Here is a 360,959-nt window from a genome sequence, read left to right as displayed (position 1 = left end):
CATCAGGTCCGCTCGACTTGCATGTATTAGGCACGCCGCCAGCGTTCGTCCTGAGCCAGGATCAAACTCTCCAATAAAGTGTTTGACTTGCTCATTTCTTAACTGACGAGAATTTGTTCAATTCTCTATTTCAACTCCCCACCAAAGTGGTTCGTTTTACTCACTCGTTGTTCAGTTTTCAAAGATCAACTTCTTCGTTTGTCGCCAACAGTTTATCTCGTTAGCAACTCTTATATCTTATCACATCCGCTCGATCATTGCAAGCTTTTTTTGAATTTAATTTTTCAAATTCATTTTGGCTTGTTGTCCCAAGCGTTTGTTTCGACCGTATTTCTTGGCCGGAAATATAATATACCATGTGCAGATCCTGAATGCAAGTCTTTTTTAAAAGTTTTTTCATAGAATGCTCTCTATCTAATAGAATGCTCTTGATGACACGTCTACTCGGTGACAGAACCTTTCTATAATAATATGACTAACTTAACCCTAGCTTCCCCAACATCCTGTTATTTTAGCAATTACCCATACCTGCATTGGCAGACATAAAAAGTGAAGGCTCCGGATAGAACCCGAAGCCTTCACTTATTTATTCATTTATATAGTAGTATTCCGAAACTACTCGGCACCGAGGAAAGCGTATCGGATCAGGATGATCACAAACAAGATCCACATCAGCCAATGCACCTTAGTATCTGTGCGTCCGATCAACTTGCCGAATACTGCAAGGATGACATAAGCAATGATACCAGCAGAGATGCCGTTAGCGATACCGCCAGTGAATGGCATCAGGATGATGGTCAAGAATGCCGGGAATGCCTGCATGAAATCATCCCACTCGATATCCCGAACCTGACTCATCATCAGCACACCGACAATTACGAGTGCCGGCGCGGTAGCAGCCGAAGGAACAACCAGAGCAATCGGAGCCAAGAACAATGCCAGTATAAAGAGTACGCCAGTAGTAACAGCGGTCAAGCCTGTACGTCCACCCTCGGCGACACCCGAAGTACTTTCTACGAAAGCTGTGATCGTACTTGTTCCAAGGAATGCGCCTGCGCTTACGCCGCCGGCATCCACGAGCATCGCTTTACCAAGCTTCTTCTCGCCTTCCTCTTTGTTCTTGAGGAGTCCCGCACGACCTGCGGTACCAACCAATGTACCGAACGTATCGAATAGTTCAACGAATGTAAAGATGAAAATAACTTCGATAAGACCAATGCCAAGCGCGCCCTTCAAGTCCATCTGTCCGACAGCCAGATTATCAAATGAAGGAATCCAGCTTGCAGTGCTTAGACCTGACAGATCGGTTACTCCCATCGGAATACCAATCAGCGTCGTGAGCACGATACCAATAAGCAGAGCGCCTTTCAGTTTCAGGACCATCAGGATGGCGATCAGGAACAGCCCGATGATCGCAAGCAGCGTATCCTTGTTCTCAACGAAATTCCCAAGGCCAAGATTGAAGGCACCGCCTGGTACCGGATGAGTAATATCCGTTCCCGGGTTAATGGAAGCCGTCACAATGTTGCCCAGCTTAAGACCTACGATGGTAATGAACAAACCGATACCGACGGTAATAGCAATCTTTAAGTTGTTCGGAACTGCAGTCAGCAGCATTTGGCGGACTTTGGTTACCGTGAGAATGATGAAGACAATACCCGAGATGAATACTGCACCGAGTGCGGCCTGCCAAGTAATCGCACCGTTCGAGCTTAATACAACCGTCATGAAATACGCGTTCAAACCCATACCTGGTGCCAACGCAACCGGAATGTTAACGAAGAAGCCCATGGCCATCGTCACGAGACCGGCACCTACTGCAGTAGCGAAAAATACGCCTTCCTGCGGAATACCTGCGCCATCAGGTCCCAGGAACAGATTGTTGACCAGCAGGATGTAAGCCATGGTCATAAAGGTCGTCAAGCCTGCGATAATCTCGGTTCTTACATTTGTTCCGTGTTCCTTTAGTTTAAAGAAACGCTCCATTGTAGAGATATCCCCCTTAAAATTAATGACCGGCAACATACAAAAAAGACCCTAAGGATAAATCCCCAGGGCCGTCGCTTGAAAAAAGAGCCGCAAAACAATCATTCGCATGCTGCAGGGCAGCATCCTTATCGAATAACCGGCTGCTGCTTAATGGAACGCTGCTCCATCTTGCTGGCCGATATCTCGAATGCTGGACGAGTCCGCATCATTATATTGCCGCTCTTCTTTTCGTAGCGAGATCATTACGGTGACCTGTAGAGACTCCCGGGCCCATTCCCGGGATTATACGAAAAAGCTCGTTATTTGTAGTTGTCATGTCAGTTTCTACACATATTCTAGGACGAGAAGCCCAACCTTGTCAATAACAAAAACGAATATTGCACCTGTCAATTTAAAGAAACGTTCGGGATTTGATATTCCACAACCTATTCATTCTAGGACAACCGAACTACATACGACAAAATACACCCCCGGAACAGGGGACAATGTGCACATAACCACTCAAATCCGCTCGCGAGGTACATTCGATTTCAATTTTCAAATCTTAGCTGTCCTTACGATCCCCACCTAGCCCTCTCATTTCACTCGATGACAGCAGACGCGATTGAAACCGGATGGTTTCCACACGCAGGATGAAACAGGGGTCACTGTGCTCCTTAGGAGAAACTTATAGCTATTTTACCGACAGCATGGTGGGTCTCACTTAATGCGTGGGCATCGGAGAGCCCTTTTTGCGAAAAAGGAAACGTAGCTCCAACTATGGATCTTACTTTTTTTTGCTCCAACAGGGCGGCTATTTCCTGAAGCTGCTGACCATTGGGATCCAGCCATATATTTTTGGCGGTTACGTCGTATTGTCTTACCAACTCTTCATCAAAATCGCTGACAATGGATATGATTCGCCCGGTATGTTTCTTCAGCACTTTAAAGCTGTTCTTCTGAACGTCACCGCCCATCGTATCGAACACGACATCCACATCCGATAAAACATCTTCAAAAGGGGTCGTCCGATAATCAATAATCTGGTCAGCTCCGAGTGAAGCCAGCAGCTCATGATTACGCTCACTGGCTGTCGTAATCACATAGGCGCCCGCTTGTTTGGCAAACTGGATTGCGAACATGCCAACGCCACCTGCGCCTGCGTGAATCAATACCTTCTCTCCATGGGTCAGTTCACCATGTGTAAACAGCGCCTGCCAAGCCGTCAGTCCTGCGAGCGGAACGGATGCGGCTTCCTCCCATGAGATAGCAGCAGGCTTACGCGCCAGCAGGTGATCATCCACCAAAGTATATTCGGCATATGTGCCAAAACGGGTCGTTTCCGGACGGGCAAACACTTCGTCTCCCACCTTCCAATCCGTTACCTCGTCCCCAATTTCCGAAATCGTCCCGGCAACATCCCAGCCCAAAATAATCGGAAACTCCCAATCCATCATTTGTTTTAAATAGCCTTCACGGAGCTTCCAGTCTATTGGATTTATCGAGGTGGCGGCCACCTTAACTAAGACCTGATGCGCTTCCGGTGAAGGGGTAGGTACTTCTCTTTCCTGTAGTTCTTCCTTGCCCCCATAACGATCAATGACGATAGCTTTCATTCTTTTTCCTCCTCACGGGTTTAGGTCTTGGTTCAGCCTCCCTTAACGCTCGCACCTGACTTTTGCACCCTAACGTATTATTTATCTTAATTCACAAAAGATGCATGCAATAAAACCAATGGCATTTACCCGTCCAGAGGAGAACGGTTTTGGTCGTACAAGCACACATAAAAAAACCTTCAATTCCACAGGTGTGGATTTGAAGGTTTTTGGGTTTAGTACAGCTGTATAAAAACTATTCCCACTCGATCGTTGCTGGCGGTTTGGAAGTCACGTCATACACGATACGGTTGACGTTCTCGACTTCGTTCACGATACGAACGGAGATTTTCTCCAGCACATCCCATGGGATACGTGCCCAGTCCGCTGTCATGCCGTCAATGGAGGTTACGGCACGGATGCCTACGGTGTAGGAATACGTACGTGCATCACCCATGACGCCGACACTCTTCATGTTCGGAAGCGCCGTGAAATACTGCCAGATCTCGCGATCCAATCCCGCTTTCGCGATCTCTTCACGCAGGATGTAGTCGGAATCACGAACGATTTGCAGCTTGTCCTCCGTTACTTCACCCAGTACGCGGATCGCAAGACCTGGGCCAGGGAAAGGCTGACGGTGAACGATCTCATCCGGTAAGCCCAGCTCCTCGCCGACTTTACGAACCTCATCCTTAAAGAGAGCTTTCAACGGCTCGATCAGCGTGAATTTCATGTCTTCTGGAAGCCCGCCGACATTGTGGTGGGATTTGATCGTATGCGCCGTGTCCGTACCGCTCTCCACGATATCGGTATACAGCGTGCCTTGAGCCAAGAATGCAAAATCATCAAACTTGCTGGACTCCTCATCGAATACGTAGATGAACTCGTTGCCGATGATTTTCCGTTTTTTCTCCGGATCGTCTACGCCTTTCAGCTTGGACATGAAACGTTCCTGAGCGTCAATCTTAACGACCTTCATATCAAACTTGCCGACGAAGGTTTCCATAACGCTCTCAGCTTCGCCCTTGCGCAGCAGTCCATGATCGATGAACATGCATGTCAGCTGATCGCCGATTGCCTTGTGGATCAGCATGGCCACAACGGAGGAATCCACGCCGCCGCTCAGCGCGCACAGCACTTTTTGCTCGCCAACGACTTCACGGATTTCACGGACCTGGTCCTCGATAAAAGTCTCCATGCTCCAGTTGCCTTCGCATTCGCACACTTCATACAAGAAATTCTTGATCATTTCATTGCCATGGACGGAGTGACGAACTTCCGGATGGAACTGCACGGCGTACAGCTTCTTATCCTCGTTACTCATTGCGGCGATCGGAGCGGATTCCGTTCCTGCATCCAGCTTAAAGCCGGAAGGCAGCGATACCACGTGATCACCATGACTCATCCATACCGTTTGTTTTTGCTCAATCCCTTTGACAAGCGTCGAGTTCGGAGCAAACTCCAATTCGGCTTTGCCGTATTCACGTTTCGAAGCACGTTCTACTTTTCCGTCCAGCTGTTGAGCCATCAGCTGCATGCCGTAGCAAATGCCGAAGATCGGCAGTCCCAGGTCATAAATGGCGGGGTCCACATGAGGTGCATTCTCGGAATACACGCTGGAAGGACCTCCTGAGAAAACAATGCCGCGCGGGGAAAGTTCTTTAATTTTCTGAGCGGACGTGTTGTATGGCAGAAGCTCACTATAAACGCCGAGATCGCGAATGCGTCGTGCTATAAGTTGGTTGTACTGTCCACCGAAGTCTAAAACGACGATGATTTCATTAGGCTTATTCATTACCGGGCCTCCCTTGATTAATGAAATTAATTATACGCAACCCTAATTCATACCGTCAAGAAAGAGGGCCTTTTGTTTTCATGCCAGTTTTTTGACAATTCGAATACATTGGCGTAAAAAGAGTACTTTTTCGGTACGGGACCACGGTTCGTCATCGTATGCCGCCCGCTCCCAGCGCTGCGCAAACTGCTCCAGCTCCGCCCTGAATTCGGCATCGGCAATCGACAAGGCATTGACGTATTGACGCATGGTCTGCCCTTTTTCCAAATCTCCAAACCTTCGCTGGAGCTTGTCCCAAACCCATACCGAGATCGATACGAGTCCCTCCCGCCCGCTGACCGCTATCGTTCTGGCCATCCTCAGAAAGGCCAAACTTTGGCGCACTGTCGGAATTCGATAGACAACCGCCACCAGGATGGGAAGAACCAATAGTAGAACGCCCCCAAACATCACAGGACCGATGGCGGTTATCAGAAAGAGTACTTTAACGGCTCCGTAAATCATGGAGTTCCACAGGCTGTTCCAGTACTTAAGCCCGGCAGAACCGGAATCACCAACCAGTGGAGGCGTGGACATCTGCTCGATGCTAAAGCCCGGGGTCGGATCGAACAGCACCCAGCCTTGTCCCGGAAAAAAAACCTCAACCCATGCATGCGCATTCTTTTGGGCTACCTCATAACGGTCAACCGTACCTGCCACCCGCTCACCCGGTGCAAATCCGGTCACGTAGCGTGCCGGGATGCCTTCGGATCGGAGCAGCACGGTCATCGTCGTAGCAAAATGAACGCAGTATCCTTCCTTCGTATCAAACAAAAAATAATCGGTAAAATCCCTGCCTTCCGGAGGCACGGACGTTTGCAGGGAATAGGTATAGTTCTGCTCCAAATAGGATTCGATAGCTTTCACCTTTTCATACCTGTTCTCAGCGTCCCATGTGATCTCCCTTGCTAAATCGCTCACCCTGAGGGGCAGTTGCTCGGGAAGCTGCAGATACATTTCCTTCATATATTCGGGATCGTTGTTGGTCGCACTGCGAAGCGATTGCTCCTCAGGCTGACTATATAAAGTTTCTATGGTATAACCGGATACCGCCCTTTCGCCCTGCAAGGATACCGTTTCGGACAGCCTGTCAACGGCGAGCCTCGGTGTACCTCTCTCTTTGGAGAAATGGATCTCCTTTACGCTGGTAATAATGCCTCCTGACAGCACGGACTGGATCGGAGTATCTTGTTCAAAAGTCAGTGTCTGAACAAGCTTGTCCCCGGAAGGACGCTCCCAATAGGGCAGGATGCCGCTCAGGTCCTCGGACAGCTTCACGGGTTTGCGGATTGAAGGATCCGCCTCCCACTTCCGTCCATCATACCGATTATACGTGTCTCCTCGCCAATAAGTCGGTTCAGGCGACTGCGCGGTAAAATACAACGCATCACTCAGCGTTAACGGACCTCCCAAATCTTTTCCTTGGGAAGCATATCCGGCAACCTGGGAGGCAGGAATCGACGGTTCCCTGTTTCCCCAGACAAGGTCTCCCCATCCCGTCAGACGTGCCGCCATTTCGGACACCGTTAATCCCACACCGGCCGACGGCTCGCTAATAGCTCCTCCCACTCGGGTAATACCGGCGATCAGACCGGAAGTAAGCAGCACCACCAGACTCCAGCGAAGCACAGGCAGCCCGGACAAGCGGCCGGATCGAACAGGCTCAGGGATGTCCAATTCAAAAGAGGTTCCCTCCACAGTTTCCTGCTTCAGCTTTAGGATCAACATCATGCCCTGGGCCAGCAAAATGTACAGCACCGCACGCAGCATATCGCCATAGATGCTTTCTTCCATGGCCGATTCCAGCACCGCCAAATAAACCAGCGTCGAGCCGCCAAACAGCCACACGGTTCGGCGATACAAAGCCAGCATATGGACCGCGGATACCATGATTGCCCAGCCGACAAGCAGGATGATCGTTCTCGTCTCCTGGCTTAAGGCAGTAAACTCCCACGCATTTCCGAATGCCGAAACGTCACCCGGAAGTGTCTCCGAAGCATAATCGGACAGCCATGCCAGCGGATGGTTATATTCAAACAACCGGGCACACAGCCAGACCACCAGAACGGCGTTCAGCGGCAGCCATACCCAGCCCCGCAGCGTAAACAATCCTTGGAGCAGCAAGAATAAAGCCCAGATGAATAAGGTTTGCAGCATAAGATGGCTGCCCATGTCACCTGCATCCCGAAGCGGCAATAGCCACTCTGACAGCAGTCCCATAACCGGCAGCGTAATCAATATACGATGAAGAAGTGTTCCGTGCGTCAATCGGGAGACGAAAATAGAGGGTACATTCCAGGCTCCGGATATTCCGGCCTTACGATGGCCTCCATCCCTAACGGGCGAGCTTCCCGGTCCGCTCATGGTCGGCACCTCCTATCTTCATTGGCTTCCTCTCTGTCCACTTTTCATGCAAGTAAACCAGCCTTCCGCCTTTGTTGAAAAACTCCCGTGCCCACTCAGGCAACGCCTGATTCTCTAATGGACTCACCTCTAAGCCTGAGTTGCCAGCCGATTTCAAACGCGTTACACTTTGCGTACAGAAGATGGTAACCTTTCTGCTGCCCTCATTCAGCAGGTGGATTGCTGCGACAGCCGCTCCCTCATGAAAAACGCCCGTAATAATCGCCCAATCCTTATTCTTTTGCGAGGGAGAAAGAGACTTCTCGAAGCTTCGGTCCCTTACAGGACCGTTCCCGGTTAGCTGAACGGAGGCAAACGGAACTAACGTGTCCTGCTGCCCCTTGAACACGTCCTTGTATTCGTTTCGCCGATCTATCCCAGCCCCATCGATATATAGTTGATAGGGAACTTTGTAGCGGATGAGCCGGGATACAAATCCTGCTGCCGCAGATACCGCGTCTTCAAATGCATCCTCCGGTTTCAAGGCGCCAAGACCTGCATACCCTTGGAGCGATGTATCCAGCACAACCCCCTGCCTTGATCCATACCCCTCATGCGGCATGAAGGATTGCAGGCGTCCCAGCTTCGCGGAATTCTTCCAATGAATCCGGTTCATGGGATCACCGGGAACATAGTCGCGCACGCCCGATCCTCTCATTTCATTCCAAACATGGAAGCGTACCCGTTCATCTTCGAAGTCCATATCGCTTCCATGCATGGGCACTTGGGCCTCCGGCCACTCGGCGGGTCTTGGCAGCACAATTATGCCGCCAGTATCGCTTTGCACGCTCCGGCTTGTTCTGAACCAGCCGAACATATCGCCCCATTCCACCTCGCTATAGATCGAAGACCAGACTCCGCGGGGAACCTGGTTCAGTCTGTAGGTATACTCGAGCCTTCGCTTCATGGCGGGGAACAGCAGCTTACGGTATTCCCTGATGCCGATCCGGTCGGTTATGATAAGCCACGGCACGGGCAGAAGAGAACGATAGGTTACTTGAACCGTCATCTGAGCAGAATCTCCCGCCTGTATGCATGAAGGGGAGCTTGTATGCGAAATGGTGATTCGTGTTGGGCCCAGCAAACTCGTCAAAGCTCCGCCAAGCAATAGAATGGTGCTTGCCCACCATACAAGACGCAGCGATTCACCGCCTAACCAAACATAAAGACCCAAAGAAACGGACCAGATGGCCACTCCTCTCGACCATTCCAGCAGACGGCGTTTCATGACGGATTCCCCTTCCGGCTTCGCTGGCGCGGCAGATCAAACCTCGTAATGATGGACTCCACCATTTCATAAGGAGTTATGCCGGCAGCGCGTGCCTCATGAGACAGATGAAGCCGGTGGGTGAGGACAGGAACGGCAACACGCAGGCAGTCATCAGGGATGACATACATTCGTCCTGTCAAAAAGGCGGCCGCTTGTGAAGCGCGGAGCCACGCCAATGTCCCTCTCGGACTAATCCCTAAGGACACACCCTGCTGTTTTCGGGATGCATCGGCCACACTGACCATGTAACGTTTGATGGTGTCATCCACAAATACACGGGAAACCATCTGCTGCATTCGTATGAGTTCGGATCCCATCATGAGGGGCTTCAGATCGTCCAGTCTGGAACTGCCCATCCCCCGCTCCAGCAGCTCCAATTCACCTTCCATATTGGGATAACCCAGCGATAATCTCATCAAAAAGCGGTCCAGCTGCGCCTCCGGCAGGCGGCTTGTGCCTTCATATTCGTACGGATTTTGCGTTGCCAGCAGGAAGAACGGGGCAGGCAGCGGATACGTATGGCCGTCCACGGTGACGCGCCCCTCTTCCATCGCCTCCAGCAGCGCGGATTGCGCCCGCGGTGATGCCCGGTTGATCTCATCGGCCAACACAATATTGGACATCACGGGTCCTGGCCTGAATACGAATTCTCCCGTATGCGGATAATAGACCGACGCCCCTGTAATATCCCCTGGCATCAAGTCATACGTAAACTGAATGCGGCTGAAATCGCAGCCAATTAACGAGGCCACCGACTTCACCAGCATGGTCTTCCCGACTCCTGGCACATCCTCCAGCAGCACATGTCCTCCGGCCAGCAAGGCAATCATCGTTAACGAGATTTGCTCCTCATGTCCGACAATGACACTCCCGATCCGTTTGGTAACTCTCCCCAGAAGCTCGGGTGCCCACTCCGGGTGGTTCGCTTCTTCAGCATGAACGGATGAACTAAACAAGAACATCAACCCCCAACCTATATTCATAGATTATTAGATAGCGGTAACTTGGAATCTTGAATCTATGAATAGGTTTTCCAAGAAAGCAAGAAGATAGACGTCATTTACTAGAAAAGCATTGGCCTGTCCTGCATGATTTATAGCGTACGGTCCGCCTGGCCTAATCCGGCATCTACACAGAAAAGGCCAGCCCGTTACTCACGGCTGGCCTCCAAACTCATTCATAATTTTCATTCAGGCTTTCATCGTTCAAGTCCGATCATCGTATTAACCATTCACAGCCTTAATCATTCCAATTCCAGATCCGGTCAAGGATCACAGCCGCCTGAGCACGCGTAAAGTATGCTTTCGGCTCGATTTTGCCGTTCATTCCGTTCACGATGTCCGAACCTGCAAGCGCTGCTGCACTCGATTTAGCATACTCGGCGACCTGATCCCCATCAGCAAAAGAATCCAGTGACCTCTGTCCTTCCAGCTTCTTGCCGGCTGCCTCCAGAGCACGCTGCGTCGTTACCATCATGTCCTGGCGTTTCATTGGCGTGTCCGGCAAGAAACGGTTTCCTCCGACACCTTGAACGAGCCCAAGCTCTGCGGCGATCTGCACGTCTTCGTAATAATATGCCGAAGGCAAAACATCTCCGAACGCTGCCCGGCCTTCGCCAGAGCCTTCCAGCTCCAACGCGCGTACGAGCATAACGAGGAATTCGGCTCGAGTAATCGGTTTCAACGGATTGAATCTTGTTTCGGTCTCACCTTGAACGATCCCGCGAGATGCCATCGTTTCGATTGCATCGATCGCCCACGGCACATGCTTCAGGTCATGAAACGTCTTGAATGCGGAGGCGACTGCAAACGTGCCGCCATGCGGCAGCGCAGCACGAACGATCCCACCTGCGGAGTTATACCGGCTGGTGGAAAGCGGAACCCCGCGCCCGTTAGAGTCGATATGCCAAACCATGATATGATTCGGTCGTGCAAGCTCTTCCTCGGTGGGGGAATAAGGCATCGACCAGATGAGACGATGCTTGCCCTGTTTCCAGGACAAAGCCCGCTCGCCAGCAAGAACCTCTGCCCGGAACACCGGACGATCGCCGATCTTCTCGCGAAGGGCCGCATCCAGATTGCCGCCCGATGATTTCTCCAGACGCAGCGTTACGGTTTCCGTATCCGTTACACCGGTCCCCTGAATCAACACGCTTGGCATTTCCAGCGTACCGAACTCCGTTTGGACTAGGAGAACTGCCTGCGGATTCTCCAGCAGCCACTTACCCGGCAGCAGAATGTCATAGGACTGGGCTCCTTTCTGCGCCGGAACGTTAACAAGCGCCCGCTTCGTTCCGGTAGTTCCAGCCACTGCCTTTTCCATTGCCTGCTGAAGCACTCGGCTCGAGACTCCAACTATAATCCGCCCGTCATGGTTCCGGATTTCGAGTGAAGATGTGCTTGGTGCTGGACTCGGACTGCTTCCGCCACCGCCCGCAGTTCCGCCGCTTCCACCGTTACCGCCGTTACCGCCCCCACTATGTTCTCCGCCGTCTCCATCTCCTCCACCGGGAGCGGAGCTCTTCGTAAATTCCAGCACGCCGAATCGGGTCGTGTTCTGATAGGATTGGCCGGTCGGATCAGACCATATGGCCACACTGTCTCTTGTACCTTGGCCGTCTTCATCGTTGTTCACCTGAAAATCGAACCCGATCACCGTCCCTTTCTCAGGTTTGATCTTATCCAAGCGGATCGCTGCTTCAACGACATATCCGCCCTCGATAACCTTCGCAGCGGAAACGAAATTATCCTCGCCCGCATGACCGCCGAAGGAACGCGCATTGTTGAAGTTCATCCGGTACTGTCCATCATCTTCTTGGTAAACATCCGTCTTTCCATTATTCTGATCCACAAAAATCTCTACCGAATCCTGCTCCCATACGTTGGGACTCGCATCCGATAACAAGCTGTCGTTAATGATGGCATAAACGTACAGGTGATTCTCATCCCATAGCGTCCGGAATGTGGCGGTCGCGCCGCTGTTTCCCTCGACCCACACGTCGGTTGCCAGTTCCCCGGCATCCTTCCAGATACCGTCGAGTTCGCCGTCTACCGTTGGGGTGCCATAGCCGGCCTGGGCCGATTTCGGCGCAGCAGAGAGCGTTAGAATGCCGAGTCCCTCCTGATCGCTGTCCTGGGCATGCCTTGGATCGCTCCAGGACACCACCGCTCCGTTCTTGCCATGCTCGGAGCCGTCATCCGAACCGGAATCCGTTACTCGGACATCGAAATAAATCTCGTCGCCAAGCGCTCCTGCTCCGTTTAACTGGAGGAGGGCTTCCCCTGCGTAACCTGCAACGGTCTCGACCGTATTGGCGGCTCCACGCTGAATCTCGGCTTTTTGCACAGCACCGTTCACTACAGCGAATATTTCGGCCTGATCTCCGGGAGATATCGAGCCGTCCGACACGTCAACCTTGACGTAGACATGGTCCCTGTCCCATAGCGTCTTAAATTCGGCAGATAGCGAGCCAAGCTGCTCCGTCTTAAATGACGGAACCAGATTCCAGGCGAAATCCGGTTGTCCGTCAATAACCGCCTTCCCCTCCACGGCCATTCCGGTCTTTCTTACTATCGTTAGCCTGGAAGGATCGACCATCCCCCAATAGGCTGGCTTGGCCTGATACTGCTTGTCAAAAGGAAACGGGGCATCCTGTCGTCCCGTACCCGCGGGACGGTCATGCAGCCAGGTATGGTCGTCTGCGATCCCCCAAAGGGTGACATTGCTGATCCAGCCCCCTTCCACGCCTGCATCGGCGCCCATTTGATCCAGCCGCTTCAATTCTTCAAACAGCTCTTTGTACCGATAGCCTTGCTTATCGAGCAATTCCTGGGGAACGGTCTGGTAGGTGTCGGTATTGTTCGTGTACACCGAAACGTCCAGCTCGGTAAGCTGATTATCAAAGCCGGCCTCGCCAAACATCCGGATGGAATCCGAGATTTGCTGGATGGACGGCCCACTGATATTGATGTGCGTTTGATGGCCCACGCCATCGATTGGAACGCCTTCCGCCTTCAGCTGTTTTACAAGATTCAGCAGATAATCGCGTTTCTTCGGGTTGTGCGTGCTGTAATCGTTGATGTAGAGCTTGGCCTCGGGTCCGGCTGCATCTCGTGCCGCATGAAAGGCGGTCCGGATATAGTCGAGCCCCGTTATCCGGTACCACTGGCTGTCCCGCATGCCGTCCGGACGCCCTTCGTCAATGACCTCATTCACGACGTCCCAATCGCGGGCATCTCCCTTGTAGCGGCCGACCACCTCATGGATATAAGCTTCCAGCCTCTGAAGGACGAGCGCTTTATTCTCCGGCGTGGCTTCGAGATATTGGCCCTGATCATCCTTCAGCATCCATTCGGCGCCTTGCTGATGCCACAGCAGCGTATGGAACCGGAGGTTCATGCCATGATCCCTGGCATAATCCCTGATGAGATCCGCGTTGGTAAAGTTATAGGTTCCCTCTCTCGGACTGAGAGATTCCGGCTTCATCACGTTCTCGGCAACAAGCGAGTTGTAATGGTAATCCAGAAGCTCCTTGTGCACGCCGGACAGATGCTTGGGCTCCACGGCTGCCCCGATCTCGAAATAATCCGCATACACATCCTTCAGCGCGGGAATATCCGTCTGAATCGAGCCCGGCAGTGCGAGCTTAATGTCATCGATATAGAAATTGGAAAGATCCGAGGTTTCCATATACAGCTTCAATGTTTCCATATCCGAAGTGAAGCCAAAGGTTCCTTTCAGCTCCACCCACTCCGTGCCGCTCGCGGAGGCTGAGGCAACGGTCGTATAGGACGTTTCTGCTGCGCCCGCTGCTTTGTTCTCCATCGAAAGGGATATTTTGACCGGAGCGGCAGGCGCCTGCTCAAGCCTCGCATAGGCTGAGATCGTATACGTTTTTTGGCTCACCATGATGTCTTTAACGTCTTGGCTGGGCCCGTTCCAACTGTTCGTCCGATCATGGACCTTTAAGCCGTAGCCGCCGCTATGGGCTGCTTCTGGGACAGCTTCTACGGTCTCCGAATCGCGTGGTCCCCAATCCATCGTCGTTCCGTCTTCAAAATCCCATACGACCGTATGCTCTCCCGGCGTCCCATCGCCCGGGTCCGTTGCCGGCTCAATCAGCCGGACTTTGAATTCGTCCATATAATAAGCGGCGTCCGGACTGCTCGGGCTCTGCAAATACACCTGCAGGGCCGAAGCATTAGCATCGTATTTATAACGGCCTTTTACCTCCACCCATCCGTCGGCGGTTACATCAACCGGGCTGCTGAAGTTCACATATTCCGGCTCGGCTCCCGTTTGCTGGATCGCAAGCTGAAGCTTTTGAGACCCTGGGGTGCCTTCCTTCAGATGGACATAAGCGGAAATTTCATAGGTAGCCCCCTTGTCCAGACGATTCGTGGCGGATAGATTAAACCCCGGGCCGTTCCAGTTCGCCGTCCTTCCCTCCGTCAGCAGGCTCCCCGTCCCTTCATATGCATAGGTAGCCGAGGTCACCGTCTCCGTCCCCCGTTTGAACCACCCCTCCGTCCCGCCATCGAAATGCTGGTGAATCACAAGATCCTGATCAGCGGGCGTTTGAGCCGGATCAACCGCCGCTGCGCTCCGGCTGGGCGGAATGAGCAGCAGGGACGCGATCAGCATCAGGCTGATCCTCCTAATGATTGTTCTCTTAGACACGAAATGCTTGCCTCCTCATTAGTTGCATTTATGGTCTGTCATATAGCGAAACCTGGATTATTCCTTGACGCTGCCCACGTTCAATCCGACTACGAAATATTTCTGCATGAACGGATAAACCAGCAGAATCGGAACCGATGCCACGACCGTTACGGCAGCGCGAATCGAAATCGGCGTTACCATGTTCACCGCAGCGTCCTGCGTCATCCCGGCTCCTGCAGCCACTGCCGGGTTGCTGTTCGCGTTCATACTGGATGACAGCAGCTTCATCAGCTCATACTGCAAAGTGCTCAGCTCTTGGCGGGAGGAGGTATAGATGAATGCATCGAACCAGGAGTTCCAAGCCCCCACGGCCACGAACAGCGCAATGGTTGCCAGCACCGGCTTACACAGCGGGAAGATGATCCGGATGAAGATTTTAAAATCTCCGGCTCCGTCAATTCTTGCCGATTCGACCAAGCTTTCCGGAATCGTTCCGATATACGTCCGGATAACGATCATATTGAATGCGCTGATCATCGACGGGATCACATATACCCAGAACGAATTCAGCAGGTGCAAGTCCTTCATCAGAAAATATCCAGGAATCAAGCCGGCGTTAAAGTACATCGTCAGAATAAAGATCAATGTAATCGGCTTGCGGAATACATATTCCCGACGGCTCAGCGTATACGCCAGCATCGTGGTCAAGACCAGATTCAGCAACGTTGAAAGCACCGTTCGTGCCACGGAAATCCAGAACGCGTCATATATCGTTCCCGAAGCAAATACCGCCTTGTAGTTCTGCCAGGTAAATTCCCTCGGCCAGAGATAGATTCCGCCCCGGATCGTATCATTCCCCGCATTCAGGGAAACGACGATCGTGTTCAGAAACGGATATAATGTGACAACGACAAGACCAATCATAAACAAGGTATTGAATGTATTAAAAAGGATCGGCTCTACTCTTTTTTTTCTGACGGATTTAGGCGCTGCGGCAGCAGTTGCTGGCCCAGGGCTGATTGTTTGATTTGCCATTATAGCAGCCTCTCTTCCCCTAGCCGTTTCGCGACTCCGTTTGCAATCAATAACAGCGTCACACTAACGACCGTTTTAAATATACCGGCAGCCGTTGCTAATGAGTAATTGCCTTGGGCAAGCCCGTACTTCAGCACGAAAATGTCAATCGTTTGCGACCAGTCGACAACAAGACCGTTGCCCAGCAAGTATTGAACCTCGAAGCCTGCTTCCAGAATGTGACCGACCTGCATGATCAACAGAATAATGATCGTTGGCTTAATGCCCGGCAAAGTAACATGGAACATTTTCCGATAGCGGCTTGCCCCGTCCATATCGGCAGCCTCATAAAGCGCCGGGTCGATGGATGCCATCGCAGCCAAATATATAATCGTATTCCAGCCGACTTCTTTCCAAACATGCGACGCTCCGACGATTCCCCAGAAGTATTTGCCTTCACTGAGCCATTGGATCGGCTCCTTGATGAGATGCAGCTTCATAAGGACATCATTGATGATTCCGTCCGAAGCCAAGCTCGTCGCCACAATCCCGGTTACGATGATCCAGGATAGAAAGTGCGGAAGATAGGAGATCGTCTGTACGGTTCTTTTCCAAAATACTTTCTTGATTTCATTCAGTAACAATGCAAGGATAATTGCAGTCGTAAAGCCGAGAATCATATTGATAACACTCATTGCGAGCGTATTGCGAAGCACTTGCAGGAAACTTTCATCCTTAAAAAGAAATTCAAAATGTTTAAATCCTACCCACGTCTGTTCACTAAAGTCTCTAGCCGGCTTGTAGTTCTGGAAAGCCATGGTCCATCCCCAAATAGGAACGTAGGCAAACAAGATGATGTAAGCCATCAGAGGCACCGACATATAGATCAACTGTCTCTGTTCTTTGAGTACGGCCCAGGTGATTTTCTTGTTTGTCTTAGGCTTCCGGACGGCAGAGTCTTTGACAAAGGTCTCTTCCATAAGTTTGTTCTCCCCAAAACCCCGTATTTCGTAAACAAGGAAGGCATGAAGCCTTCCCGTTTCCGATTCATGTACCTTCCGTTGCCTTACTTAACAGACCAAGTGTCTCTTCTCCATTGCAGCACTTCATTAATCCGATCTTCATAAGCCTTGATGTTGAGCTTGCGGATATCAGTGACGTACTCATCCCAGACGCTGTCGAATTCTTCCGGTTTAGCAAGAATGGCTTTTGGTAAGTACTTCGTGGACAACTCATTTTGCTTCGTATTCACGATTTTCGCTTCAGATCCGTCTACCAGGTCGACAGACCATGCCGGGTAAGCGATGTCGTTCTCGGGAGCCGGACTGAAGAAGTCGACATAGCTGTTGAATCCATATTGGGCGAGGAAGTTCTTGTCATACTCTTTCATGCCTGCCAGAATTTCTTCAGGCTGGGCAGCCGCATCTGTAGCGTTGCCGTCCGAGAATAAACCTTCCATTTTTGGGGCTTGGCCGTAGAAGGAATCGGCTTTATTCGCGAGCTTCCAGGTTGCATCGGTAAACTGATCGCGCTGCTCTTGCGTTTTCATGAATCGGCCATCTTTGACGATGTAATCTTCCCCTTCGATCCCCCAGGCCAAGATTTTTTGCCAATCTTCTTGAATCAGCGTATCCAATAGTTTAATAATTCTGATAGCCTGCTCTTCGGATGCATTGACCGTAATCCCGAATCCGTTATTGAGGTTTAGAGCCGGACGATCTTTGTAATGATCCCGGATGCCTTCATCAAATACAAGCGGAAGACCAACATATGTTCTTTCATCTTTCTTCTGGGTAATCAGCGCGTTTTCTGCGCTTTGGAAGTTCCAGTGCTGGTCAAACATACCAAGAACTGCGCCGCTGGAGATTTTCGCCATATACTGGTCGAAGTTTTGAGTGAACGTTTCTTTGTCGATGATGCCCAGGGCATTCATCTCGTTCAGCTTTTTATAATAGCGTTTGGCATAGTCCTTATCGGCAAAAATTTCCGCCTTGCCATCTTTAACGACCACACCGCCATCGTTCGGATGACCGATCAAATGCTGAGGAGCATTGAACAGCCCCCAGTTTTTCCAGTCATAGTTCAGAATTTCAAAGCCGATCGTCGGCGTACCGTCGATGGTCGGATGCTTTTCCTTGTATTGTTTAATCAAGTCAAAATATTGATCCAAGGTTTTAACCTCTGGATATCCCGCCTCTGCCAACACGTCCTTCTGAATCCAGAAAGCCGGGCCCGAATACCAAGACGAGCTAACGTCCGCATTCGTTACACCGTAGTTTGGAAGATTGTAAATATGACCGTCATTCGGGTCTTTCATCATGTTCCAGTACTTCTCATAATGCTTCTTCAAGTTTGGCGCATGTTCTTCAATCAAATCCTCGAGCGGGATAAAGGCACCGGCAGCTGTCAGCTTTTGATTCGCTGTCATCATGTCCGGATAATCGCCGCCTGCAATCATAACGCCGAGCTTCTGGTCAATATCGCCTGCCAGGAACTCGAATTTGAAGGATGCTCCTGTCTTTTCCCTGATTAATTTATAAATCTTGTTGTCAGGTGTTGGTTGCTGGTCGGGCTGACCGATAAAAACACTCACCTCAAATGGTTCGATCTTATCCCCGTCCGTCCCGGGTGTTGTTTGTTCTGCGGAGTCCTTTGCTTCCGGCTGGGCCCCGCTATTCCCGTTTCCGCCCCCGCAGCCCGTAAGGACGATGCAAAGCGACAACAGCAACACCGTGCTGAGCCGAAGCCATGATTTTGTCTTACCCCCCATAAAAGCACCTCCGTCATAATGTGGTTACACCGTTGGTCGATACGCCTCTTCATGTAACCTTCCTTTATTGTAAAAGCGCTTTCAAATGCGGACTATACTATAATTAAAGCATTAACCTTAAAAACTTTAGAACATCCTCTTCTTGAACTCATTCGGTGCCATGCCCCATCTTTTTTCGAAATGCTTAAGGAATTGGTTGTAGTGGGCGTAGCCGACCCTTTCGGCGATTTCGCTGTTCTTCAGCTTGTTCTGCTTCAACAGCGTGGCCGCTTCCTCAATCCGCAAATTATGTATGAGTTCGTTGAAGCCAATCCCATTCTTACGCATCAGCAGCTGGCCGAGATAGACGGGATGCAGATAAAAAAGCTCCGCCAATCGCTTAATGGTCAGATTCTCGCGGTAGTGCTGCCGAATATAATCGTTAATCTCCTGGATTACGCCTTGCGAATGCCGGGCCTGTTCCTTGAGAAGAAGCTCGATGCACTCTTCCCCGAAGCGCAGCAGCTCTCCCATCAAGTCGTTCAAATGGAAGGTTCCGTCCGTTAATCCAGCTGCATTGGATTTGGCTGCCAGGATTCGAGCTTCCGCACCTTCCGCCTCCCTCACCAAATCCATGATTTTATACAAAACATGGATCACCATTTTCTTCACGATCCCCGGCGCGATTCGCTGCTCCGCAAACCTGGACGCAGCCAATCCGGCAGCCTCGCGGTATCCCTTCTTGTCGAGGAGTTCCACGGACCTGATGACATCATCCATCAGGTTCGTGGGGTAACGATAATGAAACGGCCGATCCCGTACCTCTTCATATGAAATTATCCCGCCGTACGCCGGATCGTAAAATTGATGCTCGATGGCTTCCCTGGCGGTTTCGTAGCAGCGACGGATATGCACCAGAGACTGCTGGCCTTCTCCTACAGCCATAAACAGCCGCTGTCCTGCATAATGGCGGACCAGCTCGCGGATCGTGCCTGAGGGTACGATCCCGTTGTCAGGGGAATAACCGTACACCAAACCAAGCCGGTTCGATTCCAGATCGATGACATACTCCGAATTCGCGTGGGCGGACAAGCGGGCGACGGTTTCCCTGACGTCAGGAAACAAGGCAGACTCTGCTTGGATCAGACATACGTTCCACTCTTGATGGGCGGAGGATAAAACCTGAAGCCTCGACAGGCGGCTAGCCCTAAGCGGCATCTCCAGAAGCGTTTGCATGATCAGCGAAGCATCCTCTTCCCTCTTAGCAATCGCGCTCAGGCTCAATCTGCGATGCTCCTGCATCAGCTCAGTATGAATCTTGCCGAGCTCCTCCTCGGCTTCCTCTGCAATAATAGGCTTCAGCATGTAGTGATGGATGCCGTGCCGCAATGCTTTCCTTGCATATTCAAATTCACTGTAGCCGCTCATGATGGCAAATTTCACACCGCTATCCCGGTGATGCTCCTGCCAGGTTTCAATCATATGAAGCCCGTCCATTAGCGGCATGTTTACATCGGTAATGACCAAATCCGGCGCAAGCCCATGAATCATCTTCAAGCCTTCCACTCCGTTACCCGCGGTTCCGCAGACGCTAAAACCCAAGCGTTCCCAATCGATCCACAGCGCCAGCCCTTCCAGCGCACCCGGTTCGTCATCGATCAACAGCACTTTGAATGGCATGGTTCTCCCCCTCTCCGCCTTCATGCTCCCGAGACTCCAACAGCCGGATCGGAATCTCGAATGAAACGGTTGTCCCTTGATTCGGGGTGCTGGCAATGTTGAAAATGACATGATCGTCGTAGTACAGCTCCAGCCGCCGATATACGTTTCGAATGCCGAAGCTGTTGCCCGAGAACTGCTCGTTGCGAACCGAGAGAATAATGTCCCGTAGCTTGCTTTGCTCAATGCCCTTACCGCTATCCGTAATGACGATGCGAAGATACTCACGGGCAACCGAAGCGCTTATAGTCACCAGACCCGCTCCATCCATCGCCTGCAGGCCATATTTGCATGCATTCTCAACGAGCGGCTGAATGCTCATTTTCGGAATTTTATAATGAAGCGCTTCCATATCGATGTTGAATTGATATTCGAATTTATCCCGAAAGCGGAATTTTTCGATTTTGAGATACATTTCGATAAATCTGATTTCCTCCTCCACGGAGACCAAATCCTCTCTCCAGCTCAGCAGTCTGCGAAGCAGCTTGGACAAACTTTTGATAATATCCGTCACATCCGTGTATCGGTTCTTCGTGCAGACCACCAATATCGCATTCAGGGTATTGAACAAGAAATGGGGATTCATTTGGCTCTGCAAAAAGTTCAATTCAGCCCGAACCCGCTCCATCTCCAGGCTTTTCTTCTGAATCTCCAGCTTGTACACATTGTTGATCAGGGAGTTCATCTTCGCTGTCATCTGATTGAAATTCCGGATGAGTCCGCCGATTTCGTCCCGGCCTTCGTCCAGTTCAATCAGGTCGAATTTCTCGTTGCTCACCTTCTGCATATGACGGGACAAACGCTTCACCCGGTAATTGTAGGACCGGAGCATAACGGTAATAAAGATCGCCGCAACCAGCGTAACAACCGCTGCCAATACAACGGTAAACAGCTGCATATCCAGCATTGCGCTCGTAATCCGGCTCCCCCGGTTGATGCCGATCAGCTTCCACCCCTTCACGTACCTGGCCGTTCCGATCGAGAACACATGCCGATCCTCTTCATCGTATTGCTCTAGATCAAGCTTCGAATATGCGCTGTATTTCCCTCTTTCATAACCGCTGCTGGCCGACATAATAATCTCATTGTTCTCGTTCACCAAATACATATCCAGGTAATCGCGTTCCCGTACAATGACGTCATAGATCTTGCTCAGGTCGATGTCGATGCGAAGCAGCTTCTCATAAGTGGAATAGCTATCAAAATAATCCATCTTCTCAATGACGCTTAAATACGGAACCGTCGAAGCCGAATTGCTTGCCTCCGTAGCCCTGTATGCCGCCACCAGCACCGGATGGGCCGAGCTCTTCCACAACGCATACCAGTCGCTCTCGAGCACATTATCGTTGATCACATGATAATTGCCACCGGACACAATGGTGGAATTTTCGGTGAAGATGCTAATCCGCTGAATCTGGTTGTTAACCGGTATGTAGCTCGTTACCCGATTCCGGAGCTGCTCATCAAAGGTTTCGTAGAAGTCCAGCTGGGACTCATACTCGCGATCGAGCATTTCGTAAAGGGTCTTATCCGTACTCAGCGCATGACTTACAGCCACCCCGCCGTCGATGAAATTATGAATATCCTTCCTAGCCCGCTCCATCGAGATATCGAGGTTCTGCTCCTCTCTCTCCCGGATCAGCTCCGACATCCGATCCATAAAGATGAGGTTGACCACCAGAATAGGCAGCAGTACACCAATGACAAAAATAAGAAAAAATTTAGTTTTCAACGGAATATCGTTCACGAAATTCCCCAGCCTGAACATTCTCTTCATGAAGGCACCCTCCCGGTTTAGCGCTGCTTGCTTTCAACATGATTCTTGTAATTCGAGGGCAGAATCCCGGTTGTCAACTTAAACTTATGGATAAAATAGTCCGCGTTCGGGAACCCGACATGGAGCGCAATCTCGGAAACCTTCATTCCGCTCCGTTTCAGCAGCAGCTTGGCCTCCTCGATCCGCTTGTCATTCAGGTATTCCTTGAACGGCTTGCCAGCATGCTTCTTGAACAGCTGCCCCAAATAGGTGGCGTTCATATGGAAATGTCGTGCCAAATCCTGAAGCTGAAGCCTGCTCCGGTACTCCCGGTCGACATACTGAATCACTTGAAAAATGGTGTTGTGCTCGTTAAGCTTGCTTAACTCTTCCAGCTGCGAAGCGGCCTCAAACGCGAGCAACCGCATATAATTCTTCAACGGCGCTTTATGGCAAGCATCACTCAGATGACCAAGCTTCCTTTGCAGCCGGTTCATGAATAGATCCGGATCTCCATTCATTTCCGCGATTCTTCGACACAGCTTCAATTCCAGATCGGCCACATCGGCTTGAAAAGCCCTCAGGTGGAGGAGATGATCGGGCATGGCCGCAAAAATCCGCGCCAAGCATGACTCGATGGACGCATGCTCCCCCGCCATAATCATGGAAAGCAATTCGTCCATCCATCCGCAGGGAAGTCCCCGGAGCCGCTCGGCTCCTCTCGGTTCTTGGCAACAAAACACGCCGCTTCGGCCTTGGCTTCGCTTATCGTCGCGCACCTCCGAGCTTTGCCTGTAAAGCTTTCCGATCGCCTGGATTCCCTCCCCTGTGCCGCTTAACGCTACGATAACCGGCCCTTCAAGCTCCCGGGCCAGAGCAGACTGCAACTGCAGCGCAGTCTCCATGACCTCATCCGGAGTCGAATGCTCTACATGCAGCACCACTCCGATGCTCCCGCTATTGTCCTGGAAGCATCCCAGTAAGCTCGGGGGCCCGTAATCGGCCATCCATTCGATCCAATCCACTCCCGTTTCAGTAATCCCTATTTCAATCAATAGACACTGCAGCAGCGGCTCGCCCTGGATTTGCATCGCTTTGCTGGCTTGCTCGGCCAAATCAGGGCTCAACTCGTCACGAATGAGCCGGTTCAACAAATGATGGACGGCAAGGCCCGCTTTCTTCCGGTAGCTGCGTTCAGCGTCTCGTTCGTCCTGGATCTCATGGCTGAGCTTGGCAAGCACAGCCTCGATCTCCTCGTCATCAATCGGCTTCAGCAAATACTCGGCGACCCGTTGGCGCATGGCTTGATGCGCGTACCCAAAATCATCATATCCGCTCAAAATAACGAATTTCGGAGGGAGAGGCAGTATCCGTTTGCTGTGCTCAATCAATTCCAGGCCGTTCAGGACTGGCATGTGGATATCCGTCATCACCAGCTCGGGCTTCAACTGTTCCATTAACTTTAGCGCTTCCGGAGCGCTCAGAGCTTCTCCGCATATTTGAAATCCAAACCGGTTCCAATCGATCATGGTTCGAAGTCCTTCCAGAACCCATGGTTCATCGTCCACCAGAAGTACATTGAACAATACCCTCGTCCCCCTTCATGATATGTTAGATGTAAGCGCACTCATTTTACCTCATACTACCATACTAGTATATCTGTGAGAATATACCGCGGCTTCTCTGCTTTATATTGGTATCCTGGTCAGAACACAAATAACCCGTAAGCGGGGTTCCTATACAAGAACTCCGCTTACGGGCTGCTTAAGCTCGCCTACCCCTTAATTCCGGATAAAGTAACGCCTTCAATAATATATTTCTGCCCGATGATATACACAATGAGAACCGGGACGAGCGCAATGGAGGCCCCCGCCATCATCAGTGTCCAATCCGTTGAATACATGCCCCGGTATAAATTCAGCATCATCGGCACGGTAAACTTATCCGTGCTGCTGAGAAATATCAGCGGGTTAAAGAAGTTGTTCCACATCCCGAGAAAGGTAAAAATCCCGAGTGCCGATAAAGCCGGTTTGATTAGAGGAAGCATGATGCGGGCGTAGATCGTCCAGCGATTCGCGCCGTCCACGATGGCGGCCTCTTCCATTTCCTTCGGAATGCCTCTGAAGAATTGCCGGAGCAGAAACACCCCGAAGGCATTCAGCAGCGCAGAAGGGACGATAATCGCCAGATGCGTATCCAGCCATCCGATATTTTTCATGATCAAATAAAGCGGAATAATGGTCACTTGTCCCGGCACCATCATGGTTGCCAGAAACAGAATGAACAGCGGCTCCCGGAACGGGAACGTGATTTTGGCAAAAGCATAAGCCGCCATGGAGCAGGTAACCAGCTGTGAAACCACGACGATTATATTGATGTAGAAGCTGTTGAAATACGCGCGCCCGAACGGCAGCGCCGTCAGCGAATCCTTATAATTGGACCAGATGAACGGGTCCGGAATCCACTTGGGCGGCACGACGAATACTTGCGACAAATCCTTGAGCGAGCTTAGCACCATCCACACGAACGGCAGGGCCATCATGCAGGCGCCTAGGATCAGCACGATATGCAGCACCACGGTGGACATCCTCAATCCCCGATGTAACATTCATTTTCCCTCCTTCCTAAAGGTTCGACCATCAGTCTTCGTAATGCACCCACCGCTTGGACATTTTCATCTGGAACAGGGTAAGCGACAGAATCATCACGAACAGGATGACCGCCGATGCCGTGCTCTTGCCAAAGGTAAAGTCCGCAAAGGCGGTCTCATAGATGTGATAGACAAGTGTATAACTGGCCTTCGCCGGCCCGCCGGAGGTCATGACAAACGACTGGTCGAACACCTGAAAGGAACCGATAATGGACATGATCGTTACGAAAAAGGTCGTCGGGGACAGCAGCGGTATCGTAATATGGATCAGCTGCTGCCATTTGCCGGCGCCGTCAATCTCGGCTGCCTCGTAATAACTTCTCGATATGCCCTGAAGCCCGGCAAGGAACAGCACCATGTTGCCTCCCAGCCCCATCCAGACGCTCAGCAGGGCAATCGAAGGCATCACGTACCTGGAATCCGTCAGCCAGGAGGGGCCCGTTATCCCGAACCACTGCTGCAGGTACATGTTAATAAGGCCGAAGTCGGCGTTGAACAGCCACATAAACACAACGGCGACGGCAACGGACATCGTAATGTTCGGCATGAAGTAGATCAGCCGGTACAGAATCTTCCCGCGAACCCGGTTCAAGCCTACCGCTACCAGCATGGCGAGAACGATGCCTGTCGGTACCGACAGAATCGTGTAATACACCGTGTTCACCAGTGCGATGTGGAACTCCTCATCCTGAAGCTGGGACACGAAATTTTGGAGACCGATAAACTTCTTGGCTCCCATGCCGTCCCAGTTCATCATGCTGATGACAAAAGCCGAGATGAGAGGGACCAATGAAAAAGCGATCAAGCCGATCATCTGGGGGAAGATAAAAAAGTAGCCCCATAAACCGTCGGACGTCTTGCTCTTTAAGGTCGTTCTCCTCTCCGGAATCCGCTCCGGAGAAGGAGCGGCTCCGGAGCTTCCTGCAGGCTGCGTGTTCATTTCATCTCACCGTTCCTCCCCAGAGCTGGATCAATTCTTGCCGCTCTTGTAATCCTGAATTTTCTTGTTGGCCATATCCTGAATATCCTTCAACGAGCTTTCCAGATCCTGATCTTTCAGCCACAACGCCTCGAACTTGGACGTAATATCCTGGCTAAGCCCGGGAATACCGGCCTCGAACGGAGTCAGGGAATACCCGATCTCACGCGCGTCCAGGAATAACTGGGCATGCTCCGGCAGATTGCCTTCCAGCACCACTTCATCCGTTCCCTGTACCGACGGGACAGCATTGCCGCCGCCCTGCAGGCGGAAACGTTGACCCTCTTTGCTTACGTACTCGGAGAAGAAGGTGTATGCCGCTTCCTTATTCTTCGATGCCTTGTTCATCACCATGTATGCGGTCGGGATACCGGCCGGCTCGATTTTATTGCCGGTATTGGTTGGCCATGTGACCACGTCATATTCAAGTCCTTGATTCTTCTTGAACAGCGGCAGGTACCAGCGGCCTGCAGCAACGAATCCAACCTGGTTGGACATAAACATGGCATCCCCGCCCTGCCCTTTGGGAAGCGTGCCGGAGAAGGTGATGTTTTTGGATTTCACGTTGTCGTACAGGAAGCGGAACGCCTCCATCGCCTTCGGATCCGAAGCCGCTACGAAGTTCCCTTCGTCGTCGTATACTCGGCCGCCGTTGGAAGTAACCCAGCTGTGATAGCTGTTCCAGGAGTTATCCAGCACGTAGCCGTACTTTTTGCTGTCCCGGATCTTGTCCGACATTTCCTTGAATTTGTCCCAGGTCCACTGTCCGTTCGCCTGAAGATCGGCCGGCATCTCGGTGATCCCTGCTTCCTTCAGCACCTTCTTGTTGTACCACAGCACCATCGGGTTACAGTCCACCGGCACCCCGAAGGTCTGACCATCCCGAACGGCTGCGCCCCACAAGCCTTCAAAATAATCCTCCTTCTTGATCACGCTTTCCGGTGCGTCCATATACGGCGTTAAATTCTCAATGCTCTGATTCTCGATCAGTTTCACGACCAGGGCGTCCCCCGCATAGAAGATATCCGGGGCGGTCCCTCCTGTTAATTGGGTTAATATTTTCTGATCATACTCGCCCGGAATCGGAATAAATTCGACCTCAATGTCCGAGTGCTTCTTATTAAAGTCCTTCGTGAGCTCCTGAAAGCGGGTAAGCTCGCCGGGATTTCCCCAGGTCGCCCATTTGATCTTGACCTTCTCACCGCTTCCGGACTCCCCACCTTCTGATGTTCCACCGCCTCCACACGCTTGGAGTATGGATGATAGTAGAAGAATGATTGCAAGCAATGACCCTCTCACCTGTTTCCTTGTCATTTCATTTCCTCCATTCAAACCAGATTTGGACTCGCTGGCAAGCTCTTGTAAACGCTTTAATTATAAAATTTTGACAAAAAGCTTTTGAACGGATTTTGTTCCGAAAAAGTGGATTCTTTTCCGATCCTATGAAATTCCCATTATTTTCGATGCTGTCCCTGGTATTCCGCGGGCGTCATGCCTACCATCTTCTTGAACAGTTTGCTGAAGTATTTCACGTCATTAAATCCCGAGCGATCCGCCACTTCATACACGCGCAGCGATGTGGTGGAGAGCAGCTCCTTGGCCCGTTTCAGCCGCAGATCAATCACATAGTCAATGAAGTTGTGTCCGGTGACGCGCTTAAACATTTCGCTAAAATAGTTGCGGCTTACGGCCACTTCGTCCGCCACCTCCTGCAAGGAGATCGGCTCGGCAAAGCGCGCCTTAATATATTGAACGGCCTGCAACACGATCCGCTCATGCAGCGTGGATTCCGGTAAAGGGTGCCGCATAGCCTCCTCACGCAAGGTATGGAAGCCTTGGAGCACCAGCTCCTTCACTTCCTCCACCGAACGAAGCTTGCCCACTTCCCCGATCTGCGGAAGCGGCGGGCCGCCGGGAAGATGAAACATTGCGAGCAAGCTCAGAAGTTCCTCTGCTTCCCGGAGGACCTCCTGCTTTTTCATCCGTCCGGGCTGCCAGCGCTGCATGACTGACTGCAGCCTCTCTTCAGTTTTGACCATGTTTCCAACCGCCAGGGCGGCTCTAAGGGAATGCATCTCGGAAGCAGACGTCTTCTGGGCCAAATCGGCATCGGTAAGAGGGAGCTCCTCTGCCCGAAGAATCTGTTGATCTCGATGGAAGAATAGGCCCTCCAGGCTCTCGCTAGCTTCTCGAAACGCTTCCTGCAGCTTATCCATACCGTTATATCTCCTGCTGAGCCCCATGGTGCATCGGATCGGCAGACGGATAGCCGCTTCGTGCTCTAAAACCTGCCGATTTGCTTCGTCCCCTAACGGCAAGCATACAGCGATCCGATCCGTCTCCAGCCGAACGGCCAGCGCCTCCGGCACCTGGTCATATAGCTGCTCCATCAATCGCTCGATCTCGTCATGCCAATCCTTGTGCTGCACCCCGGCCGTGCCAGCCCCTGGATCAGAATCAAGCTGGAGCACGGCCAGCATATAATCGCCGTTAAGATTTCGTGCTTCCAGGCTGGCGATTGCGCCCGGCTCTCCGGAAAGCGCCTGAAAGAGCGTTTTCTCGGCGGCCTTCTTCTTATTCAGCCGCTGCTGCTGCTCATGCTCGGTCAGAATCCGCTGCATCTGCTTCTCCTCTTCCAGCTTCAGACGCATGTGATCAAGCACGGCAGCCAGAGAGTCCGCATCGAGCGTCGGCTTGAGAATGTAATCGGAAGCGCCAAGCCTGATGCCCTCGCGCACGTATTCGAAATCGCTATGACAGCTGAGCAGCAGTACCTTTACCCAAGGACAAAGCTCCCTTGTCCGACGGGTCAGTTCCAACCCGTCCATGACCGGCATCGCGATATCCGTGATCAGAATGTCCAAATCCCCGTTTACGATCCACTTCATGGCCCGCTGTCCATTCGAGGCCTCGCCCACAAGCCGGTAACCGTATTTCTCCCAGTCGAAGGTCGAGCGCAGCCCCGTACGCGCGATCGCTTCGTCATCCACGAGCAGCACTCTGTACATAATCGTCCCCCCTTTGTCTCGCAAACGTGATTGTGACCCGCGTTCCTCCGTCTTCCGGGCTTTCCACCCATACCCCATATCTGCTGCCGTAATACAGCTGAACCGTTTGGTGAACATGACGCAGGCCGATATGGGTCATGCCATGCTTGGAGTGATCCTGCTCATAGGACAGCAGTCCTTTTATTCGTTCAGGCTTAATGCCGATTCCATTGTCCTCGATCCGCACCATGACATCCTGCTGCTGCGATGTTATCCGGATCTGAATGACGCCCCTTTCATCAAGCGGGGCAATTCCGTGAAAGATCGCATTCTCCACGATCGGCTGCAGCAGCATCCGGGGAACATAAAGGCCCTCCATCTCCTCAGGGCAATCGATCCTTAACTCGATTTGGTGGTCATAGCGGTAATTCTGAATGATCATATATTTGCGAAGCAGCTCCAGTTCATCGCCAAGGCGTATGAACACCCCATTGCGCTCCAGGCTCCCCTCCAGCAGATGAACAAGGGCCGTAACCGATTGATCCACGTCATTCGTCCGGTTCAGCTTGGCCATCCAGCGGATCGAGTTCAGCGTATTGTAGAGAAAATGGGGATTGATCTGATACCGCAGCGCGCGGATTTCAGCTTTTTTCTTCTCGGACTCCTCCGCGGCGATGCGCCGGATCAGGAGGTCGATCTGCTCTATCATTTTGTTGAAGCTTCTGCCCAACTGACCGATCTCGCTGGGTCCTACATTCTTGCTGCGGACCGATAAATCGCCTGCCTCGCTTCTGCGCATCAAGCGGCTCAGGTGAACGAGCGGATTGCCGATTCTCCGCGTCATGAAATAACCCATGCCGATCGCTGCCAGAATCGATCCGAATACAATCCAGACCGTGAAGCTCCGGATGCTGGCGGAATCGGCCGTCAGTTCCTTCAGCGGCACCATGCCTACCACATGCCAGCCGTTGTTCAGGCGCGAGGGGATCATCAGCGTTTTGTTGTTGTTCAAGTTATATTCCGTCAAATCCGAGGGCAGCTTGATCCGGGACTGCCTCCCGTACATCGAAGGATCCGGATGATAGAAGTAACGATTCTCGTCATTGGCCACGTACATATACCCCGTGTCTCCGAACTGGACGTGGTTTAATTCATCGATCAGGACATCCCCCATAATCTCGATAAACATGACCCCGACAATCTCCCCTGTATCCCAGCTCCGAATCGCCCGACCTAGTCCGAAGACCGGAAATCCCATTCCCGTTTGCTTCAGGTAGGAGGTATCCGACAAGCCGAACCATACCGCCTGTCCGTTCGCCTCCAGTATCGATCGATACCATGGAGAATCCCACTGGTCCGGGATGGACATCAAGGAATCGGCACTGAGGACCGAATTGTTCCGCTGCACGTCAAACACGTACACGTCCAATATCTCCGGCGAGTTAATCATGATGGAGGTCAGCAGGTCCTTCCCCTCCTTCACCTTCAACGTCAGGTCATACTTACTGATATCCTGATCCTCTAGTATGCCGTGAACCACCTTACTGTTCAGCACCATCATCGAGGAGTCGTCCAGCTTCTTGAAGAACATGTTTAGCTTGTCACTGACTTGGGTGATGGTGAGGGAAGCCACTTTACTAACCTGTTCCTCCACGATCGAGGCCGATTTGTTATACGACAGGAACCCCATAATGAGAACCGGGAGTGTTGTGCCGATGAAAAAAAACAAAAACAGTTGAGTGACAATGGAATGAAGACGATGATATCCCCGCATACAAGCTCCCTCCGTTTCATAAGATGAAAACTGCGAACCTTTTACGATAGCGCTTACATAACTGTTTGACCTTCTTTCTTCTTCCTTTTCACCTTCTGCCTTTCCCTTACCTCCTTCTCTAACATCCCGCTCCGGAGCACCATGAAGATCCTGCTGTATCCCTCGCTCCCGGGTGTAATCATCGTATTATGTTTTCAAGTCGATGTCCCTAAGTCCATCTGCTTATGTTTGGGCTGCGCAAATAAAAAAAGATGGACCCGAAAATCTCGGGTCCATCTCTTTATATGTGGATATAATGCCGCCTTCTAGGCTTAGTAAGCCAGTGTAAACAAACCGTTGATGTGGGACAGGTAACGCATGTTACTTGCTTCTTTCATCAAGGTTGCAGGCAGACCTTTCAATTGGGTCTTGTTAGCGCCAATGGTACCGATGGCATCTTTACGTCCCAAGCTGCCGAGCGTACCGGAGAATACCGGTGTGAACGAAGCTGGTGCGCCGCCGTTCAATTGAGCGAAGATGTTGTAGCCGATCAGCTCGCCCATTTGCCATGCGAGCTGTGCCGTTGGCGGGTATGGACGACCTTCAGGTCCCATAACCACCGCGCTGTCGCCTGCAACGTATACATCAGGGTGGGATGCGGATTGCAGGAATTCGTTAACAACCGCACGTCCGCGATTGACTTCGATGCCGCAGTTAGCCACAACGGAGTTGCCCTGTACGCCGCCAGTCCATACCAATGTGCTGGTTTCGATCGTGCTTCCGTCTTTCAGTTCAACGGTTGTACCGTCCATTTTGGTAATCGGCAATCCGGTCAGGAAGTTCACGCCGCGTTTCTGCAGGCTTGTTGTCGCGCGGTCAACCAATTCAGCAGGGAAGCCCGGCAGAATCGAAGGAGCTGCTTCAACACAATAAAGCGTGATTTCTTGTGGGTCAATACCGTATTTGCGAGCCAGCTCGCTTCTCATATCGGCATATTCACCAACAAGCTCAACTCCAGTCAAGCCGCCGCCGCCAACCACGATGGTAGCGTCCGCTTTGTTTTTCGTTTTGCTGTATTCCGCAATGCGGGACTCCACATGAGCACGCAGACGATTAGCATCGTTCACGGACTTCAGAATGAAGCTGTTCTCTTGCAGTCCCGGAATGCCGAAGAATGCCGTTTCGCTGCCCAGTGCGATAACCAGGGCATCATAGGTGAAGTTTCCGCCGTCATCGAGGGAAACCGAACGCTCATCCGGCTTGATTTCCTTAACGTTGCCGATGCGCAGGTCAACGTTCGCGCCGCGCAGAAGCTTGTCGAGCGGCAAAGCTACTGCTTTCTCTGCGATGTTGCCTGCTGCCAGACGGTGCAATTCCGTAATGATCTGATGGGTTGGGAAACGGTTGATCAGCGTGATTTTTGCAGCAGCACCAAAATGCTCGCGTGCAGAAAGCGCACTAAGCAAGCCGCCATAGCCTCCGCCCAAAATTAAAATATGTTTAGACATGACCATCCTCCGTTCTTCGTATGATTATGGATTAACGCTTGTTTTGTTGGTCGCGCTCGTTAAGAACGTCCAAAAAAGCCTGAGCATAGCGAAGACCCTTTTGAACCTGAGGATCTTTCAGCATTTTCATCAGACCAAATACGCCGATCTGAGCTTGGTCGCCTTGAGCGTGTACACGGTCTCCGGCTTCGATGGCTGCAGATGCAACGCTTTTTGCTGCTGTCGTGATTGGCTTCGCGAATCCGCTAAGGGAAGCCATGGTGTCTTCCGCAAGCACGGGATCCGTAGCTACGGATTTACCGAAGTCATAAGCTTTAGTCATGACGGTCAGCATTTCCGTAAGTTTTGGAAGATTGTCCACGAGAGTTGTGAGGGATTCCTGAACCTCGGGCTTGAGCAGTTGTTCGAGCAGCACATCAGGACGGCTGGACGCCGCAGCTTCTTGGTTTCCTACAACATTTTCCGGAGTTTGGGACGGCTGTGGAGAAGATGTTTCTGTCATAAAGAATTGCCTCCTTTTCTTTAAGTGAATTCCCAAGATGAACTTGGCGACGATCGAACCGGCTAGCTTTAATTTTGGGATAACCGGTATCTATTATGCATCACTTACAAAAGTGCGAACTTATGGGTGACTCACTATCGCCAAAAATAAAGCAGGGGGAAACTTCCCCCTCCTTTATTCGGAAACAATCTTAGGGATTGTGATAAATATCTCTAAGTACTAGTCTATAACTTGTGAAGCATAATTACAAACATAAAATGCAATTTTCGACTACAAAGTTAGAACGCGATACTCGCTTTCTTCATATGTAACTCTTGTAACAGGGCGGCCGGAAAAGTCAAGCGCTTCCCGAAGCGGAATCCAAGCGGTACCGCCGATTAAATGAACATCCGAAGACACCGGTTTGCCCCCTGTTTGCATAGGGAATAACAAACCACCCACCGGGTCAGCTTCCCAGCGATTCCCTGCAAGCGTCACCTGCACCGTCTTGTTGTGAGACTTCCAGGTCACGCTTCCGCCGAGCCGCTCCACCAGGGAACGCAGCGGTACCATCAACCGGCCGTCCACCATTTTGTATTCACCTGCCGCGAATGCAGTCTCCATTCCTCCAAATTCCACAGCAAGCGTTCTCCCGGTCTCAAATAGCGCGGCATTGGCTGTGACATGTTCGCGAATCCACTGCTTTGAAGGCTGCGAAGCCTTACGAGCACTCGGCTGGGCACGAAATTGAACAGGCTGGATCTCCGGAGACAATACGTCAAAGGCATAACCTTGCTTTTTATAATAGGAAATAATCTCCGGCAGGGCCTTGACGCTCTCAGCATGCCCTTTACCGTCATGAAGAAGCACGATCGCCTCATTGCCATTCACTTTCGTGGTTGCCCCTTTGACGATGTCTTTAACCGGAACGCCTCGATACTTGGAATCGCCGCTGTCGACGTTCCAATCGAATACATGATATCCCCCCTGCTTCATGTATTGAAAATAGGCTTCATCAAAATGTCCGGCCGTCCCCCCGGGAGCTCTGACCAGCTGCGGCCGTTCACCCGTAATTAAACGAATGATTTCCTCCGTTTTCTTAATCTGCCCCCAGAAATCCTGAAAATGCCCGTAGAGCTCGTCATAACGATGATCATATGTATGATTCCCAATCACATGGCCTTCCTCATAGATGCGGTTGATAATTTCGGGACGGGTCTCCGCCTCCTTGCCCAGTACAAAAAATGTGCCTTTAATTCCTTCGCGCTTCAAAATATCCAGAACATCCAGCGTCAGATCCGATGGCCCGTCGTCAAATGTCAGGTATACCGTTTTGTCACTTTGTTTCTTATATTGAACAGGTGCGGCGTTCACGGCCGGTGTATTCTTGAATGCAGTCGTGACGATTGGCAGGCTGGCCTCTTCGGGCTTAACCTGTACATCCTGCCGAGTTACTGTCATTGGCGCCGATGCCAGAGGAGCCTGTTCCACATATATGTCTATCGGCCGCTGGACCTCAAGCCCCATACCGATCATGATCAGCAATGCCAACACGCCGAAAAATACCGCAATTGATGTTACCCGCACCATATTTTTCATTATCAACTCTACCTCCATCGTTTCTATGAGTTCGGCTTCCTGATAGATTATATGGAGGACGTTTCAAAAAAAGACTAGGATTTGATATTTTACAACCGGAAGGGATGATAGAACATCCGGGCAAACAAGAAAATGGTACGTTCGTGCGAGTCTTCTCCGTTTCTTCCGGCAATGTCGTATCCGCCCTCCTTGAGAGCAACGGAACCTTCTTGGGGCAATGCCGTGAACGCGCTAAAAGCCCTTGTGACTGGGCCCTGGAATCGACGGGGACCAGGCGAATGACGGCAACAGGGCATGGTACTCCCAAACAGCTCGATTCTCCTGGATTAGCGGTATTTGATGATATTCGAGGACTGTGGTTCCGCTATTCCTTTGTTTTCTGCCCTTTAATGGAGGTATGAGGACATGAGATCCACTATTGCAAGATATTGCGGGCTAAATTCGTGATTTTGGGTGCATTAACGGATCCTCTGTCCGGATGGCCTACCAAATGGATCGGTTATCGGTAAATAGCGGATCGAGTGTCCAAATGGGCTCAAAAACAGCTCGTTTTTACAGCATACAGAGGATCCTATGTCTGCCGGCCCGAAACAGCTCGTTTTCGGTAAAACAGCCAAACGCGGGCGAGCCGCTGCGAGAACCGGTGGCCCCCTACTCTCCCTTCGCCGACCTATACCTCTGGTCTTATTTATTTAAAAAAAGGTCCCTTATCATGCCTGTTCAGGCATGCTGAGGGACCGTTCTTCATATAGCTATGACAGCACGGCTGCGAGAACCGCTTCGACATGACCTTTTACTTTCACTTTCCGCCACTCGGCGGCCAGCTTTCCCTGCTCATCAATTAGGAAGGTCGAGCGTACAATACCCATATACTCGCGGCCGAACATCTTCTTCATCTGCCACACGTCAAACATTTCGCTTACCTTATGCTCCTCATCAGACAAGAGCAAGTAGGGCAGGCTATGCTTATCGATGAATTTGGCATGGGAGTTCAGAGGATCCGGGCTAATCCCGATCACGACTGCCCCTGCCTGCTCCAAGCTTCCATAATGGTCCCGGAAGCTGCAAGCCTCTTCCGTGCAGGTTGGGGTCATATTTTTCGGATAGAAGAACAGCACGACTTTACGTCCACGAAAATCGCTTAAAGCTACCTTCTCCCCGTTCGAAGCCGGAAGTGAAAAATCCGGCACCTGGCTTCCAACTGTCAACTGCGTTTGATCTGCGATAAGTCTCAACTCCTAAAATACGGACTTTAGTCCCGAAAATTGATTGTCTTTTCGAAAAAAATTATAATAGAATGAATGTCGAATGTTCAAATGTTCTATCGAATTCATTCATCAGCGTAATCCGAAAGGAAGAACACAATGACCAAAAAAACAAAGAAGACGATTATATGGAGTGTCAGCCTCATCCTTGCCGCTATTATTGGTTATGGCATTTATTATGCGGCATCGTTCTACGACGGCTTGCAAAGTCTTCAGAAATCAGGTGAATCCTCCCCTTTTCGTGAAATCGAAAAAGTAGATGCCAAAGTTCCGGCACCACCCGAGTGGGAAGGAACGGAGACGGTTAACATTCTGCTGATGGGCGTGGATGCGCGCGGTTTTGAGGAAGGCGAAATTCCTCGATCCGACAGTATGCTTGTTGCCTCGATTGATCCCGTGAAGAAGAAAATGCACTTATTCTCTATTTTGCGCGATACTTACGTAGAAATACCCGGATATGACCGAAACCGAATCAATACGGCCATTACACACGGCCCGAATACGGCCATGAAGGCTGTTGGCGATCTGCTGGGCATTCCGGTTCAATACTACGTCTATACGGATTTCCAGGGTTTCATGAAGCTGGTTGATTCCGTTGGCGGAGTTGATTTCTATGTTGAGAAGGACATGAATTATTCCAGTAAAGCAGACAAAAACGAATACGACATCGAACTGAAGCAAGGCATGCAGCATCTGGATGGCAATGCGGCGCTGCAATATGTCCGGTTCCGCTATGATGCGATGGGCGACTTTACCCGCACCGAGCGTCAGCGCGAGCTCTTGAAGGCCGTAGCCAAAAAAATGCAGACCACCACTTCCATCATGAAGCTTCCGGACATTCTGAAGTCCGTCAGCCCGTATATCGATACCAATCTCGATGTTGAGGATATGTGGAAGCTTGCGAACGTTGCCTACAAGAGTAAAATGAGCGGCAGCGAACAGGTGCCTCCGATGAAGCTCCTGAAGGAAGAACATATCGGCGGGGCAGCCGTTCTAACGGTCGGCAATTCGGATACGCTGAAACAGTATATCCAGGACATCTTAAATCCGCCTACGCCTGATCCTGAGACAGAAGGCAGCCAAGGTACGGACAGCAATTCTGAAACCACTGGTTCTGAGAATGACGATTCTGAGAATGGTCATTCGGATAGCTCTACTGTTCCATCTGCAACAACGGATCGTAACTAATACACTTACAGCAAGCAGGACAGGAGCTATGTCATTTTAGCTGCCTGTCCTGCTTCATGAAGAAAGGAAGTTAATGATAATGACAACATCAAGAAACCGTTCAGAAACTCTATATCAAGAAGCGCTGCAGCATATCGTAGGCGGCGTAAACAGCCCCTCCCGTTCGTTCAAAGCCGTAGGCGGCGGTGCCCCCGTTTTCATGAAACGCGCGAATGGAGCTCACTTCTGGGACGAGGACGGCAATCGCTACATCGATTATTTGGCAGCCTATGGCCCGATCATAACCGGACATGCCCATCCGCATATTACGGCCGCAATCACGGCAGCAGCTCAAAACGGCACCCTCTACGGGGCGCCTACGGAGCTTGAGATCACCTTGGCCAAAATGCTGAAGGCTGCCATCCCGTCCATGGACAAGGTGCGTTTCGTCAATTCCGGCACCGAGGCGGTCATGACCACGATCCGGGTCGCCCGCGCCTACACCAAGCGCAACAAAATCATCAAGTTCGCCGGCTGCTACCATGGCCATTCCGATCTTGTCCTCGTGGCAGCAGGCTCCGGTCCTTCCACGCTCGGCATTCCGGACAGCGCCGGGATCCCGGCCAGCATTGCAACGGAAGTCATTACCGTTCCGTTCAACGATCTGGAAGGCTTGCGGGCTGCCCTCGACGCGTGGGGCGATGATGTGGCTGCCGTTATGGTGGAACCGATCGTTGGCAACTTCGGCATGGTGATGCCGAAGCCGGGATTTCTCGAAGGCTTATGCCAGATGACGCACGACAACGGCTCGCTGGTCATCTATGACGAAGTAATCAGCGCTTTCCGCTTCCACTACGGATCTACCCAAACTTATGCGGGTCTGGACAATCACGAGGCGATTCAGCCGGATCTTACGGCGCTTGGCAAAATCATCGGCGGCGGTCTGCCTATCGGCGCCTATGGCGGCCGTAAACACGTGATGGAACAGGTCGCACCGCTCGGTCCTGCTTATCAGGCAGGAACCATGGCGGGTAATCCAGCCTCCATCGCCGCCGGAATCGCTTGCTTGGAGGTTCTGCAGGGTGAAGGCGTATATGAAGAAATGGAGCGCTTGACCAACAAGCTGACGGAAGGCTTGCAGGCATCCGCCGACCGCCACGGCATTCCGCTCACAATCAACCGCATCCGGGGCTCCTTCTCCACTCACTTCTGCGATCACCCGGTCACGAATTATGACGAAGCGCAGGACACCGACGGCGAAGCCTTCGCCGCATTCTTCCGCCATATGCTGGACCGCGGCGTAAACCTGGCTCCTTCCAAGTACGAGGCCTGGTTTATGACCACTGCCCATACGGATGCCGACATTGAGGCTACGCTTGAGGCTGCGGAGGAATCTTTTAAGGCCATGAAGAATTAATATAGATAAATGCATAACCCGCGAAAGGAGAACTCCTCATGAAAAAGCGGTTGAACAAGTTATAACATGCTCCAGATCCATGCCATGCTTCAACGGTCCGGATCCGTGGACCTCCAGACCTGTCCGATTCAAATCATGAGTCATCTAAATATGAATGCGGAGGCTGGATAACATGAGAAGCGAGCAAGAAATGATGGATTTGGTATTGGGCTACGCAGCCCGCGACGAACGGGTTCGGGCCGTGACCCTGGAGGGCTCCCGAACGAATCCCAACGTGCCGAAGGATATTTTCCAGGATTACGATATCAGCTTTCACGTAACGGACATGGACAGCTTTATTCAGGATCCGAACTGGATCGACGTCTTCGGCGAACGAATTATACTGCAGACGCCCGAAAACATGGCCATGTTTCCTCCGGATCTTGGAGGCTGGTTCTCGTACCTGATGCTATTTACCGACGGCAACCGGATTGACATGACCCTGATTCCCATTGAGGAGAAGGAGAAATACTGCAGGGAAGACAAACTGATCCAGATCTTAATGGATAAAGATCAGGCCTTTCCCAATATTCCTGCTCCCTCCGACGCGGATTTCTGGGTAAAGTGCCCGTCGGCAGCCTTTTTCGAGGATTGCTGCAATGAATTCTGGTGGGTATCCACGTATGTAGCCAAGGGCTTGTGGCGGGAAGAAATACTGTATGCCCAAGACCACTTTCACAACATCATGCGTCCGATGCTGATGAAAATGCTGGGGTGGCAGGTAGGTACCCAGACCGGTTTCTCGCTCAGCATAGGCAAGAACGGCAAGTACTTGAAAAACTACCTGTCATCGGACAGCTGGAACGAGCTGATGTCCACCTACCCTCGCGGAACCTACGAAGAGGTGTGGGAGGCGCTGTTTACGATGGGAGCGCTGTTCCGCAGAACCGCGCTTTATGTCGCTGAACAGCTGGGCTTCGAATACGATATGGGGCAGGATCAGCGCGTTACCTCCTTCCTGCAGCATGTCCGGCAGCTGCCGGCGGATGCCAAGGCGATCTATTAAGATTGCGGGAAGCTGCGGTTCCCTTGATTCCAAATATCGAACCCAAGCAGCCGGGCTCAAAGCGGATTAACCACTGGTCCCAGTGAAGCCACGATTGCTAAGAATATGAATCAGCAAAGAGAGACGCCGCTCCGGCGTCTCTCTTTATTGTGCTGCAGACATCTCCAAAATCCCATCCGCGGACAGCCGCTCCTTTACTTCAACCCGATCTTGGCGACTGCGCTCTCCTGCAAACAAAATTTATTGAATCCATTTGTCACATTTGTGCTTTGCCCAAACGTAATACAAATTGTAAAGGGGTGAAACCACTTGGATGAACCAGCATTCCATCAGATCGTTGCTGATGTTTTGAAGGGAGAGATCGACAAATATGAGCTGATCATGAACCGCTGCCACAAAGCCATCTTCAACTATTGCTATCACATGCTTGGCGACTATGCCGAAGCCGAAGATTGCACCCAGGAAGCTTTTTTGAAAGCTTATCGCAATCTATCTAAATTCGAACCGGACAAGCCTTTCGAAGCCTGGCTGTACCGCATCGCCTCCAACCAGTGCATCGACTACCTCCGCAAGCGAAAGCTATCCCGATTCCTCCCCTTTCTGTATCAGAAGGATCAGGATAACCGGCATGTCGATCAGGTCATCGAGCACAAATACTACAATCCGTCCGTGCTCCGGGCGCTGGCCAGGCTGACCGCCGAGGAACGAAGCCTGCTCATCCTGCGCTGCGTCGAGGACAAGAGCTATCATGAGATCAGCCTTATTTTGCAACAAAGCACGACCTATCTTAGGAAAAAATTTCAGCGAGCCGCAGCCAAGTTCCGCAAACATTATGCCATGGCCGAGGGGGAAGAAACGAATGAGCATGGACAACGACCAGGACCTGAAACCACTCTTTCAGAGGGTTGAGCCGATCGGGACAGCCCTCCAGGAACGCGTCATGAACCAAATTCGGGAAAAACAACTTAAAAGGGAGCGATTTTTTGTGAAATACAAAGTTAGCATTCTCTTAATGGCCGGCATGCTGCTTACCGCATCGACCGGATTTGCGGCCGTACAGTACCATTCCTTAACCAACAGCAAAGGGGAAGTTCTTTATGAGGAGAAATCGGACGCTCAGGCGCCTTCACCAAAAAACTATTCAAAAAAGGAACTGAACCGCATACATCTCATGAACACCATCTGGGACGAACAGATCAAGCCGGGCGAAGCCGCCATCATTTCCGTCGTACCGGATAATCCAAAGCATGTCATCGACATCAAATCCACTCCGCATGCCGTCAAGGATTTCGCCAAGCTGCAAAGCATGGTGAACGTGCCCGGTTTGCCGCTGGCCAAGGAACTGTCCGGTTCGGGCACATATACGTTCAAAAACGCCAGTGTGCACATGGAACGCGAGACTGATGTGACCCCGCTGACCGAACAGGAAAAAGCCGACATCGCCAAAAAGCTGCTTGAAAAAGCCAAAGCCTCCGGGAAGGACTACGCCCTGATGCCGGTGAAGTTCACCGATCAATTCTGGCTTTCGACGGTATATTATGCCAGCGGCAATAAAAAAGTCTCCCTTACCATTCTGAATAACGGGGACCACGGAAGCGTGACCTCCTACTGGGACGAGAGCACGGGCATGACCAGCCGGAAAATCGAGATCAACGGGCAGGACGTGCTGCAAAAAACGTGGAGCGGCGGAAACTCGGCGCAGCTGGCGCAGCTGGACTGGGTCTATGAAGAACCAACCACCGGACATCACTACATGCTTTCGCTCAACTCTACCACGGGTGACATCGCTGCCGAAGAGCTGATCCGCATTGCCAAGACAATAATTCCGAAGACGGATTCCAAGTAAGCAGCGTGATGTCACTTGGCTTAGGGCTGTCATAATAGCAATCATTATAACAATATAAAAAGTCGCCTGTGGCAGTCTCGGGATCCGGACACGAATCAGGCGGCCGTGTTTAAGAAGGGCTGACCTTTCGCCCGGCTTGAGCAACTAGTTCCAAGGATATGAGAAAGCAAAGAGAGACGCCGCTCCGGCATCTCTCTTTACTGTGCTGCAGAATTCTCCCCAATCCCATCCGGGGCAGCCGCTCCCTTACTTCTGTTCGATCTTATCGAAGAAATTCTCCTGAACCAGCTTGGCTGTTTCGTCCAGCTGTTTCTTGGAATCCGTGCCTTCCTTCGAGAACGATTCCTGTACAACGTTGGACATCGCCGCATAATAATCCTGCGTACCGAATTGCGCTTCCGGTTTGCCTTCCAACAGGCTGAAGAGCTGCGGATCATATTTGTAGACGTTATCGTACTTATCGTAGATGGCTTTCACCTTCGCGGCATACTCGGAATCATCGCTGAAATATTCCAGCGGCGTCGGTACAAAGTATTTGCCTTCGGCTTTGCGGGCATTAATCGTATCTTCCACCGATTTCAGCGCATCATCCGTAAAATAATCAAACGTGATGTAACGGAAAGCCATTTCCTGCTCTTCCTTCGTGGCATTCGGGTTGATGACCAAGTAATTTCCGCCCAAAATGCCGTGATGCGCTCCGCCTTTCTCCATGGCAGGCATCGGATATGCCAGCACATCCTCAGGCTTCATGCCGCCCTCATTCAATGCCGGCTGGATCACGTCAAATGCGCCCGCAATGACCATCGCCGTACGTCCCTGCTGGAACGAGCTGACGGCATCGCCCCAACCGAGAGCCCAGTCCTGCGGAATGGCGTTCGCTTCCCATCTCAGCTTCTTGTAGAAGTCCAGCGCCTTCACGCCGGCTTCCGAGTTAAACACGGCCTTCACTTTGCCGCCCTCGTTCACTTCGATATCCCCGCCGGCTTCGAACAGGAAGTTGGTCCAGTTCCATCCCGCTTCGTTACCTTTGCCCATCGGCGCGATGCCGGATATGCCGGCCTTCGGATCTGCGGCCCCTTTCGCCGTGTTGTACATGTCGTCCCAAGTCCAATCCATCGGCGGAACCGGTACGCCCTTCGCATCCAGCAGCTTCTTGTTCACGATCGTTGACGTGATATACCCGTTCTGCGTAACGCCATACACTTTGCCGTCCACGATGAATTGATCCTGCAGCACGGGATTCATGTCGTCCTTGTACTCCCACTCGTTCCAGAACTCCGTGATGTCCGCCACCCAGCCCCGCTCCACGAGCAGCTGTGCCTCCGTGGCCCAAGTGTTATAAAAAGTCGGAGCTTCGTTCGAAGCCATCTTCACCCCAATTTCGTTGACGCTGTACTGCCAGTCGTCCTTCACGATGGTCACGTTCGGATATTTCGCCTGGAAACGGGCAATTTTATCATCCTCCTGCTGACGCAGCGTTGTGTCATCCGGCAGCGGATAGTGGATCTTGATCGTTATCTTTTGATCCGCGATATCCTGTTTCGGTTCCTCTGTTTGCGTCGTGGTCGTCCCGCCCGAATTGGCGGTCCCTCCGTCTTTATTGCCGGCCTCCGGCGCTGCTTTGCCACCGCCGCACGCGGCGAGCAAGGAGCTGAACAGCATAAGGCAGATCAGTAGTGCTGAGAACTTGCGCATGGATACTCCCCTTTTCCTTATTGAATTGATAATGTCCTTTCTTATCTCCATCATAGAATCGAAACCCTTAAAGGACGATGTGCATTCATATGACGATCATGTGCAGGGCTACGATGGTGTACACGCTGCCCTACCCTTTAACAGCCGAGAGACTGACGCTGCGCATAATGAACTTCTGGAATACCAGAAATACGAAGATCGGCGGCACCATGACCATGAACAGGATCGCAAATTTTATGCTGCTGTCCAGGCTCCTTGCGTTGATGACATACTTGTAGATGGCCGTGGCCAGCGTGTACTTGTCCTGCGTCTGCATGACCAGCGACGGCCAGAACCAGTCATTCCATGCCGTGGAGAAGATAAAAATCGCCAGCGTTGCAAAGATCGGGACGGACAGCGGCACGGCAATTCGCAGGAAGCTGCTCAACTCCGAAGCGCCATCGATGCGTGCCGCCTCGAAGATCTCCGGATGAATGCCATCGAAGAAGTTTTTGATCAGCAGGAAGAAGTACGCATTCGCTCCGGCCGGCAGCCAGAAGGCCCAGTAGGAATTCAGCAGCCCCAGCTCCTTCAAATTGACGAAGTTCGGAATCATGTAACTCGACGCCGGAATAAACAAGGTCATGAGAATGAAGAAATAGATGACGCGGTGATAGGGAACCCGGATACGGGAAATGCTGAATGCCGCCAAGCCCAGTACCAGAATTGTAACCAGCAGATTGCCGCCAAAAATAAGCAGCGTATTCTTCAGAAACATCGGCAGATCGATGTATTCCCACCCCTTCGGGAAGTTATTCCAATGCCATTCCGACGGGAAAAAGCGCGGCGGAAACGTGTTGATCTCCTGATTGCTCTTCAGCCCGTTAAACATCGTCATGCCGATCGGGTACAGCATCGTAAAGACCATCACCGCGATGCACAGCACCATAAATCCGTATATCGCCTTGTTCCACGGTTTTCTCAAATCCGAAGCGGACAGTATGCCTCTCTCTTTCATCCTAGTACTCCTCCCTGTTCATCTTGAATTGCAGAATGCCCAGCAAACTCAGCACCAGAAACATCAAGATGCCCATGGCGGTTCCTGCCCCGTAATCCAGCTGGTTAAACGCGTATTTTACGGTTAGAAGCGCATAGGTGAGCGTGGCCTTGTTCGGTCCGCCATCCAGCATCGCCAGCTGCGACTGATACGCCTGCGAAGTGCCGATTAGCTGCAGAATCAGCATGAGCATAATCAAATTGCGCATCGAGGGGAGCGTAATGTATTTAATCCGGGCCCATACGCCCGCACCGTCGATCTCGGCGGCTTCATACCAATCCTTCGGTATGCTGAGCACGCCGGCCAGATAGATCAGCATCGCCGAGCCGAATTGCTGCCATGTCTCCATCACGACCAGCGACACCATGGAGAAACGGCTATCCGAAATAAAGGATACCGGTTCTGCCCCAAAGAAGCCGAACAGGGCGTTGATCGGTCCTACCGGGTCATACATCCACCTCCACATGCCGTAAAGCACGACGCCAGGTACGACAAACGGTAGATACGCCGCAATCCGGGCAAAGCCCTGGAACAGCTTCAGCTCCGAGATGGCGATAGAGGCCGCGATAGGCACCCAGAAGCCGATGACCAGCGTTAACAGCATGAAATATAGTGTATTTCGAACGGAAAGCAGCAGATCGGGATTGCTGAGAACCTTGGCATAATTATCGAACCCGACGAAGGTGTTGCCTTTGACGAAATCGATATGAAAAAAGCTGTAAAAGATCCCTTTCAAGATCGGCACCCACAAAAAGACGATAAAGATCGCAATCGCCGGAACGAGGAACATATACCCCCATATGTACTTCTTCCACAGCGGCTTGCGCTTGTGCTCCTGCCGGGTGCGATGACCGGGCTCTATTCGAGCCTGGCCTTGCGGCATGGCCGTTTCTTCCATCTGACTCCCTCATTCCTTAATTAAATGTCCAGCTTTAATTTTAAAAAGGCAGGGAGTCTTCGAACATGTCTAAAACTATGTGAAGTATAGCCGTTCTTACTTCTTTAGCTCGCTGGGACTGACGCCGTAGTATTTTTTGAAGATTTTGCTGAAATGCTCCGGGGATTCATAGCCGACTCGCTCCGCGATTTCGTAGCGGCGGAGATCCGTGCTCAGGATCAGGGACCTGCTCTCCTCCATCCGCAGCTTCACGACATACTCCCACAGGCTGCTGCCGGTATATTTTTTGAACAGATAACTCAAATAGTTCGGGCTCACGTGATTGTTCTTGGCTATCTCGTGAATCGTCAATCCCTTCTGGCGGTAGTGCTCCTCGATATATTCCCTCGTATTCTCCACGATCCGATTGCCCTGGCTCGAGAGCACCTCGTGCGACGTTTCCTGGGCATAGTTGTGCCAATTGAAATCCCCGTAATAAAACACGTGGAAGTCCTGCAGCTGCTCGCTCCACAGCATCGCTTTGTCCGCCTGACGGCTGAGCACACTCAAAAATTCAGGCCCCCTCAATATTTGGCTGATCCCAACGGTACAGCTTCGTTTCAGGTACAGCTCCACATGATGGTGCAGGCTCCGGCCGATCATCTCCAGATGGTGGATCTTGCCGCTCGCATTCTCCTCCATCTCCTGCTCGCTCCATTGGAGGATGATGTTGATGTCCCGCTCCGGCGAAAAGAATACGAAGGCGTGCGGCTCCTGCTCCAGCAGCTCCTTGGCGATATTCAGCGCGGCATATTGAATCAGGCTTATATCTTTCCTGGAAAAAGAAGCGCTGCTGTCTTCCCTTAATCCCAGCTTCATCTTGATTACCGCAAAATATGGACCGATCAAGCCCAGCTCCGAATCGTCTAGGCCGGCCAGTTGCGGCTGATCCCGCTCCGTGTAGAGCCGTTGATTCAGCCGCTCTATTCGTTCGGACGGAGTCTCCTCCATCCGAAAATGCTCGTTATCGGCCATGAGAAATGGCTCTATCTGAGGAGCCGGTCGATCCATCTTGAGCAGGACGCTGCGAACCGAATCCAGAAACTGCTCGCTGTTCAGCGGTTTGATCAAATAATCCTTGGCTCCGAGCTGGAGCGCCCGCTGCGCATATTGAAATGTTTCATGGGCTGAAATAATGATCGTCTGAACCCAAGGCTTCACGATCTTGGCCTGCTGCATCAGCTCAATGCCGTTCATCTCGCCCATCTGGATATCGGTGACCAGCAGGTCGATATCTCCCATCCGTATGTAATCCAGCGCTTCCTGCCCGCTGTAGGCCGTAGCAATCCCATCGATGGCCAGGCCCGAGGACGTTAACAGCCCTGCCAGGCCCTTGCAGATCAAAGGCTCGTCATCTACCACCAAAATGTTATACATCAGGAAACCTCCTGTCCGGTTGCGGTAATGGTTGTTTCTTCTATTCGGGGAATCGTGATCGTCACGCGGGTTCCCCCTTCTTCTCTTGGTTTATATTGCAGACCGCAGCCGCTTCCAAAATGCAGCTGGAGCCGCTCCTGGATATTGCGGATGCCGTAGCCCAGCGAAGGGTCCGGCGCTTCATCATGGAGCAGCCTGTGGATGGACTCGTAGTTTACGGGGCGGAAACCGTTATCTTCAATGACGATCCGGCATTGTCCCTCTTCCAGATGGCCTGAAATCCGGATGATTCCGTCCTCGCCCATATTTTTAATGCCATGAATGATCGCGTTCTCCAGCAGCGGCTGCAGCGTAATCTTCGGCACTTGGTTCACCAGCAAGGACTCGGGCACTTCCCAGTGAACGGTAAACTGATAATCGTAACGGTTCAGCTGCAGATTGATATAAGCCCCCGCATGCTCAAGCTCTTCCCCAAGCGTGATGAGATCCCGCCCCCGGCTGAGACTGATCTTCATCAATTTGGACAAATCCTTGATCATCTCGGCGGACTCGGTATTGCCCTCCATTGTGCTCTTCCAATAGATGCTTTCCAAGGTGTTATACAGCAAATGGGGGTTAATCTGCTGATACAGCAGCTGCAGCTGCGCTTCCTTCTGCTTCAGATCCATACGGTATTTGTAATGGATCAGATCATTCAATCGGCGGGCCATGTCATAGATCGTGGAGATGAGGACACTGACTTCATCTTTTCTGCGCCTGTAGGGGGTTTCCGGCACGACGTTCCCCGGTTCATACCTTCTTACAAAATGCGCCAGCTTCTGGAGCGGCGTCATCAGCGACTGCCAGAAATAAAAAACGATAATGAGACCCACGGCAAAGTAAGCGATGGAGATGACCTGGATAACACGCTTCATCTCGCTTTGCTGGGCGAGCAGCGTTTTGACGGGCACCTTGTAGACCAGCTTCTGATTGAGCACGTAGTTATAATCAATGACATAGATAAAATCCGACGTGATCACGTCCATGACGCCGATCGTGGATTGACCCGGATCCGCTTCAGGGGGCAATTCCAGCCTTCCTGCCAGGCCTTGTACCGACGAAGTCAGGATATGGTCGTTCCCATCCGTAAAATACAGCTCCCCATCCGGAATCGAAACCGTCGATAACGATTCGCCGATTCGCGCGTCTAAATTCGTGACCACCAGAACGCCGATGGTTCCGCCCTTATAAATATTGTTCACGGCCCTTACATAACTTAAGGTCTCTTGATCCTGGCGCCCTTGTACCGGCGGCGACAGATTCGCCATTCGCTTGAGATACCCGTTCCCTTTCATCGCCACGGCTTCATCGAACCATTCCGGCTTCTCCTTCTCGTCGGAGAAAAAATATACCCCCGCTTTTCGGCGGTCAGGGTAATAGGGAGCAAAGAAATAGCTGTTGTCCGGGTCATACACATAGAGCGAGTAATAAACCGGTTCGCGTTCATCCGTCTCTTGGGAGAAGGACAGCAGCATCTTTTCCAGGCGCTCGTAGTTTTTGACGCGCGCGAGAACGGTGTCTTCGGCAAAGGGATCCAGCTGCTGGATCTGCGAATTTTGGATGACCGTGGAGGTCACTTTGTTAACGGTTTCAATATCACGGTTAATCAGCTTAAAGTTTTGCTTGTTCAGTTCGATATAAGCATTGGTCACATGGCGCTTCAGGATTTGACCGGCCATGGAATTCCCGTAGGCGTTCAGCGCAAACAACGGAATGACCAGCACCAGGAACAGCAGAATCATCTGCTGCTTGATATTCATGCGGCCCAGCGGATTTTTCAAGCGGTTCTTCATCGGTCCTTGCACCTCCGGCTTTCTCAAGCATAGCAACAATCCAGCGGCATCAGCGTAGTCATTTCTACGGAAATGATGCGTATTTTTACGATCAGGCAGAAAGTCCTAAATGGATGTATTAGCCTTACGACAGGCGATTTCCTGCAAAAGCGGCGGGCGTGTCTGGCGGGAGTCGATCGATCGAGGAGTGAGGAAGTACTGATCTGACAAGTCTTCACGATATGCTACCCCCAAAATGGAATAACACCCGCATGCGCGATCCTCATCGGATTGAACATGTGGGTGTTATGTGCCGATTCTACTTTAGAACGGAAAGAACAGCGGCAGTACCGCCATCATGACCAGGCCGATCACCAGTTGAAGCGGCAATCCGACCTTCACATAATGGCTGAATTTATAACGGCCTGCCGACATAACGAGTGCGTTCGGCGGCGTGGAGAACGGTGACGCAAAGCACATACTCGCTCCGATGGAGACGGCGAACAGAAACGGATACGGACTGGCTCCCATCTGGATCGCAGCCGATAGCGCAATTGGCGCGAATAATACGGCGCAAGCCGTATTGCTGATAAACAGGGTCAGTAGCGAAGTGGTGAAATACACCCCTGCCAGCAGGGCAAGCGATCCATAGCTGCCCAGCGAATGGACCAGCATATCCGAGATCAGCGTGGCGGCTCCCGTTTTCTCGATGGCAATGGACATCGGAATCATGCCGCCAATGAGCACGATGCTCTCCCAGTTGACCGTCTTGTAGGCCTCCTCCATGTTACGCACGCATCCGAACACCACCATCAACACCGCGGCAATCATCACGGAGGCCACCGCCGGAATCCATTCGGTCACCAGCAGGATCACCATCAAGAGCATAATCCCGGCCGCAATCGGCGCTTTGTGGTCCATCGTCACTTTGCGCGACTCCTCCACGGGCTGCCCCACCACCACGACATCCGTTTGCTCGGCCGCCAGAAGGGCTATATCCTTCCATGTTCCCTGAACGAGCAGCGCGTCGCCAAAGCGCATTTTCTCTTCCTTCAGATGATGCAGAAGATACTGTTCTTTTCGCTGAATCCCCAAAATGTTCACCCGATATTTCTCGCGGAAACCCGAGTGCTTGACGAGCCGGCCAATCAGGCGCGAGGACGGCGTCAGCATCACCTCGGCAATGCCGACGTCACTCGTGGCGTACTGCGACTCCTCCGTACGTTTTCGATGCTCGGGTACACGCTGGTCCAGCATGACAAGCCCATACGTCTCCGCAAACTCCGATGCCCGCTCGAACGGGCCGTTTACATACAGAATATCGTCTTCCTCAATCATGGTCTCGGGACCGGCGATTTCCTGGTTAATCGTTTTGAAGAATTGATTCTTGGCCGACATTTTACGGCGGATTTCAATGACGTTCACTTCGAACTTCGCCGGAATGTCCAGCTCCCGCAATGTTTTGGATCGAATGGAGGAATCGGCACTAACCTGAATCCGATACAGGTTCTGGGTCAGCCGATACTGTTTGGCCAGCTCTCGAAGCGAGCGCCCGCCCTGTTTACCTGCACCCCCTTCTTCATTGCTGGGAAGAAAACGGCGAAGGAACAATATCGCGAGGATCCCCGTTGCCAAACAGACAAAACCGATCGGCAGAAATGCAAAAAACGACAGCCGCTTATATCCTGCGTTGATCAGCGTCTCCTGAATCACGAGGTTCGGCGGTGTGCCGATTAACGTGAGCATGCCCCCCAAGCTGCTAGCAAAAGCAAGAGGCATCAGCAGCCGCCCCGGATTAATCTCGGCGCTGAACGCCAGACTGACAACAATGGGCAGCATGACCGCTACCGTGCCGGTATTGCTGACGAATCCGCCAATAAGCGACGTTACCAGCATGATCATAATCAAGAGCCGGGTCTCGCTTCCCCCTCCAAGCTTCAGCAGCTTTCCGCTTGCCATCTTGGCCAGCCCGGTCTGAAAAATCCCCCCGCCCACAACAAACAAACCGATCATCATGATGACAACCGAATTGGAAAAGCCCGAAAGGGCTTCAGCCGGACTTAAAATGTCCGTTAACATAAGTACCATCAACACGCCGATCGCGACCAAATCCGACCGCACTTTTCCCGACATGAACAATGCGGATGCCACGGCCAAAACAGACAACGTAACGATCATCGGTCCATTCATTCCTTGTTCCCCCTATCATGCCCTATCTATGTTTCTTCCAAGATTCGACATTCGGCAACCCTTTCCCTACCGCTTTCACGCATCTGCACTTTCCATATGTCAGGAAAGGGGTTCAAAATCTGATCTGATGTCAAACCATCCATGAAAGGAAATGATGTCGTATTGTACCATCTGCCTGGAGTTACTTATGTTAAAAACATCACAAAACCGCTAATGACAAAAAAAGCTGCATCGACTCCTTCCAGCCGATGCAGCTTGCTTATGGGATTACAAATTAATGAATGCGGTACGCAATTTGGTGCTGTATTGAACATCAAAACCAAGACCGGATGCAATCACCGCGAGCGGGACGTAGGTTTTATCTTCTTTTCCTACTTTTTGCAGGAAAGCCGGCGTATCGATCGGTATAGCCGTTCCGTTAACTTGAACGGTTTTGGCACCGATCTTCACTACCACCGTCTGATCTCCAAACGTAATCGTTGCACTGGACGTTTTATTTTCCCATGTGGTCGTCGCCCCCACTGCATCTACGATATCCTGTATCGCTACGTAATTCAGATTATCGCGAAGAATCGGCTTATACGGCGTGTTCAGTTCCTGCCCCTTCACGATGATGCGCATCGGCTGCCCCTGTTCTTGAACAGCGGAATTCTTGTAGCTGCCCCAGATCGTCTCTGCGAACACACCGGCCATCGTCTCATATCCATATTGGTTCGGATGAATATCGTCTTTCAGGATATGGGTCATCGTCAGCTCGGAGCCCACGAACTTCTTCGCCACATGGGCTACCTTAATATTCACGCCCTGAGTGGCAAAACTGTCAGCTACGCCTTCCACCAGCTTCGTAAACTCTCCGGATGCTGCAAGCAGTTTAGCATATGCGATCTCGTCAGCGACTTTGGGCACTGGATTATACTGGTCCGCCACCACAATTGCGGCATCCGGATTGATGGCGCGCAAGTTGGTAATGACGGATGAGACATTATCGGTATAGATCTTGAACAGTTCCTGCATCTTTGTTTTCAACTGTTCATCGCTTAATGTTTCCACTGTACTGACCAGACTCATCATGTCATTGCCGCCGATCGTAATGGTTATCAGATCCGCACCCGCGATAATCGGCTTGGCTTTCGCTGCGTCAGCGCCAATCTGCTTCGTGCGTGGATCGATGCCGCTTAGCCCAGGCTGCAGCTCTTCCGCCGTAATTGCGCGTTCATCCAAGACGGCCTTGACGTAATGGTTCAGCCCATCGGTTTTCAGTCCGCCGATCCCCAGATTCGTTACCTCGGTCCGGCCGTGGAACAAACCTTGCTCATACAGCCGGTCAACAAAACCGTAAGGCTTGCTGTTCAGATCCATTCCCGGCTCATACCCGACAGTCAACGAGTCCCCCAGCGCTACAATATGATATGTATCCTTGGCTGTAACCTCATCGGCATAAGCCGGCGAAACGCTCGGTCCAACCAGTGCCACCGCGAGCGTCAAGGTGCCGGTTACTGCCGCCAGCCCCTTCTTCCATTGTTTGAACATGCCTTCACTCCCTCAACGTCAATATCTTAGTACAGCCTTATTTTACCACCAGCAACCTATGAATGGTACTGAACTCAACCAGGACGATAAGGTTTCATGAGAAGATAAGCGAATAAATAACCGAGGGATATAGCTCCAAACCAAGCAAATATCCCAGGCGTGGCTGCCAGATACAGGCTTGGCAATATCGACCATCCAAAAGCAACCAGCAGCAGCAATCGGTAGGAATAAATCACCCCGAGCATCGCCAAGCTGGCTGGAAGAAACAGCATAATGAACATAGTTAAGGCTGGTTTCCAGCTGGTCTCATCGGAGTAAGGGTTGAAGAAGATAAGGATGCACCATAGCATCATGGAGGCTGCCCCGGATGCGCCTCCCAGAACATGACTTATTTGAATCCGAACTCGCACCGAATTCCCCCCTATGTGGTCAAGGTCAACCATAGTCACACCAACTTGAGCCAGCCTAGAACTGTGTTATCTGGCCAGCCATCATAAAAAATTGGACAGCACGCTCTATGCTGTCCATTCCTGGTTCGGGCCTTTAACGAACAGAGATGTCCCGCTTCGTAAACATCCCATTCCTTAAAGCGCTATCAAGCTTCTTCACCTGAATCCTCAGGCTTATCCTTCTTAACTGCCTTATCCATATACTTGTCATAGCGATCATCCACTTCCTTCGCCATGCTGCGGTACTTCTGCGTCTCTTCCACAATAGGATCGAGCTGCGTCTGAATCCGGATCTCGTATTTCGGAGAGAGAAGCCTGCGCTCCTCCTTCTCCCGATCCTTCTTCTGCATTTCACCGTCCGTTAACATCTCGCTGAGCTGGCGCTCCAAATCCTGATCCGACTTCTCATTCATCGTAAGCACACTCCTTTATCAAGCGGTTGTAAGTGACCTGCATTTCTCTGTCGTCCCTGGCCGTTTAGCGAACCAAAGCTTCGCCAGCGTCTTTTAGTGTATCCAGAAAACGCTGATGAATCAGCCCGTTGGTTGCCGCCAAATGACGCACCGACAGATCATATGGCTTTCCTTCCGTATCGGTTACTTTACCGCCGGATTCCTGAACCAATAGTGCGCCTGCAGCAACATCCCAAGCGCTCAAGCCGTGCTCCCAGTATCCGCTGAGGCGGCCGGCAGCCACATAAGCAAGATGAAGGGCAGCGGATCCGCCTGCTCTTACATTGCGGACCATCGGCAACAGCGCCTGCAGCTCCGCCATATTCAGCGGCAGGTTGACCGTGCTGTCCAGCGGGAAGCCCGTGGCCAGCAAGCTGTCCGACAATTGATCTTCCTTGGAAACATAGGTAGGGTTGCCGTGAACGTAGGCTCCTTTTCCTTTTTCCGCAACAAACAACTCGTCCCGGGAAGGGTCGTAAATAACGCCGACAATGACTTCTCCATGATGAGCCAGTGCAATCGACACGGAGTAAAACGGAAATCCATGAACATAGTTCGTCGTTCCGTCCACAGGGTCAATAATCCAGAGATACTCTTCGTCCTTGGCGTCCCCGAGTGCCTTATTGTAGGCATCACTACCCGGGGCAACCCCTTCTTCTCCGAGGATCGCATGATCCGGAAAGTGCGTCAAAATCAGCTTGCGGATCATCTGCTCCGCGCCTTTGTCCACCTCGGTTACGATATCCTGTGCCGAAGACTTGGTGCTCAACTGCTTGACGGTACCGAGTTTGCTCTTAATCCACTCTCCCGCTTTGGCGGCGCAATTAATCGCAACGGCGGTGTAGCTCTTACTGCTGACAACATAAGGAATCTTTTCATTCTCGTTCAAAGCACTCACTCTACTTTCTATATAAATCTAGTGATTTTTGACAATCCCTACATCCTATTCAGTCATGGCGGTAATCGAAAGGGCAATCAAGGGAAAATTCCGCCTATTTCAATAAAAGTCCGTCCTATGCTGTGCACCTGAATGCTTGGCGAGAACGAACTTTTTTATCCGATGTCATGTGTTAAGGGGAATCTCTGTTTGGATACTTCCAACGTAACCCAAAATCCATCAACTTGCAAGTGTTAACAATCTCATCTTACCCGGTTATGGGTTTACTTCGATGGAAGCACCGTCGAGAATGGTTACGCCCTCTTCCGTATAATCTCCCAAATCCTTCATCAGATCAAACAAGGCGCCGTCCTTCATCTTCGCTTCAATCATGACGTCCACCTTCGACGTAGCCCCCGCAATATTCCGTAAAAACGCCAGCAATGGCACGACATCCACCCCATCCGCATGGCTGCGGATATCGGCAGGGCTCTTGGGACTGGATACGTGAATCTTGGGCGGGAGCGGCTGCGCCCGGTCCGAATCGGCCTGCGCAAGCGGCGTCTCCCAGGTGCGAAGGATATCCGGCCACAGCTCCCAGGGAGCCTCGCCATCGTTATTGACCCACTGGTGATGAATGTCCAGTACCATCGGCAGCCCGGTCTGCTTGCATACGGCCAACGTTTCCTGGGCGGTAAAGGTTTTATCGTCATTTTCAAGGGTCAATCGTTCCTTGATGTGCGGCGCAAGCTCATGAAAATGTTCAACGAATCGCGCCGCTGCCGAGGGCTTGTCCCCATAAGCTCCCCCGATGTGGATGTTGTTCTTCATCGAAGCAGGCAGCTCCATCGCCCGCAGCATATGGACGTGCGACTCCAGATCACGGATCGAATTGGCCAGCACTTCGGGACGCGGCGTGCTCAGCACCGTGAAATGATCCGGATGAAAGGAGACCCGCATCCCGTGCTTTTTCACGAATTCCCCAATGGCCTGAAAGCCTTCCCGCAAAGCCGGGAACGGATTCCAATCCTGCATATCATGATGCGTGGCCAGCGGAATCAGCTTGGACGAGAAGCGGTACACCTTGATATCGTGAGCCGCATTATGCTTTAGAAGCCGAAGGGTATTATGTAGATTCTCATTCGCGATCCGCTCCAGTTTGTGTAAGCCGGCCTCACGGTCATTCAGCTTCATAAAACTCTTCATGGTCATCGTCTTGGAAGGAGAAGCATTCTGCACAACCGTGGACATGGCTACATAACCGAAACGGACAATCATGCATGATCTCCAAAGAACATTTCGTGAGCCAGCGCTGTTTGTACGCGTGCTTCCTCATCCGTCAATTTGCGGATCAGCTGCAGTTCGACCGAAGTAACCTCGCGGCCCTGGAAGTTAATCTCCGATACGCATGCAGTGATCAGGACGATGGCCACCGCCTGGTTATCCGGCGTATAAGCAATAACCTTCTGTCCTGTCGGAAATACCCGAAGCCCGTCCTTCAGCATTTTACCGCGGCCGTATTCCAGCAGCTCATAGAGCTCCTGCTCACTCTTAAACTTACAAACGGAATTGAACTCGGTTTGAAATCCCATAATACGTATCTTCCTTTCATCCCATAATATTAGACTCAAGGGGAGCCGTATTAAATAGCGCGGACTCCCCCTGGTGTTTCATATCCTATTGTGACGGCTTACGCCTGGTTCTCATAAATCAGGGATTGCTTGCGGTTGTACCGCTCAAGGCCCAGCTCGATCATCCGGTCAAGCAGCTCGCGGTAGGACACGCCCGTTTCCCGCCACAAGAGCGGGTACATGCTGAACGGTGTAAAGCCCGGCATCGTGTTCACTTCATTGATCAGAATCGCGCCGTCCGAGCGGCGGACAAAGAAGTCGGCCCGAGTAATGCCGCCGCCTTCAATCGCTTTGAACGCGGTAATGGCGAGGTCGCGCAGACGATCAGCCGTATCCGGCTCGATTTCGGCCGGAATTTGCATCTGTGATTGTCCATCCGTATATTTGGCCGCATAGTCGTAGTATTCACTGGAAGAGACAATTTCACCCGGAACGGATGCCATCGGCTCATCATTGCCGAGCACGCTGACCTCCACTTCGCGCGCATCCACGAACTCTTCTACGATGATCTTGTCATCGAACCGGAGCGCGGATTCAATCGCCGCCTTAAGCTGCTCCCGGTTCTTAGCCTTGGATATCCCGACGCTTGAACCCAGGTTAGCCGGCTTGACGAAGCTCGGGTAACCGAGTTTGTCCTCGATATCCTTCAGCACTTCATGCTGGCTCCGCTCCCACTGGGTACGATTGAAATAACAGTACTCACATTGCGGCAGCCCTGCTTGTGCGAAGAGCTTCTTCATGACGACTTTATCCATCCCCGCCGCCGACGCAAGCACACCGGTTCCCACATAAGGAATGTCCGCCATTTCGAACAGTCCCTGAATCGTTCCGTCCTCACCGAACGTCCCGTGAAGCAGCGGGAACATAATATCCACCGCCTGACTCTCTTGGCCATACAATCTGCTGAACACGGCGTTCAGCGCGGTTTGCGTGCCTTCCCCTTCAGCCAGCTTCAATTCTTCCAGCTGGGCAAAAGGAGCCGACAGCTTGCTGCCGATTCTCCAGCTACCCTGCTTGGAAATATAAAACGGAACAATCTCATATTTATCAAAATCAAAAGCGTTCATGACCGCGAATGCCGTGGATAACGACACCTCATGCTCGCCGGATTTCCCCCCGTATACTAAACCTACCGTCAATTTATCCTGTCCCATGTTAACCTCTCTCTTGTCCGTATTGCAGCACGACATGCTGTCATCTTAAAAATAATCGGGGATATGGTAAAACCGGTATTCGGTGTTATCATTCCAAGCGTAGGAATCCCGGTAGTCCCAATAGCGATGACGGCTGGACACCGTATGTGCATTAACGAGCGGCTTACCGCCCGCGTCAAACGCCGTCACGATGGTGCTGTGCTGAAACGCGCCGTCACCATCCCAGTCGTATACGATGACATCCCCCAGCATCAGCTGCTCGGGACGCTCCACCCGCTCGGCCCGCAGCCCCGAGGTACTGGCGTTCAAATAATGCGCAAAGCTGTTCGATACCGCCCAGCTGTAGCTCCACCATTCCCGTTGGTTTACGTACCCCTTGTACCACCATCCCGTTTCTCTTTTACCAGTATAGTGGATTGGGGCTTTGCCTGCAAAGAGGCACTGGGAGATATAATTCGTGCAATCCACGTCAAATTCCTCAAACTCCGGATTCCCGGAATCCCACCAACGGTCGGCATATGCAGCTGCGGCTTCACGCTCGTAACGGCCGGACCGCGGGCTGCTGCCAGCGGCGTATACGCGGCCGTTCATAAAGGGAATGGACGGCTCTCTTCCAGCCCCATCCGCGCCTGCTGCCGGAACATCGGCTCTTTGCAGGGGATGGCGTTCATCCTGCAGACGTTCGATGCCTACGATCAACCAGGCATCCCCGTCCCGGATCAGCGTCAGCCGCTCTTTAAAAACCGTATCCTCCCGGTGCGTCATCCCTCTTTTTTCATAATAAAATACGCTGTGAAGCCGCACGTCCGCGACCACATCATCCTCCGTCTCCCTCAGAATGCGCAGGAGGCGGGCACGAGTCTCGCTCTTAAGCGGCGTAACCTCCCGCTGCGCATACCACGACTGCAGCCGAAACTGCCTTTCTCCTCTCTCTACCAGGAAATTCAGATCCGCTACAATCTGTTCTTTCAGGCCTGAAGAATAGTCCACGCGATTTTGGTTATATTGATTTACGTAAATATATAGAGCTTGCTTCCAAGGCTTCTCTGCTTGCTTCAGACTGTTCATCTACTCTCCTCCTCTAACCTTGCCTTTCACGCTGTTCCCTATCACAACTATATGAAGAAAATGTTCGGGCTATGTACTTCGGTCAAGAGAATACAGAAACACCGGGATCACAGCGACTGTATTCGGGTAAAAAACAGGCTTGTTTTCACCTTTTTGAAATACGTTTCTTCTATAAAAAATGCTTTACGCAGCGAGTTGAAAACGGTATACTTAAAGTAGTTAATTTATGAAATTAGGTTTCACCTAGTGAAACGAAAGAGGATTTATCTCAAACTGTCTTTATTCGATTTATGAAATGACTTAAGGAGGTTCATCAATGCCAGCAAAGGATCAATTCTCCATCTCCCGCAACCTGGAGGTGGGCGGTAAAAGTTACCGTTATTTCAGCCTGCAGGCTCTCGAAGAGCAAGGATACGGAAGTGTATCCAAGCTTCCTTTCTCCATTCGGGTGCTGCTGGAAGCAGCCGTGCGTCAGTTCGACGGACGTGCAATTACCGAAGATCATGTAAAACTCTTGTCCAAGTGGAATGAAGGACGCGACAACAACAAGGAAATTCCGTTCATTCCTGCCCGTATCGTATTGCAGGACTTCACCGGTGTTCCGGTTGTCGTAGACCTTGCAGCTATGCGCGACACCGTTAAAAAATCCGGCGGCGACCCTAAACAGATCAACCCTCTCGTTCCGGTTGACCTCGTTATCGACCACTCCGTCATGGTTGACGCTTTTGGTACCGATCAAGCTCTGGAAACGAATATGAAGCTTGAATTTGAGCGTAACGAAGAGCGTTACCGCTTCCTCCGCTGGGCTCAAACGGCATTCAACAACTTCCGCGCAGTTCCTCCTGGAACGGGGATCGTTCACCAGGTTAACCTGGAATACCTTGCTTCCGTAGCGGCTACGAAGACGGTTGACGGCGAAACGCTGGTCTTCCCTGATTCCCTCGTAGGTACGGACTCCCATACAACCATGATCAACGGTCTTGGCGTTGTGGGCTGGGGCGTAGGCGGTATCGAGGCGGAAGCCGGCATGCTCGGCCAACCGCTGTATTTTGTAACGCCTGAAGTTATCGGCTTCAAGCTGACAGGCAGCCTGGCCGAAGGCGCAACAGCGACTGACCTTGCCCTCACGGTAACCGAGCTTCTCCGCAAGAAAGGCGTTGTAGGTAAATTCGTAGAATTTTACGGCCCTGGTCTCGCGAACATCAGTCTGGCTGACCGCGCAACGGTAGCCAACATGGCTCCGGAATACGGCGCTACCATCGGCTTCTTCCCGGTTGATAGCGAAACCCTGGCTTATCTCCGTAATACGGGCCGTACCGATGAGCAGGTTGAGCTCGTGGAGAGCTACTATAAAGCGCAAAACATGTTCCGTACGGCAGATACGCCGGACCCTGAGTTCTCCGATGTGATCGAATTGGATCTCGCTTCGGTTGTACCGAGCTTGGCTGGACCGAAACGTCCGCAAGACCGTATCGAGCTTACCAACATGAAACAAAACTTTAACGATATCATCCGTACGCCAATCGACAAAGGCGGATACGGCCTCAGCGATGAGAAAATTGCGGAAACCGTTAAAGTCAATCATAAAGACGGCTCTACCAGTGAAATGGGAACGGGTGCGGTTGTTATCGCAGCCATCACCAGCTGTACGAACACGTCCAACCCAAGCGTTATGCTCGGTGCAGGTCTCCTGGCGAAGAAAGCCGTTGAACGCGGCCTGACGAAGCCTGGCTATGTGAAGAGCAGCTTGACCCCAGGTTCCCTTGTCGTAACCGACTACCTCGAGAAGTCCGGTCTCTTGCACTACCTTGAAGCTCTCGGCTTCTATGTTGCAGGCTATGGCTGCGCAACTTGTATCGGTAACTCCGGTCCATTGCCGGATGAAGTGAGCGAAGCGATTGCCGACAACGACATGACGGTAGCCGCCGTATTGTCGGGTAACCGTAACTTTGAAGGCCGCGTGCATGCTCAAGTCAAAGCCAACTACCTGGCTTCGCCGCCATTGGTTGTTGCTTACGCTCTGGCAGGCACAGTGAACATCGACCTGCAGAACGAACCGATCGGCTACGATCCGAACAATGAGCCTGTCTATCTGAAAGACATCTGGCCAACGAGTGCGGAAATCCGCGAAGCGATCGGTCAAGCCGTTAGCCCTGACGCTTTCCGTGAGAAATACGAGAATGTGTTTACCGCCAATGAGCGTTGGAACAAGATTCCTGTTCCTGAAGGCGAGCTGTACGAGTGGGACGATCAATCCACTTACATCCAGAACCCGCCATTCTTTGAAGGTCTGGGCAACGGCCTGAACGACATCCAGGACATCAAGGAAGCGCGCGTGCTTGCTCTCTTGGGCGATTCCGTTACAACGGACCATATCTCCCCAGCGGGTAACATTGCAGTGAACAGCCCAGCCGGCAAATATCTGAGCGACCGCAACGTTGAACGCAAAGACTTCAACTCCTACGGCTCCCGCCGTGGTAACCACGAAGTCATGATGCGCGGTACCTTCGCTAACATCCGGATCCGTAACCAGGTAGCTCCGGGTACGGAAGGCGGCGTTACGACTTACCTGCCAACGGAAGAAGTGATGTCCATCTATGATGCTTCGATGAATTATCAAGCAGGCGGACAGAACCTCGTCGTTATCGCCGGTAAAGAATACGGTACAGGAAGCTCCCGTGACTGGGCGGCAAAAGGTACGTATCTCCTCGGCGTCAAAGCCGTGCTGGCTGAAAGCTTCGAGCGTATTCACCGCTCCAACCTTGTGGGCATGGGCGTTCTTCCGCTCCAGTTCCAGGAAGGTCATGGCTGGAAGAGCCTTGGTCTGAACGGCCGCGAGACATTCGATATCCTGGGCCTCAGCAACGATGTGAAGCCAGGCCAGGAATTGACTGTTGTCGTTACGCGTGAAGACGGAACCCAATTCGAGTTCCAAGCTATCGCCCGCCTCGACAGCATGGTGGACGTGGACTACTACCACAATGGAGGTATCCTCCAAACGGTACTGCGTCAAATGATCGCATCGAACCAATAAGACACACCCTATAGGCGCTTTAGCCTTAGGAACAAATCCCCATCATCCGCTTATGGATGATGGGGATTTTGTTATTTTTCGGTACTTTTTTCCTGAATATTGGATTTTCCGTTTCGGACGATGCCAATAAGGTTAATTGGTAAAAAACATTTCCGGAAATCCATACCCAGGAGGAAAGTATCTATGATCAAAATACATACGATGGCTTCGTTCCAATATCAATACCACCGGCCGCAGCCGGTGGCAGCGCCTAAGAAAGAGGAAACGACGGATAAAGCCCTCACCTTTCAAGAGATCCTTAATCAGAAAATGAAGGAAAAGAACGTGAAGCTGACTTAAGCTGCCCTTGCCTGTACATAGCGATGCCGTCACGGCAAAAGGACCGTCCCTACGATCACCAAGATCATGGGTCCGGTCTTTTTGCTCGTTATCGAACACTCGTCCCCGCATAAAAATGACCGGGCAGCTGTATCACATGGGGCCGCCCGGTCATTCAATAACTTATAGTGATGCTGTCCGCACTCTCGCAATAGAATGAATTAAATCATCATTCCCATTTCCCGTGCCGCCTCCATCAGGATTGGCGCATGTTCGCGAAGCGTTTCCGCTGACAGGCGGGTGACTGGCCCTGACATCGACAGTGCTGCCGCCACTTGACCATTCCGGTCAAAGATGGGTACCGATACCGCAGCGGCTCCAGGCTCGCGCTCTTCGATGCTGATCGCGTATCCCTTCTCCAGTATTTCGGCCAGCTGCTGCCGGTAAACGATCCGGTCGACAGATTCCGGCCAATCCGGCGCATTCAGCAGCTCCTCCTGATCGGCCGGTGGCGCAAAGGCCACCAGTACCTTGCTGGAAGCGCCAACCGACAACGGAAGTCGCACTCCGACCTGGGCGACCCGCCGAATGCCCTGGTTGCTCTGAACCGCTTGAATCCGAAGACGATCCGAACCGTCTCTTAAATACAAGCTCACCGTTTCCCCAAGCCGATCCCGTAAGGCCTCCATTGCGGGCAGAAGGCGTATCGCCGGGTCGTCGCTTTGAGACAGATGCATGGACAGCTCCCATATCTTCAAGCCGAGCCGATATTTCTCCGTCTCTTTGTTACGCACAACGAATCCTTTGTCTTCCAGCGTTGTTAGCAGCCGATGAACGGTACTTTTATGTAATCCGATAAGGGTAGAAATCTCTGTGAGGGCAAGTTCACTGTCTTTCGTAAAACACATCAATATATCAAGCGCCCGCTCTACAGCACGCACCGTCAATTTACGGTCTTCCATCCCGACCAGCTCCTCTCCTGTTTCATTCTATGAAACCTGGTTACAAGAATTATATGAGAATTCTTCTCAAAAGTAAACCATGGAGACAGGGACTTTACAGTTGTCTTACAATCTATGGATTTGCATTGACTTTATAGGCATCCGGGCATACGATTATTATAATTTCAACTCTTTCATGTTAACGAAACATATCCAGACTATATGGTAAGGAGGGGCCACTTATGAGCACAACAACTGGTAGTAATGCCCCACTCTCCCAATTAAATGACACGCCAGCCGAGCTGTCGACGGGCTTGGTTCGTTTAAAGCATATTATATTAGCGTTGTTATTATCTGTCGTTTTTTTCCTTGTTTTCTGTTTTATTGCGCTTCATGCCTATATTGCATGGGTTTTGTCGAATCCGACGGTTGCTCCGCTGTACTCCAATCCCAAGCTTGCTAAAGATATGAATTACGAGAATATCACGTTCCACTCCATTGACGGCAAACGAAATATAAATGGATGGTATATCCCGGCCGAGAACTCCTCCAAAACCATCGTGCTCAGCCATGGATACGGCGCTAACCGGGAGGAAACCTGGGTACCGATGTACGATATCGCCCATTACGCGCACAACATGAATTTTAATGTGCTGATGTTTGATTACGGTTTTGCCTCACAGACCAGCAAGGAAGTGGCAACCGGGGGTAAGGAAGAGAAACGCCAGCTTCTCGGGGCCATTGAGCATGTGAAGCAGCGCGGCGCGAAGCAAATTGTCGTCTGGGGCTTCTCCATGGGTGCCGGTACGGCGCTGCAGGCAGGGCTTGAGACCAAGGATGTAGATGCCATGATTCTGGACAGCTCCTTTTTATTGGAGCCGGACACGCTTTACCACAACATTCACAACCAGATCAATCTTCCTCGTCATCCGTCCCTGGAGATTCTGGAGCTGCTCTTCCCGGTGCTCAATGGTACCAGCCTGGATCAGATCCCATACAATGAGGTGAAGAAGCACGATTATCCGTTCCCGACCTTGTTCATCCACGGAACGAAAGACGACAAGGCACCTTACCCGATCGCCGAGAAGATTGCTTCCAACCAAACCCATACGGATTCGGATTCCTGGATTGTAGAGGATGCGCATCATGAGCTTATCTTCCGTGAACACCCTAAAGAATATCTGCGCAGAGTATCCACCTTTCTAGGAAAACTCGAAACACCGGATGGATCCTGATGCTTTATTGATCATACGACCCACTTCCCCCTGCTGCTTGGATGCGGCGGGGGTATTTTTATTTCCCCCTCATAATACAGGCCGTCACGTGAATATAGTGTGTTTAGTGAACCTGATACTGGAGGGAACGGACATGTTATTTATTTACGGAGCAAAGCTCCCGGTACGATTACTCGAAGAGATTCGCTATTGGAAGCATCAGGAAAGGAAGCATACTGGCCTTATCAAAGCCGTTGTGCCGGAGCTGGAGCCGGACTATGTCAAAACGCTGGATCAATGGGCCGTGGTATTCTCCGACACGGAAAAAGCAGCAGACGAACTTCTGCGCCACATTCTCCGTTATGACGGGCCTCCTTCGCCGCAGGTGCTGGCCCAGGTCGAACAGCTGCTGCGCGCTTCCTGCGAGCAATCCAGAGAGTTCATCCGCCAACTGCATGGCTTGAAGGAGCATAGTGAGGCTGTTCGGAAAGTGCCGCTTGCCAGCACGGTGCTGCACCATGTGATTCGGGAGTCCGAATACTTCCTGAACGCGCTGGAGACGCTCAACTCCGCTGGAGCGCTGGAGAGATTTATGGATGTGGAGATGCCGGTGCAATCCATGACGCTTCACGAGGCCTCCTCCCCACCGCCATCTCGCTCTGAGGCTGATCTGTCCATTCAAGGCATGGGAGACAGCGGCAAGGCCGTACCGATTGGCGGACATCGCCTTCCTCCGCTGCCTTACGCATATAATGCGCTGGAGCCTCATATCGACGAGAAAACCATGCGGATTCATCACGATATCCATCACCAAAGCTACGTCGACGGTTTAAACAAAGCAGAGAAAAAACTGGAGGCGGCCAGAAAAAGCGGCGATTTCGAGCTGGTGAAGCATTGGGAACGCGAGCTGGCTTTTCACGGTGCCGGCCACTATTTGCACACGATCTTCTGGGACATTATGAACCCGCAGGGCGGTGGGGAACCGGGCGGGGAGCTTGCCCAGCAGATCAAGAAGGATTTCGGAAGCTTCGATCGCTTTAAAAAGCACTTCTCGGAAGCGGCAGACAAAGTGGAAGGCGGCGGCTGGGCGATCCTCGTCTGGAGTCCGCGCAGCCATCGACTGGAAATTCTACAAGCCGAGAAGCATCAGAACCTCTCCCAGTGGGACGTCGTACCTCTTCTGGCACTGGATGTATGGGAGCACGCCTACTACCTCAAACATCAAAGTAAACGCAAGGATTACATCAAGGATTGGTGGAACGTGGTCTACTGGCCGGCGGTTGCGGAGCGTTTCAAGCATGCCAGTGAGCTGAAATGGAAGCCTTTTTAATTCAAAGCCTTGCTGGGTTGCTTCACATTGGTTAATATTGGGTATGTTGTCTATAGCCCTCCTTACTTCATTATGGAGTTTAAGGAGGGCTTATCCTTATTCAAAGGGGTGATTCTCTGTACACTGGAGCACATTGGATAAAGGGGTCGGGATTGCTTACCTTACTCATCCTTTTTTTTGTATCCGTAGGATGCGGCCATCCGTCTTCCATCAACAATAACAATCGCCATGGCAATGAATCCATCGTTGCAGCAAGCAATGCTGCAATTCAATACTTTAAGGAAACGTACGATATGGAGGTCCAAATAACGAGCCAAAATAAATTACCTACATATGTCGCCGATGAAATTGATGTTGGAGGTTTTGTCATAGGGCATCCCGATCAGACTTTCAATTTATCTGTAAACTACAAGACCCTTGAAACCGGGCACTTGGTCATGAGTCCAGAATTGGACAAGATTATTAAAACTAAGGAATAATCCGAGCCTATTGTTAGGTCTTTTTTACTACATATCTGGTTATTTATTCGGTTGAACGCTACCATATGCTGGATTATGATATGACAGTAAGCTTGGTGCGCCACATCTACATTGCCTAAGGCGAAACGAAGAGAAACGATGCGTTCCAAACCAGTACTGCAAGATGCAGCATGCCTGTAAGAGCAGAACATCACCACTGAAGGGATGGGTCAGTGTGAACAGTAGTTTCAAATCACGTGTTTTCATTTTTGCTTTTGTGCTTATCATTTTAATTGTTGGAGGATGCCAGCCAGTGAACAATAACCAAGCCAATACAGACGACAGCTCGGACGAAGTCATAACGAAGGCTAAGACCACAGCCGTTGAGCATTTTAAAGAGAAATACAACTTGGATGTCGAGATTACCAAAGAAGAGATGATGCCTTCTATTGTAGCGGACAAGGTCAACCTTGAAGGGTTTGTAGTAGATCATCCGGAACAAACCTTTAAAATATCCGTCGATTTCAACACAGGCGAGACATCTAATTTCGTAATGAACCCGGAGCTCAGAAAAGCGATTAAGGGCGAGTGATGGGTTGTGCTGCCTTTTGGCTGTAACTAAAGGTTCTGATCCTGCTGAGTCATGTTAAGGAGGAGTATATTTGAGTTCACCGCAAGTGGATGACGAGACGTACCGATTGATGTCAGAAGCGGCTTATCTCGATCTGAAAAAAGAAGATACCGTTGAGGACTTGCCTGGGTGGGAGGTCCTTGAGGACTATAAGAGCAACAGCATATCTGGTTTTGATGCGGTAACTTTTTACAACAAGGAAACGAATCAGGCCGTTATCGCATACCGGGGCACCGAGGCAGGCAAAGACTTATCCCATGCTCTCCCCGATTATTTGGCCGATGCGGACATTGGCATTGAAGAGATCAAAAGAAAAATCCCGGAATTTCGGCCACCTTGGGCGAACCATGTAGACAAAGTCAAAGAAGCCACGGGGATTAACGATGTCACGGATTGGTTCGGTGAACAATCGCGGCAGATCGATAAAAAAACGGATATATTGGGAACCAACCAGTTGTATCAAGCCGAGGATTATGCGCTGGAAATGAAGGAGAAATACAAGGGTGTTGATTTCACCCTCACGGGTCACTCCCTAGGGGGAGCCAACGCGCAATATGCTGCCGCCTATACGGGCATGTCGGCTGTCACCTTCAGCGCTCCGTCGGTCATCGGAAGCCTCTCCCCTGAAGCCAGAAGAAAGGCAGAGAACGGGGAATTCGATTCCCAAATCATTAATTTCGCCCATCCAGGCGACATTATTGCCAGCGGCGCGCTCGGCGGCTTCGATGGCCACGTCGGTTCTACCTATTACATAGACTCCAGTTATAAAGACGCCAATGATGGTCTCAGTATAAAAGAAAAAATTGATAATACACTGGGCGGCCCCAATTATCATCAGCTTGACCGCTATCGATTCGAGGATGGCTACGTTTCGAACCGTCTTTATAACGGTGCTACCGATAAAGCTGTGGATTCGCCTAGAATCCCTGCTCACAGCAATCTCTTGTTTGGTCTTGGCGGGCCGCTGAGCAATTTGGGCTTAGGTTTGGGCGGCTCACTGGGAGCCCTGGGCGGCTCCGCAGGAGGCTCCTCCGGTACCATCCAGGTAACCCCTGCCGAGCTGCGAAGCGTAGCCGAGAAATGGAGAGCACACGCCCATCAAAGTGATGCCGAAATCCAAGGAATCCGGCAGCGTCTCTCCAAATACATGTTCTCCAGCCACAGCAGACGTCTGCAGCCGATTGTCCAGCAGCTGGATACATCTATCATGTCGATGAGTCAATGGCATCTGCAACATACCACCGACATCGTTCAGTATATTAAATTCAAAGCGGATTTATTTGAACGGACAGACAACAGCGGGTAAACATCAATACGACAACTACCGGGAGGGATGGAGATGAGTCGAGAGATTCTGCTGGAGCTGGATGATTTGCTTCAGGCCGAACGCGAGCTGTCAGGACTGCTGGCAGCCATTCGGGCCGACGAACAGGAGGCACGGGTCATGTACGCCCGTCTGCAGGATTGGAAGGGACAATCCGCCAATGTGCTGCGCGATCAGATTGAAACCTTCTTCATGGAGATGTCCCGCCGCATCCGGGATATCGAGGAGCAAAAACACGCACTCATCCAATATGTGCAGTATATGAAACAAGTGGATGGGGCCTCTTGAGAAGCCCTTGCATCGATTAACATAGAAGCTCATATTCGTTGCTGAGCACAAAAAACAGGCTTCGCCCCCGTGGGCGAAGCCTGTTTCAATGGTCTGGATCCTGCTTAGTCTTTAATCAAAGACAGAAATTCTGAACGCTGTGCAGAATCACTCTGGAAGGTACCGCGTACAGCTGACGTGACCGTTTTGCTGCCCGGCTTCTTCACACCGCGCGCGCACATGCACAGATGCTCGCCTTCCACAACGACCATCACGCCGTTTGGCTGCAGCGCCTCCACCATAATGTCCGCGATTTGCGAGGTGATGCGCTCCTGCACCTGAAGACGGCGGGTAACCGCCTCAACCAGACGCGCCAGCTTGCTCAAGCCGGCGATTTTGCCGCTAGGGACATAACCGATATGGACTTTGCCAAAGAACGGCGCCATATGATGCTCGCACTGGCTGTAATATACGATATCCTTCACGATAACCAATTCCTCATGATTCTCGTCAAAGGTAACCCCGAGGACATCCTTGGGATCCACTTCGTATCCCGCAAAGATCTCCTCATACATCCGCGTTACACGGGCCGGTGTCTCAAGGAGTCCCTCACGCTGGGGATCTTCACCGATCAGTTTCAATATTTGCTCAACATGATACTCGATCTGCTCCCGGTTATCGCCTACTTTATTGTTCACATAATCCTTTACACCCGCCACAGTACATCCCCCTTTTTCGTTCCATAGAAAAAGCAAACGGTTAACTTATAGCCGCTGTTAGCGGCCTTTTTAAATAGAAATGCCCCTCCGTCATTTCATTTAGACGGGAGCGGGCTTTTTTTCATTATGATTTGCGTTTACGGCCTTGCCCTTTACCCGGCATAGGCTGATTTTTCATCATTTGCTGTGCGCGCTGCATTTGCTTGCTGTTCATGTTATAGCCCATTTGTTTTGCCATCTTCTGCAGCATTTGCGGATCGTTCTGCATCTTCTCCAATTGCTTGCGGAGATAGAATACGCCGATAAAAAATCCGCCAACCAGACCCACGATCAATGTAATAATCGGAATAACTATATCCATCACTTGACCACCTTCTACTATACTAATATTTACCATTTAATGGCGCATATACGAACCTATCATAGCATGTCCTTTTCGCCACAGCAAATGAAAATAACGGATACATGGCAGCAAGCGGCCCTAGTCATGCATATTGTATCCTTTACGACCCTTTTCGACCTGGCATAGCTCCTTCAATTGTTAACAGAGTGCGTTTGATCTCCGGCCCGCCGGCATATCCGATGAGAGCTCCGTCAGCACCTACCACACGATGGCATGGCACGATGATCGGGACCGGGTTCTTGTTGTTCGCTCCGCCTACGGCACGAACCGCTTTAGGACGCCCGATGGATTCGGCCACATCCTTATAGGAACACACCGTTCCATAAGGAATGGACTTCAGCGCTTCCCACACCTGCAATTGGAACGAAGTTCCGCGCATGTCCAGCTGTACGTCGAACGACTTTAGCTCCCCTGCAAAATACTGCTTCAACTGCGTGATCGCAGGAGCTAATCTTGCCTCGTCACGCTGGTAGCCGCCGTTACCGGCCCAGGTCCGTGACCACTGCTGGATGACCGCTTCCTTCACATAGAAGCTGCCAAATTCAATAAGACATAATCCCTTCTCCGTTGCGCAGACCGTCAGCGGTCCAATCGGAGATTGAAGTTCATCGTAATACAGCATTTCCGGTCCTCCTTCAGGGATGGCCATCGGCTCAACTCCCTGAATAACAGGACTCTCCTGTTCCGGCTTGTCCCCATTAGAGGAACCCGCAGCAGGAGTGCCAGCGGAAGAAGCATCAGCCGCAGCTCCGGCAGGCGCTTCTTTCTCACTCGGTGTATTCAGTTTATTCAAGGCTTGCTGCAGCATATCTCGTACTTGGGAATCCCCTTCTGATTTCATGCTTTTCTCTAAGTTGTTCAACGCTTCTTCGCCTCCAATGCGGCCCAGAGCCCATGCAGCGGTTCCCCGCAGCTCCGGGCGCGGGTCTTTCAGCAGTACCTCGCTCAGCTTCGGTACGGCTGAAATATCTTTAAAGTTGCCAAGCGCGATGACAGCATTGCGCTGAATCGGCTTTCGGCCGCGCCAAGCGGCCGAAGTATCTCCAAATGCCTCCTTGAATTCCCGGTTGGTCATATCAAGGATGGGCAGGAGCAGCGGCTTGGCTTTTTCAGGATCGGGCTTAAAGTCCTCTTGATGAGTCCAATTCTTGCCCCGGTTCTTCGGACAAACAATTTGACAGGTATCACAGCCGTACAGCCGGTTACCGATCTTGCGCATGGCTTCTTCGTCCAGAAACCCTTTGGTCTGGGTTAGAAAAGAAACGCAGCGCTGGGCATTCAGCTGCCCGGGACCGACAAGCGCGCCGGTTGGGCAAGCGTCAATGCACTTGGTGCACTCCCCGCAGTCCTCGGTTACCGGCGTATCCGGCGGAAACGGGATATTGGTCACCATTTCGCCGAGGAATATCCAGGAACCGAACTTCGGAGAGATGATGGCGCAGTTCTTAGCGCTAAAGCCAATCCCCGCTCGCTGCGAAACCGCCCGGTCAACAAGCGCGCCCGTGTCCACCATACTTTCAAGCTTCGCATCCGGCACGCGTTCTTTAATGTATTCCTCCAGGCGGCTCATGGCCTCCCGGAGAACCTGATGATAATCCCTTCCCCATGCAGACCGCGCCATAATCCCCCTGTACTTGCCAGGCTCTGATTTAGGCGGGTTCTCCATCTTGGAGTGGTACGTTATGGCGATGGAAATCAGGGACTTCGGCTTCGTACCGGAAAGGGCCGGAGTAACCCGCTTATCCAGATCGGACTCCTCAAAGCCCGACTCATACCCTTTATCCCGATGGTTTTGCAATATTCCCTTCAAGGATTCGAACGGCTCCGCCGAAGCAAAGCCGATATCATCAATGCCAAGCTCCGGTGCAACGGTCTTAAGCTCCTGCTTAAGCTCCTCCCATACCGAAGGCGGAGGAGCATACGAGCCGAGTGTGTAGGTCATTCTCCAGCGCCTCCTTTCCTGGGATGATGTTCTGTCTTTTCAGCTACAGCTTTTTGATCTCGGACAACGGCCAGAAAATAAATTCAGCCCTGCCCACGATGTCGCTTTCCTTCACGCTGCCGAACATGCGGCTGTCCTTGCTCTTTCCAAGATGGCGGTTATCTCCCATAACGAAGTAGCGGCCCTCTTCCAGGGTTATAGGCTCAAAGCCCGGGTCCTCGATCGGGACATCCGTATATCCTTCCTGCTGTGCAACTCCGTTTACGTACAGCTTCTGGTCCTTTACCTCAATGGTGTCCCCAGGTACGCCAACGACACGCTTTACAAGAAACTCCTTCTTATCCGGGCCATCACTCGGGTCCTTAAGCACAATGACATCGCCATGGCTCGGTTCGGCAAAGCGATATACCACTTTATTAATAAATAGCCGCTCCGATGCTACCAGTGTCGGCTGCATAGATTCACCTTTAACCATAGAAAGGTTGAACACAAACATATTTAGAAGCACCATAATAACAAATGCAATCGCAATCGTCTTTACCCAATCCCAAAGCTCGGCAGCCCAGCTGTTCTTCTTGCCAGGTTGATTCTGAGGTCCGTTGTTCTCGCCATGCTCAGTTGAATCCGGAGAAATCACTTGTCCCATGCTACACCTACTTTACTTCGATTTCGCCTTCGGGTACCAAAGGCGGCACCTTCAAAAAGGTACATTAATAGAAAAGCATATCTCCCACCCATTTGCAACGGCTGAAAGATATGCTTCATATCGAAAAAATGTCGTTTCTTATCTCTGTCGAAGCTTAAGGCCGCCGTTTGCGTCGCTCGTATGTACCGCTCTCGTCATGACTACTATTGACCAAGGATACTGAGCTTCTGGAACGACCGCAGGATTTGGCTGGCACCGTATCCCATAGCTTCATAAAATGGCATGGCTGCGGCGTTGTGCTCGTCTCCGGCTACCATGATCCGACTGACTTTCCGTGATTGAAAACGCTGTTCCATTGCCGAAATCAATGCTTTGCCAATCCCTTTTCTGCGGTAGTCGGGATGAATGGCAATGCGGTAATAACAACCATGATTGCGTTCGATCGTACCGATTAAGGCACCAACGATTTCACCGTTTTCTTCAGCCACCATAATCAGATCGGAGTCCCAAGCAAGCTGTCTGGAGAAGGGCTCCATCGTGTTTTCGTAGCATTCTTCCGATAAAGCAATCTGCAGAAGCTCGGTTACGGGGTTACAGTCACTCAACTGAAAGGAACGAACATGCATTTCAAAATCTCCCTTTTCGTTAGCATGATGCGGTTTACCCGGTTTACAAAAATCTAGTATTCCGTTAACGCAAACCTGACATTTATGTTACTACAAAAAACCCGAAAATCCTCTTTCCTTGTCCATTAAACCACATCTTTCTCGTAAATTCACGAGTTTTCTTCTGAAAGCGCTTTATATGAAGCGTTTTCATCTTTTTAGCTGGATAATATTCCATATTTTTGTTGAATAACAGGTTTGTTTCCTGCTGTTAAACCATTAGCTCACTGTTAAAATTACACCCATGAATTTCCAAGCCTTTTCTTTCTGATTGAGATCTATATTTTAATAAAATAACCGGACTTTCCCAGTCCTATCGTTGATATAGGCAAGTAAAAAAACAACAGCGTTCTCTAGGCTATGTGCCTTTGAGCAACGCTGTGTTTACGTTCATCATATTTACTGGAGAACGACGGTGTCGCCCACTTTCAGTCCTGACACAACCTCGACTTTATCCAGCGTCTGCAAGCCGGTCTCGATATCCTGCCGTTCAATCTGGCCGCCTCCCTTGTCCACCATGACGTAGGAGGTGCCTCCGTCCGTCATAACGGCAAGTTTAGGAACCACAACCGCCTTATCCTTTCGTTTGGTTACAATGTCTCCGTTTAGCGTCAGCCCGCCGATCAAACGATCTTCCTTCGGCAGCGAGATGATTACCTTAAACTGTGGTGTCTGGGAGGTTTGCTTCTCCTGAGCCGTCGTCTCGGCAAATTTGGCCACTTCCAGCACCTTTCCCTTCAGCTTTAGATCCTTGATGGACGGCAGCTTTACTTCAACCGCCATGTCCTGCTTAATGCTGAATATATCGTTTTCCCCGACATATGCCACTAATCGAAGAGAATCCAGGTCGACGATTTTGCCGATATACTGGTTCGCCGTCACCGATTGCGGCCGCTGCTGCGTCGGATCGAACAGAAACAGGCCTGTTGCAGGTGATAGGTATGTAGCTTTCTTCAGCCTGTCATTCAAGTCGGCCAGCGTCTGGCGTTCAATATCGTTGGTAACCTCGTCCAGCTGACTGCTCAGCCGAGCATTTTCCTGGTCTGCGAGCATTTTAAGGCGCTCGGCCTCCGTTGCTAACGCCGGGGCGTTATCGAGGTCCTGATTTAACGTGAACTCCTTCAGCTCCTGCTCCAGCTTCCGCTTCTGCAGCTCGGCTTCCTTCTGCTGAAGCTGCTGGCGAATGGCCGTTTGCTCCAATTTAAAAAGCGCATCGCCTTTCTTGATCTGCTGGCCGTTCTCTACGTTCCAAGACTCCACTTTCGCTTCAAAAGGTGCGTACACATTGGTCTCCCGCCCGTATTCGGACGTTCCCTTGACCTGCACGGTCGAAACGATGCTTTCCTCGATTACGGGAAATGAGATGACCTGCGGCTCTTCCATCATGGGAATCTCGGGTTCTTTCGGTTTCACCTGTCCATATCCCCAATATCCCACCAAGCCCAGCACGGCAACGATAACCGTCCATTTTATGATTTTTTTTATCATACCGATTTAGCTTCCTTTCCGAAACTCATTATCCTAATCCCGCTTGATGGCCAGAAGTGCGTTCGTTCTTGCTGCACTGATCGCCGGATAGATCCCCGAGAAGATTCCGGTCATCACGGCGAATGCAATGCCGATCGGCAGCGTCTCCAGCGTAACCGCAATTTGCAGCCCAGACATGCCCGCCGAAGCCATAATGAATGAATTTAGTCCCTTGATGATCAAAAATGCGAATACGATGCCAAGCAATCCGCCAAGCAAACCGAGCAGGCTGGCTTCTACGATGAACATGTTGCGGATTTGCGGCATATTCGCCCCCAGAACCTTCATGATGCCGATTTGTCTGCGGCGCTGATGCGTAGACATCGTCATCGCTACGATGATCGATATCGAGGCCAATAACAGGATAAATACGCCGATGCCGAGAGCGATCGCTTTGAATGTATCCAATTGGGAAGCGACCTGGTCACGCATAGCCAAATTGTCGCTCGCATTCAGCGCAAGCTTTGAGATCAAATCCTCGAGCGGTTTAATATGCTGCAGATCATCCACTTTGACGGTTAGATTATCGTATACCCGCTGTTTGGAAGCTGTCCCATTTTGCAGTTTCAAACTGTTTGTTAGCCATTCCGCCGTATCAAAGGAAATATAGGCCTGACGATCGTAGATCGCAAACTGGGCATCTCTTCCCGTAGGCACGTCCAGCACGCCTCCAACATAAAGCGCCGGGCTAAGCTGCTTCTTGTCACCGTCCATCTGCTCCAGCTGAATATTTTTCCCGTTCATTTCCGATACGGTGCTCTCATACATCTGATATTCTTCCCATATCTTCGGATTGTTGGGATCGCTATTGATCATATTCATTAATCTTTCGCTCGTCTCTGCATCCTTCCATCCGGTTGTTGCTCCGTAATTGAGCACCATAGCACCGATCTGATCAAGCGGGCCGCCTTCCTTGAACCTGTTACCCTGCTCTTTGAGCTTTGACAGGTCCACGGCCACAACGTTGAAGCCGTCGTTGATCAGGTTGTCGGACGAAATGGCTCTAAAATACCCGAGCTGCTTGGTGGCTATAACGGATTTGACATGATCAAAGCCCTGAATCACCTGAACCTTATCATCCGTAAGCAATCCCCGGTCAGCTCCGACCGTGGGGCCGCTGCCTTCACCTTGCCCGCTTGAGCCCTGCGGAGTCACCGTAATTTCGTCAAGCTTCATGCCGCCTATAATTTCCGTCTCCAAATAATTCTGGGCGCCGTTGCCAATGCTGATCGCTACGATAATAGCCGCGCATCCAATCGAAATACCGGTCATGCACAGGGCTGTCACCACTTTACGGCGTTTGATCTGTCCCCATGCCAGCCGTATGCTGTCTAAAATTATCAGCTGACCTCACCTGCCTCCTCCGCATGAACCGGGACCCCAGACAGGGACGAAGGGGCGTTTGGCCCCCGTTGCCCTGCTGCTGGCGTTGTATAGTCCTCCGGCTGAACCAAATAACCGTCACGGAGCATAATCGTTTTTTTCATTTGAGCAGCGACTTCCATCTCATGGGTAACGATGACAAACGTTGTTTTCATGGACTCGTTCAGCGCCATCATAATTCGGATAATTTCCTCTTCCGTCTTGGTGTCCAGGTTCCCCGTCGGCTCGTCCGCAAAAATTACGGAAGGCTCGGTAATCAACGAGCGCGCAATACTGACGCGCTGCTGCTGCCCGCCTGACAGCTGGGACGGGTACAACGAAGCCTTATCGCCGATTCCCGTCATCTCCAGCAGCTCCATCGCTTTCTTGCGGCGCTTGGACGGAGAAACGGATTGAAAGACCAGGGGAAGCTCCACGTTCTCCCGAACCGTGAGCGTCGGGATCAGCTCATAGGCCTGAAAAATAAACCCGATATGCTTGCGCCGGAAGACAGCAAGCTTGTTTTCCCCGTATTTGACAATATCCTGATCGGCAATATAAATATGGCCTTCCGTCGGCTTCATCAGTCCTGCCATTAAGTTGAGCAGCGTGGATTTGCCCGACCCGGAACTGCCGAGCAGGGCAATCATCTCTCCCTTCTGGACTTCGAACTGGATATTATGGAGCACCTTTAACACTTCGTTACCGTTCTTAAAGCTGTGCGATACATTTTCCAAACGCAACATGTTCGCTATTCCTTTCCGGTTCTTAATTTAACTCTCCTCGTCAGGAACTGCAGTAGGCGTGAATATCAGATTGTAGCTTTGGCTGCCGAGCGTGATCCGCTCATTCTGGAATTCGTCCACCAGGGTTAAGTTAAACCAACCGCCGCGAAGTTTTTTGTATTGCTCATCCGACAGCTCCATCGACACCGACCGGGTGCCCGGCACCTGGATATCGGTACCTGGCGTGAGCGTACGCTCCTGTGTCTGTCCGAGGCTGTCTTTGATGATTAGAATCAGCTTGTGGCCGGAGTCCGCCGCAACGATGCTCTCGCTGCGTTTTACATCAAACGTGATATTCAGCGGAATGGAAGAACTGCCCTCCTGCAGATGTCCTACCGCTTTCGTAACCGAAACGTGGTAAGGATACCAATCGAGGTTCGTCAGTCCGGAGCTTACGGCAGGTCTGATCGGATTCAGCATCAATTTTTTCACGCCCATGACACCGGTAGCGTCTTTCCCCGTCTCCGCAAGCTTGCCTCCGGTCATTGCCGTACCCAGAGCAAGCCCCAATTCGCTTGCAGCCCCCTTCGGCACTCTGGCCCAAAAGACGATCGACTGCTTGGATCCCGGCTGAAGCGAGGCTTCCGGCTGAATGGTTTCCGCTTCGTAGATCTTGCCATCCGTGCTTTGGAAATACCCCTTCAGCACTGCTGCTTGAACGCGGCGCTGTTCATTGCTGGTCAGCAAGAACTCGGAATAGACAATATCGGAGTCCACGCCTTCATAGATGACCGTCCGCCGTTCCTGCGCCTCTGCGCGCTTACCAATCGCGGTAACCGTATACGGCTTCCCTTTCTCCAAGGTGCTGATCGACTGCGTCATGCCGGACGTGGTCATGGTAAGGAACGACGTTTTGGCTGTATCCTGCTGCGAGAACAGCTCGAAGCGGAGCGAACGGATATCCTTGGTATAAGGGATTCGCGCCATGACATATACCTCGGTTGATGAGCCCGGGGGAATCAGGGAACCCTGCTCCTCCGCAATAACCTCCGAACCGGCCAGCGTCGTTTTTTCGTCCGCTGTGACGTTTACTTTAAGCTCAGGCAGCGGCAGCGATTTGGATTCCTGGGTATTCCGCAGACGCAGCTTCGCAACGATCAGATCCTGATCCTGCCATGGCAGACGCTGCATGGATTCCAGCGTGTACGCAAATCCTTTGGCCGTCTGCGCGTCGTACTCAACGCCGATCGATGATTTGCGTTCCGTTTGGTAAGGGATGGCAAAATATGCAATCGGCAGGGTGAATGACTCCTGGACCTCGGTGGTCGTCTCACTGCCCGGTTCACCCGAGCCCGCCGGCGGATTGGATGAGCTGACAGGGCCAGATGCCCCGATCATTTGCAGCTTCAACCGGTCCTGCTTTAGATCAAGCGGAAGCGTGATTTCCATCACCATCGTTTTCTCTTCCCCGGGACGGAGTGTCAAACCCGCCTTGTTATCCGGAGCGTAGGGATGGAAGGAGCCTTCGGATGCTTTAATCGCATACTCGTAGGCCGGAACCTCCACCGATTTTTTCCCTTTGTTCTTGAAGGCCATCTCGATACTCCATATGCCCTGTCCCCCGGCGGCGCGCAGCGAAGCCTGGCGGATTCTGGCATCGACCGGAATGCCCTTGATGGTCAACTTCTTGGCCGCGCCAGCCGCGACATCCCACTTTGGAGCTGTTGCCGCAGGCAGCTTGAAGGATGCGACCGGCAACGACAGCTTCAGCGTTTCATCGTTTTCGGTCCACAAGAAACGCAAACCGGTCGTTTTAAGATAGGAGGGAACTTCCGTTATGTAATAAACCAGTTTCTTTTCTTTCGGCTGAACAGGCACACCCTCGGCCCCTGCCTCATGACGCAGAAGGAATGAACTGCCGCTTCCCGTCACCAAATACGGTTCGAACCCGCGGTCATTCCATACCTTTCCGCCATGGTTCGTCATATACATCCCGACTTTGGCGATGACTTTCCCGTCGTACTTGATGATCTCCAGTGATTCAGCCTGTACGGTAACCGGACTGCCGCCCAGTTGCAGCTTGGAGCTCGAACCGGATGGTACGGCGGCTGAATAGTTGGCCGGCATCCTGTACGTTCCGACACGCTGCAGGTAGCCTTTGACCTGCGGATTCCATACGTCCATCACCAGCTTCATGCCGGACAAGGAGCTGCTATCGGTCTTCGCATAGTAGGTTACACTCAGGCTTTGCCCAGGTTCTACCTTCTTCTTGGTTAGATCCTTGGAAATGGGATTGGCTGCCGTCACCGAACCGCCGGGAAGCACCACCTTGGGAAAATAAGATACCAGGCGCGCTGCGCTTTTCCCTCCGTTTTTATAAGTCAGTGTAAATACCGCCACATTCGTGCCGGTTTGCTGCCATACGTCGGCATGGTCAAGCTTTGCCGTGACGTTGTTGCCAAGTTTCACGCTCCAGGCGAGCGCTGCACCCTTCTGCGCAGTCGACTTCGTGATTTGCGATGGCTGCGTCTTAGATGCTGCAGCTTCCACTTGCGGTGCCGCAGCCAGAATGGCAGCCATCAGAATGGCAGTCACTCTGAGCTTTGTACTATTCATGTTATGTACCGACCCCTTTCTACCTCGACATACCCTTCTATATCGACGTTTAATCATAGATTTGTTCAAGACAATATATATAACGACAAATTTCAAAGAAAAGTTTTCCATTAATATTCAATGCGCTGAAACAACGTTCCATCGTGCAAAAAATTAGCCCTCTGTCGACTTTTCAAACATAAAAGTTGATTTAATCACCCAAAACGGTTTAATATATGTAGTGTAGCCGGATTACATATTACGTTTCTCCGGGATGATAAAGACTTCCTGATGAAGGAAGACCCTTTCATCATAACCAAAAACTAAATTTACAGGAGGTTTTTACTATGGCATTTCAATTACCAGCACTTCCTTACGCAAACGACGCGCTCGAGCCTCATATCGACGCACAAACGATGGAGATCCACCATGATCGCCACCATAATACCTACGTAACCAACTTGAACGCTGCTCTTGAGAACGCTCCTGAGCTTCAAGGCAAATCCCTTGAGGATCTGATCGCTAACCTTGACGCTGTACCGGAAAGCATCCGCACAGCGGTTCGCAACAACGGCGGCGGCCATGCTAACCACTCCCTGTTCTGGGAAGTTATCGGACCAAACGGCGGCGGACAACCGACTGGCGCATTGGCTGATGCCATCAACAGCGAGCTCGGCGGCTTCGATAAATTCAAAGAAGATTTCGCAAAAGCGGCTACAACCCGTTTTGGCAGCGGCTGGGCTTGGCTCATTGTTAAAGATGGCAAACTGGCAGTAACCAGCACACCAAACCAAGACAGCCCGATCATGGAAGGTCAAACTCCTCTCCTCGGCCTGGACGTTTGGGAGCATGCTTACTACCTGAAGTATCAAAACAAACGCCCTGATTACATTTCTGCATTCTGGAATGTAGTAAACTGGGAAGAAGTCGGCAAACGTTACGATAACGCGAAATAATATCGCTTAACTAAAAACCGATATCATACCAAAAAGGCTGCTTTCCGCTGTAGACCCTGTCTACCGCGAAAGCAGCCTTTTTATATCAATATCATGCTGTTACGTGTTATTTACCGCTGGTGGAGGGGTAGCTTCATAATAGCGGACCTTGGACGGCGTATAGATGACCGCGAGCAGGATGACCGAGATCAGGACGGCTGCACCTGCACCGATCAGGCATACGGTCTGCAGCGGCCAGGCAGCGGCGACAAAACCAAGCAGAAGCGTTAACAGAATCTGCAGCATCCCTTCCAACAAGCGGGTCACGCTCGTAAAACGCCCCATCAGATCAATAGGCACGTGATTTTGAAAAAAAGTGGTATATCCCGCATTCGCATACGAAGTAAAGAAACCAAACACGATAAAGCCGATAACTGCCGTCAGGAGGCCGGATGCGGCATAGAAGATCATATATCCGGCACTCGACAGCAGCACACCAGCCCCGATAAACATGCGCAATGACAGCCATTTGACTGTTAGAGACGCAGCCGCTGAGCCAGCCAGATACCCCGCTCCGGCTACGCTGACGAGTAGTCCGTAATCCTCGTCTCCGAGGAACAGCACCTGTTTAATAAAGGTAGCCTCTTGGGAATCGAGCGCGAAGCCGAGCAGCATGGCAGATTGAAACAACAGGTATACGAGCATAAAATACTTCGCCGCTTTCCCAAAATGAATAACCGCTGCCCAATCCCGAAGGAGCATCTTCATCGTGATGGCATCACGTCCATTGCCCGCGTTCTCCTCTCCATCCACATCGGGAAGGAAGTAAATGACAAGCGCGCAGATGAAGAATGATACGGCATTGATGAAGATACTAACCCGAATGTCCGTATAAGCGATCAAAAGGCCGGATATGGCGGGTCCAAGCAGCACCGCTCCGGATGTTGTAAAGCTGGACCATGCGTTGAACCGCTTTCGTTCCTCTCCCGGTATCAGCTTCGTTATATAAGTCATGGACGTAGGCCCGAAGAAAGCGCCCGCTACGTTAATCAGAAACATGATGCAATAGATACCCCAAACCGATGAAATAAAGGGGATCATGGCAATCAAAATCCCCCGAATCACATCGGTGGTGACCATAAGCCTGCGCTTATTCGCCCGGTCAATCATACTGCCCGCCCAGGAGTTGATAAACAGGGTTGCGAGCGGTCGGATGATAAATAATCCAGCCACCGCCGCAGGAGAACCTGTCATGTGCAGCACAAGCAAATTGATGGCAACCAGATAGATCCAGTTTCCCAGATTGGAGACCCCGATGCCAAAAATGTAAAGAAGCGCATTCTTCCAGGTATGCAAAAGCTCCACTACTCCTTACGAGCCGTTTTATTATGATATCCCCATTCCAAGGGTATTTTCGGCTTCAAGATGAGAAATACGAGTTCAAAATCCGAATGAACACATTCGGAAATGCGTAGCGTTCCATGTCATGCACGTGAATCCAGCGAAAGTTCTCTTCGCCTGTCTCATAAGCCGCTGCACTCTCTGCTGCTTGCAGGGCTGCCGGCGGAACCTCGTGCCACTTACAGCGGTACACGTCCATATTCCATTGAATATGGCTAAAGGTATGCTCAGCGTCCATCACATGGCCGATCGGCAGAACCGGAACCCCTTCTTCCAGTAGGGCATCCCTCAAGCGGTTCATCGTTGTCTCCTCGGACATCGTGGCCGGTACGCCGCTCCCTTCGGTCGATACAATTACATGCGGCAGCTCCCACATCCCTGCCAATAAACCGGTAGATGGACGCTTACGGATCAGAATCTTCCCTTCGTGCACGCCGGTGCCCTCTACAATCGCCGTAAGGCGGTATTCAGGGCGCGGCGGCTTGGCCTTCGTCTTAATAGGAAGGGACTCCTCTTTGCCCTCAAACCGCGCTGTACAATGCTCCATCACCGGACATACCAGACATTTAGGAGACTTCGGCGTACAGATCAACGCCCCCAGTTCCATCAGCGCCTGAGTGAAATCCGATGCTCGCCCGTCCGGAACCAGCATCAGCACCAGATCCTCCATCTTGGTCCGGGTTTTCACCTTCATAATATCTTCTTCAATCAAAAAAAAGCGGGACAGCACACGCATGACGTTACCGTCCACTGCTGCGGCAGGAATGTTAAATGCGATGCTGCGAATGGCACCCGAGGTATATGGACCAATGCCTTTAAGTCCCGACACTTCTTCTTTGCCGCTCGGCATAACGCCACCATACTGCTCTGTCACCTGCCTGGCGGCAGCCTGAAGGTTGCGTGCCCGGGAATAATAGCCGAGGCCCTCCCAGCATTTCAGTACATCGTCCTCCGGCGCATCCGCAAGCGACTGAATCGTTGGAAACCGTTCGATAAACCGGTGGAAGTAAGGAATTACCGTGTCCACCCGGGTCTGCTGCAGCATGATCTCAGATACCCATATATAGTAGGGATCGCGGTGCCTGCGCCAAGGCAAATCCCTTTTGTTGATCTCATACCAATCCAGCAGCTCGTGGCTGAAGTATTGTTTGTGTTCCTTATTATACATCTATAAGTAATCTCCTTCGTTAACCTTACTTTATCTTCTCAACCACGGCAAAAGCGGAAGCCAGCGTGGCCTGATGCGAAATCGTCAAATGAATCGCATAATGGGCGGACTCCTCCATTCCAAGGCGGTCCCAGGCTTCCCGGGATAAACGTGCCTCAGGCCTGCCAAGAGCACCCGGCAGCACTTCGATGTCACGAAACCCGATTACACCCCCGATTCCGGAGCCAAAGGCTTTGGATATCGCCTCTTTGGCAGCAAAGCGCCCGGCAACAAACTCCGTGCGTTTCGCCCCCTTGCCTGCGGCAATGACCTGCTCGCCCTGCGTAAGCACGCGCTGCATGAACCTCTCTCCATGCGGGCCTGTCATTAACATCTCCATTCGCTTCATGTCCAGCACGTCATGTCCGATTCCGTAGATCACAATCGTCCGCTCTCCTTCATGGATCCAGTCTTCCTGTCCAAAAAAATAAACTCCTACTTATTGTATCAGTCGATGTACCTCAACGCGAGACCAACGGTGTTACAACAAAATGAATTAAATAAAATTGTTGTGTTTCAAATTTTATCCATATAGACTGTACAAAATAGCATGATGTGAGGGGGAAGCATATTATGGGCTCATTGATTTATCACGTTGCCGTTTCGCTTGACTATTTTATCGCAGATCAAGCCATGATGGATGGGAGGATCGACCGCACTCTCTTTTTATTCGATGGGGAGCATGTTCCGGACTTCTTGGCAGAGATTCAGGAGTTTGAGGCTGTGCTGATGGGCGGTAAAACCTATGAGTTTGGATTTAAGATGGGGGCTAAGCCGGGTGAACCTGGTTACAAAGGACTCAAACATTATATATTCTCACGGTCATTAGAATTCGAATCCAATGATGAAGTTGAGTTAGTCAAGGAGGACGCCATCCCATACATCCATAATCTCAAACAACGGACAGACGGTAAGCTCTGGCTGTGCGGCGGGGGGGAATTGGCAGGAAGCCTGCTTCAGCATCAACTGATCGATCAGCTTGTATTAAAGGTCAACCCGGTAATCGTTGGCGACGGCGTTCCGTTGTTCGGCAGTGTCAAACCCCGGCTAAGACTCGAACTGGTCGATATGAAGCAATATGCCAACGGCGTTCTCAAACCGACCTACAACATCATGTATACCTAACCTAGTGCCTCGCTAAATAAATAGCCTTCCGGAGGGTATTTCTCCGGAAGGCTATTTGCTGGGTATTCGTATGTTAGATGCCTGGAATCGTATTGCGCTTGTGCGCGGTTTTGTTGTAATAGCTCTCGAGCTTCTGCTGAACATCAGGGTTGATCGTCTTGCCTTCCAGATAATCGCTGTTATCCTCGTAGCTGATTCCGAGCTCTTTCTCGTCTGTCTGACCTTCCCAAAGGCCGGCAGAAGGCGCTTTGTCCAGAATCGATTGCGGAACCCCCAAATAGGATGCGAGCATACGAACCTGACGCTTGTTCAGGGAACTCAGCGGCGTAATGTCCACTGCTCCATCGCCCCACTTGGTATAGAAGCCGGTAATCGCCTCGGAAGCATGATCCGTGCCGACAACGATCAAATTCTGTTCGAATGCCAGCGCATATTGTACCACCATACGCACCCTTGCTTTCACATTACCTTTGCCGGGAATGCTCATATGTTTATGGACGCCGATATTCTTCAGGCCATGCTCTACCTCCAGTGCAACCTCGTTCACGGCTTCCTCGATATTGGTCTCGACGGTATATTTCAAATCGAAGGCCTTCGCCGTGGCGTAGCTGTCGGAAATATCAGCCTGCTCGCCGTATGGCTGGAACACCCCTAGTGTCTTGTATTCCTTACCGGTCTCCTCCGTAAGCTCGTCAGTAGCCCGTTTGCACAGACCGGCAGCCACCGCCGAATCAATCCCGCCGCTAATGGCGATCAGCAATCCGGAAGTACCCGAGTTCTTCACATAGGTTTTCAGAAAATCAACGCGCTTGCGCACCTCTTCCTCCACATTAATGGTAGGTTTGACACCCAGTTCGGCGATAATTTGTTCTTGTAGGCTCATGATAGATGACTCCTTTCAGTATGTTCTCTCTTTTATGAAGTGCTTCTATAACAAAAGCCCCGCGGCTTCGGAATATGCCGAATGCTTCGGGGCCTATGTAACTGCCGAATTACTGGCAGTAGCGATTGAATGCGTCGGTCAAATCCGCCGCGATTTCTTCTGCAGAACGATTCTCCACTTGATGGCGCTCAATAAAATGCACCAATTCTCCGTCCTTCAACAGCGCAATCGATGGGGAGGATGGAGGATACGGAGCAAAATACTCGCGGGCTTTCGCCGTTGCTTCCTTATCCTGTCCTGCGAACACGGTATACAAATGATCCGGCTTCACCTGGTTCTCAAGCGCTATAGCTACACCAGGACGTGCTTGCCCAGCTGCGCATCCGCATACGGAGTTTACAACGACCAGCGTTGTGCCTTTCGCTGCCGGAAGCACTTCCTCCACCTCTTCAGGTGTTGTCAGCTCCTTGATTCCCAAGCTAGTCAGCTCATCCCGCATCGGTTGAACCATATCGCGCATATATCGGTCAAAAGACATACCCATAACTGCTTCACTCCTTATATAAACAAGATTGTTCGAATTATAACAGCTCATCGATATCTATATTATACAATCCTAAAGATTGAAAGCAAGAAAATACAAAACGAGCAGCATCACAAAATAGGATACCGCCCGTCTTTCATTGTTTCATTCTTTGAACTAGGTAGCAGGATAGTTTACCCCATCTTTTTTCTTGTCAACGATGGGCTCGCCACGGCGCTCTTTGTTTTCACGCTCCTGCTGCTCCTGTTGTTTGGAATCATTTTTACTCATCCGAATCCCTCCTTTACCCTAAGCTCTACCTTAGAATGCCTAATTACCAATCCGTTTATTCGGAAGCGGCAGCACTCTCGGTTTCCGGTAAGCTTTGCGGGAACGAGCGGACAGGAAAGGAAATAATGAAAACCGTTCCTTCCCCTAGCCGCGACTTCACATCAATGGTCCCGTGATGACGCTGTACAATGCTCATGCACAGGGCAAGTCCCAGCCCCGTTCCCTTGCTCTTCGTCGTAAAGAAAGGCTCAAACAAACGCTCCAGCTCATTCTCGGAGATGCCAATCCCGGTATCCGCAACATAAAGCTGGACCTGATCCCCTTCGAGCCGGGTTTCGATCGTCAACGTCCCCTTGTCGTCCATAGCCTCCATCCCGTTTCGGCACAGGTTCAGAATCAGCTGTTTCATCTCCTTGGCATTCAGATGCAGATGGGGAATTTCGGTTCCGAGTTTCAGCTCAATGCTCTGGCCGCGCAAATTCGCGTCAGCCCACAAGAGGGGACTGAGCTCATGTATAATGTCATGCAGGTGACACTCTTCTTTTTCTGCAACCCGGTTTTGGGCGAGGGATAAAAAATCGCTGATGATACCGTTAGCCCGATCGAGCTCCTCCATGACAATCCGGTAATAATGGTCCAGCGTATCCGGACTCTTCTCCTGCATCAGCTGCAAGAATCCACGCACGACAGCCATCGGATTGCGAATTTCATGGGTAATGCTTGCCGCCATTTGGCCAACCAAACTTAAACGCTCTACATTAATAAATTCCGTCCGAAGCCGCTCCAGCTCCGTAATATCTTCCATAATACCTACCGCACCCAAGATGTCGCCGTTCTCGTTATGTATAAGCGGATAAATGCCCGTGGAATACACCCTGGTAGCGCTTCGCATAATCTCACCGGTGCTTTCGATTCCATCTATCGCTCTATGAAACCGACTGCGCAGATGTTCTTTTTGAATCATGCCATCCAATAAGTCAAACAACGGTCTGCCGATAACATCCTTGGTCGACAGATTGGGAAACACGTTTCGAAAGCTGCGGATAAGCGGTTGATTAAAGGCGATGATATTGCCGCTTCGATCTACCGCGACCATCCCTAAAGGAATCATCTCCATCATTTTGGTTAACGATGACCACTCTCTGTTCTTCACATCATATTGGCCCGCGCCCAGACGCTCATTGGTTAATTCGATCCAATACACAATCATTCCAGAATAAAAAATGCCGATCAGCATATACAAAATGGTCACCAATATCGTATCCGGATTCAGAGCATCATTCTTAACCTTACCTTCAATCGCGTGGGAGGCTACAATAATCAGCATGGCCGGAATAAGCGCGCTCCACAGCCAACAAATCTTCTCGGTCATGGAGCCTTTCCTGAAATTAGAGGTGATCCAAGGTAATAGCGAATATCCCAGAACCAGCATATTCAGAATGAGGCCGATCGTGGACCAACCATTAATCAGCCCTTGGCTTGTGATATACACAGCTGCAAGAAATAGCCCTGAACGACGACCTCCATATAATATGCCTAAAAATAACGGAATTACGCCAAGGTTGATCGGTACGTAATAATCGTTCATGGCCGAGATCAAGACACATAATACAGTGCTGATTCCGCATGCAATGACAATATGTTTGCGAAATCGAAGCAGATCATCCGGATTCTTCTTGTTCAGGCACTTTAGATGTCTGTCGAGGAGAAGCGGCAGATGAAAGATGAGTGTACCAGACAGCAAAACTTGCAGCAAAATATCTTTCCATAGGCTCAGCACAGTGATCGATCACCTCAATTGGACGACGCATCTAATATTTCTGATTAAAGCATAGGCGACATCATATTACAATATCTTGTAATTTCTCTTTCGAAGCCCGGGTAAACTACATCCTATGTCCTATTCATGAGGTTTGGGATAATTCGCAAAAATCCTATATAATAAGATTCATCTATTAATTGATATACCCCCAAAGGAGCTATGAGCAAACATGCTTGAATATGATATTATTGTCGTCGGCGGCGGACCTTCCGGATTGATGTCCTGTGTTGCGGCAGGGGAAAGAGGAGCTTCCGTTCTGCTGATTGACAAAGGAGATAAACTAGGCCGTAAACTTGGCATATCGGGCGGCGGAAGATGCAATGTGACGAATGCCAAAGAACAGGATGAATTGATTGCCAACATCCCGGGAAACGGCCGTTTTCTATATAGTGCTTTTCAGCATTGGAACAATAAGGATATCATGTCTTTTTTCGAGGGCCTTGGCATTCGCCTCAAAGAAGAAGACAATGGGCGCATGTTTCCTGTGACGGATAAAGCCTCCAGTGTCGTGAATGCCTTGATTGGCAAAGTGAAGGAGCTCGGCACCGACATCCGGACAAACAGTCCGGTGAAAAGAGTTCTTTATGAGAACGGCCGGACGGCCGGGATCGAACTGAAATCCGGGGAAGTGATCAAGTCTTCCTGCGTGATCATTGCAACCGGCGGACAGTCTGTGCCGCAAACCGGTTCGACGGGGGACGGGTATCCTTGGGCTGAGGCGGCAGGACATACGATCACGGAGCTGTATCCAACCGAAGTGCCTATCGTCTCCACCGAGCCTTTTATTGCCTCTAAAGAGCTGCAAGGTTTGTCACTGCGGGATGTGGAGCTCTCCGTCTGGAATCCGAAAGGAAAAAAAGTGATTGCCCACCGGGGAGATATGCTGTTCACCCATTTCGGGGTGTCCGGGCCGATCGCGCTGCGCTGCAGTCAGTTCATCCGCCAGGTGCAGCGGAAGTTTGATATCGTGAATGTGGACATGGCCATCGATATGTTCCCCGATCGCTCTCAAGCTGAGCTTGAGGCCGATCTCAAAGGACGGCTGGAGGATGAGCCGAGAAAAAGCATCAAAAACGTGCTCAAGGGCATGCTGCCGGAACGAATGATCCCCCTGCTGCTATCCAAGTCCTCCATCGACAGCGACATGATCTGCAGCGGTATCTCCAAAACGGCGCTGACAACCTTTATCTCGATTCTAAAAAAGTTCTCGTTCCGCGCGTCGGGCACCCGTTCGCTGAAGGAGGCCTTCGTGACAGGCGGCGGCGTCAGCCTCAAGGAAATCCAGCCCAAAAGCATGGAATCCAAGCTGATGCCCGGCCTCTTCTTCTGCGGTGAAATTCTGGATATTCACGGATACACCGGCGGTTACAATATTACGGCCGCCTTTGCAACCGGTTATACGGCAGGCAAGCATGCTGCCGAAGCAGCAGCGGTAAACAAATCATAAAAAACGTCGATCGACGTTCTTTCACAGATGACAGACCGCGGTTAGATGAGGTTTTTCTTGCGATATCAGGAAGTCACTAGCTTCGAAGTTTATACTTTCTGATATCTTGAATAAAAGCGCGCTGTATGCCCCATCCCTTGGAGCATTCCAGCGCGCTTTTTATTATTCTTGCGGGTGTCTCTCCTCTTTGTAGACCGGCCAAGACATAAGCGATGGCGCTACCATGACTGCCAGCACAGTCAGTGCAAGCACGGCGAGCCATCCCATCCCCCCTTGCAAAAGCGTTAGCCCAGCCACGAGCGAATAAAGAAATGCGGGAAGAGCGAGCAAGGTTCGGACCGCGAGGACACCAGCCGAACGATGCTGCTGATTCGTAAACGGGAGCACCTGCATAAACTCGGCTTTGGCGAACACCGCCCATCTTGTATTCAGCCAATACGACATCATCAATACCAGAGCAAGGTATACGATGATTTTGATGATCGGCGGCGGCAGCCAGACAGCCGGAATGCCGACCAGCGTAATCTGAATGTACAATAACAAGCTCTCCGGGTGGCGCAAAATCGCCTTTAACCCCGCATCGGCCAGCCTCTTCTCCACTGTACCTTTGAACAATCGGCCGGACTTGCGCATAAACCAGGTCTTGCTTCGTACACTTGGTGGTTTGCCGACGGCTTGAACGAGCAGCTTCTCCGTCAACTGGACCCTTGTCTTCGCATCCTCACGCGCATCTGCGATGAAGGTTCCTTGCATGGCAAGCCGCTTGCGGCTAAGAAGAAACAGCACCATAAGCAGAATCAAGGCAGCTGCCCACAATACAGCATAGGACTCAAGCCAAAATGTAACAAGCAGCGCTAACAGTCCGAATGAGAGCCAGCGTACGAGATAAGTCATTCCATGTTTCCGCCAGCCTTTATAGCTGGAGCGAATCATAGCGGTTAATAAATTCGCGCACCAGGCGCATAGAGCCGTCATCATCAGCAAGGTCACCAGGGCAATGCCGGTTATCTCATGTTCCCTGACCAGAATTGGCAGCGCAAGCACTGTAACGACCAATCCCTTGATCGCTGAGACCGTATGACTGTATGCCATGCCCCTGATCATTAACCCCTTCATCCAGCCTCGCTGCTGGCGAAGAAACAATACGTCAGCCTCTTCCAGGAACAGCAGCACTCTGCCTGAGAACATAAAGAGCAGAAGGCCTGCCACCGCCTGCAGCGGAAAGAACTGGGCCCATCCGGGAAGCGGGCTCGTCCATAACTCGCGGTAGAGCCCGCCTCCCAGCAGCAGACCCGGAACAATGATATACAGCATTACGATCCAGTCGACCACGGTTGCCAGATTGTCGCGTTGATTCTTCCAATGAGCGGTCACCCTTCGCCAAAAGAGGGCGCCCGGATGGCTAAAATGATAGGATCGATCCATGTCCATTCCCTCCCTCATGTCAGCGCATCGAAACAATCAAACAACGATGCGCCGGGAAGATCAGCGGCCTGGCGGATTTGATCCAACGTGCCCTCCGAGGCAATCCGGCCTGCGGATATGAGCACAAAGCGATCGCAAATTTTCTCTGCAGTATCCAGCACATGGGTGGACATCAATACGCCGGCTCCACGACTTCTCTCCTCAAGCAGCAGATTCAAGAAATCTCGGGTGGCTCGGGGATCCAATCCAATAAACGGTTCATCTACAATATAGACGTCCGGCTTAGAGAGAAATCCGATCATCAGCATCATCTTCTGCTTCATTCCTTTGGAGAAGCCTCCCGGCAATTCATTGCGCACCGGCTCCATTCCAAACTGACGGAGAAGCTGATCGGCCTGTCTCTCGAAATGTTCATCATCCATTCCAAATGCAGCCGCCGCCAAATCCAAATGCTCCCACAGCGTCAAATCCTCATAAAACACCGGCTGCTCGGGAACGTAAGCATATCGGGGAGGCTGACCTGCGATAAAGACGTCAGCTTTACTATCTTTAAGCAGCCCCAGCACCGTCTTAATGGTTGTGCTCTTTCCGGCTCCATTCGGACCGATCAACCCCAGCAGTTCGCCGGGTGCCACTTGAAACGATATATCCCGTATGCGCGGGCGGCCTGGTTCGTAACCCGCCTGCTGAATATCCACCTTCAGTACCGGTTCGGTACCCCATTCATTCTCTTGAATCTTATGCATCCTAACACCCCATCCGTTAATCCTTATCTCAGTATTACGCAGATGGACAAAGATTCGTTGCATTTAGCAAAACATTCATTTAAATCCCTCTGATTCCGGCTTATCGAGCTGGAGGTGTAGTTGATACGAGCGGAGAATGAAAATGTTTCGGCCGGATTGTGACAAATCACATGTTGAATTTACTCATTTCAGCGTAATCTTAGATTTGAAGTAATTCAGGACATGAGTCCATATCAAAGGCGGGAGAATGTATGAAGGTGTCACATGAACGCGATACACAGCTTGCTATGCACCTGTATCGGGTGTTTGCCAAGTCATTCAAGAGCGTCAACGAACATGTCGTGAATAACAGTAAAATCGAAGGCTTTAATCCAACTTCATTTGCCGTAATGGAAGTACTGTTCTATAAAGGCCGCCAGCCCATCCAGCAGATCGGGGCACAGCTGCTCCTGCAGAGCGGAAACGTAACCTATGTAGTTGATAAGCTCGTTGAAAAAGGTTATGTGCGCCGCAAACCCTGTCCCGAGGACAGAAGAGTCATTTACGCCGAGCTGACTCCGCCCGGAGAGCAATTAATGCAGAAGCTATACCCCCTGCATGAACGTCACATCGAGCATGCCCTGGGTGGATTGGATGAGGAAGAGAAACATCAACTCATTGGGCTTCTGAGTAAAATGGGGAAACATGCGGAACAGGTACAAATCGTGCGCCAGCAGGGCTGAAAAAACAAAGAGAAGAACCCTTCCTCCTTCTCGGAAACAGGGTTCTTCTAGCTCAATGTACTGGTTAGAAACGCTCAGTCTTTAAAGCCTTCCAAGGCAATAGTCGGTTTCCCGTCCGCCTGCCAGGCTCCCTTGTTGTATCCCGCATTGTATCCCGGCGCTGCTTCAGGCTCCCAGTAGAACACACCCAGCCCCGTACCTCCCGCTAAGCCTCTCACCTTGGTCTTAATGCTCTGGATAAAGCTCTTGGCTGCCTCCGGTTGATTGTAATCCATGCCGATTTCGCTGATCATGATGCTTTTTCCATATCTGGCGGTCATGTCTTTGGCATTGGCAATCGTTTGATCGACCTTCGAAGTCCAATCGCCTGCTTCCGGGTACAGCGACATGCCGATAATATCAAAGTTCGCGCCGTTGCTGATCAAGCCACCAATGTTCCACTTGAACAATTCATTGTCGTAGCCATTCGATAAATGAACGATCGTCTTGGTCTGGCTGCTGACGGACTTCACTGCATTATGCCCCGTATTGACGAGCCAGGCGTAATTCTTCATGTTCGCCGAAGCTTTGCCGTCCTCCCACAGCATCCCGTTGTTGGTTTCGTTGCCGACCTGTACCCAATCCGGCGTCACGCCCTTATTCTTCATGGTGTTCATCACATAGACGGTATGGGAATAGACCGCATCCATCAGCTGCTGAAAGGTAAAATTACGCCAGGCATAGGGCTTGTTCTGCTGTCCCGGGTCCGCCCAGGAATCGCTGTAATGCAGCGTAAGCATAATGCTCATGCCTTTATTCTTGGCACGCTGGGCCAGCTCGGCGGCTTTTTCCGCATTCAGATAGCCGTTCATGTAATCATTCATATTGGGATTTACCCAGACTCGAATCCTGGCGGAATTGATCTGGTAATCATTCTTCAGAATGTCCAGAATATCGCGCTGAACCCCTGTCTTGTCCTTCCACTTATATCCTTGAGCTTCCATACCGGGAACCCAGCTGATGTCCGCTCCTTTTGCAAAAGCAGGCGCCGCCTCGGCTGAGCCGTTACCCGTAAAGCCAAACGATAACGCAAGCATCGATACGCATAGAAACATCCTGAACCAAACTCCTTTCGCAACTTCAGTCATCATGATACCTCCTTGGTTTTCGTTCACTGCGCAAGTGACATCCCTATTGTAAGCGCTCTCCAAATGAAGCCACAGGGCATAATACCAACATTTCCGGTCCTTTTCCAAGCAAAATGAACCCCGTGCGCAAGGGGGTGAAATGTCAGATCCGGTGCGGATAAGACGATCCTATGGTATAGACAAAAGAACTGCGCGGTATATGAAGAAAGGACAGACACCGTACGAAGGCACCTGTCCCTGGAGGAGGCATGTTGTGAAACGAATCGGAGCATCGAAAGCTAAGACGGCTTACGCACTCCCGCCTTTCATGATCACCTTCACTCCATAAGGAGCCAACACAAGTTCAGCCCCTATGGCTTCGCCTGAGATAAAATCGCTGTACCGGGTTCCGTCCAGCGTGACACGCTTCGCTTCGCCAGAGAAATTCATCACGAAAATGTAGTCCGACTCTCCATCCGTACGAATGGATGTGCTAACGCCTGGAGGCAGCTCCACCGGCAGCGCCCGGCGGACACCAGTCTGTTCAACGAGTTTCCTGTAAAAATCGGAATGAAACGGCTCCTTGTTCCGGGAGGCAATATAATAGGCCCGGCCCTTCCCCAGCTGATTGACCGTCAAAGCAGGCCGTCCCGCATAAAAATCGGATGAGTAAACGGCCAGTGCCTCCGCCGTCTCCAGATGAATGAGGTCGCAGAGCTCAATGGCTTCATAAGCTTTGGCCAAGCCAAGCCCCCCTCCGTCATTCGTTACGATCCCATTGACATCGTGATCATGGAGAGCATCGATTTCCTCCGACCATACGCCGAGCGTCTTACGGAGGGGCCCCGGAAATCCGCCAAGGAAGCAAAGGTCAAACTCGTCGACGATTCCCGACCAATACGTTGCAACAAACGTGCCGCCCGCTTCCACAAATTGTTGAATCCGCTCGCCCACGCCTGGGCGTACCATATACAGCATGGGCGCTACCAAAAGTTTATATCTGGAGAAGTCCTGCTCCATATCGATGACGTCGATCGGGACTCCCAACTCCCATAAAGCCCGGTAATGATCTTGCACGGTCTCCTCATACTTGATTCCCTTGTTCCGCGGACCCTGGGCATCGTTGATGGCCCAGCGGTTCTCCCAGTCAAAAATGACCGCCGCTTCCGCCGGAATGCCTGTCCCTACAACGGCATCCATCTTCTTGAGATAGTCCCCGACCTTGGCCACATCGCTGAACACCCGGGTGTGTTCATGACCGACATGATCGACGACGGCGCCATGCAGCTTCTCGCTCGATCCCCTGCTCTTGCGCCATTGAAAATATTGCACCGTATCCGAACCATGGGCAACGGCTTGCATGGAAGACAGCAAATGCATACCCGGACGCTTCAACTTGCTCACCGGCTGCCAGTTGGTCAGACTTGGCGTGCTCTCCATCAGCATCCAAGGCTGTCCGCCTTTGATCGAACGAATGATATCATGCATCATGGCAACGCGGGCTGCCTGCACAGCATCATCCCCGCCCTGGTCATGCCAGGTCGGATAGCTGTCCCAGGATATCACGTCCAGCAGATCGGCAAACTTCCAGTAATTCAGTCCTTCAAAATATTCCATCAGATTCATCGTAACCGTAAGGGATGGATTGACCCTGCGGAGGGGTTCCATTTCATGCCGGATGAAATCCGCCGTCTGATCGGTTACAAACCGTCTCCAATCCAGGTTCATTCCATGGACCTGCGTCTCTCCGTGTGGTGCCGGGGATTCAACCTGGCTCCATGTCGTAATCGTGTGACTCCAGAATGCGGTCCACCAGGCATGGTTCAGCTCATCCAGCGTGGCGTACTTCGCCTGCAGCCAAGACCGGAATGCGTCCTGACAGTAGTCGCAATGGCAATCGCCGCCAAACTCGTTCGAGATATGCCAGCCGATCACGGCTGGATGGTTGCCGTACCGCTCCGCAAGCTTCCTGTTGATCGTATGGACCTTCTCCCGATAGACCGGCGAAGTATAACAGTGGTTATGCCGGAAGCCGTGCAGGTTACGGACCCGTCTCTCGCTTACGCGCAGCACCTCGGGATACTTCTCCGACATCCAGGCCGGTCTTGCGCCGCTTGGCGTAGCCAAAAAGGCATAAATTCCATTGGCGGCAAAGCGGTCCAATACGCCGTCAAGCCAATCAAACGTGAATACCCCTTCCTCGGGCTCCAATGAAACCCATGAAAAAATGCCGATGGACATCACATTGCAATTCGCCAGCTTCATCAGCCGGATGTCTTCTTCGAGGACTTCGGGATAACGGAGCCATTGCTCCGGATTATAATCGGCGCCATGCAGCATGTGCGGAACGCGCGAGCTAATCGGATTAAACGTTCGTTTCATAGTAGGTTAAACCTCCTGTTTCCTGTTATGTTTGCATCTCTTATTCTTTGACAGAGCCCAGCGTCATCCCTTTAACGAAAAAACGCTGCAAAAAAGGATAGACCAGCAGGATGGGCGCCGCGCCGATAAAGATCTGTGCGGCATTCACCGTCGTCTGGGACAACAGCTCCATCTCTTTCGGGCTCATGCTCATCGAGCTCATGTCTCGCTGGATAATAACCGTCTGCAGGAAGGTCGCCAGCGGGAAGTCCTTGGCATTGTTCAGATACAGCAGCCCGTCAAACCATGAGTTCCAATGGAACACCATGCTGAACAGCGCAATCGTGGCAATCGAGGGCAGCGAGATCGGCAAATAAATCTTAAACAGCGTTTTGAAATGGCCGGCTCCATCGATGAAAGCCGCTTCCTCCAGTTCTTTCGGAATCCCCCTGAAGAAGTTCAGCATCAGGATCACCAGAAAGGTATTCACCGTGCCGGGAATGACCAGCACCCAGAAGGAGTTGATCAAGCCCAGCTTCTGAATCACGATATAGAATGGCACCAGGCCGCCATTAAACACCATGCTGAACACAAACAGCCAGGAATAAATACTGCGGCTGCGGAAGACGCGGTTCTCCTTGGACAGCGGGTACGCGGCCAGGAACGTTACGGCAAGCGTTAGAGCCGTTCCTAATACGGTACGCGCAATGGAGATCCAGATCGAGTGCAAAAACGCCGGGTTATTAATCGTTTTCTTGTAAGCCTCCAGCGAAAAATCGACCGGCCATAATCCCACCAGACTGGCGTCGGCAGCGGCTTTGGAGCTGAACGAAATCGCCAGCACATGAAGCAGCGGAATGATGCAGAGAATGGCCAGCGCGACAAGCAAGCAGGTATTAAACACGTTAAATATGCGGTATTCCATCGTTTTATGGTACATGGCTCTCCCTCTTTCGCTCTGCTAGAATATACGGTAGCCCGCCCACTTGTAGGCCAGCCGATAGGATACGAGAATAAGGGCCATACTGATCACCGATTTAAACAAGCCGATGGCCGTTCCAAACCCCATCTCGCCATTCAGGATTGCTGTACGGTATACAAAGGTATCGATAATATCGCCTTTCTCGTATACCAGCGGATTGTACAGGTTGAAGATTTGGTCAAACCCGGCATTCAGGATGTTGCCAAGCGCCAATGTTCCGACAACGATCGTGATGGGAATCATGGCAGGGATCGTGATATGAAGCGTTTGCTTCAGGCGTCCCGCTCCATCCATCTCCGCAGCTTCGTACAAGGTCGGGCTGACACCGGCCAGCGCAGCCAGGAATACAATCGTATTGTAGCCAAACTCCTTCCATACGTCAGACACGATCACCGTGAACCGGAACCAGTTATTGTCTCCGAGAAAAAAGATCGGATCGATGCCGACGGCCGCCAGAATCCGATTGGCAAAGCCGTCCACGGCGAGCATTTCGATCAAAATTCCGCCCAGAATGACCCAGGACAAAAAGTGGGGCAAATACACCATCGTCTGGATGCTCCGCTGAAGCGCCGTTTTTCGGATTTCATTCAGCAGGATGGCAAACACGAACGGAATCAGTAGATTGAACACGATTTTCATCACCGCGATGACCAAGGTGTTCCATATGACCTGCATGCTGTCCTGCCTTTCAAATAAATAACGGAAATTGTCCAAGCCCACCCATGCGGAGCCGCCAACGCCCTCCCACGGCTTATAGTCCTGAAAAGCCATAATGATGCCGCCCATCGGCAAATAACTGAATAAGAACAGACAGATAAGGGCCGGCAGCAGCATGACGTGGAAAGGCCATGTTTTTTTCATCCTCTTCATCCAAGATCCTCCCGTTAAATCAATCTACCTCTTGATTATAGGACCCGTCCCACGGGACGCAGTAGCCCACAAAACCAATATTCATGGCACGATAGCAATCAATTTGCGGCGGCTCCAATTGCACAAAAAGGACGGCCTTTGGCAGGCCGCCCTTCATTAATCGGTAACCATAACTATTTCACGCTTTGATACCATTCGTTAACCTCTTTGGTGATCTGTTCACCGCCTCCGGCTTTCCACGTCTCTACAAATTTATCAAACGATTCAACCGGCTGCTTGCCGTAAATGATCTCGTTCAGGGTTTGATTCTCGATCTTCAGCAGATAATCCCACTTCGATTTCATGGTGGCGGTAACCGGTCCCGTAAACATGTTCTTCTTGGAGATCTCCTCTTGGGAGAGGAGCACCTCGGCAGCGGCCGGCGTATCCTTGCCATAGTTGACCGCGACATCTTTTTCGAGACGGCTCTCCGGCTTTTCCCCTTTTGCCAGCTTCAGCAGCGCTTTCATCTGCTCGTCCGGAATCCGGGCGCCGTCGCGGACCAGCAAATAACGGACGACATTGACATAACCGCCTTCGATTTGATCGTTCGGAACCATTTCGCCATTGGCATCGAGCTCGAAGTCATAACCTTCAAACAGTCCATTTGCAAATTCGCCGCCTTCCTTGGACACGGCAAAGTTATCAAACAGGTAGTTCTGATACGTGAAGAAAGCTTCAGGATGCTCCATGTCTTTATGGATCAGGGTAACGCCATTTGTATACTGCGTTCCATGCCGCATCGCAGTGCCATCAGGACCAGCCGGAATTTGCACAGGCTTCCAGACGGCTTCCGGCGCATTCTTCACGGTATCGATCAGCGGCCAGCCGCTCATCCAATAGGGCCCCGGAATGATCCCGGCCGTTCCGGCTACAGCCGGCTCGGCAGTCTTATTCTCATCCCACAGTGCGGCTTCCTTCGGAATATACCCTTTATTCATCCACTCGTTCAGCTTCGCCAAGCCTTCCTTCATGCCAGGATGAACCGAGCCATATTCCAGGCTTCCGTCCTCAGCCACGTTCCACTGCTGCGGCAGCGTTCCGTAAGCGCCGAATATCCAGGACGGATCGCCCATCCAGGTGCTCATGGACGTTTTGAAGCCAATGCTGAGCGGGGTGACTTTGTCCGGGGCTAGACCGGACGGGTTCTGGTTCTTGAAGGCCTCCATCACCTGCTCAAGCTCATCCATCGTCTTCGGTGCGCTCATCCCCAGCTTGTCCAGCCAATCCTGCCGGATCCATAATACATAGTCGTGATTATAGGCAAAATCCAGTACCGGAAGCCCCATTCGCTTACCGTCCCGGCTGTACTGATTCCACACATTGGAATCCAGATTCATCGCGTTCTTCCACGTTTCCGATGCATACTGGTCAAACAGCGTGCCTACCTCGGCAAACATGCCGGAATCGATTAAATCCTGGGCCAGCTGCTGATTTTCGGTACCGAGCGTGACGATATCCGGCATCTCCTGTCCGGAGGACATAGCCAGACGCAGCTTGGTTGCAAAAGCGCCGTTGGTATCCGTAATGGACCACAGCGATTTGATGTTGATGCCGAACTTCTCCTTGGCCCACTTCGTAGCCACGTTGTTCTCGATCGTTTCCCCATTCTTGAATTGCAGCGTTGGATCGACGCCCCACACCGTCGTAATCGTAACTTCCGGATCGTATTTGTCTTTGTAGACGTTTTCAGTTTTGGATTCGGCTGGCTGCTGTGCCGCTTCCGGCTTCGGCTCGCTCCCGGAGCATCCGGCCAAGGATCCGGCCAACAGCAAGGACGCAGCCAGGATCGGGAACCATTTCTTTCTTCTAGCGTTCATATCTAAATCCCCCTTCTACCACCTTATGGATTACATGTTTAATTATAGAGGGGCCGGCAGCCGCATCCTATGTCACGAATCGAAGATTTCTGCACCTTTAGCAACATCCTTGGTCTCTGTATTCGTTCGGCGTCATCCCGTAGTGCTTCCGGAACATCTTGCTAAAATACTGCGGGTTCTGGTAGCCAAGCTCAGCGGTAATTTCATAAATCTTCTTGTTTGTATGCTTCAGCAGGTATAACGCCCGCTCCATTCGCTTGCGGATGATATAATCGCCAAGTCCCTCTCCGGTTTCACTCTTATAAATCTTGGATAAATACACCGGATGCAGGAATACCCGGTCCGCAATCGTCTTGACGGACAGGTCATGACCCGAATCGGCAGTCACCATCTCCTGAACCTGTTTGATGATATGGCTTTTGCTCGTTATCTCCTGCTCGGAGGAGATATCATGAAGTTTGTTCAGCATATCAAGCGACCAGGAACGCAGCTTCGCAGCCGACTGAACCACCTGCTGAATATACAGGGGATCCCAGCCGGCCTGGTCCAGCTGATGAACGTAATGGCCCTGCTTATGAGCCAGGTACATAAAGGCATTCGCAACCGATAAAAACATTTCATACAACGCCGTCTGCCCAATGAATGCGGTTTCAAGCTCTGCAAAAACTTGTTCTATTTTGTCCCGGGCGGCATCCCACTGCCTTGTCTCCAGCAGATGCAGCAGACTGGGCGGTTTGGCAAAAGCCTGGGTAACGTCCCATACAGGCTCGCGCAGCCGGCCATCATGGTCTTCAGTAAACCGGATGGCTTCATGATCTCCGTTTCCCCAGAGGTAAAGCGAGCTTAATCCCGACCGGTAAACGGATGCCAATTCCTCCGGAAAATCAAAGGAGGCCGATACGAGAACAGAAATGCTCCCCTTCAGATAGCTGTCCACATCCTGTTGAAACTGGTATACATACTGTTTCAATGCGCGGGAATCCGCAAATGGATTCATTTCCTCTGCCTTGTACTCGCTCTTGGACTGAGCCAACAGAATCAAGCCGTTATGCGGCGTTTTGCTGGACCACACATGGAGCAGCTCGGCAAATACCTCCTCCGCAATATTACCGATGGCATATTCCATCAGGCCGACCGAATGGTCGTCCATCCTTGTAAATTTCTGCCCGAGCTGGATCAGCAGCATGACCGTCCGCCGGTCTGTTCGTAGCGGGATCTCGTATTCATGCAGCTTGTGTTCGAGCGAAGGGCGCGGTATCTCGCGTCCAAGCAAGAGATCATGCATGAGGCTGTTTCGCAGAATGCCGAGATCCGATTTGCGGCTGTACATCAACTGATGGTACTGCCCAAGCTCCTTCCGCTCCTCCTTGATTGACGCCAAGGCGGAGCTCACGCTGCGTATGAATTCATCATCGTCCACCGGCTTCAAAATGTAATCGGATGCCTGCAGCCGAATCGCCTGCTTGGCATATTCAAAATCCGAATAACCCGTAAGTAAAATGCAGCGGATATGCGTCCAGCGCTCGGTTATGGTCTCCATCAGCTCAAGGCCGGTCATGACCGGCATCCGAACATCCGTGACCACCACATCGATGTCCTCCTCCTCCAGCAGGTCGATCGCCTCCAAGGCGGAAGAAGCCTGATACACTTCTTCAATATCCAGCTCACGCCATGGTATCGTCTGATATAAACTTTCCGTGACATAACTCTCGTCATCAACCAATAAGATATTCATTCATTCCCTGCCCCCTGCCCTGACTTTGATTGATTCCTTCCAAGCGATCCGGCAGCGGCCAATAGAGCACAGCCCGTACGCCGCCCTGCGGAGATGCCGCAAACCGCAGGCCCGCCTCTTCGCCATAACGCAGCCGCATGCGCTGGTGAACATTCCAGACGCCGCATCCCATCTCCTGATCCATCGGCTTGTTCAACCGAGCCTCCAGCTCGGCCAGCTTCTGCCCGTTCATACCTATTCCGTTATCATCCACTTGGATGCAGGCCATGCCGTCCAAAATTCGGAAGGTTATCCTGATTTCACCGTCGCCCGAGTGAGGTTCAATGCCATGGAGGACGGCATTCTCCACGAGGGGCTGGATGACCAGCGGCGGGATCTCCATGCCTTCGGCTTCCTCCGTCAAATCGAGATAATATTTAAGACGCCTCATCCGCATCTGCTGAATTTCCAAATAATGCGTAACGAACTCCATCTCATCGGGCAAGGGAACCAGTTCCCGTTCCTGACGCGTGGTATAGCGGAAATACCGGGACAAGCTGTGCGACATCGCCACGACGGCTTCGTATTTCCGAAGCTTCGCCATACTGGTGATAAACGAGAAGCAATTGTAGAAGAAATGGGGATTGATCTGGGACTGCAGCTGCTTCAGCTTCGCTTCCCTGACATGGATCTTCTCCATGTATACATGCTCGAACAGCTCCTGGATCTGCTCCACCATCGAGTTGAATCTCGTAGCCAGAAAACTGAACTCGTTTCGGCCCGATACCTTCATCCTCACCGCGTAATCCCCGGCCTGCAGCCTGCGGAACACATAAACCAGCTGCTTGATCGGAACCTGAACCTGGGAGTACAGCAGGTATGCAGCGAGGCAGCTCATCAAGAGCAATGCGGCGATCGATATATAAAAGAGCCTGTTGGACGTATGGATCGGCTTCATAATGTCCGATAGCGGAATATAGTCTATCAAATACCATCCGGTCGTTTCCGATAATACGATGCTGACCGAATAGGTTTTGCCGCCCACTTCCTTCACGCGGTTCTCCACGTCTTGGAGCGGCTCCCGACCCAGCTCCGCAATCATATGGTTAATCAGTTCCTGGTCCGCGGTACGGTTGTAAATAACGCCGGTATCCGGTTTATAGTAGAACGGATCGCTCCTTCCGTCGCTTTTAAAGCGGTCCAGCATATCCTGAATGTTGGTGCTGTCGAATTCCACCTTGATCACGGTATTTGACTTGCCTGTATGATGCTGGGTGGAATACGGTGCCACCGAATACCAGACAAACAGGAAACGCCGATCGCTCCCCTCATCATAAGGAGTGACCTGCCAGCCCGGCTTCACGTCCTCCGCAAGCTCCTTTGGCGAGTAAAACCCGGCATCGCTTTCGGTGACCACCCGCCCAAGGGACGGGGAATAAATGGCCAGGTGGCTGCGCCAGTTCGAAGAGCTCTCCTGTATGCTCAGCTTCGTCTGAATCTGCTTCACCAGGTTAATCGCGTCCAGGTTCAGATATTTATCCTGCAAATAAATATCCCGAAAGCTTGAAATGTCCGGGTCATGCAGCAGCAAATTCGGCCACGATGCCAAAATATCGATATTGGTATTCACCTGATTCTGAAAGAAGACGAGCTGGTTCGTATTCGATCGGCTGAGCTCCTTGCTGAGCACGTTCGTCGTGGTTTGGTTGGAATAGAAATAGAGGCCGACAATCGGAATCAACATCAGGAAAATAAACAGCATGATTTTTCGGAACAGATTAAATTTGGACATACGTCGGCAGCCCCTTGGGTTATGTAGTATGAGAAGTTCATTTATAGAGTGAAATATGTTTATTATATCGGAGTTCACCCTGCGCCGTGTAGGGCATATTAGCAAGATTTCAGACACTTTCGAAGGGGATTGTTGCGAAATAGAGAAAACAGGATCCCGGCCTCAAAGAGAGCGGGATCCTGTTAAATATGCTATGAAAAAATATATGCCTTACATGAGTCCATCCATCAATGGCCTGACGGCTGTGTCTCTTCCGTTCCCGTCTCGGGTTCAGGAGGCGCATTGCGGAAGGCGGCCACGATCAGCATACAGATCACCGCCATCACGGCCATCACCACAAACAAGGAATTCAGGCTGCCCTCCAGTATCCCGCTCAGCAGGCTGCCTGACCCTTCCGGCAGTTCAGCCATGCCATGCGGAGAGAGCAGCTTATTAATATCGTCGCTGGTAATGCCTGCGGCATCCGGCTCCGCCGCAAGTCTGCCCGCAATTCCCGCATTGACCCATAATCCGAACACCGCTACGCCCACGGTCTGACCGAACGTGCGGATGAAGGAGTTCAGCGCCGTGGAAGCTCCCCGGACCTCATAACCCACCGAGGATTGCGCGATGATCTGAAACAAGGTGGAGATATATCCAAAGCCGACCCCATAAATGAACGTAAAGACCAGCAGCACGCCCAGCGCCGTATCCTTATGCATGAACGCCAATCCCACCGCTCCGATGATTAGAAATACGACGCCGATAATCGCCGTTTTCCGGGAACCGGATTTAATGATCAGGCGCCCGCTGATAATCGAACCGATCAGCCATCCGATCGACATCGGGGCTAATGTCAGGCCCGACAAGGTCGCGTTGCCGCCCCGAACCCCTTGAATCCACAGTGGCAAATACGTGGTCAGCCCGATAATAAGCGCGCTTACCAGAATATTGGCTACCGTCGATACCGTAATATCCCGGATCTTGAACAGATGGAGCGGCAGCATCGGCTCCTTCACTCTGCTCTCCACCACCAGAAACGCAGCGAGCAGCACCACGGAACCGATCATCAAACCGAGCATGAACGGAGAAGTCCAGGAATAGCTCTCTCCGCCGCCTACCGCGAGCGCAAACAGCAGCGCCGTCATTCCCACGGTAAACAGGGCCGCTCCCCCGTAATCGATCGATACTTCGCGGGTGGTGCGCTCCTCTTTGAAATAACGGAAAATCAGCCATATCGATAACAGCGCAAACGGTACATTAAAAACAAAGATCCAGTGCCAGGACAGGTAATCCACGAAATACCCGCCAAGCAGCGGTCCGATCAGAGAGGAGATTCCCCATACGGAGCTGATCATCCCCTGAATCTTCCCTCGTTCCTCCAGATTGTAAATGTCTCCGACAATCGTAAAGGTCACCGGAATAACCGCACCGGCCCCAATTCCTTGGATTGCCCTGAATATGATCAGCTGCGTCATGTTCTGCGACAGGCCGCACAGCAATGAGCCTACGAGAAAGATCAGCGAGCCGTATAAAAATACGGGCTTGCGTCCATATAAATCGCTTATTTTACCGAAGATCGGCGTTGTTACCGCCATCGTCAGCAGGTAGGCCGTAAAAATCCAGCTCATGAGGCTTACGCTGCCGAAACTGCTGATAATGGCCGGTCCCGCCGGGCCGACTACCGTTCCTTCGATCGCAGCCATGAAGGTGGATAACAAAATACCGACCAGGATATAACTGCGTTTGTCTTGTTTTAATACACCCACGTTCCTTCGTCCCCTTTACTCTAGACAGCCCCGGCATGATTCCAGTCCCTGCTGTATCAGGTTTCCGATATATGTCCTTCTGATAAGGATAAAAACCGGGGCCAACAGCATAAAAGCGCCTCCCGATACCAGGAGCGCTTTCACATCATGTAACATTTCTATTATAAGGGTTACAACGAAGGTTGCACAGTCATTTTCCCGCTTCGCAGATGAATAGAGGAAGTGGCATGTCTCTTCATGAGCTCGGGATCGTGCGTAATCATCAATATGGTCGAACCTTCCCCAATGACAAAACGGCACAGCTCGATCACCTTATCGATGGCGGCATAGTCCATCCCCGACGTCGGTTCGTCCAGGATGTACAGCGCTCTTTGCAGCATCAATTGGCTGATGATGCTCAGAAGGCGCTTCTCCCCCTGACTGAGCAGGTAGGGAGACATTTGAAGCCGACCCGTAAGCCCCGCTTTCTCCAAAAGAAACCTAGCGCGCTGCTGCTGGCCAGCAGACAGCTCCGGACGCTTCTTCACGGACACCCCTCCATGAAGACTGTAAATCAGCTCCTCCCACACATTCGGGGCGGTAAACATATATTCCGGCTGCTGGAACACATAGCCGATCATCTCGGCTCTGCGGTAAACGGCCATTCCCTTCGTATCTTCCCCTTGCCAGCGTATGCTGCCTGCCGGAGCCGGCAGCAGGCCCATGATCAGGCGGCTGAGGGTCGTTTTGCCGGACCCGTTCTCCCCGGTCAGCAGCACCCAGTCGCCGGGATCAATCTTCGCATCGATATCGCGCAGCGCCTCCCGGCCGCCGGGATACGCAAACGTCAGCGAATCGATATGGAGCAGCGGGGAGACGGCAGACAGCCGCGCGCCTTCCGCATGGGTTACCGCCGCAGGCAGGGAACATGCGGGGATCTGCACTTCAGCACGGGATACCGATGCAGGCAGGGAACCTGCGGGGTTCGACGCTTCCGCACGGGATACCGATGCTGGCAGGGAGCCTGCGAGGATCGGCATTTCCGCGTGGGGTTCAGCCGAATGCGGGGAAGTTGCCGCCGGGACAGGCTTGTCCCCGGCGGCGACACCCGCTGCCTCGCCTGCAGGCCGAGGCAGCAAGCCCAGCTGCACCAGCTGCTTCCCGCAGCGGTGCAGCAGCTCCTCCGGCGGCCCGTCGAGCACGACGGCCCCGCCGTCCAGGACGATGACGCGCCCTGCGGCGCGCGCGACATCGTCAAAGCGGCCGGACGCGGTGATCAGCGTCCGGCCCTCCGCCTGCAGCTTGCGGCACAGCTGCAGGAAGTTCGCCTGCGCCGCGGCATCCAGGCTGGCGCAGGCGTCGTCAAAGACGAAGAGCCGCGGGCGCAGCGCCAGCACCGCGGCAATGGCCGTGCGCTGCCGTTGTCCGCCGGACAGGCTGCGCACCGGATCCTTCCGGCGCTCCAGCAGCTCGACCGCCGTAAGGGACTGCACCACCCGCTCCTCAATCTCAGCGGGTGAAACCCGCATATTTTCAGGACCGAAGGCCGCCTCGTCCTCTACGATGCCCTGAACGAGCTGTGCATCCGGATCCTGAAACAATACCCCTATCGCCTCGGCCACCTCGGCAATCGGCGCCGTGGCGGGATCGAAACCATTAAGCAGCACTTCCCCGGTTCTTGTGCCTCCGCCGCTCCGCGGAAGAAGACCGCACAGCAGCTGGCACAGCGTTGACTTCCCGCTCCCGCTTGCCCCGAGGACCGCGACCCACCCGTTCTGCTCGATCTCCAGATGGAGATCCTGTATAACCGGGCGCTCTTCTCCATCGTAAAGAAATCCGAGGTCCCGGCATGTTACCGTTGATCCCGACATGGAACTATCCCTTTACGGCGACGGCAAACCGGCGAAGCAGGCCTGTCTTCACTAACGCCTCTCCTAACACTTTCGTTAACAGACCGCAGAGGAGCACGCCGCTCAGAATGCGCACGACCAGCGCAATACCAAGCACTTCAAGCGGCCAAGACGTATATCCGAACATGTTGGCCGCGAACAGAAACCACAGCGGTACCATCGCGCCGCCAACCAGCATGAGCACGCCGGCACTCCACTTTTTGTGGCGGTAGATGGCAAAAATCGTCTCGGCCACGATCATATAACAGCCTGCGGCCACAAAACACGAAGCGATGCCGTATACCGTACCCGTCAGAGCTTGAATCGTGCCGCCAATCGCAAAGGTGACAACCGCCGTCCCCGGTTTACGAATGATGTAATAGGCCAAGAGCCCATACACCATATAGATGCCTGTGGTCGTCGAAGTTGCGATGGGCCCGCCAAGACTGCTCAGCAGTTTGTTAACCGGCCCTATGTACACCGTTAGAACGGCATTGACGGCAGCGAGCATCGCCATCAGGATAATTTCCTGGGTCGTAAAAGCAAACCATTTTTTTGAAGATGATGATGAATTCAAATGTAGTCCTCCTTAATTCCAGCCATGATTGGCTGTTCTAGCACTTTCGGATGCTTCATTTCATATTTTGCATGCTTCCTCCCCAACCGTCAACCTAATTTTTAATATAAAAGGTTAACAATTTAAACAATCCACCACACAAAAACCGTTGCTAACACATACATGACAGCCGATATGACCGCCCATAAAGGAATGTTAACCTCCGTACGGTACGTTCGTTCCGGATACGCGCCAAAGCCTTTGGACTCCATGGCACCCGCCGTTTGCTGCACGCGCCGCAGCGCATTGAGCAGAACAGCCGAGACAAACTTCAAGCCATAGCTGATTCGGTTACCTAGGCCCCTTGGTGGCCGATGGCCCCTTACCTGCTGGGCAGCCAAAATATGGGTTCCCTCTTCCTCCAACAGCGGGATAAAGGTTAGCGCAGCGGATATGCCAAACGCAAACCGGTAAGGGATTCGAAGACGTCTGGTCAATTCGGCTACCAGTTCTCTCGGATCTGTCGTCAAAATATAAGCCATCGAGGTTAGAAACAAGGTAAACATCCGGAGCGTCATGGCACCCGCAGCGTTAAGCGCCTCCTCTGTTAAGGAGATGGGTCCCCACTGCAGCCATATGGTCTCTCCCTTGACCGTCAGGCTGGTCAGAATGAAATAGGGTACAGCAACGATCGCAATCAGCCGGATCCCTCCCAGCAGCCGCTTGCCTGACACCTGGCCTGCAAATCGGGCTTGTCCGATGCATAACAGAAGGAATAACGCCTGCTGCCAGGCCTGATCAAGCAGCATGGCTATCACAGCGGTGCAAAGTAATATCACCAGCTTGCTTAATGGATCATATCGATGAAGAAGCGTGTTACCCTTCTCATATTGAATCAGCATATTACAACTCCTGCCTTTCTATCTGCCTTGCCCAATCTTTTCTTAACCGTGAAAAAACGACGGCATCCACATAACCGCTTGGCGTATGGCGATAATCTCTTAAGACGCCTTCGCGCGTATAGCCGATCCTCGTAAACCAACGGCATGCCCGTTCATTTCTCGGATCAACAAAAGCTTCAATCCGGTTCAGTCCCATGGAAGTGTACCCAAATGCCGCAACCATTTCGGCTGCCTCCGACATGAAGCCCTGCCCCCATAAAGCGCTTGTGAGCTCACAGCCGAATTCGCCTTTGAACGCGCCATCCAGCTGCCAAATATTAAACCCGCAGCTGCCGATCAATTGGCCTGTGTCGATGGCTTCGATGCCCCAGCGGATGGCCTCGTCCTGCTCGGCAAGCAGATGCAGCCAATGAATCAAAGCCTTTGCGTCCTCAGCCGAGTGCATGGCGGGCAAATCCAGAAAAGCGGTCGTATTCGGATCGGACCAGCAGCGGAACATCGCTTCCGCATCATCCGTCTCCATCCTGCGCAGCCGTATTCGCCGGCCATTCATTTCCGGAATGATTCCCTTGCAGACATACATGGTTTTTGCACCTCCTTGCAAAAAATCCGACTTGTATCGACTGTTTCCGGTGATACTATGTCGTGTATAAAAGAGTATAGCGAATATTTAACCCGTGTCCTGGTCATCCTTCAGTATCTCTAGAAGCTGGATGTATCTATATTGATGGATTCGGAAGGCTTCCGTCAATATGCATGTTACAGCCCCGTTGAACAGTACCGAAGAAGGAGGAAAGTCATCTGAGTATGAATATCGCGATTATCTTGCTGTTCACCGTCGTTATCATTCCCGCTGCCATTACGCAAATCGGATATCTGCAGATTACAAGGATGAGAGTAAAGAACGATCTCAGGCTGTTCACCGTGCTGGAAAAAGCCGGACTGTACAGCAGAGAGCAATATGAGTCGCTTCAGAAGAACGAAGTGGTCATCACAAGTTTTGACGGTTTAAAGCTGTGCGGCGCAGCCATTGAGAACAATCCCGGCTCCAAGCATTGGATGCTTCTCGCACACGGCTATACCGGATCCCGAGCCGTATCCACCCAATTCATCGATTTGTTCACAGAAGAGGGCTACAATGTCCTTCTTATCGACCAACGCCGGCATGGGCGAAGCGAAGGACGTTATACCACGTACGGCTATTATGAGAAACACGATGTGCAAGCGTGGGTTCGCTGGCTTATTCGGCAGTATGGACAGGATGTGGCCATCGGGCTTCATGGTCAATCGCTGGGAGGCGGGACCGTGCTTGAATATTTGTCCATTGCCGAGCCGCAGGTCAAGCTTGTCATTGCCGATTGTCCGTATTCCGATTTGACGGATTTAATGCGGCATCAGCTTACACGCATTAACAAAATCCCTTCGGTGCCGTTCCTGTCTTGGGTCAATGCCAGAATACGGCGCAAAGCCGGGTTCAGCCTCGATCAAGTCAGTCCGATCCGTGCTGTTCGGAACAGTACACTGCCGGTTATGTTTATTCATGGTACCAAGGATAATTACGTGCCTACCCGAATGAGCATCGAGATGTTTGAGGCCAAACCGGAACCGAAAAAACTTCTTCTTATCGAAGGCGCTATCCATGCAAACGCTTATCACGTTGATCCCAAGCAATATCGGGAAAGCGTGCACTCTTTCCTTCGTGAACATATAGATCAACCCGTAAGAGCACCGCAGGTGGACGCTGAACGAGTATCACAGCCGGATACGGAAGCTGCGCCTGCCCCGCATTCTTTCCAGTTGGAGTTGGACGGCTCACTTGAAACGATATAGACCGGAGTTTGATACTTCATATCTCTTCAAAAAAGCCCCCGCCTGCACGCGTAAGAACCAGCGTGAGTCGGGGGCTTCTTCTAATGTTATACCTATTATCTACCTACGCCATGGAGTCTGCCTTCTTCGGATTCACCGGTTTAAGCACTTCATCACAAAGCTCCTTAAGCCTGCTCTGGATTTCCTTGAATTCCTCGATCCCGGCTCCCGTGAGACTGTATCCTTCCCCGTGCGCCGTCAGGAAGTTCTCCTCGGTCAAGCGTTCGAGCTCATGCTTAACCTCCCGGTCGCCAACCTTATATCCATGGCGCTCCAACTCGGGCTGCATCTCGCTGATCGTTAGGTCCCGCTCATGGGCGTGATAGAGCATATGAATACCGATAAACAAATTCTGTACGTCTGCCCGCATTAAGGTCTCTCCCTCCATCTGATTAAAATTAATACCTGGTCATGTCATACATTACCCTTGCGCCTGGAAGAGGAATCAGCCGGATCCTCTTGATGCTTCTCTTCTCCGTGGCTTGTCCCTTGACGAATATCATATACTTATACTAAGGTCATTAAACCAACGCGAATAAAGGAAGGACGGAAATCCACATGTTTCAAAACACACCCTATGAAGGCACCCGGAGCGAGCAATACGTACAGGTCCTGAACCAATTAAAAGCACTTATACACGATGAGCCCAATGCCATTGCCAATTTGTCCAATGCCTCTGCGCTCCTCAAGCAGTTTCTATCGGATACGAACTGGGTCGGCTTCTATCTCTATGATGGTAAAGAACTGGTGCTTGGACCGTTCCAAGGTCTGCCCGCTTGCATTCGGATTCCGATGAATCGTGGCGTTTGCGGCACGGCTGCGGCTGAACAGACGACACTGCTTGTTCCCGATGTACATGAATTCCCCGGGCACATTGCCTGTGATGCAGCTTCGAACAGCGAAATTGTCGTTCCGATAATGGTGGACGGGGCATTGTATGGCGTTCTCGATATCGATAGTCCGCTAAAGAACCGTTTCGACCAGGAGGACCAGGCTTTTCTGGAGGAGTTTGTCCATATATTGGAGGGCCAGCTCACTTTATAATCAGGATGTTTTCACGTATTCTTCCGTACACTAACCAAGGATTTGAAACCACAATTCTTAGGAGGAATACACGCTATGTATCAAATGAATAACAATAACTCGCAAATTTCGCAGCAAATTCGTCAGTGCGAGCAAATTCTTCAGCAGTTAACCCAACAAACGCAGCAGGCTTCGGCTATGTACCAGCAGTTGATGCAGCAGGAGCAGCAAAATACAGCCCGCCTGGAGGAGCTCGCTCAGCGAGAGCGCCAAGCGGCACAGATGATCCAGTCTGCCCTTCAAGGCCATCAACAAGCGATGCAGCAGTATCAGCAAATCTCCCAAATCGTTAGGCAAGTCGAGAATTCCGTGCAAGCTCACAACCAAACACAGCACATTCAGCCTTCGTTTGGCCAACAGGGTTTTCCTAACACACATCAAGGCCAAGGCTTCCAATAAGCATAAGAATGTTAAAAGGGGTATCTCATAGGTCGATAAGACCTGCGAGATACCCCTTCCATCGTTATTTACTTCGTATCTTCACTTACGCTGAATTCGATCTCGGCTTGTATCTTATACCTCTTCGGCTCTTCCCCATTCGAACCGCCCGGGTCCGCCCCGTGCGACTGTAAATCAATCACGAAATCCGCAGATCCGTAGACGACGTAGTGCCCGCCCGGAAAACCATCCTTCAGCGAATGGATGAAATCCTTGTACCTTTTGTCGTCCCTGCTATCGTAACCGCCGCCGATTTTGTAATATTCCCGCAGTGGCTCGCCCTTTTTCAGCTTGGTGGTGATATAAGGCTCATTCATGGCGTAACTGATGTTGTAGTCCCTTGTGAGCTCTTTCATCGGGAAATAAAAGGCGGAAGCCGCATGGCCGATCGTAATCTCATCCTTTTCGCCGATATATTCCAGCTCCCCGTATACTTGAACCTGATCTCCCCGTTCATACTTCTCTTTCTCGCTAACGAGTCGATACACGAAGTCGCCGTCGGTCATTTCCGCCTGACTTCCCCTGGCAGCTTTATTCAATGTAGGATCAGACGGAGCCGCCCCCTGCGTCTCCTGCTTCACACAACCTGTTAGCATAATAAGCAACAAGATAAACCCGATATAAAGGTATCTTTTCATCTTTACTTTCACCTCAACTTCCAGACGGATGATCTGAAGGCAATGTTGCATAGAAATGCAAAAAAGCCGCATCCAACCCCCCTCAAATTTGCGAAGTTTTGGATCGACTTATACTCAAACTGTACTATATAATGGCAGCCTGAATTATGATGGCCGCAGGATACATTGAATTTTCAAGACTCGTAAATGTTCTTTACCCGTCCCACCTGGCCATCTTGAAGTCGTACTTTAATGCCTTGCGGATGGTTCGGGGAATTGGTCAGAATATCTTTAACAACGCCACGGGTTAATTTGCCCGTTCGCTGATCCTGCTTCAATACGATATCAACCTCAAGTCCCGGTTTGATATTGGAACGCTGTCCACCATTCATCGTCGTCCCTCCTGTCCATTTCTTGATGCTGTCCGTTCTCTATTGTCCACCTTACTAAAAATCAAAGGCGAAAAGCAAATCCCAAATAACAAAGGACTGCCCGTTAAAGATCGTTCAGATCGATTCGGACAGTCCTTCTATCTCATACTAAGTATGAATATATACTTAATGAAAAAATGACACAGATACGTTACAGGACGCTTCCGCCATGCACGAAGCGATTTTTCCAGGAATCACCGAAGGTGCCTACCAGGACACCACCGGATTGTTTCGAATACGTATGCAGCAGTTTATTATCTCCCAGATAAATAGCTACATGCGTGATCCGCTGTTTGGACTTGTCCAATCCGGCATAGGCGGATGCCGATGAACCTCTGTAACTCATAAAGAATACCAGATCCCCGCGTTTTAATTGATTCACGTTATATACAGCAGTTCCTTTGTCCTTGATGTACTGCCCTTGCTTGCGGGAATCGCTTGGCAGCGTAATGTTAGCGCCGTCCATAAATGCGCGGCGGACAAAGGCCGAGCAGTCAAAGGTTTTCGTTGAATTGCGGTTAGAACCGAATTCATATGGCGTGCCCAAATACTTCATGCCTGCACTGATTACTTTTTCAACGCTTGCGCTTGCAGAAGGCGCAGTGCTTCCCGAATTGCCGGAATTACTGCCGGAATTGTTAGAAGAGCCGTTACTTTGGTTAATATATTTAGAGGAAGCATATCCTTTCTTACCCTCCGAAGTTTTAATCTTATACCACCCTGAGCTGCTGCCCAGAATTTGAACGCTGTCACCTTTATACACACGATCCAAGACTTTACCCGAAGTCGAAGGCTGATTGCGCATATACACATTCGAGCTTGCTACACCTTTGGTTACTGACTGCACGCTGGCAGCAGCCACTTCATTCACAGACCCATATCCGTAAGAACCAAGAACAGCTGCTGATAGAAGCGCTCCGGCCATCAATTGTTTAAAGCTTTTTTTCGAGAAAATAATGATCTCCCCCATCTCGTTAGATTGTGGAATGACGAAATTGTCATTTTCGTGATCCCGCAATCATTATAGACAGGCTATGTCTTGGGACGCATGCTACCATCCTCACAAAAACGTATGCCAACTATTGGTAAAGAGGGGGACTTTAGTCTCTTTTTATACTTTAATTTAGTATAAATAGATTATTTTAGAAATAATACATGCCAAAATAACCCAACCATCCCGGTATAACGAACTCCGGAATTCTCTGTTGGGTCTTTCTACTTACCATATATACGTATTTTTTGTTGTTATTGTTGCATGAGAGAATATATTTGAATCACTCCGACAGCTAAAAAAGCCTGTCCAGACGGGCATCCCCATCTGACAGACTCTAGTTTATCGTACATCCTAAATTTCATTCCACTACAATTTTGTAAACATTTAACCTTATGGCCTCTTGGAATAGAGCGGATACCCAGGGTTTTCCGGTACGTCAATCAGGATGACCCTGACATTCTCTTGCGCCTTAAGGCTCAGCGTCTCGCCATGCTTCGTATCCATTACCATAAAGTCCCGCTGACGAAATTGGAGGCTTTCCTCTTCGGCACAAAAGCTGCCCGCTCCCCTCACGGCAAGCACAGCCGCTCTCCTGCCGGACTTCAATTCATACTGAGCTTCGTTCCCGGCCAGAATCTGAATATCCAGCATCCTCACATCAACGGATAAATCAGTTGGCGCAGAACCGCCAATCATCGTTTTAACCAGCCCACCCTGTATGCGGGTTACCGGAAAGGAATCCGGTCGATACTGACGACAGGCAGGATTCTGTTTCAATGAATCGCGAAGATACGGCTCGAACCAAATCTGAAATCCTTCTGCATCCGGCCCAGTGAGACGTTCCTCGTGCGTTAGTCCGGAACCCGCCCTCATCAATTGCAGGCCTCCAGCCCCCAACTCATTGTGCGTACCATGCGAATCCTTATGAACGCCCTTCCCCTGAATCATATAAGTTACGATTTCAAAACCCTGATGGGGATGAGGCGCGATATAACCTTCGACGGGCGAACGAAACCAGGACCAATAGAAAAGCGGTCCCACCCGGGTCACGGCAGACCCTTCTCCGGAGAAACCGATCGGCTTCTGCTCCGTTATCCTTCCTCCATCGAGAGAGCCCTTGCTCTGATCCTCGGGTGGATATACATTTCCTATCATGTCCAGTCTCCTCCTTTCACCCATCCATGATGACCTTGAACAGGTGCTGCATTGATTGTCTCGGCTTTAAGATAGTATCCACGATAACAGAATATATATCAACATCCTTAAATTCCCTTATTGAGGATGCATATTTGCGAATCACTTTTCAGTTTATTTTCAGTTTATGTTCAGTTTTCATTCAGCTGGAGCACGTATGATAAAGTTGAAGGAATGAGATAAGGGGAGTTTTGTGTTATGGAATCAATGCATCGTATTCGCATTTTGCTCGTGGATGACGAGCCGCATATCCTGCAGTTTCTGGAGCTTGGTCTCCATAATGAAGGGTTTGTGGTGCGGACGGCCCCCGATGGGGAATCTGCAATAATGGAAGCAAGCCGCTTCGAGCCGCATATCATCGTTCTCGATGTGATGATGCCGGGAATGGACGGACTTGCGGCATGCCGGCGCTTGAAGGAGGAGGGCCGGGATGTCGCGATCATCATGCTTACCGCAAAGGACGAGATTGATGACCGTGTGAAGGGCCTCATGATCGGCGCGGATGATTACATGGCCAAGCCCTTCAGTTTCGAAGAGCTGCTTGCCCGAATTCAAGCAAGGCTGCGCAATCAGTTCCCGAGCCTGCTGGGTGAACTCCAGCTTGGCCCATTCACCATCGATGACCGCAAGAAAGAAATTGCATACCAAGGGGAGGCACTTGAGCTGTCCCCCACGGAGTATAAGCTGCTTAAATTGCTTGTGACCAAACACGGCAGCGTTTTGAGTAAACCAAACATTTTGAATATTGTGTGGGATTATGACTTTGGCGGAGAGGACAACATCGTGGAGGTTTATATCCGATCCCTGCGCGAGAAGCTCGGCGATAAGGAACACCGGGTCATTCGCACGCTTCGCGGAGCCGGCTACCGGGTTGATTTGCCATGAGTTTGCGAATACGTTCATCCGGACCTACGTCTCTACGTACGCAGCTCCTGTCACGATCCCTCATCGTCTTGGCGCTTCTGCTCGTGCTGATCGGCGCATTGCAATATGTGTTAATGAAAAATGCCCTGTTCCGCAATCAAGCCGAGGCTCTTTCCCTTCAGGCTCGCTCTATCCCCGTGGAGATATGGGAGCCTGATCGGGAGCCGCGTAACCGGTCTGCAGGGCGAAATAACGAAGCCCTTCCGGAAAATCCGCGTCAGGGAGACAGACCTATGTTTTTTCTGCCAAACATGTCGCTTGCCAAGATAGAAGTTGACGGAGGGTATACCGACCTCGCCGCTGGCAATAGCCTGTCCGCACCACAGCTGACAGCAGAGGTTTATTCAGCGATTCTGGAAAAATTCCAGGGACGTCAGCCTATTTCGTATGTAGTGATCGACAATGCCGAAGGCATCGAGCAGATCATTGTCTTTCGTCCTTACGGCAACCCAAACAGCCCCTCAGGTGTGCTGCAGCTTGGATTGGATACGCAGCCGCTGCATGCCGTTCTATTGCGGCAGCTGCTGATTTTTGCCGTACTGGCTTTACTTGCCATGGCTGCGGGGATTGCATTGTACCTGCCTTTGCTGCGCCGGACGCTCCACCCGCTGAACCAAATGGTCAAAACGGTCGAACGCACGGATGCCGGAAACTTGGCGGAGCGATTTCCTGCCGTGCAGGGTCAACGGGAGATTGACCGCTTGGCCGAATCGTTTAACGGCATGCTGGAACGGCTCGAGGATGCGTTTGAAGCCGAACGCGAAGCCAAAGAGCAGATGAGGAGGTTTATTGCCGATGCTTCGCATGAGCTGCGAACGCCGCTGACTTCGATTCACGGTTTTCTGGAGGTGCTGGGCCGCGGCGCCGCCGACAACCCGGAGCAGCTGCATGCTGCACTATCCAGCATGCACGGGGAATCCAAGCGCATGAAGAAATTGGTCGAGGATTTGCTTCTGTTAGCCAAGCTTGATCGCAAGCCGGAGCTCCATCTGCAGGAAACCCGGCTGGATCAACTGCTGCTTGAAATGGAGCCTCATCTCAGGATGCTTGCCCAAGGCAGGAGTGTAGCGATTCAAACGATACCGTTGCTGTGCCGGTGTGATCCCGATAAGATCAAACAGGTCATCTACAACCTCTTTCATAATGCGGTACAGCATACTGACTCTACCACAGGGCAGATTACCGTATCGGCTAATAAAACCAAGGACCAGGTCGTATTGCTGGTTGCCGATAACGGAGCCGGGATTCCGAAGGAGCATCTCCCCCATCTGTTCGAGCGCTTCTACCGTATCGACGAATCCCGGACCAGACAGTATGGTGGTGCGGGTCTTGGATTGTCCATTACCCAATCCATCATTTCCGCGCATGGGGGGCAGATGAACGTGGACAGCAAGGTCAACCAAGGAACGGTTTTTCGTGCCGAGTGGCCGGGCATCAGTCCCTAGCCTGTAATCCCCTTCATGCACCGTTCGTTCACGAAGCGGCGGTCTGTAGGAAATTTTTCGTTTCAGCAGCGATTTCCGTTGTCTTTGCTAACATATTTTTTCCTTAAATCTTTACAATTTGGTACAATACAGTCGGTACTAGAATGTCGAATGAAGGGACTATGATCGATATGTTCAAAATCTTTATTGTCGAAGACGATACCGGACTGGTTAACCTGCTGAAAGAGTATCTTCATAAATTCGGTTACATGACGCAGTCCGTTCATGACTTCGAGACGGTACGCGATCAATTTGAATCGTATGGCCCCCACCTTGTGCTTCTGGATATCAATCTGCCAAAATACGACGGCTATTATTGGTGCCGGCAGTTCCGCAGCCTCTCCACCTGCCCGATTATCTTCATCTCCGCCCGTGACGGGAAAATGGATCAGGTGATGGCCTTGGAAAACGGCGCCGACGATTATATAACCAAACCTTTTGACTACGAGATTGCCATGGCCAAAATCAAGAGTCAGCTCCGGCGTGCCTACGGCTCCTATGCTGTCGCACAGAATGAGCGGGTTCTGAGCGTCGCCGGGCTTACGCTCGACGTTGAGCGTCTCTCCCTGTCGCTTGAGCAGACCCAGACGGAAATCAGCCATACCGAAGCCAAAATATTGGACGAGTTAATGAAGAAGCCCGAGCAGATCGTCAGCAGAGACCGGCTTCTCGAGAAAATATGGGATGATCAGGCCTTTGTGGACGATAATACGCTGAACGTATACATCACCCGCGTCCGCAAGAAACTCGCTGCCCTCGGAATCGAGGATGGCCTTCAAACCGTGCGCGGTCGCGGCTATCGACTGGTACCGAACTGGAGGGACGAAGCATGAAGCTATTCCTGCAAGAACAGCGTCCCTTAATAATGGTATACATTGCCCAGCTTATGTTGATAACGCTCATTTACAGACTGGATGGTTATCGCAATTTGACGGTCAGTCTGTACGCGGGCATCATCAGCTTACTGCTGCTTCTCGGCTATCTGGCCTTTCGCTTTATTGCCAACCGTTCGTTCTATAAACGATTAGAGCAGCCACTCCCGGGAGAATCCCTCACCGGCGAATCCTCGGCAGAATCCTCTCACACTCCGCTCGCTGAAGCGCTTCATCAGCTGCTAAAAACCCAGTTCCGGCATTACACCACGGATCTGCATAACTATAAACATAAAATTGAAGGACATCTTCAGTTCATCAACCAATGGGCCCACCAGATGAAAACGCCGATTTCGGTCATTCACCTGATTCTTCAGGATGACGATGATCCCCGTTTCGCCGCGATCGGCGACGAGCTGGACCGACTCAAAAAAGGGCTTGATCTGGTGCTGTATACCGCAAGGCTTGATACGTTCGAGCATGATTTTCACGTGGAAAACCTGCCGCTTCAACGAATCGTCCGTCATGTCACTTCCGAGCAAAAGCGTTTGTTTATCCGGCGGAGAATTTACCCGTCCATCCGGATCGATTCCGGACTAACGGTGGCCACGGACGAGAAATGGCTCTCTTTTGTACTGACGCAGCTGCTGACCAATGCGGTTCGGTATACACTGAAGGAACAAGGCACCCTCTTTTTTAACGGCTACACCCGGGAGAATCAAGTTGTGCTTGAGATCCGGGACGAAGGCATCGGCATTCCCCAAAGCGACCTGCCGCGGGTATTCGACCCCTACTTCACCGGAGAGAACGGTCGCAGGTTCCAAGAATCGACAGGCATGGGGCTGTTTCTTGTCAAACAAATATGCGATAAGCTTGGACATGCCTTCGAGATCGAATCCAAAGTGGATGAAGGAACGACGGTCCGTATCATTTTCATGGATTCTTCAGGCCACATTGCTCAATAGCTTCATGGCAAGCAGAGCCTCTGCTTAGTGCCCATTCGGATACTATGGCAGTGGCAGTCCCTGATCTAACATCTAACTTACGGCCGTTCAAGAAACCTTACAAGGTTGTAAGGTAACTGTAAGTTACGAATATGGCATGGAGGCGACCGAATCTTTTACAATGAGATCATCGTTATAGAGGAGTGAAGATATGCTCATCCTGAGCGTCAAGCATCTATCCAAAATCTACGAGGGTAAAGTGGCGTTTCAAGCGTTGAACAATATTCACTTCAACGTCGCCAAAGGAGAGTTCGTCGGTATTATGGGTCCATCCGGCAGCGGAAAAACCACGCTCCTCAATCTGATTGCAACCATTGATCAGCCCACGGCCGGGGAAGTGATCATCAATGGGCGCAATCCTCATCTTCTCAGCAGAAGCGACACCGCTCTGTTTCGGCGCAGGGAGCTGGGCTTCGTCTTCCAGCACTTCAACCTGCTGGATACGCTCACCGTTGAGGAAAATATCGTTCTACCGTTAACGCTGGAAGGCATGCCGCTGGACGATATGGGCAGCCGGCTGAGCCGGATCGCGGATCGACTCGACATCGGTTCCATTCTGCATAAGCATACCTATGAGATTTCCGGCGGACAAATGCAGCGCACTGCCATTGCCAGGGCGCTCATTCAGGAGCCCTCCCTGATTCTCGCTGACGAGCCCACCGGCAACCTGGACTCCAAAGCCTCCAAAGAGGTGATGCAGACGCTTTCCGCATCGAGTAAAGAAGCTTCCGCAACGATTCTCATGGTCACTCATGATCCGGTGGCAGCCAGCTACTGTGACCGCGTCTTGTTCATCAAGGACGGACAACTATATAATGAAATGTATTGCGGTGACAACCGCCAAGCCTTTTTCCAGAAAATCATCGACATGCTGGCTTTACTGGGAGGAGGCAGTCATGACCTTTCGACAATTCGCTTTTAGGAATGTCCTGAGGAATAAGCGGACCTATGCAGCCTATTTCTTAAGCAGCGCATTCTCCGTCATGATATTCTTTGTGTGCGCGCTGTTCCTGTTCCATCCTTCGATAGCGGGCGAGATGTTCTATCCGGTTGTTATCCAAGCGATGCTCGGCGCCGAGCTGATCATGTATGTATTCTCGTTTTTCTTCGTGCTGTATTCCGTCGGGGCCTTTCTAAAGACGCGCAAGCGCGAGTTCGGCATTCTGTTCATGCATGGCATGACGGATCGCCAGTTTAACAAGATGGTATTTCTCGAAAATATGATCATCGGCGTAAGCGCCATTGCAACGGGCATCCTTTTCTGCGTCATTACAGGCAAGCTGTTTCTGATGGCTGGTTCGGCCTTTCTTGGAATCCCACCCCTGCCGTTTCGACTGCCCCTGCGTGCGCTTGGACTGACGGTCGCAAGTTACGTGCTGCTGTTTATCATTATCTCGCTGTGCACATCCTGGCTGCTGCGTCCTAAAGCGTTGATCGATCTGTTTCAGTCCGGACAGCGGCCGAAAACCGCGCCCAGGACATCGCCCTGGTTATCCATATTGGCAGCCGTGCTGCTGGTGGTCAGCTACAGCTTGGCGGCCACAACAAGCGCGTCAACCCTCGCGCTGCGCATGTTTCCGGTTACCTTCATGACGATGATCGGCACCTATCTGTTGTATACGCAGTTAGGCGTTGCTCTTGTGCGAAGGCTGAAACAGAGCCGCCGGTTAGCCTGGAGACGGACCAAGCTGATCTCGCTATCCAGCCTGCATTACCGGCTTAGGGATCATGCACAGATGTTCTCGATGGTAACCATCGTGCTGGCTGTTTCCTTTTGCTCGGTAGGCGTATTTGCCTCCATCCCGGTGCTCACGAAGCAATTCAATGAGGATTTCCCTGCTGCCATCGGCTATCTTGCCAAAACGGGAGACACTTCTGAGAAGCAGCATTTACATGAAATTCGACAGGAGCTTGAATCGAAAAAAATACCGTTTGAAACGCTATCGTTTCGCGTGAAATATACGGAAGCCCAGCCGGCTTCCGCGCAGGTCGGGCAGTTGCAAAATCCGTTGGCACTGATCTCCTTCTCCGACTATAAGGCGGTGGTGCTGATGGCGGGGCTGCCATTTGATGAACAGCCGCTGAGCGGTGAGGATGCTCTTGTTCTCATTGCCTCGCAAAATGACAGAGCTTATATTCGCCATCGGGAGCACGCTTCATACCGGATCCATGATTCCGAAATCCTCCTGCATGAAACCGGTTATTCCGATCATGTCGGCGTACCGGAATATTTGCTGCCGGAAATGGACAACGATTCCCGTTTCGGCGGGCTTGTGGTCAGTGACGAAGCCTTCGCCGCCATCACGAATCCGGTCCGGCTAGAGCGGTACACCGGCTTCTATGTGGATGACTTCACGAAGACTGAGGGCATCGTCCCTCATCTGGCCCCACGCGGGGCGGTGCGTTATGAGATGGACCGGACCTTTGCGCTGGCGGTCAGCGGCACGCTGTTTGCCCTCCGGGATAGCCTGTACAATATGCTGCTCTTCGCGGCACTGCTTGTGGGTACGGTGTTTTTTATCGCGGCGGGAAGCTTCCTGTACTTCCGCCTCTATGCCGATCTGGATTATGACCGCAGGCATTATGCCACGATATCCCGGCTTGGCATGACCGATAAGGAGTTCCGGCGGATCGTCACCGGACAGCTGGCGCTGCTGTTTTTTGTACCGATCGGCCTTGCGATTGTGCACAGCATCTTTGCTTTTGTCGCGCTGCAGAGCTACTTCTATTTATCCATTGCGGCAGAAATGGGCATCGTGCTGATCAGCTTCCTGATGATGCAGGTTATGTATTTCTTTTTCATCCGCAGTCAGTATTTGCGCAAGCTGAAGCAGACCCTTATATAAAGGATGTAAGCAGCATTCTTACTTTGAAAGAGGTGTAACTTTTGGAAAACTGGATTACGGATATTATGGAGCAGTTCGGCTATATCGGCATCCTGCTGATGATTGCCCTGGAGAACGTGTTTCCTCCAATCCCCTCCGAGGTCATTCTTACCTTCGGCGGATTCATGACCACCTACACGAAATTGACGGTACCAGGCGTAATTATTGCAGCTACGATCGGATCTGTAGTCGGCGCTGTTATTCTGTACGGGATTGGTCGCCTGCTCGATGTCGAGCGGCTTGAAAAAATCGTGGATCGTTGGGGGCATATCCTCCGCGTTAAAAAAGAAGACATCCGCAAGGCGGATGCGTGGTTTGATAAATACGGCTACTGGACCGTGCTGTTCTGCCGCATGATTCCGCTGATCCGAAGCCTGATCTCCATCCCGGCGGGGATGTCCAACATGAAGTTCGGCATGTTCCTCCTCTTCACGACAATCGGTACACTGATCTGGAACATTATTCTGGTATGCGTGGGAGCCGCCGTCGGTGATTCATGGGAAAAAATCGTGGCTTTCATGGACGTCTATTCCAATATCGCTTATGCTGTAATAGCTGTGGCCGTGATTGCGTTTCTGTTCCTTTTCTTCCGCAAGCGGAGAAAATCAGCTTAAAATCGGGTGCCCGCTGAAAAGTTGAAGATTGGATCACGCACTTCATGCCATTCATCATTCATATCATTACATTTAATATTTTTTGTAAGGGAGAGACTATAGGTCATGGATTTTTTAACTATCCTCAAAGCAATTATTCTAGGAATCGTCGAGGGACTGACCGAGTTCGCTCCTGTATCCTCTACCGGTCATATGATCATCGTTGATGATATGTGGCTGAAATCCGAGGAGTTTCTGACGAAATACGTAGCCAACACCTTCAAGGTTGTCATTCAGCTTGGCTCCATTCTCGCCGTCCTCGTTGTGTTTAAGGACCGCTTCCTGGATCTCTTGGGACTCAAACGCAAAAAGCCTGAAGCCGGCGTACCGGCGGGTACAGGCAGATTGAAGCTCAGCCAGGTTATCGTTGGTTTGATTCCGGCCGGTGTTCTGGGCGTCTTGTTCGAAGACCTGATTGACGAGCATTTATTTTCCACCGAAACGGTACTTATCGGACTTGTGATCGGAGCCATCTTCATGATCGTCGCCGATAAAGTCAGCTCGAAAAAAGAGCCGAAAGTGGTCACTGTCGACCAAATTACGTACAGACAGGCATTCAGCGTCGGACTGATTCAGTGTCTGTCGCTCTGGCCGGGCTTCTCCCGCTCCGGCTCCACCATCTCCGGAGGCGTCATGCTCGGTATGAGTCACCGCGCGGCGGCAGACTTCACCTTCATTATGGCTGTGCCGATCATGTTCGGAGCCAGCTTACTGTCGCTGCTAAAAAACTGGGAATACTTCACGCTGGAGGCTCTTCCGTTCTTCATCGCCGGTTTCGTGGCAGCCTTCGTCTTCGCCTTGATCTCCATCCGCTTCTTCCTGAAGCTGATTAACCGGATCAAGCTGGTGCCGTTTGCGATCTATCGGATCGTGCTCGCTGCTATTATTGCGTTGGTGCTTTATCTGTAAAACCGCTCGTTCATGTATAATGAATGCACAAGATTGGAAATAGGCGGGGCTGTCCTTAAGTCATCTTCAATGACTTTTGGGACAGCCCCGCCTTTTATTAAGGGTGCGCGGATAGCTTTCGTACAACTGTATCTCTTTTGTTATAGAATTTCGTTTACCGCGTTCGAGAACCACTTCGTGATGATTTGCGGCCTTGTTATGGCGCTGCCTACAACCACACAATAAGCTCCCATTTCGATCGCTTTTGCAGCCTGCTCCGGTGTGTTGAAGTTGCCTTCTGCAATGACTGGCTTCTTACACTGCTTAATCAGTTCTTCCAGCACGGTGAACTTCTCCACATGCTGAGACTGCGGTGTATAACCAATAAGTGTCGTTCCAATGTAGTGGAACCCCAATCGATCCGCTCGTAACCCCTCTTCCGTTGTGGAGATATCCGCCATGAACTTCTGCGAAGGATATTTTGTAAAGATCGATTGCAGGAATGCCTCATCCTGATCCATCGTTGCTTGTACAGCAATAATCTCAACCCCCGTACCAACAAGCGCATCCACTTCGGTCATGGTCGCTGTAATGAACGATTGCATGCCCGGATAGTCTTTTTTGATAATGCCAATAATGGGCAGCTCAACTTGCTTCTTTATTTCCTCAATGTCTTCAACGCTATTAGCACGGATCCCCACCGCACCGGATTCGGCTGCCGCAATGGCCATACGTCCCATAATAAACGAACTATGCAACGGTTCGCCTGGCAAAGCCTGACATGATACAATTAATCCTCGTTTCACAATATGTTCCCTCCATGCCATATCCTCTTTTATTCTTCTCCAATAGCCTCATTTATCTTTTGTTTAATTAAGTCGGCTTTTGCGCCAAATACAGCCTGAATCCCGCCTTTTACTTCCAATACTGCAGTAGCACCCAGTTCTTTAATTGTATCCTTATCTACTTTCGATACATCTTTGACTGCAACACGAAGTCTTGTAATACATGCATCGACATCTTCCAGGTTCTCCTTGCCACCAAGCGCATTCAGCACTTTCATCGCGGTCTCTCCAATGCTGTCCTTGGTTTCAACCGATACGCTCTCCCCATCACTTTCACGTCCAGGTGTCGCCACATTGAATTTCGTAATTAAGAAGCGGAACACAAGGTAATAGATGATAGCCCAGAAGAGCCCCACAATAATGACATAGATCCAATTCGTTTTGGCATTCCCCTGCAGAACCCCAAAGAGCATGAAGTCGATGGCCCCGCCAGAGAAGGTATTCCCGATACGAACGGATAACATATCCGCGATCATAAAGGATAGACCATCTAGAGCCGCATGAATCACGTATAACCAAGGAGCGACGAACAAGAACATAAACTCAATCGGCTCCGTAATCCCTGTCAGGAACGATGTCAGCGCTGCACTAAAGAACAAACCAAACACAAGCTTGCGACGGTGCTTCGGAACGCAATGATACATCGCTAGACATGCCGCAGGAAGACCAAACATCATCGTAGCAAAACGTCCTGCAAAAAAACGGGTTCCTTCGGAGAACATTCCAACATGATTCGGATCAGCCAGTTCGGCAAAAAAGATTTTCTGCGCACCCACCACTTGCTGACCTGCAACCGTGGCGACACCGCCCAGCTCTGTGAACCAGAACATCGGATAAATCATATGGTGTAGACCGACAGCACCTGTAAGACAAAGCAAGAATCCGTATAAATAGGTACCGAAATATCCCATTCCGGCTATAGCAGTCCCTGCCGCTACCAGCCAGCCTTGAAATGTGGGCCAGATTAAGAAGAAGATCCCGCCTACAAAAATAGCACTAAACGATGAGACGATCGGAATAAACCGCGAGCCTCCAAAAAATCCAAGAAAGGAAGGTAATTGAATCCCCCGGTATCGATTGTTCAAATAAGTAACCAGGATACCAATGACAATAGCCCCTACAACTCCGGTGTCAATGGATTCAACGCTTGGATTAAATACAGTGATCATTGCACCAATCGATGCATTCATAACCAGGAACGAGACGGCTGCCGCCAGGGCAGCAGTACCTTTATCTTTTTTCGCTAACCCCACGGCAAGACCAATACACATGATTAGCGCTAAGTTGGCAAACACAACATTGCCGGCTGCCGACATAATTTGAAAAACAGCTTGTAAAAACCGCGTGTTCAGAATCGGATAGGCAGCAATCGTATTCGCATTCGATAAGGCTCCCCCAATTCCAAGCAGCAAACCCGCAGCAGGCAGGATTGCAATCGGTAACATAAATGACTTACCAAGCTTTTGCAACTGTTTAAACATGGATTTTCCTCCTATTGGATCAATCATTGTATTCCATCGCGATATGTCAATTCTACATCATGAAATTATTTTAGTAAATATAATTTTACTGAAATAATTTTATTAATTGGTAATTAATCTACGACACTTAGTATGAACAATGACAATAAAAAAACCTGTGCCCCTCCAGTAGACGAAAAATACGTCAACTTTTGAGGTTCACAGGTACAATGAAAGCTTGTTATTAATCCATTCGATTATGCTCAAGAATCGTATTAACTGTAATTTGCATCCGACTATTTAAATCCGGATCCGCGAGTAAAATCATGCATAAAATATCTATCGCATACATGACGGAAAATTGACTATTTACAAACCTTTTTTTATCAACAAACAATGTATTGGAGACCAAAATAAAAGAGTCCACTTGTTGCGCCAGGGTACTTTCGGAGAAGCTGGTCAGACAGATGACTTTACACCCATTATTCTTTGCAATTCTGGTTGCGTCGACAATGACAGACGTTTCCCCTGAACTGGAAATCGCAATAACGAAATCATTCTCATTCAATATCGAACTATTGATCAGCATTAAATGAGAATCCGTAATACTCTGCACATTGAAGCCCATACGCAGCAAACGAAGCATCATTTCCTTCGCTGAAAGTCCCGAGCTCCCGATTCCGTATATGTAAATTCGTGCTGCGCTCTTAATCGCTTCAGCAAGTCGATGCAAATATGTAATGTCCAGTAATTGATTCGAACGCTCGATGACCGTCTGATAGAATTTAGATACTTGAATGAGAATATTGTCCTCCGCCGAAGGGGCCGCTGCAGTACGAAGCCTGCCCAACTGAACCTTCAATTCGGCAAAATTATTGCAACCAATCTTCTTGCAAAAATGCGTGATTGTCCCATTCGAGACACCAACATGGTTCGCTAGGACAGATATATTCATGTTATTAATTGATTGACCTTCTTGAAGAATATAATTCGCTACCAACTGTTCTTTCTTCGAGAAACTCGGATATAACTGCTGAATAACCATATAAATATCCATTGAATCCACCACCGCCATTTGGGAATTATAACAAAAAAAGCATATGGATTCAATATTATGGCTATGGGCGTGAATGCTAGTGCCCATCCTGAATCCTAGTTCGTAAAAACGGTATGCAGAGAATGATATCGACTACTACAGTTGCTCCTTTGAATAATACCGTACCTTCTTACCATGACTGCTGGCGTATTCGATCTCGGCCCGAGTGCTGTCTCCAATATAGCCATTCACATCGATTACAAAGATCTCGTCCGACATATCGATTTTGCGGAAGTGCAGCTCTTTAAGCTTGCATTCCTGCTCCTCCGTGATCTCGATCCCGTCGCTCTGCTCAAAAAAACCGACACTAAGAACGATATGTCCGCTTAACGTAAGCGCAGCCTCGACTTCCCGAAACTGTGCTTTAAACTTGGTCGATCCGCATAGCGTTATTACCTGCATAGTACACCTTCCTTTTGGCAAATAGATGCTCGTTTTCTTCAAAATATCGTGGACAAGAAAAGATGCGGATGATAAGAGTTGCTTCTAATGCGCTAAAGCTATCTATGATTGTCATAATAATAGAGTAATTACTCAAGACCATCATAGGAGTAAATATGATGCAACGCAACCATTCATCCATGAAGAAAAAAGAAGAAGCCCTCCGATAAGGAGGGACTTCTGCCTAATGGTTGTATGGGGAATCCCCTATCCATCGACGACCTAAGATTCATTCATTTCCGTGGCAGCGTGAACCCCCTCCACCTCACTCTTCAAACGATAAATTGGTAGGCTCCTCCAGCAGCTCATAGTGAAGATCGAGGTTCGTCGTCGGTACGCTAAGATCCACCTCTTCAAAACGGAGGCTGTCCAGCCACACCTTGCCTGCCCCCATCAGCAGAACACCGATCGAGATCGTCGCGCTCTCCTCTGGTACGTCAAGCACGATGGCGTAGTGATTCCAGTGCGTACTACCCATAATGCGCCGATCGTTCATATTATCGAACTGAAGCACGTCTTCCGCACGGTTATCAACGCGCATCCACAGCCCGCAGTATTCTTTGACGTTCTCGGTTTTGACAAATCCGGAGAACCGCATCCGCTTGCCCGCATACTTATCGGCTTTGAACTGCTGCATCATGGTCGCAAAAGCGCCCGCATCCATGGGGGTAAGGGCTTTAAGGTAACCGGAAGTGCTTCCTTGGTGGACGGTGGAACGGTCAACGCCGATTTCATAATCATGCGGGTGGCTTCCGCTCAGAAACCAGCCTTTTAATTCGGGTTGAGATTGCTGCTGCATATGATCCTCTCCTTTATATTGGCTTGAGTGATGAGCGTGAACCGCAAAGATTTTCCGGTAACGCCCCGGCGGCATGCCGTATAATTTTTTGAATGCTCTCGTAAACGACTCCTGACTTTCGAAGTGGCAGTGCAGGGAAATGTCGATAATCGCAGCCTCGGTGTGCAGCAGAAGCTGTGCTGCATAACAGAGTCTTCGTTTTCTAAGGTAATCCGCGATGTTCATACCGACCTCCTTCCGAAACAAGCGGTGGAAGTGATATGGCGAAAAACCGGCATGGGCTGCAATCTCCGCGAGGGTCAGCTGCTCCTCCAGATGCTGCTCCATGTATGCTATGCTATTTTGGATGATTCGCTGGGTACTCAAGGTCAGGCCCTCCTTTGTTATTAAGAATACCAAATGGAAGAAGGACGTTTTTGATCTTTTTTGCCAACATCAAAAAGCCCCTTCGATTACTAAGATCGAGGAGGCTTTTGCTATGACATGATTCTCATTATGGATCCCGGGAAAGGCTTCCTGCGTGTCGTCGACGGTGACACGTATCCGAGCGTGTATCTGCTGTACGGCTAAAGCCGGAAAAATCGCATTTACCCCAGCGGTTTCAGCTGAACGGTACGCTTGGTGCTAGCGGATTCATACGCTGCAATGGCTACACGGGCAGAATAGTAGCCGTCTTCCCCTGTTATTTCGACCGGCTTGCCGTCGCGGATGCTGTCGATAAAGCTGTTGACAAGACCTGCATCCATATCATCGCCCCAGAAGCTCCACGCAGCTTTACCAGTTACATCGCTGTAGACATCGTTCTTCTGCGCAAAAGAATCAATGTTCAGCACGCCCTTGGTGCCGATGATCTCAAGCGTTACATCTCCCCAGGTCGGGAAGGTGCGATTGCGGGACCAGCTTGGGTCCAGTACAGCAACAACGCCATTCGCGAATTTGACATGGACCATGCCGGCATCGTCAATCTCCGTGTCATTGAAGAGTGTTTCCGCATGGGCGTACACTTCCTCTGCCTTGCTGCCGGTAAACCAGTGCATCAGGTCCATTACATGGACGGTATGGTCCAATACGGCTCCGCCGCCCGATTTCTCCCGTTCGATAAACCAGCCGCCAGGCATGCTTCCCCGGTTGGTTCCCTTCATGGCCAAAATCTCACCGATTTGTCCCGCGTCAATCGCTTCCTTCGCCTGACGCACGGAGGTGATATAACGGCAAGGAAAAGCCGTCATGAGCTGAACGCCATGATCCTTGCACACTTGAATCATCTCCAGCATCTCGGACTCGGACAAGCCTAACGGCTTCTCGCACAGCACATGCTTACCCGCCGCAGCGGCAAGCTTGGTAAATTCCGCATGTCGTGCATTTTCCGAACAGATGACAACCGCATCCAGTTCCTGTGCCAGCAATTCATTATAGTCTGCATAATACGGGATTCCCCGGTCCACCGAGTAAGGACGCACGCGCTCCGCGTTCTCATCCGCGACTCCGACCACCTCGACATCCTCCCGCTTCAGCATGCCTAAGAGATAACTCGCCGCATGCATATGGGCAAAGCTAATAAAGCCTACTTTAACTTTTTTCATGAAATCGTCCCTCCGATCATCGCGGGCTGTCCAGTCTGAGCCGATTGCTCCGCTGCCTGAGCGATTTCAACGGCATAACAAGCATCCTTGATACTGACGAGCGGCTCGCTGCCGTTCCGGATGCACTCGATAAAATGCTGCACCTCGTAATAATATGGGTCATACAAGCTTGGGCTTGAAGGAACCTGTACGGCTGCTCCCTCTCCTGCCTCCGCATTCACCAATTTAATATCCAGAGACTGCACCTGATTGCTATCAAATCTTATGATTCCTTGGTTTCCCGAAATTTCGAACTGCGTCGTAAACGGTCCAGGATACCCCCAATAGCCGGTTAGACTCGCGATTGCTTTATTTTTAAAATGAAGCGTAAGCTGAGCATACTCCATCTCAGGCTCATCCCGCTTAACGGTGGAAGCATATACCGACTCTACTTCCCCGAACAGCCAGCAGGCAAAATCGATATCGTGAATCAAGAGGTCCATGATAACACCGCCGCTCTTGCCCGGATCGTTATACCATCCATCCATGCCCTGCGGATACGAACCGTACCGCTTAAAGTGAGCCATCTTTGGTGTTCCGATGCTCCCGGAGTTGGCCTGCCGATAGGCATCATGATAGTTCGGGAAGAATCGAACGACATGTCCGATAAACAAGCGGACTCCATGCTTTTCGCAGGCTGCCCTCATTTCCAGTGCATCCTCCAGGGTCAATGCAGCCGGTTTTTCGCAGATGACGTGCAGTCCTCTTTCAGCTAACTTCAGCACAAACGGTTTATGGAGATAGGTGGGCAGACACACCGCAACCGTTTCCAAATCTTTTTGTTCAAACAGCGACTCTACATCCGTGTATGCCTTCGCCCCAGTCAAAGCTGCTGCCCGCTCAGCCCGCCCGGCGTTAATATCAACCACGCCTGTCACCGTTACTCCCGGCATTTTCGCCAAATTGTGCGCATAGGCTGTCCCCATCGTTCCGCAGCCCAAAATCGCTATGTTCATGCTTCTCCCTCCAGTATACCTATAATGACTTGAACCAAAAGGTGATACCGTATTCGTTTCGTTGTCCACGAATACGCCCCCCCCTGTTACATTCTTCATGTGACATGACATTCCTGCCTCTATTTCGCATGATTCGTGCTTTTTTGAACTTATGCCGCTAACTTGGTAAAGTGTATATAGAGAGTAGTAAAAATCTTCTATATGACGGTTCAGCCATTTATGAATAACATTCGAATAGGGTCGACAGGAAAGATCCACAGAGAGAAAGGGTGTAGAGTGAACATGTCAGAACTTGTCGTTCAAACGAAAGCCGGGCGTATTCAAGGCAGTTCGGAAAACGGAGCACGCGTATGGAAGGGAATTCCTTATGCGAAGCCCCCGGTTGGCCCGCTTCGATTCCGTGCTCCTGTGCCCCCCGATCCATGGGACGGGATAAAGGATGCCACTGCCTTCAGCCCCATGTGCCTTCAACCGCTTGAATCCACCTCAAGCATGCTAGGCGGAGGAGTGACCAAAACAGTGTCCGAGGATTGCCTCTATCTCAATGTGTGGTCACCCCTGAACACGCCAGCGGAGCCGCTGCCGGTCATGGTATGGATTCACGGGGGTACTTTCGTCACAGGCGCCGGCAGCTTGCCAAGCTATAACGGCACGCCTTTCGTACTCCGGGGCGACGTGATTGTGGTAACAATCAATTACCGGCTGGGTCCGCTCGGCTTTCTCCATCTCTCCCCATACGGCGAAGCCTATTCCTCCAATACTGGTTTATTGGACCAAATAGCGGCCCTACAATGGGTGCGGGATCATATTGCGGGCTTCGGCGGCGACCCCGAACGGGTTACCGTATTCGGAGAATCGGCCGGCAGCATGAGCATCGCGGCCTTACTTGCAATGCCGGCAGCCAAAGGGTTGTTTCACCGGGCCATCATGCAAAGCGGCGCTGCCCAAGTCATGGCTCCGGAACAGGCAAAGATGGTAACGGCTGGTTTGCTTAAAGAGCTGGACATCTCGCCTGACAAGGTCCATGAGCTTGAAACGCTCACAGGTGAGTTAATATTCGAAGCCGGGGAACGATTGAAGAAACGATTTGGCCCCGGCGTCAGCATGATCTTCCAGCCGGTGCTGGAACCGGGCACTTTGCCTCATGATCCGCTGCAGGCTGTTCAATCGGGATGGGCCAAGGACGTGCCGATCCTGATCGGCACAAATCTCGATGAAGGCGCCTTGTTCTTCCGGCCGGACATGCCGCTTGTGAAGGAAGACGATCTTGTACGCACCATTGAAATGATGACCGGTATCCAGGATGCCGCGCCTATCACCAAGGAATACCCGTACAGCATCGACGGACATGCCCAGATTATGACTGACCTGTATTTCTGGCGTTCGGCCCTTCAATTCGCTTCCGCTCAGAGCAAGCACGCGCCGGTGTGGATGTACCGGTTCGATTGGACGCTGCCGAATCATCCGGTTCTCGGCAAAGCGATGCATGCCCTGGAAATACCGTTTGTATTTAACACGCTGGCGCTGTTTCAGAACATCGGTGTTCAAGTCGATGGTGCCACGCAAGCCCTGTCCGACCGGATGCAGGATGCTTGGATATCATTTGCGCGGAGTGGCTCGCCGGATACCGAGGCGATGCCGTGGCCAGCTTATGATCCAGCATCGCGTTCAACGATGATATTCAACAACGACAGCAGGATCACCGAGGACCCGGATGCGGAGAAACGGAACATGCTGCAATTATAAAATGAACAAGCCATAAGCAAGGGCCCTTTTGCGGAGGGGATCCTTATAACAGCAAAAAAGCTGTATCTCCTGGCATGACATCATGGATATCATGCCGGAATACAGCTTTTTGTTAATTTTAGCAGGCCGCACATGCACATACACGACTAACCTCTGGCGTACCTCTATCCTACAGCATCCGATTCAGGCTCCGTCCGTCGACGGAAACTTGGATGGGACCGAGCCGCTCCTTATTTCACAGCTCCCTGCGTAATGCCATTGATGATCCACTTCTGCGCGAACAGATAAATGATGATCATCGGCAGCATTGCCATCAGATATGAAGCAAAGGCCAGATTGAAATCTGTATTGAATTGCCCCTGGAAAATATACTGCACAAGCGGCAGCGTGTAGGAATCCGTATCGCTGATAATGATGAGCGGCAGCAGGAAGTCATTGTAAGTCGAGAGGCAGATCAGAATGCCTACCGTCGCATTGATCGGTGCCATAATCGGGAATATGATTCTCCAAAAGGTTCCCCAAGTCGACGTACCGTCCACCCGAGCCGCTTCCTCCAGCGCTATCGGAATGGATTTAATATAACCAACATACACAAATACGTTAAATGCCAAAGCATACACGGTATGCAGGATGGTAAGCCCGACCAGGTTCGTCATATTGAAACCGGCTGTCAGCTTCACCAGCGGCAGCATAATAATCGGGAACGGAATGAACATAGCGCTGATGAAATAGAAGTATAAACCCTTGAAGAACTTTCGGTTCATATTGCGGGCAATGGCATAAGCGACAAGCGAATTGGTCAGCAGGGTGAGTACCACCGTTGCCGTCGTTACCATCGCACTATTGCCCAGCGCGTTGAAGAAATTCGTCATTTTTATGGCATGCGTAAAATTCTCGTAATGAAGCTCCTTTGGCAGTCCGAACACGGAAGCCAGCATGTCCTCCGGCGTTTTGAGCGCAATCGTGATTGTCATATACAGCGGGAACAGGATCAGTATCGTCCCCAATGTGATGAGAATCATCACCGTCCAGTTGGTTTTCGTCCGCATTACATGTCCCCCTCTCTTCTCTGCAGGAACCGAATCTGCACAATCGATATCGTGGCAATCAGGATGAAGTAGATCACGGAGTTCGCGGATTGATAGGCAAACTCCCCTCCCTCGAAGCCGCCGGTGTAAATCAGATGGGAGATGGACTGCGTCGCCCGACCTGGACCGCCGTTGGTAAGAGCGACGATCTGGTCAAAGACCATCAGGGAATTCTTCATCGCAAGCACCATGTTGATCGTAAAGAATGGCGCGATCAGCGGAAACGTTATTTTCCAAAATTCCTGCCAACGGTTCGCCCCATCGAGGTTGGACGCCTCGTACAGTGTTTGAGGGATAGTCTGGAGCCCCGCGAGATACAGGATCGTGTTATAAGCTATGCCCTGCCATACCGCTACCACCACGATCCCGATCCAGGCATGCTGTTCACTGCCCAGAATATTGGTGGACAGCCATTCGATCCCCAGATTTTGGCCCCAGATCGTGAACACATTCGAGAACAGATAGTTGAATATGTAACCAATGATCAGCACACTCAGAATATTCGGAAGAAAGTAGATGCCTCTGAAGAAATTCCTCGCTTTGATTCTGGCATTCAGCCCCATGGCAATCAGCAGACTGAAGATGTTGATCAGGATGGTTACCACGACCGCGAATTTGAATGTGAACCAATACGCATTGCCCACGTTACCGTCCTTGAACAGATTGACATAATTCTTGAATCCGATGAAATCGAAGTTATCGCCGAATCCATTCCAGTTCGTGAAGGAGTAATACACCCCCTGCAAGGCCGGCAGTGTCAGAAATACGAAGAACAGCACGACCGCTGGCACGGTCATCAAATAATAAGGCATAAGACGCTTGTTCATGTTGGGTCCTCCTCAATGCTCATGGATATCGTGTCACAGCGTTGGTCGCTCCGTTAGCGTCTGTCCGCTACCTTGTCCCATTCGGTGTCCAGCTTCTTTAGATACCCGTCAATATCCCTATTCTGGAGGAAAGATTGGATCACCGAGTTCAGCTGCACAGCAGCAGGAATATAGTGATCAGCAAAGTCGATGACTTGGCCCCGCTCCAGATAAGGCAGCAGCTCTGCAACGGCAGGATCATCCTGCGTCACGCCCTCAACGGTCGAGAACAGCGTTTGCTCCGTAATGTATTGCTTGCTATTCTCAGGCTCCAGCAGAAACTGAATGAAACGTTGAGCCTCCTCTTTATGCTTCGAATCCTCGGAAATAGCCAGCAGAGTATCCACGCCTGAAATCAGTTTATTCTCCTCCGGATGATCGCCGGTTGGCAGCGGAAAGAAGCCGATCGACGCATCCGGATTGGCCTTCCGGATTTCCGGAATTGCCCAGGTTCCCTGGATATACATGGCCGATTCGCCCCTCGCAAACCCCCGGTTGCCGTCTGCGTAGTTCTTGCCAAAGTTATCCCCATGACCATAGTCCATCAACGCGAGCTGCTTCTCCGCAATCTCTCGATACTTCTCAGCAAACGTTACCGTGCCTTCCCGCCGATCCATATAAAATTCAATGCCTTCCAGATTGGATGCCAATGCGTTAAACGGCAGCACCGTCTGCCAATCGTCTTTATACGTGAAATAAAACGGGATTATCCCCGCATCCTTGGCCTTCTGCGCCGTAGCTAACAGCTCGTCCCAGGTCTTGGGAACGCTGAGTCCCAATTCTTTAAAAATTTCCGTGTTGTACATCACGCCGTTAGCGTTCGTTGAATAAGGAATGCCCGTAACCTCGTCCATCCCCGCTACGTCTTTCAGCATCTGAACATAGGTCTCATCCACCTGACTCAGCAGTGGGTTATTCGTCAAATCCATAAATATGCCGCTTTGCGCCAGCAATGAATACGTATCTGTTGCACCCATGCCGATAATGTCAGGAATATCATTCTTGACAACTCTTGTCTTGAGTACGGTCTCCGCATCCGGCGGATTTACCTGAACAACCTTGATCTCGGATTGGGATTGATTAAATTTCTCAATTAGTGCGTCAAAGGAGCCCTTAGCCTCGGGCTTATTCTGAAAAAATTCAATCTGCACGCGTCCCGATTCCTCTTTTGCACCGCACGCGGCCAGCATCAATACCATCACCAAACACGCCGCGATCCTTGTACCAAGCTTCATGGTCTGCCCCCCGTTTCATATCCTGATGTAGTTTTGGTCAAAGTCCATGTCTATTTACTACCCTTTTTGCTTGGTTGGTAAACCTCCCGGACGCCGAGGCGACGCCCTCTTCACTTTATTGGACAAAACAAAAAAGCCAACAAATCAGGCTCTTCAACCTGATCTGCTGGCAGGGATTGGCTATCTGTTCATAGCCTGATTCAACCTACTCCAACCATTTTTTATGAATGTCCGCAAACTTGCCTTGCAGCTTCATTTCGTCAATCCACATTTCCAGATAGCTTGCATATTCAAAGTCGCCGCGAGGAATCATGTAGCCTTTTTCACTGTTCGTGAACGGCTTATCCGTCAATGCAGCATACAGTCTGGAATCTGCTTTTGCATACGTAATCGCTTCGATCGTATCGGTAATCATCACATCATACGTACCGTCCGCTACCAAATGCGGGATATCCAGATTATTTGGAACGACAGTCACATTAGCTTTCGTCAGATGCTCGCGTACGAACACCTCGTTCGTTCCGCCCGGATTCACGCCAATGCGAACCGAAGGTTTGTTAATGTCTTCAATCGTCAGGTATTTGTCCTTGTCTTCAGCACGAATCAATGGGGCTTTACCGAAGGAAATGTACCCTTGGGATACATAAGCCGTTTTTTGTCTTGCCGTGTTGCGGGTAACGCCGCCCACTGCAATGTCGAATTTATCAGCCTGCAGGTCCTTCATCATGTTGGACCATGTGGTGTTGACGTAACGAACTTCCACGCCTAGATCTTTACCGAGCTCTTCCATAGCGTCAACGTCATAACCTTCATACTCTTTTGTAGCAGGATTCAAATATGTAAACGGTTTGTAATCCCCTGTCATACCAACCCGGATGTAGCCTCTTTCGATAATTTCGTCGAGCTGGGAAGCCGATTGTTTCTTTAGTTGTCCGGGTGCATTGGTCGAAGCCGATTTAGCGGATACCTCCGGTGATGTGAGTACTTCGTTTGCAGCAAAACCCGTTGCCACCAATGATAAGCTGACTACCCCTGCTAGTAATACCTTTTTCCAATTCTTAGCCATGTCTTCGTTTCCTCCAGTTTTCATCTAGTTGTACATCCTGATGCCCCTTGGTTGGCAGCGGCATCGATCTGCCTGAAACACTCTGGTCATCCTCTTGCTGGTACTTTCCGTGACTTACTGCCTTGCACGTTACGATTTGAGCCTCTTTTCTTCCAGGCATCCCCCCTCTCAAGTACCCATACGTGCGGTCCATAAGAACGGAATGTTAAAGCCTGAATTTGGCAAGCTCTTTGCTAAGCTCCTGAGCGACTGTCTCCAGATGTTTAACGGAGTTCGAAATTTCCTTGATGGTTGAGATTTGATCTTCCACAGCGGCAGACACATTTTGGGCGTCGCTTGAAGTCAGATCTGCGATGGATTTCAGCTCTTCCACCGAAGCGCTGACCTGTTCCGATCCCGCCGACATTTCCTCGGAAGCTGCCGATACCTCCAGAATGTGGTCAGCCACGTTGCGTGTCGCACTCAAAATGTTATCGAATTTCTCGCGCACCTCTTCAATCAGCGCAATTCCATCCTGTACATCCTTCCGGCTTACGTCCATCACCTGTACGGCGTTAATTGTGTCCTCGCGGATTTCCGTAATCAGCTTCGCGATCTGATCGGTCGATACCTCGGACTGTCCAGCCAGTTTCTTGACTTCCTCAGCCACGACTGCAAAGCCGCGTCCATGCTCGCCTGCTCTGGCTGCTTCAATCGAAGCATTCAAGGACAGCAAGCGAATCCGGGAGGTCACTTCCGTGATGAAGCTCAGAATCTGCTCGATTTCGGAAGAACGCTCATTCAAGCGCTCAATTGCCGTGCCGACCTTGGTCGTACCCGCGCCGATGTTGCCGATCTGCTTCACGGCTTGTTCAACGACAACCGATCCGGTCTCCGCTTGACTTGCTGCCTCTTGTGCAGCTTCGGATACCATGGAGGACGTTTCGGCTATTTTGACGATCCCGCTAGCCATGTCACTCATCGATACGGCGATTTCGTTGGAGCTTGAGGCGTGAGCATTCGCGCCGCTGGCAATTTGACGAATGGAGGCGCCGATACGATCCACGCTGTCCATAGCCGTCTCCACCCCGCTCGAAACGGTCTCCGTTACCGACATAACTTGTCGAGAAGAATCGTTCACACCGAGGACCAGATGCTTCAGATGTGATACCGTCTGGTTAAAATCGCCGGAAAGGACGGCAACTTCATCCTTGCCGCTAACCTGAATGGTCTTGGTCAAATCGCCTGCCGCAACTTCCTTAACTGCCGTGTTGAGCCTGCGGATCGGCCGGACGATCTGTGCCGTGAACCAGACCGCTGCACCGGCGGAAACGACCAGCGCGGCAACCGAAATAATGACTAACGTAACCGACATCTCCGTGATCGGAGCATTCAGCTCCTTGGTCGGTGCCGTTACGAATATGCCCCAATTCAAATTGGATGGAGCGAAAGCCGCCGTGTATTCGACGTTATCCAGAACATATTCGAATTCCCCCATCTCTCCTTGACGCACCTTGTCAAAAGCTTGGGATAATTCCGTGCTCTCCACGTCTTCGACCTTCTTTTGAAGGACGAAATCCTCTGATGGATGCCACATGAACGTTCCCGCTTTGCTTAGAAGAAATGCGTATCCGGTATCTCCGAAGGTTTGGGAGGATACTTTTTTCTGCACCTCGTTGATCGGAAGCGTAGAGCCCATATAACCGTACTGTTTTCCATCCTTCATTAACGGAATGATCATCGTTACGATGTTGTTGCCCGTACGCTTGGAAAGCACCGGCTCCGATACAACCAGCTTGCCTTCGCCCTTCCCGGCCTCCTGGTAGTGAACGCGATCGGATACATCGGTCACTTCACCCAGAAAGTTAATGACATTCTTCCCGCTCAAATCGTACGAGAAGAAAAAGGTTTCAAATTCCGGGTTCACTTCCTGCGCCGCTTGTATCAATTGCAAGTCTTGCGCTTTATTCCCCGTGACGAATTTCCCCACGCTTTCAACCTTGGCAATTTCCACGTCAAGAAATTGGTCGATCTGAAGCGCAAGCTTCTCCGCGCTAAGCTGCGCTTCTTTGTCCAGGCTCTCCTGAAGCAATACGGAGGACCGGTTGTAAGTTACGGCAAAGACGGATCCAAGACTGACGAGCAAGAGCAAACAAATCATTGTAATCATTTTTTGCTTGAGACTCTTTAGCATGCTGTAAACCCTCCCCAAAAATAGTGCCTGGGTCCTATCCGATCATTCGTCCAAAATTTTTGCAAGTGCTCTTTTTTCTGTAAGGACTTTCTCTCTACAAACAAAAATGAACAAATTACGTCGAAAAATCATGGTATAAAATGGTGAAATAAGACTCCACTTTATTAGTTATCGGTAGGGTATGTTCGTTTTTTGAGAGGTTAATGAGACATTTTACACAATTCGACATTAACGTAAGAAAGCGAAAATCCATGAGTCTATCTAGTTCAAAAGATTTAAATATATATAAATACTTTCATACATCTTTAGTCCCTGCCAACAGATTGCAGGAATTCTTGAGTTTATATGAATCGGATGAATAGAAGCACGGCTGATAAAAGCAAATAAGGCTGTCCCCTATCAAGCAGAATAATCCGCTTTTAAGGAACAGCCTTGTTTCATTGCATGTGGATTCTTAATGTACGAACAGATATCCTTGTTCATTGTAAGCATGGAGCAGCGTGTACCGGCTGTTTCGAACCTTGTGAGCCTCACCCAGGCTGCGCTTCAACAATTCGCTCTTGATCGGAAGCTCCGACACCCCAGCAGGTCCGCCGACCGTTCGCATCATATCAGCCAGCTCTGCCGGTTCCGGGATTTGCGCTATATGGGACCGGATTTCATTCCAGTGCAACGTGATCCGAAGTGCAGCGTCATCCGCACCCTGGGAGGCGCCTCTGTTCAACTCAAGCCCCTGTTCCCCGAGACGGTGATACAGCTTCGAGATTTCCACGCAAGCGGCACCTACCTTGGCACCGTGCAGCAGCTGCTTCTCCCCCAGCCGGATAAACTCCATCTCCCAATAGTGGGACAGATGATGCTCCGAGCCTGAAGCCGGATGGGATTGACCGAACAGCAGCATGGCTAAGCCGGATTCGACGAGCGCACCCATTAAGATGCGCACCCCCTCCTCGGTTCGCTCCGCAATCTGTTCCATCCCTTTCACGCACTGGTTAAGCGCAGATCGCGTAATATCCGCCGAAATTTGCAAATAGGGTTCATCGGCCACCAGGCTTCCGAATTTCCAGTCGAACAGGGATGTATACTTACCCAGCATATCCCCGAACCCGGCTGCGGTAAGCTGTGGAGGAGCCGACATGAGAATATCGACGTCCGCAAAAATCGCGCTCGGTCCAATGGCCGGAATCGTCTTTTTCTCCCCTCGTATAATGATGGGTGCTCCCTTGGAATTAAATCCATCCACCGAAGCGGCCGTGGGTATGGAGATGAACGGAATACCCGCGGTATAGGCAGCATACCGGCTAATATCGTGAATCGTTCCCCCGCCTACCGCCAGCACCGCCTTCGCCCCGCTTTGCTGGATATCCAGTATGACCTGAATCAGGGAAATCTCATCCGCAATAACATCTCCCTTCCGGTCCGGGTGAAGGCTGGTGACTTGGACCTGAATCGAGGATTTCGTGAGCAGGCTCGCAAGCGGCTGGCCCGCTACGTCATAGGTATTCCCGTCGACGACCATCACCACCGAGGTCCACCGTTTCGTCTCAAGGTAACCCGCGACCTCGCGCAGAGCTCCGGACTGGATCTGAACCAGCTCCACTTCATCCAGATTCGAAAGCTGCCTAGGAGGTGAGTCCGCAGCCAAACTTCGGACTTTCGATAAAATGGAGGTCATATCGGCGTGCCCTTCTTTCCGATCACAGCCATCGCCGGCAGCGGGTCATTGCAGGTCATGCCGGTAACCCCGCATTCCAGCGAATAGCGGACACCCTCCTCATCATCCGGACAATAGCTCCAGACCAGCAGCCCCTGCTCCTGAAACCGGGCAACGAGCTCCGGCGTAAGCAGCGACATCTCCACACCGATTGCCCACATCTTGGAGTAGGTTCCATCCTCGCCGAGGACAAATCGGGACATTTTCTCGCCAGGAAAACCCTGGGTCTTCAGACCATGCGTATCATGAATATGGGTCAGAACTTCTGCATCGAAGCAGGTGAATACACAGCGCGGCAGGTACCCGTATCGGTTCAGCACATCAATCGCCAGGTCTGCGGCCTCTATAGCATCAGGGCTTGGCTTAATCTCCACGTTGCACAGAACATCAGGATATTCCCGGAGCAGTTCGCATAGCTCCGCAAGCGTCGGGATCTTCAATCCCTCAAACTCCCTAGCGAACCAGCCGCCCGCATCGAGGGATTTCAGCTCTGCAAGCGTATAATCCCTCACCTCGCCGGCGCCGCTCGTCGTGCGCTGAACCGTTGCATCATGGATAACCACTACTTCCTTATCCAGCGTCAGCCGAAGATCAAACTCCAGCATATCTACCCCTAACTCCAGCGCCTTGCGAAAGGCCAGCAGCGTATTTTCCGGATAAGCTGATTTATACCCGCGATGTGCAGCCACCATCGTACAGGATGGTTCCCGTAGTCGTTCGATCATATGTCCTGCCACTCCTTTACCAGTTGTTATTGGGCCAAAATCCGTTCCGTCTCTTTCTTGAAGGTATCCAGCGTAGCCGGAATATCCTTGCTGTCGTACATGATCGCTTCCATGGCTGAGAAGAACTCATGCATAATCTCCGGCCATGCCACATCCTTATTGGTATCGGTCGCAAATTCCAGCTGATCATAGGCGACTTTGCGGTTCGGTTCCTTGGCCCACAGCTCTTGGATCTTCTCCGACTCCACCATCTTCTTCGTGAAAGGCAGATAACCGGATTGCAAAATAAATTCAAGGCCGCCTTCCTCTTCCATCTCCATCCACCGGATGAACTCCCATGCCGCTTCCTTGTTCTTGGAAGAGGACAGCATCGTCACATTCGCGCCTCCGGTCGGATTCGCATATACTTCGTCCTTAGGCAGGAATGCCGTCACGTAATCGAAATCCACCGCGCTGGACAGCCCGCCAATCGATCCCGTCGATTGATACATCATTCCGACCTTGCCTTCCACAAACATGCTGTTCACAATGTTGCCGGAATCCTGAGCCGGCGGATAATACAAGGCGCCTGTGCTTTGCAAGTCTTTAAGGTAAGTGAACATCTTGGCGCCTGCGCCGTTATCCCCGAAGCCGATCGACGTATTATCTTCGTTGAAGAAAGTGCCGCCCGCCTGCGAGATCATGGCAATCGGATACCAAGTGTCATAAGGCATCGTAACGCCGTAGCGCTTATACTCGCTGCCTTCCTTAACCACCAGCGCATTGGCGACCTCCTTCAGCTCCTCCCATGTGGTCGGAATTTGAAGACCCTGCTCATCCAGCAATGTTTTGTTCACATGCAGAATCGGGGTGGAACGGTTCAGCGGCAGCGATACCAATTGATCATTGAAGGTGGAGTGTCCCATCAGTCCCGGCGTAAAATCATCGACGCTGATGCCTGAGCCTTCTAGATAAGGCGTCAGATCTTCAAGCACTTCCGAATCGGCGAACATCTGAACGTAGGCTCGCTCCAGCATACTGACGTCCGGACCGGTATCGGATGCTATCGCTTGCTGCAGCTTGGTTACCGTCTCGTCATAACTTCCCTGGAAGGTGCCTATCACTTCGATGTCCTCATGGGATGCGTTAAAACGCTGGATGAGCGCGTCCATGTATTCCCCGTTCTTACCGCCCAGCGAGTGCCAGAACTGTACCGTGGTTTTCCCTTTGTCTCCGGACGAGGCTTCGGTTCCCCCGCTGCCTGGGGCTACGCCTGGATCGCTGGAAGTTCCCCCGCCACCGCATGCGGCAAGCAAACTGAACAGCATGATGACGGATAGCAGTGTATACCATTTGGATTTCATATGACTCATTCCTCCATTAATTATTCGATTATGAATTGCTGAACCCTGTCATTTCCTGTAATTATTTAATGCCTGAATAAACAAAAGCCTTCACGATGTGTTTCGAGCAGAATATATACACAAGCAGGATCGGCACCACCAGAATCACATTCCCGGCCATAATGATATGCCAGTTGCTGATGCCCTCAGTCTCCCTTAGCATGGCGATCCCCAGGGTCAGCGGCCGGACAGCAGCAGAATCGGTCATGACGAGCGGCCAGAAATAGTCATTCCAGTGGCTGACAAAGCTGAACAGCGCAATGGTAGCCAGTGCCGGCTTCGACATGGGAATCATGATTTTTCGAATGATTTTGAATTCACTCGCATTATCAAGGCGGGCCGCTTCAATGATTTCCTCCGGAATCTGCATGAAATATTGCCGCAGCAGGAAAATGCCGAAGGCATTCGAGATGAACGGGATAATCTGCGGCAGCAGGGTTTTGACCAATCCCCAATCGGCCATCATCAGATAGACCGGAATGAACGTCACCTGGCCCGGGATCATGAAGGCCAGGAGGATCATGCCGAACAGCAGCGTTTTTCCCGGAAACTTATACTTGGCAAATGCATACGCGGCCGGGATCATGATCAGGAACTGCAGAACGATAATGGATCCCGTGACAACAACCGAGTTCCTGAAATAGGTCAGAAAAGGACCTGCCTGCATCGCCTCCGCGAAGTTGCCCCACTGCGGTGAGGCTGGAATCCACGTTGGCGGAAACGTCATCGTTTCCCGGAATGTCTGGAGCGAGGTGGAGATCATCCACAGAAACGGGAAGATAAATATCATGAGCACCGCGGCTTTCAGCAAATAACCTAGCATTGTCCATACGATTTTTAAGTCAAAGGTCTTCAAACTGTGCCTCCTTTCTGCATGGCCAAAGCCTTATTGATAATGGACCTTCTTGGACAGCAGCCGGAAATAGATGAACGTGAGCAAACCGATAATGGCCATAAGCACAACGCCTGTCGCGGCCGAATAACCGATATTGGTCGTTCGGAAGCCGTATATGTAATACACAAGCGTCGTCGTTGCATTATTCGGTCCTCCGCCTGTCATCACCTGAACGGTATCGAATACTTTGAAGGAACCGATCGTCATGATGATCAGGATAAAAAACAGCTGCGGCGAAATCATCGGCAATGTGATTTTATAAAACACCTTGAACCTGCTGGCATTATCCAGCGCCGCCGCTTCATAAATGCTTGGCGATATGCTCTGCAGGGCTGCCACGATAATCAGGGTGTAATAGCCGATAGCCTGCCAGACCGATACGATAATGACGGATATCAATGCGGTCTTGGAGCTCTGCAGCCATGCGGACGGCGGGAGTCCCACCAGCTTGAAGAGATAGTTGAGAAGTCCTTGATTCGGCTCCATCAGCCACAGCCAGACCAGCGAGATCGACACGATCGAAACGACGTGCGGCGTAAAAATTCCGGCCTGAACGACCGAATTGAAACGCCCCTTCTTGTTAAGCCATACCGCAATCAGCAAGGATAGCAGCATGGTTAGAATTACGACGCCGACTGTATAGATGGACGTGTTCCAGAGCGCTTTGTAGAAATCCCCGCGACCCAGAATCTGGGTGAAATTGTCCAGTCCGACAAACTTGCTCTTGTCCTTGTTCATCAGATTGTATTTGAACAGGCTTAAGTAAATCAGATAACCTACCGGATACATCACAAACAGTATGATACCGGCCATGGCCGGCGCGATCAGCACATAGGGCCTGATCCCTTCCCAGATCCGCTTCTTATCCATGAGCCAGCCCTCTCAGCCGCTCCATGAACTCCCTATAGCGGACGTCCTGCGCTTCGATCCGGTTCTCATCCGCTCCGAAGAAAAACAATTTATCCGCCGGTACGCCGAGATATACCTCCTGATCGACATGGAACTGGTCATCCTGACACTTCACCATGAATGCCTGGCCCTCCGTTGTCCTCACCTGATAAATCGTCTCGGAACCCAGCATTTCGCGCGTGATGACCTCCCCCTTGGTCGTATAATGAAACGACTCCGGTTCTGTGCCGATCACGACGCTCTCCGGACGGAATCCGAATGTCGTGCGATCGTCCCCAAGCGGCGCAATATTCATGGGGGGAACCCCGATAAACTGGGCCGCAAACAGGTTGCTGGGCTCCCGGTACACCACTTCAGGCGGCGCTTCCTGCTGAATGACGCCTTTGTTCATAAGCACGATGGTGTCTGCCATCGACATGGCCTCGATTTGGTCATGGGTCACATAAACAAAGGTCGTTCCCAGCTTCTTGTGCAGCTCAATCAGCTCGATCCGCATCTGAACCCTGAGCTTGGCATCCAGATTGGACAACGGCTCATCCATCAGGAAAACGGACGGATTCTTAACCATCGCCCGGGCCAAAGCCACCCGCTGCCGTTGTCCGCCGGACAAGGTGGATGGCTTGCGATCCAAGTAATCGTTCAGTCCAACGGTTGCCCCTATGGTCTCCACCAAACGTGTACGCTCGGCTTTGGGAACCTTGTTGTTCACGAGACCAAACTCGATATTCTCGCGGACCGACATGGTCGGGTAGATCGCGTAATTCTGGAATACCATGGCCACGCCGCGTTTACCCGGCGCAATGCGCGTAACATCCTTGCCATCGATTAGTACGGAACCGGAGGTTTGAGGGTCAATGCCCGCGATCATCCTTAGGAGCGTTGTTTTTCCGCAGCCTGACGGACCGACCAGCACGGTGAATTTTCCGTCCTCGATGGTAAGGTCCAGGTCCTGTATGACGGTTTGACGATCAAACGACTTGCTTACTTTCACAAATTCAATGGATGCCAAGAGCGATCCCCCTCACGAAAGTGTAATGATTCTGTCATGACAAGCGAATAATAAATGAATCCATAAAAATGAAATCCCTTACATGCATCTGATAATAAGTACGCATCAAATGCACATGTAATGATCACTTTTGTTCATTTTTATTTAATTCGATTGTAGATGTGCAATATTAGGAGAGTGTTAGACCTTCGTACGGATTTTGTAAATTCGCTTCGCATCAAGGGATTTAACATGGCATTAACATAATGGGAGTACACTAGATAGACATGGAATTCTTAAGCATAAAAGAGCAAAAGTGCGCATTGTATGTACAAACGTACCTGCACAGCCCATGGTCTATTTAGGAAGGGAGAAATTATCGATTGCTAGCACATGAACGAAAGAAAAGGATTATTGATTACGTAAGGCAATACCGAACAGCAACGGTTGCTGCGCTGGCATCTGAATTCGGTGTTCACACGGCAACCATCCGCCGCGATCTGGCGGAGATCGAACAGGAAGGCGCTTTAAAGCGAACGCATGGCGGGGTCATCATGGAGCAATGGACGCATAACGAGCCGTCCTTTAATGAGCGAACCAACTTTCATCGGGACGAGAAAATACGCATCGGTCAGCTCGCGGCTTCACTCGTGGAAGACGGGGAGAACATCATCATTGATTCGGGAACAACCACCCTTCATATTGCAACGCATCTTGTGCACCGCTCGGACATTACGGTCATTACGAACGATATGAACGTCGCCGTCGAACTTCGCGATGCTCCGGGCATCAAAGTCATCCTGACCGGCGGGGAGCTGTACCCCTCGAGTTACATGCTAAACGGCATGTTTACCGACCATGTTCTGAAATCCCTGCATGTCGAGAAAGCATTCATCGGTACCCCTGCCCTGCATCCTCAACATGGCCTCATGCACCCGGAAGCGCTGCTCGTCCCAGCCAAGCAGAACATGATTCAGGCCGCCGGTGAAATTGTCGTTGTCACCGACCACAGCAAGATCGGCAAGCTGTCTCTGCACACGGTCGCCCCTAACAGCGCGATACATACCCTTGTCACCGGCACTGAAGCTTCCGACTCGGATATCAAGCCGTTCCAGGAACGGGGCATTACCGTGTACAGGGTTTGAGCCTTGCACAATTTGCGTACCTTGCATACACCTTTGCGTACCTTGCACACCTTGCATACCTTGCACACCTTGCATACCTTGCATACCTTGCGTACCTTGGCATACTTTTCATAAATGCATACCTTGGCGTACCTCGGCATATCTGAATATCCTTCCTGCAGAAAACACAAAAGGCACCCCTAGGGGTGCCTGATCAAGCTGCTGCTTGCCAGCAGCTTGTTTATTTATATTCCACTGTTATGTTTACCATCCATTACTCGCTCTTTTTTCGCGATCCCCCCGCTTAGACCAAAAGCAATAAACAGAAAATTCACTGAACGCCCAAAAATACGATCGCCATATCATTCAATATGTCCAAAACTCAACGGTCGACAGTCAATCCAAGCATGCCCCGGACCACGCACCGTGCGCTCAGGGAGCAGTGCGGACGATGTACTTGTTCTTTGGTATAAGAAATTCCTAACGGACTCAGAATACCTTATTTCATAGAAAACACCCCTTTAAGTAACTTTAGCGGACCCAGCGGACCTTATTTGCGGTTTTAGTCGATATTTGCTCCCGTATTTCTCATAATAGCGGATCTGGAGTCCGGAATATTGTGAAAAATCGGGTTATGATCTTAAATAACGGAACTGGGGTCCGTTAAAGTTGACGAAAGCCTTGAAATCCTCGAATGAAGAACATCGACAGTCAGTGAACCCGCAACATTTCGACCGGAAATTCAAGGAGCCACCAGGGACAATGCGTAGCCGACGGAAGCTATTTCCTCTACGTTTATTAATGGAAGTAACAAAAGGAAATTCCCCTCACTCTCTCATTCCCTGCCCGGCTGCTTAAAAAAAAGATCCGGCAGTCATAAGACGCCGGATCTCTCACCTATCGATTAAGGAATGACCTTCCAAACTTCGGCAGATCCAGGAGTTTCGCCTTGAGTCCACCATCTTGCTTCATAGTTCACGCCGTTGTGGCTGACTTTGCTGCCACCTAAATACACGGCTGTTGCGCTCCATGCCGGATAGGTCGCTGCGCTTCCGGATGTTGATACGGTAAGCGGAGCGGATGCGGATGATTTGCTGCCCGTACTGCTTACGGCGACCACAGTATACGTATAGGACGTTCCTTCGGCTAACCCCGTATTGGTATAGGAGGTTGTAGTGGAAGTACCTACAAGGGATCCGTCACGGTAGATTTCGTAACTGGAAGCACCTGTGGAAGCTGCCCATGCCAAGGAAACACTGTTGTTGGTTTGGGCTGGGGAAGTAAGTCCTGTCGGTGCCGGTACGCCTGGGTTCGGCGTTCCACCACCGCCAAAGTCCACATCGATAACGTTATAGAAAGCGTTAGCCGTGTCAGCTACTTCCCATACCGCCAGAATGACATGGTAACCGGACTTTGCAGGAACGTTACAAGTGGATGCATAGTTTGTCGGAGGTTTTACACCGCCGTAGTTAATGGAGCAGAAAGGCGTCAGATCAAACGAAGCTCTGCTGAGCGGAGCATTTTGATTCCAGCCGTCTTTTGTAATGTAGTATTTCCAGCTTGCCGTCGCATGGTTGGCTGTCAAATGCCATTGGAACGTTGTGGTTCCCGGGGAAATGCTTACTTTGCTCCAGCGAGTTGCGGATTGCTCGTCAAGTTTAGGGAACACGCCGCCTGCACTGGCGATTTTGCCATCGGCAGGGCCTGCGTTCGGCCAGCCTTTAGGAGCTTCCAAGCTTTGAGGCTCATACACGACTGCGCCGCAATCGGTATTTTGCCCCTGCTTACACAGAATGGCGCGGCTGCCTGGGGAATCGACATATCCGTGGGCAGAAGCTTTATCAGCAAATAATACCATGAACAAGGTCATCAACAACATCGTGGAACCGGCAATGATCAGATTCTTGAGCCAAGTTTTGTTCGGCAAACTTAAAGTCATACAATTAATCCTCCTTTAATATAAAAGATAATAAATAAAGCGTTTACACAACCTCCGGCTGCTCGGCCCACCTCCCTTTCTTTGATACAGTAGTCACCCTCTTAATTTGACTGATAACTTGACTAAACTTGGAAATCTTCCACAACCATCGTCCAAGCTTTACCAGTACTATAATTATTTTAAAGCATCTGGAAGCCCTATCCCATAACACTAATCAACGATTTGTTACACATTTCAATGAAATTGGATAAATATGTAACCTGAAATGTTATGAAAACACACGGAAATTGCAGAAAAAAATCACAAAAAAAGCATGCCTCCCCCTGGGAACCATGCTTTCATTCCATGCTGTTCTTTCCGTTTTGACCGCGCAGCAACTCCTATTCCACGCCGTCCTTAAAGTGCTTCTGATAATGCTTATCCCCTTTATGCTCCAAGTCCTCGATCGTAAGCTCCAGCGTATGAATGATCTGCTCCTTGACCTGATTCAACGTGTCAAAATACACGTTCTCCTCCGATCCTACAATGCGTGTGCCGCTGAGTGCCTGAACGGCCTGGTAGATCCGGTGCTGTTCGGCCAAATCGTCAACGGCTTTCAACGTATGCTTCATCTGAAGGAACAGATCCCTATGATGCTGGGTCGTCAAACGCTTTTCAAGTTCCTCGATTCTGGCATTCATGGCGCTCCCTCCTTCACAATAAACTGCTTTTGATTATATTTCCCTGACATTTTGCATTTCCAAAAAATCCTTCTTATATATATCACGGTTTCTTTATACTGAAACAGGAAATTGACCACTGCTCAGCGAACTATGATAACGTTAACATTTTGCATAGTTACATACACTGAGAATGTCGAAATCGATCAAACATTTGGAGGTAACAATGGAAAACAACGGACTCGGAGGAAAGAGCATTATCCTCAGACTAGAAATGAATACACAAGAAATCAAATTCGGTCAGGTAGCATCCGCCATCTTTGAAGCCGGGGGAGACATGGTCGCCATCGACGTCATTCAGGCGAGCGGCCACATTACCGTACGCGATATTACCATTACGGTCACGGACAGCGTCGATATCGGAAAAATTACAGATGCCGTGAAAAATCTGAAAGGCGTCCGGCTCGTCAACGTTTCGGATCGTACTTTCCTGCTGCATCTCGGCGGCAAGATCGAAACCCAGCCCAAAATTCCGATCCAAAACCGCGATGATCTGTCGCGCGTCTATACGCCAGATGTTGCCCGGGTGTGTGCAGCCATTCAGGAGGACCCGAAAAAAGCCTTTACGCTCACGATCAAAAGAAATACGGTGGCCGTCATCTCGGATGGAAGCGCCGTGCTCGGTTTGGGCAATATCGGCCCTTATGCGGCCATGCCGGTGATGGAAGGAAAATCGATGCTCTTCAAACAATTTGCAGGTGTAGACTCCTTCCCGATCTGCCTGGATACCCAGGATACGGAAGAGATCATTTCTTGCATCAAAGCCATGGCACCGGCTTTTGGCGGCATTAACCTGGAGGATATCTCCTCCCCGCGCTGCTTCGAGATCGAACAACGACTGCGGGATGAGCTGGATATCCCCGTGTTCCACGATGACCAGCACGGCACAGCGGTCGTTCTGTATGCGGCACTGATCAATGCCCTGAAAATTGTCGGAAAATCAATTGATAAAGTCAGGATCGTTGTGTGCGGAATCGGCGCTGCGGGCGTGGCATGCAGCAAAATCCTCCTGTCGGCCGGTGTCAAGGACATCATTGGCGTAGACCGCGAGGGTGCGCTGGTTGCTGGAAAAGAGTACAGTAATAGTATGTGGCAATGGTACGCAGAGCATACGAATCCGAATAAAGTTGAAGGTTCCCTGCGCGAAGTGATCCAAGGTGCCGACGTGTTTATCGGCCTATCCGCCGGCGGCCTGCTTCGCCGCGAAGACGTACAAGCCATGGCTAAGGATCCGATCGTGTTCGCAATGGCAAACCCTACGCCGGAGATTAAACCGGAAGAAGTCGAGGATATTGTAGGCGTCATTGCAACCGGACGTTCGGATTATCCGAACCAAATTAACAACGTCCTCTGCTTCCCGGGTATTTTCCGTGCAGCCCTGGATTGCAGAGCAACCACGATTAATGAGGAGATGAAGCTGGCTGCAGCCGAAGCCATCGCGTCCGCCGTATCGGATGAGGAACGCAACCCGTCGTATATTATTCCAAGCGTATTTAACCAGAACGTCGTGAAAGCCATTCGCGAGCTTGTCGTGAAAGCGGCGATCAAAACCGGCGTTGCCCGGAGAATCCCGCGTGAATAAGCAATCCCTCATTCGGAAGTTCAATAAGCAGGCAGCGATATATGAAAGGAATACCAGACAGCGCAGGCTCGGTGAATGGAGACAGCGGCTGCTTCAGGATGTAGAGGGTAGCGTGCTTGAAGTAGCTGTCGGCGCCGGCGCGAACTTCCCCTTCTATCATCGTGACAAGGTGAACGTAACGGCTGTCGATTTCAGTCCCGAGATGTTAAGCCGTGCACGGCGGATGGCCTCCGAACTTGGCATTCGGGCCCATTTCCTGGAACGGGATATCGAGACGCTGGAGCTGCCGGAACGTTCCTATGATTGTGTTGTATCTACCCTGTCACTATGCGGCTATGAGGATCCGGTCAAAGCTCTGAATAAAATCAATCGCTGGGCCAAACCCGGCGGCCGCGTTTATTTACTGGAGCATGGCATGAGCACGAACCGGCTCCTTGGTTCTATTCAGCATCTGATCAACCCGGCAGCACGGCGGATATCCGGCTGTCATTATAACAGGGACATGATCCAGATTGCGAAAGCCTCGGAACTGAACATCGTAAAGACAGAACGCTATTGGAACGGCATCGTTCATCTGATCTGGGCGCAAGCAACCTGATCCATTCATTCATTTTGACCTGTCGGCATAAATTTTAACGTAGCTCTTATTAATTGATCTGGAGGAACTTGTTATGAACACAAGGCCTGATTCTAATGAATACTTGCCCCTCGCCGAAAAATACGTCTCTCTTGTCCCCGAAGGTCCTATTGCCGAAGTTTTGCAGCGGCAGCATGATGAAACGTTACGATCGCTCAGCGATCTGACGGAAAATCAAGCGAATGTTCGCTATGCCGAAGGGAAATGGAGTCTAAAACAGGTGGTCGGACATATCGCCGATGTAGAGCGCTTATGGAACTACCGCATTCTCTACATCGCGCGTGGAGATGCCCGTGAATTCTCGGGGTACGACCGGGAGATTTTTGTCCAGAATTCTCCCTTCAGCCATCTTCCGTTACGGGAAGCCCTCAAGGATTATGCTGCCGTCCGGCAGTCTACCATTACGCTGGTTGGAAGTTTGACGGAGGAAGCGCTGCTTCGCCAGGGCACGTTCAACAATTACCCGCTCTCCGCCCGGGCAGCCGCCTATGTCATTGCCGGTCATGAGCTTCATCACCTGAATATTCTACGGGATAAATATTTAACGTAGTTTATGAAGGGGCATCCTTACACGGCATTTGGCCTGGAGGGATGCCCCTTGGCATGCTGCCGATTCACATCGTCTGTCTTCACCTCCCCAAATTTAAAAAAGGCCTCAGCTGAGGCCTTTTTTCCTGCTATATTATGTAATGGTTTAGCAGAGCCTGCCTGCCTTAACTCCAATTCCATACCTCGATGCGGCCCAAACGGAATCCCCAGAATTCCGACTCCTCCTTCAGCTTCTCCAGCTCACGCACAGGTCCCGTAACGGTCGCGCCGTAAACTTGAACCCCATTTTTCTTTAGGTAAGCCAGCCGCTGTTTATCTTCATCAACACCGTTATATTTGATATTGTCCGTCATCCATTCAACGTCGGCGATCAGTTGCTGCACATGATCCGTGATCCCGGCATCCAATGAGAAGTAAGTATGCCAGGCAGAAAGAAAGTGGTTATCGCTAAACTGAACCTTGGGCCTCAATGTAAAATGGGGGATTGTGTGACCAGCACTGCTAGAGCTGTAATTACCCGGCTTAAATGCCTTGAGTTCACCTGCATATACAGCCATATTAGCTACTCTAACATCGTAGTCCGACAAGAGCTTTAAGACCTGCTCCGGCGACTTCAACGTTCGAAGCGAGAAAAATATTTCCGCCACGTTGCCGTCCTCAAGCTTTTCTAACTGATTCATTGCACCATTCTGATGAAGGGAGTCTGTAATCTTCCCACCCTCCAGCAGGGCAGAGTGCAGGTAAAAGGGATTTCTTTCATCCCCGTTCAGATACGGCCCCAGTTCTTCAATGGAATAGGTCAATTCTCCCCATAACCTCTTCTTCGCGTGAAGCTCTCCAACGATTACCTGCCATTCCCCCACATCCCTGTACACTTTCAGCGTTTTCTTCTGGGTGAGGAAGGGCGTCACTTCTACCGAATACAAGCCGCGCTTATCTACCATAAGTCCACTCTCATGCAATTCAACCGTTGTCATGACAGACCTTAAGAATTTATCGTTCAGGCCGGATTCTTCATGGTAGATGTAGACGGCTGCATAATACACGCCATAAATAAGAAACGCAGCTAACAAAGCATTTATAAGCTGCTTCACCCTTATCTGCCAGGTTATCCGATTCATCACTTCCGTATCCATCTCCTCTCTACCTTCTCATGTAGACAACGGTTTAATCGCGCTAATGTTACGGTAAAATAAGAAAAATCGCTACAGCAGCTAAAAACAAGCAGCTACCGTAACGATTCCATATGACGAATATTGTATATTATTTCCCTTCAGTGAATGGGGCGTTCTGTCCGTCCCAGCACTCCACATCATCAAGCCCTTTGATGCTATCCTTGGTGAAGACAGGATTCAGGCCTGCCCGCTTCTGCTTCATGTAATCTTGAAGCGCGGCAAAGGCCGTACGGGATAGCAGCGTGATAGCCACAAGATTCACAATCACCATCAATCCCATGAACAGGTCAGCCAAATCCCACACCAGCTTCACGCTGGTAACAGAACCGAAGATAACCATGGCCAGCACAGAAGCCCGATAAACCCATATCCATGCCCGATTCGACTTCAAAAACTCGATATTGGTTTCCCCGTAATAATAATTGCCGATCAGCGTGCTGAACGCAAACAGGAAGACCATCACCGCCAGGAAGTCGGACGCCCATGCCCCCATCTCCATTCCCAGCGCGGCCTGCGTCAGGGCGATTCCATCAAGTCCGGTCTGCTGATAGGCACCGGTAAACAGAATGATGAAAGCGGTGCTTGTACATATGACTAGCGTATCGATCAATACGCCCAGCGCCTGCACCAGTCCTTGCTTGGCTGGATGGCTTGTCGTTGCGGTAGCCGCAGCGTTAGGCGCGCTCCCCATGCCGGCTTCGTTGGAGAACAGCCCTCTTTTGATCCCGTTCATGAGAGCGGCACCGATCGACCCGCCAACAACCTGCTCATAACCGAACGCGCTTTTGACGATAAGCACAAAAACTTCCGGCAGCTTGGTGATGTTCGCCAATACGATAAACAACGCGGCACCGACATACAGGACAGCCAATACCACAACGATCAGCTCCGACATTTTGGCAATCCGCTTCACGCCGCCAAAGATGATAACCGCGAAGATAACCGCCATAATAATGCCGATGGTTAATCGGTCGGTTCCGAATGAATTCTCAAAGGCAATCGTAATCGTATTGGATTGGACCGCATTAAAGACAAGACCGAAGGACAAAGTGATCAGGATCGCAAACAACACGCCCATCCACCGCTTCTTTAATCCTTGCTGCATGTAATAAGCGGGACCGCCGCGATAACCACCCGCCCCATCTTTTACTTTATAGATCTGGGCCAGCGTACTCTCGATAAAACTGGACGCCGAACCGATAAGCGCAATAATCCACATCCAAAATACGGCCCCCGGCCCCCCAAGCGAGATAGCCAGGGCAACGCCTGTAATGTTCCCGGTTCCGACGCGGGCCGCCATGCTGATGGCAAATGCCTGAAAGGGCGAAATGCTTCCCTTCGCTTTACTCTTGGGTTCGCGGATGACCCGGAACATCTCGCCGATCAGGCGAAACTGCAGAAACTTGGTCCCCACCGTGAAATACAGGCCAACGGCAATCAGCAATACGATGAGCAGCTTAGACCATAAAAAATCATTAAAGATATTCACTACATGCTGTACAATTTGATCCATATTCTACCCTCGCTATATAAGTCATCACCCATGGTGTAGGTTTTGTGTACAATAGTCCACGTTTCATCTAACCATTACTTCCCCTTCCAATACAAGAGGTTAATTGTGGAAAATGCTTCAACTAACCTGGGCGGTTACCTCATTTCTTATTCGCGGCGATCCTTTGTTGATCTCAAGGCGGGATTTTCGGACATTCATAATTAAAAAAGACCCTCTCCTCTGCGTGTTAAAGCGCAGGGAAAGGGTCCTGTCATCATGTCAGGCTGCCTACCCTACCAGCCTGTTTATGATGAAGAGTTCATGCCCGTATAGACCAGAATCGCATCGCGGAGGAATACCGCCGTTCCAGGCTGCTTCTCATCGTAATGAGCGGTAAAGCGCTCATCGTCAACATACATCTGGGCGAGGCCTGCGTGAGCCTCTTTGCTGTAATCGTTCCAATAATAAGTGAGCCAGCGCTTGTGAAGATCAGCCGCCTTCTGGGCCAGCTCACTGGCAGGATCGCCTTGCTTAAACGCTTCGGCCAGCGTCTCGTACAGCTCATCAGCCAGACGCGTTACTTCCTCATGCTGTTCTTGCGTCATATTTTTCAGCTGGGCATTGGATTTATTTACAATCTCATCGCCATACTTCTCGCGAATTTCCTTACCGTATTTCTTCTCATTATCATCAATCAGCTTCTGCTTGAATCCTTCAAATTTCTCTTGGTCACTCATGGTTATTCTCCCTTCGGCGGAGGCGATCGTGTTCTCCACATTGGTAATCAGCAAATCCAATTGCCTTCTTTTGTCTAGGAGCTGGGCATGGTGTTCTTGGAGCGCCTTGGTCCGGTTGAAGGATGGTGAGGTCATAATCTCTTTGATATCGTCCAATTGAAGTCCGAGCTCCCGGTAAAACAAAATCTGCTGCAATTGATTGACCTCCTCCTGCCCATAGATCCGATATCCCGACGAGTTGATTCTGGCCGGCTTCAGAATACCAATTTCATCGTAATAACGGAGCGTCCGGGTACTTATTCCTGCCAGCCTTCCAAGCTTCTGCACCGTGTATTCCATGGTTTCTCACCTCCTGACAACATCAATGTACACCTTTACGTAACGTTAAGGTCAACACACTGTGAAAAAAAATTATAAACTTCTTAAATAAAAAAGAAACTGAATGTATTCTTAACAGAATATCATCCAGTCTCCCCAACGATCTACTTCAGTATGTTACTCCGCGTCTGCGTCCGCTTCCGTGTCTGCCGCAGGATCTGCTGCTTCATCAGCGTTCGTATGCTTCTCGTTCACCCACTGCTTCAACGGCTCGGTCATTTGATCCTTCAGCTTCTGAATCAATTGATCCTCCGTAATTCCCTTCGCGGCCGCGATCTCAGCTAGCGACTGTCCTTCCTTCATTTCTGCCTTCAATTCGTCCTCAGACAATCCAAGCAGAGCTGCAAGTTCCTCCGGATTACCGAATTTGCCGAAGCCTCGGCCGCCTTTGCCATGACCTTTTCCAAAACCGGCTTCGCTGCTCTCCACGATTTGAGTAAGGTGGTCGCTCAGCCCTTCTTTCCACGCGGCTGCTTCGGTTTCCGTAATGCTGCCTTCACTCAGGCGCTCATCGATCTTGGCGGTTTCCAGCTCGATCAGCTTCTGCACAAACACGGATTGGGTCATTCCTTTGCCTTCAGCAATTTCGACAAATGTGCTGCCCGCTTCAAGCGCCGTCCGAATCTCGGACTCCGTGAGCCCAAGGACCTCGGCCGTCTCCTTGACGATGTTGCCGCCGCGAGGACCGCCACCCTTACGTTCCATCCACTTTCCATCTCGGTTCTTTACTGCATCTGCAGCCGATTGATCTGTCCCCGTCTGACTATCCTGTGATACCGAGGCGGAAGCGTCTGTGCTCGTCGCGGCAAAAGCCTTGCTCTGAAGATACCCGGCTCCCCCCAGCACAATCGCTGCTGCCATACTGCTCACTAATACTTTTTTACTTATCGGATTCATGGTCATCTCTCCTTTTAGGTTCATGGTTTGTCTTACAATTTGAAGTATAGAGAGGGAATCTGAAAGTAAACTTAGGAGAACGTTATGCCAGGCTTAGGCTCAGCTGAAGGTTTGCTGAATGTGGCGGTATGCCAATGGGCTTCAGCACATCATAAAAAGCAACTATCGAAAAGACAACGTTGGGTAGGAGGCCAGCTTGCGAACCGTCAGCCACAAGGATAAGAGGAGAAGCAGCTCGAATACGTTCGTCGCAGCCGAACTTTCGATCGGAATCGGAATGGCGCTCCCGGCAGCCATCAGCACCGTACCGATAAACAACAGCGGCGTCTTTCTCCTTCGCCATACGATAACGCCTGCCATCAGCAGAGGGATCAGGATCAGAATGACCATGAGCGGCGGCCCCCCGGATTCGGTCGGAACATAACGAAGCGCTCCGTATTCCATGGAAGGCTGGAGCTTAAGCGGCAGCGTCTCCGTCATCACCTCAAGCGCGATTAGAGCTGCAGTGAGAAGCCAGGCTCCCCATGCGGCGGCCAGCTTGCTGGCCCAAGGGCTTCCTGCCTTGCGGATCAGATCGAACGACACGAGCACAAGCAGCGGCGTTGCCAACGCATGCACCCAGAAACGCGTAACGTTCAGCCCCTCCAGCAGATCTCCCTCCCCGATGTACTTCCCGATGCCGATCACGCCGTTATCCCAGACCAGTCCGGCCGTCACGACCAGCAGCAAACACTGAAGACCCGGCGAAGAATCACGCTTCAACAGCACACACCCATACAGAAGCAGCGCAGCATATACAACGGCCAAGCCCAAATACAGTAAAGAATCCATGGTCATATCTCCCTTCATCTTAACTCCTGACGACCGGATCTTGATTGATCCCTGTTGCAGCACGTAATGATAGGTTTTATACCCGTTAACCCGCCATCCTAACCCAACTGTATGTATATGAAGCAGGAGGGACTACCGATGTGGACATTTTTAATGGAGTCACAAAGAGAGAGCCTCTATCCAGTGCAAAAAAACCGCAGGAGACATCACTCTCCAGCGGTTTCTATCCGTAGATCCTTCGCGATTGCATATGCAGTCAGTCCATACTTTCATCTACCGATCAAGCGTCTTACTTCCCCTTCTCCTCTGCTTCCGAAATAGCCCGGTTGGCCAGATTCGTCAGCACGACATCGTCCATGGGCGGATTATGAAGACCCGCCCGGACATCCCTGTACATTCGTTCCAACGGAAGCTGCCGGGAGAGACTCAATCCTCCAACGATCCGCATCGCATGATCGACAATCCGGAGCGCTGCATTGGTCACAACATATTTGGCAAGACCCAGCTCAGGCTTAAGCGCACCGCGGTTCTCCACTTCCTTGTCCCAGCGGTCGGCGGTTTGATATAAATAACTACGGGCTGTAAGCAGGTCCACTTCGATTTCGGCGATATGTCTTTGGATATTCGGCAATTCGGCAATGGGGATCGTCAAGGAGTTCGGTTTATGATGACGGGCAAAATCGATGGCAAAATTACGCGCGGCATAAGCAATCCCCATATAACATGCCGGTATGTGAAGCAGAATGCCTTCGGTTGGCACGGGAAACTCAGGTTTCTCATAATCGAGTCCCCGAATCACTTCCGCATCCGGCACGAAGACGTCCTCCAGAATCATGTCATGGCTTCCCGTAGCGCGCATGCCCATCGTATTCCAGGTTTCCTCGACCTTGACCCCGGGTCCACTTCGAACGAGGAATGCACCGACCTTCTCGCTAAGCTCGATACCGGCCGTAACCACAAACTGCTTCAAGATCGGGCTTAACGTGCTGAAGGTTTTGCGTCCGGTAATGCGCCAGCCGCCCGACACTCGTCGTGCCGTGGTCTCCGGCCTTCCACCCCGGCTTGGACTTCCTGTCGCAGGCTCGCTCGCCAGTTCATTAATGAGCACGCCTTCAGCTACAACGTCCTTGCACAGCCTCTTGAATAAAGGCTCCGGCCAAGCCCCGGATAGGCGCAGCTGGAGTATTTGCCCGATATGCCAACCGACCGCCAGCGCCGTAGAGCCGTCGCCTCTGGCGAGTCGTTCCTGGGCAAGCACCATTTCGTATACAGAGGCTTCTTCGCCTCCATAGGATGCCGGGACGGTCAGCTTCAGATAACCCGACTCCTTCAGATCATCAAAATTTTCGAACGGAAACGAACCCTCCAAATCGTGCCGTGGAGCTCTTTCCGCGAATTTCGTCCCAAGCTTCTCGGACCGAGCTGCGATCATGGCTTCGCGTTCATTACGTATGAATGGATCTGTGGAACCGGATCGATTCAAGTTCGTCCCCTCCTTGCTAACCCTTGTATTCCGATGGATATATACTTAAAATTGTAGCAACCCTATTTGGGGGTGTCAATGAAGGAGATCACCGATCGCCGCTCCCCCTTTAATTCGGATATATCCAGTGTATGAATTTCGAATCCTCATGACTCTTCTGAAATCCCAGTTTAAGCAAAATATGCTGGGAAGCCGCATTTCCGGGTTCGCATCTAGCGATGATGGATTTGACGTCCGGCTGCCCCGAAACCCAATCCAATAGTTTCTGCGCCGCTTCATGACAGTAACCTTGCCGCTGATGGCTTGGATTGGTCGCAAAGCCGATTTCGATTCTGCCCTCCGGATCAGGATCTCCCAAGAATCCGATGCCGCCGACAATATCGCGCGTGGCCTTGTCTACCATAATCCATGAATCAAAACCCCGCGTACCCTTATTCTTGACCAACAACTCCCGGAAAAAAGGCAATGCCTCATAAAAGTCGGTGCCCGGCCATTCGCCGTTACTGTGGTATCCTAAATCCTCGAATGCCTTCGGATCCCGGCGCGATGCCGCGTCAATCAAATCCAAATCCAATGTTCTAAGCAGCAACCGTTTTGTTTCCAGTTCCATGATGTGTTCACCTGTCCTTCTTCAGATTTATTTTTATTAGAAAACATAAAAAGACGGAAAATGAACTTGAGTCTTTCTCCGCCTTTTGCATGAAGTCTATATGCTAATTGCATCCATAAGAAAAACATCAATCGACGCACTTCACAGATGACAGACCGCGTTTAGATGAGGTTTTTCTTGCGATTATCGAATGGTTCAGCTTCGCTGAAAACTTACAAATTCAATAATCCAATAAAAAAATCCGCGCTGCAAAAGCAACGCGGATTCAAGACGCAAATAGGATAGTCTACCCAAGGCTTCCTTGATCTCCGCAGTTCTTAACTCCTCCATATCCGGCCGAAGAATGCACCATGAACTAAACCTAGCCAATGGCGGCTATGTCAGGCGCTCTTCAGAACCTATAGGTTCAAACAAAGTTAAGAACAACAAATCTCTCCTTAAAGTAGGTTTTACATATTGTACCTATTATCAGATGAGCGCGTCAAGCTGTAAAACTGGTCATAAGTCTACATCGCGTTCTCCTTCAGAAATGAAGTGATGGCTTCATTCAATTCATCGGGATTATCCATATTCGTTGCATGGTGAGCGTTCCGGATGATTCTTAATCGCGAATCCGCCAATCTCTCCTGCATGTACGCCTGCTGCCTTCGGATCATTGTGTCGCTCTCTCCCTGTAGAAGCAAGGTTGGACAATCGATCTTATGCAGATCCTGCGTGCTGTCCATCCGGGTCACCGCATCCCATATCCGAACCCAGTTGGAATGCGGGATGGAACGAAAGGCTTTCTCTATATAATCTTGATTCCTCTTGTTGTACTTGGATAGCATTTTCGCTTGCCATTTTCCCGATAAGGACATCGGCATCAAGTAACTTGACCAGCGATTCAGCGGCACGAACATTCGCTCATACCAATTGAACGCATTCGTGAACGGCGTGCCGATCAGTACCAGGGCTGCAACCTTCTCAGGATAGCGAACGGCCGTCTGCAGCGAAATATGCCCGCCCAGGGACAGCCCGCAAAGAATCGCTTTTTCAATGTCCAGTCCGCTTAGCAGATCCGCCAAATCCCTGCTGAAATCCTCCGAATCCACCTTTCCGTCCGGCAAGGAAGAGGAACCATGTCCCCGGATATCCCATACCAAGGTCTGATACTGACGTGAGAAATAATCGACTTGCGGCCGCCATTGTTCATGATTCCATGAGGCACCATGCGTAAAAACAAGCGGCTTTCCTTCTCCCTTTACTTCATAGTACAGATCGACTTCCCTTCCTTTGAAAATCGGCATATAACCATCCTCCTTGCTATATTTAAAAAGATTGCGTACCGACATTCCGTAACGGAGCAAATATCACCTGAAAGCACTCATCAAACAGTTCCTCCAACGTTCGGTTTGACTCTTTAATCCAGATCATCATAGCCCCGATGATGGCAGCTTGCAGTACCCGGCTAACCATAGCCACGTCGCATTCTGCGATTTCTTTGTTCGTGATCGCCTGGCTCAGCATCTGCCGGGTAAACGCATCAATCAGCTGCAGTCGATACCGGGTTTTCTCCAACAAATCGGGGTCGTTCGTCCCTTCTAAATAGAAGGAAGTATGGTTCGCCAATTCAACAGGATCTTTCATATGGGAAACCGCATGCTTAAATACGGCCTTTAGTGCATCAAGTCTCGATTGATCGGATAGGTCAGCCTCCTGGAAGGCATGTCTGGTTAGTTCAATAACATAATCGCTATAGGCCAGAAACAAATTCTTCTTCGAACCGAATCGCTTCATTAAGGCTGCCGGTGAAATATTCACTTCATGTGTGATGTCGGTTAATGCTGCTTGTCCGTATCCTTTTTTGGACAGTGCCCGGTAGACACCGTAGAAGATAGCCTCATCTTGAAATTCACGAGGTCTTACCATGCGTAATCTCCTCTCCATAGTTAGTGAATGGTCATTTACTAACTATTGTTTCATAAACTTTCTCGAGTGTAAACCGTGAAATGCCTGGAGATGAACTCGCACATCAACATACGGCCTGCAGCCAAAAAAACTCAGTCCCCCTCCGCTGACCACTCTGGTGAGTAAATCAAGCTGTCTTTTTTAATAGAAAAACGCAACTTCTTTATACTCTTGGAGCGAATTAACCTCTATACTGACAGTAGAAGGAAACCATAATCTAGGAGGAGCTGAGCACATTGCGTACCAAATTCATTTACCAGGCACCTGCAAACGGTTATCCCGAATGGAATAATAATCCTAATATTTTCCAGCTGAACCGTCACAAAGCCCATGCATACATGATGACGTTCCCGTCGGAGTCTGAGGCGCTGAACCGTGCCCACTCCATGTCCCCCTGGTATCAGTCATTGAACGGGATGTGGAAGTTTGCGTTTGCCGAAACCCCTGACAAGCGCATCCAGAATTTCTATGAGATCGATTATGATTCCGGCAGCTGGGCCGACATGCCCGTCCCTTCCCATTGGCAGCTTCAAGGGTATGACTATCCTCAATATACAAATGTTAGATACCCCTGGTCCGAATCGGAGCCTGAATTGAAAGCCCCCTTCGCGCCAACGCGATACAATCCCGTAGGCTCCTACATCCGTGAATTTACGGTGCCGGACACTTGGAAGGAACAGCCCGTGTATATTAGCTTCCAAGGTGTTGAATCCGCTTTCTATGTATGGGTGAACGGCGAGATGGTCGGATACAGCGAAGATACGTTTACGCCGGCCGAGTTCGATATTACGCCCTATCTGATCGATGGCGAGAATAAATTGGCTGTAGAAGTGTATCGCTGGTGTGACGCCAGTTGGCTGGAGGATCAGGATTTCTGGAGGCTTAGCGGGATTTTCCGCGAGGTCTACCTCTATTCCGCCCCGGCCATCCATATCTCCGATTTCTTCGTGCGGCCGATTCTTGATGACGAATACCGGGATGCCGAGCTCGAGATCGATGCAACCGTTATGAATTACTTTAATGAAACCATCGATAAGGACAAGCTTCAGCTTGAGGCGCTTCTATACGACCAGGACCGTCAGCTGGTTCGGAAACAAACGCTCGCCATAGCGGATTACATTCTGGAGGAGAGTACCTTCACCCTGAGCATGAACGTCCCCGAACCAAGAAAATGGAGCTCGGAATCGCCTTATCTGTATACCGTCGTTTTGGCATTAAAGGATACGGACGGAGCATGCCTTGGAGCCGTAAGCTGCCGCACCGGCTTCCGCCGCTTCGAGCTGAAGGACGGATTGATGCGGATTAATGGTCAGCGCATTCTGTTCAAAGGCGTGAACCGGCATGAATTCTCCCCGGATACCGGACGGGCGCTTAGCCGCGAAGACATGATCACCGATATTGAGCTGATGAAGACGCATAACATTAATGCGGTACGGACCTCCCATTACCCGAATCAATCCGCATGGTATGATCTCTGCGATGAATATGGCTTATACGTGATCGATGAGACGAATCTGGAGACGCACGGAACATGGGAGTATGGGCAGCAGGAACTGAAAGAAACGGTCCCCGGCAGCAAGCTCGAGTGGCGCGACAATGTTTTGGATCGCTGCAATTCGATGTTTCAACGAGACAAGAACCACCCCTCCGTCATCATCTGGTCGCTTGGCAATGAATCCTTTGGAGGCGACAACTTCATTGCGATGCACGATTTCCTGAAGGAGGCCGATCCATCGCGGCTCGTTCACTATGAAGGGATCTTTCATTACAGGGCGTCCGAGGCGGCTAGCGATATGGAATCCACCATGTATGCAAAACCTCAGGAAGTGGAGAAGTATGCAACCAGCAACCCGAGCAAGCCTTACATCATTTGCGAATACAGTCACGCCATGGGCAATTCCTGCGGCGGTCTTCACCTGTATTGGGAGCTGTTTGAGAAGTATGACATTTTACAGGGAGCATTTATATGGGACTGGATTGACCAAGCGATCCGTACCCAAACGGCCGACGGTATCGAATATTTAGCGTATGGCGGGGATTTCAACGAAAAGCCGCATGACGGCAATTTCAGCGGAAACGGCCTGATCTTCGCGGACCGCAGCAAAACCCCCAAGCTGGACGAAGTGAAAAAATGCTACCAGAACGTCAAGTTCGAATGTTTGGACATTGCTGCTGGTCGGATTCGGGTCAGCAACCGTTTCTTATTCACCAATCTCGATCAGTATCTTGTGAGATGGAACATTCAGCTGAACGGAGAAGAAAGCCAATCCGGCACGCTCCAGCTCTCGCTCCAGCCCGGTGACCATACCGAAATCGAGATTCCGTATTCCCCTATAGAGGACGGTGGAAAGGAAGCGGTGCTCACCGTCTCCCTGGTTCGTAGGGAGAGCGCAAAGTGGGCACCCGCAGGACATGAAGAGGCTTGGGAACAGTTTGAGCTAACGCCCTATATAGCGAATAAATCGGAAACGGACGCTCTTTCAAACGCGAAGACTCTGGAAGTTACCGAATCGGATGAAGAGCTTCTCATCGCGGGTTCAGCCGTTTCGTTACGCTTCCACCTGGGCACCGGCGATCTGACATCTTACGCGCGATCCGGCAAGGAGTACCTGCTGGCACCGGCCAGACCAAATTTCTGGCGAGCCGTGACTGATAACGATCTGGGCAACCGGCTCCCTGAACGCTGCGGCGTGTGGAGAACGGCCCACGACCGGCGGAAACTGCTGTCCCTGCGCTGGCATACGGAAGGTCCTGCCGTCGTGGTCTCCAGTCACTACCAGATCGAGACGACTCCTATATCCGGACTGACCTTGGAGTATCGAATCTTCCCGGATGGAACCATCCGCGTGCAAGAAACCTTTGTCCCGGGCAGCGGTCTGCCTGACATTCCGGAAATCGGCATGCTGTTCTTGCTGGATGAAGGCCTCGATATACTCAGCTGGTACGGCCGGGGGCCACATGATAATTATTGGGACCGAAAGACGGGAGCCAAAATCGGTCGATACACGGGAAGAGTCGCCGATCAGTTCGTTCCTTATTTGAGACCTCAAGAATGCGGAAACAAAACGGATGTCCGCTTCGCGAGCCTCACCGAAAGTAGCAGCGGGGAAGGTCTGCGGTTCGAAAGCTCCTCCCTCATGGAGTTGTGCGCCCTGCCGTGGACGCCGGAGGAACTCGAGGGCAGCGACCATGCGTACAAGCTCCCGCCAAGCGATAAAACCGTCCTGCGCATAAACTACAAACAAATGGGCGTAGGCGGCGACGACAGCTGGGGAGCGCCAATCCATGAAGAATTCATGCTGCCTGCGAACCGTACGTACAGCTTCGGCTTTACGATGGGGGTAGCACGCTGAACCTAATCAATAAGAAAAAATACAAAAAAGAGCAGCTTCGTATTGAAGCTGCTCTTTTCATGATTCCGCAAGAACATGTCCTCTCACCACCGAACGGGTAGCAAAAGGCATTATCTCTTAGAACGTCCCCGATGCTATTCGCCATCGCTTAGGCCTGTGCACCCTGCAGCTCGCGGCGATCCGATTCGTCCCGGATGTCTCCCACGATTTCCTCCAGAATATCCTCCATCGTCACCAGACCAATCGCTTCGCCGGATTCGTTCGTGACGACGGCCATATGAACACGGATTTGCTGCATCTTAATCAGGACATCCTTAATCGAAGACGACTCCGGAAAACGCGGCATGTCATGAATAAAGTCATTCACGCTGCAGTTTCTCCCGGCCGCTATGCCCGTCAGCATCTCTTTCGTATGGATAAACCCGATGAAATCCTCCGCGGGTCCCGCTTCCGTCACCGGATAACGGGTGTAGTCGTAATCGCCGAGAACTTCCAGGATATTGGCAAGGGGCCACCCTCGTTCTACCGTGACGATGCGATCTCTCGGGACCATGATTTCCCGCAAAGTGCGCTCTTCAAAAGCAAATATATTGGTCAAATACCCCATCTCGGTCTGGTTAATTTCGCCGCTCTCGTAGCTCTGATCCACGATCCACTTCAATTCCTCTTCGGAATGGACCGTTTCATGCCCTGCCGGCTTTACACCGAATACTCGAAGCAGAAGACGCGAGGCTCCATTCAGTGCATAGATGAACGGATACATGATCTTCCCGAACCAATACAGGGGAGATGCCAGCAGCAGCGTCATTTTCTCAGCAAATTGGATCGCCAATGTCTTTGGTGCCAGTTCCCCGATGACGACGTGCAGGAATGTAATGATCCCAAGAGCAATGGCATAAGAAAGTACCGTTGCAGCGGCCGCCGGCACGTCGAATCGTTCAAACAGCGGATGGAGCATCCTTTCGACGGTCGGCTCGCCCAGCGCGCCCAGCACGAGGGCCGTAATCGTAATTCCAAGCTGGCAGGCGGACAAGTAGTAATCCAGCTCATGGGCTACCTTTCTGGCCGTAACCGCCCGTTTATTCCCTTCTGCGATCAATTGATCGATCCGGGACAGCCGCACCTTCAAGATGGCGAATTCGGCGCCAACGAAAAATGCAGTCAGTCCTATGAACACGGCAACCAAAAATAAGTTTAACGCGATTATTCCGTCCAATAATTTCCCTCTTGCGAGGGATTCACCTCCAAAAAAGTTATGGTCTGAATGTACAGGAGATCATGCCCGCCCTGGATCATCCGTGTCTGAGAATGACGTGTTTGATCTGAAAATTATCCGTTTCCGCTACGGCCCATATATGCTCGCCATGCTGAATCTCATCGCCGTCTTGAGCTGTTGTGCCTTTCTGGTACTGTATCCAGCCGCCGATCGTATCCATCTCCTCGTTATCCTCGAATACCAAGCCGAAGCGCTTCTCAAGCTCCTCCAAGAGAACCCGTCCGCTAATCAGGTATTCGCGTTCCCCAATCTTCCGGATATCCGCTACTTCATCTTCGTCGAATTCGTCGCGAATTTCTCCTACGATCTCTTCCAGCACATCCTCCAGGGTCAGAATCCCGGCCGTACCGCCGTATTCATCAATCACCAGAGCCATATGCATCTGCTCCTGCTGCATTTTTAACATGGCATCCTGGATCGGTGTATTTTCAAGCACGACCGGGAGGTCCCGAACGAATTCCTCCAGCCTGCGTTCTCGTCCGGCCACGATGTGGGGCAGCATCTTTTTCACGTTGACGACGCCAACCACCCGGTCCTTGCTCCCATCCTCGATGACAGGGTACCTCGTATAGTTGTGCTCATCCAGAATACGGACGATGTCCGGGTATTTCATTCCTTTATCCAGAGTGATCAGATCCGTTCTCGGTACCATAATGTCTTTGGCCACCCGCTCATCAAACGAAAACACGTTTTCCATGTAAGCCAGCTTGGTCCCATTGATCTCGCCGCCCTGAAAGCTCTGCGCCATGACGATGCGCAGTTCCTCTTCCGAATAAGCCTGCTCATGCGGCGCAGGTTTCACGCCGAACGAACGAAGCAGCACGCGCGAGGCCCCATTCAACGCCCAAATGAACGGATACATCAACTTTCCGAACCAATACAGCGGGGCTGCAAGGAGCAGCGTCGTCTTTTCCGAGAATTGAATAGCCAAGGTCTTGGGCGCCATCTCCCCCACCACGACATGCAAAAATGTAACGAGAATGAACGCAATGGCGTAAGAGGCAATCGAGGCCGTTGAAGCCGATACGTCAAACCAATCGAATACGGGGTACATGAAACGTTCAACAGCCGGCTTGCCGATGGCCCCAAGCCCCAGCGCCGTCACCGTAATGCCGAGCTGGCAGGCCGAGAGATAGTAATCGAGATCGCCGGCTACCTTTTTGGCAACAACCGCCTTCTTGTTTCCTTCCACAATCAATTGATCGATCCGCGACATGCGGATTTTAACAACGGCGAACTCGGACGCCACGAAAAAAGCGGTCAACGCAATCAGTATGGCAAGAATGATTAAATTAGTGATGGTAATTATGTCCAATAATTTCCCTCTTCAGAGGGATTCACCTCCAGATTGAATTAAATGCCCTATGTTTGGGCATCAGAACAGGTCATCTCTATATACGATATTTCCATAAAAAAAGAGGTAGTTCGCAGATGAGAGTATTACAGCCTAATTCCGCATTTGGATCCATTTGCAATAACGCCTTCCCAATGAACTCCCTCCTCTCCTGGAATCTATTTTTCATATTTATGAAAAAAGTATATCATAACGGATGCCAAACCATCCAGTTGCACGTTATGGTTTGGGAGCGGATTTCAATACGAATTCACATAATTCTCACTTGTTTGATGAGGTATATTCTTTTTATATGTTAAATCTGTCCTGTTATGTATTAAAATGCTCACAATATCGGTGCTTATCCAAACAAACCAAAAGGTCGCCGTCTTGAAGGATATGCGCATGCGGATTTAACATACTATAAAAAAACGCAGGATCATGGCTGGACCCTGCGGTTTTCTTATCGTACCTCGTAATCAATGGAGATCAACGGTTTTGTTAATATCCGAGTCGCCCTCCGGCTCTTGGCCCACCATTTTCTTGAAGAAGGCTTTTACCGTTTTGGTTTTGTTTCCGGTTTCCCAATACTCTGCGGTGTCCGTATCCACCTTGATCAGAATAATGTTAGGATCGTCGTAGGACGTCTGCAGAAACTTCTCATATGCCGCGTTCCAGAGCGCCTTTTTCCGTTCTAGGTCGTCCACGGCTTGGGCCGTTCCCCGAATCGATACATAGGATTTGCCGACATAAGCGATATTGACGTTGGGATTAGCCATAATTTCTTGATATTTGCTGGTGTCCCTTTTCGTCAAAAACCACAAATCGCCGTCGAATTCGATATCCTGCGTTTGCATCGGTCTGGAGTTAATCCCGCCCTCCGATATCGTGGAGAACATCGCCGTTTCAATATCCTTGATAATATCCTTCACGGTCTCGACCGCTTCCCGGTTCACTACGGTTCCGTTTGACATCTCAATCACCCCATCCTTGTATTTAATCTCTAATTACACTTCCCATAAATAAGTTAAACGATGAATCCTTTATAACTCCGTTTTCCTTTGCTGAGTCATCCATTATGATTAGACAAAGTTTTAACCGTCGCTTGCACCAAAAAAAGCCGGAAGCTGCCAGCGCAGCCCGACTTTTTTGCGGATCGATTCATTTAGAAGCTTGCTTCATTCCTTTGTACCTTGCGCCAAACTATGAGCGCGCTTTGAATTCAAGCGCGTAAACAGATGAAGGTCGTAACAGGTGCCCCCGCTGCCATGCCTCTGCAGGCACTTTACTTTCCTGGCACACGATATAATCCGGCTGGAACACGGAGTTCACATCATCGTAAGAATTGCCGGTGATTTCATAAAGGGTCGTTTCCCCGGAAGCCTCGAAGGCCTGCAAATCCAGTACGGCTGTTACCTCCTCCAGGCTGCGGTTAACGATAAATACGGTGACTTGGCTGCCGTCGTCATTCGTCCCGGCTACAATGTCCAGTTCCGGAAGCGCATCAAGCTCCATAGGCGTCTCCTTGTTTGATGCCACGGAGAAAGTGCCGCATTCCGCTTGGACGGGGAGAAGACGACGGACGTCGCGATTCGCGTAAAGCTTTAACACTTCATAGGTCGGCGTCCCGTATATCGTGAGCGGAAGCCCGCTCCATCCGGGCTCCTTGCCGCAATACTGATCCGCGTAGTAGTCCCCGACCCGTATGCATCCTCCGAGCCAGCCATTCACAAGATCGGAGAAACTGCCGATATGCACCATGTCGCTGCAGCGAATCATTTCGTTCAGGTTGGCGGCATTGGCCACCGCGGCACCTAATGTATGCTCGTTCGGCAGCCCTTTTCGCACCGTATTCGGATAGTACATCGTGTTGTATTCGGTGATCGCCAGCTTCACGTGACTATGCTTCGACTGGGATCGGATCAACTCCGTTGTCTTCCGGATATGGTGCCGGGTCCACTCGGGATAAGAGGCAATCGCTTTATAACGTTCCTCTGCCGGCGTATCCCGGTTCATGCCGAAGGGGCCGTAGCCGTGATATATATGCAGCGTCAAGTAGTCCATATACTCGCCTGCCAGATCCAGCACGGCCTTGTTCCATTCCTGCTCGTAATGCCCGCAGGCCAGCAGCACGATGGAAGCGTCCGCCTCCTTCATGGCCTTGGCAAACGATATGGTCCGCTTCGCAAACTGTTCTGCCGTACAAGTGCCGACCTGCCATTGGCCCCATACCTCATTGCCGATCTCCCAATACTTGACGTTGTATGGCTCAGGGAAACCGTTTCGGGCACGTAAAGCGCCCATGGGTGTATCCACGCTCCCATTGCAGTATTCGATCCACTGCGCAGCTTCTTCAGGGGTACCCGATCCATCGTTCACGCAAATCAGGGGCTCCACCTGCAGCTCGCGGCAAAAGCGGATGAATTCGTCCGTGCCGAAATATTTGCTGGTCCATCCTCCCCAGGCTTCGTTGTACATGACCGGTCTCTCCAGAACCGGACCGATGCCATGCTCCCAGTGGTAAGCGCTGATGTAATTGCCCGCGAGCCTCATCATGCCCGCATTCAGCCCTCTCGTCATCTCGATCACTTCACGCTTCACCATCGCGATGCTATCGATCGGCAGCAGGGACGCGTGATCGATCCAGAGCATGCCGGTGGAAACGTGATCGATCCACCTTGGATGCTCGGCCGGAACATACACCCGGATCTCGGCATCACTGCAAGCGCGTGTGATCGACAGCTCACCCACGTATTCATGCCAGTTGTGGCTGCCGAGCTCCACGCGAAGCTGTCCAAGCGTTTCTTCCGTACGCCGGTCCACGGCTTCGACCATCGCGTATTGAAGCTCGATGGAAGCGCGGGCAACAAGCCGGACCGTATACTTCATCGGACCCTTTAATGCCGCTTTCTGCGCAATGCCGGCATAGGCTTCGTCATCGCTCAGGATCCGGATGCGCTGGGCGCGTCCCGAATGCCGGGGCGCCGGGGCTTCCATGGCGTACCCGGTGTTGCGCCCGTTGGTATAGGCGCGCCAGCTTCCCGACACCGGCGTCTTAGTCTCCGCCTCGCTTTCAAAATCCATGTCTCTCAGTGGAAACGCAAGCATCGCCTCCATATGATCCCGAATATCCTCCACAAAATGACCGAACAGGTAAGGATTGATTGTATGCTCGCTCTTGCGGCTGCAATCAATGGTAATCGCTGCGTTCTTATTCAACATATAACCTCCCCAAGCAATTTTAGGCTGGCCCGTGCGATCGGTATCAGAAATTAACCTTTAATCGAGCCAATCATGACGCCTTTAACGAAATGCCGCTGCACGAACGGATACATCAGCAGTACAGGTAAACTGGAGACGATAATGACCGCGTATTTGATGCTTTCGGCAAGCAGGATGCTTTCTTCCAGTCCCACGCTGCCGTCCACGGCATCTGATTGGCTAATCAGCAAAATTTCGCGCAGCACCAGCTGAAGCGGATGCAAATTCTCGTTACGAATATAGATGAGCGCATTAAAGAATGAATTCCAGTGGCCGACCGCATAAAACAACACCATCACCGCCAGGATCGGCTTGGATAGAGGGAGAATGATACTGAAAAGCAGCCTCCAGTTGGAACAGCCGTCGATATGGGCGGCCTCCTGCAGCTCCCAGGGAATGCTCGATTGGAAATAGGTCCTCATCACGATCAGATTGTAAGTGGCAATCGCGCCGGGAACAATCAGCGCCCACATCGAATCGACCATTCCCAAATCCTTGACCAGCAGATATGTTGGAATCAACCCTCCACTGAAGAACATCGTCAGCGTGATAAACACCATGATCGCATTTCGCCCCGGAAGGTCAGGCCTTGATAGCGGGTAGGCCGCCAAAATCGTCATGATGATATTGATCACTGTGCCGACGACCGTATAGATAATCGTGTTGCGATATCCCGTCCAAATCTTTTCGTTTTGCAAAATATTGGTGTAGGCATCCAGCGTTACGCCTTTCGGCAGCAGCCATACTTCGCCGTTCAATACCCTGGTCGGATCACTGAACGAAGCGCTGACAATAAAGATCAACGGGTACAGCACAATGACGATAATGATCGCGGCGATCACGTAGATGATGACATCGAATACCCGTTCATTCGCGGCCTCTTTTACTGTCGACGGCTTGGACATGGCGCGTCCCCCCTTTACCATAAGCTTGTCTCTGACGTCTTGCGCGCAATCCGGTTTACGAACAGCAGCAGGAACAGATTGATGACCAAATTAAACAGTCCGATCGCTGCCGTGTAACTGTATTCTCCCTTTAAAATGCCTGTCGTGTAGACAAACGTGGAGATGACGTCGCTTGATTCCAGATTCAGGTTGTTCTGCATCAACAATATTTTTTCAAAGCCAATGTTCATGAAATGACCGATATCCAAAATGAGCAAAATGATAACTACAGGCGCGATTCCTGGCAAAGAGATGTGCCAGATGCGCCGGAGCCTCGATGCTCCGTCCATCTTGGCCGCCTCGTAGAGCTGCGGGTTCACCCCGCTCAGCGCCGCAATATAGATAATGGATTGCCACCCCATGTTCTGCCAGATGTTAGAGCCGATAAAGATGGTCTTGAACCAGCCGGCTTCCTCAAGAAAACGGATCGGCGTACCGCCGACGGCCTCGATTAACAGATTGATCGGACCGCTATTGGGCGAAAGGAACACGTTTAGAATGCCAACGATCACGACCACCGAAATAAAATGCGGTATGTACGTAATGTTCTGCAGCCATTTGCTGAAGGTCTTGCTGCGTATTTCATTGATGATCAACGCCAGCAGGATCGGAATCGGGAAGGCAATCAACAAGGAAAACAAATTGATGGACAGCGTATTCCACAGCAGCCGCCAGAAATAATACGAATCAAAGAAGCGTTCGAAATGCCCGAAGCCCTCCCAGCTGCTGCCGAGGATACCTTTTGCCGGATTGAAATTTTTAAACGCGATTTGCAGCCCGTATAGCGGACCATAGTGAAAGACCAGATACCAGACGACCGGCAGAAGCAGCGTGAGATACAGGTCATATCGCTTGGCCATTTGCCTTAATAGGCGGGAACCCCGCCTCGAATCGCTTCGAGGCAGAGCCATCGATGAATCGGCTTTGACACGCTTCATGGGCATCCTCTCCTTATCTATGATGTAGCAGCATTATTTCTGCATTTTGTCATAGGCATCCTGATACAATTTCTCCAGCTCGCCGATTTTCATCTTCTGGAGCGTGGATTGGAATTCTCCCCACTTGTCGAAGCTAAGCGCGCCAACAATGAATTTCGTGCTTTGCTCTTCGTAGTATTTGTCGATATCGTTGCGAAGAATGTTGACCTGCTGCGCGGTTTGCTCGTCAAACATCGGAGCCGCATAACGAACCTTCGGCATGAACGGATCCAGCTGCTGCTGCGCCTCCTGTACCTGCGGCGGATTGATGAACGAGGCAACCTGTTCGCTGATGAGATGAGGTGCCCCTCCTCCCGCATAAGGCGTGATTTTGGCCTGATTGGTAATATCCTTCAGGAAATCCTCCGTGTAGTACGGACTTCCGTCCTTGAGCTCGTAGTGCTCCCCTTCCCTGCCGAACCTCAGAAGTGTCGAACCTTCGTCACTATAGAAATAATCGATCCAGCGCATCGTGACTTCCGGGTATTTATTAATGGACGTAATCGCAAAAGCTCCAAAATCCCGCGCAATCGGCAAAGCCTGGCTTTGCATCCGATCTCCGCCCGGGCCAGCCGGAGGCGCGATTCCGGTATACTGGTCCTGGATCGACAAGAAGTTATTGTTGGTCTGGTCAAAGAAGAATCCCGTATTTCCCGAGCCCTGCTTGGCCAAATATTGCGCTTCGGTGTGGGAGAAGATTTCGGGATCCAGAAGCTTCTCCTTGTAAAGCTTGTTTAAGTACATGAGCATCTCTTTATTCTTGTCGCTCCCCATCCAGATGCTTACTTTGTCGTTGTCGATGTTGATGTTATATCCGAGCTGCGTATCCAGTCCGAATGAACCGCTCATCGCAGCCACGATCGCCAATCCGACACGGGCCGTCATCGGAATTTCATCCTGCTTCCCGTTGCCCTTCGGGTCACCATCGCGGAAGGCAATCAGCACATCATACAGTTCGTCCGTCGTCTCCGGCACCTCCAGATTCAGCTTCTCCAGCCACATCTGGTTGATCCATTTCTTATCCGTCCGCGCCGCACCAAGCGTTACAATGCCAGGAATCGCATAGATATGCCCCTCCGGAGTCGTGATGCCCGCGCGAATTTCCGGATATTCCTCCATCAATTTTTTCAGGTTCGGCGCATATTCATCGATAAGGCCTTCCAGCGGAATCAGCTGTCCTGCCGATCCGTAACGAACGGCCTCAAGCGGCGACAGACCGGAGCGGAACAAGGCATCAGGCAGCTCATTGGAGGCGAACAACAGGTTTTTCTTCTCCTGGAAGCCGTCCGTCGGCGCTTCGATGAACTCGACCTTCACATTGCTCAGTTTCTCGTAATCCTGGAACACCGGCATCTCCTTGAACGGACCGTTCACGGGCGCAATCCGGGTGAACATCTTGAGATCTACGGTCTGATCTACGATTGGAAACCCTGTAGTATGAACGACATTCTCTGTACCTTCGGGTGCAGCTTCTTTCTTCGAACCTCCATCGGAACTGCATCCGGCCAGCATCAAGCTGGAAGCGATCATCGTGATGACCGCATTTCTTCCCCAGCGTTTACGCATAAATAAGCGCCCCCCATATCTCTTCATTCACCAGGCGTCACTTGTAAGCGTTTACCACCTGGTTTGTGATTATTATAATTCACCCTTTAAGACGGCCCATTACAAAAATATGACCTTTTACTCCACATATTTTACGAACTGTGAAGGGAAGCTTCGCTGCATGCTTCACCTGCCGATCCGAATACTGGGGTTTTTGCCTAGCCTCTTCCCAAACGGTTCAAATACTCTTGCGGGGTTACCCCCGTTATTTCCTTGAATACTTTAAAAAAATAGTTATGGGTCGTGAAACCCACTTGATTGCTGATTTCCTTGATCGAGTATTTGCCGCTTTCCAGCAGCTTCCGCCCTGCGTCGATCCGAACCTGATTCAGATACTCCGAGAACGTCCGCTGCGTCTCTTCCTTGAAAATCCTGCTTAAATAAGAAGAGTTCAGGCCGATGGCACCCGCGGCCAGCTCCAGCGTGACATAACCCGGATACCTCTCCAGAATAAAATGAACGGCCTGCGTGACATGCCGTGAATACGGTCCCGCCGCACGGTGCTGCTTCAGTAGGCCAAGCAAACCCGCATAGTAGAATTGCAGCCATTGCACCAGCTCCTCGACACTGCCGATTCTTCCGAGCTCGCTTCTTGAAGGAAGCTTCTCCTTCACGGCTTCCACAGATGGCATCCATGTCTTCCATGCCTTATCCCCGGTTAACATAAGCTCGCTGACGATCATCTGGATTGCATACGAATGGACCGGCAGATGGCGGATCGAAGCAAAGATGGAGGAGATTAACCCGTGCACGTCATCGATATCCAGCCTTTCAATTGAAAGCAGAAGCTGCTTGTGTTCCTCGATCGTCAAAGATACACGCTGATCGTTTCCGCTAGCAAGTCCCCCGGCCCGGCCCGGCATCCTTGAAACCGTATTGCTTCCGGACGGCTCCATGGTGGAAGCGTCGAGCACCCGCTCAGCGGAGCTATAACTGGAGCCGAGTTGTGACAAGCTGGTGCATACATGTCCGACGGAGACCACGCATTTTAAATTAAGGAAAAGCTCGAGCGCATGTTGAAGCTTCCTCATCCGTCCGGCGATCTCGTTCTTTATGGCATGTTCGCTCCGCTCCTTGAACGCGAACACGACAACAAACCGCCCATCCTCCACGTAAGCCGCCGTCCGCTCCTGAATATCCCCCAAGCTCTGCTGCATCATATCGACCGCCTGCTGAACCAGGCGGTTCGTTTGCACGTCGCTGTATGACTCCGTCAGCAGCAGGAACGGAACAATCTGCACGGCGGCTGCCGCATAGCTTAACGCGTGGGTGTACAGGCTGTTTTTTTGTGAGAAAGCCTTAACCTCCGTGGTTGCATCCTTCCGTCCGCTAACCAGGTACACGATATAATCGCGGATCAGCGCGGGATTCAGCCTTTCGGCCACGGCCTCATGAGTTTTGCGTTCTTCCAGCCGATCCTGCTGCCGTATTTCCAGAACTGCTTTGTTTAACAAGGCAACCAGCGCTGCACCGTCCAGCCGATGCTTCAACAGATAATCGATGGAGCCGTTCTTCAGGCACTCCCTGACGTAATCATAATCATCATAGCTGCTGAGCATAATCGTCTGAATGAACGGAAACCGTTCCTGGATCGCCCGATTGAGCTCTACGCCGTTCATTTCGGGCATATTTACGTCAATGATCGCAATATGCGGAGGAGACTGCTCAATCATGGCCAAGGCCATCAATCCATTATGCGCTTGGCCGCATAATTCGAATCCATGCTCATTCCAGTCCAATAACGTGCGCAGATCATGCCGTACCAATGGCTCATCATCAACGAGCAGCACTTGAAACATGGCTTTATATCACCTCTTGTCGGGATTTATCCGCACTGGATTTGTCCGCACTCTCCATTTTTTTCGGCAGCCGGACCTCGGCCTTCGTATATAGCCCCGGCTCACTGTACAGCTTGACGCCGTACGAATCGCCGTACATATGAACGATCCGCTCATGCACACTCCGCACGCCCATACCGCTAAAACGGGAGGTTTCCCCCTTCTTGCCCGTCTCGCCCAGCAGGCGCGCCCTTTGCCCTTCCGTTATGCCCTTGCCATTGTCGATCACTTCAATCTTCAGGTCGCTGCCCTCATCGCATACGCGTATCAGCACGAGCCCTTCCTGCTCCATCGCGCCGATACCATGAATGACGGCATTCTCCACAAGGGGCTGCAGCATCAGCTTCAGCACCCGGCATTCCAGCAAAGCATCGTCCTCAACCTGGGTGACCATCCGGATCGGCTCCATATACCTGTACTTCACGATCGAGATATAACGTTCAACATAATCCAGTTCCTCCCTCACCGTCAGAAATTCGCTCGAATTGCCCAGAACGCCGCGCATGAGCTCAATCAGCGATCCGGACACCTCTTCGATATTCGGCACGCCGTTCATCTTGGCCAAATACTTAATGGTGTTAAGCGAGTTGTATAAAAAATGCGGATGAATTTGCGCCTGTAGTGCCGTCAATTCGGCCTCCCGCTTCTCCTTCTCGCTGACCCGAATCCCTTCGAGCAGTCGCTTCAATTCCTCCACCATGCTGACAAAGACGCGGTATAGCTGTCCGGTCTCGTCCTCGCTGGTTATCTCCTTTCTCGGAAACGTCAGATTCCCTTCCTTCACGAACATCATTAAGGATTTCAACCTCCGGATGTTGAGGGTAATTCGGGAAGATACCTGCAGCGAACCGATCAGGACTACAATGAAGACGATAACCGATACCTCCGCCAACAGTTTACGGAGTTTTGTTGATTCGCTAAGCAGCGAATCCATCGGTATCAAAGCCAGGGTGGTCCAGCCCGTATAACCGGATTGGCGGCTGACTACGATATAGTCTCTGCCGTCAATGGCTTGCTTGACGGCGTCCCCATCCCCTGCGAGTTCCCCATGAATGTTGAGGATCTTCTCGAACGAAGGGGAAAAGGACGGCGCCGATTCAGCCTCATAGACAAACCCGCCCTGCTTGTCCAGCACGTAGATCATGCTATCGGTGGTCGGCTTCACGCCGTATGTTTTTTGGATGAAATCATAATTCAAATCCACCATGACAACCCCGATCGGTTCACGGTTATATCGAATCTCCCGCCCGACCGTGATGGCATCGGACACCCCGGTTTGCTTGAAGTACGCGTGACGCGATCCATTTTGGAGCATATAATCCATCATTCCGGTCCCCAAGACCGTCTTATCCAGCCACGGACCACCTGAGAAAAACACCTTGCCGTTTAAACCGACTACGGCAATCCGAGAAATGTAAGGCTTGTAATCGATCAGAACGGATAGAAACTCATCGATCCGTTTCTGCTCTTGAAACCATTCATAACTAATTTCTTCATGAGGGCTCAGCAGGGTGTCGATTACCGTGTTTTTGTTGGTCACCACGACGGTGTTCAGCCGGTCGATCTCTTCCAGCATCATATTCAGCGATTCATCCGCCTGCCTGATGCTGTCCGAAACCGAGGTGATCGCATTTTGCATGATCGTCTCGCGCATGCTCATATACACGATGACCGTAATGGAGACGATGGACACAAGCGTTACCGCACTGAACGCAATAAAGATTTTCCCCTGAATACTTCGCCTCGGTGATATCCACCTTTGAATCGTAGAGAATTTCATGGCGCCTCTCCTTTTTCCAGATCAGAAGAACCAGATCGTAAACGTTTACAAAAAAGCAAATGCCGTCCGTACGGTCAGCATCGAGCTCCGCGCATCGTTATGGGAGGCACCTTATAATAGATCTTGAAAGCCCTGGTGAACGAATATAAATTCGGATAGCCGAGAGACAAGGCAATTTCGGTAATTGTTGCGTCTGTTTCTTGTAACAACCGTTTCGCCTTTTCCATTCGAATGCGCTGAAGGTATTTTAACGGTGGCATTCCTACCTGATGGGTGAACATGTTGGAGAAGTATGACCGATGCACCCCCGCGAATTCGGCAACCTGCTGTACGGATATCCCCTCGGTGGCATGCAGCTCCATATAATCCAAACACTCGTGAATCCATCCCGCAAGTTCCGTCGGCTGCGCGGAGGCCATATCCGGGACCATGCCGGCGAGCAGTCCATAAATCAAGCCGTGCAGTTCCAGCGATACCGCCGGTTTCCAGCGCTCGGCTCCGGCCAGGGCATCAATCACGCGTTCGGAGGATTCCTTGACCTTGGAGGATATCATTTGTTTGCCGAACGGGTTGTCCGGAAATAAGCCAGCCAGCTCCAGCAATGGCTTGACCCTGTTCCCGTCCACTGCTAACCAGCTCATCTGAAGTGAGGTATCCGCAGGCAGCATGTGATAATAATAGGTCCGGCCCGGAAACAGGCAGAACAGATCATTCTTTTGCAGATCCACTCGTTTGCCGTCGAACTCCAGCCGCACCATGCCTTCATGTACAAAATGCAGGCTGTAACACTCGATTCGTTTCGGTCCGACCCTGTAATTGGGCTTGGCTATGCTTCGTCCCGCCCGGACAGGCCAGATCTGTTCCTCTTTATCCAAATATCCAGGCGTGTAATAGATGAACTCCGCATACTCATATTCATATTCCTGCATGATGGCTCCCTCCTCTTTTCTTCATTTTTCTATCCAGAATAACAAAATGACAACAAAAATATAACACCCCGCTATTTTTATAACCTGATATTTTCAATATCATCATACTAGGAGGCGATTACACTTGTCGAGAAGACCTAACATTTTGCTAATCACAAGCGATCAGCAGCATTGGAATACCATCGGAGCATTTCAGCCTGAAATCTCTACGCCCAACCTGGACCGCCTTGCGCGTCAAGGAACGACGTTCGATCGGGCGTATTGCCCCAATCCCACCTGTACGCCGAGCCGGGCTTCCATCATTACGGGGCAGTACCCAAGTCAGCATGGAGCATGGACCCTGGGGACAAAGCTGCTGGAAGACCGCCATACCGTAGGAGAGAGCTTCCAAGACGCAGGCTATCGAACCGCACTGGTGGGAAAAGCGCACTTCCAGCCGTTAAAATCCACGGAAGATTACCCATCCGTAGAGGCCTACCCGATTCTTCAGGATTTGGAGTATTGGCGGAATTTTAACGGACCTTTTTACGGATTCGATCACGTCGAGCTGGCCCGAAACCATACGAATGAGGCCCATGTCGGACAACATTATGCCCTATGGCTGGAGGAGCAAGGGTGTGCCAATTGGCGGGAGTACTTCCTGCCCCCTACGGGAACTATGGATCCTACCCAAACGTACACCTGGCCCATACCGGAACAATACCACTACAATACCTGGATCGCCGAGCGAACCAACTCTCTGTTGGAGCAATATAAAAAGGCGGATGACCCCTTCTTTATGTGGGCGAGCTTCTTCGACCCGCACCCGGAATACCTGGTTCCGGAACCATGGGATTCGATGTATGATCCGGAAAAACTCACGATCCCATCCTTAACGCCTGGTGAGCATGACCGCAATCCGCCGCACTTCCGCTTGACGCAGGAAGAGAATCCGGATTTTTCGCATCTCGCTGAAACCGGGTTCGGCATTCACGGCTACCGTTCCCATCATTATTACGAATACGGCTCGAAATCCAAGTTAACGGAGTATGACAAGAAGAAGCTGGTCGCCGTGTATTATGGCATGATCAGCATGATGGATAAATATATCGGCAGCATTCTCGATAAACTGGATGAACTGGGGCTGTCCGAGGATACGATCGTTGTTTTCACCACCGATCACGGACATTTCTTCGGCCAGCACGGCCTTCAAGCGAAGGGCGGGTTCCATTACGAGGATTTAATCAAGCTTCCATTCATTGCACGATACCCGGGCCGGGTGCCTGCCGGGAAGAGGTCCAATGCGATGCAATCTCTGGTTGACCTGGCCCCTACCTTCCTATCCTTCTGCAACATACCGATTCCGCACGGGATGACGGGCATCGACCAAAAGGAAGCATGGCTCGGCAGCGTGGATGCCGCGCGGCAGCACGCCCTCTGCGAATTCCGGCATGAGCCTTCGACGATTCATCAAAAAACGTACATCGAGCAGCGCTATAAGATCACTGTTTATTACAATCAAACCTACGGCGAGCTCTTTGACCTAGAAGCGGATCCCGGCGAACTGCGCAATTTATGGGATGAACCAGGGTACGAGCAGCTAAAGGCGGAGCTTCTGCTCAAATACATCTGGGCCGAGCTTGGCAAGGAGCCGATGCCGATGCCGAGAATTCATCACGCCTGATGAAAAGGACAACCGCATATTTTAGCAGTCTGAAAAAAAGATTGACGCTGCTGGCCCGGCTATTTTGGACCTTCTGCTGCATCGGACCCTCCACCTTCGGGGGCGGGTATGCAATGCTGCCTATTATTGAGCGCGAAGTGGTGAGCAAGAAAAAGTGGGTAAACGAGGAGGAAATCGGTGAGCTTATCTCGCTTGCCGGTTCCGCTCCCGGCGGCGTCGGCGTGAATGCGGCCGCGATGATCGGCCACCGGCAAGCCGGTATTGCCGGGGCTGTTTCGGCTGTGCTTGGCGTGACATGCCCCACGTTTTTGATCGTGATTCTGATCAGCGTAGGCGCCGTTTTTTTTCGGGATCAACCCAAGGTAGAAGCCGCTTTAAAGGGGATGCATGGCGCCATTATTGCGTTAATCGTCTTCGCTGCTTTCCGGATGGCCAAACATGCCGTCTTCGATGCGACAACAACGATCACCGCGCTTGTCACCATATCGGTGATGCTGTTTACAGGCGTGCACCCTCTCTATCTCATTGCTCTAAGCTTACTGTGCGGAATGGCCGTCATTCCGATCAAAAAACGGCTGGGTTTTCAAGCGAATACGGAAAAGAAGGCTGCGTCCAACAGCCGCCCGGAATTGGAATATTACATTTGAGAGAAACGAATCGGGGCGATAGGAAATGTATTGGGACTTGTTCATAATGTTCATAAGTGTAGGCCTTGTGTCCTTTGGCGGCGGTTATGCGGTAATCCCGGTCATTCAGAAGGAGGTAACGGAAAAAGGGCTGCTGACTGCCGCAGAATTCCAGCAAACCGTGGCGCTGGCCGGGATGGCGCCCGGTTCGATCGCCACCAATGCCGCTACGCTGATTGGCTATCAGTCAGCCGGCTATATCGGAGCCGCCGTCTCCACCGCGGGCATCATCCTGCCGTCGCTGGTCGTCATCGTGCTGCTATCCGCCCTCTTCTACCGCATGCGGAGCAATCCATGGGTCCAATCTTCTCTATACGGTCTGCGTCCCGTAACGACAGGACTCATTGTATATGCAGCTATTCACTTTGGGTATCCCGATGAGGGGGAAGGGCTCCTACAGGGCCTGATTCCTACGCTGCTCATTTGCGGAGCCTGTTTATTTCTCTTGCTGAAATATAAACTCCACCCCCTGTTGATTCTCCTCATGGCCGGTGCTGCAGGTATTGTTTTATTCTAATAAGTTGGATGGCTGTCAGCCGTATGTGATGGATTGGACAAGGCTGGCTTTCCAAAGCACGAATAAGAAGCCGGAACCTTCATGGTCCGGCTTGTTTTGGTTTCCTTTTCTATGGTGCCGTCTGTTCCGAAATCCGCCTGGCCATCCACTCGTTTAACCCGGGCACTATGGGACACAATCAGTTTCGGATCAAAATCGGCAGCCCGGCGTATCCCCATCCAGGTTATTCGTTGACGAATTTCGTTCCGGCTATGTTCTTACCGCGGGCCAGCCATACCTTAAAGCCGGGGTTCTTATCCGGATAGACCAGCGCTTCCGTCGAGAAATACCGCATGGTGTACCCGCAGCGACGGTACGGGCTTGTATTCGGCTCCGCGCCATGAATGATCCGCGAATCGTGAAGCGAGCACTCTCCCGCTTCCAACTCAAAGTAAACCGCTTGAGACTCATCGATGGAACCGCTCTTGATTTGGGTGTCGAACAAATTGCTCGCCCGGTCCACTTCCTCATAATCCGAGAAACCACTATCGTGCGTACCCGGAATGACCCGCATGCATCCGTTATCCTTCCAGCTGCGGTCGATCGCCAGCCATACGGTGATAATCTTGTCGAAGCTGCTTAATCTGCCGTTCCAGTAGGCCGAATCTTCATGCCATGGCGTTGCACGTCCCACATACGGATCTTTACAGATAAAGTGGCTGGACCACAACCCGATATTCGGGCCGATGATCGGTTCAACCAGATCCAGTACCTCATCGGATAACAGAAAGTCGAGCAGCCTTTCGTCACGGAAATGCGGCGTATCCAGCTCGTCGGATAATTTGCTGCCCTTCTCCTCCAGCTGCTCTTCAAAGATAGATGTCAGAACCTGCATTTTTTCGGCACTAAAGAGCGGCTTCTTGTACAGGTAGTACCCATGTTCCTTATAAAACTCAACCTCCTGCTTCGAAAGGGCTTGCGTTGTCATCATCATAACCTCCAGTCAATTAAGGATTTCGTTAACTGTGGTCATTATATCCCGGAGGGTCAGGGCCATACTGCGCATTCGTTAGGATAAATGCTGCATATCTTCGGCTTTCTCTGCCTTGTTGCGGTACTGGCGGGGGGACATTCCCTTTCGCTGACGAAACACCCTTTCAAAATGCCCCAATGTATTAAAGCCGGAAGCATAACAAATTTCGGTAACGGGCAGCGAGGATGCCTGAAGCAGCGATTCGGCGAATTGCATTCTGACGTTTTGCAGATAACGTTGAAAAGACTGCCCCACGGATTTGGAGAAGCACTCGCTGAAATAAGTAGCCGAGTATTGGGCCTGGCTAGCTGCATCTTCCAATCTCAAATCCTCACGGAAATGATGATGAATATAGATTAGGGCCCTTTGCAGGTTTAAGTTGAGCTGCCGATCTCTCGTCCCGTTCGCGGGCAGGAGGCGATTTGCGGCGCTGCCACGATACAAATCCACCAACAGCCGCTGAAGCGTAGCCCGGATCGCGATCTCGCTGCCTTCCCGCCAGACTCCGTTCTCCTCCTTCATCCGTTCATAGTCGGCGAACACCCCCGGGAGCCGCTTCTCATCAAGCTGTGCTTGCAGCAGAAGTTTCCCGCCGAATAACCAATGGTAGACGTTATCATCCATCATAGCTTCGGTGAAAATGAGATTATATATTTCAAGTGGTTCCTCTTCCAAGGAAACCAGCTCATGAAAATCGGCTGGCGTCAGCAAGAAGATGGTCCCGGAAGAGAGCGGATACGAAGAGCCGTTGAGTCTATGCTCCCCTTTTCCGGAGACCACATAACTCAGCTCGTAAAATTCATGCCAGTGCAGTTGGATTCTCCCCGGATGAACGCCGTGAAATACTTGAACAGGCGCGTGGGGCTGTAATCGGTACTCTTCATTGGTTAGCCTGGGAGGCTGCTTGGTTTCCACTTGAGACGCTCCTTTTCGCTTTCGAATTCACATTAACTTCCTCATTGATAAGCCGAACAGGCTAGAATCCGCTCCGAGCGATGTCCTGCCGGTGCGATTCGGCCAGCCGAGCAAAGTACCGAATGGCAAAATCCCGAAACAGCACCGCCGTATGCATGAGGTATCGGTCCTTGGGCCAAGACAAGGAGATGGAGCGTTTGCACCAGCTTTCTTCGAGCCGGAGCTGGACGACATCAGGTCCGGTTGACCCGCCCCATGTCACCACCGGCAGGAAGGCGACGCCCTGACCCGCTCGAATGAGACCGCGGACGGTGGCGGGGTCGTCGCTCTCGAATCGGATGCGGGGAGTAAACCCGGCAAGGCGGCAGAACGCATCGGTTGTTTCCCGCAGCGATTTACCCGGAGGCAGGGTAATGAAGCTCTCTTCCTTGAGCTCCTGCAAGCTGACATGGTTCCGATCCGCGAGCGGGTGCTCGGCGGGAACGGCAACCACGATCTCCTCTTCGAGCAAGCAGACCGACGCTGTTCCCTTTGGTGGTGTTGCGCCATCGGATAGGCACAGATCGAAGCTCGGCATGCCTTCGAATGACGAAACATGCTGCTGCAATTGAAACTCTGCATGCGGCCATTCTTTGCGGAAATCGGCCAATAGATCCGGCAGTAAATGCGAGGAGACGCGAACATCAAGCGTGATAACGGCGGAGACGCAGCCATTAGCATCCTGCAGCTGCAGCTTTCCGTCTTCCAGTGCTTGCAGCGCGATATCCACTTGGCGAAGAAACAGCTTGCCGTGCTCGTTCAGCCGTATAGATTTACGTTCCCGTTCGAACAGCTTGGTTCCCAGCTCGGCTTCAAGCGACGCGATCATTTTGCTTAATGCCGGCTGTGATATATGCAGGCTATGGGCTGCCTTTGTCATATGCTGCATTCGGGCGGCAGTCTGAAAATACTTTAATTGCAACAGTTCCATACTGATCCCCACTTTCTACAATACATAACTCCCAAGTTATAATTAATATAATCTAATATATATTAGGGCTCATTAAACAAACAAGATATAATAATCTCATCTTGTAAGGATAGGAGACGATCGACTTGATCGTACAGACATTATCAGGAACAGTTGAAGGCGAAAATTCAAACGGTGCGTATGTATTCCGGGGCATCCCCTATGCGGCCCCGCCAGTCGGCAAGCGCAGATTCAAGCCTCCGGTCCCTCCGCAACCCTGGCCGGGCGTGAGGCCGTGCAGCCAATCCGGCCCAATCGCACCGCAGAAGCATAATCCGCAAGGCTTCATGCCGGAGCTTGTACAGTCCGAAGATTGCCTAAACTTGAATGTGTGGACACCAGGCGCAGGCGATAAGTTAAAGCCTGTCATGGTCTATATCCATGGCGGGGGATTCATATCGGGCAATGGAGCGGAGTGCGACGGATTTCGCTATGCAGCCGAGGATGAAATCGTCTACGTATCGATCAATTATAGGCTCGGCGCATTAGGTTTCTTGTATTTGGTAGACCTGCTGGGCAAAGAATATGCAACCTCCGGTAACAATGGCATGCTGGATATCGCGGCCGCCCTCCAATGGGTTCAGTTGAATATTACCGCTTTTGGCGGCGACCCGTCGCGCGTAACCGTCATCGGTAATTCTGCCGGGGCCAAATGCACGGCCGCACTTTACGTGATGGAAGCGGCACAGGGCTTATTTCACCGGGCTATAGCCCAAAGCGGCGCAACGCAGTCGATACGGGATTGCCAAACCGCCAATGTCACGACTCTCCGGCTGCTAGAAGAGCTGGGATTATCTCCAGCGCAGGCGCATCAACTGCTTGAACTTCCTGCGGAGAAAATAATCGAAGCGCAGTCAACGATCGGTTCCGATACCTCGCGCAGCCTGCATATGTTCGGCCCGGTATCCGATGGCCATGTTATCCCCGTAGATCCCCTGGCGAGCCTAACCGGCAGCATCGGTATGCCGCCGCTGCTGATCGGCACGAATGAGGATGAAGCAGCCATCTTCATTCAGGATGATCCCGTGCTTCAATCACCGGCCTTCGAGACGCTCGAACGATTCTTCGGAGCGAATGCCGCTGTCGTGTGGGATGCCTATGGTCGTTATAACCAATCGATGTCATCGAGTGATGCTTGGAACAAAGCGTTAACCGAGCATCTATATACGATTGGAGCGATGCAGTTCGCAGAAGCCGTGGCATCGTCCGGAACATTGGTGTGGATGTATCGGCTTCAATGCGGCGGCACACTCGGCGCGATACACGGTTATGAAGGCAGTCTCATCCATGCGGCGTTAATCCGCAATCCCATGTCCGAAATACCCAGCAACGAGGATCCATATGCTGTAGCAGCTGAGAGTTATGCACTGGCAACCGCCATGCGGGAAGCATGGGTTGCCTTTATACAAAGCGGAGATCCGAATATCCATGCGCTGCCGGCTTGGCCCGTCTATGGAAGCGGGCACGCCACCATGGTTCTGGACAAGATTTGCTGCGTTCGCGATGACCTGCCGGTTCCGGCCGGGATCGGCGTTCCTCATCAGGTTTGGAGGATAGTCTGATGCAGTTGGTCGATATCGCCCTCGTTATGGTGCTGCTCGGACTCCTTCTCGGTTTTGTAGGTGCAGGCGGCTCAGGTTTCATTATATCAATCCTAACCGTCGTATTCGGTTATCCCATTCATACCGCGCTGGGTACGGCACTGGCGGCGATGTTCTTCTCGTCGCTTTCCGGTTCTGTCAGCCATTACCGGGAAGGGAACATGGCACTGAAGACGGGGGCCGTCGTCGGCTTGGCCGGTGCGGCAGGGGCATGGGTCAGCTCGGGCTGGTCCTCGCTTATTCCCGAGGATAAGCTGGGCTTCATGACATCCGGTATGCTGTTCGCCTCTGGACTAGCCTTATGGTTCAGGATGCTGTACGTTTCACGTCGGTCGGAGGCTTCCGGGGACTCTGTGCCACCCGGCGGCACCCATGACTTCCGATACTGGCTGCAGGCGCTGTTAATCGGACTCATAACCGGCTCCTTATCGGGGCTGTTCGGAATCGGCTCCACCCCTTTCATCCAGTTAGGGCTTATGCTGATCCTCGGCATGTCGATGCGTGTTGCCGCCGGCACGACCATGCTGGTCATTATGCCAATCGCTCTGGCAGGAGGAGCCGGGTACTTCTCGATCGGGTACCTGGATGTTCAACTGCTCGCCGCTGTTGTGATCGGTACGATGTCCGGCTCGTATGTGGGGGCAAAGTTTACGAAGCGGGTACCCGTTGTCTGGCTGAAAACCTGCATGGTCCTCACCCCCATGATGGGTGCCGCCATTCTATTGCTGTAGAGTTTGCCCAACCCGTCAGGGAGTGGAATGAACAAACATGATCTCTAAGTGAATCGCCGCGCAATCTCCCAATCATGACCTGACGCAGCGTTTCCAGCGAACACATTCGTTTTATCCGTCTTCGCCGATCATTTGCAGCTCAATTTGTTTCATCTCATAAAAATATCCCTGCTGCTCTATCAGCTCTGAATACGTGCCCGCTTCAATAACCCTGCCTTGGTCCATGACCAGAATCCGGTCCATCTCTTCCAAGCCGGTCAGCCGATGGCAAATGAGAACAAGCGTATCGTTAACCGCTTGCGCCAGCAGCTGCCGAAAAACACGCTGCTCCGTAACGTAATCCAGCGAAGACGTCGGTTCGTCCAGCAGCCATAACCGTCCTTCTCGGAGCATCGCCCGGGCCAAGGCTAAGCGCTGCTTCTCTCCCTCCGACAAGTTCTCCCCCTTTTCATACACCCTATCGTCCAGGGACTTGTTCGGCAGCTGCACTTTATCCAGTATATCCGACAACGCTTGATCAGAATGAGGTTCCTCGTTCAGCAGCAGGTTGTCCCGAATGGTGCCCCGAAAGAAATGACTGTGCTGCAGCACAACCTTTGAGGCTTGCCAAATGCTCGTTTCATTCAGTTCCATAACCGACGTATCATTTAAACGAATCTGGCCGTCTGTCGGCGTGCGCAGCTTGAGCAGCAATTCGATGAGGGTGGTTTTCCCTGATCCGCTCGGACCGACAATGGCGGTTTTAGATCCCGGCGGTAAGTAGAGGGAAATGTCTTTCAGCGCTGGGCGCCATTCATCTTCATATTGAAAGGAAACGCCGCTCAGCTTAATGGAAACGGCTTTCTCGATAGGCAGGACGCCACTTGGCTGCGGCGGCTGCTTATCTAGGGCATGAACCGTTTCCGCAAGCCGAGCTGCCGCATGTTCGCTATCCAGCTTATAAGCAGGCAGTGTGGCCATTGGCGCAGCTTCTTCAAACACCGTAAGCGAAGCCATGACCAGCATGGCTAGAAATACGCCGGCAAGCGAGCCATCCATAATTAAATAGGCGCCAAGAATCAGTACGCCCCACGAAATCAGATACGTTACAAAAACATGCATCGATTGCCCGCGCAGCAAATGCCGGGCTGCCGCTTGCTGTTCCGCTGCCAATGCGGCGGAGGTACGCTGCAGTTGCCGCTCCCACTTATTCAATTGCCCGTATACTTTCAAATCGCGGAATCCGTATAGCAGCTCGGTCACTTCTGTGGAAAGCGCCGCTCATTCTTGGCGCACGCGGCCATGTATCCTTCTCTGTCCAAGGAGAACAAGTCCGGGAACCACAAAAGCCGTTGCTAGCATCCCCAGCACAAACAAACAAGCAATCCAGAATGAAAAGACAGAAGTAAACAAAACCGTAGCCAGAAACACCATAACAACAATGACAGGCGGATAGGCGACGCGCAGAAAGTAATGCTGTAAACTCTCCACATCCCCAACGATCCGTGCGAGCAGCTCTCCGCTCCGCTTTTTACCCAATATCCCGGGCGTCAAAGGAACCAGCTTGGCAAAAAAGGATGTCCGCAAACGGCTGAGCAGAGAGAATGTCGCCCGATGGGAATACAAGCGTTCCGCGTAGCGGCTTGCCGCCCGCAGCAGACCCAGTATTTTTACCAGGGACGTCAGCACAATCAAGGTATAAAGCGGCGGAGCAAATACAGTCTGGGAGATCACATACCCGCTTGCGGCAAAAAGGCATACACCTGCGATGCCGGCAACGAATCCTCCGAGGATGGCGATGGCAATATCCTTCCGTTCCTGAATCATCGCCTTGGTTAAAATAGCCAGCTCATTCATGCGAGTCCCCCTTTCCGCTGCGCATCCACCAGGTCAGCATATTGGGGCAGACGCGCTAGCAGCTCATCATGGCGCCCGCTGTCCAGCAGCGCTCCGTTGTCCATAAACAATATCCGATCGGCATGCCGTATCGTGTACAAGCGGTGCGCCACAGTAATCATGGTCGCCTTGCTTGCAAGCTCGGCAATGGACCGCTGCAGAACACGTTCGGTGTGCAGGTCCAATCCGACGGTGGGCTCATCAAACAATATAACAGAAGGCCGCTTCAAAAAAGCACGGGCCAGCGCCAGCCTTTGCTTCTCTCCGCCTGACAATCCCCGGCCTCCTTCGCCGACAATGGTGTCATAGCCCTGCTCCAACGCGGCTGCAACCGCAGCAAGTCCGGCGGCCTCCGCCGCCTGCACGACTTCTTCCCTGGTGACGTCCCTGCCCGCGCCAATCGCAATATTGTCGGCAAACGTGCCGGCAAAAATATACGGATGCTGGGTAATGTAGCTGACATGTTCAAACCATGAAGCCTCATCGTATTTTGTGAGCGGACGTCCGTTCACCAGCACTTCTCCCGACGTTGGCGCAAGCAGCCCGGCAAAGAGATGCAGCAAGGTGGTTTTGCCGGATCCGCTTTTACCGACGATGGCGATTTGCTCCCCTGGCCCAAACGACATGGAGCCGGCAGCAAGCTCGAATGAATCCGTCCCAAACCGAAACCGGACATCCCTCAGTTCGATGGTTGGCGGCATCCGAATCAAACCCAAATCGGCTGTCCCAGGCTTATCCGCCATATCTATCGGATCGGCCTGGTGTGTTCTGTCCTTTTTCCCGACCTCCTCTTTCCCATCTGTCACTGCTCCTGCTTCCCTTGTTTCCGTAAGCAACTCCTCTACTTTTCGGACAGCCCCCATGCTGGTACGACCGCTGTGAAAGGCAGTTCCGGTGTTTTTTAACAGGCTGTAAAACTCGGGCACCAGCAGCAGGATCAAAAAGGCGGTATGGAAGGAAAGCGACTTGAAAACCAGCAGCTGCAGTGCCAGCTCAAGCGCGACAACGCCAATGCTAAGCATGACGATGGATTCCAGCATGAAGGTGTTGGTAAACGCAATCCGTAAAATGCCCATCGTTGCATCCCGGTAGCCAAGGCTGCTGCGTTCAATTTCCTGCTGCTGATGATTCGTCCGTCCAAACAGCTTGAGCGAAACCAGCCCTTGAAGAGAGTCGAGAAACGTACCGGAAAACTCGGCCAGCTGTGTGAATTTCTCCTCTGATTTGTTCTTCGTTTTCAGACCCACAAGCACCATAAATATCGGGATAAAGGGCGCGGTCACCAGCATAATCAAGCCGGAATTCATATGTTCCGTAAAAACAATGACCAGAATCAGGACAGGAATGATGGCGGCTTCTATCATACGCGGCATATATTGGCTGAAATAACTGTCCGCCTCGTCCACGGCATCCAGTGCTACACTGACTTTTCCGCCCGTTTGTCCACGAAGCATTGAAGCTACGGAAGCGTTAGCCAGCTTTTGCAGCACTGCTGCTCGCATCTCCGTCTTGGCGCTGGCAGCCATGTGCAAGCCGATGATCCCGTTTCCATAAGACAGCAGCGTCCTTGCAGCCATCACGGCCAGCAATGCGCCAAGTATGACAGCTACCGACGAAAAGGAAGCCCGCTGCACAAAAATCCGCTGAACCGCTTCGGCGAGCAGTGCGGCCTGGCCTGTCATGGCTGCACCGAGCGCAAGCGACATGAACCCCAAGAGTATCAACCGTTTCCTTTGTGCGGACATTTGCTGGGACAACAGACTGGTTTTCCCCTTCAAATAAACTCCCCTCCCTTATACTAAACCGATGCAAGTACCTTTACATGAAGATACCCGAGCCCCGATTATTTTTTGCCTTTTACATAATCCGCATCAAACAGAAATAGCCTGAAGACCAGCATAAGGGACGGTATCAGCAGGCATAGGCCGCCGATAAAGGCTGCCACAAGCGCAGCGCCCATCGACTCATGCGTGGCCCCGCTCTGAATGGTAATGTACGGATCCAGAATATAAGGATACTGCCCGATGCCGTATGCAAAAAATGCACAGAAAAATTGCAGCATGACACAAATAAAAGCCAGTCCGTAGCGGCGTCCTTTGTACAGCAGCCATATGGCTGACATGAAAAAACCAACGGAAAGCGCCAACAGCCACCATAAATCCATCATGTTTTGAAAATGCCGCTCATTATGCTGACTGAGGAAAATAAATGCCGTGAGCGCGGCAATAATGGTGGGCGTACTCCAAAACAAGGCATATGTGCGCAACAGCTTTAGCGCTGGCTGATCGTCCGCCCGGGAGGCGTAGAAGGCCAGGAACGATCCGCTTATAAACAGCACCGATACGATGGCCAATGCAACGATGCTCCACGACAACGGACTGGTTATGAGCGTCCCATATTCCAAAGAAACAGACCCCCCTCTATCCACAATAAAACCGCCTTCGGAAAGCGTTAATGCGACCGACAAGGAAGCCGGAATCAGCAAACCTGTGGCCCCGTATAAAAACAGATACACAATGTTTTCTTTGGAGCCGTAATTTTCAAACGCATAAAAGGAGCCGCGGATTGCCAGCAGAATAATGGCGATGCTTCCCGGTATAAGCAGCGCAGAGCCATAATAATAGGCCGTGTCCGGGAAAAACCCGACGATGCCGATAAAGAAAAAGACAAAAAACACATTGGTAATTTCCCAGACCGGCGATAAATAACGGGATATCAATCGATTGATCAGGTGGTCCTGCTTCGTCAAACGGGCATAGAAGGCAAAAAAACCAGCGCCGAAATCAATGGAGGCTATAATTAAATAGCCGTATAAAAACAGCCAAAGGACGGAGATGCCTATCAACTCGTAATCGATCATACTGGCTCACCCTTTCCCGTGGAGCGTTTCTCTTTCACAATCTCGTCCAGCTCGGCTTCCGCCGGTTTATTACGGAACAACCGTCTCAGTACAAAGACACACATGGTCCCCAGCACAATATACAGCAGCAGGAAGAGGAAAAAGAGAATCCTCACATTCGGTGAAGTCGTAGCTGCCTCCTCTACGCGCATATATCCGCGGATTATCCACGGCTGCCGCCCGAGCTCCGCATAGAACCAGCCCATTTCAACGCCCAAAAATGCAAGTGGCGCACTAAAAACAATGGCCCGAAGCAGCCACTTGTTGAGCTCATTGCGTCTCTTCCAGAACAAAAACAGGAAATACAGGACCGCAACGGCCAACAGAACAAAACCGATCCCGGCCATGAAATCAAACAAATAGTGGACAAGCAGCGGCGGCCTTTCATCCAGCGGAAACTCCTCCAGCCCTTTTACCTCGGCATCAAAGTCTCCAAAGGCCAGGAAGCTGAGCGCTTTCGGAATGTGAATGGCTCCCATGACCTTCTGCTCCGCATTAAGCCAGCCCAGTAATATCAGATCTGCACCGCTTTCCGTTTCAAAATGCCATTCTGCGGCGGCCAGCTTCTCCGGTTGATGCTCTGCCAGAAACTTGGCCGACATATCCCCGGCTAAGGTTGTCAGCACGCTGAACACCAGAACAACCCCCATCATAAGTTTCAATGCTTTTTTGTAATATGCCGAGGCCCCTTTTCTCAGAATAACGTAGGCTGCGATACCCGCCAGCAGGGCAGCGCCCGTTAAATAGGCCGAGGTTAGTACATGGAATACTTTTGAAGGCGTCGCCGTATTCATCATCGCTTGCAGCGGGTTAACCGCCGTAAAGTGGCCTGCCTCCATGACAAAGCCTCCAGGCTGATTCATGAATCCGTTCACCGTCGTAATAAAAATTGCGGACATGCCTGCCCCGGCAACAATCGGAATCGTCAGCAGCCAATGAGTATACGGATTGCGGAACCGATTCCAGGTGTACATATAAATCCCCAGGAATATGGCTTCAAAAAAGAATGCAAAAACCTCCATAAATAACGGGAGCGCGATGACATTCCCCGCCACTTGCATAAAGTTCGGCCATACAAGCGCAAGCAGCAGGGAAATCGCTGTTCCAGTCACTACGCCAACCGCCACCGAAATAACGAATCCTCGTGTCCACCTTTTGGCCATGAGCATGTAATGAGGATCTTTCTTACGTATACCAACGAATTCGGCAATGGCAATCATTAACGGAACACCGACGCCGACCGTGGCAAAAATGACGTGAAACGCCAAGGTTAGCCCCGTCAGCCATTTGCTCCACAGCACCGTATCTATAACCACGAGATCCTGCCTCCTTTCAAACCCTGTTCATTCGTTTATCGGGATTAATCCTAATAAGTACATACCCGATATTTAAACGTTATTATAACGAAGGAATATCTCAAATGAATCACGAAAGCCTCTCGTTCAATAAACAATCGAATCTTTCCGACAACTCGGTGAAAATCAAGAAAATCACTCTATCGAGTCATTGTTCTATTAACCGATGTATGGTATTTGAAGCTGCTGGGGCGAAAGCGGGCCTACGGCTTGCGAATGCATTATGGTTTGTAATCAACCATTCATGCTCATCTGTTTATACAGTCCATAGAAAAAGAAAAGTCCCCGTTAATTCGGGGACCAGGCACTCTAAGTTATTCCTATATAAAAATGTATTTCTGTTTATTCAGACGTACCTTGCACAGGTCTAACCGTAGATTCTCTCACGATGAGCTCAGGGTCAATTCGAACATTGCCCCCGCGTTTCATCGTTCCATCCATGCGCTTCAGCAGCATATCCGCTGCCGCAAGCCCAATCCGGTCAGCAGGCTGCCGGACCGTTGTCAAATGGGGGCGCAGCTTGGATGAGATATACTGATCATCATAGCCGACAATGGCTACCTGTTCCGGAACCCGGATGCCTTCTTCCAAAAGAGCGTTCAGGACCCCGAGCGCGATATTGTCATCGCCTGCGAATACGGCGGCAGGAAGCCGTCCCTCCCGCAGCCATTTGCGGCAGACATCATAGCCAAAGTCGATTTCGAAATCGCCCGTAATCATTTCGAACGGCGCCAGGCGCTTTTCCTCAAGCGCCTGCAGAAAGCCGCTGCGACGCTCCCTCGTGCTGCGGAACATATCCTGGCCGCTGATATGCGCAATGGAGGTATGGCCGAGATCGAGCAGGTGCTTCGTTGCGGTATAGCCGCCTTTGTAGTTGTCTATGGTGACAGAATAGGCGTCATTATCCGGCTTCTGGTTGTCTATCAGGACATAAGGGATATTTCGGCGTTTCATTTCCACGATATAGTTGTCTTCTTCTAGCGGCGAGAGCAGAATCAGTCCGTCCACGCGGTCTTCCTGAATCAGATAATGGGCCTCGTCGGAGCCTATACCCATAGAGACCGAAATGGCCAGGAAATAACCGTGCAGTGCCAGCACCTCATTCAGCTCCTTGACCACAGCGTCGAAGAAAGAGTCCTGAAGGGTAGTTACGATCAACCCAACGATTCCTGTCTTACCGCGTGCTAAACTCCGGGCAGCTGCATTGGGACGGTAATCAAGCTCCTTGATGGCTTCCAGAACCTTTAGTCTGTTCTTCTCTCGAACGGATTCGGCACCGTTTAAGACACGTGAAACCGTCACGACGGACAGTCCTGATTTTTTGGCTACGTCAAATATACTAACCTTCATTGTTTATACTCCTTGCGGCATATTTTCCGTACGTTTACATTAACTTAACACTAGTATACATGTACGGAGCCTGGCCGCGAAGCTAATTTAACAAAAGCACCGCCCCTTTCGGGACGGTGCGATAGTTTGCATTAACGTTTGATAATTTCCATGACTTTTTTCTGAATCGTTGGCATCACACTTCTTGACAGCCCTATCCACAACCCTGCGGCTATCTATTTGCGAACGACAGTATAGCCTTTATCCTGCAGCAGCTTCACGATGCCATGCTCGCCCAGATAATGGGCTGACCCAACCACAATGAAATACTCTTCGTTTTTGCCATTTTTCAAATATCCGTCGATTTTGTCCGCCATGCCGATGTTACGATCGATCAGCATCGCTTTGTTATACTCCTCGTCACCCGATATGCTGTTGGTGAACTCGAGCAGCTGCTCGTCATTGCCCGTTTTCCACATTTCCGCCATCTGGTTCACGCTCTCATCCAGCACGTCGAAGTTATCGAGGGCGATCTTAAGGTTTTTCTCCTGTAGCTCCTTGGAGAAGCTATTAAACATGCCCAGCTGAGATCCATAAGTCTCCAGTTCCAGAATCGGCACTTTTCGTTCAATGGCCTTCTGGATGAAATACAGGTCGATTCCAGCTGATGCGTCGTACCCGGCTTTCACGGATTTCAGACTACTAATCGTGGTTTCGGCAACCCAAGGCTTGAATGCATCAAGTGCGTTCGGCTGCATGCCACTTTGCTTCAGAATTTCCCCAAGCTTGGCATAGGTCTCACTGGATACATGGTCCTTCAAGGTTGTCCCATCCTGATACATTCCCAGATCCATGATCAGCTTCTGCTGCTCCTCATCAGCCGCTTTGCTGATATCAATCTCGACGCCCAGATAATCAGCCTCGGCAAATGCTTCTTCAAACTCCGGACGCAGCGGGTAGAAGCTGTCATCCGCGATGTGCATGGAGCCTACCAGATAAACGGTATTCCCATTGCTCTCCACTTCCCACATGAAGCCGCGGCCACCTGTTTGAGCGACCTCCGTTTCTTTGGAAACCAACACAACGGTGCGTGTTTTCGCATCCCAGCTAACCTTATAACCCGCAGCGTCCCCAACAACCCGAATTGGCGCATACGTCACGCCATTGATTCGTTTCAGTTTGCTTTTCAGCGTAATGGTTTTGCCGTCCACAACCACATGGATCGTGTCATCTGCAGCATCCGTCAGTTTCACATCCATCGCCTGGAGCGTTGTTCTGAGCGGAACGAGCGTTGTGCCCTTATCAATAACCGGTGTGCCAAGCGAGTACTTAACCACTTCGTTATCCACTTTTACTGCTGGCTGCTGTGGAGCAGCCATGGCAGGCACTGCCGAAGCAAGCAAACCTACCGAAATCGTGAGGGACAAAATCACTTTTTTCCAATTTTTCATTTATGTAATCTCCTTTATGTTGGTGTAATCGGATGCGATTCAGAATAGCCGTGCACCATGCTATTTATTTATGGGGTTATGTTCGCCATACCGCTGTCAGTATGGCGCCCCCCATATCTTCTACTTCTTTGCTCCAGCAGCCCATAAGCCTGCTACAGCGATCACGGCAACTGCTCCCATTAATCCTTCTTGCATGGCATCCTTTAGCGCAGAACCTTCCGTGTTGAACATGAAGCCGAACAAAATCACGACTGCAGCAGCGCTTAAAAACATTAATAATTTCGAGCTAGTACTTTTGGTCATTTTAACAACCTCGCTATTAAGGATCAGTATCAGATTTAAAGACATCCATTAAAATTGAAAATTACTTGTACAGTTCGTGCTTACATCTTATAAGCCTTCATCGCTTTTCTAAGCTCCTTAAATGTAGGGCGCTTGCCGTACATCAGGACGCCGGTACGATAGATTTTCGCTGCCAGCCAGCCGAAAATGAGAATGGCTACGACCAAGATCGCCAGCGAGAGAAGAATTTCCCATACTGGGATATCACCAAGTCCGATGCGAACCAGAATCGTGGTCGGCGAGATGAACGGGATGTAGGTAGACACCTTCATCAGCATCGAGTTCGGCGCACTCAGGCTAAAGATTGCGATATAGAACGCCACCAGCGACAGCATCGTAATCGGCATAACGGCTTGACCCAAATCCTCGGTACGACTGACAATCGAACCAATGGCCGCGTAGAGCATCGCATACAAGAAATAGCCAAGGATGTAGAAGATCAAACCAAACACCAGAAGCATCGGATCGATCGCCGTTAGGTCGAGATTCATATCCTTCAATGTATCCATATTGTGCGGGAGCATCAAGTTCACGGCAGCCACAACTCCAAATGCCGCGATCTGTGACAGTCCCAGCAGGAACATGCCGATAACCTTACCAAACATTTGGCTCAGCGGAGATACGCTTGTAATCAAGATCTCCATAATGCGGGAGCTCTTCTCTGTCGTGACTTCAGATGCGATCATATTCCCCGTACCCATCAAAGTGAAGAAGAACAGAATAATCAGTGCATACACGACAATGTAGTTAATAACCTCGGAGGCCCCTTCCTTCTCTCCGGAAGCTCCGCCTGCGTTACCTGTTTCTGTAGGGTCGATACCCCGAGCGTCGATTTGAACCGGCGTATTCAGCTCATTGATCTGCGTCTCGGACAAATCCAATCCGCTTACGATGCTGCGAGTCTTCGCCACTTGCAGGGCTGCTTGCAGATTGGATTGCAGTTCCGGGCTCATGGCTTCGTCTTCAGAGGTGTAAACCACGGTCGGGAACGTATTCCCTTCTTGCGCTTCAAACTTCAAATAACCTTCGATTACGCCAGCTTCAATGTCCTTGTTCAGAGCTGCTTCATCTGCCGTTTCGTATTTGACGAATTCATAGGAGGTCGACGGCAGGTTACTCCAGGTAGTCTCCAGTTGTTCGGCGAGCGTCTGCTCCTGTCCATAAACCAGACCGATGCGGGTGGTTTCTTCGGACCCCGCCTTATCTCCCGTAAACATTTGAATCAGAAAAGGAAGATTGATCCCAATCGTAATAATGAGTGCAAAAATCAAGGTTGAAACAAGAAAGGACTTCGTTCTTACTTTATTCATGAACGTAAATCGGATAACGGTCCACATATTATTCATTGGATTCACCTACCGCCTTTATGAAGATTTGATTGAGTGTCGGCTCCTTCACTTCAAACCGATGGATCGTGCTTTGCGACATGGCCGTATTCAAAATGTTTTGGGCTGCATCAATCTGGCTGATCCGGATGGAGTAGCCGTCCTCTGTCCGCTCCACAGCTGTTACGCCGGCCAGAGCTTCAAGACCCCTAACTTCACCGGACGTACCGAGCACCACTTCTTCTCGAGGATACTTGGATTTGATATCCTTCAGGTTCCCCTTCACTACCGTATTGGAGCGATGCAGAATCGTAATGTTCTTACACAACTCCTCGACATGTTCCATCCGGTGGGTGGAGAACAGAATGCTCGTGCCTTTGTCGCGTAGTTCTTTTACCGTTGATTTCAGAAGTTCGACGTTCACCGGATCCAGACCGCTGAAGGCTTCGTCCAAAATCAGAATTTGCGGGTCATGAACAACCGCTGCGATAAATCCCATTTTTTGCTGGTTACCCTTGGACAGTTCTTCAATCTTCTTATCGTAATAGTCAGGTACTTCAAACCGTTCCAGCCAATATTTCAGACTCTTATCCGCGTCCTTCGCGGACATGCCCCGCAGCTGTGCCAAGTAGGAAATCTGCTCGCTGACTTTCACTTTCGGGTATAACCCGCGCTCCTCCGGCAAGTAACCCATAATATGTCGCAGTTCCTTGTTATACGGCTTTCCGTTATACAGAATCGTCCCGTCATCCGGGTAGATCAACCCAAGCACCATCCGCATGGTGGTTGTTTTGCCGGCGCCGTTCGCGCCAAGCAGTCCGTAGATTTCACCTTCCTCAACCTGAAGCGAAATCCGGTTTACTGCCGTTTTGTCCGCATAAATCTTAACTACATTGTCTAATTGCAAGCGTTGCATATCGTAAAATCCCCTCTCTATCCTAGTTCTGCACGTTGGCAGGAATGTTGCCGTCAATCCATAATCGAAGCACTTCATCCAGCTCCAGGGAACGGGTCTGAATGAACGGTATGCCTGCAGACTGCAGGATCTTCTCCACTTCCAAGCATTCCGTCGTTATAAAAGAAATCGTAGTCGTTGTCTCTTGTTTGTAACTCAGAATACCCGGCAGCTCCTCGACAATGGAGGCATCCCCTTGGATCCAGCACTCCTTCCAGTTATCCAGCAGCGAGTCCTTCTCCACCATGCCCAGGAGCTTCCCATGATGGATGAGAATGACGTAGTCCGCCAGACGCCGGATTTCATCCACCACATGGGTTGAGAGCACGATCGTTGTGTCCATGGACTTCATCACTTTGTGCAGCTGATCGATCATCAGCTTCCAAGCGAATGGATCCAGGCCAGAGGAAGGCTCATCCAGCAGCAAAAACTTGGGCCTTGGCGCAAGTGCAGCGGCGATCTCGAACTTGCGTCGTTCCCCTTTGGACATCTTGCGAAGTTTTACGCCCCGCGGGACATCGAACCGGGATAGCAGCTCATCGAAAAAGTAACCGTCCCAACTGTCATACCAGGATGCGCGAAAGCTTGCCGCTTCATCCACCGTCATATGCTGTTCCTCTACGCTCAGCTGTTCGGGCACGAATCCCATTTGTTTTCGAATGGAGATCGGAAGCTCTCTGGGGTAAGATTCACCGAACCAGATGATTTCCCCTTCGTCCGGAAACACGGTCTGCATCATCATGTTCAGCAGCGTGCTTTTTCCCGAGCCATTAGGTCCCACCAGGGCAACAATATATCCTTGAGGGATCGAGAATTGTATCGGACCGATGGTTTTTGTTCTCCGTCGTTTAATGACATTACGAAATTCAATGATATGTGGTTCCATGGCGTGTTAACGACCTCCTTTTGCATCGAATATTTCCCGGATCACTTCCATGAACAGTTCCTTCAATTCATCCTCGTTAAACTGAACGGCAAGCCCTTTTTCTACTGCTATTTTTAACGCCTCTATAACCGCATCGCGTTTATACTGTTCACGGGCCTGATCCCCGACGCCGGCCACAAAGGTTCCCGTACCTTGCCTCGTTCGCAGCAATCCTTCATTCTCAAGATCCTGATACACCCTGCGTACCGTAATGACACTGCAGTTCAGATTCCCGGCAAATTCCCTAATGGACGGCAATAGCGTTCCCTCCTCAATCTGACCGCTAATGATTAGCGAGCGCAGCTGTGATTCAATCTGGTGATATAAAGGCTCTGCGCTATTTTCATTAATCTGAATCGGAATTCGCACCTTTTACCACCTCGCTTTTCTCTTGTACATCAACCCGTTTCATTGCAATGCCATACGGATTCATCATCATACCCTTCATGATAAATCCCTGGTCTGCTGCCGGGCGTAGGTGAATTTGCTCATAAGCAGCATAGCCCCCAATCCCACAATCAGCGATCCCCACATCACCGGAGATAACAGGCCCCATTTCATGGCGGCTTTCGCTACGAATTCGAATATGCTGTAACCCAGCAAACTGAGCAGAACGGCCGATCCGGCGGTAAGCACCATCACCAGAAGGGAGTTTCTGAAGTATGCCTTGCCGCTGCACATATTTTCCCAGTAAATATAGGGTCCCGTTATTAAAAATCCGATTCCGATCCAAGTCAATACAAATGCGATGTAGCTCGGGATGTCAATTGCGTCCCTAATATGGTTACCTATTGCATACACGATTCCAAATAACACGATGCCGTTTATGGTAAAAGCGATCAGCGAGTTCATAAGCCGGCTTACGAAGATGGCCGAGGCCGGAACCGGTATACTCCGGTAAAAATACAGCATTCGGGTGTACGAATCCTCGTTCAGATAACGGAAAGACCTTCTGCTGAAGAGGAACCCCAACAACGGAGCGTAGAACACCAACATAAAATCAGTAAATGGATTGATGTACTCATCCAAATGTTCAAACTGATTGTCTATGATAACGCTGGTGGCAAATCCCATATACACCATGAACAGCATAGTCCATAAAATTTGCAGCTTGTCGCTTGCGAAGTCTTTCTTGACGATCTTCAGCGCATTATGGATAACTTGTTGCAACGCGTCTCACCCTTTCATTTCTACATATCATCATTTCGTTATAATCCGAGTATAGGCTTCACTGTGCTTAGTGTGATTACTGTGCTCACTGTGTATATCTTTATACACAGTATATAGTGTGTATATAAACAGTGTCAATAGTAGTTTTAAAAAAACACCCGTCAGAGGTTTCCTGCCGGGTGTCACGTCCCCCTGCTGCGGCTCATTCAAAAGCTTCCCTGCACAAGGGGAGTGTAGCCGCGGAGGAGACCTGGCGTTCGCATTTGAAACCGGGAAACATCCAACTCATCTAATCCCAGTTTCCTGGTTTCAACAGCGACCGGAGCGGATACACTCCCCCCACATCCCTCACACAAAATACCCGGCAGAGATGTCTGTCGGATGTTCATTACCCCATGGCGGCTCATTCAAAAGCTTCCCTGCACAAGGGGAGTGTAGCCGCGGAGGAGACCTGGCGTTCGCCTTTGAAACCGGGAAACATCCACCTCGTCTAATCCCAGTTTCCTGGTTTCAACAGCGACCGGAGCGGATACACTCCCCACCCACATCCCCCACACAAAACAACCGGCAGAGATGCCTATCGGATGTTCACTACCCCATGGCGGCTCATGCAAGAGCTTCCCTGCACAAGGGGAGTGTAACCGCGGAGGAGACCTGGCGTTCGCCTTTGAAACCGGGAAACATCCATCTCGTCTAATCCTAGTTTCCTGGTTTCAACAGCGACCGGAGCTGATACACTCCCCACCTCTGCCCTCACAAATGAGCCGCCCTGTCCAATAAAAAAACACCCGCCAGATTCCTCTGACGGGTGTTCTCCCACGCTTACATTCCAAATATCACTTTCCATACAGGCTGGGTATGCCCGCCCGGATATAACAGGTACAGCAAGGTATACACGGCTACGCCGGTAATGGCGGTAAAGAACCAGATGATTGACGTGACTCTGCCCCATTTGCGGTGCTTGGAATACTTCTCCTTGAAGCCGAGGGTCAATGTCGTAATCCCGAACACCGCTGCTACGGTAGCCAGCACAATGTGGAAGATCAGGAATACCTGATAGTACGGTTGCAGATCATCAGGACCACCCCATGACGTATTCCCGATGAATACGGTGCGCGAGGAATAGATGATAAAGAAGATGACGGCTGCGACGGCCGCCCAGATCATCACTTTCTTGTGGGCTTCGCGCTTCCCCTTAATGATTAGACCCCAGCCAATCGCTACCAACACGGCGCTGATGACAATAAACGTTGTACTGACCGTGGGAAATATAAAAAACCAATCCATATGGATCCCCCTTCAATAATCCCCTTACGCCTGATTGAGCTTGCCGGGAGGAATCTCGCCAGGCAAAGGATCGTCTTCCTGATTTTCTCGTTTGTACCAATGAAAGAACACATAAGCTAGCATCGAGGCAAAAATAATCTCTTGGAAAAACTTCATGATGATCCCACCGACCCGCTGGTCAATCGCAGGCTCCAGATAACCGAAGAACTCAGGTCCGCCAAATTGGCTAAGCAATGCCGAGGTATCGCCAGCTACGCAGTATCCCATTGCCTTCGCCCATACCACCGGATCGCTGTACGTTGCGTACATCGGCTCGCTCGAGAATATAATGAGCGCACACGCCGGAGTTAACAATACCATGTTGAGAAAGATGTATCCCATTTTCAAAAGACCTGAGGACTTGTCCTTCTCCGGAATCGGGTTAATGATAGCCCACCACATCAACAGTGAGGCGATGAACAGGATCAAATAGTACAAACGGTGCACCCAGAAGTTCAACATGACAAAGTCATGGATAACCGGGATGTGATAAAAAGAAAACAAGCCATTAAACAGAACCGCTGCAACGATCGGACGCGCAAGAAAACCGAGCTTCTTAAACGGGTTGACCTTATCGAAGGCACGCCACATCCAGACAGGAATACCCAGAATCAAGAGCGGCATCGCCATTAAATAGGACATGGCCATACTGACCATATGAAACGAGAACATCGTATGCCCCAGCAGTTCAATAGGTCCACCCTGCGCAAGATAGAACGTAAGCATACCGCCTACAAACAGTGTTTTCCTTCCTGCGGAAACTGGAGCACTCCCTTCGAATCTACTGCTCAGCGGCCCGGTCAACAGGAAGTAGCCTGCTGTTACGAGCAGCATAAATGCCAGGAACAAGGGACTCCATTTATCTGCAAAACTAAAATATTCTAAGCCCAGCATGCAAAAACCTCCCCTTAAAGGGTTAAATTCTGTCGAAATTGTGACACCTTCCTACGATTTAAAAAAAGAGGGGGCTGAAGAGCCCACCTCTTTTTCATTTTACCACCAAACCCAGAACAGTGCCATGACAATACAGGTACTAGCTACGAAGAAGCCGCCAATCATAAACAGGATTGGCATTAGATGCCCTTTGTCCTTCAAGTGCATCCAGTAACCCATTTGCACGAACACCTGCAACACAGCCATAACCAGCAAAATGATAATTGTAAATGCTGTGTTGATGCCACCGGCTGCGACAGCCGCAAAAGCAATCGCAGTCAGAACGATCGAGAAAATAAAGACAACAATGTGTTTCTCAGGGCCTTCCACACGATGGCGGTGTTTTACTGTAGGCCCCTCATTAGATTGTTGATTCGCAGTCATTCCTTAGCCCACCTTTCCAAGAAGGTATACGACCGAGAAGATGAACACCCATACAACGTCGATAAAGTGCCAGTACATGGCAGAAACATATACCTTAGGTGCTGTAACTACGGTTAACCCTTTTCTGTACAGCTGAGCGATCAACAGGCTGATCCACACAACCCCGAAAGCGACGTGGGCACCGTGGAAGCCAACCAGCGTATAGAATGCAGACGAGAATGCACTCGTCTTCATGTTAAACGATTCATGCACAACATATTCATAGAACTCATAAATTTCAAGGCCAAGGAACCCAAGACCTAGAACAACGGTTACGATCAGCCACAACTTCAGCTTCTCGATATTGTGACGGTGGAGCGCTTGAATAGCGAACACACTGGTCAAGGAACTGACAAGCAATATCAACGTTGCCGCTGCCGTAATCGGCAGCGAGAACAGCTCTGCTGCTGTTGGGCCTTCGTTGTTCTGTCCGCGAAGCGCCAGGAACGTTGCAAACAACGTACCGAAGAGCACGGCCTCTCCACCGAGGAAGAGCCAGAAACCAAGAACCTTATTACGGCCTTCGAGTGTTGCCTTCTCCGGCTCGTGAGGAAGTTCGCCGTTTACATGTTCAGCGTGACTCATGCTTTACCCTCCCCTTCCAGTTCTTCAACTTCGATGTGATATCCATGATCATCGTACAGGGAACGAGCGATCATTGCCGCGAACGTAATCAGAAGACCAACAATCAGAACGATATATTTATTGAAGATTAAGCTCATGAACGAATTTGAGAAGTCCTCCGTGCTAAACATGAAACCAAGACCCGCGATAAACAGACCCAGGGACATCACAAACGGAAGGATACTTGGCGAAGGCATGTGGATCGGACCAACCGGTTCGGATGGTGTCATCTCTTTATTGCCTGCCATCTTCTCTTTCCAATAAGCGTCAATGCCGCGAACAAGCGGAATTTGCTTAAAGTTGTACTCTGGCGGTGGAGAAGGAATACTCCACTCGAGCGTACGGCCATCTTCCCATGGATCGGCCGGAGCACCAACCGGTTTTCTCGAAGTGATCACAACGTTTGCCAAGAAGGCCAGAACGCCGATCCCCATCAAGATTGCGCCGATGGTACTGATAAAGTTAAGCTCGTCAAAATTCTGATTCGGCAGATAGGAGACAATCCGCCGCTGCATACCGAGCAATCCAAGGAAATGCTGTACGAAGAATGTCAGATGGAAGCCGATTGCGAACAACCAGAACGTCCATTTGCCAAGCGTTTCGTTCAGTACGCGACCGAACATTTTCGGCCACCAGTAATGCAAACCGGAAAACAAACCGAATACCAGACCACCAACGATAACATAGTGGAAGTGAGCTACAACAAAGTACGTATCATGGAACTGGAAGTCTGCAGGAGCAGATGCCAGCATGACGCCGGTAACCCCACCCATAACGAAGGTCGGTACGAAACCGATCGCGAACAGGTTTGCACTGGTAAAGCGGATTTGACCGCCCCACATCGTAAAGAGCCAGTTAAAGATTTTGATACCGGTAGGAACGGCAATCAACATCGTTGCGATGGAGAAGAGCGCATTCGCTACAGGACCAAGACCTGTCGTAAACATATGGTGAGCCCAAACCATGAAGCCCAAGAAGGCGATCAGGATGGTTGCAAATACCATGGAGCTGTATCCGAACAAACGTTTACGGGAGAATGTCGGAATAACTTCTGAAATAATACCGAATGCCGGCAAAATCAGAATGTAAACTTCAGGGTGACCAAAGATCCAGAAAATATGCTGCCACAATACGGGGCTACCGCCAGCCGCAACATCAAAGAAATTGGCACCGAGCAAACGGTCAAAGCTAAGCAATACGAGACCTACCGTAATTGCAGGGAATGCGAACAGGATCATGGCCGATGTAATGAAAGCCGTCCATGTAAACATTGGCATTCTCATGAAGGACATTCCAGGTGCACGCATCGTTATGATGGTAGCCAGGAAGTTGATACCACCGATCAACGTACCCAGGCCTGCAATCTGAAGACCTATGGTATAAAAGTCTACACCGTGCGTGGACGAGTAGTCATTTGTGGAAAGCGGTGTATAGGATGTCCAGCCCGCATCAGGCGCGCCGCCCATAATCCAGCTAAGATTGAGCAAAAGTCCACCGAACAAAAACGTCCAAAATCCTAGCGAGTTCAAAAATGGAAATGCGACGTCACGCGCACCGATCTGAAGCGGAATAACCGCGTTCATCAAGGCGAAGATAACTGGCATAACGCCAAGGAAAATCATTGTCGTTCCGTGCATTGTAATCAATTCGTTAAATACTTGAGCCGATACCAGATCGTTCATCGGCTTGATCAGCTGCAAGCGAATCAGAATCGCTTCAATACCGCCAATCCCGAAGAAGAAGCCGCCCGCTATCAGGTATAATATCCCGATTTTCTTGTGGTCAACGGTTGTAAGCCAATCCATTAACCCCGTGTAGCGTTTGACGCTATGGCTTTGAGCATGAGCGTGAGCCAAGGTTTGTACCCCCTTTTAAAGTTCTTGCTGCTGTATTAATAATCCAACTTATAATTGGCCAAGTAATCGGCGATCTGCTCGATTTCTTCGTCACTGAAGCCGAGATCCTTCGGATTAGGCATCGTGTTGCCAGGTTTTACAGCCTGAGGCTCCATCAGCCATTCCACCAGGTTGTCTTTTGTCGGCTTCGTGCCTGGTTTGCCGCTTATGTCGTTCAGCAAGATACTCGCAATCGTCTCACGTGATCCAATGCCGGTCAGGTTAGGACCCATGGCTCCGCCTTGGTCGCCCACAGCGTGGCAAGAAAGACAGTTGGTCTTGAATTTCTCGGCGAGTGCCGCATCGGCAGGAAGCACAGCAGGTTCTTTAAATGCCGCAACCCATTTGTCAAATGTCGCATCGTCAACCGCTTTCACCCGGAATTCCATGAAACCGTGAGAAGGACCGCACAACTCTGCGCATTTACCAATGTATGTATCTGCTTTGTCAGCAACCAGAGTCATGTAGTTAACGCTGCCTTCTGTGTTTGTATCCATCTTGCCGCCGAGCGATGGTACCCAGAAGGAGTGAAGCACATCATTCGTTTTTAATTGGAAAGCAATTTTCTTGCCTACAGGAATAACCAGCTCTTGAGCGGTTCTTACGCCGTAGTCTGGATAATTAAACTCCCACCAGAACTGATGAGAAGTAACTTCCACCTTAACTGCATCTGGATTGTTCCAGTCGTTCTCTCCGTAAGCAAATACCTTTTGAATAGTAGGAACTGCAAGCACGAGTACCAAGAGCAGCGGAATCGCCGTCCAAATAATCTCCAGCTTATGGTTACCTTCTACTTGCTCAGGAATTTCATCTTGTCCCTTCTTTCGACGGAATTTAACAAGCACGTATGCGGCGATTCCAAATACCACAACCATTACGACGATCATAATCGAAATGGAGAGCTTAATTAAATCCAGTTGACCTTGTGCTACCGGACCTTGTGGTCTTAAGACCGACAAATCCTCTCGGCCGCAGCCGGATAACACCAAAGCAAACATGGCCAACAAAGGAAGAAGACGCTTTACAGCCTGCCACCGTTTCATCATTGATCTACCCCACTTTTCCGATTTTCGTAGACTACCATCCGGCGCAAACAGCGGTAATCTACCTGCACAATCACGGATGAAGTAATCCTGTCAATTAAAGCAATCACTTATTAAATATAAGTTCATGGGTTGCTTTTGTCAATCATTCACAGGGAGTTCACAAATTGTTCGAAAAGTCGTCAAAGTCGCGCCATTACTGATTTTGCAATCGCTTTCAAACCGTATTCACCATCCCGCGACCCATCATTCGACATTCTTCACACCCTGTCAGGGACAGCCTTCATAGCTATATATACAGTCATTTCCGCCTTTTTGAATCTATATGCAGCCGCCCCTCATTTATCTGAACACACATGACATAAGGAGGTCTCCTTCAAAAAGCCCTGATGCCTCGCGAAGAAAACCTCCTATTATTATGGTATATTTTTCGGCATCTTAATCCGTCAAGATAACAGCTTCTCCACGCGTAATAGCAATCGTATGCTCATACTGGACGCCAACCGATCCGTCCGCACTGGAAATGGTCCAGCCGTCATCCCCCCAGAACACGGCACCCGAGGGGCCCAGAGTAAAAACGGGTTCGATGGTAATGACCATTCCCTCTTTGAGTTTAAGTCCCCTTCCTGGAATGCCATAGTTCGGGACATCAGGCGGCTCGTGGATAGCGCGGCCGATGCCATGACCGACAAGCGACTTGACAATCCCGTAGCCTTCCCTTTCGGCAACCTGCTCAATGGCATAACCTACGTCGCCCAAGGTTGCGCCGTGCCGAGCAGCCTCGATCCCTTTAAACAGCGCTTCATGGGTATGCTGCATCAGCTGGTTTACTTCCCTTGAAACCTGTTCTACCGCATAGGTCCAGCCAGAATCCGCCAGCCACCCGTTCTTATTTACCACCATATCAATGGTCACAACATCCCCGGATTGCAGCGGCTGCTGATCAGGGAATCCATGGCACACCACCTCATTGACCGAAGCACAAGTGGCGTATGGAAATCCTTTATATCCTTTTTGCTCGGGCAAAGCCCCATTCTTCTCCAAAAATCTCTCGACCCTGGCATCGATCTCGCTCGTTGTGATTCCCGGTTTGATGACCTTCGCTATTTCACGGTGACACGCAGCCAATATACGTCCCGCCTCGCGGATATATCCGATTTCTTCCTTCCGTCTGAGCTGAGTCCTCACATTTGTCCACTCCTTTATATCCTTATCGGATCGATTGCTAACAATATATGTAGGTACAGATGCAAAATTCCCCCAGGAAATAGACTTTCCGAGGAGATGAGTCTGTTCACTTAACCGGGACTGGCAAACGCAAAAAAACCGCTTTCGGGACATTTGCCCCAAAAACGGTTTAACCATAAACTCTAAATGGTTCATATCATTAGTCATTAACAAGGTGAAGATGCGATGCGTGTTGGTTATTTCTATAGACCAGGTGCTATTACAGGTTACGAAACGGAGGAATTCAGCTTGCCAAGTTCATGCTCAACAACAAGTGTAAGCTCTTCTTCATAGCCCCCCATAATATGGTACTTCCGGACATACTCCTTTACAAATTTTTTCGGATCTTTAGGCCGGAAAATTCGTGTCATTTCCCGCAGACTTTCCTTAACCTCATTGTGACCTTTCGTTGCCATGATGGATCCCTCCCAAAACGTGTGGAATAAAATTACTCCGTTTAAAGAGAATGCCGAAAAGATCTACCTCATTAAGTTGAAGCCATATTGCAGTTCTTACGGTGACCATTAGGTTGATATTCAGCAACTTACCAATGCACCTGACACTATACATACCCTAACAGCATGCAACTGAATCATTAATATATTATATCATATTCTTCTGTTTGTTTCATCTTTCCCAAAAAATGTTTTTTGGTACTATGTTTTTTCACCAGGTCATCCTTTATCCCCGGAATTGGTTAAGATACATTCAAACGAACCTCCCGCGACTCCAGAAGTCAGCGAATATCACAAATGGATACGCAGAATATCATATTCTAGATACAAGGAGGCCTATAGCTCATGCCAAACTCACAGTCTATCCTGCATTCCCCTGTCGATTTAGGATCACCTATTCCTGCCGCTGAGCCCCATGAGGCAGGGCTGCACCTCGATTCGCTTGATCAGGTCGACCTGATCATTCAGAAACAATATCCGAAAATGCGCAGCTTTCTCCTGCTGCATGCCGGCAAACTCATCTACGAACGCTATTACAATGGTCATGGCGTTTCCTCGCTGAACGATCTCAGGTCCGCCACCAAGAGTTTTACGTCAGCGTTATGCGGCATCGCCCACTCACACGGCGAATTACCTGATTTGAATTCCTCTGTAATGGATATCTTCCATCGATATGTTCCTGAACGAGCCCATCCGCTATTACACAAGGTTTCCCTTCATCATCTGCTGACAATGACCTCAGGCTTTGCGTGGCAAACCGGTAAAAAGCTAGGGGAGCCGCTCATTCACCGATTCCACCGCAACCGGAAATGGACGAGCTTCGCGCTATCCCTCCCTGTCATGGAACAGGAAATGGGCCTCTTTCAATATCGGAGCACGGATTCCCATCTGCTCTCCGTTGCCATTAGCGAGGCTACGGGAATGGATGCTTACGCCTATGCCAGACAATATTTATTCGAGCCGCTCGGCATTCGCCATGCCGCCTGGTCCCCAAGTCCCGAGGGCCACAGCATGGGTCACGTCGGCCTCTATCTCACCTCCCGCGACATGGCCAAATTCGGTCTTTGCTGCCTGAATGGGGGACGATGGCAAGGCACCACACTCATCCCGGAATCATGGCTTAAGCAAGCCCTCGCTCCGCAGGTCAAAGGTTATCCCGCCTTTGGAGATTACGGATTTCAGTGGTGGACCGGCATTCAGAACGGGACTCCCTTCGCGCTTGCACACGGCCATGGAGGACAGCAAATCTACCTTTTTCCCCAATTGGATACGGTTGTCGTATTTACTGCCGACAGCAAGGTCAGCCGCTGGAAGAACCCACGATCTCTGCTGGAGCGCTATATTCTTGATGACTTAAAGTCAAAACCTGCTGCATCACCTTCAGGCAGCTGACAGATCATCCTTTGGCCGCCCCTACTACACTTAGGAGCATTCGGTTCTTTCCCGAAACCGTAATCTGACTTACTTACAAATTTCAGCGGATAGTACCTCCTCTTTCTGGTTACTTTATGCGATATGAATCATTTCTAAAATCAAGCCTGAGAGGAGCATGCGACATGTCCGGAAAAGACAAGGATCTCCACCCTATTTCGCGAGAAGAGGTTGAAGTAGACGGAACATACACGAATGAATGGGGACGGGAGGAATATTTAAAACGCGGCGAGGAATTTCCGTTCGATCCGCAGAAGGGCTCCACAGAGTGGCGGCTGGCGGAGTATGATTTTGAAAACCACCATCGAGGCATGACAGACGAGCGCCTGGTTCCAAAAGAGAAAGGTCCTGATAAACAAGTTAATGCCGAATCACCGCTGCGCCATGATGTGCATGTAGACTAAAGCCTTTGTATATCGGCAGTGAAGAGATGATTCATCAGATCTGCTTATAAAAAAGGGTGATAAGACATGCGAAAATCGAAACGGCTTCTGCTATGGCTGATCCCGATCACCGTCGTAGGGGCCTTATGGCTTGCTGCTAATATTGTGGAGCCGGAATACGCCTATATACCGCCTGCACATAAATTGGAGAATACTACGCAAATCCAAGCCCAGCAAACGGGTTTCATCCGCCAATATGATATCTGGGGCAAGACGCTTACGGTTCCCGGTACCGCCCTGAAGGATCAGGACCCCCGCTTAACAGCCGCCCATGGCGCCGTTGAGGTGACAAAAGAACTGCTTGCCCTAGGGCGTCGCACACTGTATGAGGAGTCTTTTGGCAATGAAGTATTCTTAACTGATATTGTGGGAATCATCGGCGGGCCGATGAAACTGAATAAAATTACAAAAGCCCTCGCCGAGTTAAAAGGACGGGGAACAACCAATTTGCGCGTAGAACTCGATCAGGATGTAACGATCGGAGGCAGGACCTACCGCAAGGGGGATAAGATTGATACCGGCTTTGACGTAGCCAAAGGCGCCTATGCCCCCGTTGGCGTCACATTTAAATATGCCGAAGGCAAAGCTCGCATCGGCGTTAGCTGCATGGCCTGCCATGCGACCGTCAACCGTGAAACGGGAATGATCGTCGAGGGCGCGCCCAACTCCGATCTGAACCTCGGTTTGATGCTGGCACTGGCCCCGAATAGCGCGGCATATTTTACCCATACGGACATTACCAGCCTGGTGGATTATGTAAAGAACGAGCAGCGCACGATTGTAAACTCCAAAGGAAAAACCGAAGCGCTGCCGGATCCCGCCCTGCTGGAAAAAGCCGTTGACGAAAATCTGATCAAATGGATGCCCGGCACGTTTGATACAACCGTGGATCTGGTCAGTGACCTGACCCAAATTCCCGATATGTTTACGAAAGGCGATCATCCATACAGCTGGAGCGGCTTCGCTGCCGCGGGTCCCTTCAAGGGACTTAGCACCTTCAGCAACAATGTTCACGCCCAGAACACGGATACCTTGAGTCAAACCGAGGTTAGTGAACCGATGTGGGGGATCGACAAAGAGATTTATGTGGGCACCGTTTTGCAAAATGCAGCCCATCGCAAGTTTCGCTATGATCCGGGCAGCGGACTGAAGCCCACCGAATTTTTTAACCGGCTGGATCCCAATCCCGGAACTCCCGGCGTGAATGAGGTTGTTAAGATTCCGAATTTCCCGAAGGTTTCAGCCATCGCACCGAACGGGCTGTACATCAGCTCGCCGGGCTTCAAAGCCGGGGAGCAGGTGAACGCCATGTCCGCCTATCAGAATACGATCCGTCCGCCAGAAACGGATACCAAGGATATTTCCGACGCCAAGACGATCAACCTCGGAGCGGAAGTATTCAAAAAAGCGCAATGCATCACTTGCCACGCTGGTGACTTCTATACGAATAACCGCGTTTTGCGCGCGGCTGAAATCGGTACCGAGCCCGCAAGGGCAAAGGCTTTTCAGCGCACGCAGAATGCTTTTGGCAATGCGGAGTTCTACCCGCCCGACACGCCTGTCCCAATCCCTCCAGGTGCCAAAATAACCAAAATCTCGCTGGATAATATCGACCCGGAGCAGATCAAGTTGGGCTTCGGCCATACATCGGGCGGCGGTTATAAGGTCAAAGGGTTGATCGGTCTTCGCTGGTCCGCACCGTATTTGCACGACGGCGGCGTAGCGGTCGGGCCTAAGCTGACGCAAACCGGCGTATCGCAGACCCTTATGAAAGGGATTCACCCTGACCCTTACAACAGCCTGAAAGCCCTGATAGACCGTAAGTTGAGACTGCAGGTCATCGAGGCGAATCGCAAGGATTCAAGACTGAGAGACACCCATGTCACCGGTCAGGGACATGAGTTTTGGGTGGACGAAAGCAGCGGGTTCACACAGGAGCAGCAGGATGCTCTCGTGAAATATCTGCTGCAATTGAAAATGAAATAGTTCGGGATTTAACCATCATACTTTGTCCCATCGGCTCATAAGGTAAGGTATAAAGCTTGCCCTACCCCAGAACCGGTCTAAGACAAGGAGTTGATGAGATGTCCCCTTTCAAATCGTCCACAGGACTTCCCGAGAATCTGGCGGCTACGCTGTGCTATTTTTTTCCCATGGTCGGAGGAATTCTGTTTCTTTCATTAGAAAAGAGAAGCCGCTACGTCATATTCCACGCGCTGCAGTCCTTGCTGGCCTTCGGCATCCTGGCCGTCGCTCACCTGCTGTCGAGCGCGGTGCCCATCATCGGCCTTCTGGCCTCCGCCCTTCTGGCGCTGGTCGGCGTCTTGATGTGGCTGGTGCTTATGGCAAACGCCATTCAGGGAAAATGGTTCAAGCTGCCCTGGATCGGCAATATTGCAGAGAAACAAATGCAGCGCGTCTAACGCTTATACATCAAGTAAAACGGCTGCCTCCATTCTACTCTGGAGGCAGCCGTTTTTGGTTGGACCGAGCGGGACCAATATCAAAGGAAAACCATCTATCGATGTCCTGTCTGCAGAAGCCAGACCGCTAGTTAAGGAAGTTTTTCTTACGAGATAAGGAGCGTTAGCCTCTGAAATTGTTGCTTTCTTATCAACTAAAAAAACAGCCGGAAGTCATCCGGCTGCTTACAGTGGGCATTGGTTATGCAGCATGCCCTTCTGCGGTATCACCTTGCTCTGTATGAGTGGGCTTCGTATATTTCAAGCCGTTAAAGATCAGGTTCAGCACAATCGCGGTCAAGCTGCCAGCCACGATGCCGTTATCGGCAAGAATGCGCAGGTTGTCAGGCAGACTTGCGAACAGACCCGGTACGGTTGTCACGCCAAGGCCCATGCCGACGGAACACGCAATAATGAACAGGTTCTCATGACGGTTAAGGTCTACTTGATCTCCTAACATCCGAATACCGGAAGATACAACCATGCCGAACAGGGCTACCATGGCCCCACCGAGAACCGAAGTCGGTACAAGCTGCGTCATGGCGGCAATCTTCGGAACGAATCCGATCAATACAAGCAAACCGCCTGCGACTACGATGACGTCGCGCGTCTTTACGCGGCTCATCTGAATCAAACCAACGTTTTGAGAGTAAGTGGTGTAAGGGAACGAGTTGAAAATACCGCCGACAACAATCGCAAGACCTTCCGCACGGTAACCGCGGGACAGATCCTTGGAGGTAATGTCGCGATCCACGATTTTGCCAAGCGCCATAAATACGCCCGTCGATTCGGCAACGCTGACAATCGCCACCAGAATCATTGTCATGATCGGAACGATCTTAAACTCCGGCGTGCCAAAAAAGAATGGCTGCGGAGCACGGAACCAGCCGGCTTCGCGGAGCGGGGTTAAATCCACTCCACCGTAGAATGCGGCTACCACGGTGCCTAGAATAAGACCCAGAAGAACCGATATCGAACGCAAGAAACCTTTGGCAAACCGATTCATGATAATAATGAAGGCTAGAACGCCGAAGCCAAGGGAAATGTTCAACGCGCTGCCAAACTCATCCCCTGCACTTTGCCCACCACCAAGGTCAGTTAAAGCTACGGGAATCAGCGTCAGACCGATAATCGTAACAACGCTCCCTGTAACGACAGGCGGGAATACCTTAATTAGCTTACCGAATAAACCGGAGAACAGAATGACAAATAAACCGGAAGCGATAATCGCTCCATAAATAGCTGACATGCCGTGCTGCTGTCCGATAATGATCATCGGACCTACCGCTTGGAACGCGCAGCCGAGCATGACCGGCAGGCCGATGCCGAAGTACTTGTTGCCGAATACCTGCAGCAAGGTAGCGACCCCGCATGCAAGCAGGTCGATGGCGATGAGATACGTCAGCTGCTCCGTCGTTAAACCGAGTGCACCACCGACGATAAGCGGTACGATGATAGCCCCTGCGTACATTGCCAATACATGCTGCAAACCCAGTGAAAAGGTTTTGCCCGGACTCCGATTTTTATCGAAAATCGGTTCTTGCACCGCTTGTTTCTGTTGTTCCATGGCTTCTTGATTCCCCCCAATAAATTGTTAACTTTCGTTCTATGCGAATGTCACTACGCCATCTTCAAGTGATGCAATCCGTACGAGCGATTCTACCCGATAACCCGCTTCGGCCAGCAAGCGTCCTCCCGGTTGAAACGCCTTTTCAATAACGATCCCGATGCCTACCACCTCTGCACCCGCCTGCTCGACGATTCGGGCAAGCCCGAATGCCGCCTCGCCGTTGGCAAGGAAATCATCCACAATCAGCACTTTATCGCCGGGCTTGATGAATTTCTTCGCGACCGTAATCTCGTTCGTCTCCTGCTTGGTGAAGGAGTACACCTTCTCCACAAATATATCCTCACGGAGCGTCAGCGACTTCTGCTTCCGTGCAAAGATGAGAGGCACTTCCATCTCAAGGGCGGTCATAATGCCGGGCGCGATGCCGGAGGATTCAATGGTCAATACACGATTCACGTTCGCTTCCTTAAACAGTCGCGTAAATTCCTTACCTACCTCTTTCATCAATACCGGATCCATCTGGTGGTTCAGGAATGAATCCACCTTCAGTACCTGTCCGCTTAATACAATGCCTTCCTCTTTCACCTTGTTCTGCAGTAATTGCATGATGCTCCCCCTTAAAATTTGTTCACATTCCAAGCAAAAAAGCCCACTTCCTCCTTCACCGAATCGCCGGGAAAGAAACAAGTGGGCGTAAGCAGCAAAAACGCACCGTTAGCCAACCGGTCAATCGACCTGGCTTGTCCGCTGCTGCTATAACCCGTAGTCCAATCATTTCCGGTGATCGGGTAGAGACATGCAGGCCAATTCCTGCACCTATACGAGAAAATGTATGATATCCGAATTTCTTAGAATGCTTACGATAAATGTTATATTTCCGAATGAATGAAGTATAACGCATTCCCCATGAAAAAATAAAGTGAAAATTTACGGAAATAATAAACTGCTGGTCAATTAAAACGAATAAGAGGCCGCCCCATAAGTTTTATGGGACAGCCTTTCTAGAGCATTAACTTGTAGGTATAACTTCAATTATCCATTCCAGAGGATCACCAATGGACTGGGGTACATCGCCGCTTACATCAACGAGCTGGATTCGTAGCGTATACGTTCCGACATGAGCTTGCTGCCAGCGGAACAAGATATCACTCCCATTCCCTTCCAGATCCATGTCCCCGACCGTTAAACCTGCGTTCGCCCGGTATACCCCTTCACTATCGGGAGCGACGATCTCATACCCGGGTTCCGTCAAGGTGGTTACAGATTCATGCGGCTTCATCCGGAATCCGAGTACGCCCAGACTTACCGGCTGGCCATTATCATCGAGTATCGTCAATTCATAGCCTACCTTGGTGTCCTCGCTCAGTCCGTACGCTTTGGAATAAAAGCCCCAATACATATCAATGGCTGCCGAAAACGGGCCTTCGCCAATGAATTCGAATTGCGAGAAAGGGCTGACCTGGATGGAACGGACACTTTCTCCAAGCACAGTCAATTGGCCTTCTTTGACCTCAAGCAGTTCGATCTTCTCCGTATAACTTCCGGAATCCAGCAGTTCGGCATAGAACTCCAGCGGAGTATCCGGTGAAGCCATCTCGCTTAACTTAAAGCCGGTACCTTCAACTGACTGCAGCATAAAGCTTCCCTCTGCATTGGATTCCACCGTCTGCTCGCCATGACGGACAGGGAGTCCAACAACCGGACTTCCATCCCTTGTCAGCGTCACCCTGACTTGAACTTCCAGATCATCGGCAAAGCCTTTCGTTTCAAAATGAATGGATCCAAAATAATTGTCTGGACGTGCCGATAGTTCACCGCTCATATCATCGCTATATATGACCTTTACAGAACGATCAGGTAACGGCGGCTCCGGCTTGGGTGGTTCTGTCACCGGAGGCTCCGTCACTGGGGGCTCAGTCACAGGCGGACTGGTTACAGGCGGCGATACGCCGCCTCCTGATCCCGTGCCACCGCCCGGACTAACCGGCGTCGGCTGCTGAGCGCCTTTCTCCTGCTCTGCCGCTTTCTTGCCCTGGAGAAACCGTTCCTTCTCCTCTGCGCTTAAAGATTGAAGAAGCTGCTCTTCGGCCTTCTTTTTCATTTCTTCCTGTGCTTTCCTGTTAGCTTCATCCTGCTGTTTCTTCTGCTGCTCGAGCTTAGCCAGCATATCGCCGAGATGCTGCTGCAACTGCTCCATCCGATCCTGCTGCTGCTCGAGCTTCTTTCTTTCCTCGTCCTGTTGGCGCTTCAGTGCTTCCAAGCGCACCTGCTCCAGTGCAGGGTCGAGTCCAGCTGTTTTATCCAAGTCTTTCACTTGGCCAAGATCAAGTTTCTTGCCCGAATCCGTGTTTGCTTCTTTAATCAGTTTATCCAGTTCCTCTTTGCTTACTTTTTTCTTATCCAGGGTCTCTTTGACGATGTTTCCGATGAGGTTATCCAAATTATCTGCGACTTTTGACAAATCATCCGGAGATTTAATATTCAAGTCCTGGGTGCCGTTTCCGCTTTGTCCGGACTGTAACTCTTGCCGCATCTTCTTGAGGAGCTCCTCGTTCTCCCGGTCGATGTCGTTCTTATTCTTAATTAGCTGCGCAATGACTTCCGGCGAGGCATTCCCTATCAAATCCTCAATATCGATAAATTGTACAGGGGACCGTCCCTCTTGCGAACCGCCTATCGAAATTTGCTGCGTTGGACTAATGGTTATTGGGCCTGATGGCTGCATGGAACCGTCTTTGCCTGTCGGCGTCACTGTACTCGTGACTTTCCCGCTAGCCGTTGCTACGGTTGTCGCTCCCGTTAATGGATTAACCGTGATTATAAAGTGCGTGCCTCGCACGCTATTCGTCACATAACCGGACCGTACTTCGAAACGATCCGTCGACCGGGTCAAGTCGGTGACATCATAATAAGCTTGCCCGGCCTCTAAATTCAGTCGAGTCACGTTGGAGATGCCAACCTTGCGAAGCTGCTCGGCAGCCAATCTCGTGTTATTGCCTAATGTGATGACATCGCCGGTATCCAAAAGCCGTAGCCTCGCGCCTCCTATGCCAGAGCCGGTAACAATTTCATCGCCTTCACCCAGGATCATTCCCTTGTAGGCATCTACCTGCGCATACCCGCCGTAACGGATCTTGGCCGAACCGGTGATTTCCACGATCTGCATGCGTCGGGGCGTAACGTTCGAAGTGCTGAAGCTAACGTCCCCCTGCTTTATTTCTCGTTCAGCCAAATCCCGGATGATAACCAGCTTGTCACCGACGTTCCACTGCACATCTTTCCCCAGCAGTTCTGCCACCGTTCGAAGCGGAGCCATCATCTGGTCATTCGCAATATACGGCTTAATTCCAGCCTCTACCTGGTAACCTCTTCTCCTGCCTGTTTCCGGGTCATATATTGACCTCCGGCTTGCAGCGTGATCACATCTTCGCCTCGAGCCAATGTTAATTCCTTATTCTTGGCATGATAGCTCATACGATACCCGAGCAGCTTGCCTATCGTTATGACGGGCACCACCATCTGCCCCTGTTGAATAACAGACAAGTCACCCAGTACGGTTACCTGATCTCCATAAGCAGCCGTGATCCCTTTTCCTGCTTGCCATGCTTCGGGAGCTTTGTATCCGGACCATACCCGGACAGCCCCGTTGCGTTGATCCGCAATAAATAGTGCCCCGTCGCCCGCAGCCAACGAAATATCGGCTGGTGAACGGAACCGGGTTTCACTTTCAATTCCATCCACGTAGCCACCGATCCCGCCTGTCAGTGTGGATACATACTCCCCTTTCAATTGACGAACAGCATGATTATGGGAATCTGCAATGAGAAGCCCATCGTCCGCACTCCATGTCAATCCCCGGGGCGAGTTGAAGCGTGCTCCATTCGAGGCTCCATCCTGATAACCCGGATCGCCGTATAAAGCGTCCTTATCGTAGTAGCTGGATGATGGTCCGCTGCCTGCAGCCGTTGATACGGTCCCCTTCCCAAAATCGATGTAGCGAATGACGTGATTGCCCGAGTCGCTGACATACAAATTGCCTTTACCATCAAGCGCTAGCCCTGCCGGCTCATTAAATCGCGCTTCCGCAAGCGAACCGTTCTTATAGTCTCCCGCCAACGCGACGACACCAGCCCGGATTTGGACAGCACGCGTGGATGGGGCCCCAATCGTCGTCACTTCCCCGTCTGGCGAAATCCGCCGGATGACGTGGTTTAAGGTATCCGCCACATACAGAATGCCATCCTTGGTAACGGCGATATCCTGCGGCTCATGGAACAGGGCATCTTTAGACTTACCGTCTTTAAGACCCATAAGACCGCTGCCCGCTAAGGTAGTCACTTCGCCATCTTGATCGATTTTACGAATCGCATGATTGCCTGAATCGGCTATGTACAATTGTCTGTTTCCATCCACCGCAATCCCGGACGGCCGGTTAAAAAAAGCACGCTCTCCCTGTCCGTCCAGCAGACCGCCGATCGGGAGTCCTCCGCCGTCCCGCTTGTAGGATAAGGATGCCCCTGCAAGAATGGTGCTCTCCCCGTCCTTTATCCTGCGAATGACATGATTCTCCGTATCGGATACAACAACGGAGCCATCCGGCAGCCAAGCTACGCTCCCTGGTTGCCGCAGTCCTTCTGCAGCCAGTGACGAAGATAGGCCAGCCACATGATCGGGCCCTCCTGCAACCGTAACCGATTGACCTAAAGGCATCCCGTTGCTGTTCTTAAACCCCTCCTTAACCACGATGGGTGCCGCGGATACCATCTCAATTGCCCCGGTTCCCGCTAATCCGCTTCCAACTAGGGCAGCGGCTACGGCCAATATTCCAAGCTTCCTGCACGGAATCGATCGCAACCCGTTTACCTCCCTACACTCAATGTGTATATCTAGCAAAGATCATACAATAATCCGATCCTTTCTGGATACAATATTTTCCCCAAATACCTGACATGAAAAAAAGCCACCTCACAGGTGGCTCATCCCTCAATATCATCTATTGAAATGTAACATGGATCTGGACAATTTCAGAGCGGGAACCCAGACGAATCGGAGGTCCCCAGAAGCCGTAACCCGAGGACACGATGGAATGCATCCGGCCTTTTTGCAGGTACCCCCAATCATTCTCGAACATGGCCTGCGTAATCAGATGCGCCGGGAATACCTGCCCGCGGTGCGTGTGCCCAGAAACGATAAGGTCTACGCCCTGCTGCTGTGCTTCCTCCAGGGCATTCGGCTGATGATCGAGCACAAAGATCGGCTTGGATAGATCGGCCCCATCCATGAGCGTGGACAACTCGGCCCGCTCCTGATCCTGTTTATCCCGTCTGCCAACCAGCGTCAGGCCCTCGACCGTCAATTTCTCATCATACAGCACGGTCATGCCGCTATGTTCAAGAGCCTCAATCAGATCCGGCATTTCGCCTTCGAATCGGTCATGATTGCCAAGCGAGGCATACACACCATACCTTGCCTGGATACCGGTCAGGATCTGATCGATCCCTTGGCTAAGATAGGCATCCAGATCGTCATCGATGATATCGCCAGGGAACAATACCAGATCCGGCTTTAAATCATTAATCTCCTTCACCAAACGCACAGCGTGGGCTTTACCTGACAGGACGCCGAAGTGCATATCGGACGCCATGACAATATTCAGCTCCTCAAGTGTGCCGGCGTCCTTGTCCACGTGAATATCATATGCGCGAACCGTTGGACTATAAGCATTAAAAGAACCGAAGCCGATCACAACGACCAATAGCACCAACACGATAAATCCTGCCGCCTTCTTCAGGCCCTCTCTTCGCAATGCCGTCAATCTTAGCAGCCACAGCATGATGTGCATCAACGGGAGCAGGATGATCAGGACATAGAAAATAGCCATCCAATACGATCCTATCACGCTCAGCACTGTGAGGTTACCGAAGAACCGTCCTGAAACAAACGATGTCGATACTACGGTCAGCACGACTATGTATATCCATTTGAGCACAATGGACGGACCCGGTTTCATCCAGCTCCATACGCTTCGGCCAATATAATAAACCAGCAAGCCGTAAATCAATAATGCTGCGATTCCTGCAAAAATAAACATCTCCATCCCCTTCCGTACATCCATTATAACAAGCGGGTTTTGCAAATCCCAGCGGATGTCAGCGGAAGGCAGATGGGTTTATTCGTTACAAGCCCGTGCGTTGTTTAGGCAGCAGCTCGTTCAGCAGCGATTTCAGATTGCGGTCTTCCGTATATTTTTCTTGACCCATATCGAGTTCGTTCACACGTATATAAGTATAACTTTCCGCGGGATTCTCCGGTTTAAATAGAAGTTCATCATGCGAGTCAGGTACCACCTTATACTCCATTTCATGAAACATATCGAGCAGCTGCTGACCTGTAGGATTCTCTCCTTTATCAACAAAAATCAATCCTCGGAGCTTCTTGGGTCCTTCCTTATGTCCCACTGTAAAATGAACGATGCATTCCATGCTCATTCATCCCCCTTCTCTTGGTTGTCATGATTGCGATTAAAGACCGCTTCTTTTATCCTCTTGCCAGCTACAACTTTCATTCCCGCCTGCCTGCGGATCTTAAGCAAATAAACGCCAAGATAAATCCCGGCGTTCCTTATCTTTATGTTTATTACATTGTACGATGAACCATGATGCCTAACTGTGATAAAAGTCACTTCTGGAAAGGCCTCCTCAGGCGCCAGTCGGAACCCTATGCCGTATTTCGATTGCTATCGCCGTCTATTGGGTCAGAATCTGCTTCATACTCCGCGCCCGATTTCGATCCCGCGGTCTGGTCATCCTGTGCTTCGGCGTCGGCTTCCGCATTAAGATACTGGCTCTGAATCAGACCAAAGTGCTCTCCATAACGGGCTTCCAGCTGCTCACCCATATCCTGTTCAAGCTGGAACAATACCATCTCCTGTGTAAAATGGTGCAGCAGCAGCTCCGCCATTACCGGATGCTCCGTGATGACCGCCCCTGTATCATATTCCCCGCCGCGCATCCCTAGTATGCACCACTGCCGGTCCACAACAAAGGAGAATTTCCGGCCGCCTCCCCGGCGCTCCGCAAGTCCGTTCCACCCAGACCACGCCAGCGTTCTTGAGAGACCCTGGTCCGGGCCGTCACAAGCCCACAGCACCTTGACTCCCCTAGCCTCCGCCTCAGCCAGCGGTTCACGCAGAAGCGAAGCTTCTTCACGCCAGACGTCAACCACGATCTCCTGTTTCGCTCGCTTCAATTCCCGGACGAGCACATCAAGCACCGCCTGATCTCCCTCCATACTGAGGAAGGGAGCGGCCGTGCCGCTTCCTCGCGGCAAGCTCTTCTCAACAAAAGCGAGTGATGCCTCCACACGGCCGGATATCATCCGCGTCAATTCCTCCGGTTTCAGCGAACGGTAACGGACGGGTTCCCCGTCCATTCGCTCAAGTGCCCCTTGCCGCTCCAAACGCTGCATGGCAGCATAGACATTAGAACGCGAAGCTCCAAGTCGTTTTGCCACTTCATAACCACCCGCCGGCCCATACTCGGCAAGGTCTACCATAATTTTCGATTCAATCTCCGTAAATCCCAAATTCCGCAAATGATGCAGCAATTGTTCCATAATATTAGTCCTCCCAAGATGCTCGAACGCTTGCTCTATCATTCACACTGTCTTATTAACACTCGCGCAAGGGCATGATCGTCCGAATCCCTATATCTTAAATCTGTTCAGCTCCACAGCGCGGACACCATTTCGAGCCTTTTGGCAAGTCGACACTGCAAATCTGGCACTTCACCATATCGCGCGTCGCCTCATCATCACCAACATAGTCCTGACTTTGGTTATTCTCCTGCCAGAAACGAATGCGGCGGTCCAGTTCCAGCTGCCGCTCCCGCTCCCGCTCAAGTTCTTCCCAGTGACGGCGCTCCTTCTCCTGCTCTTCCTGCTCGATACGCAGCTGTTCCGGATCAACCTCAGGTTCGGAGAGATCCATCTCCTCGTGCTGCCGTTCCGGCTCCGGCTCGTACATGTCCGGCTCGTATGGATCCGGATTCGAACGGTAGTCGTAGGTAGGAAATTCATCCTGTTCCTGTTGTTCTTCAGCCGCTGCATATTCATGTTTATCAAACACGATCTTACGTTCAGGCTCCCTTGGTTCATCCGATGCTGACTTCTCAGGGTGTATCAAATTAGCAAGCTTGTTTCCGCAGTACGGGCAGAAATTCGCATCCAACGCGACAACCCGTCCGCAATCACAGACCCGCTCATTCTTGAGGACCGCAATGCGGTTCCGAATCGCTTCCATTTGCTCCTGCAATCCATCGCAGGTTTGCGCAAGCTCAACCATTTCTTTTTCTGCCATCGTCATGTCCTGCAGACGGTAGCCCTCATAGAACACTTTACCCATCTGTAAGTAATATGAGTTCTTCTGCTGTTCGATTTCGGAAATTTGGCTGTTGAGTTTATTCACTTCCACTACGTGCTGCGCCTTTTCCGTTGCGCGGTTGGCCCCATCCTTAAGCTTTTGTAAAATATTCATTTATGAATCCTCCTCTTTCTCATATCCCGATTGACCGGCAGGCCGCCGGCACATTGTCATATCACTTCATTAAGGTTATTAACGATTTTTAACTAGCCATAAACCGGCCATCCCATATTTTTAACGTTCGCATACTACTCGATGTGATGATCCATGCTCCTCATCGTCCAGTATACTGCCGCCATGGTGATTCTATCATACCAAATTCCTTGCCCCATGTGAAAAAGGAAGCCCCTTCCAACTGCACGGCTGATTCATCCCGGCCCCGAACGTGTATATGATTAGAAAACTGGACAGTGCAATGCCGGATACTGTCCGCTACAGCCGCATCCTATACCGTGCAGCCCTTAGCTGCCGAAGACTGGAGGGATTTAATATGACAAACGATAAAAAGACGTATTATGTTTCAGTCAATCACAACCTGATCCAGGATGTGCCGAACGATACGAACGAATATGTCGTATATATGGATGATAAAGAGGTCTCAAAGCTGAGGGGGCTGCTCTATGAAGTCAGCAGCAGCGATCGGTATGCGTTTAAACGCACATTCGTCCCTTATAAGTCGGCAGATCATGACGATGCTGCCGAGCAATACGATGAACGAACGATCAACCTCTACCACTTTCTCCATGAACATGGGGATGAACGCACCCGCAAAACCATTGAGGACATGAACATCATCGGTAAGCTGACCGACACCGGCTACGATGATCCCGGTTATGAGGACTCGCCATTAAATAAGTAAAGATCGACGTACCTTCTCGGAAGACAGACCGCATTTAGCGGAAGTTTTTCTTGCTAGATCAAGGCCTCTGAAGTGTATGCTTTCTTATCTCTTAAAATACGAATGAATCCCGGAGCCAAGCCGCCCCGGGATTCATTCGTATAACAAGAACATCGCCCGGTCTTGCGCAGGTCCTGTTCTACTTTATAGATTCGCAAGCCGGGGTACAAGGATAAAAAGTCCCGTTTATCCCACGACTATTAGCACAGCTTACAGTTTAATGTTCGCCTCATCGAAGTATTCCTCCAGCGTCAAGCCGCTGTCGGCAATATCCGGCGCAAGATCCTTGCCTACATAACGGATATGCCACGGCTCGTATACATAGCCGGTAATATCCTCGGCCCCTTCCGGATAACGAATGATAAAGCCGAATTCCGGCGCGCGTTGCGCCAGCCACTGCCCTTCCTCCGTATGCCCGAACGCTTCCTCCAGCGCATTGCCTGCGCTAGGACTGGACACGTCTATCGTAAGGCCTGTCTGATGCTCACTCGTACCCGGCACCGCGCTTACACGATTAGCCTCGGCTTCCCCTTTGGTACGAACATTGTTCTCGTATATCGTTTTTTGACGGGCATAAGAACGGTATCCCGACACGGCCCGGAGCTCGATGCCGTCTGCTTGGGCCGCAGCGAACAATTCCTCGAGCGCGTCTGCCGCTTCTTTTCTCAGGTGCCGTTTTTCGTGCGGCTCATCAAAAGAAAATGGAACATCCGGCTCCACGAGGTCACTTGGTTCATATCCATCCGGCAAGCTGCGCTGCTTATTCACAACCACCGTCATCGCCTCTGCATTGGTTACAACCTGCTTGCCGCCGCTTTCCTGGATCGTGGCCTGAAGGGCATTCTCGCTCCGCTTCGCCATGACCGGATCCGCCTGCTGATCCTCAGCCCCAGTCTCTTCATTGCCCGCGCCGGCCTCAGGAAGCGTGTTTCCTTCCTGGCCTTCAGCCGGCGACTGCAATTCCTGACCCTGTTCCTTGCCGGAACCCGCATCATCCGATTGACAGCCTGCCAGAATGGCTCCTGCTAACAGCAAGGATGACAGCATTGCGCTTGTAAATCGTGTTCGTTTTCCCGAAAATGCATTCATCTATGGCTTCTTCCTTTCCCACGGTTTGTCCTGCCCCCATTGTACCTTATTCAGAATGAGCAGAACAAACGAGGCGCCTGTCGAAACATCCCGGATAATCTCCGTTTACGTCAAATATCCGGCAGATTGCCCCGATTTATGGCGCCGCATCTATCAAATTCAATACAATTCTGTGATGGATTGGTAAGCCTTACGGCGACTTCAAGCTGCGGCGCTTCTGCTCGGCTTGCTTGGCCGCGCCGCGGGCAATCACGCTGAGCGCTTTGGACGCGCCGCGAACGCCTGGCAGTAAGCTTGTCCAGTCGCCGACTGGGCCCAGCTGATCTGCCGGAGGCGGCGGTGACAGCTGCACCGCCAGCTCGCTAAGCTGCGGGCCTGGCCGGTGCAATCGGCCCTCGGCCGCCGCTTCGGCCACCCATTCGCCCGGAGAAGGGCCGGACGGCCCCTTCTCCTTCGCGCGGGCGGCCTGCTCTGCGGCAGAGCCGCCTGCCTGCGGCGGAGCTGCTTTGGCCCAGGCGCCAAAAACGCCGGCCAGCAGCGCTTCCCGCGGCAGCCCCAGCAGCGTCAGCTGCTGGAGCGGCTCAGCCGCAAGCCGCAGGGCTGCGGCAGCCAGCAAGGCTGCGGCGTGCCCGCAGGCCGCTTGGCCGCAGGTGCAGCGGGCAGCGGCGGCCGCCTCTTCGCCCTGCAGGGGGGACGGCGCCAGCTCGGCCAGCCAAGGGGCGTCCTGCCCTGCAAGCAGGCGGTACAGCGCCTGCGGGTCTTCCTCCAGATTAGCCAGCACGGCCTCGCGGGCAGCAGGGCTTAGCGTTTTTACCTGAACGCTGACCTCATAGGTCCCAGAAGATTCGGGCCCTCCATCCACTTTCCCTTTTAACCATCCGGGTTCGAACACCAACCCGATCCGTTCGGCCGATTCCGCAGATTCCATAACCCACACCTCCTTGGCGTCCATTTTTGTATGCCTTTTACGCTGCTTCACGCGCCGTACGCAATCCGGTTACATCCAGTCCTGCTCTTGCAGCTCGATCAACTGGCGAAGCTCACCGTCCGACATTTCCGTCAGCCATGTTTCGCCCGACCCGACCACCTGCTCGGACAACGCCTTCTTCTGTTCAATCAGCTCGTCAATCCGTTCCTCCAGTGTTCCTTGAGAAATCAGCTTGTGTACCTGAACATTGCGATGCTGGCCGATCCGGAATACACGGTCCGTCGCCTGGTTCTCAACCGCCGGGTTCCACCAACGGTCATAGTGAAGCACATGGTTCGCACGGGTCAAATTCAGACCTACGCCCCCGGCTTTTAACGACAGAACAAAAAACTCGGTTCCCTCGCCTGCCTGGAACGCCCGTACCATCTCATCCCGCTCCCGTTTGGGCACCCCGCCATGAAGGAAATACGGCTCCTTCCCGTATTTACGCCCAAGCATGCTTACCAGCAATTCACCCATGCCTACATACTGGGTAAAAATCAGTGCGGATTCTCCAACATCCGCGATGCTGTCGAGAATTTCAAGCATGCGCTCCATTTTGCCCGAGGACTCCGCACGCACCGCACGTCCTTCGTCGCGTCGAAGCAACTGCGGATGATCGCATATCTGCTTCAGCTTGGTGAGGGATGAAAGCACAAGTCCCTTGCGCGCCATGCCCGTCCGGCTTTCGATCTGTCCCATCATCTCATCGACAACCGCTTGGTACATCGCACCTTGAACCTCGGTGAGCGGGCAATACGATTTCAATTCCAGTTTCTCCGGCAGATCCTTGCGGATATCCGGATCGCTCTTGAGTCTGCGCAGCATGAACGGAGATACGAGCTTATGAAGCTCGCGGAATCTCTCCTGCTGCCCCTCTCCCGGCGCATATCGCTGACGGAACGTGTTAAAGGAGCCGAGATATCCCGGATTAAGAAAATGAAAGATCGACCACAGCTCCGCCAACCGGTTCTCCACCGGTGTTCCGGTCATGGCAATACGGTGAGGCGCGGATAATTTCATGACGCTCTGCGCCTGCTTCGTACGGTAATTCTTAATATATTGCGCTTCGTCGAGCACCACACTCGACCACTGGATAGCGGATAAATCACCGCCGTCTCTTCCCGCCAAATGATAAGTGGTCAGCACGATATCATGATTGACTGCTTCCTGCAGGAAGTCTTCTCCACGCAGACGTCGAACGCCATGGTGCACATGCAAGGTCAGATCCGGTGCAAATCGCTGAATTTCCCTCTGCCAGTTACCCAGAAGCGAAGTCGGGCAAATAATCAGCACCGGACCGCGAGCCGATTCCGTATTGAGACGCTCCAGCAGACAGGTAATAACCTGTACCGTTTTTCCAAGTCCCATATCGTCGGCAAGGCAAACACCAAATCCCAAATCGCGCATCACGCTAAGCCACTGGTACCCCCGTTCCTGATACGGTCTCAGTTCGCCGTGAAGCGAGGAGGGAATCGGGCGAGACGGCAGCTTGCGGGCCGTTTCGCCATCCAGTAAGGAGGATAGCAGACCGGTTGTCTCCACTTCCTCGATAAAGAGACCTTTCCACATCCGTTCTCCATCCATATCCGCGCTAAGATGCATCCATTCCGCTAGCTCCATCTCGCCCTTCTCATGGCGCTTCATGAACCGCAGCACTTGGTTGATCTCCTTCAGATCCACCTCAACCCATTCCCCGCGGAACTGGACATAGGGCAGATTCTGTTCGGCCAGAAACTTCAATTCTTCGCGCGTCAGGGATTGGCCTCCCATCGCTGCGGAGATTTGAAAGCTGACCAGATGCTCCATGCCTAGCACCGGCAGAGGATGCGCTTCGCCGGATGGTCTTGCATCCGGCATCATTTTGAGAGATAAGCCGACGCGGCGGCGCCCTTCCCGGCTCCATCGTGAAGGCATTTGAACCGTGACTCCGCTTGCCGTTAATTTCGGAACCGATTCCTTCATAAACGTGGACAAGCGGTCAAGCGACAGCGACACGCTCTCGGGAGCACGTCCGTACAAGCCAGCGGACAGCTCCGGTGCCAGCTCTGCCGCTTCTCCCAGCTTCATTAACAGCTGCAGCTGAACCCTAGAATACATCCGTCCACGGATCAGCTGATCGGATTCCGGATTACCCCAAATGCTGCGGACGGGCATCGATAAGCCCTCATCCTCCTGACCGCGTGCCCAGAAGGACACCTTCCAGTCCTTCCGGCTCTCATCCAGGGGCGGCTCAAGCCGCAACCCAAGTCCAATGGTCCCGTTCTCGGGAGGCTGATCCTCCCCGCTGTCATATGGAAACGCCGTCCCTCCAACACGTTCAACGGCTTCCTCCAGCTCGCTCACTTCCTCAGCCGTCCCCTGAATGGGAATGTCACGACTGACGGTCAACAGGCTGTTCCACCACAGCTCGGCAAGCGGAGATTGTCCCCGCCGGTAGTTCGCCAGATAGGCCCGCAGCTTATCCTCCGATTCGCGGACAGCCGCCCGGACTTGGCTGTCGATCACGCCGCACAGAAAAGAATACAGCACAATAGCCCCTGCTTCCTCACGGGTAGAAGGATCGAATCCGGCAAGGGCTGCCGGCGGTCCAATCGCAATGGGCGGGATATTCGCTGCCAGCTGCAGAAAGCGCGCGCCATCCTCGGCAGACAGCTGCGGCTTCCATACCGCCTTTATATTTTGCATCGTTGTCCGACGCCTGCCTACGGAAGGCACCTCGGCCGTCCCTGGTGCAAACTTCCCTTGCAGGAGCAGCTCCAATGCGAATCTGCTCGCTTGTACCCAATATTCCATTTCTTCACCAACGCTTAGACCCTGAGTCTGGTAATACTCAGGATCCAGCGAGGTTAGCAATTGAAATGCGTCTCCCGGTGTCAGAGCAAGCCCTTCCATCGTCCGTCCGCCAAGTGTCTTCCGTTCCGGACGCCGTGCGCTTTTCGATCCGAGAACTTTGGCCGGATATCGGAGCTCGGCAAGCCGGAGGGAAGCGTTAGCGAAGGGACGGATTCCATCCGGTCTGCGAAAGGTACGGACCACGCGGCTCCAAGCATCCACTCTCGGTTCCGAAACCTCACCGGAAAAACAAAAGAATACGTCACCTAACCATACGCCATAGAGCGGTTGATTCATCGTTGTCTCCCGTCTTTTCCTGCTTTATAGATATTATTACTATCTTATACGATAGCTTCAACATTTCAAAACGATGCGAAATCGTTCCCACGCCAAAATAACGTCAACCTTTATCATACCATGTATTTACTATTTCGTAGTGATCTATGTATTGCAGAATTCTCCTATATAGGTTAATAAAATTTCCGTGATCTTATGCAATCTCCGGTTCCGCCAGCAAGAAAATCCCAATTTTTTTCGTTTTTATGCGACCCTAATGCCGATCGACCGTATGTAGATCATACAATTAGAGTTCGGGAGGGTATTTCATTATGAGTTTTGTTGGCGTTGGTATTATCGGGATTTTGACATTATTACTGGGATTATTCTTCTTCCTTCTTCACATTGCCGTCTGCGTATGGGGTTATAATGACGCCAGGCGAAAAGGCCGCAGCCCCGAATTTGCGATCCTGGTTGTGCTGGGCTTGTTGTTCTTCCCTGTTGTTGGTCTCATTATTTATTTGCTAATTCGAAATAATTATTAGTCATAAGCATGCTCCGCTGCTTCTTCCCCTTGACCACGGGGCATGCTTATCAACGATAGAGACGGTGCCACAAAGCTAAAGTATGTGATTACCACGAAACAAAAAGGTCGAAGCACAGCGCTCTAAATGAGTCTGTCTTCGACCTTTAATAATGCATGAATGAAAATCGGAACTGTGTTGATGTGTCGATATCCCCTTGAGGACAGCGTATTTACTTTACGTCAATGGATCATTTCGATGGCATAGCGCTGCTATAACCGCTACCCTCGTGATTACTTCGCTTTCAAGCTTTCCCATGATTTCTGAATGCCTTCGAACAATTGGTTCTTGTCCACATTGCCTGCCACATAACCTTGCATCTGGCTGCCGAATTCATTCATGCCGCCGTCAGGGAATTTGTTGAACTCCCAGCTGAGCGCTTTGTTCTCTTTGCTGTATTTCATGACATCGTTCCCCAGATCGCCAAGCGTCTCGCTGTTTGCTTCGATGCTGGTCAGTGCCGGGATGAACTTGAACTCTTCCGTAATGTAACGTTTACCGGTCTCCGAAGTGACGAGCCAGTTCAGGAATTCCTTCGCTTCATCCTTCACCTGCGATTTGTTGTTCACGACCCAGTTGTTTGGCACGCCGATCGGAAGCTTGTCATTCTCTTCGGCATTGTCATTGATCGGCATCGGCAGAAGGCCGATGTTCAGATCCGGATTGATGCCGTCGATCTGTACTTGCGTCCAGTTCCCGTTCTGGGTCATGGCCGCTTCACCGCTGGCAAAGGTCGTGATTTCCGTGTTGTAATCCGTCGTCAGCGGGTTCTTCTGGCCGTATTGGACGGTGAGGTCGAACAGTCTCATCCATTCGTCGAATTTCGCGTTGCCAACCAGCTTCTCCGTGCCTTCATTCATTCCTTTAACGAATGCATTCGGATCTTCCTGATGGGCGAACGGAATGTTCAGCAAATGGTTGGCCAAAATCCAGGTCTCTTGGTATCCGTTCACGAATGGCGTAATACCGGCGGCTTGCAGTTTTTTGGCTGCTTCCTCAAGCTCTGTGAGCGTCTTAGGAAGCTCGGTGATTCCCGCTTTTTCAAACAAATCTTTATTATAAATAAATCCATAACCCTCGATCGTCATCGGTTGCCCGTACAGTTTACCGTCTTTGGTCATAGGCTCTTTGGCAACGTCAACAACATCCTTCACCCATGGCTGGTCTGAGAGATCCTCAACATTCTCGAACCAGGTTTCAAGATCGCGGTATCCGCCAACGTTGAAAATATCCGGCTCGTCGCCGGAAGCGAACTTCGCTTTCAGCGCCGCGCCATAATCCGAGCCGCCGCCAACCGTTTGAATGTCCAGCTTAATGCCGGGATGCTCTTTTTCGTATTCAGCTTTCAGTTTATTCAGAGCCTCGGCGATTTCGACTTTAAATTGAAAAATCTTAATCGTTTTCGTTCCGCCTTCGCCACCACCATCAGCGCCTTGATTGTCCTCATTCTTGCCGCCGCAGGCTGCAAGCAGCGTAGAGAAAGCCAGAACCATGACCAGGAGCAGCTTACCGTATTTCTTCATTGTGAATCCTCCCTTTTTTTCTTCTATAAGGATCGTGTACTGCATTTGTTGATAGCGTTTACTTTTCCAGTATAATCAACCTTTTTTCGTTAAATCAGGGATTATATTGATCTGTGAGGGGGAAGGAATTGACCGATTGGCGGCTATCCCTTCACCGCTCCTTGCGTAATGCCCTCAATGATGTATTTCTGCATGGCCAGGAAGAAAATAATGACCGGCATGATCCCCAGCACCAGCGCCGGCAGAGCCAAATCCCACTGCTTGGTATATTGCCCAAAAAAGGCGAAGGTAGCAATCGGAATGGTCCGAAGCTCTGCGGACTGCAGGATCAGGGATGGCAGCAGGTAGTCATTCCATATCCATAGGGTGTTCAGGATGATGACCGTAACGAACATCGGCTTCATCAGCGGGAATACCACCCGGAAGAATACGCCGTATCCGCTGGATCCATCCACGGTTGCGGCTTCTTCGATCTCCATCGGGATCGATTTCACGAAGCCATGGAACAGAAATACGCTTAGCGGAACTCCGAAGCCCAGGTAACAGATAATGAGCCCGTACAAGCTGTTGTTAATGCCCATCGTTGCCGTCACTTTCACGAGCGGAATCATGATCGATTGAAACGGAATGACCATCGCCGCCACAAACAGCGCAAACATGATCTGGTTAAAGCGCGTGTTCCGACGAACCATCTGATACGCGGTCATCGCACTTAACATCGCCAGCAGCAGATTGCTGGCTACCGTAACGACCAGCGAGTTCCAGAACGCCTGCGGGAAATTGGTGATCTCCCACGCCCGTGAATAGTTGCTCCATTCAAGGGTGGTCGGAAGTCCTGCCGAGTCCGTCAACAGATCGCCGAAGGTTTTGACAGAGTTCACGAACAGGAAGTAGAACGGAACCAGGAAGAGCAGGGCTACGACGACCATAATGATCTCGGTAACCATGGTGTTCAGCCGGTATTTTTTCGTGGTCTCCATTACGCTTCAACCTCCTTGCTCTTCGTGAATCGAACTTGCAGACTTGTTATGATGGCAACCACGATGAAGAAGATGACCGCTTTCGCCGTTCCGAGCCCGAGACGGTTATTCGTATAAGCCTCGTTGTAAATATTCATGGCCACCGACTCCGTGGAGCCGAACGGTCCGCCTTTAGTTAAGGACAGGTTCAAGTCGAACATTTTGAAGGACCAGGAAATCGCCAGGAACAAACATACCGTAACCGCTGGCATAACGAGCGGTATAATGATAGACCGCAGTACCTGCCCTCTGCTCGCGCCGTCGATTTCGGCTGCCTCCAGAATATCCTTCGGCACGTTGTTGAGCGAGGAGATGTAGATGACCATCAGGTAACCTGCCGTCTGCCATACGAAAACGATTACAATTGCCCAAAAGGCAGTTCCCTTCGTACCGAGCCACGGCAGATTGAAAAATCCGAGGTTGGTGGCATTACCGATCGCTGCAAACCCTTTGACAAAAATAAACTGCCAGATAAAACCGAGCAGCAGGCCGCCGATGACGTTAGGCATGAAGAAAATCGTCCGGAGCACGTTCCGTGTCTTAAGCGGCTTGGTCAGGAAGTACGCCAGTAAAAATCCGAGCAGATTCGTAAGGATGACGCCAAGCACCGTAAACCGGGTTGTGAACCAGAAGGCATCACGGAATTTATCATCATTGGTAAAAATGGTAACAAAATTATCAAAGCCGACAAAGTCGATTTTGCTTGACACGCCATTCCAGTTCGTGAAGGAATAATAAAGACCCAGAAGGAACGGAATGATCATGATCAGGATGAAAAAAATAGTGGAAGGTCCCACGAAAAGAAACTGCTGCAGCAGCGCCGAAGATTTTTTTCGATTCATCCCTTGATCTCCCCTTTTCGTTTAAGTTGTTGTATGATGTACAGCCATTATGCGGTAACCTGTAAACAATAAACACGGAGAATCATGAACCGTTAGGTGTAAAATATTGACCATACGCGATGCCCAATCCATAACTCAGGGGGTGATCCTATATGAAATACCGCAGCATCCAGACCCGGCTGATCACATTCATGCTCGCTGTCACAACCATTCCGCTCCTGCTCTCGCTGTTCATTACGTTTACGCATACCCGCGAGTCCGTGAAGGAGCAGACGGTGGATGAAAATATACGATTGATTTATCAGGGAGCCACCAATCTGATGAACTATTTGCGCGGCATCGACCGCGCCTCCCTGTCCGTATATTCCGATCCCCATTTTCTGCGCAATCTTGCCTTAGATCCCGATAATCACCGGGTTGTAGCCGAGCTGTATACAACCTTGCAGGCCATTCAAACGGGCACGCAGGACGTGCATCAAATTTATCTGCATAATAATTTAACGGGACAGTCCACCCAGATATCTAGTAATCTCCCTCGTAGGGAATTCCGTCAGGAGCCCTACCGTAAAATAGAAGAATTCGGCCCGGGCAATACGGCCATCGAGCCCGTCCATCAGGTGCACAGTTACGGGTTCCCTCCGCGGCCTGCGGACATTTTGAATTTTGAAGTTTTCACCTTCTATCGATCCATCACCAATGTGCCGTCACCCGACCAATATGCCCTTATGGCGATCGATGTGAAACTTGACAGTATTTTGGCCATTTGCGATCAACTGTATGCTAAAGGGGAAGAACAGCTATACTTGATTGATGACGAGGGAAGCATCATCTACGGTCCGGATCCGCAGCAGAGAGGGCAAAGTTTGGACGACCCTGTGCTCATGGGCGAAATCGCTCAAGCGGATAATGGATATTATGACGGCGAAGACGCGATGATCGTCTACGAGAAGCTCGATTTGCCTTACGCTCCTTGGACGCTTGTCAAACAAATCCCGCATCAAACGTTGTACAAACATTCGACAGAACTCACGAGCATTAACGCGATTATTGCGATATTAGCACTGTTCGTTGTCATATTCGGCACGCTATGGATATCCATTCGGATTACAAGACCCATTAAACAACTCACAAGCTATATGAATCAGGTGAAAACCGGGCGGCTTGACGTGGATATTGACGTTACAAGCCCGGACGAGATCGGGATTCTCTCCCGCCGCTTCCGAACGATGATGGACACCATCAACAACCTGATCCTGCGTGAGTACCGGCTGGAAATCGCCAATAAGACCAATCAGCTGAAGGCACTCCAGGCGCAGATTGATCCGCATTTCCTGTACAATTCGCTCCAGTCGATCGGTACCCTGGCCCTGCAGCATAATGTGCCGCGAATCTATTCCCTGCTCTCATCGCTGGCGAATATGATGCGCTACAATATGCGCAACAGCGAGGGCAAAGTGACCCTGCAGGATGAGATCAATCATGTGCGGCTGTATCTTGAGCTGCAGAAGCAGCGGTTCCGTGACCAGCTGGACATCACATGGGATTTGGATCCCGAGAGCCTTACGACTCCGGTTCCAAAGATGATCCTGCAGCCGATTGTTGAGAATTATTTTAAGCATGGCATGAATACGCACGCCGGCGTCGGCCATATATCCATATCTTCCCGCATCTCGGAAGATCGCCGCTTGATCGTCATCGTTGAAAATAACGGGTCCTCCATCGAAGAGGCCGAGCTCGCCTTGATTCGCAGCAAGCTTGCGACCGCTTACGGCCACCCTGACCGGAACGATGCCGGCAATGAATCGATTGGGCTCTTAAATGTATTGATGCGATTGAACTTATACTCCGACAACAAGGCCGGATTAACGATAGAGAATGTAGTACCACACGGCGTCAAGGTCACGCTCGATATCAACGCATGGGAGAGTGAACAGTAGAATGAGAGTATTGATCGTAGATGACGAACAGCATGTGCGGGAGGCTATAGGGCTTCTGGCAGACTGGGAGCAGCATGGCGTCACGGAAATTGATCAGGCCGCTGACGGGGAGGAAGCGGTCCGCTTAATCGAGGAGAACAAACCGCAAATTGTCATGACCGACATGCGAATGCCCCGCAAAAACGGACTGGAGCTGCTTACCTGGCTCCATACTACGAAACCGGATATTAAAGTGCTCGTCATTAGCGGATATGATGATTTTGAATATGTGCGTCATACGATCCGTTCGGGAGGCATTGACTATATTCTCAAGCCCGTTGAACCGGACAGCTTGAACGAAGCGCTGGCCAAAGCGGTTCAAACCTGGCAGCTCGAGGAAGAGAAGCGGCAGCAGATTACTAACCAGAATATCGAAATGAATCAGATGACCCCTTTCTATATGGACCGCCTGCTCTCGGATCTGGTTAACGGCTACGGCAACAGGGACAGCGTGGTTTCTCAATTGCGGAACCGGATGACGCTGCCGGTAACCGGCATGATCTATAACGTTGCCGTCCTACGCGATGATCAATTTGACGAAGCTTTGCTGTCCAAATTCCGCAACAGGCGCCATCTGCTATCCTTCACGCTCATCAATATTTGCAATGAACTGTTGATGGATCAGGGGGTTGCCTTTCGACATATCGACAAGCCCGGTGAAATCATGATCCTCTGTTGGAATCCGCGGCTTCCCTTTAACGACGTACTGGATCGAATCAATGACGGGTTCTTCTCCACCCTTCGGAGGCGAAGCCATTTCGGTGCCGCCAGAGCAGACGCCTTTCCCGAAGATTTGCCGAAGGCTTATCTAAATGCCGCCCAAGCTTTGTGCAGCCGCAATCTATTAACCGGCAAATCCCGTATCCATCGCGAACGCGCCGTTGAAAGCGATGGCTCGCGCACCCTGCGGCTCTCCTCCTACGAGGAGAAATTCAAACTGGCTGCGCTTAGCAGGAGCAAGGAGCGCATTGAGGCAGCCACGGAAGAATGGCTGCAAGATGTGAGAGAGAGGGATCTCGTATCGCCGGAGCATCTGGCGAGATGGAATTCGGAGTGGGACTGGATCCAGTATCATTGGACGGAAAATGAAGTGAAAAGCACGCAGGAGCCCATCGAAGACGCTGAAATCTCGCAGGACCTCCCCTCCCCGCTTCCTTACAGCGAGGAGGGAATGATCTGCTGGGATCGCTGGCGCGAACAGATCAGCGGAAGGCTGTATGCAGCATCCCGGGTTCTTACCCAGATTCATTCCAAGGACAGTCACATCATTCATGATATTGCCCACTATTTGGAGCAGCACTATCATGAGGAGATTTCCCTTCAGCAAATTGCGGGGAAGTTCTTTCTTAGCAGGGAGTACATTTCGCGAAAATTCAAGCAGGAATTCGGTGTAACGCTATCGGATTTTCTCGGGCGGATTCGTATCGACAAAGCCAAAACGCTGCTGCTCAATCCCCAGATCCGGATCGCCCAAATCGCGGAGATGGTTGGTTACCAGGATGAGAAGTATTTCAGCAAAGTGTTCAAAAAAATGGAGGGTTTAACGCCCAACGAATACCGCAAGAAACCTATGAGTTAAGTGAAGGGGCGGTGCCCTTTTCTTGGCTGCTGGCTCGATATTCATTCTTTTGGGTATATTCTATATATTCCAGACTGATATCAGGAGGAGATTATATTGTACCGCAACAACCCGTACCGCTGGTGGAATCTGCTGTTTTTCGCCGGTGTAATTGCCGTGAATGTGTTATCAGGCATGCTGCCGCTTGGCGGCAGAACAACCGGGGAGATATCAGATATGTATTATACAGCGATCACTCCCGCAGGATATGCCTTTTCCATATGGTCCGTCATCTATGTGCTGCTGTTCTTTTTTGTCATCTATCAGCTGCGTCGTGACACCGGAAACCGCGATTCGGTAAAATCCATCGGTCCATGGTTTATCCTCAGCTGCGTATTCAATATGGCATGGCTTATTTTGTGGCACTATTTGTATATTGAATGGTCTGTCGTGGTGATGTTCCTGCTGCTGTTAACCCTATGGGTTCTATACGTACGCACGCATACAATCGACTATCCAACGTCAGGGGAAAAGTTCTGTCTGAAATTTCCGTTCAGCCTATATATCGGCTGGGTATGTCCTGCCTTTATCGTCAACGTCGGAATCGTGTTTCAGAAGAATGACTGGAGCCTCTTCGGCCTGCGCGAAACCACTTTGGGGATTGTGCTGCTCTGCATCGGTACATTACTCGCCATATGGATCGGCCAGCGTTACCGGGACAGCATCGTGCCGCTGGTCTTCACCTGGGCTTACATCGCCATCGCGGCCGAGCATCGGGAAACCGACAGCATCTTAATGACCGCCTTTGTACTCTCTATCGTCCTGTTTGTATATGCCATATGGCTCTTCTTTACGCGCAATCGGAGAAGATCTCGATATTAAACCGAGCCTTAACGAAAAGCTTCCCTTGCTCGTCTATGTGATTAGTTCGCACCCTTTTCAATATCGCTAAAAATCAATAGAGCATAAAAAAAAGGGAGCTTTGCCTGCATTGGCAAAGCTCCCTTTCACATATGATCATATCGCTTATGGCTTAACGGCGATGACTTCAATCTCAACCAGTCCGTCCTTCGGCAAACGAGCAACCTCAACGGCGCTGCGAGCAGGGTAAGGCTCGGAGAAGAAGCTGCCGTACACTTCGTTAACCGCTGCAAAATCATTCATATCCTTCAAGAATACGGTAGTTTTCACCACATGGTCGAGGCTTGTCCCGGCTGCTTCAAGGATCGCCTTCACGTTGCTAAGAGACAGCTTCGCCTGCTCCTGAACTCCCTCGCCGAATTCACCCGTTTCCGGATTCAGGCCGAGCTGGCCTGAGGTATAGACGAATCCGTTGATTTCTACAGCTTGGCTGTAAGGTCCGATAGCTCCCGGTGCTTTGTTGGTCGATATGATATGTTTACTCATGGTTTGTCACCCTTTCTATGTATTCCTATCTGTGTACATTGTAATCTGCCACGGGTGCTCTGGCAAATTTATTCAGCGGCCTCGCCGAGAACATGAATGACTTCATTGGTGTATACATGGCGGCCTTTCATATCCGTTAAGCCGATATTCACCATCGACTTGGCTACTTTCCGCGCGGGTATGGCCCGATATGGAGCCAGCTTCGGACCTTTGAATGCAAAGTCGAGGGAAGTCATGAGAACCGATGCCACCCGCTCTCCAAACCGCCGCTCGGGCCGCTCGCCCAGCAATAATGACGGTCTGAACAGATGCAGCCCCCGAAAACCAATCCCGGCCAGCTTTTCTTCAACCTCACCCTTGGTGCGAAGATAGAAATTACGAACCTTCGGATTAGCGCCTGCGGAGCTGACCGCCATAAATTGTCTCACCCCGTGCCGCTTAGCCAACTCCGCTGTCTTGATGACATAATCCACATCCACTTTACGGAACTGCTGCTGGGACCCTGCTTTCCTGATCGTGGTTCCCAGGCAGCAATACACGCTGTGGACGCCTGAGAAAGCTTCGCTGTATCGATCCAGTTGATCCCATTCTACCAAGATGGGCTTCAACTGGGGATGCGTAATATCAGGCAGACTTCGTACCAGCACGCGAACCTCTTCAAGCTCCTCGCGTCCCAGCAGTTCTTCGGTTACCATACGCCCCACAAGCCCTGTGGCCCCGACTACAAGTGCAACCATTCCCACCTCGCCCCCTCCCTCCGTTCATGATATAAAATATGAATGACATGAAAGGCCTCTGCCCCCGCTCTTCTATGCAGCACGAAGCACTCTCCGCCCTAAATGGGATGATCAAACTTCCTTTTGACCTCATTCTACACCGCATCAGACCCAAGTCAATATGACTTTTTAAATATAAAACTCACATGAAATTCTCATGGCTCAGTGCCCGGACATCCAAGCTTAAAAAGGCAAAAAAAGAGCGCAAATCAGGCTCGATTTGCACTCTTTCTCCAAGCGGTTATGAAGCTGGTCAGCGGTTTCCACTCCCTGCGGAGCCAGCCGGAGGATTCGGCAGCTTCCTCCGCCATAAGCCCCGCGGTGGACGATGCCGCCTGCTGACTGTCTGTGACAGGGAGAACTTCCTCATTCATCATCTCATAGTATCCCAAATGATAGGTGCTGACCATGTCTCCGTGTAAGGTAAACACCTTGCCGTCACGAATATCGATCACCTTGCCGGTCACAACCCGGGATTCCAACATGATTCGTTCTGCCTCCCTTATCGTCCTTTAGACTAGTCGCGGTATCTTGCACTCCAATCGGTATATTCACGCTCCGCCGCATCCTTCGTATGTCCGTAACGTTCCTGCAGCTTGCCAACCAATTTATCCTTCTGGCCGTCGATCACATCGAGATCGTCATCCGTCAATTTGCCCCATTGCTTCTTCGCTTCACCCTTCATCTGTTTCCATTTCCCTTTAAATACGTTGCTATCCATAAATATCAGCTCCTCTTAGAGTAATGAATGATGAAATGTAGAATTGCCTGTACTTGTGTATACCCCTCAGGAGTTTCTCTGAATCCTGGCAAAGGATGTCATCGCTAAGTTTCAGTCCTTGCATTGACCTCAAAGTCCAAGCATTCAAAAAAGCTGTCTCCATGGGCTACAGCAGCTCCACGGGACAGCTTCATTTGTACATACATATCCAATCTCATAGTGCTGAGGGCTGGATGAAACGGCCCTGATCACCCTTTCAGTTTGATGACCGCTCCCTCCCTTTCCCTCTCCTTGCCCTTTTCCTCTTCCTTATCTTCCCCAACCAAGTCTCTGGCGGAAGCTTTGAATTCAGACAATGTGCGGCCCACCGCCCGGCCAAGCTCCGGCAGCTTGGAAGGACCGAACAGAATGAGCACAACAATCAGGATCATCATCAATCCGACAAAGCCAACATTTTGAAACATGGAACCCAACTCCTTTAATATGTGATGGTGACCGTTCTTTTGTGAAAGCCAGCGGCTATTCGATCAGCCGACTACGTGGAACAAGAACAATTTACTTTTTCTTATCCTTGCCAGGGTATACGGCTACGGCTTCAATCTCAATCAACCAATCGGCATTCACGAGGCTCGCTACCCCCACGGTAGAACGCGCAGGCTTCACGGGATTCTCCTTCGTATTGAAAAACTGGGCGTATGCGTCAAACCAGCCGGTATAATCAAAAGCTCCGTTCTTGGCTGCATCCGGGGTTAAGTACACTCTCAAATAGACGACATCCTTCATCGTCAACCCCTGCTCCTTCAGTTGTTTCTCGATTTCCTTCAGGATGCCGATCCCTTGGGTTTTGGTATCGCCATAGCGCTCATAAACCGTCTTGCCATCCTTGTTCAGCAAGGGCGGAACCGTCCCGCTTGTATAAAGATAGGAAGCCCCTTCGGGTATGATAACGCCGCTGGAAATAGAGGATGTAGGACTGCCGTAAAATTTCGGGGCGGGCGAAGCTTTGGTCGGCTTCTTATAGGCGGAGGAGCTGTCGGCATGCGCGGCGGTTACACTCACCGCACTGATCAGCATGGTCAGCGCCAGGATCGTCTTCAGTTGATTTTTCATGGAATCGTCTCCCTTCGTTTTACGCTTTCATTACGCGTTGATGGATGTCGGTTACGACCTCGCGGGCGGACTCAATGGCCCCTGCTTGCCAAGCCGTGATGTAGCTGATGTGCTCCCCTGCCAAGTAAATACGGTTATCCGGCTTGCAGAGGGTAGGGTAGTAGGTTTTCCTGTCGTTGGCGGAATAGGATACCCAGCCGCCTTCCTGGTATTTAGTCCTTTTCCAGTCGATGGAAAAGGATGCCTCGAACTCCTTCGGATACTGTGGATGGATCTTGGCGCCTTGCGTCAGCGCAAGGCGCTCGCGCTCGGCATACGACATGGCTCCGAGTTTATCGGCAGTGCCCCCGTATGCGTAGTAGCCGAGCAGAATCCCCTTCTTTCCAAAATAGTCTGTCGGAGGGTAGTAGATTTGCGTAATGTCCATATTCGTCAAGCTGCTGCCGCCATATAAATATTCGTCTTCTTCCCAAAAACGCCGTTTGAACTGCAGGCCGATTTTACCTGCAGAGGCGTAACCGACGCTGCTGATCGCTTTGGACATCTCAGGCGAGAAATCGGCCGGAATCTTCTTCAGCACCGTCAGCGGTATGGTGCAGATACAGTAATCGCCGCGGATTTCTTGCTCTCTGGCGGAATGGCCGTCCGTGTACACGATCCTCACACCGGAAGAGGACTGGCGAATTTCCTTCACCTCTGCCCGGTACTTGATCCGGTTGCCGATTCTTTTCTCAAATGCCTTGATGATGGCGTCCATGCCGCCTACGGGATGAAACATCATCATCTGCTGGTCGTAACCGTACTCGTTGCTGAAATATTTGCCGAAGCCGGAATTGATGATCGCCTTCAAATCGAATGGATCCCGGAGCACACCGGCATCCAGGCGGCTTCCCGGCTCATCCTTATACCCGCCGCGCTCGGAACCCTTGTAAAACAGATCCGGATTCAGATCTCCTTCGATCTTCAGATAATCCACCAGCTTCAGCTTCTCTTCCGCTGTCAGCGGCAGATCCAGCGCATTTTGATTCACGGCTTTGGCGAGCATCTCGGCCACGTAACCGCGTACGTCGGCTTTGGCTGCACGCTTGGGGACACGCTGCCCGGATAAAGCCCCCACGTTCTCGTTATAGTAGTAGCCGCTCTCATTCACATTGTTGAATGGCTCGATGGCTACGCCAAACTTCTTGCAATAATCCAGCGTGACGTGAAACTGCGGAATCCGCATCGGGCCTGCATTGAAGTACAGCCCGTTATCAAAGCGGGAGGTCTGACGGCCAAATCCGATCTCCGCAACGGAGGTTCCTTTGCGGATCGTCCAGTTGCGCCCGCCGGCAAAGCTTTTGGCTTCCAATATCGTGCAGTCGTAACCTGCCAGACCGAGCTCATACGCTGCCGTCAAACCCGCGATTCCTGCGCCGAGAATAACAATCTTCTTGCCGCCGCGGCCGCTTAGATTCAGGTCATTTTTTCCGGGAGGCGTATATTCCGCTGCTTTCAACGTTTCCGGCGTAAGGAGCCCCATCGTACCCATCAAGCTGAAGACGGCGACAGATCCACCCACCTTGCCAACAGTCGTCAGAAATTGCCTCCGGGTCATCTCTTTTGGTTGTTCTTTTGTAGCCACCCTCGTTCACTCCTTCGCTAGTTTGTGATTGGATTCATGAGCCGATCTTAGCAGAGAAAATAAGGTTTGGCTTAAATTTTGTTAGGTTTTCTTACACTGTTTTTTTATTTTTGAAAAATGATTGCTTTTTCACCTTCTTTTTCATAAAATCATGTCATAAATCCTTCCAAACAAAATGGAATCGCCAGAATTATTGCCGTTTTATCTTCTTCGATTTTAATCTCAAGCCAGGAACAATAGCTTAGGGTTAACAATACTTACATAGGAGGTAAAGATTATGGAGAGTAAGGTGATGAGTATTGGGGTTGTTTGCGAACTGACCGGCTTGACGGAACGGCAAATTCGGTATTACGAGGAACGAAAGCTTATATTTCCGGAGCGTACGAAGGGAGGAAATCGTCGATATTCTTTTGAGGATGTGAAAAGCATCCAGGAAATCCATCAAAAAATGCAGGAGGGATTTAATACATTTGAACTGAAGGAATTGAACAAAACGAAAAAACAGCGCTGCACGCCCATCTTCCGATGATGACCGAAGGAGTGACGAAACCTATGGAGTTCAAGAGTACCATGACGCTGCTCGAGCACATCGCCGAACTAAGAAAACGGATCCTACTGGTAGCTGCCGTCTTCATCCTGAGCATGGCTGCAGGCCTCATTGCCGCCCCTCATGTGTTATCCATGTTAAAGCATCACTCACCGGCCTTTCAGGTAACCTGGAACGTGTTCTCGCCTTGGGACGGACTGCGCATCTATATGAGCATAAGCATCGTATTATCGCTGCTTCCTACCCTGCCGTTTGCCCTTTATCAAATATGGCTGTTTGTCAATCAGGGACTGAACAACCGCGAGCAGAGAGCGGCCCTACGGTTTATCCCATTCTCCGCGTTATGTTTTCTAATAGGGGTTGCCTTTGCGTACTTTGTCGTTTTTCCAATGAGTCTTGCATTTACGACAGGAATCAACAGTCAGATGGACCTTGTCGAAACGTACGGCGTTGCCCAGTACTTCGGATTCATGTTCAATATCATCATCCCGCTCTCCCTTGCCTTCGAGCTGCCCGTTGTCGTCCTGTTTCTGACGCGAATAGGAATATTAAGCCCGGCTATCCTGCATACGATGAGGCGCTATGCCTACGTCGTTCTGGTGATCATTGCGGCGCTGATCTCGCCGCCCGATCTCGTATCTCACCTGATGGTTGCCATCCCGCTCATCGCCCTGTATGAGATCAGCACATGGCTGGCAAGCTGGATGCATCGCAAACAGAAGCATGTGAACCATGAAGAAAGCACGGAAATCGATACGGTTCACCAGATGATCTAATTTCCGTATTCACTCCTAGCCGACTCTCGGAGCAGCACGAGTATAAATTTAATTGGCTGCCCTAGGGGCAGTGATATTTTAACGACAGGCGCACAAAAAAGAGGCCGTTTACCTGCACAGGTACGGTCTCCTTCTCATTCCTATCCATAGAATCAGCGCGATTCCCTGCTTACTACCTACTAGCGGATCGTAATGACCTTCTTCTCCGCTTTCATATATTTAACGAATATGCCCGCATAATCGGGATCCCACTGGGTTCCCCTGCCGGCTTCCAGTATGTTCAAGGCATCCGCTGATTTCATGCCGCTGCGGTACGGCCTGTCCGACGTCATGGCATCATAGGCATCGGCCACGGCAATAATCCGTCCAAACAACGGAATCTCCTTCCCCTTCAACCCGTCAGGGTACCCGCCTCCATCATAGCGCTCATGATGGGACCGTACCCCTTCCAGATAAGGAGCCATGGCATCGGCAGGCTCGATCTGCAGCAGAATGTTCTCTCCTTGAGCCGGGTGGGCCTTTACCTGATCGAACTCCTCTGCCGTCAGTTTCCCTTCCTTCAGCAAAATATTGTCCCGAACCCCGATCTTGCCGATATCATGCAGCAATGCCGTCTTGTGCAACAAATCTACCTGCTCTTCGCTGAGTCCCGCCAGACGGCCAATTAACACCGAATACTCCGCTACCCGAAGCGAATGTCCGGCCGTGTAAGGATCTCTGGCATCCAGCGCCGCTGCCAGGGCGGCAAAATAACTGTCCAGCAGCTTGCGGTTTCGCTCCTCGCGCACCTGCAACCCGCGAACCATCATATTGAAACCCGCGATCAGATTGGAAAATTCATCAGAATAGAGATTGGAGGTCTGAATCAGACGCCCCTCCTTAATCTCATTCATCGCCCGGTAAAGCTGCCGGATCGGCCGCTGTAAATCCTGGGTCAAGAGCCAGGCGCCGATATAAGCAAAACCGACGCCAAGCAGCAATATAAATCCCGCCCAGCCCCAGTACTGCTGAGCTACGATCTGACTGAGCCCCTCCAGACGAATCTGGACCGCCAGACTAAACAGAAACAGCGGAAAAGTGCCGATTAGCATCGAGCTGAGCAAAAATTTTGTCCGAATCGCCATGAATACATGGCCCTCAAGGGAGAAGTCCACGCCATAACGAGATAACGCCTGCCGCCGAATCTCCTTGATCAAAGGGCGAATGGCGGCTATCGTCAGAAAAAATTCGATCATGGCATGACAGCTGGCTAGCAGGACCGCCCCCAGGCAAGCCAGCCATATATAGAACGGCGGAAAATTCAGTTTGCCCTGCTCCATCATCCAAACCGTCAGCAGAATGGCCGGGAGCGACAAGCCGAGCAGATGAGGTCCGAATATACGGTATACCGCCAAACGCGGCATACGGTGTATGCTCAAATATGCTTTTTCCAACGTTTCCAAATCCGTATGGCCTTCATGAAACCCCGCGTGAATCGGTCGTAAATGCCGAAGAAAGACGGTCAGCTCGGACGCAATCATCACCATGAATGAAATGGTCAGTATGACCACAAGGCGCGCGCCTTCCTCAATAGGAATTTCCAGAGTCGTTACCATTAATACGCCACCCACAACAAGCACAGCTGCAATGGACCCGATCATATAGTTCCGGATTAGCTGTTTAAGAAAAGACTTATACAGTTGCATCGTTCGCCTACTTTCATTAACAGATAATAAACATCGGCAAGGCAGGTGTGAATCCGAACGTATTCGACATGATGCTACAACTTAAGATCCCAACAGCAGAATTTGCAAGAAAAAACTGTTAATATGAATATCGTTGGATTTCCAGAAAAAATCAAGCGTTTTTGCATAACATTCTAATATACATTTGAATATCTTTGCTTATTACGAGTACCTGTGCTATAATAAGTAATTGTTACATGAAGTTTAACCCCGTTAGTTCCTCGAAACATGGTTATTTACATCTCTGTTGAAGTGCAAATTCCTATTTTATGACCCTAAGAGTAAGAGTTTTATGGAACGGATTTCTGATTCACACTGGCGCGGTCATCGGAGCCGCAAGGACGAAAGAGAGGCAGGGCTTTTGTCGTTTTAGAAGCAAAGATTCTTGAAGAAACTTCAAATACGGAACCGACTGTACAGCCGTTACCGGCCGTCAGGGGTTAAATTTTATATGTGCTTTCTAGCGCTCAATCAAGGACTCGGCCTTTGGCCGGGTCCTTTTCCATCTTACGCTGCCCTTTCGTTTGTCGAATCCCAAAAGACCAGTGACAGTCGCCTAAACGGATGCATATGATACCGAAGACGATGAGTATTCGGAAGGAGCGTGTTGTTTTGAAGAAAAAGAAGAAAAGCCCATCATCTTCCTCTTCCCAGCCCTACAGGGTAGATCCCACTACGAGGGAACTCGATCTGCTCGAGCGAAATAAAGGACGCAGCCCAAAAAAAGATAAAGATGCCCACATTCTTTCAGCAGCAACCATTATGGATCTGGATGAGGATCTTATCGGCATCATGGAAATAAAACAAGAAGAAAAAGAAAACAAAGAAAATACCCCATTATCGATATCTGACGAAGCTTCCAGCTTACCAACAGAAGAGGCTGTAGCCGCTGACACCCCGACCGTGCCTACCGATCCCCCCTCCCTTCCCGAGATGGAGATCGAGCATGTGCAGTTGATCTTGGAAAAGGAAATGCCTGAACTTAAGGGCGCATTCATATATACAGAGGACATAGGGGAATATGCGGTAACCGAAAGCCGGATCGCTTCGAGAGCGGTCACAGCATCCAAGCTGTCGCGTGGTGCCGTCGGGCCTGAAGCCATACAAGACTACAGCATCACCAGTCTGCACCTTGCCGACGAAGCCGTGACCTCAGGAAAAATCGCGCCATTATCGGTCACGGGTGAACATCTAATGGATGGCATCTTATCTACGCGCAAGTTTCGAGACGGTTCCGTGAATGCCAGCAAGATCAAGGATGGCAGTATAACCTCGCAGAAGCTGGCAGACCACGCCGTAGTTAGCGACAAAATCGCGGATGGGGCTATTACCGCACGTCATCTTCAACAGCTTCTCGTGACAACCGACCTGCTTGAAGACCAAGCGGTTCAAGGAGACAAAATCGCATCCAGCGCCGTAGAAACCCGACATCTCGCTAATGAGAGCGTCCATAGCTCCAAGCTTGCAGAGGATGCAGTCACTTCGACCAAAATCCGTGAAGGTGCCGTAACAGGGAAAAAAATCGCCGATGATGCCATTTCAGCGTCCCACATAAAACCGCAAAGCATCGAAAGCAAGCATTTGGCAAGCGAAGCTGTAACTGCAGAGCATATTGCTGCCGGCAGCATCGGGTCAGGCCTAATTGCAGATGGTGCCATCAATGCCGGACATATTGAGGATGGCTCGCTCAGCGCCCGCCATTTAGCGGACGGAGCCATAGGATCAGAGCAAATCCGGCCTGGCTCTATCGGTTCCGATCAGATCAGCATCAATGCAGTATCCGCCCGCCATCTGGCTGATTCCAGTGTCACAAGCTCCAAGCTTGCCGATCAATCCGTCCATACGGTGAAGCTGGTGGAACAGGCGGTGACGGCTTCGAAAATCGCGGATCAGAGCATACTTCCTAACAAAATTGCCAATGAAGCCGTCCAAACGCGCCATCTGGCTAAGGATACGGTGGAATCAGACCAAATTGCATCGGATGCCATTCAAACCCGGCATCTCGCTGCGGATGTAGTAAACGCCGAGCACATTGCCGAGGGCAGCATCATATCTAAGCATTTCGCGCCTCAAAGCGTCATAGGGAGCGCCATTCATCCCAAAACGATAGCGGAGCAGCATCTGGCTGACGGAGCGATCGGAAAACAGCATCTTCAGCCCGCATCCGTCGGAGAAGAGACGCTGGCCCCTGAGAGCGTGACAAGCCAAAAGCTTGCGCTTGGATCGGTTGGCGGAGCCATTATTGCTAAGCATGGCGTAACCTCCGGCAATATTGCCAGTGAGGCCATTCAGCAGCAGCATCTGTCAGGGGGCAGTGTAGGCGCCGAAGCTCTGCAAAACGGTGCGGTTCGCGAGCAGCATCTGGCCGATGGCTCTATTGCCAGCCGTCATCTGCAGAAGGGAAGCGTACGGACTCAAGCGCTCGCCCAGGGTGCGGTAACGACAGATAAAATTGCCGCAGGCAGCATCGTGGAGTCCTCGATCGGCGATGGGGTTATTGCGCCTCGACATCTGGGGGACCATGCCGTAACCTCACCGAAGCTGTCTCCGGAAAGCGTGACCACGGATAAACTGACAGACCTTGCCGTAACTTCTAATAAACTGGCTGAGAGCAGTGTCTCTGCTGGCAAAATAGCTCCAAAGGCCGTTCAATCCACTCATCTCTCTCCGAGTGCGGTGACTTCCGAAGCAATTCAGAACAAGGCCGTTACTTCGGAAAAAATCGCTCCGCAAGCTGTAGAGGGCGCACATCTGGGACTGGAATCCATCCTGGGCAAACATATCGTGCAGGAAGCCATTCATGGTTATCACTTGAAGAAAAAATCCATCATGTTAAGCCATTTGGCCGATGAAAGCCGCTCGGCGGAAGCGTTGTTTGCCGACGGCAGCATACCGGGCGTAAAAATCGGGTCACAATCGATTACGGAAGCCCATCTCTCGCCTTCGTCGGTCTCGGGAGCCGCGCTGCAGGCGAACGCCGTGAGTGGTGACAAGATCAAGCCTCTCTCCATTTCAGCAGTGCATCTGCAAGAAGCAAGCGTCCAGTCTGACCATCTGGGCGTGGATATTGTGAGGTCACAGCATATGGATGAAGGATCGGTGACTGGCCGCCATCTTGCTTCCGGCTCTGTCAATGCCCGGCACATTCAAGCCGAAAGCATAGAGTCCGCACATATCACGAACGACGCTGTCCTTCCTGAGCATATCGCCGGAGAGTCGATCCAGAGCGGACATCTTGCCGAAGGCGCTGTGAGCTCCAAGCATATTGAATTATTCTCGATTCAAAGCCATCACCTGGCGCCGTACTCGATCAACGCTGCGCATCTTGGAAATCAGTCTGTCGGTCATGTCCACCTGCAGCCGGACAGCGTTGGCGTCGATCAATTGCAGCCGGGGGCCGTAAAATCGAGGCAGCTGGCGGAGGGTGCCGTTCTTCCCCATCACCTGCAAATTTCCAGCATCGGTTCGCAGCATATCGAAGCCGGCGCAATCACAACGGAACTTGTGCAGGACGGTGGAATTACAGGCAGCAAGATTGCTGACGCTTCCATCACTAGCAAGCACATTGCTGACGGCTCCCTGACTGGAGCGCAAATTGCCGACGGGGCCATCGGATGCCGCCATCTCGGGCCGGATGCCTTCAACAACTTCACGTTAGCCGAAGGATCGGTTACTGGCAGTAAGATTGCTGAGGCTTCTATCACTAGCACGCACATTGCTGACGGCTCCCTGACTGGAGCGCAGATTGCCGACGGAGCCATCGGCAGCAGGCATCTCGGACCGGATGCCTTCAATAACTTCACGTTGGCCGAAGGCTCAGTTGACGGCAGCAAGATTGCTGAGGCTTCCATCACTAGCGCGCACATTGCTGACGGCTCCGTCACTGGAGCGCAGATTGCCGACGGAACCATCGGCAGTAAGCATCTCGGGCCGGATGCCTTCAATAACTTCACGTTGGCCGAAGGATCGGTAACTGGCAGCAAAATTGCTGAGGCTTCCATCACTAGCGCGCACATTGCTGACGGCTCCGTCACTGGAGCACAGATTGCCGACGGAACCATCGGCAGTAAGCATCTCGGGCCGGATGCCTTCAATAACTTCACGTTGGCCGAAGGATCGGTAACTGGCAGCAAAATTGCTGAGGCTTCCATCACTAGCGCGCACATTGCTGACGGCTCCGTCACTGGAGCACAGATTGCCGACGGAACCATCGGCAGTAAGCATCTTGGACCGGATGCCTTCAATAACTTCACGTTGGCCGAAGGCTCAGTTGACGGCAGCAAGATTGCTGAGGCTTCCATCACTAGCGCGCACATTGCTGACGGATCGCTGACGGGCGCGCAAATTGCCGACGGAACCATCGGCTGCCGGCATCTCGGACCGGATGCCTTCAATAACTTCACGTTGGCCGAAGGCTCAGTTGACGGCAGCAAGATTGCTGAGGCTTCCATCACTAGCGCGCACATTGCTGACGGCTCCGTCACTGGAGCGCAGATTGCCGACGGGGCCATCGGCAGCAGGCACCTCGGACCGGATGCCTTCAATAACTTCACGTTGGCCGAAGGATCCATTGATAGCGATAAGCTTGCAAACGGCGCCGTCACAAGCGCCCATCTGGCCGACGGAGCCGTTACCGGACAACAATTGGCTAAAGGCGCCGTAACGGCAGAACATTTAAGCTTTGCGCCAATACGCAGCGCAGCCGGCCAGCCGAAGCTGCAGCAATTCGGCATGACGCCTTTTGTATTTGGAGCTGAAGCCTTGACCGAGGTGACCGTCCAATTCGAGGAGGCTTTTGCTGGGATCAACTATATCATTGTAGGAATGAGCAACAATCCTGGCTTCCAGATTTCCTTGAAATCCCAGCGGGAGGATGCCGCCGTCCTTGAAGTAAGCCGCCAGCCTAACTGCAATCTCGCCTATGGTTTCATGTCCTGGATTGCAATCGGCCCTTCACGATAACGCCATAGCAATCCAAATAAAAGAGGCCCTCCCCTGATAACAGGGGAGGGTCTCTTTCAGACTACCGGCTGACTATTGAAATGGCGAATCTCATCATGGTGTACTTACCCTAACTGGCGTTTAAATTGTTTACTGGCGAAGAAGTAAGCGATGACCATGATGCCGACGCACCAGCCAAGCGCAACCCAGATCCCGTTCCCAACAGACCCTTCATACAAGAGGGAACGAATCGTATTCACGATCGATGTCACGGGTTGGTTCTCAGCGAACGCCCGAACAATTTTAGGCATGGTTTCGGTGGGAACAAAGGCCGAACTGATAAACGGAAGGAAAATCAGTGGGTACGAGTAGGCTGTCGCCCCTTCCATAGACTTCGCTGTCAATCCAGGGATGACCGCCAGCCATGTCAGCGCCAGCGTAAACAGCCCTAGTATCCCGGCTACCGCGAGCCAATCCAGGATACTCGCGCTTGAACGGAAGCCCATCAGCAGCGCGACGAGGAAAACCACCACGACAGTAAGCGCATTAGAAACCAGCGAAGTCAACACGTGAGCCCACAATATCGAAGAGCGCTTGATGGGCATGGTAACGAAACGCGCCATCAACCCGCTTTTTATATCCGTAAACAGCCGCAGTGAAGTGTAAGCGACGCCGGATGCGACAGCCATCAGCAGGATTCCCGGCAATAAATAATTGACGTAGTTGTCCGTACCTGTCTCTATGGCACCGCCAAATACATAGACAAACAGCAGCATCATCATAATCGGCGTAATCGCCACCGTGATAATCGTATCCGGGCTGCGCAAGATGTTGCGCATTAAACGCCCTAGTAATGTCCCTGTTTTGTTTTTCATTTACATCGCCTCCTTGTTGCCGATGATCGCGAGGAAAATTTCCTCCAATGTCGGCTGCTTCTCAATGTACTCCACTTTCGCCGGCGGGAACATCGCTTTGAGTTCGGCAAGCGTACCGGTCGTGATGATTTTTCCGCTATGCAGGATGGCGATACGGTCCGCCAGCTGCTCAGCTTCCTCCAGGTACTGGGTCGTCAGCAAGATGGTCGTGCCGCCGCCGGCAAGCTCCTTGACGGTATCCCAAACTTCAATTCGCGCTTCGGGGTCAAGCCCTGTCGTCGGTTCGTCGAGAAAAATGACGGCTGGCGTCCCGATCAAGCTCATGGCGATGTCAATCCGGCGCTTCATCCCGCCGGAATACTGGTCTGCCCGGCGATTAGCCGCATCGGTCAGGCTGAATCTTGCAAGCAGATTGTCGGCAACTTGAGCAGGATTGGAAACTCCCCGCAACTTGGCGATCATCATCAGGTTTTCCCGCCCGGTGAGCATGCCGTCCAAAGCTGCAAACTGCCCTGTCAGACTGATGCTCTGGCGGACATGATCCGGTTGACGCTGGACGTCAAAGCCGCAAATACCTACTTCCCCGCCATCGGGCTTCATCAGCGTCGAGAGGATATTGACTGTCGTTGTCTTGCCCGCTCCATTGGAGCCCAGCAGTGCGAAAATTTCGCCGCGCCGCACCTCAAAATCTACCCCCTTTAAGACTTCTTTGTCTTTAAAGGATTTTTTTAACCCTTTTACAGAAATCGCTGCATTTCTCATATTTTATCCTCCTTATAATAAGCGCCTTGCTGAGCTGGATTGCCTACACTCATCTATTTAGTAAGACTGATAATCCGTATGACTTACTACCGGGTCAAAAATTAACTGAATAGCGAAGGCGGTAATTCACATTTGATAACCAGCTAATCAGTCGTATTATCTATTGGAGTTATTTTTTTCCCAATCGGTTCAAGATATCCTGATTCAAATCTTGCCGATACTTGGCTACATAGGTTTTAGCGTTTGCCACTAGTTCGTCGGCAAAGGACGCCACGTCTTCACCAGTGATCTCCAGCACTTGTCTGCCATCGGCCGCACCAGCTTCGAACAACTCGATTAATTCATACTGCATGTGCAGCATATCCATCCCGTTGCCCGTTGAGAAATTCCACATGTAGTTTTGAATTTTCTTAAATACAAACTGGTAGTCCTCTGGCAGGGCTTCAACCCGTGCCATCATCATTTTGTACTCCTTTTTCTCACCAATCATTTTTTTGAACATTTCCATCATATTATTTTTTCCTCCTTTTATATAAAGCTGAACAAGGCACCACACAATATCGGACGGAATATCTTATGAAGCTAATTTGACTTCAAGACGTTGATTTTGGATGATAAGAAATCCCATTTTTCCCAAAACAATTCAAGCTCCTGACGGCCAGCCTCATTAAGTGAGTAAAACTTGCGCGGCGGCCCCATGTCTGACGGTTTCTTTTCAATGTTCACCAGCTTTTTCTTTTCTAACCGCACGAGTATGGTGTAGACCGTCCCTTCCACGACTTCGGTAAAGCCAAGCTCGTTCAGACGGCGGGTAATCTCATAGCCATAGGTTTCACGGCGGCTGATGATTTCCAGCACGCAGCCTTCCAGCGAACCCTTCAGCATTTCAGTTAAATTTTCCATATTCGAAAGCCTCCTTTATTTCGTCCCTCCCCTATTCAGTATTACCTATATTCAGTATAACATAGTACTAAGGGAAATTTTTACTTAATAGCATTTGGAAAACATGCTATTAAGTATTACTTATTACATGTACATTGTAATACTAAGTAGTAGGGGATGTCAACAATTTCTTTAAAATATTTTTGCAACCTCATTGCTCAGTGTGTCGGTATTCAGTGTGACCTACTACAGGTATATCGTAATACGTAGTAGATGGATTGTCAACCGGATTTTCGAAATATTTTCAAAACCAGTATTGCCCCGCGATTATTAAGGTTTCACGTTCAGTAAACCGTATTGATGATGCTTGCTGTAGCTTGTGTCCGGATCCATTTATGCATGCAAAAAAAGACGAGCCTTAAGCTCGCCTTTTTTTAATGATTATTCGATGCCGATCCGTCCTTGTTCTAGCCCCTCCCCTGACTCCGGCAATCTCGTTCGTATCCGTAATGCGTAGCATCCCGAGATGAACAGCACCGTGGCAGCGATGATATACGTAGCCCGAACGCCAAATTCATCGGTTATGAACCCAAACAACAGGGTGGATAAGCCGAATACCAGCGAAACTAGCGCGCTTTGGGCAGCGTACACTTTCGGCAATACATGGACAGATATGCCCCGCTGCAGTGTAGTCTGAAGCGAGACTGCCTTAAGCTGTTCAAAAACGCCGAAGCCTGCCGAGAACACCAGGGCCAGCCAAGGCACCGAGGTCAATCCAAAACCGAACGTCATGATACTGATGCCGAAGGAAGAGCAGATGACGAACTTGCGGATGTTGCGGTCGATCAGCCCTGCGCCTCTCATGCCAAACAGTCCGCCCAGCATAAGTCCCAGGAAAAAGCTTGCGTTGATATATCCCCACCATGCCTCTTCCCTTTGCAGCACATCGGCTACATACACGTAGATGGTCGCCGCGATCCAAATCACGCCCGCCATCGTCTCCAATACATAAATCACATGAATCGCCCGAATAGAAGGCTGTTTCCAAATGAGTGTCCAGCCTTCCTGAATGGAACGCCAATTCGAAACGCGCGCCTTCTCTTTCTGTTCCGGAGAGGATTCATGCCGATCCTCGATCATCTTCATGCAGACAGCGGCTGCCAGGGCCAGGGCAAAGGTCAGCCATATCACGTTGCTTCCGCCCAAGGCTGCGACCAGCAGTCCCCCAACGGCCCAGCCTCCCAGTTGGATCAACTGATCCACGATGGCAACAAAGCTGTTCGCTTTCGTCAGCTCAGCGGCATCCACCAGACGCGGCAGCATGGCATGACTTGCAGGTGCAGCCCAGCCATCGAGCAGAGAGATGAGGAATACGAATCCGAGGATTGCATAGACCGTCGCCTCCTGCTCTCTCAGCACATAGCAGGTTACCAACAACAGAAACAGCATGGCCGTTTTTCCGATCTGAGACGAAGCAAGCAGTGACTTGAGGCTGTATTTATCCATCAATACGGGTGCAAAGCTCCCGCTTATAAACCGTGCCATCGTCGTGAGAAAGGGTACCATGGCCATCAGCATGGCAGATCCTGTAATCTTATGGATCATAGCCATCAGACCGACAATGTAAAATAAATCGCCGCTATTGGCGAGCGCCTGACCGATCCAGAGATATTGAAAAGATTTCCTTTCCATCTTTCTACCCCAATTCTGTATTTAGTTGTATGGGTTAGGGTAGAAAAACCTACATGTTCTGGCCTCCGTACATTTTATATGGTTAATATAGTAACACCGTTAAGGACTTCTGTTAAGTTCATGGACTTTTTTTATCCCCGGTTAAAACTATTTGGCCTCCTCCACGGTCTAATGATCAGTCAAGCGCACTCAAGTACTTGAGCATGATCCAATCCGGCCAATGAATGAATAGATGAAACGAATTCGTGCCATGACAATATTACTAGTGCTAGTAGTTAGGGGTGAGTGAACTGAGAGCGAAAGAGTCGAAGCAGCAACAGTTCAGCGAAAATATGGAGAAATGCAAAAACAAGTTATACCGGGTAGCCTATTGCTATGTCAAAAATGAACAGGAGGCACTGGATATCGTCTCCGAGGCAACCTATAAGGGATATCTCGCTTACGAGCGGATGAACACGCCGCAGTATTTTGATTCCTGGATGACCCGGATCGTTATTAACGCTGCCATTGACCATCTCGGTCGCAAGAAGCGGGTTACTTATATGGAAGATCAGACGCAGGACTATGCAGCCGCAGAGCATGCCGTACCGCTGGAAGAGAAGATGGATCTGTACGATGCGCTGGACAGACTGCTGCCGGAGGAGAAAACCTACATGATTTTGAAGTTTTTTGAAGACCTGCGCTTTCGAGAAATGGCGGATGTGTTATCCGTATCCGAAAGTACCGTCAAGACCAGGTTTTATCGTATTATCGGAAAACTAAAATCATATCTAATCGAGGGAGAGGTCGATAGCCTATGACAGGAAAAGAACGCTACGAACACATTGAAATCCCCGCCCAGCTAACCGGCGTTATCGATGCTGCACAGAAAAAGGCGGCTGCCCGCAAACGCTCCATACGCTTGACGAGATACTCTTCCGTTGTTGCAGCTGCCGTTGCCCTGCTATTCGTGGTCAACATCCCGACGGTGGCCAACGCCTTATCCAAAGTTCCTGTGGTGGGCAGCATCGTTCAGGTTCTGCAGTTCGGGGGCGGAGGCGAGCGGACCGACGGCGTTACCGTGGGCACGGAAGCTTCCGAAGACGTATTAAAAATTCAATTTGACCAGGAAGGCAAGTCCGTTTCCAGTGTCCCGGCCTACACGGTGGATCATCGGGATGCGCCAAACCGTCTGATCTTCACGTTTAACGGAGTACGAAATTTTGATTATGAAACCCTCAAGAAAGACATGCTGGCTCTGCCGCTGGTGAAGGATGTCTATGAGAATGTGATTCTGGACGACTCGGCCATGCGTTTTGTCGTTGAACTGAAGGATGGCGTGAAGCATACCGTATCCGAATATAAAGACCCCGGCTATATTGAGCTGAAGCTCACTTCGACCGGAGAGCCGGTCACCCCGCGCGAGGTCTTCTATATCCGCAGTGAAGCCATGCCGCAGGGGGAATCCCTCGCCATCCTTGAAGAGATTTATATGGAAGACGACGTGACCTTCATTAAGACGGCCAGCAACGACTTCCTCGCGGTCATCGGCGGGTTCGATACCCGCGAGGAAGCCGAGCAGAAGCTCGGCGAAATTTCGGCCCGCGACAGCTACGGCGATGATCTGCGCATCGACAGCTGGATGAGTAATGAACGCCCGAACTAACCGGTAACGCGAAAAAAAGCACCGCTCCGACAAGTGTTGGAGCGGTGCTTTTTGATGATGGTCCATTACGCTGCATTGGCGCGTTTGTTACACGACAGCTCCCGAAGCGACTCTCCAGGCCGCGAACCACCTTAAACGTTTGGATGAGGATAGATCATGACTTTTACGCTGGTGTCCTTGTGCGTGCGAGCAAGCTCTACGGCTTCCTCGATCTGATCCAAGGAAAATTGGTGGGTGATGATATCGCGTATGCGGCTGGCCTTGTTTTGCAGCATCTGAATAGCCGCCGGGTACGTGTTTGCGTAGCGGAACACGCCATATACATCCAGCTCGGCGTCAACCAAAGCGCCAATATCCACCGGGATCGCATCCTTTGTGGGCAGACCTACAAACACGATCCGGCCTCCCCGGTTCACATAACCAATCGAATCCGCGATGGCCCCGGCGTTGCCCGACGTTTCAATAATAAGATCAATGCCATTGCCGTCCGTCAGTTCGTTCAATCGCTGCGAAACGGATTCGCCCATCGGATTGATCACGCCGGAGGCTCCCATCTGCAGGGCCAGATTACGCCGGTATTCCACGACGTCGCTGCCATATACCTGAGAGGCTCCGGACATTTTGGCCGCCTCCATGGCAAGCAAGCCAATCGGCCCCAGTCCGAGCACGAGCACCCGGTCCTCTGGCCGGATACGCCCGCGTCGTACGGCATGGAGTCCTACGGACAGCGGTTCAAGCAAAGCGCCTTCCTCAAAGGACATTTCGTCCGGCAGCCGGAACAGGAAGTCGCTTCGCACCGCAACGTATTCGGCCCAAGCCCCGTCAACCGGCGGGGTCGCCATAAATACAACATCCGGACACAGGTTGTAACGTCCGCTTTTACAATAAGAGCAGCGCCCGCACGTTACGCCCGGTTCCACGGCCACGCGGTCACCAACGGAGACATTTCTTACCTTCTCCCCCGTTCTTACTACAACGCCGGCAAGCTCATGTCCCAGAATCAACGGTTCCTTCACTTCATACCTGCCAATCCGTCCATGCTCATAGTAATGCACATCCGAGCCGCATATGCCGATGCAGTACACCTGAATCAAGGCCTCATCCGGCTTCGGCTCCGGAATGGGAACCTGCTTCACCCCAATGGATAACGGGCGTTCAAGAACGGCGGCAGACATCATATTGAATTGTGGCAAGCTGCATTCACCTCTCATCTCAAGAAATCGCTTACCCACTTAGTTTACACGATAAACTATCGCTTCATAAGGGTGCAGAGCGAATTCGTCGAAGCTTCGGTCCGAGCGCTCGTAATTCGAGAGTACAACTTCCGGTTGATGCTCACGCCATTCCGCCGGGAATTGAAAATCCGGTGTTCCGCTATAGAAGTTGAGAACAATCAAGTACGTCTCGTTCCCGAGCGATCTGGAATAGGCGAAAATTTCTGAATGCTCTTTAAGCACGGCTTCATATTTTCCGTAAACCAGCGCCTCACTGGATTTGCGCAGTCGGATCAAGGCTTTATAGTAATTCAGTATGGAATCGGGATCGGTTAGCTGCTGCTCTACGTTGATTTCATGATAATTCGGATTGCAGCGGATCCACGGGACAACCGTTGAGAAGCCGCCATAAAGCGTGTCATCCCACTGCATCGGCGTTCTTGCATTGTCCCTAGCCCGGTACGCGATTCTACGCATCGTCTCGGACACGTCTTTTCCGTCCAGAAGCCGCTCGCGATAATAATTGTAGATCTCCACATCCCGATAATCGCTCAGCTCCGCAAACTCGACATTCGTCATTCCGATTTCCTGCCCCTGATAAATAAACGGCGTCCCCTGCATCAGCATAAAAAAAGTAGCCAGCATCTTGGACGATTCCTTATGATAATGGACCGGATCGCCAAAACGGGATACGGACCGCGGCTGATCGTGGTTCTCCATATAGAGGGCATTCCAGCCCACGCCTTCAAGGCCCGTCTGCCATTTATGCATGATCTGCTTCAATTCGGCCAAGTCCCAGACCGCATAATCCCAGCGTCCTTCCAGTCCGAAATCAAGATTGACATGCTCAAATTGAAAAATCATATTCAGTGACCCGTTCTCTTCCCCGATCCAGCGGTCTGCTTCCGCTATCGGAATGCCGCTCGCTTCGCCAACCGTCATAATGTCATAATGAGCGAACGCCTCGCGTTTGAATTGCTGAAGAAATTCATGGATGCCCGCGATATTCCGATGTCCGGGATTCGAGTCGACATAACGAAGGTGATTCGGATTCGGCATATCCGGCAAACCCGGAAGCTTCTTAATATGGGTAATCGCATCCACGCGGAAACCGTCAATCCCTTTATCCAGCCACCAACGGATCATTTTGACCAGATCATCCCTGACCGCCGGATTCTCCATGTTTAAATCAGGCTGCTTCTTGGAATAGAGGTGGAGATAATATTGATCCGTCAACTCGTCATATTCCCAAGCGGAGCCGGTGAAGACGGATTCCCAATTGTTCGGCTCGGCTCCCTCCCTCGCATTCCGCCAGATATAGTAATCCCGCTTCGGATTGGTCCTTGAGGAACGGGATTCAATAAACCACGGATGTTCATCCGAGGTATGATTGAGCACCAGATCCATAATGAGCCGCATGCCGCGGTTATGGATTTCGGCCAGCAGCTGATCGAAGTCGGCCATGGACCCGAACTCCGTCATAATATCCTGATAATCGCTGATATCGTAACCGTTGTCGTTATTGGACGAACGATAGATGGGGCATACCCATATAACATCAATCCCGAGATCCTTCAAATAATCCAGGCGGGATATAACCCCTTGCAGATCCCCGATGCCGTCTTCATTCGAATCCATAAAGCTGCGCGGATAGATTTCGTAAGCAACGGCTTCTTTCCACCATACTTTCTGCATTGTCGTATCCCCCGTTTACAATAAAGATGCTGCTTATTTAGAAATGCAGACCGGGTCGTTACACGTACATCATTAACCAACTTGGTCTGTCGCAGCATACAGTATTGCCGTTTAAGCGATCTTATAAGCCTAACAACCATAGAATAGCCATGCCGCGGGGATATGCGGCATGGCCATTGGCAAGTCTATTATGAAACTACGAAAAGCGAATTTCTCCCTGCTCCCATGTTACATACTGCATGGGTTCGGTCAGACTCCGGTCAGGACCGGCCTTCACTTCCTTGATTTCCCGCTAACCTCGTACATACTTCGCAGTCAGCGATTGTTCCGCCGTGATCAGTTCAGCAGGCGTTCCTTCGAACATGACCCTGCCCCCCCTGCTGCCGCCCTCGGGTCCGAGATCAATGATCCAGTCCGCCTGACGGATCACATCCAGATTGTGCTCGATCACGATCACCGTGCTGCCATTATCAACGAGCCGATTCATCATGTCCAGCAAATGCCCGACATCCGACATATGCAGCCCGGTCGTCGGCTCGTCCATCACGTAGATCTTTCCCTGCTTATGCAGCTCGCTGGCCAGCTTGATGCGCTGGCTTTCGCCCCCGGACAGAGTGCTTAGCGGCTGGCCGAGGGTCAGATAGTGCAGGCCCACATCGTGCAAAGCCTCCAGCCGCCGCCTGATTTCTTTTTTCTCGAAAAAATCGAGCGCCTGCAGCACGCTCATATCCAGCACATCGGTAATCATTTTTCCATGGAGCTTATACTGCAGAACATCATCCTTAAAGCGCCTGCCGTCACAGGTGTCGCACGGAGACTTGATGCCTTCCATGAACGCCAGGTCCGTATAGATGAAACCAAGCCCGTGGCAGTCGGGGCAGGCCCCTTTGGAATTAAAGCTGAACAGGGATGGACTCTGATCGTTAGCCTTGGCGAATAAACTCCGGATGTCATCCATGATGCCCGTATAGGTAGCAGGATTCGAACGGATCGAGGTGCTGACGGCGGACTGGTCGATGACGACAGCCTCGGGATGCTGGGACAGGAAGGCATGATGAATCAGCGAGCTCTTGCCTGACCCCGCTACGCCCGTGACCACGGTCAACACGCCTTCCGGGATATCCACCGTCACATTGTTCAGATTATGATGATTGGCATTGGCAATCCGCATCTGTCCTGTCGGTACCCGGAACTGTTCTTTCATCGGCATGAAACGTTTCATATACTGCCCGGTTAACGTAGAATCTTGGCTGCATAGCTGCTCAACCGTGCCCTCGAAGACAATTTCCCCTCCCCGGGTACCGGCATTCGGCCCCACGTCCACCACATGGTCGGCAATTTCAATCACGTCACGGTCATGCTCCACGACCAGGACCGTGTTGCCCTTGTCGCGAAGCTTCCTGAGCATGTCGTTCAGCCGGTGAACATCCCGTGGATGCAAACCCACGCTAGGCTCATCAAAAACATACATCATATCCGTCAGGCTGCTGCCCAGATGCCTAACCATCTTCACCCGCTGCGACTCGCCCCCGGAGAGCGTGGTCGTCTCCCGATTCAGCGTCAAGTAATCCAGCCCCATATCCATCAAGTGCTGCAGCCGCTCGGCCAAACTGACCACCATACTGGCAGCCACGGGCTCTTTGATATTCAGGATGACCTCTCTTAACTCCCCGATCTCCATGGCCGCACAATCAGCGATATTATAGCCGTTGATCCTGCAGCTTAATGCCGCTTGACTGAGCCGCGTCCCCTTGCATAACGGGCAAGTGCCATGCGTAATAAAATTTTTGACGTGATTCAAGGTGCGTTCCGATAATTCACTGCTGTCTCTCTGAATATAAAGCCGGTTAAACTTCAACACGAGACCTTCGAAGTCGGACTGTACCGGTCCTCCCTTGGACGGGAACGTCACCTTCCCCTCCTTGCCGTACAGGAAAAGATCCCATTCCGCTTCGGAATAGTCGGCCAGCTTCTTTTCGTTATCAAAGAACCCGGACATGGTGTAATTCTTCATATACCAGCTATCTACTGAGAAAATAGGGAATTGGACCGCCCCCTCATTCAAAGATTTGCTTGTATCCAGCAGTTTATTAAGATCCAGCTCGACCTTCCTGCCGATTCCCTGACATTCCGGACACATGCCTTGCGGATCATTAAAAGAAAAGACGTTGGAATATCCCACAAATGGCTTTCCCACCCTGGAAAACAACAGACGGAGTATGGCGTACAGATCCGTAATCGTCCCTAGCGTGGATCGCGAATTGCCCCCCAGACGCTTCTGGTCGATGACGATGGCCGTCGACAAGTTCTCGATCGAATCGACGTCCGGCTGACTGTGCCGTGGAAGTCGGTTACGGACAAAAGCGGTAAACGTCTCATTCAGCAACCGCTGAGCTTCCGAGCTGATGGTATCGAACACGATGGACGATTTGCCCGACCCGGATACGCCGGTAAAGACCGTAATTTTTCGTTTAGGAATTTGCAGCGTCACATTCTTCAGGTTATTCTCTCTGGCTCCACGAATGTTGATATATTCTTGCACCATGGCCGTTCCTCCCTTGTGACTTGTAGTGTTCTTATTATAAAAGGGCAATCATGACATGTACTGTCATAATGGACGAAGGCTTTATTAAGTTATTCCCGTAACCGCGAAATATCAGGAAGGTTGTTGCCGCATTAATGCTATACTTAGTTTATAATGAGTCAGGAGAAAGAAAATGTTACTCCCTCCCATTTTTGATTCCAGTTTGCCAACAAGCATCCTGTCCCTTACAATTTACGGAACATCATCGTTTCTTAGAATTCATGATTAACAGGAGAGTAATGACGATATGAGCAAAAAAATAGTCGCCATCGATATGGATGATACCATCTGCCATCTCATACCCAAGGCCATTCATTATCACAATCTTGAGTACAAGGATCCTCAGCTGACGCTGGATCAGATTACCGATTATAACCTGCACCAAATCTGGCATCCTGAATGCTCGGAGGAGTTTTTCTTCGGAAAGCCGGGTTTATATGAAGAACTTGAACTATTTGATGAATATACGATTGACGAAGTCCACAGAATGACGCATGATTATGACGTCATTGTTGTTACCGCAGCCCGCCCCTCCTCGGTGCCCGAGAAATGGAGATGGCTGCAGCGGCATATGCCTTTTATTCCGTTCGAGAATTTTTTCGTGGCCAAACGCAAGGATTTAGTGGAATTTGATCTTCTGATTGACGATGGTCCCCATAATGCGATTGCCGCCAGAAAAGCCGGAAAACAAACCATTCTGATTCCGCGTCCGTGGAACGCGCATATTCAGCATGAATTTATTCTGAAGGATTCCTGGAAGGGAATGAACGAGCTAGTAGACCGCATTTTATCTGATTCTAACCATCAAGGGGATATGAAATAAATGAATACAGACCGCAATAGCCGGTACCTATCGCAAGACATCCATTTTTTCGCGGCCGCCTTATCGGAAACCGTGGTTTCCGTATGGGAAGAGGATCCCGCAAGCGTGTACGTGGAGATCGAGCGAGGTTACATTGAATGCTACACACCGGATGTCGTCCGCATCCGCAACGAAGAGACAGGTTATCTGACGCACTACAGCCGTGACACCGCTATGTTTCAACGGATGTAAACCGATAAAGGCCGCTTCCCTTGCCGGGAGGCGGCTCTTTAATTGCTCTGATTACCTTTTAGCTGACAGGACAAGAATCAGGGTTGCGAGCGGACCTAACAACAGGGATAGCAGAAACCAGTTTAATCCCGTTCTATTTTTCCCTTGAGCCAATCCCGCATTGATTAATGCCAGCGTTCCCCACCCGACGTAAAATTCATTATTCATCATATCTCCTCCGATACCGTGCTCTTTATATGCTTATTACGTTTTGACATCTGGATCGTTGCAGGGTATACAAAAAAAGAGCAAGGAAAGCTCCCTGCCCGGGGAATATGAACGTGAATAGCAGCAGCCTCAAAAAACTCTTTCTTTAGCCGCGAAGGCCAAAACTTTCATCTGAGTGGACTTTCGATTCTTTAAGCTTGCTCCAGTTCCCTTAACAGCTGAAATATCTGTCCCCGATGGTGGGACTCATGCTCAATCAGATGATAGATGACCCATTCGGGCGTCACATCGTACGGCTCCAGTTGTCTGGGTCTTCTCCAGTCCGAAAGGTCCATGCCTCGGAAATGGGCAACCAGTTCCTGACGAACCATTTGCATACGGTGGAGATGCTCAACGAGCGGCTGATCCGGCACTTCAGAAAGACGGTTATCTGCGGTACGGTGATCCCAGGGAAAGCTGGCCTTTATTTTCGGATCCCAATCGGATTCAAGCACCTCAGCGTATAGCCAATCCGCTTCAATGAAAGCAATATGGTACAACAGCGAACCGATCGACTGCCGACCGTCCACCCTATGGTTCAACTGCTCATACCGAATCCCTTCCAGCCGTTTCAATATCGTTCGCCGCACATCCTCAAGTCCCCATATCCAGCGGCCGATCTCCGGCTCAAACCCAGGCAGTGCCTCAACCGTCAACGTTTTCCTCTGCAAATCTTCACGCTCCCTTAAATCATCTTATGGACTTAAGAGTAACAGACTCAAGCGGCAGACTGCCAGGTAAAGTTCGGTTTAGGCAAAAATCATCCCGGACCATTCAGCCGTTCTTACTTCTTTCTAGTCGCAATCGCCTCTGCCGTTTGTTTAACGGCCTGATGGCCGAATACCGCAAACGCCCCTGCGAGTATGCCTTGAATGATATTTTCCACGCTCCAGCCGATCAGGCCGGTTGTGAACAAAATCGATACGACCATAACCAAATATACAATGCTCCAATTCGGAACCTTGGGCGTTTGCTTCAGCACATATCCGATTACCCAACAGGCAGCAACGACCATGAAGAGCCGCGGGTCGATCAATTGAAAAATGACGCTCCATTCCATGGTAAACCCACCCTTTCCATTCATCTTCTACATCCTATTCCTCGAGCCTATCGATCGGCTTGTATTTATATCCTTATTCTCGCAAGTAAAATAATAGAATATGCGAAACGGAATTTACGATAGGTTTGACGATATGCAGACGCAGCAACGAATTACGTTGCTCCCCGGTGGTGGAAATACGCAGTGAGTATCCATCATGAATGGCGGTGACATTTAAGGCTGCTGCCTCCCCGCTTCAATAATTCCGATGATCCAGTCGGTCAGCCGCCGATCCTTCTCTTCTTGACTGCAATCAGAGGGAAAGACTAGGTAGTGCTGATCCTCAGGAATCCGGGGCACCCCCTTCTTAAGAGAAGCTTCTTCTGAATCCTCTTCGTACTGCAAGAAGCGCAGATCCCTTCCATCCAGTGTCTGATAGGCATAACAGCTGTACTCGTGCCCATCAATAACGGTCCTGTGATGTCCTTGTACCCTGGGATTGCACAACACATGCGTGCCCTTCAGCTTGTTTAGCGAGTAAAGAAAGCCTTGCAGCCTGGCTTCCGTGACGTGGTAATCATCCAAGTAATAGCGCTGCGAGACTCTGGCAGCATTCGTGTCGATGATCTGGTAGTTTAGAATAAACGCAGCCCCTGTGTGCAGCACCGGATCAAAGTAATCCTTCTGAATCCAGCCCTTATGGCGGGACAGGCGATCAGACACAAGGTAATCGATATTGCTATGGTCCAGGTTATAACCGAACGTTACCAAGAATTTGCGATTCTTCATATAGATCTCTCCCTTATACATCTGAATATGGATCCATTATTTCCCATTAATATTATACAATCATGACCACCCGTCCAACGGGTGGTTTGCTCTCGGGGTATAACCCCTTGTTGCCAAACTGCGCCTAAAGACGCTAGCCTGACCATAACTCTGTTCAGGCTCATTGTTATTTGTCACTTTCACTTACCAGTTAAACTGGTTTATTTCTTTTTGCCCCTGTTGCTGCTGAATGGATCTTCGTACTCTTTTACACTCAACTTATCCATGGCTTGATCATGTGCCTCTTGTTCACGAATGTACTTCGCTACTGTTGCTTCATTCAAACCTACTGTACTCACATAATATCCTTCTGCCCAAAATTTTCGATTCCCGTATTTATATTTTAGTTGTGCATGCTTCTCGAAGATCATTAACGAACTTTTCCCCTTTAGATATCCCATGAATGATGACACTGAAATTTTCGGTGGGATAGCCACCAACATATGGACATGATCGGGCATCATGTGACCTTCTATAATTTCTACTCCTTTGTACTTACATAAGCGTTTGAAAATTTCTATTAAGTCTCTTCTTACTTGATTATAGATCTCTTTCCGTCTATACTTCGGGGTAAATACAATGTGGTATTTGCACATCCACTTTGTGTGAGCTAGGCTGTAGCTCTTGGTTGCCATTTGAAACCATTCCTTTCTTTGAGCCTGAACATCTCAATTTTATTGGAATGGTCTCAGTGGTCAAACCCTCAATCCCTCCACCCGCATAGCGGGTGGTTTTTTGTTTCGCGCGTTTCACGCACTCAACTGGCTAAAGCCATAAAAAAAGGCAGCCTCCACACCAACGGAAGCTGCCCTGCTCTAAACCTATCTAAACCTGTCGAAACCTGTTCTTACATCCCCAATTCCAAACCAAACTTGATGTTATACCTTACTAACTTCAGCTTCATCCTCTGCGGGGGCCTGAGCCTCGACAGCGGACTGCTCGCCCTGCCATAACAGCTGCATCTCTTCACTCGTGGCGAGCAGCTCCGTCAAGCTGCCCTCCGCTTCGATCCGCCCATCCTTCATGACGATGATATGATCGGCTTTCGAAAGGGCTGCCCTCCGATGCGATACCGCGATGCAAGTGACGCCCTGCTCCTTGAACAACCCATCCCATACCTGCTGCTCCGTCTCCACGTCCAACGCGCTGGACAGATCATCAAAAATGAATAAATCCGCGCCCGTGATCAGCATGCGTGCCGTAGCCGCCCGCTGGATTTGTCCCCCCGACAGCATAACGCCCCTCGGACCGACAAACGTCTCCAGTCCCTGATCCAGATTCTCGATATCCTTCTCCATGACGGCCAGCCGAACAGCCCGTTCCAGAGTTTCCTCGGTCCGCTCTTTCTTCCCTTGCACGATGTTCTCTCTCAAGGGATCGCTAAACAGCCTTGGAACCTGCGGAGTATAGGCCGCCCGAGGAGGCATAAGGAAGGTTGCCGGATCCACCTCTTCCCCGTTCCAGCGAATCGTTCCTTCCTGTTTTGGCAGCAGTCCCAGCAATGTCCGGACAAGCGTCGATTTCCCCGCCCCGATTCGTCCGGTCACCACCAGAAACTTGCCGCGCTCCAGGCGAAAATTAATATCCGATATACCGTTATCCGAATTCGGATAATGGTACGATAAATTCTTGACTTCCAGCTCCTTCAGCATTTCTCCCGGTTCTCTGTGAATGACGGGCAGTTCCGGCGGCTCTTCGTTCAGATACGTTTCCCGTGCCTCAATGATCCGGTCTTCCTCACCAGGGCGAAACAGAGACCGCATCCGGTCAAAGGAAACCTTCAGCCGCTTGTGCTGGAATACCATATAACCGAATAAGGAAATGCTGAAGCCGATATTGGCCAGGTAAGACGTGAACAAAGCAAAGTCCCCGACGGTAAAACGCCCGGCCTGCATTTCAGCAGCGCACATCAACAGAATCAATCCCGTACAGATGCTAAGCACATGCTGATTCAAGGATCGCATCCATTGTTTGAACAGATTATCCTTCAGCGCTGCCTGCCGGCGGTCTTCGTTCAGCTTCATGAAGCGCTCATGCACATGATCCTCCGCCTGCCCGAGCTTCAAGGCTTGAACCGCACCGAAGGTTTCCGCGATAAAGCTGGTAATGCGCCCTGTAGCTTCCCGGTTCTTTAGGCCGTAACGACGCGCGCGGTTGCCGGACAGATTGTTCAGGAGCGTGACCACCACGAGCGGCAGCACGGCCACCAGCATGATCTTCCAGTTAATGCTCGCCATAATGACAACGGATACGAGGGCAAAAACGAGACGTCCCCAGAAATCCACCCAGGATTCAACGTATTCCACAACTTCATCCACGTCATCGCGGAAGCGGCTCATCGCCTCCCCTGGAGAAGCTGGCAAATTACGCCCCGGCCAGCGCATAATCCCGGCCAGCATGTTCGTTCGCAGAATGGCCTGAATGTGGTAAATATACGTTACCCATTGATAGAAGGCCGCAAAGAACGTCCCTACCCGCGCTACCCTTACAACGGCAATAAAGATCAAGGGCACCGCCAGCCATACATAATCCGTGGAACTGGCCGTCGCCCGGTCAAAAAACCACTGCATCCCCAGTCCGATCAATAGTGGCAAGGAATGAAATATGCACCACAGCAGACCGTTGATTAAAAATAATGAAGGCCTGAATCGAAAGAGGCGCCCTATAAAACCCGTGATGGTCATGCCAGTTCCTCCTCTCTGCCTGTGCTCAGCAGTCTGGCATAATGTGATGCCGGATCTAACGCAAGAGCTTCCCGTTCGCCGAATTCCATAATTCGCCCGTCACCCAGCACCATAATTTTATCCACCTGCTCCAGCGTAGCCAGCCGGTGCGCGATGATGATGCCCGTACAGCTGCTCATCAGCTGATCCACGGCTACCTGCAGCATCGTTTCCGTTGCGGCATCCAGGCGTGAAGACGGTTCATCCAGAATCACCAAGCTTGGTTGCGTCAAAAATACCCGGGTTAAAGCGAACAGCTGCGCTTCTCCCGCGGACAGCGAAGCTCCGCCTGCTGTCAGATGCGTATCCAGGCCTTCCGGCTGTGCATCGATCCATTGCCGAAGCCCCAAACGCTCCGTCGTTTCCAGAATGAATGCATCCGACACGCCGTGATCAAACAACGTCAGGTTGTCACGCAGCGAGCCATCGAACAGCTGCACATCCTGTGTGACCATACCCACCCGGCGGTAAAGCGCGGGCAGCTTTAGCTTCGTGATATCGGTCCCCCCAACGCGGATCACGCCGCTGTCGATGTTATACAGTCGAAGCAGAATACGGCTGAGACTCGACTTTCCGCTGCCGGTACGACCGATAATGCCCAGGCGTTCACCTGGTTTGACTTCAAAGTTGATGTCCTTTAACACCGGTTTATCTTCGTTATAACTGAAGCTGACGCCCTCAAATTCCAAACCGAGTGCCCCTTCCGGAAGCTCTTCTTGCTCTCCGTCCACAATCTCGCTCTTATTGGACAACAACTCTCTGGAACGCAGCATGCCGGATTTTGCCTTTTGGAACTCCTGCACCTGGTCACCCAGCATCTCGATCGGATCATTCAGCATCTGCGTATATTGGTAGATTAAGAACAGGGTCCCCAGCGTAATTTCACCGATCAGATAATAGCGAACCCCTAGTAACAGGACAGCGGTAACCGCAAGGGCAAACAGAATCACCGTGGTATTCCAAGGGACAACGCGGAGCATCCAGGCTTTTCTTCCTTTCAGAAAAACGGTGCGCATCATCCGGTGAAACCGATTCATCACATACGGCACATTGCCGTTCGCCTGTACATCCTCAATGCCGGCGATGCGTTCCTCAATTAACCCGAACAGCGAAGCGCTGGCTTCACGTTCATTCTTCGAAGAATTGACGCCCATATTCCGGATGAACACCATGAACAAAATGGACAGCAGCGTAAACACCGTCATGACGATCGCGATCGGCAGATTGACCGTAAACATAAATCCTAGTATGCCAGCTAGCAGCACAAAACTTCCGATAACCTGCACGATGAACATCGCGAAGAAGTTCGAAATATTCGTCACGTCGCCGTCCACCCGCTCGATCATCTCGCCGGGCGTTTTGACATTATGAAATCGCATATCCAGCCGCAAGCAATGCTTCAAAAGATCGCCGCGAAGCCGGTTTGTCGCGCGCCATGAAATATCGTTCCCCATATAGCTGACAGCCACGGTTATCAGCTGGTTAAAAACAGCCACGACCAGAAACAATCCCGCCAGCTGAATCAGCGCGGCTATAACTCCTCCTTCGGCTGCCGTGTCAATAAACCGTTTGACAATTTGCGGATTCAAGAGCTGCAAGCCCGTCGACGTCAGCAGCAACACGAGCAGCAGTATTAGCCGTCCTTTTACCGGTTTCAAATACCGCAGCAGCCAAGACATGGAAACCTTTTCTTGTTTGGGCATAGTGCCCACCCCCATATGCAAGCAAGTATGTACGGACCTCCATACCCCATAAAGCAAGGTGTGGCGGCAGTAAATCATTACCAGTCTACATGATATCGACCGTCATTCCTAGGTAAAGAATAATTATAAATATGTAATAAACCTTCTCCCTTTATATAAAAATAGCAAGTCAATACCTGCTTCAAAAAAAAGCGAATCCGATAATTCAGCATACTCGTATATGTATAATAGAGTGACGTGCAACTTTTTGGAGGTGGGCATAATGAATACTGGGATCAGTGGATTAGACGGACTGGATGAAGAGAAGCTATCAGAAATTCGCGAAAATGCCGCAAGGCTCTCGGACATGAAACAAGAAGTGCCCGTGGAAGAATTGTTCTCGGAATCATTTATTCAAAGACATACCAAGTTTTCTTCAATCGGTCACTTGCTGAAAGCCGCAGGTTATGAGGGAAGCACAGATGAAGAGTTTGACGAATTCATACAAGGACATACGATTAACCCGTTTATCGTTGAGCATACCCCATTTCGCAGCTGGCAGGATTTCCAGGAATTAGCCGTATCGGCTTATATCACGAAATGGCTGGGATTGTAAATAGTCATCCAAAAGCCTGGACTTTACCTCAGATGAGGGAAGACAACCAAAGAAGCCCCTCTAACCGATGTTAGAAGGGCTTCTGATATATTTTTTAAGGGGTGCTTATATCATAAGCTCCGAATATTAATGGAAGCTTAAATTAGGATTAAAGGGACATAAATTGTTCGATGGGGCACAAATAGCACTGCTCTTTTGCACACCCCCAACAGGTGGAGGTTTGCATATCATGGAAGAGAACCATACTTCCTATCTCCAAATAATCAGGTATTTATTCGGTCGTAACTGTAGCCGTCTTGGTCTTATTATCCCAGCTCACTTTGGCCCCTAATGCTTCACCGATGGCCCGAAGCGGCACATAGGTCACGCCATTCTCAAGCTTGCCATCCGCGATCTGCTTTCCGTTGACGACGACATGTACCTTATCCTCCACTGTACCAGCCCCCTCTTTCTTCTGAAGCCCCAAATATTTAGCAATGCCATTTACATGCCCGATCGCAATAGAATCTATTACATCCTGCCGTTTAAGCTTGGCTGCATCTGCCGCGACATCGATAAACAAGTTTTCGGTTAAGACAGCAGGCATTTTAGATTCACGGACCATATGCAAGTTAGCGGCCTTCTGACCCCGATCGATGACTCCGAAGGATTTAATGGCATTCATGACCTCCGTATGCATAACGTTCTGCAATTTTACCGAACCGGAGCTTGCCGAGGTATATCGATATGACTCAAAGCCCCCTGCACCTCCACCCGCGTTACAATGGATGCTAACTAGGATATCTGCGCCAGCAGCGTTTGCCTTATGAGTCCGTTCAGCCAATTCAAGGAACACATCTGAAGACCGGGAGAGTAGTACTTGGACATCGCCATAATCAGCTTCCAATCGTTTCTTCACAGCAAGAGACACCGCTAACACGACGTCTTTCTCCTGCAGGCCATTTCCGGTTGCTCCGGAATCCTTCCCGCCATGCCCTGCGTCAATCCAAACCTTTTTCACGATCATTCACCGCCTTTGTAGGTTGTTGAATAGCCCGGTGATCCATTACAGCGAAGGCAACTGCAGCAATTCCTTCCACCAATGCTTCCACGCTTATATTAGGCAAGCAACTGTAAGTCCTACTGCAAGGACGAGTATAATATATAAGATACTCCAATCTGGTACATTCGGTGTTTGCTTAAGCCTATATTGGATGGCCTAGATACAGTCTCTATGTTCGTCGATGCCATTCATATCAGGCTTGATCTATTAGTATTCAGAAATCCGACGAAATAGCAATCCGGATGAACTGGAGCTCTGGTGGAATTATCCACCTTTTTAGCTTGTAATATGTATTACTCGGATTAACTATTTTCATTGAGCTTTTGGTGAGGAGCTGGTTAATATATCTGGATTTGTACTTATCGTGTTTGCTGTCGTTTTTTTGGTACGTGGTGTATTGAGAATACGCAAACCTACATGGGGTTCCTTATATAGAATCTGGAAAGTAAAGTATGATTCTGAGCCAAGTTCGGACTACATTCAACATATTAAATCCAGCGGGCTTCTTCTGCTGGTTCTCGGATCCATTTTATTCGTGGCAGGAATTCTGATTGTTCTGCTATGATCCCTCTTTCCAAGCATAATAACGAGCCCACACACACCTTCTCGCCTTTTTCAATGGTTATACATCCTATCAACGGAAAAGCGGCAGATAGTCAATTCCATTTCATTCTCAAGTTGCAGCTCTATGGATAGTGGTGAACCTCTGTTAAGGTTCACCACTGCATTACAGACTTTTTATGCGTGATTCTTCTTATGCTTTTTACACTTTACGATGATTTTTTGTCCAGGTTTGAGGACGATAACTTTAACCTTATGATGATGTTTTTTCATAAGAAATCCTCCCTTCACAGAAGATATTGCATTATATGCAGCGTCTGCGAGAATGAATTGGACTACTAATCTATGAAATGAAACCATGAAACAATCGACAAAAGAACCCTCTCTCTGATTGCACTGTGTTATGGAAAAGGCATCCAGATTTCTGGATGCCTTCAAATATAATCCTGGAACATTCAATTCACGTAAGCGGGGTCCTTATACAAGGTATTTACTTAAAATCCCCATGTACGCAGTATAATTACAAGTAGAATAAAGAGAACGAGAATAACACCAATACTACTTCCATACCCAGAACCTTCGTATCCACTCATTTTTCCCTACCCCTTCCTAATTGGAATAATACATAGTATGTAAGGGCGTCTGATAACGCAAAGGCAAGAGGTAATAGTCAAGGACATATTTTATAAAAGCAAGAACTATCGAAGATGCGATTACTGTTTAGCCCAGTTCATATCCATATTTCCACTATAACGATAAGGATATGGAATCTTAACATCTACAGTGGTATAACCTTCAAAAAATGATAGTGCTGGCCATTTCTGAGGCTGCTTTTCTGTCTTTTTTGAGATACTTCCTTCGTTGCTCAGTAACGAATAATAATATCTGTAAAGGGCACCATAATTCTGGTACCTGTCCCGATAGAAATCAACATAATTACGGAAAGGAGTTCAAATCATGAAGAAAATCCTCGCCACATTTTTAGCCGGTATAAGTATTGCTTTGATTCTTGCGGTTCCTGCTTTTGCAGAAAACAACAACATGAATTCAAACGATATGAGAACCAATAACGTGAACACAAACGGCTATAACACCAATGCTGTAGGCAATGACAACGATACTGACTGGGGTTGGCTCGGTTTACTCGGTCTTGCTGGCCTCGTAGGTCTGAGACGTCGCAATCCGGAACGTCATTAAAGAGAACGTTGAAGCAATATAATAAAATCCTGCTCATTCGAGCGGGATTTTATCATTCTTTCACCAATCTCAGAGTCCATCTTGGTCAAGATCGGTCCTTTGAGTCAACACACTTTGCAGCAGCAGGGTTCCCTTTCGCGAGTCCCGCTCCTTGACTTTTGGTGTACTTTGACTTGATGAAAAATTTAGCTGAGACCCTTAGATATAACAAAAAACTGCCTGTCAATAAGCCAGCAGGATCTTATATTCTATTAGTACTCTAGCTTTCATTTTAGTTTTGTTATCCCAGCCACGTTGACTCCGAGCACCTCGCCAGCAGCCCGGAGAGGTACATAAATCACTCCGTCTGCTAACTTACCGTCTGGAATCCCCATTTTTTCAGATAACATCTACTCGTGTTCAAATGAACCATAGTAAATTTTACCTGACTTTGATATACTGACTTCATTACTTTAGTCATGGGTGCGTGATCAATCAAATGTGGGATAAAGAACTAAAAATAGCCATTCAGAAGAAGCATATCGTGACGATATACCTCATCAATGGCGAAGTATTACAAGGCATACCAGATGCTTGTACAGATCGCTTGGAGATGCGGAGTGCTTATGGGCCAGTCTGGGTTCCATTAGAGGAAATAAAGCATGTGAGTCGATTAATCCGACTAGACGACAAAAGGAACCTGCTGGCATAGACAGAGGTTCCTTTTGTCGTGTCATTTTCTTTCTGGCTTTCTATAGCAAACTTCTTTCGCCCTCACCACTCACCTAATTCAAGTTCACTATGACACCAATCCATTTCTCATTTTGATGATTCACGTACACTATAACCATCCATAGGGAAGTGTCACTGTTGAGTTGGCCTAAACCCAAACAATGTAGAAGGAAGACGATTGTTGGTTGTTCTTCAAAGTGAAAAGGAAAAGTCTTCATCAGACTAAAGGGTAGAAAAATGGTAGAAGAACGGGTTAAACAACAAAAATGGCGCGATTCCGAAAACTCAGAAAACCGCGCCGTTATTGACTTTATAAAGATGCTGGTGAAGGGAATTGAACCCCCGACCTACGCATTACGAGTGCGTTGCTCTACCCCTGAGCTACACCAGCACATGTGATTCGATGTTATTCCTCACGAAACAACAAAAATTATTATAATACTTCAGCAGCAAAATGCAAGCCCAATTCTTACGGAAATATCCCCCGAAACTGGCGGCATTACCCGCCTAATTTCTCCTGCACGGACTGGATCTTCTGTTTGCTTGAGGAAACTTGATCCCTGCGGTCGTCGATCTTCACGGAAGTCGATACGCGCTGCGCACCGGACAGAAAAGGCGCTTCATGCAAAGCCTCAATCGCCCGCCAGATCATGTTAAGCTCTCCCTCAATGATGGTGCTCATTGAAGTCAGCTCATAGGATATTCCATCCTGTTGTTTCAATACACGCTGCATCTCAGCAACATAAGAGCTCAAACTCGTTGTTGCGGTTCCGATTGGAATCACCGTTACCTCCGCTATTGCCATCTTAAAAACCTCCCTCGTTCCCATCCCAATTATATGGTATGCTCTAAATTTCCGAATACTGTTATCATAACAATTCTGGCCCTCCATATCAAAGTCCGTCTGCCTTTAGCTTCACACAAGATATGGTGTACCTTCCTCGTTTCGTCCATACGAATATATCCTATTTTGTCAAAACGATAATATACGTGGTATCTGCGCAGAAAAGGTCGCATTTGGTCACAATTCCGGAAATGTTATGGCCTTTTGGCAGTTTCTTAACTGGCACAATGACCGCTCGTTTGCTATAATTCATTTTGCGTTCAATTTTAAGAATATGGTTTACAAACACAATATATTGGGTTAAATTAGATTAACAACAACCAAATATAGTGTGTATAGGTGCCGGATCAACCTATAAGGCAGTCCGGCTTAATAGGGAAGCATGGTGTAAATCCATCACGGTCCCGCCACTGTAAGGGCTCTAAGGCTGTTTATGATCTATCAGCCGTCCACATCCGACATATGCCACCGAGGAACCGGAGCAATGTTTCGGGAAAGGCAATGCCGAGGGAAGAAGCTCAAGTCAGGAGACCTGCCTATATGCAGTAGACACCAACCTACGGGGTTTTAGGTAAGTGTTCGTTAAACTTGCGTCTGTACATAACATCATGCCCGTTCATGGGCTTATGGCAAACGTCATTTTCGAATCACAGCGCACGGACATTTTCAAGCCTGCCCGCGGGTTTCAGAAAATGTTTTTTTGATGTCCTTTTTCATATTTCCCCCGAAGAAAGCGAGGAATTTATTCATGCCCCAGCTCGTAGTTAAACCGAACAACCGTCAGCTCGCCTTTGATGAAATTCGCCTCTCCGTCTATGCCGATCGGACTCTGAAAGGATTGGACATGCTCGATAAAGAACGCCTGCTTCGCGGCGTCAATGCCAAATTGCGCGGCGAGCAAGTTACCGGCGAAGAAATCAGCAACGCCTTCACGATGTCCGCCCTTGAGCTTGTCACCAAAGAGGAACCGAATTGGAAGTTTGCAGCTGCGCGTTCGTTTCTGACCTCTTTATATAAAAAAGCGGCCACCAACCGCCGATACAAAGCCTACCCGGAAGAACCATACGGTGCCTTCTATCCGCTCATTACGGAACTTGTACAAAAAGGCATCTATCGCGAGGATCTTCTGACCAGCTATACCAAAGAACAAATCGAAGAACTCGGCGAGTGCATCGATCCAAGCCGTGATCTGCTGTTTGATTACATCGGTCTGTTGACGCTGGCTGAGCGTTACCTGGCAAACGATTTTGATGGTCGCGTTATGGAACTTCCGCAAGAACGTTACATGGTCATCGCGATGTTCCTCATGCATAACGAGCCTGCCGACAAGCGTCTCGACCTTGTCAAAGAAGCCTACTGGGCCATGAGTAACCTGTACATGACGGCGGCTACGCCGACAATGTCCAATGCAGGCAAAAAGGTAGCCGGCCAGCTTTCCAGCTGCTTCATCGATACCGTGGACGACTCCCTGGAGGGGATCTTCGATTCCAATACGGATATCGCCCGTCTCAGCAAAATGGGCGGCGGCATCGGGGTATACCTCGGTAAAGTCCGTGCACGCGGCTCTGACATCCGCGGTCACAAGAATACCAGCTCCGGCGTTATCCCTTGGATTCGCCAGTTGAACAACACCGCTGTTAGCGTTGACCAATTGGGAACCCGTAAAGGTGCCATCGCGGTTTATCTGGATGTGTTCCACAAAGACATTCTGTCCTTCCTGGATCTGAAGCTGAACAACGGTGACGAGCGTATGAGAGCACATGACGTGTTCCATGGCGTATGTCTGCCTGACTTGTTCATGGAGGCTGTAGAAGCACGTGAAGAGTGGAGCTTGTTCTGTCCGCACGAAGTGAAGAAAATCATGGGCTGGAAAGACGAGAATGGCCGTCCGCTGGGCCTGGAAGACTTCTATGATCAAGGACAAGGCGAAGGCGAATTCCGTCAAAAGTATGCTGAAGCTGTAGCAAACCCGCTGCTGCCACGCATTACGGTACAAGCCATCGACATTATGAAGCGCATCATGAAATCCCAGCTTGAAACGGGTACACCGTACATGTTCTACCGCGACACGGTCAACCGTGCGAACCCGAACTCTGCGCATGGCATGATCTACTCTTCCAACCTGTGCACGGAGATCATGCAGAACCAATCTCCGACAGTCGTTGAGCAAGAGGAGCTGGTTACGAAAGATGGACAAACCCGGATCGTTATTTCCAAAATCCCTGGCGATTTCGTTGTCTGCAACCTGAACTCCATCCACTTGGCTCGTGCTGTACCTGCCGGTGTGCTGGAGCGTCTCGTTCCAATCCAGGTTCGCATGCTGGATAACGTCATCGACATTAACAATATTGAAGTTCTGCAAGCGCAATATACCAACAGTCAATATCGTGCGGTCGGTCTCGGCACCTTCGGTCTGCACCACTTGCTGGCGCTGGAAGGCATTCGCTGGGAATCCGACGAAGCCGTTGCCTATAATGACAACCTGTATGAACACATCAACTACCTGCTCGTTAAATCCAGCATGGAGCTGGCCAAGGAAAAAGGCCATTATCCGAAATTCAAAGGCTCCGACTGGGAGAGCGGCGAGTACTTCACGTTCCGCGGTTACACCGACGGCGAGCATGAAGGCAAGTTCGTAACCACCGAACAATGGCGCGAATTGCAGCAAGAAGTACAAGCGAACGGTGTCCGTAACGCATGGCTGTTTGCCATCGCACCGAACGGCTCCACCTCGATCATCGCGGGTTCCACGGCGAGCATCGATCCATTGTACGAACTTCTTTCTTATGAAGAAAAAACCACCTATAAAGTGGCTAACCCGGCTCCGGATCTGTCCGAAAAAACGATCTGGTACTATAAAACGGCTTTCTTGATCGACCAGCATTGGTCCATCAAAATGGCTGCCGCCCGTCAGCGTCACGTTGACCAGGCGCAAAGCTTTAACCTGTATGTCCGCCCTGATATCCGTGCTTCGGAATTCCTGGAGCTGCACCTGCATGCTTGGAAAGCCGGTATCAAGTCCACGTACTATGTACGCAGCCGTGCGCTGACGATAGAAGAGTGCGAGTCGTGCGCAAGCTAAGAGTTTAGTCTAACCTTTTTCGAACCCACCCAAACCCTCCCTTCCAAGGGAGGGCCCCAAGGGCGCTGCCCTCTGGACACCCGTAAGGGGTTCAAGGTGTGAATGAGACGCTTCTACGTTACTTTGGTGGCTAGGAGCGCTTTCTCCCTACGGGAACGCTGGAATATTGTGCGAAGCTAATGAGTTACTTCGTGCGATTTTTTGAGTTACTGCCTGCGTGGATCGCTCTCCCTTTGGGAATCACTTTTCATGTGGTGCGAGGCTAATAAGTTACTTCGTGCGGTTTTTGAGTTACTGCCTGCTGGGATCGCTCTCCCTTTGGGAATCGCTTCTCATGTGGTGCGAAGCTAATGAGCTACTTCGTGCGATTTGTTGAGTTACTGCCTGCGTGGATCGCTCTCCCTTTGGGAATCGCTTCTCATGCGGTGCAAACAAGCATCGAACAGCTGCATGCGGGTGTTCCCGCACAGCAGAAGTGGATAAGCTTTCTAAATAGAAGACTACAAGGGTAAGGGTATCCAATCGGAAGAGTTTACGTCCGCCTTTGGGAGCCCTTTGCAACCTTAAAAATATATTCAAGGCAAAGGGCGGACAACAAGCGGCTCGAGATGGATACCCGTCCCGGTGCGATACCCGTCCCGTGAATATGCGGACCAGTATCCCTCAGCTTCGCCTAAGCGCCGCCCTACTATGATATACAAGGAGAGAAAATCGGCATGCAAATGCAAAAGATATTTAACACCGAAGCACCCAACCGCTCCACGCGTGTTATTGAAGGTGAATGCTCCGGGATCCTGAACTGGAACGACATTCGGATGCCTCATATGTACAAGCTGTACAAGGTCCTGCTGCTGAACCACTGGATCGCAGACGAGATTCCGATGTCCAAGGATGCGCAGCAGTTCCCGCGCCTGGACCCTGAAGAGCAGCGCACCTTCAAGATCAACATCTCCCTGCTGGCAGTATTGGATTCCATGCAGACGATGTTTGTGAGCGACGTGAAGCGATACTTCACGGATTCATCGCTCGAAGCCATCTCGGCCATCATCGGTCAGCAAGAGGTGGTTCACAACCAATCCTATTCCTATGTGCTCTCTTCCATCGTTTCGGATCAGGAACAGAAGGAAATCTTCGAGTACTGGAAGCATGATCCGGTTCTGCTAGAGCGCAATCAGTTCATTTCGGACATCTATCAAAACTTCCGTGACAATCCGTCGCCGCAGTCCTTCTTCGAAGCCATGGTGGCGGACCTGATCCTGGAAGGCATCTTCTTCTACAGCACGTTTGCCTTCTTCTACAACCTGGCTCGTGACCAGAAGATGATGGCAACCAGCCAGATGATTTCCTATATTCAGCGTGATGAGAACCAGCACTGCTACTTCTTCGCCGAAGTGTTCAAGCAGCTGCTCAAGGATTTCCCTGAGCTGAACACGAAAGAGAACATCGACTACCTGTACCGCACCATCGATCGTGCGGTTGAGCTTGAGACCAACTGGGCTCACTACACACTCAGCAATGTGCGCGGCATCGATCTGAACGAATTGGGCGATTACATCAAGTACATCGCGAACCGTCGTATCACCATGATGGGTCTGGAAAAAGCTTATGAAGGCGTGGACGTTAACTGCATGCCATGGATCAAGCCTTTCTCCGATGAAGCCCTCAACGCGACGAAGACCGACTTTTTCGAAGCCAAATCCCGAAACTACGGCAAAGTTGGCGACGACAACGGGTTTGACGATCTATAAGCTCCTCTCCATATCACAAACCTCCGTAATCCCTTAACAGGAATCCACGGAGGTTTTTTTGTAACTGCATATGATCGGCCGCAGTCCAAGTCTACAGCTCTTACTTACGGTTCATCAATGCTATCCCTTTGCTGCCCATACCTCGATCTCCACCAGAATGGACGGCATCGCCAATGCCGGCACGTAGGCCATCGTCATGGCCGGCGCCTTCCCTCCGTGGAATTTCTCCCATACCTGATGGAAATGATCCCAGTCGACCTCCTGAGCTGCCCAAATGTTGATTTTGACGATATGATCCGCCGATATCGCTTCCGCAGCCAACAACCTCTCAATATTCGCCAAGGTGTTCTCCACCTGCTGCTTCATATCGTCCGGCAGATTCCCCTCACTGTCGGTTCCCACCTGACCGGAGAAGACCAGCAGCTCGCTCCCTCTCGGAACCTTGGTTATATGGGTATAAGGCCCGACCGGCGGGGCAATAACAGGTGGATTGTACCGCTGAATTGAAGACGGCTGCTGCTCATCGGCTTCATTCAAAATAGCCAGTGTCTGATGGTCTTCCCACGTTCCGTTGATTTTCACGTTTTTTCGGGCAATCCCTTCTTTATGGAATCCGGCTTTCAAAAGCACTTGGATCGAGGGCCGGTTGTGCGGCATCACGCCCGCCTCAATCCGGTGAAACTTTAATTCCTGAAAGGCAAACTTCACGACCAATTGAACCGCTTCGGTCATATAACCCTTTCCGTTATGGTCTTGGTCCAAAAAATAACCGATCCAGCAGCTCTGCAGATCCCCCCGCACCACTTCGGTAAGCATAATCTCCCCGATGATCACTCCGGTGTCCCGCAGCCCAATCACATAGACATACCCTTGATCTGCCTTGCTGGCTTCCATGGCCTTTCGGATCCGCTCAAGCTGTCCCTGATGGGTGTAGAAGCTCTCTTCCCTTAAGCCCGTGAACCGCTGGAAAAAATCCCGGTTATCCTTCTCGAGCTTCAAAAGTGCGTCCACATTCGATTCCTCTACCGACTTCACATAAATCTGTTTCCCTTGCATGAACATACGTATCCCTCTCCTCTGTTTGAATCATTAGAAACACAAAAAAAACACCACAGCGCACCTGTGGTGTACATGCCTATCTATGCAACCACAAGCAAGCGACCTGTGGTGTTTAATTCCACTGCATCCTCATTCGGTCATCGAATGGAAGGATCCTTGATCGCCCGAATATCCGATTTTGGACACACTTCTCCCAAGATCGGACGGATCAAAGAAAACAGCGGTGGAGTATCCCATGCCTTTTGCCAAAGACGCCAATGATCTTTTTTTCATGTGGATCCTCCTCCCTTCTGCTTCGCGCGGTTCATCTATGCCAAACATCTATGTTCATACAAAGTCTCTGCCTTAAGCTCGAGTCGCAACGTTAGCTTTCCATCATCTAATTAACCATAGGATATATGATTAGGCATAAATGGTCAAATCCGCTAAACTGACTCACATGACCGTTCCCTTCGGATTGCCTTGGGACGGTCCTCTACCCTGCTTCAGATGCTTCAGCTGAGCTACAATGATGACACTGATCACGACCAGCAGAAACCACGAGCTGATTTTGCCGATATGCACAAGGCTCCATGTGCGCTCCTGACCCGGATAAGTCCAGGCCCCAAGAAACGTAGAAATGTTCTCAGCGATCCAGATAAAAAAGCCAATCAGCAGAAACGACAGCACCAGCGGCATCCGCAGCGTTTTTCCGTCCACGTCAAAATACACCATGGTTCTGCCGAACACCACGAATAACAATGCCGTGAGAAGCCAGCGTGCATCCCACACATAGTGATGGGTAAAGAAGTTGGCATAGATCGCTGCGCTGATCAGCACGGTCAGCACAGGCAGCGGCCAGCCCGTTATACGCAAATGCATTCGGCGCCATGCCTGGCATATATAACTGGCCACACTGGCGTACATAAAGCCGCTGTACAGCGGGACGCCGCCGATTTTGCTCCAGCCTTCCTCCGGGTAAGACCACGAGCCCATATGCACTTTATACAGCTCCAGCATCAAACCGATGACGTGAAAGACGCAGATGACCTTCAGCTCATCCCATGTCTCCAGCTTGCTCACCAGCATCCCGATTTGCGCCAGCACACATATGAGAAGGATGAGATCATACCGCGCCAAGCCGGGAATCTCAACCACCTTGGTCAGTCCCAGCGCACCGAAGATCATAACCGGAAATATGCAGGACAACGCCTGCTGATAACCGAAAATCCACAGCTTCCGTATAAATTCCATAAGCTCCTCCTACCACCTGCACATTCGTAATTCGTATACTTCACCCTACCACAGACCGCGATTTCAATAAAAGAACAGCGTTGTCATAATTCGTGCAATCCATTGACGGGTGTAATGCAAAAAAAGAGAGCAGCCCTTCAGCTGCCCTCTTACCCGTTAACGTCCTATTTGCCCATGCTTGAGGTTATCCTTGACGCCAACGATGCAGCTCAACATACCCCATTCAATCGCTTGATACCTTTCGAGTTTCCCTATCTTACGCCAGGCTTCAACGGCCCGCAGGATTATCTTCTCCACTTGGCCGATGAACGCCCGGTCAGAGCGCAACAGGGTGAGCCGTTTTTTTCTTTTTGACCCGTAACAAAAATGTAAGAGGTATGGCAATAACAGCCACCATCGTTCCGATCATAAACACGTCATCAATGCCCATCGTTGTCGCCGCACGCTGGGTCGAAGCCCCCGCACCCATGTAGTAGGACGTTCTGGATACCACCAGTGCGCTGAATATGCCGATCGATAACGAAGCGAGCCCTTGGCGCGCCCAGTTCGTGATGGACGATGCGTGGCCTGAATATTCGCTGGACACCGCGCTCATCGCTGCGTTCGTTAACGGCATATTGCATAAAGCAATGCCGAGGCAGCGAACCAGCTGCAGCAAGGAAATGTACAGAACCGAGGTATGGATGCCGATTCCGCTGAAAGCGAGCGTGGCGGCCACAATGATGAGAACTCCCGTGATCACCAGCCGGAATGGACCGATCCGATCGTAAAATTTGCCGATAATCGGCGAAGCAGCGGCCATGACAACCGCGCCCGGCAGCATGATAAGTCCGGTATCCATCGGAGACAGCTTCAGCACGGTCTGTAAATAGAGCGGCACCAGCAAGGTTCCCGTATACAGCGATATCGTCACGATGCAGTTCAGGATCAAGCTGTACCGAAATCGGGGGAATTTGAATACTTTAAGCTGCAATAACGGGGATGAAACCCGCAGCTCCCACTTAATGAAGAACAGCAGCAGTAAAATTCCGGAGATGAGCAGGGACAGGGTCTTCCAGGATCCCCAGCCCCAGTCGTTGCCGTGGCTGAAGGAGAGCAGCAAAAGAGAACTGCCCGCCACCACCGTCAAGAATCCGAGGAAATCGAACCTCTTCTTCCCGGTCAGTCGATAAAAAGGAATGAATTTGCTTACGATGACCATCGAGATCAGACCGATCGGAATATTTAGAATGAAAATCGATTTCCATCCAAAATATTGCACCAGCCATCCGCCAAGTGTCGGCCCGATCACCGGTGCCAGCATAGAGGCCAGGCTCCATAGTCCCATGGCGTAGGCTTGCCGCTCCCGGGGGAATACCTGGTAGATGATGGTCATCGTAATCGGGATAATCATCCCGCCGAACACGCCTTGCGTAATCCGGAAAGCAATCAAAGTCTCGATGTTCCAGGCTACAACGCATAATAGCGACGAAAGCGTAAAGCCCAACAAGGCCAGGACAAACAGCCTCTTATAACTAAGCTGGTCCCCCATGTAACCTACGATGGGAGCCACAATGCCCGTTGCCAGCAAATAACCGGCCATCAGCCATTGAGTTGTGCTCAGCGTGGCATCGAACTGCTCCATGACAACGGGAAAAGCCACGTTGATGGTCGTAATGCTGAGCACCGCCAGAAAATTACCGAAAAAGATAGCGCTCATTATAAGCCAAAATGAAGATTTATCTTGTGTATTCACATGAAGCCTCCTAAACAAAGTAACCCCGCCCGGATCTGGTTAACAGAGCTGGAGGCGGGATTCAAAGAGTTTGGTCTTTGGTGTTATGGAAATAATTTCTTGCCAAGCAATCGCAGTAAAATATACAGGTTATCCGCCTCGTCCTCATCCAGCTGCTTGAAGGATTCCATGACGGCATAATCTCCTTCGCTGCGGGCATCGAGCACAAGCTGCCGGCCTTCTGCCGTAAGATTGACATAGTGGCTGCGTCCATCACTGGGATTTGGCGTTCGAACCACCAGCCCCCGCTGTCCCAGAGCGTCCACTAAATACGTGATCGTTGCAGCCTTAAGCTCCATATGCTCAGCCAACCGATTCGGAAGCAGCGGACCCTGCTGCTCGATCAAACTTAAGATCTTATACTGATTCATCGTTAAATCGTTCTTTCTCAAGTGACTCAAAAAAGATACGACCCGATGGCTCGTCATTTTATCCGATAACTCACGATACATCTCCATGAGTCTCTCGACGCTTGCTTCTCTTCCGTTCTCCAGAGTTTCTCACCTCGCTACTTATTTTAGTTCAATGATTCTAACTTGTAAACACCATTTTCATGATTATAATTCTATTTTATCCCATTTATTGAGGTACAACTAACTAATTACTTAAATTATTCGAAGTTTATTTCAGGATTTCGAATATCCATGATTCTTAACATTAGAAATATCTACGGATGGAAAACTCCTAATCATTCCCCTGACTCGAAACGCTCGGTACGATAAAGGCTCCTACATAAAAAGGACTCGCAAGATCTATGCGATCTTACAAGTCCTTATCTTTCCCGTTTATTCCTCATCGTCTGCAAACAATTCGTGCAGCATCGCTTCCCGGCGATTCACGAATTCCTTCGTAATCATATAATGATCCGTTTCCTCCAAGCTCGACTCTTCTACCCCTTCGGAAGTCAGCTTGTAGATGATGGAATCGGGATAAGCCATAACAATTGGCGAATGGGTGGAAATAATAAACTGCGAGTCTTCCTGGACCAGGTCATGGATGCGTCTGAGCAGCGCCATTTGGCGAAATGGCGACAAGGCCGCTTCCGGCTCGTCCATGATGTACAAGCCATTCCCCCAGAATCGGTGCAAAAAGGTAGCAAAAAACGATTCTCCATGCGACTGCTGGTGAAGCGATTTGCCGCCGTAGGAATCATAAAGTCCCGGTCGCTCCCGTTCCAATGCATCTACCTCGCTGGCGACGTTATAATAGCTCTCCGCCCGAAAGAAAAAACCATCCCGCGGTTTGCGTACGCCTCGAACGGTTCGTATGTATTCATGAAGCTTGGAATGCGTCTCCTCGGTTGAGAACGAGAAGTTCATCGTTCCTCCTTCCGGATTAAACCCAAGGGCTGTGGCAATCGCCTCCAGCAGCGTAGATTTGCCCATGCCGTTCTCGCCTACGATATAAGTAACCTTGGGATGAAAATGAAGACCGTCCAAAGCCGCAACGGCCGGCAAATTAAAAGGATATTCATGAAATGAAGGGATGCGATCCCTCATTAACACAACGCTTCGTAGATAGGCAAGCATAGCAGCGTTATCCAAGCGCTTTCCCTCCTCGATTGTGAAACCTATAATTACTACTCTACTATATATCATTCCGGCGATGGTTCCAATTCAGGACCATCACTCGATATTTCCGAGTATAAACATGGGACATTTCCCTGAAGGGTGAATACGAACATCCTTTTTCACGCCATAACAGGAGGTTTTTCCTCGAGATGTTGATGCCTCGTCGATACTCAATAAAAATGCGCCATCACAGGGCTCGCCGGCACCTGGTATGACGCATTTTTATTATACGATATCGAATGTTGTTATTCTGATATGCTACTCGCTTACGATAAACTGATAGAGCTCCTCAACCTTCTCTTCCGTCAAATCGCCGCTGTTATCAAACACCTTAATGGACGTCTGCGGAATGTCCCAGTTCACTTCCGGCACGAAATCGACGCGCTTCTTGAAGTCGTCCCAATGATCCAGCTTCCACTGATCCCGCTCGGTCTGTCTGTCAATGATGCGCTCCTTCTGCAAATCCATATCTTTAAGCGCAACCACGATGACCTTCACGTCAACGTCGCTCTTCGTTAACCCTGCCGATGCAATGACTTCTTCAATCCATTCGCGGTTCTTGAGCTCGGCGGTAAACGGAGAAATCATAAAAACATTTTGTCCGGCACCCAGGTTCTCGATGCAAATATCCTTGGTCGTATCATATTCCAGATCGCGCAGGTTCTCTTTATAAAAGGAAGAGTCGCGGTCATTCGGATCCAGTCCGTTACTTTCCAGGAACTTCTCAACAAAGCGTCCCCCCACCGTATCACGGTCGAGAAATGCAGCCGGTATACGGACTGCAAGCTTCTTGGCTACGGTTGTCTTGCCTGTACCGGCCACGCCGACAAAAAACACTAGCTTTTGCAAATGGTATCCCTCCATATGATCTCTATCGCTATTATATCCCTGCCGTCCACTCATGCCATCCTTATGCGCGTTCTGTCCGGTAACGGGTTTCTTCAATTAATTCCTCCATCGCGGAGGTCAAGCGTTCCTGAAGCACGTCCGCTACATCAAATCCGCCATCCTCGGTACGTGCCACCTGGGCGTCCACCGCGTACACGCCGCCAAGAATATGACGGGCCCCGATCGAAGAAAGCACGGGCTTGAGCGAATAATCAATCGCCAGCAGATGTGCGAGACTGCCGCCGATAAACATCGGAAGCACGATTTTGCCGGCCAAGCCTTTTTGCGGAATCAGGTCTAAAAAGGTCTTCAGAACACCGGTAAACGAAGCTTTATAAACCGGACTTGCCACTATCACGGCATCGGCCTCGGCCACAAGCCCGTTCGCTTTGACAATATGCTCACTCTCAAACTTGGTATGAATCAAATCCTCAGGCGGCAGGGCGGCCACGTCGATCCGGCTAACCTCGAAATTCGCATCAGTCAATGCCTGCTCCGCATACTCCATAACCGCATTCAACCGGGATCCGGCTGTAGGACTCCCGTTAATAATAACAGCTTTCGCCATAATCATTCACCTCGGCTTATCTTATAGTGTCGCCATCTCATCCATTCATAAGATCGCTATGTAAGGTCATCTCGAACGTCAACCCATATAAATCAGAGCAAACTTGTCAGAATTAGTATCATCGTATCAATGTGTCCGCGCTTTTGTCAATGCAGCAGCTCCGGCAATTGAATCATGGCGATTCGCCAACCATTACACTTCGCTCCTCCAGCGGGGTTGGGGAAGATTTTTTACTGAGTAGCCCGAAAGAAATCGTAAAAAAATCGGTATTCCGCGCGTTTGCGCACGACCTTTCTCCTATTCTGTTTATAAACGGCACCCTCGACTGGGCGAATGCATAGAGATAAAGCATCGGCGTTCAACGAAAACACTCTGTATATCAAAGGAGGAAGGAAATGAATCCCCAGCAGCCCATTCCATACGTAGGCTCCAAAACCGAATGCAAGGAACAGCCCATCGCGTTCCCTCCCCAGCATCAAAACTGCCAGCCCGGTCTTGAAAGCCTCATGTCACCGCGTCCGATCAGCGAGGATCCCGCCTACCAGGGCAGCGGTAAACTGGATGGCAAAATCGCCATTGTAACCGGAGGGGACAGCGGCATCGGCAAAGCGGCGGCCATTGCTTTTGCCAAGGAAGGTGCCGATCTGGTCATCCCATACTTATATGAAACTTCGGATGCGGAAGTGACGAAGCAGCGGATTGAGTCGCTCGGCAGACGCTGCCTCTTAATGAAGATCGATCTGCGGTATAAAAAGAACTGCGAAGCCGTAGTAAACGAGACGATAGCCCACTTCGGCAAGCTGGATGTGCTTGTAAACAACCATGCCGTCCAGTATGTTCAGCGCAGCATCTTGGACATCACGGAGGAACAGCTGCATCATACCTATCAAACGAACATCTTTCCCTTTTTCTTCATGATCCAAGCTGCGCTGCCCCACATGAAATCCGGGGCGTCGATCATCAACACGGCCTCCATTACCGCCTATCAAGGATTTAAGGAGCTCATCGACTATTCTTCTACTAAAGGCGCCATCGTTTCCCTTACCCGATCCCTTGCCCTTTCGCTCGTCGATCAAGGCATCCGCGTCAATTCCGTCGCTCCCGGCTCGGTCTGGACGCCGCTCATCCCATCCAGCTTCCCAGCCGATGAGGTCGCCGTGTTCGGAACGGATTCACCGATGAAGCGGGCGGCACAACCCTATGAGCTGGCACCTGCCTATGTTTACTTGGCGTCGTCCATCTGTTCCTCTTTTGTCACGGGTCAGGCTATTCACGTCAACGGGGGACAGATGGTAACCAGTTAACAGCGGTGCTTTAAGCGTTCGAGAAGCTATGAATAACAAGCAGAGGGTGTGTACCATGAACACGGGAATTCCTAAACGGTCCGGCCGGATGGACATGGGATTTTATGCATTAAACAAGCTGGCCAGCGCCGGCATCGTTGTGCTGCTGCTGAGCCTGCTCGATTGGGTGTGGCCTCCCGCCGCTGATCGAGCTTCGGAATGGTTAGGCCTTTATCTGCCGCAAGAGCACTGGGTATACGGTTACGCGCTGACTGCATCCCTTGCGGCAGATGCCATACTCTCGTTCTTGCCTTCCCTGCATAAGGCTAAACAAGCCGCTGTGTACGGAGCGGTCGGTTTTCTGTTCTTCGCCCTATTTACAGGCGGAAATCCGGAGCAGCTCTGGCTGCGCGCGGCAGCGGGAGCTGTAACACTGCTCATCTTCTTGTGGGGGAAGCATAAGTTCTCCAGTAATTCTATGGCCACCCCGTTCTTTGCCTTGGTCGTTCCCCCGTTGTGCTGGGTGATCTGATTCAAGCTGCGACTATAGCTTTCATCCATGAAAAAAAGGCCCTTCGATGAGGGCCTTTCTCTTCGTGTCAAAGTGCTTCGATGACATCCCCGGCGATAACAGAGGCGGGATGTCCCCGGTGCCGCGCGGCCCGCTCGCCGGCACGACCGTGCAGCCACACGCCAAGCGCGGCTGCAGACGGACCGGCATATCCTTGCGCCAGCAGGCTGGCAATGATGCCGGTCAGCACGTCCCCGGTGCCTCCGGTCGCCATGCCGGAGGTGCCGGTTGTGTTGATGTAGGCTTGCCCGTCCGGCGAAGCCACGACGGTGTGTGCCCCCTTGAGCACGAGGGTAACCCCGTGCCCGGTCGCGAACGATGCGGCGGCACCGATCCGGTCCCGCTGCAGCTCGGCGGTCGGGATGCCCAGCAGCCGGGACATCTCCCCCGGATGCGGGGTCAGCACGGTTTCTGCACCGCGCGGCTTCCAGGTTCCGAAATCACCGGCCGCGGACAGTATATTCAGCGCATCGGCATCCACGACCAGCGGTCCTTCCCATTCTTCCCACAAACGGCGAAGCCATCTGGCATCTCCTTCAAAACGGCCAAGTCCCGGACCTACGGCCAGCACATCGCGGGTTTTGGCGAGCTCCAGCACCTGCTTCGCGGAGGCTTCATCCCAGTAGCCTCCGCTCTCTTCGTCTGTGGCGGGAGCGAGCATCACCTCGGGCGCGGCTCCGCTCAGCGGCAGCACCAGGCTTGCAGGGAGCGCCCAGGTCACCAGGCCGCAGCCCGCACGAAGTGCTGCCCGGGAAGCGAGCAGGCCTGCACCGCTCATCGTGCGGCTGCCCCCTACGGTCAGCACGTGACCGTAGGTGCCCTTATGTCCATCCGGCGAGCGGTAGCAGGCCACGTCCACACCCAGCTCGGTCCGAAGGACATGCGGGGTGAGCAGATGCGTGCTGACGCCGTGCTCCTGGCACAGCAATGCCGGGATGCCGATGGAGCGGACCACCACCCGGCCGGCCGCCTCGGCGCCGGGGTACTGCACCAGGCCTCGCTTCAGGAATGCGAGGCATACCGTCACCGCGGCCGAGATGCACGGCTCGTGCCGCGCGCCGGTATCGGCGTCCAGTCCGCTCGGAATATCCGCGGACACAATCGGCAGGCCGCTGTCATTGGCGGCCTGGATCAGCGCGGCGTAAGCGCCGCGGGGCGCGCCCGCCGCGCCCGTGCCGAGCAGCGCGTCCACGATGCCGGTGTACGCGCCGTAGTCCACGGCATCACGGCCGTGGACCAGAGCCGGGATGCCAAGCGCTGCCGCGGCATCCCGCTGCACCGCCGCCTCGCCGGTTAACGCGGACGGCGAGGCGGCGTAGAGCAGCGTGACGCTTATGCCAGCGTCACGCAAATGCCGGGCGGCGACCGCCCCGTCGCCGCCGTTATTGCCCTTGCCCACCAGAATGAGCCAGTGCTCCTGCGCCGCAAGCGCGGTGGGCAATCGAGCATCTCCGTCGATGACAGGCGACGGACGGCTCATCTCCAGAGCCAGGTCATCCCCGGCGATAATAGCCTCCGCCGCTGCCGATTGCTCCGGTAAGGATAGCCGCTGTTCACCCCGCCCGTCCTCATACATGAAGGACCGAGCCTTTCCTGCTATCCCAGCAGCGGCTCCGTAATGAGAACGGCTCACTCTATCACGCTCCAGACACAGCTTCAGGACTTCCTCGGCAATCGCCTTACCTGCATTCTCCATCAGAGCTATGGCCGGAATGCCGATTTGATGAATCGTATGGTTGTCGAGTGCCCTCATCTGTCCAGACGTCACAACATACATCCAAGCTCTCCCCTTTGCTTCGATATATCCTACGCAAACGCATTGGCGACTCAGGATGCCTGTCTATTAATAAGCAACGGTAAAACGGGACTGAATAAACTGCGGATCATCCAGCTCATCGATCACCGCTACCGCGAAATCTTCAACCGAGATTCGGCTGCTTCCGCTCTCGTCCGTCACCAGGCGATCCATGCCGATCCGGAACTGTCCGGTACGTTTCCCCGGCTCAATGATCGCCGCCGGACTGACATACGTCCATTCCAGATCGCTTTCCTTATAAAGATCGTAAGCATCCGCGTGCGCACGGGCAAGCGGTCTGATCTCTTCCGGAAATTCCGGGGTTTCCATAAGCGGTACGCCGCTATCGGCGATCAGGCTGCCTGCGCCGCCAACGATCAACAGGCGGGTTACGCCGCCACGTCTCGTTCCCTCCATAATCGTGCGTGCGGCTGCAACGAGTTCCTCTTCCCGGCCGAACTTCGGGCCGAAAGCGCTAATGACAGCATCATGCCCTTGAATCGCCTCTTCTAATGATGAAGGATCCATTACATCCGATTTGACTTTCTTTAATCGCTCATGCTCTGCATCCAATCGATCCGGATTACGCAAAATCGCAGTAACTTCGTGCCCCCGTCGCAGCGCTTCCTCCGTAATTCGTCTTCCGATCGTTCCGCTTGCTCCAATTAATGCTACCTTCATGTTCATCGCTCCTTCGCTTAGAAATTATACTACATCACCCCTGGTGATGAATGGCTCTTCTTGAATCTTAAGTAGTATTATAAACACCTGGTGCCGTCTATAGCCGTTCCGGGCTGTCACACCTCCTATTTACTTATCCCCATGCAGACCTCTACAAACTCCACTCGTTCATTTTTCCTCAAAATAATAGATCTTTAGACCTATGTATCACAATATCACTTTCGCCGATAGAGTACATAAGTGCATATTTACGAATATATATATATCTTGAATAATGACTTAAATCGCAATACTAATGTTGTGTGTTTGTTGGAATTTGTCGTTTTCCTATGAGCTAATCGTATTGTAAAGGAGATTATCCATATTATGAAAAAAAAATACGTCCGCTGGCTGGCCCTCTGTCTCGCAGGCAGTCTGCTGCTGCTAAGCAGCTTGTCCCTTCAGCCTGATGCCGCTACGGCCGAACCCCGCCAGAAGGCAACCTGGTTCTGGGATACGCCGCAGATTCAAGATTCGGCTGACGACATTCTTGATTTTGCCGCCAATCAAGGAGTCAATGTGCTCTATCTGCAGATGAACCGCGATGTTCGGCCCGAATATTACCGCAGCTTTATCCGCCAAGCAGGCAAACAGGGGATCGCGGTTCATGTCCTTGGCGGCGCGCCTAACTGGGCGCTTGAAACGGAGCGTCACCGATTGGAGACTTTCATTCAATGGACCGCTGAATATCAGGCTTCCGCTGCACCGAATGAGCGCTTCACCGGCATTCATGTCGATATCGAGCCGCATGTGCTGCCCGAGTGGAAAACAAACCAGGCCACCGTGGTAAAGCAATGGCAGGCGAGCGTCCGTTATCTGGTTGATGAAGCGCGGAAGCTGAATCTGCCTATCGGTTCCGACATGACATTCTGGCTGCACGGCTACCAGCTGCCGGACCAGTCGATGTCAATCAGCCGGTGGATGATCCAGCAGTTCGACCAGGTCGTCATTATGGCCTATCGTGATCAGGCAGATACCATTTATAAAGTCGCTGCTGCCGAGCTTAAGGAAGCCGATGAGCTCGGCAAGGAAGCCCTGATTGCCGTAGAGACCAAATCGAGTAATGAGGGAGCTTACATTACCTTTTTTGAGGAAGGCACGTCCTATATGGAGGAACAGTTATCCAAGTTATGTATCAAAGCGGAGAAGCACCCTTCGTTCTCCGGGTTCGCCATTCACGACTATAGATACTGGAAAGCATTGCATGACTCCGATCGATAACATCGCGATTATTTCATAATAGGAATAAAAAAGATGGCGTTTCAAGAGGGTGTTTTCCTCTGGCGCCATCTTTATATTTTTAGATGAAAGAACTTCTCCTCTCCATCGGGTAAAAAGCCTGATTGCTTTCAAACCGTCAACATGAGAAGCAGTACATAACCGACCGTCAATTTCGCGCGTTGAAGCGGCGCTTTTTTCACCTGCACTTCCATCCCCCGGCCCCTCCTTCTCTTCGATGTCTTATTCATATACTATATGCGGCTCGGCCCCTTATGTTCCCTTGAGGAAACATTGTTTACCGATAGAAAAACCGATCAGGCATGTAAACATAGAATCATATAAACAAAAGAATGCGATTAAGCTTCCTGCATAGGAAGCAGCACCCGGGCAGCTTGCAGCTCATTCAAGATCAGTGTAGTGCTTCAAGACGTCCTGCAAATATTGTTCTGCTTCCATTACAAGCTGACGCTCTCCAGCGTTCCATCGATCCCGATTTCGATCGACTGCTAAGAAGGCAGCATGAATCCGTTCGTCGCCATGTGTCACACGTTGAACCATCCGTTGCCATTCTTCGGCTAAGGTTCTGGCTAAACGGGACTCGATGGGAACGTTTGAGGCCTTATAAGCTGCAGCTTGCAACGATATTTTTCTGAACGTGTTGTAAAAATCCAATGCCGCCTGCTCAGAGTTAAATACTGTTCGAAATAGTCGCGAGTCTTCCTCCGAAAATTCGTATTCTTTCCAAGCCGACATATCGACCTCATTCAATGAACGCATGAGATGGGCTAACAGCTCCCAGGGTACGGTGTAACCTTCTTTCATCATTTCCTTAGCGACATGCAATCCGTCAAGCTTGGCTTGGATACTCTCTTTCTGTGAATAGAGGACCGATGCCTGATAATCTAGAATGTTCTCGATATCCTGCTCCTCGGTGCCCACGATCAATTGTTCTTTGATCTTTTTTAAAGAGAAACCGATGGCTCTATAGAACATAATCTGTTCAAGTACATACAGCTGTTTATCATAATATACTCTATGCCCCAGCTCATCTCGTTCCGCCTTAAGAATCGTAATACTGAATGGTTCGCGGAGTTATTCCCGACAATTGACTGAGTTCTTTTACGGAATATTTTTTTCCCATGAACCCATCCCTTCCCGTCCCTTACTCGATTTTGGCTAAAAAAGCTTCTATTGTTTCCAGTAACTCTTCAGGGTATTCCCCGTTAATTGCGTGCGAGGCATCTTCAAATACGACCATCTCGCTATTAGGGTCTTTCAGGGAATCCTTCCCCGTTTGATACGACTTATCAGCATGGTGCATCGTCGATTGTCCAGCTAAAATACCGAGCACCGGCATCGTCAGCTCAGCTAATCGTTCCGGCTTGATGGCTTCCGGCATAGGCAGCTTGCTCTTGAATGTCCGCATACCGGTTTCGATTAATTTGGCGGTCGGGTCGCTGTCATCAACTTCAGCCCCGCCGGATATATAGCTGAGCATTTTCTCCCGGATCGGTTTGGGCACCATGGGCACGGACGCCGGAATGGACACCAGTATCATTTTCAATGGAATGGGGCCAAACACATAGACAGGGTCCAGCAATATGAGTGAGTGAATCTTCTCAGGATGCTTGAGCGCCACATTCGCCGCACTCCACCCGCCGAACGAAAGCCCTAATAGGTGGATCTCTGATTCCGGCAGCTGATCCAGCACTTGCGCTAACCATGCTGCTTGGTCCGCAGCGGTTTCAATCCGTCTGGTTTCTGTGCTTAAACCCGGCTCTCCTATCAAATCAAGGGTGTATACAGGCCTGTGTTCTAGAAAGCCGCTTAGATTGGTCTCCCACATCGGTGTAGCAGATCCTTTACCGGGGAGCAGCAGCAGGGGTGTTTTATGCGGTGTATCGCTCCCCTGGAACTTGTAGAGCTGTACCATGCCAAAATCGGTATGAACCTTAATCGATTCAACCGGTTCTGGTAAGTGACTCATCGCCTCACCATAAGCTGCCGCATATTCCTTCTGCCCATCCTCTGTAACAAAACCGCTTAACGACCCGTCATCTCTAAATAGGAAGCCGATTACCGTCAGTATAGCTAGTATCGCAATGAGAATACTACCCAAGATTACCCATCTTTTTTTTCGTTTCACTTCAATCCCCTCCTAAGGTGACTATAGGATATGACGTAACGTTATACGCAACCCCCTATGCTCTCCATAGCTGCCTGTTACCGAATCAGCTTGAAATCCCTCCCTTGTTGTGCAATAGTGAAAGGTAGAATATTGAAGGAGGGATCCGCTTGTCCCTTACGGAATGGATGAATGATATCTTTGGCTCACTCGACACGCTTGTGGCTGTGCTTCTTGCCACTGCGGTATTTACGGGCCTGTACATATACAGTGCATCCCGGCTATTGGGTGCACGCAAGGATTCACTCGCCCGCATTCGTCAGTCCTTGACGATTTACACCAGACTGGCCGGGCCTCTGGGGACCCTTATCAATCGACCGACCCGAACGGCCGTCCCCGAGGATCTGCTTATCCGGCTTCTGCAGGAATGCAAATCCGCTGACCTGTTGACTCGGGAGCTCCACGAACAGATTGATACCTTTCTAAGCGATCGTGATGAATCCAGATTGACAACTCTTCACAAGCTGCTGGACCGCGAGATCAACAGGCTTATGAAGGAGCGCGACGAGCTGGTTGGACGGCTCGAGAAACCAGGTTGGGGTATGGGATTATGGCTGCTCTTGAAACCTGCAATACCTGCCCTTTCACTAGGTGCTGCAATCCTATGGACGACGATTCTCGTTCAAGAACTACGGCAATCCTCTGCCTGGACAAACCCCGAGGTATGGTGTCTATGGCTCTCCAACATGATTGCCACGATTTCTTTCTACCGATTGTTGATGGACTCCAGAAGAAGAACGCATGGCATTATCTATACCGTGCTGCATCTGCTGATTGTAGCTTCAGCCCTATTTAATCTGATCTGGAACGAGGCCTCACCTTACGTTTTGGCTACCCAATGCTTGCTGTATCTGGCGGGTTTCCGGGTTACGGCCACTCGCCAGCGGCGTGAGCGGCCCTATGCCGGACACCCGGAGCTAATGGAACAATTTCTTCATCCTGCGGGAGATCACGACCCTCTTAGTGAAACGGCAAATTTTAGTGAACCGGAGATTAGCAGCAGTCCTCTGCGGTCCAGATAAGACAACAGCGACATGAGTATTACGAAAAACAACCCGTGCCGAAATTCATCGGCCGGGCTGTTTTTTTATTTTCGCAATCCTATGGGGCAGGCACATATTATCCGATATCACGCTCTTCCATACCGCATTCCTTGTTCCTACAAAAAAGAAAAGAACTTCCGCATAAATGCTGAAGCGCACTCCCTTAGAATACATCGCTAACACTCTAGGGTGTTTATCCAAAGTCTACTGGATAAGGTGCACTTCATGGCATCGATGGAAGTTCTTATCTCAATACTCGACAACCTCGCGGGATCATCTTGCGCTCGTTCTTCGTTGTTGGCCGGATGCCCGGGACGTCTTGACCGCTCCGGAGGCCGTATTCTCGAAACGCTTGCGCTCCGTTCGTTCCATCTGAACGATCTGACCCTCATGCACTACAATTTGCAGCGAACCGAATTCCATGTCGTTCAGCAGGCTTGCTATGCGTTCGAGCCACATCTCATCCACTTTTAAAGGTTTAGCCATGGATACGCCTCCTCACCGGGCAAAGCCCCAATCTATTTACTCATCCCCACAAGTCGAAGTGGCCATCTGCCTGCACGCGCTTATTATTCATTCTTTTCCAACCTACATAGTATGAATTAACATTAGCATGGGTTGGAAACGACTGTCAATGGTCATTTTTTCGCGTAAACCAATTTTTCAGCAGCAGGGTTACGACGGCTAATAACAACAATAATGAGGCCACCGCAAACGATGCCGAAAACTGATACTCGTTGTACAAAATTTCGACGTGAAGGGGCAGCGTATTCGTCTCACCGCGGATATGACCGGATACAACGGACACGGCCCCAAACTCGCCCATGGCTCTGGCGTTGCACAGAATGATGCCGTACAATAGCCCCCACTTGATATTAGGCAGGGTAACCCTCCAGAATATTTGCCAGCCCTTGGCGCCCAGCGTTACGGCCGCTTCCTCTTCCTTCGTCCCTTGGTCTTCCATCAGCGGGATCAATTCCTTGACCACAAAGGGAAACGTGACAAATAATGTAGCCAGAACAATGCCGGGCACGGCAAAGATAATCTTGATATCATGGCTTTCAAGCCAAGGGCCAAACCATCCCTGCCGACCGAAGATCAGCACAAAGATTAAGCCTCCGATGACCGGCGATACCGCAAACGGCAGATCGAGCAGCGTAATCAACAGATTTTTGCCTTTAAAACGGAACTTCGTTATGGTCCATGCCGCGATGACACCGAACATCGAATTCAGCGGTACCGTAATGGCCGCTACCAGTAAAGTCAGCTGAAGCGCGGATAGGGCATCTGGATCGGATAAGGCTGCTATATAGACGTCCCATCCCTTCTTCAGCGCTTCGGTCATCACCGTAATCAGAGGCAGCACAATAAGCCACAACAGAACAAGCCCAGCCAAACTTATGAATGTCCATTTCACCCACGGCTTCTCCGCTGCAGCCGGAGAGGACGGCGTGTTTCGTCTCGCTGCAGAAACAGCAGCAGGTACAGTTCCAGCCATGGTATCCCCTCCTTAACGCGCGGTTTTCCGCGTCCAATGTTGTAAGATATTGATGCCGAGCAGCAGTGCAAAAGAGATGAGCAGCAATATTAAGGCAACCGCCGTCGCGCCGGCGTAATCAAATTGCTCCAGCTTTGTCATGATCAGCAGCGGCGCAATCTCCGTCTTCATCGGCATATTCCCCGATATGAAAACCACGGAGCCGTATTCTCCGATTCCCCGGGCAAAAGCGAGCGCAAATCCGGTCAACAGCGGAGGAATCAGGGTTGGCAGAATGATGGTGCTAAACGTTCGCCATCGGCCTGCCCCCAGCGTGGCAGCCGCCTCTTCCGTATCCCGCTCCGCGTCCTCCAGCACCGGCTGTACCGTCCGCACAACAAACGGTATGCCGATGAACATGAGAGCAAGCGTAATGCCTAAGGGAGAGAATGCCGCCTTGATCCCTAGCGGCTCCAGCAGCGATCCGATCCAGCCATTAGCGGAATAGATCGCGGTTAAAGCCACCCCCGCCACGGCCGTTGGCAGGGCGAAAGGCAAATCGATCAGCGCATCCCACAATTTTTTACCAGGGAAATCATACCGCACCAGCACCCAAGCCAGCAGCAGTCCCAATATCGTATCCGCGAATGCGGCCAGCGCCGCTGTCGTCAGACTAACCCGGTAGGAGGCCAGCACCCTCGGATCGGTTGCAACCGACCAGAACTTCTCCCACGTTAGTCCGGTTTGATTGAGCAGCAGCGCGGACAGCGGGACGAGCACAACCAAACTCATGTAAAGAACGGTCAGTCCCATGCCGATTCCAAAACCAGGGAGCACCCTGCGATGATTTCTGCCTTGCTTCTGTACGCGGAGTACAGCCATGTCCACTCATCCTTTCCTGCCTTCGGCGGTTATGCCGATCAGCTTCCTGGCACGTAAATCTGATTAAAGATGCCGCCGTCATTGAAATGCTTCGTTTGCGTCTCTTCCCATGTTCCAAACACATCCTTGAGCGTAAACAATTCGATGGCCGGGAATTTCTCCTTGTATTTGTCAGCCACGCTGGCAAGCGTCGGACGGTAGTAATTCTCCGCCGCAATCGTCTGTCCCTCTTCACTGTATAGATATTGCAGGTACGCTTCCGCTACCTCACGGGTCCCTCGCTTGTCGACGTTCTTATCCACGACGGCCACCGGCGGTTCCGCCAAAATGCTGACCGACGGGTTCACGATTTCGAATTTGTCCGGTCCCAGCTCGTTAATCGAGAGATACGCTTCATTTTCCCAAGCCAGCAGCACATCCCCGATTCCACGTTCTACAAAAGTGGTTGTTGCACCACGTGCGCCGCTGTCCAGCACCGGCACGTGGGTGAACAGCTCTTTCACGAATTCCTGTGCCTTCGCTTCATCGTTATGGTTAACCTTGAGTGCATAGCCCCATGCCGCCAGGTAGTTCCACCGTGCGCCGCCGGAGGTCTGCGGGTTCGGTGTGATAACCTCTACCCCCTCCTTGATCAGATCCGGCCAATCCTTAATGCCTTTCGGGTTGCCTTTGCGGACGAGGAAAACGATCGTCGAGGTGTAAGGCGCACTGTTATGCTCGAACTTGCTCTCCCAGCCCTCATTGATCAATCCGGCCTGACGGATTGCATCGATATCGTATCCGAGGGCCAGTGTCACCACATCCGCCTCCAAACCGTCGATTACCGAACGGCTTTGCTTGCCTGAACCCCCGTGCGATTGCTTAAATGTTACCTTCTGGCCTTGTTCTTTCTCCCAATGCGCCGCGAATGCTTTATTGTACTGGTCATATAACTCGCGGGTCGGATCGTAAGAAACATTGAGAAGTTCCACGCTCGGCTTGCTTGAACCCGAAGCAGGCGCTTCTCCATTGGCGGTTGCGACTGTCTCTGTTTTCTCTGCACCGCAAGCCGTAAGCGCCGCCGTCAACATCATGGTTAATCCGATGAGAACCCCTTGCTTCAACACCTTTTTCATATGGATCACTCCCCCTGGTATTCTCTACTAAACAGGCCGTATGGCAAAAAAAAGACGGAGGAAGGCTCATCAGAACAGAGTCAAGCCGGTTTGCTACCGTGCCTGCTCTTGATCCTTGAGCGTTCCTCCGTCGATACGGTGAGAACGAAATATTATAATTCCTACCTGTTTAGTATGTTACGTTGCTATTGTAATAAGTCCATCCTCTGCTGTCAAACCTTTTTTTCAAATAATTACAAGTTTGGGACCCCCCGGTCCATAGTACCATTTTTGGCCCGCGAACGCAGTCACTGCGCGGTTTTCCATTTACTGAGGGTTGTATGAACCCGCTTCCATCCTTATAATTCAACCCCAAAGGAGATGATCACCATAAGAAAGCCAACCAGGAAAATAATTTCTGCTCTTTTCCTAAGTATTCTTCTGTTCATGCCTGCATTCGCCCAAACGACGGAGGCAGCTCCGCTGTTAAAGCCGGGCAGTGAAAACGGGGATGTCTGGGAACTTCAATATCGCCTGAAAACGCTGGACTTCTACACGCAGCCGCTGGATGGCAAATATGGCGCAAACACGAAAACAGCTGTTACCCGTTTCCAAAAAGAATACGGTGTGCCAGCCGATGGAGTTACCGGCGCGCAAACCTGGAGACAGCTGAAAAAATATACGTTAAATCAATCCGAAATGGATGTCATGGCCAGAGTCATTTACAGTGAAGCCCGCGGTGAGCCTTACAAAGGACAAGTTGCCGTCGGGGCTGTTGTCATGAACCGCATTCAATCCAGCGAATTTCCGAATGATATTCGGGGCGTCGTCTTTCAAAAAGGGGCCTTTACAGCCGTAGACGATGGACAATACTGGCTCCCCCCGAACCGGACCGCCTATCTGGCCGCATTGGATGCCGTTCGCGGCTGGGATCCGACTTATGAATCCCTTTATTATTTCAATCCCAAAACAGCGACCAGCAAATGGATCTGGTCCAGACCGCAAGTGCTGCAGATCGGCAATCATATCTTTGCGCATTAATTATTCATCGAATGAATCTTTAAACCCATGAATTCCTATGATTTCCTATGACCTTGCTTAGCCTGTTTGCTCCCTTTGCGGAGGTTTGTGCATTGCTACGGGCGAAGAACACCAAAAAAAGAAGCAGCTCACGTCCCATTTCCGGGTTCGGGCTGCTTCTTCTTTATATAAGTTAACGTTTATTCGCCTTTGCCTTCTCTACAGGACAGATACATACCGGGCGCGTAACTTCTAGTGTATAACCCGTAGAGACCAGGTTACCCGTGTCCGGATCGATCCGATAACTTGCGATCAAACCATTGTCCTGATTCGCCGTCAGCAGAAAGCCCTCTGGCAGTATATTGAAGTGGCGCGGCGTTTTACCGCCGGAAGACACCCAGTTAACTGCGCGGAGCGTACCGGTCTCCTGGTCGATCACATATTGAACGATGCTGTCATGGCCCCGGTTGGAGGCGTACAGATAACGGCCGCAAGGAGATACCAGCAGGTGGGCCGATGTGTTGTTATCCAACACTACATCCTCTGGCAGCGTCGATATATGCTGTAATATTTTCAAATCCCCAAATGTCCCGTCGTTTGCGTATGCCGTTACCGTGCTGTTCAGCTCGTTCGCGCCATACACCCACTTGCCTGATGGATGAAAGGACACATGCCTTGGGCCCGAGCCTGGCGGAAGACTGATCTCGCGTTGGGTAACCAGCTTGCCTTCCTCCAGCCGATACAGGTTCACATCATCCATGCCCAGGTCACTGACCACGATATACTTGTTGACGGGGTCTTCAAATATCGAATGCGGATGCGCTTCCGATTGACGGTCATCGCGAAGACCGCGTCCGCTGTGCTTGATCTTGGAGACCAGCTCTCCGATCTGACCGTCTTCTTCTAATGCCAGCACCGAGATTTGTCCATCGCTGTACCCTGTCGTAAGCAGATACTTCCCGTCCGATGTCCGGGATACATGACACGCACCGGATGAGCCGGTAGACTGAACATTCAGCAGCGTTAATTCACCGGTTACCAGATTGGCTGAATAAGCCGACACATCGCTTTCGCCCTTCTCACTGGCTGCATACAGTACGGAGATGGAATCATCGAAATCCAGATAGGTAGGGTTTTCAATACCAGCCGTACCGCCTAAGAGACGAAGCTCGCCTGTACCCCGGTCCATCGCCCCCCAATGAATGCGATTCTCTTCCTCCGAACCGTAGGTTCCTATGTAAAATATCAGTTCCTGTCCTGCTGTCATGTGATCCACTCCTTTGTCTAATGAATGTTCCGGTGACCCGGTCTGATCCTTATTATGTATTACCCATAAGGGCTTCGTGCTTACCGCCTTTTTTCAATTCGAACCGGCAAGCCGCCGCCACGTTGCTCTACCCCTTATTACTCACGAAGAAATCTATTGCTAGCATTGGTTTTATCATGTACGATTACCACAATTACCCCTCTATTCTATCATTCGTTGAAGGAGATGACAGCCAATTGAAGAAAAAAATAAGCCTACTGGCATTCGCTTTTCTGTTCCTGTTCGCCAGCGCGACGCAAGCCGCTCCGGCAAAGATTCAAGGGAATATCCGAGTCTACCTCGATAACCAGGAAATCAAATTTCAGGCAGCCCCTATTATGAAAAATGGAGTTACCTTCGTGCAATTCCGCCCTCTGTTTCAGGCCCTGGATTATACAGTCAATTGGAACAGCGGAAATAAACAGATAACGGGTACATACCTCGATCAGAAGCTGCAGATGACCATCGGGCAGAAGACCGCTTATGTCAATGGCGCAAAAACCACGCTTCAGATCGCCCCATTCACGCAAGGCGGCAACACGCTGGTTCCCCTTCGTTTCGTAGCGGAAGCCACCGGACTGCCCTTGAAGTGGGACTTCAAGTCACGTACCATCAAGATCGACCGGGAGGGTGCAATCGACAAAGCCACCGACGAGGTGAAGAAGCTTTATCATACGATTGAAGAAGCTGGTAATGCCAAGAAACTGGATGCTGTCATGAGCGCCTTCCATCCAAAATCCCCTGTTTTTGCAGAAATCCAAGAACATTATCAGAACCAATTCAAGAACGATCTGCATGTATCCGCTGACGTATGGGAAGTAACGGTAGCCGGAACGTCGATCCATGCCTACACCAGTGTGACCCTCGACCGCACCAGCGGGCCTTTTGCTTGGGATGCTACGCTCCATTACGAGAATCTCTTGAAGAAGGACGCGTCGGGAGCATGGAAAATCTATGATCTGAGCCATTACGAGACGGAATATCTAGTCGGAGATGAACTGCTGGAAGCTCATCCGGAAGTGCCGGAAGCGGAACAAAAAGCCATCGTGGCGACCATTGACACCCAGTCCAAGGGCTTCAATGATGAGAATGGTCCGCTGCTCATGTCGGTTATTCATCCGGAATCGGTCTTCCACGAAATGTTCCGAACCAGCATTGCGGAAGGCATCTTCGATGAGGTGAATTTCAACCTTAAATCAGTTGAGCTCCGAACGGTCTTCTTCCAAGGGGAAGACGCCGTCGTCTACGCTGAAGAAACCGATGATGCCGGCGGTGAAATCATCCATTCGACCTCCCTCTACTGGCTCAAGAAAACCGAAGGCAAATGGCTGATCTATGATGTGCTGGAGCTGGAATAGGTCAGTGGCATAATGAGAACGTAAAACATTAACCGTGAATTCCCCGACGAGGGGCACGGTTTTCTTTTTGTATCGTCCATGTAAAGTCGTGCGATTGATATTCGCCCCCCCGGGGGGTTCTAACTTAGTTCTTTATTAAATCTTCCTCCCTCTTGGTCTACTTCACCATAGGTGACATATATCATAATAGTAATCCTTGAAGGAGGGGTTTTATGGGTGTCAAATTAATCAAGATCTCTGCTGTTTATTTCGTGCTCGGGGTACTGCTGGGCATGTACATGTCGATCACCCACAGCTACGATTACGCCTCAGTTCATGCACACGTTAACCTTCTGGGCTGGGCATCCCTGGCTCTTGCAGGTGTTATTTATGTTCAGTTCCCCGCAGCTGGGGAATCCACCGCAGGTAAAGTTCATTTTTGGCTGCACAATATCGGTCTGCCTGTCATGATGATTGGTCTTGCACTGCTGGTTAGCGGCATGGAATCGGTAGAGCCGGTCATTGCGGTTGGAGGGGTTCTGGTAACGCTGGGCATTCTCGCTTTTCTCTATAATGTGCTAACCCATGTTAAAAGCACGCGGTAGAAGGCAACGCTGATTTCTAGCTCGGGTCCTCAAGGAATCGTCTCATTAGCGGTTCCTTTTTTATGCGCCTCTTTCATGGGGAGATGGGTCATAGTTACCGACTATTGGGTATAAGTAGATACCTTTCTCTTCGAAGGAGGCAACATAGATATGGAAACGAACTCAGCTATAGAAGTCCAATTTCACTGCCGTCAGTGTCAGGCGGATATCGGGGTTACGTTCAAATCAGAACAGTTCACCACGGTACTCTGCCCGCAGTGCGATTACAGCTATTCACTCATGAGACCAACCATTGGTGAAGAGATCCTGCTGGATTGGGAAAAAGAAGCCGCATTCCAAAAAATCCGCGCAGACCAAACCGAGCATGACAAAATGGAGCTCATGCTCCTCGTCATTAAAGTTGTCGAGCTGCTAACCTGGCGGGATGAGGGGAATGGCCATATCCGCGCCATCGAAACCCTCCGTGAATGGCTCCTGCTTAACGGTGTGCCCAAAGCTCTAATCGAACTCCTGGATGCCAAGGGACACGAAGGCAGCTCCCCTACCGAACACAAGGAATAGCGCCATCAAGCCCATGATTCAAAATATCATAAATGAAAAAGAGAAACCGTCCTCCGGCCATCTGGTCGGGGGCGGTTCCTTTTTCGTGTCCTTAATTCGGGAGCATAACATAAAGAATGAACGCTCTATTACTTTACATATGTTGGAACTTTGTTGATTAACTATACGTATTATCTCTAAAGAAAGGAGCTGATCTACGCATGTTCATCAACTTCATATCCACAGCGTTCATGGGCATCGCATTCATTGCGACTGGCATACATGCCATCAGAAATCCGCATTCATGGTGGTTTAGAAGAACGCGAGATGATATTGAACTCAGCGATTTGAGAATATGGTATCTAAAATTCGCCGGCAAAGTGGCCATCGCATTCGGCGTTGTGGTTATCCTGATGAGCTTTCAGCATCTCTAAGTTTATTGAATCGGCACCTCGAATGCCTGCTCCATGACACCAGGATAACTGCTTAACGTAAATGTCAGCGGCTGAGGGTAAACCCCGGGCTTAAGGTGAATATACTGCGTAATGAGGCTTACCTCAGAATCCGATGAGGATTGGGACGAGGCAATGAGCCCCCCTGCATCCTCGTTGATCCTATGCTTTTTCCCTTCTCCATCCACAAACTCCGGTTCAATCGACACGCTGCCCATATGCCGGTCAGCCTGTTCTTCGTATTCAACTGTCAGCGTATGCCCCGTGTACTCTCCGAACCGAAGATCGCCGTCCGGTGAACGAATGACCTCCTTCTTATCCGTATCCACCACGAGTTTCATCTTCGAGGGGTCCACTGCCTGAAATCCGCTCGCTTTCAGCGTGATCGATTCCGGCTTCTCCAATATATTGCTGTCGAAGAAGTAAGTCATGTCTCCACCGCCTGCACCGGGCAAAAATGCGGAATCGCTGTTCAATCTGATCTTCTCGCCGTTAACCACGGCTTCCAAATACACATCCCATAAACCGGATACCTTCATCGTATTGCTGGATGGGATGTTTGCTTTCACGACGATACCGGCTGGAGACAACACGGCTTCTTTCAAATAGAACCGCTGACTCTCAATCTGCAGCATTTTGTTGAGTGGAATCGTGCTAATATACTTCCGGACTGTCTCCATATCAACGGATACGTTAACATCGATCACCTGCTCGTTCTCTGCCGAAGATTCATAAGCCGTATTTGTCGAGTAGGGAGCGATCTTAAAAGATAACGTCAGTTCCTCAGGTATAGAGTGATTCTCGGCCATATGAATATACGATCGGGAATGGAACAGCTTGTCGGCGCCGGGCTTAATCTCGTTTCCACCCGACGACCCAATACTATAAGGCAGCGGTTCGCTGGATCCCCGGCGCTTCATCTCCAGCCCCTTTACATCTGCGGGATTCTCCGCACGGTTTTGGATCGTATAGAACACCTCCATCTGCTGGGAGCCTACAAGTATCCCGTTGACCGTTACCGTATAATCCCCTCTGGTCGCTGATTGATCCACCAGTTGAATCATGCCGTGTTTGTTGGCTGAATTCAGCGTAATATCTTCTCCGAAATCAAACCCGGTCAATGACGGATACGGCCCTTGAGCCGCCATTTGCTCCTTGGGATTTACCAGCCCTTCGTTCCCGATCCAGACGACGAACAGCAGCGCAGCCGCAACGGTTACAAACATGGCAGAGACGTTAGCCATTCGGGCCCGGCTCCGATGCGTGCGCCGTCCTCTTCGCATCCCGCCTCGCACCGCCGCGTCCAATGCTTCATCGGATACAACCGCTGCGCTGATCTCCGCGTCCCTGTTCATCTCCTTGAGCATTCGCTCTTCCTTCTCAAACATGGAATATGGCACCTCCTGGCTCGATTTTTTGCCGCAGCAGCTTTAATCCTTGATGCAGCCGGGTTTTGACCGTACCCTCCGGAACATCGAGAATATTGGCGATATCGCTGATTGTCATGTCCTGATAGTATTTCAAAATCAGCACATGGCGGTATTTGGGCTTCATCCGGCTGAGCGCACGCTCCAGATCCAGCTTGCTGTCACTGACCATCTCGGCAGCCGTCTCCTGGCTGCGCACTTCTTCAACCGGAACCACGCGTTTTTTTCGTTTATGCTCATCCATGCAGCAGTTAATCAGGATCCGAATGAGCCAAGGGACAAACGCCTCCGGATGCTTCAGCTTCCGGCACTTCACCCAAGCCCTGCACACCGTCTCCTGCAATACCTCCAGTGCGTCACTCTCGTTATGCAAATAACTGTACGCAATTCCATATAGGCGCCTTCGGTGCTCTGTCACGAGTGCATAGAACGCTTCCTCGTCTCCTCTGCATGCAGCAGCCGCAAGCTCATTATGATCTATCATCCGATTACCCTTCCCCTTGTCCGACCTGCCTCGCTTGTTTACATCACTGTATATAAGACTGCAAAGTGATTCAAACGGTTTTTTTATTTTTCGAGTTCTCCTTATACAAACAAAAAAGCCCGCCCGGTTAGGCAGACTTGTACGTATCTCTTGATTAACTTCGTTTTCTGCGTCCTTTAAAGAAATAATGGTATCCAAGATAGCCGATGCCGCATAACAGCAGCATAAGCGCAGAAATCCAGATGACAGGAAGCAGATATGGCGTGTGCTGACTGGCTACATACAGAAGTACCGCGGAGAAGGCATACATCACCATCAGAAGTACGATGCGTTTGAAAATATCCATGTCGTCCGCCCCTCACCCTTCATCTCAATAATCTACATTTTTTTCCGTATATCTATCTTTATGGTAACGCAAAACGATGAAAATTGCACTCAAAATTTGGTAAATATATAAAAATTTTAGGGGTAAAAAGAGCCTATTCATGAAAATGTTAAAATTTAGGCTTGATAAAACTAATGTAATTAGTTATTATACTAACATAATTAGTTTTTAGTGAAAGGGGAATAATATTTATGTTACAAACAACGATTGAGCACGTGACTCAAATTTCTTTTCTTCCTCGCCTTTTCCCGATAAATGTCTATCTTGTAGAAGAAAGCGACGGCATTACGCTGATTGATGCTGGTATGTCATTTTCCCAAAAGGGAATCCTGCAAGCAGCAGCCGCTATAGGCAAGCCCATCACCCGGATCGTGCTGACCCATGCCCACGGCGACCATGTCGGGGCGCTCGACGGGTTAAAGAAAGAGCTTCCGAATGCATCGGTCTACATCTCGCGGCGTGATGCGCTGCTGTTGAAAGGAAACGCCGGGCTTCAGCCTGGAGAGTTGCAAACTCCAATTCGCGGAGATATCCCCAAGAACATAACTACCGTTCCGGACGTGCTTCTGGGTGACGGGGATTCCGTTGGTTCGCTCAAGGCGATCTCCACTCCCGGACACACGCCGGGGCATATGGCATTTCTCGATGAGCGCAGCGGTATACTGATTGCCGGCGATGCTTGGCAGACACGGGGCGGATTAGCCGTATCCGGTGTGCTCAAGCCCTGGTTTCCCTTCCCTGCCATGGCGACCTGGAGTAAGGAGCTTGCCTTGGAAAGCGCCAAAGTGCTGATCGCACGAAAGCCCGCCGTTCTGGCCGTCGGCCACGGCCGGATGCTAAAGAATCCTGTCGCTGCCATGCAGAAGGCCGTTACGCATGCGGAATCTACAATTAGGAGGAGTGCAAAATGAGTCCGAGACCCGGAATCGACCGGCTTCAACTGCTTCAAACCGCTGCCGAACTGGCGGATCAGGATGGACTTCATGCCGTGACCTTGGCCGCGCTTGCAGGTAAGCTGGGCGTTCGGTCGCCTTCCCTGTATAACCACGTAGACGGACTGCCGGGTCTGCATGCCGCCCTGATGCTGTATGGCCTCCAGACATTGCATGATCGGCTGCTGAAGGCTGTCGCCGGTCGCTCTGGCGAAGATGCGCTGCGTTATGCATGCCTTACCTACGTCGATTTTGCCAGATCTCACCCCGGATTATACGAAGCCGCATTGCAGCCTCTCCGTCCGGAACAACAGGAGGCGCAGCAAGTAGGCAATCAGATTGTCGAGCTTCTGCTCCAAATCTTGGCTCCCTACCAGCTCAGTGAGCAGGAGGCGCTGCATGCCGTGCGGACCCTTCGCAGCCTGTGCCATGGCTTCTCATCTCTGGAACGCGGGGGTCAATTCGCTATGGATCTGAATGTAGATGAAAGCCTGGATTTCATGATCCGGATTTTCATCGATGGACTCCAACCTTAAAGACAGCCGCCGCCAACCGCGCTGATCCTCCCGCACCTGCCTGATTTTGCCTGGCATCAGAATGTGCTATAATCAAAAGGCAGCACATTTCATGTCATTTTATTTATGGAAAGAGGTTCTGAATTGTGGTTAATTTCGATTCCCCAATTCTTCAGATAGGCTCTACGATCGCGATGCTGGTTATGGCACTGACCGTTATTTTCATTCGGATGAAAGCGAGCAACCGCCCCGTCACCGTCAAGAAGATCATCATCCCTCCCGTCGCGATGAGCACCGGGTTTCTGATGTTCGTTGAGCCGCAGGTACGCATCCCTATATGGTGGGCGGGAATTGCCTTTCTGGTAGGCTGGTTTATCTTCTCCTATCCACTGATTCGAAGCACCAAATTCGAGAAGGTCGATGGCCAGATCTTCATGCAGAAATCGAAAAGCTTTGTTTACATTCTGCTCGGCCTGCTGGCAGTCCGGCTCCTGCTCCACGGATACATTGAGCAGCATATTTCCATCCCGCAGACCGCGGCGCTGTTCTTCATGCTGGCTTACGGCATGATTGTCCACTGGCGTATCTCGATGTATCGCCAGTATCAGCAATTTACGACACCAGGAGCGGCTATATAGCGGACATGTTCCATCGTTAACTATATAAGTTGAACTAAAGATTCTTAGCCTAAGCATCACTACGAATGCGGATTATTCTTCCGATCGCTGTTGCCCCCAGATTTCTTCGATACATTCATATCATGGTTAAAATCCGGGGGCAAAGGCCGACCACTTCGTTTCTACACAATAATTCCTCCTTCTCCGTTGAAGTTCTTCTTTTCTTTAGTTCAATCTATATAGTCATTAAACTTAATAAGCACAAAAAAGAGTGCCGATGATCACGCAAGCCGGAAGGCTATAACCCTTCCGCTCGCAAAGCTTCCGTATGAGGAGGCTTTCGAAGCGCGTGAATCCGACACTCTTTTGTTATCTATATCAAAAGGCTAACTCTGCTCCTCGCTTACCTTCACCAGCTGTTTCCCGAGATTCTCCCCGGAGAAGAGCCCCAGAAACGCCTCAATGGTCTTCTCGAAACCATCGACGATATGTTCGGCATACTGAATGTTGCCATCCCTCAGCCATTCGGCCAGCTCATGCAATGCCTCATTGTACCGACTGGCATAGTCGCCGACCAGGAAGCCCTTCATCAGTGCCGTATTGGTCAACAGCAGGCTCTGAATTCTCGGGCCCGTATCGGGCTTCTCCAGGTTATAGAGTGCGATCTGGCCGCAAATCGGGATCCGTGCATTTTTGTTGATCAGACGCAGCACCGCATCCGAAATCTCACCGCCGACATTGTCAAAATAGACGTCCACCCCATTCGGGCAAGCTTCCGCTAAAGACGATGCCAAATCTTCGGTCTGGTAATTGATCGCTGCATCAAACCCCAGCTTCTCCGTCAGGTAATTGGTTTTCTCGTCAGAACCGGCAATACCGATCACCCGGGTCCCTTTGATCTTGGCAATCTGCCCGACAATCATGCCAACGGCGCCTGCGGCACCCGATATCACTACCGTCTCGCCTTCCTTCGGCTGACCGATATCCAGCAGTCCGAAATAGGCCGTCAAACCGGTCATCCCCAGCACGCCCAAGGCGGTCGACACAGGCGCCAGATCCGGGTTGACCTTACGCAGTGTTCCTGTCCGCACGGCGGCAAAGCGCTGCCAGCCCCATGTTCCTGCAACATAATCGCCTGCCCGATAGGTCGGATCCGTCGATTCCATGACCTGCCCTACTGCGCCTCCAGCGATAACCTGTCCTACTTCGTAGGGTTTCGCATAACTCTTGGCATCGCTCATTCTGCCCCGCATATACGGATCCACCGACAAGTATACGGTCCGTACCAGAACTTCTCCGGCTTGCGGAACGGGCAAAGGCTGCTCCTCCAATATAAAATCCGACTCCTCCGGCATGCCTTGCGGCCTTTTGGCTAGTATAATTTGTTCGTTTACAGACATCTGAGTACCCTCCTTTAAAAAAACCGTCATCCTATCTTTACCCATTTTGTCCGTTTACAAATTTCCTAGCCCTAAGTCTAGCCCCTTAACAAGCGGCGCTCTCGCGTTCGGTGCCTAATCCTTTATCTGCTCTTAACGAGCAAATTAACGGCATCCTGCACAAGCTTCTCCGTATCCTCACCATTCTCTTCGGCCTTCCGTACACTATCCACCAGATTGGAGCTGACGACAACGCCAATGGTTCGGTCGATCGCCGTACGCGAAGCGGATAATTGGGTGATGACCTCCCTGCAGTCCTTGTTCTCCTCCATCATCTTCAAGATGCCGCGAAGCTGTCCTTCAATCCGCTTGATCCGGTTTTTCATCTGATCGTCGTATTGCATATGACTGTCCTCCTATATATCGTATCTGTCACTGTCAGGCTTGTCCTTATCCCTGTATTATACAACAAATGCCCACTCTTTCCTTGCGACCTGTACCGCCCGGCGGTATTCCGCTCGAAAATCCGCATCCTGTCTCCCTCGTTGCAGGCCAGGATCAGCGACTTCGACTTGGGGCTTGAATACGCTCAGAGCGCGTGGTATATTTTTAATCAGCTAATGAATTCATAAGCAACCAGATCCAAACCTCATAATTTAAAGGCAATGTTATCTTACAAAGGTACAACCTCGGCTATTCATAGTCCTGGCTGTGCCTTTTTTTAATTTACCTATTTAAGGAGGAATTATCGATGTTCTTGGAAGCCATCTATCACCGTCCGCGCAAAAACTGGTCCTACGCTTATAACGGCACGACCATCCATCTCAGAATCCGCACCAAAAAAGACGACCTTACCGAAGTGTACGCCCTCGCAGGCGACAAGTACCTGTGGGATCAAACGATGGAGTATATTCCGATGACCAAGCTGTCTTCGGATGAAATGTTCGATTATTGGGAGTGCGAGGCAACCCCTCCGTACCGCCGTTTGAAATACGGCTTCCTGCTCCAGCAGGGCGACGAGAAGCGCTGGATGACCGAATACGATTTCCTGACAGAGCCGCCGGCCAATCCGGACCGCCTGTTCGAATACCCGTTCATCAATCCGGATGACGTTTTCCACCCGCCGGCATGGGTCAAGGACGCGATCTTCTATCAAATCTTCCCGGAACGCTTCGCGAATGGAGATACAAGCAATGACCCGGATGGCACTTTGCCTTGGGGCAGTGCCGAACCGACGCCGAAGAACTTCTTCGGCGGTGACCTTCAGGGGGTTATCGACCATCTTGACCATTTAAGCGAGCTCGGCGTCAACGCGATTTACTTTACGCCGCTGTTCACGGCAACAACAAACCATAAATACGATACTGAAGACTATATGGAAATCGACCCGCAGTTCGGCGACAAGGACACGCTGAAGAAACTGGTCGATCTGTGCCACGCGCGCGGAATCCGCGTCTTGCTGGATGCGGTCTTCAATCATTCCGGCAGAACGTTTGCCCCGTTCGTTGACGTGCAGAAGAACGGTTTGAACTCCAAATATAAGGATTGGTTCTACGTTCGCTCCCTGCCGCTGGAAGTGGTGGATGGCATTCCGACTTACGATACGTTTGCTTTCGAGCCGCTGATGCCGAAGCTGAACACGGAGAATCCGGAAGTCCGGGCTTATCTGCTCAAGGCTGCCGAGTACTGGATCAAGGAAACGGGCATCGACGGCTGGCGTCTGGATGTAGCCAACGAGGTGGGACACAGCTTCTGGCGCGAATTCCGTCAAGTCGTGAAAAAAGCCAACCCGGATGCTTACATCCTTGGCGAAGTGTGGCATGAATCCTCCATCTGGCTGGAAGGCGACCAGTTTGACGCCGTGATGAACTACCCGTTCACGAATGCCGTACTGGACTTCTTTATCAACCGTACCGCCGATGCCGAGAAGTTCTCGTTCATGCTCGGCAAGCAGCTTGCCGGCTATCCGAGACAAGCCAGCGAAGTGATGTTCAACCTGCTGGACAGCCATGACACCGCAAGACTGTTAACGCAGGCGAACGGCGACAAACGCCTGATGAAACTGGCCGCGATGTTCCAGTTTACGTATTTCGGCACGCCTTGCATCTATTACGGCGACGAAATCGGGATGGACGGCGGACACGATCCGGGCTGCCGCAAATGCATGGAATGGGACGAGTCCAAGCATGACAAGGACCTGTTCCATTTCTACCAAACGCTCATTAAGCTCCGCAAAGAGCATTCCGCTCTCCGCACGGGAACCTTCAAATTTTTGAAGGCCGAGAAGAATGGCGGCAAAATCGCTTACCTGCGTGAGGACGACAACGAAACGATCCTCATTGCCGTCAACAACGACAAGGCGGGCAACACGATAACCGTCCCTGTGCAGGACCAGCAATGGACGAACCTGTGGAACGGCGAAGGCCTTAGCGCTAAGCAGGGTCAGCTGACCGTGAAGCTGCCTGCTTACGGCTTTGCGATTTTGAAAGCCGGGCAATAAAAACACTAAACTCCCTTTGAATGCCATCGAGCCCGAGTATGCGGGCCGGCAGTCGAAGGGAGTTTTTTATCCGAGCAAAAATTGGTCGGCCAAAGTAAAGAGCAGAATCGTCAAGCTAATCACCTGATTCAGGTTGTAGGAGGCGAGGTGCATCCGTCTGCGGCTGGAAGGCTTGATGATGCGATGCTCCACGGCAAGCAGCATCACCGAAACGGCAATTCCCGCCAAGTAGAGCCAGCCTAAGCCTTGGATAAAGTAAAGGGAAAACAGCAGGATGACCATAAACCCGTGCAGCACCCTAGAAATGAGTAGCCCGCCTTCCAAACCAAACGCGCGGGGAATGCTCCACAAGCCTGTGCTGCGATCGAATTCGATATCCTGCGTGGCGTAGATGATATCGAAGCCTGCAATCCACAGCATGACGACGGTACCGATGATAAACGGAATGAAAGCGAATTGCCCCGTTACGGCAAACCATGCCCCGATCGGAGCCGAAGCGATCGTAAAGCCCAGGTACAGATGGCACAGCCAGGTGAAGCGCTTCGTGTACGAGTACGTGCAGATCAGCACGATCGCTGCCGGTGAGAGTCCCAAGCAGAGCGGGTTCAGCATCCCTGCCGCGAGAATAAAGATGGCAAAGTTAACGACCACAAATACGTACACTTCGCGAGGCAGCAGGAGTTTTCTTGGCATATGGCGGTTCGCCGTCCGCGGGTTAGCGGCATCAAACTTCAAATCGGCGATGCGGTTGAAGGCATTGGCCCCATTGCGTGCGGCAACCAGCGCAATCAACGACCACAGCATGACATGCCATGACGGTACGCCGTCCGCGGCCCAGATCATGGAAATGATGGCGAAGGGCAGCGAGAACAGCGTGTGGGAGAACATCACCAGTTCTCCGAACATTTTGGTCTTATGAACGACTTTATACATCATCTGCATCCGAATCCAACCTCATTCGTTTACGAATTGGGATAACCCAGCCAGCACCTTGTCCAGCGCGCTGAGCATGGCCTCGATATCTTCCTCCGGAATCATCATGGCCGGCTGGAAAGCCAGCACGTTTCGGCCCACCCCATTTTTGCCGATAATAAATCCTTCTTCCTTCATGCGCTCCAGAATGATATCCGTCCATGCTGCGCTTTCCTCTTCGGTCGCTCCATGGATTTCGGCCCCGGCCATAAAGCCCTTGCCTCGGACATCGGCGATTATCTTATATCGGCCTTGCAGTTCCCCTAAACCTTCGATGAGCCGCCCGCCAACGCGCCGGGAACGCTCAACCAGGCCCTGCTGTTCGATGTAATCCAAGACGGCAAGCGCCGTGACGGATGATACCGGGTTGCCGCCAAAGGTCGAGGCGGAAGGCCGATCCAGACTGGCGGCGATCTCGTCCGTCGTGGAAAAGGCGCCGATCGGCACGCCATTGCCTAGTGCCTTGGCCATGGTAAGAATATCAGGCACGATGCCGTAATGCTCGATCGCGAACATGCGTCCCGTGCGGCCGCAGCCCGTCTGAATTTCGTCGGCAATCAGGAGAATGCCATGCTCCTCCAGCATCGCCTTCAGCTCACGGAAATACCAATCCGGCGGCACGATCATTCCCCCGTTGCCTTGGATCGGTTCCACGATCATGGCTGCGAAGGTATCTCCCTTCGCAGCGAGCACACTCGCCAACGCATCCAGGGAACGGCGAGCGGCAGCATCCTGATCCATGGCAGGATCATAGGGACGCGGAATAAACGTAGCCACTTCCTGGTCCAGGAAATCATCGGCACGCCACATCGGGATGCCGGTCACGTTCATGGTCAGGAAGGTGCGGCCATGAAGGCCGTATTCCAGCGCCAGAAAATGGCGGCGTTTCGTGTGCAGACGGGCGACAAGCAGCGCGCCTTCATTCGCTTCGGAGCCGCTGTTTACAAAGAACGTTCGCTTTAGGTTGCCAGGCAAAACGCCGTTTGCCAACCGCTCCGCCAAATCTGCCATCGGCTGGGTAAGGTAAATGGTTGACGTATGCTGCAGCATCTGCAGCTGTTCGACCGTTCTTGCCGTAATGGCTTCATTGCAGTGGCCGCAGGCGACAACCGACACCCCCGTAAAGAAGTCGACATACGCTTTGCCATCATGCCCGTAAAGTTTATGCATCTTGCCGCTGATGATCTGGGGCGGCTCTTTATAGAAATTGGCCGTGCAAGGGTAGCCGTATTCCCGACGCTTTGTCACGATAGCTTCCGGACCGATATACGTCTGATCTGCATGCCTCATGGATATTCACCTCTTTGAATTGTTCTCTTGTTCCCCATGTTCCGGGAAGATATGTCAAACGAATGACTTATGTCGGGTTAATCCTCATACTCCGTTTTGAAGCTCATCTCATACTTCCGTCAGCTCAAGCTGCATGGCATGGCCGAATTGGAGCGAACCCAGTGTATAACCGGCATAGATCGGTGTCATGTCTTGATACAACCTGCCGCATGAGTCCAGGTTCAGGGCAGCTTGACGATATATCCGAACCAGGCCGCGAAGCTGCTCCGTCGTATACGTCTTCCCTTCAATGCGGAAGTGATTCACGCCCGCTTCGTGCAGCTCCTTCAAGAACGGCATGAAGCAAAGCTCTTTTGCCAGTGCCAAGTGGTTACGCCCTGCGGCATCCCGGTATACAGGGTTCTCCCCTTTATCCGTAAGCAGTACGAGATGTAGGTTATCCACGAACCGGTTATCCTCTTCAGCTATGGGCTCAAACTCTGCCGCATTGGCGTACAGGTCATGCTCCAGATACATGACGATGGGCGATCCGTGGACGATGACCTCGAGGGGAATCTCCGGATGACGCAGCAATTTCGTCAAATCATGGAGCTGAAGCTCAAGGGACGGAATGATTCTGGATATGCCAAAATGCTTCTGATAAAACGAAGCCGCCATATGGTTGTATATATTCAGGCTGAAATCGGCAATCATCGGCAGCCCTAGGGATTGAAACTTGTGCATAGCACCGATATTGGAGGCAAGCAAGCCATCCAGGCCGTAAAACTTATGCTTTTTACCCTCGGCGAGGAAATGATGGTACTGCTCCATATGCAGCTCATTCATCATGCGCGGCATGCCAAGAATCATTTCGGCATTCCCTTTATCCGCCGTCAAAGCTTCGATATCCTCACGGCCGAAAGGACGATCCGGCTGGAACACGTCGCCTGTCAGATAGATGACGTCCGCCCCTTCTTCTATTGCCGCTCGGGCCTGCTCCACCGAGTTGACATGCACCGTAATTTGCGGAATCGACGTGCCCGGCTGCTCCCGCTTCGCATGACGAAGCGATTCCTTCACCTGGAGCACCCGCTCCTCCTTCATCTCGCGTTCCGCGGTAGGCGTGCTGAACACCTTCCCCGTACTGTAAAACTTGCCTGTTCCCTCATAACGGCGATTGATGAACGCTAGTCCCGGCTTGTCAAAGGCATAAGCGGTCGTGAAATCGCGCTTCCGGTTTTTATGCAGCGTATCCGCCCCGTCTTCGCGGTTAAAGCCCAGCGGATCCGCAATGTAACGATCAATGGCATCTCCGTAAGAATTAACGACCATCAGCAAAAATTCGATGTCTCTCATGCGTCCTTCAATTTTAAAGCTGGTAATGCCGGACTTGATCAGCTCCGGAATATGCTCGTACATATACATATCTTTCGCCGCTAGCGGGTACTCGGTAGGATAGAGGTAGCCGTCTTTTTTCACCCGATAATCCCAGCGGCAGGGCTTCATGCATCGTCCCCGATTGGAGCTGTTGCCAAACAGCATGGAACTGTACAGGCAGTTAGCGCCGTGAACGGTGCACATATCGCCGTGCACAAAATACTCGAACTCCATTCCGCTCCTAGTGTGCAGCACCTCCGCCGTCTTCAGGTCCATCTCCCGGGAAGCCACGATGCGGGAAACGCCCAATGCCTTGACGGCTTCAATCATCTCCAGATTGTGCACATTCATCATGACCGAGGAGTGAACCGGAATATGGGTATAGTTCATCTCCTGAATCAGAGGAAATACGGCCAGATCCTGTGCGATAATGGCATCTGGACCAATCTCGTTCAAAAAGGCGAAATAACGCTTCGCTTCCTCCAGATCCTCCTCATCCATCAGGTTGTTCACTGTAATGTAGGCACGTTTACCACGCTCATGGGCCAACTGGACGGCTTCCTTGACTTCCTCATAACTTAAGTTATAGCCCTTGCGCATCATGCGCATGTTCAAGGATGGTCCCCCGAAATATACGGCATCGCAGTTTGCGTCAATGACGGTTTTGAATATCTCGAATGTTCCGGCAGGAGCCAACAGTTCCACTTCTTTACCGTTAAAATAACGAGCCATCGTCCGTTCCTCCTCATCCGCAAAGTTATTTTTTTCGATTGTAACATAATTCACAATCAATATTAGTGAATTAATTCACAGTAAAATTCACAATGCGCTTCCAGCTCCGAGAAGCAACTTATGATCCGATTCTGTATTAATATTGACCAATCATTCATTCAATACTAAAATAAATCTCATCAAGCGCTGTAAATGATTGGAGATTGATTAGGTATTCTTTCGTGAAGGAATGAAGATTTTATGCCACGCTCACCCAGCGAGAACGAACGCATACGCCAGATGGCGAAAGAGAAGATTTTAGAAGCCGCCATGGATTTGTTTATCCATCAGGGCTACCATGCCACTTCCATTAGTGATGTAGCCAAGCAAGCCGGCATTTCCAAAGGGCTGCTCTATAACTATTTTTCAGGCAAGGAAGGACTGCTTGCCGCTATGGTCGAGGAGCGAATCGCAGGCGTTGCCGAAGTCATAGAGAATGCCGCTTCGCTCCAAGCACCTGCAGATCAGCTGAAATATATTTTGGAGCAAGCCATCGACAACGTCGATCGGCAGCCGGAAGTATTCCGTTTTTACTTGCATCTTCAAACCCAGCCCGAAGCGGATCAAGAGCTGTTTCCCTACAGCAAGCGTCTTGTGGAAGAGGCTGCACGGCAATTTGAGATTCAGTGCCGCATATTCGAAAGCCTCGGGGTTCCCGAGCCGCGCAAGCGCTCCTTGTACTTTTCTTCTACCCTGCAGGGCATCATGCTGATGATATCCACCTATCCCCAGCACTTCCCCATTGAAGAAGTGAAGGAGCAGATGCTGAAGGAGTTTTGCCCGTAACGAAAAAAGAGCCGAGGTTTACCTGTGCTTCAGGTTTCCTCGGCTCTTTGCTGTACGAAACTTGATCTTCGCACGCTTAAAGGGGATTGATCTTTAGTTATTTTGAATCACGCCATCAACGGGAAACATCTATGGAAGGTCTCACTTTCTAGATCATGCCCCTCGCCTAGCCAAAAGAATGCACTTGTTCACCTCTTTATTAAGGGCATCCTCATCACATCGATCAATGGACATGATGCGCATGATCAGCTCACTTTTTTCTGCTTTTTCTCTTCCTTCATGTCCTTAATCAGTTATGCTATGAATAACAGGATCGAAACGTACGTGAGGAGGAAAAAAACGATGGCTATCCACTGGCTGGAACCGGATATCGCCGAATGCACCCGAAGAGGAATCGCCTACTTTACGTCGGAGCTGGAGATGGCGAATGGCCTGCCCTGCAAAATGTACCGCATTACCGAAAAGTTCGGGAGTTTGTCCGATCATATGCACGATTATCTGCAGATCTGGTATGTCAGCAAAGGCGAATTCATCCATACGCTCTATGGTCAAAAATACCGGATGGTCCAGGGCAATATATTCGTGCTCCCTCCTTACAGCGTTCATCGCGTGGAGATGGTTCCCGGGAAAGAACTGGAGGTGCTCGGGTGCGAATTCATGCCGGCCTTCATTAACGAACGATTGGAGGGTATGCCGGCTGAGCCGCAGCTGTTCGACCTTTCCTTCATCAAGCCTTTTGTCACGACCGAAGACCGGGTCCCGCTCAAAATCACCTTGACCGGCGGCAGCGACCTCGCCGTAAAGGAACTCCTAACCGAAATGCTGGCCGAGTTCGGAGGCCGGGGTCCATTCTTCGATATTCTGCTGAAGGCAAATCTGCTGAAGCTGCTGGCAATCGTAAACCGCGAGCATGCCGAGCAAGGCAAGCATACAGCGGTAACCGCGGGCAGCGCCCCGTACCGGGAGCCCATATTGGAATCCGTTCAATATATTCACGACCATTACGACCAGCCTCTATGGCTGGAGGATCTCTGTGCGCGGACGATGATGTCCCGAACGAGCTTCTGCCGGCGGTTCAAGGAGGTGACCGGCTGGACCTTCAGCCAGTACTTGGCCAACTATCGGATACGGATGGCTATGCGACTGCTGACGGAGCCCGAGCTGACGGTAACCGATGTATGCTTCAAGGTCGGGTTTAACGAGCTACCCTACTTCTGCCGCATTTTCAAGAAATACACGGGAACGACCCCTGCCTACTATAAAAAGAACGCTTTTAAAACCGTGGACTAACACCCCGGTACGATAATCCAATAAATAAACACGATAGTGAAATCGAAGCGATCGCTCACATGCTATACTCGGGGCAAGCAATAACGAAGAATCAAGCGACAGGCTTATGTCATCACAGCATCATCAATCCACGATTTTGGAGGAGAACCGATGAACAAAATTACAATTGCCGTGATTGGCTGCGGCACGATTGCGAACAGTGCCCATATCCCCGCCTACATGGCCAACGAAGATGCCGAGATCAAATATTTCTGCGATATCGTGAAGGATCGGGCCGACGCCGCCGTCGCCAAATACGAATGCGGCCAAGCCATCGAAGATTACAACCAGATCCTGAACGACCCTGAGGTCGACGCGGTATCGATCTGTACGCCGAATGACGTTCATGCTTCCATCGCCATCGATTGCTTGCGGGCAGGAAAGCATGTATTATGCGAAAAACCGGCAGCCCGCACCTACGCAGAAGCGCTGGAAATGCAGAAGGTTCAGCACGAAACGGGCAAAACGCTCAATATCGGAGTGGTCAACCGTTACAATGAAAGCGTAAACAGAATCAGAAAAATGATCCAAAACGGCGATCTCGGCGAGCTGTATCACGTATATGCCAGCTTCCGTTCGCACCGCTCGATCCCGGGTCTCGGCGGCGCCTTCACGACCAAAGCCATTGCCGGCGGCGGCGCGCTTATCGATTGGGGCGTTCACTTCCTCGATGTCGTGATGTACTGTACGGGCGATCCGAAGCCGAAGACCGTCTCCGGCCAGGCTTACTGCAAGCTGGGCAAAGACATGGAGAATTACACCTTCCTCAAAATGTGGGCAGGTCCGCCGAAATATGACGGCACGTATGACGTCGACGATTTTGTCACGGCCCTCGTCCGCACGGAAGGCCCGACCATTTCCCTGAACGGCGCATGGGCGCAAAATATCGGCGCCGAAGAGATGTTCATCGACTTCCTCGGCGACAAAGGCGGCATCCGGCTGAAATACGGCGCGGACTTCACCTTCTACACCACGGAGGACGGCGCATTGATCGAAACCACGCCGAAATTCAATCTCGGCAGCATGTTCCAGAATGAGATCGACGGGTTCATCCGCTGCATTCAAACCGGGGAGAAGCAGCCTTCGCATATCGATACGGTCATCCTCTCCTCCCAGATCATCCAGGCGATTTACGACTCGTCCGACCAAGGCGCGGAGGTTTCGCTGCAGCCCGTTGCCCAGAACAGCCTATAACCTATAGTTCGAACGCCAGGGAGGCCCTTTTATCATGAAAAAAATCGGATTCATCGACCTGCATCTGGACCAATTCCATGCGAACAAATATCCCGGGTGGATTGAGCAGGCATCGAAACATGCCATGAAGGTCGTGTACGCCTACGGCAAAAGAGACAAAGAGAACGGGCTTACGAACGCTGCCTGGAGCAAGGAGTATGGAATTGAGCTGCTGCCCACGATCGAAGAGGTGGTGGAGCGCAGCGATTACCTGATCGTGCTGTCCCCGGATAACCCGGAATTCCATGAGGAGCTGTCCCAGCTGCCTCTGCAATCCGGCAAGCCGACCTATATCGATAAAACCTTCGCGCCTGACCGCGAAACGGCCATCCGCCTGTTCGACCTGGCCGCAAAGCACGGAACGCCGATGTATTCGACGTCCGCCCTGCGTTTTGCCAGCGAATACCGCGAGCTGGACCGAAGCGATATTCAAACGATCAGCAGCTGGGGACCGGGCGCCTTCGCCAATTATTCGATCCATCAAATCGAGCCGATCGTCAGCCTGATGGGGACCAGCCCGAAGCGGGTGATGTATATCGGAACGCCTGACTCCCCTGCCCTGCTGATCGATTTCGGAGACGGGCGACAAGCCACCGTGAATCATCTTGGGGATAATTGTCCTTTTACCTTGGGGATAAAGAATGGCGACGGGGGCTTCAAGCAGGTCACCGCGAATTCGAATTTCTTCGCCTTGTTCATCGAGAATCTGGTGAATTTCTTCGAAACGGGCGAGCCTGCCGTCAACCCGGCAGAAACGGTCGCCGTCATCACGATGATCGAGTATGGATTGAAGGCCGCTGACACCCCTTATGAGTGGGTGGACTTGCCTCAATAGCGAAATCAAGAGTTCGTTACACATTAGGAAAACAAAAAAGAGCTGCCCCAACAGGCCAAAAGGGCCTGGGGCAGCTCTTTGTCATGCATTAACCGGTTTTTCCGGTTCTGAATGCTTACACCTCTTTCCGCTGAAAATAGATGAAGCCTGCAAGAAAGAACAGTAGAAACCCGCCAACCACGACGGTCATGAGGCTTTCGAACGGCAGGTTGAATGCGCCGAAATCGGCTTGACCCGCCGGCATCATCGCCAGAAACGGCTGCGTCCACGGATAGTATGGGGCATACGTCTGCGAGTTGGCTACCAGCATGTTCGGTATGGTAAAAACAACGTTCAATGCCAGCGGAGCGGCAAAACTGCTCCAGGCCGTGGAGACTCCAAGCTGCAGCGCGGCAAGCGGCAAGCAAGCAACCCAACCGCCAAGCAGGCAACGCAGCAGCATTTCCCACGGAATCGGAGCATCCACCTTGTGGATCAAACCGGCTCCCAGCACGGCTCCCATGAACAGTAACTGGACGACGGCCAGCAGCATGGCTACCACCGAGAACTTCGCAAAATAGACGGTGCCGCGTGAAACCGGCAGGACAAGCAGCTGCTTCCATCCCCCGCCCGAATGCTCATACCGACACACCATGGCACTAAAAATCCCCGTCAGAATCGGGAGCAGCAGCATCGCATGCAGGATGATCATAATGCTGATCAAATACTCCCATGGCGCAAGCTCCTCAGGCTTTCCATTTAATATGCCAAGCAGCATGACCAGAATCGCACACAAGAAGATTTGCGGCCATAGCTTCGATTTCGACAGTTTTAGCCACTCTGCGGACACCGCTCTTCTATAGGATGTCATCTTAGTCCACATCCTTTCGGTTAAAATGAATCAGGCCAACGCACGTTATGACCGCGCCCAGCAGCAAACCCGCTGCGATGACCTTGACTTCGCCCGGCCCCATATAAGCCAGCAGCGGCCACTTTAGCGGCATCCAATCGGGGAATTGCAGGGCAAACATCGATACGACAGAGGCGGTAATCCCAATTCCGACCGCAATCCCCTGGTTCTTGAGTGTCAATGAGAGCCACAGCTGAAAAGCCAGCATGGGAAGTGCCGCAAATAGCTGTACAAAGCCAATGCGCAGCAGATCCATATACGGCATTTGCTCTGCCCCCATCCCCAGTATGATGCCGAGCACGGCGGTACTGATCGACAGAAGGAGACAGGATACGCAGAGAATGAGGAAGGCCTGTACGAACTTGGCGCTGAATACCGCCGTTCTGGATATAGGCAATGCCAGCAGCTGTTTCCACGAGCTCAGCTGATGCTCCACGTTGGCCATTAGCGAGCAGACCAGTGTGATTCCAAGAAAGAGGGCAATCGGTACAAAAAACAGCACGTTCTCCAGCAGCCCGCCCCAAGGATCTGCCGCGTAGGATTTCATCAGGTAATCATAGCGAAGTCCGAAGTTCAGCCCTTGCATCGCTGCCAGCCCGATGGGACCGAGCGCAGCGAGAAACCAAATGCCCTTGCCCCGGATTTTCAGCCAATCGGCGGAAAGCGCACGGAACATCATACCCGGCTTCCCTCCCCTACGATCTGCATGAAAATATCCTCGAGCGACCTCCGCTGCTCTTCCACCCGGTACACCGCGTGCTGATTCTCCACGAGCCGCTTCACGAGCAGCGCAATCTTCGCGTCCTGCATGCTTTCCAGCTCCAGCATCTGATTACGCAGGACTCCTTCGCAGCCCAGGTCCAGTGCCAAGCCGAGTGCTAACTCCGGCTCGGATACCGATAAACGGAAACCGCTGGAAGCCGTGGATACCAGATTATCGATCGTATCCTGGAACACCATCCTTCCTTCACGGATAATGCCGACTTTGTCCGCCATCTGCTCGACCTCGCCCAGCAGGTGACTGGATACCAGCACGGTAATGCCGTATTGGCGCGGCATATTCTTGATCAGCTCCCGGATTTCATGTATGCCGGACGGATCCAGGCCGTTGGTCGGCTCATCCAGAATGAGCAGCTCCGGATTGTTCAGCAGGGCAGCCGCGATGCCAAGACGCTGCTTCATCCCAAGCGAGTATCCCTTGACCGGGCGCTTGGCCTCCTTCGTCAAGGAGACGATCTCCAGCACTTCCGAGATGCGGGACTTCGGCCCGCCGGTGATCCGGCGAATCGCTTCCAGATTCTCAACGGCCGTCAAATGGCCGTAATACGAAGGATACTCCACGAGTGATCCGGTCCGGCGCAAAATGTCCATTTTTTCACTTTTCAAATCCTTGCCGAACAAATGAATCGCGCCGCGAGTCGGTTGAATGAGTCCGAGCAGCATGCGGATGGTCGTTGTTTTCCCGGCGCCGTTCGGTCCAAGGAAGCCATAAATGTCGCCGCGTGCGATCTCCAGGTTCAAATCTACGACTGCTGCTCGCTTTTTGTATATTTTATATAAGCCTTTCGTTTGAATGACGAGTTCCGTCACGTTCATCACCTCAGGTAATATCCTACCTGTCCAAGGTTAAATGCCGGTCGGCCTCAAGTTTAAATTTACTTTAAAAAAGCTGGCAGGCTATCCAAACGGTTTCGGAGTGTCTGCCACCATCGTGGGAATTTTCGTGGATCTCTGTCGCTGGAGCTTCGTGCAGATAGGAATGACTTCGTGAAAAGAGCTAGAGTAGCTTCGCGCAGCTGAGGCCGCTCCAGTGCCGGATCGTTCTTCCGATCGCTGTTAAAACCGGGAAACTGGAATTTGTTCAGCGGTGGTTTCCCGGTTTTAAAGGCGAACGCTTCGCTTCTCCAGCAACGATTCCGTCCCCTCCGCTGGTGTACACGTAGAAGTTCACCGTTTAAACTTGAGAGTACAATCATCGTACCTTAAACCAAAAATGCCTACCCCGTCACTTTTTAAATCACATAGGGTCGACAGCCATTCCAAGAATGCCTCGGAACACGCACGCTTATGTATATTCCGCAACCAAAAAAGGAACCAGCAAATTCCGGTTCCTTCTCGTATATATCCAACGATTTGAAATAACTTTCTAAGAACAGCCTTGGGTGGTTTAAAACCTCCACATATTAATGCTTATAACTGAGAGGTTACTGAATTGCGTATACCTTCCGCTAGAAACTATCTCGCTCTTCGTCAGCATGCACTCCCTGATTCATCACCGCTTCCAGATGCTGATCCTCGTTCCCTCATCCGAGCTTACCACATGGCATCCAAGTCCCATTTCCCTTGTCAGGTGATCCACGATGGCCAGGCCGATGCCTGTGCCCTTGTTGCCGGAATCGCTTTCGATTCCAGGTCCGTGATCCGAAATGACAAGCACGCCCTCAAGCCCTTCTCTCTCCTCGGTATGTATTCCGATGTATTGCCCGGATTTCGCGTGGCGGACGACATTTTGAAACAGATTATCAAGAAGTCGGCGGAACCACAGCACATCCACGTTCCAGCTCAGCGGCTCGTCGCGCACCTGGATCTCGGGTTCGATTCCTGCCTTCTCCCACACGGGGTACCAGGCCGCTGCGCTTTCCTTGACGATTCGCAGAACGTCGGTTGGCTCCATGCTCAGCTGCACTCTGCCGCTGGTGAGCAGGTTGTAGGACAACAGGTTGTCGATCAGGCCGCCTAAATCCGCGATTTTCGATTCAATGAGTGACAGCGATTCTTTCCCCTTCGGGCTCAGCGGCTCCCGCTCCATAGAGAAAATATGGCTTCGAATCACCGTCAGGGGGGTTCTCAGATCATGAGACAGATTGGCGATCAGGGATTTGCGCAGCTCTTCTTCCTCGCGCTGGCGGCGCTGCCCCTCTTCCAACTGGATGACCATATCGTTATAGCCCTCTTCCAGCTGCCCAATCTCGTCATACTTGGTTAACGTAACCGGCTGGGGTATGCCCGTCACCGTATGGGACGACTTCATAGCAGTACGAAGCCGCAGCAACCGCTTGCGAATACGCACGAAGAACAGCCAGGAGACCAGAATGAACAGGCCGGACATCGAAGCTGTGAACACCCCGTACATCGCTGTTTCGCTCGCAATGGGCTGCTGGACATTCAGGTATTTTCTCGGCAGCTGCATGACCATGAATCCTTCTCCCGATCCCTCTCCCCCGATAAAAGCCACGGAAGTGAACGGGTCGCTATCCCTGGAGTTTTTCATAAATTGCACGGTATAGAGCGCGCTCCATACCTCGGGCAGGTTAGACTGCATCGGCAGCTGCAGCCTGGTCTCATTGCCGCCATCCACCCAAAACATAGAGATCTCCGGATACTCCTGCCGTATCGAATTCAGCTTCTGCTCAATGACCTCCGACGAAGCTCCGCTTAATCCGGCTGCTTCCTCGTGCCACATTCTCTCTAACGCGGCACCGCTGGTATATTTCCCTGCAGGGGTCGGCGGACGGTCCGAGAAGGTATCGTTCACGAACCAGTAAAAAATCGACGCTAACGGAAACATGATCGGCATGAAGATCATCGCCATCAAAATCAACAGCAAATACCGGTTGGTCAGCGAATTGCGGAACCTGCCCTGCTTCTTTCTCCATCTCATGCTCTCACCCGATAACCAAGCCCTCGGACCGTCTCAATAATCTCCGGGTTGGCGGGATCCCGCTCCAGCTTCTCGCGCAGATACCGGATATGGACCATCAGCGTCTTGTCCCCTTCGATATATGACTCTCCCCAGACCGACTCATATATTTGCTCCTTGGTCATGACACGCCCCTGGTGCTGGAGCAGGTACATGAAAATTTGATGCTGTTTACCGGTCAGCAGCGTCTCCTCGCCGGTATCCTCGTTCACGATCCGATTCTCGGCTTCGTATACCGATAAGTGCTTCACTCTCATGGGCTCCGCGGATTTGACGACGGATCGACGCAGAAGCACCTCGAGACGGGCAGCCAGCTCGTCCGGGTGGAAAGGCTTCGTCAAGTAATCATCGGCGAACTCAAGCCCCTGCAGCTTATCGTCAATGGAGGTTCGAGCCGATAGCATCAGGATGGGAAGTCCGGGATACGCCTTTTTGAGACGCTGCCCGACTGTAAAGCCGTCTAGTCCCGGAAGCATAACATCCAGAACAACGACCGCACACGAAGCTGCTTCCCCTACGGCCTTCTCTCCGCTGAGCAGCCACCGCACCTCATACCCCTTGTCCTTGAGAAACTCACTGACCCACCCGCCGATCTCCCGGTCATCCTCGATATATAGAATGCATGCGCTCATGGCAAATCTTCCTTTCCATACGAACCTTCGTATCTCCCCAAGAGGGGTTATTCTATAGCTTTAAGTCAAAGAAGGCTCTTGTAAGCTTTTATGTATACCGTAATTCATCTTTTGTCATTGTAACACGGGATCCCCGATGTTCATGCATCCGATTTGTTAACCTGCAGTGCTCCCTCACTGGGCCTTTCGAAGCTTACTCAACCTTCATATCATGCCATCCGTCCTCCGTCAGACTGCCGCCCGGGCAGCCTATCCCTCCGACTCTCCGTAATGCAAGCTCAGCTGCCTTGCCTTTTCCCTCAGCATATTAACGATCTCCGGAGGTTCAATGACTTTCGCTTCCGTACCCAGACTCAGGAAGATTTGAGCGACATATTCAAGATCATTGCCATCAATGGTTGTATCCACAATGCCCCGGTGCTCGTCATGCATGGCTACCTCGTTCTCCAGCCACGGAATGCTCTCGCACTGTCTCGCCCCTTCCCTAGTCAGCTCTGCATACAATCGAACCGGCTCCCGAATGGGGTAATCCTCGAGCCATTCTTGCATGCTAATGTCCGCCTCATAGGTGTTATCGGTCAGGGCTAAGGATTCCATTCGGTCCATGCGGAACAGGCGCACCCCTTCCTTCCCATGCTCCGCCGCGGGCATATACCATAAACCATCCTGGGCATAAACGCCGATCGGCAGCACTTCCCGGTCGCCCGTGCCCGATTTGGAACGATAGCTGATCCGTATAGCCCGCTGATGAAGAGCGGCTTCAATGACGTCTTTTAGATAAGGGGACCCTGCGGTTCTGCTTGGACTCCAGAACGTCAGCACCGATTCCAGGCGGCTGATCATCATTTTGGTATCCTCCGGAAATCCGGACAGCAGCTTGCGGGAGGCAGAGCCGATATTCAGCTCAAACGGCAACGAGGTATAACGCTTCAAGGCTTGAAAAGCAAAAAATATAGCAAACACTTCATCTTCATCGAACAGGATCGGCGGAAGAACGAGGCTCTTCAATGTACGGTATCCCCCGTGCCGCCCTTGCTCCGTATATAAGGGAACGCCCATGTCGCTGATCTCGGTTAGATACCGGTGCGCCGTGCGAACGGAAACGCCGAATTCATCGGCCACTTCCTGAGCGGTAAAGCTCCTTTTGGCATTGACATACATGATGACATCCATAAGCTGTTTCGCTTTTGACATAATACCCACCTCACACGTTATAACTAGACAATAATTGTCATGTTTATAAGATATGCTATTGCTGTGTCCAGGTCAAAACGATACAAGAAAGGAGCCCTCATGATGTGCAACCCTATGGAACAGGCCATCAAGGTTAATGGTGCCCGCAACAAAAACCTGCGTAACGTGAGCCTCTCGATCCCCAAAAAACAAATCACGGTGTTCACCGGTGTGTCCGGTTCCGGCAAATCCGCCATGGTCTTCGATACGATTGCCGCGGAATCCCAGCGTCAGCTGAATGAGACGTATTCCAGCTTTATCCGCCATCGCCTCCCCCATTACGGACAGCCGGAGGTGGATTCGGTTGAAAACCTGTCGGTGGCCATCGTCGTCAATCAGAAAAGAATCGGCGGCAATGCCCGTTCAACCGTGGGAACCATCACCGATATCCATTCCTTGCTACGCTTGTTATTCTCCCGAATAGGCCGGCCCTTTGTCGGATATTCGGACGTCTTTTCCTTTAACAACCCTCAAGGCATGTGCCCCCATTGTGAGGGACTGGGCAAAGTGAACAGCTTTCGGATCGAGAACTTGATCGACAAGGAGAAATCGCTGAACGAAGGCCCCATCCGGTTCCCGACATTCCGCCCGGGGGAGTTCCGCTGGAAGCGTTATGTCGCCACAGGCCTGTTTGATAATGATAAGAAACTGAAGGATTACACCGAGGAAGAATGGGACACGCTGCTGTACAAAACCGGTTTTAAACCACCCAACCCAACGGAGGAATGGCCGCCCACCTCGTATTATGAAGGCATTATTCCCCGGTTGGAGCGGACGTTCCTGAGCAAGGATTCACGGGATGCGAGGACGTACAGGGAAGCTATTGATCAAGTGGTGGCTGAGACTGCCTGCCCGTTATGCCATGGCGGGAGACTGAATCAGGAGGTGCTCTCCTGCAAAATCAACGGCACATCCATCGCCGACTGTGCACGGATGCAGGTCAATGAGCTGATCGCTTTTTTGCAGACGATCGAGGATCCTGCGGCAGCAACCGTCGTGGGAAACTGCATCACTCGGCTGGAGCAGCTGCTTCTGGTCGGGATCGGTTACCTGACGATGGACCGGGAAACCGCAAGACTGTCCGGAGGCGAGTCCCAGCGCATCAAAATGGTGCGCCAGCTGGGGAGCAGCTTGACGGATTTAACGTATATTTTTGACGAGCCCAGCATTGGCCTGCATCCGCACGATGTGCATAACATGAACCGCCTGCTGCAACAGCTTCGGGATAAGGGAAATACAGTCATCATCGTGGAGCATGATCCGGACGTCATCCGGATTGCCGATCATATTGTAGATATGGGGCCGCGAGCAGGCAGCGCCGGCGGTACGATCGTGTATGAGGGGGACCCGGAAGGGTTGCGGCACGCCAACACCCTGACAGGTAAATATCTCAGTCGACGCGCCCGCTTAAAGTCCGCGGTCCGGGAGCCGGCCGGATGGCTGCGCATCAAAGACGCCTCCCTTCACAATCTGAAGCAGGTATCCGTGAGCATTCCGGCCGGGGTGCTGACCGTGGTAACAGGCGTTGCCGGGTCAGGCAAAAGCACGCTCATTAACCAGGTGCTGCCGAACGTTTATCCGGAGGCCATCATTATCAATCAGGACATGATCCAGGCATCCAACCGCTCCAATATCGCGACGTTTACCGGCATTTTTGATGCCATCCGCAAGCTGTTCGCCGATGAGAATCGGGTAAGTCCATCCCTGTTCAGCTTTAATGCCAAGGGGGCTTGTCCGGTGTGTAACGGCTCCGGCACGATTACGATGGATCTGGCTTTTATGGACAGCCTGGTTACGGTTTGCGAAGCCTGCCAGGGCCGCCGCTTTCATGATGACGTTCTGCGCTATCAACTTCGCGGTAGAAACATCAGTGACGTGCTCGCCATGACCACCGACGAAGCGCTGGATTATTTCACGGAGCAAGGTATCGTGGTCGCCCTTCAGCGCATTCAGCATGTTGGACTGGGTTATTTGACGCTCGGCCAGCCCTTAAGCACGCTATCGGGAGGGGAACGGCAGCGGGTGAAGCTGGCGGCAGAGCTCGATAAGCAAGGTGAAATTTATGTGCTCGATGAACCTTCGACTGGCCTTCACCTGTCCGACTGTGAGCGGCTTATGTCCATCATCAACCGACTTGTCGCTCAGAACAGCACGGTCATTGTGATTGAGCATAACCTGGATATCATCAGCCAAGCGGATTGGATCATTGACATGGGGCCCGGCGCGGGACATGACGGCGGGAATGTCCTGTTCTCCGGCAAACCGGCCGATCTGCTGAAGAACCCGCATTCCCTAACAGCCAGATATTTACGGCAGTTTCAAGGCTAGACATGTTAGGCCTTTTTTGGCTCATGCGAAGGCATCCTAACGGCAAAAAGACCGCGAGCCCCCTCCTTCCAAGGGGGCTCGCGGTCTTTTTGTGTTCCACTGTAGTAGACAAGCTGATACCTACCTACTCCAATATGACGGTTGTATAAGGAGGCAGTGTTAAGCCTTTGCCGTCTAATGCCGCTCTATCATCCGTTGTTTTCGACAAGGATTGGAACGGCGATTCCCCGCTCTTTGCTGCCAAATCGACCGTCTGCTCTTCGCTTGACAGGTTATGGACAACAAGGGCTTTGTTGTCTTGGGAACGGCGGATATAAGCCATCACCTGCCCATTACCGGAAGCAAAGGATTCAATCGTTCCGCTGTTCAGCGCAGGCATATCATTCCGCCAACGGATCAACGTGCGGTAACGGGACAGCAGAGAATCCGGGTCTTCCGTCTGCTGTTCCACGCCCTGCACCTGATCGCCGCGGTTATGCTTAAGCGGCTCCCAGGTCGTCTGCCCCTTATCGCTGCCCGTATTGGACCAGATCATCGGCTCGCGGATTTGTTCGTCCGGCTTCGCTCCCTTCATCCCGATCTCTTCTCCGTAATAAATAAACGGATTGCCCGGCATGGTCAGCAGAATGCCGGCGGCCATCTTGGCGTGGTTCTCATCGTCCTTCAGCTGGGACATGACACGGTTCATGTCATGATTCGTCAAGAATGCGGCATCCGTAAACTTGCCGCCCGATACTTGGCTGAACAAACCATACATCCGCTCCAGGGTGAAGGCCAGATTGTTATCCTTTTCATTCATCGCGGCACCGATGATGCTCTCGCCCAGGCTAAAGTTGAACCCGGAATCAAACGCGTTATCCAGATACGGCGCAATGACCGCAGCGGAATTATCCCAAATCTCCCCGACAATATAAGCGTCCGGATTCACCTCATTCATGCTGGCGCGGAATTCCTGCCACCATGCTGTATTCTTAGCCGTTGTCGCTTCGCCTTTATCGGACATCAGATCCTCATAAATATGTTTGGCTGCATCGATCCGGAATCCGTCGACACCGAGCTCCAGCCAGAACTTCCCGATATCCTTCATCTCTTCGCGGACCTTGGGATGATCAAAGTTCAGGTCCGGCATCCCGCCCCAGAACGTGCCCATGTAATGGGCCCCGTTGATCTCATGCCATGGCGAGTCGCTGCCTGCGGCGCTGGCTCCTGAAGGAGTCCTCCCTTGATCCTCGGCCCATATGTACCAATCGCGGGTTGCCGAAGCCTTGTCTTTCGCAGCCTGCTGGAACCAGGCATGCTCCGTGCTTGTGTGATTGACTACCAAATCCATAATAATCTTGATTCCGCGCTTATCCGCTTCGGCAAGCAGCGTCTTAAAGTCATCAAGGGTTCCATAGTCCGGGTGGATGGAACGATAGTCGGTCACATCATAGCCGTGATAGCTCGGCGAAGGATTAATCGGCATCAGCCAAATCCCCGTCACGCCAAGATCCTCTGAAGTTTCCGGATTTCCGTCATTCAGATAATCCAGCTTCTCAATGACGCCTTGTAAGTCACCGATCCCATCCCCATCGGAATCATAGAATGAGCGTACAAAGATCTCATAATAGACGTCGGAGGGCTGCTCATCCACCTCCGCTGTCTCCATTGCTTCGGGCGCTTTCGGATCCGGCTGTTTTGTTTCCGGGGCTGCCGGCGGCTTAGCCTCCTCTTGCGATGGAGCCGCTGTGCCGCTGCAGCCTGCCAGCAGACTTCCCGTAAGCGCAAAGACAACGAGCCATATAGGCAGAGCCCTGCGTTTTCCCCATGTAGAACGTATCACGTTGTTTACCTCCTGTTCGTTGCAGCAGCTGAAATTCATCCAGTTGCTGCACTTATCTATTCAAATGGATCTCTACAGCTATCTCAGAATAGCGCAAACGTTTGTATTCGATTTCATGATTTCTTTCCAGTAAAACGGTTACATTTTGTGGTTCAACTTAACATTCATCTTCTTCCGTTGATGACGGCTCGTTTTTATCCATCCATATCATAACTTACTTCTCGGTTTTGTTAAATCGTTTGCACAATGTCGTTTTAAGTTGTTTTCCGGGCTTTTCTGACTATAATACCGCACTTTCTCCCGTTTTCTAACCCTTGCTTCTTTTTTGATGTATTTGTGAAATATTTGCGCTGGACTGACTTGGATACGTATTTACAAGCCTATCGATTAACGTTAATATAGCAGTGTGAAACCGTTTAACAAACCGGATCAATATGGCTTTAAATCAATAGGTATCATGTATACTCAGGGCCTGACAGACCCACAATTAAATAAAGAAGAACGGTCCGCGATTAGCGGAAGTTACTCTTCTGAAATTAGAGAGAACTCCAGTAGTCGCTTTCTTATTTTCAAAAAAACGCAAACGGTTCCACTGGAGGTCCTATTATGTCTGTAACGATTAAAGATGTCGCAAAACGAGCGGGCGTATCCCCCTCCACCGTCTCAAGGGTCCTTTCCAATCATCCTAGGATCAGCCGCGAAACCTCGCGGAAGGTGAAAGAGATCATGGAGGAAATGGGCTACCATCCCAATATTATGGCTAAGAGCCTGGTTTCCAAAACGACGGAAAGCATATGCGTGATTCTGCCGAAACCTGCGGAAGAATTGTTCCTCAACTTATTCTTCATGGAACTGATCCGCGGGATCGTCACCCAAGCGAACCGCTCCGGATACGACGTCGTTCTCAGTTCGGGCGGCAACGAGAAGGAAGAAGTCGAGGCCGTATCCCGGCTGCTTAACGGTCGCCGCGTCGACGGCGCCATTTTGCTGTACTCCAGGCAGGACGATCAGGTGGTCGATTTTCTCAAGTCCAACAACTATCCGTTCGTGCTTGTCGGCCGGAGCGAGAAATACCCGGATCTGTTATCCGTCGATACCGATAATGTGCAGGCTGCCTATGATGCAACCAAGCATCTGATCTCCCTTGGACATCAACGGATCGGCTTTGTCAGCGGCCCGCCTAACCTGATCGTCTCTCAGGACAGGATGAAAGGCTATGGCAAAGCGCTTGCCGATGCCGGTCTGGAGATGAGAAAAGAATGGATTGTCGAAGGCGAGTTCCTTCAGGAGAGCGGCTATCGCGCCATGTCCTTTTTCATGAACTTGCCTGAACGTCCGACGGCGCTTGTTATTGTTGACGATATTGTATCCTTCGGCGTGCTGAGAGGACTGCACGAGCTGGGGTATAAGGTTCCCGAAGATGTGTCCATTATCAGTTTCAATAACATCTCATTGACCGAACTATCGACCCCGCCGCTGAGCAGTGTGGACATCGGTATTTACAACCTGGGTTACACCGCTTCGCAAGCGCTGATCCAGACCATTCGTAACGATGACAACACGATACTACCGCACCGCTATATCATTCCGCACCGGTTGATGATCCGCGAATCCTCGATGTTTTCGCTGCCGAAATCATAAGGTTTGGATAAGCATGGCGGAATACACGAAGTATTATCAAAATAAAGAAGCATCGTGGTGCTTCCTTTATTTTTGCAGCTTGGTTCAAACGTTTGCACTAATTCATTAAGGAGGATGATCATGTCAAACCTAACCGCTTGTTTATTTGATCTTGACGGCGTGCTGGTGGATACCGCCAAGTATCACTACATTGCCTGGAAGCGTCTTGCCGGAGAGCTGGGCTTTGAATTTACGGAGCAGGACAATGAACGCCTGAAGGGGGTAAGCCGCATGGCTTCCCTCGATATTCTGCTTGAGGTTGGCGGAATCACGCTCGATGAAGACGCGAAGCTGGCGCTAGCCGAGAAGAAGAATGCTTGGTATGTCGAGTATATTTCCAACATGGACGAATCCGAGATTTTGCCTGGAGCCCGCGAATTTATCCAAGCGCTGAAGGACCGCGGCATCAAGGTTGCGCTGGGCTCCGCCAGCAAGAACGCGATGCTGATCCTCAACAATACCGGCCTGACTCCCTACTTCGACGCTATCATCGATGGAACGAAGACTGCCCAAGCGAAACCGGATCCCGAGGTATTTACGCTGGGAGCCCGAGAGCTTGGCGCCCGGCCTGACGACTGCGTCGTATTCGAGGATGCAGAGGCCGGCATCGAAGCCGCCATCCGCGCGGGAATGCGGAGCGTCGGCATCGGATCGCCTGAAACCTTGGGGCGCGCCAACATCGTTCTTCCCTCCCTGGAAGGATTTACGGTGGATCGTCTGCTGGAGTTGTAAGCGAATTGCGACACATGCTTACGGCATCCGGTAGTTTCATCCCATATAGATCTGCAACCATTTTTCCTAAAAACAAAGGAGCCGATGATTGTGAAACAATATTTAAAGCTTGATGAATGGTCAATTATTGAGGAGGGCTTTGATCCTCACACGCATGAGATCTCGGAGAGTATCTTCAGTATCGGTAACGGATTTATGGGCCAGCGCGCCAACTTCGAGGAATCCTACAGCGGTTCCTCCCTGCAAGGCAGTTATATGGCCGGCGTGTATTATCCGGATAAAACCCGTGTAGGCTGGTGGAAGAACGGTTATCCCGAATATTTTGCCAAAGTGCTGAACAGCACCAACTGGATTGGCATCGGCATTGAAATCGACGGGACGCCGCTTGATCTGGCCAAATGCACGGTGAAGGATTTTGTGCGCGAGCTGAATATGAAAGAAGGCTTCCTCTCCCGCAGCTTTATCGCCGTCATGGAAAACGGCAAGGAGCTCAAGGTTGAAGCTGTCCGTTTTGTCAGCATTGTTCGCCACGAGATCGGCGCCATTCGATATGCCGTAACTCCGCTTAATTTTGCTGGAGAGCTTACGGTCACGCCTTATCTCGATGGCGATGTGAAGAACAAAGACTCCAACTATGACGAGAAGTTCTGGCTGGAGGTATTCAAGGAAGCTGCGCAAGGCTCGGGCGCATTGACCGTAAAGACCAAGAAACTCGATTTTCATGTGACCTCCGTCATGTCATATAGCATTCTTAAGAACGGCGCGAAGCTGGATCTCCAAGCCGAACTGGTGGAAAAAGAGAAGTATGCGGCCAACCGCGTAAATGTATCTGTGTCCGAAGGTGAAGCCATCACCATCTATAAATATGTAGCCAACGTCACATCCCGCAATCATGGATTCGGCGAATTGGTGGATGCTGCACGTGCTGTGCTGGAGCCGGCGGTCGAAACCGGATTTGAGCTGCTGCTGAAGGAGCAGGCCGATGCGTGGGGCGACAAATGGAAGGAAAGCGATATCGTCATTGAAGGCGATGTGGCGGCCCAGCAAGCGATCCGCTTCAACATCTTCCAGCTGAACCAAACCTACAGCGGCGAAGACGACCGTCTGAACATCGGGCCGAAGGGCTTCACCGGGGAAAAATACGGCGGCAGCACCTACTGGGATACCGAGGCTTATTGCCTGCCGTTCTACCTGAGCACCGCGGACGCCAGCATTTCGCGCAACCTGCTGATCTATCGTTATAAACACCTGGAAAAAGCGAAGGAAAACGCCAAGAAGCTCGGCTTTACCAAAGGCGCCCTCTACCCTATGGTGACGATGAACGGCGAGGAATGCCATAACGAGTGGGAAATTACGTTTGAAGAAATCCACCGTAACGGCGCGATTGCCTATGCCATCTATAACTATGTAAATTATACCGGCGACTTCTCTTACCTCGGCCAATACGGTCTGGAAGTGCTCGTGGAAATTTCCCGCTTCTGGGAAGAGCGCGTGAATTACGTGCCGGCGAAGGATCAGTATATGATGCTGGGCGTTACCGGTCCGAACGAGTACGAGAACAACGTGAACAACAACTGGTACACCAACCGGATTGCCAGTTGGACGATGGAATACACACTCGACGTGCTCGAATATTTGAAAGAAAACGAGAATGCCCGCTATGCCGAGCTTACGGCGAAGCTGGGGCTGCAGGATGTCGAAACGACCAAATGGCAGGATATCATCAGCAAAATGTACTACCCGGTCGATGAGGAGCTCGGCGTATTCCTGCAGCAGGACGGATTCCTCAACAAGGAGCTTGTTCCGGTGAAGGAATTGGACCCTGTCCACTTGCCCCTGAATCAGAACTGGTCCTGGGACCGCATTCTGCGCTCGGTGTACATTAAACAGGCTGACGTGCTGCAAGGATTGTTCTTCCTTGGCGACCAGTACGATTTGGCTACGAAAAAACGCAACTTCGACTTTTATGAACCATTCACGGTGCATGAGTCCTCCCTATCGCCTTGCGTACACTCCATTCTCGCGTGCGAGCTTGGGTACCAGGAGAAGGCGTACGAGATGTACCTCCGTACAGCTCGCCTGGATCTGGACAACTACAACAACGATACCGAGGACGGCTGTCATACAACCAGCATGGCTGGAACCTGGATGTCCGTTGTGCATGGCTTCGGCGGCTTGCGCGTGAAGGACGGCGTATTGCATTTGAATCCATTCATTCCAGGTCACTGGTCTTCCTTCTCCTTCAAGGTGATGTTCCGCGGTTCCCGCCTGAAGGTCAACGTCAAAGGCAAGGAAACCATCATCGTCAACGAAACGGATACGCCGGCTGTCCTGAACGTGAATGGCAAGGAGTACAGCATCGACGGATTTGGACAGGTCCAAGCCGCAAGATAACAGGCATACATCTACAAAAACTACCGAGTTATATAAAAAACAAGAGCCCTGGTGGTCATAGCCCCGTCAAGTAGACAATAAAAAAAGAGAAATTTTATTAAGCGGCGTCTTTCTCCCGAAACTCAATTGGGGAGAGGTCGCCCAGTTTGTTTTGGAAACGTTCCTTGTTGTAAAACAAAATGTACTCCGTGATTTGGCTCCTGGCTTGCTCCAGATTCTGAGGCTTCTCCAAATACAACTTCTCCGTCTTTAAGTGGGAGAAGAACGACTCAATACAAGCATTGTCATAGCAGTTCCCACGCCTGGAATGGCTTCCTGTTAGCTTCTTCTCTTCAAGCAACTGGGCATAGCTTTGTGTTGTATATTGAAACCCTTGGTCCGAATGGAGCAAGGTAGGTCCACATTTCAGTTTCTTCACCGTGTCTGTAACGAGTTTTAAGTCATTTCGTTCGGAGAGTTCCCAGGCCACAATCTCGTTGTTATACAGATCCATCACCACCGAGAGATAAGCAAACTCATGTCCAATCCGGACATACGTAATATCCGTCACCAGCTTCTGCTCAGGAGCCGTAGCCCTAAATTCTCGATTCAAGACATTACGAAACAGGACTGACGGTTTCCGGCCAGCAAAGGGACGCTTCTTGCGAATCACGGAGCGAATATGAAGTTCTCTCATCAAGCGACGCACCTTTTTGTGATTCACCACCAAGCCTTCTTTTCCTAAAGCAGTTCGCATACGTTTGTAACCGAAATAAGGACGAAGCCGATGAATGCCCAAAATGTGTGCTTTCAGATCCGCATCCCGGTCTGCTCGTTTCTCTCTAAGGATAGCGTTCTTTTTCCATTTGTAGTAACCTGCACGTGAAATTTCAGCGATCCTACACAGCCAAACCACGGGAGCCCATTTGCTTATTTCTTGAATGGACTGGCACCGGGCTTCGAAATCCAGCTTCCCTCCCCGTGTAAGTTCGGATTGAGCTTTTTTAGATAATCTACCTGCGCTTTCAGATAAGCATTTTCTTCTTCTGCACTGCTAAAATGCTTCTTCGTCCAGCGTCCCCGGTAATCCTCAAAACTCTCTCCGTTCTGGCTTTTACGTACCCATGTGATAATCTGGCTCTCACTTTTAATTCCAAACTTCTCCATAATCCGGCTGTACGCCCAACCTTCTTCCACTCGCAAACGAACGGCCTCTTTCTTCGTTTCTTCACTATATCGATTAAAAGTTTGACCTTTCTTCGCTGGCATAACAAAAATCCCCTCCGGTATCCAGTGTTTGAGTTCATTGTAACATGTCCTCTTTTTTCACTGTCTACCATCAGGGGATAATACCACTGGAGAACATTCCAGGGCTCTTGTTTTTACAGAAAACGGGCTCCTTCAGGCAGCATTGCTCCTTCTTAAAGGGCCCGTTTTCATCCACGCCAAGCATCTATATTGTCTGAACTCAGCCAAAGGCTGCGACAATCAGATGCAAAGCTCCGCATCCCGATGGCGGGGGGAATTGCCAATTATGTATGTTATGAATAGATCAGTTGAGAATGAGGATCACGCGGAGGGCGTTCGGCTGGCTTCCCAAACAAATACCCCTGCGAGAGCTCGATCCCGATATCTCGGCAAAAATGAAACTCCTCCCGTCTCTCAATGCCTTCAGCCAGCACCATGGCCCCAAAATCATGAGCCTTGTTCGTGATCATTTTGAGTTGCTCCTGCTGCGCGGGATTACGATCGCAATGGTCGATCAGACTCCGGTCGATCTTTACATAATCCGGCTTAAGCTTAATCATCTGCTCCAATGTGGAATAACCTGCACCGACGTCATCCATGGCTACCGAGATTCCATGACTGCGATACACCTCGAAAATCGATTGCAAATGCTCGACATCATCAATCTTCTCGGTTTCCACAACCTCAAATACGAAATCCCTCGGATCCAGATGGAGCCTGTCTATGGTATGAAAGGTGTGGCTTAGACACATCTGCGCATCATATATAGAGGATGGCAGGAAGTTCACGAATCGCTTCACGCCGATAGGAAGCCACTCGGCACTGGTCTCAATGGCACTGGTTCGTGCCGCCCGGTCCAGGAATGCATGCAATCCGGTTTTACGGGCTGTCTCAAACAGCTCATACGGCTGGAACCTGACTCCCCACTCTACCGGACGAAGGAGAAACTCGTAGGCAACGATCTGTTCGGATGAATCCACGATGGGCTGCATAAAGCTCGTAAACTGCTTATGTAAAATGATACTTACCATATCGTAATGCTCCATCTGCAGTTCGAACTTCTGCATAGGGGTCCACGAATGCCGGATTTGCGGAGCTTCTCCGCCGGTAACACAGAAGGACAGCTCTTGACGAATCTTCAGCGGAAGGGGCTGCAGACACTTCATCATGGAGATCAGGTCCGCACGTACCTTGTAGTTTACAGCACAACCCTCATTGTTCTCTTGTACCGCGTAGCCGTTCACTGCCAGCAACTGAATAAGCTCTCCACTTGCAGGCTTCATATGAATGGTCCCCTGGTCCTCAATCGGTTCAAAGGTGCTGCAATTGTCGCAAATCATGTTCGTCCTCCTTGGCAAGCTAGCTCTCACTATGCTTCTTATCGGCATTTTGAATATGATTTCTTTGCATTTTATGGATTTTATATCGAAGTTATGACCTATTTTAAGAGAAATGCGCAAGATTCGTACAATGATTACGCCAAATTCTACAAAAATCGACTTATATTGCTTTTAACAACGTATTGTCAATACGATGGTCATACTTGATCTACTCAACCTTTTGATCCAAAAGCTGCAGCAGCATCGTCCGCTCCACATCAAAATGCCAAGGGGCGTTCCGTTCCTTCGCCGCATACATCGCGGCATCGGCGCGGCCAATCAGCTCCTGATCATTTCTGGCATGATCCGGATAAACTGCAATGCCGATACTCGGCGTGGTTCGGACTTCATGCCCTTCCAATTCGTACGGCTCGCTAAGCATCGTCCAAATCTCCTCCGCCATCCAGATCAGCTCCTGATCCTCACCAGCCGGATGGATCATAACGGTGAATTCGTCTCCTCCTAAACGAGAAACCAAAACTCCCTTGGATTCAAGAGATTGAAGCCGATCTGCAACCTTTCGTATCAACAAATCGCCGGTACGGTGGCCGTATCGGTCATTGACTCGTTTGAAACGATTCATATCCATATACAATAAGCCTACACGGGAACCTGCGCGGTCCGCCTCCTTCAGCGAGCTCGCCAGCCTTGCATTAAAATAACGGCGATTATACAGCCCCGTCAGATCATCACGATGTGCCAGGGCTTCACTCTGCATCAGACTCTCATGCAGTCGGTCAAACAAGCGATCGTTCTCGAACTGGATTAAAATCTGCCTGAACAGAATCAGGATCACGCACAGGGAAAGGCCGGTAAACAGTCCAGTCCACCCTCCAAACCGCTGCGCCATAAGGGCAAACATCCCGCCAAGCACGCTGTAGGGAAGCAGGTACCTTACGATCAGGCTTCCGACTGAACGCGGCTCCCGCTCGCCAACGGATGGTTTACGGGAATTAGGAGCGGACTGCCCACCTGCGAAACTAATGATTAATACCGATATCGTATAGAGTGGATACAGATAGGAACGAACCTCGATACCCATCAGATCAACGAGATAGATGTACAGGACATCTCCGGCAATATAAGCGCTTCCGCCAAGACATAACAGAATGGCCGCCCTTTTCCCTAACAGTCCGGTATTAAAATACAACACCAGCGTAAAAAAAATAAGTACTATTGCGCACAGGGGATACAGCATGTCCACCCAAAGGTTTCCCCATACTGCCTCATGGGCCAGCCCCTGAAGCTCAGGCTTGATGAAATATTCCCACCCTACTGTCATGACGGCTATGCCAACAATCACGATATCCAGCATAAACCGGAGTCCCCGAAACAATCCTTGAACATGCCGGAATAAATAAATGAGAGAACTTGCGAACAAAATGAGTTCAAGTCCCCAGAATAAGTGGGTTAGGATCGGCGAGAAAGCGCTCTCTTTTCCAAACCAAACATAACAAGCGTGAATGATTCGTGCCGCTGCATCCCCCATTAATCCGAGACTCACAATAAGCCAAAATCTGCGAAGATGAACCTCATAACGCCGACTAATCCGCATTAAATAAACGGAGGCGGCTGCAGGAGGAATAATGACTAGAACACGCTGAAGCGATAAAGCCTCAGGCATCCACAGAGCAATCATGATCTGAATGAATGCATATATCATGGCGAGTCGAATCCACAGATGATCTGCTGGAGTTGGACTCATAAGCATTCCTCCTCGGCCAAAAGGTAAGCTGGATCACTTTCATATGTTAGGTCTTTTGAATTAATCTTTCTATTTCTCATGATACTTTTTACCCATCCAAAAGTAAAGATGAGGAAATGAAAGAAAAATCATCTTTATCAGCCCCTGCATGAACACAACTCCCACTTGACGTATAGGGATTATGTGATAACATTTCAGTCATATCTCATATAGATCGGAAAGGGTGTTGAACCATGTCACAGAAACGCTTAGATCATGTCGGTATTGTTGTCCGGGACCTAGAAGCTACAATCGCCTTCTATACATCCGTAGTCGGACTAGAACTAAAGAATCGCCTGACCCATACGAATGGCGTCATCCAGCTGGCGTTCCTCGGGTTTAATGGCAGCAACGAGACGGAAGTCGAGCTTATTCAGGGATACAGCGACACGCTGCCAGCCGAGGGCACCGTTCATCATTTTGCAGTCAGCACGGACAACATTGAAGAGGAATATGCCCGGGTTCAAGGACTTGACGTTCCTCACTTGGACGAGGAAATCGTGACGCTCCCGAATGGTTTCCGTTATTTCTTCGTACATGGTCCCGAAGGGGAATGGATTGAGTTCTTCCAGCGCTAACCTCTACGTAGAAGCCTTATTCAAATACTTTATCTCGTGAAAGGTTCATAGGATCAATTAATGTTTCCCCTTGCATAAGTGTTCTAAGCAAAGACCTGCCCCGTTCGTACCTCTTCGAACTAGACAGGTCTGGTGTGTTAGGACTATAATAGCGGATGTAATGATCGAAACTTCATAAATACCGGGGGAGCTGGGATATGGCCGGCTGAGAGTGTATCCGATATGATACTGACCCTTACACCTGATCTGGGTAATGCCAGCGTAGGAAGCCCATGTTTGCGGCAGCTATTTATTTGCCGTGGTATACACTTACGCCGTCATGCGTCCTGATATCATCAGGGCGTTTTTTTTGTGGAGTTGCGAGGTAATAGAAAGAGAACTTAAAGGAGAGAAGAAACGATGAAGAAGGGAAGATGGATTCCGCTGCTTCTCGCTTGCGTCCTGCTTATGTTCGCGTCCGGATGCGGTACAAGCGAACAGAACAAGAAGACAGGTGCCGAAGGTGAAGGCAGTCAGACTTCCGGGAAACTCCGTGACGTGCAGCTGATGCTCGATTGGTCCGCCAATACGAATCACACCGGCCTGTATGCAGCGAAGGAGCTTGGGTATTATGAGGAAGAAGGGCTTAATGTCCAGATCGTCCAGCCGGGAGCAGGCGGAACGGATACGCTGGTCGCATCCGGAAACGTGCCGTTTGGCATCAGTTATCAGGAAGGCGTAACGCTGGCCAGAACGCAAGGATTGCCGCTCGTTTCCATTGCAGCAATCATTCAGCATAATACGTCCGGCTTTGCCGCCCCCAAGGACAAAGGCATCGTGAAGGCAGGCGATTTTGAAGGAAAATCCTATGGCGGCTGGGGCTCACCTGTGGAGGAAGCCGTCATGAAATCCATCATGGAGATCGATGGCGCCGATGTCAGCAAGGTGAATATGGTCAATATGGGCGATGCCGATTATTTTACGGCCGTCAAACGCGACATTGATTTTGCCTGGATCTTCTATGCTTGGACGGGGATTGAAGCCGAGCTTCGCAATGAGCCGCTTGACATGATTTATGTGAAGGACTACTCCGAGCAGCTTGATTATTACACACCGGTAATCGTGACGAACGAGAAGCTGATCCAGGAGGACCCTGAGCTTATCAAAGCGTTCATGCGGGCGACTTCAAAAGGATACGACTATGCGATTCAACATCCTGAAGATGCGGCAGCTCTGCTTACGAAGGCGGTTCCTGACTTGGATGCCGAACTGGTTCTCGCCAGCCAGAAATGGCTGAGCCCCCGTTATCAGGATGATGCATCCCGCTGGGGCGAGCAGAAAGCCGAAGTATGGTCAGGATATGCCGACTGGATGTTTGAGCGCAAGCTGCTGGAGAAGGAACTTGATGCGGACCGCGCATTCACCAATGATTTTTTACCGGAGCAGCCATAAGGTTATTTCTATTTAAAAAGAAGAGAGACGGCCTTTGCAGCAGGCTGCTCTCTTCCATCAATATAGCTTGCACGAAAGGATGAGTTTACATGGCGAATACACTTTTGAGCATTCAAGTGATACCGAGAACGCCAAACGGGGCCGACAGCATCCCTTATGTAGATGAAGCGATTAAGGTCATTCAGGAATCAGGCGTGAAATACGAGGTTCATGCACTCGAAACGACCATGGAAGGTGAGCTCGCCGAACTGCTCAAAATCGTGGAGCGCATGCATGAAGCGCTGGTGAATGCGGGAAGTCCCAGCATCATATCCCAAGTCAAAATCGCCCATCACCCCAGCGGCATCAGCATGGATAAGCTGACTGAGAAATACCGTCCATGAGAAGCTGGTGGAGTTCGGTTTGGCCGCCCGTTGTGGCGGTCCTCTTCTTTTTGGTGGTATGGCAGGCCGCAGTATCCATATTCGACATTGAACCTTTTATTCTGCCTGCGCCGACGGCCATCGGGCATGAGGCCGTTACCGGAGCTTCCGGTCTCTTCCAGCATACAGCGGCCACCCTGCAATTAACCCTGGTCGGATTTATGATCGGTACGGCGATCGGTCTAGTCATCTCGCTGGCACTGCACATGGTGCCTTTTCTCAAAACCGCTCTTTATCCGCTTCTTATTCTTAGCCAGAATGTGCCGACAATCGCCCTAGCCCCGCTTCTCATGATTTGGTTCGGCTTCGGCATGCTGCCCAAGGTTATCGTGATTACGCTGGTCTGCTTCTTCCCCGTTGCTGTTGCGGCCCTGGACGGACTGGCCCGTACTGACCGAACCATGATGAATTACATGCAGATGGCGGGGGCTACCTCATGGCAAATTTTCAGCAAGCTGGAGCTGCCGCATGCCCTTCCCTCCATCTTCTCCGGGATTCGAATTGCGGCTACCTATTCGGTCATGGGTGCGGTTATCGGGGAATGGATCGGCTCGGACCGGGGAATCGGCTACTACATGATGCTGCAAAAATCCGGCTATCGCACGGATCGGGTGTTTGTTGCCATCCTGGTCATCGTCCTGCTCAGCCTGCTGATGGTGCTGCTGATCACTCTGCTGGAGAAGCGGCTCATCCGCTGGAATCGAAAAGGTTGAGTCCCCGTGAATAGATGTTTCGAATCTTATATGATAGGAGGCCATTTGTCGATATGACACATCAAGTACCCCTGACGGTCCAGGACGGAGCTGACCCGTCGGCTGCGCCGGTCTCAACCTCACCTGCCCTCGAGGTTCGCAGCCTTCGAAAAACCTTCCGCGACCGGCGCAGCGAAGTGCATGTGCTGGATGGCCTTTCGCTTCAAGTACAGCCCGGGGAATTCGTCTCCTTGATCGGTCCTTCAGGCAGCGGAAAGAGCACCCTCTTCCATATCATTGGGGGGTTAACAGCTCCGGATGCGGGCTCTGTCCTCATGGATGGTAAGGACGTTACCGGGGAAAAAGGCCGCATCGCCTATATGCCTCAACAGCCGGCCCTGTTCCCTTGGCGTACGGTGGAGGACAATGTGCTCCTTCCCGAAGAGCTGCGAGGCACCTCGAAAGCCACTGCCAGGGAACATGCCCGCAGCTGGATGGAACGTGCCGGACTCAGCGGCTTCGAAAAGGCATATCCGCACACCCTCTCTGGAGGAATGCAGCAGCGGGCAGCTTTTCTGCGCGCACTGATGAGTCCGCAGGAAGTTATGTGCCTGGACGAACCGTTCAGTGCATTGGATGCGTTAACGCGCAGTGATATGCAGCGCTGGCTGCTCGATATCTGGGAGGATACGCGCCGTTCGGTGCTGATGATTACCCACCATATCGAGGAGGCGCTGCTCCTCTCGGACAGCATCTATATCCTGTCAGCACGGCCCGGAACCATCTTGAAACGGGTAGAAGTCCCTTTCTCCCGTCCGCGCCCCGAAAACATCCTGATGGATCCGTCCTTCATCGCATTAAAAACCGAAATTTCCGCCATCATGCGGGAAGAACAGCACAAGCGCTGACCGGTGAAGGCCAGCGCAATACATACATCCATGATGGGCAAAGCGTTTCGTGGAAGCTTGCAAGCGAGGTGATATAACGATGAAGTCATTCATGCAGAGTGAAGCGAATTTCCCCCTGATCGACACACATATTCATCTGGACAGTTATGCGTTATCCGATCAACAAGCGATTCTCGCGGATATCCGCCATCATGAGGTTCAATCCGTCATCTCTGTCTCCATGCATCTGACTTCCTGCAAGCGAAACCTGGAGCTGGCCCGGCAGTACGGACCGATGGTGCGGCCGGCTTTCGGTTATCATCCGGAGCAGCCCCTCCCTTCCTCTGACGAAACCGAAGAGCTGCTGGATTGGATGGCAGAGCATGCCGATGAGATGGTTGCCGTAGGAGAGGTGGGTCTCCCCTATTACGCCAGGCTGGAGGCTGAATCGGAAGGCCGACCCTGGGATAACCGCCCTTACGCCTATCTGTTGGAGCAATTTATAGCTTTTGCTAAGAAGCATCATAAACCGGTGATTCTGCACGCTGTATATGAAGATGCGGATATCGCATGTGATTTGCTCGAAAAATACGGCATCACTCGTGCCCATTTTCATTGGTTTAAGGGCTCCCGTGACACCTTACAGCGGATGGCAAATAACGGATACTATATTTCCTTTACGCCCGACATCCTCTATGAGGAAGAAATTCGTGCTATGGCAAGTAGGTATCCGGATCATCTCGTCATGACCGAAACCGATGGACCTTGGCCGTTCGAAGGTCCATTCACCGGACAAATGACCCATCCTCGGTTGACGGCTTCTGTGGCTTCGGCATGGGCTGAGCTTAAGGGGCTGTCCATACTTGAAGCCCGCAGGATTTTATATGAGAACGCCGCGAGACTTTACCGTCTATAAAAAAGAATCTTCATGCAGTTCAAGTCGGTTGCTTAGGCAATCGGCTTGTTCTCTTTAAGAAGAAATCGGTTATATTGATTAATCAACTCATCAAGCACGATCGATTGTCTGAGGACTTTAGGATGATTAAAATCACGATACCGCTGCTTCATCTTATGAAGCTTATGCCGTTCTTGCTCGATACTAAACTTTATGCCTTCCTTCGTTTCCATGACTTTATATCCTCCCCTCATGTAATATTTTATGCTTTAATGTAAAATTATAGGATGTTCAATATTAGACATCAGAAATATGACATGGAGGGGCTTATTTCTGTTATTCACACCAAAGAACCACAATGCCAACCGAAGCATTGTGGTTCTTTGGTTCCATTATTTAACGTACTTAATTAGCGTACTTATTTAACATACTTCTCCTGATATGCCTTTGACATCTCGTCTGTAATTTCCTTCATCTTCGGATCACTCTTGATTGTTTCGATCAGTTTATCGTACGATTCAACCGGTTCTTTGCCCGTGATGACCATGACCCGCATATCCTCCACTTTCTTGGAAAGCTCGGGATAGTATTTGTTGTAGGCTTCCGAATACAGCTCTCCCGAAGGATTCGGAACCTTGACCGTCTTGCGCTCCGTGACGATCTCTACGTTCCGCTCATATACTTCATCCGGCATCCCTACCGCACTGATAGCCATATCGTCGCTGACGAGGTGAATCATATTGTTCAAGTTGCCGTCACCCGTCTTATCCACGGCGGCCTGCGGCGTTGCAACCTTCTTCCCGTTCTCTACATTGTAATGGACCCCTTCGATTCCGTAGGTCAACATTTCATTGCCTTCCTGACTATAACCATAGTCGAAAAACTCGAGGATTTTCTTCACTTTCGCCTCCGGCACTTTCTTCGGAATCAGGTATACTCCATAATATGGCGATCCTGAAGGCGTATACTTCACCCCGTTTGCATTCTCCAAATAAGCAAGCGGCATCAGATCCGCCTTGGGATCAACGCCCTTCACGGCTTCGCCGGTCACCCAGGCATGGTTCATGGACATGCCCCCTACCCCTGCCTTGGCGCTTCGCATCGTATCCATTACCTGCGAGAACTTCATGATAGCGAAGTCTTTGGGGAACAAGCCCTCATCATATGCTTTTTTGATCCACAGCATGGCCTCCCTAGACTCATCCGACGTCATAATCGGAGTCAGGGTATTATCGGGTTGAAGCTTCCAGGACCCTTGCGTTTCATTAAATATATTATAAATATAGGCGAGTGCGCTCGGATTAGCGGCATACGGGATCTCATCGGCCTGTCCATTACCATTCGGATCCTTTTCCTTAAAAGCCTTTAACACGTTATGGAACTCATCCAGCGTTTTGGGCGTTTCCAGCTGAAGGGCATCCAGCCAGTCCTTGCGGATCATCGGGAACACTCCGCCGCCATAGCTAGGATAATAACGAGGAATGACGATGTTCTTGCCATCCACCTTGGTGATTTCCCACATTTCCTTCAATTCTTCGCGGTTCAAATTCGGATAGTCTTTAAGAAACGGTGTCAGATCCCAGAAAACCCCCTGCTTCAGCATTTTCTGCAGCTGTGGGTTCTGCAGCGTCTCCACGAAAGTAACCTCTGGAAGATCGCCGGATGCAAGCATGACATTGATCTTCTCTTCGGCCGTGGACGGCGACAGCCACGTAATATTCAGCTTGGTATTGGTGCGTTTCTCGAGCTCTTTCCATAGTGCATTGGTGTTGTCTATGAATTCGGTGGCATAATTCAGGGTCTGTATCGTAATGCTTGTAGGTTCACTGCTGTCTGTTCCGCCTCCGTTGTCGCTCGGTGCACTTCCGTTACGGCTGCCGCATGCGCTAAGCAAGAGCGAGCTTGCCAAGAGCAGCACCCCCGACATTTTTAAAAATGACTTGCCCGGCTTGGTTTCCATTCTTTTCATCATTAGACCTCCCTTATAATGATACCTCTCTCCTGACTGATCATGATGTCAGATAAACCGTATATCGATTCATTCCTTGACAGAGCCTACCATCGCTCCTTTGGCGAAGTGCTTCTGCAGGAATGGATACACTAACATGATCGGCACGGTTGCAATAACGACCGCCGCCATCTTCAACGTTTCCGTTGGAACGGGACGATTCACTTGGAAGGCGAATCCGCCGCCGCTTCCGGATCCCATCGTCGTTGGATCCACAAGCATATTTTGCAGCAATACTTGCAGCGGCCACATCTTCTGGTCGTTAATAAACATCAATGCGTTGAAATACGTATTCCAATAACCAACCGCAAAGAACAATCCGAAAGCGACCAGCGCCGGCAGCGACAGAGGCAAAATAATTCTCCAGAATACGCCGATATCATTCGAACCGTCAATCATCGCGGCTTCCTCCAGACTTTCCGGAATGCTGTCGAAGAATCCCTTCATGAGCAGCACATACCATGCGCTGGTCAAGCTGGGCAGGATAAGCGACCAGATGCTGTCAATGAGTCCCACATTACGAACCACCAAATACAGCGGCACCAATCCCGGCGTGAAGAGAAAGGTGATTAGGATCATAATCATAATTGCCTTGCGAAACCGCAGGCGTTTGCGGGACACCGCATAAGCCAAGCCCCCGGTAACAAGCAGACTGAGCAGCGTGCCGACCGTAGCCAGGAACACACTCACGGAAATCGAGGTGACAAACAGTCCGTTGGAGAGTAAATGCTTATAAGCATCCAGCGTCCAAACCCGCGGCCACAATATCAGGCTTCGTTGATAATACTCCACCGGATCGGTAAACGACAAAATAACGGTATAATAAATCGGAAATATCGTTGCCAAACCGATGATCAGCAGCAGTCCGTTATTCACAAGACCGAACAGCCTGGTTTTCCATCCCTTCTCATGCATGCTTTACTCCTCCTTGTCTTCACCCATCCTTTAGTACAAGCTTTCTTGACCGTAACGCCTCGCCAACCGGTTGGCCGTAACCACCAGAATGACGCCGACAATCGATTTGAACAGTCCGATAGCCGTACTGTAACTGAACTCTCCCTGCCGAATCCCCACCCGGTATACATAGGTATCGAACACTTCAGCTACATTGGTAACAGGTGCATTCATCATCAGATATATCTGTTCGAACCCCGTGTCCAGAATCGTTCCCAGACGGAGGATCAACAGAATCAGGATCACGTTGCGCATCGCGGGCAGGGTAATATGCCACATCCGTCTCATACGGCCCGCGCCGTCCATGACGGCTGCTTCATATAACTGCGGGTCCACTCCGGCGATGGCCGCGAGAAAGATGATGGTTCCCCACCCGACTTCCTTCCAGATGGATTGTCCCGTCAGCATCCCCCAGAAGTAGTTGGGGTTGGAGAGAATATCGATCGTCTCCCAATCCATCGAGATGAGCCACTTATTAAACAAGCCCTCCGATTGCGAGAACATGAGGTACGTAAGGCCATAGATCAATACCCAGGATAAAAAATGGGGGATATACACCAGGGATTGAATGGTCCTCTTATAGAAGGAATTTCGCACTTCATTCAGCATCAAAGCTAAAATGATCGGTGCCGGGAAAAAGAAAATCAAGCTCAGAAAGCTGATCGCCAGCGTATTGCGCAGCAGCATCCAGAAATCATCGTTGGAGAAGAACCGAGTGAAATGCTCGAATCCTACCCAAGGGCTTCCGAGCACTCCAAAGTATGGAGAATACTCCTGGAAGGCAATCACGAGATTCGTAATCGGAATATATTTGAAAATGATAAAAAAGATCAGACCCGGCAAGGCCAGCACGTACAAATACTTGTCGCGCACAACATCCGACCATATCCTCCCCCACTTCGTTTTGGATTTCACGGGAATGGGGGGGCTCCCGCTTCCTTTTGCCGACTGAACGGTTTCTTGTGCTTTCATCGATACTCCCTCACTTTCAGCCTTGTCATCTCGTTCAACATACCGTTCACGGAATGTAGTCCTAATGTAAACGGTTGCAGGATTCCCTGCAATTCCACTTTTTTTCCACAGGCTTCAATCCCCCTCCCATTCGATGCACGGCACAGGGAAAGCTCGGTCTCTACGGCATTGTGGAACCTTTCGTTTCCTTGTATTGCACTTTTTTTCCACGGTAAATGAACGTCCGATTCGGTTAATCGGTAACGTTGACTCGAACTCGATTAGGAAGATATGATCTTTTCAACTCATCCACTCATTCGCTATGATAGTATGTAATCATTTTACCGGCTCGCTTCGATCAAGCCTTTGATTTGTCTATGCCAACAGGGGGTTAAAGTAATGAGGCAACAGAATCATGAATCCGTTTTCAAAGGTGTTATGTATTGGAGAAGCATCGCGCTTGCCGTTTTGTTAACATGCCTCCCCATCTCGGCCATAACGGCCGTCTACCTTTATGTGGGCAACCAGCATATGATTAACCAATATCAGCAGCGGAACGAAGAAGCCCTGGTTGACGCTGCGAGACAAGTAGACGAGCAATTCACACAGTTAGTCCACTACGCCCTCAATATGGTGGTGAAGCCCCATTTCAAGCCTTCGTTGTCTGATATGGACTTTGTATCGAATATCGAGGAGACGAATGAGCTGTTCAATACACTGAACCTGGTGGAGAATGCCGATCCGCTGGTGGATCAGGTCTATCTCTATATCAAAAAGCAAAATAAAATCATGGAGCCTGATCTCGGCCTGCGAACGCTGGATCAGGAACAGGATGCGTTAAACTTCAACAGGCTCATGGAAGGAGATACGGACATGTTTTGGGTCCATGACCTGGAGCGGCCTTTTAACAAGGATAAATCCTCTCACGCGCTCGTCATGCGACTTCCCTTCAACGGTCATACGCCCTACGGCGCGATTGTCATCTATATTGATCCGTCGAAGCTGCACGTCATTCGCAATAGCGAGAATCTCTCGTTCCTACTGGACGACCATGGCCACGTCATCGGAGAGTCGGGCATGAGCCGCAGCATGCCGAAGGCGATGAGCGCGATTCAGGAACAGCTGAGGCTACCGGAGAATGCCCGGAGTGCGAATCATCTGCGGTTGAAGGTTCCAGTCGACCAGGATGTGTTGCTGGTGAATACCGTTCAATTCGAAAAAATGCAGCAAAGTTGGACCTATGTCTCCGGCACGCCGCAATCGAAAATCATTGCTCCAACGAAGCCGTATACTCATATCATCCTGATTTGCTTTGCTTTTGCGCTTGCGGCATCACTGGCTGTAAGCTGGTTTGCCTCTAAGAGCATGTATCGTCCTATCAGCAAGATGCTGAATATGATTGGCGGCGATCAGGCCAAACCGAGCTCGAGATACAATGAGCTTGATTATATTGAACACGAGTGGAAGCAGTACCGGTTCTCGCACGATACGCTTCAGAGCCAATGGAATCGGTCCCTGCCCGCGATCAGGGAGGCTTATATCAATCAATTCTTGAGCGGACAAGCCGCCCACCTGACGGAGTCCGAATATGTGCTCAAGCTGCAAGAGATGGATCTTGACATTACCCATAAACAGTTCTCGGCCATCGTGCTTCAGCAGCACACTCACGGGGAGGATCGGACGCCTCTGACAGAAAACGATCAGCATCTTCTCACGTATGCCGCTCTGAACGTGATCCAGGAGCTGGCAGAGGACAAAAGCGCATATATGCATCCCATTAACTTCTTCGACGGCTCCTTCGGCGTCATCTTGATCGTTCCGGCTTCCCATAAAGCCGATGAACAATCGCGTTTGATGAAGGAGCTGTGCGATCAGATCATGCGGGCGTTGCGCGATACGCTCCGCATGTCGGCAACCATCGTATTGGGCGGGCCAAGCTCAACCTGGACCGATGTTCCCCATATTCTCGAACAGGCCAAGCGGGCGCTGCATTACCGGTCCTTCGACGCAGGCAGTCAGCTGCTGGAAGCGGAAACCGTGCTTTCCCAGAAAAACGACTGGATCGATTTTCCGCTGGAATTGGAGCAGGATTTCATTCATACCTTGAATCTTGGGCTTCAGGGGGATGCGCTGCGTTCCCTAAGCCGTTTCGTAACGGCGCTTCAGGCCGGGGGAGGCTCGGAGTGGCATGTCCACCATGGCCTCATGCGATTAATCACAAGCGTTCACCGGTCTATGCTGCAGGCTGGCTTAAATCCATATCAGGTGTACAATTTCTCCAATCTGCAGGAAGAGCTGTCCCTGCTTCGGGATCCGAAGGCCTGCGTGACCTGGTTTCAGAAAGAAATTATCGAACCCTACCTCGATCAGTTAACAAAGAACTTCAACAGCTCCATGAAATCGCTGGTCGAAAACGTGCTGGAGCAAATCGAGCAAAACGGGATGCAGGATTTGTCCCTGGATGCCATGGCCATGGAAGCCGGCGTCAGTGTATCCCAGCTGAGCAAAGCGTTTAAGCAGATGACGGGCACGAATTATATAGACTATCTGACAACCGTGCGCATGAACCGCTGTAAAGAATTGCTGCTGACCACCGATCTTCGCATTCATGAGATTGCGGAGGCCGCCGGATATCAGCCTCCCTACTTCAATCGTATGTTCAAGAAGCTTGAAGGGATTACGCCCGGACAATACCGTCAGCAGGGCATCGGCAAATAAATCGGCATGTCATCCTGATCAGCAACCTCCATATAAAAGGAGACCGCTGAAAAAAAGGGCTGTCCCTTGGTCGTATTTCATGACCTTTTGGGACAGCCCCTTTTTTATGTGTTATGACTTACGTTCAAGCATCGTACATGGCGGCACGATTAGCGCCGACGAGTCATCCAAGCATGCTCCGAACAACGCATCGTGCGACAGGGAGCAGTGCGCACGATGTACAAAATAGTTGCACATTTTTGCGGACTCAGCGGACCTTATTTTGATCAAAAGCACCATTTCTCGATTGGTGGCGGACAAGAAATCCGTTATTCACCGAATAAGGCTCTCATGTTTCGGATTATACGCTACTTAACGGAACGTGTGTCCGAAAGATCCTGCAAAAACGAGCCCATAGCGCAAATAACGGATCTGAGGTCCGATACTGCTACTGCCGTGCTGCAACTCGTTCCAGCTTGCGGCTTGTAAGCTAAGGTTAAACTTGCGGTGCACTGCTCGCCTCCTACGCCACCAACCCCACATCAGTCAGGCTTTGTTCCGAGGCTGGCTGATGCGGGATGGGGTCCGAGGTCGGTCGGGCTTGGTTCCGAACTAGGCTTGGGTTCATGCCAGGCCTAGTTTCGGGGCCGGCCTAGTTCCGTGGCCGAGCTTAGTTCCTAGAGACGCGCCCTCCGGAGTATTCCCCACGAGAGCAGCCGTATCAGCATGATGATCGGGATCTGCAGGTTCGCAGCACGTACCTCGAGAGCGCTGTACCCCGCTTTCTCTATTCATGTCTAACGCCCCATGAACCCCTTCCCCTTCAGGAAGTCCTTCATGTGCAGCCTTACTGGCTCTGCCAGGCGTTTAGCCATAAGCGCCGACCACGGCGTGTTGTTTTTGCCATGGGTACGCAGAGACAAGTATTCGGAAGAGGTTCGATCGTAGTTCTTCACTTCTTCTATAGTCGCACGATTGTAGCTGTCGTGGTGCAGAACAGCCTCCACCGGAAGCCGAGGACGAAGCCCCGGCTCCTGATCCGGGTAACCCAGGCACATGCCAAATACCGGATAGACCAGCTCCGGCAGTTCCAAAGTCTCGGAGAACTCAGCAATGGAGTTGCGGACCCCGCCTATATACACGATGCCAAGACCAAGTGATTCCGCGGCGATCGCGGCATTCTGCGCAGCCAAAGCGGCATCCACCGTCGCCACGATGAAATTCTCGGTCGAATCCTCATACGTCTCTTGATCAACCACGTGCGCCTCTGCGCTTTTTTTCAAACGATACAGATCCGCGCACCACACCAGAAATACCGGGCATTCCACAATATACGCCTGATTTCCCGCTAAAGCGGCCAACCGCTGCTTCTTCTCTCGAGAGGTAACGGCAATCACGCTGTATGCCTGGACATTGCTTGAGGTTGATGCCATCTGACCTGCTGCCACAACGGCCTTAAGCTGCTCCTCTGACACGGGCCGATCCGAATATTTACGAATCGATCGATGGTTCATCAGAAGCGATATGGTATCATTCATCGGGGTATCCACTCCTTAGACTGAAAGCATTGTTCCATCTATTATGAAACTTCGGCTTGGGCAGTGCAAGTTCACGCGATAGGTGACACCGCGCAAAAAAGCCGGCTTGCTGTCGATCGCCTACAGCAGCCGGCTCCTATTTTAGCCAAAGCTCATGGCCTTGGATTATTCCAGGGAATGTATCGTTATGACACGATATCGTAGCCTTGCTCTTCAATCGCTTCTTTTAATGCTTCAAGGCTGACCTTGTTTTCGTCGTATTCGATAGCCACTGTATTGGATGCAAGATCGACTTTACCGGAAGCTCCCGCATTCTTCAGTGCGCCTTCCACCGAGTTCACGCAATGGTTGCAAGACATGCCTTCCACTGTCAATGTCACTTGTTTCATGCTGTCGTCCTCCTGTCATATAATGTTGTACCATTCAACCTTACTATACCCCCCATAAGTATGTAAAGCTCAAGAATTTGCTTCTTTCTGCAACAGAAACACGAAAAAAGTAGGAAGATTTATCCTTTTAATCTGTTATAATGTACATAATTCATTAGATTCATACAGGAAGGGACAAGCTTTTTATCAGACTTCCTAAATTTCTCCATAAAATTTGATTTTTGTTGCAGGAATTACCAATTCGCTGTCGAACTATCTTAATAACAGAGATAATGAACTATGAAAGTAGGAATTCTATCATGGTATTTGACGGCATTATACTCGGGTTAATTGTCGGGCTGATACGCGGCGGACTCCGTCATGGACTGCAGCAATTCAGTAAGATTCGTCTGAAGGGCGGCTTAATCTTCCCCATACTCCTGATTGTGCAGCTGCTCATATTCCGCTTTCAAGTGAACTCTGATTGGTTGGCAGCTGCAAGCGGCTACGTCTTTATGTTCATCTACGTTGCCGGCATGATCTTTCTCTGGATGAACCGGGATCAGAAAGGTTTTGGCAGCATCTTGGCAGGTGTCTTTCTGAATTTCCTTGTCATGGCAGTGAACGGTGGCAGAATGCCCGTTTCCATGAGCGCAGCCTCCGTGCTGGATCCCATTTATGTGGACATGCTAATGGATGCCACAGCTACTACCAAGCACTATCTAATGGACGCCTCTACCCGCCTGTCTCTTCTTGGTGACATCATTCCATTATCTCCACCTTATCCAAGAACGCAGGTAATCAGTATCGGAGATATTATCATGAATATCGGTATATTCTTCTACATTGTCCATCTTATGACTTCCGGGAAGAATACCAATGTTCAAACCTTAATACGCAAATCCGATACGACTGAACATGCTGAACCGCAGAATTAATCATACATCATACCACCTGGAAAGGAGGGAGAACTATGAAGAAAACTGATAAAATCAAGTATTCCCGTATCGTGTTGAATGCGATCATCGTTGCTTCCGTTGTTGTCGCTCTGACTTCCGGATACAGATTGGGATAACATAAACACCTAAAAAAAACAGGCTGGAATGCTCAGCCTGTTTTTTTACATCTTTTTCGTTGTTTTGCGACGCAATATATCTTAAAATGTGGAGAATACACCATGCTTTTTAATTGAGGAGAAACCGTTATGTCCATATTCAAGCGTCCTAAGATTTCCAGGGAACTTCCGGGACAGCTGTACTTTGTGTTCATTTCACTTATGGGCTGTATAACCTTTCTACTAGTACATCAAGGAGAATTTTTATACTACTCTCCTTCACAGTGGGTATGGGTTTACGCAATGTTAGGCGCCGCCCTAATATTAAATTACTTCACCTTCCAGCTGCCGCCTGAGGGTAATTTGCAATCTATGGATTCTTCCGTTTATTTAGCTTGCATATTTATATATGGCGCCCCTTTTGCTCTATCGGTCATCCTATTTAATACTCTAGCAACAGCACTCTATGACAGAAAGATCCCTTTTTGGAAGCATTTCGTTAATTTCTCCATATACACACTCATGATTGTTGGTTCCTCGTTTGTTTTTAAGGCAGCAGGAGGACAATCGGGTCCCATCATCAATGATCATTTTGGGGCTTACCTTGGCGCCCTGCTCGTCTATTTCATTATTAACGTTTTTCTGCTTGGATTTTATTATTACTTGTTATACCGGGGATCTTTATACGACATTCTGAAGTCCTTCATTAAGGACACCCTGCTCGTTTATTTGAGTACGCTCATACTGTCGCTGGTCCTCTCCGTTCTTATCGTACATAACGGCGTATTCGGCCTCACCTTATTCATTGGCCTGAGTGTGATGCTCTCTTATTCCTTTAAACAGCTGTTCACGATGTATAACGAAGTACAGGAAAAAGCAATCAAGGATCAACGGACGAGCCTGTATAATCACAGTTATTTTGAAAGTTTACTGGAGGACGAGATCAAGAAAGCCAAGGCCAATGAGACGCCATTGTCGCTGGCCATGATCGATATCGATGATTTCAAGAAATACAACGATCAATTCGGTCACCTGAAAGGGGATATGCTGCTCGGATTTCTCGGCAATTACCTCAAGGTGGAATCCGAAACGGCTGAAGTGGTGGCCTCTCGTTTCGGCGGTGAGGAATTCACGATTCTAATGCCGGGCTACGATGACAATAAAGCACGTTCCTTCATTAACAGGCTCCGCAAAAAATTGAATGATACCTATTTTGACGGCGTTGAGATATTCCCATCCGGGTGTCTCTCCTTCTCTGCCGGCGTTGCGTCCTATCGGATTGACATCCATGACAAGTCACAGCTCGTCGAGCTTGCCGATCAGGCGCTGTACTATGCCAAGAAGCAGGGCAAGAATAATGTGCACGTATACGGGAGCGGCGCCGAAAAAGAATCCGAGATCGACTTCGCGGAGGACGTCCGCGATATCGAGCAGCAGCTGAAGCTGTTCTTGTATAAAGATGTGGATACGTTCAAACACTCCAACCGGGTATTCCGCTATGCCATGGACATCAGCGAAGTACTCGGGCTTGATAGTGTGGAACGACGCAATTTCGTACTCGGTGCACTCATTCACGATATCGGCAAGCTTGAGATTCCTTGGGGGATCTTGAACAAACGGGACAAGCTCACGGCCGGTGAATGGGAAACCGTCAAACGGCATGTCAGCTGGGGTAAGCGCATCGCGGAAACGAACGAGAAATTCAAGGAACTGGTTCCTTACATTGAATTACACCATGAAAGATATGATGGCGGGGGATATCCGCACGGATTCAAGGGCAGCCAAATCCCCAAACTGTGCCGGATGCTGACCATTATCGATTCCTTTGACGCGATGACAACGGAACGACCTTACCAGAAAACGAAAACCTTCGAGGAGGGAATTGAGGAATTGCTCCGCTGCTCAGGCACGCAATTCGATCCGGAGCTTGTTGAGCTGTTTATTCGTTATTTAAGACTCAAAGCAGAAGCGCAGCAGCAGCCTGCAGCCGGTTCGGAGACGTCTTAAAGAGACCGATGCCCCTCCTATTATCATCTCTTCATGTTTGATACTTCCCCAAATAAGGTATAAAGGTAGTATCACAACGATAAATGAGGTGAGAAACGGTGACTGACAAGAAAAAGGATCTCCCGCTTCACAACGGTCCCGGCAACATGGATCACCCTGAACAATACCCGACGGAACAAGAAAGCCTGTTCGATAAACATGAGAGCGAACAGCATGTGGACCCGATTCCGATGGAAGACGCCAGACTGGAGCGCCAGGAAGAGAAGCAGCGGGACGGGACGTCAAAGAAGCGTTCATCCAGTAATGATAAGTATCACAGCGGCTTTTAAAAGAGGGACTGACCTTATCACTGCAGCGTAACTTGAACTTATCGGCTCCGTTTTGGCGGAGCCTTTTTATTTCACCGTTTTTTCTTTAATATAGAAGAGGATGAATGCGGATTTAAACCTAGAGATTATATAAAGAGTGGAGTGGACCCTTTGTTTTCCATATGGACGTTAAACCGTGTGCAGCGAAGGATGCTGTTGATACTGATTGCAGCGGTTCTAGTTATGTCATGTCTGCTGGTTCTTACCGGTCTTCATGAACGTTCCCCGAGCATAAGCAGCGTGATCGAAGAACGATATATCCAAAGTGCGGCCATGATCAGCCACCCCGGTGGAGACCTGGAAGACCATGCTTCCAGCGTCATGCCCGGTGTGCCGCTTATGATTGCCGGACTTACCGCCTTATTCGGAAGCATGGATGCCGCCCTGATTGCCTACCAGCTCCTCCAATGCGTCTTCCATGCATTTTCCGTATACTTGGTTTTCGTACTGTCTCGCTACATGTTTAATACGCGAATCGCTTTTCTGTCATGCATGATCTACGCGCTGTTCTGGCCGGCCTACGGCGCAGTCCGGCTGATCCTGCCGGATACGACCATGCAGACCTTAATGCTTCTTCTGGTCTGCGCCGTCATCGGAGCGCTTGAATTGAAGCAGGCTGGCTGGTACGCAGCTGCCGGCGCGCTTACAGCGCTAATGGCTTGTTACAACCTTCAAGCGCTGCTGTATCCTGTATTGTTCATTGCCTTTTGGATCAAGTACCGCAGTCCGGTCAAAATCGTAACCGGCGGGCTCCTGCTTATTAGCGCAGGTTATTTGCTCATCTTATCTCCATGGTGGCTGAACATCCCGCTTTTCAATCGTTTGATGTATATGTCCGGTCCGTGGAACCTTGCCTCGCTGTGGCTGGAATCGAGGTACATCGAAGGCAACCCTTTGGTCCATCTCTTCCGGAGCATCTATGCCGGCCGCACCTCCAAATATGCGGCTGCGATCGGAAACGAGGAGGCCAGAAAGGTCGTGCAATCCGCATTGGATGCCGTCCGTCTCCTCATGCTGTTTGCCGGGACTGCCGGCGTCATCTGGTCGGTTTGGAAATACCATCTGAAACGGCAGCTCCCGGTGCTGCTGACGCTGCTGTATTTTATTGCCGCCGAATGGCTGGTTCCGAGCCTGGACGGCACCGGATTTCCTTATTCGGTCTTCCTGCTCCTCTACGCGGCATTTCTCGCGGACAAAGCGATTATCTATGCGCATAAGACCCGCCTGCTTCGTAAGTAAGTTTCAACGGAAGCCTGTCGCTCCATCATCATGTAACTTTTGCGCCTGAAAGCACTTATTATCTTGTGCCTTCAGGCGTTTTTTTCGCGTTATTCTAGAACCTTTCAGGCTGATGAAACGTCTATATTATATCTTCATTTTCATATATCCCTGTCAAGAGAGGTGTCAGGAATGAAAATAAACCGTAAATATATCGCCATTCTCAGTATCGCTGTGGCCAGCGTTCTGACGGTAAGCATCATATTCTTCTTCACGGATGCTTCGAATCGCTCGGGCCAGCATCATCGTTTGAACGACAACATGAACGGACAGGCGCTGGTTCAAGTCGGCTCCACCTACATCACGCATACCCATTTAACTGCCTATAAGAATAGCCTCGCGCATAGCACCGCGCCCCTCCCTGATGACGCTACGCTCCTTAAAGAAATGGCAACGCAGGAATTGATGCTTCAATTGGCCAACGAACAAGGCGTTGCGGCGAGTCTGGAGGATGGTATTGAAAGGGCCAAGGAGCTTCGGAAGACGCTCGAAACCCAGCCGCGGCAGGTGCAAGAACAGCAATTGCGCATACTGGATACGATGGGCATTAGCGAAGATCAATACTGGGAAGACTACTCCCCGCCGGAATATCGGGATATGCTATCGATCGAGCGATTAGTGAATAAACTGACGACGGATATCAAGTCTACCCAGCCTGACGTCATAACCAGCACGCAGCAGCTGAAGGATAAATTGCTAAACACTGCATTGAATGAACAGCGAATTATCGTGTTGGATCCGAATATTCAATTGAGGTAACGCTGCATGGTATATAATGAGGTGCGACAGCCAGCAATACAACCCCCTTACAGTCCTACATCACCTTATATACGTTTGAAGCCCGCTCATCTGGCGGGCTTTTGCTTTTTGTGACTAAGGTGTTACATCGCAGCTTCGTTTCTTTATTGCCGAAAGTGTAACTTTTTGCTCTGGTTAAACGTGTGTTTACTTAGAGGGGAGGACATGAAACTGAACAGTCTTGAATCGGTTTATCAATATTACGTAAAGGATGTTTATCGTTACTTGTACTCCCTCTCATCTGATCACCATGCGGCCGAAGACCTGGTACAGGAAACCTTTTACCGCGCTTACCTATTTCTTGAGAATTGGAAGGATGAACGAATCAAGCCATGGTTATTTCGGGTCGCCCATAACGCTTATGTCGATTATCAGCGCAAGGCCAGCCGCAGCATCGTGAAGGACGCTGTTTTTTTCGATCAGCTGATCGACCACCATACCCCGGAGAACATCCTGCTCCAGCAAGAAGCCCAAAGAGAAATTGGGCAAATGTTAACCGATATTCCGGAAAAGCAGCGACAAGCGGTGCTTCTGGTGGATTTTCATCAATTCACATACCAGGAGGCGGCGGATATTATGGGTATCACCTTATCCCATATCAAGATTACGTTATTTCGGGCCAGGCAGCGGCTGCGGGAAATGAAACGAAAGGATGGGTCGTTATGAGCGAAGAATTCAAACAACGGCTGAAGGATTATGCAGACGGCAAACTGACTGATGAGGAAAAAATCGAAATTGAGCGGGAAATGGAGAAGCTGGAGGAATACCAGGCTTACGTGAACGAGATGTTGGATAACGAGCGTTCGAGCGATGTCATCCCCCCGCATGCCAATAACGATCCAACCAGCCTCTCGCCAAAAAAAGAAAAGCGAATCGTGCGCAGGGGCAAATGGAAAGCCCGAATCTCGAATGCGCTGACAGTGATATCGGCAATTCTGGCTATAACGATCCTTAGCTCAATTGGTACAGCGTTATTCTACGGTGTCGGCGACCCGAGCCGAAACGATAAATACCAGGATGCCATCGCCTCCGCTATCTCGATCTCCCAACCTAACATCGAGGTTCCACTAAGCAGTCAGGGCAAAGTCTTCTTTATGCAGGAGGTGTATGGGGATATAGACAAGAAAGTGGGGAAAGAACGAGTGACCGTCGGCGAATATACCGTGAACTTCCTGTTCGGGCTGCCGTCCGTCGACATGGACTGGAACGAACGCAGTAGTCCATCACGGGTTTTCTACCGACCCGACAGCCCAGCGAAGGCGTCTTCAGTCGACCAAGACGAAGCTCCCCAGGAACAGTCAAAAGAACAGAACACCAGTCCCTCCTCCGCCAAGAGCGGTGACTGGTCCAGGCTTGGAAAGCTCCCCGAAGGTACCGTGGCCGAGGCTTATGTATCGTTTAACCGCTTCTTCTCGACCGACGAGCTGCTGAAGCAGTTCGAGAACCGGAACATGGAGCCTGTCTGGTTTGCCGTGGATACCGGGCCGAATGACCGATTCGGCGATCATGATGGAATCATCACCGATCCTGTCGGCTTCCCGTCTCATCCCGTCTGGCACCATGACGATTTGACGGTAACCTCCTATCAGGAAGAAAAACGCGGCTGGTTCGGCAAAATCGTGTCCAGCGGCGGACATTACCCTTCCATAGACACCTACGGGGACGGGGAACTGCGGAATGAACACTTCATCAAATCGCTGCGTCTTCTGCAGCAGTACGAGCTCATTGCGAATCGGGTGGCTCCGTTCATAGACGTGGACGCTTCCTTAGCTTATGTGGAACAAAACGGCGTTCGCCTCTATGGCGCTGTCATAACCGGGCCCGTCAAGGAACTGCTGACCCTGCGCGAGGTACCCTGGGTGCATGACCTGCGAGTCGGGGAAGTGCGGTTGTGGAACTGGACCGAGTGATGATCTTTTAGCGAAATTCGTTTGCTTCTACAAGCGTGCTGACTTTGAATAAGGGTGCCCAGCCATCCAAGCATACCCCGGATTACACACCATGCCACATGGAGTATTACACACGATGTACAATATCACATAGGGGCAACAAATCTCCCGGACTTCCTACATTCGAGTCCGGGTGTTTGTTATTCATATAAATGATTCAGGTCATGAATGATCCGCGCTGCTAGCGCCTGCCTCATTTGACCATGGCTCCATTTGCCGCTTCCTCTCCCGCTCCTCCCGTATTTGACGATCTCGCTCCATCGCCTCAGCAATATAGTCTCGGGGCTTCAGCTTGCCGTTGATGTTCAGCAAAATGCCAATCATGATGAGCTGCAGAATCGCAATAACGACCAGCATGAGATTCCTCCTCGAACATGGCCTCTTCCTTAGAACATTCCTTAAATAATATAACGCTCCTCCCGGATGTGAAGTTGGTTCATATCAGCAATTGTGCTGTCAGATGCTTTCCAGATATATTTAGTGAGACGGTCTCTATACGAATAAAGGATCTCAAGATTAATAAGGATTTAGAATTGAAAGGGAGAATGCTATGTTCATAAATCGTATATATCAATCAAGAGAAAGCCTTATTCGAAAATTCAAAGTTATAGATGCTGGTGCCGAAGCCAGCTTTAATTTGAACAACGAGGTTTTATATATAACTATAAAATCGCATACAAATGATGAACTATTGCTACATTTCAGAGATTTTAAAAGAAAAGAGGATGCCCCACCGATTTCTTTAGCGAGCGAATCCTTTTATTTGATTTTGGATAAGGTTAGAACATCAAGCAATGGAGAGAAGTATATGCAACCTATTTTAGATTTATTGGATTCTATTCTTGCGCTTATTATTTTTGTTCCAGAGATTAGATACAACGAGATAGACCAGAACACGCTAAATATAGTTACCAAGGAGTTTCTTCCGGAACTAACTTATGAAATCGATAGAATAGAGTATAGGTTACTACATTCAACAAGTAACTTAGTGTAGTTGTAATATGGACTATCCAAAACTATTAAATGAAATGGGGTAACGTGATCAGTCTATCAAGCACCCGCCTCACGTCTCTTATCCATATCCTGCGCTTTGCCAGACTTCCGAGAATCCGGTAAACTGGTAGGACGATAATCGAAATACGAAATGATTGGTGAAATTCATGACATCCATACCCTTCTATAAACGCCCGTACGGCGGTGAGCGTCAGGATATTCCGTTTGCCAAGCTGGCTTCCTTCGAGAACAGCCAGGACCTGATCCGCGATGACGCCCCGGATGCGGCTTTTTTTCGCGGCTTGGAATCACAAGGGCTGCTGCTGAACCGCGCCCAAATCCAAGCTGTTCGACATACGCAAGGACCGCTGCTTACGCTTGCAGGCGCCGGCTCCGGGAAGACCTCCGTGCTGGTCAGCCGGACAGGCTACCTCATTGCGGCCAAGAAGATCGATCCGTCTTCCATCCTGCTTGTCACCTTCTCATCCAAAGCGGCAGCCGAGATGAAGGAACGCATCATGGCGCTTCCCGGGTTACGGGCTAGCGAAACCGCCAAAGTAACGGCAAGAACCTTCCATTCCTTCTTCTTATACTTGCTGCGAACCCGCGGCTACAGGCAGGAAATCCTGAGCAACTCCAGGCATCAGCAATTTATTATGAAGCGCATCCTGCGAGAAATGGGCTTACAGGACAGCTACGAAGCCGAGACTCTGCTATCGCTCTGGTCTGCCCATCGAATGAGTATGACCGGACTTGACGAGCTGCCTGTCAAAACACCTGCGGAAGTCGAGCAAAGGCAAATTTTCGCCCGTTATGAAGCGTGGAAGGAAGACCACGGCCAGATGGATTTCGATGATATTCTGGTTTTGTCCTACCGTCTACTGTCGCAGGATCCCGGATTGCTGGCTTCCCTTCAAAGGCGGTACCGTTATGTGATGGTCGACGAGTTTCAAGATACCGGACTGCTGCCCTATGAGCTGCTGAAGAAGATGGTCGCCCCGCATCGCAACCTGATGGTTGTCGGTGACGATGACCAGACCATATACGGCTTCAATGGCGCGCGTAACGAATTCATTCTGGAATTCGACCAGACGTTTCCCGGGGCCAAGGTGGTGACGCTGGATATCAACTATCGATCCCTCTCGTCGATCGTCGGGCTGGGAAATGAAATTATCCGTGTCAATGAACGCCGCCGTCCCAAGCAGCTGCGCTCTACCCGCAAGAGCAGCAGCGTACCGCTGTATCTTCGTCCAGGCGATCCCGACCAAGAAGCGGAGCTGCTGCTGACCCATATTACCGAACAGGTCCGGGAGCACGGAAAACAGTACCGCGATCATGCGATTCTATACCGAACCGCAAACAACAGCCGGGCGATCTTCGAACAGCTCGTAATGCGGGAAATTCCGTTCATTCATTACGAGAACGGGGATCTGTTCTACGAGCAGTGGATCGTCAAACCGCTCATGGACCATCTGCGGCTGTCGCTGGACCGGCGCAATTTCACGGCGATGGAGGGCATGCTTCATACGCTGTACATGAACCGGGACAAAGGGATGGCTTTCATCCGGCAGCAGGATGCTCCGCGTCCCAAGAAGGGGCCTCTATCGCATCTTCTATCCTTTCCCGGCCTGAAGGACTTCCAGATCGAGAATATTAGGGATCGCACTAAGCTCATTAAGAGTCTGAAGGCGATGGAGCCCCTTCAAGCCGTACAGGAAATGAGGCGGCAATTCTACGACAAATTTCTGGAGGCAGACGAACGTCAGGAGATCACCCTCCATAAGGAATTCATACAGGAAGGACTGGATGAATTGGAGGCCTCGGCGAAGCGTTTTGGCGATATCGCTGAGTTCGTTGAATTTGTCGATCGGCTGATCGTCATTCATAAGGAAATGGCCGCCATGAAACGGGAAGAGCAGGCCGATGCCGTCCGCTTAATGACGATCCATAAATCCAAAGGGCTGGAGTTTCCC

Annotated in this window: 316 protein-coding genes, 1 tRNA gene, 1 rRNA gene, 1 pseudogene and 4 riboswitches (2 of these 323 only partly in view); of the genes and pseudogenes, 99 read left to right on the top strand and 220 right to left on the bottom strand. The window is 51.0% G+C overall.

Going from position 1 to position 360,959, the window contains the following annotated elements; translation table 11 throughout:
* The 22 genes from AC0VZ8_RS04585 to AC0VZ8_RS04480 form a co-directional block, all read right to left on the bottom strand.
* Window positions 1–77: ribosomal RNA gene (locus AC0VZ8_RS04585) — 16S ribosomal RNA — on the bottom strand (it extends 1,478 nt beyond the left edge of the window).
* A 538-nt stretch (window positions 78–615) separates the two neighbouring features.
* Window positions 616–1,986, bottom strand: coding sequence for an NCS2 family permease (locus AC0VZ8_RS04580; protein ID WP_071220837.1), 1,371 nt, complete (start codon window positions 1,984–1,986; stop codon window positions 616–618).
* 214 nt (window positions 1,987–2,200) lie between these two features.
* A riboswitch (purine riboswitch) is annotated at window positions 2,201–2,299 on the bottom strand.
* Window positions 2,300–2,645: 346 nt separating this feature from the next.
* Complete coding sequence (locus tag AC0VZ8_RS04575; protein ID WP_260069450.1) at window positions 2,646–3,584, bottom strand: NADP-dependent oxidoreductase; 939 nt, start codon at window positions 3,582–3,584, stop codon at window positions 2,646–2,648.
* Between the two features lie 235 nt (window positions 3,585–3,819).
* Entirely contained in the window at window positions 3,820–5,358 is a 1,539-nt protein-coding gene (gene guaA / locus AC0VZ8_RS04570) for a glutamine-hydrolyzing GMP synthase (RefSeq protein ID WP_071220839.1), read from the bottom strand.
* Window positions 5,359–5,436: 78 nt separating this feature from the next.
* Window positions 5,437–7,761, bottom strand: a complete 2,325-nt coding sequence (locus tag AC0VZ8_RS04565; protein ID WP_475486159.1) for a transglutaminase TgpA family protein — start codon at window positions 7,759–7,761, stop codon at window positions 5,437–5,439.
* Window positions 7,733–9,028, bottom strand: a complete 1,296-nt coding sequence (locus AC0VZ8_RS04560) for a DUF58 domain-containing protein (RefSeq protein ID WP_475486158.1) — start codon at window positions 9,026–9,028, stop codon at window positions 7,733–7,735. The genes AC0VZ8_RS04565 and AC0VZ8_RS04560 overlap by 29 nt, the downstream gene beginning before the upstream one ends.
* On the bottom strand, window positions 9,025–10,032 hold the full coding sequence (locus AC0VZ8_RS04555; protein ID WP_071220842.1) for an AAA family ATPase: 1,008 nt from the start codon (window positions 10,030–10,032) through the stop codon (window positions 9,025–9,027). Before AC0VZ8_RS04555 ends, AC0VZ8_RS04560 begins: the two co-directional genes overlap by 4 nt.
* 277 nt (window positions 10,033–10,309) lie before the next feature.
* Window positions 10,310–14,749, bottom strand: a complete 4,440-nt coding sequence (locus AC0VZ8_RS04550; RefSeq protein WP_475486157.1) for an endo-1,4-beta-xylanase — start codon at window positions 14,747–14,749, stop codon at window positions 10,310–10,312.
* 57 nt (window positions 14,750–14,806) lie between these two features.
* Entirely contained in the window at window positions 14,807–15,766 is a 960-nt protein-coding gene (locus tag AC0VZ8_RS04545; protein ID WP_007127858.1) for a carbohydrate ABC transporter permease, read from the bottom strand.
* Complete coding sequence (locus AC0VZ8_RS04540; protein ID WP_475486156.1) at window positions 15,766–16,725, bottom strand: ABC transporter permease; 960 nt, start codon at window positions 16,723–16,725, stop codon at window positions 15,766–15,768. The genes AC0VZ8_RS04545 and AC0VZ8_RS04540 overlap by 1 nt, the downstream gene beginning before the upstream one ends.
* Before the next feature lie 86 nt (window positions 16,726–16,811).
* Complete coding sequence (locus AC0VZ8_RS04535; RefSeq protein WP_475486155.1) at window positions 16,812–18,515, bottom strand: extracellular solute-binding protein; 1,704 nt, start codon at window positions 18,513–18,515, stop codon at window positions 16,812–16,814.
* A gap of 126 nt (window positions 18,516–18,641) precedes the next feature.
* Window positions 18,642–20,174, bottom strand: a complete 1,533-nt coding sequence (locus tag AC0VZ8_RS04530) for a response regulator (RefSeq protein ID WP_475486154.1) — start codon at window positions 20,172–20,174, stop codon at window positions 18,642–18,644.
* A complete protein-coding gene (locus AC0VZ8_RS04525) occupies window positions 20,146–21,990 on the bottom strand; it encodes a sensor histidine kinase (protein WP_475486153.1) in 1,845 nt (614 codons plus the stop codon). Before AC0VZ8_RS04525 ends, AC0VZ8_RS04530 begins: the two co-directional genes overlap by 29 nt.
* Window positions 21,991–22,007: 17 nt before the next feature.
* The gene (locus AC0VZ8_RS04520; RefSeq protein WP_475486152.1) at window positions 22,008–23,555 is read right to left on the bottom strand and encodes a helix-turn-helix domain-containing protein; all 1,548 of its coding nucleotides are present in this window, start codon (window positions 23,553–23,555) and stop codon (window positions 22,008–22,010) included.
* A gap of 188 nt (window positions 23,556–23,743) precedes the next feature.
* Window positions 23,744–24,577 carry a carbohydrate ABC transporter permease gene (locus tag AC0VZ8_RS04515; RefSeq protein WP_071220849.1) on the bottom strand — a complete coding sequence of 278 codons (834 nt, stop codon included), beginning with the start codon at window positions 24,575–24,577 and terminating at the stop codon, window positions 23,744–23,746.
* 31 nt (window positions 24,578–24,608) lie between these two features.
* The gene (locus AC0VZ8_RS04510) at window positions 24,609–25,559 is read right to left on the bottom strand and encodes a carbohydrate ABC transporter permease (RefSeq protein ID WP_113059341.1); all 951 of its coding nucleotides are present in this window, start codon (window positions 25,557–25,559) and stop codon (window positions 24,609–24,611) included.
* 30 nt (window positions 25,560–25,589) lie between these two features.
* On the bottom strand, window positions 25,590–26,912 hold the full coding sequence (locus AC0VZ8_RS04505) for an ABC transporter substrate-binding protein (protein ID WP_071220850.1): 1,323 nt from the start codon (window positions 26,910–26,912) through the stop codon (window positions 25,590–25,592).
* 140 nt (window positions 26,913–27,052) lie between these two features.
* Window positions 27,053–28,606 carry a response regulator gene (locus AC0VZ8_RS04500; RefSeq protein ID WP_475486151.1) on the bottom strand — a complete coding sequence of 518 codons (1,554 nt, stop codon included), beginning with the start codon at window positions 28,604–28,606 and terminating at the stop codon, window positions 27,053–27,055.
* The gene (locus AC0VZ8_RS04495) at window positions 28,581–30,359 is read right to left on the bottom strand and encodes a histidine kinase (protein ID WP_475486150.1); all 1,779 of its coding nucleotides are present in this window, start codon (window positions 30,357–30,359) and stop codon (window positions 28,581–28,583) included. The genes AC0VZ8_RS04500 and AC0VZ8_RS04495 overlap by 26 nt, the downstream gene beginning before the upstream one ends.
* Before the next feature lie 311 nt (window positions 30,360–30,670).
* A complete protein-coding gene (locus AC0VZ8_RS04490; protein ID WP_071220853.1) occupies window positions 30,671–31,846 on the bottom strand; it encodes an NAD(P)/FAD-dependent oxidoreductase in 1,176 nt (391 codons plus the stop codon).
* A 31-nt stretch (window positions 31,847–31,877) separates the two neighbouring features.
* Entirely contained in the window at window positions 31,878–32,348 is a 471-nt protein-coding gene (locus tag AC0VZ8_RS04485; protein WP_475486149.1) for a DUF1641 domain-containing protein, read from the bottom strand.
* 270 nt (window positions 32,349–32,618) lie between these two features.
* The gene (locus tag AC0VZ8_RS04480) at window positions 32,619–33,926 is read right to left on the bottom strand and encodes a polysaccharide deacetylase family protein (protein ID WP_475486148.1); all 1,308 of its coding nucleotides are present in this window, start codon (window positions 33,924–33,926) and stop codon (window positions 32,619–32,621) included.
* 104 nt (window positions 33,927–34,030) lie between these two features.
* On the opposite strand from AC0VZ8_RS04480, the gene AC0VZ8_RS04475 reads away from it, so the two are divergent.
* Entirely contained in the window at window positions 34,031–34,327 is a 297-nt protein-coding gene (locus tag AC0VZ8_RS04475) for a hypothetical protein (RefSeq protein ID WP_475486147.1), read from the top strand.
* A gap of 351 nt (window positions 34,328–34,678) precedes the next feature.
* Here AC0VZ8_RS04475 and bcp read toward each other — a convergent pair whose 3' ends face one another.
* Window positions 34,679–35,161: a thioredoxin-dependent thiol peroxidase gene (gene bcp / locus AC0VZ8_RS04470; RefSeq protein WP_475486146.1), complete on the bottom strand. Its 483-nt coding sequence runs from the start codon at window positions 35,159–35,161 to the stop codon at window positions 34,679–34,681.
* A 129-nt stretch (window positions 35,162–35,290) separates the two neighbouring features.
* Here bcp and AC0VZ8_RS04465 point away from each other — a divergent pair, with 129 nt between their 5' ends.
* From AC0VZ8_RS04465 to AC0VZ8_RS04445, 5 genes are all read left to right on the top strand, one after another.
* Window positions 35,291–36,379, top strand: coding sequence for an LCP family protein (locus AC0VZ8_RS04465; protein WP_194540927.1), 1,089 nt, complete (start codon window positions 35,291–35,293; stop codon window positions 36,377–36,379).
* 79 nt (window positions 36,380–36,458) lie between these two features.
* The gene (locus AC0VZ8_RS04460) at window positions 36,459–37,775 is read left to right on the top strand and encodes a glutamate-1-semialdehyde 2,1-aminomutase (protein ID WP_475486145.1); all 1,317 of its coding nucleotides are present in this window, start codon (window positions 36,459–36,461) and stop codon (window positions 37,773–37,775) included.
* 172 nt (window positions 37,776–37,947) lie between these two features.
* Window positions 37,948–38,820: an aminoglycoside 6-adenylyltransferase gene (locus tag AC0VZ8_RS04455; protein WP_071220858.1), complete on the top strand. Its 873-nt coding sequence runs from the start codon at window positions 37,948–37,950 to the stop codon at window positions 38,818–38,820.
* Between the two features lie 309 nt (window positions 38,821–39,129).
* Entirely contained in the window at window positions 39,130–39,729 is a 600-nt protein-coding gene (locus tag AC0VZ8_RS04450; RefSeq protein ID WP_071220859.1) for an RNA polymerase sigma factor, read from the top strand.
* The gene (locus AC0VZ8_RS04445; protein WP_475486144.1) at window positions 39,680–40,666 is read left to right on the top strand and encodes a DUF4367 domain-containing protein; all 987 of its coding nucleotides are present in this window, start codon (window positions 39,680–39,682) and stop codon (window positions 40,664–40,666) included. Before AC0VZ8_RS04450 ends, AC0VZ8_RS04445 begins: the two co-directional genes overlap by 50 nt.
* Before the next feature lie 246 nt (window positions 40,667–40,912).
* Here the strand turns inward: AC0VZ8_RS04445 and AC0VZ8_RS04440 are convergent, their stop codons facing one another.
* From AC0VZ8_RS04440 to AC0VZ8_RS04375, 14 genes are all read right to left on the bottom strand, one after another.
* Window positions 40,913–42,361, bottom strand: a complete 1,449-nt coding sequence (locus AC0VZ8_RS04440; protein WP_475486143.1) for an ABC transporter substrate-binding protein — start codon at window positions 42,359–42,361, stop codon at window positions 40,913–40,915.
* Between the two features lie 130 nt (window positions 42,362–42,491).
* Window positions 42,492–43,358 (bottom strand): carbohydrate ABC transporter permease, encoded by an 867-nt coding sequence (locus AC0VZ8_RS04435; RefSeq protein ID WP_475486142.1) that lies wholly within the window; start codon window positions 43,356–43,358, stop codon window positions 42,492–42,494.
* A 1-nt stretch (window position 43,359) separates the two neighbouring features.
* Window positions 43,360–44,295: a carbohydrate ABC transporter permease gene (locus tag AC0VZ8_RS04430; RefSeq protein WP_071220863.1), complete on the bottom strand. Its 936-nt coding sequence runs from the start codon at window positions 44,293–44,295 to the stop codon at window positions 43,360–43,362.
* A 96-nt stretch (window positions 44,296–44,391) separates the two neighbouring features.
* Entirely contained in the window at window positions 44,392–45,711 is a 1,320-nt protein-coding gene (locus tag AC0VZ8_RS04425) for a response regulator (RefSeq protein WP_475486141.1), read from the bottom strand.
* Window positions 45,711–47,543, bottom strand: a complete 1,833-nt coding sequence (locus AC0VZ8_RS04420; RefSeq protein WP_475486140.1) for a cache domain-containing sensor histidine kinase — start codon at window positions 47,541–47,543, stop codon at window positions 45,711–45,713. The genes AC0VZ8_RS04425 and AC0VZ8_RS04420 overlap by 1 nt, the downstream gene beginning before the upstream one ends.
* Window positions 47,544–47,846: 303 nt before the next feature.
* Window positions 47,847–49,712: an SLC13 family permease gene (locus tag AC0VZ8_RS04415; RefSeq protein WP_475486139.1), complete on the bottom strand. Its 1,866-nt coding sequence runs from the start codon at window positions 49,710–49,712 to the stop codon at window positions 47,847–47,849.
* A gap of 267 nt (window positions 49,713–49,979) precedes the next feature.
* Complete coding sequence (locus AC0VZ8_RS04410; RefSeq protein WP_475486138.1) at window positions 49,980–51,242, bottom strand: SGNH/GDSL hydrolase family protein; 1,263 nt, start codon at window positions 51,240–51,242, stop codon at window positions 49,980–49,982.
* Window positions 51,243–51,316: 74 nt separating this feature from the next.
* A complete protein-coding gene (locus AC0VZ8_RS04405) occupies window positions 51,317–51,652 on the bottom strand; it encodes a hypothetical protein (RefSeq protein ID WP_475486137.1) in 336 nt (111 codons plus the stop codon).
* Between the two features lie 185 nt (window positions 51,653–51,837).
* On the bottom strand, window positions 51,838–52,104 hold the full coding sequence (locus AC0VZ8_RS04400; RefSeq protein WP_071220868.1) for a hypothetical protein: 267 nt from the start codon (window positions 52,102–52,104) through the stop codon (window positions 51,838–51,840).
* A gap of 64 nt (window positions 52,105–52,168) precedes the next feature.
* Complete coding sequence (locus AC0VZ8_RS04395; protein WP_260069315.1) at window positions 52,169–53,032, bottom strand: inositol monophosphatase family protein; 864 nt, start codon at window positions 53,030–53,032, stop codon at window positions 52,169–52,171.
* Between the two features lie 264 nt (window positions 53,033–53,296).
* Entirely contained in the window at window positions 53,297–54,298 is a 1,002-nt protein-coding gene (uvsE, locus tag AC0VZ8_RS04390; RefSeq protein WP_475486136.1) for a UV DNA damage repair endonuclease UvsE, read from the bottom strand.
* Window positions 54,295–54,612 carry a hypothetical protein gene (locus AC0VZ8_RS04385; RefSeq protein WP_006208215.1) on the bottom strand — a complete coding sequence of 106 codons (318 nt, stop codon included), beginning with the start codon at window positions 54,610–54,612 and terminating at the stop codon, window positions 54,295–54,297. Before AC0VZ8_RS04385 ends, uvsE begins: the two co-directional genes overlap by 4 nt.
* Before the next feature lie 98 nt (window positions 54,613–54,710).
* Window positions 54,711–55,805 carry a D-alanine--D-alanine ligase gene (locus AC0VZ8_RS04380; protein ID WP_071220871.1) on the bottom strand — a complete coding sequence of 365 codons (1,095 nt, stop codon included), beginning with the start codon at window positions 55,803–55,805 and terminating at the stop codon, window positions 54,711–54,713.
* A gap of 45 nt (window positions 55,806–55,850) precedes the next feature.
* Entirely contained in the window at window positions 55,851–56,873 is a 1,023-nt protein-coding gene (locus AC0VZ8_RS04375) for an amidase domain-containing protein (RefSeq protein ID WP_475486135.1), read from the bottom strand.
* Window positions 56,874–57,189: 316 nt separating this feature from the next.
* Here AC0VZ8_RS04375 and acnA point away from each other — a divergent pair, with 316 nt between their 5' ends.
* A complete protein-coding gene (gene acnA, locus AC0VZ8_RS04370; protein WP_071220873.1) occupies window positions 57,190–59,907 on the top strand; it encodes an aconitate hydratase AcnA in 2,718 nt (905 codons plus the stop codon).
* 183 nt (window positions 59,908–60,090) lie between these two features.
* Entirely contained in the window at window positions 60,091–60,246 is a 156-nt protein-coding gene (locus AC0VZ8_RS04365) for a hypothetical protein (RefSeq protein ID WP_201259390.1), read from the top strand.
* A gap of 200 nt (window positions 60,247–60,446) precedes the next feature.
* Here AC0VZ8_RS04365 and AC0VZ8_RS04360 read toward each other — a convergent pair whose 3' ends face one another.
* Window positions 60,447–61,187: an IclR family transcriptional regulator gene (locus tag AC0VZ8_RS04360; protein ID WP_071220874.1), complete on the bottom strand. Its 741-nt coding sequence runs from the start codon at window positions 61,185–61,187 to the stop codon at window positions 60,447–60,449.
* 221 nt (window positions 61,188–61,408) lie between these two features.
* On the opposite strand from AC0VZ8_RS04360, the gene AC0VZ8_RS04355 reads away from it, so the two are divergent.
* The 6 genes from AC0VZ8_RS04355 (at window position 61,409) to AC0VZ8_RS04330 (ending at window position 66,411) form a co-directional block, all read left to right on the top strand.
* Window positions 61,409–62,401: an alpha/beta hydrolase gene (locus tag AC0VZ8_RS04355; protein ID WP_475486134.1), complete on the top strand. Its 993-nt coding sequence runs from the start codon at window positions 61,409–61,411 to the stop codon at window positions 62,399–62,401.
* A gap of 133 nt (window positions 62,402–62,534) precedes the next feature.
* Entirely contained in the window at window positions 62,535–63,710 is a 1,176-nt protein-coding gene (locus AC0VZ8_RS04350) for a Fe-Mn family superoxide dismutase (protein ID WP_475486133.1), read from the top strand.
* Between the two features lie 152 nt (window positions 63,711–63,862).
* Entirely contained in the window at window positions 63,863–64,189 is a 327-nt protein-coding gene (locus tag AC0VZ8_RS04345; protein ID WP_201259391.1) for a hypothetical protein, read from the top strand.
* 292 nt (window positions 64,190–64,481) lie between these two features.
* On the top strand, window positions 64,482–64,760 hold the full coding sequence (locus AC0VZ8_RS04340; RefSeq protein ID WP_071220877.1) for a hypothetical protein: 279 nt from the start codon (window positions 64,482–64,484) through the stop codon (window positions 64,758–64,760).
* Window positions 64,761–64,830: 70 nt separating this feature from the next.
* Window positions 64,831–66,105, top strand: a complete 1,275-nt coding sequence (locus tag AC0VZ8_RS04335; protein WP_475486132.1) for a Tle-like phospholipase domain-containing protein — start codon at window positions 64,831–64,833, stop codon at window positions 66,103–66,105.
* A 33-nt stretch (window positions 66,106–66,138) separates the two neighbouring features.
* Window positions 66,139–66,411 carry a hypothetical protein gene (locus tag AC0VZ8_RS04330; protein ID WP_076325903.1) on the top strand — a complete coding sequence of 91 codons (273 nt, stop codon included), beginning with the start codon at window positions 66,139–66,141 and terminating at the stop codon, window positions 66,409–66,411.
* Window positions 66,412–66,515: 104 nt separating this feature from the next.
* Here the strand turns inward: AC0VZ8_RS04330 and folE are convergent, their stop codons facing one another.
* The 9 genes from folE to AC0VZ8_RS04285 form a co-directional block, all read right to left on the bottom strand.
* Window positions 66,516–67,109: a GTP cyclohydrolase I FolE gene (gene folE / locus AC0VZ8_RS04325; protein WP_071220880.1), complete on the bottom strand. Its 594-nt coding sequence runs from the start codon at window positions 67,107–67,109 to the stop codon at window positions 66,516–66,518.
* Window positions 67,110–67,233: 124 nt separating this feature from the next.
* Window positions 67,234–67,470 (bottom strand): YneF family protein, encoded by a 237-nt coding sequence (locus AC0VZ8_RS04320; protein ID WP_009594912.1) that lies wholly within the window; start codon window positions 67,468–67,470, stop codon window positions 67,234–67,236.
* Window positions 67,471–67,612: 142 nt separating this feature from the next.
* Window positions 67,613–69,454, bottom strand: a complete 1,842-nt coding sequence (gene queG / locus AC0VZ8_RS04315) for a tRNA epoxyqueuosine(34) reductase QueG (RefSeq protein WP_475486131.1) — start codon at window positions 69,452–69,454, stop codon at window positions 67,613–67,615.
* A gap of 43 nt (window positions 69,455–69,497) precedes the next feature.
* Window positions 69,498–70,100: a signal peptidase I gene (gene lepB, locus AC0VZ8_RS04310; RefSeq protein ID WP_071220882.1), complete on the bottom strand. Its 603-nt coding sequence runs from the start codon at window positions 70,098–70,100 to the stop codon at window positions 69,498–69,500.
* Between the two features lie 203 nt (window positions 70,101–70,303).
* Complete coding sequence (locus tag AC0VZ8_RS04305) at window positions 70,304–70,726, bottom strand: GNAT family N-acetyltransferase (protein WP_012819018.1); 423 nt, start codon at window positions 70,724–70,726, stop codon at window positions 70,304–70,306.
* A 438-nt stretch (window positions 70,727–71,164) separates the two neighbouring features.
* Window positions 71,165–72,253, bottom strand: coding sequence for an efflux RND transporter periplasmic adaptor subunit (locus AC0VZ8_RS04300; RefSeq protein ID WP_475486130.1), 1,089 nt, complete (start codon window positions 72,251–72,253; stop codon window positions 71,165–71,167).
* 33 nt (window positions 72,254–72,286) lie between these two features.
* Window positions 72,287–73,564, bottom strand: a complete 1,278-nt coding sequence (locus tag AC0VZ8_RS04295; protein WP_475486129.1) for an ABC transporter permease — start codon at window positions 73,562–73,564, stop codon at window positions 72,287–72,289.
* 68 nt (window positions 73,565–73,632) lie between these two features.
* Window positions 73,633–74,400: an ABC transporter ATP-binding protein gene (locus tag AC0VZ8_RS04290; protein ID WP_339295561.1), complete on the bottom strand. Its 768-nt coding sequence runs from the start codon at window positions 74,398–74,400 to the stop codon at window positions 73,633–73,635.
* 27 nt (window positions 74,401–74,427) lie between these two features.
* Window positions 74,428–76,995, bottom strand: coding sequence for a hypothetical protein (locus AC0VZ8_RS04285; protein ID WP_475486128.1), 2,568 nt, complete (start codon window positions 76,993–76,995; stop codon window positions 74,428–74,430).
* A gap of 326 nt (window positions 76,996–77,321) precedes the next feature.
* On the opposite strand from AC0VZ8_RS04285, the gene AC0VZ8_RS04280 reads away from it, so the two are divergent.
* Window positions 77,322–77,930: a superoxide dismutase gene (locus AC0VZ8_RS04280; RefSeq protein WP_260069325.1), complete on the top strand. Its 609-nt coding sequence runs from the start codon at window positions 77,322–77,324 to the stop codon at window positions 77,928–77,930.
* Window positions 77,931–78,029: 99 nt separating this feature from the next.
* On the opposite strand, the gene AC0VZ8_RS04275 is transcribed toward AC0VZ8_RS04280, so the two are convergent.
* The 3 genes from AC0VZ8_RS04275 to acpS form a co-directional block, all read right to left on the bottom strand.
* Window positions 78,030–79,265 carry an MFS transporter gene (locus AC0VZ8_RS04275; protein WP_260069326.1) on the bottom strand — a complete coding sequence of 412 codons (1,236 nt, stop codon included), beginning with the start codon at window positions 79,263–79,265 and terminating at the stop codon, window positions 78,030–78,032.
* Window positions 79,266–79,329: 64 nt separating this feature from the next.
* Complete coding sequence (mutY, locus tag AC0VZ8_RS04270; RefSeq protein ID WP_475486127.1) at window positions 79,330–80,478, bottom strand: A/G-specific adenine glycosylase; 1,149 nt, start codon at window positions 80,476–80,478, stop codon at window positions 79,330–79,332.
* Window positions 80,479–80,503: 25 nt separating this feature from the next.
* A complete protein-coding gene (gene acpS / locus AC0VZ8_RS04265; RefSeq protein WP_260069328.1) occupies window positions 80,504–80,899 on the bottom strand; it encodes a holo-ACP synthase in 396 nt (131 codons plus the stop codon).
* Between the two features lie 191 nt (window positions 80,900–81,090).
* Between acpS and AC0VZ8_RS04260 the strand changes: the two genes are divergently transcribed.
* Complete coding sequence (locus AC0VZ8_RS04260; RefSeq protein WP_194540896.1) at window positions 81,091–81,642, top strand: dihydrofolate reductase family protein; 552 nt, start codon at window positions 81,091–81,093, stop codon at window positions 81,640–81,642.
* Window positions 81,643–81,715: 73 nt separating this feature from the next.
* On the opposite strand, the gene nadE is transcribed toward AC0VZ8_RS04260, so the two are convergent.
* From nadE to AC0VZ8_RS04245, 3 genes are all read right to left on the bottom strand, one after another.
* Complete coding sequence (gene nadE, locus AC0VZ8_RS04255) at window positions 81,716–82,525, bottom strand: ammonia-dependent NAD(+) synthetase (protein ID WP_071220892.1); 810 nt, start codon at window positions 82,523–82,525, stop codon at window positions 81,716–81,718.
* Between the two features lie 109 nt (window positions 82,526–82,634).
* Window positions 82,635–83,069 carry a BrxA/BrxB family bacilliredoxin gene (locus tag AC0VZ8_RS04250; RefSeq protein ID WP_071220893.1) on the bottom strand — a complete coding sequence of 145 codons (435 nt, stop codon included), beginning with the start codon at window positions 83,067–83,069 and terminating at the stop codon, window positions 82,635–82,637.
* A gap of 325 nt (window positions 83,070–83,394) precedes the next feature.
* Window positions 83,395–85,119, bottom strand: coding sequence for a two-component system sensor histidine kinase NtrB (locus AC0VZ8_RS04245; RefSeq protein WP_475486126.1), 1,725 nt, complete (start codon window positions 85,117–85,119; stop codon window positions 83,395–83,397).
* 211 nt (window positions 85,120–85,330) lie between these two features.
* On the opposite strand from AC0VZ8_RS04245, the gene AC0VZ8_RS04240 reads away from it, so the two are divergent.
* On the top strand, window positions 85,331–86,608 hold the full coding sequence (locus AC0VZ8_RS04240) for a BaiN/RdsA family NAD(P)/FAD-dependent oxidoreductase (RefSeq protein ID WP_475486125.1): 1,278 nt from the start codon (window positions 85,331–85,333) through the stop codon (window positions 86,606–86,608).
* Between the two features lie 162 nt (window positions 86,609–86,770).
* On the opposite strand, the gene AC0VZ8_RS04235 is transcribed toward AC0VZ8_RS04240, so the two are convergent.
* Complete coding sequence (locus tag AC0VZ8_RS04235; RefSeq protein ID WP_475486124.1) at window positions 86,771–88,033, bottom strand: ABC transporter permease; 1,263 nt, start codon at window positions 88,031–88,033, stop codon at window positions 86,771–86,773.
* A gap of 14 nt (window positions 88,034–88,047) precedes the next feature.
* Window positions 88,048–88,779 carry an ABC transporter ATP-binding protein gene (locus tag AC0VZ8_RS04230; RefSeq protein ID WP_194540891.1) on the bottom strand — a complete coding sequence of 244 codons (732 nt, stop codon included), beginning with the start codon at window positions 88,777–88,779 and terminating at the stop codon, window positions 88,048–88,050.
* 251 nt (window positions 88,780–89,030) lie between these two features.
* Here AC0VZ8_RS04230 and AC0VZ8_RS04225 point away from each other — a divergent pair, with 251 nt between their 5' ends.
* On the top strand, window positions 89,031–89,501 hold the full coding sequence (locus AC0VZ8_RS04225) for a MarR family winged helix-turn-helix transcriptional regulator (protein WP_475486123.1): 471 nt from the start codon (window positions 89,031–89,033) through the stop codon (window positions 89,499–89,501).
* Window positions 89,502–89,575: 74 nt separating this feature from the next.
* On the opposite strand, the gene AC0VZ8_RS04220 is transcribed toward AC0VZ8_RS04225, so the two are convergent.
* The 12 genes from AC0VZ8_RS04220 to AC0VZ8_RS04165 all read right to left on the bottom strand — a co-directional run bounded on the left by AC0VZ8_RS04220 (window position 89,576) and on the right by AC0VZ8_RS04165 (window position 105,842).
* Window positions 89,576–90,595: a glycoside hydrolase family 53 protein gene (locus AC0VZ8_RS04220; protein WP_475487637.1), complete on the bottom strand. Its 1,020-nt coding sequence runs from the start codon at window positions 90,593–90,595 to the stop codon at window positions 89,576–89,578.
* Between the two features lie 321 nt (window positions 90,596–90,916).
* A complete protein-coding gene (locus AC0VZ8_RS04215) occupies window positions 90,917–92,989 on the bottom strand; it encodes a beta-galactosidase (protein ID WP_475486122.1) in 2,073 nt (690 codons plus the stop codon).
* Window positions 92,990–93,029: 40 nt separating this feature from the next.
* Window positions 93,030–93,908 carry a carbohydrate ABC transporter permease gene (locus AC0VZ8_RS04210; RefSeq protein ID WP_113058259.1) on the bottom strand — a complete coding sequence of 293 codons (879 nt, stop codon included), beginning with the start codon at window positions 93,906–93,908 and terminating at the stop codon, window positions 93,030–93,032.
* A 21-nt stretch (window positions 93,909–93,929) separates the two neighbouring features.
* Window positions 93,930–94,820: an ABC transporter permease gene (locus AC0VZ8_RS04205; RefSeq protein WP_113058258.1), complete on the bottom strand. Its 891-nt coding sequence runs from the start codon at window positions 94,818–94,820 to the stop codon at window positions 93,930–93,932.
* A 173-nt stretch (window positions 94,821–94,993) separates the two neighbouring features.
* Entirely contained in the window at window positions 94,994–96,679 is a 1,686-nt protein-coding gene (locus AC0VZ8_RS04200) for an extracellular solute-binding protein (RefSeq protein WP_475486121.1), read from the bottom strand.
* Between the two features lie 97 nt (window positions 96,680–96,776).
* The gene (locus tag AC0VZ8_RS04195) at window positions 96,777–98,414 is read right to left on the bottom strand and encodes a response regulator (RefSeq protein WP_475486120.1); all 1,638 of its coding nucleotides are present in this window, start codon (window positions 98,412–98,414) and stop codon (window positions 96,777–96,779) included.
* A complete protein-coding gene (locus AC0VZ8_RS04190; RefSeq protein ID WP_475486119.1) occupies window positions 98,395–100,185 on the bottom strand; it encodes a sensor histidine kinase in 1,791 nt (596 codons plus the stop codon). The genes AC0VZ8_RS04195 and AC0VZ8_RS04190 overlap by 20 nt, the downstream gene beginning before the upstream one ends.
* A gap of 227 nt (window positions 100,186–100,412) precedes the next feature.
* Window positions 100,413–101,933: an MDR family MFS transporter gene (locus tag AC0VZ8_RS04185; RefSeq protein ID WP_071221895.1), complete on the bottom strand. Its 1,521-nt coding sequence runs from the start codon at window positions 101,931–101,933 to the stop codon at window positions 100,413–100,415.
* 170 nt (window positions 101,934–102,103) lie between these two features.
* The gene (locus tag AC0VZ8_RS04180; RefSeq protein WP_475486118.1) at window positions 102,104–103,783 is read right to left on the bottom strand and encodes an ABC transporter ATP-binding protein; all 1,680 of its coding nucleotides are present in this window, start codon (window positions 103,781–103,783) and stop codon (window positions 102,104–102,106) included.
* Between the two features lie 4 nt (window positions 103,784–103,787).
* On the bottom strand, window positions 103,788–104,378 hold the full coding sequence (locus tag AC0VZ8_RS04175) for an ECF transporter S component (protein ID WP_397376776.1): 591 nt from the start codon (window positions 104,376–104,378) through the stop codon (window positions 103,788–103,790).
* Between the two features lie 122 nt (window positions 104,379–104,500).
* A complete protein-coding gene (locus AC0VZ8_RS04170; RefSeq protein ID WP_475486117.1) occupies window positions 104,501–105,259 on the bottom strand; it encodes an energy-coupling factor transporter transmembrane component T family protein in 759 nt (252 codons plus the stop codon).
* Window position 105,260: 1 nt separating this feature from the next.
* Window positions 105,261–105,842 (bottom strand): GNAT family N-acetyltransferase, encoded by a 582-nt coding sequence (locus AC0VZ8_RS04165; protein WP_475486116.1) that lies wholly within the window; start codon window positions 105,840–105,842, stop codon window positions 105,261–105,263.
* 224 nt (window positions 105,843–106,066) lie between these two features.
* On the opposite strand from AC0VZ8_RS04165, the gene AC0VZ8_RS04160 reads away from it, so the two are divergent.
* Window positions 106,067–107,089, top strand: a complete 1,023-nt coding sequence (locus tag AC0VZ8_RS04160) for an alpha/beta hydrolase (protein WP_260068393.1) — start codon at window positions 106,067–106,069, stop codon at window positions 107,087–107,089.
* 103 nt (window positions 107,090–107,192) lie between these two features.
* Here AC0VZ8_RS04160 and AC0VZ8_RS04155 read toward each other — a convergent pair whose 3' ends face one another.
* The gene (locus AC0VZ8_RS04155; RefSeq protein ID WP_071221900.1) at window positions 107,193–107,498 is read right to left on the bottom strand and encodes a hypothetical protein; all 306 of its coding nucleotides are present in this window, start codon (window positions 107,496–107,498) and stop codon (window positions 107,193–107,195) included.
* 188 nt (window positions 107,499–107,686) lie between these two features.
* On the opposite strand from AC0VZ8_RS04155, the gene AC0VZ8_RS04150 reads away from it, so the two are divergent.
* Window positions 107,687–108,172 (top strand): GAF domain-containing protein, encoded by a 486-nt coding sequence (locus AC0VZ8_RS04150; protein ID WP_260068395.1) that lies wholly within the window; start codon window positions 107,687–107,689, stop codon window positions 108,170–108,172.
* A 75-nt stretch (window positions 108,173–108,247) separates the two neighbouring features.
* On the top strand, window positions 108,248–108,610 hold the full coding sequence (locus AC0VZ8_RS04145) for an AMP-dependent synthetase and ligase (RefSeq protein WP_071221902.1): 363 nt from the start codon (window positions 108,248–108,250) through the stop codon (window positions 108,608–108,610).
* 68 nt (window positions 108,611–108,678) lie between these two features.
* Here the strand turns inward: AC0VZ8_RS04145 and AC0VZ8_RS04140 are convergent, their stop codons facing one another.
* The 4 genes from AC0VZ8_RS04140 to AC0VZ8_RS04125 form a co-directional block, all read right to left on the bottom strand.
* A complete protein-coding gene (locus AC0VZ8_RS04140; RefSeq protein ID WP_475486115.1) occupies window positions 108,679–109,287 on the bottom strand; it encodes a hypothetical protein in 609 nt (202 codons plus the stop codon).
* A gap of 173 nt (window positions 109,288–109,460) precedes the next feature.
* Window positions 109,461–109,658, bottom strand: a complete 198-nt coding sequence (locus tag AC0VZ8_RS04135; protein ID WP_475486114.1) for a YwbE family protein — start codon at window positions 109,656–109,658, stop codon at window positions 109,461–109,463.
* Window positions 109,659–109,848: 190 nt separating this feature from the next.
* The gene (locus AC0VZ8_RS04130) at window positions 109,849–110,667 is read right to left on the bottom strand and encodes a C40 family peptidase (RefSeq protein WP_475487636.1); all 819 of its coding nucleotides are present in this window, start codon (window positions 110,665–110,667) and stop codon (window positions 109,849–109,851) included.
* Between the two features lie 414 nt (window positions 110,668–111,081).
* Window positions 111,082–111,846, bottom strand: a complete 765-nt coding sequence (locus tag AC0VZ8_RS04125; RefSeq protein ID WP_071221904.1) for a pirin family protein — start codon at window positions 111,844–111,846, stop codon at window positions 111,082–111,084.
* Between the two features lie 237 nt (window positions 111,847–112,083).
* On the opposite strand from AC0VZ8_RS04125, the gene AC0VZ8_RS04120 reads away from it, so the two are divergent.
* The 8 genes from AC0VZ8_RS04120 (at window position 112,084) to AC0VZ8_RS04085 (ending at window position 120,616) form a co-directional block, all read left to right on the top strand.
* Entirely contained in the window at window positions 112,084–112,770 is a 687-nt protein-coding gene (locus tag AC0VZ8_RS04120; protein WP_071221905.1) for a response regulator transcription factor, read from the top strand.
* Window positions 112,767–114,254 carry a sensor histidine kinase gene (locus AC0VZ8_RS04115; protein ID WP_475486113.1) on the top strand — a complete coding sequence of 496 codons (1,488 nt, stop codon included), beginning with the start codon at window positions 112,767–112,769 and terminating at the stop codon, window positions 114,252–114,254. The genes AC0VZ8_RS04120 and AC0VZ8_RS04115 overlap by 4 nt, the downstream gene beginning before the upstream one ends.
* Window positions 114,255–114,424: 170 nt before the next feature.
* The gene (locus AC0VZ8_RS04110; protein ID WP_475486112.1) at window positions 114,425–115,126 is read left to right on the top strand and encodes a response regulator transcription factor; all 702 of its coding nucleotides are present in this window, start codon (window positions 114,425–114,427) and stop codon (window positions 115,124–115,126) included.
* Entirely contained in the window at window positions 115,123–116,130 is a 1,008-nt protein-coding gene (locus AC0VZ8_RS04105) for a HAMP domain-containing histidine kinase (RefSeq protein WP_475486111.1), read from the top strand. The genes AC0VZ8_RS04110 and AC0VZ8_RS04105 overlap by 4 nt, the downstream gene beginning before the upstream one ends.
* A gap of 190 nt (window positions 116,131–116,320) precedes the next feature.
* Complete coding sequence (locus AC0VZ8_RS04100) at window positions 116,321–117,091, top strand: ABC transporter ATP-binding protein (protein WP_475486110.1); 771 nt, start codon at window positions 116,321–116,323, stop codon at window positions 117,089–117,091.
* On the top strand, window positions 117,066–119,015 hold the full coding sequence (locus AC0VZ8_RS04095) for an ABC transporter permease (RefSeq protein ID WP_475486109.1): 1,950 nt from the start codon (window positions 117,066–117,068) through the stop codon (window positions 119,013–119,015). The genes AC0VZ8_RS04100 and AC0VZ8_RS04095 overlap by 26 nt, the downstream gene beginning before the upstream one ends.
* 41 nt (window positions 119,016–119,056) lie before the next feature.
* The gene (locus tag AC0VZ8_RS04090; protein ID WP_475486108.1) at window positions 119,057–119,668 is read left to right on the top strand and encodes a DedA family protein; all 612 of its coding nucleotides are present in this window, start codon (window positions 119,057–119,059) and stop codon (window positions 119,666–119,668) included.
* Between the two features lie 105 nt (window positions 119,669–119,773).
* Window positions 119,774–120,616, top strand: a complete 843-nt coding sequence (locus tag AC0VZ8_RS04085; RefSeq protein ID WP_216532568.1) for an undecaprenyl-diphosphate phosphatase — start codon at window positions 119,774–119,776, stop codon at window positions 120,614–120,616.
* Window positions 120,617–120,756: 140 nt separating this feature from the next.
* Here the strand turns inward: AC0VZ8_RS04085 and AC0VZ8_RS04080 are convergent, their stop codons facing one another.
* From AC0VZ8_RS04080 to AC0VZ8_RS04050, 7 genes are all read right to left on the bottom strand, one after another.
* Window positions 120,757–121,401, bottom strand: a complete 645-nt coding sequence (locus tag AC0VZ8_RS04080; protein ID WP_397376777.1) for an N-acetylmannosamine-6-phosphate 2-epimerase — start codon at window positions 121,399–121,401, stop codon at window positions 120,757–120,759.
* Between the two features lie 29 nt (window positions 121,402–121,430).
* The gene (locus tag AC0VZ8_RS04075; protein WP_475486107.1) at window positions 121,431–122,921 is read right to left on the bottom strand and encodes a PTS transporter subunit EIIC; all 1,491 of its coding nucleotides are present in this window, start codon (window positions 122,919–122,921) and stop codon (window positions 121,431–121,433) included.
* Between the two features lie 223 nt (window positions 122,922–123,144).
* Window positions 123,145–123,957, bottom strand: a complete 813-nt coding sequence (locus AC0VZ8_RS04070; protein WP_475486106.1) for a MurR/RpiR family transcriptional regulator — start codon at window positions 123,955–123,957, stop codon at window positions 123,145–123,147.
* 135 nt (window positions 123,958–124,092) lie between these two features.
* Window positions 124,093–124,398 carry a hypothetical protein gene (locus AC0VZ8_RS04065; RefSeq protein ID WP_475486105.1) on the bottom strand — a complete coding sequence of 102 codons (306 nt, stop codon included), beginning with the start codon at window positions 124,396–124,398 and terminating at the stop codon, window positions 124,093–124,095.
* A gap of 304 nt (window positions 124,399–124,702) precedes the next feature.
* Complete coding sequence (locus AC0VZ8_RS04060; RefSeq protein ID WP_475486104.1) at window positions 124,703–125,602, bottom strand: helix-turn-helix domain-containing protein; 900 nt, start codon at window positions 125,600–125,602, stop codon at window positions 124,703–124,705.
* Between the two features lie 221 nt (window positions 125,603–125,823).
* Entirely contained in the window at window positions 125,824–126,819 is a 996-nt protein-coding gene (locus AC0VZ8_RS04055) for a Gfo/Idh/MocA family protein (RefSeq protein WP_260068403.1), read from the bottom strand.
* Entirely contained in the window at window positions 126,816–127,814 is a 999-nt protein-coding gene (locus AC0VZ8_RS04050; RefSeq protein ID WP_260068404.1) for a Gfo/Idh/MocA family protein, read from the bottom strand. Before AC0VZ8_RS04050 ends, AC0VZ8_RS04055 begins: the two co-directional genes overlap by 4 nt.
* Before the next feature lie 282 nt (window positions 127,815–128,096).
* Here AC0VZ8_RS04050 and AC0VZ8_RS04045 point away from each other — a divergent pair, with 282 nt between their 5' ends.
* Window positions 128,097–129,560, top strand: coding sequence for a carboxylesterase/lipase family protein (locus tag AC0VZ8_RS04045; RefSeq protein ID WP_260068405.1), 1,464 nt, complete (start codon window positions 128,097–128,099; stop codon window positions 129,558–129,560).
* A gap of 230 nt (window positions 129,561–129,790) precedes the next feature.
* On the opposite strand, the gene AC0VZ8_RS04040 is transcribed toward AC0VZ8_RS04045, so the two are convergent.
* The 11 genes from AC0VZ8_RS04040 to AC0VZ8_RS03990 all read right to left on the bottom strand — a co-directional run bounded on the left by AC0VZ8_RS04040 (window position 129,791) and on the right by AC0VZ8_RS03990 (window position 142,622).
* Window positions 129,791–130,609: a carbohydrate ABC transporter permease gene (locus AC0VZ8_RS04040; RefSeq protein WP_475486103.1), complete on the bottom strand. Its 819-nt coding sequence runs from the start codon at window positions 130,607–130,609 to the stop codon at window positions 129,791–129,793.
* Window positions 130,609–131,475 carry a carbohydrate ABC transporter permease gene (locus AC0VZ8_RS04035; RefSeq protein WP_475486102.1) on the bottom strand — a complete coding sequence of 289 codons (867 nt, stop codon included), beginning with the start codon at window positions 131,473–131,475 and terminating at the stop codon, window positions 130,609–130,611. The genes AC0VZ8_RS04040 and AC0VZ8_RS04035 overlap by 1 nt, the downstream gene beginning before the upstream one ends.
* A 53-nt stretch (window positions 131,476–131,528) precedes the next feature.
* A complete protein-coding gene (locus AC0VZ8_RS04030; protein WP_260068407.1) occupies window positions 131,529–132,749 on the bottom strand; it encodes an ABC transporter substrate-binding protein in 1,221 nt (406 codons plus the stop codon).
* 205 nt (window positions 132,750–132,954) lie between these two features.
* Entirely contained in the window at window positions 132,955–133,815 is an 861-nt protein-coding gene (locus AC0VZ8_RS04025) for a transporter substrate-binding domain-containing protein (RefSeq protein WP_071221923.1), read from the bottom strand.
* Window positions 133,816–134,020: 205 nt separating this feature from the next.
* Window positions 134,021–135,988, bottom strand: a complete 1,968-nt coding sequence (locus tag AC0VZ8_RS04020; RefSeq protein WP_071221924.1) for a methyl-accepting chemotaxis protein — start codon at window positions 135,986–135,988, stop codon at window positions 134,021–134,023.
* Between the two features lie 454 nt (window positions 135,989–136,442).
* Window positions 136,443–137,663 carry a sn-glycerol-1-phosphate dehydrogenase gene (locus AC0VZ8_RS04015; protein ID WP_475486101.1) on the bottom strand — a complete coding sequence of 407 codons (1,221 nt, stop codon included), beginning with the start codon at window positions 137,661–137,663 and terminating at the stop codon, window positions 136,443–136,445.
* Entirely contained in the window at window positions 137,660–138,427 is a 768-nt protein-coding gene (locus AC0VZ8_RS04010; RefSeq protein ID WP_475486100.1) for a glycerophosphodiester phosphodiesterase family protein, read from the bottom strand. Before AC0VZ8_RS04010 ends, AC0VZ8_RS04015 begins: the two co-directional genes overlap by 4 nt.
* A gap of 26 nt (window positions 138,428–138,453) precedes the next feature.
* Window positions 138,454–139,770, bottom strand: coding sequence for an ABC transporter substrate-binding protein (locus AC0VZ8_RS04005; protein ID WP_475486099.1), 1,317 nt, complete (start codon window positions 139,768–139,770; stop codon window positions 138,454–138,456).
* 61 nt (window positions 139,771–139,831) lie between these two features.
* Entirely contained in the window at window positions 139,832–140,665 is an 834-nt protein-coding gene (locus AC0VZ8_RS04000; RefSeq protein ID WP_260068411.1) for a carbohydrate ABC transporter permease, read from the bottom strand.
* A 30-nt stretch (window positions 140,666–140,695) separates the two neighbouring features.
* Window positions 140,696–141,574, bottom strand: a complete 879-nt coding sequence (locus tag AC0VZ8_RS03995) for a carbohydrate ABC transporter permease (RefSeq protein ID WP_071221929.1) — start codon at window positions 141,572–141,574, stop codon at window positions 140,696–140,698.
* Window positions 141,567–142,622, bottom strand: coding sequence for an ABC transporter ATP-binding protein (locus AC0VZ8_RS03990; protein WP_475486098.1), 1,056 nt, complete (start codon window positions 142,620–142,622; stop codon window positions 141,567–141,569). Before AC0VZ8_RS03990 ends, AC0VZ8_RS03995 begins: the two co-directional genes overlap by 8 nt.
* 362 nt (window positions 142,623–142,984) lie before the next feature.
* Between AC0VZ8_RS03990 and AC0VZ8_RS03985 the strand changes: the two genes are divergently transcribed.
* On the top strand, window positions 142,985–143,746 hold the full coding sequence (locus tag AC0VZ8_RS03985; RefSeq protein WP_071221931.1) for a DeoR/GlpR family DNA-binding transcription regulator: 762 nt from the start codon (window positions 142,985–142,987) through the stop codon (window positions 143,744–143,746).
* An 883-nt stretch (window positions 143,747–144,629) separates the two neighbouring features.
* Here AC0VZ8_RS03985 and AC0VZ8_RS03980 read toward each other — a convergent pair.
* Both AC0VZ8_RS03980 and AC0VZ8_RS03975 read right to left on the bottom strand, forming a co-directional pair.
* A complete protein-coding gene (locus AC0VZ8_RS03980; RefSeq protein WP_071221932.1) occupies window positions 144,630–145,664 on the bottom strand; it encodes a lytic polysaccharide monooxygenase in 1,035 nt (344 codons plus the stop codon).
* Between the two features lie 380 nt (window positions 145,665–146,044).
* Window positions 146,045–146,344: a hypothetical protein gene (locus AC0VZ8_RS03975; protein WP_071221933.1), complete on the bottom strand. Its 300-nt coding sequence runs from the start codon at window positions 146,342–146,344 to the stop codon at window positions 146,045–146,047.
* Between the two features lie 205 nt (window positions 146,345–146,549).
* Here AC0VZ8_RS03975 and AC0VZ8_RS03970 point away from each other — a divergent pair, with 205 nt between their 5' ends.
* The 3 genes from AC0VZ8_RS03970 to AC0VZ8_RS03960 all read left to right on the top strand — a co-directional run bounded on the left by AC0VZ8_RS03970 (window position 146,550) and on the right by AC0VZ8_RS03960 (window position 149,152).
* Window positions 146,550–147,965: an NAD-dependent malic enzyme gene (locus AC0VZ8_RS03970; RefSeq protein ID WP_071221934.1), complete on the top strand. Its 1,416-nt coding sequence runs from the start codon at window positions 146,550–146,552 to the stop codon at window positions 147,963–147,965.
* Window positions 147,958–148,563: a class I SAM-dependent methyltransferase gene (locus tag AC0VZ8_RS03965; RefSeq protein ID WP_475486097.1), complete on the top strand. Its 606-nt coding sequence runs from the start codon at window positions 147,958–147,960 to the stop codon at window positions 148,561–148,563. Before AC0VZ8_RS03970 ends, AC0VZ8_RS03965 begins: the two co-directional genes overlap by 8 nt.
* Before the next feature lie 73 nt (window positions 148,564–148,636).
* Window positions 148,637–149,152, top strand: coding sequence for a DinB family protein (locus tag AC0VZ8_RS03960; RefSeq protein WP_260068415.1), 516 nt, complete (start codon window positions 148,637–148,639; stop codon window positions 149,150–149,152).
* A gap of 163 nt (window positions 149,153–149,315) precedes the next feature.
* On the opposite strand, the gene AC0VZ8_RS03955 is transcribed toward AC0VZ8_RS03960, so the two are convergent.
* From AC0VZ8_RS03955 to AC0VZ8_RS03915, 9 genes are all read right to left on the bottom strand, one after another.
* Window positions 149,316–150,272 (bottom strand): anti-sigma factor C-terminal domain-containing protein, encoded by a 957-nt coding sequence (locus tag AC0VZ8_RS03955; RefSeq protein ID WP_260068487.1) that lies wholly within the window; start codon window positions 150,270–150,272, stop codon window positions 149,316–149,318.
* A 142-nt stretch (window positions 150,273–150,414) separates the two neighbouring features.
* A complete protein-coding gene (locus tag AC0VZ8_RS03950) occupies window positions 150,415–151,839 on the bottom strand; it encodes an alanine/glycine:cation symporter family protein (protein ID WP_260068416.1) in 1,425 nt (474 codons plus the stop codon).
* 284 nt (window positions 151,840–152,123) lie between these two features.
* The gene (locus AC0VZ8_RS03945) at window positions 152,124–152,894 is read right to left on the bottom strand and encodes a MerR family transcriptional regulator (protein ID WP_071221938.1); all 771 of its coding nucleotides are present in this window, start codon (window positions 152,892–152,894) and stop codon (window positions 152,124–152,126) included.
* Between the two features lie 156 nt (window positions 152,895–153,050).
* Window positions 153,051–153,830 carry a hypothetical protein gene (locus AC0VZ8_RS03940; RefSeq protein ID WP_475486096.1) on the bottom strand — a complete coding sequence of 260 codons (780 nt, stop codon included), beginning with the start codon at window positions 153,828–153,830 and terminating at the stop codon, window positions 153,051–153,053.
* 162 nt (window positions 153,831–153,992) lie between these two features.
* Window positions 153,993–154,661 carry a hypothetical protein gene (locus AC0VZ8_RS03935; RefSeq protein ID WP_475486095.1) on the bottom strand — a complete coding sequence of 223 codons (669 nt, stop codon included), beginning with the start codon at window positions 154,659–154,661 and terminating at the stop codon, window positions 153,993–153,995.
* Window positions 154,662–154,950: 289 nt separating this feature from the next.
* The gene (locus tag AC0VZ8_RS03930) at window positions 154,951–156,144 is read right to left on the bottom strand and encodes an acyl-CoA dehydrogenase family protein (RefSeq protein ID WP_475486094.1); all 1,194 of its coding nucleotides are present in this window, start codon (window positions 156,142–156,144) and stop codon (window positions 154,951–154,953) included.
* A gap of 109 nt (window positions 156,145–156,253) precedes the next feature.
* Window positions 156,254–156,757: a GNAT family N-acetyltransferase gene (locus AC0VZ8_RS03925; protein ID WP_475487635.1), complete on the bottom strand. Its 504-nt coding sequence runs from the start codon at window positions 156,755–156,757 to the stop codon at window positions 156,254–156,256.
* A gap of 503 nt (window positions 156,758–157,260) precedes the next feature.
* The gene (locus tag AC0VZ8_RS03920; protein ID WP_475486093.1) at window positions 157,261–158,040 is read right to left on the bottom strand and encodes an alpha/beta fold hydrolase; all 780 of its coding nucleotides are present in this window, start codon (window positions 158,038–158,040) and stop codon (window positions 157,261–157,263) included.
* 22 nt (window positions 158,041–158,062) lie between these two features.
* Window positions 158,063–158,662: a TetR/AcrR family transcriptional regulator gene (locus AC0VZ8_RS03915; protein ID WP_475486092.1), complete on the bottom strand. Its 600-nt coding sequence runs from the start codon at window positions 158,660–158,662 to the stop codon at window positions 158,063–158,065.
* Between the two features lie 275 nt (window positions 158,663–158,937).
* On the opposite strand from AC0VZ8_RS03915, the gene lacZ reads away from it, so the two are divergent.
* On the top strand, window positions 158,938–162,054 hold the full coding sequence (lacZ, locus tag AC0VZ8_RS03910; RefSeq protein ID WP_475486091.1) for a beta-galactosidase, LacZ type: 3,117 nt from the start codon (window positions 158,938–158,940) through the stop codon (window positions 162,052–162,054).
* A 148-nt stretch (window positions 162,055–162,202) separates the two neighbouring features.
* Here the strand turns inward: lacZ and AC0VZ8_RS03905 are convergent, their stop codons facing one another.
* The 10 genes from AC0VZ8_RS03905 to AC0VZ8_RS03860 form a co-directional block, all read right to left on the bottom strand.
* Window positions 162,203–163,270 carry a hemolysin family protein gene (locus AC0VZ8_RS03905; RefSeq protein ID WP_475486090.1) on the bottom strand — a complete coding sequence of 356 codons (1,068 nt, stop codon included), beginning with the start codon at window positions 163,268–163,270 and terminating at the stop codon, window positions 162,203–162,205.
* A gap of 76 nt (window positions 163,271–163,346) precedes the next feature.
* Entirely contained in the window at window positions 163,347–164,645 is a 1,299-nt protein-coding gene (locus AC0VZ8_RS03900; RefSeq protein ID WP_260068424.1) for a hemolysin family protein, read from the bottom strand.
* A gap of 497 nt (window positions 164,646–165,142) precedes the next feature.
* Entirely contained in the window at window positions 165,143–165,637 is a 495-nt protein-coding gene (locus AC0VZ8_RS03895; RefSeq protein WP_339224308.1) for a pyridoxamine 5'-phosphate oxidase family protein, read from the bottom strand.
* A gap of 229 nt (window positions 165,638–165,866) precedes the next feature.
* On the bottom strand, window positions 165,867–167,882 hold the full coding sequence (locus AC0VZ8_RS03890; protein ID WP_475487634.1) for an alpha-L-arabinofuranosidase C-terminal domain-containing protein: 2,016 nt from the start codon (window positions 167,880–167,882) through the stop codon (window positions 165,867–165,869).
* A 53-nt stretch (window positions 167,883–167,935) separates the two neighbouring features.
* Window positions 167,936–168,829 carry a carbohydrate ABC transporter permease gene (locus tag AC0VZ8_RS03885; protein WP_071221947.1) on the bottom strand — a complete coding sequence of 298 codons (894 nt, stop codon included), beginning with the start codon at window positions 168,827–168,829 and terminating at the stop codon, window positions 167,936–167,938.
* A gap of 14 nt (window positions 168,830–168,843) precedes the next feature.
* Window positions 168,844–169,806 (bottom strand): ABC transporter permease, encoded by a 963-nt coding sequence (locus AC0VZ8_RS03880; protein WP_475486089.1) that lies wholly within the window; start codon window positions 169,804–169,806, stop codon window positions 168,844–168,846.
* A 33-nt stretch (window positions 169,807–169,839) separates the two neighbouring features.
* A complete protein-coding gene (locus AC0VZ8_RS03875; protein WP_475486088.1) occupies window positions 169,840–171,411 on the bottom strand; it encodes an extracellular solute-binding protein in 1,572 nt (523 codons plus the stop codon).
* 197 nt (window positions 171,412–171,608) lie between these two features.
* On the bottom strand, window positions 171,609–173,249 hold the full coding sequence (locus AC0VZ8_RS03870; protein WP_475486087.1) for a response regulator: 1,641 nt from the start codon (window positions 173,247–173,249) through the stop codon (window positions 171,609–171,611).
* A gap of 4 nt (window positions 173,250–173,253) precedes the next feature.
* Window positions 173,254–175,068 carry a sensor histidine kinase gene (locus AC0VZ8_RS03865; protein ID WP_475486086.1) on the bottom strand — a complete coding sequence of 605 codons (1,815 nt, stop codon included), beginning with the start codon at window positions 175,066–175,068 and terminating at the stop codon, window positions 173,254–173,256.
* A 74-nt stretch (window positions 175,069–175,142) separates the two neighbouring features.
* Window positions 175,143–175,997 (bottom strand): AraC family transcriptional regulator, encoded by an 855-nt coding sequence (locus AC0VZ8_RS03860; protein WP_071221952.1) that lies wholly within the window; start codon window positions 175,995–175,997, stop codon window positions 175,143–175,145.
* 124 nt (window positions 175,998–176,121) lie between these two features.
* Between AC0VZ8_RS03860 and AC0VZ8_RS03855 the strand changes: the two genes are divergently transcribed.
* The 3 genes from AC0VZ8_RS03855 to AC0VZ8_RS03845 are packed head-to-tail and all read left to right on the top strand — an operon-like array spanning window position 176,122 to window position 178,863.
* Complete coding sequence (locus AC0VZ8_RS03855) at window positions 176,122–177,660, top strand: sulfatase family protein (RefSeq protein WP_475486085.1); 1,539 nt, start codon at window positions 176,122–176,124, stop codon at window positions 177,658–177,660.
* Window positions 177,660–178,307: a chromate transporter gene (locus tag AC0VZ8_RS03850; RefSeq protein ID WP_475486084.1), complete on the top strand. Its 648-nt coding sequence runs from the start codon at window positions 177,660–177,662 to the stop codon at window positions 178,305–178,307. Before AC0VZ8_RS03855 ends, AC0VZ8_RS03850 begins: the two co-directional genes overlap by 1 nt.
* A gap of 25 nt (window positions 178,308–178,332) precedes the next feature.
* Window positions 178,333–178,863, top strand: a complete 531-nt coding sequence (locus AC0VZ8_RS03845) for a chromate transporter (RefSeq protein ID WP_194540830.1) — start codon at window positions 178,333–178,335, stop codon at window positions 178,861–178,863.
* On the opposite strand, the gene AC0VZ8_RS03840 is transcribed toward AC0VZ8_RS03845, so the two are convergent.
* The 4 genes from AC0VZ8_RS03840 to AC0VZ8_RS03825 all read right to left on the bottom strand — a co-directional run bounded on the left by AC0VZ8_RS03840 (window position 178,860) and on the right by AC0VZ8_RS03825 (window position 181,760).
* A complete protein-coding gene (locus AC0VZ8_RS03840) occupies window positions 178,860–179,081 on the bottom strand; it encodes a hypothetical protein (RefSeq protein WP_475486083.1) in 222 nt (73 codons plus the stop codon). The genes AC0VZ8_RS03845 and AC0VZ8_RS03840 overlap by 4 nt on opposite strands.
* A 5-nt stretch (window positions 179,082–179,086) precedes the next feature.
* Complete coding sequence (locus tag AC0VZ8_RS03835; protein WP_071221957.1) at window positions 179,087–179,833, bottom strand: phytanoyl-CoA dioxygenase family protein; 747 nt, start codon at window positions 179,831–179,833, stop codon at window positions 179,087–179,089.
* A 78-nt stretch (window positions 179,834–179,911) separates the two neighbouring features.
* Window positions 179,912–180,790: a helix-turn-helix transcriptional regulator gene (locus tag AC0VZ8_RS03830; RefSeq protein WP_071221958.1), complete on the bottom strand. Its 879-nt coding sequence runs from the start codon at window positions 180,788–180,790 to the stop codon at window positions 179,912–179,914.
* Window positions 180,791–180,851: 61 nt separating this feature from the next.
* Entirely contained in the window at window positions 180,852–181,760 is a 909-nt protein-coding gene (locus tag AC0VZ8_RS03825; protein ID WP_475486082.1) for a LysR family transcriptional regulator, read from the bottom strand.
* A 125-nt stretch (window positions 181,761–181,885) separates the two neighbouring features.
* Between AC0VZ8_RS03825 and AC0VZ8_RS03820 the strand changes: the two genes are divergently transcribed.
* Together AC0VZ8_RS03820 and AC0VZ8_RS03815 are read left to right on the top strand one after the other, a co-directional pair.
* Window positions 181,886–183,361 (top strand): carboxylesterase/lipase family protein, encoded by a 1,476-nt coding sequence (locus AC0VZ8_RS03820; protein WP_475486081.1) that lies wholly within the window; start codon window positions 181,886–181,888, stop codon window positions 183,359–183,361.
* Window positions 183,361–184,131: a sulfite exporter TauE/SafE family protein gene (locus AC0VZ8_RS03815; protein WP_071221960.1), complete on the top strand. Its 771-nt coding sequence runs from the start codon at window positions 183,361–183,363 to the stop codon at window positions 184,129–184,131. The genes AC0VZ8_RS03820 and AC0VZ8_RS03815 overlap by 1 nt, the downstream gene beginning before the upstream one ends.
* A 111-nt stretch (window positions 184,132–184,242) precedes the next feature.
* On the opposite strand, the pseudogene cydC reads toward AC0VZ8_RS03815, so the two are convergent.
* The 20 genes and pseudogenes from cydC to AC0VZ8_RS03715 all read right to left on the bottom strand — a co-directional run bounded on the left by cydC (window position 184,243) and on the right by AC0VZ8_RS03715 (window position 205,644).
* Window positions 184,243–185,967 (bottom strand): annotated as a pseudogene (cydC, locus tag AC0VZ8_RS03810) (thiol reductant ABC exporter subunit CydC).
* Window positions 185,964–187,784 (bottom strand): thiol reductant ABC exporter subunit CydD, encoded by a 1,821-nt coding sequence (cydD, locus tag AC0VZ8_RS03805; protein WP_475486080.1) that lies wholly within the window; start codon window positions 187,782–187,784, stop codon window positions 185,964–185,966. Before cydD ends, cydC begins: the two are co-directional and overlap by 4 nt.
* Window positions 187,785–187,849: 65 nt before the next feature.
* Complete coding sequence (locus tag AC0VZ8_RS03800; RefSeq protein ID WP_475486079.1) at window positions 187,850–188,866, bottom strand: cytochrome d ubiquinol oxidase subunit II; 1,017 nt, start codon at window positions 188,864–188,866, stop codon at window positions 187,850–187,852.
* Window positions 188,863–190,221 (bottom strand): cytochrome ubiquinol oxidase subunit I, encoded by a 1,359-nt coding sequence (locus AC0VZ8_RS03795; protein ID WP_475486078.1) that lies wholly within the window; start codon window positions 190,219–190,221, stop codon window positions 188,863–188,865. The genes AC0VZ8_RS03800 and AC0VZ8_RS03795 overlap by 4 nt, the downstream gene beginning before the upstream one ends.
* 381 nt (window positions 190,222–190,602) lie before the next feature.
* A complete protein-coding gene (locus AC0VZ8_RS03790; protein ID WP_071221965.1) occupies window positions 190,603–191,610 on the bottom strand; it encodes a LacI family DNA-binding transcriptional regulator in 1,008 nt (335 codons plus the stop codon).
* Window positions 191,611–191,825: 215 nt separating this feature from the next.
* A complete protein-coding gene (locus AC0VZ8_RS03785; protein ID WP_071221966.1) occupies window positions 191,826–193,040 on the bottom strand; it encodes a TraB/GumN family protein in 1,215 nt (404 codons plus the stop codon).
* Window positions 193,041–193,160: 120 nt separating this feature from the next.
* Window positions 193,161–193,343 carry a hypothetical protein gene (locus AC0VZ8_RS03780; RefSeq protein WP_071221967.1) on the bottom strand — a complete coding sequence of 61 codons (183 nt, stop codon included), beginning with the start codon at window positions 193,341–193,343 and terminating at the stop codon, window positions 193,161–193,163.
* A gap of 80 nt (window positions 193,344–193,423) precedes the next feature.
* Entirely contained in the window at window positions 193,424–194,728 is a 1,305-nt protein-coding gene (locus AC0VZ8_RS03775; RefSeq protein WP_071222054.1) for an ABC transporter permease, read from the bottom strand.
* The gene (locus AC0VZ8_RS03770) at window positions 194,721–195,623 is read right to left on the bottom strand and encodes an ABC transporter ATP-binding protein (protein ID WP_475486077.1); all 903 of its coding nucleotides are present in this window, start codon (window positions 195,621–195,623) and stop codon (window positions 194,721–194,723) included. The genes AC0VZ8_RS03775 and AC0VZ8_RS03770 overlap by 8 nt, the downstream gene beginning before the upstream one ends.
* A 22-nt stretch (window positions 195,624–195,645) precedes the next feature.
* Window positions 195,646–196,548 (bottom strand): ABC transporter ATP-binding protein, encoded by a 903-nt coding sequence (locus AC0VZ8_RS03765; protein WP_071222056.1) that lies wholly within the window; start codon window positions 196,546–196,548, stop codon window positions 195,646–195,648.
* 6 nt (window positions 196,549–196,554) lie between these two features.
* Entirely contained in the window at window positions 196,555–196,956 is a 402-nt protein-coding gene (locus AC0VZ8_RS03760; RefSeq protein ID WP_475486076.1) for a GntR family transcriptional regulator, read from the bottom strand.
* A 75-nt stretch (window positions 196,957–197,031) separates the two neighbouring features.
* The gene (locus tag AC0VZ8_RS03755; protein ID WP_260068448.1) at window positions 197,032–197,757 is read right to left on the bottom strand and encodes a hypothetical protein; all 726 of its coding nucleotides are present in this window, start codon (window positions 197,755–197,757) and stop codon (window positions 197,032–197,034) included.
* Window positions 197,758–198,579: 822 nt separating this feature from the next.
* Window positions 198,580–199,044, bottom strand: coding sequence for a DUF420 domain-containing protein (locus AC0VZ8_RS03750; RefSeq protein ID WP_071222059.1), 465 nt, complete (start codon window positions 199,042–199,044; stop codon window positions 198,580–198,582).
* 24 nt (window positions 199,045–199,068) lie between these two features.
* Entirely contained in the window at window positions 199,069–199,977 is a 909-nt protein-coding gene (ctaG, locus tag AC0VZ8_RS03745; RefSeq protein WP_071222060.1) for a cytochrome c oxidase assembly factor CtaG, read from the bottom strand.
* A 99-nt stretch (window positions 199,978–200,076) separates the two neighbouring features.
* A complete protein-coding gene (locus AC0VZ8_RS03740) occupies window positions 200,077–200,400 on the bottom strand; it encodes a cytochrome C oxidase subunit IV family protein (protein WP_071222061.1) in 324 nt (107 codons plus the stop codon).
* A 3-nt stretch (window positions 200,401–200,403) separates the two neighbouring features.
* Complete coding sequence (locus AC0VZ8_RS03735) at window positions 200,404–201,024, bottom strand: cytochrome (ubi)quinol oxidase subunit III (protein WP_009590523.1); 621 nt, start codon at window positions 201,022–201,024, stop codon at window positions 200,404–200,406.
* Window positions 201,021–202,868, bottom strand: coding sequence for a cytochrome c oxidase subunit I (gene ctaD / locus AC0VZ8_RS03730; protein ID WP_397376779.1), 1,848 nt, complete (start codon window positions 202,866–202,868; stop codon window positions 201,021–201,023). Before ctaD ends, AC0VZ8_RS03735 begins: the two co-directional genes overlap by 4 nt.
* Before the next feature lie 86 nt (window positions 202,869–202,954).
* Complete coding sequence (coxB, locus tag AC0VZ8_RS03725; RefSeq protein ID WP_475486075.1) at window positions 202,955–204,004, bottom strand: cytochrome c oxidase subunit II; 1,050 nt, start codon at window positions 204,002–204,004, stop codon at window positions 202,955–202,957.
* Between the two features lie 435 nt (window positions 204,005–204,439).
* Complete coding sequence (gene map / locus AC0VZ8_RS03720; protein ID WP_260068451.1) at window positions 204,440–205,189, bottom strand: type I methionyl aminopeptidase; 750 nt, start codon at window positions 205,187–205,189, stop codon at window positions 204,440–204,442.
* Window positions 205,190–205,455: 266 nt separating this feature from the next.
* Window positions 205,456–205,644 carry a hypothetical protein gene (locus AC0VZ8_RS03715; RefSeq protein WP_006208082.1) on the bottom strand — a complete coding sequence of 63 codons (189 nt, stop codon included), beginning with the start codon at window positions 205,642–205,644 and terminating at the stop codon, window positions 205,456–205,458.
* 384 nt (window positions 205,645–206,028) lie between these two features.
* On the opposite strand from AC0VZ8_RS03715, the gene AC0VZ8_RS03710 reads away from it, so the two are divergent.
* The 4 genes from AC0VZ8_RS03710 to AC0VZ8_RS03695 all read left to right on the top strand — a co-directional run bounded on the left by AC0VZ8_RS03710 (window position 206,029) and on the right by AC0VZ8_RS03695 (window position 209,980).
* Entirely contained in the window at window positions 206,029–207,075 is a 1,047-nt protein-coding gene (locus AC0VZ8_RS03710) for a serine hydrolase domain-containing protein (RefSeq protein ID WP_260068452.1), read from the top strand.
* A 164-nt stretch (window positions 207,076–207,239) separates the two neighbouring features.
* Window positions 207,240–207,518 carry a transposase gene (locus tag AC0VZ8_RS03705; RefSeq protein WP_071222066.1) on the top strand — a complete coding sequence of 93 codons (279 nt, stop codon included), beginning with the start codon at window positions 207,240–207,242 and terminating at the stop codon, window positions 207,516–207,518.
* Between the two features lie 66 nt (window positions 207,519–207,584).
* A complete protein-coding gene (locus AC0VZ8_RS03700) occupies window positions 207,585–209,543 on the top strand; it encodes an electron transport protein (protein WP_475486074.1) in 1,959 nt (652 codons plus the stop codon).
* Window positions 209,544–209,641: 98 nt separating this feature from the next.
* Complete coding sequence (locus AC0VZ8_RS03695; RefSeq protein WP_071222068.1) at window positions 209,642–209,980, top strand: DUF4870 domain-containing protein; 339 nt, start codon at window positions 209,642–209,644, stop codon at window positions 209,978–209,980.
* 241 nt (window positions 209,981–210,221) lie between these two features.
* Here the strand turns inward: AC0VZ8_RS03695 and AC0VZ8_RS03690 are convergent, their stop codons facing one another.
* The 9 genes from AC0VZ8_RS03690 to AC0VZ8_RS03650 form a co-directional block, all read right to left on the bottom strand.
* Window positions 210,222–211,586, bottom strand: coding sequence for a nucleobase:cation symporter-2 family protein (locus AC0VZ8_RS03690; RefSeq protein ID WP_475486073.1), 1,365 nt, complete (start codon window positions 211,584–211,586; stop codon window positions 210,222–210,224).
* A 39-nt stretch (window positions 211,587–211,625) separates the two neighbouring features.
* Window positions 211,626–212,195: a xanthine phosphoribosyltransferase gene (locus AC0VZ8_RS03685; RefSeq protein WP_071222070.1), complete on the bottom strand. Its 570-nt coding sequence runs from the start codon at window positions 212,193–212,195 to the stop codon at window positions 211,626–211,628.
* 137 nt (window positions 212,196–212,332) lie between these two features.
* Window positions 212,333–212,433, bottom strand: a riboswitch (purine riboswitch).
* Between the two features lie 165 nt (window positions 212,434–212,598).
* Entirely contained in the window at window positions 212,599–214,908 is a 2,310-nt protein-coding gene (locus tag AC0VZ8_RS03680) for a FecR family protein (RefSeq protein WP_475486072.1), read from the bottom strand.
* 35 nt (window positions 214,909–214,943) lie between these two features.
* Window positions 214,944–216,443, bottom strand: a complete 1,500-nt coding sequence (locus AC0VZ8_RS03675; protein WP_475486071.1) for a stalk domain-containing protein — start codon at window positions 216,441–216,443, stop codon at window positions 214,944–214,946.
* 139 nt (window positions 216,444–216,582) lie between these two features.
* Window positions 216,583–217,680, bottom strand: coding sequence for a metallophosphoesterase (locus AC0VZ8_RS03670; protein ID WP_475486070.1), 1,098 nt, complete (start codon window positions 217,678–217,680; stop codon window positions 216,583–216,585).
* A gap of 85 nt (window positions 217,681–217,765) precedes the next feature.
* Window positions 217,766–218,071, bottom strand: coding sequence for a hypothetical protein (locus tag AC0VZ8_RS03665; protein WP_201259421.1), 306 nt, complete (start codon window positions 218,069–218,071; stop codon window positions 217,766–217,768).
* Window positions 218,072–218,073: 2 nt separating this feature from the next.
* Window positions 218,074–218,271 (bottom strand): hypothetical protein, encoded by a 198-nt coding sequence (locus AC0VZ8_RS03660; RefSeq protein ID WP_260068458.1) that lies wholly within the window; start codon window positions 218,269–218,271, stop codon window positions 218,074–218,076.
* Window positions 218,272–218,306: 35 nt separating this feature from the next.
* Window positions 218,307–219,203, bottom strand: coding sequence for a TrmB family transcriptional regulator (locus tag AC0VZ8_RS03655; protein ID WP_071222075.1), 897 nt, complete (start codon window positions 219,201–219,203; stop codon window positions 218,307–218,309).
* A gap of 97 nt (window positions 219,204–219,300) precedes the next feature.
* Window positions 219,301–220,122, bottom strand: a complete 822-nt coding sequence (locus tag AC0VZ8_RS03650) for a zinc ribbon domain-containing protein (RefSeq protein ID WP_475486069.1) — start codon at window positions 220,120–220,122, stop codon at window positions 219,301–219,303.
* 376 nt (window positions 220,123–220,498) lie between these two features.
* Between AC0VZ8_RS03650 and AC0VZ8_RS03645 the strand changes: the two genes are divergently transcribed.
* Window positions 220,499–220,867 (top strand): hypothetical protein, encoded by a 369-nt coding sequence (locus AC0VZ8_RS03645; RefSeq protein ID WP_071222077.1) that lies wholly within the window; start codon window positions 220,499–220,501, stop codon window positions 220,865–220,867.
* A 249-nt stretch (window positions 220,868–221,116) separates the two neighbouring features.
* On the opposite strand, the gene AC0VZ8_RS03640 is transcribed toward AC0VZ8_RS03645, so the two are convergent.
* From AC0VZ8_RS03640 to AC0VZ8_RS03630, 3 genes are all read right to left on the bottom strand, one after another.
* Window positions 221,117–221,995 (bottom strand): M15 family metallopeptidase, encoded by an 879-nt coding sequence (locus AC0VZ8_RS03640; RefSeq protein ID WP_071222078.1) that lies wholly within the window; start codon window positions 221,993–221,995, stop codon window positions 221,117–221,119.
* Window positions 221,996–222,185: 190 nt separating this feature from the next.
* A complete protein-coding gene (locus AC0VZ8_RS03635; protein ID WP_475486068.1) occupies window positions 222,186–222,923 on the bottom strand; it encodes a hypothetical protein in 738 nt (245 codons plus the stop codon).
* A gap of 69 nt (window positions 222,924–222,992) precedes the next feature.
* Entirely contained in the window at window positions 222,993–226,094 is a 3,102-nt protein-coding gene (locus AC0VZ8_RS03630) for a DEAD/DEAH box helicase (protein ID WP_475486067.1), read from the bottom strand.
* A 311-nt stretch (window positions 226,095–226,405) separates the two neighbouring features.
* Here AC0VZ8_RS03630 and AC0VZ8_RS03625 point away from each other — a divergent pair, with 311 nt between their 5' ends.
* A complete protein-coding gene (locus AC0VZ8_RS03625; protein ID WP_475486066.1) occupies window positions 226,406–226,618 on the top strand; it encodes a hypothetical protein in 213 nt (70 codons plus the stop codon).
* 272 nt (window positions 226,619–226,890) lie between these two features.
* Here AC0VZ8_RS03625 and AC0VZ8_RS03620 read toward each other — a convergent pair whose 3' ends face one another.
* The 3 genes from AC0VZ8_RS03620 to AC0VZ8_RS03610 all read right to left on the bottom strand — a co-directional run bounded on the left by AC0VZ8_RS03620 (window position 226,891) and on the right by AC0VZ8_RS03610 (window position 230,041).
* Window positions 226,891–228,180 (bottom strand): ABC transporter substrate-binding protein, encoded by a 1,290-nt coding sequence (locus AC0VZ8_RS03620; RefSeq protein ID WP_475486065.1) that lies wholly within the window; start codon window positions 228,178–228,180, stop codon window positions 226,891–226,893.
* Window positions 228,181–228,323: 143 nt separating this feature from the next.
* On the bottom strand, window positions 228,324–229,160 hold the full coding sequence (locus AC0VZ8_RS03615; protein WP_071222083.1) for a carbohydrate ABC transporter permease: 837 nt from the start codon (window positions 229,158–229,160) through the stop codon (window positions 228,324–228,326).
* Window positions 229,160–230,041 (bottom strand): carbohydrate ABC transporter permease, encoded by an 882-nt coding sequence (locus AC0VZ8_RS03610; protein ID WP_071222084.1) that lies wholly within the window; start codon window positions 230,039–230,041, stop codon window positions 229,160–229,162. The genes AC0VZ8_RS03615 and AC0VZ8_RS03610 overlap by 1 nt, the downstream gene beginning before the upstream one ends.
* Window positions 230,042–230,193: 152 nt before the next feature.
* Between AC0VZ8_RS03610 and AC0VZ8_RS03605 the strand changes: the two genes are divergently transcribed.
* The 3 genes from AC0VZ8_RS03605 to AC0VZ8_RS03595 all read left to right on the top strand — a co-directional run bounded on the left by AC0VZ8_RS03605 (window position 230,194) and on the right by AC0VZ8_RS03595 (window position 234,457).
* Complete coding sequence (locus AC0VZ8_RS03605) at window positions 230,194–231,978, top strand: cache domain-containing sensor histidine kinase (RefSeq protein ID WP_475486064.1); 1,785 nt, start codon at window positions 230,194–230,196, stop codon at window positions 231,976–231,978.
* 1 nt (window position 231,979) lies between these two features.
* Window positions 231,980–233,596 (top strand): response regulator, encoded by a 1,617-nt coding sequence (locus AC0VZ8_RS03600; protein ID WP_260068463.1) that lies wholly within the window; start codon window positions 231,980–231,982, stop codon window positions 233,594–233,596.
* Between the two features lie 96 nt (window positions 233,597–233,692).
* Window positions 233,693–234,457 (top strand): tryptophan-rich sensory protein, encoded by a 765-nt coding sequence (locus tag AC0VZ8_RS03595; protein ID WP_071222087.1) that lies wholly within the window; start codon window positions 233,693–233,695, stop codon window positions 234,455–234,457.
* A gap of 144 nt (window positions 234,458–234,601) precedes the next feature.
* Here the strand turns inward: AC0VZ8_RS03595 and AC0VZ8_RS03590 are convergent, their stop codons facing one another.
* The 7 genes from AC0VZ8_RS03590 to AC0VZ8_RS03560 all read right to left on the bottom strand — a co-directional run bounded on the left by AC0VZ8_RS03590 (window position 234,602) and on the right by AC0VZ8_RS03560 (window position 239,213).
* Window positions 234,602–234,982, bottom strand: coding sequence for a RidA family protein (locus tag AC0VZ8_RS03590; RefSeq protein WP_071222088.1), 381 nt, complete (start codon window positions 234,980–234,982; stop codon window positions 234,602–234,604).
* Between the two features lie 68 nt (window positions 234,983–235,050).
* The gene (locus AC0VZ8_RS03585) at window positions 235,051–235,725 is read right to left on the bottom strand and encodes an NAD(P)H-binding protein (protein ID WP_071222089.1); all 675 of its coding nucleotides are present in this window, start codon (window positions 235,723–235,725) and stop codon (window positions 235,051–235,053) included.
* A gap of 242 nt (window positions 235,726–235,967) precedes the next feature.
* On the bottom strand, window positions 235,968–236,243 hold the full coding sequence (locus AC0VZ8_RS03580) for a hypothetical protein (protein WP_260068466.1): 276 nt from the start codon (window positions 236,241–236,243) through the stop codon (window positions 235,968–235,970).
* A 32-nt stretch (window positions 236,244–236,275) separates the two neighbouring features.
* Window positions 236,276–236,479 carry a CsbD family protein gene (locus tag AC0VZ8_RS03575; RefSeq protein WP_071222090.1) on the bottom strand — a complete coding sequence of 68 codons (204 nt, stop codon included), beginning with the start codon at window positions 236,477–236,479 and terminating at the stop codon, window positions 236,276–236,278.
* A gap of 248 nt (window positions 236,480–236,727) precedes the next feature.
* Window positions 236,728–236,943 carry a twin-arginine translocase TatA/TatE family subunit gene (locus tag AC0VZ8_RS03570; protein ID WP_071222091.1) on the bottom strand — a complete coding sequence of 72 codons (216 nt, stop codon included), beginning with the start codon at window positions 236,941–236,943 and terminating at the stop codon, window positions 236,728–236,730.
* A gap of 91 nt (window positions 236,944–237,034) precedes the next feature.
* A complete protein-coding gene (locus AC0VZ8_RS03565) occupies window positions 237,035–237,589 on the bottom strand; it encodes a RidA family protein (RefSeq protein ID WP_475486063.1) in 555 nt (184 codons plus the stop codon).
* Between the two features lie 19 nt (window positions 237,590–237,608).
* The gene (locus AC0VZ8_RS03560; RefSeq protein ID WP_260068468.1) at window positions 237,609–239,213 is read right to left on the bottom strand and encodes a flavin monoamine oxidase family protein; all 1,605 of its coding nucleotides are present in this window, start codon (window positions 239,211–239,213) and stop codon (window positions 237,609–237,611) included.
* 277 nt (window positions 239,214–239,490) lie between these two features.
* Between AC0VZ8_RS03560 and AC0VZ8_RS03555 the strand changes: the two genes are divergently transcribed.
* Both AC0VZ8_RS03555 and tatC read left to right on the top strand, forming a co-directional pair.
* On the top strand, window positions 239,491–239,742 hold the full coding sequence (locus AC0VZ8_RS03555) for a MerR family transcriptional regulator (protein WP_071222093.1): 252 nt from the start codon (window positions 239,491–239,493) through the stop codon (window positions 239,740–239,742).
* Window positions 239,743–239,765: 23 nt separating this feature from the next.
* Complete coding sequence (gene tatC, locus AC0VZ8_RS03550) at window positions 239,766–240,536, top strand: twin-arginine translocase subunit TatC (protein ID WP_071222094.1); 771 nt, start codon at window positions 239,766–239,768, stop codon at window positions 240,534–240,536.
* A gap of 179 nt (window positions 240,537–240,715) precedes the next feature.
* Here the strand turns inward: tatC and AC0VZ8_RS03545 are convergent, their stop codons facing one another.
* On the bottom strand, window positions 240,716–242,221 hold the full coding sequence (locus tag AC0VZ8_RS03545; RefSeq protein WP_475486062.1) for an HD-GYP domain-containing protein: 1,506 nt from the start codon (window positions 242,219–242,221) through the stop codon (window positions 240,716–240,718).
* Between the two features lie 651 nt (window positions 242,222–242,872).
* Between AC0VZ8_RS03545 and AC0VZ8_RS03540 the strand changes: the two genes are divergently transcribed.
* Entirely contained in the window at window positions 242,873–247,222 is a 4,350-nt protein-coding gene (locus tag AC0VZ8_RS03540; RefSeq protein WP_475486061.1) for a WIAG-tail domain, read from the top strand.
* 104 nt (window positions 247,223–247,326) lie between these two features.
* Here the strand turns inward: AC0VZ8_RS03540 and AC0VZ8_RS03535 are convergent, their stop codons facing one another.
* The 5 genes from AC0VZ8_RS03535 to AC0VZ8_RS03515 form a co-directional block, all read right to left on the bottom strand.
* Window positions 247,327–248,076, bottom strand: a complete 750-nt coding sequence (locus AC0VZ8_RS03535; protein WP_071222096.1) for an ABC transporter permease — start codon at window positions 248,074–248,076, stop codon at window positions 247,327–247,329.
* Window positions 248,077–248,838 carry an ABC transporter ATP-binding protein gene (locus tag AC0VZ8_RS03530; RefSeq protein ID WP_071222097.1) on the bottom strand — a complete coding sequence of 254 codons (762 nt, stop codon included), beginning with the start codon at window positions 248,836–248,838 and terminating at the stop codon, window positions 248,077–248,079. It lies immediately after the preceding gene.
* 169 nt (window positions 248,839–249,007) lie between these two features.
* Complete coding sequence (locus AC0VZ8_RS03525) at window positions 249,008–249,349, bottom strand: DUF1048 domain-containing protein (protein WP_071222098.1); 342 nt, start codon at window positions 249,347–249,349, stop codon at window positions 249,008–249,010.
* A gap of 71 nt (window positions 249,350–249,420) precedes the next feature.
* Complete coding sequence (locus tag AC0VZ8_RS03520; RefSeq protein ID WP_071222099.1) at window positions 249,421–249,741, bottom strand: PadR family transcriptional regulator; 321 nt, start codon at window positions 249,739–249,741, stop codon at window positions 249,421–249,423.
* A 420-nt stretch (window positions 249,742–250,161) separates the two neighbouring features.
* A complete protein-coding gene (locus AC0VZ8_RS03515; RefSeq protein WP_475486060.1) occupies window positions 250,162–251,412 on the bottom strand; it encodes an MFS transporter in 1,251 nt (416 codons plus the stop codon).
* Between the two features lie 281 nt (window positions 251,413–251,693).
* Here AC0VZ8_RS03515 and AC0VZ8_RS03510 point away from each other — a divergent pair, with 281 nt between their 5' ends.
* Window positions 251,694–252,212, top strand: a complete 519-nt coding sequence (locus AC0VZ8_RS03510) for a sigma-70 family RNA polymerase sigma factor (protein ID WP_071222101.1) — start codon at window positions 251,694–251,696, stop codon at window positions 252,210–252,212.
* Window positions 252,209–253,057 carry a hypothetical protein gene (locus tag AC0VZ8_RS03505; protein ID WP_475486059.1) on the top strand — a complete coding sequence of 283 codons (849 nt, stop codon included), beginning with the start codon at window positions 252,209–252,211 and terminating at the stop codon, window positions 253,055–253,057. Before AC0VZ8_RS03510 ends, AC0VZ8_RS03505 begins: the two co-directional genes overlap by 4 nt.
* A 131-nt stretch (window positions 253,058–253,188) precedes the next feature.
* Here the strand turns inward: AC0VZ8_RS03505 and AC0VZ8_RS03500 are convergent, their stop codons facing one another.
* The 3 genes from AC0VZ8_RS03500 to AC0VZ8_RS03490 all read right to left on the bottom strand — a co-directional run bounded on the left by AC0VZ8_RS03500 (window position 253,189) and on the right by AC0VZ8_RS03490 (window position 258,511).
* On the bottom strand, window positions 253,189–254,250 hold the full coding sequence (locus AC0VZ8_RS03500; RefSeq protein ID WP_475486058.1) for an NAD(P)-dependent alcohol dehydrogenase: 1,062 nt from the start codon (window positions 254,248–254,250) through the stop codon (window positions 253,189–253,191).
* Between the two features lie 39 nt (window positions 254,251–254,289).
* Entirely contained in the window at window positions 254,290–255,966 is a 1,677-nt protein-coding gene (locus AC0VZ8_RS03495; RefSeq protein ID WP_475486057.1) for a glycoside hydrolase family 13 protein, read from the bottom strand.
* Window positions 255,967–256,258: 292 nt separating this feature from the next.
* Window positions 256,259–258,511: an ATP-binding cassette domain-containing protein gene (locus tag AC0VZ8_RS03490; RefSeq protein WP_475486056.1), complete on the bottom strand. Its 2,253-nt coding sequence runs from the start codon at window positions 258,509–258,511 to the stop codon at window positions 256,259–256,261.
* 286 nt (window positions 258,512–258,797) lie between these two features.
* Here AC0VZ8_RS03490 and AC0VZ8_RS03485 point away from each other — a divergent pair, with 286 nt between their 5' ends.
* The gene (locus AC0VZ8_RS03485) at window positions 258,798–259,373 is read left to right on the top strand and encodes a 5' nucleotidase, NT5C type (RefSeq protein WP_260068476.1); all 576 of its coding nucleotides are present in this window, start codon (window positions 258,798–258,800) and stop codon (window positions 259,371–259,373) included.
* Window positions 259,374–259,604, top strand: coding sequence for a hypothetical protein (locus AC0VZ8_RS03480; protein WP_071222107.1), 231 nt, complete (start codon window positions 259,374–259,376; stop codon window positions 259,602–259,604).
* A gap of 51 nt (window positions 259,605–259,655) precedes the next feature.
* Here AC0VZ8_RS03480 and AC0VZ8_RS03475 read toward each other — a convergent pair whose 3' ends face one another.
* The 7 genes from AC0VZ8_RS03475 to AC0VZ8_RS03445 all read right to left on the bottom strand — a co-directional run bounded on the left by AC0VZ8_RS03475 (window position 259,656) and on the right by AC0VZ8_RS03445 (window position 266,143).
* Window positions 259,656–259,814, bottom strand: a complete 159-nt coding sequence (locus tag AC0VZ8_RS03475) for a hypothetical protein (protein ID WP_155087117.1) — start codon at window positions 259,812–259,814, stop codon at window positions 259,656–259,658.
* 188 nt (window positions 259,815–260,002) lie between these two features.
* On the bottom strand, window positions 260,003–260,521 hold the full coding sequence (locus AC0VZ8_RS03470) for a DinB family protein (RefSeq protein WP_475486055.1): 519 nt from the start codon (window positions 260,519–260,521) through the stop codon (window positions 260,003–260,005).
* Between the two features lie 113 nt (window positions 260,522–260,634).
* A complete protein-coding gene (locus AC0VZ8_RS03465) occupies window positions 260,635–260,934 on the bottom strand; it encodes a phage holin family protein (RefSeq protein ID WP_071222109.1) in 300 nt (99 codons plus the stop codon).
* Window positions 260,935–261,123: 189 nt separating this feature from the next.
* Window positions 261,124–261,678, bottom strand: a complete 555-nt coding sequence (locus tag AC0VZ8_RS03460; protein WP_475486054.1) for a hypothetical protein — start codon at window positions 261,676–261,678, stop codon at window positions 261,124–261,126.
* A gap of 200 nt (window positions 261,679–261,878) precedes the next feature.
* Window positions 261,879–262,352 (bottom strand): IS200/IS605 family transposase, encoded by a 474-nt coding sequence (gene tnpA, locus AC0VZ8_RS03455; RefSeq protein WP_071218155.1) that lies wholly within the window; start codon window positions 262,350–262,352, stop codon window positions 261,879–261,881.
* 243 nt (window positions 262,353–262,595) lie between these two features.
* On the bottom strand, window positions 262,596–264,401 hold the full coding sequence (locus AC0VZ8_RS03450) for an ABC transporter ATP-binding protein (protein WP_475486053.1): 1,806 nt from the start codon (window positions 264,399–264,401) through the stop codon (window positions 262,596–262,598).
* A complete protein-coding gene (locus AC0VZ8_RS03445; RefSeq protein ID WP_475486052.1) occupies window positions 264,398–266,143 on the bottom strand; it encodes an ABC transporter ATP-binding protein in 1,746 nt (581 codons plus the stop codon). Before AC0VZ8_RS03445 ends, AC0VZ8_RS03450 begins: the two co-directional genes overlap by 4 nt.
* 262 nt (window positions 266,144–266,405) lie before the next feature.
* Between AC0VZ8_RS03445 and AC0VZ8_RS03440 the strand changes: the two genes are divergently transcribed.
* Window positions 266,406–266,738 (top strand): hypothetical protein, encoded by a 333-nt coding sequence (locus AC0VZ8_RS03440; protein WP_071222114.1) that lies wholly within the window; start codon window positions 266,406–266,408, stop codon window positions 266,736–266,738.
* Between the two features lie 271 nt (window positions 266,739–267,009).
* Here the strand turns inward: AC0VZ8_RS03440 and AC0VZ8_RS03435 are convergent, their stop codons facing one another.
* On the bottom strand, window positions 267,010–267,738 hold the full coding sequence (locus AC0VZ8_RS03435) for an N-acetylmuramoyl-L-alanine amidase (RefSeq protein ID WP_071222317.1): 729 nt from the start codon (window positions 267,736–267,738) through the stop codon (window positions 267,010–267,012).
* 406 nt (window positions 267,739–268,144) lie between these two features.
* On the opposite strand from AC0VZ8_RS03435, the gene AC0VZ8_RS03430 reads away from it, so the two are divergent.
* Window positions 268,145–268,345 carry a DUF6199 family natural product biosynthesis protein gene (locus AC0VZ8_RS03430; RefSeq protein WP_475486051.1) on the top strand — a complete coding sequence of 67 codons (201 nt, stop codon included), beginning with the start codon at window positions 268,145–268,147 and terminating at the stop codon, window positions 268,343–268,345.
* 490 nt (window positions 268,346–268,835) lie between these two features.
* On the opposite strand, the gene AC0VZ8_RS03425 is transcribed toward AC0VZ8_RS03430, so the two are convergent.
* Complete coding sequence (locus AC0VZ8_RS03425; protein ID WP_074961926.1) at window positions 268,836–268,934, bottom strand: YjcZ family sporulation protein; 99 nt, start codon at window positions 268,932–268,934, stop codon at window positions 268,836–268,838.
* Between the two features lie 364 nt (window positions 268,935–269,298).
* On the opposite strand from AC0VZ8_RS03425, the gene AC0VZ8_RS03420 reads away from it, so the two are divergent.
* Window positions 269,299–269,538, top strand: coding sequence for a WGxxGxxG family protein (locus AC0VZ8_RS03420; RefSeq protein ID WP_216532661.1), 240 nt, complete (start codon window positions 269,299–269,301; stop codon window positions 269,536–269,538).
* A 1,030-nt stretch (window positions 269,539–270,568) separates the two neighbouring features.
* Here the strand turns inward: AC0VZ8_RS03420 and AC0VZ8_RS03415 are convergent.
* A tRNA-Thr gene (locus AC0VZ8_RS03415) sits at window positions 270,569–270,640 on the bottom strand.
* 108 nt (window positions 270,641–270,748) lie between these two features.
* On the bottom strand, window positions 270,749–271,054 hold the full coding sequence (locus AC0VZ8_RS03410) for an MTH1187 family thiamine-binding protein (protein WP_071222119.1): 306 nt from the start codon (window positions 271,052–271,054) through the stop codon (window positions 270,749–270,751).
* Between the two features lie 359 nt (window positions 271,055–271,413).
* A riboswitch (cobalamin riboswitch) is annotated at window positions 271,414–271,647 on the top strand.
* Window positions 271,648–271,841: 194 nt separating this feature from the next.
* Between AC0VZ8_RS03410 and AC0VZ8_RS03405 the strand changes: the two genes are divergently transcribed.
* Window positions 271,842–274,175, top strand: a complete 2,334-nt coding sequence (locus tag AC0VZ8_RS03405) for a ribonucleoside-diphosphate reductase subunit alpha (RefSeq protein ID WP_071222121.1) — start codon at window positions 271,842–271,844, stop codon at window positions 274,173–274,175.
* A gap of 716 nt (window positions 274,176–274,891) precedes the next feature.
* A complete protein-coding gene (locus AC0VZ8_RS03400) occupies window positions 274,892–275,923 on the top strand; it encodes a ribonucleotide-diphosphate reductase subunit beta (protein ID WP_071222122.1) in 1,032 nt (343 codons plus the stop codon).
* A 120-nt stretch (window positions 275,924–276,043) separates the two neighbouring features.
* Here AC0VZ8_RS03400 and AC0VZ8_RS03395 read toward each other — a convergent pair whose 3' ends face one another.
* The 8 genes from AC0VZ8_RS03395 to ssuE all read right to left on the bottom strand — a co-directional run bounded on the left by AC0VZ8_RS03395 (window position 276,044) and on the right by ssuE (window position 283,016).
* On the bottom strand, window positions 276,044–276,985 hold the full coding sequence (locus AC0VZ8_RS03395; protein ID WP_475486050.1) for a GNAT family N-acetyltransferase: 942 nt from the start codon (window positions 276,983–276,985) through the stop codon (window positions 276,044–276,046).
* A gap of 126 nt (window positions 276,986–277,111) precedes the next feature.
* The gene (locus tag AC0VZ8_RS03390) at window positions 277,112–277,255 is read right to left on the bottom strand and encodes a hypothetical protein (RefSeq protein WP_260068482.1); all 144 of its coding nucleotides are present in this window, start codon (window positions 277,253–277,255) and stop codon (window positions 277,112–277,114) included.
* Between the two features lie 162 nt (window positions 277,256–277,417).
* Window positions 277,418–278,215 (bottom strand): DUF817 domain-containing protein, encoded by a 798-nt coding sequence (locus AC0VZ8_RS03385; protein ID WP_071222126.1) that lies wholly within the window; start codon window positions 278,213–278,215, stop codon window positions 277,418–277,420.
* A 316-nt stretch (window positions 278,216–278,531) separates the two neighbouring features.
* Window positions 278,532–279,950, bottom strand: a complete 1,419-nt coding sequence (locus tag AC0VZ8_RS03380; RefSeq protein WP_475486049.1) for an MDR family MFS transporter — start codon at window positions 279,948–279,950, stop codon at window positions 278,532–278,534.
* Window positions 279,951–280,033: 83 nt separating this feature from the next.
* Entirely contained in the window at window positions 280,034–280,441 is a 408-nt protein-coding gene (locus tag AC0VZ8_RS03375; protein WP_235613203.1) for a MarR family winged helix-turn-helix transcriptional regulator, read from the bottom strand.
* A gap of 333 nt (window positions 280,442–280,774) precedes the next feature.
* Entirely contained in the window at window positions 280,775–281,533 is a 759-nt protein-coding gene (locus AC0VZ8_RS03370; protein WP_201259422.1) for an AAA family ATPase, read from the bottom strand.
* A 285-nt stretch (window positions 281,534–281,818) separates the two neighbouring features.
* Window positions 281,819–282,409 (bottom strand): P-loop nucleotide/nucleoside kinase family protein, encoded by a 591-nt coding sequence (locus AC0VZ8_RS03365; RefSeq protein ID WP_071222319.1) that lies wholly within the window; start codon window positions 282,407–282,409, stop codon window positions 281,819–281,821.
* A gap of 61 nt (window positions 282,410–282,470) precedes the next feature.
* Window positions 282,471–283,016: an NADPH-dependent FMN reductase gene (gene ssuE / locus AC0VZ8_RS03360; RefSeq protein WP_071222129.1), complete on the bottom strand. Its 546-nt coding sequence runs from the start codon at window positions 283,014–283,016 to the stop codon at window positions 282,471–282,473.
* A gap of 395 nt (window positions 283,017–283,411) precedes the next feature.
* On the opposite strand from ssuE, the gene AC0VZ8_RS03355 reads away from it, so the two are divergent.
* A complete protein-coding gene (locus tag AC0VZ8_RS03355; RefSeq protein WP_475486048.1) occupies window positions 283,412–284,320 on the top strand; it encodes an SDR family oxidoreductase in 909 nt (302 codons plus the stop codon).
* Window positions 284,321–284,375: 55 nt separating this feature from the next.
* Window positions 284,376–284,831 carry a hypothetical protein gene (locus tag AC0VZ8_RS03350; RefSeq protein ID WP_475486047.1) on the top strand — a complete coding sequence of 152 codons (456 nt, stop codon included), beginning with the start codon at window positions 284,376–284,378 and terminating at the stop codon, window positions 284,829–284,831.
* A gap of 67 nt (window positions 284,832–284,898) precedes the next feature.
* Here AC0VZ8_RS03350 and AC0VZ8_RS03345 read toward each other — a convergent pair whose 3' ends face one another.
* Window positions 284,899–286,647 (bottom strand): NAD(P)H-hydrate dehydratase, encoded by a 1,749-nt coding sequence (locus AC0VZ8_RS03345; protein WP_475486046.1) that lies wholly within the window; start codon window positions 286,645–286,647, stop codon window positions 284,899–284,901.
* A gap of 66 nt (window positions 286,648–286,713) precedes the next feature.
* The gene (locus tag AC0VZ8_RS03340) at window positions 286,714–287,346 is read right to left on the bottom strand and encodes an NAD(P)-dependent oxidoreductase (protein WP_071222135.1); all 633 of its coding nucleotides are present in this window, start codon (window positions 287,344–287,346) and stop codon (window positions 286,714–286,716) included.
* 366 nt (window positions 287,347–287,712) lie between these two features.
* Between AC0VZ8_RS03340 and AC0VZ8_RS03335 the strand changes: the two genes are divergently transcribed.
* Entirely contained in the window at window positions 287,713–288,606 is an 894-nt protein-coding gene (locus AC0VZ8_RS03335) for a hypothetical protein (protein WP_071222136.1), read from the top strand.
* A 399-nt stretch (window positions 288,607–289,005) separates the two neighbouring features.
* On the opposite strand, the gene AC0VZ8_RS03330 is transcribed toward AC0VZ8_RS03335, so the two are convergent.
* From AC0VZ8_RS03330 to AC0VZ8_RS03320, 3 genes are all read right to left on the bottom strand, one after another.
* A complete protein-coding gene (locus AC0VZ8_RS03330; RefSeq protein WP_475486045.1) occupies window positions 289,006–289,599 on the bottom strand; it encodes a MerR family transcriptional regulator in 594 nt (197 codons plus the stop codon).
* 67 nt (window positions 289,600–289,666) lie between these two features.
* On the bottom strand, window positions 289,667–289,747 hold the full coding sequence (locus tag AC0VZ8_RS03325) for a MerR family DNA-binding transcriptional regulator (protein ID WP_475487633.1): 81 nt from the start codon (window positions 289,745–289,747) through the stop codon (window positions 289,667–289,669).
* 21 nt (window positions 289,748–289,768) lie between these two features.
* The gene (locus tag AC0VZ8_RS03320; RefSeq protein WP_475486044.1) at window positions 289,769–290,752 is read right to left on the bottom strand and encodes an alpha/beta fold hydrolase; all 984 of its coding nucleotides are present in this window, start codon (window positions 290,750–290,752) and stop codon (window positions 289,769–289,771) included.
* A 149-nt stretch (window positions 290,753–290,901) separates the two neighbouring features.
* Here AC0VZ8_RS03320 and AC0VZ8_RS03315 point away from each other — a divergent pair, with 149 nt between their 5' ends.
* Window positions 290,902–291,813: a hypothetical protein gene (locus AC0VZ8_RS03315; RefSeq protein ID WP_071222141.1), complete on the top strand. Its 912-nt coding sequence runs from the start codon at window positions 290,902–290,904 to the stop codon at window positions 291,811–291,813.
* Window positions 291,814–292,107: 294 nt separating this feature from the next.
* Here AC0VZ8_RS03315 and AC0VZ8_RS03310 read toward each other — a convergent pair whose 3' ends face one another.
* The 4 genes from AC0VZ8_RS03310 to AC0VZ8_RS03295 all read right to left on the bottom strand — a co-directional run bounded on the left by AC0VZ8_RS03310 (window position 292,108) and on the right by AC0VZ8_RS03295 (window position 295,308).
* Window positions 292,108–292,320 (bottom strand): YezD family protein, encoded by a 213-nt coding sequence (locus AC0VZ8_RS03310; protein ID WP_071222142.1) that lies wholly within the window; start codon window positions 292,318–292,320, stop codon window positions 292,108–292,110.
* Between the two features lie 145 nt (window positions 292,321–292,465).
* On the bottom strand, window positions 292,466–293,332 hold the full coding sequence (gene cysW, locus AC0VZ8_RS03305) for a sulfate ABC transporter permease subunit CysW (RefSeq protein WP_260066423.1): 867 nt from the start codon (window positions 293,330–293,332) through the stop codon (window positions 292,466–292,468).
* Window positions 293,333–293,344: 12 nt separating this feature from the next.
* Window positions 293,345–294,193 carry a sulfate ABC transporter permease subunit CysT gene (gene cysT, locus AC0VZ8_RS03300; protein WP_113060891.1) on the bottom strand — a complete coding sequence of 283 codons (849 nt, stop codon included), beginning with the start codon at window positions 294,191–294,193 and terminating at the stop codon, window positions 293,345–293,347.
* 38 nt (window positions 294,194–294,231) lie between these two features.
* Entirely contained in the window at window positions 294,232–295,308 is a 1,077-nt protein-coding gene (locus AC0VZ8_RS03295; protein WP_071222147.1) for a sulfate ABC transporter substrate-binding protein, read from the bottom strand.
* Window positions 295,309–295,668: 360 nt separating this feature from the next.
* On the opposite strand from AC0VZ8_RS03295, the gene sleB reads away from it, so the two are divergent.
* Window positions 295,669–296,328 carry a spore cortex-lytic enzyme gene (gene sleB / locus AC0VZ8_RS03290; protein WP_071222149.1) on the top strand — a complete coding sequence of 220 codons (660 nt, stop codon included), beginning with the start codon at window positions 295,669–295,671 and terminating at the stop codon, window positions 296,326–296,328.
* A 172-nt stretch (window positions 296,329–296,500) separates the two neighbouring features.
* Here sleB and AC0VZ8_RS03285 read toward each other — a convergent pair whose 3' ends face one another.
* Window positions 296,501–297,574 (bottom strand): lactonase family protein, encoded by a 1,074-nt coding sequence (locus tag AC0VZ8_RS03285; RefSeq protein ID WP_071222151.1) that lies wholly within the window; start codon window positions 297,572–297,574, stop codon window positions 296,501–296,503.
* Window positions 297,575–297,810: 236 nt separating this feature from the next.
* On the opposite strand from AC0VZ8_RS03285, the gene AC0VZ8_RS03280 reads away from it, so the two are divergent.
* The 4 genes from AC0VZ8_RS03280 (at window position 297,811) to AC0VZ8_RS03265 (ending at window position 300,529) form a co-directional block, all read left to right on the top strand.
* Window positions 297,811–298,971, top strand: coding sequence for a stalk domain-containing protein (locus AC0VZ8_RS03280; RefSeq protein WP_475486043.1), 1,161 nt, complete (start codon window positions 297,811–297,813; stop codon window positions 298,969–298,971).
* Window positions 298,972–299,183: 212 nt separating this feature from the next.
* On the top strand, window positions 299,184–299,555 hold the full coding sequence (locus tag AC0VZ8_RS03275) for a cytochrome-c oxidase (protein ID WP_475486042.1): 372 nt from the start codon (window positions 299,184–299,186) through the stop codon (window positions 299,553–299,555).
* A 150-nt stretch (window positions 299,556–299,705) separates the two neighbouring features.
* A complete protein-coding gene (locus AC0VZ8_RS03270) occupies window positions 299,706–300,116 on the top strand; it encodes a hypothetical protein (RefSeq protein ID WP_260066436.1) in 411 nt (136 codons plus the stop codon).
* A 200-nt stretch (window positions 300,117–300,316) separates the two neighbouring features.
* A complete protein-coding gene (locus AC0VZ8_RS03265) occupies window positions 300,317–300,529 on the top strand; it encodes a DUF6199 family natural product biosynthesis protein (protein WP_260066438.1) in 213 nt (70 codons plus the stop codon).
* A 2-nt stretch (window positions 300,530–300,531) separates the two neighbouring features.
* Here the strand turns inward: AC0VZ8_RS03265 and AC0VZ8_RS03260 are convergent, their stop codons facing one another.
* From AC0VZ8_RS03260 to AC0VZ8_RS03250, 3 genes are all read right to left on the bottom strand, one after another.
* Window positions 300,532–301,935, bottom strand: a complete 1,404-nt coding sequence (locus AC0VZ8_RS03260; protein ID WP_475486041.1) for a DUF4179 domain-containing protein — start codon at window positions 301,933–301,935, stop codon at window positions 300,532–300,534.
* The gene (locus AC0VZ8_RS03255) at window positions 301,928–302,458 is read right to left on the bottom strand and encodes a sigma-70 family RNA polymerase sigma factor (RefSeq protein ID WP_260066441.1); all 531 of its coding nucleotides are present in this window, start codon (window positions 302,456–302,458) and stop codon (window positions 301,928–301,930) included. The genes AC0VZ8_RS03260 and AC0VZ8_RS03255 overlap by 8 nt, the downstream gene beginning before the upstream one ends.
* A 154-nt stretch (window positions 302,459–302,612) precedes the next feature.
* A complete protein-coding gene (locus AC0VZ8_RS03250) occupies window positions 302,613–302,804 on the bottom strand; it encodes a hypothetical protein (protein ID WP_071222164.1) in 192 nt (63 codons plus the stop codon).
* Window positions 302,805–303,034: 230 nt separating this feature from the next.
* On the opposite strand from AC0VZ8_RS03250, the gene AC0VZ8_RS03245 reads away from it, so the two are divergent.
* The 3 genes from AC0VZ8_RS03245 to AC0VZ8_RS03235 all read left to right on the top strand — a co-directional run bounded on the left by AC0VZ8_RS03245 (window position 303,035) and on the right by AC0VZ8_RS03235 (window position 304,928).
* Window positions 303,035–303,754 carry an MBL fold metallo-hydrolase gene (locus AC0VZ8_RS03245; RefSeq protein ID WP_475486040.1) on the top strand — a complete coding sequence of 240 codons (720 nt, stop codon included), beginning with the start codon at window positions 303,035–303,037 and terminating at the stop codon, window positions 303,752–303,754.
* Window positions 303,751–304,311, top strand: a complete 561-nt coding sequence (locus AC0VZ8_RS03240; RefSeq protein WP_475486039.1) for a TetR/AcrR family transcriptional regulator — start codon at window positions 303,751–303,753, stop codon at window positions 304,309–304,311. Before AC0VZ8_RS03245 ends, AC0VZ8_RS03240 begins: the two co-directional genes overlap by 4 nt.
* A 125-nt stretch (window positions 304,312–304,436) precedes the next feature.
* On the top strand, window positions 304,437–304,928 hold the full coding sequence (locus AC0VZ8_RS03235) for a cytochrome c biogenesis protein CcdC (RefSeq protein WP_071222169.1): 492 nt from the start codon (window positions 304,437–304,439) through the stop codon (window positions 304,926–304,928).
* A gap of 365 nt (window positions 304,929–305,293) precedes the next feature.
* Here AC0VZ8_RS03235 and AC0VZ8_RS03230 read toward each other — a convergent pair whose 3' ends face one another.
* Together AC0VZ8_RS03230 and AC0VZ8_RS03225 are read right to left on the bottom strand one after the other, a co-directional pair.
* The gene (locus tag AC0VZ8_RS03230; RefSeq protein ID WP_475486038.1) at window positions 305,294–306,307 is read right to left on the bottom strand and encodes an NADP-dependent oxidoreductase; all 1,014 of its coding nucleotides are present in this window, start codon (window positions 306,305–306,307) and stop codon (window positions 305,294–305,296) included.
* A 122-nt stretch (window positions 306,308–306,429) separates the two neighbouring features.
* Entirely contained in the window at window positions 306,430–306,690 is a 261-nt protein-coding gene (locus tag AC0VZ8_RS03225) for a metal-sensitive transcriptional regulator (protein ID WP_475486037.1), read from the bottom strand.
* 347 nt (window positions 306,691–307,037) lie between these two features.
* Here AC0VZ8_RS03225 and AC0VZ8_RS03220 point away from each other — a divergent pair, with 347 nt between their 5' ends.
* Complete coding sequence (locus AC0VZ8_RS03220; RefSeq protein WP_426202577.1) at window positions 307,038–308,786, top strand: alpha-glycosidase; 1,749 nt, start codon at window positions 307,038–307,040, stop codon at window positions 308,784–308,786.
* Between the two features lie 66 nt (window positions 308,787–308,852).
* On the opposite strand, the gene AC0VZ8_RS03215 is transcribed toward AC0VZ8_RS03220, so the two are convergent.
* From AC0VZ8_RS03215 to AC0VZ8_RS03205, 3 genes are all read right to left on the bottom strand, one after another.
* Window positions 308,853–309,728, bottom strand: coding sequence for a UbiA-like polyprenyltransferase (locus AC0VZ8_RS03215; protein ID WP_475486036.1), 876 nt, complete (start codon window positions 309,726–309,728; stop codon window positions 308,853–308,855).
* A 12-nt stretch (window positions 309,729–309,740) separates the two neighbouring features.
* Window positions 309,741–311,048, bottom strand: coding sequence for an aspartate aminotransferase family protein (locus AC0VZ8_RS03210; RefSeq protein ID WP_475486035.1), 1,308 nt, complete (start codon window positions 311,046–311,048; stop codon window positions 309,741–309,743).
* A 108-nt stretch (window positions 311,049–311,156) separates the two neighbouring features.
* Window positions 311,157–313,136, bottom strand: a complete 1,980-nt coding sequence (locus AC0VZ8_RS03205) for a peptidase U32 family protein (RefSeq protein WP_475486034.1) — start codon at window positions 313,134–313,136, stop codon at window positions 311,157–311,159.
* A gap of 240 nt (window positions 313,137–313,376) precedes the next feature.
* Between AC0VZ8_RS03205 and AC0VZ8_RS03200 the strand changes: the two genes are divergently transcribed.
* The 4 genes from AC0VZ8_RS03200 (at window position 313,377) to AC0VZ8_RS03185 (ending at window position 317,358) form a co-directional block, all read left to right on the top strand.
* Window positions 313,377–313,961 (top strand): TetR/AcrR family transcriptional regulator, encoded by a 585-nt coding sequence (locus tag AC0VZ8_RS03200; protein WP_071222179.1) that lies wholly within the window; start codon window positions 313,377–313,379, stop codon window positions 313,959–313,961.
* A 342-nt stretch (window positions 313,962–314,303) separates the two neighbouring features.
* Window positions 314,304–315,251 (top strand): helix-turn-helix domain-containing protein, encoded by a 948-nt coding sequence (locus tag AC0VZ8_RS03195; RefSeq protein ID WP_475486033.1) that lies wholly within the window; start codon window positions 314,304–314,306, stop codon window positions 315,249–315,251.
* A gap of 150 nt (window positions 315,252–315,401) precedes the next feature.
* On the top strand, window positions 315,402–316,484 hold the full coding sequence (locus tag AC0VZ8_RS03190) for a Gfo/Idh/MocA family protein (protein ID WP_071222181.1): 1,083 nt from the start codon (window positions 315,402–315,404) through the stop codon (window positions 316,482–316,484).
* Window positions 316,485–316,518: 34 nt separating this feature from the next.
* Complete coding sequence (locus tag AC0VZ8_RS03185) at window positions 316,519–317,358, top strand: Gfo/Idh/MocA family protein (RefSeq protein ID WP_475486032.1); 840 nt, start codon at window positions 316,519–316,521, stop codon at window positions 317,356–317,358.
* A gap of 115 nt (window positions 317,359–317,473) precedes the next feature.
* Here AC0VZ8_RS03185 and AC0VZ8_RS03180 read toward each other — a convergent pair whose 3' ends face one another.
* The 6 genes from AC0VZ8_RS03180 to AC0VZ8_RS03155 all read right to left on the bottom strand — a co-directional run bounded on the left by AC0VZ8_RS03180 (window position 317,474) and on the right by AC0VZ8_RS03155 (window position 323,773).
* Entirely contained in the window at window positions 317,474–318,208 is a 735-nt protein-coding gene (locus AC0VZ8_RS03180; protein ID WP_071222183.1) for an ABC transporter permease, read from the bottom strand.
* A gap of 1 nt (window position 318,209) precedes the next feature.
* Window positions 318,210–318,926 (bottom strand): ABC transporter permease, encoded by a 717-nt coding sequence (locus AC0VZ8_RS03175; RefSeq protein ID WP_475486031.1) that lies wholly within the window; start codon window positions 318,924–318,926, stop codon window positions 318,210–318,212.
* A complete protein-coding gene (locus AC0VZ8_RS03170) occupies window positions 318,923–319,843 on the bottom strand; it encodes an ABC transporter ATP-binding protein (protein WP_475487632.1) in 921 nt (306 codons plus the stop codon). The genes AC0VZ8_RS03175 and AC0VZ8_RS03170 overlap by 4 nt, the downstream gene beginning before the upstream one ends.
* A 676-nt stretch (window positions 319,844–320,519) precedes the next feature.
* Complete coding sequence (locus AC0VZ8_RS03165) at window positions 320,520–321,908, bottom strand: sensor histidine kinase (RefSeq protein WP_475486030.1); 1,389 nt, start codon at window positions 321,906–321,908, stop codon at window positions 320,520–320,522.
* Window positions 321,905–322,579: a response regulator transcription factor gene (locus AC0VZ8_RS03160; protein ID WP_071222186.1), complete on the bottom strand. Its 675-nt coding sequence runs from the start codon at window positions 322,577–322,579 to the stop codon at window positions 321,905–321,907. Before AC0VZ8_RS03160 ends, AC0VZ8_RS03165 begins: the two co-directional genes overlap by 4 nt.
* 249 nt (window positions 322,580–322,828) lie before the next feature.
* On the bottom strand, window positions 322,829–323,773 hold the full coding sequence (locus tag AC0VZ8_RS03155; RefSeq protein WP_475486029.1) for a helix-turn-helix transcriptional regulator: 945 nt from the start codon (window positions 323,771–323,773) through the stop codon (window positions 322,829–322,831).
* Between the two features lie 99 nt (window positions 323,774–323,872).
* On the opposite strand from AC0VZ8_RS03155, the gene AC0VZ8_RS03150 reads away from it, so the two are divergent.
* On the top strand, window positions 323,873–326,140 hold the full coding sequence (locus AC0VZ8_RS03150; RefSeq protein WP_475486028.1) for an ATP-binding cassette domain-containing protein: 2,268 nt from the start codon (window positions 323,873–323,875) through the stop codon (window positions 326,138–326,140).
* A 124-nt stretch (window positions 326,141–326,264) separates the two neighbouring features.
* On the opposite strand, the gene AC0VZ8_RS03145 is transcribed toward AC0VZ8_RS03150, so the two are convergent.
* Window positions 326,265–327,962: an alpha-amylase family glycosyl hydrolase gene (locus AC0VZ8_RS03145; protein ID WP_475486027.1), complete on the bottom strand. Its 1,698-nt coding sequence runs from the start codon at window positions 327,960–327,962 to the stop codon at window positions 326,265–326,267.
* A 606-nt stretch (window positions 327,963–328,568) separates the two neighbouring features.
* Between AC0VZ8_RS03145 and AC0VZ8_RS03140 the strand changes: the two genes are divergently transcribed.
* From AC0VZ8_RS03140 to AC0VZ8_RS03130, 3 genes are all read left to right on the top strand, one after another.
* Window positions 328,569–329,603: a LacI family DNA-binding transcriptional regulator gene (locus AC0VZ8_RS03140; protein WP_071222189.1), complete on the top strand. Its 1,035-nt coding sequence runs from the start codon at window positions 328,569–328,571 to the stop codon at window positions 329,601–329,603.
* 120 nt (window positions 329,604–329,723) lie between these two features.
* Entirely contained in the window at window positions 329,724–330,374 is a 651-nt protein-coding gene (pgmB, locus tag AC0VZ8_RS03135; RefSeq protein WP_260066462.1) for a beta-phosphoglucomutase, read from the top strand.
* 90 nt (window positions 330,375–330,464) lie between these two features.
* Complete coding sequence (locus AC0VZ8_RS03130) at window positions 330,465–332,768, top strand: glycoside hydrolase family 65 protein (RefSeq protein ID WP_475486026.1); 2,304 nt, start codon at window positions 330,465–330,467, stop codon at window positions 332,766–332,768.
* A 97-nt stretch (window positions 332,769–332,865) separates the two neighbouring features.
* On the opposite strand, the gene AC0VZ8_RS03125 is transcribed toward AC0VZ8_RS03130, so the two are convergent.
* The 3 genes from AC0VZ8_RS03125 to AC0VZ8_RS03115 form a co-directional block, all read right to left on the bottom strand.
* Window positions 332,866–334,016 (bottom strand): IS3 family transposase gene (locus AC0VZ8_RS03125; protein WP_475486025.1). Its coding sequence is split into 2 segments (ribosomal slippage): window positions 332,866–333,755 and window positions 333,755–334,016, totalling 1,152 coding nucleotides; the frame shifts between segments, so codons are not numbered across the junction.
* 272 nt (window positions 334,017–334,288) lie between these two features.
* The gene (locus AC0VZ8_RS03120; RefSeq protein ID WP_475486024.1) at window positions 334,289–335,335 is read right to left on the bottom strand and encodes an EAL domain-containing protein; all 1,047 of its coding nucleotides are present in this window, start codon (window positions 335,333–335,335) and stop codon (window positions 334,289–334,291) included.
* A gap of 208 nt (window positions 335,336–335,543) precedes the next feature.
* Window positions 335,544–337,079, bottom strand: a complete 1,536-nt coding sequence (locus tag AC0VZ8_RS03115; protein WP_475486023.1) for a diguanylate cyclase domain-containing protein — start codon at window positions 337,077–337,079, stop codon at window positions 335,544–335,546.
* Window positions 337,080–337,312: 233 nt separating this feature from the next.
* On the opposite strand from AC0VZ8_RS03115, the gene AC0VZ8_RS03110 reads away from it, so the two are divergent.
* From AC0VZ8_RS03110 to AC0VZ8_RS03085, 6 genes are all read left to right on the top strand, one after another.
* Window positions 337,313–337,696 carry a VOC family protein gene (locus AC0VZ8_RS03110; RefSeq protein ID WP_071222193.1) on the top strand — a complete coding sequence of 128 codons (384 nt, stop codon included), beginning with the start codon at window positions 337,313–337,315 and terminating at the stop codon, window positions 337,694–337,696.
* Between the two features lie 173 nt (window positions 337,697–337,869).
* A riboswitch (TPP riboswitch) is annotated at window positions 337,870–337,981 on the top strand.
* 114 nt (window positions 337,982–338,095) lie between these two features.
* Window positions 338,096–339,127 carry an ABC transporter substrate-binding protein gene (locus tag AC0VZ8_RS03105; RefSeq protein ID WP_475486022.1) on the top strand — a complete coding sequence of 344 codons (1,032 nt, stop codon included), beginning with the start codon at window positions 338,096–338,098 and terminating at the stop codon, window positions 339,125–339,127.
* A gap of 89 nt (window positions 339,128–339,216) precedes the next feature.
* Entirely contained in the window at window positions 339,217–339,510 is a 294-nt protein-coding gene (locus AC0VZ8_RS03100; RefSeq protein WP_071222195.1) for an MTH1187 family thiamine-binding protein, read from the top strand.
* On the top strand, window positions 339,507–340,262 hold the full coding sequence (locus AC0VZ8_RS03095; RefSeq protein ID WP_220686712.1) for an ABC transporter permease: 756 nt from the start codon (window positions 339,507–339,509) through the stop codon (window positions 340,260–340,262). Before AC0VZ8_RS03100 ends, AC0VZ8_RS03095 begins: the two co-directional genes overlap by 4 nt.
* 53 nt (window positions 340,263–340,315) lie before the next feature.
* Window positions 340,316–341,149, top strand: coding sequence for an ABC transporter ATP-binding protein (locus AC0VZ8_RS03090; RefSeq protein WP_260066473.1), 834 nt, complete (start codon window positions 340,316–340,318; stop codon window positions 341,147–341,149).
* A gap of 79 nt (window positions 341,150–341,228) precedes the next feature.
* Window positions 341,229–342,044 (top strand): TatD family hydrolase, encoded by an 816-nt coding sequence (locus tag AC0VZ8_RS03085; RefSeq protein WP_475486021.1) that lies wholly within the window; start codon window positions 341,229–341,231, stop codon window positions 342,042–342,044.
* 32 nt (window positions 342,045–342,076) lie between these two features.
* On the opposite strand, the gene AC0VZ8_RS03080 is transcribed toward AC0VZ8_RS03085, so the two are convergent.
* The 4 genes from AC0VZ8_RS03080 to AC0VZ8_RS03065 all read right to left on the bottom strand — a co-directional run bounded on the left by AC0VZ8_RS03080 (window position 342,077) and on the right by AC0VZ8_RS03065 (window position 345,957).
* Window positions 342,077–342,256: an aspartyl-phosphate phosphatase Spo0E family protein gene (locus AC0VZ8_RS03080; protein WP_071222198.1), complete on the bottom strand. Its 180-nt coding sequence runs from the start codon at window positions 342,254–342,256 to the stop codon at window positions 342,077–342,079.
* Between the two features lie 185 nt (window positions 342,257–342,441).
* On the bottom strand, window positions 342,442–343,995 hold the full coding sequence (locus AC0VZ8_RS03075) for an extracellular solute-binding protein (RefSeq protein WP_475486020.1): 1,554 nt from the start codon (window positions 343,993–343,995) through the stop codon (window positions 342,442–342,444).
* A 66-nt stretch (window positions 343,996–344,061) separates the two neighbouring features.
* Window positions 344,062–344,946, bottom strand: coding sequence for a carbohydrate ABC transporter permease (locus AC0VZ8_RS03070; RefSeq protein WP_071222199.1), 885 nt, complete (start codon window positions 344,944–344,946; stop codon window positions 344,062–344,064).
* 30 nt (window positions 344,947–344,976) lie between these two features.
* Window positions 344,977–345,957 carry an ABC transporter permease gene (locus AC0VZ8_RS03065; RefSeq protein ID WP_113059293.1) on the bottom strand — a complete coding sequence of 327 codons (981 nt, stop codon included), beginning with the start codon at window positions 345,955–345,957 and terminating at the stop codon, window positions 344,977–344,979.
* Window positions 345,958–346,335: 378 nt separating this feature from the next.
* On the opposite strand from AC0VZ8_RS03065, the gene AC0VZ8_RS03060 reads away from it, so the two are divergent.
* Together AC0VZ8_RS03060 and AC0VZ8_RS03055 are read left to right on the top strand one after the other, a co-directional pair.
* A complete protein-coding gene (locus tag AC0VZ8_RS03060; protein ID WP_475486019.1) occupies window positions 346,336–348,654 on the top strand; it encodes a helix-turn-helix domain-containing protein in 2,319 nt (772 codons plus the stop codon).
* Between the two features lie 216 nt (window positions 348,655–348,870).
* Window positions 348,871–349,122: a hypothetical protein gene (locus AC0VZ8_RS03055; protein WP_475486018.1), complete on the top strand. Its 252-nt coding sequence runs from the start codon at window positions 348,871–348,873 to the stop codon at window positions 349,120–349,122.
* A gap of 308 nt (window positions 349,123–349,430) precedes the next feature.
* Here the strand turns inward: AC0VZ8_RS03055 and nfsA are convergent, their stop codons facing one another.
* Together nfsA and AC0VZ8_RS03045 are read right to left on the bottom strand one after the other, a co-directional pair.
* A complete protein-coding gene (gene nfsA, locus AC0VZ8_RS03050; RefSeq protein ID WP_475486017.1) occupies window positions 349,431–350,171 on the bottom strand; it encodes an oxygen-insensitive NADPH nitroreductase in 741 nt (246 codons plus the stop codon).
* A gap of 185 nt (window positions 350,172–350,356) precedes the next feature.
* On the bottom strand, window positions 350,357–350,560 hold the full coding sequence (locus AC0VZ8_RS03045) for a cation transporter (RefSeq protein ID WP_071222204.1): 204 nt from the start codon (window positions 350,558–350,560) through the stop codon (window positions 350,357–350,359).
* A 299-nt stretch (window positions 350,561–350,859) separates the two neighbouring features.
* Here AC0VZ8_RS03045 and AC0VZ8_RS03040 point away from each other — a divergent pair, with 299 nt between their 5' ends.
* The 7 genes from AC0VZ8_RS03040 (at window position 350,860) to AC0VZ8_RS03010 (ending at window position 357,954) form a co-directional block, all read left to right on the top strand.
* Window positions 350,860–351,477, top strand: a complete 618-nt coding sequence (locus AC0VZ8_RS03040) for a DUF5317 domain-containing protein (protein WP_071222205.1) — start codon at window positions 350,860–350,862, stop codon at window positions 351,475–351,477.
* 266 nt (window positions 351,478–351,743) lie between these two features.
* Window positions 351,744–353,600, top strand: a complete 1,857-nt coding sequence (locus AC0VZ8_RS03035; protein WP_475486016.1) for a bifunctional diguanylate cyclase/phosphohydrolase — start codon at window positions 351,744–351,746, stop codon at window positions 353,598–353,600.
* A 98-nt stretch (window positions 353,601–353,698) separates the two neighbouring features.
* On the top strand, window positions 353,699–353,929 hold the full coding sequence (locus tag AC0VZ8_RS03030) for a hypothetical protein (RefSeq protein WP_216532720.1): 231 nt from the start codon (window positions 353,699–353,701) through the stop codon (window positions 353,927–353,929).
* Between the two features lie 150 nt (window positions 353,930–354,079).
* Window positions 354,080–355,207 carry an ArnT family glycosyltransferase gene (locus tag AC0VZ8_RS03025; protein ID WP_071222207.1) on the top strand — a complete coding sequence of 376 codons (1,128 nt, stop codon included), beginning with the start codon at window positions 354,080–354,082 and terminating at the stop codon, window positions 355,205–355,207.
* Between the two features lie 171 nt (window positions 355,208–355,378).
* Window positions 355,379–356,005, top strand: coding sequence for a hypothetical protein (locus tag AC0VZ8_RS03020; RefSeq protein WP_475486015.1), 627 nt, complete (start codon window positions 355,379–355,381; stop codon window positions 356,003–356,005).
* A gap of 204 nt (window positions 356,006–356,209) precedes the next feature.
* Complete coding sequence (locus AC0VZ8_RS03015; protein WP_071222209.1) at window positions 356,210–356,710, top strand: sigma-70 family RNA polymerase sigma factor; 501 nt, start codon at window positions 356,210–356,212, stop codon at window positions 356,708–356,710.
* On the top strand, window positions 356,707–357,954 hold the full coding sequence (locus tag AC0VZ8_RS03010; RefSeq protein WP_475486014.1) for an anti sigma factor C-terminal domain-containing protein: 1,248 nt from the start codon (window positions 356,707–356,709) through the stop codon (window positions 357,952–357,954). Before AC0VZ8_RS03015 ends, AC0VZ8_RS03010 begins: the two co-directional genes overlap by 4 nt.
* A gap of 201 nt (window positions 357,955–358,155) precedes the next feature.
* Here AC0VZ8_RS03010 and AC0VZ8_RS03005 read toward each other — a convergent pair whose 3' ends face one another.
* The gene (locus AC0VZ8_RS03005) at window positions 358,156–358,350 is read right to left on the bottom strand and encodes a hypothetical protein (protein WP_475486013.1); all 195 of its coding nucleotides are present in this window, start codon (window positions 358,348–358,350) and stop codon (window positions 358,156–358,158) included.
* A gap of 193 nt (window positions 358,351–358,543) precedes the next feature.
* Between AC0VZ8_RS03005 and AC0VZ8_RS03000 the strand changes: the two genes are divergently transcribed.
* Together AC0VZ8_RS03000 and AC0VZ8_RS02995 are read left to right on the top strand one after the other, a co-directional pair.
* Entirely contained in the window at window positions 358,544–358,987 is a 444-nt protein-coding gene (locus tag AC0VZ8_RS03000; protein WP_475486012.1) for a hypothetical protein, read from the top strand.
* Between the two features lie 166 nt (window positions 358,988–359,153).
* Window positions 359,154–360,959, top strand: partial view of a UvrD-helicase domain-containing protein gene (locus tag AC0VZ8_RS02995; RefSeq protein ID WP_475486011.1) — the 5' portion only. 663 nt of this gene lie beyond the right edge of the window; 1,806 of the gene's 2,469 nt are visible here — the first part of the coding sequence; its start codon is at window positions 359,154–359,156; the stop codon falls past the right edge of the window.

Source organism: Paenibacillus sp. QJM3NY_38 (assembly GCF_056173265.1).
The sequence above is the reverse complement of the archived record's forward strand: the minus strand, read 5'-3'. Positions and strand labels throughout refer to the sequence as shown.

Excerpts from the sequence above, each read along its gene's own strand:
- AC0VZ8_RS04580 (WP_071220837.1), bottom strand. The coding sequence starts at position 1,986 with ATGGAGCGTTTCTTTAAACTAAAGGAACACGGAACAAATGTAAGAACC.
- AC0VZ8_RS04575 (WP_260069450.1), bottom strand. The coding sequence starts at position 3,584 with ATGAAAGCTATCGTCATTGATCGTTATGGGGGCAAGGAAGAACTACAG.
- guaA (WP_071220839.1), bottom strand. The coding sequence starts at position 5,358 with ATGAATAAGCCTAATGAAATCATCGTCGTTTTAGACTTCGGTGGACAG.
- AC0VZ8_RS04565 (WP_475486159.1), bottom strand. The coding sequence starts at position 7,761 with ATGAGCGGACCGGGAAGCTCGCCCGTTAGGGATGGAGGCCATCGTAAG.
- AC0VZ8_RS04560 (WP_475486158.1), bottom strand. The coding sequence starts at position 9,028 with ATGAAACGCCGTCTGCTGGAATGGTCGAGAGGAGTGGCCATCTGGTCC.
- AC0VZ8_RS04555 (WP_071220842.1), bottom strand. The coding sequence starts at position 10,032 with ATGTTCTTGTTTAGTTCATCCGTTCATGCTGAAGAAGCGAACCACCCG.
- AC0VZ8_RS04545 (WP_007127858.1), bottom strand. The coding sequence starts at position 15,766 with ATGGCAAATCAAACAATCAGCCCTGGGCCAGCAACTGCTGCCGCAGCG.
- AC0VZ8_RS04540 (WP_475486156.1), bottom strand. The coding sequence starts at position 16,725 with ATGGAAGAGACCTTTGTCAAAGACTCTGCCGTCCGGAAGCCTAAGACA.
- AC0VZ8_RS04535 (WP_475486155.1), bottom strand. The coding sequence starts at position 18,515 with ATGGGGGGTAAGACAAAATCATGGCTTCGGCTCAGCACGGTGTTGCTG.
- AC0VZ8_RS04530 (WP_475486154.1), bottom strand. The coding sequence starts at position 20,174 with ATGCCATTCAAAGTGCTGTTGATCGATGACGAACCGGGTGCGCTGGAA.
- AC0VZ8_RS04525 (WP_475486153.1), bottom strand. The coding sequence starts at position 21,990 with ATGAAGAGAATGTTCAGGCTGGGGAATTTCGTGAACGATATTCCGTTG.
- AC0VZ8_RS04515 (WP_071220849.1), bottom strand. The coding sequence starts at position 24,577 with ATGTTACATCGGGGATTGAGGATGTCCACCGTGGTGCTGCATATCGTG.
- AC0VZ8_RS04510 (WP_113059341.1), bottom strand. The coding sequence starts at position 25,559 with ATGAACACGCAGCCTGCAGGAAGCTCCGGAGCCGCTCCTTCTCCGGAG.
- AC0VZ8_RS04505 (WP_071220850.1), bottom strand. The coding sequence starts at position 26,912 with ATGACAAGGAAACAGGTGAGAGGGTCATTGCTTGCAATCATTCTTCTA.
- AC0VZ8_RS04500 (WP_475486151.1), bottom strand. The coding sequence starts at position 28,606 with ATGTACAGAGTGCTGCTCGTGGATGACGAAGCGATCGCGCGTACGGGG.
- AC0VZ8_RS04495 (WP_475486150.1), bottom strand. The coding sequence starts at position 30,359 with ATGCGGGGATATCATCGTCTTCATTCCATTGTCACTCAACTGTTTTTG.
- AC0VZ8_RS04490 (WP_071220853.1), bottom strand. The coding sequence starts at position 31,846 with ATGTCTAAACATATTTTAATTTTGGGCGGAGGCTATGGCGGCTTGCTT.
- AC0VZ8_RS04485 (WP_475486149.1), bottom strand. The coding sequence starts at position 32,348 with ATGACAGAAACATCTTCTCCACAGCCGTCCCAAACTCCGGAAAATGTT.
- AC0VZ8_RS04480 (WP_475486148.1), bottom strand. The coding sequence starts at position 33,926 with ATGAAAAATATGGTGCGGGTAACATCAATTGCGGTATTTTTCGGCGTG.
- AC0VZ8_RS04475 (WP_475486147.1), top strand. The coding sequence starts at position 34,031 with ATGATAGAACATCCGGGCAAACAAGAAAATGGTACGTTCGTGCGAGTC.
- AC0VZ8_RS04465 (WP_194540927.1), top strand. The coding sequence starts at position 35,291 with ATGACCAAAAAAACAAAGAAGACGATTATATGGAGTGTCAGCCTCATC.
- AC0VZ8_RS04460 (WP_475486145.1), top strand. The coding sequence starts at position 36,459 with ATGACAACATCAAGAAACCGTTCAGAAACTCTATATCAAGAAGCGCTG.
- AC0VZ8_RS04455 (WP_071220858.1), top strand. The coding sequence starts at position 37,948 with ATGAGAAGCGAGCAAGAAATGATGGATTTGGTATTGGGCTACGCAGCC.
- AC0VZ8_RS04445 (WP_475486144.1), top strand. The coding sequence starts at position 39,680 with ATGAGCATGGACAACGACCAGGACCTGAAACCACTCTTTCAGAGGGTT.
- AC0VZ8_RS04440 (WP_475486143.1), bottom strand. The coding sequence starts at position 42,361 with ATGCGCAAGTTCTCAGCACTACTGATCTGCCTTATGCTGTTCAGCTCC.
- AC0VZ8_RS04435 (WP_475486142.1), bottom strand. The coding sequence starts at position 43,358 with ATGAAAGAGAGAGGCATACTGTCCGCTTCGGATTTGAGAAAACCGTGG.
- AC0VZ8_RS04430 (WP_071220863.1), bottom strand. The coding sequence starts at position 44,295 with ATGGAAGAAACGGCCATGCCGCAAGGCCAGGCTCGAATAGAGCCCGGT.
- AC0VZ8_RS04425 (WP_475486141.1), bottom strand. The coding sequence starts at position 45,711 with ATGTATAACATTTTGGTGGTAGATGACGAGCCTTTGATCTGCAAGGGC.
- AC0VZ8_RS04420 (WP_475486140.1), bottom strand. The coding sequence starts at position 47,543 with ATGAAGAACCGCTTGAAAAATCCGCTGGGCCGCATGAATATCAAGCAG.
- AC0VZ8_RS04415 (WP_475486139.1), bottom strand. The coding sequence starts at position 49,712 with ATGAATGGACCGATGATCGTTACGTTGTCTGTTTTGGCCGTGGCATCC.
- AC0VZ8_RS04410 (WP_475486138.1), bottom strand. The coding sequence starts at position 51,242 with ATGTTCAAACAATGGAAGAAGGGGCTGGCGGCAGTAACCGGCACCTTG.
- AC0VZ8_RS04400 (WP_071220868.1), bottom strand. The coding sequence starts at position 52,104 with ATGAATGAGAAGTCGGATCAGGATTTGGAGCGCCAGCTCAGCGAGATG.
- uvsE (WP_475486136.1), bottom strand. The coding sequence starts at position 54,298 with ATGATTGTCCGTTTCGGTTATGTAGCCATGTCCACGGTTGTGCAGAAT.
- AC0VZ8_RS04385 (WP_006208215.1), bottom strand. The coding sequence starts at position 54,612 with ATGGGATTTCAAACCGAGTTCAATTCCGTTTGTAAGTTTAAGAGTGAG.
- AC0VZ8_RS04380 (WP_071220871.1), bottom strand. The coding sequence starts at position 55,805 with ATGGGACAGGATAAATTGACGGTAGGTTTAGTATACGGGGGGAAATCC.
- AC0VZ8_RS04375 (WP_475486135.1), bottom strand. The coding sequence starts at position 56,873 with ATGAACAGTCTGAAGCAAGCAGAGAAGCCTTGGAAGCAAGCTCTATAT.
- acnA (WP_071220873.1), top strand. The coding sequence starts at position 57,190 with ATGCCAGCAAAGGATCAATTCTCCATCTCCCGCAACCTGGAGGTGGGC.
- AC0VZ8_RS04365 (WP_201259390.1), top strand. The coding sequence starts at position 60,091 with ATGATCAAAATACATACGATGGCTTCGTTCCAATATCAATACCACCGG.
- AC0VZ8_RS04360 (WP_071220874.1), bottom strand. The coding sequence starts at position 61,187 with ATGGAAGACCGTAAATTGACGGTGCGTGCTGTAGAGCGGGCGCTTGAT.
- AC0VZ8_RS04355 (WP_475486134.1), top strand. The coding sequence starts at position 61,409 with ATGAGCACAACAACTGGTAGTAATGCCCCACTCTCCCAATTAAATGAC.
- AC0VZ8_RS04350 (WP_475486133.1), top strand. The coding sequence starts at position 62,535 with ATGTTATTTATTTACGGAGCAAAGCTCCCGGTACGATTACTCGAAGAG.
- AC0VZ8_RS04330 (WP_076325903.1), top strand. The coding sequence starts at position 66,139 with ATGAGTCGAGAGATTCTGCTGGAGCTGGATGATTTGCTTCAGGCCGAA.
- AC0VZ8_RS04320 (WP_009594912.1), bottom strand. The coding sequence starts at position 67,470 with ATGGATATAGTTATTCCGATTATTACATTGATCGTGGGTCTGGTTGGC.
- queG (WP_475486131.1), bottom strand. The coding sequence starts at position 69,454 with ATGACCTACACACTCGGCTCGTATGCTCCTCCGCCTTCGGTATGGGAG.
- lepB (WP_071220882.1), bottom strand. The coding sequence starts at position 70,100 with ATGGGACAAGTGATTTCTCCGGATTCAACTGAGCATGGCGAGAACAAC.
- AC0VZ8_RS04305 (WP_012819018.1), bottom strand. The coding sequence starts at position 70,726 with ATGCATGTTCGTTCCTTTCAGTTGAGTGACTGTAACCCCGTAACCGAG.
- AC0VZ8_RS04300 (WP_475486130.1), bottom strand. The coding sequence starts at position 72,253 with ATGATAAAAAAAATCATAAAATGGACGGTTATCGTTGCCGTGCTGGGC.
- AC0VZ8_RS04295 (WP_475486129.1), bottom strand. The coding sequence starts at position 73,564 with ATGACCGGTATTTCGATTGGATGCGCGGCTATTATCGTAGCGATCAGC.
- AC0VZ8_RS04290 (WP_339295561.1), bottom strand. The coding sequence starts at position 74,400 with ATGTTGCGTTTGGAAAATGTATCGCACAGCTTTAAGAACGGTAACGAA.
- AC0VZ8_RS04285 (WP_475486128.1), bottom strand. The coding sequence starts at position 76,995 with ATGAATAGTACAAAGCTCAGAGTGACTGCCATTCTGATGGCTGCCATT.
- AC0VZ8_RS04280 (WP_260069325.1), top strand. The coding sequence starts at position 77,322 with ATGGCATTTCAATTACCAGCACTTCCTTACGCAAACGACGCGCTCGAG.
- mutY (WP_475486127.1), bottom strand. The coding sequence starts at position 80,478 with ATGTATAATAAGGAACACAAACAATACTTCAGCCACGAGCTGCTGGAT.
- AC0VZ8_RS04260 (WP_194540896.1), top strand. The coding sequence starts at position 81,091 with ATGGGCTCATTGATTTATCACGTTGCCGTTTCGCTTGACTATTTTATC.
- nadE (WP_071220892.1), bottom strand. The coding sequence starts at position 82,525 with ATGAGCCTACAAGAACAAATTATCGCCGAACTGGGTGTCAAACCTACC.
- AC0VZ8_RS04250 (WP_071220893.1), bottom strand. The coding sequence starts at position 83,069 with ATGGGTATGTCTTTTGACCGATATATGCGCGATATGGTTCAACCGATG.
- AC0VZ8_RS04240 (WP_475486125.1), top strand. The coding sequence starts at position 85,331 with ATGCTTGAATATGATATTATTGTCGTCGGCGGCGGACCTTCCGGATTG.
- AC0VZ8_RS04235 (WP_475486124.1), bottom strand. The coding sequence starts at position 88,033 with ATGGATCGATCCTATCATTTTAGCCATCCGGGCGCCCTCTTTTGGCGA.
- AC0VZ8_RS04230 (WP_194540891.1), bottom strand. The coding sequence starts at position 88,779 with ATGCATAAGATTCAAGAGAATGAATGGGGTACCGAACCGGTACTGAAG.
- AC0VZ8_RS04225 (WP_475486123.1), top strand. The coding sequence starts at position 89,031 with ATGAAGGTGTCACATGAACGCGATACACAGCTTGCTATGCACCTGTAT.
- AC0VZ8_RS04220 (WP_475487637.1), bottom strand. The coding sequence starts at position 90,595 with ATGTTTCTATGCGTATCGATGCTTGCGTTATCGTTTGGCTTTACGGGT.
- AC0VZ8_RS04215 (WP_475486122.1), bottom strand. The coding sequence starts at position 92,989 with ATGAAACGAACGTTTAATCCGATTAGCTCGCGCGTTCCGCACATGCTG.
- AC0VZ8_RS04210 (WP_113058259.1), bottom strand. The coding sequence starts at position 93,908 with ATGTACCATAAAACGATGGAATACCGCATATTTAACGTGTTTAATACC.
- AC0VZ8_RS04205 (WP_113058258.1), bottom strand. The coding sequence starts at position 94,820 with ATGAAGAGGATGAAAAAAACATGGCCTTTCCACGTCATGCTGCTGCCG.
- AC0VZ8_RS04200 (WP_475486121.1), bottom strand. The coding sequence starts at position 96,679 with ATGAACGCTAGAAGAAAGAAATGGTTCCCGATCCTGGCTGCGTCCTTG.
- AC0VZ8_RS04195 (WP_475486120.1), bottom strand. The coding sequence starts at position 98,414 with ATGAATATCTTATTGGTTGATGACGAGAGTTATGTCACGGAAAGTTTA.
- AC0VZ8_RS04190 (WP_475486119.1), bottom strand. The coding sequence starts at position 100,185 with ATGTCCAAATTTAATCTGTTCCGAAAAATCATGCTGTTTATTTTCCTG.
- AC0VZ8_RS04180 (WP_475486118.1), bottom strand. The coding sequence starts at position 103,783 with ATGTCGGGATCAACGGTAACATGCCGGGACCTCGGATTTCTTTACGAT.
- AC0VZ8_RS04170 (WP_475486117.1), bottom strand. The coding sequence starts at position 105,259 with ATGCTGATTCAATATGAGAAGGGTAACACGCTTCTTCATCGATATGAT.
- AC0VZ8_RS04165 (WP_475486116.1), bottom strand. The coding sequence starts at position 105,842 with ATGTATGTCTGCAAGGGAATCATTCCGGAAATGAATGGCCGGCGAATA.
- AC0VZ8_RS04160 (WP_260068393.1), top strand. The coding sequence starts at position 106,067 with ATGAATATCGCGATTATCTTGCTGTTCACCGTCGTTATCATTCCCGCT.
- AC0VZ8_RS04155 (WP_071221900.1), bottom strand. The coding sequence starts at position 107,498 with ATGCGGGCAGACGTACAGAATTTGTTTATCGGTATTCATATGCTCTAT.
- AC0VZ8_RS04150 (WP_260068395.1), top strand. The coding sequence starts at position 107,687 with ATGTTTCAAAACACACCCTATGAAGGCACCCGGAGCGAGCAATACGTA.
- AC0VZ8_RS04145 (WP_071221902.1), top strand. The coding sequence starts at position 108,248 with ATGTATCAAATGAATAACAATAACTCGCAAATTTCGCAGCAAATTCGT.
- AC0VZ8_RS04140 (WP_475486115.1), bottom strand. The coding sequence starts at position 109,287 with ATGAAAAGATACCTTTATATCGGGTTTATCTTGTTGCTTATTATGCTA.
- AC0VZ8_RS04135 (WP_475486114.1), bottom strand. The coding sequence starts at position 109,658 with ATGAATGGTGGACAGCGTTCCAATATCAAACCGGGACTTGAGGTTGAT.
- AC0VZ8_RS04130 (WP_475487636.1), bottom strand. The coding sequence starts at position 110,667 with ATGGGGGAGATCATTATTTTCTCGAAAAAAAGCTTTAAACAATTGATG.
- AC0VZ8_RS04125 (WP_071221904.1), bottom strand. The coding sequence starts at position 111,846 with ATGATAGGAAATGTATATCCACCCGAGGATCAGAGCAAGGGCTCTCTC.
- AC0VZ8_RS04120 (WP_071221905.1), top strand. The coding sequence starts at position 112,084 with ATGGAATCAATGCATCGTATTCGCATTTTGCTCGTGGATGACGAGCCG.
- AC0VZ8_RS04115 (WP_475486113.1), top strand. The coding sequence starts at position 112,767 with ATGAGTTTGCGAATACGTTCATCCGGACCTACGTCTCTACGTACGCAG.
- AC0VZ8_RS04110 (WP_475486112.1), top strand. The coding sequence starts at position 114,425 with ATGTTCAAAATCTTTATTGTCGAAGACGATACCGGACTGGTTAACCTG.
- AC0VZ8_RS04105 (WP_475486111.1), top strand. The coding sequence starts at position 115,123 with ATGAAGCTATTCCTGCAAGAACAGCGTCCCTTAATAATGGTATACATT.
- AC0VZ8_RS04100 (WP_475486110.1), top strand. The coding sequence starts at position 116,321 with ATGCTCATCCTGAGCGTCAAGCATCTATCCAAAATCTACGAGGGTAAA.
- AC0VZ8_RS04095 (WP_475486109.1), top strand. The coding sequence starts at position 117,066 with ATGACCTTTCGACAATTCGCTTTTAGGAATGTCCTGAGGAATAAGCGG.
- AC0VZ8_RS04085 (WP_216532568.1), top strand. The coding sequence starts at position 119,774 with ATGGATTTTTTAACTATCCTCAAAGCAATTATTCTAGGAATCGTCGAG.
- AC0VZ8_RS04075 (WP_475486107.1), bottom strand. The coding sequence starts at position 122,921 with ATGTTTAAACAGTTGCAAAAGCTTGGTAAGTCATTTATGTTACCGATT.
- AC0VZ8_RS04070 (WP_475486106.1), bottom strand. The coding sequence starts at position 123,957 with ATGGATATTTATATGGTTATTCAGCAGTTATATCCGAGTTTCTCGAAG.
- AC0VZ8_RS04065 (WP_475486105.1), bottom strand. The coding sequence starts at position 124,398 with ATGCAGGTAATAACGCTATGCGGATCGACCAAGTTTAAAGCACAGTTT.
- AC0VZ8_RS04055 (WP_260068403.1), bottom strand. The coding sequence starts at position 126,819 with ATGAAAAAAGTTAAAGTAGGCTTTATTAGCTTTGCCCATATGCATGCG.
- AC0VZ8_RS04050 (WP_260068404.1), bottom strand. The coding sequence starts at position 127,814 with ATGAACATAGCGATTTTGGGCTGCGGAACGATGGGGACAGCCTATGCG.
- AC0VZ8_RS04045 (WP_260068405.1), top strand. The coding sequence starts at position 128,097 with ATGTCAGAACTTGTCGTTCAAACGAAAGCCGGGCGTATTCAAGGCAGT.
- AC0VZ8_RS04040 (WP_475486103.1), bottom strand. The coding sequence starts at position 130,609 with ATGCGGACGAAAACCAACTGGACGGTGATGATTCTCATCACATTGGGG.
- AC0VZ8_RS04035 (WP_475486102.1), bottom strand. The coding sequence starts at position 131,475 with ATGAACAAGCGTCTTATGCCTTATTATTTGATGACCGTGCCAGCGGTC.
- AC0VZ8_RS04030 (WP_260068407.1), bottom strand. The coding sequence starts at position 132,749 with ATGAAGCTTGGTACAAGGATCGCGGCGTGTTTGGTGATGGTATTGATG.
- AC0VZ8_RS04025 (WP_071221923.1), bottom strand. The coding sequence starts at position 133,815 with ATGGCTAAGAATTGGAAAAAGGTATTACTAGCAGGGGTAGTCAGCTTA.
- AC0VZ8_RS04020 (WP_071221924.1), bottom strand. The coding sequence starts at position 135,988 with ATGCTAAAGAGTCTCAAGCAAAAAATGATTACAATGATTTGTTTGCTC.
- AC0VZ8_RS04015 (WP_475486101.1), bottom strand. The coding sequence starts at position 137,663 with ATGACCTCCATTTTATCGAAAGTCCGAAGTTTGGCTGCGGACTCACCT.
- AC0VZ8_RS04010 (WP_475486100.1), bottom strand. The coding sequence starts at position 138,427 with ATGATCGAACGACTACGGGAACCATCCTGTACGATGGTGGCTGCACAT.
- AC0VZ8_RS04005 (WP_475486099.1), bottom strand. The coding sequence starts at position 139,770 with ATGAAATCCAAATGGTATACACTGCTATCCGTCATCATGCTGTTCAGT.
- AC0VZ8_RS03995 (WP_071221929.1), bottom strand. The coding sequence starts at position 141,574 with ATGGATAAGAAGCGGATCTGGGAAGGGATCAGGCCCTATGTGCTGATC.
- AC0VZ8_RS03980 (WP_071221932.1), bottom strand. The coding sequence starts at position 145,664 with ATGACTTTAAGTTTGCCGAACAAAACTTGGCTCAAGAATCTGATCATT.
- AC0VZ8_RS03975 (WP_071221933.1), bottom strand. The coding sequence starts at position 146,344 with ATGAATGCCAGAATCGAGGAACTTGAAAAGCGTTTGACGACCCAGCAT.
- AC0VZ8_RS03970 (WP_071221934.1), top strand. The coding sequence starts at position 146,550 with ATGGAAAACAACGGACTCGGAGGAAAGAGCATTATCCTCAGACTAGAA.
- AC0VZ8_RS03960 (WP_260068415.1), top strand. The coding sequence starts at position 148,637 with ATGAACACAAGGCCTGATTCTAATGAATACTTGCCCCTCGCCGAAAAA.
- AC0VZ8_RS03955 (WP_260068487.1), bottom strand. The coding sequence starts at position 150,272 with ATGAATCGGATAACCTGGCAGATAAGGGTGAAGCAGCTTATAAATGCT.
- AC0VZ8_RS03950 (WP_260068416.1), bottom strand. The coding sequence starts at position 151,839 with ATGGATCAAATTGTACAGCATGTAGTGAATATCTTTAATGATTTTTTA.
- AC0VZ8_RS03945 (WP_071221938.1), bottom strand. The coding sequence starts at position 152,894 with ATGGAATACACGGTGCAGAAGCTTGGAAGGCTGGCAGGAATAAGTACC.
- AC0VZ8_RS03940 (WP_475486096.1), bottom strand. The coding sequence starts at position 153,830 with ATGAATCCGATAAGTAAAAAAGTATTAGTGAGCAGTATGGCAGCAGCG.
- AC0VZ8_RS03935 (WP_475486095.1), bottom strand. The coding sequence starts at position 154,661 with ATGGATTCTTTACTGTATTTGGGCTTGGCCGTTGTATATGCTGCGCTG.
- AC0VZ8_RS03920 (WP_475486093.1), bottom strand. The coding sequence starts at position 158,040 with ATGCCGATTTTCAAAGGAAGGGAAGTCGATCTGTACTATGAAGTAAAG.
- AC0VZ8_RS03915 (WP_475486092.1), bottom strand. The coding sequence starts at position 158,662 with ATGGTAAGACCTCGTGAATTTCAAGATGAGGCTATCTTCTACGGTGTC.
- AC0VZ8_RS03895 (WP_339224308.1), bottom strand. The coding sequence starts at position 165,637 with ATGTCAAACGGAACCGTAGTGAACCGGGAAGCGGTCGAGACCGTGAAG.
- AC0VZ8_RS03885 (WP_071221947.1), bottom strand. The coding sequence starts at position 168,829 with ATGTCCAAGCCGTCGACAGTAAAAGAGGCCGCGAATGAACGGGTATTC.
- AC0VZ8_RS03880 (WP_475486089.1), bottom strand. The coding sequence starts at position 169,806 with ATGAAGCGTGTCAAAGCCGATTCATCGATGGCTCTGCCTCGAAGCGAT.
- AC0VZ8_RS03875 (WP_475486088.1), bottom strand. The coding sequence starts at position 171,411 with ATGCGTAAACGCTGGGGAAGAAATGCGGTCATCACGATGATCGCTTCC.
- AC0VZ8_RS03870 (WP_475486087.1), bottom strand. The coding sequence starts at position 173,249 with ATGTTTCAAGTGCTGCTCGTTGATGATGAGCCATTGGTACGGCATGAT.
- AC0VZ8_RS03865 (WP_475486086.1), bottom strand. The coding sequence starts at position 175,068 with ATGAAATTCTCTACGATTCAAAGGTGGATATCACCGAGGCGAAGTATT.
- AC0VZ8_RS03860 (WP_071221952.1), bottom strand. The coding sequence starts at position 175,997 with ATGCAGGAATATGAATATGAGTATGCGGAGTTCATCTATTACACGCCT.
- AC0VZ8_RS03850 (WP_475486084.1), top strand. The coding sequence starts at position 177,660 with ATGAAAAGGACAACCGCATATTTTAGCAGTCTGAAAAAAAGATTGACG.
- AC0VZ8_RS03845 (WP_194540830.1), top strand. The coding sequence starts at position 178,333 with ATGTATTGGGACTTGTTCATAATGTTCATAAGTGTAGGCCTTGTGTCC.
- AC0VZ8_RS03840 (WP_475486083.1), bottom strand. The coding sequence starts at position 179,081 with ATGGGGATACGCCGGGCTGCCGATTTTGATCCGAAACTGATTGTGTCC.
- AC0VZ8_RS03835 (WP_071221957.1), bottom strand. The coding sequence starts at position 179,833 with ATGATGACAACGCAAGCCCTTTCGAAGCAGGAGGTTGAGTTTTATAAG.
- AC0VZ8_RS03825 (WP_475486082.1), bottom strand. The coding sequence starts at position 181,760 with ATGGAACTGTTGCAATTAAAGTATTTTCAGACTGCCGCCCGAATGCAG.
- AC0VZ8_RS03815 (WP_071221960.1), top strand. The coding sequence starts at position 183,361 with ATGCAGTTGGTCGATATCGCCCTCGTTATGGTGCTGCTCGGACTCCTT.
- AC0VZ8_RS03800 (WP_475486079.1), bottom strand. The coding sequence starts at position 188,866 with ATGATCGATTACGAGTTGATAGGCATCTCCGTCCTTTGGCTGTTTTTA.
- AC0VZ8_RS03790 (WP_071221965.1), bottom strand. The coding sequence starts at position 191,610 with ATGAAGGTTAGTATATTTGACGTAGCCAAAAAATCAGGACTGTCCGTC.
- AC0VZ8_RS03785 (WP_071221966.1), bottom strand. The coding sequence starts at position 193,040 with ATGAAAAATTGGAAAAAAGTGATTTTGTCCCTCACGATTTCGGTAGGT.
- AC0VZ8_RS03780 (WP_071221967.1), bottom strand. The coding sequence starts at position 193,343 with ATGACCAAAAGTACTAGCTCGAAATTATTAATGTTTTTAAGCGCTGCT.
- AC0VZ8_RS03775 (WP_071222054.1), bottom strand. The coding sequence starts at position 194,728 with ATGAATAATATGTGGACCGTTATCCGATTTACGTTCATGAATAAAGTA.
- AC0VZ8_RS03770 (WP_475486077.1), bottom strand. The coding sequence starts at position 195,623 with ATGCAACGCTTGCAATTAGACAATGTAGTTAAGATTTATGCGGACAAA.
- AC0VZ8_RS03765 (WP_071222056.1), bottom strand. The coding sequence starts at position 196,548 with ATGGAACCACATATCATTGAATTTCGTAATGTCATTAAACGACGGAGA.
- AC0VZ8_RS03750 (WP_071222059.1), bottom strand. The coding sequence starts at position 199,044 with ATGGATTGGTTTTTTATATTTCCCACGGTCAGTACAACGTTTATTGTC.
- ctaG (WP_071222060.1), bottom strand. The coding sequence starts at position 199,977 with ATGCTGGGCTTAGAATATTTTAGTTTTGCAGATAAATGGAGTCCCTTG.
- AC0VZ8_RS03740 (WP_071222061.1), bottom strand. The coding sequence starts at position 200,400 with ATGACTGCGAATCAACAATCTAATGAGGGGCCTACAGTAAAACACCGC.
- AC0VZ8_RS03735 (WP_009590523.1), bottom strand. The coding sequence starts at position 201,024 with ATGAGTCACGCTGAACATGTAAACGGCGAACTTCCTCACGAGCCGGAG.
- ctaD (WP_397376779.1), bottom strand. The coding sequence starts at position 202,868 with ATGGATTGGCTTACAACCGTTGACCACAAGAAAATCGGGATATTATAC.
- coxB (WP_475486075.1), bottom strand. The coding sequence starts at position 204,004 with ATGATGAAACGGTGGCAGGCTGTAAAGCGTCTTCTTCCTTTGTTGGCC.
- AC0VZ8_RS03715 (WP_006208082.1), bottom strand. The coding sequence starts at position 205,644 with ATGGCAACGAAAGGTCACAATGAGGTTAAGGAAAGTCTGCGGGAAATG.
- AC0VZ8_RS03710 (WP_260068452.1), top strand. The coding sequence starts at position 206,029 with ATGCCAAACTCACAGTCTATCCTGCATTCCCCTGTCGATTTAGGATCA.
- AC0VZ8_RS03705 (WP_071222066.1), top strand. The coding sequence starts at position 207,240 with ATGTCCGGAAAAGACAAGGATCTCCACCCTATTTCGCGAGAAGAGGTT.
- AC0VZ8_RS03700 (WP_475486074.1), top strand. The coding sequence starts at position 207,585 with ATGCGAAAATCGAAACGGCTTCTGCTATGGCTGATCCCGATCACCGTC.
- AC0VZ8_RS03695 (WP_071222068.1), top strand. The coding sequence starts at position 209,642 with ATGTCCCCTTTCAAATCGTCCACAGGACTTCCCGAGAATCTGGCGGCT.
- AC0VZ8_RS03690 (WP_475486073.1), bottom strand. The coding sequence starts at position 211,586 with ATGGAACAACAGAAACAAGCGGTGCAAGAACCGATTTTCGATAAAAAT.
- AC0VZ8_RS03685 (WP_071222070.1), bottom strand. The coding sequence starts at position 212,195 with ATGCAATTACTGCAGAACAAGGTGAAAGAGGAAGGCATTGTATTAAGC.
- AC0VZ8_RS03680 (WP_475486072.1), bottom strand. The coding sequence starts at position 214,908 with ATGATGGCTCCGCTTCGAACGGTGGCAGAACTGCTGGGGAAAGATGTG.
- AC0VZ8_RS03670 (WP_475486070.1), bottom strand. The coding sequence starts at position 217,680 with ATGTTTATTTTTGCAGGAATCGCAGCATTATTGATTTACGGCTTGCTG.
- AC0VZ8_RS03665 (WP_201259421.1), bottom strand. The coding sequence starts at position 218,071 with ATGGAATGCATCGTTCATTTTACAGTGGGACATAAGGAAGGACCCAAG.
- AC0VZ8_RS03655 (WP_071222075.1), bottom strand. The coding sequence starts at position 219,203 with ATGGAACAATTGCTGCATCATTTGCGGAATTTGGGATTTACGGAGATT.
- AC0VZ8_RS03650 (WP_475486069.1), bottom strand. The coding sequence starts at position 220,122 with ATGAATATTTTACAAAAGCTTAAGGATGGGGCCAACCGCGCAACGGAA.
- AC0VZ8_RS03645 (WP_071222077.1), top strand. The coding sequence starts at position 220,499 with ATGACAAACGATAAAAAGACGTATTATGTTTCAGTCAATCACAACCTG.
- AC0VZ8_RS03640 (WP_071222078.1), bottom strand. The coding sequence starts at position 221,995 with ATGAATGCATTTTCGGGAAAACGAACACGATTTACAAGCGCAATGCTG.
- AC0VZ8_RS03635 (WP_475486068.1), bottom strand. The coding sequence starts at position 222,923 with ATGGAATCTGCGGAATCGGCCGAACGGATCGGGTTGGTGTTCGAACCC.
- AC0VZ8_RS03630 (WP_475486067.1), bottom strand. The coding sequence starts at position 226,094 with ATGAATCAACCGCTCTATGGCGTATGGTTAGGTGACGTATTCTTTTGT.
- AC0VZ8_RS03625 (WP_475486066.1), top strand. The coding sequence starts at position 226,406 with ATGAGTTTTGTTGGCGTTGGTATTATCGGGATTTTGACATTATTACTG.
- AC0VZ8_RS03620 (WP_475486065.1), bottom strand. The coding sequence starts at position 228,180 with ATGAAGAAATACGGTAAGCTGCTCCTGGTCATGGTTCTGGCTTTCTCT.
- AC0VZ8_RS03615 (WP_071222083.1), bottom strand. The coding sequence starts at position 229,160 with ATGGAGACCACGAAAAAATACCGGCTGAACACCATGGTTACCGAGATC.
- AC0VZ8_RS03610 (WP_071222084.1), bottom strand. The coding sequence starts at position 230,041 with ATGAATCGAAAAAAATCTTCGGCGCTGCTGCAGCAGTTTCTTTTCGTG.
- AC0VZ8_RS03605 (WP_475486064.1), top strand. The coding sequence starts at position 230,194 with ATGAAATACCGCAGCATCCAGACCCGGCTGATCACATTCATGCTCGCT.
- AC0VZ8_RS03600 (WP_260068463.1), top strand. The coding sequence starts at position 231,980 with ATGAGAGTATTGATCGTAGATGACGAACAGCATGTGCGGGAGGCTATA.
- AC0VZ8_RS03590 (WP_071222088.1), bottom strand. The coding sequence starts at position 234,982 with ATGAGTAAACATATCATATCGACCAACAAAGCACCGGGAGCTATCGGA.
- AC0VZ8_RS03580 (WP_260068466.1), bottom strand. The coding sequence starts at position 236,243 with ATGTTGGAATCCCGGGTTGTGACCGGCAAGGTGATCGATATTCGTGAC.
- AC0VZ8_RS03575 (WP_071222090.1), bottom strand. The coding sequence starts at position 236,479 with ATGGATAGCAACGTATTTAAAGGGAAATGGAAACAGATGAAGGGTGAA.
- AC0VZ8_RS03570 (WP_071222091.1), bottom strand. The coding sequence starts at position 236,943 with ATGTTTCAAAATGTTGGCTTTGTCGGATTGATGATGATCCTGATTGTT.
- AC0VZ8_RS03565 (WP_475486063.1), bottom strand. The coding sequence starts at position 237,589 with ATGAAAAATCAACTGAAGACGATCCTGGCGCTGACCATGCTGATCAGT.
- AC0VZ8_RS03555 (WP_071222093.1), top strand. The coding sequence starts at position 239,491 with ATGGAGAGTAAGGTGATGAGTATTGGGGTTGTTTGCGAACTGACCGGC.
- tatC (WP_071222094.1), top strand. The coding sequence starts at position 239,766 with ATGGAGTTCAAGAGTACCATGACGCTGCTCGAGCACATCGCCGAACTA.
- AC0VZ8_RS03545 (WP_475486062.1), bottom strand. The coding sequence starts at position 242,221 with ATGCAACTGTATAAGTCTTTTCTTAAACAGCTAATCCGGAACTATATG.
- AC0VZ8_RS03535 (WP_071222096.1), bottom strand. The coding sequence starts at position 248,076 with ATGAAAAACAAAACAGGGACATTACTAGGGCGTTTAATGCGCAACATC.
- AC0VZ8_RS03530 (WP_071222097.1), bottom strand. The coding sequence starts at position 248,838 with ATGAGAAATGCAGCGATTTCTGTAAAAGGGTTAAAAAAATCCTTTAAA.
- AC0VZ8_RS03525 (WP_071222098.1), bottom strand. The coding sequence starts at position 249,349 with ATGATGGAAATGTTCAAAAAAATGATTGGTGAGAAAAAGGAGTACAAA.
- AC0VZ8_RS03520 (WP_071222099.1), bottom strand. The coding sequence starts at position 249,741 with ATGGAAAATTTAACTGAAATGCTGAAGGGTTCGCTGGAAGGCTGCGTG.
- AC0VZ8_RS03515 (WP_475486060.1), bottom strand. The coding sequence starts at position 251,412 with ATGGAAAGGAAATCTTTTCAATATCTCTGGATCGGTCAGGCGCTCGCC.
- AC0VZ8_RS03505 (WP_475486059.1), top strand. The coding sequence starts at position 252,209 with ATGACAGGAAAAGAACGCTACGAACACATTGAAATCCCCGCCCAGCTA.
- AC0VZ8_RS03495 (WP_475486057.1), bottom strand. The coding sequence starts at position 255,966 with ATGCAGAAAGTATGGTGGAAAGAAGCCGTTGCTTACGAAATCTATCCG.
- AC0VZ8_RS03490 (WP_475486056.1), bottom strand. The coding sequence starts at position 258,511 with ATGGTGCAAGAATATATCAACATTCGTGGAGCCAGAGAGAATAACCTG.
- AC0VZ8_RS03485 (WP_260068476.1), top strand. The coding sequence starts at position 258,798 with ATGAGCAAAAAAATAGTCGCCATCGATATGGATGATACCATCTGCCAT.
- AC0VZ8_RS03480 (WP_071222107.1), top strand. The coding sequence starts at position 259,374 with ATGAATACAGACCGCAATAGCCGGTACCTATCGCAAGACATCCATTTT.
- AC0VZ8_RS03475 (WP_155087117.1), bottom strand. The coding sequence starts at position 259,814 with ATGATGAATAATGAATTTTACGTCGGGTGGGGAACGCTGGCATTAATC.
- AC0VZ8_RS03465 (WP_071222109.1), bottom strand. The coding sequence starts at position 260,934 with ATGAATGGAAAGGGTGGGTTTACCATGGAATGGAGCGTCATTTTTCAA.
- AC0VZ8_RS03460 (WP_475486054.1), bottom strand. The coding sequence starts at position 261,678 with ATGAAGAATCGCAAATTCTTGGTAACGTTCGGTTATAACCTGGACCAT.
- tnpA (WP_071218155.1), bottom strand. The coding sequence starts at position 262,352 with ATGGCAACCAAGAGCTACAGCCTAGCTCACACAAAGTGGATGTGCAAA.
- AC0VZ8_RS03450 (WP_475486053.1), bottom strand. The coding sequence starts at position 264,401 with ATGACCATCACGGGTTTTATAGGGCGCCTCTTTCGATTCAGGCCTTCA.
- AC0VZ8_RS03445 (WP_475486052.1), bottom strand. The coding sequence starts at position 266,143 with ATGCCCAAACAAGAAAAGGTTTCCATGTCTTGGCTGCTGCGGTATTTG.
- AC0VZ8_RS03440 (WP_071222114.1), top strand. The coding sequence starts at position 266,406 with ATGAATACTGGGATCAGTGGATTAGACGGACTGGATGAAGAGAAGCTA.
- AC0VZ8_RS03425 (WP_074961926.1), bottom strand. The coding sequence starts at position 268,934 with ATGAGTGGATACGAAGGTTCTGGGTATGGAAGTAGTATTGGTGTTATT.
- AC0VZ8_RS03420 (WP_216532661.1), top strand. The coding sequence starts at position 269,299 with ATGAAGAAAATCCTCGCCACATTTTTAGCCGGTATAAGTATTGCTTTG.
- AC0VZ8_RS03410 (WP_071222119.1), bottom strand. The coding sequence starts at position 271,054 with ATGGCAATAGCGGAGGTAACGGTGATTCCAATCGGAACCGCAACAACG.
- AC0VZ8_RS03405 (WP_071222121.1), top strand. The coding sequence starts at position 271,842 with ATGCCCCAGCTCGTAGTTAAACCGAACAACCGTCAGCTCGCCTTTGAT.
- AC0VZ8_RS03400 (WP_071222122.1), top strand. The coding sequence starts at position 274,892 with ATGCAAATGCAAAAGATATTTAACACCGAAGCACCCAACCGCTCCACG.
- AC0VZ8_RS03395 (WP_475486050.1), bottom strand. The coding sequence starts at position 276,985 with ATGTTCATGCAAGGGAAACAGATTTATGTGAAGTCGGTAGAGGAATCG.
- AC0VZ8_RS03390 (WP_260068482.1), bottom strand. The coding sequence starts at position 277,255 with ATGAAAAAAAGATCATTGGCGTCTTTGGCAAAAGGCATGGGATACTCC.
- AC0VZ8_RS03385 (WP_071222126.1), bottom strand. The coding sequence starts at position 278,215 with ATGGAATTTATACGGAAGCTGTGGATTTTCGGTTATCAGCAGGCGTTG.
- AC0VZ8_RS03375 (WP_235613203.1), bottom strand. The coding sequence starts at position 280,441 with ATGTATCGTGAGTTATCGGATAAAATGACGAGCCATCGGGTCGTATCT.
- ssuE (WP_071222129.1), bottom strand. The coding sequence starts at position 283,016 with ATGGCGAAAGCTGTTATTATTAACGGGAGTCCTACAGCCGGATCCCGG.
- AC0VZ8_RS03355 (WP_475486048.1), top strand. The coding sequence starts at position 283,412 with ATGAATCCCCAGCAGCCCATTCCATACGTAGGCTCCAAAACCGAATGC.
- AC0VZ8_RS03350 (WP_475486047.1), top strand. The coding sequence starts at position 284,376 with ATGAACACGGGAATTCCTAAACGGTCCGGCCGGATGGACATGGGATTT.
- AC0VZ8_RS03345 (WP_475486046.1), bottom strand. The coding sequence starts at position 286,647 with ATGTATGTTGTGACGTCTGGACAGATGAGGGCACTCGACAACCATACG.
- AC0VZ8_RS03340 (WP_071222135.1), bottom strand. The coding sequence starts at position 287,346 with ATGAAGGTAGCATTAATTGGAGCAAGCGGAACGATCGGAAGACGAATT.
- AC0VZ8_RS03335 (WP_071222136.1), top strand. The coding sequence starts at position 287,713 with ATGAAAAAAAAATACGTCCGCTGGCTGGCCCTCTGTCTCGCAGGCAGT.
- AC0VZ8_RS03330 (WP_475486045.1), bottom strand. The coding sequence starts at position 289,599 with ATGTTCTATAGAGCCATCGGTTTCTCTTTAAAAAAGATCAAAGAACAA.
- AC0VZ8_RS03325 (WP_475487633.1), bottom strand. The coding sequence starts at position 289,747 with ATGGGAAAAAAATATTCCGTAAAAGAACTCAGTCAATTGTCGGGAATA.
- AC0VZ8_RS03310 (WP_071222142.1), bottom strand. The coding sequence starts at position 292,320 with ATGGCTAAACCTTTAAAAGTGGATGAGATGTGGCTCGAACGCATAGCA.
- cysW (WP_260066423.1), bottom strand. The coding sequence starts at position 293,332 with ATGGCTGGAACTGTACCTGCTGCTGTTTCTGCAGCGAGACGAAACACG.
- cysT (WP_113060891.1), bottom strand. The coding sequence starts at position 294,193 with ATGGCTGTACTCCGCGTACAGAAGCAAGGCAGAAATCATCGCAGGGTG.
- AC0VZ8_RS03295 (WP_071222147.1), bottom strand. The coding sequence starts at position 295,308 with ATGAAAAAGGTGTTGAAGCAAGGGGTTCTCATCGGATTAACCATGATG.
- sleB (WP_071222149.1), top strand. The coding sequence starts at position 295,669 with ATGATCACCATAAGAAAGCCAACCAGGAAAATAATTTCTGCTCTTTTC.
- AC0VZ8_RS03285 (WP_071222151.1), bottom strand. The coding sequence starts at position 297,574 with ATGACAGCAGGACAGGAACTGATATTTTACATAGGAACCTACGGTTCG.
- AC0VZ8_RS03275 (WP_475486042.1), top strand. The coding sequence starts at position 299,184 with ATGGGTGTCAAATTAATCAAGATCTCTGCTGTTTATTTCGTGCTCGGG.
- AC0VZ8_RS03270 (WP_260066436.1), top strand. The coding sequence starts at position 299,706 with ATGGAAACGAACTCAGCTATAGAAGTCCAATTTCACTGCCGTCAGTGT.
- AC0VZ8_RS03265 (WP_260066438.1), top strand. The coding sequence starts at position 300,317 with ATGTTCATCAACTTCATATCCACAGCGTTCATGGGCATCGCATTCATT.
- AC0VZ8_RS03260 (WP_475486041.1), bottom strand. The coding sequence starts at position 301,935 with ATGTTTGAGAAGGAAGAGCGAATGCTCAAGGAGATGAACAGGGACGCG.
- AC0VZ8_RS03255 (WP_260066441.1), bottom strand. The coding sequence starts at position 302,458 with ATGATAGATCATAATGAGCTTGCGGCTGCTGCATGCAGAGGAGACGAG.
- AC0VZ8_RS03250 (WP_071222164.1), bottom strand. The coding sequence starts at position 302,804 with ATGGATATTTTCAAACGCATCGTACTTCTGATGGTGATGTATGCCTTC.
- AC0VZ8_RS03245 (WP_475486040.1), top strand. The coding sequence starts at position 303,035 with ATGTTACAAACAACGATTGAGCACGTGACTCAAATTTCTTTTCTTCCT.
- AC0VZ8_RS03240 (WP_475486039.1), top strand. The coding sequence starts at position 303,751 with ATGAGTCCGAGACCCGGAATCGACCGGCTTCAACTGCTTCAAACCGCT.
- AC0VZ8_RS03230 (WP_475486038.1), bottom strand. The coding sequence starts at position 306,307 with ATGTCTGTAAACGAACAAATTATACTAGCCAAAAGGCCGCAAGGCATG.
- AC0VZ8_RS03225 (WP_475486037.1), bottom strand. The coding sequence starts at position 306,690 with ATGCAATACGACGATCAGATGAAAAACCGGATCAAGCGGATTGAAGGA.
- AC0VZ8_RS03220 (WP_426202577.1), top strand. The coding sequence starts at position 307,038 with ATGTTCTTGGAAGCCATCTATCACCGTCCGCGCAAAAACTGGTCCTAC.
- AC0VZ8_RS03215 (WP_475486036.1), bottom strand. The coding sequence starts at position 309,728 with ATGCAGATGATGTATAAAGTCGTTCATAAGACCAAAATGTTCGGAGAA.
- AC0VZ8_RS03210 (WP_475486035.1), bottom strand. The coding sequence starts at position 311,048 with ATGAGGCATGCAGATCAGACGTATATCGGTCCGGAAGCTATCGTGACA.
- AC0VZ8_RS03205 (WP_475486034.1), bottom strand. The coding sequence starts at position 313,136 with ATGGCTCGTTATTTTAACGGTAAAGAAGTGGAACTGTTGGCTCCTGCC.
- AC0VZ8_RS03200 (WP_071222179.1), top strand. The coding sequence starts at position 313,377 with ATGCCACGCTCACCCAGCGAGAACGAACGCATACGCCAGATGGCGAAA.
- AC0VZ8_RS03195 (WP_475486033.1), top strand. The coding sequence starts at position 314,304 with ATGGCTATCCACTGGCTGGAACCGGATATCGCCGAATGCACCCGAAGA.
- AC0VZ8_RS03190 (WP_071222181.1), top strand. The coding sequence starts at position 315,402 with ATGAACAAAATTACAATTGCCGTGATTGGCTGCGGCACGATTGCGAAC.
- AC0VZ8_RS03185 (WP_475486032.1), top strand. The coding sequence starts at position 316,519 with ATGAAAAAAATCGGATTCATCGACCTGCATCTGGACCAATTCCATGCG.
- AC0VZ8_RS03180 (WP_071222183.1), bottom strand. The coding sequence starts at position 318,208 with ATGACATCCTATAGAAGAGCGGTGTCCGCAGAGTGGCTAAAACTGTCG.
- AC0VZ8_RS03175 (WP_475486031.1), bottom strand. The coding sequence starts at position 318,926 with ATGATGTTCCGTGCGCTTTCCGCCGATTGGCTGAAAATCCGGGGCAAG.
- AC0VZ8_RS03170 (WP_475487632.1), bottom strand. The coding sequence starts at position 319,843 with ATGAACGTGACGGAACTCGTCATTCAAACGAAAGGCTTATATAAAATA.
- AC0VZ8_RS03165 (WP_475486030.1), bottom strand. The coding sequence starts at position 321,908 with ATGAGATGGAGAAAGAAGCAGGGCAGGTTCCGCAATTCGCTGACCAAC.
- AC0VZ8_RS03160 (WP_071222186.1), bottom strand. The coding sequence starts at position 322,579 with ATGAGCGCATGCATTCTATATATCGAGGATGACCGGGAGATCGGCGGG.
- AC0VZ8_RS03155 (WP_475486029.1), bottom strand. The coding sequence starts at position 323,773 with ATGTCAAAAGCGAAACAGCTTATGGATGTCATCATGTATGTCAATGCC.
- AC0VZ8_RS03150 (WP_475486028.1), top strand. The coding sequence starts at position 323,873 with ATGATGTGCAACCCTATGGAACAGGCCATCAAGGTTAATGGTGCCCGC.
- AC0VZ8_RS03140 (WP_071222189.1), top strand. The coding sequence starts at position 328,569 with ATGTCTGTAACGATTAAAGATGTCGCAAAACGAGCGGGCGTATCCCCC.
- pgmB (WP_260066462.1), top strand. The coding sequence starts at position 329,724 with ATGTCAAACCTAACCGCTTGTTTATTTGATCTTGACGGCGTGCTGGTG.
- AC0VZ8_RS03120 (WP_475486024.1), bottom strand. The coding sequence starts at position 335,335 with ATGATTTGCGACAATTGCAGCACCTTTGAACCGATTGAGGACCAGGGG.
- AC0VZ8_RS03115 (WP_475486023.1), bottom strand. The coding sequence starts at position 337,079 with ATGAGTCCAACTCCAGCAGATCATCTGTGGATTCGACTCGCCATGATA.
- AC0VZ8_RS03110 (WP_071222193.1), top strand. The coding sequence starts at position 337,313 with ATGTCACAGAAACGCTTAGATCATGTCGGTATTGTTGTCCGGGACCTA.
- AC0VZ8_RS03105 (WP_475486022.1), top strand. The coding sequence starts at position 338,096 with ATGAAGAAGGGAAGATGGATTCCGCTGCTTCTCGCTTGCGTCCTGCTT.
- AC0VZ8_RS03100 (WP_071222195.1), top strand. The coding sequence starts at position 339,217 with ATGGCGAATACACTTTTGAGCATTCAAGTGATACCGAGAACGCCAAAC.
- AC0VZ8_RS03095 (WP_220686712.1), top strand. The coding sequence starts at position 339,507 with ATGAGAAGCTGGTGGAGTTCGGTTTGGCCGCCCGTTGTGGCGGTCCTC.
- AC0VZ8_RS03090 (WP_260066473.1), top strand. The coding sequence starts at position 340,316 with ATGACACATCAAGTACCCCTGACGGTCCAGGACGGAGCTGACCCGTCG.
- AC0VZ8_RS03085 (WP_475486021.1), top strand. The coding sequence starts at position 341,229 with ATGAAGTCATTCATGCAGAGTGAAGCGAATTTCCCCCTGATCGACACA.
- AC0VZ8_RS03080 (WP_071222198.1), bottom strand. The coding sequence starts at position 342,256 with ATGGAAACGAAGGAAGGCATAAAGTTTAGTATCGAGCAAGAACGGCAT.
- AC0VZ8_RS03075 (WP_475486020.1), bottom strand. The coding sequence starts at position 343,995 with ATGATGAAAAGAATGGAAACCAAGCCGGGCAAGTCATTTTTAAAAATG.
- AC0VZ8_RS03070 (WP_071222199.1), bottom strand. The coding sequence starts at position 344,946 with ATGCATGAGAAGGGATGGAAAACCAGGCTGTTCGGTCTTGTGAATAAC.
- AC0VZ8_RS03065 (WP_113059293.1), bottom strand. The coding sequence starts at position 345,957 with ATGAAAGCACAAGAAACCGTTCAGTCGGCAAAAGGAAGCGGGAGCCCC.
- AC0VZ8_RS03060 (WP_475486019.1), top strand. The coding sequence starts at position 346,336 with ATGAGGCAACAGAATCATGAATCCGTTTTCAAAGGTGTTATGTATTGG.
- AC0VZ8_RS03055 (WP_475486018.1), top strand. The coding sequence starts at position 348,871 with ATGTACAAAATAGTTGCACATTTTTGCGGACTCAGCGGACCTTATTTT.
- nfsA (WP_475486017.1), bottom strand. The coding sequence starts at position 350,171 with ATGAATGATACCATATCGCTTCTGATGAACCATCGATCGATTCGTAAA.
- AC0VZ8_RS03045 (WP_071222204.1), bottom strand. The coding sequence starts at position 350,560 with ATGAAACAAGTGACATTGACAGTGGAAGGCATGTCTTGCAACCATTGC.
- AC0VZ8_RS03040 (WP_071222205.1), top strand. The coding sequence starts at position 350,860 with ATGGTATTTGACGGCATTATACTCGGGTTAATTGTCGGGCTGATACGC.
- AC0VZ8_RS03035 (WP_475486016.1), top strand. The coding sequence starts at position 351,744 with ATGTCCATATTCAAGCGTCCTAAGATTTCCAGGGAACTTCCGGGACAG.
- AC0VZ8_RS03020 (WP_475486015.1), top strand. The coding sequence starts at position 355,379 with ATGAAAATAAACCGTAAATATATCGCCATTCTCAGTATCGCTGTGGCC.
- AC0VZ8_RS03015 (WP_071222209.1), top strand. The coding sequence starts at position 356,210 with ATGAAACTGAACAGTCTTGAATCGGTTTATCAATATTACGTAAAGGAT.
- AC0VZ8_RS03010 (WP_475486014.1), top strand. The coding sequence starts at position 356,707 with ATGAGCGAAGAATTCAAACAACGGCTGAAGGATTATGCAGACGGCAAA.
- AC0VZ8_RS03005 (WP_475486013.1), bottom strand. The coding sequence starts at position 358,350 with ATGCTGGTCGTTATTGCGATTCTGCAGCTCATCATGATTGGCATTTTG.
- AC0VZ8_RS03000 (WP_475486012.1), top strand. The coding sequence starts at position 358,544 with ATGTTCATAAATCGTATATATCAATCAAGAGAAAGCCTTATTCGAAAA.